Origin of the sequence: Rhizobium sp. P44RR-XXIV (assembly GCF_001999485.2) — a bacterium.
GTDB lineage: Bacteria > Pseudomonadota > Alphaproteobacteria > Rhizobiales > Rhizobiaceae > Rhizobium.
In genome coordinates this window covers 344243-800983 of record NZ_MPVZ02000028.1, presented here as the reverse complement: position 1 = coordinate 800983, position 456741 = coordinate 344243, and the positions used below count along the sequence as shown (strand labels likewise).

Genomic DNA, 456741 nt, shown 5'->3' with positions numbered 1-456741 from the left:
CCTGTCCCTCGGCTGTCTTCTGTTGCTGACGGCGGTCATGCTGATCTTCCGCGGCCAGATACTGGACTCCATACGCAAATGGCGAGGCGAGCGCGGCAAGCTGACCCCGCGTACGATCGCATTGCTGACCATCATTCTCGGCCTTGTGCTCGGCATTCTGGTCACCATGACCTCGGTCGGCGCCGGCGCGCTCGGCGTCACCGTGCTGCTGGTGCTCTATCCGCAGCTCGACGTCCGCGAGATCGTCGGCTCGGACATCGTTCATGCGGTACCGCTCACCTTGATCGGCGGCATGGGATATTGGTTCATCGGCGAGATCAACTGGACGATGCTGTTCGCACTGCTTGTGGGATCGATCCCCGGCATCGTTGCCGGTAGCCTGCTCGCTCCGCGCCTGCACGAGCGCTCCGTGCGCATCATTCTCGCCGTCACGCTGACGGTGGTCGCCTGGAAGCTTATTTTTCCCTGAAGTAGCTCCAAGCAAAGCGAGAAATTACCAGGAGACAAGCGATGAGCGATTGGCAACCCTATCTGCGAACCGCATTTCCGCAGCCGACTGATGAAGACAGAACTCGGCTTGAGCATTTCGCAGGCGCGGCCCTGCCCGACGCCTACTGGCGCATGGTGGGTTCACATCAGGGAGAGGTCCTGGATACCGAGCTTGAGCTGCAGGGCGAGGGCGCGATCAATTTCGGCGTCTTGTTGTTGGCCTTGTCTCCTCTTGCCGTTGAAAGGCAAAGCGCATCCTATTGCGTGGAATACTGCTTCGAAGGCATGCAAGACCGCTATCCGGCAGGCCTATTCCCATTTGCCGATGATACGGGCGGAAACTACTGGGCTTTCGATTTTCGCACCAATTCAACCGATCCGGCCGTTGTCTTCATCGACCATGAAATGGTCGGAGATGCAGGTGTCACCGCAGCATCGGAGAGCTTTGCAGCCTTTATGGCAAGCGCGGGAGCCCCGGGCTTCTAGATCCAAGGGTCTATGCCGAAAGCTGCTGCTTGAGCTCACCGAGGACTGTCATGAGTGTCTGCTTGCGATCGAGATTGTAGGCTTGCGAGATATTGAGCCGTTCGGTGGTCTCGGAGTGGAGACGGGCCAGTCTTTCCGCCATGCCGAGATACCCGCCAAACGCAGCGGCTCTCGCACGTTCGGCGATATCGTCACCGATATGGGATATGAAGAAGCCGAAGATCGTGTCGCTGTCCTTGCTGGAAAGCGCGTCGGCAAGGCGATGCATCGCCTTGCGTGAGGCGGGGCCTTCAGCGGAAAGGACCTGCCGATAGGCTTCGATGATCTCGCCGCCGCCGTAGTTCAGAAGCTTCAGCGCCTCGCTGACACTGCCTTTGGCGGCCGAGAGCAGTTCACTCCCCTGCCCGGCCGGCACGCCGAGATTTTCGAGCGCCGAACGCAAGGCCTCGTCTCCGAGCGCCGCAAGCTTCAACGGCAGGCAGCGCGAGCGTATGGTCGGTAGCAGCCGGCCAGGCGCATGCGACAGCACGAGGAACAAGGCACGCTTCGGCGGCTCCTCGAGGATCTTCAGGATAGCGTTTGCGGCGTTGCGGTTGAGATCGTCGGCCGGGTCGATGATGACGATCCGCCAGTTGCCGGTGCCCGAGGTTTGCGAAAAGAACTTTCCGGCGCGCCGGACTTCGTCCACCGTGATAGCCGATTTCACCTTGCCGGTCTTGTCGTCCACGGGACGGCTCAGATGCAACAGATTATGGGATGCGCCACCGGATATCTGCCGGCTTATGGCGGAGGACGGATCGGGATCCCCGATCGTCTCGGGTGCGGATGCCGGGTCGGGATGGGACAGAACGTGATTGGCAAACCGGAAAGCGAGCGTCGCCTTGCCGATCCCCTCGGGTCCCTCGATCAGCACGGCGTGATGGCCTTTGCCGGAGCGATAGGATTGCGCCAGGAAGGCTTCCGCCTCCTCATGGCCGAAGAGCCTGGGATTATCCTGTGGAGCGATCGCGCCATCGAGAACGCCGGGCCGATCCTCGCTCATTGCGCCGCTTCCGATCTGGCCGCAGCGATAGTCGCGGCAGGGCCAAGGCGCCTGTCGACGATCCCGGCGATGTCTGCGGCGATCTCGTCTTCCGAGCGCTGGGCGTCGATGACATGGCAGCGCTCCGGCTCGCGTGCGGCGATATCGAGAAAAGCCTCACGGCGTTTCTCATGGGTCTGCATCTCTTCCTTCTCGAAGCGGTCGGGAGCGACGACGGCGGAGGCCCGCTTGCGCGCGCGCTCAAGCCCGATCTCGGCGGGAATGTCGAGGATCAGCGTGCAGTCGGGCACGACGCCATTCACGGCAACTCTTTGCAAGGCCTCGATGTAGTCGGCCTCGAGATTGCCGGTCACGCCCTGATAGACGCGTGAGGAATCCATGAACCTGTCGCAAAGGACGATGGTGCCGCGTGCCAGCGCCGGGCGAATGACTTCCTCGACATGGTCGTTGCGGGCAGCGGCGAAGAGAATCGCTTCCATGCGCGTGCCGAAGATCTCGGCAGCTCCGGACAGCAGCACATGGCGGACAGCTTCGGCGCCGGGAGATCCGCCTGGCTCGCGCGTCACAAGCACGTCATGACCACGTTCACGCAATCGCTCGGCCAACCGGCGGATCTGGGTCGATTTGCCAGCCCCTTCGCCGCCTTCGAAGCTTACGAATAATCCGTTTGCATCAGCCAATGATCATGTCCTGCACTTTTCGCCTGCCTGTCGCTTGGCATGCGATACGTCTCTTGTTTAACCCAAGACATGCCCGCGTGGAACCGTGCATGTGTCGGCGTCAGGCATTCTATATGGGGTGTGAACAGGGATTTCGCGAGCCGCGCAATCCGTCAGGCCGGCAGAGGCCTGTCCCATAGCCAAGAGAATAGCAAGGATTCGGTCAATTCCATGAAAGCATCGAAGGCGCGTCGGCTGAGCGTGCCCTGAGCGATTGATTCTTTTGTATAAAGCGGCAATTCGCGCACCAGCCGCGCGCCCAGAAACACGCGAAGCGTTCCGGCATCATAATCCGCGGCGACGGGTGCCGTCAGCGGCCAGCGATAGACGATTCGCGCCGACAGGCGATCGGGCGTATCCACTGGAACGTAGACATCGACGGGCATCTTTGCCAGCAAGCCTACCGTCGACTGAGCGCCGCCATAGACGCTGGCATCGCCGATGACTTCTCCGCCGGCGAAAATACGCTGGCTCTTGAAATTGCTGAGCCCCCATTCGAGCACGCGGCGGGTTTCCTCCGTGCGCTCCTTGTCGCTCTTAAGACCACCAAGCGCCAGAAACAGCCGGCGGCCGTCACGTTCCACCGATGCGACGATCGAAAAGCCCTCTCCGTCGGTAAAGCCCAGTCCAAGACCATCGACGCCAATGTTGAGCAGCAGCAATGGGTTCTTGTTGCGCTGGTAGATCTTGTTCCAGGTGAAATCCGGCTGGCCGAAATACTTGTAGAGATCCTGATGTTTCTGCTGCAAATCCTGCGCAAGCGTCACCAGTTCCCGCATCGAGACCTTGCCGCCGCCGCTGGGATCGTTGGCATCCGGCAAGCCGGTGGAGTTGGTGAAAGTGGCGCGGGGCATGCCGATCTCGCGCGCCCTCGCCGTCATGCGCCGGGCAAATTCGCGCTCGCTCACCGAAATACCCTCGGCCAGCACGATGCAGCTGTCGTTGGCCTGCTGCACGGCGACGCCCTGAATAAGGTCTCCGACGCGTACGCGGGATTTCAATGCGGCAAACATAGTCGATGCGCGCGAGGGAGCGCCGCCGGTCCGCCAGGCATTTTCCGAGACTGGATATTCGGTATCGAGCGAAATCTCCCCTCGCCCGATGGCATCGAAGATGACGTCCAGCGTCATCAGTTTCGCAAGCGACGCCGGCGAGATCGGCTGATCCTCGGCTTTTGCAAGGAGAATGGTGCCTGTCGAGGCCTCGATCATGAATGCCTGTGCGGCTTTCGTATCGAAGGCGCCTGGGGTAGCCGGCTGCGCCAAGGCCGCCGCATTGCCGATACCGAGGAGAAAAAGGAACAAAAGAATCAAGCGCTTTGGCATACCGTCCCCTCAATCCAATCACCCGCCTCCATTATTTTAGAGACAGGTAAAGATTCAGGCAATGATGCTGATCAATCAGCCTGCGTGGTGCCCTGATGCTGGCGACGATAGGCCGAGAGGATCGACTCCTGCGTCAGGCCGTCATTGCGGACCATAACGGCATCGAAGGCCAGGTCGACATAGACAGTCTTGACCGGCGCATTCTGATAGGCGGCGACTGCCGAGCCCAGCGACTGGTCGTCAAGGCTTGCCATGCGAGGCGTGAAATCAGGCCGCTCACGCGGGATCGGTCCGATCTGCGGCAGGACGATCATGACAGGCTGAGCAGATTCAACTGATGGCATGGCACCGCCGTTCCACGTCATCGGAGGCAGATTGTTGCTGCGCTTGTCGTTATTGTAAGCCGGCTTGGGCGCATCGACGAAAGCCGTGGTCGCATAGGGCGATTGACGCGGGATGGGCGCGATCGCCGGCGTCGCATCAAAGCTGCGCACCTGACGGCTGGCGCGGGTCGGTGTCGGCGTATAGGAATCCGGCAGCTGATCGGCGGTCATCCGGCCGGCAGAGGCCACCATCACGCCGGTCGCGATCTGGCCGCCCGGATTGATGCTGGGCAGACGCGAGCCCTTCGGAATGTAGGATGCCATGAGATAGGGCTCGTCGTGGCCGTCCATGCGGGCGCGGCCGACATATTGCACGCGCACGTCGCCCGTCCCGCTGTGCTGTAGATCGAGCAGCTGCGCCGTCTTGTTGGAAAGATCGATGATGCGGCCGGGATGATACGGGCCGCGATCGTTGACGCGAACGATGATGGAGGAGCCGGTCTCGACATTGGTGACGCGCGCATAGCTCGGCAGCGGGAAGGTCGGATGCGCAGCGGTCAGCGACTGCTGGTCGTAGACTTCGCCATTGGCGGTCAGGCGGCCGTGGAATGCCGAGCCGTACCAGGAAGCGATGCCGACCTTGCTATAACCGAAATCTTCCTTGGGATAATACCACTTGCCCTTCACCTGATACGGGTTGCCGACCATGAAACGGCCGCCGCCCTTGGGAACGGGGCCGTTGGCGACAACCCGCGGACTGGCCTTCACGCCATATTCCTTCTCGGAGAAGTATTCCTTGCCATGCTGGCGCGTCGAAGCAACCTTCTGGGTCGTTCCGCAGGCAGTGATGGTTGCGCACATCAGTGAGAGAGCAAACCAACGCATACCCGTTGCGCATGTCACCGCACGATTTTCGAATTTCATCTGTCCCACGCCGCTACTCATTACTTTGACGGAGGTCTGCAGAACCGGCACATCCCTCATTCCGGTACCCTGCTACGCCTCAATCACCTAACGGTACTTTAATCATGATTGGAGTTTGTCCATTTTGCGATGCAAATTGAGCGCACCGGGGAAATTCTGAAGATCATGGTTAATGCACAGTAAAGCGCGGCTTGTCCGATGTGTTGCCTGGATTGCCGAACAATCCCTACTTCGGATCGTCATCAATAATCCCGGATCGTGACAGATGGGAGCGTATTCCTATTGTTTGCGGCTTGCAGCCGGACCGGAATCAAACAACCATATCAATCACCTGTATCGAGACGCATCAGTATTTCGTCGTGATAGACATCTCCGACCTTGAGTGCCTCGGTATCCTTGGCCCACGCCTTGAAACCGAAGGATTCGTAAAGGCGGATGGCTGCGCTATTCGATGACACGACACAGAGGCGTATCGAGCGGCATGTGGTCTTCGCCTCCTTAACCGCGGCCTCCATCAGCAGCCGCGAAAGCCCGGTACCTCGCGCATCAGGCCGAACATACATTCCCCAGATCGACGCGATATGCTTCATCTTGGCGCCTTTCGATCTGGCAACGGCAATGACGCCGGCAAGTGCGCCGTCTTCCGCGAAGCCGCCGAATACGACGCTGTTTGAGATCATATCCGCGACCTGCGTCTCGGAATATTGCAGCTCCTGCTCATGGGACGCGCCAAAAGCTTCAGGATGGCGCTCCAGCCCCTCCAGGCGGATATCCCTGAAAGCGGGCGCATCACTGCGCTCCAGACGACGTATGCTGAAAAGCTGCATGGGTGTTCCTTTCGTCAACAATCAGTTGGCCATGACACTGGTTATGTGCCGCAACTTGTCCGGATTGCGCGTGCAATAGATGGCAACGACCTTTTCCTGCTCCACATGCAGTGCGGTCGTCTGCACGACGTCGCCGCCTTCCATCGTAACGAAACCGGGCAAGCCATCGATGATGGCATAATGGATCAATCGTGATGGCTGCGAGAGGAAAATGCGCGCCATCATCTCATGGCGCAGCATGACTGCATCGAGCCCGATCAGCGGCTGCCTTGACGCCGGTACCTTACCGCCGCCATCCGCATAGGCAACGACATCTTCCGAAAGCAGGGCGCGCAATGCGGCCATGTCGCCGGTTCTGGACGCGGTGAAGAATGCGGTGGCAAGCTTGAGGCCTTGCTCCTTTCCAACGGCGAAGCGGGGCCGGGCGTCGACGATATGTGCCCTCGCCCGGCTCGCGAGCTTGCGGCAGGCGGCCTCTTCGCGACCGATTGCCAGCGCCACGTCCTCGAAGCCCATCCCGAACACGTCATGCAGCAGGAACGCCGCACGCTCCAGCGGCGACAGACGCTCCAGCGCCAGCATCAGCGGCAACGTGAGATCGTCAGCTGCATCATCGTCTTCCGGGTCGAAGATCGGCTCAGGCAGCCATGGTCCGACATAGGTTTCGCGCGGCGCCGGGCAGATTTCAACTCGTTCAGGCAGAGCCTCGTAACGATGGTCCGCAGGAATGCAGCCGGCTCGCGAATCGATTCACGATCCGTCGCGAGCCAGCGCAGCCAGGCTTCTTGCACGATGTCTTCGGCATCGGCGACCGATCCGAGCATCCGGTAGGCTAGCCGGACAAGGCGCGGGCGCAGCTCTGAGAAGATCGGATCGGTAGGTATTTCGGTCATGAGGTCACAAGAGCGTGTTGCAACGGAGCGGCCAAGACTTGGCGGCCGCGAACGAATTGTAGCGTCGTCAGCGCGACGCGTCGCCCCAGATAACGCGCAGTCGCGAGATCGGATTCGGGCGGCGCGGTCTCAGGACCTTCATCGGTATTTGCCTGGGCACCGGCGCCGAGCCAGAAGCCAAGCCGGTTCATATCCGCTTCCGAGCCCGTTGACGAGCAGTTGGCCGGCGGCAGGTCGAGACCGACCCAGTGCATACCGTGCTGCGCGGCAAAGATTGCCAGCTGGATCAGGGTTGAAAGCTTGTCACCGGAGCGGGACCCCGAGGTGGTGAAACCGGCGGCAATCTTGTCTTTCCAGAGAAAGCCCTTGGCAAGGACGGCGGTCGACGTCGCCTCCTCGAAGGCTTTGAATGCGGCTGAAACGGAGCCCATGTAGGTCGGCGAACCGAAGATGATCGCCTGCGCGGCATGGAGATCCTCCCAATGCCGCTCCACCTTATCCACGCTCAACAGCATGGCCTCGACACCCTTGACTTGTTCGACCCCTGCCCTGACGGCTTCGGCCTGGCGACCGGTGTGCCCATAACCGCTGTGATAGACGATTGCGATGCGCTGGCGAACCATTGTTATCTCCTTCGAAAATGGCGTTGCGAAGGATAGGACAAGGCAGGGATGCCATCTGTGACATGCCCTGCCCTTTTTTCCTTTTGGCAGCGGCCTGGTGGCCGGCTACGACTATTTCTGCCGATAGAGGATCATGCCGCCGTGATGCAGCACGCCATCGATGAATGTTCCATCGGCGGTAAAGCCGGTATCGTCCCAATAATCGATATGATTGCCTCGGACTTCATAGCGTCCCTGATAGGCGCTCTCCCGCTTGCCGCGTGCTTCATCGTAACGGCCGTTCGCAAGCAGGTTATGGCGGACATGGCCATCGCCCGTGATCCACATGCCGACGTAGGGGTGGTTTTCCGAGGGGCGGGCAACAGTGTCTTGCTCGATACTCATCTGAGTGAGACCTTTCTCTATGGTTAGGGTGGCCGCGCCGACGAAAAGTCCGGCTGCGGCAAGAAGCGAAACCTGCTTCATTGATTGCGCGTGGGTCGGATAACGATCTCGTTGACGTCGACATCGTCAGGCTGCTCGATGGCGAAGCGCACGGCTCGGCCGATCGCGTCCGGCTGCAGCGCTATGGCGCGGTAGGTTTTCATAGCTTCCACCGCCACCGGATCGGTGATCGTGCTGGCAAGCTCGCTCTCGACCACACCGGGATGGATGCAGGTGACGCGGAGCTTGTCGTTTTCTTGCCGCAAGCCATCGGAGATTGCCCGCACCGCATATTTAGTGGCGCAGTAGACGGCGGCCGTGGGCGAGACGGCGAGCGCGCCGATGGAGGCGATGTTGATGATATGGCCGGAGCCCCGGGCCGTCATCTCAGGCAATACCGCGGCGATGCCATAGAGCACGCCCTTGATGTTGACATCGACCATCTGATCCCACTCCTCGACCTTCAGCGAGGCCATAAGCGACAGGGGCATGACGCCGGCATTGTTGACGATCACGTCGACGCGACCAAAGCCCTGGCGTGCGGCCTCGGCAAAAGCGGCGACGTCGGCGCGATCCGTCACATCAAGGCGGCGCGTCATCGCTTCGCCGCCGCTTTCCCTGATTTCGTTTGCCAGCGCTTCCAGACGATCTGTGCGGCGCGCGCCGAGCATCACCTTCGCGCCAGCTGCGCCGAGTTCCCGGGCAATCCCGGCGCCGATGCCGCTCGAAGCTCCGGTTATGAGGACGACTTTGTTGAGGGACATGTTCATTTCCTTCCTGGTTGATCTTCAAACCGCTCTGCAGCAGTTGTCAGGAAGGTAGATCCAGCCCATTGTTGTGATAAGACATCCATTCATTGCCATTATGGAAAGCGTTACTAACCAATGGAGCCGGATCTCAATGCACTCGCCGTCTTCGCACTCGTCGCCGAGGAGCGGAGTTTCCGTGCAGCTGCCGACCGTATGGGTGTCACCCGATCAGCGGTCAGCCAAACGATCCGGCGGTTGGAGGAAGCGCTGGGAATAGCACTGGTGCTGCGTACGACCCGCAGCGTAAGCCTTACCGAGGCGGGCGAGCGCCTGTATGGCGAGGTCGCTCCCGCGATCGCAGATATGCGCATCGCCGTGGAAGCCACCGGAAATTTGCGTGGGCCCGCGCGCGGCCAACTGAGACTGGCGGTCTCATCGATTGCCGAGCGCTTTCTGTCCGGGCCGTTCCTCGCAAGCTTTGCAGAGGCCAATCCCGAGGTTCAGATCGATGTCACCGTGACGGACGAAGAGTTCGACATCGTTGCGGAAGGATATGATGCAGGCGTGAGGCTCGGCGAAGTCATCGAGCAGGACATGATCGCAGTGCCTGTAGCCGGCGACGAGCGGCAGCTTGCCGTCTGTTCGCCGGGATATCTGCAGCGCTTTGGCGCGCCTTCGCATCCGAGCGAGCTGGCCGCTCATCGCTGCATCGGCTGGCGTTCGGTACCGAAGGTCGCGCCATATCGCTGGGAATTTGCCGAAGCCGGCAAGGAGTTCAGCGTAGCGGTCGCGCCGGAGATCACCACCAACGACATGGCGTTGATGACAAAGCTTGCCGTCGCCGGCGCTGGAATCACATTCGGCATGGAGGAAAGCTTCCGTCCATTTATAGATCGCGGCGAGCTCGTGCCCATCCTCGAAAGCTTCTGCCCACGTTTTGCTGGTTTCTACCTCTATTACTCCAGCCGCCGCCACATGGCCCCGAAACTGCGAGCCCTTGTCGACCACCTGCGTGCTTTGCGGTAGCGTCGGCGATCCGGCAGAAACGAAACGGCCCAGCCGCTGGAGACGGCTGAGCCACCTTTGCCAGGTCAGGGGTCAAATCCGACTGAAGCACCCTAGTAATAAGATAAGCTTAGTTTTTGTCAATGATCGTTCATACGTTCAAGCTGTCTTGTTAGCAAATGCGGCGGAGAAGCGTCGCCTGCTTTGTGCAGCACGATTAAAACAAATATTCGCGGGAATTTAATGGCGGAAGAGGTGGGATTCGAACCCACGGTACGGTTTCCCGCACGCCGGTTTTCAAGACCGGTTCCTTAAACCACTCGGACACTCTTCCTGTCACGGCGGCATGCGCCTTGTATAAAGTGGTTGGCTGGCTTTACAGCTATTCGGGCCGAACCGTCAACCGGGCTGCTGTGCATCTTTGGTGATCGGGCAGCCTTGTGTGAAGGATTTGGCATCGACTATCCGGAAGGACATTGCCTCGCCCATGACATTCGACGATCAACCATTGTCTCTCGGTCAAAAACCATTGACCGGTCCTGCCCTTGCCACCTTCTTTGGCCGCGATGCCGTTGTTGTCGCATCGGATCTGATCGGTGCGCGGTTTACGGTCTCGGGCATCGGTGGCCGTATCGTCGAGACGGAGGCGTATCGACCCGATGACGAGGCTTCGCACGCCTATCGCGGTCCGACGCCGCGCAACGCCGCCATGTTCGGCCCACCGGGCCGCGTCTATATCTACCGCTCCTACGGTATCCACTGGTGTATAAACTTCGTCTGCCTTACAGGAAGCGCTGTGCTCATTCGGGCGCTGGAACCGGAAACGGGTATCGAGGAGATGATACGGCGGCGTGGCATGGCCAATATCATCTCGCTGTGCAATGGGCCGGGAAAGCTCTCGCAGGCGCTGGCCATCGATATCGGTCTCAACGCTTTGTCGCTGGATGAGACGCCTTTTGCCTTTTCCCTTGCCGAACCAGTCGCGGTCGTGTCGGGCAAGCGCATTGGGATCACCAAGAATGTGGATCCGCTCTGGCGTTTCGGTGCTGTGGGCTCCCGCTTCGTCAGCCGCCGTTTTCCTGGTTGAATGGAAAAGACCGCCGGGGTGGTGCCCGGCGGCCATATGGCCTCGCAGTGAAACTGGAAAGACTGCGCGGCTATTCCATGGCGACGCTATGATCGACGACCGGCGGTGCCTTTGGTTTGCGCAAGAGAACCAGCAGCGGTATGGCGCAGATCGACATCAGCATCAGCAGCTTGAAGTCGTCGATATAGGCGATGATGGTCGCCTGCGTGGTGATCATGCCGTCAAGCGTGGCGCGTCCGACAGCCGTCAGCGGACTGATACCCTGGGCAGCCGTCGCGTCGAAGTAACGGTTGAATGGCGTCACATAGGCGGCAATATTCGCGTGGTTGACCTGCGTGTTCTCCGTAATCAGCATCGAGACGACGGAAATCCCGACGCTCGAGCCGATATTACGCGAGAGATTGTAAAGGCCAGTGCCCTCGCCGCGCATCTGTGCCGGCAACGTCGCGAAGGCGATCGTCGTCAGCGGTACGAAGAGGAAGCCAAGGCCGGCACCCTGAACGAAGCCGACCGAGATCAGCGTCCATTGCGAAACCTCGGGCGTCCAGCCGGTCATGTCGTACATGGCCCATGCGGTCAGGGCGAGACCGATGAACAGCAGGAAGCGCGTATCTACCTTGCCGATCAGCCGTCCCACAAGGAACATGCAGAACATCGTGCCGAGACCGCGCGGCCCCATGACGATGCCGGCAGTGACCACGGGATAGCCCATCAGCGTCTGCAGATAGGGTGTCATCAGGGCGAGCGAAGCCAGATAGGTCACACCGACGATGAAGATGAACAGCATGCTGACGGCAAAATTCTGGTCGAGAAACAGCCTCGGATTGACGAAACTTCGTTCGGCCGTGAACGTATGCACGATAAAAAGATAGAAGGCGCAGACGCAAACGAGCGCCTCAATGATGATCTCGCTCGAATAGAACCAGTCCAGCTGTTCGCCGCGATCGAGAAAGAGCTGTAGCGCGGCAATGGCGATCGACAGCATGCCGAAGCCGAACAGATCCAGCTTGGCGAGAGCATCGAGCTTGGTTTCGGTCACGTAGACGACGATACCGAAGAAGGCGAGCGCGCCGATCGGCACGTTGATGTAAAACACCCAGCGCCAGCTGATGTTGTCCGTCAGCCAGCCGCCGATCACGGGCCCCAGCACGGGACCGACCATGACCGAGACGCCAAACAATGCCATCGCGCGGCCGCGCTCCTCGACATTGTAGATATCGAGAAGAATGCCCTGCGACAGCGGCACCAGGGCAGCGCCGAAAAGGCCTTGCAACAGGCGGAATCCAACGATCTGGTTCAAGGATTCCGAGAGACCGCACAGGACGGAAGCCGCGACAAACCCGGCTATCGCCACCAGCAGCACGCGCTTGCGGCCAAACTTCGCCGAGAGGAAACCGGACGGCGGCGTCATGATGGCTGCAGCGACGATGTAGGAGGTCAGCACCCAGTTGATCTGGTCGGCGCTGGCCGAAACGTCGCCCTGGATATGCGGCAGGGCAACGTTGGCGATGGTGGTGTCCAACGCCTGCATGATGACGGACAGGATCACGCAGGCGGTGATCGCGCCACGATTGGCGATCGGCGCCGATGGCGAAGCGGTGGTAGCGTTACTCATGGTCCTGACCGCGGGAATGGCCCAGCAGATTGCTGATGAAATCGGGCAGGCCGCGGGCATGGCCGGTGTCGACACCAGCGACGACGCTCATTCCGACGCGCAGCGGCGGCTTGCCCTGCGTATCGTCGATATTGATGATCATCGGGATGCGCTGCACGACCTTGACCCAGTTGCCGGTCGTGTTCTGTGCGGGCAGCAGCGAGAAGCTGGAGCCGGATGCCGGCGCGATACTGGCGACAGTGCCCTTCCAGGTTACGCCCGGATAGGCATCGACGGAGATGTCGACCTTCTGGCCGGTCCGCACATAAGTCAGCTCGGTTTCCTTCGGGCTGGCGTTGATCCACATATGCGTGGTCGATACCAGCGAAAAGCCTTGCTGCGCCGCCGTCAGATAGGCACCGACCTGCAGCGAGGGGACGTTGGCGGTGACGCCGTCAAAGGGCGCCCGCACCACCGTGTCGTCCAGCTCGCGCTGTGCATTGTCGACCGCAGCCTTGGCCTGCAGGTAGAGCGGGTTCTGTTCCGGAGGCAGATCGGCCGTGCCATCGCCGCCCAACTGCGCGAGTGTCGCGGCAGCCTGCGCCTGCGCAACCGTGACCTTCTGCTGGGCAGCAGTGAGATTTTGCTTGGCCTGGTCAAAGGCTGCCTTCGAGGCGACCGAGCTGTTGATCAGGTTCTGCTGCCGCTCAAGCTCTGTCTGGTAGTAAGGGATGTCGGCCTGCGCCTGCGCGATCTCGGCTACGGATTGCTTGTAGCTCGCCTGCAGGTTCAGGATCTGGTTTCTGGCGTTGCCCAGCTGCGCCTGCGCGCCTTCCAGCGCGATACGGAACGAATCGGGCTTGAGGCGGAAAAGCACCTGCCCTTTCTTCACCACTTCGTTCTCGTGCACGTCGACCGAAATCACCGTGCCGGAAACGTCGGTGGAAACGCCGACCATGTCTGCCTGGATATAGGCATTGTCCGTGGACATGATCTGTCCGCCGGTAACGTAATAATAGCCACCGATAACGAGTGCGACCGGCAGCAGAGCGAACAGGATCGGCCGCGTCGGGCTGCGTCGTTTGCGCGGCGTTTCAGGAGGCGTGACTGGAGCCGCCGCGGCGACTGTCGTCGCCGGCTGTGGCGCCGGGTTCGAAGACGGCGCCTCGGCGGTGGGAGCTTGAATTTGGTCCGAGGAATTTGCGTTTGCGGGTACGCGAAGCGGAGAGGATGCGTCAGCCATGTTGGATCTCTTTGTCGACTGCCTTCGAGCGGCAGGCGTTGAGCAGGTTCGATTTCATAAGGGTAAGCAATTCATAGAGGCGTTCGTGATCCTCCTGGGGCACTCCGTCGAGCGCCTCCCTGCGGGTCTGGTCGCCTATGCTGCGCATCGTGTCCATCAGCGGCCGAGCCTCGTCGCGCATGTAGAGGAGCCAGCTGCGTCGATCGCTGGGATGCTGCCGGCGCTCCACGAAACCGCGTTCGCTCAGCTTGTCCAGGATGCGGACCAGGGTGATCGGTTCGATCTCCAGGATTTCCGCCAATCCGGCCTGATGGATACCTTCGTTGTTTGCGAGATAGGCCAGCGTCTGCCACTGCGAACGCGTGAGCCCCAAATCCTTTGCGCGCTGCTCGAACCTCTTTCTAAGAAGCCGGGCAACGTCATGAAGGAGAAAGCCGAGAGTAGGTGTCGAGTTCATTTTATAGCAAGCCTGCTATTCATAAGCAACCTTATAATTACTGCTACGTATAGTAAGCGTCCACTCGATACAAGAGGGCGAGCGCTCAAGAAGTGGCGATGGTCGAAGATGTCGCAGGGGTGTCGCAAAGATGTCGCAGTCGATCCGCGCGCCCATTTCTCGCCGAAAAACACAACGTCAAATGGGACGGACTCATCGCTAAGAGCACCGCATAATTGAAAAGGCGCGGACGATTTGTCCGCGCCTTTTCGGCAGTTTCACAAACGGGATTGGAAGCGTGGGGCTGCTTCCTACCCTCGAGAGTTCGGCGTTGAAGCTAGCGTCGGCTTAGAAGTCCGATCAGGTAGCCGATGCCTGCGGCGGCGGCGACCATGAAGATCGGATCTTGGCGAACTCTTTCGCGCAACTGCTCTGTGATCTCCTGGGCTTCTTCCGCGACGACCGACTTTGCTCCCTGCCCGACTGCGGCCGCACTCTGTGACAGCCTTGTCAGATCTTCGCGCAATGCAGCGACCTGTGCGGCTAGATCCTCCATCGCCGTTTCGGTCTGCGCGCGCGCCGAAGAAGACTGGTTGGAAGCTGATTTCGTCTCTGCCATCGTGAGCTCCTAGTGTTTTCTTGTTCAACAAAACGTCATTCCGGATCAAAGGTTCCGGCACTTTCGCGCCGAGTTCGGTGATTTCCCCCCTGGCTCTTCAATTCCGGTTCGGATTGTTCTAAGGAACGTCGATTGTTTCGCCTGCGGGCGAAGACGTGATGATGACGAGGTTTGCTTTCCGATGTTCGACGTGCTGAGAAAAATCGCCCAGACTTGGGTTGCCAAGGGTTTGCTACTTCTTCTGGCGGCAGCCTTCGGCGTATGGGGCGTCGAGCGCTCGTTGATAACAGGCGGTAACAGCAATACCGTGGTGACCGTCGGCGATCAGCATATCGATACCAATGAATTCCGCCTCGCCTATCGCCGTCAGATTCAGGCAATCAGCCAGCAATTGCGCATGCAGATCACTCCGGAACAGGCGCGGGCCTTCGGCATCGGGCAGCAGACGGTTGCACAGCTCGTTGCAGGCGCCTCGCTCGATCAGCTTGCTGCCGACATGAACCTCGGCCTTTCGCAGGATCGTCTCGCCAAGCTCATTGGCGACGATCCGGCATTCAAGGCGCCGAACGGCGCTTTCGATCGCCAGAAGTTCGAGCTGCTTTTGCGCAACAGCAGCATTACGCCGGACGATTACATCAAGGAACGCAGCAAGGTCGCGGTCCGTAGCCAGATCGTTGAAGCGGTGTCCAATGGCTTTGTTGCACCGAAGGTGCTGGTCGATGCCGTCAAGCAATATCACGACGAGAGCCGCAGCATCGACTACCTGCTGCTGACCAACGCCAACATTGATCCCGTCAAGGCTCCGGCTGACGATGTGCTGTCCAAGTGGTTCGATGGCGTCAAGTCCAGATATCGTGCTCCGGAATATCGCAAGTTCGCATATGTGAAGCTGCAGGCCGAGGATCTGGCCGATCCGGCAAGCGTTTCCGATGATGAGCTGCGTGCCCAATACGACAAGCGCAAGGACAGCTTCACGACCCCGGCGACGCGGACGATCGAACAGCTGACCTTCGCCAACAAGGATCTTGCCAATGCAGCCTCGGATGCGCTGAAGACAGGCACCACCTTCGACCAGCTGGTCTCCGATCAGGGCAAGAAGCCGGCAGACGTTCTGCTGGGCAACTTCACCAAGGATCAGGTTCCTGACAAGACGATTGCCGATGCCGCCTTTAGCGTCACCAAGGATGGCGGTACGACGCCTGTCGTCGATGGCTCTTTCGGCCCCGTCATTCTGCGCGTGACAAACGTGAAGAATGAAACGGCGAAGAACTTCGACGACGTTAAGGAAGACATCCGCAAGCAGATCGCGCTCAGCAACGCCGCCACCGAAATCACCAGCGTCCACGATAAGTTCGAGGATCTGCGCGGCTCCGGCGCCTCGTTGCAGGAAGCAGCAGCGCAGCTCAAGCTGAAGCTTGTGACGATCGATGCGATCGATGCGACAGGCCTCGACCAGAGCGGCAACGACATCAAGGACCTGCCGGTTCGCCAGCAGCTGCTTTCGGAGGTCTTCAAGGCCGATCAGGGCGGCAATCCTGCGCCGCTGACCGTCGGCAATGATGGTTATATCTGGTACGACATATTGGGCATCACGCCTGATCACGATCGCGCGCTCGCCGACGTCCGCGAGAAGGCTGTCGCCGATTGGACCGCCGAGCAGCAGAAGATTGCGCTGGCCGCCAAGGCCACCGAGCTGAAGCAGGAAGCGCAGAAGGGCAAGTCGCTTGCCGATATCGCCGCACCGCTCGGCATCGCTGTCGAAAGCAAGAGCAATGTCCTCCGCTCTACCGATGATCCGGTTCTGGGTCGTGGCGGTATCGCCGCTGCCTTCTCCGGCCCGGTCGATACGGCTGCCAACGCCGTTGGCGCTGACGACACGACGCAGATCCTGCTCAAGGTTACCGATGTCAACGATAGCCCGACGACGGATGCATTGAGCAATGACGATCAGCAGATCGCTCAGATCGCCAATGCCGCCGGCGACGATATCCTCGATCAGATGGTCAACCAGCTGCAATCCAAATATGCCGTCACGGTCAACCAGAGCCTCGCCGAACAGGCGATGTCCCGCTAGGCCCGGTCGGGAGGATGGATAGTCAATGGCTGAATTGAAGCCTTTCCTTGCCAAGGTCGCCAATCGCGAGGCGCTGACGCGGGATGAAGCCCGCCAGGCATTCGAGATCCTGATGTCGGGCGAAGCGACACCGTCACAGATCGGCGCCTTCCTGATGGCGCTGCGCGTGCGCGGCGAGACGGTCGACGAGATCGTCGGCGCGGTCACAACGATGCGCGCGAAGATGCTGCCGGTTGACGCGCCTGCCGATGCTATCGACATCGTCGGTACGGGTGGTGACGGTTTCGGCACCTACAATATTTCCACGCTGGCAGCCTTCATCGTTGCCGGCGCAGGCGTCCCGGTGGCAAAGCACGGCAATCGCGCACAGAGTTCCAAGGCCGGCACCGCCGACACGCAATCGGTATTGGGCATCAAGCTTGATATCGGTCCTGATGTCATCGCCCGCTGCATTCGCGAGGCCGGCATCGGTTTCATGTTCGCGCAATTGCATCATTCGTCGATGCGCCACGTCGGCCCTTCCCGCGTCGAGCTCGGCACGCGCACGATCTTCAATCTGCTGGGGCCGTTGTCGAACCCCGCTGGCGCCCGTCGTCAGCTGCTGGGCGTCTTTGCGCCGCAATGGGTCGTTCCGCTCGCCGAAGTGCTGAAGGACCTGAATGCCGAAAGCGTCTGGGTCGTACACGGTGAAGGTCTCGACGAGATCACGACCACCGGCACCACCTCCGTTGCAGCACTTGAAAACGGCAAGATCCGCACCTTCGAACTGACACCATCGGATTTCGGCCTGCAGCATGCCGATCTTGCTGACCTCAAGGGCGGCGATGGCGTTGCCAATGCGGCGGCGTTGCGCACTGTGCTCAGAGGCGAGAAGAATGCCTATCGCGACATTGCGCTGGCCAATGCAGCCGCATCGCTTGTCATTGCCGGCAAGGCGGAAACGCTCCATGATGGCATGAGGCTCGCAGCCCAGTCGCTTGATAGCGGTGCGACCGCTGTCGCCTTGGAAAAGCTGATCGCCGTCTCCAACGAGGAAGAATAGGTTCAGGACATCATGACCGATATCCTTCAGAAAATCGAAACCTACAAGCGCGAGGAAATCGCCGCCGCCAAGGCCAAGGTTTCCCTTGCCGACCTCAAGGCCATGCAGGCCGGCCAGTCCGCACCGCGCGGCTTCCACAAGGCGCTGCTCGCAAAGAAGAATGCCGGGATTTTCGGTCTGATTGCCGAAATCAAGAAGGCAAGCCCGTCGAAGGGCCTTATTCGCCCCGATTTCGATCCGCCGGCGCTTGCAAAGGCGTATGAGGCCGGCGGTGCTGCCTGCCTCTCGGTGCTGACCGATACGCCAAGCTTCCAGGGCGCGCCTGAATTCCTGACATCGGCCCGTGCCGCCTGCTCCCTGCCGGCGCTGCGCAAGGATTTCATGTTCGAGACCTATCAGGTGCAGGAAGCCCGCGCCTGGGGCGCAGACTGCATTCTGCTGATCATGGCCTCGCTTTCCGACGACGACGCGCAACGCCTTGAGGATGAAGCCTTTGGCCTCGGCATGGATGTGCTGGTCGAGGTTCACGATGCCGAAGAGATGGAGCGAGCGCTGAAGCTGTCCTCGCCATTGATCGGCATCAACAACCGCAATCTGCGCACCTTTGAAGTCAGCCTCACGGTCAGTGAAACCTTGTCGGCCATGGTGCCGGAGGGACGGTTGCTGGTCGGCGAAAGCGGCGTTTTCACCCATGCCGATTGCAAGCGTCTTGAAGCCGTCGGTATCACCACCTTCCTCGTCGGCGAAAGCCTGATGCGCAAGGACGACGTGATGGCAGCGACACGGTTGCTGTTGAACGGCGAAGCCGGCATTCTGGCGGCCGAGTGAAATGAGCACCGCAAAATCCGGCCTCACCCATATCGACGCGTCAGGCGAAGCGCATATGGTCGATGTCGGCGACAAGGCCGAAACGGCGCGCAGCGCCACGGCTGGTGGCTATGTCAGGATGAAGCCGGAAACGCTGGCACTGATTCGCGATGGCAACGCCAAGAAGGGCGATGTCATCGGCACCGCGCGGCTCGCCGGCATCATGGCGGCCAAGCAGACATCCAATCTCATCCCGCTATGCCATCCGCTCATGCTGACGAAGGTGGCGGTCGACATCGTCGAAGATACCGCCCTGCCCGGCCTGCGCGTGACCGCGACGGCAAAGCTTACCGGTCGCACCGGCGTCGAGATGGAGGCGCTGACGGCGGTCTCTGTCGCCTGCCTGACGATCTACGATATGGCCAAGGCCGCCGACCGCAGTATGGAAATCGGCGGCATAACGCTATTGGAGAAATCCGGCGGCAAATCCGGGGATTTCCGCTATCCGGGGGCCTGATGCCATGAGCCTGTTACCTGTCGCCGAAGCACAAGCGCGCCTGCTGAATAGTGCTACACCACTTCATCGTATCGAAAGTGTTCCGCTCGATATGGCGGAAGGCAGGGTGCTGGCCAAGGATCTGGCGGCTCGCCTGACACAACCGCCCTTCGACGCTTCGGCCATGGATGGCTATGCCCTGCGTTTCGAGGATGCGGCAACGCCCGGCTCCGAGCTTCAGTTGATTGGTGCGTCCGCCGCAGGCCACGCCTTCGAGGGTACTTTAGGCAAGGGCGAGACTGTCCGCATTTTTACCGGCGCACCGGTTCCGGCCGGAGTCGATTCGGTGCTCCTGCAGGAGGATGCGGAACGTCTGGAAGGCGATCGTATTCGCACCACCTATGCCCTGCGCAAAGGACAACACATACGCCCGCGCGGCCAGGATTTCATCGAGGGCGAAGTCGTGCTGCCTGTGGGCACAGTGATGGATTTCTCGCGGCTGACGGTCGCCGCCGGCATGAACCATCCGGCGTTGGACGTTTATCGCCGGCCTCTGGTCGCCATCCTTGCAACAGGCGACGAGCTGGTGGTGCCGGGCAGCCTACCTGGTCCCTCGCAGATCATTGCATCGAACACCTTTGGTATCGCTGCACTCGCGCGCAGCGCCGGCGCCCATGTGCTCGATCTCGGTATCGTCCCCGACAATAGTGATGAAATCACCGCTGCGATCGGCCGCGCTCAGGTGGCAAAGGCCGATATCATCGTCACGCTAGGCGGCGCCTCGGTCGGCGATCATGATCTGGTGCAGGCGACCTTGATTGCCGCCGGCATGCAGCTGGATTTCTGGCGAATCGCCATGCGGCCCGGCAAGCCGCTAATGGTAGGCAGTCTTGGCGAAACCCATGTTCTCGGCCTGCCCGGCAACCCTGTCTCCAGCCTTGTGTGCGGCGTGTTGTTCCTGGAACCCCTCATCCGCAAGCTCGCATCCCTGCCGCCGGTAAAACGCGAGAGCGTCGCGCGGGCCGCCATCCCATTTGCAGCGAACGATCAGCGTCAGGATTACGTGCGCGCGACGTTGACGAAGGCTGCCGACGGCGACTGGCTGGCCAAGCCTTTCTCGAAGCAGGATTCCTCGATGATGAAGATCTTCTCGCGCGCCGATTGCCTTGTGGTGCGCCCGGTGCACGCGCCGGCACTTGAGGCGGGTTCGCCGACTCAAGTCATACTCTTGCGGCCAGACCTGCTGGGCTGAGCCAGACAAGGAAAAGCCGGGAGATTTGATCCTCCCGGCCCATATTCATCAAATCTGCGAGCAGATTACTTGACGGGCTTCTCGTGATGGCCGCCGAAGCCGGCGCGCATCGCGGAGAGAACCTTGTTGGCGTAATCGTCGTTGCCGCGCGAAGCGAAGCGGCCGTAAAGGGCGGCGCTCAGCACCGGCGTCGGCACGCCTTCGTCGATTGCGGCCGAGATCGTCCAGCGGCCTTCGCCCGAGTCCGAAACGCGGCCGGCATATTGCGACAGGGCGGCGTCGCCATGCAAGGCGTCGGCGGTGAGGTCGAGCAGCCAGGAGGTGATGACGCTGCCACGACGCCAGACTTCGCTGATTTCGGCGATGTCGAGATCGTACTGATAATATTGCGGATGGGCGATCGGCGCCGTTTCGGCATCCTTCTCGGCATCCAGCTTGCCGACATTGGCGTGGCGCAGCACATTCAGGCCTTCGGCATAGGCAGCCATCAGGCCGTATTCGATGCCGTTATGAACCATCTTGACGAAGTGCCCAGCACCCGACGGGCCGCAATGCAGATAGCCCTGCTCGGCGGTGCTCTTCTTGGCGGCTTCTTCGGAGCGCATCGGCGAAGCGGCAACGTCGCCGACGCCAGGCGCCAGCGTCGCGAAAATCGGCGATAGATGCTCGACGACTTCCTTCTCGCCGCCGATCATCAGGCAATAGCCGCGCTGCAGGCCGAAAACGCCGCCGCTGGTGCCAACATCGGCATAATGAATGCCCTTGGACTTCAGCTCCTCGGCGCGGCGGATATCGTCATGGTAATAGGAGTTGCCGCCGTCGATGACGATGTCGCCTTCTTCCAACAGCGGAACGATCGATGCCAGTTCCTGGTCGACGATCGCAGCCGGCAGCATCAGCCAGACGACACGCGGCTTGGCGAGCTTCGATACGAAATCCTCGAGTGACTTGCTGCCGGTGGCGCCGAGCTGCTCGAGGCCTGCGATGCTTTCCGGACGTGCATCGAAAACAACCGCGGTGTGACCGCCCTTCATCAGGCGCTGCACCATGTTGTTGCCCATGCGGCCAAGGCCAATCATTCCGATTTGCATATGTCAGTCTCCTAGGACGGTTTTAATCGTTTTGAATCTCAATAAAGACATTTCGCAATATTTTCCAATGAACAAATGACGGGCGAGCCATGCGCAGGCCGGAGAGCGGTGAAAATTGGCTGTGTTCACGCATCTGTGATGGCGCATGCAAGAGCATGCCGTTTGCCACTATAATCGCCCTTTGTCCGTGCTGATGAAAGCGGTATTTCACGGGAGCTATCGGAGTTCTGGAATCCGTGTCCACCAGCTGAAAAATAGTTTTCATCGCTCATCATGTTTCGATGTAACGTTGAGCTGCTTATTATCGATCCCGGGATTCTTTGCATCGTTCTCTATCTAAGACGCTGAACGTCAAGCGTCATAGGAGTCATATGTCTGCGTCGCTGAAACTGCCGCTCGTTCCGGCCTCATTTTTTGGCATCGTTTTGGGACTTTCCGGGCTTGCCAATGCCTGGCGCGTCGGAGCGCGCATATGGCAACTGCCGTCGATGGTCGGCGAGACACTCACCTTCGTCAGTTTCGCAGTCTGGCTGCTGCTGATCGTACTTTTCTCGTTGAAGTGGATCATGGCTCGTGAGGAAGCCCTCAAGGAAGTGGCGCATCCGGTCCAATGCTGCTTTATCGGTCTCCTCGGCGTGACGACAATGCTCACAGCCGGCGGCCTATTGCCCTATTCACGCATTGGCGCAGAAACCATTTTTCTTGTCGGCGCCGCCTTCACGCTTGCGTTTTCAGTTTGGCGCACAGGCGGCCTCTGGCATGGCGAACGCGATATTGCAGCAACGACCGCCGTACTTTACCTGCCGAGTGGTGCGGGCTTTTTCGTTACCGCCATTGTCAGCGCAGCTCTCGGATTCCCCGATTGGGCGCAACTTTTCTTTGGCGCCGGCTTCTTCAGCTGGCTCGCGATCGAATCGGCTCTGTTGCATCGTCTCTTGACCGGACCGGCGCTTCCTCCGCCGCTGCGGCCGACGCTCGGCATTCAATTGGCGCCGCCAACCGTCGGTGCCCTCGCCTATATGAGCGTGATGCAAGGGCCGGCCGATACGCTCGTGCACGCCATGATCGGTTACGGCCTGCTGCAGGCTCTGATCCTGCTTCGCCTTCTGCCGTGGCTCATGAAAGATTCCTTCAGCCCGGGCTATTGGGCCTTCACCTTCGGTGCCACGGCGCTGGCGACGGCTCCGATGCGGCTGATCGAGCGCGGCGATACCGGTCCTATGGTGAAACTGGCGCCCGTCCTCTTCATCGCAGCCAATATCGTCGTCATTCTGGTCGCCGCGGCAACAATATGGCTGATCGCCAATCGCAAGCTGGTTATCGGATGGGCTGAGTTCACGGATAGCAGCGCCGTCAGCCGGCGTTAAACGAAACCCAGACAACGCATTGAAGGATAATATGCTGGATCATGTGACCATAGGTGTTCGGGATATCGAGAAATCGAGGATCTTTTACGATGCGGTTCTGCATATTCTCGGCATTGAACACCTCTATGCGGAAGGCGAAACCTTCGCGGGTTACGGCATCAGGCCAAAGGCATTCTTTTGGATCGGCCAGCGCACTGGCCCACAGACAGGCACCCATATCGCCTTTGTCGCGAAAAACCGGGAGGCGGTTGACCGGTTCCACCAAGCAGCTCTTGCCGCAGGCGGCATCGACAACGGGCCGCCCGGTCTTCGTCCGCATTACCACCCCGACTATTATGGCGCCTTCATCCTCGATCCCGATGGCCACAATATCGAGGCGGTATGTCACCTTTCGGTGATTTAGCCGCATGCTTGGATTTTTGCGCGGGCAAGATCACTGCACCGGCGGCCCGACATAGCGCGCTCGCGGCCGGATGAGGCGGCCGCTGGTCGCTTGTTCCATGGCATGAGCCAGCCAGCCTACCGTCCGCGCCAGCGCGAAGATGATCAAGGGCGCATCTTCAGGCAGGTGAAAGGCATGCGTCATCGCGGTCACCGCAAAGTCAACATTGACGCGTTCGCCGACAAGCTGTTCGCCGACATCGCGAACCTCTGCGAACAGTGGAGGCAGCGTTAAGCAACGCAGCAATGCCTCGGCACGAATATCGACATCAGGATAGAGCTGGTGGCCGAAGGCAGGTAAAGGCCTTCCTTCCGCGAGATAGCTGCGGACCGCCTCCTCCGCGCCAATCGTGGCGGCGCGGGCAATCAAGGAACGCACGCTTTGCCACGCGCCGCCATGCAGCGGGCCGGTCAGCGTGGAAAGACCGGACAAGGCTGCGGCGGATAAGGTCGCGCCGGCGGAAGCCGTGATTCGTGCGGTGAATGTCGAGGCGTTCAGCTCATGGTCCGCGAGCAGCACCAGACAGCGCCGTATCAGGTCACCGGCATCCGGGCGACCCCAGGCCACGGCGAGACGCTGATGCAGTGGTTTGTCGGCAGATCCCGGTGCCAGAGCATCTGCAACGGTTGCGAGCACGCTTTCCGCCTCACCTTGCAGGGCCGGAAGCGAACGCCCGAGTGACGGCAGATCATTTGTCGTACGCTCGGCAAGCGCGCAAAATGCAGCATTCAAGGAAGGAAGCTTTCGCCGCATCTCCCCTTCCTCCAGATACAGCGGCCGTTTCATGTCCCAAAGCAATAGCGCGACATCTTCGAGGCTCGCTCTCTCGGCAAGCTTGGCGGCATCTTGACCGCGATAGAAAAGCCGTCCGTTGAAAACCGTGGACAATGCCGAGGGCAGCACCGGGTCTCCCCATTGGATGGCCTCGGCGGCAACCGCTTCCGTCTTGCGCCGGCCGGCATGGCGGGTCGCCAGCCGCTTTACGTCGTCGGTGAAATAGAGGCTGCGCCGGGTATCCGCCGGATCCGGCTTGGCGCGAATGCGGCCGCGGCTGACATTGGCGTACAGCGTCTGCGATTTCGTTCCCAGCAGGGTCAGCGCCTGCTCCGCCGTCAGCCAGCTCATAAGTCCTCATATTGATCAATTGCATCAAGATTGACGTCAACAAAAATAGACCCGATCTAATCGGATAGTCAAAGGAGAACCGTAATGAAAAGTGGTCTTGAAGATGTCATTGCCGCAGAAACCAAGCTGTCCGACGTCGATGGCGCTGCCGGTCGTCTGATCATACGCGGCGTGTCGCTCGATGATCTGGTGGCAACCAGCCGCTTCGAGGATGTGGCGTCGCTGTTGCTCGATGGCCTGTTCGACGAACATATCGATGCCGCCTCCATCCGGAAGCAGCTTGGCGCGGCCCGCGTTGCGCTCTTCGCGCATGTAGCGGCCGCCGATGCAACGCTTCTCGCTTTGCCGCCAGTGGACGCGATGCGCGCGCTGCTGGCACGAATCGCAGACGGCGAGGATTTCGCGAGCGCCATCAACCTGATGGCAGCACCAGCCGTCTTCCTCCCAGCGGTGTTGCGGCTGCAGAAGGGCGATACGCCGATCAAACCGGATGCCTCATTATCCCAGTCGGCCGATATCCTGCGCATGCTGAGTGGTCGTGTACCGACAGCAGAGCAGACAGCAGGGCTCGACGCCTATCTCGTGACGATTTCCGATCATGGTTTGAACGCGTCGACATTCGCGTCACGTGTCATTGCCTCCACCCATGCCGGCCTGACCTCTTCCGTGCTGGCAGCGATCAGTGCCCTGAAGGGTCCGTTGCATGGTGGTGCCCCTGGCCCCGTCCTCGATATGCTCGATGGCGTCGGCAAGCCAGAGAACGCGCGTCAATGGTTGTCAAATGCGCTCGATCATGGTGAGCGCCTGATGGGCTTCGGCCATCGTATCTATCGTGTCCGCGACCCGCGTGCCGATGCGTTGAAAACCGCGCTGAAGCCGATTTTCGCCAGCGGCCAGGCGGATGCCGGTCGTATCGCGCTGGCGGAGGCGATTGAAGCTGCAGCACTCGCTCTCCTCAAGGAGCGCAAGCCTGATCGCCCGTTGGACGTCAATGTTGAATACTACACGGCCCTGCTGCTCGACGCCCTTGGCTTTCCGCGAAACTCCTTCACCGGCGTCTTTGCGATCGGACGTACGGTTGGCTGGATTGCCCATGCGCGTGAACAGACGCTTGACGGGCGTCTCATCCGCCCGCAGTCGCGCTATGTTGGCCCCCTGCCGAAGGCCGCATAAACCCTATCCGGGGTAATCGATGCTCAGGCGGCCGCGGATTGGCGCGGCCGCACCAATCCCTCGCGGATATGGCGGGCGAGCTCCTGCGCCGGCGGTATGGCATTCCCCTTGGGCAAATGCAGATTGATCGCGAAAACCGGCAGCTCCGGCAACCCTTCTTCACTCGAGAGAATATCGAGATCGGCAGGGACAGTAGACGCCAGCCAGGCGGTAACCGCCAGATCAGTACGCACGGTCGCGGTGGTCGCCTCGATATTGCCGTTCTCGAACACGGTGCGCCAGCGCCGACCACCACTGCTCAATGCCGCAAATACGGACGAGCGGAAAGCACAGGTATCGGCCACCATCGAGATCGGTAGCGGCATCTTGCGATAGGCGTTTCCGCCTTTCGCCCCCACCCAGACCAGCCGCGCGACAGCCAGACACTCGCCTTGTGAGGAACCGAACGGCTCTTCGACCACGCAGAGGTCGATAGCGCCCTTCTCCAACTCCTCCAGCAGCTCCGGCGATGAGGCGCAAACCAGAGAAATCTCCACCTGTGGATAGCGCTCGGCATAGGATTTCAGCACCGGCGCCAGCGTTGCGCCCACCAGATCATAGGGAACGCCGAGCCGCACACTTCCCTGAACTGTCCGCTCGGTCATGTCGGCCCAGATGTCGTCGTTCAGCATCAGCAATCGGCGGGCATTTCCGAGCAGCCGCTCGCCGGCGTCCGTCAGCCGCAAGCCGCGCTTGTCCCGCTCGAACAAGGTGGATCCCAGCATCTCCTCCAGCCTCTTGATCTGCTGACTGACGGCACCTTGCGTCATGTGCAGCATATTGGCCGCAACGGTCATGCTGCCTTGATCGGTAACAGCGAGGAAAGTTCTGATCAGTGCGATATCGAAGTTTCGGGTCATCCATCCATTATAAATGCTAATGCTCATGTCCTTCAATATTCGATTTATTGATGGGCGTTGCGTGCCTATCCCTTCTCCAGAATTGGAGAAAGGCCGAAATGACCATTGAATCCCTGTTGCCGCTGATTCTGTTCGCGCTCGTCTCGACCATCACGCCGGGCGGCGCGACAACGCTTGCGACCGCTTCCGGCGCCCATTTCGGTTTTCGTCGGTCGATCCCCGTCATGGCAGGTTTCGCCTTCGGCCTCGGCTCCATGGCCGGCGCGGCCGCCGCCGGACTTGGCGGTGTCTTGTTGGCTTTCCCGATATTGCAGATCGCCATGAAGACGCTTGGCTCGCTCTATCTGGTCTGGCTGGCGATACGGATCGGCAAGAGCGGTCAACCGCATAACGCCGATCAGATGGCGAAGCCGACAGGCTTTGTCGCTGGCATCTGGATGCTGTGGCACAATCCCAAGGGCTGGGCGATGACGATGGGTGCCGCCGCCTCCTTTGCCATGCTGGCAAGTGGCCCGCTGATGCTCGCGATGCTGCTAGCCTCCACCTTCTGTCTGATGGCAGCCATCTCTCTGGCATTGTGGTGTGCTCTGGGGCAGTTGCTCGCCCGCCTACTGAATGCGCCGTGGCAATGGCGCGTCCTCAATGTCTCGCTCGCTTGCCTGCTGGTGATATCCATTATCCCGATGTGGCGCGGCTGAAGCCAGAAATGGCGAGATCGTTTGCAATCACACCCGGCTGTGCCAGAGCCACACGGTCAGCGACCCGGCGCGGCCGCGCAAGCTCGTGTCGATCGGGCCGTCGAGCCTGCCTTCGATGTAGGGAGCACTATCGCTACCGGCGGAAAGCAGGAGGTCGTCGCTGATGGCGATCTCCGCGCCGTTGCTGGCAGCCACTTCCATCAGGCGGCTTGCCACATTGACGGTGTCGCCCGTCGCGGTGATCTGCTGCCTCCCGCCATCGCCGAGCCTGGAGGCAACGATGGTGCCGAAATGCGCGCCGATCTTGAAGCCGATGCGGGAGGCCGTCCCCTCGGGCAGCGTTGCGAGCCAGCCTCTCATCCGACCGGCGAGATGAATGCAGCAGCGCGCCGCATTGGCCGGATCGGTTCGCTTCGGTTGCGGCAGGCCAAAGAGGATCATCGCGCCGTCACCCATGAAGCTGGTGATAGCGCCGCCGCTGGCCGTCACCTCCTCGTCGACAAGATGGAAGAAGCCGTTCAACAATTCCCGCACGGCCGTCGGGCCGATCGCTTCACTGAGACCGGTAAAGCCATTGATATCGATAAACACCACAGCCGCTTCCTGATGCACGGGTTCTGCAAGGAAGGCGGGGTCGCGGGCCAGATGTTCGGCCAGGCCCGGTGCCTGTATGCGCTGCAGCCGCTCGCTCTGCGCCGCGAGGCGCCCGGCCTGCCTGCGGCCGAGCCAGATCTGAGCCGCACCGAAGAGCAGTGCTGGAGGTACAGTCGCCGCGATCGGCAGGGCAGCGCTTAGCCAGAAGCCGTGTTTGAAAGCACTGATATTGATCCCCAGCCAGGCGAGGATGGCGCAAAGCGCCATGATCAAGCCGATGGTGTTGCGCCGCCAGGCAAGCAGGCCGACGATGATGAGGGGCATGCCCACAGCGAAATAGAGATCGATATAGCGGATGCCGTGGTCCCGGATGAGCCCGTCTCTTGCGATCAGATGTGTGATCGAGGTGGATATGACTTCGACACCAGGCAATACCGGATCGAAAGGCGTCGGAAAGACATCGCCGCCGCCGGTCACTGTCGCACCGATGACGACGATATGATCCCTGATTGCCGCTTCCGGCAGTTGACCGCTGAGCGCAGCACTGGCGCTGAGGGTGCGGATCGTGCCGCGCGGTCCATAAAACGAAAGCGGCATCAGATAGCCGGTATCGGTGTAGACGGAGTGGCCACCGATCTTGATGCGGTCCGAGATGACGACCGGCTGTTCGCCAGTGGCCGCTGAAACGACACGCATTGAAAACGATGGCTCGATGCGTTCGCCGCTGCGAAAGAGCATCGGCACGAATCGCGGCGTTCCCGTCTTGTCGGTCTGTACGTTGACGACGCCGGTGCTCGCGGCACCCGCGAATCTCTCCTGTGGCTCCAGAAATTGCAGTGCGCTCGGCACGCGGGCGAGAGGCTCCTTGCTGTCATCGGTAACGCGCTGGCGGCTTTCGGGAAAAATGCCGGCGGCGGCCAGCACGGCATTCGTCCGCTTCAGCGATTGCTCCAGCGCCGCATCGCCGGCCTCGTCACCGGGGTCGACCAGGAGCATATCGAGCGCGATAGCCTTTGGTCCCAGTGCCGCGATGGCGTCGACCACCTTGGCAAGCGTGGCGCGGGGCAGCGGGTAATGTCCGGCCACACGCGAGGTCTCATCGTCAATGGCGACGATGGTGACGATGTCGGGAGGTTGGCGGCTGCCGCCGATCGTATCTCTCAGATTCGTCAGGGTCGCCTCGGCGCCATCGACAAACGGGATATCGCCATGCAGATTCATAATGCCGAGGCCAAGGCCCCAGACAGCAGTCAGGACAAGCGCTATCAGCGTCTGCAGCGGCGGTCTGCGCATCGGCTCAGGGTCTCACTGGCCGAGACGGGTCATCAATGCGCTGATGCGCTGCGGTGCCCAGGGTATGACACGCAACGGCGAGCGGCCCTTGTCGGCATCGATGCCCTGTCCCTGGCCGAGCGTGACGCCCTGCCCGGTTGATACTTTGTTGACCGCGACACGGCCGCGCAGGACGAGTACGGATGTCTTGCCGGCCTTCACATCGACCGCCCACCGCGTGCCACGAACGGCGGCGATTGCCTGCGGCGTCACCACCTCGAATCCGCCTTTGACGCGACTGCTGTCGACATCAACCAAGGCCGCCTTGCCGCTGAGCACCAGCGCATCCACCTGTCCATCATGATTGCGGTCCACAAGCCGGTAATGTGCGCCGCGCTCGATGGTGATGCTTAACCCCGGCTGGCAATTCAACGTCTGGCGTTCGGTGCTGACAGTCGGTTGAAGCGAGCAGTTCCCGGCGGATTCGGCAGAAGCCGTGCCGGCGCCGACGAGGCACAGAAGGCCCGTCGTCAGCGCCGCGCCGAGAAAATTACTCATTTGAATCATCATTTTGGCCCTCATCACCTATAACTGGGGCCGAAGACGAGGATGTCCAGTCACGGCATTCCAGATACTTGGCGGTGATGATGCGTCAGGGATGGTTGATCTGCAAGTTGTCGTAGCCCCGCGCCTTGTAAAGCACCGTTGAAATCAGCCAGCTCAACAGGAAAATACCGACGACAGCGAAGCCGAAATTGGCGAGATTGTCGTTGAGTTCGCCGATGAAGCGCCAGAAGCCGCCTTCGAGACCGAGCTTGTCCGAAATAAGCCCGAGCGCCTCTATGCCGCCGATGAAGATGGCGACGACGACGGAAGCGGCGGTGATCGTCAGATTGTACCAGAGCTTGCGGATCGGCTTGACGAAGGCCCAGCCATAGGCGCCGGTCATCAGTGTGCTGTCGAGCGTATCCATCAGCGACATGCCGGCGGTGAAGAGCGCCGGGAAAATCAGGATCGTCCAGAAGGACATGCCCTGCGCAGCCTGCGCCGCGGAAATACCGAGAAGCCCGATCTCGGTTGCGGTATCGAAGCCGAGGCCGAAGAGGAAGCCGATCGGATACATGTGCCAGGAGCGCGTGACGACCTTGAACATCGGCCGGAAGATGCGCGCCAGGAGGCCGCCACCGGCAAGCAGCGTATCCAGATCCTCATCGGCGATTCTCTCGCCTCTCCGCGCCCGCTTGAAGGCCGACCAGACGCCCTTTAGCACGAAGAGGTTGGCAATGCCGATCAGGAGCAGGAAGACCGCCGACACGGTGGTGCCGATGACGCCGCCGACATCGTGAAACGAATCGAGCTGGCTCTGCATTGCGGCCGCCGTTGCAGCAATCAGAATGGAGGCGATCACCACGATCGAGGAGTGACCTAGCGAGAAGAAGAAGCCGACCGCATAGGGCTGCTTCTTTTCCTGGATGAGCTTGCGCACGACATTGTCGATGGCGGCGATATGGTCGGCGTCGAAGGCATGGCGAAGGCCGAACATATAGGCCAGAAATGCAATGCCAAGCAGCGACGGCCTGTCCGAAAAAGCGACCCACGCCCAGACCCAGGCAACAATGTTGAAAATGATCAAAAGTGCAAAAGTGAGGGCGATCTTGGCTTTCGGCCGCTCGGCGCCATCGTCAAATGGATTGAGGATCATACTTTTGTTCCCGTTATGCTTACTCGCACGGTGCCACGGAAACGCTGAGGACGCGACAGTCAAATGACGTAGATGCCGAAGTTTTTCGCGCTGTTGCAAAATTGGGCAAGCCCGACATAAGCCGGGCTTGCATCATTGCTCAATCATCCTCTTTCGAAGGGATGGCCCTCGTCTGCCCAGCCGGTAATGCCGCCGATCATCACCTTCACGCGTTTGCCGAGCGTGCCAAGGCGGAAGGCGGCCCTGTCGGTTCCATTGCAATGCGGCCCGGCGCAATAGACCACGAACAGTGTATCCTCAGGCCATTCCGCCATCTTTCGCGCCGTCATCTTGCCATGCGGCAGATTGATCGCGCCGGGAATATGCTGTTCCTGAAACAAGGCCGGTCCGCGAACGTCGATTAGAACGAAATCGGCGTTGCCTGATGTCATGGCTTGCTGCACATCGGAGCAATCGGTCTCGAAGGCGAGCCTGCGGGCATAATGTTCGGCAACGAGCTGCGGATCTGCGGCGGGGATTTCACTGACTAGGGACATGAACGCTCCTTCTTTGGTTCGCTGCATTCATGCCTGAGTCATCGGGCAGTTGAAATTGGCCGAAATGCCATATAGCGTCAAAATCATGCCAAACTCTGATCTCCTAAATCTTCGCGGACCACATGTCGTTACCCTTGTCTATGACGGGCTCTGCACCTTCGAATTCGGCGTCGCCTATGAAATCTTCGGTTTGCCACGACCGGAGATGGGGGATGACTGGTATCGCTTTTCCGCCTGCGCCATCGAGGATGGCCCCTTGCGGGCTGCGGGCGGGCTCACGGTGCAGGTCGATCGGGGACTTGATGTTCTGGCGGAGGCCGACCTGATTATCGTGCCGGGCTGGCGCGGGATCGGGACGGTTGTCCCTGCCCCGCTTGTTGCTGAGTTGCAAGCGGCCAGCCGCCGGGGAGCCCGTGTCATGTCGCTCTGCTCGGGCGTCGCGGTCCTTGCCGCGTCGGGACTTCTCGCCGGACGCAAGGCCACGACACACTGGCGCTATGTCGATTCGATCGCCGAACGCTATCCTGACATCACTGTCGATGCCGATGTGCTCTATGTCGATGAGAACAGTGTGCTGACCGCAGCCGGCAGTGCAGCCGCCATCGATCTCTGTCTGCATGTCGTACGCGGGGATTTCGGACCCGATGTCGCCAACAGCGTCGCGCGCCGGCTGGTGGTGCCCCCACATCGCGAAGGCGGCCAGGCGCAATATATCGAAGCTCCGGTGCTGAAGCAGCGCGAAGGTGCGCGGCTGGGGCCGCTGCTGGAATGGATGCGCGAACGCCTGCAGGAAGAACTGCCCATATCAGCGCTTGCAGAGCGAGCCGGCATGAGCACGCGAACCTTTCAGCGTCGCTTCGAAGCGACCACCGGCCTGTCGCCCGGTGAATGGCTGCTGACCGAGAGATTGAAACGCGCTCGCGATCTGCTTGAGAAGCAGGCGGCTATTTCACTTGACGATGTGGCTGTGGCGAGCGGATTCGGATCGCTCGCCACCATGCGCCATCATTTCAGGGAAAAGCTTGCGGTCAGCCCGAGCGACTACCGCAAGCGATTTGCGATCCTCAGACCAGCCGGCTCTGTTCCGTCGCAGCTTCGATGAAGCTCGAGAACAGCGGATGCGGTTCCAGCGGCCGGGACTTGAGTTCCGGGTGATACTGGACGCCGATAAACCAGGGATGATCCGGATATTCGACCGTCTCCGGCAGGATACCGTCCGGTGACATGCCGGAGAAGACAAGACCGCAGTCTTCGAGCTTGTCCTTGTAGTCGACATTGACTTCGTAGCGGTGACGATGGCGCTCGGAGATATCGGTCGAGCCATAGATCTCCGAAATCTTCGTGCCCTTCTTGAGAGCCGCCTTGTAGGCGCCGAGGCGCATGGTGCCGCCGAGGTCGCCGGCTGCGGTGCGCTTCTGCAGCTCGTTGCCCTTCAGCCATTCTGTCATCAGGCCGACGACAGACTCCTTGGTCGGTCCGAATTCCGTCGACGAGGCATGTTCGACACCGGCCAGATTGCGGGCTGCTTCGATGACAGCCATCTGCATGCCGAAGCAGATGCCGAAATACGGCACCTTGCGTTCGCGTGCGAAACGGGCCGCAAGGATCTTGCCTTCCGAGCCGCGCTCGCCAAAGCCGCCGGGCACGAGAATGCCGTGAACCTTCTCGAGATAGGGCGCCGGATCTTCCTTTTCGAAGACCTCGGATTCGATCCATTCGAGATTGACCTTGACGCGGTTGGCGATGCCGCCGTGATGCAGCGCTTCGATCAGCGACTTATAGGCGTCCTTGAGGCCGGTGTACTTGCCGACGATGGCAATGGTCACCTCGCCTTCCGGCGTACGGATGCGATTGCAGACTTCTTCCCACTGATCGAGACGCGGCTTCGGCGCCGGCTCGATGCCGAAGGCGGCCAGAACTTCGTTGTCGAGGCCTTCCTTGTGGTAGGCCATCGGCACGTCATAGATGTTTGCGACGTCGAGCGCCTGGATGACAGCCGACTGGCGGACGTTGCAGAACAGCGAGAGCTTACGACGCTCGGCTTCCGGGATCTCGCGATCCGCTCGCACGAGCAGGATATCGGGATGAATGCCGAGTGCCTGCAGTTCCTTGACGGAATGCTGCGTCGGCTTGGTCTTCAGCTCGCCGGCGGCCGGAATATAAGGCATCAGCGTCAGGTGGACGTAGATCGCTGTGCCGCGCGGCAAATCGTTGCCGAGCTGGCGGATCGCTTCCATGAACGGCATGGCTTCGATATCGCCAACGGTGCCGCCGATCTCGCAGATGACGAAATCATACTCGTCATTGCCTTCGATGACGAAATCCTTGATCTCGTTGGTCACATGCGGAATGACCTGAACGGTGGCGCCCAGATAGTCGCCGCGGCGTTCCTTGTCGATGATGTTCTTGTAGATGCGACCGGTGGTGATGTTGTCGGTCTTGGTGGCCGAGCGGCCGGTAAAGCGCTCGTAATGGCCAAGGTCGAGGTCGGTTTCCGCACCGTCGTCGGTCACGAAGACCTCGCCGTGCTGGGTCGGGCTCATCGTGCCCGGATCCACGTTCAGATAGGGGTCGAGTTTGCGCAGGCGAACTCGATAACCACGAGCCTGCAACAACGCTCCGAGAGCCGCAGCCGCAATTCCTTTTCCGAGGGAAGAAACCACGCCGCCTGTGATGAATACATATCGCGCCATGGGAGTCACCGGATACCTTTTAACAAATGATTCCGCTAGCCCTAAAATTCGTTTCCGGAATTTTGGACACAGAAGACGGAATATCGACAAAACAAAACCGGCAGATCCAAGGACCTGCCGGGGATGATCTTGGCCGACCTGGCTTACTTGCCGGTCGGGACTTCGCCGCCGCTCTGGGCTGGCGCAGGTGTCGTAGCCGCCGGCGCGGTCTGCTGACCGGTAGCGGCCGGAGCCGGCTGCGTGGCCGTTGCAGCTGCCGGCTGGTTCGTCGTTGCGGGCGGCGTCGCCTGCGACTGCGGAGCGACGGCACCGCTGTTCGGAACGCCGCTATTGTCGGCTGGCTTCGGCTGAGTCGTAGCCGGAGCAGCACCCTTCTGGCCGCCGAGCGAGTCGAGAATGCCGTTACCCTGGCCCGCCGTGCTCGGGATACGGTTCAGAATGTCGGTCGGGCGTGATTCGAAGCGCGACAGAACATTCATGCCAAGCGCCAGTACGAAGAACAGCGCCGCCAGGATGGCCGTGGTGCGCGTCAGCGCATTGGCCGTACCACGCGCGGACATGAAGCCCGATCCGCCACCGATGCCGAGGCCACCGCCTTCGGAGCGCTGAATCAGCACCACGCCGATGAGGGCGACAACGATCATGAGATAGATGACAAGCAGTACGGTTTGCATAGGTCCAGTCCTGCCCGCATGCGGGCATCAAAAAGAAAAGCTCGCGGCTCTTTACATGAGGCTCTCGCCTATTCCAAGCCCTTTTGAGGCCGGAATTCCGGACAAGCGGGTACTTCAGGCAAACTGCCGTTCGAATGCAGCGTAAATGGCGAGGAAATCGACCGCTTTCAAGCTCTGACCTCCAACAAGCAAACCATTGACGTTGGGAATATCAAGAAGATCGCGAGCATTGGCGCCGCTGACCGATCCGCCGTAGAGGATTCTCATTTTCGCGCCTTGCTTGCCGAAGCGCTCGACAAGCTCGGAACGGATGAAGCCATGGGCCTCCTCGACATTTTCGCGGGTCGGAACCTGACCGGTGCCGATCGCCCATACAGGCTCGTAGGCGATGACGGTCGATTCTGCCGTCGAGTCGTCCGGAACGGAGCCGGCCAGTTCGCGCTTCAGCACATCCAGGGTCTGGCCGCTGTTGCGCTCATAGGCGGTTTCGCCAAGGCAGATGATGGCCGTCAAGCCCGCTTCATGGGCTGCATGCGCCTTGGCACGCACCAGCATGTCGCTTTCCGCGTGGTTCCGGCGACGCTCCGAATGGCCGACGATCACATGGGTGCCGAAGCAATCCGCAACCATCTCGGCCGAGATATCGCCGGTATGTGCGCCGCTGACCTGCTGGTGGCAATCCTGGGCGCCTATCGCCAGCGGGCTGTCGTCGCAGAGCGCCGTCGCGACATAGAGCAAGGTGGCCGGAGGGCAAAGCAGCGTATCGATTTTCTCCGATAGCGGCGTCTTGACGCCGTCCGCGATCGCCTTGATCTGATCCAGGCTCGCCCGCGTGCCGTTCATCTTCCAGTTTCCGGCCAGAAGCGGCCGTACAGTCTTCGTCATTCCGAACTTCTCCCCCTTGATCCATCTGCCGGACTAACAAAACTGTGGGGGAAAGGAAAGTTATGGAAAGGGGTCGAAACCGGTTCAAATCGTTTGAAAGATGCTTATCCGGAAAATAAGTCGAATTGGCTGATATGTTTCAGGAGGCTTGTGGATCAGCGATCCAGTTGAGCACCCTGCGCCAATCGGTCATCCGCACTGGCGTTCCATGATTTCCGGTTTCGAAAAGCGTGAACCGCGTCGGGTAATGCGCCTTGTAGAGCTTTTCGAACAGGGCTTGCTGGTCGGTTGCCGCATAGACCGGGTCCTTGCTGCCATGCGTAAACCAAAGCGGCAGCTTGGCCTTGTAGAAGGCACTCTTCGTAAAATCCGGATCGGTGACGCCGCTCAGAATTGCCATCCCTTTCAGGCGCTTGACGCTTTCAGCATCGCGGGTGATGCCCCAGCAGATGAAGCTGCCCATCGAGGCGCAGGTCAGAATGACGGGTTTGCCGCCGGATTGCTCGGAGGAATGGCGGATCAGCGCCGCGATATCGGCGACGCCGTTGCTGTCGAAGCTCTTGACGCTCGGCGCATAGTAGGTGCCGCCGTTTGCGTAGGTGAGGTTTTTCAGCCGGTTGAAGTTGCCGCCGAACGTATAGTCGTTGGAGCCGAGCCGGCGGTCGCCACCACGACCGTGGATGAAAATGACGGTGAAGGCCTGCTTCGATGCCGGCCCTATCCGCGTGACATCGATCTTGCGATCGCCGAGCTGCAGGGTCTCGTCTTCCTGCGCCTTCCAGCGGACGCCGGTGTCGACATAGGCCGGCTTGACGCGCTTTTCCGGGATCTGGTCACGGCCGTTGATATCCCGCATCTCCTGATAATCGATCGTCTGGAACGCGCCGTTGTCATGGCTCTCGAGCACGGTCTGGTTGGAAAAGAGTTCGTCCTTGAAGGGCTTCAGCATCTCCGCATCGGCGCTGGAGGCGGCCGCAAGCAGCAGAAAGCTTGATATTGCGGCCAGGATAGGCAAATGAGCTGTGGACATTCGCATGCGGACACTTCCTCCGATCGGCCACCGGGCTTGCCATTCGTCACCCGGCAACGCAAATCTCTTTATAAATCTGCCCCGTCGTGGGGCGCCATCGCTCTTGTGTGCCGTTTCTGGCAGAATCACGGTGATTTGCGAATAGCGACCACAAATGCGATAATAAAAGGGGTCTGGCCCCACCAGAACAAATCTGAGCAGCTTGAAATTCTATGGATAACAGCAACGATCTCTTCTCCGGACTGCCTAGCGCGCCTAAGCCGGAGGCAACGGAAAAGCCCGCCTTGAAGATTGAAAAGCCTGTGGCAACGCCGCCGCAGCGTGCGGCGCCGACGACATCTTCAGCCGAAGAATATGGTGCAAGCTCGATCCGCGTTCTTGAGGGGCTTGAGCCGGTCCGCATGCGTCCGGGCATGTATATCGGCGGCACGGATGAAAAGGCGCTGCACCATCTCTTTGCCGAAGTCATCGACAACTGCATGGATGAGGCGGTCGCCGGCCATGCCAATTTCATCGAGGTCTATCTCGACCGGCAGGGCTATCTGACCGTCACAGATAACGGCCGCGGCATCCCGGTGGAAAACCATCCGCAGGTACCGGGCAAATCGACGCTCGAAGTGATCATGACCAAGCTGCATGCCGGCGGCAAGTTCGATGGCAAGGCTTACGAGACCTCGGGCGGTCTGCACGGCGTTGGCGTCTCCGTCGTCAACGCGCTGTCGGATGATCTGGAAGTCGAGGTTGCCCGTAATCGCAAGCTCTATCGCCAGCGCTTTTCGCGCGGCGTGCCGGTCGGCGGCCTAGAGGAACTGGGCGATGTCCATAATCGCCGCGGCACCCGTGTCCGCTTTCATCCCGATCCGCAGATCTTCGGCGATCATGCCCGCTTCGAGCCGGCCCGCGTCTTCCGTATGGCGCGCTCCAAGGCCTATCTGTTCGGCGGCGTCGAGATTCGCTGGAGCTGCGATCCGGAACTGGCGCCGGAGGGCTCTGATGTTCCTGAGAAGGCCGTCTTCCATTTCCCCGGCGGCCTGAGAGACTATCTCAAGGCAACGATGGGCAACGAGTTCACCGTCACCCGCGAGATCTTCGCCGGCAAGACGGAGAAGGATAGCGGTCACGGCTCGCTGGAATGGGCAATCACCTGGTACGGCGGCGATCCGCAGATCCATTCCTATTGCAACACCATCCCGACACCTGAAGGCGGCACCCATGAGGCCGGGTTCCGCATCGCGCTCACCAAGGGTTTGAAGAGCTACGCCGAGCTGACGCAGAACAAGCGCGCCGCCAATATCAGCACGGAAGACGTGATGATATCGGGCGTCGGCATGCTCTCGATCTTTATCCGCGAACCGGAATTCGTCGGCCAGACCAAGGATAGGCTCGCGACCGTCGAGGCGCAGCGCATCGTCGAAAACGCTCTGCGCGATCCCTTCGACCACTATCTTACCGATAATCCGACCGAAGCCGAAAAGCTGTTGGAATGGGTGATCGAGCGCTCTGAGGAGCGCATGCGCCGCCGCAAGGAAAAGGAAGTCAACCGCAAGACCGCCGTGCGCAAGCTGCGCCTGCCCGGCAAGCTCGCGGACTGCTCGCAGAACTCCGCCGCCGGCGCCGAACTCTTCCTGGTCGAGGGTGACTCGGCCGGTGGCTCTGCCAAGCAGGCGCGCAATCGCATGAATCCAGGCGATCCTGCCGCTGCGCGGCAAGATCCTCAACGTCGCCAGCGCCGGCCGCGAAAAGCTTTCGGCCAACCAGCAGATCGCCGATCTGATCCAGGCGCTGGGCTGCGGCACGCGCTCGAAATACCGGGAAGAAGACCTTCGCTATCAGCGCATCGTCGTCATGACCGATGCCGACGTCGACGGTGCTCACATCGCCTCGCTGCTGATTACATTCTTTTATCAGGAAATGCCGGAGCTGGTCCGCGGTGGCCATCTTTTCCTGGCCGTTCCGCCGCTCTACAAGATCACGCAGGGGTCGAAATCGATTTATGCTCGCGACGACGCGCATCGCTTAGAGCTGATGGAGACGGAGTTCAAGGGCAAAGGCAAGCTCGAGATCAGCCGATTCAAAGGCTTGGGCGAAATGCTTCCCGCGCAGCTCAAGGAAACGACGATGGATCCGTCCAAGCGGACCTTGTTGCGCGTCGAGATCGACGAGGTCGATTTCGAGGGCACGCGCGATGCCGTCGACAATCTCATGGGCACCAAGGCCGATGCCCGCTTCCGCTTTATTCAGGAGCGTGCGGCTTTCGCCGAGGATCTGGATATCTGACAACCGCAACGGGTTGCCGTTGCCCGGCACTATCCCCGATATTTTATCGGATTGTCGGATATTCGTTACGAGCGCGTCATGGACGGATGCATAGATGGCGGCATTAGCTTGAATGTCGCCATTTAACCGCTCGGATTGACCATATCGCCATGTTGAAGCCCATTTTGTCGGCTCTTGCCGCCGCCTTCCTGTTCGGCCTTCCCGTTCACGCTGCAGACATCGGCACGACCATCGACGTGCCCTGCCCCTTTGGCGACTGCAACGCCGGCATCAGCCTCTCCTATCTCGGCAGCTATGATATTCCGACAGGCTTCACCGAAAATGGCGTCGAAGTGGGCGGCCTCTCGGGCATCGAATTTGATCCGGCCACCGGCCGCTATATTTCCATCAGCGATGATCGCTCCGAAAAGGCGCCGGCCCGCTTCTACCACCTGGATATCGACGTCAGCGCCGACGGCCTGAAAGGCGTAGCTGTTCTCGATCATGTCACGCTGCAGGATAAAGACGGCCAGCCTTTCGCAGTGAAAAAGGTGGATGCGGAATCCATTCGCCTCGGCAGGGATGGCATCTATTGGAGCAGTGAAGGCGACGGCAAGGCGTTGTTGCCGCCCTTCGTTCGCATCGCCAACCGAGACGGCAGCTTCATGCGCGAATTTTCATTGCCGGATGGATTCGCGCCCACCGCCGACAAGAGCACTGGCATCCGTGACAATCTCGCCTTCGAAGGCCTGGCTTTTCTCTCCAGTGGAGATCTGATCGTCGGCACGGAATCCGCGCTCTATCAGGATGGACAGATCGCCACGCTCACCGGCGGCGCGCTTGCCCGTCTCATCCGCTATGACGTCGCGGCAGGAGAGCAGAAGGCGCAATATGTCTATCCGATCTCGCCAATCCCGCAGGCACCGCCCACCGCAAGCGGCTGGAACGATTCCGGCCTGTCCGAGATCATCGGACTTGACGACCGCCACCTGCTCGCGATCGAACGCGGCTACGCGCAGGGCATCGGCAATACCATCGTGATCAATATGTTCGATCTGGACGGCGCAACCGACGTATCGAACATCTCTTCCCTGGCGAAGACCGATCAGCGTATCGTGCCGGTGCGCAAGGCCCAGATCATGGATCTGCGGGCTCTCGGCCTTGCCCCTGACAACATCGAAGGCATTGCGTTCGGCAAGGCCAAGGACGGCACGGATGTATTGATCCTTGTCGCCGACAACAACTTCAATCCGATGCAAAAGACCCAGTTTTTCGCATTCAAGGTGATCCGCCGCCCCTCCTGACGCCTTGTTATTATCTTTACGTCAGTCGTGTTATTGTCACGGCATCGGAATAAAGAGGCTTTCAGGGCGTTGCTCTTGAAAGAGCCTAGATCGTACCCCATAACCGGGTGGATCTAGTTGAAGAGGGGCAAAGTAAGTCCGGTGGGTGTATTTGAACGTCAGAAGCCGAAGGAGCACCGTTGGCTGGGGTCTAGTGCGCATGCGCGCATGCCGCTTATTCCATCCATCTCCGCTGCGCGTTGGCTGCTAATTCTGATTGCCATTGCCGGCGCCTATTTCTTCTACGGCTTTCTTGTTCCGGTTTTAGCCGCAGCGGTGATCGGTTTCGCCACCTGGCCGCTTTATAGCGAGCTGCTGCGCCGCACCGGCGGCAATACGACGCTCGCGGCCACCATCGCCCTTGTCTTCATCGTGACGTTTCTCGTCCTGCCGATCGTGCTGTCGGCCATCTACATGGCCGGTGAAGTGCGCGAATGGTTCGGCTGGGCCGTTCATGTCAACCGCGAAGGCGCGCCAACACCGGAATGGATCCTGGCCTTGCCTGTCGTCGGCCCATGGCTTGGCGAACAATGGACGCAATATGTCGGCAGCCCGGGCTCGATCGGCGAGCTGGCGCAACTGGTCAGCGGCGCGCATATCGGCAACATCTACAGGGCAGTCCTGGCGGCAGGCGGCAACGCGTTTCATGTCGTCTTGACCCTGTTGTTCATGCTGATCGCTCTGTTCTTCATCTATCGCGATGGCTCGACATTCGTGCGCCAGGTCGATCTCCTTGGCGAACGCATCCTTCCGAACCGCTGGGAGCGGATTTCCCGCGTCGTTCCGGCGACTATCAGCTCCACCGTCATGGGCATGACACTGATCGCCATCGGTGAAGGCATCGTGCTCGGTGTGGCCTATTGGATCGCCGGTGCACCATCTGCGATCACACTCGGCGTTCTCACAGGCGTGATGGCCCTCGTCCCGGGTGGCGCGCCGCTGTCCATGTCGCTTGTCTCGATTTACCTCGTCGCCAGCGGCTCGCTTTGGGCGGGTATTGCCTTGTTTATTTGGGGCACGGTCGAGCTCTTCATCGTCGACAAGACGCTTCGCCCGAAGCTTGTCGGCGGCCCGATCAAGCTGCCCTTCCTACCGACCTTCTTCGGTCTCGTCGGCGGCGTAAAGACCATGGGCTTCCTTGGTCTGTTCATCGGCCCGGTCTTGATGGCAATCATCGTCGCCATCTGGCGCGAATGGATTCGCGAAGCGGAATTGACGGAAGAGCAGCATGCGCAAGAGCCGGAGCTGCAATTGCGCGGCCCCACAGTTCCGAACGCTGATCGCGTCCCTAAGTCAGAGCCAGCCTCTTCTCCATGAACAGGCTGAGCGGGTCTGGCTGGTAGCTGCCGAAGGCCGCAATCTCCACATAACCGAACCTTTTGTAGAGGGCGATCGCTTCCGGCTGATAGATGCCGGTTTCCAGGCGGATGGCTTCAAGTCGCTTTTCGGACGCAGCTGCTTCGAGCGTCTCCATCAGCTTGCGCGCAACGCTAAGCCCTCTGGCAGTGGGATCCACGAACATGCGTTTGATTTCCGCGGTGCCGTCGCCTGCTTCCACGAGCCCGCAACACCCGACGATATCACCGTTGATTCTCGCAACCCAGAACGTCACCTCAGGCTTTTCCAGCGAAGCAAGGTCGAGCATGTGGTTGCTCTCGGCCGGATAAAGCGATTCCGCATAGGCATCCGACATGTTGAGAAGGCGGATAACGCCATCCTGGCGGGGAGATTCAACAGCGATAGACAGCGACAAGATACACCTCGGTGAAGACTGTCGCTGGATATCACGCGGCGGCGAGGGTCGCCAGTGCGGCGAAGCCTCGGGCGGCCTGTCGCCGCTCGGCATTCGCAAGTTTCTCCACCATGTCGAGCAGCTGCGTGGCCGCAGCCGGCTGCTCCGACAGGCGGAATTTACGCATCAGGAGAGACGAGACATTCTCGAGCATGGCTCCGCCATTCGCCCGTGACGCATCACGCCAGGTGAGCGTCGCCTCCACGAATACTGTGCTGATGTCCCGGGATAGTCCGGCGCTCTCGTAAAGCGCACGGATGGCATGGGCTCGGCCTCTGGAGATGATCGAGCGGGTGCGTCGTTCGTCGCAACCGGAAAGATTGGTGATGGCGCAGGCGAAGAAATCGACCTTGCCGGAGCAGAGTGCGTGCATCAGGAAGGCAGGCGTCAACCAGCCGCTCTGCCTCAAATGTTCGACCAGGTCCGGAAGTTGTTCGTGTTGCGCAGATCCGGCGATGGCAACGGTCGCCGATTCGCTGGCTTCACGAGTCACCTGCTGCAGCCTGCCGGCGCCGATAACCGTTTGGATGAGGCTCGATTCCGATAGCGCCTCGCCGACCCGGCGCATCAACAGGTGCCGGATGTCGGATGACAGGCTATCGCGGGACAGAAGCAGGCCGCGTATGTCGGCACAGTCTCCAAGACGCTCTGCGATACGCTTCAGCGAAGCCTGCGAAAGCAATGCCCCATCGTTCTCGAGAAGACAAAGGATCTCGGTCTCTCCGCCGATCTCCGCAAGGGCCGCACAAGCCATCCGAGGCACCTGCCCGCGCGACGCGATCAAAATCCGCGTCACATCGCTGCCATGTAGCGCGAGATCGACCAGATCGGCATCGGTGAACACCGGAGAAAACAGGATGATCTGCCCGGCAATTTCGGGCTGATCCTCGGCAAGGGACAAGATGACGTTGCGCGGAGTATCGGAAGAGCGGGCGACGGCTTCGGCCAGCGCCAGTCGTACGCGCGGTGACGGATCATCGAGCAAGTAGGTCATCGCCATTTCGGCGGCCACGCGCTCTTCCTTCGGCATGTCCGATTGCAGATAGGCGCGGCCGAGGGCATTGGCTGCCCTGGCTCTGTTGTCTGCCTTTGCGGTCTCGGCCCAGCGAAGGAATGCTTCTATGATCACGTTACGCCTCGATATCGGCGAGGCGATTCCCGCCCCGCGAACTCATGCTGCCAACCTTAGCGGGCAAAGGTTTACGGGGCGTTTACCTTGTTCATTAACCAAGAAAAATGAGCGCGATATGTGTCAGGGTGCCTTGGGGCGTATCATTTCGAAGACATCACTGCCTTCGCTATAGTCCATATAGCCCATGCGCGCGATCGGCCTTGCCAGCGCCATATCAAGCCTCCCATCGCGAATGATCGTTTCATCGATATGGATGCCAACGACCTGGCCGATGACCATGATGTTTTCCGAAGCCTCGCCATCCAGGCCTTTCGGCTCCAGAATTTCGGTGACGCGGCATTCCAGCACCGCAAAGGCCTCACCGACATAGGGCGCATCGACCAATTCGCCCGACCTTGCAGTCAGCCCGGCCAATTCGAACTCGTTGACGCCATAGGGTACGGCGATGGATGATTGGTTCATCTTTTCAGCGATGTTGCGGCTGACGAGATTGGCCGTAAACACGCCGGTCTCCTCGACATTACGAACACTGTCCTTGCGTCCAGCGGACGAAAACATCACCAGCTTCGGCTGGTCGCTGACCGCGTTGAAGAAGGAATAGGGGGACAGGTTCAGCGAACCGTCCCTGCCCTTGCTGCCGATCCAGCCAATCGGCCTTGGCGCGACGATGGCCTTGAAGGGGTCGCGCGCCAGACCGTGACGATTGGTATCCGTCGTGTAGAACATCAGGCGTCCCCGCCACCGACCCATGTCACCGTTTCCGACAATTCCGGACGCGGACGCTCGACGGGTGGGAAGCTCGAGGAGCCGATATGGATGAAGCCGGCGACTTTCTCGCCCGAAGCAACGCCGAGCAACGGATAGGCCCGCTCGTCATAGGCAAACCATTCCGTCAGCCAGTTGGATACCCAGCCATGAGCATTGGCCGAAATCAGCAGGTTCAGGCAAAGCGCGCCTGCCGACATCAATTGCTCCCATTCCGGGATCTTGACATGCGGCGCCGCCTTGCTGACGACGGCAATCACGACCGGCGCACGCGTGAAGCGGGTGCGCTCCACCTGGATCATTTCTTCCGACAGATCAGGCTTGGCTTCCAATGCAAGCTTCAGCAGCTCTTCGCCGATGCGCGCACGCTCCTCGCCGCGATAGACGATGAAGCGCCAAGGGGCGATCTTGCCGTGATCCGGCACGCGCGAGGCCAATCGGATGATCTCCTCGATCTCGGCCTTTTCCGGACCGGGCTCTGCCATTTGAAATGCAGGGATAGATCGTCGCACGGCGAGATAATCGATCAGCTTGATGTCGGTTTTCATTGAGTGATTGCTCTCATTTTACAGATACGAGGATGTGGGTCTTGAATTTGCCACCGCATTGGTTTTGAAGTGGCGTGTGTTTTATCGGAAGTCAATCGGTTCGGAACCCATGTCAGGCATTTCATCCGCTCGCCGATTGAGCGCGGCTTTTGCCGTCCTGCTGAGCCTCAATAGCACCGCATCCGCGCAGGAGGCTTTCAAGGAGTTCAAGCAGCTCGATGGCAGCGTGAAGATGCCGAAGCTCAACGCATTTGTAGCGCCCGGCGGCGAAAATTCGCCTTCCCGCACATTGCGTGACGTTTGGCTTGAAGCGAAGCTGACCCCGCAGAGCGGCCCGCAACAGCAGGGCCTGTCCTGGTATGTCTTCAGCCCGATTGCCGGCGCCGACGGCAAGCTGCCGCTGGTGGCAAGCTCGAAGGGTGGCTCGGCCGCCTTCCATCTTCTACCCGGTGACTATTTCGTCAATGTCTCCTTCGGCCGCGCTGGCGTGACCAAGAAGTTGAGCGTGCAGGAAACTGGCGATACCCAGAAGCAAACCATGGTTCTCGACGCCGGCGGCATGGTGCTGAACGCCGTTTCCGGATCGGATGTCCGCATTCCGCCGAAAGAATTGAGTTTCTCGATCTATTCCAGCGAGGCCAAGGAAGATGGCGAACGCGGCCTTGTCATGGCCGATGTCAAGCCGAACACGCTGGTGGGTCTGAGCGCGGGCACCTACCACATCGTTTCGGAGTATGGCAGCGTCAACGCAGTCATCCGCGCCGATATTCAGGTCGAAGCCGGCAAAGTGACGGAGGCGACCATCCAGCACCGGGCGGCAAAGATCACGCTCAAGCTGGTGTCTGACGCCGGCGGCGAAGCGATTGCCGATACTGCCTGGTCGATTCTGACCTCTGCCGGCGATATCGTCGGGGAAAGCCTGAGCGCCTTCCCGACCATGGTGCTCGCCGAGGGCCGCTACACAGCGGTGGCGCGCAACAAGGACAAGATCTACCAGCGGGACTTTACCGTCGTTGCGGGTACCAACACCGATGTGGAAGTGCTGATGAAGGAACAGCAGCCGCAGGAAGTCGACGACCAGCAACCGGCCCAGCAGCTCCCGATCCAGATGCCGCAGATGCGTCAGACCCAAAGCCCCCAGACGCAACCGGCGACCTCCACCCAACAACCATTGCCGACATATGAACAACTGGTACCCGCCGGAGGCGACGAAGGCGAAAGCATGGATTGAGGCCTTGAGTGCTGCTTTTACGCCATCGAAGCTCAAAAGCAGGCAGAAGTATCTCGCCCCTCAGACAGCCTTTCGCCGCAGCATCCTTCTTGGCGGCGCCATCGAAAATACGGCACCGTATAGCTTCGAGAGCATATCCTTGCGGTCGCTTCCTTCGCTCAGCGCTTCCCAGCTCATCAGGGCACCGACATGCGCTGTGATCGTGCTTCCTGACAGACGCCGGAATTCGCGGATCAACAATGAGAGGCGCAGCGTCATCGAAAGGCGGCTCGCCAGATGAAACAGCCGGCCGTTTTGCCCTTCGAAATAGACCGGTATGACGCTAGCGCGCGCCGCCTGGATCAGCTTTGCCGGAAATATCTTCCACGGCAGGTCTTCGGCGCGGCCAAAACCCTTCTTCGCAGTGGCGACGCCGCCAGCGGGAAAGATGATGATCGTCGTGCCTTCCTTGAGCAGACGAACGGCTTCATGACGCGTCTTCATGTTGATCGCCATCGCTTCCTTGGTTTCCTCGAAGGAAACGGGCAGCGAATAATCATGCATCTCCGGCACCTTCAACAACTCGTTGTTGATCAGGACCTTGAACGGACGGCCGAGCTGCTCGGCAAGCGCCAGGACGGCGATCCCGTCGCCGATGCCAAAGGGATGATTGGCGACGATGACGATCGGCGCGTCGGGAATCTGGACCGGAGGCCATTCGCCCTTGGCAAGCAGGCGCACGTCGATGAGATCGAGCATCTTACCGAAGACGCGCTCGCTCTTGCCGACGATATCGCTACGCCAGATATCATAAAGTCGAGCATAACGATCGCGGCCGGATAGGCCTTCGATGGAGCGGATGAACCAGCGCTTGATACGCGGGTCCCGTTCATTGGCGTAGGATAATTCTTTGAAATCCAAATGCGCGACGGGCTGCCCCGCTCCTATCGTTCAGCTGCGCGATATACAGCGGCCGCAGCAACGCTTTGATTTATAAACTATATGAAAGATTTATGTCAGTTGTCTGACGGCACCCTTAAAGTGCCGTCAGGTATCATTTTGCCGTTAAGCAGCGGCCTTGGCGCGCCGTGCTTCCCGCTTGCGCAGAATATCCGGCGCCGTGGCCTCGAGAGTAAGCGATGCGATGGCCTCATCAAGCGACATCGCCGTCTGAACCTGGCTGCCGAGACGGCGGATGTTGACCGAGCGCTCTTCGGCTTCCTTCTTGCCGCAGACGATGATCACGGGAACCTTCGTCACCGAATGTTCGCGGACCTTGTAGTTGATCTTCTCGTTGCGGAAATCGGTCTCCACATCGAGGCCGGCGTCGCGCAGCGCTTCGGCAACTTCTTCGCCATAGGCATCCGCCTCCGAAGTGATCGTCGCCACGACGACCTGAAGCGGCGAAACCCAAAGCGGCATGTGACCGGCGAAGTTCTCGATCAGAATGCCAAGGAAACGTTCCATCGAGCCGCAGATGGCGCGATGATCATGACCGGCTGGGTCTTTTCCGAATGCTGATCGATGTAGAAGGCACCGAAGCGTTCTGGCAGGTTGAAGTCGACCTGCGTGGTGCCGCACTGCCATTCGCGGCCGATCGCATCCTTCAGCGTATATTCGAACTTCGGACCGTAGAACGCACCCTCGCCCGGCAGAATGCCGGTCTTGATGCGGCCTTCCGACTGCGCCTCGATGGTCTTCAACACATCCATCATCACGCTTTCGGCGCGGTCCCAGAGCGCGTCGGAACCGACTCGCTTTTCCGGACGGGTCGACAGCTTGACGACGATTTCCTTGAAGCCGAAATCCTCATAGACCGACAGGATAAGGTCATTGATCTTCAGGCACTCGGCGGCCATCTGCTCGTCGGTGCAGAAGATGTGGGCGTCGTCCTGCGTGAAGCCGCGCACGCGCATCAGGCCATGCAATGCGCCCGAGGGTTCATAACGATGCACATTGCCGAATTCCGCAAGCCGGATCGGCAGTTCGCGATAAGACTTCAAGCCATGCTTGAAGATCTGGATATGGCCGGGGCAGTTCATCGGCTTCAGCGCGAAGACACGATCGTCATCCGTATCGTCGCCGGCAACCGTGACCTTGAACATGTTGTCGCGATACCAGCCCCAGTGACCGGAGGTTTCCCAGAGCGACTTGTCGAGCACCTGCGGTGCGTTGACTTCCTGATAGTCGCCCTGCAGCCGCCGGCGCATATAGGACACGAGCGTCTGGAACATGCGCCAGCCCTTGCCGTGCCAGAAGACGACGCCTGGGCCTTCTTCCTGGAAATGGAACAGGTCCATTTCGCGGCCAAGGCGACGATGATCACGCTTCTCGGCCTCTGCAAGGATATGCAGATAATTGTCGAGATCGGCCTGCTCGGCAAATGCCGTGCCGTAGATGCGGGTCAGCATCGGATTATTGCTGTCGCCGCGCCAATAGGCGCCGGCCACCTTCATCAGCTTGAACGCCGTGCCGATCTGGCCAGTGGACGCCATATGCGGACCACGGCAGAGGTCGAACCAATCGCCCTGATAGTAGATCTTCAGATCCTGACCTTCAGGGATCGCATCGACCAGCTCCACCTTGTAGCGCTCGCCCTTGGCTGCAAAGACTTCCTTTGCCTTCTCGCGCGACCAGATCTGCTTGGTGAACGGAGCATTGCGCTGGATGATCTCGCGCATCTTCTTCTCGATGACCGGAAGATCATCGGGCGTGAAGGGCTCATTCTTGGCGAAGTCGTAATAGAAGCCGTTCTCGATGACCGGACCGATCGTCACCTGCGTGCCGGGCCACAGTTCCTGAACCGCTTCGGCCATCACATGCGCCGCGTCATGCCGGATGAGTTCCAGCGCGCGGTCGTCCGTGCGGGTTATGATTTCGATCTTGCCGTCAGTTACCGGGTCCGAGAGGTCACGCACGGTGCCGTCAATGGCAATGGCGACCGACTTCTTGGCCAGCGACTTTGAAATGGATTCGGCGACATCGCGACCGGTCGTGCCGGCAGCGAAGCTGCGCACGGAACCATCGGGAAATGTCAGGGAAACGGATTGGGACATCGATATTCTCCTTGTCCAGTCCCGCCAACGAATGCGGGTGGTTTCTATGGAAGCGGTCAATTATCCGCAAGTTGCGTACGATCGACCGCAGCCTGATAATGACTTTTCATGATTTAGTAAAGGAAAGTGGGTCTCAGGGTCGTAAAAATCGAGTGGATTTTTGGCGGTAAAATCAGGAGATCGTGGGAACTCGTTTCCAAAAAAAATACTCAATCAGGCTGACAACCCAGACAAAAAGCAACCAGTAATATAGGTAGATTCTGAAGAGACTTTTGATGATTGCGGCGTTGATGGAATCACTCGGGTGGAAGCCAAGCCAAGCGTACGGGCCGTGGTGATTGTCGAACTTATCCAGCCACATGAAAAGTATAGCAAAACCTATCAACAAAACCGGAAAGATCAGGGGTACTTTCTTGACTCTGAATCCCCTCAATGCCTTGAAGGTCAAGGCAAGAAGAGTGGTGAAACCCAACAGCAAGGTTAGGCTCGCTATCGATCTGACACCGAAGAAAGTACATTGATCCCCCTCGGAATACGGTAGCCTCTGCATTTGCGACAAAGCGGTGGCATTCGGCGGCCACAGATCACGTAGAAATGGATTGTCGCGGAAGTAACAGGCGGCCTTTAGTTCGTAATGGAACAAAACCCAAGCCAGGATCGTGATAAGGAACGCGGCACCCAATACGATTAAGAGGAATTCACCGCGTCTGTTGGCCGCTGCTGCTTTTGCTTGCAGCTCCTGTTTGGGGTCTTTTGAGATATCCTGGCTCAATGCATTCCCACCCAGGTTCATCGTCATAGTTGTGACCGAGATTATTGCTCAATCAATATGAAATTAAGGGTATATTTCGCTACTTTTTTATCAAATACGAGTTGTTTTCGCGCGCTTAATCATTTCATCGATTCCGCGCACGGTGTTCCAGTTGCGCATCGTTCCGATGCCAAGACGTTTGGTCGTCAGAGCCGACAATAGCTTCGTGTCGCTAGCTTTGAGGCCGAAATCGATCCAGAGATCGCCATCGACAACAGCCATGCGCTCGTCCTGTCGATATCTGGCAAATATATCGAGGACTTGAGGCTCAAGCGGCTGACGCATGACGCGAATGATGACCTCGCTGCCGATCCCGTCAAGAAAGGGATTGCCTTCTGCAAGCCTCAGCCATGTATCCGCGTCGCGCACGATGATATCGACATGTTTCCCGAAGGCTGTGGCAAAGCCGGCTTCGAGCTTCGCCTCGATCGAGGCAATGGGCTGTCTCTCGCCTTCGAAAATCAGATTGCCAGTTGCGACAAGCGTTCTGGTGTTGCGAAAGCCGAGCGCCTCCGCCATCGCCTTGAGATCGGCCATCACAACCCTGCGGCCCGGACCGAGAACGATGCTGTAGAGCAGCGCGACGTAGATCGCCATGTCGTCAGGCGGCCTTCTGCCCGAGGCGGAAGTAGCGCCAAGGCGCCCACCAATGGTAGCGGCTCTCCAATGTATCGGGCACCGGATCAAGCCCGCTTGTGCCTCCGGGGCCGCAGCGCCCTACCCGAAACAGCGTCATCCAGCCACCGGCCCATAGACCATGCCGGGCAATCGCCTCGTAGCCATATTCCGAGCAGGTCGGGATATGGCGGCAGGAATTGCCGATGAAGCCGGACAAGGTTAGCTGATAGAGGCGGATGAAGCCCATGCCGAAGAGGCGGTCCGGCGTCTTGCGGAAAGGGCCGGAATAGTTGCGTGATTGATTTATCCGGTTGGGTGGCTCCGCATTGCGTCGTGCGCTTTTCGGAGCCGCCGCGCCGCCCTCGTCTTCATCGTCGTCCTGCATGAGACAGAATTGACACATCGCACGGACCCTCGATCAGACAGCTGCGGCCGTTTTGGCGTTTCCGCCCTGGCGTTCCGCCTCGATCTGGCCGATCGCGTCGACAACGGCATCGAATGTCAGCATTGTCGATGCGTGACGCGCCTTGTAATCCCGGACGGGTTTCAAGTAGCGCATGTCCTCGAAGCGACCGCTTGGTCCCTCACCATCAGCCTTGAGCATCGCGAGCATATCCTCGCGCGCCTGGCGCAATTCTTCCGCCGATGCTCCAACGACATGGCGGGCCATGATCGAAGACGACGCCTGGCCGAGCGCGCAGGCCTTGACGTCATGGGCAAAATCGGTCACCACATCGCCGTCCATTTTCAGCCAGATTTTTACGCGAGAACCGCACAGTCTGGAATGGGCCTGGGCACTGGCATCGGCGTCAGGAAGACTGCCGATAAGGCCGATATTACCGGCAAATTCCAGGATTTTGCTGTTGTAGATGTCGTCCATCACAGATTTTGCTCCGATGCACCTGTGTTGCGTTGCGTAATAAAAAACACAGCGTGTCCGTTTAGGACACTTTCACAGGAACGATGCCATACTATATGTATGTCGTTCGAAGACCATAGAAATGCAATGGTCTTCTGTAAGTTTGATGGGAAACCGTGCAGGACGGCAGGCTTGTCCGCCAGCCAGAACGCCCCGGAGCCCGCCAAAGGTACACAATCTCCGTATCTCGGGGATGCCAGTGGCGAGTCCGACAGATGATATCCGCGTAGCGGGTAGGAGAACCACAGGTAATGGACGCCATTGTAAAGAATTTTCCGCAAGTCGTTGAATCCGAACGTCCGTCGCAGAAGGAAGCCGAAGACGCAGTCCGCGTTCTGCTTCGCTGGGCTGGTGACGATCCGCAGCGCGAAGGCCTGCTCGATACGCCGGCTCGTGTCGCCAAGGCCTATCGCGAGCTTTTCGCCGGCTACGACCAGAATCCCGAGGATGTACTAGGCCGCACCTTTGAAGAGGTTGCCGGCTACGACGACATCGTCCTCGTGCGCGACATTCCATTCTTCTCGCATTGCGAACACCACATGGTGCCGATCATCGGCAAGGCGCATGTCGCTTATCTGCCGAACGGTCGCGTGCTCGGTCTGTCGAAGATCGCACGCGTCATTGAAATCTTCGGCCGCAGGCTGCAGACCCAGGAAGCCATGACTGCGCAGATTGCCAATGCGATCGACGATACGCTCCGCCCACGCGGCGTTGCCGTCATGATCGATGCCGAGCATATGTGCATGGCCATGCGCGGTGTGCAGAAGCAGGGGGCGACGACTTTGACCACGACCTTTACCGGCGCTTTCAAGGCAGACCCTGCTGAACAAGTACGTTTCATGTCGATGGTCCGGGGCCGCTAACCGGGCTCCAAGGAAAGAGCCGGAAATGAATATGATTTTCAATGCGCCTTCCGAAGACAAGTCCGAGCTCGAAGACGCAGGCGATTTCACGCCCCGTTTCGACGATCGCGGTTTGATCACAGCGATCGTAACCGATGCGCATGACGGCGAACTGCTGATGGTCGCACACATGAATGCCGAGGCGCTTGCCTTGACGATCAAGACCGGCACGGCGCACTATTTCAGCCGTTCTCGCGGAAAAATCTGGAAGAAGGGCGAGACATCCGGAAATCTGCAGACGGTGAAGGAAATCCGTACCGATTGCGATCAGGACGCCATATGGCTGAAGGTCGACGTCGCCGGGCATGACGCCACCTGTCACACCGGACGCCGGTCCTGTTTCTATCGTACTGTCGAGCTGGAAGACGGAAAGCCGATGCTGAGCGTGGTCGATGATCACCTGCATTTCGATCCGGACGAAGTCTACAAACATTAGACCTATTGGCGAAGTGCGCTAATTAGTTACAACCGATATACGATTTGGAAACGAAAAAGGGACAGTATTTTGCTGGGGGCACATTAGGCTCCGGAGGAGAGTTCAAATGCTGAATTGGGGTTTGAATCGTCATAGCGGCGGACAGAACTCGACCGGTTTGAGCACCTCGCAAGATACATCCAATTCACCTCCGGTCACCGCTCCCCCAAAGAAGGTCAAGATCGCGCTGGCACTCGGCGGCGGTGCGGCGCGAGGCTGGGCGCATATCGGCGTGTTGCGCGCCCTGGATGAGGCCGGGATAGCTGTCGGCATGATTGCCGGCACATCGATCGGGGCCCTCGTTGGCGGCTGCTATCTCGCCGGCAAGCTCGACGAGCTGGAGGCTTTCGCCCGTTCGCTGACCATGCGCCGCATCGCAAGCCTTCTTGATCTGACCATCGGCGGCAGTGGCCTCTTCGGCGGGATGCGGCTGACCAAGCGCATGCAGGAACATCTCGAAGGGCTTTCGATCGAAGATCTCGATCATCCTTTCGTCGCTGTTGCCGCGGAGCTGAACACCGGCCACGAAGTTTGGATTGCCAATGGTTCCCTGATCACGGCCCTGCGGGCCTCATACGCCCTGCCCGGCATTTTCGAGCCGGTGCGCTCCAACGGCCGAACCCTGGTCGATGGCGCGCTGGTCAATCCCGTACCGGTTTCTGTGTGCCGCACCTATGAACAGCCGCTCGTGGTCGGGGTGAACCTGCATTACGATCTCTATGGTCGATCCGCCGTGATCAAACACAATGTCGGCCCGCCAAATGGCGACCTGTTGCGCCGCGAAGACGCGCCTGCCACGAAACTCGGCATGACCGGCGTCATGGTGCAGGCCTTTAACATTATCCAGGACAGGATTGCCCGCGCGCGCCTGGCCGGAGACCCACCCGACCTGGCGCTGCATCCGCGCCTGAGCGACATCGGCCTTTCGGAGTTTCATCGCGCAGGTGAAGCGATCGAGCGCGGCTACGAGGAAACCCTGGCCAGACTGACCGAGATCCGCCGGATGCAGGAAGCCTATGCGCGCTAATATTTGGGATCAGGCCCTTCGTCGCCGCAATCGACCCCGCCGGGTCGACTGCATCGACTGAGCCGAACCACTTTTCACCCGGCAATATAGGCCTTGATCTGCTCGGCCTCGAGTTCGATCTCGCGGATACGCCATTTGACGACGTCACCGATCGAAATGATGCCGCTGAGCTTGCCCTTCTCCTCGACGGGGACATGGCGGAAGCGACGCAACGTCATCAGTTCCATCAACTCGTCGGTGGTGGTGTCTTCCTTGCAACGATGCACTTTGGCCGTCATCATCGATGCAATCGGCTTATCGAGGCACTCTGCGCCATCCTTGGCAACGGCATTGACGACATCTCGCTCGGTAAAGATACCCGAGATCTTGCCGCCTGCCCCAACGACGACAATTGCGCCGATGCGCTTCTCGTTGAGTATCCTAGCGGCTTCGCCAACCGTGGTGTTACCCCCGGTGGTAACGACATCGCGGCCTTTGGCATCCAGTATGGCTTTTACGGAAACTGACATTCGATCCTCCCATCTCGAAAGCATGGTGAACACTTCAAGCGTCCGATATGTTCCGAAACTACCCCCGGAGCTCAAACCGGCGCACTGCCCGTCGGTCGAGTCGATCTCCTCTATCCCAAGACCGACGGATGATAATGGTGCGCCCGCGGCGTCAAGAAAGCAACAGCTTCATTCGTCCAGCGGCGGGGCTTTCTGCACTTCTGTGATTGGTTGCCGATCAAACAGCGCGAACAGCAGAAATCCGAAGAGAAAGCCGCCGATATGGGCATCCCAGGCCACTGGCTGCGAGCTGTCACCGGCAAGGGTGATGCCAAAGGCAACGAGTGCATTACCGGCAATCCACATTACGATATAGGCAACGACAGTGCGACTGCGCAGTGACGCGAGAATGGTGAGGCGCGGGTTCAGATGCGCCTGCCCCATGGAGCGCCGGCGGCGTCCATGGCCGGAAAGGCGAAACGGCAGGCAGCGCCCATGAGCGCCGAGACGACACCGGATGCGCCGATCAGCAATGTCTGGTCGCCCCAATAGAGGGCAGCATGCATGAAGGCGGAGGCGGCAGACGAGAGAATCCAGAAAATCACGTAGCGCAACGTGCCGATGCGCCGAGCCACCGGCGCTGCAAAGACCATCAGCCAAAGGCTGTTGAAAACGATGTGCTCGATGCCGCCATGCAAGAGCGAATAGGTCACCGGCGTCCAAAGCCATTCGAGACCCTGCTGCGACAGCGAAAATGCGTACCGTGCAGGTATGAAGCTGAAGGTGAAATAGATCCAGTTCAATGTGTCGTCCGACCATGACGGCACGTTCATGACCGCGAAGACGATCACCAGCAGAGCAAGGCTGGCGAGGATGACCGGCGGCAGGTTGAAAGCCGGAACACGTTGCTGCGGCCGTGGATCTTCCGGCTCTGGGCGCGGCAGCTCTTCATCATCCATGTCTTGGCTCTGCTTTTCTGTAGATGTGACCGACACATAGCCCAGCAAAACTCAAAAAAAAAGCCGCCCAGTCATGCCGGGCGGCGCATCGGGCGCTTCTCTGCGGAATAGGCTTGGAAAAGCCTGTCCCACGCCCGGAAAGTTCGTGCTGAAGGTCACTTGGTGAAGTGATGAAAAGCTTCTTTCATTTGGTGCCGCCCGAGGCAATCGAAACCATTCATTAACCCTAACGGCCCGGCTCTGGCACGAAACTAGCAAGGCTTGATGTGAGGGCGATGAACGCCCTTGAAGTTGAGCTAAAATGGGACACGGACGTATCATGCGCCAGGCAACGAGCATCGAGTTATTTACCTACTGGGAGCGGATCCGTGGCGATACGGATGCCCCCATGCGCAATCTGATACAGCCATCGGCGGTCAGCCATATTCTTCCTGAGCTGTTTATCCTGGAGAACACTGCTGACGACAATCCGCGTTTCCGCCTCGCCGGCACGGCAATCTGTAATCTCATGGGCCGTGAGATTCGCGGAGAGAATTTTGCAGCACTATGGGCCGGAAGCCAGCAGGAAGACCCGGTGCGCATCGCCGCTGGCGTGATGACACATGTCGTTCCCGCCTTGATCAACGCGACGGGTTATTGCATCAGTGGCCGCAGCATGACCTTCGAACTGGTACTGATGCCGTTGCGAACCTCCCACAACGCATGCGACAGGTTGCTGGGATGTCTGACGCCGGCCGCTCGTTCGGCATGGCTCGGCAACGAGCGTCTCGAGTTCCTGGCGCTCGATCGCAGCCGCCTGCTTTACGACCGCCCTGCCCGCCTCCTGGATTTGCCTCCCCATCCGGATCCGAGCGATCTTCTACCAACCCAGGAGAGTATCGGCCTAGGTGAGTGGATGAGAAAGAAGCTAAATCGGTCTGTTGCTGCACGAGATGCTGGCGAGATTGAACCATCGCGAGACAAAATTCGCCGTCATCTCTAAGTCATGCCTTGGGAAAGACAACCATACCTTAAGAAGTTTCGGCTAAATATTGCAGTCGACGCAATCGGTTAAAGAAGCTTCTCCATGCATTTGTTCCAGCCGGCCCATGCGACTCGGTCAAATCAATTTGCAGGCAATGGCGCGCGCGGCGATCAGCGGACCTTTCAGCGGGTTCCGATCAATATGCAGGGCCGCCTGATGCTGGCAAATTATGAGGAATACGAGTGCCTGGTCACAGAAATGTCGCCCGGCGACATGTATGTCACCTGCTTGGGACGTCCACGCTCCGGTGAGCGAGTGATCGCTTATGTCGATCATCTTGGCCGTGTTGAGGGCAATGTTGTTGCTGTCGATGGTCGCGGCTTCAGCATGTCGATCAACGCCACCGAGCGGAAGCGCGAGAAGCTCGCAGCTCAGCTGACGTGGCTTGCCAACAAGCATGAACTCGGCCTGCCGGAAGATCGCCGTCACGATCGCCTGACGCCACGCAGCACCAGTAGCGAACTTACTCTTGAAGACGGCACGCAATATATCTGCCGCATCATGGACCTTTCGCTTTCAGGGGCTGCAGTCGATCTTGAAGTTCGCCCGCCTATCGGCACCGCGGTCCGCCTTGGCAACATGCGTGGCCGCATAGTCCGCCACTTCATGGAAGGCGTCGCAATCGAGTTTCTCTCCCTGCAGTCGCGCGAGACCCTGCGCGAATTTCTCTGATACTGTCATGCTCTTGTTACGCAGCGTCTTGAAATAGCGACGCTTGTCTTTCTCTTCGATGCGTGACGACGAGATGCTCTATCCCGACCTGGTTTCTTATGATGAGGGCTTGCTGGATGTCGGCGACGGCCAGCGGGTTTTCTGGACGCAATCCGGAAATCCCGAGGGCCTGCCCGTTCTCATCCTGCATGGCGGACCAGGCTCCGGCAGTTCCGCCAGTACACGGCGCTATTTCGATCCGCAGCATTATAGAATCATCCAGTTCGATCAGCGCGGCTGCGGCAACAGCGTGCCGCATGCATCCGAACCCGAAATCGATATGTCAGCCAATACGACATGGCATACGGTCGCCGATATCGAGCAGCTAAGGCAACTCTTCGGTGTTGAGCGCTGGATCGTATTCGGCAATTCATGGGGCTGCACGCTTGCCCTCCTCTATGCCGAAACCCACCCGGATCGCATTGCATCTCTGCTCGTTGTCGGTGTCACGATGACGAGACAATCGGAAATAGACTGGCTCTACCATGGCCTTGGCCGGTTCTTTCCCGAGGAATGGGCGCGCTTTCGCGCGGCTTTGCCGGTGCAGGATCGCGATGGCGATCTCGTGGAGGTCTATTATCGCCTTCTGTGCAATCCGGATCCGGCAATCCACATCAAGGCCGCAAAGGATTGGCATGAGTGGGAGGCTACCTCGATCCTAGTCGACCCTCGTGCCACCATGCCGGCGCGCTGGTCCGACCCACGCTATCTAACGGCGCGAGCACGCATCATCACGCATTACTTTCACCATCTGGCCTGGCTGGAGGAGGAGCAGATCTTGCGGGACGTCAAGCGGCTCGCCGGCATTCCATGCACAATGATCCAGGGGCGTCTCGATTTGGAGGCCCCCGTCATTACGGCCTGGGAATTGTCGCAGGCATGGCCTGAAGCCAAGCTGGTGATCGTTCCCAGCGCCACTCATTCGCTCGCAACCTCGGATATGACCATCGCCATCGTCGGCGTGACCGATGCGCTTCGCACGCTCAACCAGCGATAAAATATTCAAAAATATTTTGAGCACGTTTTCCCGGAATGGCACAGCTTTGTGTCTGTTCAGCCCCTTTGGGCATCGCATTGAAGCCGCAATGCGGATTCGATGTTTCATTTTGGGACGAATTCCGGCCCGAAAAAGCTCTCTCCGTTAAGAATCCGGTTGGCGAGAAACCATTGCAAAACAGTGTGGTACTTTATTTCGACGACCTAGATCCGATACCGGAAACATTCAAATTTTAATCGAATTTTCCGAAAAATTGCCTCAAGTTTTCTGCGTGTTTTATGAAAATTCGATCCGGATTTGAATCAATTAAGCCCTTAATTTGACTACGTAATTTTGCGTCAGGTAAAATGATGAGTGTCATTCTGCTCCCAACAAAAAAGGGACAGGGACATGAACTTTCAATTCGTACTCAGCGGCTGCGCCGCATTGGCACTCGCCACGCTCGGCTTCTTTGGCCTGGCTCAGGCGGCTCCTGCCAACATGACGATTACCGGTGACGCAGCTCCCCCGATCGGTCACTACGAATTCTGCAAGCAGAACCCTAGGGAATGCGCCTATGCCGGCGGCGATGCCGGGGCGATCATTCTCAACCAGGATAACTGGAAGACGATCCTGAAGATCAACTACACGGTCAACACGACGATCAAGCCGATGACCGACATGGAACTCTACGGCGTCGAGGAAAAGTGGGCGATCCCGACCACTGCCGGCGACTGTGAAGATTTCGCGCTGCTGAAGCGCAAGCAGTTGATCGATGCGGGCTTCTCTCCTTCCGATCTCCTGATGACCGTCGTGCTGCAGCCGAATGGCGAAGGCCATGCCGTTCTGACCGTTCGCACCGATCGCGGCGACTTCGTTCTCGACAACATGCGCAACAAGGTGAAGCTCTGGTCGGAGACCGAGTACACCTTCCTCAAGCGCCAGTCCGCCGACGATCCGGCCCGCTGGGTGAAGATACAGGACGGCCGCGCAGTCGCAGTCGGCAGTCTGAAGTAAATACACAGGATACAGGGTCATCGGCGACCTAGCGCCGGTGATCAACATCAGAGGCCCGGTCTTGTCCCCGACTTCTGTCCAGGCCGGTGCCTCTGAGCCGTTCCCACTGTCCCGGGAACGGCTCTTTTCGTTACTGTCGGCCTATTTCAAGACGCTCGGCAATCGGCATGCAGATCGGCACGCAAATAGAATGTCTGCCGACATATTTTTAAAGCTTCATTAACCATCAAGGCGCCAATCATTTTCTCGACAAGACTCATCAAAGGTCTGATGCCGCGGCGGATCTATCCTTCATCGAATTGAGGATCGTTTCCGGGGCGGAAGGAAATGAAGGCAAGAGCATGGTTTCTTCTCCGTCATCCGCCACAATGATCGAAGAGCGGCCGCTGATATCAAGCGGCTTGGTCTATCGGCTCACGGCTGGCATTGCCATTCTGGCCGCCCTCACCGTCGGCATATCCGTTGGTGGTCATTGGCTTGGTGAAAAGATTTCGCTGGCCGGCCATACGACGGATACGAGACCCGTTTCCGTGACGATCGGCGAGGACACGCTTCGCCTGACGGCAAACACCATTCGTTTCCCGAGCGAGCGTGTCGATGGAGCAGCCGATCGTGTCGATCTTTACCTCACCTGGCCGCAAATGCAGGGCTATGCCGAAGCCGATCGCCTGCGATTCGATGACATCTCACAATCGTCTTCCCTGATCTTCCTTCAGCTCAGCCAGAGTACGATGTCGCGCGACATGTCCGGCCGGCTCGAGCCGATCTATTCACATATTATGGATGGTGCCGCCTATGCCGGCCCCTATGGGCTGACTGCCCATCGCCTGCGTGCGGACGCCGGTTACAATGACGAGGTACTTCTGACGGCTGCCCGTCCTGACCAGCCGGATTACGTGGTACGCTGTATTCTGCCTCCCTCGCCCGACCAGGCGACCAGCGGCGACTGTCAGAGAGACGTCAAGGTCGGCAAGGATTTGAGCGTGCTCTATCGCTTCTCCAGCAACCAGCTTGGAGACTGGCGGATTATGGATGCCAGCGTGCAGGACTTCATCAAGGCGCATCTGGTGAATACCGCCAGCCCCGCAGCGCCGGCTGTTGATGGTCGCTAAAATGGCGCAAAAACCTGAAACCAAAAGTTCATCATAAACCGATTGGTAACGCTAAGCCCTTAGTCTCCACCCAACGGGCGTTTCTGGAGGCGGCGGCCGGATCATCGAGAATGTAAATGCAAGCAGAGAGTGATTTAGTGTCCAGAACAATCCTTCCCGTATCGTCGTCTCAATCCGGCAAGATTCTGGCGAAAATGCTTCTCGGTTTTTCGCTTGCAACAGCGACGATTACCGTAAGTTTTGAGGCGGATGCTGCCAGCGGCTCGAAATATGCCGGCATTGTCATCGACGCCAATACGGGCAATGTTCTCTACAGTGAAAACGCCGATACGCTTCACTATCCCGCCTCGCTGACCAAGATGATGACGGTCTATCTGACCTTCGAAGCGCTGGAAGCGGGCCGCATCACTCTCGATACACCCGTCGTATTCTCCAGGAATGCCGCTGGCCAGGCACCGACCAAGCTCGGCATCGGCGCCGGTCGCTCCGTGACGGTCCGCGAGGCGAAATCCTCGGCATCGTCACCAAATCCGCCAACGATGCCGCGATGGGGCTTGGCGAAATGCTCGGCGGCTCCGAAGAGGGCTTTGCCCGCATGATGAATGACAAGGCGCGTGCGCTCGGCATGACACGCACCACCTATCGCAATCCGAACGGCCTGCCGAATACGGCGCAGATGACGACGGCGCGCGATCAGGCGCGCCTCGGCATCGCCCTGCGTGAACATTTTCCGCAATATTACGGCTTCTTTTCCGAGACGAGCTTTCGCCTCGGCAACCGGATTATCCCGGGGCATAACCATCTGATCGGTTCGGTGCGCGGTGTCGACGGCATCAAGACGGGCTATACGCGCGCCGCAGGATATAATCTTGCGACCTCCGTGAAGGTTGATGGGCGCTCTATCGTCGGCGTCGTCCTCGGGGGTGCCTCGACGCCGGCCCGTGACAATCAGATGCGCAAGCTGATCGCTCAATATCTGCCGGAAGCCTCGACGAGGCACATCGCTTCGGATGTCATCGCGCATACACCGGCGACGTCACCGAATGTCCAGGTCGCAAGCGCCCGTTTTGGTGACGTGACCCGTGGCAAGATCAAGAACGACGAGACCGCGGAAGCAGTCGAGACGCAACAACCTTCCAGCGCCGCGGCATTTGCCGCAGTAGCGCCAAGATCCACCAATCCGCTGCTTACGACCAAGCCTGTCCAGAGCCCTGCCTCTGACGAAGTTGCGTCTATATCGGCTTCCGACAGTGCCGATGAGGACGAGATCGATACCGTTACGACCGCTTCGACATCCAAGGACGATACGAAGGTCGTGAAGTTGCAGCGGGCCGAGAAGGCTGAAAAGACGGAGAAGGTTGCAAAGGCAGGCAAGGCCGAGCGCGAACCCACCGGCTGGGTCGTGCAGATCGGCATTTCCTCCAGCAAGGATGGCGCCAGCGATCTTCTCGACGCAGCCAAAAACAAGGGCGGCAAGGCGCTCCGCTCCGCCAAGCCTTACACTGTCGCCTTCGATGGCGGCTATCGCGCGCGCTTCGGCGGCTTCGAAGATCAGAATGCGGCAATCAACGCCTGCAAGGCTCTCAAGCGCGCCGGCGTGAAGTGCTGGGCAAGTACAGAATAAGGGTGCGGCCGCGTTTTTGCACCGCATTGTTTGAGAATTGGTCCGGTGTCCATTGAGGATGCCTGACCCCCTCCGGTTCCGAATGTCATCGGGCCGGCCCTGAGTTTGTAACGTGTACGGGGATTTGAAATGGCAGTGAACGAGAACTTTCCTGGTTTCTCGCTCGATGGCGGGGGCAAGATGAAACCGAAGAGCTTTGCTCTTCATCCGCTGCATGAGGCAGCGATGCGGTTGGCGGACCTTGGTCTGAACCGTTCGCGACCGCGCAGCAAGACGAAAGACCTGATCGGCATCCTGCTTTGCCATGGAGCAAGAGCCTGGCGCTACTCGCAGCCCGACGCACATATCCATCTGCACATCACCGCGCCGAGCGGTCGAGCACCGGTCATGATGCGCCTGCGCTAAGCAGGCGCCTATCTTACAGCAATCCGAGTTCGGAAAGTTCCCGCCGCAGGTCGGCGGGCATTTCTGCAGCAGCGCCGAGACTGTCGAGATCGCGCGGCACATCTTCCTGAGGCAGATAACGCCAGCCCTGGAACGGTCGGCGCGGCTGGCCGGTGGTTTCAACAACGCTCGGGTCCAGGATCAGCCGGCAGCGGTGTATCCCTTCCGCATCGGTGAAGGTCTCGATGCCGAGCAGCTTCTGCCGCGCCTGCACCTGCCCCTTGATCACCCAATAGAGCGAGCCCCCATCCAGTAGATCGTCGACGCGCTTCGGCACCATGCGCGTTGTATGGGTAGTATGGGGCTCGAGCCCGGCGGCGATGGCGTTCATCGCCCGCTCGGAAACCCACTCGCGCAGATCATCAATCGAGTCCGCGCCCACGCATAATTTAATGAGATGCAAAGCCATAACGCCGTTGAAATCCTTTTGACAGGCAGCGTCAAGCCTCTAGATCAAGCATCCACACTCAGCATTCCACCACATTCACCGCAAGGCCGCCCAGCGAGGTTTCCTTGTACTTCTCGCTCATGTCATTGCCGGTCTGGCGCATGGTTTCGATGCAGGCATCGAGCGGCACGAAATGCTGGCCGTCGCCCTTGAGGGCAAGCGAGGCGGCAGTGACAGCCTTGACGGCGCCGAGGGCATTTCGTTCGATGCAGGGCACCTGGACGAGGCCGGCGATCGGATCGCAGGTCATGCCGAGATGATGCTCCAGGGCGATTTCCGCGGCATTTTCGATTTGCGCCGGTGTTGCGCCCATGACGGCGGCAAGCCCCGCAGCCGCCATTGCAGCCGCCGAACCCACCTCGCCCTGACAGCCGACTTCGGCGCCGGAAATCGAGGCATTGTGCTTGATGATGCCGCCGACGGCTGCAGCCGTCAGGAGATAGTTGCGGATGCCGTCCTGATCCCAATCCTCGTGGAAATGCTGGTAGTAACGGACCGTCGCCGGGATGACGCCGGCAGCGCCGTTGGTCGGCGCGGTCACCACGCGACCGCCGGCCGCGTTTTCCTCGTTGACCGCCATGGCGTAGACACTCAGCCAATCATTGGCCAGCAGCGGATTGATACGATTGCTGCGCCATTCCTCCTGCAGCTTGTCGTGAATGGCGCGGGCACGGCGACGCACTTTCAGACCGCCCGGCATGATGCCGTCGACCTTGAGACCACGGTCGATGCAGCTGCTCATGGCGGCCCAGATGCGGTCCAGCCCGGCATCCAGATCGTCGCTGCTCATACGGGTCTCTTCGTTGGCGCGCTTCATCTGCGCGATCGAGAGGCCGGAGCGTTCTGCCATTTCGAGCATCTGCTTGGCACTAGAGAAGGGGAATGGAACGCGGTCGCCCGCAGCCGCAGGCTTCTTCTTGTCGGCCTTCATCTGTTCCAGCTCGGTATCGGTGACGACGAAACCGCCACCCACAGAGTAGTAGATGCGTTTGACAAGCAGGCGCTCGTCCTTGTCGAAGGCGGAAAAACTCATGCCGTTGGCATGGCCCGGCAACGGCACCTTCTTGTCGAAGATAAGGTCGGTCCTGGGCTGAAACTGGTAGGCGGGATGGCCTGGCGGCGTGATGCGCCCGCTGCGCTCGACCTCGTCAATAGTGGCGTCCATCTGGTCCGGATCGACATTATCAGGCCGCTCTCCCATCAGGCCGAGAATGACGGCCCTGCCCGTGCCATGGCCGATACCCGTATGGGCAAGCGAGCCGTGGAGGCTGACCTTGATCGAGGCGACATGCACATTCGAGGATGGGCGCGGCCACTCGTTCGAGAGCACGAGATCGAGGAAACGATTCGCGGCGGACATTGGCCCCATCGTGTGTGAGCTGGACGGTCCCACACCGATCTTGAAGACATCGAAAACAGAAAGAAACATGGACCTTTGGTGCCTCCTCGGCAAATCGATTGTTGGCAAGGCTACGCTATCGGGGCAACCTTGCACGGCGATCAACCGACATCGGATTTCATGGCAGCGACATAACATATAGGCATTCGGCGAGGCAAACAGAAGGCCATTGCACACGGCCGGAGCTGCGTTACAGTCCACACCGGATCGATCCTGGGGAATCTGCTTTTATGACGACTGCCGACTATGTCGCCCTCGCCCTCTTCATCTTTCTCTGGATTGCGCTGAACTGGATCACCAGCAGCGCCCATTTCTTCAATCGCACCAGCCTGACACTGGCGATGAACGAGCGCCGCCGCGAATGGATCTATAATTCCCTGCGCCGCGATCTGAAGATGATCGATACACAAATCCTCTCCGGACTGCAGAACGGTACGGGCTTCTTCGCCTCGACCTCGATCTTCGCCATTGGCAGCTGCTTCGCGCTGCTGGGCGCCACGGACAAGATCAACGCCTTCTTCTCCGACCTCCCCTTCATCCTCAATGGCGGCCGCGCGGCCTTCGAGCTCAAGGTGGCAGGGCTGGCCTGTCTGTTCGGCTATGCCTTCTTCAAGTTCGGCTGGGCCTATCGCCTGTTCAACTACTGCACCATTCTCTTCGGTTCCCTGCCGATGGTCGAGGATGCCATTCTCGATCCCGTGCGCGCCGAACGCGCCGCCGAGCGGGTCATTCGCATGAACGTCATCGCCGCGCGCAATTTCAACGCGGGTCTGCGGGCGATCTTCCTGTCGATCGGCTATCTCGGCTGGTTCCTCAGCCCCTATGTCTTCATGGCCACGACGATATTCATCATTGTCGTGCTGATCCGCCGGCAGTTTTTTTCCGATGCCCGTCTGGCCATCATGGATATCGATGTGCCATGACAAGGCCGCGCCGCCTCAAGCTGGCGCAAACGATTTGAATTCATGCCTGGAAGGACCCGCCCCATGGTCGCGATCGTCGAGAGCGCCGATGCGCCCGCAAAAACGCCCCGCATCGGCATTCTGGATACGGCGCGTGGCATCGCGCTTTTGGCGATGGCGAGCTATCATTTCACCTGGGATTTTGAGTATTTCGGCTATCTTGATGGCGGCACGGCGGAGACGGGCTGGTTGAAGCTCTATGCCCGCGCCATTGCCAGCACCTTCCTGTTTCTGGCTGGCTTCAGCCTTGTGCTTGCCAATACGCCCGAGATCCGCTGGCGCTCCTATTGGCGCCGCCTCGGAATGATCGTGGTCGCGGCCGTGGCGATCTCGCTCGTTACCTATTTCCTGATCGGCGCGGGATGGATCTATTTCGGGATCCTTCATTCGATCGCGGCCGCCAGCATCATCGGCCTGCTTTTCCTGCGGCTGCCGGCTTTCGCGACGCTGCTGATCGCCGCCTTGCTGGCGGCGGGCATCGTCGTCGACAATGTCATTGCGCCCTTCTCGCTGCATTCGGCCGCCTTCGATACACCTTGGCTCTGGTGGGTCGGCCTGTCGGAGACGCCGCAGCAATCGAACGACTATGTGCCGCTCTTTCCCTGGCTGACGCCGTTTCTGTTCGGTCTCGGCATGGCGCAGCTGGCAATGTCTTTCGGCTGGCTGAAATGGCTGGCGAAATTCGGTCCGGGCAGCAATCTGATTGCCCGCGCCGGTCGCCACAGCCTGGCCTTCTACCTCATTCACCAGCCGCTGTTGTTTGGTCTTGTCTTTCTTATATCGAGCGTTGTCCCGGCCCCGCAGCAGGATCCGGCCGTCGGCTATGTCAGACAATGCGTGGCGTCATGCACGCGATCGGGCAGTGAAGCCATGTGCCGCAGCTTTTGCCAATGCACTCTCGACAAGTTGCAGGCGCAAAATCTCTTCACGCCCCTGAATTCCGGGGCGATCAAGGCAGATAGTGATGAGCGAGTAAACCGAATCGCGATACAATGCACGGATGAAGCGCAATGACAGGGTTATTCTATGAATGCCTATCGTTCGAAGTCGCTGAGTTTTCCGTGGCCGCCGCTAATCTATAGTGGTGCGGTCCTTATCGCATTGTACCTCCAAAGGTACGATCCATTGCCCTTGCCCTTCATCTGGTCGATCATAGCATGGGCTATTGGGGCAATCCTCACGGCCTTTGCGGTGACGCTGAATGTCTGGGCCGTCAAGACGCTGGTGGAGAGGCGCACCACCGTGCTGACCCAGCGTTGCAGCACACATCTCGTGACATCAGGCCCATTTCGCTTCACCCGCAACCCGACCTATCTCGGCTATACGCTGCTGACGGCCGGACTTGGCCTGATGATCGGCAATCTCTGGTTCGTGGCAATGGCCGCGGTCGCCGCTGCGCTGACCACCCTGCTCGTCATCCGCTGCGAGGAAATGCATCTTCTATCCCGCTTCGGCTGTGAGTTCGAATTTTATTGCAAGCACACGCGACGGTGGTTTTAAAATCGGATAGACTTGCGCTTCCCGTCGCGGAGTCCGTGGTATCGGTGATTGCCATTTCTAAAAGAGGATCGCGATCCGGCCGATCTTCGTCCTTTCGCGATAAACCAAGTCCATCGCGATGCCGTTAGCTTCACCTGAGTAGAGATCGAGTTCACCGGATCGCTTTTCGTCACGGGTTTGCTCCAACCGCGTCGATGTTTTCCCGCTCAGAAAAGAACAATCTTGTTTGCCGCAGCTTACGCTGACTTCGCCTGCTAAAAATCTCTTCGAATCAAGCGTCAAACTTAATCGGACGCCACTTTCCTCGTTGTCGAAAAGCTGGCAGCGAACATAGAATTTACAAACGACCTGTCCATAAATCGCATCCTTGCCATCCAGAAGAAGGGCATATGCAACTGGAGTATCAGGTGTATCGGCCTCCGCTGCGTAGCTGCTGCCAAGGCCGGCGAACAGAGCTGTTGCAAGTGCAATAAAGGCGGCCCCAAGCTTTGCCATAACGCCAATAACTCCCCAAGAACGCTCAGCTTTTTAAGAAGCATTCTCGCCGGAACTATGGCCGTAATGTTGGAAGTTTATCCCTTGTGTGCAGTAATCAGGTGCCAACGCCAATATCAGCCAGTCTCCCAAGACAGGCCTCCTCGACATTGTCGAGCTCGTTAAGGGTATCATCGATATCCTTGCGCTTCTGGCGCAACTCGTCGCGCTTCTCGTCGACGCGCTTCATCAGCAGCTTCAGCTGGCCGATCTCGCCCGGAGGTTCTTTGTAGACCTGGATGATTTCGCGGATTTCAGCGATAGTAAAGCCGATGCGGCGCCCACGCAGGATTTCCATGATCAGGCGTCGGTCGGCTGCACGGAACAGGCGCGTGCGACCCCGGCGCTCAGGGTGGATAAGGCCTTCGTCCTCGTAGAAACGCAGCGTTCGGGTGGAAACCCCGAATTCCCGTGTAAGCTCCGTTATGCTATAATATCCGTCGACCAAGAATCCGCCCCTTTTTGATGGGGACTATAATATTGACTTTTACGTAATAGTCAATTTTCACCAAAATGACATCGTTTTCGCATTCTCGTGCCGTGAATGCCCAAACGGCGACACCGCAAACCCGGATAGCTAAATCCTCGCCACGAGCTCCAGCTGACGATCTGAGTACAGATGGAGCAAGGGAAAAGCTCATTATCAATAGATGGATAGATACAAAATCTAATGTACTCTATCAATCCAGAGGCCTGCAGGAATCACATCCATTCGACCTCGTATTAAAACCACTCTTCGATCAATAGGGAATTCCGTGTCGGTTCGTCCCATCATCCGCTTCCCCGATCCGCTGCTGCGAACCGCCTGCGCGCCGGTCACTGTGTTCGATGACGATCTGCGCGCGCTTGTGGCGGATCTGCTGGATACGATGCGCGCCGCGCCCGGCGTTGGCATCACCGGCCCACATGTCGGCATGCTTAAACGCGTGGTCGTGATAGAACTCAGCCGCGAAGACGGCGTGCGCACCTATATCAATCCGGAGATCCTCTCATCCTCGGAAGAAACCATGCGGCATATGGAGGGCAGCGTATCCATGCCTGGCATGACCGAAGAGATCGTCAGGCCGAAATGCATCCGCTTTCGCTATCAGGATATCGACGGCGTGGCCCACGAGGCGGCGGCCGAGGACTTTCTTGCCATCTGCATCCAGCATGAGATCGACCAGCTGGATGGCATCTTCTGGCTTCAGCGTCTTTCGAAACTCAAGCGTGACCGCTTGACGAAGAAGTGGGAAAAGATCCGGACCTGAACCTGCCTCGAACGAGAAACGGGCGCCGCGAAGGCGCCCGTTCAATCAATTCATCCAACCCAGGGCTTAGCCCTTGAGTTTGGAATTGCAGAGGCTGTAGTAACCGCCGCCCTTCTGGATCCACTTCAGGCCGCCGAGCGAATTCTTCGCCTTGTTGGCGTTGTAGGCGTCGACGCAGGTGTGGAAGCGACCCTTGCCGGGCGTGTCGCTTGCATACTTCGGATCAATGCTTGCCGGGAAGCTTACGCCAGCCGGGGCTGCCATTGTCGGCTTTGCCGGTTCGGTCGCCGGCGGCTTGGTGGCATCCGGCTCGCTGGCGTCAACCTTGGCGGCTGCCGTCGTCTTCGCGGGCTTTGCCGGCGTTGTTGCAGCAGGTGCAGTCGTTGCCGGTGCGGTGGTCGTGGCGCTTGCGTCCGCGCTGCATTGCGTTGCGCGGAAGTCGTTCCACTTCTGGCCGTTCAAGGTACCAGCAGTCTTGGCAGCCTGATATTTGGCGCTGCATTCTTTCATGGTTAGCGCAGAAGCCGAAGAAGCGAGGCCTAACGAGCCTGCAACCGTAAGGGACGCGAGAGACATCAACAGGATGGCACGACTAGTCATTGGCAAATCCTCCGCTCTATGACGAATGTCGAAACTATTAATCGTATCGTCCCTACCGATTGTCAATCGACACGCGATTTCGGGGCGACGGATGACACCATATGCGGACGAATATGAACGCAGACTGTACGAAAATAACGATCGAAAATAGTATCTTAGCCCGGCCATCAATCCTTGATGGCAATTCGAGGGGCCATCGGACTCAGCCCCAGGTAGGTACGAACCAGTCTCGATATGGGGCGACTTTACCTACGGCGACTTCAATCGCAGATAAGGGACGCGCTCGGGCTGCAATAGCATTGATAGCGAGGAGCGGGACACGTCGCCACCACGAGCGTGTAATCGCGACAATTGCATTCGACATGAAATCGCTGGTCCGCCGTCACCGAGGTCGCACTGTAAGTCGAAAATCCCTGGCCAACATCCGCAGGGCGAGAACCCACGCTAAAGGGATAATTGGCACCGGCGCTCGAGGATGAAGAGCTGTCCTGGCAGAGCGCCGCAGACGGCAGGTAGATCCCGATAGAGGCCGCGATCAGAAATCTTGCTGCAAAGGAGGCGCGCATGCTGCCGCCCTTCCTTACTGGCACATCAGGTAGGCGTGCGGCACGCAGGTGCAGGCGTAAGCCTGGGTCGGGCATGAGAGATCCTGCAATGTGCGATCATCGCAATTGCAAGTCACGAAGTAAGATGAATTGTTGGGCAGCTTCAGGATACTGGAGGTCGAATAGCCGCTGCCAAGATCCGCCCGCCTATAGGTGAAGCTTGACGCCGAATTGCCGGCAGCAGCAGGCTTGGTATCCGCGGCTTGGGTCAGGGAAGGCAGTCCGATCAAGGCCACGACTAACGATGCCTTGCAGCACATCCTCAGATATTTTGCCGCGCCGATAAGATCTCTCATGTCTCTACTCCGTCCAATAGACCGCCATACGAGACTATTTGTAGCCAGGGAATATTTCTCGCATTTGTCCCTCGGTTGCGAAGTGTTTCCACCCGCGCCTTCTGTCCATTCAATGAATTGGCGCGTCAGCTTCACATGATGTGAAATCGCATCGACGGTCACGAACCGCTCCGCGGCAAGAAAAATCCAAATCCCGTATCGTTGTCAGACGCTAGCACCGTCGGAATAGAGCTGGAAGCTTGGGTTTTCGAACAGTTGCCAATTCGCGATCACTGTTTCGCGATCTTCCATGCAGACTCAGCTGCGAACTCGCGTGCATTACCGCGAAGTTGAAGCCTTGAAGTGTGCCGATGTCGCCCTATTCTCTTTTAGGCAGTTCCCCTCCTTATGCCCTGGATGCTCTCCCTTCCAGGGCATTTTTCTTGACAACGTCCCCTATGGCCATCGGCTCCGCCTTTGCCCATGAGGGTTTGGAGATGGCCGAAAGCTAAGGTGAGCGAACAATTAATAGGCTTTCGTTAACCATTGATGGCGTACGCATCTGCGTGCCCTCAAACATTTGGAGCTATGAAATGCGTAAATTCACTCTTGCGGCTATGTTTGCTGCTTCTGCGATCGTTGCATCGGGCCAGGCATACGCGGCTCCCCGCCATCATCACAAGCCGGCGTGCCACACCGAGCATCATAAGGTGAAGGTCCACGGCAAGTGGATCGTCAAGGCCGTCAGGGTCTGCAGATAAGAACGGAGGGGCGGCGCAAGCCGCCCTTTTTTCTGAGAATCGGCACTCATAGAAAAGATATGCGCCGATCGATTGAGCATCTGCAGCGACGAAATGACTGGCCTTGGCCCACAAATGGGCATAGTTTGGCAACATGGCTGGCAATTGAACCCGTAGGCGCCAGCAATCGAGAGCCTTGCGCTCTCGCCTGCAGAGGTCAAGGAGTTGCCCGAATGACCTCACATGACAATGGCGACAATATTCTCACCGACCAGAAACTGCATGATCTTCTCAAAGCGGAAGACGAAATGGATCGCGTGACGGAATCGAAGCAGACCATTCCGGACGAATCGGAATTGCTTCCGGATGAAGCATCACAGGTGCTCATCTCCTGAAAGCCAGGAGGTTCAGCGGTCGTCGACTTCAATGCTGAGTCGGCCGAAACTACGGTGTGAATATCTGCATTGTCGCGTACGAGGCGCCATTCATTGAAAAGAATCCGGAACAACCAGGACGAAGCTGTCGTTTGGCTAGTACCCATTCGATCAGGAGGCAGTCTCATGCGTCACGTTGTCGGCTTTACGAAAAAGATTACCGAACAACCCTTCCACATCCTCGAGATCAGCGACCAGCCGGTTCCGTTCAGCGTCGGTCAATTCGTCAAGACGGAGCCGACAGGCAATTGGCTGCAGATCTATCAGATCGGAACAAGAATCAATGACGACCAACTGTACACAACCGTCGTCATCGGCGATCTGCCGCCAGCCGGTGCTCTGAGCGATGGCGAAAATTGGTCGGAAGCCCCAGACTGGACTGGCGGCCGCCGGCAGTGATCTTCTGCAGTCCTAGGCGGCCAATTCGTCGAGCTTGGATAAAAACAAGGCAGGAAACCTGCGCTCCGGCAAGCGATTTTCGGCGATCGGCCAAATCAGCCCGGTGTCCAACATCACATCTTTTGTAAGGAGATTAAAAAGAAAAAGCCCGCAACAGCGGGCTTTTCTTGTAGTATTTGGTGCGGTCGAGAAGACTCGAACTTCCACGGGTTGCCCCACAGCGACCTCAACGCTGCGCGTCTACCAATTCCGCCACGACCGCATCGTGGTAGGGCCGAATTGCTCCGGCGCGGCTGCATGTAGCAAAAGCATTCGGGGGGCACAAGAGCGATGTGTCAGTTTTTTTAAATTCCTGCACAGCTCCCCGGATTGCCGGTCCCGAATTGTCGAACAAGTGCCGTAGATGTTTGAATTTCCGTCCGAATACCTCCATATGTGGACAACCGTCGGCGCACCGGTTTTCCCATATCAGCGGTCTGCCGGATTGGCGCAAAGGACTGCCAGATGCTTCGCACCGAACTCTCACATCAAATGTTTCCCTCGCAAGGCACCCCGCCGGTGCGCTGGCGCATCGCCGATGGCCTCGTGCCCTATGACGAAGCGGTGGCGGCCATGGAAGCCGAAGTCGCAGCTATTGCCGACGGTCGTTCGCCGGAACTCGTCTGGCTGGTGGAGCACCCACCTCTTTATACGGCCGGCACCAGCGCCAATGCGGCTGACCTCATAGAGCCGGATCGCTTTCCGGTCTTCGCCACCGGGCGTGGCGGTGAATACACCTATCACGGGCCAGGTCAGCGCGTTGCCTATGTCATGCTCGATCTGAAGTGTCGCCGGCAGGATATCCGCGCTTTCGTGGCCTCTCTCGAAGAGGTCATCATCCGCACCCTCGAATCGATGAACGTACGCGGCGAGCGGCGCGAGGATCGTGTCGGTGTCTGGGTGAAGCGCCCGGAACGGCCGGCGCTGCCGGACGGAACCATGGCCGAGGACAAGATTGCCGCCCTCGGCATCCGCGTGCGCAAATGGGTGACGTTTCACGGCCTCTCGCTGAACGTCGACCCCGATCTCGGCCATTTCACCGGCATCGTACCCTGCGGGATTTCAGCCTATGGCGTGACCAGCCTGGTCGACCTTGGCCTGCCCGTCATGATGACAGATGTGGATGTCCGTCTTCGCAATGCTTTCGAAGAAGTCTTCGGAGAAACCGTCAATGACGCCTAATGGGCGATATCCTTGCTGACATTGCGCAGGCGGATCTGATGATCGAGCCGTTCGATCTGGCTGGTGGTCGCTTCGATCAGCCGGCCGATTTCCTGATGGGCAGACCTTAGCCGCGAAAGTTCATTTCTCACGGCCACCAGCGCCCGCTCGTCACTGTCGTCGCCTGGCCCGTCGCCGGTTCCGGTCATCAACCAGGCGGGCGAGACGCCGAAAAGATCCGACATCTTGATCAGAGTGGATGGCGCGGGTTCGGAGCGATCGGATTCCCATGCAAGCATCGTTTCCTCGCTGACGCCAAGCTTGTTCGCCAGCGTCTCGAGATTGATGCCGGCAGCGTCACGCGCCATGGAGAGCCGGCCGCCCAAGGTATCGCCGCCCTCGTCCGAAAAAACGGTCGTCTCTTGTTCGGTCTTGAACATCGGTGCGATCCCTTTCTTGGCCGCGCCGACGAATTCATGCGCAGCGCCTATCTGTTTTAGCCGTTTCCAAAAGCACAGATAGGTCTATGGGCGTCATCTCGCCACCATGATCTGTCCCAAATGGAAAAGTGCGCCCTCGTCCGCCGTCATCCTCGCGGTTTTGAATTCCGCCGCTGATCGCTTCTTGATTGCACGCCGTTCCTGTGTTTGATGACAGTCCATGTCCGCCGTCTCAGCCGCTCCCAGCCAGCAGAATCCGCTTCAAGGCATGACGATCATGGCAAGCGCCATGATCATGCTGCCGATGATGGATGCGATCGCCAAATACATGGCGAGTTTCGAGGGCATGTCGCCCGGACAGGTGACATTCTACCGTTTTTTCTTCCAGCTCGTATGCATGCTGCCGCTGCTGGCCACGATTTCCGGCCGTGCGGCCTTTTCCGCGAAACGCCCTTGGCTGAACCTCCTGCGCGGCGCCCTGCATGGAGCCGCAAGCTTGCTCTTTTTCGCGGCCGTCAAATACATGCCGCTCGCCGACGTCTTCGCGATCTATTTCGTCGAGCCGTTCATGCTGACGGCGCTTTCCGCCGTGTTTCTCGGCGACAAGGTGGGGTGGCGGCGTTGGCTTGCCATTGCCATCGGCTTCGGCGGCGCGATGATCGTCATCCAGCCGAGTTTCGAGATTTTCGGGTTGAAGGCACTGCTTCCGGTCGCCTGTGCCTTTCTCTACGCGCTCTATCTGTTCATGAACCGCGCCGTCGGCGAAGCCGATTCGCCAATGACGATGCAGATCATGGCCGGCGTGGGCGGCACATTGTTCATGACCTTCGCCCTGTTTACAGGCGCTTCGGCAGGCATTGCCGATTTCGAGCCGTCACTGCCTGCTTCCGGGCTCGGTCTCGTCCTGTTGCTGATCCTGGGTTCGATCTCCGGCTACGCGCACATGCTCGTCGTCAGGGCCTTCCGGCTGGCGCCCCTGTCGCTGCTCGCACCGTTCCAGTATTTCGAGATCATCTCGGCGACGATCCTCGGCTATGCGATCTTTGGCGATTTTCCCAATTTCTCCAAATGGATCGGCATCGCCATCATCGTCGGTTCAGGCCTGTTCATCATCTGGCGGGAGCGCGTGCAGTCGCGATCGGAGAATTTGAGGTAGGTGCGGATATCTTGCGCATGGACCGGCGGCCCGGTTTGTGGCTAAAACACTGAGACAGCAGACGTATTGGGCGGAGATTGCATGTTCAAGAAAATCCTGATCGCCAATCGCGGCGAGATCGCTTGCCGCGTGATCAAGAGCGCGCGCCGGATGGGCATCCTGACGGTCGCCGTCTACTCGGATGTCGACCGCGATGCCCTGCATGTCGAAATGGCCGATGAATCAGTCCATATTGGCCCGGCTCCGGCTGCGGAAAGCTATCTCATTGCCGACAAGATCATCGCCGCCTGCAAGGAAACCGGAGCGGAAGCGGTCCATCCGGGTTACGGCTTTCTTTCCGAGCGCGCGTCCTTCTGCGCGGCGCTGGAAAAGGAAGGTATCGTCTTCATTGGCCCGAAGCCGAAGGCGATCGAAGCCATGGGCGACAAGATCGAATCGAAGAAATTCGCGAACGCCGCCAAGGTCTCGACCGTGCCGGGCCATCTCGGCATCATCGAGGATGGTGATCACGCCGAGAAGATCGCAGCCGAGATTGGTTATCCCGTCATGATCAAGGCCTCCGCTGGCGGCGGCGGCAAGGGCATGCGCATCGCCTGGAGCAAGGACGAGGTGCGCGACGGCTTCGACCGGGCCCGCTCCGAGGCGAGGAGCTCGTTTGGCGACGACCGCGTCTTCATTGAAAAGTTCGTCGTCGACCCCCGCCACATCGAAATCCAGGTGCTGGCCGACGGCCACGGCAATGTCGTCTATCTAGGCGAGCGTGAATGCTCCATCCAGCGCCGAAACCAGAAGGTCGTGGAAGAAGCGCCCTCGCCGTTCCTCGATGAGGCAACGCGGAAAGCCATGGGCGAACAATCCGTGGCCCTTGCCAAGGCTGTCGACTACCAGAGCGCCGGCACCGTCGAGTTCATCGTCGATCGCGACAGGAATTTCTATTTTCTTGAAATGAATACCCGCCTGCAGGTCGAGCATCCCGTGACCGAACTCGTGACCGGCATCGACCTGGTCGAGCAGATGATTCGTGTTGCGTTCGGTGAAAAGCTGCCTTTCAAGCAAGAAGACATCAAGCTCAACGGCTGGGCTGTCGAAAGCCGCCTCTATGCGGAAGACCCCTATCGCAATTTCCTGCCCTCGATCGGCCGCCTGACGCGTTATCGTCCGCCGCGTGAAGGCAAGAGCGGCAAGTCGATCGTCCGCAACGACACCGGCGTCTTCGAAGGCGCCGAGATTTCCATGTATTACGACCCGATGATCGCCAAGCTCTGCACCTGGGCTCCGTCCAGGCTGGAGGCGATCGAGGCCATGGGCGAAGCGCTGGATGGCTTCGTCGTCGACGGGATCGAGCACAACATGCCGTTCCTCTCGGCGCTGATGAAGCATCCGCGCTGGCGCGAGGGGCGCCTCTCCACCGGCTTCATCGCCGAGGAATATCCGGAAGGCTTTACGCCGGCAGCCCCGGATGAGAACCAGGCCGCGATGCTTGCAGCCGTCGCCCTCTCCTGCAACCTGATCGAATCGGGCCGCCGCGAACGTTACGCCGACCGCCTACGACCAGCGGCAGGCCCGCTGCGGGACGAATGGGTCGTCAAGCTCGGCACCGACTACCTACCCGTGACATTGCTCGAAGGCGTGGTGACCATCCCCTTCGAGATGGACATGCGGATTGGCGACGAGACTGCGACGGTCGCAACCGACTGGCGGCCTGGCGATGCGGTGTGGGTCGGCAGCGTCGGCAGTCGCAAGCTGACAGCACAGATCCGCCCATTGCTGAATGGCCTGCGCATCGATTGGCAGGGCATTTCGGTGCGACTGAAAGTCTTCACGCCCCGCCAGGCGGAACTCGATAGGCTAATGCCCATCAAATTGCCGCCGGATACGTCCAAGCTTCTGCTCTGCCCCATGCCCGGCCTGGTCGTCGCCATTGCGGTTGCCGAGGGCCAGGAGGTCAAGGCGGGAGAGACGCTTGCCATCGTCGAAGCAATGAAGATGGAAAACGTCCTGCGCGCCGAGCGTGACCTGGTTGTCAGCAAGATCAATGCCAAGGCGGGTGAAAGCCTGGCGGTCGATGCTGTCATCATGGAATTTGCTTGATCAAAATCCGGCATTGATTTCACTTGAGGCGTCCCGTACGCCCATGCCAATGTCGTGCGAACCAAAATCATTGCAGGAAGGGATGAGACGATGGATGTACGTGCTGCGGTAGCAGTTCAGGCTGGCAAGCCGCTTGAGGTGATGACGGTTCAGCTGGAGGGGCCGAAGGCCGGCGAAGTGCTGATCGAGGTGAAGGCGACAGGCATCTGCCACACCGACGACTTCACCCTGTCGGGCGCCGATCCTGAGGGCCTGTTCCCCGCCATTCTCGGCCACGAGGGCGCCGGTATCGTCGTTGATGTCGGACCAGGTGTGACCTCGGTGAAGAAGGGCGATCACGTCATTCCGCTTTACACGCCGGAGTGCCGCGAATGCTATTCCTGCCTTTCGCGCAAGACCAACCTCTGCACCTCGATCCGCGCAACCCAAGGCCAGGGTCTCATGCCCGATGGCACGTCGCGTTTCTCGATCGGCAAGGACAAGATCCATCACTATATGGGCTGTTCAACCTTCGCCAACTTCACGGTGCTGCCGGAGATCGCGCTTGCCAAGGTCAATCCGGACGCCCCCTTTGACAAGATCTGCTATATCGGCTGCGGCGTCACGACAGGCATCGGCGCCGTCATCAACACCGCCAAGGTCGAAATTGGCTCGACCGCGATCGTCTTCGGTCTCGGCGGCATCGGTCTGAATGTGCTTCAAGGCTTGCGCCTTGCCGGCGCGGATATGATCATCGGCGTCGATATCAACAATGACCGCAAGGCCTGGGGCGAAAAGTTCGGCATGACCCACTTCGTCAATCCGAAGGAAGTCGGTGACGACATCGTGCCCTATCTCGTCAACCTGACGAAGCGCAACGGCGACCTGATCGGCGGCGCCGACTACACGTTCGATTGCACGGGTAACACCAAGGTCATGCGGCAGGCGCTGGAAGCCTCGCATCGCGGCTGGGGCAAGTCCATTATCATCGGCGTGGCCGGCGCTGGCCAGGAGATCTCCACCCGTCCGTTCCAGCTGGTCACCGGCCGCAACTGGATGGGCACCGCCTTCGGCGGCGCCCGTGGCCGCACAGATGTTCCGAAGATCGTCGACTGGTACATGCAAGGCAAGATCCAGATCGATCCGATGATCACCCACACCATGCCGCTCGAAGACATCAACAGGGGCTTCGAGCTGATGCATTCCGGCGAAAGCATCCGGGGTGTCGTGGTCTACTAAGGCCGAGGAATTGCATGCGGTATATGAGAAATATACCGCATGTATCTGAAAAGATTTGATTTAATGATTTATGTCGATGCAGACGCCTGCCCGGTCAAGCCGGAGATTTTGAAGGTTGCCGAACGCCACGGCATCGAAGTCACCCTTGTCGCCAATTCCGGATTGCGGCCATCCCGCGATCCGATGGTGAAGAACATCATCGTCTCCAGCGCCTTCGACGCGGCAGACAACTGGATTGCCGAGCACGCCGGCCCCGGAGATATCGTCGTCACTGCCGACGTGCCCCTTGCCGGGCGCTGCGTCGCCACCGGCGCGCTGGTGACCGGACCGACAGGTCGTGTGTTTGATGTTGCCAATATCGGCATGGCGACCGCGATGCGCGATCTCGGCGCACATCTTCGCGAAACCGGCGAGAGCAAGGGATACAACGCCGCCTTCTCGCCGCGCGACCGCTCCGCCTTCCTGGAAACCTTTGACCGGCTCTGCCGGCGTGCAAAAGCACACAAATCATCGCCTGGAGATCAGTCTTGAATATCATTTCCCAGAACACCGCCTTCGGCGGCATGCAGGGCGTCTTTTCGCACGAGTCGGACGCCTGCAAATGCGAAATGACCTTCGCTGTCTTCGTGCCGCCGCAGGCCATCAAGGAGCCTCGCCCCGTCCTTTGGTATCTCTCCGGCCTCACCTGCACCCATGCCAATGTGATGGAAAAAGGCGAATATCGCCGCATGGCCGCCGAGCTCGGCCTGATCATCGTCTGCCCGGATACCAGCCCGCGCGGCAATGACGTGCCGGACGAGCTGACCAATTGGCAGATGGGCAAGGGTGCCGGCTTCTATCTCGACGCCACCGAGACGCCCTGGGCCGAAAATTATCGGATGTACAGCTACATCACCGAAGAACTGCCAGCACTCGTCGCCAAGCAGTTCCGCGTCGATATGAGCCGCCAGGGCATTTTCGGCCATTCCATGGGCGGCCACGGCGCAATGACGATCGCACTGAAGAATCCGGATCGCTTCAAGAGCTGCTCCGCTTTTGCACCGATCGTCCAGCCGTCGACGGCGGACTGGTCTGCACCGGGCTTTGAGAAATATCTCGGTGCCGACAAGGCTGCCTGGAGGCAGTACGACGCCTGCTCTCTCGTCGACGACGGCGCCCGCTTCCCGGAGTTCCTCATCGATCAGGGCAAGGCCGACAGCTTCCTCGAAAACGGCCTGCGCCCCTGGTTGTTTGAAGAGGCGGTCAAGGATACCGGCATCGGTCTGACGCTGCGCATGCACGAACGCTACGACCACTCCTACTATTTCATTTCCAGCTTCATGGACGATCATCTAAAATGGCACGCCGAGCGGCTAGCGTGAAACGGGTGGCATGGCAGCCATGCACTCAAAAGCTTGAAAAACGCCGGTAACAGAGGCATATAGAAAACGCGCAGACGACTGCGGCGGCCGATATCGATTGATCGGCCGTAAGCATCCGCGAGGACGGCCTCGCTCTTAACAAAGGAGCGTAAAATGGCCTGGTTTCTGCTTTTCCTTGCCGGTCTGTTCGAAATTGGCTGGGCGGTTGGCCTCAAATATACCGACGGCTTCACCCGGCTGACGCCGACAGTCCTCACCATCATATCGATGATCATCAGCATCACGCTGCTGGGCCTTGCGGTAAAGACCCTGCCCATGGGCACGGCCTACGCCGTCTGGACGGGCATCGGCACAGTCGGCACCGTGCTGCTGGGCATATGGTTGCTCGGTGACCCCGCGACCCTGGTCCGCCTCGCCTGCATCGGCCTGATCGTGGCCGGCATTGCCGGCCTCAAATTCGTCGTCTGAAGAACCCACACTCATCGGCGCTGGCGATTGTCCAGCGCCCACTCTCCCGGACCGGCAAACACCAGAAACAGAAAGATGAAGCAGAACAACACTGCGCCATCGCCCTGATTGTTGGCTGGGAAGAAATTGATCGGCATATGGACTGTGAAATAGGCAATCGCCATCTCGCCGCTGAGCAGGAATGCGACGGGGCGGGTAAAGAGACCGATCAGAATCAGAATGCCGCCAACAAGCTCGATCACAGCCGCGATGAAAAATAATGTCGTGATGGCATAGGGAGCTGGCGGAAAGCCGAAGAGCTTTTGCGTGCCGTGTTCGATGAACAAAAGAGCGGTGACAATTCGCAGGACCGCGAGTGCAGCAGGCTGATAAGGCGACAAGCGTTCAGAAAGGGACATAAGGATCTCCGTTCGAAGGGGATGCGAACGAGATCCTGTCAAAATGCTCTCGTTCCGCTGACGACTGGTCAACACGCGAGAGACAGATTTATTCGCCGGGCTCAGCAACAAGCCGAGCCCGGCTTAAATGCGCTTACTTCTTGTTGTTGTCGATCGCCAGAAGGCCAGGGCCAGCGAAGATCAGGAACAGGAAGATGAAGCAGTAGAGGATAGCCGCATCACCGCCATTGTTGGCCGGGAAGAAATTCTTCGGGTAATGCGCCATGAAATAGGCGACCGCCATATTGCCGCAAAGGATGAATGCGACAGGACGGGTAAAGAAGCCGACAATCGTCGCCAAACCGCCGACGACCTCGATGATCCCCTGAACCAGAAGCAGGGTCGGCAACGGGCTTGGGAACTGACCACCGGGCGGGAAGCCGAAAAGCTTCTGCAGGCCATGTTCGATGAACAATACGCCGGTGACGATACGCAATACAGTAAGAGCATAGGGCTGATATTGGTTCAGCCGATCGGAAAGCGCCATTTTAGACTCCAGTTTTAACTCCCCCAGGACAAAGCATTAGAGCGGACGCCTGCGAACGGGAAAACACGGATTCTGACGTCCAATCAATTTTCCGTGTAAAATCCGTGGCTTGTTGTCACATACTCACAATGGAATGTTGTCGTGTTTCTTCCAGGGATTGGTCAGGTCCTTGTTGCGCAGCATCCTCAGCCCTTGCGCCAACCGCCTGCGCGTGGAGCGTGGCATGATCACTTCGTCGATGTAGCCGCGCTCGGCTGCAACGAAGGGCGACAGGAAACGGTCTTCGTACATCTTGGTATGGGCCGCAATCTTCTCGGGATCGGCAATATCCTTGCGGAAGATGATTTCGACCGCGCCCTTGGCACCCATGACGGCAATCTGCGCCGTCGGCCATGCGTAATTGAGATCGCCGCGCAAATGCTTTGACGCCATGACGTCATAAGCGCCGCCAAAGGCCTTGCGGGTGATGACCGTCAGTTTCGGGACAGTCGCTTCGGCATAGGCGAACAGCAGCTTGGCGCCATGCTTGATCAGCCCGCCATATTCCTGCGCCGTTCCCGGCAAGAAGCCCGGTACGTCGACGAAGGTGATGAGCGGAATATTGAAGCAATCACAGAAGCGGACGAAACGCGCAGCCTTGCGCGACGCATCGCTGTCGAGCACGCCGGCCAGCACCATCGGCTGGTTGGCGACGAAGCCGACCGTTGCACCCTCGATTCGACCGAAGCCGCAGACGATATTCTTTGCGAAGCTCTCCTGGATCTCAAGGAAATCGCCCTCGTCCGCCACCTTCAGGATCAGCTCCTTGATGTCGTAGGGCTTGTTGGCATTGGCCGGGATCAGCGTATCGAGCGAGGTATCGGGCTCCGTTACGGATTGATAGCACTCGATCTCCGGAAGTGCTGATGTGTTCGATTGCGGCAGGAAGTCGATGAGGCGGCGCACCTGCAACAGCGTGTCCACATCATTGTCATAGGCGGCATCGGCGATCGAAGATTTCGTCGTATGCACCGAGGCGCCGCCGAGCTGCTCGGAGGTTACGGTCTCATTGGTGACGGTTTTCACCACATCCGGCCCGGTGACAAACATGTAGGAGGTGTCGCGGACCATGAAGATGAAATCGGTCATGGCGGGCGAATAGACGTCACCGCCCGCACAGGGCCCCATGATGACGGAAATCTGCGGGATGACGCCGGAAGCGAGCACGTTGCGCTGGAATACCTCGGCATAGCCACCAAGTGCGGCGACACCTTCCTGGATACGGGCGCCACCGGCATCGTAGATACCAATGATGGGCGCGCGATTCTTCAGCGCCATGTCCTGTACTTTGGTGATCTTCTCCGCATGTGCTTCTGAAAGAGACCCGCCGAAGACAGTGAAATCCTTGGCAAAAATGAAAACAGTGCGTCCGTTGACGGTGCCCCAGCCGGTGACGACGCCGTCGCCGGCGATCTTGCTCTTGTCCATGCCGAAATCGGTCGAGCGATGTTCGACGAACATGTCGAATTCCTCGAAGGAACCTTCATCGAGAAAGATATCGATGCGCTCGCGCGCCGTCAGCTTGCCGCGCGCATGCTGCGCGTCGATGCGCGCCTGGCCGCCGCCCAGTCTTGCGACTTCGCGACGGCGTTCCAGTTCCTGCAGGATTTCCTTCATGCGGCCCTCTCTCCCTCACTGCTCGGGCTTAGCATGGCGCGAGCCTTCCTTGAAGCTATCAGCTTATTCCGCCAGCCGCGGCATGGTCAGCGAAAAGATGGAGCGGACGCGCCGCGGCGATATCTTCCGCCAGCAGCTCGTCGGCGGTGGCCGGATCGGGCGCGACCGTTCTGATCTCAAAGGACGCCATGGCGATGACGGAGCCGCCGTTCAGCTCGGCTGCATCGATATTGACCTTCGCGCTGCTGCGATCGCGATTGAAGCCGCGCGCCTTGCGAACATCGGTCAGCCGGATGGTGATGGCGACAGGCGGTAGCGCCGCATTATGGGTTGTCGCAGCGATCGAGGCGTTTACGCGATCATTGACGGCTGCAATCAGCGCCGGCGAAACGGGCGGCAAGGCCTGATCGGCCACCACGGTCGAGCTGCGAACGTCATAGGTCGGAGGAGGAGGATCAACGGACCAGCTGGAGCACGCCGCCAGAGCCAAACATCCCACGAGCGCCAACATGGCTCCCGACCTCGACAACAACATGATACCTGCCCCGACTTCCCAATCTGCAAGATACGAAGGCCGCTATAAAGGACTGGAAATCAACAATATTCAACTGCGCAGAGCAGAAAAAACATCCGTTGCAGCCTGAAATTCTTCAAAACGTTGCGAGCGCCGCCGTTCCGCTTCCTCGTCGCTGCCCCAATGTTCGATCGTCCAGTCCTCGTCGAGATGGGCGAGCGACCAGACTTCGGCGAGCGGCAGGAAACCCTCTGCGAAAGCAAGCGCCAGGATCGCCGAGCCCGTCAGCGTCGTGATCGTATGCAGGCTCGCAAGCTCCATCGGCGCATCGTATTTCCGCAATGCCGAGGCGAAAGCAGCGATGGCTTCGCCGGGCTGATCCTGATGCATGACACCTTCGGCGAGGATGAAGCGCGCGCCGAGCGCGTCCGCTGCCCATTCGATCACCGGGTTCCAGCGTGCCGACTGCCGCTCCACGAGGCGCTCCGGGCCATCGGCCCGATAGCAGAGCAGGTCATTGCCGGAAAAACGCACGATTTCGTCGAACACCGCCTGGCTTTCAGCAACGACGCCATCGATGGCGGTGTTGACGAGGCGGGTAACGGGCATGGTTGCGGGATCGATAACCTTGACCTGTCTCGCCCATTCGGCGGCCACCAGTCTGGCGAGCGCTTCCGTCGGCAAAGCCAGAGTATGGCGAGCTGGCGTCTTGACCGCCTTGCCATCGAGCGCAATGGCGTGTCCCTCTTCACCCTTGCTGATCTTCACCTCCTTGTAGAAGCGCTTCGGCAAGGGCCTTTTCATCTGGATCTGCGCACGGCGGATCGGATCGGGGTGGCTCAGCCCCTCGGAAAGATCGTTCAACAGGTCGCGCATGGCGTCACCTCAGAGAATATGGCTCAACAAGTCGTTTGGATGGTGGGCGATCGCATCGGCGCCGGCTGCAAGCAGCTCCTCGACCGAAGCGTAACCCCAGGATACGCCGATCGCCGTGGCGCCGGCTGCCTTTGCCATCTGCATGTCATAGACCGCATCGCCGATGACGATGGTATCGTGTGGGTCCATCCCGGTTTCATCGCAGCATTCCGTCACCATCGCCGGATGCGGCTTCGACGGGCAATCGTCGGCGGTGCGTGAAACCACGAAGTAGGGCGTGAAACCATTGACTTCAAGAATATGGGTCAGGCCACGGCGGGACTTGCCTGTCACGGCACCGAGCAGCAACTCGTCGCGAGCCGCGAGGATCTCGATCAACGGCTTGATGCCATCGAACAGCGGCGTCTGCATGTCAGCCTCATCGCGAACGCCGGGGAAGATCGACTTGTAATGCGCTGTCATGGCGATCGCTTCGTCATCGACATGTGCCTTGCCTTGCATGCGGGCAATGGCGATATCGAGCGTCAGACCGATGATCGACTTGGTGGCGGAGACATCCGGGCGCTTGTAGCCAAAAGCCACAAACGTCCGCGCCATGACCTCATGGATAAGGCGCGCGCTGTCGATCAGCGTGCCATCGCAATCGAAAAGAACCAGTTTCATTCGTCGTCCGGCTCCCCTGCCGATGCCATATCAAGTCCGAGAAGGTTCCAGGTCTGCACCATGTGCGGCGGCAAAGGTGCCGTAACGCGCAGGCGACCGCCATTCGGATGCGGGATGTCGATGTGTCGGGCATGCAGATGCAGGCGCTTCTGGACACCGCCTGGAAAATCCCAGTTCGGATCGTCATCGAAATATTTGGGGTCGCCGATGATCGGGTGGCCTATGTGCAGGGCATGAACGCGCAGTTGGTGCGTGCGGCCGGTATAGGGCTCCATTTCCAGCCAGGCGAGGCTCTGCGCCGCGGTTTCGAGCACGCGGTAGTAGGAGATGGCGTGATCCGCCCCATCTTCTCCATGCTTGGCGATGCGCATGCGATCACCATCCGGTGTCGCTTCCTTCACCAGCCAGGTGGAAATCTTGTCCTCGTGCTTGCGCGGCACGCCTTTGACCAACGACCAGTAGGTCTTCTTGGTATCGCGCTCGCGAAAGGCGGCCGTCAGCTTCTGCGCGGCGCCGCGGGTGCGGGCAACGACGAGCACGCCGGATGTATCGCGGTCGAGACGGTGCACCAGGCGCGGCTTTTCGCCCTTCTTGCTCGTCCACGCCTCAAGCATCTTATCAAGATGCCGGACAAGGCCGGAACCGCCCTGCACAGCAAGACCGGCCGGCTTGTTCAATACAAAGACCTTGTCGTCTTCATGCAGCAGCATGCGCGCGAGAAGCTCGCCGTCGCCGGAATGTTTCAAGTCATTGTTGCCGATGGGCCCGCTCTTCAGCGCCTTGGCGTCGACGTCGAGTGGCGGCACGCGCACCACCTGCCCGGGCTGCACGCGCGCATCCGTCTTGACGCGGCCGCCATCGACGCGCACCTGGCCGGAACGCAGCAGCTTCTGCAGCTGACCAAATCCCAGACCCGGAAAATGGACTTTGAACCAACGATCGAGGCGCATGCCGGCTTCTTCAGGCTCGACCTGTATATGTTCAATCCCGGCCATTGTTCTTCTTTCAAATGCCGCGCATGCCCCGGAAGTGCCAAACCTTCGCTGGACGGGATCATGCCGATTCAAACAACGGGACGAATAGCCCCGCGGCCGGGCATTTCCCGACCTTTTGAGGTGGCTTTAGAGCATTTCGAGCAAAAGTGGAAACTGGAATTATCCGCGCCGGATAATTTTCTGGCTCAGTTTCCCTTGGTCGAGACGACAGGCAGGGTGAGATCGATCATCCCGGCCTTCTCGAACATCAGCATGACAGGCACCGTGCCGCCCTTCTTGAAAGGCGTCTTCACCTGCTTGAACATCATATGCATGGTATTGGGAGCAAGCGTTACGGTAGCGCCGGCGGGAATGGCGATGCCATCCTTCATCTCGCGCATCTTCATGATCTCGCCGTCCATCTTCATCTCGTGCAGCTCCACCTTGCCCGCCTCCGATGACGTAACCGAGGTCAGCTTGTCGGCGGTCTTGCCGGTATTGTGGATGGTAATATACCCGCCGCCGACCGGCTGGCCGGGCAGCATGGCACGAACATAACCACCGCTGATATCGAGATCGCCGAGCTTGCCGGTAGCGGAACCGGAAGGCGCTGCCTGTGCATCCATATGCATTCCAGCCATGCCCTTCATGTCATTGCTCTGCTGCGCAAGCGCGCCAATCGGCGAAAGCGAAAGTACGGCTGCTGAGATCAGCAATGCTGCGACGTGACAACGGTTCATCATTTTCTCCTGCCCGGCTCCTCTGTCGACCCGAAGGGATAGCCTTTCGAGAGGTCGTTGCAAAGCCCCGCTTCCGCCGCTCGGCAGGCCTTCGAACAGCGCGACAAAAATTTGTTCGATGACGACATTTGCCACTTGCCATCTCTCTCGACTACCAGATAATGACACTCAACCTTGTTGGGAGAATCCGGCGCGAGCCGGTGCCGAAGGAGCAACCGCCCCGGAAACTCTCAGGCCAAAGGACCAGCAAGGGGCAGACGGAACTCTGGAGAGAAGCGCGAAAGCGTTCGCCGAAGGGATAACAATCTCAGGCACACAGACAGAGGGGGCTCATCGTCAGGCGCAACCGCGTCGAAATTGTGAGCTCTGCGCTTCGATATCAGCGCAAAACCCGGAGGCGTCATTTGGACGAGACCGCTGCCCTCAAGAAAACACCGTTTCACGATCTGCATGTATCGCTCGGCGCCCGCATGGTGCCGTTCGCTGGTTACGACATGCCCGTGCAGTATCCTGCAGGCGTCATGAAGGAGCATCTTTGGACCCGCGCTTCGGCCGGTCTGTTCGATGTCTCCCACATGGGCCAGGTGACGATCCGCGCCCGCTCAGGCCAATATGAGGATGCCGCACTTGCGCTGGAAAGCCTTGTGCCGGTCGATATCCTCGGGCTCGCCGAGGGACGTCAGCGCTACGGATTCTTCACCGACGACAATGGTGGCATTCTTGACGATCTGATGATCACCCACCTGGACGATCACCTGTTCGTCGTCGTCAACGCTGCCTGCAAGGAGCAGGATCTCAAGCATCTTCAAGATCATATCGGCGGAAGTTGCGAAATTGCTTCACTCGATCGCGCGCTGATCGCCCTTCAGGGGCCGCATGCGGTCGATGTCCTTGCCGAACTCTGGGCCGACATCGCCCACATGAAATTCATGGATGTGCGCCATTGTCGCCTTCATGACGTTTCCTGCCTCGTCTCTCGTTCGGGCTATAGCGGCGAAGACGGTTTCGAGATTTCCGTACCGGCCGACAAGGCCGTGGACATTGCCAACCGGCTGCTGGAGCATCCGGATGTGCAGCCGATCGGCCTTGGTGCCCGCGACTCCCTGCGTCTCGAAGCCGGTCTCTGCCTCTATGGCAATGATATCGACCAGACCACGACGCCGGTGGAAGCCGCGCTCGAATGGGCGATGCAGAAGGCTCGCAAGACCGGTGGCGCCCGTGCCGGCGGCTTTCCCGGTTCATCCCGCATTCTCGCGGAACTCGACAATGGCGCCTCGCGCCGCCGCGTCGGCCTGAAGCCGGAAGGCAAGGCGCCGGTGCGCAATCATGCCAAGCTCTATGCCGACGCCGAAGGCAAGACCGAAATCGGTGAGGTCACCTCGGGCAGCTTCGGTCCGAGCGCCGAGTCGCCCGTCGCCATGGGCTATGTGCCGACCTCGCTCGCCTCGCCCGGCACGACCGTCTATGCCGAGGTACGCGGCAAGTACCTGCCCGTCGCTGTCAGCGCCCTGCCTTTCGTCAAACCTACCTACAAACGCTGAACGTCTTTTCCAGAGAGGATTTATCCATGCTGAAATTCACCGAAGAACATGAATGGCTGAAGGTTGAAGGCGACGTCGCAACGGTCGGCATCACCGCGCACGCCGCCGAACAGCTCGGCGATCTCGTTTTCGTGGAACTGCCCGAAGTTGGCGCCAGCCTCTCCAAGGGCGCGGACGCGGCAACCGTCGAATCCGTCAAGGCGGCGTCCGAAGTCTATTGTCCGCTTGATGGAGAAATCACCGAAGTCAACGAAGCCATCGCTGCCGACCCGGCACTGGTCAATTCCGACCCGATGGGTGACGGCTGGTTCTTCAAGCTGAAGCTGAAGAATGTCAGCGATCTTGATGGTCTTCTTGATGAATCCGGTTACAAGGAGTTGATCGGGTAATGACGACGCCTACGGAATTCACATTCACCGATTACCAGCCCTATGATTTTGCCAATCGCCGTCATATCGGTCCGTCTCCGTCGGAGATGACCGATATGCTTCGCGTGATCGGCTATAAGAGCCTCGACGGCCTGATCGATGCGACGCTGCCGCCGGCCATCCGCCAGAAGGCGCCGCTCGCATGGGGCGCGCCGATGACGGAGCGCGAGGCGCTCGACAAGCTGCGCGACACCGCCAACAAGAACAAGGTTCTGGTTTCGCTGATTGGCCAAGGCTATTATGGCACGATCACGCCGCCGGTCATCCAGCGCAACATTCTGGAAAACCCCGCCTGGTACACCGCCTATACGCCGTATCAGCCCGAAATCAGCCAGGGTCGTCTCGAAGCCCTTCTGAACTATCAGACGATGATCAGCGACCTCACGGGTCTGGATGTCTCCAACGCTTCGCTGCTCGATGAAGCGACTGCCGCGGCCGAAGGCATGGCAATGGCGGAACGCGTCGCGAAATCCAAGGCCAAGGCCTTTTTCGTCGATGCCGATTGCCATCCGCAGACTATTGCACTGATCAAGACGCGCGCCGAGCCGCTCGGCTGGTCCGTGATTGTCGGCAATCCCTTCACCGATCTAGATCCGGTCGATGTCTTCGGTGCGATCTTCCAATATCCGGGCACCCATGGCCGTATCAGCGATTTCACCGGCCTGATTTCGCGACTGCATCAAACCGGCGCCATCGCCGTCGTCGCTGCGGATCTGCTGGCACTGACGCTCCTGAAGTCTCCCGGCGAAATGGGCGCGGATATCGCCATCGGCTCTTCCCAGCGCTTCGGCGTACCTGTGGGATATGGCGGTCCGCACGCGGCCTATATGGCCGTAAAGGACGACCACAAGCGCTCCATGCCCGGCCGCCTCGTCGGCGTCTCCGTCGACGCGCGTGGCAACCGCGCCTATCGCCTGTCGCTGCAGACCCGCGAACAGCATATCCGCCGTGAAAAGGCGACATCGAACATCTGCACCGCGCAGGTTCTGCTTGCCGTCATGGCCTCGATGTATGCGGTGTTTCACGGTCCGCAGGGGCTGAAGGCCATCGCCCAGCAGGTCCACCAGAAGGCCGTTCTGATGGCCAAGGGGTTGGAAAAGCTCGGCTATACCGTCGAGCCGGAAAGCTTCTTCGACACGATCACCGTCGAGGTCGGCCACATGCAGGGCCTGATCCTGCGGGCCGCCGTCGCCGAGGGCGTGAACCTGCGCAAAGTCGGCGAGACGAAGATCGCCATGAGCCTCGACGAGCGCACGCGCCCGGCGACGCTGGAAGCCGTCTGGCGCGCCTTCGGCGGCAATTTCCGCATCGCCGATTTCGAGCCTTCGTATCGTCTGCCGAAGGATCTGCTGCGCACCAGCGAGTATCTGACGCACCCGATCTTCCACATGAACCGCGCGGAAAGCGAGATGACGCGCTACATCCGCCGTCTCTCCGACCGCGACCTGGCGCTGGACCGCTCGATGATCCCGCTCGGCTCCTGCACCATGAAGCTGAATGCGACGGCGGAAATGCTGCCCATCACCTGGCCGGAATTCTCCGACATCCATCCTTTCGTGCCGGCCGATCAGGCGCTCGGTTACCGCGAAATGATCGATGATCTGACGGAGAAGCTGTGCTCCGTGACTGGCTACGACGCCTTCTCCATGCAACCGAACTCCGGTGCACAGGGCGAATATGCCGGCCTCCTGACCATCCGCAACTACCACATTGCCAATGGCCAGGGTCATCGCGACATCTGCCTGATCCCGACTTCGGCGCATGGCACCAACCCGGCCTCCGCGCAGATGGCGGGCATGAAGGTGGTGATCGTCAAGGTCAGCGATGACGGCGATATCGACATGGCCGATTTCCGCGCCAAGACCGAGCAATATGCCGACAACCTCTCCTGCTGCATGATCACCTATCCTTCGACGCACGGCGTTTTCGAGGAGACGGTGAAGGAGATCTGCGATCTCGTGCACAAGCATGGCGGTCAGGTCTATCTCGATGGCGCTAACATGAACGCCATGGTCGGCCTGTCGCGCCCCGGCGACATCGGCTCCGACGTCAGCCATCTCAACCTGCATAAGACCTTCTGCATCCCGCATGGCGGCGGCGGCCCCGGCATGGGGCGATCGGCGTCAAGGCGCATCTGGCACCTCACCTGCCCGGCCACCCGGAAACGGACGGCCGCAGCGGTGCTGTCTCGGCAGCAGCCTTCGGTTCTGCCTCCATCCTGCCGATCTCCTGGAGCTACTGCCTGATGATGGGCGGCGAAGGCCTGACGCAGGCGACCAAGGTGGCGATCCTCAACGCCAACTACATCGCCGCCCGTCTGAAGGGTGCCTATGACGTCCTCTACAAGTCCAAGGACGGACGCGTCGCGCATGAATGCATTATCGATACGCGCCCGCTGGTCGCAAGCGCCGGCGTGACGGTCGACGATGTTGCCAAGCGCCTGATCGATTGCGGCTTCCATGCACCGACCATGAGCTGGCCGGTTGCCGGAACGCTGATGATCGAGCCGACCGAATCGGAAACGAAGGCCGAACTCGACCGCTTTTGCGCGGCGATGCTGGCAATCCGTGAGGAAGCCCGCGCCATCGAAGAGGGCCGGATGGACAAGACCAACAATCCCCTCAAGAACGCGCCGCACACGGTGGAAGATCTTGTCGGTGAATGGGATCGACCCTATTCGCGCGAACAGGCCTGCTACCCGCCAGGTGCCTTCCGGGTGGATAAGTACTGGTCGCCGGTCAATCGCGTCGATAACGTCTATGGCGACAGGAACCTGATTTGCTCCTGCCCGCCGGTCGAATCCTACGCCGAGGCCGCCGAATAGAATATTTCGCGAAAAAGCGAAGCGGTTCAGTCGCTTCGCCAAATGCCGACATAAATCTATTGCGAAACTTGTCTATGAAACGCTGCGCGTCCCACCGGATGCGCGGCGTTTTTATTGACGCAGCAATGGGCTTTGGAAGTCAGTTTTATGCCGGAATGGCCGGAATTTCATGTCGTCACCGGGCGAGCGGACCATCCCTCGCCTCCGCTGATTCTGCTGCACGGCAGCAGCGGCGATGAAACGTCTCTCATCCCGCTTGCGGATACGATTGCGCCGCAACGACCGTATATGTCTCTGCGCGGCGCGGTCGAATGGGAGGATGGCTTTGCCTTCTTTCGCCGCAACCCCGACCGTAGCCTGGATTACATCGATCTCGACCGGCAGACGGACAGGCTCTGCCGTTTCATTGCAATGGCGATAGAGACAAAGCAGCTTGCGCAGCCGCCCATTCTGGTCGGTTTCTCCAACGGCGCCATCATGGCTGCGTCGGTCCTGCAGCGACAGCCCGGACTCGCATCATCGGCAGTCCTGATGCGGCCCCTTTCGCCGGCGCCAGAAGCAGAGTTTCCATCCATGCTCGACCAGCCGATCCTGATCACCGCCGGCGAGCAGGATCAGCGCCGCACGCCCGGCGACGCGGAACTTGTCAGACAACAATTTGCAAACGCCGGCGCGGATGTCAGCGCTCTTGTGCTGCCAACCGGTCATGACCTCCATCAAGACGAGGCCGAGATCATCCGCGACTGGCTCATACGGAAAGGCCTATGACATGAACGAGGAAAATCGCTTCGATACGGATAATCCCGATAGCTATATCGCAGCCGCTTTTGCGACTGATGATCCATCCTCCATTGCCAGGGCATTGGGTGACGTGGCACGCATGCGCAATATGAGCAAGCTCGCCAAGGATGTCGGCATGAACCGCTCGGCGCTTTACCGAGCGTTAAGCGGCGAAGGAAATCCGGAATTCGCGACGATCCTCAAGGTCGTCAAGGCGCTCGGCCTCAAGCTGACGCCGGTGCCATCAGCACATTGAGTGCCGGAATCGCTAACCGATAGACTCTTCAAGCAGGAGAAGCACGAGAAAGCCCGCGAAAAACATCGCCGTCACCCAAGGACGATCAGGTGTTTCGTGGGCTTCGATCAGCAGTTCCTCGGTGACGAGATAGAGCAGCGCAATCAGCCCGAACGCAAAGAATCCGGTCAAGACCGGGCCGGGCAGCAACGCCACCGGCGTTCCGAGTAGAGCGCCGATCGGCAGCAGGAGCGCAAGCGCCGCCGTGATTGCAACGATTTTAGTGCGGGAGCGAACGCTCTCGCCCAGTTCGTTGGCCACGGTCAGCCCAAGGAACAGCACCTCGATCGTCAGCGCGATCGTCAGCAGCAAGCCGACCTTCGGGCCAGCCGCAAACCCGATGCCGAGCACCAGGCCATCGATCAGGATATCGATGCCAATCGCAGCCAGCAGGCCAACTGGTCCCTTGGCCCAATTTTCCAATTGCTTGACCAACAGCATGACGGCGACGCCGATCGCGCCGCCGATAACCGTCGCCAGGGGAGAGCCTCTGTGCATGATATCAGGCAGGATCTCTCCAGCGGCGGCCGCAAACACCACACCGGCGGCAAAATGCTGGATTGCACTGACAAGATTGGGTCCCGGCCGTGTATTCACCGCAACCACGGAGCCGGCGATAGCGGCCGTGGCCGGGATCAGTGTGTAAACCCATGCCGAAGCAGCCATAAAGTCCCCTGCAGCGCCGCTGACTTTATCCGGCTGAACCGGTTAGCCGGGGAGGCGACGGAAAACCCGGGCATACGTCGATCAAAGCACGAAACGCATGAAGGGGAAATACGGTGGCAATCGCTTTATGCGGGTTGCGCGGCCTGACGTTGAGCTGCCAACGCTGCCAGATCGGCGGGCTTCAGCTCGACGGATTCGCCGCAGCCGCAGGCCGATGTCTGGTTCGGATTGGTGAAGGTAAAGCCTGAGCGCAGGGTCGTGCTTTCGAAGCCCATTTGAGTACCGAGCAGATAAAGCACGGCTGACGGCTCAACCCAGACCCGGGCGCCATCATGTTCGATCAGATCGTCCTTCGCGTTCGGCTCGGTCACCAGGTCGATGGTATATTCCATCCCGGCGCAGCCGCCCTTCTTGATGCCGACGCGAACGCCCTTGGCATCAGGGCCGGAATTCTCCACGATCGCCTTGACGCGGGCAGCTGCCGTATCCGTCATGCTCATGATTGCAAAGCCCATGGGCTCATTCTCCTTCCGCAACCGGGGTCAAGATCCGGCGCTTCGAGTCTTAATGTAAATCCGTCGGCTTAAAGCTTCAATACCAGCCGACAGCAACCTGCGCTTCTTCCGACATGCGGTCCGGCGTCCACGGCGGATCGAAGGTCATGCTGACATCGACGCCGGAAACGCCTTCGATGGCGCCAACGGCATTTTCAACCCAACCCGGCATCTCGCCCGCAACGGGGCAACCCGGTGCCGTCAGCGTCATGACGATCTTCACCATGCGATCATCTTCGATGTCGATCTTGTAGATCAGTCCGAGCTCGAAGATATCGGCAGGAATTTCAGGATCATAGACCGTCTTCAGCGCGCCGATAATGTCGTCGCTGAGGCGTGCCAGTTCGTCCTCGGGCATGCTGGAATGCACGATCCCTTCGCGTACGTCGATCTTCTGTTCGCTTTCGTCGAGTGACATCGCTTGCCTCCTTAGGCAAAGAACTTGCGCGCATATTCCAGCGCATCAGCCAAAGCATCCACTTCGGCACGCGTATTGTACAGGCCGAACGATGCACGGCATGTGGAGGTAACGCCGAAGCGTTTCAAGAGCGGCTGGGCGCAATGTGTTCCAGCCCTGACGGCAACACCCTTGCGGTCGATCATCATCGAGACGTCATGCGAATGGATACCGGCGAGCTCGAAGGAGAAGATGCCGCCCTTGCCAGGCGCCGTACCGATGACGCGCAGCGAATTGATATCGCGCAGCCGCTCGGCCGCATAGGCCGCCAGATCGGCCTCGTGGCGAGCAATCGCCGCGCGGCCGATGCTGTCCATGTAGTCGAGCGCGTAACCGAGACCAATCGCCTGCACGATCGGCGGCGTGCCGGCTTCGAAGCGATGCGGCGGGTCGTTGTAGGTGACGTTTTCCTCGGTGACGTCGAAAATCATCTCGCCGCCGCCCTGGAAAGGCCGCATCTCGGCAAGCCTGTCCTTCTTGCCGTAGAGAACGCCGATGCCCGAGGGACCATAGAGCTTGTGGCCGGTCATGACATACCAGTCGCAATCGATATCCTGCACATCGACCGGCATATGCACCGCACCCTGAGAGCCGTCGATCAGCACGGGAATGCCACGCTCATGGGCGATTCGGCACACTTCCTTAACCGGAACGACCGTTCCGAGCGCATTCGACATATGCGTGATGGCAACGAGCTTGGTACGTTCCGTCAGGCTCTTTTCGAAATCCTCGATATGGAACGCACCTTCATCGTCGACCGGCACCCAGACGAGCTTCGCGCCCTGCCGCTCCCGAATGAAATGCCAGGGAACGATATTCGAGTGATGCTCCATGATCGAGACGACGATCTCGTCGCCCTCACCGATCTTCGGCATGCCCCAGCCGTAGGCGACCGTGTTGATCGCCTCCGTCGAGTTCTTGGTGAAAACAATATCGTCGACGGAAGGCGCATTCAGGAAACGGCGCACCTTTTCGCGCGCCGCCTCATAGGCCTCCGTGGCAGCATTGGACAGAAAATGCAGGCCGCGATGCACATTGGCATATTCGTTCGAATAGGCGTGCGAAATGGCATCGATGACGACCTGCGGCTTCTGCGCCGACGCGCCGTTGTCGAGATAGACAAGCGGATTGCCATGCACCGTCGTCGCCAGGATCGGGAAATCCTGGCGAATGGCTTCGACGTCATAGGCCGTTGCCGGCACGATCTTGTCCACGAGCTTTGCCTCCAATCAGGCGTGCTTTTCCAGCCAACCGGAGATAACGCCTTCCAGCGCCTCGACCAGTGCTTCGTCTTCCAGTTCCTCGACAATCTCGGCCACGAAAGCGTTGACCAGCATGGCCCGCGCCTTGTTCTCGGGAATGCCGCGCGCCATCAGATAGTAGAGATGGTTGCCGTCGATATCGGCGACAGTGGCTCCATGGCCGCACTGCACGTCATCGGCGAAGATTTCAAGCTCGGGCTTGACCGAAAACTCGGCATCGTCGGACATCAGCAGCGTGTTGCAGGCCATCTTGGCATCGGTCTTCTGCGCATCCGGCGCGACCCGGATCATGCCCTGGAAGACACCGTGCGCGCGGTCGAACACGACATTGCGGATAACCTCAGTCGATCCGGTGTTCGGAACGTCATGACCAAGCACCATCGTCACGTCGGTATGCGTGTCACCACCGAGCAGGTTGATGCCGCGCAGCGTCAGATCAGCGCCCTCGCCCGTCACCTTGATGTAGAGCTCCTGACGCACCAGCTTGCCGCCGGCGTTGATGACGAACAGCCTCAACTTGGCATCGGCACCGAGATCGATGCGGAGCTGACCGAGATGCGTATCCTCGCTGCCTTGCTCCTGCAGGATGATCCAGGTCACTTCGGCCCGTTCGCCGATCTTGACTTCGCTCACCGACGAGACCAGCGCAGCAGCACCTTCGACGGCCTGGTGACGCTCGATGACCGTCGCCTTGACGTCAGCGCCGAAGGTAACCGGAAGACGGCTGTGGATCTGGCCGCCGGCATGAACCAACTGCACCTCCAGAGGCGCGTCGAGTTCGGTACCATCCGGGAAATCGATGACATAGCCATCGCGTACGAAGCTCGCATTGATGCGCCCGACGGCGTCATCCTTGCCGAGTGCTTCCAGACCCGCAGCGGCAGTGCCGTTGATCAGGCTATCGGCATAGCGACCGATCGTCAGATCCTTGGCGGCAGCCTTGTCGCTCGCCTTGCCCTGGAGAAGGGTAACCACCGAAGATCCCTCGACAATCGGCGGCAAGGCTTCGGCAAGGCCCTTACCGATGTCGCTTGGCACCAGACGGAGCAGGTTTTTGAAATCGGTATAGTGCCAGGCCTCGACGCGACGCGTCGGCAGGCCTGCGGTCTTGAGATCATCGAGCAGGCGATCGCGGACGGCAAAGACTTCGCCGTCACCGGGCAGATCGCCGAGCTGATTGTTGTATGCCTCGATCAACGCCGTTTCGGCAGCAGTGAGACGGTTCGTCGTCTGAATGTTCATCGACGTATCCTTTCCGCCCCGATCAGGCTGCAGCTCCGATGATGTCGGCATAGCCGTTGGCTTCGAGCTCATGCGCCAGCGTCTTGTCGCCGGACTTGATCACCTGGCCCTTGTAGAGGACGTGAACGGTGTCCGGAACGATGTAGTCGAGTAGGCGCTGGTAGTGGGTGATGACGATCACGGCGCGGTCAGGCGAACGCAGCGCATTGACGCCATCGGCGACAATCTTCAGTGCATCGATGTCGAGGCCGGAGTCGGTCTCGTCGAGAACGCAAAGCTGCGGCTCCAGCAGCGCCATCTGCAGGATTTCGGCGCGCTTCTTTTCGCCGCCGGAGAAGCCGACGTTGAGCGGGCGCTTCAGCATGTCCATGTTGATCTGCAGCTTGGCGGCGGCTTCCTTGACGCGGCGGATGAAATCCGGCGTCGTCAGTTCGTCTTCGCCGCGTGCCTTGCGCTGCTCGTTCAGAGCAACCTTCAGGAACTGCATGGTGGCGACGCCGGGGATTTCCACGGGATACTGGAAGGCCAGGAAGATGCCCTTGGCGGCACGCTCGGCGGCGTCGAGCTCGAGAATGCTCTCGCCATTATAAAGGATCTCGCCTTCGGTGACTTCATAGTCGCTGCGGCCGGCGAGGATATAGGAGAGCGTCGACTTGCCGGAGCCGTTCGGGCCCATGATGGCGGCAACTTCACCCGCCTTCACGGTCAGGTTCAGGCCACGGATGATCTCGGTGCCGTCTTCGGCGATACGGGCATGCAGGTTCTTGATTTCAAGCATTGTAGAATCCTAACGAAGGAATGGACGTACGGCGCGCCAGACGCGCCCAAATTAATTATTTATGGAGCGTCAGCCGACGCTGCCTTCGAGCGAGATGCCGATCAGCTTCTGCGCTTCAACGGCGAATTCCATCGGCAGCTCCTGCAGCACTTCCTTGACGAAGCCGTTGACGATCAGCGCGATCGCCGCTTCGGTCGGGATGCCGCGCTGCAGGCAGTAGAACAGCTGATCTTCAGAGATCTTCGACGTCGTAGCTTCATGCTCGAACTGCGCCGTCGAGTTCTTCGCCTCGATATAGGGCACCGTATGCGCGCCGCACTTGTCGCCGATCAGCAATGAATCGCACTGTGTGAAGTTACGCGCATTCGATGCCTTGCGATGAGCCGAAACCTGGCCGCGATAGGTGTTCTGCGAGACGCCGGCGGCAATACCCTTCGAGACGATACGGCTCGAGGTGTTCTTGCCGAGATGGATCATCTTGGTGCCGCTGTCGACCTGCTGATGGCCGTTGGAAACGGCGATCGAGTAGAATTCGCCGCGGCTGTCGTCGCCGCGCAGGATGCAGGACGGATATTTCCAGGTGATCGCGGAGCCGGTCTCGACCTGCGTCCAGGAAATCTTGGAGCGATGACCGCGGCAATCGCCACGCTTGGTGACGAAGTTGTAGATGCCGCCCTTGCCGTTCTTGTCGCCCGGATACCAGTTCTGGACGGTCGAATACTTGATCTCGGCATCGTCAAGCGCGACGAGTTCGACAACAGCCGCATGCAGCTGGTTTTCATCGCGCTGCGGCGCCGTGCAGCCTTCGAGATAGGAGACATAGGCCCCCTCTTCGGCGATGATCAGCGTACGCTCGAACTGGCCGGTGTTCTTCTCGTTGATGCGGAAGTAGGTGGACAGCTCCATCGGGCAACGAACGCCCTTCGGCACGAAGACGAAGGAACCGTCGGTGAAGACGGCCGAATTCAGCGTCGCATAGAAATTGTCCGAGGTCGGCACGACGGTGCCGAGATATTTGCGCACGAGATCCGGATGCTCGCGGACCGCTTCCGAGATCGACATGAAGATCACGCCGGCCTTCTTCAGCTCTTCCTTGAAGGTAGTGACGACCGAAACCGAATCAAACACGGCGTCGACGGCGATCTTCGATGTCTTGACACCGGCAAGGAGTTCCTGCTCGCGCAGGGGAATGCCGAGCTTCTCGTAGACCTTCAAGAGTTCCGGATCGACCTCATCGAGCGAGGTCGGGCCAGACGTGCTCTTCGGCGCGGCATAATAATAGATGTCGTTGAAATCGATCTTCGGATAATCGACGCGAGCCCAGTTCGGCTCTTCCAGCGTCAGCCAACGGCGATAGGCTTCAAGACGCCATTCCAGCATCCATTCCGGCTCTTGCTTCTTGGCGGAAATAAAGCGGACAATATCCTCGGAAAGGCCTTTGGGAGCCTTATCCATTTCGATGATGGTTTCAAAACCATACTTGTACTGGTCCACGTCGATCTGGCGAACCTGATCGACCGTTTCTTGGACTGCAGGCATTTCGTTCTCCAATCTCGCCGGATCCAAGGTCCGGCAGCTTGTCAACGTTGCGGCAGACTTATGTCTGCCCTCTATGTAGTCGGCCAAAAGGGACTTTTCAGCCCGCTTGGCAAGCGGAAATTGTCGTTTCCGCAAATTTGTGGGCCCTAGGCCGCTGCACCCGCCAGTTTGCGGCGGCCTGCGATGCGAACAAACGCAGCGATTGCACGATCTATGTCCACCTCGGTCGTTGTCGGGCCGAGTGAAATGCGCAGAGCCCCGAGCTTCGGGTCGCATCCCATGGCAACGAGCACATGGCTCTCGCCGACCTTGCCCGATGAGCAGGCAGAGCCCGCCGAAATGGCGACGCCTTCAAGATCGAAGGCGATCTGCCCGGTCTCGGATTTCAGTCCCGGCAGGGTGAAGAAGCTGGTGTTCGGCACCCGCGCTCCATCCTTGCCATGGATGATGACGTCGGGTGCCGCAAGCTGCATACCCTCTTCCAGCCGATCGCGCAGAGTGCCGATTTCAGCATTGCGGCCATCGAACTCCACGAGCGCGGCTTCCGCGGCAGCCCCAAAGCCAATGATAGCCAGCGTATTCTCCGTGCCGGACCGATGCCCCTTTTCCTGGCCACCGCCATGGATCAATGGTTTCGGCATCAGCACTTCGCCGCGCGAGATCAGCGCACCAGCACCCTTAGGGCCGCCGATCTTGTGCGACGACACGATCAGAAAATCCGCGCCGATCGCATTGATATCGATCGTCACCCTGCCGAGAGCCTGAACCGCATCGACGACGAAGATGCCTCCTGCCGCCTGAACGATCCTGGCCACCTCGCTGACCGGCTGGACAATTCCTGTCTCGTTGTTGGCGAGCATCACCGCCACCATCGGCAGTCCGCTCGCCTTGTCATGAGCCGATAGCATTGTTTCCAGGATCACAAGGTCGACCGAGCCGGCCGAGGTCACCGGGATCTCGCTGATCTCATCCTTCGAAAACCGGCCGCCCTCGCGCACTGCCGGATGTTCGACAGCGGATATATAGAGATGGCTGACGACAAGCGGCGTGCGCCCCATGCGGAATTCAGGCGTCAGCACCGTATTGGCAGCCTCGGTGGCGCCGCTGGTGAAAACGACATGGGCGGGCGCTGCACCCACAAGGCTCGCAACCTGCCGGCGTGCGGTCTCCACGGCGGCACGCGCCGCCCTGCCTTCGCCATGCACCGAATTTGGGTTGCCCTGAATATCCATTGCACGTAGCATCGCATCGCGCGCTGCCGGATGAAGCGGCGCGGTGGCATTCCAGTCGAGATAAAGGCGCGTTGTCGCCACGATCTTCTTCCTGCCTGACATTGCTTTGCTGCGTTCGGCTCATTTTCCTTGAAATTTCAGCCGGGCATGCCTTATGACACGTTCCATAAATCGTTGAACACACAACGCGCGGAACACCGCATCAAGTTTCGAATTGTTCTAAACTGCGTTCTAGAAAAGATGAGCGCATTCGTCAAGTCAACTTGCTGCGTGCCGTTGGGTTCAAACGCAGAAAAAGAAGAGCCGGAGTATCAATGCCCGAAGTTATTTTCAACGGCCCCGCAGGCCGCCTTGAAGGCCGCTACCAGCCCTCCAAGGAAAAAAGCGCCCCGATTGCCATTATCCTTCATCCGCATCCGCAGTTCGGCGGCACGATGAACAACCAGGTGGTCTACCAGCTCTTCTATATGTTCCAGAAGCGTGGCTTCACCACTCTCCGCTTCAACTTCCGCGGCATCGGCCGCAGCCAGGGCGAATTCGATCATGGCGCCGGCGAACTTTCCGATGCCGCATCGGCACTCGACTGGGTCCAGAGCCTGCATCCCGATTCGAAGAGCTGCTGGGTTGCCGGCTATTCCTTCGGCGCCTGGATCGGCATGCAGCTGCTGATGCGTCGTCCCGAGATCGAAGGCTTCATGTCGCTCGCGCCGCAGCCAAATATCTACGACTTCTCCTTCCTCGCACCCTGCCCCTCGTCTGGCCTGATCATCAATGGTGATGCCGACAAGGTTGCTCCGGAAAAGGACGTCAACGGCCTCGTCGAGAAGCTGAAGACGCAGAAGGGTATCCTGATCACGCACAAGATCGTGCCGGGCGCCAACCACTTCTTCAACGGCCAGGTCGAAACGCTTCTCGGTGAATGCGAGGATTACCTCGACCGCCGCCTGAACGGCGAACTGGTGCCGGAACCGGCCGCAAAGCGTATCCGCTAAGAGGCCTCCCTCCTAGCGCGACATCCTGAAACAGAGTCCCGGAGCGCCGCCGACTGTGATAGGCGCTTCGTATCGCATGCCGATCTTTTGCAGCACTCGCTGCGAAGCGGCATTTTCCGGATGCGTGAAGGCGATAAATTCCCTGGCAAAGCCACGGCTGAAAAACCATTGCGCAAGCGCGCCGGCAATCTCCGTGGCATAGCCGTTACCCCAGGCATCCTGCCGGATCGAATAGCCGAGCTCGAATTCGCCTCGTCCACTCTCCTGGAAGCGCGAAAATCCGGCACGACCGATAAAGCGGCCATCGTCACGCAGCAACATCTTGTATTTGGTCGCACCGTCGCGGGCCTGTTCATCGAACCAGCTCTTCAAGCGCTCTTCCGCCTTCTCCAAGGTCCATGGAGCCGCTCCCGAAAGATAGCGGGTCGTCTCGATCGTCGAATGAAGCTGCCGAATCATCTCGGCATCGCCCTTGTTCCACATCGCCAGAACAAGGCGGGGAGTCTCGAGTATGATGGCGTCGCTCATCTGTCTGCCTTTTCCCGATCCTGAAACTGCAGTTCATGTTCAACCACGACGATCACCGGGCGGCAAGCCGCTGATGGCAGCGGGACGCTCCAGTGACCGCGATATATGCTCACGAAAAGCAAGGGCGCGTACGCGGCCCTTGGATCATCGGCTGAAATCGCCGATCAGTGACATGCGGGAAGCCCCTGGCGCTCCGCACTTCTTCTTTTCCGGCGGCTTCTGCGGCGGTGGCGGCGGAGGTCTCCTCACCTGCTGTGCGACCTTTGGCTGCGGCTGCGGTCTCGGCTGAGCCTGAGGCTTCGGCGCAGGCGCCCTCGCCTGTGCGACCGCATGCGGCGCCGGCCTTGGCTGTGCGGCCACGGGGTTCACATGCCGTGGCGGCGGCGCAGCTGCGATATGCGGCTGGTTGTTGTTGACCGCCCTCGGCTTGGCGGGGGCTCTGGTGGCGACAGCTGGGGCTGCTGCCGGCTTTGCCGCCTGGCCATGTGCATTCGGCTTGGGTGCTGCAGCAACCGGGTTCTGCTTGGCGGTCGGAGCGGCTTGCGGCGGCGGCGTCTTTGCCACCCGACCCTGACCCTTCACCGGAGGCGTATTGCCAACGACAGGCAATGGCTGCCCCTTCGCACCGGGAAGCGCATGCGCATTGTCGTTCGCGCCCGCTGGAGCAGGTTTGGCAGCAGCGGTGGCCGGAGGATTATGCGCGGCGCCGGGTGCTGCTTGCGGCGATTGCGCCTGCTTCGTCGGCACTTGCCCCTGAGCAGCCGGAAGCTTGCCGGCAGCCGGCAAGGGCTGGCCGTTGGCGCCGGGAAGCGTATGAGCAGTGGCAGCATTTCCGGCCTGCGGCTGTGTTGCAGGAGCAACGGGGCTGCCGGCAGGCGCTTTTACGGCTGCCGCCGGGTTCGGCTTCTGCAGAACCGCGGCCTTCTTCTGTATCGAAGGCGGAAGCGCCACATGCAATGCAACCGCACCGGCGCCGGCAATGACGGCAGCTCCGGCCAGCTTCTGCCCGGTCGTCAGCCCGGGCGCCGCGGGTGCAGCACCGGTCTCGTTGACGGTGGTGTTGTTGACGGTCGTGCTGTTGTTGATGACCGTATTGTTCACGACCGTGTTGTGGATGTTGTTGAAGATGATGTTGTTTTCGGCGGAGCGACATCGCGCGGCGGCAGCACCCAGGCTGCGACCGGAACGAAGACCGGCAGCCGGCAGAACATAGAGGTCGACCACGGGCGGCGGCGGTGCCAGCACAACGAAATCCGGTGGCGGCGGCGCTAGGAAAACTACGGGTGGTGGCGGCGCATAACCGAAATCGGCATCGTCGAAATAAAGCACCGGCCGATCGACATAGACGATCTCCGTCGGTGGCGGCGGCGGCACGTCATATTCGATCACGGTGAATGACGGCGGCGGCTCCAGGGCTGCCTCGAAGTGATCGAGACGGCGGCGGGCATCCCAGACATGCGGGCCGCGCGGATAACGCCTGAGGTAAGACCAATAGGCCTGCGGCGTATCCGCAATCCAGGTCTCGCGCCAGGTGATGGCCTCGCGGCGGGCGGCGATGATGGCACGGACGCGCCGCGCCATGGAGTCGTTCGGATAGGCGGCAAGGAAATCCTCGTAGCCCTGCAGCGAGTCGCGGTCGAGTGCCGCGAAATAGGCATCCTTCTCGTCGAAGTCGCGGATGGCCTTGGTGCGGATCGCGGCATTGTCATAGGTCGACACCTGAGCCGCCGGCGCATCGGGAGCGCGATCGAAGAACGTGAATGTGTTGGTGAACTTCGAGGCGTCCCAGGAGATCTCGGCGCCCTTGGTGAGATCGCTGACCCGCAGGCGTGTGCGGTCGAACACATCGCCGAGCGAAAGACCGCCGAGGCGGATCATTTCCGCCAGCGCATGCGCATAGGAACCATAGGGACCGGCTTCCGGCGGCGCGACGGTGCCGGGCGCGGCATTGAACGCGATCAATTGATGCGCATCGGGTTCGACAAGCGTCAGGCCGCCGGCCAGCGGCTGGTTGGACTGCGCGAACGGATTGGCCCTCGCCGCGTCGAGCACGACGATGCTGCCGCGATTGCTGATCGCCGCCAGGGACTTGGTGAAATCCGTCACCCGGATCGCCTCGACGGGAACGTCCGTCGCATTGGCGATCTGCGCATCCACCGGCACAAAGTAATTGTCGCCCTGATACTGGAGGCCGTAGCCCGCCAGATAGACGAAAGCCACGGTATTCGGGCCTGACGCATTCGCCTTTGCCAGGAAATCCCTGAGCGTATCGCGCAACCCGTTCTGGTCGAGGTCACGCGCGCCGATCACATCGAAGCCGGCTGCCTGCAGTGTCTGCGCGATCAGGCCGGCATCATTGGCCGGCGTCGGCAATGCGCCCGTCTTGTAGGCGGCGTTGCCAACCACAAGCGCTATGCGCTTCTCAGGAGAGTTCTGCGCCTCGGCCGAACTCGCAACAGCGATCCCCGCCAAAACCAACATCATCGCAAAAAATGCCCAGATCGTCTTCTTGGATGACAATCCCATCATCGAAAGCAAAGGTGACATACCGGTTTCTTTCAGGAAACATGTGGCGCACTGCGGGGATCAACAATAAATGACTAGGAGTTGATTTAGGCGAATGCGCGGCATCTTCCCGGCGGCTTCGAGGCGATGTGGCGGTCTATTCACGTTGAGATGCTTTAATTCACAAATGGCGTCTCATGCCTTCTCTTCCAACCGAAACTTGGCGTCCGCATGTCACCAAAATGGTGACGCGCCGGCAAATCAATGCTAAACGCGCCCCGCAACATTCAACAACAGCGACTTCGCCGCATCCTCCATCGATGCGGCTTCGAGAGACCAAGATCATGGCTGAGTTCAAATCCGATTTCCTGCGCACCCTGCAAGAGCGTGGCTTCATTCATCAAATTTCCGATGAAACGGGCCTCGACGACCTCTTCGCCAAGGAAACCGTGACGGCCTATATCGGCTTCGATCCCACGGCATCGAGCCTGCATGCCGGTTCGTTGATCCAGATCATGATGCTGCACTGGATGCAGGCAACCGGTCATCGGCCGATCTCGCTGATGGGCGGCGGCACCGGCATGGTCGGCGACCCCTCGTTCAAGGAAGAGTCCCGCCAGTTGATGACGGTCGACACGATCGAAAGCAATATCGCCTCGATCAAGCGCTGCTTCTCGAACTACCTCACCTACGGCGAAGGTCCGAAGCAGGCGTTGATGATCAACAACGCCGAGTGGCTGCGCTCGCTCAACTACCTTGAATTCCTGCGCGATGTCGGCCGACACTTCTCGGTCAACCGCATGCTGTCCTTCGATAGCGTCAAGACGCGCCTGGAACGCGAGCAGTCGTTGTCCTTTCTCGAGTTCAACTACATGATCCTTCAGGCCTACGACTTCGTCGAGCTGGCCAAGCGCTACGATTGCCGCCTGCAGATGGGCGGCTCGGATCAGTGGGGCAATATCGTCAACGGCATCGATCTTGGTCACCGCATGGGGACGAAGCAGCTCTTCGCCCTGACCTCACCGCTGCTAACGACCTCGTCGGGCGCCAAGATGGGCAAATCCGCCAACGGCGCGGTCTGGCTGAATGCCGACCTGCTCTCAGCCTACGACTTCTGGCAGTACTGGCGCAACACCGAGGACGCTGATGTCTCGCGCTTCCTCAAGCTCTACACCACGCTGCCGATGGATGAGATCGCCCGCCTCTCGGCGCTCGCCGGCTCAGAGATCAACGAGGTCAAGAAGATCCTTGCGACCGAGGTCACGGCGATCCTGCATGGCCGTGCTGCAGCCGAACAGGCAGCCGAGACCGCACGCAAGACCTTCGAGGAAGGCGGCCTGTCCGAAAACCTGCCATCCGTCGATATCCCCGCGTCCGAACTCGAAGCCGGTATCGGACTTCTGTCTCTGATCGTGCGCGCCGGCCTGGCCGCCTCGAACGGCGAAGCACGCCGCCATGTTCAGGGCGGTGCGGTGCGCATCAACGACGAGGCCGTCGGCGACGAGCGTCGGACGATCGGCAGTGGCGAAATCACCGCCGATGGCGTGATCAAGCTGTCGCTCGGCAAGAAGAAGCACATCCTGATCCGCCCGGCCGCGTGAACCGCTGAGCGCTGCATGAAACAGGAAAGGCCGGCACACTCTGCCGGCCTTTCCTGTTTTTGACATGAGCCATCGGCTACCGCTGTCGATAGGTTCGGCGTGCCCATCCTTGACCGCCTTGTCCACCTTCACTAGCCTCGACAAATCGCGATTGGGGAGGACGGCAGATGTTTGGACTAAAGGCATTCGGGCTGGGTTTTACGTGCCTTGTAGCAGTGACCATCGCGGGCCTCGCTTCCGCGGCGGAGACGAAAATCTCCTTCAATGTCGATGGGCAAAAGGTCATCGGCACCCTTTCCACCATCGACAGCAATCCCAAGGCCCCGGTCGTGGTCATGTTCCACGGTTTCGGCGGCACGCGCGACGAATTGACAATCAAGGACACCAAAGAAGGCGTATTTTCCCGCAGCGCCCGGCTTTTCGCGGAAAGCGGCTATGCCAGCCTGAGGATCGACTTTCGCGGCTCGGGCGATAGCGACGGCAAATGGGCCGACACCACTTTCTCCGGTCAAATCAAGGATGGCATTGCCGCGGTCGACTGGCTCAAGGCCAGCGACAAGGTCGACGGCACCAGAATATCGATCCTAGGATGGAGCCAGGGCGGCCTTGTCGGCGCCCATGTGGCAAGGGCACGACCAGACGTCAAATCGGTGACCCTGTGGGCACCAGTGGTGACACCGCTTTATACCTATGCCGGCCTGCTTGGCGCGGATAGCGTTGCCAAGGGATTGGCCAGCCCGCCGGATACCGAAATCACCTCCAAATTGCCCTGGGGCGCCGATACCACGCTCAAGGCGTCGTTCTACCAGGAAATGCCGACCACCAGCACCATCGCGGCGATTGCGCACTACCCAGGCCCTCTGCAAGTCATCGTCGGCAGCAAGGATACGACCGTCACGCCGCAACCGGCATCCGGTCAGGCCCTTCTCAATTATCATGATGGCGAGGAGCGTCTGGACGTTTTCGACACGGATCACGTTTTCAGCGCATTTACCGGGCCGCAAGTGATCGATAACCATATGGTTCCGGCAACACTGGAATGGCTCAAGAAATTCAATCCTTGATGGGATCGGAAAGCAGGGAAATAACCCCATGTTCGACGAGGATTGCATCGCCATCACGTAGCACTTGAAACGGCAGTGCGTCTTGCTTGAAAAAGGTGGCCGCCCTTTCGGCCATCTCCGCCTCGCTATGGTCCGATCGATAGTGCGGCACAATCGAGAACTCGACAAGGCCCAATCCCTCCCACAGAACCGATGGCTCATATCCTTCGGCCAACTCATTGGGATCATCCATGAGGTCGATTCCCTTCAATGTCTTGGTCGCGACAACAGCGCCGGCGCTGAATCCGCCATAGACGATGCTATCCTCTTCCAGCAATCTTGCTATCAGATCGTCGAACCCGCTTTGCCTCATGGCACGGCGAAGAAGAAAAACGTTGCCGCCAAGCACCCACACCAGATCGAATTCTCTCAGCGTTTGTTCCAAGGCAGTTGAGTTTCCGAAGTATCGTCTGAGATCGAGATATTCAGGCTCTGCGCCCAAATCTGACAGTTCCCTTAGGGGACTGTAGATCGTCTCTTCGTATCTTTGCCGCGCGTCGTCGAGAATGAAGTCAAGAGCATTGGCAATGATGCCGACACGCCGCTTCCCTCGCATAAGATCGAACAAACGATCGACATGATCGCCGAGGCGATAGGAAGACAAATACATTCTCACGGAATTACACCTGGCCGAAAATCGAAACCGCCGGCAAATATATTGGCGACGAAAAGGCCAGCATGCAACGTCCGGACTATAACTGTTTCAGGCGAGATCGACGATAGCTGCCTGGCAATATAGCCTCATCAGAGCGTCGACTAGGGACCAGAGCATTTGTCCAAATATTCACGGCCTGATCCTCCGGTGAATTTTCTGCACCCGTGTGTCGGGTCGCAGACTACCCGTTCGTCCTCTGACAGGATCCGAAACTCTGGAGGTGGATTATGGATGAATTACCCGTCATCAAGACGAGAGCTAAAGGCCGAAGCGCCACGCAGAGCATGTTGATTCCAAGCGAAGATATGGTTTCCCATGCCCTCTGGGCAGCACCACCGGGTCGATTATCGGATATCGGCGAACTGCGAAAGTCGCTTGCCGAGCAATATGGCGCCGACGCCTGCTGTCCTGTCACCGTTCAGCGACATCTCGTGCAGATCAGCGAAAGCGGCGACGCTCCGTTCTGGCGTGTCGTCAATCCGGATCGACCATTCGCGCAACGTATGAGCGGCGGGCCGGAACGCATACGCCAGCGACTAGCGCAAGAAAGATAGCCTGTCCTTATGGTCTTCACGCAATGCGAAGACATCGCCTCGGCTTCGCATTGCCTCAGAACTCGAAGATCTGCCTGAAAACACCCGGTGCGATGATCGACAGCGGATTGATCTGCATGTTCGGCTTATCGAAGCTGCCGGTCAGCCGGAAGGTAATGCCGATCAGTCCGCGATCGCTGCCGTTGCCGAGGATGAAGCCCACGATCGGAACCTCGGCAAACAGGCGGTTCAGGCCATAAGCGGGCATGAAGGTCCCGGTCATGTCCATCTTGCCGCTGGCATCCTTCAGCGTCCCCTGGAACGTCGCGCCGACCTGAACGCCACGCACCACGCCATTTTCAACGGAGAGCGCTCGTCGCGCATCACCAGGCGCGCAAAGCCGCGTTCGAAATTCTGCGAACGCGTGTCGATATTGTCTTTGACAGCCGCATTCAGGCTCTTTCCATTCTTGCCGCTCGGGGTCGAAACAATGGTGGAAAGCTTCTTTTCATCGATGATGGCAAACTTGCGGATATCGAGCGAGCCATCCCAATTGTCCTGGCCGGTCGAGCGCAGCGACAGATTGAGCAGACCGCCCTTGAGATGCTTGTAGAGATCGGTGAAGCGCGCGACCGCGCCGGCGTCGCCGCTGGTGATGCGGATCACGCCATTGCTGCCCTTGCTCATCTGCGTAACGAGCGCCTCGCCGCTGCTGGTTACGCCGGAGAAATCCGCGGCCGTCGTTTTGCCGCCAGCGATCGAATAGGTCCCCTTGAGATTGCCGATCGCCTCATCGTTGAAACCGACAACCTTGTCGAGATTGACGCGAACAGTCGCGCTCGCCGAATCGTCGTCACCTCCGCTTTGTCGTCCGCCGGACGAGGACGTCTTCAACCGCGCAAGGATGGGGCGGATGTCGGCGGAGTTTCCCGACACGAGGACGTCATAGCTCCCTCCCTTGCTGTGCTTCAGCGACAATCCGAAATCATCGATTGCCGAAAGCTTCACGCTGTCGAAACTCGCGGACGACAAGGCTCCCTTGCTGATCACCAGATCACCGCTGGCACCAAAGCCGTCACCCTTCAGCGTGAAACTCTTGAGCGTGGTCTGACTGTCGGGGCCGGACGCCTCGAACTGGGCGCTTGCCGGGATGCCGACGCCCTTCGACCAACCGATCCATGGAACCGTGAGTGCCGCCTTGCCCAGATCGACCTTCACACCCTGGCGATCATCGTCGATGCGCGTCAATTCCACCTTCACGGGCCCGTCGATCATATCGCGAAGACCCGGCATAACCGTATTGCGCTGAGCATCGCTAAGCGTTGCCGTGATCACGCGACTACGCTTGACGGTCGATTTGCCGTCAGTCGGCTCGACCATATCGATCTGAGCGGGAATACCGTCGATCTGCGCCTGTGCCTGCAGATGAACCGATTGCGGATCGGCATCGATCTCGCCCGTCAGATTGGCAATCTTGCGATTGTTCATCGGCTTCAGCAGGTCGACATTGTTAAGCGTCAGCTTTGCACCCCAATCCGGCGGCGGTGGCTTCTGGTCGGCAATCAGACCGATGCGGGCGTCGACCTTGGCAACGATCTTGCCGTTAAAATCCTCAGGCTTGAACTCGGTGCGCTGAAGAACTTCCAGAGGCTTGTATGTCAGCAGTTCACCGACCGCGTCACCGGTGCCCGAAATCGTCAGGTCCAGATCGGCCATCAGGGGCTTGTCGTAGGTCGCCGGTATCGAAAAACGGCTATCGTTCAGTGTAACCGTGCGTCCCGTCGGGAAATAGGAAGTGGCAGTGGCGATCTCGACACCCATCGTCGGGCCCGTGAGGTCGAAATGCGCCTTGGTGTCGCGCAGGGGCGGTATTTCCCCGGGAACGTTGAGGCGTGCTCCGTCAATATCGAAGGCGATATGCAACTCGTTCTTGCCGAGTTGCAGCTTGCCGGTCTGCGATGCCTCCCGAAGCCGGCCAGCCGGAATGAAGACGGATATGACGGCATTCGTCACCGAACCGCCGAATAGATTGTTCTCGACCCAAACTCGCGGCTTGGAAGCCATCCAGAAGGGCCATAGCTGCTTGACGACGGTGGTGTCGAGCTTGTCGGCGCGGCCACCGAAGCTGATTTCCGGCGAGCTGTCGCCGAGCTTCATGTGCAGCGAGCCGAACAAGGCGCCCTGGGGCGTCGATATGCCGATATTGTCGAACTGGAATTCCTTGGTCGCCGACAGAAAGCGTCCTGTCGCCTGGCCGTCGAAGCTGACGGGTTTTTCTCCCGATATCGAGGAAGCGGCGGTACCTTCCTTGATCAGGAAATCGATGCCGAAACCCTTGCCCGCATTGGCGTCGACGCGGTCGAGATCGATAAGAGCGCCGGAGAACGGCACGATGGTACCCACGAAAACCGCCTTTGACGGCGCGATTTCGAGTGTCTGATGATCGAAATTATAGGCGAGATTGATATCGCCCTGCGTCAGATCCTGCGGATCGCGATCCATGTAGAGTACGCCCGGCTGGATCGCGACGGCCGTTTCCAGCTTCGGATCGGTGCCTGGAGCTCCCTTCACAGCGGAAAGCGTCACATCGGCAAAGCTCATGAGACCTTGTCGCGGGGTGCCGTTCGGATCATACGCCATCGTCAGCGGCTTGAGATCAAGATTGGAGATTTTCGCGATGAGCGAAGAGGTATGGCCGGCCTCTTGCTGCGCTGCCTTGATGTCGAGTGTCGCAACAGACCCGTTGACGGCGACCTGTCCGTACAGATGCAGTGAATTCGGTTCGTTGCGCTCGAAAGTGAGATTATCGACCACCAGAGAGATGGGATCGCCTTCCTGACGGGCCAGCTTTACCGAAAACCCGGAAATACGCACCGAATTCGTACCGCCGCGCTGCACGAAGCGTTCCAGAAAGTCGAGGTTGTCGAAGGCTGAAGTCAGCGCCTGCGGCAGCGCATCGACGCGCAATGCCGTGAGATCGACGGGATTGCCTTGAGGCAGGAGCGAAGTATCGAGTGCGATACCCTCTGCGGCAACGCTTGCCACTTCCACCCGGCCTTCGAGAAGAGCCAGCGGATCAAGTTCCATGTTAACCGTCGACATGGTCGACAGGTGCTTGCCGCTATCCTGATCAACCACATTGACGTCGCGTGCCTCCAGGGCCAGCCGCAGATCGGATGTGAAACGGACGACGGTTGCACCGACTTCAGCCTTGTAACGCGGGCCGATTGCCTTATCGAGAGCCGTCTGCGCCTTCTGGGACAACGGCTCATCGAAGATGCCGCTTTCGATCGTGGCGATCACTGCTCCGAGGATGATGGCGAGAAATGCGATGAAAACCAGCGTCATGCGGCAGACGTGCCAGACATGCGAGCGATTGCGGCTGGTACGCTCTGGCACATGCACAATCAGGGGGTCATCGACCTGAGCAGACGGCAGATGGTCGAGTGACACAAGATCCTTTTTGCGGAATGTAACCTTTTCGCCTCGGATCACTCCTGTGCGTCCCTTTCATTCTCAGCAATTTTGTTGGTGACGCTGCGTCCCATGTGGACGGCATACCTGAGCAGCATATATGGCTCAACCTTAGTATCGTCTAAAAACCCGGCAAAAGAAAGATTTTCCCGTGACGGAAGTTTCTCCCATTGAGTTGAATGTTGGCGACAGGGCCCCGGATTTCGATCTTCCGCGCGACGGCGGCGGACGGATACGTCTTGCCGATTTTGCCGGCAAGCCCCTCGTCCTCTTCTTTTATCCCAAGGACGACACAACGGCCTGCACTACCGAATCGATTTCCTTCACGGCGCTTGAGGCCGATTTCGCCAAGGCTGGCGCCGCCATTCTCGGCATATCTCCCGACACGGTGAAGAGCCATGACAAGTTCGTCAAAAAATATGCGCTCACCGTGCCGCTCGCTTCTGACGAAGAAAAGACGATGGCGACCGCCTATGGTGTGTGGCGGGAAAAAAGCATGTACGGCCGCACTTATATGGGGGTCGTCCGCTCGACCTTCCTGATAGGCTCGGACGGCCGGATCGCCAGGGTCTGGGACAAGGTCAAGGTCGCCGGACATGCCGACGCCGTTCTGGCTGCCGCCAAGGAGCTTTGACGGCATGGGCGGCAATCCAGATACGATCACCTCGCTACGCGGCGGCGCCATCGCCGCCATTCGCTCGGCAGATCTCGATCGCAAGACCGCGCTCGCCCAGGAATCCGCAACGCGCTGGTTTGCCCGCACGCTGTCATTGCGTTCGCCGCTCGACCCGCCGCTCGCCGATCGGCCCGGGCGACCGGAACGGCCCGAACTGGTGCCGCCGAAGCATATGGAAAAGCGTTCGCTGCATACGCTCAAGGGCCGTATCGCCTTGCTGCATGCAATTGCCCATATCGAGCTGAACGCAGTCGATCTTGCGCTCGATATCGTCGCACGCTTCGCCACCGAGCCTGTTCCCAACTCCTTCTTCGACGGCTGGATGCAGGTCGCCTTCGAGGAAGCCAAGCATTTCCGCATGGTGCGAGTGCGCCTGCAAGAACTCGGCGCCGATTATGGCGACCTGCCCGCCCACGACGGCTTGTGGCAGGCAGCGCACGCAACCCGCACCGATCTGACCGCCCGCCTCGCCGTGGTGCCGTTGATCCTCGAAGCAAGAGGCTTGGACGTGACCCCGGCGCTGCAGGCGAAGATGCGCGAGACCGGTGATATGGAAAGTGCCGCCGTGCTCGATGTCATCTACAATGACGAAAAAGGCCATGTCGCCGTTGGCGCCAAGTGGTTTCGCTTTCTCTGCGCCCGGGAAAAGCGCGATCCGGCCCGTGCATTCCAGGATCTGGTACGGGCGAACTTCCGCGGCGCGCTCAAGGCGCCGTTCAACGACATAGCCCGCGCGGAAGCTGGGTTGACGCCTTCCTTCTACCGATCACTGACATCTACAAGCAATGCTTGATATACTAACGCAAAGCGATTTTTCCGGCATCTAATACTGAATTAGAAAGCATTCGTTAACCATAATGCCGTGTAGTTCCAATAGATGCCAAATGGTATCAATTGGGAGAGTCTCGGTGACAGCAAGACCTCAGAACCGGGTTTTCGGCAAGCAGCAGCGGCACCACACGATCATTCTGGCGAGCGGTGACACCGTGCGTCACATGACCGTGCGCCCATGGATGGCCGCAATTGCCGTCTGCTTGGTCGGCCTCTTCTCGATCGGCTATCTCCTGGCGACCTCCTACCTTGTCCTGCGTGACGACTTGATCGGCGCAACCATGGCTCGCCAGGCCCGCATGCAATATGACTATGAGGACCGCATTGCCGCGCTGCGCGCCCAGGTCGATCGCGTCACCTCCCGCCAGCTCCTGGATCAGCAGGTCGTCGAAGAGAAGGTCGACAAGCTCATCGAGCAGCAGCAGCAACTATCGTCGCGCGGCGGCAAGCTCAATGCGCTGCTTGACAGAGCCGAGAGTTCCGGCCTTACCGACAAGAGCCCACATACCGATGTGAATGCGCAAGGGGCGAAGAACGACCATGCGCAATTGACGGCGCCGAAGGCAATCGAAAAGCTTCTCTCAGGCGGCAAACCCGCCGACGTTACTCCCGACAACTCCACACTCGCCTATGTCCCCGCCCCCGAAACCGTCGCCGACCGCGCCGACCGTGTCTTTTCGAAAGTGACGCTGTCCCTGAAGCATATCGAACAGGATCAGCTGACCCGCATCCGCAACCTTACGGCTGACGCATCGGGAACGACGAACGAGATTCAGGCGATCATGCACAATGTCGGCGTCAAGGTTCCGGACGAAGTTGCCAGTAAAGAGGATGAGGATGGTGGCGTTGGCGGCCCCTATGTCGCGCCGGAGAATGTCGATCAGTTTGAGCAGTCAATGGCCGATCTCGATACCGCCCTGACGCGATTGGAAACGGTGCGGGGAACCGCCGAAAGCCTGCCATTCAGAAATCCTGCGCCGGGCAAGCTCATCACCAGCCCCTTCGGCAATCGCAAGGACCCATTCTTCGGCACGCTGGCCCTTCATACCGGCACCGATTTTCATTTCAGCCCCGGCGAACGGATCAAGGCAACGGCTCCCGGAAAAATAGTTTCGGCGGGCTGGACAGGCGGCTATGGCAATATGGTGGAGATCGACCACGGCGACGGCATATCCACGCGCTACGGTCACATGGAGCAAGTGCTGGTCAGGGTCGGCGACAAGGTCGGCACCGGCGATGTCGTCGGTCTTGCTGGCAGTACCGGACGTTCGACGGGCACGCATTTGCACTATGAAGTTCGCGAAAACGGACACCCCATAGATCCTATGTATTTCATCAATGCCGGCACGAAACTCGCAAGCTACATTCAGGGACTCGGCGCAATTTAGCCGCCGAAGTTGTGACAAAGGCGCAACAAATGTGGCACTAATCTAAAAATTGCGTCATGAATGAACTTCGAGCCCACAGAAGCGGCTGCTTTCCTTGACTTCACGGGTATTTGGTTCTATGTCGCGCTGCATTCCGGCACGTTCTTGCGTGTCGATTCATAGTGTTCGACCGAACCAAGACGGAACTAGTTTTCCCTTTGACAACATTTGCTGACCTTGGCTTGAGCCAAAAAGTCCTTTCCGCGGTTACTGACGCGGGCTACACCACACCGACTCCGATTCAGGCCGGTGCCATCCCATTTGCGCTACAGCGCCGCGATATCTGTGGTATCGCCCAGACGGGTACAGGCAAGACGGCCTCCTTCGTGCTGCCGATGCTGACCCTGCTTGAAAAGGGTCGTGCGCGTGCCCGCATGCCGCGCACACTGATCCTGGAGCCGACGCGCGAGCTGGCGGCCCAGGTCGCCGAGAACTTCGAGAAATACGGCAAGAACCACCGCCTCAACATCGCACTGCTGATCGGCGGCGTGTCGTTCGAGGAACAGGATCGCAAGCTGGAACGCGGCGCCGATGTGCTGATCTGCACGCCCGGCCGCCTGCTCGACCATTTCGAGCGCGGCAAGCTGCTGATGAGCGCCGTCGAGATTTTCGTCATCGACGAAGCGGACCGCATGCTGGATATGGGCTTCATTCCGGATATCGAGCGCATCGCCAAGCTCATTCCCTTTACCCGCCAGACGCTGTTCTTCTCGGCCACCATGCCGACGGAAATCCAGAAACTGGCCGACCGCTTCCTGCAGAACCCGGAACGTGTCGAAGTCGCCAAGCCTGCATCGACGGCGAAGACCGTGACGCAACGCTTCGTCGCTTCGCACAGCAAGGATTATGAGAAGCGCGCCACGCTGCGCGACCTCATCCGCGCCCAGACGGATCTGAAGAACGCCATCATCTTCTGCAATCGCAAGGTGGATGTGGCCGACCTCTTCCGTTCGCTTGAACGCCACGGCTTCTCGGTCGGTGCATTGCATGGCGACATGGACCAGCGTTCGCGCACGACGATGTTGCAGAACTTCCGCGACGGCCAGATCCAGCTTCTCGTTGCTTCCGACGTCGCCGCACGCGGCCTCGACCTTCCCGATGTCGGTCACGTCTTCAATTTCGACGTTCCGATCCATTCGGAAGATTATGTTCATCGTATCGGCCGTACCGGCCGTGCCGGCCGCTCCGGTGCCGCCTTCACCCTCGTGACGAAGCGTGACACCAAGCATATCGACGCGATCGAAAAGCTGATTGGCGAGGATGTGCAATGGCTGAACGGTGATCTGTCGGCATTGCCGCCAGCCGAAGAAGGTGGGGACGACAATCGTTCTCCTCGCCGCCGCGAGCCGAAAGGCAAAGGCCGCGATCGTGATCGCAGCCCCAGAGGCCGGAGTGCCTCGAGTCATAAAACTGATATCGACGTCGAAGATAATGGCGTTGCAGTGATCGAAGCAGCACCAGCAAAGGCTGAAAGCGTGAGAAACGAGCGCAAGTCCGAGAACAACAACAAATCCAACAACGGTTCTCGTAATAACAACAACCGGCCCTTCCCTGCTGCGAACGACGACAATCGCGAGCGCCGCAACCGTTACCGTGACCATGATGACGGACCGACTCCTGTCGGCTTCGGCGACGATATCCCGGCTTTCATGCTCATCGTGGCAAGCGCCAAGGGCTGATAGCTCCCATTTTGCCGCACATCTCGGGATGTACGCATGGGCAAGCCCGGCATTGATTTCCCAGGACTAGGAACAGGTCTCGCAATTTTGCGGGACGGCAAATTATTGCTTTACAAGCGCCTCAAGGCGCCGGAAGCCGGCTTCTGGAGCATCGTCGGCGGCAAAGTCGACCATATGGAGCCTGCCGCCCACGCCGCCATCCGTGAGGCGGAAGAGGAAAGCGGCCTTTCCATCGGAAAGATCGAATATCTCTGCGCAACGGAAGTCATCGTTGCGGCGGATCGGCAGCACTGGATTTCGCTGATCTATGTCTGCAAGGATTTCTCCGGCGAGCCGCGCCTGATGGAACCGGACAAGCTCTCTGATTTCGGCTGGTTCGGCCGCGATGAGTTGCCGGCTCGACTCTCGGACTTTGCCAGGGCAACGATCGCGCATCTCAGCGAATCAGACTTTCGCTGACGCCTATTTATCGGCACGCAAGGCAGCCTCGTAAGCCAATCTCACCCAATTCGCCATGATGTCCGGGTCGTCGAAAGCATCCTCGGGTATCGACCAATAGGGCATGTTGATAGCCTTGCCCTTCTTTCCCTCATAGGCCCAGCGCCGCGCGCCGGCCGCCTCGAATTCCCCGGCGCTGACGTCATCGGCTTTCAGCAGTATCTCGTCATCGACTTCGAGCGCGAGGATGCGCCCCATGTGGTAGATCCCCTTGCCACCGAACATCCGCTTGATGGTTACCGGCCCAAGTGACTGAAACATGTCTTCGATATCGTTATTGTCCATTCCCTATCCCTTCAAGACACCGCCAGCAGCGATGACGGCTTCAGGCGTATCCACATCGAGATGTGCCGCTTCACCGATATCGACGTCAAGAACCGGCAGCCCGGATGTCTCGATGATATGTCGCGCGCCGACATCGCCCTCAAGGCGCATGACGGCGTTCAGCACGGTACGTGGCAGGATCACGGGGTTGCCACGCTTGCCAGCCGATACCGCCCGCACGATCGCGTGGCCGCCAGCCCCGCGAAAGGCTGCAATCAGGCTTTTCAGATCGTCGCTGGTGACGCCGGGCATATCGGCCAGCATGACAAGAACACCATCCGCGCGCTGGGCGGCCGCTGTGCCGACACCTGCGACCAGAGAGCTTGCCATGCCGGATGCATAATCCGGATTGTATACCTGCTCAAGAGCAAGACCACTTAGTGTCTGGTCGATCTCGTCGCGGCGGTGCCCCGTCACGACAATGACGGCAGATACTCCACTCGCAACCGCAGTCGAGGCGGATCGACGAACCAATGGTACACCCTCGAATTCCGCCAGCAGCTTGTGCAAGCCGCCCTCGCCCATACGGCTCGCCCTGCCCGCTGCCAGCAACACCACCGCAACCGATATCTGCGAGGCCGGCTTGGCGGCGATATCGCGTGGCCGGGGCCGCGACTGAATTTCCATCAACAATCCTCCAACACCCATGCCGCTGATATCCTGGGGTGTCGGTTGTTCGCCGGCTAAGATACGATCCAGCACCCAGTCGAAACCATTTTCCTTTGGGCTGCGCGCACATCCCGGCGCTCCGACAACATGGACATCACCAATTCTTCCCAGCACCAGCAAATTACCAGGGTCCACGGGCATACCGACCTGAATGACCTCGCCGCCAGCAAGCCGGATTGCTGCCGGGATGACATCGCCGGCATCGATGACGCCGATGCGCCGAAAACAATCATCAGCTTCGGTAGCCGGTCGGGAGCTTCCAGCGCGCGACAGATCGCGTCGGCAACCGCATTCGCCCGGTGGGCGACACGCTCTTCCCGCTGTAATGTGCTGCCGGCGAGCTGCAGCCGTTGCGATAGAACGCGCGTCGTCTTGTCCATGACATTGGTCTTCAGCGATGGTAGCTCCGTGGCGACCAGCGACACGGCATGCGCCTGGAATGGCTTGACTTCGAAGACGGGCATCAGCCTCAGGATCTCGATGCCGGCCGCGACCTTAGATCCTGAAACAGCCAGTGGAATGATCTTGAAAGTCGCCACCATATCGCCCGCACGCACCGGCACATGATCGGCGAGACAGGCGAGCGTGATTGCCGGGTCGACAGCATTCAACCGATCCACGGCCATTCGATCCGCGACAAAGAGACCATCGACAGCGCTATAAATATTGACGCGACCCGTCGTTGCCTCCGAGAAGGTTAAATGATCGGGGGCAACCGCGCGCGCGAGCTGCTCTGCTGCCTCGTCCTCCATCAGATCGCCAAGTTCGATGCGCGCAGCGATAACATGGTCGATCCCGGCGGCCACCAGACGCTCGATATCGGCACGGTTCAGCCTGTAACCCTTGGAAAAGCCGCTGTCGGATAGCCGAACAGAATGCGCGAGAACCACCCCCTCGGCTTCAACCGTCTGAAACTCGCCGAAGATCATGGTCTTGCGCCCTTGGGCAACGACACATCGCGACCACGAAGAGAACCGATTATTTCGGCCACAATGGCAACTGCAATCTCCGCCGGGTTTGAGGCACCGATTGCAAGACCGATCGGGGCGTGGATGCGGACAAGATCTTCCTCCGTCAGTCCCTCCCGCTTCAAACGCTCCAGTCGGCCGGCATGGGTCTTGCGGCTGCCGAGCGCGCCGACATAGAAACAGCCGGTCCTCAACGCCTGCATGATCGGCTCGTCGTCGATTTTCGGATCATGTGTTACGGCCACTAGCGCCATGTAGCTATCGAGCGGCCGTTCCTTGAGCGCATCCGCCGGCCAATCGGCAATCAGGTCGATACCCTCGAAGCGTTCCTGCGTCGCAAACGCCGTGCGGGGATCGATGATGGTGATATCAAAACCGGCAAGCGTCGCCATGCGCGCCAGAACCTGGCTGATATGTACGGCCCCGATGACGACGATGCGCGGTGGCGGCAGATGGACGTTCAGGAAAAAGCTCTGCCCCTCGATTTCCACGGCCGACGACCTGCCCGACCGGAATGCCGAGGCAACAGCATCGGCCATCACACCTTCCAGCCTGTCACCCTCGACAATCAGCCTGTCCGCGCCGCCCGACAGGTCAGTGACGAGGATCGCCGCTTGCCGCCCATGCCGCAACGCATTCAGCCGCGCCAGTATCTGACGATCCATCAGGTCAGCCTTTCCACGTAAATGCGGATTCGGCCGCCGCAGGAGAGACCGACGCGCCATGCAGTCTCGTCGGCGACGCCGAATTCGAGCATTTGCGATTTGCCTGTTGCGATAACATCGAGCGCCTCGGTGATCACGGCACCTTCCACGCAGCCACCCGAAACCGAACCGTGAAAATTGCCTTCGCCGTCTATCACCAGATGGCTGCCGGCTGGTCGTGGTGCCGACCCCCAAGTATCGATGACCGTCGCCATGGCCACGTCACGACCCGCCGACACCCATTCCTCCGCGATGACAAGCGGATCCAGGCTTTCGAATATGTCTGACATCGGAGCCTCATGACTTACTGAGAAACCGGCGGGGATCGTAGGCATCCGCGCGGCCGGCGGTGAGAGCCGATACGAGATCGGCCAGAGATAATAGATTGTGAACCGGACGGAATTCGTCAACATGCGGCAGCATGGCTTTTACGCCGCGAGCGCGCGCCTCGAAGCCATCGAAGCGCAAGAGTGGATTGAGCCAGATGAGCCGCCGACAGGAGCGATGCAGACGATCCATTTCCTCGGCGAGCTCTTCCACGCCCTCACGCTCCAGCCCGTCGGTGATCAGAAGCACGATCGCGCCCTGCCCGAGTACCCGGCGCGCCCAAAGCCGGTTGAATTCCCTCAGCGTCTCGCCGATGCGCGTCCCTCCAGACCAATCGCGCACCACCGCGGCGCACTCATTGAGCGCCTGATCGGGATCCTTGTGGCGCATGGCCCTGGTAACGTTGGAGAGCCGCGTACCGAAGAGAAACGTATGTACCCGCCGACGCCGTTCGGTCAGCACATGCAGGAAATGCAGAAAGATGCGCGTATATTGGCTCATCGAACCGGAAATATCCGCCAGCACCACCAGCGGCGGCTGAATATGCTTAGGCTGCCTAAAGCGCGGTAGGATCAAGGTTCCCCCGGTGCGCAGGGCAGATCGCATTGTTGCACGCGGATCGATCTTGACTGGTCTATGCGAGGGTGCAAAGCGGCGCGTACGGACGCGATCCAGCGCAGCCTCAGCTTTGCGAGCTCCTTCTTGGCAACTGCGATCTCAGCCGCCGACATCTGCGCAAAATCCAGCCGGCGCAGCACATCGCTGCCTGACGTCGTGAAGCGGGTATCAATCTCGATGCCGGGAGTTTCGCGTTGTGGGCGCCAGTCTTCGCGACCATTCGACAGGACATCACCCGAGCGGGTCTGATCGGCATTCGGCCTTTTGACGTCGCTGCGATCCAGCGCCTCCGACGGTATCATCGCGATCATCTTTGCGACGAGATCCCGAGGGCTCCAGAACAGCCGGAACGCCTCGTCGAAAACCGCCAGATCGTCACGCCGCTTGACGAAGACAGAGCAGAGAGCGGCGTGAAACTCCTCGCGCGAGCCGATGTGGATCGCTTCCACGGCTTCAATAGCATCCACAATCGCGCCGGGGCCGATCTTCAGTCCGGCCTTTCGCAGCGCACGCCCGAAAAAGACGATATTGTCTGCAAGACGTCCATCACCGGTTGGTGACTGCGCGACGCCGATGCCATCTTGCTCACCCGGTTCCATAGCCTAACCTGCTGCAAGCAGCTCCAATTTCACTTCATCAAGCAGGCGCTTGCCCTCGGCGCCCTGGATACGAGCGATATCATCCTGGTATTTCAACAATGTGCCCAAAGTGTCCGAAACTGTCTCAGGATCGAGCACCAATCGATCCAGCTCGGTCAAAGCGGTCGCCCAGTCGATCGTCTCGGCAACGCCGGGGTTCTTGTAGAGATCGAGCGCACGGAGCTTCTGCACATAGGCAACAATCTGCCGCGATAGAGCCTCGCTGCAATCAGGCACCTTGCGGCGGATGATCTCCAGCTCATGCTCCGCCTGCGGATAATCGACCCAATGGTAGAGACAACGCCGCTTGAGCGCGTCGTGTACCTCGCGCGTGCGGTTCGTGGTGATGATGACGATGGGCGGTTCATTCGCACGGATGGTGCCAAGTTCCGGCACCGTCACTTGAAAGTCGGAAAGCACTTCGAGAAGGAACGCTTCGAATGCCTCATCGGTACGATCAAGCTCATCGATCAGAAACACCGGCGCCCGGCCGCCGACGCCCGACAGCGCCTGCAGCACCGGCCGGCGGATCAGATAGCGTTCGGAGAAAATATCGGCCTCTATGCGCTCGCGATCGGTGATACCCGATGCTTCCGCGAGGCGGATCTCCAGCATCTGGGCCGGATAATTCCACTCGTAGACGGCCGACGAGACATCCAGACCTTCGTAACATTGAAGACGGATCAATGGCCGGTCGAGCGCCTTGGACAGGACCTTGGCGATCTCCGTCTTGCCCACGCCGGCCTCGCCCTCCAGGAAAAGCGGCCGCTTCATCTTCAAAGCCAGAAAAAGTACCGTGCCGACCGCGCGCCCGGCCAGATAATCATGAGCGCCGAGCAGCGCTATCGTCTCTTCGATCGAACTCGGCAACGAAGGTGATGATTCTTGATCCGCCATGATAACTCCCTCGAGGGAGTTATAGCGCGTGGTAGCCGCGGTTCATATACAGCAATGCCGGCTTTGGCTCGCTATAGCGTATGGCCATGACCTCGCCGAAGATGATGTTATGGGTCGAAGCCTGTTTGATCTCGATCACGCGGCAATCGAAGGCGGCCAGCGCATCCGCAAGGACAGGCGCGCCGGTGGCCAGAGTCTCGAATTTGCCGGCGGCAAAGCGCTCGTCGGTCGTCATCTGCGTCTTGCCGGAAAAGGCGTCGGCCAGCGACTGGTGGTCGGCACCGAGCGTATTCAGCGCGAAGATGCCGCTGTTGAAGAAGATCTCGTTCTTGATGTTGCTGTTGTTGAGGCAGATCAGAACCGTCGCCGGACTATCCGATACCGAGCAGGCTGCCGTGATCGTCACGCCGCGCCGCTCACCACCGAGCGCCGTCGTCACCAGTTGCACATGCCCCGCATAGCGGCTCATGGCATCGCGATAAAGCGCCGGATCCATACGCTGCCTGTCTAGCACCACCGTCTCCATCTTCCTGTGATACCCCGTCTTCGTTCAATATGGCGGGCAGGTGTTAGCTTTTCTACAATAGCTCTATTGAAAACAGAGGGATTCTGCTGCTTTTTCTTTGACGATCTCCTCCAGACGGATAAATAGAGCAGAAAATTGTCCGGGATAAGCAATCGATGAACGTTCTGCGTCGCCTTCCGCTTCTGTTTGTGCTGCTTTCCGCGGCCGGCAGCAGCTACGCCGCAGATGTTCATATCGGTGTCGTGGCACCGCAGGACGGCAATTTCGCCACGCTGGGTGCCGAGATTACCGCCGGCGCCAATTTCGAGATCCAGGCACAGAAGGACACGGCGACCATCGTCGACGAACCCTGCACGGAGGATGGCGGGCGGGCTGCGGCCGAGGCAATGATCGCCGCCAAGGTGCAGGTAGCCATCGGTTTTCTCTGCACCGAGACGCTGGAAGGCGCCTTGCCCCGCCTCAAGGATGCCGGCATTCCAGCCATTACCGTCTCCGTGCGTTCACGCATCCTGATGGAAGATGCCGTGAAGAACGGCTGGCCGCTATTTCGCCTGGCGCCGGTAGACACTGCGGAAGCTGCAATGGCCATCGACACGATCCTGAAAAACTGGGCAGGCGACCCGTTGGCCCTGATCGACGACGGCACGATCCACGGTCGCGAACTGGTGGGCGCGATCCGCACTGCGCTTGAGGAAAAGGGCTTGAAGCCCGTCTTCACGGATACCTACCGCCCCCTCCAGGATCAGCAGATCGCCCTCGTGCGCCGCCTGAAGAAAGCCGGTGCCACACGGGTATTCATCGGTGGTGACCGCAGCGACGTGGCCGTAATTGCCCGCGACGCCAAGAGCGAGAATATTCCGCTTGCGATCATCGGCGGCGATGCCATGCGCGCCGCCGATCAACCGGTACCGCTGCAGGAGGGCGTACAGGCCATCGCACTACCCGACTACACCAGCCTGCCCGCGGCACAGCCGACCGTGCAAGCCATGCGCGCCGGCGGCATCGAACCGGACGGCTATATCCTGCCGTCGGCCGCCGCAGTCCAGATCGCCAATCAGGCAGCCGAAAGCGCCAAAGCGGAAAACAAAGCGATAGCCGACAAGCTCATCGGCACGGCGTTCCAGACGGCCATCGGCCCCATCACCTTCGGTCAGAACCATGAACTGACCGAAAATGCCTATCGGCTGCTGGAGTGGCGCGGCAGTGCTTTCGTGCCGGCAACTCTGCCATCGAATTGAGGCGATTCAGCCGAGCAAGACGAAGCTTCTTTAACGGTAGGACAGAGCGAAATCCAAATTTGATGATCCGCCACAGCGAATGACCGGAGATAGACGTGAACTCCATGATTGTTGGCGACACCAAATTCTTCGCGATTGAAAGCTCGATAACACGGGCATTTCCAAACCTCAGCCAAAGAGCATTAGGCTACTTCGTCATCCACATCGGAGGGAAGTTGCACGGAGTCCGGAAACCGGACGCCTCAATGTTGGGCTGCTCGTTCGATGGCGTTAACGACCGCTTGCAGCAAGAAGGAACGCATCAAATTCCGCTTCTGTCGAACATAGAAGCGGCTTTGATCGCCGAAGCTTACTTGGAGGCTGTTTATACCGATACAGAACGAACCAACTATTTTGGTCTGTCAAAGGCCAAGTTTGCGGACCTTATACATAAGAGCGCGGTGGTCTGGGCTCCGGATGGCGATGAGGCCTTCGATGACGGAAGCCATATTCTTCAATTCGACGTCGAGAGCAAAGTTCGCCTCATCGCTTTCAAAAACACCGGCTATCTTGAGGGATTGGTGAGCACAGTCGCAGAGGAATGGCTCGACGCAGAGGTCTTCTACAATGTCCTATCTCGTTGGAGTGATTTGTTTGCTGCGGAATGGGCGTTAAAGGTCCAAGAAAGTGGTGACGCACTCGCGAAGAAATAACGAGCATCCGTCGAATCCGCGCGCCGCATCAACGTCATCTGCATTGTTTGCCCGCCGAAGCGGTGCTAATCCAGACTGAAAAAATCAGATGGAGCTCAGCTTTCCCATGACCTTGCCGATCCGCATTGCCCCTTCCATTCTTGCCGCCGATTTTGCCAAGCTCGGCCAGGAAGTGAAGGATGTGACCGAAGCCGGAGCCGACTGGATCCATCTCGATGTCATGGATGGGCATTTCGTGCCGAACATTTCCTTCGGCCCCGACGTGATCAAAGCCTTGCGTCCCTATACGACCGCCACCTTCGACTGCCATCTGATGATCACGCCCGCCGATCCCTATCTCGAAGCCTTCGCCAAGGCGGGCTGCGACCGGATTACCGTGCATGCCGAAGCCGGCGTCCACCTGCACCGCTCGTTGCAGACGATCCGGCATCTCGGCAAGAAGGTCGGCGTCACCCTCAATCCGGCAACGCCGCTCTCGATCCTGGAAAACGTGATCGACGATATCGACCTGATCCTGATCATGTCGGTCAATCCAGGCTTTGGTGGCCAGAAGTTCATTCCGGCCATGGCCGACAAGATCCGCAATGCCAGGTCTCTGATCGGTGACCGGCCGATCGAGCTGGAGGTCGATGGCGGTGTCTCCACCGATACGGCCGAGCTCATCATCGCCTCCGGCGCCAATGTCCTTGTTGCGGGGTCCGCGATCTTCAAGGGCGAATCAGTCGACGCCTACAAGCAAACGATCGGCGATCTCAGGGCTGCGGCCGAACGAGGTCGCGTTGGATCGAACTAATCCGACCAGCACCATCAAGGCGGCGGGCCGAGCGCGGACCGCCGCCTCCTATTGCCTTGGACTTTTCTGTGGTGCAGCCTGTTGGGGCCTGGCAATGGCGATTTCGGCGCTAGCGGCGCTGTATCTGCGCAATGGTCTTCTGACGAGCCACCTGACCGCCCTCACCCTCGTTTATTTTTTCGGTGGCACCCTCTCCTGGCTCGTCATGGTGCCGCTTACCGGGCATTTCACCAAACACCGGCCGCCCAGTGCACGTTTCGCCGCATTCCTTCTCGTATTGTCAGTCGGTACCGTAGCCGCGACAGCTTTCCTCTTCGCCATGGACTATCGCTGGTTCTATGCGCGCTGGCACGCTCCGTTCGGCTCGCTTATCTGGATATTCCAGTTCCTGTTTACCGGCGCCAGCGCCGTCTACCAGTTCGCAGTCCTCGGCCTGACCCTGTTTCTGCCCTTCGGTCTGTTTTTCCTGATCGCTGCCGCCACATATCTTGCGCGACATAGGCGTTGCGGTGAAAGATCGACGCGACAAACATTGTGATTGCCGCCCGTCTTTGTTATGGGGGCGCCGAGGTTTCCTTTACCGTTAGCCAAGAAAGCTTTGAGCCCATGATCCCGCGCTACTCCCGACCGGAAATGGTCGCCATCTGGTCGCCCGAAACCAAGTTCCGTATCTGGTTCGAGATCGAGGCCCATGCCTGTGATGCGCTCGCAGCTCTCGGCGTCATTCCGAAGTCGGCCGCCGACACCATCTGGGAAAAGGGCGGTAAGGCAACCTTCGATGTCGACCGCATCGACGAGATCGAGGCCGTCACCAAGCACGACGTCATCGCCTTCCTGACGCATCTCGCCGAAATCGTCGGACCGGATGCGCGTTTCGTGCACCAGGGCATGACCTCTTCCGACGTGCTCGATACCTGCTTCAACGTCCAACTCGTGCGGGCTACAGACCTGCTGCTCGCCGATATCGACAAGCTGCTGGAAGCCCTGAAGCGCCGCGCCTTCGAGCACAAGGATACCGTTACCATCGGCCGCTCGCATGGCATCCATGCCGAGCCCACCACCTTCGGCGTCAAGCTGGCGCTCGCCTATGCCGAATTCGAGCGCTGCAAGCAGCGTCTGATCGCGGCCCGCGAGGAAGTCGCGACATGTGCGATATCAGGCGCTGTCGGCACCTTCGCCAATATCGACCCCCGCGTCGAGGAACATGTCGCCGCTGCACTCGGCCTGAAGCCGGAGCCGGTCTCCACGCAGGTCATCCCGCGCGACCGTCACGCGATGTTCTTCGCCACCCTCGGCGTCGTCGCGTCCTCGATCGAGCGCCTTTCGACCGAAATCCGCCACCTGCAACGCACCGAAGTTCTCGAAGCCGAGGAGTATTTCTCGCCCGGCCAGAAGGGCTCCTCGGCCATGCCGCATAAGCGCAATCCGGTTCTCACGGAGAACCTGACGGGCCTCGCCCGTATGGTTCGCTCTTATGCCATCCCCGCCATGGAAAACGTTGCGCTTTGGCACGAGCGCGATATCTCGCATTCGTCAGTCGAGCGCATGATCGGTCCGGATTCGACCGTGACGCTCGACTTTGCTCTTGCCCGTATGACCGGCGTTATCGATAAGCTGCTCGTCTACCCGGACAATATGATGAAGAATATGAACAAGTTCCGCGGACTTGTTCACTCACAGCGCGTCTTGCTGGCGCTCACCCAGGCAGGCGTTTCCCGCGAGGATTCCTATCGTCTCGTTCAGCGCAATGCGATGAAGGTCTGGGAGGAAGGCAAGGATTTCCTCGAGGAACTGCTCGCCGACCAGGAAGTGCGTGCAGCACTGTCCGAAGAAGAGATTCGCGAAAAGTTCGACCTCGGCTACCACACCAAGCATGTCGACACGATCTTCAAGCGCGTCTTCGGCTAAGATTTGGCTGGATTGCTCTGATTGCGAGTTGAGGCGGTGCCGCTAGTGCGCCGCCTTTTTCGTTTGTTGGCAGATTTGGCGGCGACCGTGCGATTGTGCTCGACGCTTTCACCCGCATCGCCCGCATGCCGCTCGTGATGGCGTTTCGCTGCCTTCTCAACCAGCCGGTCCAGATGCTTGAGATCTTCGTCATCGAGATTTTCGATGCCGATGAAGCGGTTTTCGGCCGCGCTTGTCAGGATCAGCTCGTTGAGCTTGGCCTGGATTGCCCGCGTGTCGCGCGTCTGGGCGTTTTGCAGCAAAAATACCATCAGGAAGGTGACGATCGTCGTGCTGGTGTTGATGACAAGCTGCCAGGTATCGGAATAAGCGAAGATCGGCCCGGTGGCGCCCCAGAGGATGACGGATAACAAGGCCAGCACGAATATAGCCGGTTTGCCCGTCCATTCCGAGACCGTGATCGCAAAACGAGTGAAGATATGCGTAAGCCAGGCCATGATCCGCATCTCCTTGATGATGCGGATCAACGTGGCAACGCTGTTACGGTTCCAACCATTTACAGGAGCCGCTGAGAATGCCGATTTCTAGTCCTGTGCTACCACCAGCTTGCGGTAGAGATGCCAGGATGCATGGCCAAGTATCGGCATGACGACCGCCAGCCCCGCAAAGATCGGGATGGTGCCGACGACAAGAAGTGCCGCCACGATCAGCCCCCAGACAGCCACCGGAACCGGATTGGTCAGCGTCGCCCGAATGCTCGCATCGATCGCCGCGACGACACCGACATCACGGTCCAGCAGCAATGGAAAGGTAACGATCGTGGTCGCCAGCGCGACGAGTGCGAAGACGAAGCCAATCGCGTCACCCCAAATCATCATGGCCATCCCTTCCGGCGTGGTCAGGACACTGGAGGCGAACGAAGAGAGCGTAGGCGCTACGCCATCCCCGAAATAGAGGAAATAGATATTCTGAGCCACAAAGAGCCAGACGATGAACAGGCCGAGCAACATGAGGCCCGCGACGATGATCGACGGCAGTGCCGGTGAAAAGCGCACATCGAAGGCATGGCTCCAGGACGTATCCAGCCCCTTCTCGCGTCGCCGGCTGATCTCATAGAGACCGATCGCCGCCATGGGTCCGAGCAAGGCAAAGCCGGACATCAGCGGAAATAGCAGCGGCAACAGATTCCGGTCGGTGCTCCAGATCGCCAGCGCAATGCCGGCAATCGGATACATCAGACACAGGAAAACGTAGTGCGAAGGCTTCTCGCTGAAATCGTCCAGCCCCATTTTCAGGGCGTCGACGAGATCGGCGATCCCGATCTTGCGGATGGCGGGGCGCGTAAAGCTATGGTCCGCTCCAGCCATGACGTGAAATGCCGTCATAATGCTCTCCTCCTCAACCGTGGTGCTCGGCTGGCGGTGCAAAATGGCGGCAAAACAGGCGCCGACATCGTCATTCGCTACCGGCAAAGGCCAGCCTAACAAATTTTGCCGCAATTGTCGCCTTTTTCCCTTGACAGTTGGGCTCACACTTTCCACATCGGCGCATCATGAAAGTCTCCGACGCAGATATCCTCATAGTCCCCGGTTACACCAATTCCGGCCCGGATCACTGGCAGACGCGCTGGGAGCAGAAGCTCTCGACGGCGCGGCGCGTGGAACAGGCCGAATGGTCAAAGCCGGTTCGCGATGACTGGATCGCGCGCATTGCCGAAGAGGTGAATGCTTGCGACAAGCCGGTCGTGCTCGTGGCGCATTCGCTTGGCGTACCCTCCGTCATCCATGCGATCCCGCATTTCCGCAACAAGGTGGCCGGCGCCTTCCTGGTCGCGCCGCCCGATGTCGCCAATCCCGACATCCGCCCGAAACATCTGATGACGTTCGGCCCCTATCCGCGCGAACCCCTGCCGTTTCCTTCGATGACGATTGCAAGCCGCAACGACCCCTTCGGCAGCTACGAGCACGCCGATGACATCGCCAACAGCTGGGGCTCTCTGCTGATCGATGCCGGCGAGTCCGGCCATATCAACAGCGAATCCGGCCACGGGCCGTGGCCCGAGGGAACGATGGTCTTTGCCAAGTTCCTCAGCCAGTTGAAGCCGTGATATAGGTGAAACGGACGTTCGATGGATGCAGACCGGCTCACTAGCCTGTGAAGTACCGGCCACCTTCATTCCATCGTTAGATAAAAGCCTGTAAAACAGGTGATGACCGGATCCCGATTCTTGCTTTGGCACCCCGCCATGGCCGGAATTCCGAGTAAGGAGGCGTTGGCGGATTGTGAATTCGCTTCTTATCCGTTATGGGGACGCCCACATACGATCCACTTGCGCTATCCCGTGAGCGCCAAAGACAGAGAACAATACCAATGAACCGTCGCCGCCGTATCTACGAGGGCAAGGCCAAGATCCTTTACGAGGGACCTGAGCCGGGCACGCTGATCCAGTTCTTCAAGGACGATGCCACCGCCTTCAACAAGAAGAAGCACGAAGTTATCGATGGTAAGGGTGTTCTGAACAATCGCATCTGCGAATATATCTTCAGCCATCTGAACAAGATCGGCATTCCCACGCATTTCATCCGTCGCCTCAACATGCGCGAGCAGTTGATCAAGGAAGTGGAGATGATTCCGCTCGAGATCGTCGTGCGCAATGTTGCTGCCGGCTCGCTCTCCAAGCGCCTCGGTATCGAGGAAGGCGTGGTGCTACCGCGCTCGATCATCGAATTCTATTACAAGTCCGACGCGCTCGAAGACCCGATGGTTTCCGAGGAACACATCACCGCTTTCGGCTGGGCAAATCCTGCCGAGCTTGATGACATCATGGCGCTTGCCATCCGCGTCAACGACTTCATGACCGGCCTTTTCCTCGGCGTCGGCATCCAGCTTGTCGATTTCAAGATCGAATGCGGCCGCCTGTTCGAAGGCGACATGATGCGTATCATCCTTGCCGATGAGATCTCGCCCGACTCCTGCCGTCTCTGGGATGTCGAGACCCGCGAGAAGATGGACAAGGACCGTTTCCGCCGCGATATGGGCGGCCTGCTGGAAGCCTATTCCGAAGTGGCCCGCCGCCTCGGCATCATCAATGAAAACGAACCCGTGCGCGGCACGGGACCGGTTCTCGTCAAGTAAGTTCAGGAAGGACAATCGTGATCAAGGCTCGTGTAACCGTCACGCTGAAGAACGGCGTTCTCGATCCGCAGGGCAAGGCAATCGAAGGCGCGCTCGGCGCGCTTGGCTTTGACGGCGTTCATCAGGTCCGCCAGGGCAAGGTTTTCGACCTCGAGCTTGAAGGCACCGACAAGAGCAAGGCCGAGGCAGAGCTGAAAGCCATGTGCGAAAAGCTCCTCGCCAACACGGTAATCGAGAACTTCAGCATTTCGATCGACTGACGGCATCCATGGCATCCACCAAACTCCAGACCGAAATCTCGAAATTCATGAGCTACGTGCTGAGGCACGCGCCGCATGAGGCTGGATTGGTCCTGGATTCGGAAGGTTGGGTGTCTTTCGACGATCTGAAAAAGGTGATCTTCGATCGCTTCGATGTCACCGAGGCCGATATTCTCGAAGTGGTCGAGTCCAATTCGAAGAAACGCTTCACCTTGCTGGATCATCGCATCCGAGCAGCGCAGGGTCATAGTGTTACGGTCGATCTGGCGCTCAGCCCGGCAATGCCGCCATCGAGGCTATTTCACGGAACATCGCTCGAAAGCTGGCCGGCAATCCAAAATTCCGGGCTGACGAAGATGCAGCGTCATCACGTTCATCTCTCACCGGATGTCGAAACAGCCAAAATCGTCGCGACGAGACGCAAGGGTGGCTACATCATCCTTGAAATCGACGCGGCGCGCATGCACGCGGAAGGTCATTCTTTCTTTGTCAGCGACAATGGAGTATGGCTCACCGATCACGTTCCAAGCCTGTATCTTTCGCCTCTCTCGGGAACAGCATCATGAAATCAGCAGTCGTCCAACTCCCCGGCCTCAACCGCGATCGCGACATGATCGCGGCGCTGACCAAGATTTCCGGCCATGCGCCGGTGACCGTGTGGCAGACCGAGACCGAGATTCCGGATGTCGACCTGATCGTCATTCCCGGTGGCTTTTCCTATGGCGACTACCTGCGCTGCGGCGCAATCGCTGCCCGCATGCCGATCATGCAGGCGATCAAGGACAAGGCCGACAAGGGCGTCAAGGTTCTCGGCGTCTGCAACGGTTTCCAGATCCTGCTCGAAGCCGGAATGTTGCCCGGTGCGCTGATGCGCAATGCCTCGCTGAAGTTCGTTTGCCGCGAAGTGAAGCTGGAGGTCGTCAACGCCGAAACGGAATTCACCAGCGCCTATGCCAAGGGCCAGGTCATCCGCAGCCCGGTTGCGCATCACGACGGCAATTATTTCGTCGAGCCGGAGACGCTGAAGGCAATCGAGGGCGATGGCCAGGTGGTCTTCCGTTATGCCGAAGGCACCAACCCGAATGGCTCTGTCAATGACATTGCCGGCGTCATCAACGCCAAGGGCAATGTACTCGGTATGATGCCGCATCCGGAAAACCTGATCGAGGCTGCGCATGGTGGCAATGATGGCCGTGGCCTCTTCGCCTCCGCACTCGGCGTGATCGCAGCCTGATAAATCCCCAGGTCTGGTACGGAAAAAACCATAAAATCGACGTCTTTGCACAAAAGAGCAGGGCGTCGGCAAAAAAGCCGTTCTGCTCCTTCGGCAAAGCCGGACCTAACCGCTTATTGGAAAGAGATTGATGCGCCCTCGCCTCCTGACAGGACTTTACTCCGCCGCTGCCATCGCGATGCTTGGGCTTCTGGTAACCTCATGCGGCCCGCGTCCGCCGAGCATAATCGCGACCGATCACAGCGCGCTGTCGACGATGGAGCGCGTCATGCTCAATGCCAGCGCCTGCTGGTTCAAGTCATCCGACCCGGCCTTTGCCGGTTATCAGCTCTCTCCGGAGCTTAATTCCTTTACCGGTCGTCCGCGCATTCTCGTGGTCGACAAGAAACATCCGACCGGCCGTCCATCCCTGGTTGTCCAGGCGGAAGGCAGCCCGGCCCAATTGCAGGCCTTCGGTCCGATGATGAACGGCGCCTCCGGCGGCCGTATCACAGGCGACGTCAATCGCTGGGCTGCGGGCTCGAAGAACTGCACCTAGGCCAATAGCCCGCTCGCATTCTGCGACGCCGCAGCCAAAGCATGACGTGCCCTCAACTTCAGGGACCATTGTCATGGATAGATTCGTCATTCTTTCCTGTTGCTCGGGCGGCGGTAAATCGACGCTGCTGGAAGCGCTAAGGCTGCGCGGCCACCGTGTGGTCGAGGAACCGGGTCGGCGCATTGTCACTCAGGAGCTGGATAGCGGCGGCTCCGCGTTGCCATGGGTGGATGCCACCGCCTTCGTCCGCAGGGCAATCGATGTATCACTCGCCGACCGCGAGGCAGCCGCGAAGCTTCCCGGCATCGTCTTCTTCGACAGAGGATTGATCGACGCGGCGTCGGCACTCCAACAGCTTACCGGCGAGCCGGCCTTGACGACCCTCGGTCAGTCGCATCGCTATAACAGGCATGTCTTCCTCACGCCGCCATGGCCGGAGATATATGTCGGGGATCACGAGCGAAGACATGACCTCTCCGACGCCATCACCGAGTATGATCGCTTGACGATCGATTATCCTGCACTCGGCTATCAGGCCCATATCCTGCCGAAAATCGGCGTGGAGGAACGCGCCGATTTCGTTCATTCCATTCTGGGGCTGGGTTAAGCAGAACACAAGCCGCCGTGGTACTGGCGCGCCGTCTCGCTTCAATCCCAGAAGAACGACTTGCTGACCTCGGCCCTGGCCTCGCTTCGTGTCAGCCCGACATCGCTCAACTGATCATTCGTCAAGTCCCGCAGCGCCCGCCGACTTTCGCGTTTCTGCACCCACAGCAACAAGGACGTCCAGAGACTATACGCGACACGGGACTTTGGCTGCGCCACTCCTGCATCTCGGGCCGGAGTAAAGGCCTTCTTGCCGTCGGTCCGACAGATTGTATCAATTGTACTCATTTCACTGCTCGCTTGATGGTGACATTAGGTTACGTACCGAGCCAAACGATACAATTGACACTTAGTATTGACTCCATAACCAAGACAATCTAGGAAATTGTCATTATGACAAATTGGCTCCCTGACATTTCCAGTGGCAACGGACCGGTCTATATCCGCGTTGCCGACAGCATCGAGAACGCGATCACCCATGGCGTTCTGCCGCCCGGCACGAAATTGCCGCCTCAACGCAACCTTGCCTACGATATCGGCGTCACCATCGGCACGGTGAGCCGCGCCTATGCGCTGGTGCACGAGCGCGGTCTTGTCGCCGGCGAGGTCGGTCGCGGCACCTATGTGCTGGAGCGTTCGAACGGCAAGCAGATCGAACAGGTGGACCCGATCACCCAGGCGCTTGCCGGCACCCGCGGCCTCAATACGCCCGATGCGAGGATACGCTTCGATACGACGGCCGCTCCGGACATCGGCCAGGGCGAGATCATTGGCAAATTGTTCGCTGATATCAGCAGCGAGCATCAGTCGGAAATCTCCTCCTATTCCAGGAATTTTCCGACGAGCTGGTTTGAGGCAGGACAGATCTGGCTTGCCCGCAACGGCTGGAAGCCCGACATCGAGACCGTCGTGCCGACGCTGGGCGCCCATGCCGGCGCCATTGCCGTCATCTCGGCCGTCACCTCGCCAGGCGACAAGATTGTCTTCGAAAACCTGACCTACACCCAGATCAGCCGAGCCACCCGCCTCCTCGGACGACGCTCCATATTGGTCGATTCCGACGAGCACGGCATGATTCCAGATGATTTCGAGCGGCTATGCCAGCAGCAGCATCCGCGCCTGGCCTTCCTCATGCCGACAGCACATAATCCTACTCTGGTGACAATGCCGGAATCGCGCCGGCGCGCGATCGCCGCCATTGCACGCAGACACAGTGTCTGGCTGATTGAGGACGATCTCTACGGGGGCATGACCGGCGACCAGAACCCGTTGATGGCAGCCATCGCGCCCGAGCGCACTTTCGTCGTCAGCAGCCTGGCGAAATCCGTGACGGCCGGCGTGCGCGGCGGCTGGGTCGCCTGCCCCCCGCATTTCGCGCAGCGCATCAAGGTCACGCACAAGATGACCACCGGAGGCCTGCCCTTCATTCTGGCCGAAACCTGCGCCCGCCTGGTGCTGGGCGGCCACGCACTGGATCTTCGCCGCAAATCGGTCGAGGAAATCAGGGCGCGTGAGCAAATTGCACAGGAGGCGCTCGCAGGATTCGAGTTCAACTCCCACCCGCATCTGCCGTTCCTGTGGTTGAAGCTGCCTGAACCCTGGTTGTCAGGCACCTTCAAAAATGCCGCCATTGCCGACGGCGTCCTCATTGACGATGAAGACGAGTTCAAGGCGGCGCGCATGGAGAAGGTCTATCACCGCGTTCGAGTCGCTTTCTCATCCCCGAAGCGACGGGAGGACGTTGCTGCAGGTTTTATGACGCTGCGTCGGCTGCTGGAAAACGGCTCATCGGGCTACGATAGTCACATTTAAGCAAGCCTTAGCAATTATCGACAACTGGCATGTGAGATTTTGATTCTCCCATCTCGACTCCTAGCACCCTACCATTCTATCAATAAGTCATGAGTCGCCCGCCATACCAGGGGGAGTGCATGGCCATCGATAGCGTTTCAGCATGCAATTTGAGCAAGCGTTTAGTTGCGAGTTTTCTGGCAATCAGTTCGATATTTTTTGCAGGTGAGTCCGCCGCGAGTGCCGCCGATGCGGTTGCGGCCGCACCGGCACCTAAGATTTTCGACGAACTCCGTTTCGGAGCGAGTGGATCGATCCAGAATGGATACGATCACGAAAAGGGTGTTTTGCCTGACGTCGAAGTGCTCTTCAATCCGTTCGGCTACAATCCGACCGCTGATTGGAAAGATCAGTTGGCCCATCCGCGCATCCATTTGGGAACCTCGATCGGCACCGCCGGATCGGCGACCCAGGTCTATGCCGGCCTTTCCTGGACGCTGACGCACAGCAACGGCATCTTCACCGAAGCTGGCTTCGGCGGAACGGTACATACCGGCAATATCGATGACTGGAGAGAACACGGCCCGATGCTCGGCTGTCGCTTCCTTTTCCACGAATATGCCGGTCTCGGATATAATTTCGACAGCCATTGGAACATGATGGCGCAGATCGCGCATTCCTCGAATGCCAATCTTTGTGATGGTCCGAACGGCGGCATGACGCGTGTCGGCCTTCTGGTCGGCTACAAATTCTAATCGTTGGCGTGCGGCCGCAAATGGCCGCACTGCTGCTTACTTGTTATGAATGCCGGCGTGTTGTGAACGCCGGTGATTTTCCTGTCGCACGACAGGTTGACTTGCGCTAAAGAGACCTCGATCCCCTGACCGGCCTTCAAACCCTTTCCAGGCAAGGACCCTCGAGCGCCCATGACCATTTCCAATACGATCCAGATCACCCCCGAACTGATTGCCTCCCACGGCCTGAAGCCGGATGAATATCAGCGCATTCTGGATCTGATCGGCCGCGAGCCTTCCTTTACCGAGCTCGGTATCTTCTCGGCCATGTGGAACGAGCACTGCTCGTACAAATCCTCCAAAAAGTGGCTTCGCACCCTGCCAACCAAGGGACCTCGCGTCATCCAGGGCCCCGGCGAGAACGCCGGCGTGGTCGACATCGATGATGGCGATTGCGTCGTCTTCAAGATGGAAAGCCACAACCACCCCTCTTACATCGAGCCGTATCAGGGCGCTGCCACAGGCGTCGGCGGCATCCTGCGCGACGTCTTCACCATGGGTGCCCGCCCGGTTGCCGCGATGAACGCGCTGCGCTTCGGCGAGCCGGACCATCCGAAGACCCGCCACCTCGTCTCCGGCGTCGTCGCTGGCGTCGGCGGCTATGGCAATTCCTTCGGCGTGCCGACAGTCGGCGGCGAAGTCGAGTTCGATGCACGCTACAACGGCAATATCCTGGTCAATGCCTTTGCAGCCGGCCTTGCCAAGTCCAATGCCATCTTCCTGTCGGAAGCCAAGGGCGTCGGCCTGCCCGTCGTCTATCTCGGCGCCAAGACCGGCCGTGACGGCGTTGGCGGCGCCACCATGGCGTCGGCCGAATTTGACGAATCGATCGAGGAAAAGCGCCCGACCGTTCAGGTCGGCGACCCCTTTACCGAAAAATGCCTGCTGGAAGCCTGCCTGGAGCTGATGCAGACGGGCGCCGTCATTGCCATCCAGGACATGGGTGCGGCCGGCCTCACCTGCTCCGCCGTCGAAATGGGCGCCAAGGGCGACCTCGGCATCGAGCTCGAGCTCGATAAGGTGCCGGTGCGCGAAGAGCAGATGACCGCCTACGAAATGATGCTGTCGGAAAGCCAGGAGCGCATGCTCATGGTGCTGCAGCCGGAAAAGGAAGCCGTCGCCAAGGCGATCTTCGTCAAGTGGGGCCTGGATTTCGCCATCGTCGGCAAGACGACCGACGACCTGCGCTTCCGCGTCATCCATCAGGGCGAGGAAGTTGCCAACCTGCCGATCAAGGATCTCGGCGATCAGGCTCCGGAATATGACCGCCCGTGGCGCGAAGCCGACAAACGCGCTGCCTTGCCCGCCGATCTCGTGGCTGCACCGGAAGATTACGGCCAGGCACTTTTGAAGCTGGTCGGCTCCGCCAACCAGTCCAGCCGCCGTTGGGTCTATGAACAATACGATACGCTGATCCAGGGCAATTCGCTGCAGCTTCCGGGCGGCGACGCCGGCGTCGTCCGCGTCGAAGGCCATGCCACCAAGGCGCTGGCATTCTCGTCGGATGTGACACCGCGTTACGTCGAAGCCGATCCATTCGAAGGCGGCAAGCAGGCCGTGGCCGAATGCTGGCGCAACATCACTGCAACCGGCGCCGAGCCGCTGGCAGCGACCGACAACCTCAATTTCGGCAACCCGGAAAAGCCCGAGATCATGGGCCAGCTGGTCGGCGCCATCAAGGGCATCGGCGAAGCCTGCCGCGCCCTGGATTTCCCGATCGTCTCGGGCAACGTCTCGCTCTACAACGAGACCAATGGCGTCGCCATCCTGCCGACCCCCACCATTGCCGGCGTCGGCCTGCTGCCGGACTGGAAGGCGATGGCCCGCATCGGATCTGCCTCTGAAGGTGACCGTGTCCTGATGATCGGCCTTGACGGCAGCCATCTCGGCTCCTCTATCTACCTACGCGATATTCTGGGCTCGACCGAGGGTCCGGCTCCGGAAGTCGATCTCTTTGCCGAGCGCCGCAACGGCGATTTCGTCCGCTCTGCGATCCGCAACGGCCAGGTCACGGCCTGCCACGATATCTCATCGGGCGGCCTGGCATTGGCTCTTGCCGAAATGGCGATGGCATCCCGCAAGGGCCTGAAAATCGATCTGAGCGAAGGCAAAACGCCGACGCATGCAGCGCTTTTCGGTGAGGATCAGGCGCGCTACGTCATCGCCGTCCCGGCCGATGTCGCCGATTTCGTCTGCATCAATGCAGAAAGCGCCGGCGTTCCCTTCCGTCGCCTCGGCACCATCGGCGGTGATGCGCTTGTCATCAATGGCGTGCTGTCGCTTCCGGTTGAACAGTTGCGCGATGCGCATGAATCGTGGTTTCCTGCCTTCATGGATGGCAGCGCTCTCGCTGCAGCAGAATAGATCGAGGTATACCACCCATGCCAATGAACCCCGGCGATATCGAAGACATGATCAAAGCCGGCATTCCCGGAGCCAAGGTGACCATTCGTGACCTGGCTGGGGATGGTGATCACTACGCCGCTGAAGTTGTCGCGGAAGCTTTCCGCGGCAAGAGCCGCGTCCAGCAACACCAGATGGTCTATGATGCCCTGAAGGGTAATATGGGCGGCGTCCTGCACGCCCTGGCGCTGCAGACGTCAGCGCCCGACTGAGACGACCTGCGCTTCAATGCCGGAGTTGACCGTCAGCTCCGGCATGTTTTTCACAGAAAATTCCGCGAAGCGTGATGCCGGCAACGGGCCTGAGGTCATCAGGGTAAAATCGAAGAACGCGCGCACGTCCGGCCCCAGCACATATTGCCGGTGAACCCGCAGGAAATCGCGTTTGATCTTGGCATAGTGCTTTGCCGACAGCATCTGCTTGAAGCGTATGAACAGGATCGAGGCCTGTTCGGCATCCGGATGCCAGCAAACCTCAACGACCTTCGTCTTGTAGAAATGGATCGCGTCGGTCAGACAGTGCACATCCAGCCAGAAGATATCCTTGCAGCGCGCGAGCAGACCGACACGCGAGCGCAGCACCGTTGCCGGTCGCATCAGGGCGCATTGCAGAATGGCGCTCCCCAGCGTCACAAACACCACCCGCTTGCCGCGAAGGAGCTCAGGTTCACGCTCGAGCAGAAGGCCGACGACATGGGTCGCCACCGACGATCCCATGCTGTGTGAGGAAATAACGATTTCATCGGCATCGGACTCATCCAGCGCCTGTCGTACGCTGATCGCGCATGCCTCGATCCATTGTTCGCCGCCGATGCCGTTCAGGCCGGCCATCGCGACAGCCATCTCCCAATCGGAAAAGAGATGCAGCGTATGCAGCTTTTCGGCCTGTGGCAGGAAAATGTAGACGAAGAAGGCCACCGCCAACGCGATGCTGCCAATATGACTCCAGGCCGGCAATCCGAACATGAACGGCGTAAATGCAATGGAAAGGCTGAGCAACAGCCCGATGAACATCAGCAGGAACGGGAAGATGAAGAACAGGCCAAAACGCCATGCATGGCGAAAATAGCCAGTCATCCCTCCCGAAGACGCAACTCGCGCGGCCGCGAGATAACCTTGCGCCATCCGGGTAAAAAAGGGCCTGCCATTCAGTGCCGTAACCAGATCGTCGTGATCGACAATGTGAACACGGCTTTGGGTCTTCCACTCACCACCGGCCGTACTCACGTCGAAATAGGGCGCCCGGCCAAAATTCTTCAACTCGCCGAGGCTAACGGAAAAATCCCACACGGCACCAGCCTGCCTCGCCGAACGTTCGTAGCGGGCGCGATGCGCAGTAGCATCCAATGGCTCGAAGCCAGGGAAGTGGAGAACTACCCTCTTCCTGATATTGTTCATAATGTTGTCAGTCCCCGGGGCAGGCTTACGGCGTCAGATACACAGAGCGATGCGAAAACCACGCGCTATCGGCTTTTTCATGGCAGTATTCCACAAAGCCATTCGAAAAACATGAAAAATCAAAAGAGTATCGTCATGCGCGCCCGAAACCGAAGGGCATTCCGAAGAAATACCCATCTGTTCCCCAAACGGAATGACATGGACCATCGGCTTGAACACGAGAAAACCGATTCAGATCAGCACTCCCGGCCAGGATAAGGCGACATCTCCGCACATGGATCCGTCGGCGGTGCCGTCATGATCTTCTCGACGATCGGCGGCGTGGCCAGTTGCGGCGTTGGCTCGATCGAAGCGCGATAGCCGAATGCTATGCTGAGAATCAGCACGATGGCACTGACGGTAACAGTGCTGTTTAGTATCGATGCTTTTGGGGTGCGGACATGCTCATAATATTCCCGCTCGCCCTCACTCGTCTCTTCAGAGCTATAAAACTCACGCTCTTCACCAACCTGGCCCTCGGAATAATGATGATGGCTCATGGTGTTCGCTCCCTCAAAATACGAATGCAATCCTCAGCAAGGAACCGATGCGCGCCAAATCGCACCACTCGACCGACTCTAACAAACATACCGGCCGTTTGTAAATTAGATAGCACCCTAATATTAATCGCCCCTTGCTTCTGATTTATTTGTGTTGTTCAGTCTTCGAGTTGAAGAGGCGATTTCAAAACGCACTGTTCAAGAAAAATGGCTAATCGACAGATTCCGCAGCTCTCCCAGTCGCGCGCATCGAAAATTCATTCATGCGATGAAAAAGACATACGGTACGTTTTGCGTCTGGAAATCCAATCGGTCGCTTGCTATTTATGGGAACAGATTTAACGCTGCGGGCCTTGACCCCGCATGTGAAAGGAACTGGACAATGAGCGGCATCAACGAATTCATCGCAAATGAAGTAAAGAATAACGACGTTGTTCTCTTCATGAAGGGCACGCCCCAGTTCCCGCAGTGTGGTTTCTCGGGCCAGGTGGTCCAGATTCTTGACTATATCGGCGTAGATTATAAGGGCATCAATGTCCTCGCAGACGCTGAGATCCGTCAGGGCATCAAGGACTATTCCAACTGGCCGACCATTCCCCAGCTTTACGTGAAGGGCGAATTCATCGGCGGCTGTGATATCGTGCGCGAAATGTTCCAGGCGGGCGAGTTGCAGCAGCACTTCCAGGAAAGCGGCATCACCGTTCGCGCCGCCTCCTGACCGGTCACCGGGCTTCTCGTCCGGTTTCCATGTTCAATTCGATCGATAAGGCGCTGCCGCCGGGCAGCGCCTTGATATGTTTATGGGAATAAAACCGTGACGACTTCATCCCAGGCTATGTCCCAGGGGCAGCTGCCCATGGGCAAACGCGAGTTCATCGTGCTCGCGGCCTTTCTGATGGCGATCAATTCGTTGGCCATCGATATCATGCTCCCTGCCCTGCAGCAGATCGGCTCCAGTCTCGGCGTCGAAAACGAGAACCATCGGCAATATGTGGTTACCGCTTATCTGATCGGCTTCGGCTCGGCCCAGCTCATTTATGGGCCCCTGTCGGATCGTTTCGGCCGCCGCATCCCCTTGTTGATCGGCATTGTCGTCTACGTCGTCTCGGCCTTCGGCATTGCTCTTATTCCATCCTTTGCCGGACTGCTTGCACTGCGCTTCATTCAGGGCCTTGGCTCGGCGGCAACGCGCGTCATCACCATCTCCATCGTCCGCGACGTCTTTGGCGGCCGATTGATGGCCGAGGTGATGTCGTTGATCATGATGGTCTTCATGATCGTTCCGGTCATTGCGCCCGGAAGCGGCCAGATCATCATGCTCGTCAGCACCTGGCACATGATCTTCGTCTTCATCGGCACCATGGCGACGCTTGTCGGTCTGTGGATGTATTTCCGGCTTCCCGAGACGCTGAGGCCCGAGAATGTAAGGCCGCTGACCGTCAGGTCGGTCGCATCCGGGTTCAAGATGGTTCTGACCAACCGCGTTGCGCTCTGTTACACCATCGCCAGCACGTTCCTGTTCGGAGCACTCTTCGGCTTCATCAATTCCGCCCAGCAGATCTACAGCGGCATTTACGGACTTGGCGTCTATACACCCGTCGCCTTTGGCGGCGTGGCGCTGTTCATGGCCCTGTCTTCCTTCATCAATTCGCAGCTCGTCGGCCGCTTCGGCATGCGTCGGCTGTCGCATGCCGCCCTGCTCGGCTTCTCCTTCATCACCTTCATCTGGCTGATGGTGCAGCTTTACGGCCCGGCGCCAATGCCTTTCCCGCTGTTCATGATCTTTTTCGCGCTGGCCATGTTCCAGTTCGGCTGGATCGGCTCGAATTTCAACTCACTCGCGATGGAGCCACTAGGCCACGTCGCCGGAACCGCATCCTCTGTGCTCGGCTTCATGAGCACGGTCGGCGGCGCATCGATCGGCGCCGGCATCGGCCAGTATTTCAACGGAACCGCGACACCGATGGTCATCGGTTATTTCACCGTCTCGTTGATCGGCCTGATGTTCGTGCTGATTGCCGAAAAAGGGCGGCTGTTCCGCCCGCACAACGCGCCGCCACCGGCCGACCAATCCCTCGCATTGCATTGACAGGCACATTCACATGACCCCGCCTCAAGACCATACGCCGGCCCAATCCGGCTCCAACCGCATCGGCCTCGGCATCGTCGAATTCATCTTCATCATCGCATTGATGACGGCGAGCATTTCGATGGGCATCGACAGCATGCTGCCGGCGCTTCCGAACATTGGCCAATCCCTCAATGTCGCCAACCCCAATGATACGCAGCTTGTCATCGGCGTCTATTTCCTCGGCTTCGGCATCTGCCAGCTGTTCTTCGGCAGCCTGTCGGATACCTATGGCCGGCGTCGCATTCTGCTCGGGGGCCTCGCCTTCTACACGGTGACGCTGTTCGCAGCGGCCTGGAGCGCAGTCTCTTCGCCCTGCTTGCTCTGCGCTTCGCCCAAGGCGTCGGCGCCGCAGCCGTGCGCATCACCACGCTCGCCATCGTCCGCGATTGCTTCGGTGGCCGTGAAATGGCGCGCGTCATGTCCTACGTCATGATCGTCTTCATGATCATGCCGATGGTTGCACCCTTCGTCGGCCAGTTGATCGTTGCCTATTCCAACTGGCAATGGATCTTCATCCTGATCGGCATCGTCAGCGCCGGCCTGTTCCTGGTCGCCTATTTCCGCATGAAGGAAACGCTTCCTGTCGAAGAGCGCCTGCCGCTTTCGGTCGCATCCGTGATCTCCGGCTTCAAGACGGTGCTGACCAACCGCATCACCTGCGGCTACATGATCGGCTTGACGCTCTACACGGGCGTGATCTGCGCTTACATCGTCTCGGTGCAGCAGGTCTTCGGCGAAGTCTATGGTCTCGGAGACACATTCCCGATCGCCTTTGCGGCAACGGCCGCCGGTACAGCGGTGGCGCAGTTCGCCAACGGCTATTTCGTCCGCAGCTTCGGCATGCGCCGCATTTCCCATGCAGCCATGATCGTCTTCACCCTTCTCGGCGCTGTCGGCTACATCGTCGGCATGTTCGGCCAGCCAAGCTTCACCTTCATCTATGTGCTGATCTCGATCATGTTGATGATGTTCGCAGTCATCACCACCAACTGCATGGCCATCAGCCTGGAGCCGATGGGACATCTGGCGGGCACGGCAGCTGCCATCACCAGCTCGATTTCCACGACGGTCGGCGTTCTCCTTGGTGGTATCGTCGGCCAGATGTTCGATGGAACTGCCCAGCCGCTGATCGCCGGCTTCACCATATTCGGTGCGCTCACGATCCTGGCAACGCTATGGGCCGAGCGCGGCAAGCTCTTCACCCATCCCGGCGATACGCCGGCGCTGGAGCCCGGCATGGGTCACGTCTGATCGACGTGACCTCCTTCAAACGCCGCTGCGCGGACGGCTGACCCAGCGCACCGCAGCGGCGATCGCCAGGCCGAACAGCGGCCAGACCGCCCATGGCGTACCGTGCCATGTGAACAGATTGATTGCGACGATGCCGATACCGGTGATCACAAGGCTGGCAATCGCCATGTCGACCTGCTTGTTGCTACGAACGAAGCGGTAAGCATTGACCCAAAGAATGATGAGTATCGGCCATTTCGCCCAGAACTCACCGCTCCAGGTCAGTCCATTGAGTACGGCAAGACCGACGCAGATGATCAGCGGCGTACCGTAATTAAGCCGCCAATCCTGCAGCAGCGGTGTTCTCGCTGCCATATCCGGCGCCCGCGACGGAGCTGGCTGCGGGTTGGGCCGATATTCCGTGGTCGTCGTATCAACCACCTGCACGCCACCGACGCGTACCGCATAGCTTGGCACGCCACCCTCGATATTCTTGACCTCGAGCTGACCGAGGAAATCGAAGCCGACAGCGACCTTGTTGCGGACCTGATCGTAGACGGTATTGGAGATAACGATGCCGCCGGGAGCGGCCCGCGACTGAAGTCGCGCTGCGATATTGACACCGTCACCATAGAGATCACTGCCATCGGCGATCACATCGCCAAGGTTGAGACCGATGCGAAACAGCATCTGCTTTTCAGTATCTATCGCAGCATTGTAGCTGGCAAGCTCGTTCTGGACGTCAACGGCTGCCCGCACGGCTTCCACGACGCTTGGAAACTCGGCGAAGACGCCGTCACCCCAGGTGTTGATCACCCGGCCGCCATGGGCCTCGATTAGCCGCGTCATGGCATCGCGATATCGGCGAAGGGTCGCAAGCGTTCCCTCCTCATCCCTGCCCATCAGACGCGTGTAATCCTGCACGTCAGCGCAGAAGATGGTGGTCAGCTTGCGGCTCGTCTCGGACATCTGCCTCATCCTCTCGGCAGGCGCCGACCGTGGCGCTTGCCTCTACCAAGAAGATAGCCTTCCCGGCGTGACTTTCCAAGTGGTCACGCCGGTCGCCGAGCCAAACGATGCGGCCGGCTATACGGTGAAAACCTCGCGCCGCAGCAGCTCCCAGGAATCCTTGTCGACTGCGATCAACAGTCCGCCATCGAGATGCTGCGGCAGATAGGGCGAACCGTCAAAGCGACGGGCATAAGCGCCGGATTCCTGCGAGATAAGCGTGCCGGCCAGATGATCCCAGGGCATCAGCTTGTTGTACATGAGATAATGGACGTGGCCGCCGGCGAGCGTGCGATATTCATGCGCAGCGCAGCGATAGTTGGTGGAATAACGCACCTTGGCGAGATTACCCATGATCTCCGCCCGCTTGCCCTTCGGCAGGAAGCCGGTCGATGCCATGCCGACCATGTCCTCCAGCGCAACCGGTGGGGCGACCTTCAGGCGCAACGTCTCGCCATCCGGCCGGCGCAACCAGGCGCCACTGCCGCGTTCCGCCAGCACCCAGTCGTCGCCCATCGGATCGAAGATGATCCCGGCAACCGTTTCGCCCTTGGAGATCACCGAAGCCATGACGCCGAAGGCCGGGATGCCGGAGGCGAAATTGAACGTGCCATCCACGGGATCGACGATGATGGCCAGATCCGCGCCGGACAGCTTGTCCAGCAGGGTCGGATCGGCCGCCACCGATTCCTCGCCGATGAAGAGCGCCTCGGGCCAGAGGCGTGATACCTCGGCCTTCACCATCCGCTCGGCGCGTTCGTCGGCCTCAGTCACCAGGTCAGTGGCTTCGCTCTTGACGCGGACATCATCGCTGCCAAGCCTGCGGAAGCGCGGCAGGATTTCCATCTGCGCGGCGCGGCGCAACACATGAGCGAGGGTGGTGATGTCAACGAGCGATGTCATAATATGGTCCTTCCTTTCAGTCGCCGATAATGTCCCGGCGGATCGTTTGCCAGCTATGCCTATCCGGCGCAGAGATAATGCCGCCGGTCGTTTCACCGGGACGGTAGGGTGAGCCGTCGAATTTGGCCGTATAGCCGCCGGCCTCCTGATGCGCCAGCACGCCGGCGAGATGATCCCAGGGCATCAGCTTGGAATGGCCGATGAAATGCCATTTGCCTGACGCCACCATCCAGTATTCATGAGCCGAGCAATTGAGCGAGAACGTCATGCGGGTCTTTGCGAGATTGGCGCAGATGCGCGACCTCTCCGGCTCATCCATATGCCCCCAGGATATCGCGCCGGTCATGGCGCTGAGGGCAGCGGGCGCCGCAACCGAAAGCCGCCTAGCCTGTCCCGTTTGCCGACGCAGGAAGGTACCGGCACCACGCATGGCTGTGACGCTATCTCCAAGGACTGGATCGTAGATGAGGCTGGCAATGGTCTTGCCCTTGGCGACAACGGCGACGATCGTGCCGAACACCGGCAGTCCCGCCGCGAAATTGAACGTGCCGTCCACAGGATCGATGGTAAAGGCCAAATCCGCATGTGCTAACGCCGATACCACCGACTTATCGGCCTCATAGGCCTCCTCGCCAACGATAAGAGCGCCTGGAAAGCGCGCCTTCAGCGCCGCGGTGATATGCTTCTCGGCAAGGAGATCGGCCTCCGTCACCAGATCGATGGCCGAGGTTTTTTCCGATATGTCGGCGTCATCCAGATTGCGGAACCGCGGCAGGATTTCCTGCGCCGCCGCCTCGGCAACGATCGTCATCAGATAGTCGAAGTCCGTATCGGAGAAGGTCATCGGAGGCCTCTGTTTTGAAAGGGCTTCCTCTTATGACCGATTCGATGACGCTGGTGTGGCAAAACTGCCTAATTGGTATCTGTTTGCCCGGTCATCAGACCAGCGAAATCAAAGAGCTTGGGATCGAGCAGATGCGAAGGATTCACATGCGCCAGCGCGCGCAGCATCGTATCCTTGCGGCCCGGCATCCGCCGCTCGATATCGGCAAGCATGTCCTTCATCGCGTTGCGTTGCAGACCATCCTGCGAACCACAGAGATCGCAGGGGATGATCGGAAACTGCATGGCGGCGGCAAACTTGGCGAGGTCGTCTTCGGCGGCATAGGCGAGCGGACGCAGCAGCATCAGGTCACCCTCGTCGTTCAGAAGCTTTGCCGGCATCGAGGCCAGACGACCACCATGGAAGAAGTTCATGAAGAAGGTTTCGAGGATATCCTCGCGGTGATGTCCGAGCACCAGTGCATCGCAGCCCTCTTCGCGTGCGATGCGATAGAGATTGCCGCGGCGCAGACGCGAACAGAGCGAACAATAGGTGGCACCCTCAGGCACCTTTTCCTTCACGATGGAATAGGTGTCACGATATTCGATACGATGCTCGACGCCGATCTTAGCCAGATATTCCGGCAGGACATGTTTCGGAAAGTTCGGCTGGCCTTGATCGAGATTGCAGGCGATCAGATCCACCGGCAGCAGACCGCGCCATTTCAGGTCGAGCAGCAGCGACAGCAGCCCATAGGAATCCTTGCCGCCGGAAATGCCGATCAGCCAGCGCTTCTGCCCCTTCAGCATCTGGAAATCCTCCAGAGCCTGACGCACCTGCCGCAAAAGCCGCTTGCGGAGCTTGTTGAAGGAGACGGACCGAGGCGCGTCGAAAAACATCGGATGCACGCCGGAGCTGGCGTCTTCAGCCTCGATATCGATTTCGTCCATCACCGTCGTTGCGATATTCATTCCATAGTCCTCAGTATCTTGCCACGCTGATAGCAGAAAGCGCGGCAAGAAGACACCGCATCAATCGCCGAATACCGACCAGCCCGTGCGCGCGGCGAGCATTTCCAGCGCCACCGCGCCGAGCTGAGAATTGCCAACCTTGTTCAGGCCCGGCGACCACACGGCGATCGAGCCGATGCCCGGCGCTACGGCCAGAATGCCGCCGCCGACGCCGCTCTTGCCGGGAAGGCCGACATGATAGGCGAAGTCGCCCGAGCCATCATAATGGCCGCAGGTCAGCATCAAGGCATTGATGCGTCGCGCCCGCTTCGGCGAGACGACCGAATGGCCTGTGATCGGATTGCTGCCGCGTGCTGCGAGATAGAGCCCCGCCTTGGCAAGCTGCTGGCAGCTCATCGAAAGAGCGCATTGGTGGAAATAGACGCCGAGCGTGTGCTCGACGGGATGATCGAGATTGCCATAGGCACGCATGAAATTGGCGAGCGCGAAATTGCGGAAACCCGTTTGTGTCTCCGACCGCGCCACCCTGTCGTCAATGGTGATCGTTTCATCGTCGGCGACATAGCGCACGAAGCGCAGGAGCTCGCCGATCGCCTCGCGCGGCGCATGACCTGACAACACCACATCGCTGACGGCAATGGCGCCGGCATTGACGAAGGGATTGCGGGGAATGCCCTCTTCACGCTCGAGCTGGACGATGGAGTTGAAAGCGGTGCCAGACGGCTCGCGTCCGACGCGCTTCCATAGGCTTTCGCCGACCTTGCCGAGCGCCAGCGTCAGCATGAACACCTTGGAAATGCTCTGGATGGAAAAGGCTACATCGGCATCGCCGACACTATGAACCTCTCCGTCGACCGTCGCGATCGCCATACCGAACTGCTTCGGATCGACCTTGGCGAGCTCCGGAATATAATCGGCGACCTTGCCTTCGCCGATGCGCGGCGAAAGCTCAGCATGGATGCCGTCAAGAACTGCCTGCAAATCGGTCATAGAGCGCTCCAAGACAAAAAAGCCGCTCGAAGGGAGCGGCTTTTCCATTCATCAAGAAGAATATCCGCTTATTAACGCGAATAGAATTCGACGACCAGATGCGGTTCCATGACGACGGCGTAAGGCACGTCGGCAAGAGCCGGGACGCGAGCGAAGGTCGCAACCATCTTGTTGTGGTCGGCTTCGATGTAGTCCGGAACGTCGCGCTCAGCGAGAGAAACCGCTTCCAGAACGGTGACCAGCTGCTTGGACTTTTCGCGAACTTCGATGACGTCGCCAGCCTTGCAGCGGAACGAACCGATGTTGACGCGAACGCCGTTGACCGTGACGTGGCCATGGTTGACGAACTGACGCGCTGCGAAGACGGTCGGAACGAACTTGGCGCGGTACACGATCGCGTCGAGGCGCGATTCGAGCAGGCCGATCAGGTTTTCCGAGGTATCGCCCTTGCGGCGGTCAGCTTCAGCGAAGATAGCGCGGAACTGCTTCTCGCGCAGGTCGCCGTAGTAGCCCTTCAGCTTCTGCTTGGCGCGCAGCTGCACGCCGAAGTCCGAAAGCTTGCCCTTGCGGCGCTGGCCGTGCTGGCCCGGGCCGTATTCGCGACGGTTTACCGGGGACTTCGGACGACCCCAGATGTTCTCGCCCATACGGCGGTCAATTTTGTACTTGGACGATTCGCGCTTGCTCATCGCATTTCCTTTCAAACGTTGCCGCGGCCCGTTGCCGAACCGCGAAGGAAACACGCCCTCCTCTGAACTCCGTTTTCGAGCTCTGACAGGCTTCTCACATTAGCGAACGGAGAAAGCCACGGGACATGTCAAATGAAACACCGGACATTTCTGCCCGGCGTTGAGGCGGTCTCTAAGGGGTCGTCATGAAAATGTCAACAGCGGGATTGGCGAGAAGCGTGGTTTCATTCCGCTCCGTCTATTCTTCGCCACTCCTCTGGCACATCCGGCAAAGACGGCATCAAATCCGGCTCGGATGTCGCCTTGCGAAACACCACGTCTGCTTCGTTCAATGTCGTTACCTGCACAGGCATGCCTCGGTGGTCAACCGCCAGCAGGCCGACTATATCGGCTGGCGCCGTGCGAATGTAGCTCTCCGCTCTATTCAGAACCTCGACCAGCCTGTCTCGGATGACGCTGGCCTTGAAATCGATGGGAAGGCCCCTCACGGAGTCATATGCTTCGGTTGAAACCGACAATCCCCTACGTCTGATTTCATCGATTATCTTGACGGGAGAATAATGCGGCGGCTTTCCAGAGGCCGCCATGACAACCGCGCCCAAAGGAGAAAGCCTCTCATCGATCATTAGCAAGTCGACAAAATCCCGCGGCTTCGTGCGGGTTGATGCCGCCAGTACTTTGTTTATCGCAAGATCTGCGGGATGGAGCCGTGCACCCCATTCCTGATCTCTAATGAGGGGAAAAAAGCGGATTCGAGATTCACTCATCCACTGAATGAGGGTGCTCTCATGTGCCTTGGAAACCTCTGCCTCCACGCATCCGTAGACGTTCACCTCGACATAGACGTTAAACCCGTCGCCTCTTAACGTTTCCATGTCGCGGTCGGCTGTGGGACCGATTTCCTCATCGGTATCTTGAAAAATGTCTATATCGTCGGACAGACGAGGCCAGTTCATGTTCAACACAAGGCCGCCGGCGACATAGCTGGTTTCTGAGCGGTGCTTGGCGATGGAAGCCATGATCTGTTTTTGTAGGCTTGTGAGTGCCATCGCCTATTGCCCGACTTCGCCAAGCATGCGGCGCCCGAGAACAAAAGCACGCGCGTCCCCACGCTCAATTAAAGCGTTGGCTATTGCTTTTGCCTTTTGCATTTGGTCCGGCAATCGATCCAGATCAATATTATCGAGAATGCGGGTACCGTAGCGGACCAGTGCTTCATCAATATCCTGCTGAAGGCGCTCTTTCTTCTGCCGATGTTCAGCTCGCATCCTCGCTGCCTGCGAGAGGATTTCGCCGCGCCGCGCCTCAGGAACCAGAACTTCCACCCTCACAAGGTCGGATGCTCCACCGCTTTCCTTATATCGCTGAATTCTGTCACGCACGGCCACAAGGTCATCTCCGCAGCAAGGAATAGCTACGGAGATGAATATAGGCGTATCCCGGATACGGGTCAATGAGCAGGATTTGTTTCGGCTATTCCGCCGCCGCTTGCTCGCCGTCATCAAGATCAGGCGCATTGGCGTCGCCCGGCACAGTCTGGCATCCCATATCCGGGAAAGCGACGATGCGCTTGCCGGAGAAGTCCGTGTGGACGACAACGCTGCCCTGCTCCTCGAAATAACTGAGCAGACGACGCGCACGCCGCGCCGAATGCGTGCCGTACGCGCGGGCGATACGGGCATCGGATGGGCATGGCTCGCTGCCGATCGCCGCCTTGGCCAGCATCAAAAAGACACCCTGCAGATCATCAGTGACGCTCGTGGAGAGCGAAAGAGCCGTTGCCCACTGATCGGTCGCCATGATCGCTTCGTCGGCGCCGGAACGTACGATCGCCACGCGGCGACGGAACTCCGAGAGGCTCATCGGCGCACCGGGAACGCGGCGCATGCGCAACCGGACGAGGAACTCCTGATAGAGCACCGAATCCGTGCGAAAACCCGAAGCCGGATCGTCCAGGATTTCGGAGAGCACGGTGCCCACCCTCGCCTCACGATCTTCGCTCGATAGTTCCGGCTGGCTGACCCTCGGCTCGGCCGGAGCCGAACTTGCCGCCGGCACGGAACGGGAAAGCTCGGCCAGAATGTCGGTCGTCGGACGCGGCGCAGGCGCTGTACGACGCACGATGGCCTTGGAAAACTCTTCCGGGTCCGGCGTGAAGATCAGATCTTCTACATCCTGCGGCGCATCCGGCAACGGCATCAGCTTCGGGCTCGATGAACGCGCCGAGGTTTCGACGGAACCGATGGTGATCGGCAATGGCCGCCGCGACAGCGCCGGGCCGAGCGCTACGAAATTGCCGCGCTTCAGATCGCGGAACATTTCGGCCTGACGGCGATCCATGCCGAGCAGGTCGGCGGCACGCGCCATGTCGATATCGAGGAAGGTGCGGCCCATCAGGAAGTTGGAAGCCTCTGCCGCAACGTTCTTGGCAAGCTTTGCCAGTCGCTGCGTGGCGATGACGCCGGCAAGACCGCGCTTTCGGCCGCGGCACATCAAGTTGGTCATGGCACCCAGCGACATCTTGCGTGCGTCTTCGGAGACGTCGCCGCCCACAGACGGCGCAAACATCTGGGCCTCGTCGACCACGACAAGCACCGGATACCAGAATTCGCGATCGGCATCGAACATGCCATTGAGGAAGGCGGCAGCGGCACGCATCTGCTGCTCGATATCGAGCCCTTCGAGCGTCAGCACGCAGGACACACGATGCTGGCGAATGCGGTTGGCGATGCCGGCAAGCTCGGCCTCTGTGCGTTCGCCATCGACGACGACGTGCCCGAATTTATCGGCCAATGTGACGAAATCGCCTTCCGGATCGATGATGACCTGCTGCACCCATTGCGCGGATTGTTCCAGCAGGCGTCGCAGCAGATGCGACTTCCCGGAACCAGAATTGCCTTGTACCAGGAGACGAGTCGCCAGCAGCTCCTCGATATCGAGCTGGGCGCTGGTCCCGCCGGACGCCGTTCCCATGTCGATGCCGACCTGCAATGCACTTCCCCTATGATCAAGAATCAAATGCGGATGCGTCCTATCTTTCTGAAAGGACGCGCCTCCGTCTAGCAAAGATTTCCAAGCTTCGCGCCCGTGGATTGAAAAAACCCACAGGCAATCGCGATGTCAGCGAAACCGCAGATTTGCCCGCGACAGCTGGCTGACGGAGGTGCAGCCCATCAGCTTCATGTCCCGCTCGATCTCGGTGCGCAAATGCTTGAGCGCGCGTTCGACGCCCGCCTGACCGGCAGCGGCCAGCGGATAGAGGTAGAAGCGGCCGAGACCAACCGCCTTGGCGCCGAGCGACAGGGCCTTCAGCACGTGTGTACCACGCTGGATGCCGCCATCCATCATGACATCGATACGGTGACCGACGGCATCGACGATCTCGGCCAGTTGATCGAATGCCGACCGCGAGCCGTCCAATTGCCGGCCACCATGGTTCGAAAGCACGATGCCGGTGCATCCGATATCGACGGCACGCTTGGCGTCCTCGACCGACATGATGCCCTTCAGGCAGAACTGACCGTCCCAATGCTTCACCATTTCGGCGACGTCGTTCCAGTTCATCGATGGGTCAAGCATCTCGGTGAAATACTTGCCGATCGACATGGCGCCGCCACTCATGTCCACATGCTCATCGAGCTGTGGAAGACGGAATTTCTCGTGGGTGACGTAGTTCAGCGCCCAGGCGGGCTTGATGGCAAACTGCGTGAGACCGGCGAGATTGAGCTTGAACGGGATGGAAAATCCGGTGCGCAGGTCGCGCTCGCGATTGCCGCCGGTGATGCTGTCGACGGTCAGCATCATCACGTTGACGCCGGCTTCCTTCGCCCGCTCCATCATCGCCCGGTTCAGGCCACGATCCTTATGGAAATAGAACTGGTAGACCTGCGGCCCCGCATGCTTCTTGCGGATTTCCTCAAGGCTGACGGTGCCGAGCGACGAGACGCCGAACATCGTGCCGAGCGAAGCCGCTGCCGCCGCAACCGCATTCTCGCCCTGATGATGGAAAAGCCGCTGCAGGGCCGTCGGCGAGCAATAGAAGGGTGTGGCGAGCTTTTGCCCCATGACGGTGACAGACATGTCGATCTCGCTGACGCCACGAAGAACGTTCGGCACGAGATCGCAGCTCTCGAAACTCGCAGTGTTGCGCCGAAGCGTCACTTCGTCGTCGGCAGCGCCATCGATATAATTGAAGATCGGACCGGGAAGCCGGCCCTTTGCCAGAGCGCGGAAATCATGAAAGTTATGGCAGTCACGCAGGCGCATGGCTTGCCTCGACGATCAAACTGCAACCATTTTCAAAAGACATCAAATATCGATCTCCCAATATCCGCCGCTCCGTCCGACTTAAAGTCGGTGCAGTCGTGCTTCCCATTTGTAAAGCACATCCGGCTCCCTCTCCTCATTGCCTGCCCCGTCCGACTCGTCAACCACGAAGAAGCCGTGCTTTTCGTAAAAACGGCGCGCAGGCTCGTTTCTCTGGAATGTCCAGAGCGAGAGCACCGGATAGGCCGATTTGGCGACATCGAGCAATCGGCTGCCGATGCCCCTAGCTTGAGCTTCAGGCAGAACGTAGAGCTGATCGATCCAATCCTCCAGAAAAGCAATGACGCCCACGAGCCGGCCATCCTCTTCCGCGCCCCAGATCTGGCAATCCTTGAACACAACGGCACTCCAGAAGCCGACATCCTCCTCCGGTGTGTGCAGTCCGGAGAGCGTCGGAAGGCGCTCGTCGAAGGAGGCGCGATGAACGGCCGCTGCTGCCGTCATGTCCACGCGATCGAGTTTACGCAACGATATTGTGTCAGTCATCATCAAGCCTTCAGTCCAAAACCCTGCATCAACCGCCGGGTCGGGAAATCCGGCGCGCCGGAGGTGAACATTGCAAAGTCGAAATTATCGGGGTGAACGGCGTCGGCCACCTGTGGAACCAGGCTGCGCGCACGCCTCGCAATTGCCTCAGCGGGATCCAGCCAGTCGACCGGCCATGGCGCCAGCCGGCGGAAGATATTCGCCATGAACGGATAATGCGTGCAGGCCAGCACAACGATGTCGGTCTTGCGCCCATCCATCTCGACGAAGCATTGATCGATCTCGGTGAGCACTGCCTCGTCGGAAACCGCATCGCCGCGAATATACGCTTCCGCCAGACGAGCCAGATTCTCCGATCCCACAAGCCGGACATGGCATTGGGTGGCGAAGGACTGGATCAGGTCGCGGGTGTAGGCGCGCTTCACGGTGCCTGGTGTCGCCAGCACAGAGACCAGACCGGAGCGGGTGCGCTCCGCCGCCGGCTTGATCGCGGGGACCGTTCCGACAAACGTCATCGTTGGAAAGGCAGCCCTCAGATCGGCGCCGACAAGCGTAAAGGCCGTGTTGCAAGCGATGATGCAGACTTCCGGATCATACTGCACAAGCAGCTTTTCGAAGAGACCGACGATGCGTTCCTTCAGCGCCTGCTCCTCCCAGCCACCATAGGGAAAGCCGGCATCGTCGGCGACATAGATGAAACCGCGCTCCGGCATCAGTACCCGCGCCTCACGCAAAACGGTCAGCCCGCCAATACCGGAGTCAAAGACCAGAACCGGTTTCAGCTCATTCGCCGCTGCTGTCATCGTTCGTGGTTTCCTTGGGCGTTTTGGAGGGCCGGGGATGCGAGCCGCTGCCGCGAGGAGCATTCCGCGTGAAGCGGTCGAGGGACGAGATCACGCCGCGCAGCACGCTGATTTCCTGTTCGGTAAACGCCCTGCGCGACAGGACAGCCCGGAGATTGTCGACCATTTTCGGCTTTTTCCCGGCGGGATGGAAATAATTACGGGCATCCAAAGCCTCCTCGAGCTGTTCGAACAGGCCAAAGAGCTGATCCTTCGTGGAAGGCCGCTGCTCGATCGCCTGGAAAGGCACCTCGGCAACATCCTCCATGCCCGACTTCATCCACTCATAGGACATCAACAGCACGGCCTGGGCGATATTCAGGGACGCGAAGGCCGGATTGACCGGAAAGGTCACGATCTCGTCAGCCAGCGCCACTTCCTCATTCGTCAGGCCCCAGCGCTCCCTACCGAAAAGGATGCCGGTGCCCTCGCCCGCCTTGAACCGCGCACGAAGCGTCTCAGCCGCCACGACAGGTGACCGGACCGGCTTATAGCCGTCGCGCTCGCGCGCCGTCGTCGCATAGACGAAATTCAGATCGGCGATTGCCTCTTCCAGCGTATCGTAGACCTTCGTCGCCTCGATGATGTGATCGGCCTTGGAGGCAGTCGCCTGCGCCCGTTCGTTCGGCCAGCCGTCACGCGGATTGACCAGACGGAGCTCTGCAAGACCGAAATTCGCCATGGCCCGCGCCACCATGCCGATATTCTCGCCCATCTGCGGCTCGACCAGAATGACGGCCGGCCCTTCGGCCAGAAGTTGACGCTCGCTATTCGTGCCTGCCATGACGCTTTATCTCCGCGCGCGAACCTTAATCGCGCAAATCACGGTCGGAATAGCGAGAGAGACGGCAATCGGCAAGGTTTTTGAGCGCTAGCGCCGCGATGAAACCTCGCCAACTATTGCGGGTTGGCCGGCTTCTGCTGATCGGAAGGTTGTTGTTGCTGCTTGACCAGATCCTGCATGACCGATTTCAGCGAGCTCGGGCTGCCATTGTCGTCGTTCGTGACGATGTCGTCGATGACGGGCTTTCCCGCTTCCTGGATGACTTCGAAACGTACCGTGGTCACCTTCTGATAATCGGCATCGGTGCCCATGCAGGTGGATTTCTTGAAGGTCGCCAGCACCTCGGTCACATTGCCCCTCGGCGGCTGGGCAGCCAGCTTCACCTCTTCCAGCGGACAGGCGTCCTGAGCATTGACGATGACGTCATAGTCGAACGGCGAAATGCCATCCTCGTCGGCTGCGGGAAACTGGGCTGCAGCCTGATATTTCGCAGCGAAATCCTTGCTGTAGTCTTCCTTGAGCTTGCTTTCGTCGAAAATATCCTGCCAGTCGCTGTCGCCGCCGGCCCAGTTGGAGACCGTCGCATCCATAATGACCTTGACGGGGACCGTCGCATCAGCCGCCAGCGCCATCTGGGCGCCCAGGGAAAAGTGAAAGAGCGTGAAGGCGAGAGCGGAGACAGCAAATTTCTGCATGATATGATTCCGTTGCGGCAGGCAAAACATCGGCGACATTAGACCCATCGAATGCTTTGGCAATGGCCCGATCGTAAAAAGCAGGTGATCCGGCGAATGATCAAAAACGCGATGTCGAGGGCTCTATCGGCTTTGCGTTCCGGGCTTGCGGTGTTATAGCGCTCGGGACTTCACATTCACCACAGGACCATCCGGTCCCATCAGCTTAAACGAGGCAGAAGTATGAAGAAGATCAAGGTCGCTAACCCCGTTGCCGATCTCGATGGCGACGAAATGACTCGCATCATCTGGCAGTTTATCAAAGACAAACTGATCTACCCCTACCTCGATATCGATATCGACTATTACGACCTCTCGGTCGAGAACCGCGACGCGACCAACGACCAGGTCACCGTCGATGCCGCCAACGCCATCAAGAAGCACGGCGTCGGCATCAAGTGCGCGACGATCACGCCGGACGAAGACCGCGTCAAGGAATTCAACCTCAAGCAGATGTGGAAGAGCCCGAACGGCACGATCCGCAACATCCTCGGCGGCGTCATCTTCCGCGAGCCGATCATCTGCAAGAACGTGCCGCGCCTGGTTCCGGGCTGGACGAAGCCGATTGTCGTCGGCCGTCACGCTTTCGGCGACCAGTACCGCGCGACCGATTTCAAGTTCCCCGGCAAGGGTAAGCTGACCATCAAGTTCGTCGGCGAAGACGGCACGGTCATTGAAAAGAACGTCTTCGACGCTCCTGGCGCCGGCGTTGCCATGGCTATGTACAACCTCGACGAATCGATCCGTGAATTCGCTCGCGCCTCGATGATGTACGGCCTGATGCGCAAGTGGCCGGTTTACCTGTCGACGAAGAACACCATCCTCAAGGCCTATGACGGCCGCTTCAAGGACATCTTCGAAGAAGTCTACCAGAGCGAATTCAAGGCGAAGTTCGACGAAGTCGGCATCACCTACGAACACCGCCTGATCGACGACATGGTCGCCTCCGCTCTGAAGTGGTCCGGCGGTTATGTCTGGGCCTGCAAGAACTACGACGGCGACGTCCAGTCCGACACGGTTGCCCAGGGCTTCGGCTCGCTCGGCCTGATGACCTCGGTTCTGCTCACGCCGGATGGCAAGACGGTCGAAGCCGAAGCCGCACACGGCACGGTGACCCGTCACTACCGCCAGCACCAGAAGGGCCAGGAAACCTCGACGAACTCGATCGCCTCGATCTTCGCCTGGACCCGTGGTCTCGCCCATCGCGCCAAGCTCGACGACAATGCCGAACTGGCCAAGTTCGCCGCCACGCTTGAAACCGTCTGCGTCGATACCGTCGAAGCCGGCTTCATGACCAAGGATCTGGCCCTGCTCATCGGCCCGGACCAGCCTTGGCTCTCGACCACCGCTTTCCTCGACAAGATCGACGAAAACCTCCAGAAGGCCATGGCTGCGTAAGCCTCACCAAGATTGGAACTAGCGAAAACCCGGCCTCAGCGCCGGGTTTTCTTTTGCCGGAAATCTTGCCGCCGGGGTCGTGCAGTGGCAAGAATGCGACCAACAAAGGGAGAGAGAGATGGCCGAAGAACTCGTTTTCTATACCAATCCCATGTCGCGCGGGCGCATCGCCCGCTGGATGCTGGAGGAGACCGGCCAGCCCTATCGCACCGAATATCTCGACTATGGCACGACGATGAAGGCGCCCGAATATCTCTCGGTGAACCCAATGGGCAAGGTGCCGGCCATCAGGCATGGCAATACCATCGTCACCGAAGGTGCGGCCATCTGTGCCTATCTGGCAGAAACCTTTCCGCAAGCCGGCCTTGCGCCGACGGCAGCCGAACGCGGCCGCTATTTCCGCTGGATGTTCTTTGCGGCCGGTCCATTCGAGATGGCGGTCACCAACCGTGCGCTTGGCTTCGAAGTGCCGCCGGAACGCCTGCGCATGGCCGGCTGCGGCAGCTTCACAAATGTGCTCGACACCATCGAGCACGCGATCACAACCTCGCCCTTCATCGCCGGCGACCGCTTCACGGCCGCCGACGTTTATGTCGGCTCGCATGTAGGCTTCGCGCTGAATTTCGGGACGATCGAAAAGCGCCCGGCCTTCATCGACTATTGGAGCCGTGTGAGCGACCGCGACGCCTACCGCCGTGGCAACGACATCGACAATGCAGCGATGCCAAAGAAGCCGAACCCTTAAGAAGACAATGGCTTATGCCAACTTCCTCATAAAGGACGAAGCCTGCTATTGCAGCGGCATGTAGATGTCGGTCAACAGCTCCGTCGGCGGCACGTCGCGCGGATTGTTGATATATTCCTCGAACATGACCGTATCGCGCAGCTGTCGGCCTGATGCCGGCAGCCATTGCGCATAGAGCCACTGATAGGCCTTGTGCATGTTTGCATAGGGTCCCTTGTGGCGCAGCACGGCATATTCGCCGCCATCGAGCGAGCGGCGCTCCAGCGGCGCCTCGGCCGCCATTCCCTCGTTGGCGGTGACGCAGGCGACGGAGCGCAGCTTGTCCGCCTCGACGACATCGGGATCGTCGAGATAGACGCCGATCATGCGCATGTCCGGCCCGGCAAGGCCGCGGGCAAAGATGGTGCCGAACAGGGTTTCGAAAGCCTGGCCGATCTGCATGTAGGAGCCGCGATGGGCGACACCGACGAGTGACATAGGCGAAATGGTGCGAAGCGTAACGTCGAACATAACAGTGATCCTTCCTTGGGTGCTGGGTTCGAAGATCGTATGGCTTCCCTCATTCCGATATCGCGCCGGCGGCATGCCGTAGACGGATCTGAAGATACGGTTGAACGATTGGAGGTTGGGATAGCCCGACCGCTTTGCAATGTCGCTGATGGATAGACGGGTGTTGACGAGATCGCCGGCGGCACGATGCAGCCGCAGCCGCTTGACCGTGGCCGCCGCCGTCTCGCCATAGATCGCACGATAAATCCTGTGCCAGTGATAGCTGGACATGCAGGCAATTTCGGCGAGCTTTTCCATATCGAGCTCTTCATCCAGATGCTCATGGATATAGGCCGAAACCCGCCGCAACCGGGTCTCGTAAAGCGTCCACGCCGTTCCACCATTCATGTCAAACCTCTTGCAAACCGATCGGCCCGACAAGACCATAACCCGATTTGACAAATCCTGCGGAGTTGAGAATGGCGGATGTGAAAGCTCAATCTGCTCCGCGGAGTTTGATGAGAGTAACCAGCTTTGCGGGGGACAGGCCCATACCGCTTGTCGCAATGAAAAAGATGGCTTTGCCGTAGAATAGCCCCTGAATTTTCGCCACCCATGTGCGGTTCAATTTTTGCGCAAAGGCTTCTTGAATCTCCAACCTCACCATGCGTTCCATATAAACAGCGGCGCCAGTAATCTCACCCCAGGGAATACGCTGATTAGCAAAATCGAGGACGATCAATCCTTCCGGCGAGAAATCGAGATCGGGTTGCTCGCGCATCGCAGCGCAGAGCCAGAAAAAAGCTGTTAAAAGAAAGAAAGCACCGCCCGAAACCCCCATGAAGAAATCAAAACTGCCCATTGCTTCACTGCGATAACTTTTGCCTATGATCCAAACAGAACACGCAACAAAAAGCGCGGAGCCGGCAGCCATCCAGAAACTAAAAGAGCGGGAACGATAGAACTTCATCGGGCGTTGAAATCCTGCATTGCCGAAGTAGGTTGGGCCAATGGCCCAACCTAGCAGAATCGCAACCCTTAAGCGAGAGCTGCAGCAACCGCCTCAAGTGCCTCGTCGGCCTTGGCACCATCGGGGCCGCCGGCCTGCGCCATGTCGGGACGGCCGCCGCCGCCCTTGCCGCCGAGGGCAGCTGACGCAACGCGCACGAGATCGACGGCGCTTACGCGGCCGATCAGGTCTTCGGTGACGGCGACGACGGCGCTAGCCTTGCCATCCTCGGAAACACCGATCAGTGCGACCACGCCCGAGCCGAGGCCTGCCTTAGCTTCATCCGCCAGACCCTTGAGATCCTTGGGATCGACGCCGGAAATGGCCTTGCCGAGGAACTTGATGCCATTGACCTCGCGAACCGCATCGGCAGAACCGGCCTGGCCGCCGCCCATGGCGAGTTTGCGCTTGGCATCGGCCAATTCACGCTCCAGCTTGCGGCGCTCGTCCATCAGGGCTTCGACGCGGGAAACGACGTCGGCCGGCTGGACCTTCAGCGTCGAGGCGAGGTTCTTCACGCGCTCGTCCTGCTCGGCAAGATAGCTACGCGCGGATTCGCCGGTAACGGCTTCGATGCGGCGTACGCCAGCGCCGACGGCGCTATCGCCGAGGATGCGGACGAGGCCGATCTGACCGGTAGCGGACACATGCGTGCCACCGCAAAGCTCGATTGAGTAGGGCTTGCCGGCCTTGCTGCCATGCACGCCCTGCCCCATGGACACGACGCGCACTTCGTCGCCATACTTCTCGCCGAACAGCGCCATCGCGCCTTCGGCAATCGCGTCGTCGACACTCATAAGGCGGGTCGTAACCGAAGAATTCTGCAGCACGATCTCGTTGGCCATCTCTTCGACGACCTTCAGTTCCTCGGCCGTCATCGGCTTCGGATGGGAAACGTCGAAGCGCAGGCGCTCAGGTGCAACCAGCGAGCCCTTCTGCGCGACATGGGTGCCCAGCACTTCGCGCAGGGCTTCATGCAGCAGATGGGTGGCGGAATGGTTGGCGCGCAAGCGCGAGCGCCTTGCGTGATCGACCGTCAGCACGACGGCGTCGCCGACCTTGATCGTACCGTCCGAAACCTCGGCGATATGGACGAAAAGGCCCTCGCCTTTCTTCTGGGTGTCACTCACCGCCAGCTTGCCGCTGTCGCCGGAGATGACGCCGGTATCGCCCATCTGACCGCCGGATTCGCCATAGAATGGTGTCTGGTTCACGATGATCTGCACCTTGTCGCCAGCCGAAGCGCTGTCGACAGTGGCACCATCCTTAACGATCGCCTGAATGACGCCTTCAGCGGATTCCGTGTCGTAGCCGAGGAATTCGGTAGCGCCGTTCTTTTCCTTGAGCTCGAACCAGATGGTTTCGGTCGCCTTGTCACCGGAGCCGGTCCAGTGCGAGCGTGCCTCGGCCTTCTGCCGCTCCATCGCATCGGTGAAGCTGGAGATATCGACGCCGATGCGCGGGCGCGCAAGGCGTCCTGCGTCAGGTCAAGCGGAAAGCCATAGGTGTCGTAGAGCTTGAAGGCGGTTTCGCCGTCCAGGCTGTCGCCCTTGTGCAGCTCCGAGGTAGCGTCGTTCAGCAACGAGAGGCCGCGTTCCAGCGTCTTGCGGAAACGTGTTTCCTCAAGCTTCAGCGTCTCTGAAGTCAACGCCTCGGCGCGCACCAGCTCGGGATAGGCGCGGCCCATCTGCTGGACCAGCGCCGGCAGCAGCCGCCACATCAACGGCTCCTTGGCGCCGAGCAGCTGCGCGTGACGCATGGCGCGGCGCATGATGCGGCGAAGTACGTAGCCACGGCCTTCATTCGACGGCAGAACGCCATCGGCAATCAGGAAAGCGGAGGAGCGCAGGTGGTCGGCGATGACACGATGGCTGGCGCGATGCTCGCCCTCGGCCTTTACACCTGTCGCCTCTTCTGAGGCCTCAATCAACGCGCGGAACAGGTCGATATCGTAATTGTCGTGCTTGCCCTGCAAAACTGCGGCAACGCGTTCGAGGCCCATGCCGGTGTCGATCGACGGGCGCGGCAGGTCGACCCGCTCCTGCTTGGTGATCTGCTCGAACTGCATGAAGACGAGGTTCCAGATCTCGATGAAACGATCACCGTCTTCTTCCGGAGAGCCGGGAGGCCCGCCCCAGATATGGTCGCCATGGTCGTAGAAGATTTCCGAACAGGGACCGCACGGGCCGGTATCGCCCATCGCCCAGAAATTATCGCTGGTCGGGATGCGGATGATCTTGTCGTCTGAAAGGCCGGCGATCTTCTTCCAGAGGTTAAAGGCGTCGTCATCGGTGTGATAGACCGTGACCAGCAGGCGCTTGGCGTCGAGCCCGAATTCCTTGGTGATCAGGTTCCAAGCAAGCTCGATGGCCCGCTCCTTGAAATAATCGCCAAAGGAGAAATTGCCGAGCATTTCGAAGAAGGTGTGATGGCGGGCCGTATAGCCGACATTGTCGAGGTCGTTGTGCTTGCCGCCGGCGCGCACGCATTTCTGCGCCGTCGAAGCCGTCTTGTAGGGACGCTGCTCCAGGCCGGTGAACACGTTCTTGAACTGCACCATGCCGGCATTGGTAAACATCAATGTCGGATCGTTGCGCGGGACGAGCGGGCTCGACGGCACGATCTCGTGGCCGTTTTTCTTAAAATAGTCGAGGAAGGTCGACCGGATTTCATTCACACCGCTCATATGAGGCCCTTCAGTACTGCGCTCGGCAACTTGCATCAAAGTCAGTGGCTTTTATCGTTCGCTCCCGGCCCTGTCCAGCCGCACAAACAAAACCGGCCGCACATCCCTTGGACAATGCGGCCGGTTTCGGTTTTCGGTCTTAAATCAAAGCCTGGATCGGCCCGCCAAACCGCTATTCAGCGGCAGCATCGCCATCATCGGCGTCCGGACCGCCATTCTGCAGGAAGCGATCGGCGATGAGGCCGGCATTCTGGCGCAGTGACTGTTCGATCTCGCGGGCGAGATCCGGATTGTCGCGCAGGAAGAGCTTCGCATTTTCGCGGCCCTGGCCAAGGCGCTGGCTGTTGTAGGAGAACCAGGCACCGGATTTTTCGACGATGCCGGCCTTGACGCCGAGATCGACCAGCTCGCCGGTCTTGGAGACGCCTTCGCCATACATGATGTCGAATTCGACCTGCTTGAAGGGAGGCGCCATCTTGTTCTTGACGACCTTGACGCGCGTCTGGTTGCCGATGACCTCTTCACGCTCCTTGACCGCGCCGATGCGGCGGATATCGAGGCGAACCGAGGCATAGAACTTCAGCGCGTTACCGCCGGTCGTCGTTTCCGGCGAGCCGAACATGACGCCGATCTTCATGCGGATCTGGTTGATGAAGATCACCATGGTCTTGGACTTCGAGATCGAAGCCGTAAGCTTGCGCAGCGCCTGGCTCATCAGACGAGCCTGCAGGCCCGGCAGGCTGTCGCCCATTTCACCTTCGATTTCGGCGCGCGGCGTCAAGGCAGCAACCGAGTCGACGACGAGAACGTCGACGGCGCCGGAGCGCACCAGCGTGTCGGTGATTTCAAGCGCCTGCTCGCCGGTATCCGGCTGCGAGATCAGAAGGTTCTGCAAATCGACGCCCAGCTTGCGGGCATAGACCGGATCGAGTGCATGTTCCGCGTCGACGAAGGCGCAGATGCCACCCTTCTTCTGGGCCTCTGCAATGGTCTGCAGCGCCAGCGTCGTCTTACCCGAGCTTTCCGGCCCATAGATTTCGATGATACGCCCCTTCGGCAAGCCGCCAATGCCAAGGGCAATATCGAGGCTCAGCGAGCCCGTGGAAACCGTTTCGATTTCGACCACGTTCTCGTTGGAACCGAGCTTCATGATCGAGCCCTTGCCGAACGACCGCTCAATTTGAGAGAGTGCCGCTTCAAGTGCCTTGCTTTTATCCACCGATTTGTCCTCTACAAGCCGCAAAGAATTCTGAGACATTCGATCCACCTTTAGGTTATTGAAGCCGCTCTAGCAATGTCGCCGCCGATGAGAATTGTGTACTCTATTTGTTCTCTTTTCACAAGAGCACAACAAGCGATTGAAAGAAAAAGATAAAATGAATTCCGTTCTACTTTTGTTTTCTCCTTTCTTCCCAGACACTTACCCGCCGGAGGCAATGGGTTCCAGCATATTGGCGACCGGCCCGATTCGCCTTTTTGATCGCTGAGGAAAACCATATGGCGAAGAAGATTCTCGTTCTTGGCGGCGCACATGTCGACCGTCGTGGCCGCATCTTCGGCGAGACGGCGCCGGGCGCCAGCAATCCGGGCGCATGGTTCGAGGAGCCGGGCGGCGGTGGCTTCAATGCGGCGCGCAATCTTGCCCGTCTCGGCTTCGATGTCCGGCTGATCTCTCCCCGAGGCGGCGACCCCTCCGGTGAGATGGTTGCGGAGGCGGCCAGCCATGCCGGCATCGAGGATACGCCCTTCGTCTTCCTCGACCGCAAGACGCCGAGCTACACCGCGATCCTCGAACGCGACGGCAATCTGGTGATCGCGCTTGCCGATATGGAACTCTATCAGCTGTTTGTGCCCAGGCGGCTGGCGATTCGCGCCGTTCGCGATGCATTCGCCGCAACGGACCTTGTTCTTTGCGACGCCAATCTGCCGGCCGAAACCTTGGCTGCGATTGCAGCAAGGGCGTCTGCCTGCCGCAAGCCCGTCGCCGCCATCGCGATCTCACCGGCCAAGGTTATCAGGCTGAAATCGAGCCTTGCCGGCATCGATCATCTTTTTCTCAATGAAGCCGAGGCCGCGGCGCTCACCGAGAGCCGTCCGGAGGATCCTCTGGAATGGGTCAGCGGATTGCGCGCGCTCGGTCTGCGCAACGGCGTCATTACCCGTGGCAAGCGCGAGTTGATCGCGTTTTCGCGTGATGCCGTCGTCAGCCTGCACCCGCCTATCGTCCAGGACGTCGCTGATGTCACCGGTGCGGGAGATTCCCTTGCGGCCGGCGTTTTATCCGCGCTGCTTGCCGGTCATGATCTTGCCGAAGCCGTGCGCCATGGCGCTGCCGCGGCCGCGATCACCGTGCAATCACCCTTGGCAACGGCCGAAAATCTCTCGCCCGAGCTTCTAAAGTCGATGTTGGCCCTTGTTCCCGAGGCCGCTATTCTGTCATGAAGCTCGCTTCACTCGCCTATCCTGTTTCAGTCAATTGGACACGACAATGACCAAGCCTATCTCGCCACTGCTTCCGATCGCCTATTCGAAGGAAGTCGCCGCCGCCAAGATGCGCGGCGCGCCGCTCGTCGCGCTGGAATCGACCATCATCACCCATGGCATGCCCTACCCCGGCAATATCGAGATGGCCCGCAGCGTCGAAGCGATCATTCGCCAGGAAGGCGCCGTGCCTGCAACCATCGCTGTCATCCATGGCACGCTGCATATCGGCCTCGAGCCCGAAGAGCTGGAAGCCCTTGCCAAGACTGAGGGCGCGATGAAGGTATCGCGTGCCGATCTCGCCTTCGCGATCGCCGAGCGCCGCACCGGTGCAACCACGGTTGCCGCTACGATGATCGCCGCCGCCCGCGCCGGCATCAAGGTTTTCGCCACCGGCGGTATCGGCGGCGTCCATCGCGGTGCCGAAGAAAGCTTCGATATTTCGGCTGACCTTGAAGAGCTCTCCCGCACCGGCGTCATCGTCGTCTGCGCCGGCGCCAAGGCGATCCTCGATATTCCGAAGACGCTGGAAGTTCTGGAAACCCGCGGCGTGCCCGTCGTCACCTATGGCAGCGCCGAATTCCCGGCCTTCTGGTCGCGTTCCTCCGGCCTGCCGAGCCCGCTGACGCTCAATAGCCCGGCCGCAATCGCCAATTTCCAGACGACCCGCGAACAGCTCGGCATCGATGGCGGCATGCTGATCGCCAATCCGGTGCCGGAAGCCGACGAAATTCCGAGCGAGGAAATGGAAATCTACATCCAGCGCGCCCTCGACAGTGCCGAGCGCGACGAGATCGCCGGCAAAGCCGTGACCCCGTATCTGCTCAGCACCATCTTCGACATTACCGATGGCCGCAGCCTCAAGACCAACATCGCTCTCGTCGAGAACAATGCACGTCTCGGTGCCGAAATCGCCGTCGCTCTGGCGGAATAAACAAAGCCGCAGCCGCCCTAGGTCAATGTGAACAGGCCAAGGGCGGCCCGCAATTCGGCAAGGGTTGCCTCCGTCCTCTCCCTTGCCTTGAGGGTCCCCTCGCGCAATATGTCCAGCACATAGCCCGGCTCGGCGGCATATCGGGCGCGGCGCTCGCGGATCGGCGCAAGCAACGCCTGCAGAATATCCTCCAGATGTCTCTTGACGGTGATATCGCCCAGGCCGCCGCGCCGGTATCGTTCCTTCAAGTCTTCCAAGAGCTGCCCATCATCGCAGAAGGCGTCGAGATAGGTAAAGACCACATTTCCCTCGATCTTGCCGGGATCGCTGGCACGCAGGTGCGTGGGATCGGTATACATGCGCCGCACGGCATCGGTTATTTCGTCCGGCGAGGCCGAAAGCGAAATGGCATTGCCCTGCGATTTGCTCATCTTCGCCTTGCCATCGACGCCGGGCAGCCGGCCCACGGCGGGTATCATGGCCTCGGCTTCGACAAGAATATCGCGACCGACCTGCCGGTTGAGGCGGCGGACGATCTCGTTAGTCTGCTCGATCAGCGGCGCCTGATCTTCGCCCACAGGCACGACCGTCGCCCTGAAGGCGGTGATATCGGCCGCCTGGGCCACCGGATAGCAGAGGAAGCCGGCAGGTACGTCACGCTCGAAGCCACGCAGCTGGATTTCGGTCTTGATCGTCGGATTGCGCTCCAGACGGCTGACCGTCACGAAATTCAGATAGAGCAGCGTCAGTTCCGCCAGTGCCGGCAGCGCAGACTGCAGGCAGATCGTCGTCTCCAACGGATCGATGCCGACGGCGAGATAGTCGAAGGCGACTTCGAGAACGTTGCGGCGGACTTTTTCCGGATCATGGGCATTGTCGGTCAACGCCTGCGTATCCGCCAGCAATAGAAATTGTCGATGAGAGCGCTGAAGTGCGACGCGGCTCTTCAGCGACCCTGCGTAGTGACCGAGATGGAGTGGACCGGTGGTTCTGTCGCCCGTCAATATGACGGGACGTGTATCGATAGAGGAAGACATTTTTGCTCCGTAAAAGGAGCCGCCGCCATCGGGAAGGAAAAGGGAAATGACCATGCCTGCCGGATCACGGCGGCAAGGGTCGATTTCGTAAAATGACGACTGCCGCTCCTAGAAGGAGCGCCACCACATTTGGCAAATGCGCTTGGCAAGGTCGATCATGCGCGGTTGATATCACCGATGCGACGGCATCGGCAATATCGACCGGAAAAATTCGCCTATCGGTCCAGCGTCTCCCGCACAACGACCGCAAGCTGCTTCAGCGAGAAAGGCTTCGGCAGGAAGCCGAACTGTGCGTCGGCCGGCAGATTGCGGGCAAACGCATCTTCCGCATAGCCCGAGACGAAGATGAACTTCATATCCGGATATTTCTTGCGCAGCTCACGCAATAGCGACGGGCCGTCCATTTCCGGCATGACGACGTCGGAGACGACGACGTCGACCTGACCGTCAAGCTCGTCCATGATTTCCAACGCCTCGACACCGGAGCCCGCCTCATAGACGGTATAGCCGCGTGTCTCGAGCATGCGCTTGCCGCGCCGCGACGCACGGCTTCCTCGTCCTCGACCAGCAGCACGACGGCAGACTTGCCGGTCAGATCCGCCGGCTCTTCAGCCGGTGCCGCCGTTGCGACGCTCTGATCCATCGCCGTGACGCCACGGCTTTCCGCTGCCTTCGCTTCGGCGGCGACAGCCGGGTCGACCATGTGGCGCGGCAGGAAAATGCGGAACGTCGTTCCCTTGCCGACTTCCGACTCCGGATTGATGTAGCCGCCCGATTGCTTGATGATGCCATAGACCATCGCCAGGCCGAGGCCCGTGCCCTTGCCTACTTCCTTTGTGGTGAAGAAGGGCTCGAAGATCTTGTCCATGATTTCAGGCGCGATACCCGTGCCGGTATCGTTGACCTCGACGAGAACCATGTCCTCATGCGGCAGATAGGCATAGTTGAAGGCGCTGACATCCGCGGCCAGGAGATTGCGGGTGCGCAGCGTCAGCGTACCGCCGCCCGGCATGGCGTCGCGCGCATTGACGCAAAGGTTGATGAGAACCTGCTCGAACTGCGAAAGATCGGTTTTGACGGGCCAGAGGTCGCGGCCATAGTCGACATCCAGCTTGACATGGGTGCCAGATAGCAGCCTGTCCACGAGCATGCGGAGATCGCCGATCACGTCGGTCAGGTTGAGGATCGACGGCCGCATGGTCTGCTTGCGCGAGAAGGCGAGCAACTGCCGCACCAGCACAGCCGCACGATTGGCGTTGCGCTTGATTTCCATCAGATCCGCAAAGCTGGCGTCGGAAGGCCGTGCCTGCAGCAGCAAGTGATCCGAAGAGAGCAGGATCGCCGTCAGTACGTTGTTGAAGTCATGCGCGATGCCGCCGGCAAGCGTGCCCACTGCATTGAGCTTTTGCGTCTGCGCCATCTGCGTCTCGAGCGCCTTCTGCTCGGTCACTTCGACGGCATAGACGATCGCAGCCTCTTCCGGCGCTTCGTCGGTCTGGTCGATCACGGCGTTGATATAGAAGCGGAAATGCCGGGTGTCATCCTTGGGATTACGGGAATCGATCGGAGGAATATCGCCTTGCCGATCCTTGGCAGCCGCCAGCGCCTGATGCAGGCGCGAGCGGTCGCTGTCGTTGACGACTGTCTCCAGAGCCGCGCCACGTTCGATGTCGTCGCGCGATACCAGATCCGAGAAGAGCTTCAGGAACGGCGCATTGGTCCGCAGAATGCGGCCGGCACCATCGACGGAAGCGATCGCCATCGGCGTATTGTTGAAGAACCGGCTGAAGCGCATCGCAGCAGCAGAAGCCGATTGCTCGGTGTCGCCGCCGTTCTGGCGTGTCAGGACGATGGTGCGGCTTTCGCCTGGGGCGCCATCGCGCATCGACGTGACGCTGTGGACGATCTGTACCGGCAGGCTCTGGCCATTCGAGCGCCTGAGATCGAGATCGAGCGTCACCGTCTTCTTCAATCCGGGCTCGGCCTGGACGGACTGGATCAGCGCCAGCCCTTCGCCGGCGACGAGATCGCGGATAGTCATCGACCCCGACACGAACTTTGTCAGGTCGAAGCCCAGCCACTCCGCCAGCGTAGCATTGAGATAGAAGATTTCGCCCTTGCGGCCGGCGGAGAAAAAGCCGGCCGGCGCGTGGTCGAGATAGTCGATCGCGTTCTGAAGCTCCTTGAAGAAGCGCTCCTGATCGTCACGCTCTGAGGTGATATCCGTAATCTGCCAGATGTGCAGCGCCGTGCTGCCGCCCTGCTCCGGCTGCAATACCCGCGCTTTCAATCGATACCAATGGGCTGTCTGCCCGATCCCATTGAAAGGACCGAGCGGCTTCAGAAGCCGGAATTCTTCCGATCCTTCCTTGCCGTCGCGCAAGCCGTTGGCGAGGCGGTACAACGCTTCGTTGGATTCACGGTTGCGCGACAACAGTGTCTCCAGCGACTGCACTTCGGTCGCCTTGGTAGCGCCGGTCAGCCTGCCATAGGCGGCATTAGCATAGACGATGCGGCCCTTCTCGTCGGTAATCAGCGTTCCATCCGGATGGCTGTTCAGAAACGAGCGCGCCAGACTGTCGGATTGCGGCTGCGGCATGACCTCGACAAAGCCGATGATCGAGGACACCAGGAAGAAGATGCCGACCATGGCGAGAATGCCCAGGCCACCGAGCACGGCTTCATTATCAAGTTGGCTCTTGAACACGACGAAGGCGGCGGCGGCGGCGACAAGCACCAGCGCAAGCAGCATGATGCGCAGCACAGTGCCGGAACGAACCCCGCGATCCACCAGCGGCACGCTATACTCGTCGGACGGACGCTGCTTCGTCATAAACCCCTCGTCTCCGCCGTTCTCCTCGCGACATGTGATACACGTTACGGATCGCCGGAGTCGGACCTTTCGAATCTTCTTTAGCAATTTGCATCATCAGCAAAAAGCTTTGCCGGGCCAGAAAGGCTTGAATTCACAGGCAAGACAGCGCAACAGGCTACAATCGCATCTTGTATCCGCTATGATCCTGTCCATATGATCGCCGCATAGGAAGGCCAAGGTCAAAGCATCTACCCCGGCGTAGTTGCGCGCAGGCCGCGACATCGGGGACAAATACGGAGTATCTCGACATGTTGGACGACATCGCCGGAGCCTATGGCAGCCGTTTCTTTCTCGCAGCCGGCGGGGTTGGCATCGCCCTCCTCGTGCTGATCGGCATTCTTTGGGTCTTGCGCAATCGGGCGCCGTCTCCCTTCGTGCGCGGCGGCAAGAATCGCCAGCCGCGCCTGCAGGTGCTGGATGCGGCAGCCGTCGATGCACGTCGCCGTCTTGTGCTTGTCCGGCGCGATGGCGTCGAGCACTTGATCATGATTGGTGGCCCCACGGATATCGTCATCGAATCCGGTATCTCCGATCCCGCGCGGGCAGGAACATCGACACCGCTCGAAGCCCCCACGGCACTCGAGGACCGGCCGCAGTCACGGAAAAAGGTCGAAGAACTCCACAGCCCTCTCGCCGCGCTTCCGCAACGCCCGCAGACCGTTGAAGACAAGGTCGAAGCCTATCTGCGCGCAGAGCCGACCGTTGCGGCCACGCCAGCACCAATGGCGCGCCCAGCTGAACGCCCCCCCCAGCCCGCAGTTGCACCGCCTCAGCGCGTACAGCCACCCGCACCCGCAATTACCGAGGCGGAAGCCGCCGACATATTGGACGCCGCACGCCAGGTCGTCCTGCCGGCGCAACCGGCGCGCGCAGCTCCCATCGAGCCGACCATCGAATCGCCACGTCCAGCGGAAACCGGCAACGACTTCCAACGCGTTCTGGAAGCGGAAATGTCGAAGAACCTGACGGCGGAACGGATCATTCCAAACGTTGCACCGCAGCGCCAGGTCCAGCAGCAGCCGGCCGTCACGCCAGTTGCATCCCAGCCCGGCCCGGCGCAGCGTGTCGACCCTGAACTTGCCCCGATGACCGGAGCTGACAATGCGCTTCAGAAGGAAGTTGCACGTATCTTCGGTGAAATGAGCGTCAGCCGCGACAAATAAGGCGCGGCGGAAAACGCGACCGAATCAAAAAAGCACGACGCATATGCGTCGTGCCTTTTGTTTATAGGTTCCGATCGAAATGGAACGCTTATTCGTCGCGATAGACTTTCTCGCGGCGCTCGTGACGTTCCTGCGCTTCGATCGACAGGGTCGCAATCGGGCGTGCATCGAGACGCTTGAGGCCGATCGGCTCACCTGTCTCTTCACAGTAACCGTAGGTACCCTCGTCGATACGCTGCATTGCAGCATCGATTTTAGAGATGAGTTTCCGCTGGCGGTCGCGAGCTCGAAGCTCGATGGCTCTGTCTGTTTCCGAAGACGCCCGGTCGGCAAGATCGGGATGATTTGCGCTTTCTTCCGCCAGGTGACCCAGCGTCTCACGCGCTTCTCTAAGGATGTCGTTTTTCCAGGCTATCAGCTTTGCTCGGAAATAAGCTCGCTGGTTCAGGTTCATGAACTCCTCGTCTTCCGAGGGCACATAATTACTAAGATCGATCTTCTCACTCAACGCGATTCTCCTGAAGAACATCTCATATCGCGGGGTGTATATCCCAACCGATAGTGTCGATTCAAGCCAAATTGATGCTGTCAACCGATTTTTAAATTTGTCATAAAATTCGGCTAAGCGTCTATTTTTTCACCATATATTGGCAACAGCCCAAATTTGGCAGTTCCGTAACCTTCGCGTGAATGCGCCTTATTTCTCGATTCGGCGGATTACATCGCAGTTGACGGCCCATACGAACAGACGCTACCTCATCGATCGAATCGAGCTTCGGAACTTCATCATGACGACCCTCTCGCCGCCGCCGTCACGGATCTATCTCCTGCGCCATGCCGAGGCCCGGCAGGCGGCGCCTGGACAGAGGGATTTCGACCGTCCCTTGAGCGATAACGGCTATGCCGCAGCGGAGATCGTCGCGGACGAAGTGGCCGACAAAGGCTACAAGCCAGACCTGATAATCTCATCGACGGCACTTCGCTGTCGCCAGACCGCGGACGCCATGCGTCGTATCGTCAATCCTTCCACCGAATTCCGCTTCGTCGATGCTCTCTACAACGGAACGCTGGAGATCTACCTCTCCTTGATCGCTTCGCAGACGGATCAGGAGTCGGTCATGCTGGTGGCACATAATCCGATCATCGAGCAGACGCTGGAAGCCTTGATTGGTCACGAGGCCCTTGCTGCCGCCCTTCCGCGTGGCTTTCCGACGGCCGGCCTCGCCGTCATCGACGCGACACCCTCCGGTTGGTCGCTGACGGATTTTGTCACCGAATAGAGATATCAGTCTCGGGCAAGGGCGAGTTGCGTGCCGCGCGGGATGGCTTGCCAATATCGCCCCATCTGTTCGGAGCAAGATTCGTTTCCTATATTCACGGTCACGCTGTCACCCAGGGATCCCGCCTTGCCCCCAAGCCTGACCTCCTTTACCGACGACGCTCTCATCGCTTTCGACAATCTCGCTGATCGTGCGACCGGGCTCGTCAGCCCGACAATCCGTCTGGGCGTAACCGGTCTCTCCCGCTCCGGCAAAACCGTCTTCATCTCGTCGCTGGTGCACAATCTGCTGAATGCCGGACGGCTCCCACTGTTCGAGCCGGTACAGTCAGGCCGCGTTTCCTCTGTTCGCCTGGAACCTCAGCCGGACGATGCCGTGCCACGCTTTCAGTATGAGGATCATATCCGTTCGCTGGTCAAAGAGCGCATATGGCCGGATTCGACACGCGCGATCTCGGAGCTGCGCATTACCCTGGAATATCAAAGCGCCAGCGGTTGGAACCGGTTGTTCTCGCCCGGCCGCCTTTCCATCGACATCGTCGATTATCCCGGCGAATGGCTGCTCGACCTACCGCTGCTCGGCAAGAATTTCCGCACCTTCAGCGACGAGACACTGGCGCTGGCTGCGACCGGCATTCGTGCGGAACTCTCGCAGGATTGGCTGGCGATGACCGAGAATGCCGACATCGCCGCCCCCGCGGACGAGATGAAGGCGCGTGAGCTTGCGACTGCTTTTGCCTGGTATCTCAAGGCCTGCAAATCCGACGAGCGCTCGCTCTCAACGCTGCCGCCGGGGCGTTTTCTGCTGCCCGGTGATCTCGATGGCTCACCCGCCCTCACCTTTGCGCCGCTGAAACTGCCCGCTGAGGGCAGCGCGCCGAAGGGTTCGCTCTGGGCGATGATGGAACGCCGTTACGAGGCCTATAAATCGGTCGTGGTCAAACCCTTCTTTCGCGAGCATTTCGCCCGGCTCGACCGCCAGATAGTCCTTGTCGACGCGTTGCAGGCCATTAATCGCGGTCCCGAAGCGGTTCAGGATCTCGAGCGCGCGCTGACGGATGTGCTTGCCTGCTTTCGTCCGGGCAACAATTCCTTCTTTTCCTCGCTGCTTGGACGCCGGATCGATCGCGTGCTGGTGGCCGCCACCAAGGCCGATCATCTGCATCACGAGAGCCATGACCGGCTCGAAGCTCTGACCCGTCGCCTCGTGGAGCGCGCCGTCCAGCGCATTGGCATGGCCGGCGCCGGCATCGAGGTCATGGCCATTGCCTCCGTGCGTGCTACCCGCGAGGCCACGGTGACGCGCGACGGACAGACCCTTCCCGTCATCGTCGGCACCCCGATGGACAAGGAAACGATCGCCGGCGAAATCTTCGACGGCGATCGCAAGACCGCGGTATTTCCCGGCGATCTTCCTGAGAATCCACGCTGGTTGTTCGAAGCCCTTGAATCAGACGGGGCAAAGGTCCACTTGCCGGAGGTGAATGTCGTTCGGTTCCGACCGCCGGAGCTGGATGAAACCGGCGGCGGCATCAAGCTCTCGGTGCCGCATATCCGCCTCGACCGCGCCATGCAGTTCCTGTTCGGAGACCGTCTCGCATGACGAAGCCGCCCCCAAACGAGCCAAGCAATATAGCCCGGCGTCCGGCGGCCTTTTCGCTGGAGCCGAGCGATACGACTGCGAAAACCAGTGCGGAAACGCCGCGCCGCAAGCCGCAAAGCTTCGATACCGAGATTGTCCTGACTGCGGATGAGGACGATCCATTCATCAACCCTGCCCTCGACCCGGCACTTGCCGGAAGCGTCGGTGCCAAGCCGCGTCGTCGCGGGTTTTCGTTCGGCAAGGTAGCGCTGAGTGCGCTCGGAATTCTGATATCGCTCGCTTTCGGGCTCTGGACCGACCAGCTCATCCGCGACCTGTTCAGCCGCGCCGACTGGCTCGGCTACACCGCCCTTGCCGTGGTTGCTGTCGGCATCCTCGCCGTACTCGCCATCCTCGTCAGGGAAACTGCCGGCATGATGCGGCTGGCAGCCGTGCAAAACATCAAGGCGGAAGCGGAGGCTGCTATCGTCGAAACGCGCCCCGGTCGGGCCAAGGCATTGGTGAAGCATCTCTGCACTATTCTGGAGGCCAATCCGGAGACTGCACGGGGCCGCGCCACTTTGAAAGCAGCCGAAGACGACATCATCGACGCGCCGCAGCTGATCGACCTTGCAGAGCGCGAGTTGCTTGGGCCGCTCGACCGTCGGGCCAGGGCACTGATCCTTGGCGCCTCGAAACGCGTCTCCGTTGTCACCGCCGTCAGCCCGCGCGCGCTAGTCGACATTCTCTACGTTCTCTACGAGGCGGCGAAACTGGTGCGGGCCATGGCCGAGCTCTATGGCGGCAGGCCCGGCACGCTCGGCATGCTCAGGCTGATGCGCGATGTGCTGGCTCATCTGGCTGTTACAGGCTCCATCGCGGTCGGCGATAGCATCGTGCAGCAATTGATCGGCCACGGGCTCGCCTCCAAGCTTTCAGCACGATTGGGCGAAGGCGTTGTCAACGGCATGATGACGGCGAGAATCGGTATCGCGGCCATGGATCTCTGCCGGCCTCTTTCCTTCAAGGCGCTGAAGCGGCCAGGCATTGCCGACTTCGCCGGCGACCTCACGCCTGGTGTAACCGGTCGCCAAACGACGTGAACGCCTGTAAATCCGGCTTTACAGGCATAACGAAACCAAGCATTAACCATTCTAGGGCAAAAGTGGGAACTAATTTTACGGTTCCGCCTCGCTAAGGAATGTCCATGTTTTCGCGTCAATTTCTTCTTGTAAGCGGCCTCGCCGCCGCGACCCTCTCTACCGGTACTTGGGTGCAATCGGCCGACGCGGCCCCCCGCGACAAGGCCTTCTTCCAGTCCGTCGCCGGCTCATGGAGCGGTCCAGGCGAGATTGTCGCCGGCAAGTACAAGGGCACGAAGTTCAGCTGCAGCCTTACCGGCAAGCCACTCGACGGCAACAATGCGGGTGTCAAGCTCGACGGCACCTGCCGCGTTGGCGTCTTCCAACAGCCGATGTCGGCTGAGATCACCCAGAGCGGCGGCTCCTATAGCGGAAAATTCCTGGACGGCGCAGCCGGCAAGGGCCTGGACATCACCTCCGGCACGGTCAATGACGGCACCGTCGTTCTCGGCCTGATCCGCCAGAAGTTGAATGGCGCCATGATCGCCCGCGTTTCCGACAACAAGTCGATGAACGTTACGATTTCCGTAAAAGTCGGCGAGCAGATGGTGCCTGTCATCGGTGTGACGCTGAAGCGTGCCGACATCGATCAGATGGCCGTCGGATCGATCCAGTAATTCCAGATATAAAGCGTATCGCGACAGGCCGGCATATTCTGCCGGCCTTTTCATTTGATATCAGGCGGATCGCCACCAATCCCGACTCTGATCCGCAACCTCAATCCCTTCGATATCGACGTCCCGCAGCCAGTTCTTGATTGTGCGGCCCTTCACCAAAAGATTGCCCGCGAAATCATCAAGCGGCATCAGCACGAAACCGCGCTCGGTCATGCGCGGATGCGGGATGGTCAGCAGTGGCTCCGCCTGGTCCAGGTCGCCATAGGTCAGGATATCGATGTCGATCGTCCGCGGTCCCCAACGTTCCAGCCGAATCCGTTTCATGTCGCGCTCTATATCAAGACAGACGTCAAGCAACGCCTCCGGCGCCAGCGTCGTGTCGACTGCGGCACAGGAATTATAGAATAGAGACTGATCCGTCTTGCCCCAGGGCGGTGTGCGGTAGAGCCGCGACACCGAAACCACCCGGCAATCATCCCGCCCGTCGAGGGTGCGCAAGGCAAGCGCCATTGCGTGGACGGGATTATCCAGATTGCCGCCAAGACCAAGCGTCGCCCGCACGGCTCCGTTTTCAGGCAAAATGCTCAACACTCACCTGTACGTAATCGAGAACACCCGGAACCGGCGCATTCGGCTTGCGCACCGTGATCTTCGCGCGGCGGATACCCGGAAAGCGCTTGCACAATTCCTTGGCTACATCGAGTGCCAGCGCCTCGATCAGATATCGCCGGCGACCGGTGACAATCTCCTCGATAACGGTGAATGCGATGCCGTAATTGACGGTATCGCCGATCGAATCGCGCTCCAGCGCGTCGCCGGCCTCCACATCGAGCTCCGCATCGACAAAGAAGCGCTGCCCGAGGAACTCCTCCTCGTCATGCACGCCATGGCGAGCAAAGAAAGCGCAATTCTGCAGAGTAATGGTGTATGTCACAGCGCTCATGGCGTCCCTCCGTTTCGAACAGGCACAACGGCGTTCGAAAACCGCTCCCTTGGTTCAGGGATCATGCTTTAAGTCTCGCGCGCGTCCTGAGAATAGCATCCGCAACGGCCAGCGCATCTCTGTTGATTGCGACATTGTGTACGCGGAATAGGGCTGCTCCCTGCAAACGCAAGATTGTGCTGGTCGCGGCCGTGCCGACATCGCGATCGGCGGCATCACGCCCCGTGATGGTGCCGACAAATCGCTTGCGCGAGGTACCCACCAGCAGCGGCAAGTCGAACCGAAGCAGCGCATTGAAACGCGCCATCAATTCCAGATTCTCTTCGGCATTCTCCTTGGCGAAGCCGAAACCGGGATCGAGCACGATATTTTGCCTGCTGACGTCAGCCGCCGCGGCAATGTCGAGCGAGCGGTTGAGGAACAGGATCTGATCGTCGATCACATCAGGCAGTTTCTGCCTGTCGCGACCGGTATGCATGATGCAAAGCCCCGCTCCCGTCTGCGCCGCCACACCAGCTATATCCGGCTCGCGTTGCAGGCCGAAGACATCGTTGACGATATGCGCGCCGGCTCCGATTGCCAGCCGCGCCGTATCAGCCCGATAGGTATCAACCGAGATCAGCGCATCGGTCCTGCTTCGCAATGCCTCGATGACGGGCAGCACCCGCCCCTGCTCCTGGCTGGCGCTGACGGCATCGGCGCCCGGCTTCGTCGATTCTCCACCGATATCGACAATGGCAGCACCGTCAGCAATACAGGCAAGCGCATGTTCAACCGCGGCATCGACAGCCTCGTAGTGGCCGCCATCCGAGAATGAATCCGGCGTCACGTTGACGATGGCCATGATGACGCTTTTTTTGCCGACCTCGATGCTGCGGCCATGCGCGACATGCCAGCTATGGCTGCGAAGCTCCGTCACGAACCGTCCCATCCCATTGAAAATGAAAAAACCTTGCGCTCGATATTGCGCTCACAGTGCCTATGCCGCAAGGTTCGCCGAAGTTCAACATGGTTGCGTCACGAATGCCGCTTGCATCCCATAAGATCAGTATTTCATGCGCCTTGTTGCTCACGCTCTGCATGACTGAAATCGCCCATGCCGAGGTGATCACCCGCAAAACCGTTTCCTATTTCGACATCAAGGGCAGCAGCGCCGACGAGCTCGATGCCGCATTGAACCATCAAGGACCGCTTGCAATGGGTTCCAGCAGCCATCATCCGGGCGCGACGCGAATTCGCTTCGGCGGCAACGCGACCTACAGCGAAGCAAGTGGCCGCTGCTATATTTCCGGCGCCAAGGTCACGGTCGACACCGAAATCATCCTGCCTCGCTGGCGCGACCGCGCCGTGCAAGCAAGCAGCTCTCCATGATATGGGATACTCTGGCTGCCGACATCCGCCGCCATGAGGATCGCCACGTCGAGATCGCCCGCCAGCACGCCCGGCAGATGGAGCGGCTGATCCTCTCTTTGCCTTCGGCCAGCAATTGCGACGCGCTTCAGGACAAGGCGAATGACGTGACGGCACGCGAAACCGAGCGCCACGATGCCGATCAGGCGCGATTCGATCGCATCGAGGCCATCAACTTCCAGAACCGCATACAGAGATTGCTGTACTACCGTAGCCGCGGAAACAGCCGACAGTAGAGCGCCCCGGGGCGCTCATTCACGCAAAAGACCATCGAAATGTCACGAATTGTGGGAAAAGAGCCACTATTTCTGTGAATCGTCCGGTCATGTCGCTCTTTGAACTTTACGAGAATCTGAAATAGGTTTTTCTTATTAATCACAGAGATAAGTGAACCGGATGATTCGAAAATACCGGACGATATCTCGAAATGGTCGATTTTGAGTGCCTGCGCTGGCGGGTTTGTTCGCTCTTCGTCGCAGTCGGGGTTTGTTTTCCAAAGCATGCGCTAAGTGTTCTCCTGGCGCGTCTTGAAGCCGCAGGCGTTTCCTCCCTTGCCTGTCGGTGATGCGCCCGCCTCGCCTCGCTCGCTGCACTAGCTGAGCGGGGCATCTTTTTGGGGCGGACGGAGAGTTTCAGATAGAATTAACAGCCCGGATTACGCAGTCAAAGCCGCGTGAACCCGAGCGTTTTTAAGCCTGACGTTCCGGAACGTGGACAACGAGCCCGTCAAGAGTGCTCGTCATCTTGATCTGACAGGAGAGCCGCGACGTGGGGCGGACATCGAACGCAAAGTCCAGCATGTCTTCTTCCATCGCCTGCGGACTACCGACCCTCTCTGTCCATTCGTCGTCGACATAGACATGACAGGTGGCACAGGCACATGCTCCGCCGCATTCCGCCTCAATGCCCGGAACGGAGTTGCGTACGGCGTTTTCCATTACGGTGGAGCCGTCGTCGACATTGAGGTCAAAACGGGTGCCGTCAAAGGCGACGATGGTCAATTGGGTCATTTAGATGAATTCCGAAATTCGTGAGTAAAGGACGATCCGGAATTTTACTTCCAACAATTCGCTGGGGCAGTCAACATTTGCGCCGCCGAAACGGATTTCCCGCTTGGCGGCGCCACGATGCATTTGCAGGCTTTCGAAAGGATCAGCTCAGCGCGACAGCTTCAGAATGAAGTTCTCTGCCTCGATGACGCATGTGGTGACGGCCGCCATATGGGTCGCGTCGCTACCATCGTTTTCCAGAGCGCCCGCCGCGTCCGCGACACGAAAGGCGCCGACTGCGCTTGCTGCGCCCTTCAGCTTGTGGGATGCCGCATGGATGCGGTTGGCATCGCCGCTGCCGATCTCCTGCAGACAGGACCGGGCCTGCCGGGCAAACATCTGCAGCACCTCGACTTCGAGAGCCTTGTCGCCCATGGTCTGCTTTGCGAGATGGACGAGATCGATCGCCCGCTCCCTTGATGGGGTCGGCCCGCGTGAATTATCCGGAGATTCAAATGCAATATTCAGTGCTGCCATGTGCCAACGCTCCCGTCCTTAACCTGTGACTGTTTTAGCGACCTGCCGCATAGTTGCGGGCTTGGCATGGCCATCGAGTTAAATTTTGGCACATTGAGGGCGTAAAACTCACGACATGGTTAACGCGCGTTAAACATGCCCAGAATATTGGATTTTCATGCGCTTGAACACGTTAGGAAGGTTAATCGCATCTTAACGATCCACTGACTTTACAGTGGAATTAATTGTCATGACTGGGGGAATGTGTCACTACGATACGGCTAGATTGGGTTTGTGGCGCATGCCTTTGCCCAAGAAGTGGATGATGGTAATGTTTTCATAACATCCGTTTGAAAAACCAGTTATCCACTCTGAAATGTAATGGGAAATCCAGCCTCGATATTTATCGAAGACGGAGGACCCCACGGGAGGCAGGGTTCGTCTTTTCTGGATACGGCGGAATTTCCGGAAACGACACGGCAAGCCCGAGTGAGTTGTAACGAGGCGTAACCGCATGGCGAACAAAAAGTACATCGAGTCGGTCGAGGACAAGGCCTTTCAGGCATTGGACGAAGCTTTGCAGATCGATTTCAGTGACGAGAACTTGGAGTCTCGCAGCGGTCCCACGCCTGATGTCCCGGAGCGAAAAGTGTCTGAACCGCCGAAACAGCCGATGAAGCAGACCAAGGACGATGCAGCCCGCCAGGCTGGCAGCGCACGAAGCGCGGCCGCCCCTGCCGCAACGCCCCCGCCCCGCCGAGGCACCGAAAAGCCCGAACCTTGCTGCAGCAAACGATGGCAACCGGGCGAGCCCCGCCAGCCTCCTGAAGGCCTTGGATAGCGGCTCCCAGAGCCATGCGGTTCGCAATGCCACGATCTTTTCGCTGTTCTGGATCATCGGCGGTGCCGGCCTCGCCTTCCTGCTGTATGGCGCGCAGATCCGAAACATCCAATCCGTAGCCGATCTTGTCGCCCTTCCCGGCGTCATCGCCTGCATTGTCGGGATCGTCATACCCGTCCTCATGTTCTATGCCTTTGGCATGATGATCTCGCGGGCGCACGACATGCGCAACGCCGCCCGCTCCATGGCGGAAGTGGCGCTGCGCCTCGTCGAGCCTGAAACCGTCGCCTCGGATCGCATCATGACCGTCGGTCAGGCAGTGCGTCGCGAAGTCTCGGCCATGAATGAGGGCATCGAGCGTACGATTGCGCGCGCCACCGAGCTGGAAACCCTCGTCCATTCCGAAGTCAACGCGCTCGAGCGCAGCTATGCCGACAACGAATTGCGCGTGCGCGGCCTCGTCCACGAACTCGGCACCGAGCGCGATGCGATCGTCAATCACGCCGAGCGGATTCGTTCCTCCATCTCCGGCGTCCACGACCAGATCAAGGAAGATCTGTCGCTGGCGACCGAAGAGATCGCCGTACGCCTGTCTACTTCGGGCGAAGCCTTTGCCTCGATGATCGATACGCGCGCTGCAGCGCTGATGGAAAAATCCGATTCCGCCGTTCAGGCGCTCGGAACCCTGCTCGCGGCCAAGACCGACAGCCTGCTGCAGAACCTCAATGCTTCCGGCCTCGCGCTTAGCCACGAGTTCGATTCACGTCTGGACGCGCTGTCGTCAACGCTTGGCGAACGCGGCAAGGAGCTGCTTGGCCAATTTGAAACCCGCGCCTCGACGCTGGATGCGAATACCGAAAAGCTGAACAACGCCCTCAACGAGCGCGCCCGCCAGCTCAACGAAACGCTGGTCGCCCGCACCAGGGAAATCAGTGAGAGCCTCACCGGCGGCGAACGCTCGATCACCGGTACGCTGGATACTGTGCTGGCCAAGCTCAATACATCGCTGGACGAAAAGGGTGCCAGCTTCCGCCAGAGCCTGCAATCGACCGCCGATGACACCATGATGGACATCGACCTTCGTTCCGGCTTCTTCGAGGAGCGTTTCCAGTCGACAATCGCGCAGCTTTCAACGACCTTCGACGAACATGTCTCGGAATTCACCTCCGCCTTCGACAAGCGCGCCGGCACGCTCGACAGCAAGCTTTCGGAAAGCCTTGCCCGGATCAATCAGTCCCTCGGCAGTAACTCGGAAGCCATTGAAGGCATTCTGACGTCCAGCATCGAACGCCTCGGCTCCTCCCTCACCGACCAGTCGTTCGCACTTGCGACCACCCTGGCGACCGGCCAGGAAGTACTGGAAAGCGCCATCGGCTCCAGGGCCGGCGAGATCACTTCTGCGCTGCAGAATGCCACCAGCGGCATTTCCTCCGCCCTCACCTCGGGTACAGGCGAACTGAACGCTGCGCTGAGCACCCACGCAAGCACCTTCACCAATGCCGTCCAGGGCGTGACGCGGGATGTCTCCGCTGCCCTGCAGAGCGGCACGGAAGAACTCACCACGGCTTTCACCGGCCGCGCCAGCGAGATAAACAACACGCTCTCGTCTCGTACCAGCGAGATCACTCAGGCCCTGGGTTCCGCCCATGAGCGCATCGACGCCGTCATGGCGTCTCGCAGCACGGCCCTATTCGGTGCTCTTGCCGACAATCAGTCGCGCTTCGAACAGACACTGGCCGAACGCTCGGAAGGCATCGTCAGTGCCGTCAGCGGTTCGCACGAGCATTTGACTGCCGCGCTCGACGAGCGCACGTCGATGCTGGCTATCTCGCTTGCGGAAAACCAGCTTCGCCTCGAAAACACGCTATCAAGCCGCGCCGACGCCATCACCGGCGCCATTGCCGAGACGCATGGCAAACTCGCCGATACGCTCGACGACAAGACGATGGCGCTTGCCATTGCTCTCTCCGAAAGCCAGTCGCGACTGGAAGATACCGTATCCGGACATGCCGAGCAGGTCGCCGGCACCATGGATGAAAAGACCAAGGCACTTGCCCGCGCCCTCGCCGAGGGTCATGCACGCCTGGAAAGCACCGTGTCAGGTCACGCCGAAACCGTCACCAATGCGCTCGACGACCGGACCATGGCGCTTGCCATCGCCCTTTCCGAAAGCCAGGCACGGCTCGAAGAAACCGTCGCAGGTCATGCTGAGCGCGTCGCCGATACGCTGACGGCAAGACCGGCGCACTGGCGGCTGCCTTGACCAGCGGACAGAGCCGCCTTGAGGAAACGCTCTCCAATCGCGCCGAAGAGATCATCAAGGCTTTTGCCGGCAATCATGCCGCCCTGGCTGACGCGCTCGACGACCGGACCATGGCGCTTGCCATCGCTCTTTCAGAAAGCCAGTCCCGCCTGGAAGACACGGTTTCCGGTCACGCGAGCGCGTCGCCGATACGCTGGAAGGCAAGACGCGGGCACTTTCCGACGTTCTGACGAACGGCCAATCGCGCCTGGAGGCAACGCTGGCGAACCGTGCGGAAGCCATCACCAACGCATTCGCCGGCAATCACGCCGCCATTGGCGATGCGCTGGATGACAAGGCCATGGCTTTGGCCATTTCGCTTTCCGACACCCAGTCCCGCCTCGAAGACGCTCTTTCCAGCCGCCTGGATGCACTCTCCAGCACGGTCGCCGGCACGCACGACAAGATCGTCAACAGCCTCGACGACAGAACCATGGCGCTGGCAATCGCTCTCTCCGAGAACCAGGCGAAGCTCGAGGAAACCCTGACGAACAGCGCCCAGGCCATCGCTCACACCGTGGCAAGCGGCCATGACGCGCTGACCAACACGCTCGACGACAAGAGCATGGCCTTTGCGATCTCGCTTGCCGAGAACCAGAGCCGCTTCGAAGGCGCCCTGGAATCGCGTGCCAACGCCCTGCTCGACAGCGTCTCCGGCGCGGAATCCCGCGTGGCTGGCGCCTTCGGCGACAAGGCGGATGCCATTCGCGCCGCCTACACCGAAAATCAGGATCGCCTTGATCGCTCGCTTGCAGCCCACACGGAATCTCTGTCGGGATTGCTCAACAGCGGCACGGACAGGGTCGAGAATGCACTTGGCAGCACGACACGCCAACTCGAAGATACGCTCGGCACGGGCCTGTCCCAGATGGATCAGAACCTGGCCTCTGCTTACGAGCGCATGCGCTCGACGCTGGAAGACCGCAGCAACGCCATCAGCCTGACGCTGCGTGATGCGCACGCTCAGATCGACAATACGCTGATGGAGCAGACGACCAACATCGGGACGTCGATTGCCACCAGCGCCAGCATGCTCGAAATGTCGCTCGAAGACCGTGAGGCTTCGCTGCGCCAGACCATCGACGCAAGCGCAAGAGTATTGGAAGAACGCCTCAGCAGCGGTGCCGGCGACGTTGCCGGCCGCATTCAGCAGGCAGCAGGCGATATCGCACGCTCGGCGGAAAACTTCTCGTCCAACCTCAACCAGTCGATCGACGGCATGACCAGCCGTTTCGCCGACACTGGTTCGCGCGTCGAAGCCAGCCTGTCTGCTCTCGAGAGCCGCATCCACGAAGGTGTGACCGGCGTTACCGCCCAAGTCGATGCGGCAGGCAATCGCCTGTCCGAGACCCTGGCAACGGGTGCTGCTCAGATCGATCATAGCGGCAGTGAAGCCGCTGCTCGCATCGAGGAACGCCTGTCGACCATGGATCGCGCGCTCAATGTCGGCCTCGAAGCCGTCAACCGCACGATCGAAGGCAAGGCCGCCAATCTCGCGACAACGCTGCGCACCGCCGTTGCCGATGCCGCCCAGGGCATGGACGGCGAGGCAACGCGCACGGCCGACCTGCTTGCCAGCACCGGCCAGCAGTTCGCCGATAATCTCGGCAGCCACAGCGATGCGTTCACACGCGCCATGACCGAGCGTTCCGACGACCTCGTCAGCCGCGTCTCTGAAACGCAAAGCCGCTTGGCGAGCCAGGCGGCAGCCGTCGCCCAGACCTTCTCTGAAGCAGGCAATGCAATCGTCAACAAGGTTGCCGAAGCCGAAGGCCTCGTCAGCAACCAGGTCAACACGATCTCGCAGGCCCTGTCATCGGCCGAGCAATCGCTGGAAGCCCGTGGCGCCGCCATTCGCAACACGCTTGCCGGCGGCAGCGAGCAGATCGCCTCCACCATGTCCCAGGTCGAGAAGGCACTTGAAGAGCGCGGCACCGCCATCCGCACCGCGCTGGAAGACCGTGCCCGTGAAATCGACGCCACGCTGACAGATGTCGACAAGGCACTGGAAGCGCGCGGCGCATCGATCCGTACCTCGCTCGATGAGCGCACCCGCGAACTGAACTCGATGCTGGCCGGACGCTCGACGGAACTGTCGCGCCTGATCGACGAGAAGGCCCGCCCGATTGTCGACCGCTATGCGGCTACGGGTCAGGAAGCCGCAGCCCTCATCTCGGCCGCCGCCCAGGAAAGCACGGAGCGCCTGCGCGCCGAAAACGCCGCCCTGATCAATGCTATCGCATCGCGCACCGAACATGCGGTCACCACCGTCAGCGCGCTCGAAAACAACCTGCTGGCAAGCGTCAACGGCATCATCGCCCGCTTGGCCGAAAACAACTCGGCGATCACCGGCCTGCTCAGCAACGCTGCAGCCGAATATGCAAGCGTCGATGATCGTCTCACCGCGACCTCTGTCCGTTTCGCAGACTCCGCCGCCAAGGCCGGCGAAATGGTTTCGGCCTCCAGCCGCCTCCTCGAAGGCAAGGTCGACAAGCTCTCGGAAATCACCGGCCAGACCCTGTCGCAGGTCGGCAGCATCGTCGGCCGCTTCGACGACCATTCCAAGGTGCTGACGCAGGCTTCCGCGCTTCTGGGTGCGGCCCAGTCGAACCTGGTGTCGACACTGGAAGAGCGCGAAACTGCCCTGCAGAACCTGGCGGTCGGCCTCGTTCAACGCTCGGAAGAAATCGAAAACACCATGCGCGCCCTCGGCACCATGGTCGAGACCGCCTTCGACCGCGCCGAACAGCGCTCCAACCAGGTCACCGGCAATCTGCGCCAGGGCGTGCAGTCTTCGTTCGCGGATATCGGTCGTGTTCTCTCCGAAGTGGAGAAACGCGCCGAGGATGCCGCGGAAGGCATGCGCGGCACACTTCAGAAGGCCGGCGAGGAAGCAAGCCAGGCCGTGGAAAGCACCTTTGCCAGTGCCGAGCGTCGCTCCAACGATCTGACCAACCGTCTGCGCGGCGGCCTCACGGCTTCGCTGTCCGAAGTCGAGCAGATGTTCGCGGAAGCCGGAAAGACCTCCGATGGCGCTGCCGAACAGCTTCGCGAGACCTTGCGCGTCGCCGTCGACGATGCCGTGGTTCGTTTTGCCGGGGCAACCGACGAGATCCGCCGTTCGGCCGGGGATATCCGCAGGGAACTCGACATGACCCGCAGCGAGTTGAAGCGCGGTGCCTTCGATCTTCCGGAAGAAGCCAAGGAAAGCGCCGCCGCCATGCGCCGCGCCGTCGCCGAACAGATCAAGGCCCTGCAGGACATCTCGCAGATTGTCGGCCGCTCGACGCAGCAGCTGGAAATCTCCGAACCCTCGGCCCGTGCATTGGCAAATCCGCAGCCGGCCCAGCGCCCGCAGCCGGCGGCACCTGCTCAGACTGTAGCCGCCGCTCCCGCTCCCAGGCCGCAACAGCCTGCGCCTCAGCAGCCCGCTCCTGCTCCCCAGCAGAGCGTGCAGCAGCCGGCACCACAGCCACAGCAGCCTTCGATCGAATCCCTTGGCTTGCGCGGCTCCATTCCCGCCGAACGCCCGGCCGTGCAGCCGCAGCGCCCGTTAGAGACGCCTGCTCCGGCCCGTCAGGAAACGGCCGGCGGCGGTTGGATCAGCGACCTCCTGCGCGGCGCCTCGCGTGACGAGAATGCCGACCTGCCGCCCGCTCGCCAGGCTGCGCCGCGTGCACAGACGGAAGCGGCACCCGCTCCCGTCGCCCGCAATCCGCGCCATGTCGTGGAATCTCTGAACTCGCTCTCGGTCGATATCGCCCGCGCTATCGATCACGACGCCTCGGTCGACCTGTGGCGCCGTTACCAGCGCGGCGAGCGCGATGTCTTCACCCGTCGCCTCTATACGCTCAAGGGCCAGCAGACATTCGACGAGATCAAGCGCAAGTATGATCGCGAGCCGGAATTCCGCACCGCAGTCGATCGCTACATCGCCGATTTCGAAAAGCTGCTTGCCGACGTTGCCCGCACCGATCGCGACCGCACCGTCACGCAATCCTATCTGACCTCGGATACCGGCAAGGTCTACACCATGCTGGCACACGCGGCTGGCCGCCTGAGCTGAGATAGACAAAAGACGAATGCTCAATCCCCGGTCTCAAGCCGGGGATTTTGATTCAAGCCGATAGCAATGAGCGCGATACAAAAAAGGCGACCTCGCGGGCCGCCTTTTCTCATTCCGGTATCACATTGAAGCTAGCGTGCCTCATGCACCTTCGAAATCAGGCCGCTGGTGATGCCCACGAGCAGGATGCTGCCGTTGATGCGAACCCAATGATAGCCGCGCGGCGGCGCCGTCAGATGGTTGGCGCGAAAATCGATCTCGGTGGCGCGGCGGCGATCGGAAGCCGACAGACGACGACCCTTGACCCAGCCGCCCTTGCGGACAACCACCCTCTTCTTCACCACATCCTTCTCAACCGCGGCTGGCTTGTTGGCAGGCGGTGCTTGCTTGACTTGAGCTTCCGCAGCCAACGGCATCGCCAGGATGGACGCCGCCAGAAGGACGGTGAAGAGTCTTTTCATTGGTTGTTTCCTCGATTCAGAATTTGCGCGCGAACTTATCCTCACGGACATGAAGCGAATCTGACGGTTGGGTTACAATTCTGTAATGAAAACGCTGATCTTGTGTGGATATTCTCGAATATCGCTGTAGGTAGCGCTACCAGGCCCAACGTCGGCCATGCCCGGATACTTCCGCTTTCCGCAAGCGCCGACGGTAACCTCGGCACATTTCCTTCGCAAGCCGGATATTTTCGTCAGGCAAACGCCTGCTACGCACCCGCGCCGGCGCGGCCCCAGCACAGACAAACAAAAACGCCCGGAACCAGGTTCCGGGCGTTTCAGGATGATCAATCCCGCTCGGCTGATTTGGCCCAGAGATTGACGTCGGCCTCACGGGCGTAAACATCGATCTCCTTCAGCTCTTCCGCCGTGAATTCGAGATTGTCGAGCGCCTTGACGCAATCAACGATCTGCGAGGAACGGCTTGCGCCGATCAGCGCCGAAGTGATCCGGCCACCGCGCAGAACCCAGGCGATCGCCATCTGCGCCAATGTCTGGCCGCGCTTCTCGGCGATCTCGTTGAGCTTCTGAATGTTCTCGATGATCGACGGACGAATGAAGTCGCGCTTCAGGAAGTGGTTCTGGGCGGCGCGGCTATCCTGCGGAATGCCACCGAGATACTTCGTCGTCAGCATGCCCTGTGCAAGCGGCGAGAAGACGATCGACCCGACGCCGAGATCTTCCAGCGTATCGACCAGGCCATCATCCTCGACCCAGCGATTGAGCATGGAATAGCTCGGCTGATGGATCAGGCACGGCGTGCCGAGATCCCTGAGGATGGCCGCAGCCTCGCGCGTGCGCTGCGAATTGTAGGAGGAGATGCCGACATAGAGCGCCCTGCCCGAACGGACGATATGATCGAGCGCACCACAGGTTTCCTCGAGCGGCGTATCCGGGTCGAAGCGGTGCGAATAGAAGATATCGACATAGTCGAGGCCCATGCGCTTCAGGCTCTGGTCGCAGGAAGCGATCAGATACTTGCGGCTGCCCCACTCGCCGTAGGGGCCCGGCCACATGTCGTAGCCGGCCTTGGACGAAATGATCAGCTCATCGCGCAGGCCGGCGAATTCGGTGCGCAGGATCTCGCCGAAAGCGGTCTCGGCGCTGCCGGGAGGCGGGCCGTAATTATTGGCAAGATCGAAGTGAGTGATGCCCAGATCGAACGCGGTGCGGCACATGTCTACCTTGCGGTCATGCGGCGTGTCGCCGCCGAAATTGTGCCAAAGCCCCAGCGAAACCGCCGGCAGCTTCAGGCCGGAGCGGCCGACCCTGTTGTATTTCATTTTCGCATAGCGGTCGGATGCCGGTTGCCAAGCCATGATGATTATTCCTTCGAGATGAAAAAGCGCGCGGGTTGTTCACCCGCGCGCAAACTAGCTCTTCTTGAGCTTACTTCAAGAGCGCTTGCGCTTCTTCGATGCCGAGTGCGGCCGGCTGCGTGCAGGTCGTGGTCAGATCGATGAAGCGGTTTTCCGCACCCGATCTCAGGATCGACGTCATGACGTCAACGCCGTGCAGCGTGCGGTCGAGCGAGCAACGCGCATCGCGCCCGTCGATCAGCGATGCGGCGAGGTCGGCAAGACCGGCCGTGCGATAGTTGGCGCGCGGACCGCTCGGGCTTTCCTGATTGGCGATGCCAAAAGGATGCGCCCAGTTCTCAAGCGGTTTGATGTCCTTGTCACGGCCGCTCGCCTCGACGGTGCCGCCGAAGAAGTTCGGGTCGGGCACGTAGAGCGAGCCCTCGGTGCCGTATAGCTCCATATTGGCATGGCGATGCGACCAGACATCCCAGCTCGCAGTGAGCGTAATGTTCGCCCCGCTGACGAACTCCAGCAGTGCCTGGATCGTCGTCGGCGTCTTCACCGGAATGGTCTCGCCATTACGCGGCTGGCTGGTGATGGTGCGGGTTTCCGATGCCATGGACGTCATGGCACCAACACGCTTCACTGGCCCGATCAGGTTGATCAGGTTGGCGATGTAATAGGGACCGAGGTCGAGGATCGGGCCGCCGCCGGGCAGGAAGAAGAAGTCCGGGTTCGGATGCCACATTTCCATGCCCGGGCTCATGACATGGCAGGAGCCCGAGGTGATGCGACCGATACCGCCGTCATCGATGAACTTACGCGCAAGCTGATGCGCGCCGCCGAGGAAGGTATCGGGAGCGCAGCCGACGGCCAGCCCCTTTTCCTTGGCGATCCGCCGCAGTTCCTCGCCCTGCTCCAGGGTGAGTACCAGCGGCTTTTCGGAGTAAGCATGTTTTCCGGCTTCGAGAATACGCTTGGAAACCGGGAAATGCGCGTCCGGAATGGTCAAGTTGACGATAACGTCCAGCTCGTCATTGGCGAGCAGTTCGTCGATGGTCTGGGCCTTGACCTTGTATTCCTCGGCGCGCGCACGCGCCGCGTCCATGTTGATATCTGCGCATGCCAACACCTTCAGGCCCTTGAAGAGCGGTGAAAGCGAGAAGTAGGTCGTTGAGATGTTGCCGCATCCGATGATGCCGACGCCAAGTTCCTTAGCCATGTGGAAATGCCTCAAAAGCTCTTGAAGGATGCGATGGAGCGGGTGATCAGACGATCGACGTCGCTCGGATTGTCATGCTCGATAACGTAGTGCTTGGCCTTGGTGCCTGCCAGCGCCTTGAGCAGCTTCGCCCAGGGAACCGTACCATATCCAAGGTCGGACCAGCCGTCTTCATTCTTGTTCTCGCCAGCCGGTGCGATGTCCTTGACGTGAACGGCGGTGATGCGCGAGCCGAGCTTTTCGATCCAGGCAAAGGGATCGCCGCCGCCGCGGATGACCCAGGCGATATCGGCTTCCCAGGAGATATCCGGAGCGCCTTCGAATATCTGCTCGATCGGCAGCGAGCCGTCGGCCTGCTTGACGAATTCGAAATCGTGATTGTGCCAGCCGAATTCGAAGCCTGCGTCCTTGTAGGGCTTGCTCATTTCCTGCAGGCGCTTGCCGAATGCCAGCCAACCGGCTGCATCCTTCGGGCGCTCGTCGGCGCCGATATGCGGCGCGTAGATCGAGTCCATGCCGAGCGTCCTGGCGATCGTGAGTGCCTTCTCCACCTGCCCGTCAAGAAAGTCGGGGCTGAAATGGCCGCTCGCCATGACCAGGCCATTCTTGTCGAGCTCGGCGCGCAGGCTCTTCAGGCCTGCCTCGTCCAGATCGGCGTAAATGCCGCCAAAGCCTTCGACCTCGGCGTAGCCGGCCTTGCCGAGCTTGACGAAGATCTCCGAATAGGGCTGAAAATTGCGGGCGCTATAAAGCTGAAATCCAAGTTTCGTCATCGATAGTCCTCCAATGGCCTCCCGGCCGTCTGTCTTGGGCTTGTCGCCCCGAAAACGCCGCCGTGACGGCGTGATAACTCAATCCACTGATTGGCTGGATTGCAGATCGTAGATGCGGAATGCGGGGACACCGCCGGCCAGCGGTTTAGCCGGCGTAAAGACGATGCGTCGGCTTTCGCCGGCGGCAAGATCGAAGGCATTGTCGGAATAGCGCCCCTCGGTCTCGCTCTCGATCATCACGAACAGCGCAAGTCCCTTTGCGGTGACGGTGAGTTCCACCGTGCCGTTCTCCTCCTTCTCCTCCCTCAACACCGACAGGCCCGCTGGTTGAAGCTCCAGAGCCTTGTAGGTGCCGTGGACATAATGCCCCTCGCCGCCCATGCCGTTCGATGCGGTGAAACGCCACGCCAGCAGGCAATCCGCCGGCACCTGATCCGCATCGATCGACAATGCAACAACAGCAGCGTCCGGCGTGCAGACCGCATGCGCCGTGGTCAAAGGTACCCGCTCGCCGTCAAGCTTCAGCAGCGAGACGGAAATATCGGCCGTGACGTCGGCATTGGTGTCGTTGACCAAAGAGAAACGGATGGTCTTGCTGTCTTCCGACGGGATCGCCGCGACCGATACGGGCTGAAAGAAGCGCCGCACCAGATAATGCATCACCTTCCACCGGCCGCCGTAATCGAGGCTCGACCACGAAGCCACCGGCCAGGTGTCGTTGAGCTGCCAGTAGATGGTGCCCATGCAATGCGGCTTCAGCGAGCGCCAATATTCCACCGCCGTCTTGATGGCGAGACCCTGCTGGACCTGGCTCAGATAGACGAAGTTCGGAAAATCCTTCGGGAAACGGAAATAGCGGAACATCGTGCCGGCAATGCGCTCGTTGCCGCCGGCATTCTTCTGGTGCAGCTCCATGACCGGAGAAGCGATGTTCATATCCTTCGCCTCGGCATAGGTCTTGATGACCGGTAGCGAGGTGTAGGACTGGAAGCCGAATTCCGAGCAGAAGCGCGGGCGCACGGTGCGATAATTGTCGAAGGACTTGTTCTCGTGCCAGACCGACCAATAGTGCATGTCGCCCGAGCCATCGGCATGCCAGGCATCGCCGAAGTTCAGATAGCCGGATGCCGGGCTCGACGGCCACCAGATCACGTCCGGTGCAGCCTTCTTCATCGCCTGCTCGATCGTCCTGTTCAGACGATCATAGGAGACGAGGTAGCGGTCTCGATCCTTGCGGGATTCCTCAAACCATGTGAGCGCGCCGACCAGTTCATTATCGCCGCACCACAACACGATCGACGGATGCGTCGCCAACCGGCGAACCTGATAGGCAACTTCCGCCTCAACATTCTCCAGGAAATCGCCCGTGGACGGATAGAGGTTGCAGGCGAACATGAAGTCCTGCCACACCATCAGCCCCAAGCGGTCACAGATGTCGTAGAACCAGTCGTGCTCGTAGAAGCCACCACCCCAGACGCGGATGATGTTCATGTTGGCGGCCGCCGCCGATTGCAGCAGATCCTCGGTCAGCTCCGGCTTGGAGCGCGAAAACAGCGCGTCGGCCGGAATCCAGTTGGCGCCGCGGGCAAAGATCTCGCGGCCGTTCACCTTCAAGGCAAAGCGGCTGCCGACCTCGTCATCGTCAGTGATCAGCTCGACCGTCCGCAGACCGATCTGCCGCGTAACGGTCTCAAAATTCGTCTCCACGGACAGAGCGTAGAGCGCTTGCTCGCCATTGCCGGCCGGCCACCAGAGCCTGGGCTTGTCGACATGGAAGACATGGGTGATCGAGGTCTCGCCGGCATTGACGCCGACATCGAGGCGCACCCGCTCTTCATCCAGTTCGAAATAGAGCTGCGCAACGCCGGTACCCTTGGCAAACAGCGCCACCGTCACCTTCAGATCGACGGAACCGTCGTCATTGTGAATCTGTTGGGTGACGACATTCTCGATGCGGGCGATCTCGAGCTTCTTCAGCGCGATCGTGCCGTAGAGCCCGAGAGGTGCGATCGCGATGTTCCAGTCCCAGCCGAAATGGCATTGCGGCTTGCGCAGCATGTTACCATTCGGGATCGGTGAATTGCCTGTGCTGTAGGGGATATAGAACGGTTGCTTCGCCTGCCGCTCCGCTCCCTCTGTGATGCTCGAATGCAGGACGATGCGAATGCTGTTCTCGCCCGTCTTCAACGCCTTCGAGACATCGGGGCGATAACGCTGAAAGCAATTGTCGGCTTCGAGCACGAGCGCGTCATTGACATAGACGCTCGCGACGGTGTCGAGATAGTCGATGTCGAGATACCAGTCGCCACCGGTGTCATCGAGGGTGAAGCTGCGTGTCAGCTGCCAATCCTGCTTGGCCACCCACTGCACGAGCTCTTCGTTCCGGCCGAAATAAGGGTCCGGAATGAGGCCTTCCGCATTGAGTGCGGCATGGACATCACCGGGCAGAGACATGGAGAGGGAATGATCGCTGTCGGGAGATGTGAGCCTCCACGCGCCAGCCAGATGGACGGTGAAATTATCATTGAGCGAAGACGACATCGGACCTCCTCGGACCGCTGCAAGGTGGAGGCGGCAAGCCGCCTCCAGGGCATAGGATCATATTCTGAGTTCTGTCTGCGCATCAAAGAGCGATGCGAGAGACATGTCAAAGCCGAGCTTCACGCCCGTACCGGGGCCAAACCGCCTGCTGCCGTTGACGCGCACCGACAGAGTGTGGCCGGCATGCTTCAGCCAGAGCAGATTGTCGGCGCCCATCGGCTCTTCGATATCGACAGTCGCGTTGTGTACCTCTGCGCCCGACGCAAGCTCCTCGTTGACCTTTATGTGCTCGGGACGCACGCCAAGCACGACCTTGCGGCCGGCCTGCAACGCCTCGCCCGCCCTGTAGCCATCAAGCGAGAACAGCACATCATTGGTCGCAAACGCCACCTTGCCTTCCCGGTTCACCAGTTCGCCCTTGAAGAAATTCATGGACGGCGATCCGATGAAGCCGGCGACGAAGAGATTGCGCGGCTCGTTGTAGATCGTCGTGGGATCATCGAGCTGCATGATGACGCCGTTCTTCATGATCGCGATACGGTCGGCGAGCGTCAGAGCCTCGATCTGGTCGTGGGTGACGTAGATCATCGTATTTTTCAGCGACTGGTGCAGCCGCTTGATTTCCACGCGCAGCTCAGAACGTAGCTTCGCATCGAGGTTCGACAAGGGTTCGTCGAAGAGGAAGACGTCGACATCGCGCACCAGTGCCCGGCCGATGGCCACGCGCTGGCGCTGGCCGCCCGAAAGTTCTGCCGGCTTGCGCTTCAGCAGCGGCTCGATCTGCAAGATCTCGGCCGCACGCGCGATGCGCTTCTTGATCTCGTCGTTCGGCACCTTGGCGACGCGTAGGCCGAAGGAGAGGTTCTTCTCGACCGACATCTGCGGATAGAGCGCGTAGGACTGGAACACCATGCCGATGCCGCGGTCCTTGGGCTCTTCCCAGGTGACGTTCTTGCCTTTGATGAAGATCTGGCCCTCGCTGATATCAAGCAGGCCGGCAATGCAGTTGAGCAAGGTCGACTTGCCGCAGCCCGAGGAGCCGAGGAGCACCAGGAATTCGCCGTCATTGATCTCGAGGTTGAGATTTTTCAGGACGTTGACCGCACCGAAATTCAGCGAAAGGTCTTTGATGGAAACGCTGCTGTTCATGGATCAACCCTTCACTGCGCCGGCGGCGATGCCACGGACGAAGAGCCGTCCGGACACGAAATAGACGATAAGCGGCACCGCGCCGGTGAGAAGCGTTGCGGCCATGTTGACGTTGTATTCCTTGACGCCCTGAACGGCGTTGACGACGTTGTTGAGCTGCACGGTCATCGGGTAGTTCTGCGTGCCGGCGAAAATGACGCCGAACAGAAAGTCATTCCAAATGCCGGTGATCTGGATGATGATGCCGACGACGAAGATCGGCAGCGACATCGGCAGCATGATGCGCAGGAAGATCTGCCAGAAGCCTGCACCGTCGACGCGCGCCGCCTTGAAGAGCTCAGGCGGAAGCGAGGCGAAGTAATTGCGGAACAGCAGCGTGTTGATCGGCATGCCGAAGATCGTATGCACGAGCACGATGCCGCCAAGCGTTGCGAACAGGCCGAGTTCGCGCAGCACCATGACGAGCGGGTAGAGCATGACCTGATACGGAATGAAGGCGCCGAACAGCAGGACGGTGAAGAAGACTTCCGATCCCTTGAAGCGCCAATTGGCCAGCGCATAGCCGTTGACCGAGGCGACGGCGATCGAGACGATGACGCTCGGAACGAGGATTTTCACCGAATTCCAGAAGCCGACCTGGATGCCGTGGCAATAAAGACCGGTGCAGGCCTGCGACCAGGCTTTCACCCATGGCTCAAAGGTGATTTCCATCGGCGGCGCAAAAATGTTGCCGAGGCGTATCTCAGGCATGCCCTTGAGCGAGGTGACGATCATCACATAGAGCGGCAGCACGTAGTAGAGTGCCGCAAGCCCGAGAAAGCCGTAGAGCATGATGGTGCGCGGCGCGAAGCGGCGCTTGGGTTTTGCGCCCGAAGGCTCGATTGCGGTGGCAAATGCCATTTGGTGCCTCCCTTATCTGCGCTTCTGGCGGAACTCGTAGAGAGCCCACGGCACGACGAAGATGAACACGGTGACCAGCATGACTGTGGAGGCGGCAAGCGCCTGCCCAAGGTTCGAACGCTGGAACATGAAGTCGTAGACATATTTGGCCGGCATTTCGGATGCGAAGCCCGGCCCGCCTGATGTCATGGCAACGACCAGATCGTAGACGCGCACGATGCCCGAGGCGACGATAACGAGCGTGGTGACAAAGACGCCGCGCATCATCGGGATGACGACGAAGATATAGGTTCGCCAGGCCGGGATGCCGTCGACACGCGAGGCCTTCCAGATCTCGCCGTCAATCCCGCGCAGACCTGCGAGCATCAGCACCATCACGAGACCGGTGCCCTGCCAGAGCCCGGCGATGACAAGCGCGTAGAGCACCGTTTTCTGATTGCCGAGCAGCGCGAAATTGAACCATGTGAATCCCATGTCCTGCGCCAGTTTCGGCAGTCCCAGCGCCGGATCGAGGATCCATTGCCAGACAAGGCCGGTGACGATGAAGGACAGGGCGAAGGGATAAAGAAAAATGGTCCGGAATGTATTCTCGAAGCGGATCTTCTGATCCATCAGCACGGCAAGGATAAAGCCGACGACGAAAGAGAAGATCAGACTGAGAACGCCGTAGGTGGCAAGATTGCCGATCGAGACATTCCAGCGATCGGTGCTCCACAGGCGCTGATATTGCGCCAGACCGACGAAGTTCGAGCTGGGCAGCAGTCTTGAATCTGTGAACGAATAGATGACGGTCCAGAGCGTGCAGCCCACGAATACAACGATCACCGTCAACACCATCGGAATGGCGGCGATCTTTGCATTCAGGTTGCGGAACAGACCAAATGGCCGGACAGCGTTAGCCATCAATACCTCCGTTGGTGGCGTGCATCGGGACAGGCGAGAACCCTCGCCCGCCCCAAGCCGGCCATCGCGATTGATAGGATGGTCGTCTGCTTACTGCGCCTGCTTGAAGATGGCGGCCTGCTTTTCGATCGCCTCGTCCACCGTCATCTTCGACGAGAAGAACTGCAGTCCAAGGTCGGTCATCTGGCCGCGTGTATCTGGGTCGATCAGCTGGGTCACGCCCGGCACTACGTTGTCCGGATTCTTCAGGATTTCCAGACCCTTCTTCATGCAGCTGCTGGCCGCGCTCAGATCGATATCGCCACGCACCGGCAGAGAACCCTTGGCAAGGTTGAACTTCACCTGTGTTTCCTTGGACACGAGCATGCTGGCAAGCTCGAGCTGTGCCTTGGTGATATCGGCATTGCTGTTCTTCGGGAAATAGAAGCTGTCGCCGCCGGTATCGAGCAAACCGTTGAAACCGAGACCCGGCAGGCAATCGTAGTCCTTGCCGGCAACCTGCTTGGCGACGCCAAATTCACCCTGCGCCCAGTCGCCCATGATCTGCGCGGCAGCCTTGCCGGTGATCACCATGTTGGTGGCGACGTTCCAGTCACGGCCGGAATAGCTCTCGTCAACCAGATCGCGAGCCTGCGCGAAAGCGTCCCAGACCTTGCGGTTTTCGGGGCTCTTCACAGCCTCTGCGTCCTTCTTCTGGTAGATCGCCAGATAGGTTTCCTTGCCGCCAATGCCGATCTGCATGACGCTGCGCATGCCGTCGACCTGCCATGGAGCGCCGGTCGCAAGCGGAACGATACCCTTCTCGCGCAACTTCGGCGCGTCGGCGACGAATTCATCCCAGTTGGCCGGAACCTTCATGCCATTGTCTTCGAAGACATGCCGGTTGACCCACATCCACTGCCAGGAGTGAATATTGAGCGGCACGCAATAGACGCGGCCCTCATAGGTGCAGGATGCCAGCAGGCTTGCCGGGCGAATGATATCCTTCCAGTGTTCCTTTTCAGCCAGATCGGTCAGATCGGTCATCAGGCCGGCTTTGACCAGCTCTTCGGCGTCGCGGCCGGTATTCAGCTGCGTGGCGCCCATCGGATTGCCGCCCAGAATGCGGCTGACGATCAGTGGCGTTGCCGTCGAGCCCGATCCGGCGATCGCGCCGTCGACCCAGTGATCTTTGCCAAGCGCATTGTACTGCTCGGCCAGAACCTTCACCGCGGCCGCTTCACCACCCGATGTCCACCAATGCGTTACCTCGAGATCGGTCGCATTGGCTGAAAAGGCTGGAATCGCGACAGATGCGAGCAAAGCGGCAGCCATCAAACGAATATTCATGAGTTCTCCTCCCTCACTGAAACGTTGCCGGAAAAACGTAGTCGAATCATTTTCTGTACGCAACCGCCAGCCAGTTATTTTTTCGCTGAACACCTATTATACAACCAAAGGTAATATTTTGCCTGTGGAAGATACGAGCACCCTAGCTCATGATTGGGGCCAGAGCCTCCGAAAAATATTCAGTAAACAATTGATATTATTTCAAATAAGCAAGGAAACCCATCAAAAGATTGCCGAGTGCCGTTTCATAAGCGGAAAACTGCTCACCCGGGGGATAGCAATACAACCATTAGGCACGTCAACGGTAGACAGGTCTAAAATAGTACTCGACATTCGTACTGTATCGTTACAGTTTTGCTCGTCGACGGAGGAACCATGGCATTGCACCTATGCTTGCGGCATCGGCGTGAGCAATATAAGCGGATTGGCCGCAGGAGGCGGCCGGGAGGCGAGCTTGTACGAAATGGACAATAAGAAAATTTCAGGAAGCGGTCCGCAATCTCCACCGGAGCGGCCTACTCTGAAGACGATCGCCTTCATGACGGGGCTTGGAATTACCACCGTTTCGCGCGCCTTAAAGGATGCTCCCGATATCGGCGCCGAGACCAAGGAACGGGTACGCATGGTTGCCCGACAATTGGGCTATCAGCCGAACCGCGCCGGCGTACGCCTGAGAACCGGCAAGACCAATGTCATCGCGCTGGTGCTCAGCATCGACGAGGAAATCATGGGCTTCACCAGCCAGATGGTCTTCGGGATTTCCGAGGTGCTCGCGGGCACGCAATATCACCTTGTCATCACGCCGCATTCGCACAGCAAGGATCCGCTGGTTCCCGTGCGCTATATCCTGGACACCGGCTCGGCAGATGGCGTCATCATCTCACGCACCGAGCCGGACGATCCGCGCGTTCGGTTGATGGACGAACGTGGCCTGCCCTTTGCCACGCATGGGCGCACGGACATGGGCATCGTTCACCCCTTCCACGACTTCGACAACGAGGCCTTCACCCACGAGGCCGTTCGGGCGCTGGTTGCCAAGGGCAGGCGTCGCCTGGCGCTGCTGCAACCGTCCAGCAAGCTCAGCTATTACGCCCACACCCGCATCGGCTTCCAGATCGGCCTGCATGAATATGGCGCCGAGGAGATACCGCTGAGGGTCACAACCGATGCGCCGCTGGCCGATATCAGGGACAGCGTCGAGGCGTTGATGCGCTCCTCGCATCCGCCTGACGGCATCGTCTGCTCCAGCGGCGGCGGCGCCATTGCCGTCAATGCCGGCATCGAAGCGGCCGGCTTCCGGCTTGGCCGCGATATCGACATGGTCGCCAAGCAATCGACCGACGTACTGAACTGGATCCGCCCGGAGATCATCACGATCTACGAGGATGTCCGCCATGGTGGTCGGGAGCTGGCAAAGGCTGTAATCGCCCGCATCGACGGCATAGAGCCGGAGCTGCTGCAGAGCATCAGCTCGCCTGTCTGGCCCAAGAGCTGATGGGAATGAAAAGGCCCGCCGGATCGCTCCGGCGGGCCTTTTGATGTTGCACTCTATCGAGCTTCTCAGCCCTGAGCGCCGCTGCCCCATGGGCCGTGATGGATGTCCTTGCCGTCGACGCGGTCGAAGCCGTGTGCGCCGAAGAAGTCACGCTGGGCCTGGATCAGGTTGGCGGTGCCGCGAGCCTGGCGATAGGCGTCGAAATAGGTCAATGCCGAGGCCAGCGCCGGAACCGGCAGGCCGGTAGCGGTTGCAGCCGAAACGATGCGCCGCAGCGACGGGATCGATTCCTTGACCATTTCCGCAAAGGCAGGCGTGACGATCAGGTTCGCCGCATCCGGTGCCTTGGTGAAGGCGCTGGTGATCTCGTCGAGGAACTGCGAACGGATGATGCAGCCGGCCCGCCAGATCTTGGCGATGACAGGCATCGGCAGCGACCAGTTGAACTCCTTCGAAGCCTCGGCCATGACGGCGAAGCCCTGTGCATAGGCACCGATCTTGGCGGCAAACAGCGCAAGCTCGAGATCCTTCAGCAATTCAGGGCCAAAGGCGGTCGGGAACTTGTAGTCCGGCGTGCCGAAGATCTTCTCGGCAGCTTCGCGCTGGCTCTTGATGGCCGAAAGGCTGCGGGCTGCAACGGCTGCTTCGATGGCAGTCGCCGGAATGCCCATGTTCTGCGCTTCGATGACAGACCACTTGCCGGTACCCTTCTGGCCGGCCTTGTCGAGGATGATATCGGGAACGGCATTGCCGGTTGCCGGATCCTTGGCGGCCAGAACCTTTTCGGTGATCTCGATCAGGTAGGAATTCAGGCGGCCCTTGTTCCACTCGCCGAAGATCGAGCTGATCTCGGCAGCGCTCTTGCCAAGACCGTCACGCAGGATGCCGTAGATTTCGGCGATCATCTGCATGTCGGCATATTCGATGCCATTGTGGATGGTCTTGACGAAATGACCGGCGCCGCCATTGCCGAGCCAAGCAACGCAGGGATCGTCGTTGTACTTCGCAGCGATCGAGGTCAGCACCTTTTCGACGCGCTTGTAGGATTCCTCGGTGCCGCCGACCATGATGGACGGGCCGTGACGGGCTCCTTCCTCACCGCCGGAGACGCCCATGCCGATGAATGTCAGCTCGGTGTCCTTCAGGCGATCGAAGCGCGCGATGGTGTCGCGGAAATTGGCGTTGCCGGCATCGATCATGATGTCGTCCTTATCGAGATAGGGCTGCAGTGCCGCCATCTGCTGGTCGACCGGCTCGCCGGCCTTGATCATGATGATGATCGGCCGCGGCGGGCGGATAGCCTCGACGAACTCCTCGATCGTCTTGCAAGGAATGATCTTGTCCTTGAGCTCGCCTGCATTCGCATAGAATTCATCCGTCACCTGCGGCGTGCGGTTGAACACTGCGATCTTGTTGCCTTTTTCGGCGATGTTGAGCGCCAGATTCGATCCCATCACAGCAAGACCGATCAGCCCGATTTCTGCCTTTTCCACGACAATCCTCCAATGAGCCGTTGACTGCGTCCGGCCCACCCTGAAGATCCGGAAGGCGCAGTAACATTTGATGTGACGCAATACCGCCGACGCTCCACGCGGCTGACGGCATCCCTGCGTTGGGGGTTGTTGTTGCACTCCGGACGAAAAACGGCAAGCCTCCGCGAGCCGTGAATCGTCCCCTTTGCAGGACTGTGCAAGAATGTTGCGGGATCCGCAGCAAACCGCCAATCCGTTCGGCTGATATAGGGGAGAAGACCATCATGTCGACCATGACAACGAAGATCGTGCATATCTCCATCGATCGCGACTGGAGGGTAGTTTACGATTTCGCCAGCCGTCCGCAAAACATGCCACATTGGGCTTCGGGCCTTGCATCGGGACTGAAGCAGGATGGAGACGACTGGATCGCAGAAGGCATTCTTGGCACCGCCCGCGTGCGCTTTGCCCCGCAGAACGACTTAGGCGTCATCGATCACGTGGTGACACTGGAAGCCGGCCTGAAGGTCTACAATGCCTTGAGGATCGTGCCGAATGGAGATGGCTGCGAGGTGATGTTCACACTGCTGCGGCTCCCCGGCATGACCGAGGAGCAATTTGCAGCAGACAGCGCGCATGTACTGCGCGATCTCACAACGCTGAAAGATCTTATGGAGCTGTAACCGCTTACAGCGAACGCAATGTCCAATCGACAAGCTCGCTCGTCACGCCGGCGAATGCAGAATCCAGCGCACGGACGAAATCCGGATTACTGCCGCCGCTGACGGGAACCACCTTGCGGAAGATGTTCTGCGCCTTCACTGTGCCCGAACGGTCGTTCAGGATCTTTTCCGAGATTTCGACGACCGCGCTCTTCTGACCGCCCGCGGCATTGATCTCGAACGAGCGAATGTCCGTGACGATCTGATAGTCGATCGCAAGGCCCTGCCCCGGCACGCCGACTCCGCCGAGCTTGCCGGTGTTCTCGAAGGCTTCCACCAGCTTCGACTGCACCATCTTGCTCAGCTTGTCGCTCCATTGCGACTTGCCGAGATACTGGATTTCCGAGGACGAGACACGGATGACGATCTGGTTGCTATCCAGCGCCTGGAGCGCCGTCGGCGGCGGGATGAGGATCTGGCGGTTCTTGACCGACGGACCACTCGCCTTTGCCGAGGCGGAAAGATCGTAGGTGTCGTTATTGCCGGAACTGCCGCAGCCTCCGAGCAAGACTGCGAGCAACGGCAACACGACCACAGCGCTCCACACCTGATGACGCTTACTCGACACGCAACCGACCATATTTCGCTTATCCCCTGGAGACCAGATATCGCTGTTCATCAATGCCGCGCGCGCCGTCATACGTCTTGACCGTATCTCCGCCGAAGATCAATCGCTGCGGATTCTTGTCGAAATTAGTGATTGTCGTATTCAGATTGTCAACCGTGCCCCGCATGTCGTTGATGAGGGTCTGGGCATCACGCAAGCCGCTGCTGGAAAACTTCTGCAGATTGTCGGCGATCGGCCCGATCCGGCTATTGAGATTGTCGGCCATCTTCTTGAAGGACTCGAGCGTATCCTTGGCCTCGGCGAACAACGATTGCGTGCTGTCATTGCCGAGCAGGGAATCGACCTTCGTGAGAATGCCGTCGACCTTGCCGGATGCGGAGTTCAGCTTGCTGGAAATGTCCCGCGCATTGGCAATCGTCTGATCGATATCCTGCTGATGAGCGGCAACCGAATTGGCCACGTCGCGAATGGAAGCAACGGCGGTACGCGCCTGCTTCGTCACATCGGCAATATCGTCAACCGATCCCTTAATCTTCGCAGGATCGATCTGCGCCACGATCGCGTCGACACGATCCAGCGTCTGCTGTGCTTTCTGGCCGAAGCTATTGTAGGTGTCGGCGGTCTGCTTGAAGCTTGCAATGGTCGCCTTCAGATCGGTCGTGGCATCCGCAACATTCGCGGTGATCCTGTCGGCATTGGCGATGACGTCGTTGACTTTCTGGGCATCGACGGCACGCACCAGCTTCTCGATAGCATCCAGCGTGGAGTCGACACGAACCGAAACCGTCTTGAAGGTGTCGGACAGTTGCCCGACGCTAGCCAGGAACTTGTCGATATTGTCGGAATTGTCGGCGATCGCCTTGGAGAATTTCTGCGCATTGCGCACCGTGTCGGTCAACGGTCCGCGCGAATCCGAGACAAAGCCCTGAATGTCGCCGATCGTGTCATTGGCACGGTTCAGGATCTTGTCCGCGGTCGTCAAAAGGTTCGTAACGCTGGATTGATCCGCAAGCAGCACGGCGCGCTTGCCGGTATCTACGGAGCGTTTGAGAATATTCTCGTCGCCATTGCGACCGCCGGAAAGCTCGATATAAGCAGCGCCCGTCAGGCCCTGAATTTCAAGAATGGCCTTGGTTGACGTGTAAACCGGCGCGTCAGCACGCACCTGGGTGAAGGCGAGCGAATAGTTCGGATCATCAGCATCGATCGACAGGCCCTGCACCGAGCCGACCTGAATGCCGTTGAAGCGAACCGGTGAACCGACGCTCAAACCGTTGGCGGAGCCGGGAATGCGAACCACGAGTTCGACCATCGGACCGCCGCGGCCATATTCGGCCATCCAGTAGACGAAACCGAAGGCGGCCGCGATAACAAGCAGCGTAAAGAACCCGACGATCGTATAATTGGCTTTGGTTTCCATAGTTTCCAGTCACTTCTCGCGGCTGTGGGCGCCTGCGCCGTTATCGTCTGTGTGCTCCCTGATGTCGTCCCGAGGCACAATCGAACGTGCGCGCTTGCCCTTGAAATAGGCCTGCACCCACGGGTCGTCGCAAGCGAGCATGTCCTCAACCGTGCCTTCCACCAATACCCGTTTCTGTCCGAGAACAGCAATACGGTCGCAGACGGAAAACAGGCTGTCGAGGTCGTGAGTCACCATATAAACGGTCAGGCCGAGCGTGTCGCGCAGCTTTGCGATCAATTCGTCGAACTCAGCAGCGCCGATCGGATCGAGCCCGGAGGTCGGTTCGTCGAGGAATACCAGGTCGGGATCGAGCGCAAGCGCTCTGGCAAGAGCCGCCCGCTTGATCATGCCGCCGGAAAGCTCGGACGGGTATTTGTCGGCGGCATCGGCAGCCAGACCCACCATGCGGATCTTCATCAGCGCCAGCTCGTCCATCATATCCTGTGGCAGATCCAGATATTCCCGCATGGGCACCTGGATGTTTTCCCGCACCGTCAGCGAGGAGAACAATGCGCCCTGCTGGAAGAGGACGCCAAGGCGCATATCGAGCCTGTTGCGGTCCTGTTCGTCGAGCTTGTCATAGTCCTCGCCGAGGATCTCGATCTTGCCCGAGCGGCGCGGCAGAAGCCGCAATACCGTGCGCAGCAGTACGGACTTGCCGGCACCGGAAGCACCGACGAAACCAAGGATCTCGCCGCGGTAGATATTGAGGTTCAATTTGTCGAGCACGACTTTCGAGCCGAAAGCGACGGTGACATCCTTTGCCGACAGCACGATGTCCCTGCCACGCTCATCTTTTTCCAACGGGATTTCCGAGTGAAGTGCGCTCATCGTTGATGTCCTCAGAAATCGATCGCTGCATAGAATATGGCAAAAAGCCCATCCATGAGGATAACAACGAAGATCGACTTCACGACCGATGAGGTGACGTGCTGGCCCAGCGATTCGGCGCTGCCTCCGACCTTCAAACCCTCGACCGCAGCCACGATGCCGATGACCAGCGCCATGAACGGCGCCTTGATCATGCCGGAAATAACAGTGGAAAGGCTGATCGCTTCATGCAGGCGGGAAACGAAGGTGGCGAAGGTGATGCCGGAATAGGCCCAGGTCACCGTGGCCGCGCCGAAGAGCGAAGCGAAGTTTGCAAGGATCGTCAGCAACGGCAGGGCGACGGTCAGCGCCACCAGCCGAGGGAAGATCAGGACGCCGATGGGGTTGAGGCCCATGACCTTCAACGCATCCACTTCCTCGCGCATCTTCATCGAGCCGATTTCGGCGGTAATCGCGCTGCCGGAACGGCCCGCGATCATGATCGCCGTCAGAAGCACGCCGATTTCGCGCAATTGCAGGATGCCGACGAGATCGACGACAAAGACCTCGGCGCCAAAATAGCGCAGCTGGAATGCCCCCTGCTGCGCAATGATCGCGCCAATCAGATAGGACATCAGCAGAATGATGGGAACAGCCCTGACGGCCATGTGATCGATCTGATTGATGATCGAAGCCGGCGAGACGCCGCTACCGCGTCCGAATTTGAGCTGCGCGCCGCGAACAGCCGAGCCCAGTATGTACATGGCGGCAATCAAGTTGCCCCATAGCTCGTAGACTGTCTTGCCGATGGGAGCGAACAGCCGCTCGGTCCAGGGTCCCTTCGACTTCGCCCGCCCGGTTTCCGCATCTGGATCCTCGTCGAAGGCGGTCAGCAGCTCATCAATATGCGGATTGGAGCCGTCAATCGTCACCGTGGCGCCATGCGCCTCCTGGCTCATCTTCAGACGCCGGATCAGCAGCGCGCCGGCCGTATCCACATCGGACAGGTCGGAAAGATCGATGACGACGTCACCACCTGAACTCCGTTTCGAGAGCTGCTCGATCTTCCGCAGCACGCCGTGCACATTGGCGCTGCGCCAATTGCCTTCCAGCCGATAGCGATGCCCACTGCCATCGGCCTCGTCATCGATCCTCGGTGCATCGGATTTCTGTTCGGCTACGTTCAAACTAATGCGTCTCTCAGATCTGGCATCATTAACGTCGACTCGGGAAGCCCGACCCGACGCCGATGCTTAATACACCGACTGCACGGGAAATAGCTATGCTGCGCCGCGGCCAACATATGTCACGGCTTTTTGATATCCAAATGAATTTGTTCGCGTCCGCGTTACGATACGCCGCGCGCACCTCCACCCACCGCCGAACCTCCTGGCTGGAGACCGCGTGCAAAGATGACCATGCCAAGGCCGAAAGCAGCCACCCCGGCCATGACGTAATAGCTGTCAATATCAAGCCACGCATAGAGATAGCCGGATGCCAGCGTCATCAGGCCAAGGAACATCCCGTTATAGAAATAATAGGCGCCCTGAGCCGAAGCCTCCTGCGTTTCGTGGACCGAGGCGACGATGCGCCGCTGGATGCCGGTATGGACGCAGGCATAGGTGCAGGAATGGAAGCACTGCAGCAGGAAGTAACCGAGGAAACCCAGATTCATCGGAAACAGGATCCAGCGAAGGACACACATGCTCGAGCCGAAAAAGATCAGCGTCCACGCGCTGAAACGCCGGCTCAGCTTCTTCGACAGGAAAAAGACCATCACTTCGGCCGCAACGCCGATGCTCCAGAGAACAGCGATTTCCGCTCCGGAGAAACCAAGCTTGCGCCAGTAAATCGACGCGAAAGTATAAAGCATCGCGTGGCTGGACTGCTGCACAGAAACGCCGATCATGGTGACGAGCAGCTTGGGAGAGCGCAGGTTTCCGGTCGGGGGCTGCAGGTTGATCGGCTGGTTATGTCGGCGCGTCGGTCCGATACGTGGGGAAAACACACCCATCAGCATGGTAAGGATGAAGCCGGCAACCATGACGGGGAGCACCATCGTGCCTCCCCACATGCCGATCATCTGTCCGCCAAGAAGGGTCGAGAGGATGAAGGTGATTGATCCCCACACGCGCATCGAGCCGTAATCGAAGCCCCAGCGACGCACGCCCGACATGGCAATGGACTCGACCACCGGCACATAGGGTGCATAGGTCGCGCCCTGGATGCCGTAGACGAGCAGAACAGGCCAGAAATCGCTGGTCCAGTAAAGCGCGATCGCCGTCAGCAGCGACAGGCCGCCGGACCAGAACAGCACATCGGCGCGTTCCTTCATGTGATCGGCGAGGCTGGCGATAATAGGCGTTACAAGAACACGCACGACCATGGGCACGGCAATCACGAGACCGATCTCGTGGTCGCTGAAATTCAGCCCCGCCAGCCAGACGGGGAAAAACGGCAAGGCGATCCCGTTGACGAACAACGGTGCACAATAGGACAAGGCAGTGCGCAATCGGAAATACGGGGGCGCACCCTCGCCCTGCGAGGACTTTATGGCGGGAATCATGACAGACCTGAAGGGAACTGATTTGTCCCTATCACTCTATCGTGAGTACGACTATGGCGAGAAATGGCCAAATCGTAACGTTTCGGAAAAAATCCGAAGCTTCTGGGCTTTCCCGATGATCAATAATTATGACAGGCTATTATTAAGCTCGTGAGGCGGCCTCTAAATCAGGCCGCCTGGGCTCCCAGCGGCTGGGGCAATTCTTCGACCGAGGCGCCTGCGGCCTGCGTCTCAAGAATTGTCTGCCAGGTGATGAGCTCAAACGTGCCGTCCTCATGCTCGGCGATCGCCGTGCAGCTCTCCACCCAGTCACCCGTATTGATGTAACGAATGCCGTCGAGATCCTCAATTACGGCATGATGGATGTGGCCACAGATCACGCCGTCGGCATCGTTGCGCTTGGCTTCTTCGGCAACGACACGCTGGAATTCGCCGATGAAGTTGACGGCATGCTTGACCTGCAGCTTCGCCCAGGCCGAGAACGACCAGTAAGGCATATTCAGACGGCGGCGCACGGCAGCAAGGCCGATATTGATCAGGATCGCCATGTCGTAGGCCCAGTCGCCGAGATAGGCGAGCAGGCGGGCATTGCGGACGACGACGTCGAATTCATCACCATGCAACACGAGATACTTCTTGCCGTCGGCAGTCTCGTGCATGGCGCGTTGCGCCACTTCGATGCCACCGAAGTGCATGCCGGGGAAATCACGGAGGAATTCGTCGTGATTGCCGGGGATATATACGATGCGCGTGCCCTTGCGTGCCTTGCGCAGAAGCTTCTGGACCACATCATTGCAATCCTGCGGCCAGTACCAGTTTCGCTTGAGGCGCCAGCCGTCGACGATGTCTCCAACGAGGAAGATCGTATCGGCTTCGTGGTGGCGTAAAAAGTCGAGCAGAAAGTCCACCTTCGCGGCTTTCGAGCCAAGGTGCACGTCAGAAATGAACAGTGTTCGGAATCGCCGGGTGTCCATGTTTTCATTCACGAACTTATGTCCGTGCCCTATCCTACCTTACCTATTCCAAAACCAGACTCGTGTTTCAGGAAGATGACAAACCCTGTGTCTGGCGGCTTATCGAGGCAGATCAGCCGCGTTTGGCCACGATGGCGAGATCCGGTCGATCGGTTGTAAAACTGGCGACACCAAGGCGAAACATCATGCGCGCCGCCTCACTCGTATGCGCAGCCCAGCCATGCACCGTCACGTCGTTCGCCCGAAAAAAGTCCATGACCTCGGCATCCAGCGCATCGGCGCGCACGGCGATCTCCCGCATGCCGGAGACGCGCAGAGCAGCAACGATCCCATGCCAGCCAAGCTGGGTTACCGTCTGCGGCAAGCAGAGAAAGATGAAGCCGAGCAATTCGCCGGCGTTCAGGCCCCGCTCATCGAGAGCAGCAACGAATGCCTGAAGACGCGGCAGCGCGAAGCTTGTCACCATCGTGCGCGCCAGCATCCCCGTCGCCATCAACTCGTCGAGGATGCGGCCTTCCATTCCTTCATAGGGTTTGCCGTCCAGTCCGGTCTTGATCTCCAGCCGAAGATCGATTGCGGACGGACCGAAAATGTCGATGGTTTCCGTAAGGGTGGGTATGGTCTCGCCACCGCTCCCAATCACAATGTGGCGCGCCAATTCCTCGTAGGTGAGATCGGCTATCGCACCCTTCCCGTCCGTCATCCTGTCGATCAAAGCGTCATGATGGACGACGAGCTTGCCGTCGCGCGTCTGATGAACATCGAATTCGACGAGATCGACGTCGAGCTTGGCTGTTTTCGAAAAGGCAAACCTGGTGTTTTCAGGCCACAGATGCGCGCCGCCGCGATGAGAAACAATCATAGTCATGGGAGATCCTCTGCCTGCGGATCTCATAATCCCGTGCGGTGAACCCCTTATGACGCCGCAGCCCACCGGCCCGGCTTGCGACAAGGCGCCGCTGCGGCGGCAGTCGGAACCGGCGATCAAGACTTTGCCGCTGCAAAAACGCTTTGTGACGTCAATTGCATACTGTGAACGCCAAACGATTGTTGTATGGAGGGACTCAAGCGCAGGCAGGAATGGAGACCGCGAGATGGATACGCACGATACTTCGAAGGCAGCCAAGAACATGGCGAGTGGCGATTTCGACGAACAGGCGCTCTATTTCCATCGCTATCCCCGCCCCGGCAAGCTTGAAATCCAGGCTACCAAGCCGCTCGGCAACCAGCGCGATCTCGCGCTTGCCTATTCTCCAGGCGTTGCTGCACCCTGCCTCGCCATCCGCGACAATCCGGAAACGGCAGCCTATTACACGTCCCGAGCCAATCTCGTTGCCGTTATTTCCAATGGTTCGGCAGTGCTCGGCCTCGGCAATATCGGCCCACTTGCCTCCAAGCCCGTGATGGAAGGCAAGGCGGTTCTCTTCAAGAAATTCGCCGGCATCGATGTGTTCGACATCGAAGTCGAGGCTCCCACAGTTGACGAGATGGTCAACACGATCTCGGCTCTGGAGCCGACCTTCGGCGGCATCAATCTCGAGGATATCAAGGCGCCGGAATGCTTCGACGTCGAGCGTCGCCTGCGCGAGAAGATGGAAATCCCCGTTTTCCACGACGATCAGCACGGCACCGCCATCATCGTCGCCGCCGCCATCCTCAACGGATTGGAGCTGGCCGGCAAGAAGATCGAAGACGTCAAGATCGTGGCGTCCGGCGCCGGCGCCGCCGCGCTCGCCTGCCTCAACCTGCTCGTCATCCTTGGTGCCAAGCGTGAGAACATCTGGGTCCACGATATCGAGGGCCTGGTCTACAAGGACCGCAACGTGCTGATGGACGAATGGAAGTCCATCTATGCTCAGGATAGCGACAAGCGCGAGCTTGCCGAGTCGATCCCAGGCGCCGACGTCTTCCTCGGCCTTTCGGCCGCAGGCGTGTTGAAGCCCGAGCTTCTGGAACAGATGGCGGAAAAGCCGCTGATCATGGCGCTCGCCAACCCGACGCCGGAAATCATGCCCGACCTCGCCCGCGCTGCCCGCCCCGACGCAATGATCTGCACGGGCCGTTCGGATTTCCCGAACCAGGTGAACAACGTTCTCTGCTTCCCCTATATCTTCCGCGGCGCGCTCGATTGCGGCGCCAAGACGATCAATGAGGAAATGAAGATGGCCGCTGTGCGCGCCATCGCTTCGCTTGCCCGCGAAGAACCTTCGGATGTAGCCGCCCGCGCCTACACAGGCGAAACCCCGGTCTTCGGGCCGAACTATCTGATCCCCTCGCCCTTCGATCCCCGCCTGATCCTGCGCATCGCGCCGGCCGTGGCCAAGGCCGCCGCCGAAAGCGGCGTGGCACTGCGCCCGATCACCGATTTCGATGCCTATATGGACGAGCTCAACCGCTTCGTCTTCCGCTCCGGCTTCGTCATGAAGCCGATCTTCGCCGCCGCGAAGATTTCCGAGCGCAAGCGGGTGGTCTTCTCCGAAGGTGAAGACGAGCGCGTGCTGCGTGCCGCGCAGGTGCTGCTTGAAGAAGGCACGGCGGCGCCGATCCTCATCGGCCGCCCCTCCGTCATCGAGACCCGCCTGAAGCGCTACGGCCTCAAGATCCGTCCGCACACCGATTTCGCCGTTATCAATCCGGAAGACGATCCGCGCTTCCGTGAATATGTCGAGCTTTACTTTTCGCTCGTGGGCCGCAGCGGCGTTATCCCCGAGGCAGCCCGGACCATCGTTCGTACCAACACCACCGTCATTGGCGCGCTTGCCCTCAAGCGCGGTGAGGCCGATGCGATGATCTGCGGTCTGGAAGGCCGCTATGAGCGCCACCTGCGCATCGTCCGCCAGATCATCGGCAAGCGGCCGGATGTCCGGGATTTTTCGGCATTGAGCCTGCTCATCTCGCAGCGCGGCGCAACCTTCTACACCGACACTTATGTGACGTTTAATCCGAGTGCTGAGGAAATCGCTGAGTCGGCGGTGCTGGCGGCAGAGGAAATCAAGCGTTTCGGCATCACGCCGCGCGCCGCGCTCGTTTCACATTCCAACTTCGGCTCGCGGGAATCGGAAAGTGCCACGAAGATGCGCAGTGCCTTGGCACTCGTTCGCGAAGCAGCACCCGAACTCGAAGTCGATGGCGAAATGCATGGCGATAGCGCGATATCCGAGAGCCTGCGTCGCCACGTCATGCCTGATAGCACGCTCTCGGGCGAAGCCAATCTGCTGGTCTTCCCCAATCTCGATGCCGCCAACATCACACTCGGCGTCGTCAAGACCATGACCGATGGCTTGCATGTCGGGCCGATCCTGCTCGGCACGGCGCTTCCGGCGCACATTCTCTCGCCTTCGGTCACATCGCGCGGCGTCGTCAACATGGCGGCCCTGGCCGTCGTCGAAGCATCGCAGCTGGCGTGACGAAACCCTTCTTTGCGGCCGCTCGCGCGTGGCGGCCGCAAATTAAAAATTGCTAAAATTCACTCGAAATCGATGCGTCTTGATGGATACGTTGTTAAGCTCCAAAGTGTAGCTTCCAACGAAATCAACCCGCTTTCGAGAGCAGATACGTGAATCGCGGCACAAACCTAATTTCCATCGCCCTGCTGTCCCTGCTGACGGCCACGCCCAGCTACGCCCAGGCCAATCTATGCGATGAATTGCGCGGCCGTTATGCCGACACCACCGAGGTGATCGGCGCCAGCCAGGAAACGCGCCAGCTTTCACGCGCAATCGTTCAGCAGAATATGATGATTCGCCGCGTGATGAGCGACCTGCGTAATCAGGGCTGCGTCGAAGACAGCGGCATCGTCATTTTCGGCGAGGATAATTCGGGCATTTGCGATGATATGAGAAGCTCGCTCGACGGGATGCGGCACGATCTCGGCCTGCTGATGAATCAGCGCGAAGACAGTGTCGGCCGCATCGATGCAGCCGGCCTTCAACGCCGGCAACTGCTGGATACGATGCAGAGGAATGGCTGCAGCCTCCCGGCTTCGGCAACGCCGGATGTCGTTATCGACACCCGGACGAAGCTCGATGCCTATGCGCCGGAACAGCAGTCCCTGGCGCAACCCGATAGTTCGATCACAGTCATCGAGACACCGAGGCTGCAGAAAGATTCCAGCCTGCAACAGAAGCAGTCACCTGCACCGAAGGCACCGGTGGTGACGCAGGCCGAGCCGCAAAAATTCCCGCCCGATCGGCCCTACGATCCCTCAGCCAACAAGGTGCGTCAGGTCGGGCCGCAATTCCTTGCGACCGACCATGGCGATATCGACCTCAAACATCCGAAAGAGGCCGGACCACAGCCTATGCAATAGGCAGCCTTAGCGCGGCGATGATAACTTCGTCTCCCATATCCTGCGCAAGGTCCCGATAGGATCTTCCGGTCGCGTCCCTGATCGAACGGTCCGCCCCATGCTCGAGCAAGAGGCGCACCGCATCCGTACGCCGATTGGCAATCGCAAAGCCGAGAGGCGTCATCCAGTCACGATCGACACTGGGCTGCCCACTCGGGCGGAAATCGCCGAAGCGAATATCCAGCTGTTCCGAATGTCTGCCGAGAAGATCTCTCAGCTGTTCCAATTGGCCAAAAGCCGCAGCCGCGAAAATATCGAGCGGATAGGCTTTCAGAAATTCGACCGTCTCTGATTCTCCATTATATTCGGCCCAGCCAATCGCCGGCGCATAGAAATGCGGATCGCGAATGGTGGTCTCTGCTCCATGCTCGATCAGCAATTTCGCCATTTCGATATGGCCGTGAAGCGCAGCCTCATGCAACGGAGTACGGCTGGTCATCGCATTGACGTCGAGACCGAGCTCCAGCATTCGGCGGACGGCTTCCAGATCATTATCGCCGGCAGCGTCGTGCAGCATGGCGGGATGAGCCCTCTGCATCGCCGCCGCTATATCGAGATCGCTCCCACCTGGCGTCTGCTGGAAAACTCTCCTGATTTGCTCCGCGTCAATGTCGCCGGTCTTCACCTGGACGTAAGCCCAATCCTCGGGCTTCAGGCGAACCGCAATTGCGCCCTTCTGCACAAGATAGGCTGCCAGTTCGCTGTCGCCACCAAGCCGCGCCCATTCATAGGGCGTTCTGCCGTTGACGGGTCTGCCGACATCAGCCCCATGCTCCACCAGCAACCGAACGCGCGGGGCCATACGGTGCTCCAGCGCCCAGGCCGATTGATAGTCGAACACGGTCTGCGAATTTGCGACGAGTTTTCCGTCTTCACGCACCAGCCAATTGTTCTTGGCGTCAGCCGAAAGACCGTATTCCAGCAGCAGGCTCAGGCAAGTATTGTCCGGCTCGAACATCCGGTTGTAGAGCGCCTGGCTGTCATTGGCTTCGGCGCCGGCCTCAAGCAACAACCGTGCAAAGGCCTCGCATTCCGGATGCGACGGCTGGCGATCCTTTCCCGCTTCTCCCTCCCCGAAGACGCCGGTCAGGACCGTGAAACGATACTGGCCACCATCGAGAAAGAAGGCATTCACGTCGGCGCCGCGCCTGATGAGTTCTTCGGCGGCCGGCAGGCTGGAGCGGCCTCGCAAGCGGGCATAGGCCGCATACATAAGCGGTGACCAGTCGTAAGGGCCACCCTTGCGGTCGAGAAGCTGCGGTTGACGATCGAGCCAGCGGCTCACACCGGTGACATCACCGAGCACGGCAGCGATATGGATATTCTCGCCGGCAATCTCCGGATTTGCCTCCAGCAGCTGCAAGGCCTCATCGAACCGAGCCGGATCAGCAGCAATACTGCCGAAATACGAAACCGTTGCGAGCGAGAGGAAGCGGTTGGCGAGCTGATCTCGCGGAACCTGCTTGCGGTCGCCGGTCTCCAGATGGGCCTTGAGCTTCGTCCAGCTGGAAAAGCCGAACTCACGGGCCAGCACAAGCTGTATGTCCTGAAGCCCGACGCCGGCACTATCAGGGAAATACGGCTCGACGCGGCTTCGCGCCGAAGCGTCTCCGGATTGAACGGCCTTGAGGAAAGCCTTCGCCTGCTTTTTCAGGGAATCGAGTGTGGCGGTGCTCGCCAAAGAGCGCGTGGTCACGATAGACCTCCTTCCATTTACGTCCGGTATCCGCGCCCACAGACTGAAAAGAGGTGTGGCAGTCTCATATTCTACGTATCAGGTGGGCCTTGCCCTTCCCGCGGATCGGATGCGCCCTGAGAACGAGCCACATCTATCGCGGCGGTTGCGATCTGTCCAGAGGGGTCAAACGGGCTCGTAACGGACGTAGGCGAACTCGTCACCATTCGGTGACCAGTTCGGCACATTGATGCTGCCCTGCCCACCGAAAAGCTCGAATAGCGTCGTGAGATTGCCGCCATCCATATCCATCAACCGCATCCGAACGTTGAGATCGCGCGGATGGTCGAAGACATCGGGATCGTAGGAGATCAAAACGACCTTGTCATTCTTGGGAGATGGATGGGCGAACCAGTTGCCGTAATTATCGTTGGTCACTTGCTGCAAGCCTGTCCCGTCGGGATGGATGCGCCAGATCTGCATCAGCCCGGTACGGCTGGAATTGAAATAGATCCACTGCCCGTTAGCGGAAAAGTCCGGTCCGTCATTGCGGCCCTCGCCGTGCGTCAGCCGTGTCTCTTCGCCGCCATCGATCGCGATCGTGTAGATATCGAAGACATCGTTGCGAATGCCGCAATAGGAAAAACGCTGCCCATCGGGCGACCAACCATGCCAATAGGATGGCAGGTTGCTCGTCACCTGGCGTGGCGTGCCGCCTTCGGCCGGCAGGACATAGATGCAGGATTTGCCGTGCTCGGTCTTGTCGGAAATCGCGATCAACGATCCATCCGGAGAAATCCCGTGATCGTTGTTGCACATTCGGGCAAAACCGGTATCGACGCGAGCGAACACACCGTTACCATCCAGCGGCAATCGGTAAAGCAGCCCATCGCCGTTCAACAGCAAATAGCGTCCGTCAGGCGAATAGTTCGGCGCCTCGATCAGCTGGTCCGTCTGCCAGACAATCCGGTTCGCTCCCGTGCGAATATTGTAGATCTCGACCGAGCTGCGCATTCTTCGTTCCCTTGTCGCCGGGTGTCGCGATCAGCGATCGCGGAACCGATTGGTGATCGGATAGCGGCGGTCACGGCCGAAATTCTTCTTGGTGATCTTCACGCCCGGCGCCGACTGGCGGCGCTTGTATTCGGCGAGATAGAGCAGATGCTCGATACGATGCACCGTCGTGACGTCGTGCCCGCGCGCAACGATCTCCTCGACCGACATTTCCTTTTCCACCAGGCATTCCAGGATATCGTCGAGCGCCGGATAGGGCGGAAGCGAATCCTGGTCCGTCTGGTTCGGCCTGAGTTCGGCCGACGGCGCCTTGTCGATGATATTGTAAGGGATCACCTCACCCGAGGGGCCAAGCGCGCCCGGCGGCACATGCAGGTTGCGCCAGCGTGACAACGCATAGACCTGCATCTTGTAGAGGTCCTTGATCGGGTTGAAGCCGCCGTTCATGTCGCCATAGAGCGTGGCATATCCAACCGACATTTCCGACTTGTTGCCGGTCGTCACGACCATCGAGCCGAACTTGTTGGAGATCGCCATCAGAATGGTCCCGCGGGCGCGGCTCTGCAGGTTTTCTTCGGTGATGCCGCTCTCGGTGCCTTCGAACAGATCGGACAAAGCGGAGGTAAAGCCGCCGACGGGCTCCTCGATCGGCACGATATCGTAACGGCAGCCGAGCGCCTTGGCGCAATCGGCCGCATCCTTCAGCGAGTCCTCGGAGGTATAGCGATAGGGCAGCATGACCGTTCGCACACGCTCCTCTCCAAGCGCATCGACCGCAATTGCCGCACAGATCGCCGAGTCGATGCCGCCAGACAGGCCGAGCACGACGGACTTGAAGCCGTTCTTGTTGACATAGTCACGGAAGCCCAGCAGGCAGGCGCGATAATCGGCCTCCTCGCCTTCCGGAATATGCGCCATCGGTCCTTCGGCGCAGTGCCAGACGTCACCGTTCTTCTTCCATGTCGTCACTGCCAACGCGGTCTCGAACTGGCTCATCTGGAAGGCCAGCGTCTTGTCCGCATTGAAACCGAAGCTCGCGCCGTCGAAAACCAGTTCGTCCTGACCGCCAACCTGCGCAGCAAAAATGAGCGGCAAGCCTGACTCGATTACCTGCCGCAACGCGACCTGGTGGCGGACATCGACCTTGCCACGGTAATAAGGCGAACCGTTCGGAACCAGCAGGATTTCCGCACCGGCCTCGGCCAGCGTTTCGCAGATACCGAGATCGTTCCAGATCTCCTCGCAAATCGGTATGCCGATGCGGACGCCGCGGAAATTGACGGGACCTGAGATGGTGCCTTCGTCGAAAACTCGCTTTTCGTCGAATTCGCCATAGTTCGGCAAGTCGACCTTGTCTCTGACGAAAATGACCTTGCCACCATCGAGCACGGCCACCGAGTTGTAGCGGCCGGTGTCATCCTGCCTTGGAACACCGACGATGACACCCGGCCCGCCGTCGGCGGTATCGGCGGCCAGGCTTTCAACCGCTTTCCAGCACGCACGGATGAAGGCTGGCTTCAGGACCAAATCCTCCGGCGGATAGCCGGAAATGAACAGTTCCGTCAGCATCAGGAGCTGCGCACCCTCGCGCGCCGCCTCGGCCCGCGCCTCGCGTGCCTTGGCAAGATTGCCGGAGATGTCGCCGACCGTCGGATTGAGCTGCGCGACGGCGATGCGGATGGTGTGAGTGATCGGGCTTTGCTCTGTCATGCCATACATTTAGCGATGGCCTCTTGCTTCCGCAACCGCCTTCGTTCGCCTCTGGGCATCAAAGATCGCACTACGCGCATAGGCGGTATTTTTACCCGGAAAAGTATCAAGCTTGCCTTGCGGTTCATCCGGCATTCATGACAGAAGCATGACAATTATATGAATATTTTAGCATTCGGAGAAACCCTTGGTCGATCTGGTCATTGGTTCCGCCTTGGCGGGCAGGCTCGCTTTTTTCCAGAAAATCGGCGCAGCAAGGCAACAATCAAATGTCCTGCGCCAGCTTCTGAGCCTTGGTCTGACCATGCTGCTGGCGCTACTGCTGGTCCTCGGCGTCGAATGGATCGCACGCGGCGAATTCTCGCCCGTGCTGCCATATGTGTTTTCTCCTTCCCGCCCCGGCTTCACCACCATTGGCATCGTCATGCTGATGATGCTGATGGCCGACGCGATCTTCGGCCGGGCCCATCTATCCGTCCTGATCGTCGCGCCCCTTCTACTGGTTCCCGCCTTCATCTCGAGCCAAAAACAGAACTATCTGTCCGACCCGCTTTATCCTTCGGATTTCCTGTTTGCGCGGCAGATCATGGAATTACTGCCGGTCATGGTGCGTGATCGTCCGTGGACCGCAGCAGCGCTCGTCATTGGTCTTGTCGCGGCGCTGGCAGCGCTTGCTTTTCTGTGGCGCCACGCCTGGCGGCATGCTGCTACCTTGTCCCGAAAGGCTCGGGTAGTCCGGCTGTCGGTTTGTCTGCCACTGGCTGCGGTCTTCATCTCGCAGATGGACCCGACGCAATATTCCTTCATCCGCGAAAAGCTGCGTATCATCCCGATCGTCTGGGATCAGAAGGAAAACTACACCTATAACGGCTTCGTCATCGCCTTCTCGCTGAACCTGCCGATGGCAGACGTCAAATCTCCGGCGGGTTACGGGCCGGACGCGATCGATGCGATACCGGCACGAAACTATGGCTATCTTTCCGGCCCGCGCCAGAAGCCTGATGTCATCATGCTGATGAGCGAATCCCTGTGGGATCCAACGCGACTTTCCAATGTCAGCTTCACGCCCGACCCGATGCCGACGATCCGTGCCCGACAATCAGGCAATGTCTTTTCGCCCGAGTTCGGCGGCATGACGGCCAATGTGGAATTCGAGGCGCTGACCGGCTTTTCCAACGCCTTCCTGCCCTATGGCAGCATTCCCTATCAGCAATATGTCCGCCGCCCCATGCCCTCGCTGGCGACCTTCTTCCGGGCAGAAGGCTACGCGGCCCGCGCGCTCCATCCGTTCAGCGGCTGGTTCTGGAACCGTAACGAAGTCTATAGAGCTTTCGGCTTTGAGGAATTCCACACCGAGGAAACGCTGCCGGCAATGGAAAAGCGCGGCATGTTCGCTTCCGATGACTCCCTGTTGAAGGAGATCATGCGCGAGGGGGATGGGGCCGAAAAGCCGTTCTTCTTTTTCGCCGTCACCCTTCAGGGACATGGCCCTTATGAAGCCAACCGCTACGCCCAGAACACGGTAAATATTGCCGGCAATCTGAATGACGACGACCGGGAAACGCTTGGCACCTATGCACAGGGCGTTCGCGAAGCCGACGACAGTTTGAAAATGCTGATGGATTGGGCTGAAAAGCGCGACCGCGAAACCATCATTGTCCTCTGGGGCGATCATCTGCCGCCGCTCGGCGGCGTCTATCCGAACACTGGCTACATGCCGCAGCAGGTTGCGACCCGCAAGGCTCCACTCGACATCATGAAGCAGGAGCATGAAACACCGCTGGTCATCTGGTCGAGCAAGAAGGGCGTGCGCAAGGATATCGGCACCATCAGCCCGTCGCAACTGCCCTATCAGGTACTGAAAACAGCTGGATACGAGCATCCGTTCTATACCGGCTTTCTCGGACGCGTGCAGAAGAAATACGACATCGTCGACCGCTATCAGCTCGCAACCCGCGAAAACCAGACATTCCCCGACTGGTCACGCAATGAGGGGGCTATCGATCCGATGATACGGGACTACCGCTATCTGCAACATGACGTGATGTTCGGACGCGAATATGGGCTGGAGCGCTTCTTCCCGTCGCATAGTTCATTGATTACGCAGGGCAGCTAGCGGATCGAGCTTAAATTTCAGCGGCTCAATGCAACATGACGCATGTCTGGAGCGCAGGCGGCGCCGGCAACTCCAGACACGTCCTTCAAACCATTAGCCGGCGGTCGCGACAGCAGCCTCGTCAATGAGTGCCACGACTTCCACCGGCTTGGAAGCAAGCGACGCATGGCCGGCGTCCAGCGTGATAATCTTCCTGGCGCCCAGCCGTTCGGCCATCCACCGCTCGTTTTCCGGAGAAATCATCCGGTCCTGACTGGAAATCTGATACCAGGATGGCTTCTTCTTCCATGCCGGCGCAGTGATATTGTTTCCAAAGGTGCTGGCAAGAGGCGCCTTCTGCGTCACCGCCATCACCAGCGCCTCGTCCGCGGTCAGATCCTGGCAGAAACTCTCGTGGAATTTATCCTGTTTCACCCAGAGATAACCGTCGCTGTCGGGGGCAAGGTTTGCCGCGGCCACCGGCGGACGGTTCGCGGTTATGCCGCCGGGGCTCTCGCCAGCATCGGGAGCAAAGGCTGCAATGTAGACAAGCCCGACCACATTCGGCTGGTCGCCGGCTTCGGTGATCACGGCGCCACCATAGGAGTGGCCGACCAGCAATACCGGTCCATCTTGCTGCGCGATCATCTTGCGGGTTCGCTCGGCATCGTCGGCAAGCGACGTCAGTGGATTTTCGACCGCATGGAGGGATTGATAGCCCTTCGCCACCAACCCGACGATGACCTTGCTCCAGTGAGCTGCGCCACCCCAAAAACCATGCACTAAGATAATCGTTGGTTTATTCGGCATAATCCGTATCTCCCAATTATTTTAGATGATGTGGTTGGACCAAAGGTCTGAAAGCAGGCGCTTCGAAGAACGCTCCCGCAGGCGTTCGCTAAACTTGCCTGTCGAATGACCTTAGCACAGGCATCCTAGGGACGGTAGTTGACGGCGCTGTGACGTATAAACCGTAGGTTCTATCAGGCTCCCCGGTACCATAGGCAAGGCTTGGCTCACACCATCACAGTGCCGGCTTTTTCGCGTTGCTTTTTGGTTGAGCAGTCGAATACTTGGCATTGAAAAGCGACCAAGCCCCCCGGAGTGTCCCGATGTATAATCTGCCTAATTTCGTCCATATGCATTTCGACAAGACGACAGACCAACTCGGCGAGACCGAAAAGCGCGTGCTGAAGAAAGCGCATGAGCGCAAGATTGTTTCGACCGATATCAACGCGGCCTTTTCTGCCAATGCATCCTACGGCGAACGCCTCGCTGACAGCATCGCCCGCGTCGGTGGCTCCTGGTCGTTCATCGTCGGCTTCTTGCTGTTCCTGGTCTTCTGGTGCGTCGTCAATACCGTCATTCTCCTCACCCGAGCCTTTGATCCCTACCCCTTCATCTTCCTCAACCTCGTCCTCTCCATGGTCGCCGCCATTCAGGCTCCGATCATCATGATGTCGCAGAACCGCCAGACCGAACGCGATCGCTTCGAAGCCGCCAAGGACTATGAGGTCAATCTCAAGGCCGAGCTCGAAGTCCTGTCGCTGCACCAGAAGATCGATATGCAGGTGCTGGCAGAGCTTTCCGCGGTCAAAGAGGAAATCGCCAAGCTGAGCAGGCTGGTTGCGGAGAGAAACGGAGCCTAGTGATTAGTCCGAGGGTCCCGCCGTCAGCAGTCCCGGTCGTCCCTGTCTGTACTGCGGCAACCCGTCGGTGATCTGGTAATAGTCACCCTTGTCGGCACAATAGATATGATAGGAAATCTCGACGCCGGTGGGCTGGTCGAAGAGCCCGGCCATGATCGAGATTTCCTCGGCACCGTCAGCCGCCCAGAACAATGCCGAGCCGCAGGTCTTGCAGAAACCGCGGCGAGCAAATGTGCTGGCGCGATACCAGGTGATCGCCTCTTCTCCCTCGATGACAAGGTTGGCGATCGGCACGTTGGTGGCTGCGTAATAGAGCCCGGTCTGCTTGCGGCATTGCGAACAATGGCAGGCCACAACCTCCCGCAGTTCGCCGCGTGTCTTGAAACGTACGCCGCCGCAAAGGCAGGCTCCGGAATGTTCGTCGCTCATGATCGCTCCCCTTTTTTGAGGGAGCTTTTCCGAGAATGACATCTGGGTCAAATTCAAAGAAATGAAGCGCCTTTCAGCCGGATTGATCCGTCCGCCATAAACGCAAACGGGCCAGCTTATCGCCGGCCCGTCTGATAATTCACAAAGCTGATTTCAATCAGCCGTGGGCGCGCAGACGCTTCTCGTCGCGGCCGCCCTTCATCCGCTCGGCGAGCAGGAAGGCGAGCTCGAGTGCCTGGTCGGCATTGAGGCGCGGGTCGCAATGGGTGTGATAGCGATCCTGCAGGTCCTCGGCACCGACAGCGCGGGCGCCGCCCGTGCATTCGGTCACGTCCTTGCCGGTCATCTCGATGTGGATGCCGCCCGGATGCGTGCCTTCGGCACGATGGATCTGGAAGAAGCTTTCGACTTCCGACAGGATGCGCTCGAACGGACGGGTCTTGTAGTTGTTGAGCGTGATCGTGTTGCCATGCATCGGATCGCAAGACCAGACGACCTTGCGGCCTTCCTTCTCGACAGCGCGGATGAGGCGCGGCAGGTTGTCGGCAACCTTGTCGTGGCCGAAACGGCAGATCAGCGTCAGACGACCTGCTTCATTCTGCGGGTTGAGGATATCGATCAGGTTGAGCAGATCATCCGCCTGCAGCGAAGGACCGCATTTCAAACCGATCGGGTTCTTGATGCCGCGGAAATACTCAACATGCGCATGGTCGGCCTGGCGCGTACGGTCGCCGATCCAGAGCATGTGGCCCGAGGTCGCGTACCAGTCGCCGGTCGTGGAGTCGACACGGGTGAAGGCCTCTTCATAGCCCAGAAGCAGCGCCTCGTGGCTGGTGAAGAAGTCGGTTTCGCGCAGGCTCGCATTGCTCTCGGCGGTGATGCCGATCGCACGCATGAAATCCATGGTCTCGCCGATGCGATCGGCAAGCTTGCGGTAGCGCTCGCCCTGCGGGCTGTCCTTGACGAAGCCGAGCATCCACTTCTGCACGTTTTCGAGGTTGGCATAGCCGCCCATGGCGAAAGCGCGCAGCAGGTTGAGCGTCGCGGCAGACTGACGATAAGCCATCATCTGACGTTCCGGATTGGGGATGCGCGACTCTTCGTTGAAGTCGATGCCGTTGATGATGTCGCCGCGATAGCTCGGCAGGGACACACCATTCAGCGTCTCGATGTTCGAAGACCGCGGCTTGGCGAACTGGCCGGCGATACGACCAACCTTCACCACCGGCAGCTGCGCACCAAAGGTCAGAACGACAGCCATCTGCAGGAAGGCGCGGAAGAAGTCGCGGATGTTGTCTGCGCCATGTTCCGCGAAGCTTTCGGCGCAATCACCGCCCTGCAGCAGGAAACCATTGCCTTCGGCGACATTGGCAAGATGGGCCTTCAGACGGCGGGCTTCACCGGCAAAAACCAGCGGCGGATAGCTTGCAAGCTGTGCTTCCGTGTCTGCAAGCGCTGCCTTATCCGGAAAATCCGGCACCTGCTGGATCGGTTTCTGCCGCCAACTGCTGGGTGTCCAATTCTGTGCCATCTCACTCACCTGCTTGTGCGCCCGATCGTTGCCGGGCGTCCCGTCGTCGTAAATAACGCGCGCTTATAAACCTTTGCCGCCCGCTTGCAAAGGCGGGCAAACTACTGTGCTGATCTTTTATGGCGCAGGCGATAACTGCACCAGAGCGTGGTGTTACACGCGCTCGCCATTGCGGATGCGGTAGCTCGGCGAATACATCGTCACCAGTTCTTCCGACGCTGTCGGGTGGACAGCCATGGTGCGATCGAAATCGTCCTTCGTGCAGCCTGCCTTGATGGGTATCCCCAGCAGCTGCGCCATCTCGCCGGCATCGTGGCCGAGAATGTGAGCGCCGATCACCTTGCGGTCGGCGGCATTGACGATCAGCTTCATGATCATCTTCTCGGTTCGGCCCGAAAGCGTCGCCTTCATCGGCCGGAACTGGGCACGATAGACTTCGAGCTCCGGATAACGCTTGGCCGCATCCTCTTCGCTGAGGCCGACGGTGCCGATCTCCGGTTGCGAGAACACCGCCGTCGCGATCAACTGATGATCCGGCCGCGTCGGATTGTTCTTATAGACGGTCTCGATGAAGCACATGGCTTCGTGGATCGCCACGGGCGTCAGTTGTACCCGATCGGTGACGTCGCCAAGGGCGTAGATATTCGGCACGGACGTGCGCGAATACTCATCAACGACAACAGCACCCTGCTCGTTGATCGCAACGCCGGCAGCCTCAAGGCCGAGACTTTCCGTATTCGGCGTACGGCCCAGCGCCAGCATGACCGTATCAACGGTCATGCTCTTGTCGTTCTTCGTGCGGACATTAAGCCCATTCTCCGCCTTCTCCACGCTCTCGATTATGTCATGGCAGAGAATGCGAATGCCCTTCTCTTCCATCGCCTCATGCAGGCCCTTGCGCAGATCCTGGTCGAAGCGCGAGAGGATCTCGGCGCCGCGATAGATCAGCGTCGTCTCGACGCCGAGCCCATGGAAGATATTGGCGAATTCGACGGCGATATAGCCGCCGCCGGCAATCAGAATCGATTTCGGCAGTTCCTCCAGATGGAAGGCTTCGTTCGAAGAGATGCAAAGCTCGTGGCCGGGCAGCGCCGTATGCAGGTTCGGCCTGCCACCCGTCGCAATAACGATGGTTTCAGCCGTCACCGTCTGACCGGTTTTCAACAGCTTGACCGTGTGAGCATCCACCAGTTCGGCGCGGGTATCGAAGATCTCGGCCTTGGCGTTATCGAGCCCCTTGCGATAGAGCCCCTCCAGGCGAGCAATTTCCTTGTCTTTAGCCGCGATCAGCTTCTTCCAGTCGAAGCTGCTCTCGCCGACCGTCCAGCCGTAGCCAGCCGCGTCCTCGAAATGCTCGCTGTATTGCGACGCATAGACGAACAGCTTCTTCGGCACGCAGCCGCGAATGACGCAGGTGCCGCCATAGCGATATTCCTCGGCAATGCCGACCTTCTTGCCGAGCGATGCAGCCACGCGGGCGCTGCGCACGCCGCCCGAACCGCCGCCAATCACGAAAAGGTCGAAATCAAACGAAGGCATGGGTGGCTCCTGTAAACATCAAAACGCGCGCGAAGCGCCAATGGGGGTTGGCATTCATATAGGAAGTCACGACACAAAAAGAAAAGCCCGGAATGGTGTCCGGGCTTTGAATTTGCGACTGCTTGCCAATCATCCTGAAAACGTGAAATTCCGCTTCGAGAACGACCTTGCGAAAACTGCAGCTTACGGCTTGGCCGCAGGCTGCGCGGGCGCGCCTGCATCAGGTGCGGCAACCGGCTGCTTGACGACCTTCTGCAAGGCATCATTGCTCTGATTGGCGAGATCGCGCGAAATGCCCTGGCTCCAGATGTCAGCAGCCTTGTAGAGTTCGCGGGTTGCCAGCGGACCGTCCTTCAGAAGCTTCTTGCCAGCCGTCGAATTGTAGAAATCGGCGATTGCCTTGAGCTCGTCGGCCGAAAACGCCTTGGCATAGGTCACGGCAGCTTCGCGCTCCAGATCGGCGCGGCGCGGCGCGAGCGCCAGAGCGGTGGCGTCAACCGTCGAATTGATCGCATCGCCGAAGTTCGGGTTGGCCTGGATCATCGTGCTCTTCAGCTGCTCAGCGAGATTCGGCAGGATGTTGTCGAACTGATTGGTGATGCCGAGTGCGTTGATCGCGGCGCGCGCAGCCTTGATCTGATCCTCGGACACTTCCTGAGCGCTGACAGAGCCGAACGCAATGCCGGAAAGAAGAATGGTTGCAGCGGCAAAACGGCCAAGACCCGCAAATTTGATCATGAGATGAGTGCTCCTATGTATTGTTCGCCCGCAACGTACGCGCACCGGCGGGGCCGGCGATGATCGCTAATGTCGCCATATTGATAAAGAGCCCGTGTTCGACAACGCCGGGAATCGAATGCAGCTCCGTCGACAGCGCCTCTGCATCAGGAATGCGGCCGAAAGATGCATCAATGATAAAGTGTCCACCGTCGGTGACAAAGGTCTTGTCTCCCGAGAGACGCAGATTGAGAGCGCCGGACAGGTTGAGACGCGACGCCGCCTTCTCGATGAGAATGCGCGTCGAAGCAAGGCCGAAAGGATTGACTTCGATCGGCAGCGGAAACGCGCCAAGCGTCTGAACGAGCTTGCTTTCATCGGCAATCACGATCATGCGGGCCGAAGAGGCCGCGACGATCTTTTCACGCAGCAGCGCGCCGCCGCCGCCCTTGATCAGGGTGAGCGCGCCGTCCAGTTCGTCGGCACCGTCAATAGTGAGATCCAGCGCAGGAAGCTCGTCCAGCGACTTCAGCGGCACGCCAAGCTCGTTGCAGAGCTTTGCTGTCCGCTCCGAGGTCGGAACGCCTTCAATCGAGAGACCAGATGCGACTTTTTCAGCGAGCAGCCGAACGAACTCCTCCGCCGTGCTGCCTGTGCCGATCCCAAGCCGCATGCCGCTCTCGACATAGGTCAGGGCCGCCCTCGCAGCCTCAATCTTCATCTGGCGGGCGTCCATGCGCCACCTGCTCCCGTTGTTACGTTGGTCTGCTGTTTACACGGCTCTCCAGCCAAACGAAAGCCAAAATAACGGCACAAGATAGAAATCCCCGCGCCTCTTTGCCGAAGCTTGCCGGGCCTTCGGTTGCAATTGCCCGCGTGATCTTCTAACTCCGAAAGACGCTCTATTTCTTCCTCTGCAAAGGCCTATTCCTCGTGACATCTCCCCTTGTCGTATTCGATCTCGATGGCACGCTGCTGGACACGCATGCAGATCTGATCGTCAGCCTGAATCACACCATCGCGGCGCTCAAGCTGCCGCCGGTCACCTATGACGACATCACCCACCTCGTCGGCTACGGTGCGCAAGTCATGATCGAACGGGCCTGCAAGTTGCATGGCTATGCGCTGACGCCAGAGGAAGTGCCGGCCCTGATGCAGCGCTTCATCAGCCATTATTCGGAGACGATGCCGGGCGTCACGCAGCCCTATCCTGGGCTCGTGGCAGCACTCAGCATGCTGAAGAGCAAGGGCTACAAGCTCGCCGTCTGCACGAACAAGATGGAATCCCTCGCGCGCACGCTTCTCGATAAGCTCGATCTCACACATTATTTCGAAGCCATCACCGGCGGCGATACCTTCGCCGTGCGCAAACCGAATGCGGAACACCTCATCGGCACTGTCGAACGCGCCGGAGGCGACATCGCCCGCACCATCATGGTCGGCGACAGCGTGAACGATATGCTCGTTGCCCGGAACGCCGGCGTCCCCTCGATCGCCGTCCCTTTCGGCTATTCCGATGTCGGCATAGAAACGCTGAGCCCAACCCGCATCATCTATCACTACGATGAACTCACTCCCGAGCTCGTCGATGGAATGCTCGCCGCCTGAGAGATTCACAGGTTACCGATAGCAAAAGGGCGGCCAATCGGCCGCCCTTTGTTTTTCCGTTATTTCGAAACTCAGATCTGAGCCGTACGCGACTTGGTGGTCGTATCCAGCGCCTTCTGCGTTGCCGCGTCGCGGTCGTAGACGTCGTTGAAATACTGGATGACACCGTCCTTGTTCGGCCAGGCAGTGAAGTAAGCGATGTAGATCGGGAACTTCTGCGGCACGGCAACAGCCTTGTTCTGGCCGGCTGCGATCTGCTTGGCGACGTCTTCAACCGTAGTATTCAGAACGGCGGCAGCCATCGCGCGCGGATCGGCCATGCGGACGCAGCCATGGCTGAGGGCACGCATGTCTTTCTTGAAGAAGCTCTTCTGCGGCGTGTCATGCATGTAGATTGCATGAGAATTCGGGAAGAGGATCTTCAACTCGCCGAGAGCATTGTCGCTGCTCGGCGGCTGGCGCACGGCGATGTTCTTGGTCGAGCCGTACCAATCGACGCTGGACGATGCCACGGCCTGGCCGCCGACTTCGACCTGATAGCCCATGCGGTCGAGATAATTCGGATCGGCCCGCAGTTTCGGCAGCATCTCATTGATGATGATCGACTGCGGAACGCCCCAGAACGGATTGAATTCGACAGTCTGGATCTGGTTCTCGAAGAAGAAGGTCTGGTGCTGCTTGCCGCCGACGACGACACGCATCGACAGCTGTTCCTGGTTGTTGTTGTAGTAATAGACCATGAAAGCAGGCTGGTTGATCAGCACATAGCGCGGCCCAAGCTCGGCCGGCAGCCAGCGCAGCTGCTCCATGGCAATGACCAGCTTCTGGATCTTCGTGTCATTGTTCTCGCCGACCATGGCGCGGACGGAAGACGGACCAATGACGCCATCCGACGTGAGGCCTTTTTCCTTCTGGAAGTCTTCGACCAGCGACACGAGGTCGGGCGTGTAATCCGGCGTGCCGAGATAGGACGCGAGAACGTCGGCATGCGCCGTCTTCAGCGCGTCAGATCCACGATGCTGGATTGCCTTGACGATATTGGCCATTTCCGGCGAGCTGCCGCCCGGCTTCAGAGTGCCGGTCAAGGAAATGGTAATGGCGCTGCCACCGGCGCCGGACTCCGCGCGCAGCTTGGCAAGCTCGGCCTTGAGCAGCATGAACTGCTGGTTGGACGGGCTGCGGCTGTTGAGATAGGCGGCGACATCAGGGCTTGCGCGCAGAACGTCGAGCATGGCCGTCAGATTGACGTCCTTGCGCTTGAAATCGTGGTAGCCGGAGATCTTGTTCGGGTCGAGACGGCCACGGATCGTGTCCTGGACGAACATCAGCACCTTGGTGGAAAGCGCCAGCTCGAACTGCATGAGGGCCCGATCGCGCAACACGGGATCGACGTCAGCCGCATCCGCTGCCGGAGGCGTTACTGCGTAATCTGCCGGGTCGAGACCGACGGAACCGGCATCGGCAAGAGTGGCAATGGCGGCCTTGGCCTTGTCGCTGATGGCATGATCTGCCACCCAGAGCAGCGGCTTCGTCTGATCCGCATAATAAGCCTCGATCGCCTTGGCGACATCATTGGTCGCCATGACCCGCGCATCAGCCAGATAGCGGCGCTGCGGGACCTCGGCGTCAACAGGCGCGGGCGTGGGCGACGCATCAGCAACGGCGCCGGTTACCACCGGGTCGGCAAAATGCGCAGTCGACACCAGACGCATCGAATCCGCCTTGTAGGTATAATATTTCGGCGCATCGACCTTCGGCAGCGGCTGTTTTGCCTGCCCCGGCTGATTGGGATCAATCATCGTCTGCGCCGGATTGACGGGAACCGGAGCCGATACCTGTGTGCTCTGCTGACGTCCTTGCCCACCACGGATAAAATCCATTAGGGTCATTGCGCTTGCGGACGTCGCGCCGATTGTGGACAGGCAACAGGAAAGAGCCAGGACGGATGATGTGGCTTTGGCTGCAAGTTTCATTCTCTAATCAGTCCCTGTATCGTGCGATAACTTCGAGCCAGACGGCGCCGTTTCAACTGGGCCGCGATGTCGTAGACATCGTATACCCTTTACTATGAAAACGGCGAGACCCGCCTTTCGTTCAGTGTCTCAACTTCACGTTACGAAGCGAAGACGTCTTCCGTGATTCAATTCACACAAAATTATGAAATTATTGGTTAATCTTTTATTGAAATTCCCCGAGCTTTTTAAGCCGTGGAAAATTCATCTTCGAGAATATATGGGCAGCGTGTTAAAAAGGGCACGCCCGCAGGTGGATTCAAAACATGATTTTTACGATCATGAAATGCCGCTTTGCTGTTTTCATGGGCATCATTCGGGCCTATATGGCTGCTATCTATTTCCATAGAAAGCAGGATCAGGAACATGACTTCCACCCGCATCGAAACCGATACCTTTGGCCCCATCGAAGTTGCCAGCGACCGTTACTGGGGCGCGCAGGCGCAGCGCTCGCTCGGTAATTTCAAGATCGGTTGGGAAAAGCAGCCGCTATCGGTCATACGCGCCCTTGGCATCGTCAAACAGGCCGCCGCGCGCGCCAATGCCGAGCTTGGGCAGCTGGACCCGGCGCTCGGCAAGACCATCGAGGCAGCAGCGCAGGAAGTCATCGACGGCAAGCTCAACGATCATTTTCCGCTTGTCGTGTGGCAGACGGGCTCCGGTACGCAGTCGAACATGAATGCCAATGAAGTGATCTCGAACCGGGCGATCGAAATGCTCGGCGGCGTCATGGGTTCGAAGAAGCCGGTGCATCCGAACGATCACGTCAACATGAGCCAGTCGTCGAACGATACCTATCCGACGGCCATGCACATCGCCTGCGCCGAGCAGATCGTCCATCACCTGCTGCCTGCCCTGCGGCATCTGCACGCAGCCCTGGAAAAGAAGGTCGCGGATTTCGCCCATATCATCAAGATCGGCCGCACCCATACGCAGGATGCGACGCCGCTGACGCTCGGCCAGGAATTTTCCGGCTATGCAGCGCAGGTCGCCTCTTCGATCAAGCGCATCGAACTGACGCTGCCTGGTCTTTGCGAACTCGCCCAGGGCGGAACCGCAGTCGGCACCGGCCTCAACGCGCCGATCGGTTTTGCCGAAAAGGTCGCGGATGAGATTGCCAAGATTACAGGCCTGCCCTTTGTCACCGCGCCGAACAAGTTCGAGGCACTCGCCGCGCATGATTCGATGGTCTTCAGCCATGGCGCCATCAATGCCGCGGCGGCAGCGCTCTTCAAGATCGCCAATGACATCCGCCTGCTCGGTTCGGGCCCGCGCTCCGGCCTCGGCGAACTGGCCCTGCCGGAAAACGAACCGGGTTCGTCGATCATGCCGGGCAAGGTCAACCCGACTCAATGCGAGGCGATGACGCAGGTCTGCATCCATATCTTCGGCAACAATGCCGCGCTGACCTTCGCCGACAGCCAGGGCCACTTCGAGCTCAACGTCTACAATCCGATGATGGCCTACAATTTCCTGCAGTCGGTGCAACTGCTCGGCGACGCAGCCGTCTCCTTCACCGACAATTGCGTCGTCGGCATCGAGGCCCGCGAAGACAATATCAAGGCCGGCCTCGAACGCTCGCTGATGCTGGTGACAGCGCTAGCGCCGAAGATCGGCTACGATAGCGCCGCCAAGATCGCCAAGACGGCGCATAAGAACGGCACGACGCTGAAGGAAGAGGCTCTTGCGAGCGGATTGGTGTCGTCGGAAGAGTATGATGCGATCGTCCGGCCGGAAACGATGATCGGCCCGAAGTAGGATTGAATGAACAGGGGCAGGCATCTCCCGATATTTGCGGGGTGCCTGCCTGATCGACCGCTTCTAACGGGCGTCTACCGTGGCCGGCTTATGCGTCCCGGGGACAATAGCCCTTCTCTCCTGCTTCGGCGAAACCATGTCGCTCGCCGTGATCACGGTCGCCGGATCGATGCTCGCCAAAATTTCCTTGTGAAACGCATGCTTCAGGTAACCGCCGTGGATAGCACCGAAAATGCCAATGCCCGCGATAAGCGCCGCAACTGCCAGCGGCGAAATGTGGTGATGCTGATTGTGGGAGATATCCATGATCTCAATCCCTGGTTCCGGGCTCTCCAGGCCCATTCGCCCTGCCCTCGTTAGATCAAATGTGCGCCCTTCCAATCGTTTCTTGAAGTCGGGACTTTCAGCACCGATTGTCTACGTCGCGTTGACAATCCACCGCTTGAAATCCAGAGGTGCTTTTCAGCCGATTGCTTTTGAGACGAGCCGGATTTAGATCGTTTCCAAATATCTTCCTCCGCCATCCGGCTTGAAAGGTTTTCCAAATGGCTGACGATCTATTTCCCCTCGGGGAAGACGCCACTCCCTATCGAAAGATTTCCGGCGATTATGTTTCCGTCGACACGTTCAAGGGTCAGGACATCCTGACTGTCGATCCGGAAGGCATCCGCCTGCTCGCCGAGACGGCTTTCGCCGATATCAATCACCTGCTGCGGCCCGGCCACCTGAAGCAATTGGCGTCCATCCTCGATGATCCCGAGGCGACCGACAACGATCGGTTCGTGGCCTATGATCTGCTGAAGAATGCCAATATCGCCGCCGGCGGCGTGCTCCCCATGTGCCAGGACACCGGCACGGCGATCATCATGGGCAAGAAGGGCCGCCGCGTCTGGACCGAAGGCGGCGACAGCAGTGCGCTGGCCAAGGGCGTGCTCGACGCCTACGAGAAGAAGAATCTGCGATATTCGCAGCTCGCGCCGATCAAGATGTTCGAGGAAAAGAACACCAAGAACAACCTGCCGGCGCAGATCGATATTTATGAGGAAGGCACCGACGCCTACGAGTTCCTCTTCGTCGCCAAGGGCGGCGGTTCGGCCAACAAGACCTTTCTCTACCAGGGCACCCCGTCGCTTCTGACGCATGACCGCATGCTGGATTTCCTGAAAGAGAAGATCCTGACGCTCGGCACGGCGGCCTGTCCTCCCTATCATCTCGCCATCGTCATCGGCGGAACCTCGGCGGAGATGAACCTGAAAACCGTCAAGCTCGCCTCGACACGATATCTCGACTGTCTTCCCACGGAGGGCTCCGAAAGCGGGCATGCCTTCCGGGATATCGAAATGGAAAAGGAAATCCACAAGCTGACGCAGAGCCTCGGCGTCGGCGCGCAGTTCGGTGGCAAGTATTTCTGCCACGACGTCCGCGTCATCCGCCTGCCCCGTCACGGCGCCTCGCTGCCGATCGGACTTGGCGTTTCCTGTTCCGCCGACCGTCAAGCCAAGGGTAAGATAACCCGCGACGGTATCTTTATCGAGCAGCTCGAAACGGATCCGTCGAAATACATGCCTGAGATCGACGAGGCCAAGCTTTCCGAATCGATGGTTCGCATCGACCTCAACAGGCCGATGGCTGAAATCCTTGCCGAGCTGTCGCAGCATCCGGTCAAGACGCGCCTGTCCTTGACCGGCACGATCATCGTGGCTCGCGACCTGGCGCATGCGAAAATCCGTGAGCGCCTGGAAAAAGGCGAAGGCATGCCCGACTATCTGAAGAACCATCCGGTCTATTATGCCGGCCCGGCAAAGACGCCGGCAGGCTACGCCTCCGGTTCCTTCGGACCGACGACAGCGGGCCGTATGGACAGCTATGTCGATCAGTTTCAGTCGTTCGGTGGCTCGATGATCATGCTCGCCAAGGGCAACCGCTCACGCGCAGTGCGCGAAGCCTGCAAGACATATCGCGGCTTCTATCTCGGCTCGATTGGCGGCCCGGCTGCCCGCCTTGCGCAAGACTGCATTAAGAAGGTCGAGGTACTCGAATATCCCGAACTCGGCATGGAGGCTGTCTGGAAGATCGAGGTGGAAGATTTCCCGGCCTTCATCGTCATAGACGACAAGGGAAATGACTTCTTCCAGGAGCTCAACCTGGGGTGATGACAGTTCCCTTAGCCGACTTTGAAGAAGGCGCCGACGGCGCCTTCGTATGTAAAACATGCTTTAATTGTAAAACTTTTGAATAAAACTTTAGTGATCAATATCTATTCATAATCATCTTCTTAAGATTTTTCAAAGAATCTTGGTGTAACTAAAAAATGGGTTCAACCAATACATGTTACGGAGCTCACCGATGAGTACGGCGATTGCGCCAAAGGCGCAAATTCCCGACGTGGCAGGGCAGATCACCTACGCCATGCGATCCATGGGGATCGCACCTATTCCGCGCAATTACGAGCTTTTCTACGAGGCCTATATCGGTTCGAATCCTGCCCTGACCCGCGAACTGGCTGCCCTTGGCAACAGTGCGACTCAGGAGGAATTGGACACGATCGGAGCCAAGTATTTTCCACAGCATGCGGGCCGTGTTTTCGACGATGCCCACGCCCGGCTGACCGTTGAGTTGGACGGTGTCCTGCGCGCATTGAAGCAGGAGCAGACGACGCTCGAGAGCTACAATCGGCTTCTGGGCGAAACCTGCGAGCGCATGAGTTCCCGAAGCCATAACAGCGCCGATCTGTTGCGCAACGCGATCGACATGTTGACTGCGGCGACCGGCGATACGATGGCACAGGGCGAAAAGATCGTCGAGAACGTGGTGCAGCACAGCCAGGAAATGGATCAGGTCCGCAAGGAACTGGATGAATACAAGCGTATCGCCAATACGGATGCTCTGACGCGGCTTTCCAACCGCCGCGCCTTCGAGGATCGCTTGATCTCCATTTTCGACAATCAACTGACCCGCCCGACGACGGCGCTCGTGCTGGCCGATATCGATCATTTCAAAAGGATCAACGATACCTACGGCCATCCCGTCGGCGACAAGATCCTTGCCACCGTTGCCTCCATTATCCGGGCCAACGTTCGGCGCGAGGTCTTCGTCGCCCGTGTCGGCGGCGAAGAGTTCGCGCTGATCATGGAAGGCGTCACGGCGGAGGAGGTCACAACGGTTTGCGAGCGCATTCGCCACTCCCTGGAGACGACGCCGTTCAAGAATTCGCGCACACGGGTCGATTACGGGCCTGTTACCATTTCGCTCGGCATCTGCATGGCATCGGAGACCGCGGATTCCGGCGAACTGTATAACAAGGCGGATCTCGCGCTTTATTGCGCCAAGAATGCCGGTCGCAACTGCTGGAATGTCTATCAGGAAAGCATGCAGAAAGACTTCACCAAAAGTTGGCTCATCTATAAGAACTAGAAGTGCAGCCAACCAACCGCCGGCGCAGCTTTCCCAGGCAGCCCGGCGGTTCTGCTTATCGAAGCGCCCAATCTACCAGAGAGTCTTGGCGGCTCGCACCGGCCACTCCCGATCATAGGCTTCCTGATCGAAATCCCCCTTCGCTGCCTTTAGCATCATGCCTGGAGTCGGCAGGTTAACCGGATCGGCGAAACGCTCGGCATTCCAGAGTTCGGCCCGCATGACAGCGCGTGCACACTGGAAATACACCTCATCGATCGTGATCACGACAACGCAGCGCGGGTGCTTTCCATCCATCTCAAAACCATCAAGCAGGCTCGGCTCGATGGAGACCACCGCGCGACCGTTGAGCCGCATCGTCGTATTCGATCCGGGAACCAGGAACATCAGCGCCACGCGTGAATCCCGCACGATGTTCTCAAGCGAGTCGACACGATTATTGCCTCGCCAATCCGGAAGATGCAGCGTCCGTTCATCGGCGACACGGACGACGCCGCCAAGGTCACCGCGCGGTGAACAATCCAACCCCTCTGGCCCCACTGTTGCCAATGCCATGAACGGCGAAGCTTCGATCATTCGCCGGTATAGCGGCGTCAGCGCCGTCGTCACCTTGGTGATCGACGCCTCGCCGACGCTACCGTAAAGTTCTCTCAATTCCTCGACCGAAGTAACGATGCGCATGCTGCCTCGCGTTCATTTTGCGGCGCCTTGCCAACAATCCGGCGCAGCACACGCCTCGTTATGAGGAACGCCGAACCGGGGGACGATAAAAGGATAGCACCGTCCGATCGCCAGTTTCGAGAGGTTTTTCTGCAATGACAGCTTCCGAAAGAAAGGTATCGATCGCCTCGAATACCGGCGCAGCACTGACGATGCGCCGATGGCCGAAGCCGTTGGCCCAGACGAGGCGAACATGCTCTCCCTGCGCGGCATAGGCACGAGCATGATCGGCACTCACTTCCTTGTCGTCCTCGGCATGGATGACAAGAACCGGCCGGTCCGGATCGAGCATGGCGCGCCGCTCGTCATAGGCGGTAAGCGCCCTGCCCGTCACACGCCCGACCTCGGCCTCCAGCGCATGTTGCGTCTGCGGCTGAAGGTGCATCAAGCGGCCGAAATCCTTGAACAGCCATCCCATGGCACTGGGCGCTCCGATCAGCACCAGCTTCTTCGGGTCGATAGAATTGATGCCCGGCAGGAAGCCCGCAGAGGCAAGCGCCAGCGAGGCACCGCCGAAGGAATGCCCGATCGCGGCATCAAGGACACCGAAGCGCTCTGACGCGGCTGCTATAGCCGAAACCGCAAGGCGTATATTGAGGAAGCGGCCGGTGGAGCGGCCGTGTCCGGGAAGATCGAGCGAGATCACCTCAGCCCCGGTGCCGGCGAGAAAAGCCGTCAGCTCGGACATGTACTCGCTGCTGGAACCCCAGCCATGGACGACGAGGTAGCGCTTGCGCGGCCCCTTGGCGCCGCCGTTGAAGCGATAGGCCATGGCGCGTCCGCCCGGAAAGGGCAGCATGAACTGTTCTGCTACCGCGAGACGTTCCCGGCCCTCCATATAGGCGGCCGTGGCCTTGGCACCACGCGGCCGCCGCGACGGCGTCAGACAGAAAAGCCTGAAACCAGCCTTGCCGGCGAGCTTCGGCGAAAGCCTGCCGAGGCCGGAAAGGCTCGACCGGGTGACCTTGAGCGCAAAGGATGGCATAGTGGGAATCCAATAATGTTCAACTATGAACAATAAAGTACAACGATGAACAAAAATCAATCCCTTCCCTGGGACCATCCGCGTTTTCGAAGCTGGATCGCCGTGGCGCGCGCCTGCCAGCTGATGCAGCAATCGCTCGGACGCGCCCTTGCGCCTCTCGACATCAAGCCGCCGCATCTCGATATTCTCATCAACCTCTTTCGTTTCGAAGGCATTTCCCAGCAGGAACTTGCCCGCAAGCTGCTGGTCGGCCGCTCCAACATGAGCATGCTCTTGCCGCAAATGGAGAGCCGCGGCTTGATCGAGCGCCGCGGCGACAAGCAGGACAAGCGCGTTCTTCGCCTCTATTTGACCGAGGCAGGCCGCCGCGTCACCGAGGAAGCCATGACCATCCAGACTGCGCTTATCGATCGCATGTTGTCACAGGCGCCTGTGGAAGAATGCGAACTCATGACCGTGCATATGGAGCGAATCGTCAGCCTGCTGATGCAGGACGAGAGCGAACCACTGGAGACGGTCGGCGATCAATGATCCCCGGCCGAACGCGCCGACGGGACAATCCGTGTCAGAGAAGCAAACTCCCAGATCGCCACGACGACGAGCACTGCCGCCGCGAGAATGCCAAGCTGGTAGACCACCACCATCGGCAAGGTAAGAAGCAGCAAGGCCAGTCCGATAAGGCCGACCGCATGCGACAGCGGTGGCCGTCCGGTCGTTGCGCCCTTGAACCACAGGTTTCCGACCAGAAACACGGCCGGACCGCCAAGAATGGCGGCGGCGGCATGCAGATCGGCCTGCTCGTGTGGATGCGCGAACAGGAATTCATCTCCGACAACGCTCAGAATGATGCCGGCAAGAATTGGGATATGCGCATAGGTGAAAGCCTGCCGCGCCACACTGCCGGGCACCTCGTCATGCTCGATGCGATGAGCCGCCCGCTCGTGCCCGAACTGGAAGTATATCCACCACAGCGCCACGGTACCGACGAAAGCGGTGATGAATACAGCGACGATCAACGGTGTAACCGGCTGTTCGGCAAAGGTCTTGCCTGCCTGAAGGACGGCCTCGCCAAGGCAGATAATGATGAACAAAGCGCAGCGTTCGGCAAGATGCGCGCCGGATACATCCCAATCCGCCGTTGTCGACTTGCCTAGACCCGGAACCCGAAACCCAAGGGCCGGTCCTGAATACTCGATGACGAGCGCTGCCAACCAAAGCCCTATCCGCATCTCGTCTTCGACAAGCGCGCCGGCAATCCAGAAGATCCCTGAGAATACGAGCCAGCTAGTGATGCGAAGGAAGTTGCGGTGATTGGCCGGGCTGACGTCCCTAAGGGCATAGACCATAAACAGGGAGCGTCCAACCTGCATGAAGACATAGGCACCGGCAAAGAAAATCGCCTTCTCGCCAAAAGCCTCGGGAATCGCGGCGGATAGAATAAGCCCGGCAAACATCAGAACGAACAGCATGATGCGCACCGGCATGCGATCCGGGTCCAGCCAATTCGTCACCCAGGCGGTAAAGACCCACACCCACCATACGGCAAAGATCAGCATGATCGCTTCGAGGCCACCCAAGAGCGTGAAGTGCTCCGCCAAGGTGTGGGCAAGCTGTGAAATCGAAAAAACGAACACCAGATCGAAAAACAGCTCGACGAAGGAGACCTTGCTCTCGTTCTTGCTGCCCTTGGCGCGAAGCCAGCTTTCCCTACCCCCAAGGATCATGCCTGCGCCCCTTCTCAGGTCGTTGATGCCAATATCAGTGAGACCTTCCGGCCGTGTCGCGCGTGAGACCCTTTTCCTTCAATTCCGCTTCATAGGCCGCGAAAAGTTCATGGCCCTTCTGGCCGAGTTCGCGCAGATAGGTCCAGGTGAAAATGCCGGTATCGTGCATATCGTCGAAGCCGATGCGCACGGCATAATTGCCTGTCGGCGTCATCGACATGATGCCGACGTTGCGCTTGCCCGGCACGGTGACCTTCTGCCCCGGCCCGTGTCCCTGGACTTCGGCGGAGGGTGACAAGACCCGCAGCATCTCGGCCGGCAAATCGAAACTCGTGCCGTCGTCAAAGCTCACCACCAGATGGCGGCGGTCCTTTGATACCTTCAATTCTGTCGGCCAGACGTCGCTCATCGGCTTTTCCATGTCGTTCAATGCTCGTTTCGAGGATTATGCTGCCATTCGTTCACGCGCAAGTGCAATCAAAATGCATTTGCCTTGACGCAACAATCGCCTATGCACACATTAGCAGTGTAACGGAGGTTCGTGTGAACAGCATAGTCGGTACCATAGGCAACGCATCAGCGCTGCAGGCGGATGCGTCCCCCATGATCGACCCCTTCGGGAGAGCCGTCAGCTACCTGCGTGTTTCGGTCACCGATCGCTGCGATTTCCGCTGCACCTATTGCATGGCGGAACACATGACCTTCCTGCCGAAGAAGGATCTGTTGACGCTCGAAGAGCTCAACCGGCTCTGTTCCGCCTTCATCGCCAAGGGCGTTCGCAAGATCAGGCTCACCGGTGGCGAACCTCTGGTGCGCAAGAATATCATGTTTCTGGTCCGCGAACTCGGCAAGCGCGTGCAGGAAGGCGCGCTCGACGAATTGACGCTGACGACGAACGGTTCACAGCTCGCCCGCCATGCCGATGAGCTCTATGATTGCGGCGTCCGGCGTATCAACGTCTCGCTTGATACGCTCGACCCCGACAAATTCCGGGCCATTACACGCTGGGGCGATTTCGCCAAGGTGATGGAAGGCATCGACGCCGCACAAAGGGCCGGCCTGAAAATCAAACTCAACGCCGTCGCCCTTAAGGATTTCAACGAAACGGAAATCCCCGAGCTGATGCGCTTTGCTCACGGCAAAGGCATGGACCTTACCGTCATCGAAACGATGCCGATGGGCGAGATCGAAGAGGACCGCACGGATCAGTATCTGCCGCTCTCCAAGCTGCGCAGCGATCTCGAGCGCCAGTTCACGCTAAGCGATATTCCCTACAAGACCGGCGGCCCGGCCCGCTACGTCACGGTAGCTGAAACCGGCGGCCGGCTCGGCTTCATCACGCCAATGACGCATAATTTCTGCGAGAGCTGCAATCGCGTACGCCTCACCTGCACCGGCACGCTTTACATGTGTCTCGGACAGAACGACGCGGCTGACCTGCGCACGGCTCTGCGCGCGACCGAAGATGACGCACTCCTTTACGCCGCGATTGACGAAGCCATAACCCGCAAGCCGAAAGGCCACGACTTCATCATCGATCGCACTCACAATCGCCCGGCTGTCGCGCGCCACATGAGCGTCACCGGCGGCTGATCAACATCGAGACAATCAGATGCAGCTTGAGCTCATTCGCAACGCGACGCTGAAGATCAACTATGGCGACCATGTGCTGCTGATCGATCCCTATTTCGCGCCACGCCACAGCCTGCCGTCCTTTACCGGCCGCTCTCCCAACCCGATGACGGAACTGCCCGGCTCCATCGACCATATTCTCCAGGGAGTGGAATTGGTGATCGTGTCGCATCTGCATACCGATCACTTCGATACGGTGGCCAAGGAACGCGTCCCGAAAGCCCTGCCGCTCCTCTGCCAGCCCGGCGACGAAAGCTCCATCCGCGAATCCGAATTCACTGATGTCACGCCTCTGCTCGAGGCCACGGTCTGGCAGGGAATAACGATCACGCCGCGGCAAGGCAGCCATGGCCTCGGCCCGGTTGTCGAAAAAATGGGCCATGTCATCGGCTTCACGCTGGAGGCCGCAGGCGAACCCACTGTCTATTGGGCTGGCGATACCGTACTTTACCCGCCGGTCACCGACACGATCGGGCAGGTCTCGCCCGACATCATCATCACCCATTCCTGCGGCGCCCGCTGGGACGGCGATCTGATCGTCATGGATGCCGAGCAGACGGTCGCGGTCAGCCGCCTTGCCCCGCAAGCAATCGTCGTCGCGACTCATATGGAAGCGCTCGATCACGCGACGATCACGCGGCAGGATCTTCGCCAGGCAGCAGACGCGGCGGGTATCGATCCCTCACGCCTGCTGATCCCTGCCGATGGCGAAACGCTCCACTTGAGTCGATGATCTGCCCGGCCCAAGGCAAGCGCCACTAGAGCATTTCCAGGAAAAGTGCGCAGCGGTTTTCCGTCCGGAAATGCGTAAAAACAAAGAGATAGAGCGCTTTCGCGATTCGAAGAAAAGCGAAAGGGCTCTAACGAGCCGCAAAGCGCTTCTTAGCCTCTTCGGTTGCCGGCATATACAGCGAAACCGCGGTTCCCTCGGGATCGCGGAACTGGAAGGTCTTGTTGCCCCAGGGCATCGTCTTCAGCCCCTGAACAAGCGAAACCTTGTCCTTCAGTCGTTCGTATTCGGCATCGATATCCTCGACCTGGAATTCGATAAAGGCGGTGCGATTGGCGCCAGGTTCGGCGCTGCCCTCTTTCCAAAGCGCCACGGTTTCGACAGCGCCGATCGCCAATGTCGCCCCCGACGTCTCGATCTCGGCAAAGACCGGGGCGAGCCATTTGGCCTGGAACCCGGTCACCATTTCATAAAAGGCAACCACGGTATTGATATCAGCGGCAATGAGACGGATGGAGGCGAGCTTCATAGCAAGTCCTTTCGATGGAGGGCGAAGCCTTCTGCGGCTTCGAAGACCCTCTTGTCGCACAGCCCTGCTGCCACCATACTGTCAGCAGGAGTAACCATGCGATGCGCCGTGCCGACCGACTGTTTCAGATTATCCAGATTCTGCGCCGATCAACCCGACCTGTGACGGCCAAGGCGCTGGCAGCGGAACTGGAAGTTTCGAAGCGCACTGTTTATCGCGACGTCGCCGACCTGATCGGCCAGCGGGTTCCCATCGAAGGCGAAGCAGGGCTCGGCTACGTGCTCGCCACCAGCTACGACATGCCGCCGCTGATGTTGGCGCCCGACGAACTGGAGGCGGTGGTGCTGGGCGCGCAGTGGGTCGCTGGCCATTCCGACAAGGCGCTTGCCAATGCGGCGCGCGATGTGGTCGCGAAGATCGCCGCCGTCGTCCCCGAGCGCCTGCGTCTCTTCATCCTCGAGCCGACCGTCGGCGCAAGACCGACCTTCGGCAAGCCGGAAGAGCGTGTCGATGCCTCGCTGCTCAGATCGGCAATCCGCAACGGTGTGAAACTGCGGCTCCGCTACAGCTCCGAGGCGAGCGACGAGACCGAGCGAACCGTGTGGCCAGTGATCCTCGGATATGCCGAGACGAGCAGTCTCTTGGTCGCCTGGTGTGAACTGCGACAGGGTTTCCGGCATTTCCGCACCGACCGGATCATTGGGGCCGAGATACTCGAAGAACCCATCGGCTTACGCCCAGGCGAATTACGTCGCCGTTGGCAGCGCTGGCGCGAAGAGCAGGTCCGGAAATCCCCGGGATTGCTATGACCTCAGCCTGAAGGCAAGTGCCGCGCCATAGCTCAATCCATTAAATGACAACCAGAAATGAAAAGCGCCGGGCCAATGGCCCGACGCTTTCAAATACTTATGCTTACTTTCTAATATTTAGCTTTAGGCAGCGCGATAGCGAGCCTCGGTGGCATTGTAGTCTTCGTACCCCACATCGCCCTCGCCTGTGCGGAACCGATCAATCTTCTCGGAAAGCGTATCGACGCGCTGACGCAGACCGTGAATCTCGGCGTTGTTCTCCTCGACCATTGCCGCATTCCGCTGGGTAATCAATTCCACTTCGGCGACGGCACGGGTCACTTCCTCGATGCCGGTCGACTGTTCCGATGTCGCAGAAGAAATGTCCGAGACGAGCCTCTGAACGCCGGTAACGTGGCTGATGATCTCCGCCAGCGCAGCGCCGGTCTGCTCTACCAGGCGGACACCGTTCTGCACCTGGGTGGAGCTCGCCGAGATCAACCCCTTGATTTCCTTTGCCGCATTGGCACAGCGCTGCGCCAGCTCGCGCACTTCCTGTGCCACCACGGCAAAGCCACGACCCGCCTCGCCGGCACGCGCCGCCTCGACGCCTGCGTTCAATGCAAGAAGATTGGTTTGGAAAGCGATCTCGTCGATGACGCCGATAATGGTGGCGATCTTTTCGGACGAGCGATTGATCTCGCTCATGGCACCGACAGCCTTGGCAACCACTTCGCCGGACTGGGTCGCATAAGCCTGCGTCTCGTTGACCGAAGTCGCCGTCTGCCGTGCGCGGTCTGCCGTCGAGCGGACAACGTCGCTCAGACGATGGAGAGCCCGTGAGCTTTCCTCGAGAGCGGCCGCCTGTTGCTCCGTGCGCCGCGCCAGATCATCAGCCGACATGGCGAGGTTGCCGGTGCCGCCCTTGATCTCCTCAGCGGTATAGCGAACATCCGTCAGCGTTTCGCGCAGCGCCTCAATGGCGTGATTGTAGGTGAAGGCCATTTCGACGAAGTCGGCCGAAAGGTCTTCCCGCATGCTTTCTTCCAGGTTGCCGTCGGCAAGCTTTGAGAGAACATCGGCCAGCGCGTTCAGGGCCTGCTTCTGTTCAGCCTCGATACGGGCACGCTCGGCGGCGCGGCGCGAGGCCTCTTCCGCTGACAGAGCACGGGCGCTCTCCGCTTCGCGCTCCAGCCGGACGTTTTCCAGCGCAGCATCGCGGAAGACGCTGACGGAGCGCACCATGTCGCCGATCTCGTCGCCGCGATTGCGTCCATCGATCGCCACGTCCAGATCGCCGCTCGCAAGCCGCGTCATGACCTCTGACACCCGCTTCAGCGGTCCGCGCAGGGTTTCCACCAGCATCAGGCCGCCGACGATGGCGAGCAGCGTGCCGAGGATCATCGCGATCACGGAGACATTGGCCGAGCGCTCGCTGTCTTCCTTGCCGATTTCCTGTGCCTGCGCGACAAAGCTGCGAAGCGACGTCATAGCATCGGCCAGCAGGGCGTTGGACTGGACGCGTGTCGTTTTCCAATCGGCTGCCGTCTGCAACAAGTCGGCCGAACCGTTGGTAAGGCCATCGATCAGCGGCTGCACATGAGCGGCAAAATCACGCATGGTGGCATTGGTCTGCCCGAGCGCGGAGATCTTCGCGGCTGCGACCTGCAGATCCTTGAGATCCGCCATCACGGGTTCGCGCGAAGCAGCATCACGAACATTCTCCATGCGCGAGGCATGCAGTGTTAGGCGATCAACTATGCCCAGAGCCTCGTCGACATGGTCGAGAAGCTCTTTCTGACCGTCGATGATCTTGTCGAGGCTCACGAAACGATCGGCGGCAGTATCGCTATTCTTGGCCGATTGCAGCGTCATCTCGCCTTCGATCTTCACGAAGCTCTGCAGGATCGGCCCCATCGCCTCGACCTTCTGGTCGGGCGTACCGGAGCTTTTCAGGACGGCATCGAGCTTGTCGGCGGCATCGGAGGCATTGCTGACGAGCGCCGCGCCGCGCTTGGAGACCAGAGCCTTCGATACCGTCACCTGCTTCAAGATGGCGTCGGCATAGGTGCGCGCATCGGAAATCTCTTCAGTCGAGTCGGCCGCCATCTGCACCTGGATGCGCAGATTGCTCATCTTTTCCGACAGGCCCTTGTAGGCCGCTGCATCGTAGAGCAGTTCCTTGGCGAAGGTTTCCTTGTCGCTGAAATCCTTGCGGATGATATCGATCTGCTTGCCGGCGGCCTTGCCTGTCGCTTCGATGTTCTGCACAGCCTTGCGGATTGTCTCGACGTCGCTGTCCTGCTTTTGCCGGATGGACCAGAGCGTCGCTTCCTGCGTGCGCATCTTGGCGGCGAGCTCGGCGACGGTAGTGATCTTGTCGCGCTGGTCATCGCTCAGCAGCCCGCTCAGGCGGTGTACGCCCTGCTCCTGCGCATCGATCTTGTCGGCGAGCGCCTGGCGCGTCTCCTCCGACGGCCCAGCTGTGAATTCCTGAAGGGCGGCCTGCAGATTTTCGAAATCGCTGATGTTTTCGATCGTTGCGCGCGTCACGGTCATATGACCGTTCAGAATATTGGCCGTGTGATAGCCGACTAGGCCGACACCGGCGATAAGAACCACCAAGGGCACTACGAAGATGAGGACCTTGGTAACAATCCGGCGGCTTTGCAAAAGACGATCAATGAAAAACATGCGGCGCCCCAAATGGATCTAATAAGTATCCGGCGATGGCGGGACGGTCATTCCTGCTGCGCTACCGTAGATGCTTCTGCCTCATGCAAAACCTCCGCGACCCTCCAGAAATAAGATTGAATAAGCATTAATCGGGGCAGCAAAAGCCGGCCGGACAGGCAAAAATCTACAACCGGTGCTTTATATCACCACCAAAACGCGAAAAATGCTCACCCGCAACAACTCTGCTGCGTTGCACAATCGAATTCGCTCGATGGCGGATGACAAGCGATTCCAATTTGCTTGAAACGGCGCTACTCCAGAACGGTATATCCGGGGACTCATCTATATCAATGCAATTGACCAAGAACACGCAGGGTGCGCTTTTGATGGCCGCATCCATGGCCGGCTTCTCCTGCAGCGATGCGCTATCCAAAGCGATCGTCGCCTCCATGAATGCGGGACAGATCATCTTCATCCGTGGTCTGTTTACGGCGCTCATTGTCTATCTGTTGGCGCGCAGGATGGGAGCGCTGCGATCCTGGAAGGTCATACTGCAACCGATGATCGCCTTGCGCATCGCATGCGAGGCGATAGCGGCCGCCACCTACATAACCGCGCTTGGCATGATGCCGATCGCCAATGCTTCCGCCATTCAGCAGGCCGTGCCGCTGGCAGTGACGCTTGGAGCAATGATATTTCTGAAGGAACCTGTGGGCTGGCGGCGTTGGTCGGCGATTTTGGTCGGCTTCATCGGCGTGCTGATCATCATCCGCCCTGGACCGGACGGCTTTACCTTGGCAGCTCTGCTGGTAACGGCCTGCATGTTTGCCACTGCCGCCCGCGATCTGGCGACACGCTGCATCGACAAGAACGTGCCCTCGCTGATGGTGACGGTGTGCACTGCGTTTTCAATTTCCATCTTCGGTGCGCTGTGCATCGTGCCCCTCGGCGGCTGGCAACCGGTAAACATGACATCGCTCCTGCAGATCCTGCTGGCATCCGTCCTCGTGCTCATCGGCTATCAGGCTGTTATCCTCGCCATGCGCACCGGCGAGATTTCCTTCGTCGCGCCTTTTCGCTATCTGAGCCTTATCTGGTCTTCCCTGCTCGGCTTGATCGTCTTTGGCGAGATGCCAGATAGCTGGGCCATCATCGGCGCCGCAATTGTCATTGCTTCCGGCATCTATACATTCTACCGGGAAAACAAACGGCGAGCTGCCGAGCGCGTTGCGCAGGAAGCGGAACCGCGCATTCCCGCTTGAGATCCTTGCCATGTCCGGCTTCATTGCCAATACCGAACTTGTTCCCGTTGTCCTGCTCGCCGGCGGCAGATCTAGCCGCATGGGCTCGAACAAGGCTTTTGCTTCGCTCGGCGGCTCAAGCCTTCTGTCACGTGTCGCCGGACGGCTCTCTGAGCGAGGGAATCATCCCGTCGCACTCAATGCGGATGCCGATTGGCCTGACGCTTTGGGCTTGAGGCTGGTTCCCGACAGAATTCCTGGAAAGCTCGGTCCTCTCGCAGGTGTGCTCGCGGCCATACAGGATACGGTTCTGCACTATCCGCAGGCCTCGCACGTCGCGACCGTGCCAATTGACAGCCCTTTCTTCCCGCTCGATCTGATCGAGCGGCTGGCGGATGCCATCCGGGGCCGCGATGAAATTGCAGTCGCCACATCGCTCGGCCGCGATCACCCCGTTTTCAGTCTTTGGCCCGTATCGGCCGCCACCGATCTTGAAAGCTGGATCGTGACCGACACGAAACGGCGGGTCAGCGATTTTCTCGCCCGCTACGAGGTCCGCCGAGTGAATTTTACCGCGATTGAAACGTCAATCGATCCTCTTGATCCGTTTTTCAACGTCAATACGCCTGATGATCTGGCCGACGCGGAAAAATGGCTGGCAGCGCTGGAAACCAAGGCATGACAAAACCCCGCCCGAAAATCTTTGGCATTGCTGGCTGGAAGAACTCCGGCAAGACCGGCCTCGCCGTCCGCCTGGTCACCGAATTTACCCACCGCGGCTACCGGATCTCCACGATCAAGCACGCACACCATGATTTCGACATCGACAAGGTCGGTGCCGACAGCTTCCGTCATCGCGAAGCCGGAGCACACGAGGTCACCATCGTCTCGGGCACACGTTACGCCATCATGCACGAATTGCGCGGTGCGCCGGAGCCTAGTTTTGAGGAAATACTGGCGCGCCTCGCCCCCTGCGACCTCGTGCTGATCGAGGGCTACAAGCGGGAACCGATCCCCAAGGTCGAGGCGCGGCGACTAGAAGCGGCCAAACGCGAGCCACTTGCCCCGCAAGACCAGCATATCGTTGCCATCGCTGCCGATCACGCCGTGGAAGATGCCGGCTCGCTTCCCGTCTTCGATCTCAACGACACGCTGGCGATCGCGGATTTCATTGCGGCTACTGTCGGTCTTCATAAGCCGGCAAAATAAAAAGGCCGCCGGCTTCCCGGCGGCCTCCATTCCTGTGTCGGCGAATGCTTACCGGTTGGAGGCAACCGGGCGCACCAGCGGCGTGATGCGCCGGATGGTGACACGGCGGTTTTCCTGCGACGGACCAGTCGTATTCACCTTCAGATATTGCTCGCCATAGCCCTGGGTGACCAGGTTTTCAGCCGGAATGCCATAGACATCGCTAAGGACATTGGCGACCGATTCCGCACGCTGGTCCGACAGGATCAGGTTGCTCTGGGCTGAGCCCACGGCATCCGTGTGACCTTCGATGAGGAAGGTTTCGGTCGGATCACGCTTGACGATTTTCGATATGCCGTCGGCAACACCACGCAAGGTGCTGGCCTGCGACATCGGAATATCGGCGCTGCCCGTCGCAAAGGTGATCGTATCAAGGTCGATACGACGGATCTTGTCACGGATACGAGCCGAGTAACGGACTTCGTTGACCGAGTAGATCCGCTCGACCGGTTCGACCGGCGGCTCGCGCAGGAAGTCGTAGTAATCGGTGTTACGGTTGGATGCCGTGTCGATGATGTACTGGCTCAGAGGAATGAGCAGGCGCATCGGCGGCAAGCGGTCGCCCGGATCGCGGAAATAGTCGTCATGATCCGGCTGATCTTCCAGTTCCGGAGAGTAGAAGAGCACATATTCGCGGCCACGCGCATCGATGCGCGAGCGCTGGATGATGTCGCCATAGCGGTTGCGAATGGTGACGATGCGATCGCCGTCGGGCCGATCGATCGTCTCGCGATAGCGATCCCGCGGCAGTTGCTCGTAGCTCGGACGCTCACCATCGCGAACGAAGCGATCACTGTCATCGTGGCGCACGACATAGGTGTTGTCGACGTTGATGACGGTACGATTGTCCTGATTGATGATGGTCTGGATCGTGTTTCCCTGCGGTGGCACGAAATCCGGCCGACGATCGATCCGGCGGCCCTGCTCGCTCGTTACCGCCTCAATTTTGACGGGCGGTTGCGGCTGGCCACCGGCTGGTACGCGCTGCGCGTCCGCGTCGGAGGTCGGCGGCTTCGTATAGGCGGGCGGCGGTTGCTGAGCCGGGTTGTTCTGCGCCTGGCCATTCTGGCCCTGACCTGCCTTCCCATGGTCACCCTGGGCACCAGGAGCGGCCGGATTCTGTCCGCCGTTCAGATGCTCTCCGCGACGAACCGCATCCTTCTGGCTGTCCAGAACGGCGCTGCCGTTTTCGACGGGAAGGATGACCGGGCCGCTGGCAGAACCCGGATTCTCGGCGATCTTCTTGCGCCGTTCCAGTTCCTGTGGCGAAACCTGCTCGGCCGGCGGCACCTGAATCTCGCCTGCGTGCTGGCCGGTACCATTTGCCGGTGCCGGTGTTACCGTACCCGGAGCGGCGGTCTCGGCGCCATTGGCTGGCTGCTGCTTGCCGGGTTGCGGCGTTGCCTGATTTTCAGGTTGAGCCGGCTGACCCTGCGGCTCGCCCTTTGTGGCCGGCTGCTGCGGATTGGCTGAAGGCTGTTGGCCCTGCTGCTGATTCTGCGGCTGCTTGCCATGCGTCTTGTCGCCCGGCTTCTGCCCCTGCTCCGTTCCGGGCGTTGCCGGGGTCGCCGGCTGGGTTTCCGGTTGAGCCTGCGTTTCCGGTTGGGTCTTCTGGCCCTTCGGAGGCTGGCCAGCAGGCGTCTGCGGCTGCTCGGCCGGCTGCTGCGCCGGCGTCTCGGGCTGGCCCTGCTTCTTCGGATGAGCATTTTGTTCAGGCTGAGCCTGCTTTGCCGGTTCCTGCTGAGTTTGCGGTTCGGCGGTGGCAGGTGCTTCCTTCTGAGCGGGCGCCGGCTGCTGGGCCTTCGGCTCAGGCTTGGCCTTTGGCTCCGGTTTTGCTTCCGGTTGTGCCTCGGCGGCAGGCTGCTGCTTCTCTACCTTCGGCTGCGGCGCCTCGGCGGGCTGCTTTGCCTCGGGCTGCTTGCCCTTCTGCTTCGGCTGCGGTGCTTCGGGCTCTGCCTCGGGAGCCGTCGCCTTTGGCTGCGGCTTTGCTTCGGGCTGGGCCTTCGGCTGCTGTTCTTCCGCCGGCTGCTGTTGCTTCTTAGGCGCGGGCGCCTCCGCAGCCGGCTCCTTGGCTTGCGGCTTCGGCTGCTCCTGGGCAGGCTGCTCTCGCTGCGCCTTCGGAGGCTGAGCTTCCGGCTGTTCCTTTGGCGGCTTCTGCTGCTGCTCGCCTTCAGGCTCGGCCTGCTTCATCTGATGCTTCGGCTCTTCGGGCTTCTGATCTTCGGGCTTCTGGCCCTGCTCGCCCTCGCCAGGCTTCTTGTGCTTGAGTTGCTCTTCTTCCGGTTGGGCCGCCGGAGCTTCCTGCTGGGCCACTTCGAAACTTGCGGTGGCAGCCGCCGCTCCGGTGATTCCGTTGTTCAGCGGCGCGATGGGCTGCTCGCGCAGTGCCGCAGCAGCCGCCGGCTCGAATACGAGCGAAAATGAAAGCAGCGGAAATGCGGCGCTGGCAAATAGTCTGGATCGCTTACCCATATGGGGTCTCCTCTTATGATCTTTGTCTGCCGAATTGCGAATCTCAGCGGTCAAGGCGATGCCTCACGATCCGGGCCATTTTTCGGTTCTCGTGAGGCTGAATCGCGGCAGGCCGCTATATGTTCCCAAACTATTAGGCAGCTGCAATTAACCCTGGCTGAATGCGCCGGACTGCTTCCGTTCAGATTCCCCCGCCACCCGTTCGGGTTGCTGCCGGATCGCGGGGCAACGATAGCCTTCGTAATTCCAGTTGCAATTTGCGAAAAAAAAAGTACGAATATCGCCTCAAGGCGGGTCACCGACCCGCTCCACTCGAGCCGGACGCCAATCAACAATAATGAGCTGCCGGCCACCAACAGAGAGGATCAATATGCGCATCTCCACTCGTCTTTTTGCCGCTGCATCCTTCGCCGCGATGTCGCTCCTCGCCGGCGCGGCTCTTGCCGATGGCGACACGATCGTGTTCGGCACGGACGCGACCTATCCGCCCTTCGAATCACTTGAAGCAGGCGGCAAATTCGTTGGCTTCGATATCGATATAGCCAATGCGCTTTGCGACAATATGAAGATCAAGTGCAGCTTCGTGAATCAGGATTTCGACGGCATCATTCCGGCCCTGCAGGCCAAGAAGTTCGACGCGGTCATCTCCTCCATGTCGATCACGCCGGAACGCGAGAAGATCGTCGACTTCACCAACAAGATCTACAACACGCCGCCGGCAATCGCCGTTCCGAAGGACTCCACCATCAAGGAAGCCACCGACGAAGCCCTGAAGGGCAAGTCCATCGGCGCCCAGTCCTCCACGACGCACGCCAACTATGCGACTGTCCACCTGAAGGACGCCGAACTGAAGCTCTATCCGTCGGCTGACGAATACAAGCTCGACCTCGGCAATGGCCGCATCGATGCTGCGATCGACGACGTTGTCGTGTTGTCGGAATGGGTGAAGTCCGACGCCGGCAGCTGCTGCAAGATGCTCGGCACGCTGAAAATCGACCCGGTCGTCAACGGCGCCGGCGCAGGTATCGCTATCCGCAAGGGCGATGCAGCGCTCAAGGACAAGCTGAACGCCGCAATCGCAGCGATCCGTGCCGACGGCACCTACAAGAAGATCCAGGACAAATACTTCGATTTCGACGTTTACGGCGACTGATCGCCCGTCGATTCCTTGGGAAAAGACGACGGCGGAAGCTTGCTCTTCCGCCGTTTTTGTTTGACAACGAAAAGAATATAAGCAGAAACGCGGCAAAAGCCGCTAGGGGAAATACAGCATGAGCGGACTGTTTTCCGCCCTTGGTTCCTTGTGGACCTGGTTGAGTATAATTTTCGACCCGTTGTGTGGTCCGGCCGGATTGTTCACAGTGTTCGGCCAGAATACGGTGCTCGCCTGTGGCGATGCGGGCTGGGGCGATGAACTGGCCGGCGGCCTGAAGGTCACAATCGCCGTCGCGGTGCTGACGCTACCACTCGGTTTGATTATCGGCTTCTTTGTCGCCCTTGCGCAGCAATCGGAAGAAAAGTCGCTGCGGCTCGCCGCCGGTGTCTTCACCACCATTTTCCGCGGCCTGCCTGAATTGCTGACGCTCTTTATCATTTACTACGGCCTGCAGATCCTGCTGCAATCGCTGCTCGCCAAATTCGGCTATGATGGTCCGATCGAGATCAACGCCTTTGCCGCCGGCATGGTCGCCTTGGCGATCGTCTTCTCGGCCTATTGCTCGGAAGTGCTGCTGTCCGCCTTCAAGGCAATTCCAAAGGGCCAGTACGAAGCAGGCGACGCGCTCGGCTTCCACCGCGTGCGCACTATGCGGCTGATCATCTTGCCCCAGCTTGTTCGCATCTCCCTGCCGAACCTCGGAAATCTCTGGATGAACCTCTTGAAGGATACATCCTACGTCTCGATCATCGGCCTCGCCGATATCATCAGACAGACGGGTATCGCCGTGCGTTCCACAAAGTTGCCCTTCACCTTCTACTCAATCGCTTGCCTCTTCTATCTGACATTAGCCGTCATCTCCTCGATCGGCCTCTTCTATCTCGATCGATGGGCCAAACGCGCGGAGGTTCGTCGATGAGCCATGCCGAAGTCCTGATTGCGGCGCAGCCTGCGCCGCCCAAGACAGCCAGGAAAATCTCCAAGTCCCGCATCGCCGGCTATTTCTTCCTGACCCTCTGGTCCGTTCTCGGCATCGCGCTATTGGCGATGATCGTGACCGGTTGGGATGTCGATAAGCTTCAGACCTACGGGCCGAGACTTGTTCATGGTCTCTGGATCACCGTCAAACTGGTCGCTGTGTCCTTTATTCTTGGTGCGATCCTGTCGCTGCCGCTCGCCTACACCCGCATGTCGAGCAACAAGATCCTGAGCACGCTGACCTACTGCTATGTCTATCTGTTCCGCGGCACGCCGCTGCTGGCGCAGATATTCATGGTCTACTACGGTTTCCCGAGCTTCCGTTGGTTCTTCGAGGATATCGGCATGTGGTGGTTCTTCAAGGATCCATTCTATTGCGGCGTCTTCGCCATGACCTTGAATACGGCCGCCTATCAGACGGAAATCGTCCGTGGTGCCATCCAAAGCGTGCCAAGAGGTCAAAGCGAAGCCGCCAGCTCTCTCGGCATCCATACATGGATCACCTTCCGCAAGATCATCATCCCTCAGGCGCTCATCGTGGCTCTGCGCCCTTACGGCAACGAGATCATCCTGCTGATCAAGAGTTCGGCGACTGTGTCGATCATCACGGTCTATGATCTCATGGGCGAGACGCGCTACGCATTTTCGCGAACCTATGACTATCAGATCTATTTGTGGGCAGCGATCTTCTACCTTGTCATCGTCGAACTCATGCGAAACGGCTGGGCGCGGATGGAAGGTCAGCTGACACGTCACCTCAAGCGCTGACGGCAAGGACAGGCGCATGCCTCGCTTGCTGGCAGCACTCATCTGTTGGCGCTGCTAACACATTGATTTTTGTGAAGAAAATTTCTTTTGCGACACTTTTGTAAAGCTTGGGTTTACCATGAGCTGTTTCCATATGTGTGTGACGTTGAGTCACGACCAAGAATGGGAACGGAAAGAGAAAGCTCATGCACGACGACATGCAAAAGCAGTTGCAAGGCTATGGGTTGACGACGGCGCAGATCCTGTACCGGCTGCCCGATCACCCTCAGTTTCTGCAGACCTACATCTGGCAGGATTATGATCTCGCCCCGAATTTCCCCGAAATGCGCGGCTTCCTGAAATTCTGGGAGGAAACGCTCGACGGCCCGCTGCATTCGGTGCGCTATGTCCATCGCAAGCTTATATCGGCGACCGAATGGCGAGCATTGAAGGGCGAGTTCATCCTGCATTAGTCTTGTCTCGGGGGCGCTGCCCCCTGAACGAACCACCAATCGGGCGGATAACGGCTATATCCGCCCTCAGAAGCCCTGATCTCGACGCAAGCATTGCAAAAGCCGGTCAAGCGCCTTAATGCCAGCGGGACAAAAGAAGGGCTGCTGATCATGGCAAAGAAGAAGATCGACGAAGACGCGCTGGCGGAAGCTTACAACCGTGCCTTGGCACTGGAAAAATCCGGCGATATCGATGCCGCCGTCAAGGCCTATGAAGAGGTTCTCGCTCTCGATCCGGAAGATCACGGCGGCGCCGCCGTCCGCATCGCTTCGATGGGACGTGGCGAAACGCCGGCAAAGGCGCCGGATGCCTACGTCGAGACCTTGTTCGACCAGCATGCCGAAGTTTTCGAAGACGTTCTGGTCGAGCAACTCGGCTATCATGTGCCGGTCCTCGTGCGCCAGCGACTGCAGGCGCTCGGCCTCGGCCCCTTCAAGCGCATGCTCGACCTCGGCTGCGGCACGGGGCTGACCGGTAGCACCTTGCGCGACATCGTCGAAGACATCACCGGTATCGACATCTCCGAAAACATGGTCGAAATCGCCCACGAGAAGGATGTTTACGAAACTCTCTTCGTCGCCGAGGTCGAGGACTTCCTCGAGGACAATGACGAAGAATCCTTCGACCTGATTACCGCCACCGATGTCCTGCCCTATCTTGGCGCGCTGGAACCGTTGTTCTTCGGCGCCGCGGAGAACATGACGCCCGGTGGCCTTTTCATCTTCTCTTCAGAGACCCTGCCGGAGGCGACCTTGGCCGGCCGTCCCTATATGGTCGGTCCGCACCAGCGCTTTGCCCATGCAGACGCCTATGTGCGCGAGCGGCTGACTGCGACCGGCTTCGAGCTGGTCGAGATCACCGATATCAATGTCCGAATGCAGGAAGGCCAGCCGACGCCGGGCCATCTGGCCATAGCGCGCCTGCTTGCCGACTGATACGACCGATAAGAACGGCAGAAATAGTTACCCAAATGGGTAACTATTTCCTTGCCTCGTTGCGCGCGAACTGTTACTTAGCAATTTAGATAAGTAATGGTTGAAAACGTGATACGAGAAAGGTAGCCGCATGTCCCTTATTCTCTACAACCATCCCCTTGCCTCCTTCTGTCACAAGGTGCTGATGGCGCTTTATGAGAATGGCACGCCGTTCGAAAATCGGGTTATCGATCTCGGCAACGAGGAATCGCGGGCCTCGCTGGCACGTCTCTGGCCTCTCGCCAAGTTTCCGGTGCTGCGCGACGAAACGCTCGACAGCACAGTTCCCGAAACCAGCATCATCATCGAATATCTCGATCGGCACTACCCGGGCGCTACGCTGCTATTGCCGGCGGATCCCACGGATGCCCTGAACGTCCGGCTATGGGATCGTTTCTTCGATCTCTATGTGCAGGAACCGATGCAGAAGATCGTCGCGGACAGACGCCGGCCTGAGGATGCTCACGACCCGCAAAGCGTCGCTGAAGCACAGGCGCTGCTGCGCACCGCCTATGGAATGATCGAAAAGCAGCTCGGCGAGAAGACCTGGATCACCGGCGCAAACCTGACCATGGCCGATTGCGCCGCAGCGCCCGCTTTGTTCTACGCCGAAACGCTCGTTCCCTTCGATGGAAGCCAACCCAGGCTGAAGGCATACTACCAACGCCTGCTCGACCGACCGTCCTTTGCCCGCGTTCTCAGGGAAGCCATGCCGTATTTCCATTTCTATCCCTATCAAGAGAACCTGCCGGCCCAATTCCGCCCGGAACAATCGCATGCTTGAAGAAGCCCAGTCGCTCGACCGGATGTTTCAAGCTTTGTCAGATCAGAGCCGGCGCGGCATGATCGACCGGCTCGGACGCGGTCCCGCCTCGGTTACCGAACTGGCGCAGCCCCTGGATATGGCGCTGCCGACGGTGATGAAACACCTGCAGGTGCTGGAGACCAGCGGGCTGGTTCTCTCGGAAAAAGCCGGCAGGGTGCGGACCTATCACCTTCGCAAGGAGGCACTGGCGTGTCGAACGCTGGATCGCCGAACGCAAGGCCTCGTGGAACAGAGCATTCGACCGGCTCGACCTCTTCCTCGCAGAGACACCGACGGAGACCGCAGGCGAATGAGCGAACGATCGACCGAACATACGACCATCACCATAGAGCGCCATTTCAAGGCGCCTCTGCCGCGCGTTTTCAGCGCCTGGGCGATCCCTGAGCAGAAGCGGCAATGGTTTGCCTGCCATGGCGATTGGACGCCTTTGGATTTTCAGCTGGATTTCCGCGCCGGCGGCAGCGAAAGCAACCGCGTCGCCTCGACGGGTGGTGTCGTCCATGCCTATCAGGCGCGCTATATCGACGTCGTCCCGAACGATCGCTTCATCTATGCCTTCGACATGATGCTGGACGACGTCAGAATTTCCGTGTCGCTGGCAACCGTCAGCTTTGGTCAGGAGCCCGGCGGCACGAAGATGACCTTCGTCGAGCAGGTCGTGTTTCTCGACGGCTATGGCGACAACGGCTCGCGACTGATGGGCACGGAGATCGGCTTCGACAATCTCCGGCTCTATGTCGAGGGAGACGAAAGCAGGCCGAACTAGACCATTTGGCGAGCGACCTAGCCGCGCGCCTCGCCAAGAATTGCGGCCAGCAGCTTCCCTTCGAGTTCCGCCAGCGCCGGATTGCCGTGACGGCGCGGATGCGGATAAGGAACGGCGAGGTCGAGCACGATCCGCCCTTCGTCCAGCACCACGACCCGATCCGCCAGATGTACGGCTTCGCTGACATCATGCGTGACGAGCACCGCGGTAAAACGAAGCTCGCGCCAGACGCGGTTCAGCAATTCCTGCATGCTGATGCGGGTCAATGCATCCAGCGCACCAAGCGGCTCGTCGAGAGCAAGCACGCCGGGCTTGCTGACGAGCGCACGGGCAAGCGCCACACGCTGCTTCTGGCCGCCGGAAAGGCTGGACGGCCATTCGCCAGATTTCTCGGCAAGTTGCACTTCGGAGAGAACCGAAGCCGTTGCGCTTCGGGAGATATCCCGGGGCACGCCCTCGCCCAGCCCGACGGCTACATTATCGGCGACCGAAAGCCAGGGCAGCAGGCGCGGCTCCTGAAAGACGATGCGGGTATTCGGTTCCGTTTCGCTACCATCCGCAGCCTCGAAACGCAGATGTCCCGCATTCGGCTCGTCGAGCCCCATCAGGATGCGCAGCAGCGTGCTCTTGCCGCAACCGCTTTTGCCGATCACCGCGACGAACTGTCCGGCCGGGATATCGAGATCGATACCGCGCAGGACCCGATTGTTGCCGAAGCTCTTTTCCAGGCCTCTGATATGGATTGCAGCCGCATCCGTGGATGACAGAGCTGTGCTTGCGGCTTGATGGCGAAGGCGATCCGGTGCGATCACGCTCATGGCATGCTCCTCAATTCTGATAGGCCGGGTTCCAGCGGAGCGCCCGGCGCTCAATGGCCCGCGCAACGACATCGGCGAGCTTGCCGAGAATGGCGTAGATCACCAGCGTCAGCACCACGACATCTGTCATGCCGAACTCGCGGGCATTGTTGGCCATGTAGCCGATACCGGACGATGCTGCGATCGATTCAGCAACGATGAGCGTCAGCCACATGATGCCGAGCGCAAAGCGCAGCCCGACGAGTATGGATGGAAGCGCGCCTGGAAAGATCACCTTCCGGAACAGCGTCCAGTTGCTCATGCCATAGACCCTGCCCATCTCGATCAGCCCGCGATCGACATTGCGAACGCCGTGATAGGTGTTGAGATAGATCGGGAAAAGCACGCCGAGTGCCGTCAGGAACAGCTTTGATTCCTCACCGATCCCGAACCAGAGGATGACGAGCGGCACCATGGCCAGATGCGGAATGGTGCGCAACATCTGCAGCGTCGTGTCGGTCAGCTGTTCCGAGAGCCGTGAGACGCCGTTGGCGATGCCGAGCAGAAAGCCGATCGAGCCGCCCACCAACAAGCCGGCAAAAGCGCGGCCGGCGCTGACGAGGATATTGTTCGGCAGCTGGCCTGATATCGTGGTCTGCCAGAAGGCGACCACGACGGCCGCGGGTGACGGCATGATGCGCGTGGAGATCCATCCGACCGACGAGCCGAGCTGCCACGCCGCTATGACGACGATGGGCAGCAGGAAGGGCAGAAACCGTTCGAAGGAGATCACCTGCCTTGCAGCCTTGGCCGGGCGAGCCCGGCTTTCGGCGCCGATGCGGATGAAGGATGTATCGAATGCCGACATGGGGATCTCCTTGGTAGGATGGCTCACGAGCCGGAAACGACTTTCAGATTGCCGCCATGGCTGCCGCCGGCAAAAATCTGCTTGGCGCCGAACTCATTGCGGAAGCCGGCGCGCTGCTCTTTGCGGTCCAGTCCAAGTTCGGGGAACAGAAGTTCCGCGACACGGTAGGCCTCTTCCAGATGCGGATAGCCCGAACCGATCACCGTTTCGATGCCGATGTCCTGATATTCGCGCAGTCTTGCCGCCACCGTCTTCGGCGACCCCACAAGCGCCGTACCGGCACCGGCGCGCACCAGGCCGACGCCGGCCCAGAGGTTCGGCGATACTTCGAGCTTGTCGCGACGGCCACCGTGGAGAGCGGCCATGCGCTTCTGCCCGACCGAGTCGGATTGATTGACGAACTGCTCCTGCGCTTCGCGGATTGTCTCGTCATCAAGCTTGGAAATCAGGTGATCGGCGGCGGCCCATGCTTCCTCATCCGTCTCACGGACGATGAAATGCAGGCGGATGCCGAAGCTGACTTCGCGGCCGCGCTTGGCGGCTGCCGCCCGGACCTTCTCGACCTTTTCAGCCACCTGTGCCGGAGGCTCGCCCCAGGTCAGGTACTTGTCGACGCGACCGACCGAGAATTCGATGCCGGCATCCGAGGAGCCGCCGAAATAAAGCGGCGGACGTGGTGCCTGCACCGGCGGTAGGCCGAGCCTTGCATTGGTGGCCTTGATATACTTGCCTTCGAATGTCGAGGAGCCCTTCTCCAGCAACTCTTCCCAGACATGGAAGAACTCATCGGCATGGGCATAACGCTCGTCATGCTCCAGATGAATGCCGTCGCCCGCCAATTCCGCCGGGCTGCCACCAACGACGATGTTGAGCAGCACGCGGCCGTTCGATACGCGATCGAGCGTTGAGGCAAGACGGGCATAGTAGGCTGGTGATGCCGTGCCGGGACGGATGGCGACCAGGAATTTCAGCTTCTGCGTATGGGCCGAAAGCGCGGCGGCGGTGACGAAGGATTCTTCGCAGGAGACGCCCGTCGGCAAAAGCACGCCGGTATAGCCGAGCCTATCGACCGCCTGCGCGATCTGCTGGAGATAACCGATATCCGGCCCACGATTGAGATCGGTCGAACCGAGATAGGTACCGTCGCCGGAGGTCGGAATGAACCACAGGAAATCGATGGGTTTTGCGGTCGCGGTCATGACGTGTTCCTGCCTTCTGGATGCGCGTGGTCGGGAGCCACTTCCCGATGCTTCGAACGGGATAGTGGCATAGACTATGGATTATATCGACAATGCAGATTTTCTATTGCCTGAGGTCTGGCGGAATATTTTTCCGCATGCGACCCCATCCAAGATCTTTTCAGACGTTGGAGGCGTGGGGAGTTCTCGACAGGCCAACTGTGCTCAGCTCGCCTTCGGCCGCCAGACGATATCGGTAACGGTCAGCTTCTTCGGAACGATGCCGAGATTGTAGAATTCATCGGCTAGTCCCTGCTGGTAAGCGATCGCGGCGTCCGTGATTGTGGAAACGCCGCCGAGGTTCGAGCCGGGGCGGGTCAACGTCACCCGCGTCACGTCGGCCGGTACACCGGTGATCTCGGCAAGCGCCGCAACGGTGTCGTCGAGATTGGACTGCGCCGCTGCACCGACCTTGGCCAGCTCGTCGATGACATCGGTGATGACTTGTGGATTGTCCTTGGTGAAATCGCCGTTTGCCAGGAAATAGCTGAAGGAGTCGACGATCCCCCTCGCCGTCGCAAGGATACGCGTATCCGGGTCGGCTTCGGCAATGGCCAGGTAAGGATCCCAGATCGACCAGGCATCGATGGCACCGGTCTTGAAAGCGGCCGAAGCATCCGGCGGAGCGAGATCGAGCGCCTGGACGTCGTTGACCGTCAGTCCGCCCTTGCGCAAGGCCTTGACGGTGACGTTATGGGCGCTGGAGCCACGCTTGAAGGCGACTTTCTTTCCCTTGAGATCGGCAAGCGTCTGGATGGGCGAATCCTTGCGAACGAGAATGGCGGAGCTTTCCGGGCTGCCCGTGTAAAGGCCGACATAGAGCAGATTGCCATTGGCTGCTTGCGCAAAGAGTGGCGGTACGTCACCGGTGGCACCGAAATCGAGTGCACCTGCCCCGAGCGCTTCAAGGAGCGGCGGTCCAGAGGTGAACTCCGACCACTCGACCGAAATCCCGCGATCAGAGAGCCGCTTCTCCAGCGCTCCCTTGCGTTTGGCGAGCGCCAGCACGCCGTTCTTCTGCCAGCCGATGCGAAGAGTGGTCGCAGCAGCGGCGCCAGCCGGACGGATGGAAGGCAACGCGAACGCAACTGCGGTGGCGCCGAGGAGGCCGAGTGTCTGTCTGCGCGAAATCATCGAAGATCCTTTTCCCTGTCGCCCTGGCGCTTCCCGTGAACGCCGGCTCATTGTCGGTAGCTAAGGATCGCAAATCCACAGATTATATCGACAAAGGATATTATGAAGTTTTCTGCGAACGTCGAAATTTGATTTCGACAAATGCCTCATTCCAGAAATGAAATTCCAAGCCAAGTGACATGGTGACAAGTTGGTCGATAAATCAGCCTTCCGTCCCTTTAGCCTTTCCGCTAAGCCTTCGAGTCAAAATCGATCATGGAGCAAGAAAAATGGCAAAGGTCGCGTTCATCGGCATGGGCGTCATGGGCTATCCCATGGCAGGGCATCTCAAGGTCAAGGGCGGGCACGACGTCACCGTCTATAACCGCACCGTTGCCAAGGCGGAGGCATGGGCCAAGCAGTTTGACGGCAAGTTCGCCCCCACTCCGGCCGAGGCGGCAAAAGACGCGGACTTCGTTTTCACCTGCGTCGGCAATGATGACGACCTGCGCTCGGTGACCACGGGCGAGAATGGCGTTCTTTCGACCATGAAGGCGGGCACCATACTGATCGACAATACCACAGCCAGCGCCGAAGTGGCGCGCGAGCTCTACGCTGCCGCTAAGGAAAAAGGCGCGGACTTTATCGACGCCCCCGTCTCCGGCGGTCAGGCCGGCGCTGAAAACGGCGTATTGACCGTCATGTGCGGCGGTGACGAAGCCGTATTCGAAAAGGCACGTCCCGTCATCGACGCCTACGCCCGCATGGTCGGCCTGATGGGTTCTGTCGGCGCCGGTCAGTTGACCAAGATGATCAACCAGATCTGCATCGCCGGCATCGTTCAGGGCCTTGCCGAAGGTATCCACTTCGGCAAACAGGCCGGACTCGATATCGAAAAGGTCGTGGAGGTCATTTCCAAGGGCGCTGCCGGCTCATGGCAGATGGAAAACCGTCACAAGACCATGAATGCCGGCAAATATGATTTCGGCTTTGCCGTCGACTGGATGCGCAAGGATCTCGGCATCGTGCTTGCCGAAGCGCGTCAGAACCAGGCCAAGCTGCCGCTAACGGCGCTCGTCGACCAATTCTACGGTGATGTTCAGGCTATGGGCGGCAACCGTTGGGACACGTCGTCCCTGCTCGCACGGCTGGACAAGAAATAATAAAAGGCGCTCAGCCGGAATAGTTTCGGCTGAGCGCCTCTGCCAGAATTGCGCTTAGTCTTCGTTCGACTTTGCATTCTCGATCAGCATGTAATCCAGCGGCAATTCCGTCGAATACTTGATCTGCTCCATCGCAAAAGCCGAGGAGACGTCACGGATTTCGATCTTGGCGATCATGCGCTTGTAGAAGGCGTCATAGGCGGCGATATCGGGAACGACAACGCGCAGCAGATAGTCGACATCGCCGCTCATGCGGTAGAATTCCACCACTTCCGGGAAATCGGCAATCACTTCGGAAAAACGCTTCAGCCATTCGATCGAGTGGCTGTTGGTCCTGATGGACACGAAAACGGTAACCTTCGTGTTGACCTTTTCCGGATCCAGCAGGGCCACGCGGCGGCGAATGACGCCGTCTTCTTCCATCTTCTGGATACGGCGCCAGCACGGTGTCGTCGACAATCCGACCTTCTTGGCAAGATCGGCCACGGCCAGAGTGGAATCCTCCTGGAGGAGGCGCAGGATTTTGCGGTCAAGACGGTCCATTTTCAGCATCCCTTCGAATTATATTCTCTCTATAGCCTATTTTCAGGACGAGAAAAGAACCATTTTTCAAGAAACCAGGATTCTCACACGTTCTTGCAATACCGGAAGCAACTCCTCCTCGAACCAGGGATGACGTTTCAGCCAACCGCTGTTGCGCCAGCTCGGATGCGGCAACGGCAAGATGGCCGGCGAGTGATTGGTCAGGAGATAACGCCGCCATTTGGCGACCGTCTCCGTCATCGACGCCATGCGCTCCTTGCCGAGATGCCATGCCTGGGCATATTGCCCGATTGTCAGGATCAGCTCGATCTGCGGCATCGCCTCCATCGCCTTCTGACGCCACAGAGGCGCGCATTCCCTACGTGGCGGCAGATCGCTGCCAGCGGCATCATAGCCGGGAAAACAAAAGCCCATCGGCAGCATGGCAAAATGGTCGGGGTTGTAGAAACTATCGCGATCGACATTCAGCCACTGCCGCAGACGGTCACCGGAAGCATCGTTGAACGGCAGGCCGCTTTCATGAACGCGCAGGCCAGGCGCCTGCCCCGCAATCAGGATGCGTGCCGTCGAGGAAAGCGTGGCGACCGGCCGCGGCTCATGCGGCAGCCGATCCGCCTCGCCCTTCGCCGGGGCGTCACGACAGAGACGGCAGGCGGCGATGGCCGAATGCAGAGCCTGCAACTCGCCCGCTCCAATCATTGCGCGCTCCATCCGACAATCCCTCGCAGATATTCAATCAGGCCCGTCATCGGATCGCCTCCCGCCGAATGCTCCAGACGCTCTTCCCGCCGGTAATCGCTCGGCCGTTCGAAATCGCCCGCCCAAACTCCGGCTTTCGCCTGCCGCGCCATCCGTTCCTCAGCGGCATAACCTCCATAAGATAATGCCATGCCATTGCGCACCATGGCGGCATTGATATCGAGGTCGCCAACCACACAAGTCACCAGCAGGCGACCATAGCGATCCCTGTCTCTTCCGCGGCATTCCGGCGCGCCGATCTTAATGATTGTGACAAGCGCCTTGCGCGCCTCTTCTCCGCATGCCCAGTCCGCACCATCACGCCGACACCGCTGCCGATATTCCGGCGCATCGATGCCCTTCAGCCTCAAACGCTCGCCATGGGCAGAAAGCGTATCGCCGTCGATCGCGTAAAATCGTCCCGTTTGAACAAGTTCTGGCCGATTATTCAACTTCAACGCGAGAAAAGCAAGAATGGCGAGCAGGGCAAATGTGACCGCGCCGTCGCGAAACAGGCGGCTTGACCGCATCACTTTCTTGCCTCCTTTCACAACAAATCCTTGGCGAAGATGGCAAACAAACCATTTCGCCGCAGTATCTTCTTAATGTTTGGCCGCTAGTCTGTAACCTCAGGAAGACTAATTTTCAACGAAACCATGAAAATCGGCGTCAGCACATCGACAGATAAAAACATCGTCGACCGATCGCGCAGTCACCGAAACCGGGCTGTGTCGAAGGCCGTGCGGCAGACCCGCGAACGCTTGCAAATTGGCCACAGCAGCAATTTCGACCGCGAGCTCATGCTCATGCACATCGATACGATGCTGCAGGGTGCAGCCGTCGTGCCGATCTTCGCAATCGTCGTGGCATCGATCGGGGTCTATCTGACCCGCGACGCGCTGATTTTCTTCTGGGCTATTCCGATCCTGACTGCGCATGCCATCAATATGATCCTCGGCAGGCGGGCGAAAAAGCAGGAGATGAGTGTCGAAAGCGCCAGGAGATGGCGGCAGATCCTGTTGCTGGGGCAATTGCTGACCGGGCTCTGCTGGGCAGTCTTCGCGATGCAGAGCTGCTCGACCTGCGGCGGCGACAGTTTCAGCCTCTACAAGGGCGCCGTCCTGCTGGTGGCGATCTGTATCACGGCAATGTCCAGCTTCATGCTGCCGCGTGCCGTGCCCTTCTGCTTTGCGCCGGCAACGGTGGCGCTGGTCGTCACGGCGATATTGACCCGCAGGCCCTCGGATATCGCCTTGACAGCGGTCGTCTCTGTCGCGGTGATCTTCTTTACCTTCATCACCAATCGCATGTTCCAGTCCAATCTGAAGATCCTCTCCTTCCAATCGGAAAAGGATGATCTGATCGCGGAATTGGAAGTCGCGAAATCCATGTCCGACGAGGCGCGCAGGCGCGCTGAAGAGGCGAACCTCGCCAAATCGCGCTTCCTCGCCTCGATGTCGCATGAGCTCAGAACGCCGCTGAACGCCATTCTCGGTTTCTCGGAAGTCATGTCCGCCGAGGTCATGGGGCCACTGAACAACGCCACCTACCGGGAATACACCACCGATATCCATCGATCCGGACAGCACCTGCTCAACCTGATCAACGAAATCCTCGATCTGTCGCGCATCGAGGCCGGCAAATACGAATTGAACGAGGAAGCCATCTCGCTGCTCGACATTGCCGAAGACTGCATCGGCATGGTGCAGTTGCGCGCGCGCGGCAAGAACATTTCCATTTCATCGCAAATCGAACCGCAGCTTCCCTCCGTCTGGGCCGATGAAAAATCGCTGCGTCAGGTGATCCTGAATCTGCTCTCCAACGCCGTGAAATTCACGCCGCAGAACGGCGAAATCACCGTCAAGGTCGGCTGGACGGCCGGAGGCGGCGAGTATGTGGCGATCAAGGACAATGGACCCGGTATTCCCGAGGAGGAGATTCCGGTGGTGCTCTCGGCCTTCGGCCAGGGCTCGATCGCCATCAAGAGCGCCGAGCAAGGCACGGGCCTCGGCCTGCCAATCGTTCAGGCCATCCTTGCCAAGCATGATGGTCAGTTCGTGCTGAAATCCAAATTGCGCGAGGGTACCGAGGTCATCGCTATCCTGCCGGCCAAGCGCGTGCTGCAAAGCCTGCCGGCCGTCGAAGATGCCCCGCTCATCGGACGGCGCAAGAAGAGCTTCGCCTGAGGCTCAGCTTCCGACAGTTACCGGAAAAACAGATGGCTGCCGATGATGTAGAGCATATAGAGGCCAGCCGCGACCAGCATGCAAAACACTGCAAATGAGCCGAGATCCTTGGCATATTTGCCGACATTAGAAATCTCCGGCGAAATCCGGTCGATGACCTCTTCAACGGCCGTGTTCATTGCCTCCACAGCAAAGACGCCGAGGAAAATCACCATGCCTATGACGATTTCACCAAAGCTCGCGCCGACGACAATCAGCAGGATCAGCGAAACTGCCGCGAAGAGCAGTTCCTGGCGGAACGCAGCCTCCTGAAGCAGTCGTTGAAAACCACCCCACGAATAACCGGCAGCGGCAAAGAAATGCCGGATCCCCGTTTCCTTGGTGACTGCTGATTTCGAAAATTCGGTCATTCTCGTTCCGCCCGTAATGCCCCAACTGCAATTTAGACGCTTTGCGAATACCGCCTTGCTCCCCATGACGCAAGCTGACAGTTTCGACCGCTTCAGGAATTCATTACAGATTTATGACGCGAACCAACAGTTCCACAGAAAAATCGGCAACGGGATGCTGTGCAGCATCCCGTTGCATTGGTCCATCAATGCTTGTTGGTGACACCGGCGCTTTCGAAGGTCGCCATGCCCGAATGGCAGGCAGCCGCCGCCTTGACGATCCCGGCCGCAAGCGCAGCTCCGGTGCCTTCGCCGAGCCGCATGCCGAGCGCCAGAAGCGGCGTCTTGCCAAGCTTTTCGATCGATCTCAGGTGCCCGGGCTCCGCCGAGACATGGCCGATCAGGCAATGATCCAGCGCCGACGGATTGGCCGCCTTGAGGATGGAGGCTGCAGCCGTCGCGACGTAACCGTCGATGATCACGGGAATGCGCTCCATGCGCGCCGCAAGAATAGCGCCAGCCATGGCAGCAATCTCGCGACCACCAAGGCGGCGCAGAATCTCCAGCGGATCGGACAGGTGATCACGATGCAATGCCACCGCCTTTTCGACGGCAGCGATCTTGCGTCTCAGCATCTCGCCTTCGGAACCGGTGCCGGGACCGACCCAATCCTCGGCCTTGCCGCCGTAAAGCGCATAGTGGATGGCTGCCGCAATCGTGGTGTTGCCGATACCCATTTCACCGATGCAGAGCAGGTCCGTGCCGCCGGCAATGGCCTCCATGCCGAAAGCCATGGTCGCGGCACAGTCGCGCTCGCTGAGCGCCGGCTCCTCGGTTATGTCGGCGGTGGGGAAATCGAGCGCCAGATCGAAGACCTTGAGGCCGAGATCATAGGCGACGCAGATCTGGTTGATGGCTGCACCGCCAGCGGCGAAATTCTCCACCATCTGCTGCGTGACGGAAGGCGGGAACGGGGTGATGCCCTGCTTCGTGACACCATGATTGCCGGCGAAAATCGCAACCAGCGGCCGGGTGACGGCCGGTGCTCGGCCGGTCCATGCGGCCAGCCAGAAGGCGATCTCCTCAAGACGGCCAAGCGCGCCCGGTGGTTGGTGAGCTGCAGCGTCGCGCTCTCGTGCCGCTACCAGTGCTCGGGCATCCGGGCCCGGAAGGTCGCGCAGCAGCGTGCGGAAATCATCGAATGGCAAGCCGGTTACGCTCATGAATGCCGTTCCTTGTTTTTTGGTCTCAAATCAGGTTCTTTGCGTGCGACTCTATTAGTCTTCGGAATCGGCGTGAACAACTCCAAAAGCGCCCGATGCCGTCGCGCGGATAGCGGGGAGAGAAAGAAATGCGGGAATACATGCGCGACACCGCGCGCGCTGTCGCCTTTTTAAGCCGCATTCCCGTGCCGACATCCTTCTTTGCGGGCTATGATGGCAAGCTGGCGCCGGTTTCCCGTGCCTTCCCCTTTGCCGGCCTGCTGATCGCCCTGCCTGGCTCCATTGTCTTCGGTTTACTGCTTGCCCTGCATGCCGATCCACTGATGGCCGCGCTCTTGGCGCTCACGATCCAGACGGTTGTAACCGGCGCCCTGCACGAAGACGGTCTCAGCGACACCGCCGATGGGTTGGGTGGCGGTAAGGATCGCGAGCGTGCTCTCGCTATCATGAAAGACAGCCGCATTGGCACCTATGGCGCGGCCGCCTTGATCCTGTCGTTCGGATTGCGTGCCGCGGCACTCGCTGCGATCGCCCGCCACCTCATGCCGTTTGACGCTGCGCTGGCGCTTCTCGCGACGGCCGCGCTCAGCCGCGGTGCGATGGTCTGGCACTGGCATGTGCTCCCCCCCGCCAAACCGGATGGGGTTGCGGCTTCCGCCGGCCAGCCGGATGGCAACGCCATGCAACTGGCGCTGATCACGGCTCTTGCCTTGGCAACCTTGTTCATCTGGTCGAGCCTGGGTATCTCGGCGCTTGTCTCTTGCCTTCTCGTCGTGGCCATCGCCACATTTTTCGTAACCCGACATGTGCGCCGAAGGCTATCCGGCCATACTGGCGACACCATTGGCGCGACGCAGCAGATTTGCGAGATCGCGTCGCTCTGTACCCTTGCCATGTGCATTTGAAGCCTCGATATATGATCCTATGCTAACACCATGCATCCTTATCTGCTCGATCGACGACATTACCGGCTATTGCTTCGGTTGCGGTCGCACCGCGACCGAAATCGGCGCGTGGATGAACTATAGCGATGATGAACGCCGCCAGCTCATGGAGATCCTCCCTGAACGCCTGACGAAAGTCGAGCGCAAGCCGCGCAGGGAAACCCGTCGACAGCGACTGGCAAAGGAGCGCAACGCCGTATGAACCGCCTGAACATCGTTCTCGCCATTCTCGGCATCGGCCTCGCACTGCTCATCTTCAACAACAACACCGGCACGACCTTCGGCATGCACAATGATGACTTTGCCCGGGTCATCTACCTCTTGCCGATCGCCTTGATGATGAGCGCCGCTGTCTGGGCAAGCCGACACACCGTCAGCCAGTCGATACGCAACCTTCTCATCTGGTTCGTCATCATCATGGCGCTGGCAACGGCCTATATCTATCGCGGCGATGCCGAGCTGGTTGGTAATCGCCTGTTCGCCGGCCTGGTGCCCGGCCATGCCGTCGTCGTCACCACGAGCGAGGGCGGCCAGGAAGTGATCCTTCACAAGCGCTCGAACGGGCATTTCGAGGCGCGAGTGATCATCAACGGGCAGCCGATAGATATGCTCATCGACACCGGTGCCAGCACGATCGCACTTTCACAGGAAGACGCCGAACGCGTCGGCATCATCCCCGAAAACCTCACCTATTCCATGACGGTGCTGACCGCGAACGGCCGTGCCAGCGCCGCTCCCGTCGAGCTCGGCTCGGTGGCAATCGGCCCGATCAAGCGTCGTGACGTCAAGGCGAGCGTGGCCGAAGCGGGCAAGCTCGACCAGAGCCTGCTCGGCATGAGCTTCCTCGAGACTTTGGGATCGATGCAGATGCAGACCGATGAGCTGCGGCTGCGGGACTGAGCCAAGCCAAAGACAGATGTCGATAGTTCGGTTGCGATCGAAGCATTTGGCGGTGTAGTCATCTTAGATAGCGGCAGAACCGAACCGCTTGAAAAGTGAAACACCCATGGCGCCCGCAAAAACTACCGTAACGACAGAGCTGCTGCTTCTCCTCCTCCTGGCGACCTGCTGGGGGGCCTCCTACAGCTTTATCCGTGTTGGCGTCGAGACCATTCCGCCGATCACGCTGATCGCCGCCCGCACCTTGATCGCCGGTCTCGTTCTGCTTGTCATTATTCGCTGGCGCGGCTTGAGCCTACCAAGAGATGCTGCGACATGGCGGCGCTTTCTCATCCAATCCTGCCTCAACAGCGCGATCCCCTTCACCCTCATCGCCTGGGCTGAGGAAACCCTCGACGCCGGCCTGGCCACGATCCTGAATTCGACCACGCCAATTTTTGCCTTCCTACTTGCGGCAGGACTATTTCGCAGCGAGCGGCTGACCGGGCGCAAGCTTTTCGGCGTGTCGCTGGCATGGCGGGGATCTGCCTGATCATCGGTGTCGATGCTCTGAATGGCGTTGGTCAGCAATTGCCCGCACAGCTCGCTGTCGTCGTGGCATCCATCTGCTATGCAAGCGCCGCGCTGTTTGGGCGCAACTTCAAGGGGCTGGACCCGATGATGCCGGCAGCCGGCTCGCTGTTATGCGGCGCAGCTCTCCTTATTCCCGCCAGCCTGGTCGTCGACCACCCCTGGCAACTCGCTCCATCCTCCGCCTCGATCCTCTGCCTTCTCGGCCTGTCGATCGTCTCCACCGCCCTCGCCTTCAGCATCTATTTCCGGCTTATCCAGACATTGGGTTCCGTGAGTACCACGGCACAAGCCTATTTGCGTGTTCCCATCGGCGTCGGCATCGGCGTGATCTTCCTCGGCGAGCCTCTATCCTCGACGGCGGCGATCGGTCTTGTCTGTGTCGTCGCTGGGGTCATGGCCATGACGATCACCCCGCGCAAGAAAGTCGCCGCTAGGTGACATTCGTAGGAAGACGGCGTAAAAAATCAGCGTAGAGCTGACAGATCGTCCCAGACGAAAATCAGGTTGTCCGAACGCCAGATCGGCCCAGGATCAGTGTATCGCCCGATCATACGGCCTCCGAGCGAGCGGTAGAATGCGACCGCCGGATGATTGCCGACGACAACGCCAAGCCCGGCGCCGGCATAGCCCATGGCTGCAAGCTGCAATGCCAACTCACGCATCAGGCGGCGCCCAAGTCCCTGTCGCTTGACCGTGGGATCGATGTAAAGCGAGCGTATTTCCCCTCGCCCATCAAAGGCTGCTTCCGATGGCGCACCAATGGCGCCAATGCCGACGAGCCGGTTGTCCTGCTCCGCCAACAGCACGCATTGATGCTGACGCGGATTGGCGAGCATCTCGTTCCACCGCATCAGGCGGAAATCTTCATCGAGCAAACGATAGACCTCGGCCGGCGCAAGATCGCGATAAGTATCGCACCAGACCGCACGATGCAGCCGGGCGATAGCAACCGCATCATCGACAACAGCTGGCCGAATTCTGATCTCGGCCGTCAACCCGCGCCCTCCATTAGCGCACCGCGCAGCGCGCCAACCAGATAGAGCGAACCGGTAACAAGCATCCAGCTTTCACCTTGCAAAACTCTGGCAGCAGCCCGATCGAATGCCTTTTGCGCGTCTGGTTCGGACTCACAATCCATTCCCATGGATTTTGCCAGCATCTCCAACTCGCTAGCAGGATGAGCGCGTCCGGATCCGGACGCTTCAGTGAAGACTGCATAGGTCACATAGCGAGACAGAACCGCGAGAAAGCCTTGAGCATCCTTGTCCGACGCCAGCGCTACAATCGCCACGCATTCGCCACGGGTGTCGGGAGAGCCTGTGATATCCCGCAAAACGGCTTCAATATTGAACGGCACATGCGCACCATCCATCAAAACAGGCACCAGTCGCTGCGTGGCCTGAGAATTGGCCGGAAGCTTGACGTTAAACCGCTCCATTCGGCCCGGGAGACGCGCTTTTTCCCTGACGGTCTCATCAAGCAACCACGCACCGATCGGCCTGCCTGCTTGAGCAACCGCGGTTGCGCGTTCGCCCTGCCGCCCTAGTTCATCGAGCACCAGACTGACCAGCGCGGCGTTCTTTTCCGCTATCGTCGCATCATCCGGGACATCCGTGCGCAAGACACGGCAGCCAAGTTCATCGGCCCGTTGCTGAAGAACCCGCCCCGCCGCGTCTGCGGCAGGAAGTGTCGTGGCGAGCGTTGCACCGGGCTTCAAAATGCCGACCTTCTCGCCCGCAATCGCTTCGCGCGTATTCCCGAGAATTTCCGTGTGCTCGAGCTCGATATTGGTGACGACGGCGATCTCGCCGAAGACGACGTTGGTGGAATCCAACCGTCCTCCGAGCCCAACCTCGACCACAGCCCAATTCAAACCCGCATCCCTGAAGGCGACGAAAGCGGCAGCCGTTATCACATCGAACCAGGTGGCGTCTTCACCTACCGTTGCTTCTCGCTTTGCCACCTCGTAGCAATCCAGCACCTGCATCACGGCCCGCGCGAGCTTGTCATCCTCAACCGCCTGACCGAGGATGCTGACCCGTTCGTTCACGCGGTCGACATGCGGTGAGGCATAGCGACCCACGCGCCACCCTGCTTGCAGCAGGCTGGCCTCGACGAGCGCGCAAACGGACCCCTTGCCCTTGGTGCCGGCGACGTGGATGGCGCGAAAACTCTGATGTGGGTTACCCAGGCGCTGCATGAGGTCCAGCATCGGCTCGAGGCCGACACGCATCTCCCCACGCGGCTTGCGCTCCCAATTGGTCAGTTGGTCGAGGCGGCTGAGGGCGTCGGATAGCGCCCGGCTGGGATGGGATTGCGGCATGATATACCTTCGGCAGGATTTCGGATTGAAGCTGTTAATTGGCACGACGCTCTATCATGACTTCGCATGCCCGACGACCTCGCACGACAACTTCAAACCAATGAGTTCCATGCCGCAGCGAACGCCGCAAGACCCTAAATTTGCGGTCCCTCCCATCCAGCCAATATCGCCGAGAGCCGCTTCAGGCTTATCCCAATCGTGCCGGAAGGCCCTCTCCAAGCAAAGATTGGCGAGGGCCAGGCGCTATTTATAGGGTGACGACAATCTTTCCGATCTGCTCATTGCTTTCAAGGAAGCGTGTCGCCTCCTGAATTTGATCGAAAGCGAAGGTCCGGGAAATGAACGGATCGAGTACCCCCGACTCCAGGCCTTTATTGATGAATGTCTTTGCCCGCTCGAGAATGGCCTCGTCGGACACGATTTCCGTATAGAGATAGCCCTTCAGCGTCAGGCTTTTCCCCAGAACGGCAAACTGCGGGAAAGACCCCTCGTTCGGGCTTAGCGCGCCATATTCCAGAAGAATGCCGCCGACCGCCATGCACTCCGCCAGCTGTGCGACGGCTGGTCCGCCAATCGGGTCGAATACGACACGCGCACCTTTGCCATCGGTGATATCCCTCACCCGCGCAGTGACGTCTTCTTCCGCCGTGGCGATAACATGGTGCGCGCCGGCTTTGCGCAAGGCTTCGACCTTAGCACCGGTGCGCGTGGTGGCAATCACGGTCGCGCCAACGCTGCGTGCGACCTGAAACGCGGCAATGCCAACGCTGCTCGACGCTGCTGAGACGATGACGAAGTCATTGCTTGAAAGCTTCGCCTGCTCGATCAACGCGCCCCAGGCTGTAATATACTGCATCCACGAAGCCGCCGCCCGTTCGAAGGAAAGGTTCGCCGGGTGCTTGACGACGTGGCGGGCGGGCACGTTCACGACTTCACCATAGGTGCCCCAGCGGGCCATATCCAGCGTCGGGATGACGCTGACCGCATCGCCCGTCGCCAATCCGTTCACGCTGCTGCCAAGAGCCTTGATGGTGCCGGCCGCTTCATAGCCAAGCCTTGAAGGAAATTCGGCTTCCTGAAGATAGGCGTGTCGCCTGAACATGACTTCGGCGCGGTTGAGGCCGATAGCCCGCACCACGATCTGCACCTCCTCGGCCGCTGGCGCCGCGACCTCGATATCATCGATCTGCAGCACCTCGGGCTCACCATATTCGTGAAAACGTACAACTCTGGCCATTCGTCATTCTCCTTGCATGTTTTCGTCACGCGCTGACAGCCGGCGCGACAGACCGCATGCAATTGGCTCGTAGCTATCGAAATGAAAATACGGTAATAAAAAGCATATAGTGCTCAAAAGTATACCGTTACGAGGCCGCAGGATGAATAAGGATAGGGACTATTACGAAGTGCCAGGCTGCACGATGTATGCGACGCTCAACCTCATCAGCGGCAAATGGAAAGGCATGATCCTCTACCGCTTGCTCAACGGCACTCTTCGCTTCAATGCCCTCAAGAGAGAGCTGGGGGATTGTTCCCAGCGACTTCTGATCAAGCAGCTCAGGGAGCTGGAAGAAGACGGCCTTATCGAACGCAAGGTGTTCGCCGTCATCCCGCCAAAGGTGGAGTATTCACTCACCGAGGAAGGCAGGACGCTGACACCAATACTGCTGAGCCTCAGAGATTGGGGACATGGATGGCTGACCCGCCGCAACCTTGTTGCCCGCGACGATCCTCCATCGGCGACGCAGGCTGAAGTTTCATCTGCCGCGTGACTGGTGTTCCGGGTTGACCGCTACGGCAAATATCCGCTCGCAGCGCCACCTTGCCGTGAACGACGCCGTCAGTTCCTCAACCGATAGCCCGTCTTGAAGATCCATCCAAGAACCGCCAGGCAGATGAACAGAAAGAGAGTGATCATCGCAAGGCTCAGCACCGGATTGACGTCGGCGATGCCATAAAAACTCCAGCGGAAACCGCTGACGAGATAGAGCACGGGATTGAGGTGGCTGACGGCCTGCCAGAAGGGCGGCAGCATGTTGATCGAATAGAAGCTGCCGCCGAGGAAGGTCAGCGGCGGCACGACCAGCATCGGAATGAGGTTCATCTGCTCGAAATTTCCAGCCCATATGCCGATCATGAAGCCGAACAGGCTGAACGTTACAGCCGTCAGCACGAAGAACAGGATCATCATGAACGGATGCTCGATCCTGATATCGACGAAGAAGCTCGCCGTCATCAGGATGATCAGCCCGATCAGCATGCCCTTGGTCGCCGCCGCGCCGACATAGCCGAGGATGATCTCGCTCATGGCGACGGGTGCCGACAGCACCTCGTAGATCGTGCCCGTGAACTTCGGGAAGTAGATGCCGAAGGAGCCGTTGCTGATGCATTGCCCAAGCAAGGTCAGCATGATCAGGCCCGGCGTGATGAATGCTCCATAGGACACACCTTCGACGAGATTGATGCGCGATCCGATCGCGGCGCCGAAAACGATGAAATAGAGCGAGGTGGAAATAACAGGCGAGACCACGCTCTGCAGCAAGGTGCGGCGCGTGCGGGCCATTTCAAAGCCATAGATGGATTTGATCGCTTCGAAGTTCATTTGGCTTCCCCTACAAGCGATACGAAAATGTCCTCGAGCGAACTCTGACGCGTCGAAAGGTCTTTGAAATGAATCCCCTCGGCCGCCAGACGCGACAGGAGAACCGCGATGCTCGACTGTTCATTCTGGGCATCGAAATCGTAAATCAATGTCAGGCCATTCGGACCTAGTGAAAGTCCGTTGCCGTCGAGGCGGGCCGGTACGGCGTCCAATGGCTCGTTCAGATCGAGGATCAGCTGCTTGCGGCCAAGCTTGGCCATCAGGGCCTTCTTTTCCTCGACAAGCAGCAATTGCCCGCCATTGATGACGCCGACGCGATCGGCGATTTCTTCGGCTTCTTCTATATAATGTGTCGTCAGGATGATGGTGACGCCGGAGGCACGCAGGCGCTCGACCACATGCCACATGTCCTTGCGCAGCGTGACATCCACGCCTGCCGTCGGCTCGTCGAGAAACAGGATCTCCGGCTCGTGCGAGAGTGCCTTGGCAATCAGAACGCGCCGCTTCATACCGCCTGAAAGCTGGCGAAGCATATTGTCCTTCTTGTCCCACAGCGACAGATCGCGCAGCACCTTTTCTATGTGCGCAGGGTTCGCCTTCTTGCCATGCAGGCCACGGGAAAAGCTGACGGTATTCCAGACGGTTTCGAACTGATCCGTGGTCAGTTCCTGCGGCACGAGGCCGATCATGCTGCGCGTGGCGCGAAAATCGCGCACGACATCATGTCCACCAACCGTCACCGAGCCGCTGCTCGGATTGGCGATTCCGCAGACGATCGAGATCAATGTGGTCTTGCCCGCGCCATTCGGCCCCAGCAAGGCAAGGATTTCCCCTTGCTGGATATCGAGATCGACACCTTTCAGCGCCTGGAAGCCATTACCGTATGTTTTGGTAAGACTGCGGATGGAAATGATCGGAGCCATGATGCGGGTAAAGTCCGGGCTATGTGATTAATTTTGCAGCGGTTGCCCGCTATATAGCCCGAATTGTGCTTTTACCACCCCACCGAGTTGAAACACAGCGTTCGCTTAAGCCAAATAACGTGTCATCAAATCGTGACCTTCGTCGGGCATATACATCCTTAGGTGAGCAACGTTTGTCGCAACTCCGCCCAACGCCTCTTGGTGACAGCGTTAGCGCCTGTTTTACTCGACGATTTATTGCCCTCGCATTGATACTGCGTGCATCATTGCCACATGAAGTTTTTTTCTGGAGCAGGCAAGGATCCCCCGTCGTTGTCATGCTCCGTTCAAGCCGGCCATCGCCGGCTTTTTTCTTTTTCGCCAGCTTACGATCAGTGGGATAAGGTCTACCAGCTGCCGTTCAGGCCGCAGCCGGCCGGTGGCAGGGTCTTATGTTCGAAACGTGCCTTCAGCATTTCGCAGCCCTTGTCGCGAATGGGGCCTGGCATCATCGAATTGAGGCCGATGCCGACTTCATCGAAGGGATCGTCGGCATAAGCGACATAGGCGTACCAGCGCCCACCGATGACGACAATGATGGCAATCAACGCGGCAATAAGCGCCCTTCCAAGGCTTCTTTGTCGTCTCGGCACCCGTTCCATCGAACCCTCGCTTGCCTTCCGTGGCCACACTTAACCGCAATTCCCCAAATAGGTAAATCAGCTTTCGCTTTCGGCAAGTATGGATGCATCTGCGTCCAAGCACTAATCAAAGGCTGCAATAGCGCCGGCCGCCCTTGCGATCCCTGAGGTCGAAATGGAAATGATTCCAATGCTCTGCATTGCTTCCCGGCCCGAGAACGGTATCGAAATACCGGCAGCTATCGGTACGAACGGCCTTGAGCAATCCTCCCTCGCGGAAGGAGAATAGGCCCTTCTTGCGCACGTCGATCACATGGCCATTCTTCAGGACGAAGGTGCCGACATCGATGGCATTGCCATGGGCGTGTTCCGACATCGGATTATAACGTTGCCGGCTATTGTTCATCCGCCGGCAGGAATATCCGCCAAGCGGAACGATCGTGCCGATACCGGACCAGTAACGTGTGCGTGCCGCTGGCGCCAATTCGTTCTTGACCCATTTCGCAAAAGCAAGTGTCACCTGGCAATTCAAAGTGACCGCCGGCCTGACCGCGATATTGCCTGACAGACCGCTCAAAGAAACCGGATAGGGAACCTGGCATGCGGGACCATTCGAAATTGCCGGCTTGTCGGTATAGACGACGCCCATGCGCTGCAGTTCCTGGCGGCAGGCGACTTCCGAAGGCGGCATCATGCCCGGCGTCGATTGCGGCGCTTCGAACTGCTGGCCGATGCGTGGCATCGGATTACCTACGCGCGGCAGCATCGCGACTTGTGTGCCCGCCTGTTGTCGCGGTATCGGCGATTGATTGAGTTCGGCCTGTGCGGCCGACCGCTGAAGGGTCGAACGGTTGGTTTGCACCGGCGCGTCCGAACCAATGCCATCTACGACGGGCTGGTCGGTTTCGCCCTCGGCAATATTCTGATCTTCTTCCTGCGCCAATCCGACCACTGATCCGGATCGCGCCTCCTCGGCCGGCCCAACCCCCAGCTCCGCATCCATATTGACGCCCTGGGAAGGAACATCGGCCTGTTGAGCCAGGCCCGTCTGGACATCCGTGGTGGTCACGGCCTCGCCCATCCCGGCCGTACGCTTGTAACCATTGCCGTTGTAGTTGCTGGAGGCCGACACGACGGGATCCTGCGCGCCGGGATAGGCGAATTGCCTTTGCTGCACGCTTCGATGCGGCCTGATCGAGCCGACGCGCGTGTTGCTGTCGACACTCGAGGGCGGCACGAGACTATCTGCCGTACAGGCGACCAGCGCCGACGACAGCAGCAGTGGCAGCAGAGCCCGCCGTAGAATGGGTAAATAGGCCATAATCCTGATCCGTTGCCCCAGCCACGGGTCGGTAACGATGACAAATCCTAAACGGGAACGGTGAATGAATACTTACCGCCACGAACCGGGCTGTTCCGTTGCCACGCTTAGGAAGCGCGCGGACACCTTCAAAACCCCTGGTGGTAAACGCCGACACGGTCTTTCCCATCGCAGTGGGATTGCATAGGTTGGCAAGATGAATCGGTGCCCGGCGATAGGAGCGAAGGAATGAATGGCAGCGTCAAACCGAGAGGCGAGCTGACATTGCGCACGCTGGCTATGCCTGCTGATGCCAATCCCGCCGGTGACATCTTCGGCGGCTGGGTCATGGCACAGATGGACTTGGCAAGCGGCATTCGCGCCGCGGAGCGAGCCCGCGGCCGTGTCGTCACAGCAGCCGTCAAGGAAATGGCGTTCGAACTGCCGGTCAAGATCGGCGATACGCTGAGCGTCTTCACCGATATCGAACGTGTCGGCCGCACCTCGATCACCCTGAATGTCGAGGCATGGGCACACCGCGCGCGCTTCAACACGCTGGAAAAAGTCACGGCCGCGACCTTCATCATGGTCGCCCTTGACGAGAATGGCGCACCCAAGGCGGTGCCGGCGGAGAGCTGAGATGTTGGGCGCGGCGCACGCACCGGAGGTCTACGTCTATATCAGGACGGTCATGAGCATGGTGATCGGCCTTTCGCTCGCCCAACTCCTAACCCGGCTCGCCGGCTTCGTGCAGGCCCCTGGCAAGAACAAGATCTACTTCGTCCACATCGGCTGGGTGCTGTCGATGTTCCTGTTCATCATCCATTTCTGGTGGTGGGAGTATCGGCTGCAGTCCGTCGCGCAGATCAATTTCGGCGTCTACCTTTTCCTGATCTGCTTCTGCTGTCTTTTCTATTTCCTCTGCGTTCTCTTGAATCCGCCATCCGTCGAGGACTATGGCGGCTTCGAGGAATATTTCATTTCCCGCCGCGGCTGGTTCTTCGGTCTCCTGGCCGTCACTTATGCCGTCGATCTGATGGACACCTGGCTGAAAGGCGAGGCATATTTCCACTCTCTCGGTTGGGAGTATCCGACGCGCAATGTCGTCTACATCATCCTCTGCATCATCGCGGCAATCACCGCCAATCGGCGATTCCAGACGGCATTCGTGATTGTCGGGCTGATCTACCAGATCACCTGGATCTTCCGCCTTTACGATGTGCTTCCCGGATAGAGGTGAAATACTGCCTGCCTTAAAACGGCTGCCATTTCGATACTCTACAATCCTTGACCAAGACATCGCCATATTGTTCAGATCGATTGCGGTGTGAGACGCAGGGGAGACGCAGCCTTGAAATTAAAGAGCTATGCATTGGGATTGGCGCTTGCTCTTTCATTGCCTTGGCTCGCTCATGCGGAAGATCCGGCACCCGGTCCGGCCAACACCACGATCGATCTGAAATACTGGGTGGAATTCGCAAATCAGGGTAACGCCGCCGCGCAATACGGTCTCGGCTATCGCTACGCCAACGGCCAGGGCGTGGAGCGCGACGATGCTCAGGCGGTGGAATGGTATGAGAAGGCAGCAGCCCAGGGCAATGCTCAGGCCCAATACGCCCTCGCCTACATGTATTCGAACGGCCGCGGCATAGACGCCGACCAGAAACAGGCCAACGACTGGTATCTGAAGGCCGCGCAACGCGGCAACGCCGATGCGCAATATGCCATCGGCTATTCCCTGGCCAATGGCCGCGGTATGGACGTCGACAACGAGCAGGCCGTGAATTGGTACCAGAAATCTGCAGCCCAAAGCCAGGCACAGGCGCAATACGCCCTTGGCTACATGTATGCCAGCGGGCTCGGCGTTGAGCAGGATTATGCCATTGCTCTCGGCTGGTATCGCAAATCTGCCGACCAGGGCCGCACCGATGCTCAATATGCGCTCGGCTATATGTACGATACCGGCCAGGGCGTGGCGGAAGATCAGGCCGCTGCTGTTGACTGGTACAGAAAAGCCGCCGCCCAGGGATACGCCCAAGGCCAATATGCGCTCGGCTACGCCTATGCCAATGGCAGGGGCGTCGAAAGGAGCGAGGCTGAGGCCTATTCCTGGTATCGGAAAGCTGCCGAAAAGGGCCGCCCCGACGCGCAATATGCTATCGGCTACAGCCTTGCGAACGGACTAGGCGTCGCAAGGGATTACCGGCAGGCGTTGGAATGGTATCGCAAATCAGCCGACCAGGGACGATCTGATGCGCAATATGCGCTCGGCTATCTCTATGCCAACGGCCAGGGCGTCAAGGTCGATGAGCCCAGCGCCGTGAAATGGTATCGCAAGTCGGCCGATCAGGGCGATGCGCAAGGCGAATACGCCCTCGCCTACATGTATGCCAGCGGCCGCGGCGTCGCGAGGGATTACCGCAAGGCCTTCGAATTCTATGGGAAATCGGCAGCGCAAGGCCACGCGGATGCACAATACGCCCTTGGCTATGTCTATGAAAATGGCCAGGGCACCACGCCGGACAAGGCTGCCGCCGCCAGCTGGTATCGCAAGGCCGCCGACCAGGACAACTCGCAGGGGCAATACGCGCTCGCTTCGCTCTACTATCACGGCGATGGCGTCGCCAAAGATTATGGCCAGGCGGCCGATCTGTTTCGCAAGGCGGCGGAACAAGGTGATGCCCGCGCCGAATATAGTCTTGGATATCTGTATTATAACGGCTACGGAGTGCCCAAGGACGCAGCAATCGCAGCCGACTGGTTCAACAAGGCTGCAGCAAAGGGACTGCCGGAGGCCCAACACGGCCTCAGCTATATGGAAGCCAATGGGGACGGTCCGATCAGGGATCTCGGGCCTTTGGGCGAAGGACGTGCCGCTGGCAAGGACACCGGCTCGACGCCGGGCTGGATCGCCCTTCGTTTACTGATGGCGCTTCTGCCGTGACGACTGCGAAATTATATATTGATAACCTAACGGACACCGACTGAGGGGTAGATCGTGAATTGGAAGAAGGGGGCCGTGGGATTGCTCTTCGCGCTGGCATCAGCAGGCGCGGCACACGCCGATGTCGGACGCAACAGCTATGATCGCGGAGATTTCAAATCGGCACCCGACTATTTGCGCCCCTTGGCAAACAAGGGTGATATCGAGGCGCAGCTGAAGCTCGGCCAGATGTACGAGCAGGGTGACGGTGTCGAGAAGAACCTCGAGCAGGCACTCCGCTGGTATCGGAAAGCCGCCGAGCAAGGCAGCGCAGAAGCACAGTTTAACCTCGGCACCATGTACGACCAGGGCGAAGGCATCGCCATCGACAAGGGCGCGGCCATCCAATGGTACAAGAAGGCCGCAGCGCAGGGGCACGCAAACGCACAATACAATCTCGGCGTGATGTATGACACAGGCGAAGGCATTGCCTCGGACAAAGCACAGGCCTTCATCTGGTACCGCAAGGCGGCCGAACAGGGCGATGCGGACGCCCAATACAATGTCGGTGTCATGTTCGACCAGGGCGACGGCACCGGCAAGGACAAGAGCCAGGCCGTCATCTGGTATCTGAAGGCTGCCGGTCAGGGCAAGGTCGAGGCACAATACAATCTCGGCATCATGTATCGCGATGGCGAAGGTGTCGGCAAGGATGGCGCACAGGCTCTCTCCTGGTTCCGCAAGGCGGCCGATCAGGGGGATGCGGATGCCGAATACAATATCGGTGCCATGTATGCCGATGGCGACGGAATAAAGCAGGACGATGCAGAGGCGATCATCTGGTTCCTGAAAGCCGCCGGGCAGAATGACGTCGAAGCCGAGTACAATCTCGGCGTCATGTTCCGCGATGGAGAAGGTGTCGCCAAGAATGCCGTTCAGGCCGTTTATTGGTTCGAGCGGGCGGCCGGGCACAGCTATGCCGACGCCGCCTATAATCTCGGTATCATGTATCGTGATGGCGACGGCGTTCCGGCCAATTCGGCCAAGGCGCTCGAGTGGTTTCGCAAAGCGAAGAGCCTGGGCTATCAGGGCGATACCGATGACGGACAGGACGAGCCGTCGGATGCCAAAAGCATCCCGATCTGAGATGGCCATGCGGATCGACCAATAGGCACTCTCGTTTTTTCACCACAGCAATTCCAGGAAAAGTGCGCAGCGGCTTTCCAGCCGGAATTGCGTAGAAACAAAGAGATGGAGCGGTTCAGAGATTCCGTGAAAAGCTGAACCGCTCTAGCTTATTGTCAGCTCTTCGGCGAATCACAGCGAACCATGCTATCTGATGCAACTTCAAGTATATTGTGCTGCGCCTGGGGGCGGCAATGGGCGCTGAAAGTGGGGGAAATATGAGTTTTGCTGCCTCGGATTATCAACTGGCCTCACTGCCGCCGCGCCACTTCTGGCGTCGGCTTGCCGCCTATGCGATCGATATCATCCTTTTCCAGATCGTGTTCACGCTGCTGTTCCTCGCTTTGTCGATGGTGACGCCCTGGGATCTGACGCTGCCGTTTCTCCAGAAGCAGCAGTGCAGCGAAACAACAACGGGGCCGCTTGTTCCGAAGATAGAGGCCGAATGGCCGCTGCAGAAGGGTGAAGTGAGAAGCAACCAGCTGTGCCGCATATCCTGGCTCGGCAGCAAGGGGTACGTCGTCTTCGTTTCGAAAGTCGTTTTGGAACAGGGCGCGACGACCTCCATACGTGCCTTCTCCACGCCGGTCGACAACAATGGAAATCCGGTTGATCCAAACGTAACGGCGAGGCCGACATCCAGCGTCGTCCTGCTCATCCTGCCCCTTGCTTTCGCCTACTGCTCAGCCCGCGCAAGACGAACACCGGGCAAGCGATTGCTGTCCCTGCGCGTGACGACGATTGAAGACGACCCGATGCCCCTGGGATTGGCGGCAAAACGGGAAATATTCAAGTTTCTGCCCTTTGTGCTGGTTGCGGTCTTCAATCTGGTCAGCCTGTTTATCTTGCGGCCGTTCCAGCCTCCGATCGACCAGTTGATCCAGCAGGCCCGTGACGCCAGTATCCTCACCGCCGACGGTTTCCTCGCCCTGACGGGCGCCTTGGCGCCGATGCTGCTTGTGTTCACGCTCATCTGGTGGCTCTTTCCGTTGCTCATCTGGCGCGGCCAGACCTTCTACGACCGCTTCTGCGACACCAAGGTCGTCAAGGACTAGCGATCACGGCTGGCTCGCGAGCAGACGGGGTTGCCATGCCGACGGAAGACATGAAAGACTGCGGCCGGCCGGGACCTGCTTTGCTTCTTCTTCTGTCGAGAGGTTAGATCGCCGTGAAACTGAGACATGCCTTACATTCCGCCTCGCTTCTACCGTCCATTCGCACGGTATTGCTGGCCGGAGCTATCGTCTTGCCACTATGCCCACTGCCGATGACCGCGACGCCGGCCGTAGCTGCGCCGGGTACCTGCTGGTCGCTGCTGCAGAGCAAATTCGGTCCGCAGATCGAGAAATCGGTGAATGAAGCCGATCCCTGCAAGAAGCTTCCGGGTATCGATCACAAGGAAAAATTCGAGGTCAAGTCGCTCGATGTCTGCGATGGCCCGACTGGCAACGTGCAGATCAACGCGCATGCCGAAATGGAATGCAAGTCGCATGGTCTGCTGAAGACAACGCTCAAGGGTCAGCTCGACGCGTCCATGACGGTCGATGTCGGCGCCTGCCACATCACCGATCTGCGTCTCGGCATCAACGGCCCGATCGGCGAGCTGATATCTTCCGTTGGGGGATTGCAGGACCTCGCCCGCGGTTTTGCGCAGGCTAAGATTTCCGAGATCTGCGGCAAGTAGAGCCGAGGCCGGCAAAACGCCGGCCCCGCTTAAATTGGATGCCGAACGGGCTCAGCTTCGCGCGGCAGCATCCGCCTCGCCGGCACTCTTGCTGCCGAAACGGACCCCCTTCTTCTCGAAACCGAAGCCGGCGAATAGAGCCACGACGACGGCAACGATGCAGGCGACGATCAGCAGCGCAGTGGCGTAATCGCCGTTCCATTGCTTTGCCAACCCGGCCTGGATCGAGGCATTGCCCGAAGCCAGGAGATTGCCGAGCTGGTAAGCAAAGCCGGGGAATGTGCCGCGCACCTCGTCCGGCGACAATTCGTTGAGATGCACTGGCACGATACCCCATGCGCCCTGAACGAAGAGCTGCATCAGGAAAGCGCCGATCGCCAGCATCACCGGTCCCTGTCCGTAAACCCAGAGCGGTGCGACAGGAATGGCCAGAAGCGCGGCGATGACGATGGTTCGCCGCCTGCCCCAACGCTGCGACAACACGCCAAAAGTCAAACCGCCGACGATCGCACCGATATTGTAGACGATGGCGATGGCGCCAACCGTATAGGAATCATATTGCTTCTGGGTTTCCAGGAAAGTCGGATAGAGATCCTGCGTTCCGTGACTGAAGAAATTGAACGCAGTCATGAGAAGCACCGCCCATATGAAGAGAGGAATATTCTCTCGCAACACGGTGAGGAAGGCTCGCTGCGGTTTCGACTGCCGCTCCACGAAGGCCGGCGATTCCTGGACATTCCGTCTGATGTAGAGCACCAGAAGCGCCGGCACCGCACCGACGATGAACATGCCGCGCCAGCCAATGACCGGGAACAGCAGGAAGAAGACAATTGAGGCAATCAAGTAGCCGGAGGGATAGCCCGCCTGCAGGATGCCCGAAACGAGACCACGCGAGTCCTCCGGTATGGTCTCCATGACCAGCGATGCGCCGACCCCCCATTCGCCGCCCATGGCGATGCCGAAGAGAGCACGCAGGACGAGGAACATCGTCAATCCGGTCGAAAACCCTGTCAGGAATTCGAACACCGAGTAGAGCAGCACATCCACCATGAGCGTGGTGCGCCTGCCGTAGCGATCCGCTGCAAGGCCGAAGATCAATGCACCGAGCGGCCGCATGGCCAGCGTGAGGAAGATGGCGACGGCAACCGCCGGAACATCCGTATGAAACTCCTCGGCTATATGCTTGAGAACGAAAACCAATATGAAGAAATCGAAAGCATCCAGCGTCCAGCCCAGATAGGCCGCGATGACGGTGTTTCGTTGCTGGGGGGACAAGGAACGTAAGCTATCCAATGCGGTCATCATGATCCTCCGACCGGATGGCGGCGGCGAGGCGGGTAATTCCGGATGCCGTCGAAGCTGGGGGAACCCGGCACTGGCCGGGCATGTCGACGTTGCGGTTTGGTTCCTCCTTTGGCGCCAGTGAGGATTGCGCTGCGCGGACTTTGGGGTCAGCGATAACGCACCAGCCGCCCTTGAGTTGTAACACATTTGACATCTTCGAATAATGGAAAATTCCTTTAGTTTGTTTCCCTTTTGTACCCTTTGCCTCTTCACATCCGCGCATTCTCTCGCCATATTCGCCCCATGGCTAAAGCACCGAAAAAATCCCCCGCCTCGTCCGGTTTCGAAGAGGCGCCACAGGCTCCGTTTGAAGGCGCGCCGCTGAGCGGCGGCGTTGCTGATTGGGTAAAGCAGCTCGAGGCCGATGCCGAAATGTCTGGCATCGAGACGCAGCGCGAGATTGCCTCGAAGGCCGGCAAGCACCGCAAGAAAGTGGAAATCGCCGCCTCCAAATCCGGGCGCGGCACCTCGATGGGCGGATCGACCGACCCGAAGACGCGCGCCGCCGCCGGCCTAAACCCGGTGTCCGGCATGGACACATCGCTGGAAAACGCCGCCAATGCCGGCACGGCCGTGACGGCGACGGTCGAGGCGCTGTCGGCACTGATCGAAAGCGGCAACCCGCTCTTCAAGGACGGTAAGCTCTGGACGCCGCACCGCCCTGCCCGCCCGGCAAAATCCGAAGGCGGCATCCAGATTCGCATGGCCTCGGACTATGAGCCAGCCGGCGACCAGCCGACCGCCATCCGCGATCTCGTCGAAGGCCTGGACAATGGCGACCGCAGCCAGGTGCTGCACGGCGTCACCGGCTCCGGCAAGACCTTCACCATGGCGAAGGTGATCGAGGCGACACAACGCCCCGCCGTCATCCTCGCCCCGAACAAGACCTTGGCAGCCCAGCTCTATTCCGAGTTCAAGAACTTCTTCCCGGATAACGCGGTCGAGTATTTCGTCTCCTATTACGACTACTACCAGCCAGAAGCCTATGTGCCGCGCTCGGACACCTTCATCGAGAAGGAAAGCTCGATCAACGAGCAGATCGACCGCATGCGCCATTCGGCGACGCGCTCGCTGCTGGAACGTGACGACTGCATCATCGTCGCCTCGGTCTCCTGCATCTACGGTATCGGCTCGGTCGAAACCTACACGGCGATGACTTTCCAGATGAATGTCGGCGACCGGCTGGACCAGCGCCAACTCCTCGCCGACCTCGTGGCGCAGCAATACAAGCGCCGCGACATGGATTTCATCCGTGGCTCCTTCCGCGTCCGTGGCGACACGATCGAAATCTTCCCGGCCCACCTGGAAGATGCCGCCTGGCGCATCTCCATGTTCGGCGACGAGATCGACGCCATCACCGAATTCGATCCGCTCACCGGCCAGAAGACCGGCGACCTGAAATCGGTGAAGATCTACGCCAACTCGCACTATGTCACGCCGCGCCCGACGCTGAATGGCGCCATCAAGGCGATCAAGGAAGAGCTGCGAATCCGGCTCGCAGAGCTGGAGAAGGCCGGACGCCTGCTTGAGGCACAACGGCTTGAGCAACGCACGCGCTACGACGTCGAAATGCTTGAGGCTACCGGCTCCTGCGCCGGCATCGAGAACTATTCGCGTTACCTCACCGGCCGCAATCCTGGCGAGCCGCCACCGACGCTGTTTGAATATATTCCCGACAATGCGTTGCTTTTCATCGACGAAAGCCACGTCTCGGTCAGCCAGATTGGCGGCATGTACCGGGGCGACTTTCGGCGCAAGGCGACGCTGGCCGAATACGGCTTCCGCCTGCCGTCCTGCATGGACAACCGGCCGCTGCGCTTTGAGGAATGGGACGCCATGCGCCCGGACACGATCGCGGTTTCGGCAACGCCGGGCAGCTGGGAAATGGAACAATCCGGCGGCGTCTTCGCCGAACAGGTCATCCGCCCGACGGGCCTGATCGACCCGCCGGTCGAGGTCCGCTCGGCCCGCAGCCAGGTCGACGACGTGCTCGGCGAGATCCGCGAGACCGCCGCCAAGGGCTACCGCACCCTCTGCACCGTGCTGACCAAGCGCATGGCCGAAGACCTGACGGAATATCTGCACGAACAGGGCGTGCGCGTGCGCTATATGCACTCCGACATCGACACGCTGGAGCGCATCGAGATCATCCGCGACCTGCGCCTCGGCGCCTTCGACGTGCTCGTCGGCATCAACCTGCTGCGCGAAGGTCTCGATATTCCCGAATGCGCCTTCGTCGCCATTCTCGATGCCGACAAGGAAGGCTTTCTGCGTTCGGAAACCTCGCTCGTCCAAACCATCGGTCGTGCCGCTCGTAACGTCGACGGTAAGGTCATCCTCTATGCCGACACCATCACCGGCTCGATGCAGCGGGCGATGGACGAGACTAGCCGCCGCCGCGAGAAGCAGATGGCCTACAATCTTGAACACGGCATTACGCCGGAATCGGTGAAGGCGAAGATTTCCGACATTCTCGACAGCGTCTACGAGCGGGATCATGTGCGCGCCGATATCGGCGGCGTCTCGGGCAAGGGCTTTGCGGATGGTGGCCATCTCGTCGGCAACAATCTGCAGGCCCATCTCAACGCGCTGGAAAAAGCCATGCGCGATGCCGCGGCAGACCTGGACTTCGAAAAGGCCGCGCGTCTGCGCGACGAGATCAAGCGCCTCAAGGCCGCGGAACTGGCCGTCATGGACGATCCGATGGCGCGAGAAGAGGCGAAGAGCATCGAGGGTGGCAAGAGTGGCCGCCCCAAGCCTTCGAAAGCCAGCGCCTCAAACGGCGCATCTCAGGATGAAGGCTCAGCCTCGAGCAGCTATTTCGCCAAGCCGAGCCTTGATGAAATGGGGCCAGGCAGTGATGCCGTCACTCCACTCTTCCGAAAGAACACGCTCGACGAGATGACCGTTGGCCGCACCGAAAAGCCGGTCATCGGCAAGGTGCCGGACAAGCCGGTCATCCGTGCGAAACCCGGCGTTGGTTCCTATGAAGATCCGGTGGACGAGAAGCAACGCAAGGGACGCACGAAGGGCAAGACCGGACGGCCAGGACGATAAGCCAGCTCCAGCGGAAGCCCCTGGCTCCGTTGCCGTCTCATGGGAGGTGACAAGAGGCCGAAGTATCCGTTCATGCCTTGCGGACGCTACTTTCGCTTCTACATGCCGTTATCTGAGGAGGTACCAACGAGAGGATGACAGGCGCGCTGCCGCATCGCCTCTCTTTGGGCAAGTCACAGCAACCAGGGGAGAGACCGATGTCAGAGCCTTTCGTCGTCCGCCGTGAGACCCATGTCTCGGCGCCGCCCGCTGCCGTATTCGCACTGCTGACCGACCCGGAAAAGATTCTCCGCTGGATGGGTACGGAAGCGCAGGTCGAGCCGAAGCCCGGCGGCCTCTATCTCGTCAACGTCACCGGTGCCCGCTTCGCGCGTGGCTCGTTTCGCGAAGTCGTACCCGTTCATCGCCTTGCCTATAGTTTCGGCTGGGATGGCAGCGAAGTGGTTCCGCCCGGATCCAGCCTGGTCGAGATCGATCTGCTCGAGGAGCCGCCGAACGGAACGCTGCTGCGCCTCACCCATACCGGCCTGCCCTCGGTTGAGCAATGTGAAGGCCACGCCAGGGGTTGGGCGCATTACATCGATCGCCTCGCCGAAGTCGCGGCCGGACGCGACCCCGGCCCGGACCACTGGCACGGGGAAGACGGACAGCGCGGGCAGCCGGCGAAATAGGGCGCGGAAACCATCGGACTGGCCGATGAGGGTTGATGTCTGATCTGCGAACCATTCCAGCCCGCATATTGCGCCCTCGCAAAGCGATCCCGGTTTAGACGCACCAGATGACAGCCCGCAGCCGCCATGGCATGATCGCGACATGGATTTGCCCGCCCCCTTTGCCTGGCTGATCGACGAAGCCGGCGCCTCGCCCAGCCCCGAACGCTTTCTGGCCGACCTCGGTCGCCAATTGCTGGCGGCCGGGCTGCCGCTTGCCGGTGGCGCGCTGACACTGGCCGTGCCGCATCCGATCATCACGGAACGCACCTGGCTGTGGCGGGCCGAGACAGGCATCGTCATCGAGGCCCTCGGCTTTGCCGGCGCTTCGCTTGGCCAGGCCGGGCGTGATTGGCTGGCCGAGCTTGGCCCCACCTGGGAGGAGGCGATTGGCCTTGCGCCCGACAGTCCCATGCTCGGCTGGGCGGGGACGGGAGTTTTCGATCCCTCGGTGACGGACGGTCTGCGCCAGGTCGCACGCTTTGCGGCTGCTCCCCTTGCAAACCTCGCCGCCGGCGCGACGCTCTCGGCCTTGCTCGAGGCCTATCTGGGACGGAGGAGTGCCGCCCGCGTACAGGCCGGCGCGCTGCATCGCGGCACGGGCGAAACCATCCGCGCCGCCCTGCTCTGCGCCGATCTCAGGGATTTCACCGCCCTTTCCGAGGCGACGGAGCCGGCCGTAATGATCGCTGCCCTCGACGCCTGGTTCGACCGCGTCGCCGGCGCCGTGCACGCTTTCGGCGGCGAAGTGCTGAAATTCATGGGCGATGGCGTGCTGGCGATCTTCCCCGTCACCGGCACGCCGGCAGACGCCTGCGATGCCGCCCTTCGCGCTGCGACCGCCATTCGCGCCGGCATGGCCCATCTCGACGCTACCAGACAGGCACAGGGCCTGCCGCCGCTCCCCTTCGGCGCCGCCCTGCATTTCGGCGACATGCTCTGGGGAAATATCGGCGCCGCCGACCGCCTGGACTTCACCGCCATCGGCCCCACCGTCAATCTCGTCAGCCGGCTAGAAGGCCTGTGCAAGCCGCTCGGCCGCAATGTGCTCATCTCGGGCGCAGTTGCCGCGGAAGCGAGTATGGCGCTGATTCCGCTGGGAGAGCATGAATTGCGGGGAATTCTGGAGCCTTGCGCGGTGTTTACGTTGGCAGATGCCTAAGGCACACTGACAATCTTGAACGCACTGGTTGCTGTCAGCCGCTCAAAGTGTTTGCCTTAATCTCGGCTCGCACGGCGGCCTGAAAATGGGACGCTCCACCGGTCTGCCAAAACTCCTCGGTGGTCGTGTTGAGAAAATCCGCAAAGAGCTTGCAGGCATCCAACCGGCGAACGCCGCCGATGACTTCCACCGCTCTCGAATGGTGCCGCGGAGGCGCGTTTTCGAGCCTCATATGGGCACATCCGCCATAGGCATCCTCCATAGCGAAAACTAGCCGCGTTATCGGGAAATGCAACATGGTGCCGAAACACATGATGCACGGATCAAGCGTCGTATAGAGCGTTAGCCCATCATTTCGCGAGAATGCATAATTCCCCTTAAATACTTGATGAAACAGGTTCATTTCCGCGTGGTTCAAATGGTTCGAGACCATGGTTTTGTGAGCGCGTCCGAGAATTTCCCCTCCAGCGACCAAGACCGCACCAACAGGAAATATGCCCGCATCCAGAGCGAGCCTGGCCTCCGCCAATGCGACACCCATCATGTATTCGTCATTCGATTGCGCCATGTCGTCCCAGCTGCTCCCACCGTTACAAATCGTGTCACCGAAGGATAATGGTCTGGGTTACGACCACGTGACAACTTCGTATTTTTGCGATCCGCCGCGCTACTTTAGCGATAGGCTGGAAGCCCATTGCAAACATTAGCAATAATGGATTTTCCGACCGGATGAAGGCCGGCTTTTAACCAAGATTTTTCCAACTCCTTGAATTCCCCACCCGTTTCCCACCCATCTCCCCACCCTACCCTAATATTGCCCCTTGCCTTTTTCACAAAATCCTGTCAACCATGTGCATGCTCGGGCATTTACATGCCGGTGACTGGACTGATTTGGTGATCCGCTTGCGGCAGGCAGCGGTTGGGTTTCTGACCCGCGCAGACGTTCTTTCCCCGTACGTGACTTCTCGACTGGCTTTCGCATGTCGCGGGAGCAAAGCCGTCCGGGTTACCGGATAAACTAAGACTGATGGGTAAAGGACTATCCCCCATGGCCACCAAGGGCACCGTAAAATTCTTCAACCAGGACAAGGGTTTTGGTTTCATCACTCCTGACGGCGGCGCGAAGGACGTTTTCGTCCACATCTCCGCTCTTCAGGCTTCTGGCATCCAGTCGCTGCGCGAAGGCCAGCAGGTCACCTTCGACACCGAGCCGGATCGTATGGGCAAGGGCCCGAAGGCTGTCAACATCCAGGCTAACTAAGCCTCTGGTGATTGCCTTATCAAGGTTTTCGACGGCGCGGTGCAAACCGCGCCGTCTTTCGTTCACCGAAACCAGGCCTGCAGCTTCGGGGCCACCCTCGCCCTTCGAGGCTCCGGCTTCCAGCCTCCGCACCTCAGGGTGAGGTTGGAGTCAACCTTGCCCCGCTGTTAAAGGTCACTTTCTGGTCAAACCCGGTCGAGATCGATCAGTCCTCATGGTGAGGAGGCCTAAAAGGCCGTCTCGAACCACGAGGGCGGCTTGGGATCACTCCCCTCACGCGCTTACGCGTTCGCCCTCGCCGGCAAAATCCACCGCAGCAAATGCAGCCGCGATCACCTCCGGCCCTGCCCCCGGCTTGTTGGCGTCGGTGGACAGGATCTGCCGATAGCGGCGCGCACCAGCCAGGCCGGTGAACAGGCCGACCATATGGCGGGCGACATGGTGCAGGCGGCCGCCATTGGCGATGTGACGCTCGGCATAAGCCATCATCCGGTCGCGCAAGTCGTTCCAATCGGCCACGGTGGCGGGGTCGCCATAGAAGCGGTGGTCGACGTCGGCAAGGATCGCAGCATTCTGATAGGCAGCGCGGCCGAGCATGACACCGTCGACATGGGCAAGATGGCCCTCGGCCTGGTCCAGCGTCTGAATGCCGCCATTGATGCCGATGAACACATCAGGCCAACGCTGCTTCATGCGGTAGACGATCTCATAGTCGAGCGGCGGGATTTCGCGGTTTTCCTTCGGCGACAGGCCCTTCAGCCAAGCCTTGCGCGCATGAATCCAGATCGCGGCCGCGCCGGCATCGAGCACGCGTGTGATCAATTGCGGCAATGCCTCTTCCGGCTCCTGCTCGTCGACGCCGATACGGCATTTCACCGTGACCGGCGCTTTCGATATCGCCTTCATGGCCGCAATGCAGGATGCCACCGTCTCCGGCGTCAGCATCAGGCAAGCGCCGAAGGTGCCCGATTGTACGCGGTCCGACGGGCAGCCGACATTGAGGTTGATCTCATCATAATGATAGGCTTCGGCGATCCGCAATGCCTCGGAAAGCTTCGCCGGGTCGGAGCCACCGAGCTGCAGCGCGACTGGATGTTCGCTCACATCATGCCCCAGCAGCCTGTCGCGCGGGCCGTGAATGATCGCATCGGCCACCACCATTTCCGTATAGAGCAGCGCATGGCGACTGATCTGCCGATGCAAATATCTGCAATGGCGATCAGTCCAATCGATCATCGGGGCTACCGCAAAGATCTTGCGGCCGTTTTTCAGCGCGTCGCTATACATGGGATACCTTTCTGCCCCGCGCTCTACACCAAAAGCTTTCGAAACGCCAGTTTTCCCGGCAGCGACAATGATGCTAGGTTCGCTAATGGAGTCGGGAGGCAGTACGCCTTTCCGAGATAGATTGAGAGTTTCGAAAAGCCGCCATGAACGCCCCGCTCACCACAGTCATTCCAGTACCTGCCCCTGTCCTGCTGCCGATCGAGGGTGAAGCCAGCCTCTTTCCGGTCCGCCGCGTCTATTGCGTCGGCCGCAACTATGCCGACCACGCCATCGAAATGGGGCATGACCCCAGCCGCGAACCGCCCTTCTTCTTCCAGAAGAACCCGGACAATCTCGATACATCGGGCGACTTCCCCTACCCCTCGCTGTCGTCGGACGTGCATCACGAGGTGGAGCTTGTGGTCGCGCTGCGCAGCGGCGCGCGGGTATCCCGGTCGAGCAGGCGCTCGACTGCGTCTATGGCTACGGCGTCGGCATCGATTTCACCCGCCGCGACCTGCAGGGCGAAGCCAAGAAGCTCGGCCGCCCGTGGGAGATCGGCAAGGCTTTCGAACATTCCGCACCCGTTTCGGCGCTGGTACCGGCCACCCGCGTCGGCCATCCCGACAAGGGCGGCATCTGGCTGATGCGCAATGGCGAAACGGCCCAGAGAGGCGATCTCTCCCAGATGATCTGGAAGGTGCCGGAAATCATCGCCGAACTGTCCAAACTCTTCACGCTGGCGCCGGGCGATGTCATCATGACCGGAACGCCCGCCGGCGTCGGCCCCGTTGCGCGCGGCGACAAGATCAGCTGCGCCGTCGATGGCGTCGCGACGCTGGTACTGAACGTCGTCTGATCGAGGAGGATCGACCATGCCACTCTACGCTCTTGCAGGCCATGCGCCGACAACACCCGGTCCGGGCCTATACTGGATCGCACCGGATGCAAGCGTGATCGGCAAGGTCGAGATCGGCGAAGATGTCGGCATCTGGTTCGGCGCAGTGCTGCGCGGCGACAATGAGCCGATCGTCGTCGGCGGGGAGACGAATATCCAGGAAGGCACGATGGTGCACACCGACCCTGCCTTCCCGACGATCATCGGCGAAGGCTGCACCATCGGCCACCACGCCATCATCCATGGCTGCACCATCGGCAACAATTCGCTTGTTGGTATGGGCGCGACGATCCTGAACGGCGCGAAGATCGGCAATAATTGCCTCGTCGGCGCCAATGCGCTTGTCACCGAAGGCAAGGAATTTCCAGACGGATCTCTGATCGTCGCGCGCCGGCGAGAGCGATCCGCACGCTGGACGAGGCGGCGATCGAGGGCCTGCGCCGTTCCGCCCGCAACTACGTCGCCAACTGGCAGCGCTTTGCTCGCGACCTTAAGAGATTGGATTAGAAAAATCTTATAAAGAGCTGACGAACCGGCCGCCGCCGCAAGTTCAGGCCGCGCACTTCGCGCAATGACCGCGAATTTCGATGGTTGACTTCTCCGCCTTGAATTTCTGCGACTTCAGCCAGTCCATCAGGCGATGATCCACCTCATGGTCGTGGAATTCCATTACCTGGCCGCAGCTCTCGCAGATGGCGAAGGCGACGAGGCCGTGGCTATGGCAATCCTCATGCGGATGGGCGCAGGCGACGAAGGAGTTGATGCTCTCAAGACGGTGCACAACGCCGTATTCCAGCAGCTTGTCCAGCGCGCGATAGACCTGCAGCGGCGCGCGAAACCCCTGATCGCGCAGCTTGTCGAGAATGGTATAGGCGCTGAGCGGCGCTTCCGCCTTGGTCAGAACATCGAAGACGAGCGACTGGTTCTTGGTAAGCATCGGAGTGGTCATGATGACTGTCCTCTCTGTTGTGCCGCCGGCGCAACGCCCCTGCGAACCAGGGGCAGTAGACTGAAGATAAACAGGATGAGCGCCGCAACCACGATCGACGGACCGGACGGCGTGTCGTAGCGCAGTGATCCGAAGAGGCCGCCGACAACGGCAATGGCGCCAAGCAACGAAGCGAAGATCGCCATGATTTCCGGCGTCGAAGCGAAGCGGCGCGCGGTGGCAGCCGGGATGATGAGCAGCGCCGTGATGAGCAGGATGCCGACGATCTTCATGGCGATCGCAATCACGACGGCCATCAACAACATGAAGATCAGCTTTGCGCGCTCGGGCCGCAATCCCTCGGCCTCGGCCAACTCCGGATTGACGGTCGAAGCCAGCAGCGGCCGCCACAGCCAGGCGATTGCCGCCAGCACGAAGATGCCGCCGCCCCAGATCACCAGAATATCGGACTGGCTGACAGCGAGGATGTCGCCGAACAGGAAAGCGATAAGATCGATCCTAACCCAGCTCATGAAGGCAACGATAACGAGGCCGATCGCCAGGGTCGCATGCGAGAGGATGCCGAGCAGCGCATCCGCCGACAATGCCTGCCGCCGCTGCAAGAACAGCAGCAGGATCGAAACGAGCGCTGCGACCGCAAAGACCGAGAGCGTGAGATTGAGCTGGAAAAGCAGCGACAGCGCCACGCCGAGCAGCGCCGAATGCGAGATCGTATCGCCGAAATAGGCCATGCGCCGCCAGATGATGAAGCAGCCGAGCGGTCCGGTGGTCAAAGCCAGCCCGACGCCGGCGAGAATGGCACGCAGGAAGAAATCGTCAAACATGGCGTTCTCCCCCGGTATGATCATGATGATGATCACCGTGATCATCGTGATGATGGCCGTCGCCAGCATGGCAATGATCGGTGATCGAGCCATCGGCGTGCTGCACGCGGCCATCGGGCAAATGCGTATGGTCGTGATGGTGGCTGTAGATTGCTAGGGATTGCGCTGCCCTTGTGCCGAACAGCTTGACATATTCCGGACTCTGGCTGACCGCCTGCGGCGTGCCGCGGCAGCAAACATGGCCATTGAGGCAGACGACGGTGTCTGTCTCGGCCATGACGACATGCAGGTCATGCGAAATCAGCAGGATGCCGCACCCCTCAGAATTGCGGATTGACTTGATAAGATCGTACAGCGCGATCTCACCATTGAAATCGACCCCTTGCACGGGTTCGTCGAGGACGAGCAGATCGGGTTTGCGGGCGATGGCGCGTGCCAGGAGAGCCCGCTGGAATTCACCGCCGGATAGATGCTGCACCTCGGCCTTGGCCAGATGCGCAATGCCCACTGCTTCCAGTGCCGCGCGCAACTCGCTGTCGGGCAATGGTCCCGTCAACGTCATCAGGCGCTGCACGCTGAGCGGCAAAGTCCAGTCGATGGCAAGCTTCTGCGGGACATAACCGACCTTCAAGCCGGCGATCCGATCAACCCGGCCTTCGTCCGGCTTCAGCACGCCGATCGCCGCCTTGGCACTCGTGGATTTGCCGGAGCCGTTCGGTCCGATGAGCGTGACGATTTCGCCGCGGCTCACGGAAAAATCGACGCCGCGCACCAGCCAGCGGCCAGCGCGGCGGACGCCGACATCATGGAGCGACACCAGGGGCCGGCTCTTGCTATCGATGGAAGAGAGCATGAAATTTCCAACTGCGCTATTGCGCCCTGCTATCGCACACGTTATAGCATAACGCAATTGATGTAATAACATAACAGACCCATTCAAGGGCATTTCTCGCATGAACGCAGCAAAAGCTTTTCTCCCTCTGGCTGTCTCCGCACTGTTTTCCGGCCTGCTTGCCTGCACCGCCGCGACCGCAGCAGATGCGCCAAAGGTTGTCGTCTCCATCAAGCCGATCCACTCGCTTGTCGCCGCCATCATGCAAGGCGTTGGCACACCGGATCTGATTGTCGACGGTGCTGCCTCGCCGCATACCTATGCGCTAAAGCCTTCCAATGCCCGCAGCCTCCAGCAGGCGCAGGTGATCTTTTGGGTCGGTCCGGGCATGGAAGCCTTTCTGCAGAAGCCACTCGCCTCTCTTGGCTCCAATGCCGACGTCGTTGAACTCGATCAGGCGCCCGGCATCACCAAGCTCAAGTTCCGCGAAGGCGGCGCCTTCGAGCCGCATGACGACGGCGACGAGCCGGCCGGTGGTGAAAAGCACGCGCACGCCCATGGTGATCACGACCACGATCATGGTGAATTCGACACCCATCTCTGGCTCGATCCGCGCAATGCCAAGGCGATGGTGACCGAGATCACCACATCGCTTGTCGCCGCCGATCCTGCAAATGCGCTGACCTATGAAGCGAACCAGAAGACGCTGAACGACAGGCTGGATGCGCTGGACACGGAAATCGCCTCGACGGTCGCGCCGGTGAAGGACAAGCCCTTTATCGTCTTCCACGACGCCTATCAGTATTTCGAGCATCGCTACGGCGTGCGTGTTTCGGGCTCCATCACGGTAAGTCCGGAAAGCATTCCCGGCGCGCAGCGCGTGTCGGAAATTCACAACAAGGTTGCCGATCTCGGCGCCACCTGCGTTTTCGCCGAGCCGCAATTCGAGCCGAAGCTCGTCAATGTCGTGCTGGAAGGCACATCCGCGAAATCTGGCGTTCTCGATCCCGAAGCCGCGACACTGCCGCAAGGGCCGGATCTCTATTTCGATCTGATGCGCGGCATCGCAAACTCCCTGAAGTCCTGCCTCTCTGCGCAGGGCTGACGATCGCCGGAAGAAGCGAGCCAGATGCTCGCTTTTTTCAAAACAATAAATGTAATGATATTACATTACAAAGAGGTTGCCATGAACAAGAAGCTCCCGGTCACCGTCCTCTCCGGTTTCCTCGGCGCCGGCAAGACGACGCTCCTCAATCACATCCTCAACAATCGCCAGGGCCTGCGCGTTGCCGTCATTGTCAACGACATGAGCGAGGTGAATATTGACGCCGCCCTGGTGCGCGATGGCGGCGCCAATCTCTCGCGCACCGAAGAACAGCTCGTCGAGATGACCAATGGCTGCATCTGTTGCACGCTGCGTGACGATCTGCTGAAAGAGGTGCGCCAACTCGCCGAGCAGGATCGTTTCGATTATCTGCTGATCGAATCGACTGGGATCGCCGAGCCCCTGCCCGTCGCCACAACCTTCGAGTTCCGCGACGAGGATGGAAACAGCCTCTCCGATATTGCCCGGCTCGACACCATGGTCACCGTGGTCGACGCCGCCAACCTTCTGGCGGACTATGGCTCGACCGATTTCCTCGCCGACCGCGGCGAAACCGCCGGCGATGGCGACAACAGGACCATCGTCGACCTTCTGGTCGAGCAGATCGAATTCGCCGATGTCGTCATCCTCAACAAGGTCGGCTCCGCCACCGCCGAACAGCGAGATGCCGCTCGCAAGATCATTGTCGGCCTCAATCCAGATGCACGTCTGCTCGAAGCCGATTTCGGTGCGGTGGAGCCGGTCGAGCTTCTCGGCACGGGCCGTTTCGATATCGATCGCGCCGAAACGCATCCGCTCTGGTACAAGGAATTGCACGGCTTCAAGGATCACGTTCCCGAAACCGAGGAATATGGCATACGCTCCTTCGTCTATCGCGCGAAGAAACCGTTCGATCCTACGAAATTTCAAGCCTTTCTCAATTGCCCATGGCCGGGTGTCGTTCGCGCCAAGGGTTTCTTCTGGCTCGCCACGCGTCCTTATCATGTCGGCGAAATGAGCCAGGCGGGCGCGCTTGTTCGCACGGGCAAGATGGGCCTGTGGTGGGCTGCCGTGCCGCAGGACCAATGGCCGCGTGATCCCTCATTCAAGCGCGCGCTTGCGCCGTATCTCGATTCGATCTGGGGTGATCGACGTCAGGAATTGGTATTTATCGGTGCCGATCCAATGAACGAGCAGCAGATCGTCGCGGAACTAGACGCCTGCCTCGTCAAGGCGGATCGTTTTACACCCGAACGCTGGCGCAATCTGCCGGATCCCTTCGTGAGCTGGAACGGGCCAACGGCATGAAAACGCCGAAAGTGATCAGGTTTCGCTGCTATTGCATCGAATGCAGCGACGACGGCTCGGCAATGGAGCGTGTTCCGCAAGCTGCCGTTGCGGAGCCTGATCGAGACCAAATCGAGAAGGAGCAATCAAATCCGCACTCAACGGCGGATTCGATCGAAAAAGTGCTGTTTGGGGCCTGAACGCGAGTTCAGGCCACCAGCATATTGGCTGGAACGACGCTAACCTCATGCACGACTAGCAACGCGCCGATGATTTCTGCCTTGGCGCGTAGCGGCGTCATGCTGCAATGGAAGACCTTGCCCGGCTCAACCTGACGATAGGACGGATAGAGGCATTCGACCTTTTCGCCGGCAAAGCAGGCATCAAGCTTCTTCTTCACACTGTCTTCGAATTGTTCGGAACCCACAAACTCCGATATATGTCGTCCAACCAACTCTATCGGCTTCGATTTCAGAAACTCCGAATTCGCCGCATTGCTGTAGAGGTAACGATAATCGCGCGTAACAACGGCGACCCGATCCGGCAGGCTGTTGAGGATGACGTCGTTCAAGACGCTGCCCTCGTCGAAGCCGAAAAGATCGTCACGGTCTTCTCTATTGGCCGAAAATGCCACCAGAACATCGGTCGCCGACTCGCTCGCGCCGCCGAAATAGCGATCGATCAGCACCGACAGCGATGCCGAATTGCGCATGACGCGCGAACGGTCATCCGATTCTTCCCGGATGAGATTGTTCAGGAATTGTAGCTGCATGTAAATTTCAAGCAGACTCATGGCCTTATAAGCCAAAATAGCCGCGATAAGTGGCTCTAATTCGCTGTCGAGTGAAGCTACAAGCTCGTCGTCACCAAGTTTTATCGCACGCTGAATCTGATTACATTTCATGGAGAAGGCATGAAAGAGTGCCAGCAAATTGCCCTCCTGTCCCTGACCATAGTCAAACACCGAGGCCTCGATTCCCGGCGTTACCATGCCCAAGGATAATCAGTCTGGTGTCCGCATTCTCACCAGACTTTCTATCATGTGAATTAACATGACTTATAACCTGTTTCAATCCGGTTGAGTGGAAGTTCCCTGGAAAGGAGAACTTTCTGAAATGAAAGGCTTACCGGGAACAATGACTGCATGGAGACCGGATCGAAGGAGGTTTTCCTACCCTCAAATCGCCGATTGGTAGCAAGACCTAGAAAACGGTCTTCTTGATATTCCAGCGATCATGATACCAGAGCCACTGCTCGGGATGCTCTCTGACCCAGCTTTCGACCTTGTCGTTCAACATTTGGGCGGTCGCGGTCAAATCCAGACCGCCCAGCTCGTTGCGGGGCATTTCCAGCTTCGGTTCGATCTCAAGCCTGTAGCGATTGCCGGGCAAGCGGATGCAACGAGCCGGATAGACCTCGCAGTTGAACTGGCGCACGAGCTTCGGCAGGAGCGGATTGGTCTTGACCTCCCGACCGAAGAACAGGGTTTTCAATCCTTTGCGGAACTTCTGGTCGACCAGTACGCCGACGCCACGACCTGCCTCGAGCTCTCTGGCCAGCGCGAAAGACGACCCCGCATGCGACGGCACGAGATTGCCCATGCGCTTTGCGCGGAAATCGAAAACCTTTTTGGCAACATAGGGATTGTTCGGCGGGCGAAAGAGCACCGTCACCGTCAGACCGAAGGCCGCGCCCGCCACAGGCAGCAGCTCGAAATTGCCGGTATGGCCGGTAAAGACGATGAAAGGCCGCGGGTTGTCTCTCAGATCGAGAAAGATCGGAATGCCCGAAACCTCGACGCGACCAGGCTTGTCGCTATGGGGATCGAAGTCGAAGAGCCGGTCGAGAAAGACGTACTCCGCCGCCAGCCGCCCCATATTTCCCCAGCTTGCAAGCGCGATCTCCTCGATCTCGTCCTCGCTCTTCTCGGGAAAGGCGTTGCGCAGATTGGTCAGCATCAGCTGGTGCCGTCGCATGCGCGGACCGATCCTGCGGGTCAGCCAATCGGCAAAATTGATGCCGCCATCAGCGGGAAACAATTTCAGAAAGTTGAGAAAGCCGAAGATGACCTGCGCCACCAGCCACTGCCGGAAATTCCTAAGCCCAAGAACGATCCGGGTGATGAAGAGCTTCACGCGGCTCAATCCATCTTCAGGATGATCTTGCCGAAGATCTGGCGCGATTCCATACGCTCCAGTGCCCGGTCGATATCGCCGAAGCTCACTTCCGTGTCGATCACAGGATGAACGAGGCCACGTGCCATCTTCTGCATGGCATTCGCCATGTTCTCCATGCGGCAGCCGAAGGAACCGAACAGCTTCAGCTGCTGCTGGAACAGCATCATCAGGTTCATTTCGGTCGAGACGCCCGATGTCGAACCGCAGGTGACCAGACGGCCGCCGCGCTTCATGCAGAGCATCGAACCGGCCCAGGTATCCTTGCCGACATGTTCGAAGACGACATCGACGCCCTTTTTCTTCGTCAGCTTACGCACAACGCCTTCAAAGCGGTCGGTGCGATAATTGATGACGTGATCGGCGCCGAGAGCCTTGGCCTTCTCGATCTTGTCGTCCGAGCCGACCGTGGTGATGACCGTGCAGCCGATTTTCTTGGCGAGCTGGATGGCCGCCGTGCCGATGCCCGAGCCGCCGGCATGAACGAGGATCGTTTCGCCGGGCTCAAGCTTGGCATTGTCGAACAGCATGTGCTCGACGGTACCGAAGGTGACAGGCGCAAGCGCTGCGCCGATCGCATCGACGCCGGGAGGCGCCGGAACGAGCAAGCGAGCCGGCAGATTGACCTTCTCCTGCGCAAAGCCATCGAGATGGAAGCCATGCACACCGCTGACATGTTCACAGAGATTGTCGCGACCCTCGCGGCAATGGCGGCAAAGGCCGCAGGTCTGCGCGCCATAGATCGACACGAGCTGCCCAGGCAGGACGTTGGCAACACCTGGTCCGATCGCTTCGACTACGCCAGAGGCCTCCGCGCCGATAACCAGCGGCATCTTGCGCTTGGCAAAGGCCATGCCGCGCCAGCCCCAGACATCGATATGGTTGAGCGCGACGGCCTTGACGCGCAGCGTCACCTCACCCGCGCCAGGCGCTTCAGGCTCCGGCAGATCGGTGATCTCAAGTTTGCGGTCGTCGATCAGTTGCAAAGCACGCATGGCAAAGTCCTTCGCCTCTCGGGCGCATTATTATTTATTCTTCGAACGTCCGATTAAGCCGGTTCAAGCGCCATGACAAGGCTGGCGTTCTGACCGCCGAACCCGAAGGAGTTCGAAAGAACGGCATTCACCTGCTTTTCACGCTTCTTGTTCGGCACCACGTCAAGAACGATCGACGGATCGGGGTTGTTGTAGTTGATCGTCGGCGGCAGCGTACCGGTCAGCATCGTCTGCAGCGAGAACACAGCCTCGACCGCGCCTGCCGCCGTCAGCGTATGGCCGATCATCGACTTGTTCGACGAGACCGGGATGGTCGGAAGCCGCTCGCCGAAGACGGCGGACATGGCGCCATATTCCATCTTGTCATTCTCAGGCGTCGACGTGCCGTGAGCGTTGATGTAGCCGATATCGCTTTCATCCATACCGGCATCCGCCAGCGCTGCACGAATGGTGGCGATCGCCGGGCCGCCATCGGGCGAAGAACGGGTGCGATGAAAGGAATCAGCCTTGTCGCCGGCGCCCTTCATGATGCCGAGGATCTTGGCGCCGCGTGCAATCGCCGCTTCAAGCGATTCCAGCACCAGCGTCGCCGCACCTTCGGCGATGACGAAACCGTCGCGATCCTTGCTGAATGGCTTGGAAGCCTTGGTCGGCGGGTCGTTCTGGGTCGAGAGAGCCGACAGCAGCGAGAAGCGGATCAGCGCCTCGGCGCTGAGCGAACCATCGGTCGCCACGACCAGCGCCCGCGCCGTACGGCCCTGGCGGATGGCTTCGATGCCGAGCTGGATGGCTGTCACGCCCGATGCACAGGCGGTCGACAAAGTCACAGGCAGGCCGCGCGTGCCGAAACGATCGGCAAGCCGCTCCGAAATGGCCCCGAACAGCGCCGCCTCATGGAAAACCGGGTCCGGACGCTGGCGCATGGCGGCCAGGAAACGCTCATAGGCATCGCCCTCATGATCAGCCGGCGGCGAACGATCGGCAAGCTCGAAACGGGCATTCCACTCCGGCTCGATGGGCGGTGCAGCGAGAAACAGCGGCGCATCGAAATCACCCGAGATGCCGGCCTGAGCCAAGGCCTCTATGGTTGTCTCGCGTGCGAAAGCAAAAGAGCGTTCGACGGCATTCGGCGAGGGAATATCGATGAAATCCACCGTGCCGGCGATACGCGTCGAAAGCCCATCGGTTGGAAAGCGCGTGATATTGTGGATGCCGGAGGTGCCGGATGAAAGCGCGTTCCAATTGTCCTGCAAGCCCTGGCCGAGCGAGGTGATGATACCCATGCCGGTGACGGCAACGATCGGACGTCCAAGGTGATCCTTATAGGCGGATGCGGTCATGATCCAGTTCCCTACTACGCTTCAGCGGAAAGTACGGCGATGCCTTCGCCGCGCACATGGCCGACAGTCGTTACGACGGCATTACGCGCGCCTGCGGCCATCGGCTTTTCATAGGAGGCATCGAAGGGGGGCACCTTGGCCCCATTGGCCAGGGCAAGCGCCGCAAAAGCGATCCCGAGCGGAAACTGGCTTTCAAGCCCGTGGCCGGAAATGCCGGAATAGGCACGAATAGCCGAGGCCGGAAGCTGGGCTTCCAGGACAGCCTTTTCACGCTCTGCAAGATCGTGGATCGCCGTCGTGCCGGAAAAGACGACAGTCGTTGCATCCGGAACCTGCTTGGCGGGTGCAAGCATGCGCTCCAGCCGCGCCTCGAATTTACCATCGTCGCGCCGGCCGCGATCACCTTCGACCGAATCGATGGTCGCATAGATCCGTGCTCCGCGGCCTTCCGCATGGGCGCGCGATTCAAGCACGATGAAAGCGCTCAGCGAGCCCATGATCATGCCGCCGCCGTCTTCCGGCTTGCGCGACCAGAGCGGATGCCAGTCGCCGATGGCGTGCGCATTGATCGACTCGATCAAGAGGATCATGTCCAGACGTTCGGCCGAAAACGCGCCGCCGACCAGCGCATGGGTCGATTCACCCGACTTGATGCGGTGGAAGGCCGTCTCGATGGCGGAAACGCCGGAGGCTTCCTCACCCATGAAAGTGCGTGACGAACCCGTGACCTTGTGGACGATCGAGATATTGCCGGCCAAAAGGTTCGAAAGCTGCGCCAGAAACAGCGTCGGCCGCAGCTCGGTCGTCAGCTTCTCGTTCAGCAGCAATTCGCGATCGTTGCGCTTCAGGCCTTCGTTGACGATCAACGTGTCGACATTCGTATCACGCTCACCGCCGCCGGCCGCGACAATCATGTCCATGCTGCCGCAGGCTTCCAGATCATCCTTGAAGCCGGCATCATCGAGCGCCAGGCCGGCGGTGAAGACGCCGATGCGCTGCCAGTTTTCCATCTGGCGCTGGTCGCCACGCTTGGGGATTTGCCGCGACCAGTCGATCTCAGGCAGCGGGTGGACCGGATATGGCTTGAACTTTTCGGTCTCGACGATGGTCGGTGGCGCCTTGTCCGCGGTCAGCAGTGCGACATGCGCATCCTTGCCGACACCCTGACAGGTGACAATGCCGACACCCGTGATCACCACATCATTCTGAGCCTTGCTCATTCATCAATCCTCTTCGAATGCGGCACCCGCAAGCCGGTAGCGTCAACCGTTGGCGGCGATGGCGTCGAGAAGCCCGACCTCACTCGCCCGCTTGCGCACGATATCGGCGAGCGGCACCTCATTAAACGGCATGGTGCGCAGCTTCAACTGCGCATCGCAGATCTTCTTTCCGGCAATGGTGATACGCGCCTTGGTCACCGCGAAACCGGAACCATCGTGCTCCAGCTCGGCTTCGATATCCAGCTCCGCCTCCGGCTCGACGAATGTCCGCATCTTGGCGCCATCGACCGACATCAGGAACGGCATATAGGTAAACTTCGTGGCGGCAAGCACCAGCATGCCCGAGGCCTGCGCCATGGTTTCGATGAGGAGAACACCGGGAACCAGTGGCATGCCGGGAAAATGGCCTTCGAAAACCGGGCTTTTCGCCGGAACGACGGAATGCGCCTTCAACAGACCCTTGGACAGATCGACCGACTCGACCTTGTCGATCATCTGGAAATATTCCAGCAGCATCAACGCCTCCGCTCCGACCCGACGGCGCACAATGCTACGGGCGGGATACGCTATTTAAGAATGAAACCGCCCGGCCGCCATATTCAGGGGCGGCTGGGCGGCAAAAAAATGCAAGGATGTTGCTCAGCCCTTGGCGGCGCGCAATTCATCGATCTTGGCGCAGAGATTCTTCAGCACGAAGTACTCTTCGGTCGAAACCTTGCCTTCGTTGACTTCCTGCGTCCACTGCTCGAGCGGGATCTTGATGCCGAATTCCTTGTCGATGGCGAACACGATGTCCAGGAAGTCGAGGCTGTCGATGCCGAGATCGTCGATCGTGTGGCTTTCCGGAGTGATCGTAGCCCGGTCGATTTCGCTGGTCTCAGCGATGATGTCGGCAACTTTGTCAAATGTAGCAGTCACTGCCCATACCTCTTGAAATAATAATTCAATCCCCCTCATAGGGAAATCCATTCCAAAAGCCAATGGTTTCCACCAGAAACCCCGGCAATTTGGCAGGTGACTGTTGCGCAAACAGCAAAACCGCGCTCACACCACAATTAAGGAGATCGCAGCCGACATGCGTGCAAGCTGCGGCGGCATTGTGGCATGCCGGCATTTGCTGCGAAACTTGCCCGATCTAGCCCGTTACTCGCTTATGACAATGCGCGTATTGTGAAGCCCCACATCCGATGCCATCGAGAAAAAGGTCGCGGCATTGCGTGTCTCAAGCCGTACACAGCCATGTGATGCAGGCCTGCCCAGCTGCCTGACCTCGTAAGTGCCGTGGACTGCGTAGCCGCCATTGAAGAACACCGCATAGGGCATGGGCGCATCGTCGTATTTCTTCGAACGATGATCCTTCGAAAGCCATTTGGCTGTGTAAGCGCCGACCGGCGTCACATAACCTCTGCGCGCCGTCGACACTTTCCAACGATACTTGAAAACGCCGTCTTCCGAGACTGTCATTGTTTGCGAACGAAGATCGACAGTCGCAAGAACCGTTCCTGCACTAGCCGATCCAGCGTGCAATAGTGTAGACAGACATGCAACGGCAGCCATCATTACATACTTCATCTTATCCCCTCCGACCGTTTGCTTCTTCTTGAAGCAATTCAGACGATGGGATACCTTATCACAATGTGAATTATACCACATTAATACATATAGTGATAAATCTGTTAATGGTGGCAGCCGCTCATAGCAGCAGCAGGAAGCCCAAAAAGGCGAGAAACGTCAGCATCGAGCATGCCGAATAGAAGATCGAAATCCCCGCCTCTATATCGCTGACGGTGGCGGTGTCGCGACCGGCGCCATTGATCATCGGTTCGCGCACGAGTTCGCCGCCATAGATCCGCGGCCCTGCGAGCTGGATGTCCAGGGCGCCCGCCATCGCCGCTTCCGGCCTGCCGGAATTCGGGGACCGATGCAGCCCGCCATCCCTCACCGCGACGCGGATGGCATTTCCAAGCGCCGAAATCCCACGCTTGGCGAGCGCACCGACGGCGATCAGCAGGATCGACAGCCGCGCGGCCGGCCAGTTTGCGATATCGTCCAGCCGGGCGGCAGCGCGCCCGAAGTCGATATAGGTTTCGGATTTATGGCCGATCATCGAATCAGCCGTATTGAGCATCTTGTAGAAAAACAGGCCCGGAAGGCCGAAAATGCCGTACCAGAGCGCCGGCGCCACGACGCCATCGGAAAAGTTTTCGGCAAGGCTTTCGATCGCCGCGCGGCAGACGCCGGGTTCATCCAGGGTTTCGGGATCGCGGCCGACGATGCGCGACACGGCAAGGCGACCGCCTTCCAGGCCATTGGTCCGCAATGCCTGCGACACCTCGCCGACGTGATCGGCCAGGCTCTTCTGCGCCAGGAACACCGCGACAAGCGCCGCTTCGACCAGTATGCCGAGCCAGCCGAAGAAGGCGAGCAATCCGTGTACCGCCCAGCCGGCAATAGCAGCTCCCATCAGCAAGGCAACGATCGACATGATACCGTTGCGGCGGCGAAGCACGCCGGACAGGTCCTTTGCGTTGAACCGTCGATCGAAGGAAGAAATCGCCTTGCCGAACAGCACCACGGGATGCGGGAGGCGCTGCCACAGCCAATCGGGATCACCGACGATGCGATCCAGCAGCAGGGCAAGGACAAGAATAAGCAAATGTTCGTCGGCGCTCATGTCGAATAATCCTCAAGAGCATGATGCCGAAAAGTGTGAGCAGTTTTCGGACGACATCATGCTCTACTTATTTGTTTCTGGAGCGGATTCAGATTTTAGGTCGAACAGACCTAAAATCATCCGACTCCAGTGCCCCGGCGAGTCTGCGATCCGCCTGTTCATCCGGAGCAAGACCGAAGCGCAGCCAATGAGGCGCATAATCGAACTTGCGGACCAGAATATGGTGGCGGCAGAGATGCGTATATATCCTCTCGGCACGGTCGTCCGCAACAAGCGTGAACAAAGCCGTGCCTCCGGCAACATGCAGATGTGATTGACGGAGAACCGTCTCCAGCCCGCGATGTCGTTGCAGAATGCGGTCGCGGATGCCGCTGGTGTCGCGCTCCATCAGCGATGCCGCGATCGACAGCGCCGGGCCTGACACCGCCCAAGGACCGAGCCAGTCCTCGAAACGAGCCATGATCGAAGGTTCGGCAATCACAAAGCCGAGCCGCAGGCCGGCCAGACCGAAGAACTTGCCGAAGGAGCGGAAGACGATGAGGCCCGGCATGGAGCCAGCATAAGGAGCGATGCTCGCCGCCGGCTCGACATCGCCGAAGGCCTCATCGACCAGCAAGATGCCGCCTTGCCTGTGTTGCCTGTCATGCAGATCCCGCAATTGATCGAGCGACAACATCCGCCCGTCCGGATTGTTGGGATTGACGACGACCACAAGCCCGTCATCCGCGGTCAGATCGGCAATTCCGGAAACCTGACGCACCTTAAGGCCCGCGAGTGTGAAAGCCCGGGCATATTCACCATAGGTCGGCGATAGAACGGCGATGCTTCCGCCAGGAACTAGCCTTGGAAGCAATTGGATGACCGATTGCGTGCCCGGAACCGGCAAGGGCATGACGTCACCGCTGCGGTAATATCCCCTCGCCGCCTCGCGCGCCCGCTCCTGCAAATGCTGGTCTGGCAGCCGATGCCAGGCCGAGACAGGCACCTCCGGCAAGGAAACGGGATTGGGATTGATGCCGGTCGACAAATCCAGCCAATCTTCCGGCCGCCCACCATATTGACGCGCCGCCGCGGTGATGCCGCCGCCATGGACGATCCTGTTGGTCATGCAGGCTCCCCGGCAAGATCGATCAGATGCATATAGGAACCCGCGACATTGGCGCGCTGCAGGCCCGCGGTGCCGAGATCTGCGCCGAGTGCATCCTTGACCGCAAACAGGCGGTCCGCCTCGCCTTCCGAAACGATCGTCGAATAGTGAAACTCATGCGCCGTCATTGGTTGGTCGAAGAACGAGCCCACAAGAGGCGTCAAGCGCCGGTAGCCCAGATGGCGCTGCCGCTTCTCGTAGCTCGTCACAACTGGCAGGAGACCGAGCATCGCGTGGCGTGCACCTGCTGCATCCACCAAGCCTTCGCCAAGCACCATATAGCCGCCGCATTCGCCATAGATGCGCGCCCCGCGCGCTGCCGCGTCTCTCACTCCCGCAAGAAAATTATGGGCGCTCGCAAGTTTGCCTGCATGCAGTTCGGGATAACCGCCAGGCAGATAGACGGCATCCACATCTGCTGCCGGCGCTTCGTCTGCCAAAGGGGAAAAGAAGGAAATCTCCGCGCCGCGCCGCCGCCAGCCGAGCAGCATATGCTCGTAGCAAAACGCGAATGCGATATCGCGCGCCACCGCGATACGCTGCCCGAGTGGCATCAGCCGCGCGATATTGGCGGCCGACGGGTGCACGACATTCTGCTGGGCCGCCCGCAGTAACAGCTCGAAATTGCATGCCTTCGACACAATGCCGGCCGCGGACTCGATAAATTGCTCCAGCGCGGCGTGCTCTCCGGCCTGCACAAGCCCGAGATGCCTTTCAGGCAGTGTCAGGCTCTTGTCACTTCCGATGACGGCGAGAATGGGCATCCGCACGGCGTCGAGCGCTCGGCGCAGCATCGCCTCATGCCGCTCGCTCGCAACCCGATTCAGCACAACACCGGCAATGCGGATATCGGCGCGGAAATTGGCAAAGCCGCTGACAACAGCCGCCACCGAATGTGACATGCGCGAGACATCGATAACCAGTACGACGGGAAGGCTCAGCAAGGCCGCAAGATCGGCCGGCGTGCCGGAACCGTCAGCAGCGCCATCGAACAGGCCCATCATACCCTCTATGACGAGCATCCGGCCACCGGCGCGATGAAGCGCCGAGTTGGCGGATATGAGTTCGGGGCGCATGGCCCAGGGATCGAAATTGAGACAGGGCGAACCCGCCGCTGCGGCGTGAAAGGCCGGATCGATATAATCGGGACCGGCCTTGCCGGATGCAACGGCAATGCCCCTCTGCCGCAACGCCCTCAAGAGGCCAAGCGTAAAGGTTGTCTTGCCGGAGCCCGATGCCGGTGCGGCAATCAAGAGGCCACTCATGCCGACTCCTTGCGCCCGACTCCAGCTCGCCCCTCCGTTGCCGGCAGAAGCTTGCGCCCGGAAAGAGCGCCGAGCCAATCGAGCGACGGGCGCAACTTTACGACGTCGCCGACGACAACGATCGCAGGCGGCTCAAGACCAGATGCCTCGATATCAGCCGTCGCGCGCCCAAGCGTCGTTTCCAGCACCTGCTGCGAAGAGGTGGCGGCATTGCAGACGAAAGCGACAGGCTCATCCGCAGAACGGCCAGCAGCAATGAGATTGGCGGTGATCTGGGCGATATGCTTCATCGCCATATACATGACGATGACAGGCGATCCCTTGCCAATCGCCTCCCAGTCGATGGCGTCAGGCACGACGCCGGACGAATCATGGCCGGTCAGGAACGTAACAGCATGATTGACGTCGCGATGGGTGACCGGAATGCCGGCATAGGCAAGCCCGCCGATGCCGGCCGTGATGCCGGGTACGATTCGGAAGGGAATACCGTGCTCCACGAGCATCAGCGCTTCTTCGCCGCCCCGCCCGAAAACAAATGGATCCCCGCCCTTCAGGCGCAGAACACGCTTGCCGGCGCGCGCCAGCTCCACCAGCCGCAGTGAAATATCGCGCTGTTTGGCTGAAGGCTTGCCGCCGCGCTTGCCCGCATATTCCAGCACGGCTCCCGGCCGCGCGAGCTTGAGGCAATCCTCGTTCACCAATGCGTCGTGTACGATGATATCCGCCTCGGCCAGTCCCTTGGCCGCCAGCAGGGTCAACAGGCCTGCATCTCCGGGCCCGGCGCCGACCAGCCAGACGGAGCCCGGCTCAAGCACCGGCAGATTGGAAAATGCAGTGTCATTCATCTCATTTGTCCTATGCCCGCATGGCCGAAATTGCAACGTTGAGAACGGGATAAGACGACGCGAACCTGGCATCCCTTCTCTCGCCAACACTACGCAATAGAAGCCTTCGGCATGAGCGATAGCACGCTATGGGCTTTTCCAACGGCGACAGGACATGGAAACCTATGCCAATCAAGTGAGCGGCTTTGCGGACTCAATATGTCCGAAAACTCAAATAACCATATGATAACTCGCCGGAATGGCTGTTCAATGGAGCCAGGGATGGCGGAGGGGACGCGATCGCCCCCTCCTTATCTGCCTTAGTGCTTTACCTTGCCCAGGATCACATCACGGATAAGGTCGATGACCTGCTGCGAGCGGATGCCCGTGCAGGCGATCTGGCTCGGCAGATTGTCCCAATCACCCGGCGGAAAGTGGCGGCCGTCCTGCTTGATGATCGTCTGACCATCGGCGATACCGCCGCAGACGACACGGATCGAACCGTTGATCGTGTCGAACAGCTCAGGCGCCACGACATAGACGCAGGCGCAGCTGTCGTGAACCATCATGCCGTCTTCGACCGCATGCTTGTAGAAATCGATGTAGGATTGCGACAGATCCGACAGCAATTGCACGGAGGGGCCACCGGCCTTTGCCATATCGGCCAGATAGCTGCGGCTCATGGTCGTGATCGACGTGACGTCCAGACCGACAACGACCACCTTCCACGGTGCCGTCATGACGAAATCGGCAGCTTCCGGATCGCCATGGATATTCGCCTCGGCCACTGGGCTGACATTGCCCGGCACATAGAAGTTGCCACCCATGATCACGACATCTTTTACAAGCGAGGCGATTTCGGGATCGTGCTTCAGGGCCAAGGCAAGGTTGGTCATGCGACCGACGGCGACCAGCGTCACCTCACCCGGATTGGCGCGGACGGTGTCGATGATGAACTGATAGGCCGGGCGCGGATCGGCTGGCACATCGATCGTCTCAGGCACGTCGATGTCACCGAGACCGTTGCGGCCATGAACCATGGTCGGCCATGCACGCTCCTGCCGCGAGGGATCGAATGTAACGCTTGCGCCGCGGGCGACTGGGCACGGAATATTCCACTCGCGCTTGAGGAATAGCGCGTTGCGGGTCGTCGTATCCACCGAGGCGTTGCCGAAAACCGTCGTTACGCCGAGAAGGTCGATATCCGGGTGGCGATGAAGAAAGAGAAGCGCCATGGCGTCGTCAACGCCCGGATCCGTATCGTAAATGACCTTATGCATGATTTTTCCTTACCAATATACTGATTAAGCTTGATCTTCCGGAAATCTCCTCCCGTTTCTGATCATGCTCGAACTACCGGAATACACGAGAACCACGGCCGGCGAAATGCCGCCACGATGTCGCATGAGCCATTTGTGTGATGGCAACAGTGATTTCAGTCGTCACCCGATCCTGGCGATCGCGGCGGTGGCGAAATCCGATTTTATCTTGGGCAGGACAAGCTCCGCATCGGCACCGGCAGCCGCCAATGCGGCGGCTTCAGCGACGCCATGGCAGCCGACATGGGTGAAGACGACATCGGACGGGTTCTTCAGGCGTGGCGTCTCCCGCTCCAGCGCGGCCGCCTTGAAAAAGCGCACCGGCAGGCGAAAATGCGTCGCGACCTCCAAGATGGCAGGCTCATCCATGCGCGTATCGATGGACACGACGGCTAGCAGCTCCTCGCGCCCGATTCCGACCTCCTGCATAGCTCGCTCCGCCAACAGGCGCACATGGTTCCAGTCCGTGCCGCTTTCGCAACCAAGGCCAAGGATATAGCGGCGGGCGGAATTGGCATATGTGGTCATGTTCGCTCCCAGCTGCGACAACCGATATCGCAGGTGTAGCCACCCTTTCCCGAGCCGTCAATTTCGCCCGGTGTGTCCCACAGGCAATTGCCTTCAAGCCATCGAAGTGCAAGAAGGCGCGCTAATCTCCCGCCTTAGAGTTCCCACCTTGCAAGACATTACCCTCCAGATCCTGCTCCTGCTCTTTGCCGCTGCCTTCTTTGCCGGTTTTGTCGATTCCATCGCAGGCGGTGGCGGGCTGGTCACGGTGCCTGCCATGCTCTTGGCTGGCATTCCGCCGCTGCAGACGCTCGGCACCAACAAAGTGCAGTCGATCTGCGGCGCCGCCTCTGCAACTATCGCCTATGCCCGGCAGGGGCATGTGCAGCTCCGCGAACAGCTGCCGATGGCGCTGATGGCCGTGATCGGCGGCATGCTTGGCGCGATGCTGGCAACGATCATGCCGAGCTATGTTCTGCGCGTCATCCTGCCTTTCCTGCTGATCGCCATTGCGCTCTACTTCGCCATCAAGCCCAATCTCGGCGATATCGAAAAGCATCGGCGCATGAGTGCGGGGCTTTTCGGCGTGACCCTCGTGCCGCTGATCGGCTTTTACGACGGTGCCTTCGGACCAGGCACCGGTTCGTTCCTCATGCTGGCCTTCGTCACGCTCGCCGGCTTCGGCCTGCTGAAGGCGACGGCACATACGAAGCTGCTCAATTTCGGCTCGAATCTGGGCAGCCTTATCGTCTTCATCTTCTCCGGCGCCATTCTTTGGAAAGTCGGGCTGACGATGGGGCTCGGCCAGTTCCTCGGTGCCCAGCTCGGCTCGCGGCTCGCCATGCGCATCGGCGCGAAATTGATCAAACCGTTGCTGGTCGTCGTCTGCATCGCCTTCGCCGTGAAGCTGCTAGCCGACCCATCGCATCCCGTCAGGATCTGGCTCGGACTGTTAGATCAGAGCCTTTGATTACCTCCGACGTAATTGATAGTGCTTCGGTACGCGCCGATGATCGCCCTGCCTGAACGGTTCAGGCGAGCCAAAGGAGTTGACCGATGACCGATGCCACCACCATTGCCGACCGCTATATCGCCATCTGGAACGAGGCGGACACGGACCGCCGACGCGCCCTCATCGCCGAAGCATGGACCGAAAACTGCAGCTATATCGATCCGATGATGCGGGCCGACGATCGCGAGCAGATCCATGCCCTGGTCACGGCAGCGCATGAACGCTTCCCCGGCTTCCGCTTCACGCTGATCACCGAGGGCGACCGGCATGGCGACAATCTGCGCTTTTCCTGGGGCTTTGGCCCTGTTGATGCCGAGCCGCTGATCAAGGGTACGGATTTCGCCATTCTCGAGGGAGATCGCCTGAAGTCCGTACACGGCTTCATCGACCAGCTGCCGGTAGCTGCATGATGGCGACAGCCCGCTCTCTCGGCGACCATCTGCGCGAATGGCGGCAACGCCGTCGTTTGAGCCAGCTGGAATTCGCCCTTGAAGCCGATATATCGCAACGACATCTCAGCTTCATCGAGAGCGGGCGCTCGCTTCCCAGCCGCGAGATGCTGATGCATCTCGCAGAGCGGCTCGGCGTTCCCTTGCGCGAGCGCAATCCCATGCTTCTGGCGGCAGGATTTGCTCCGGTCTTTCCCGAACGTAAGCTGGATGATCCTGCCCTTGCGCCGGCACGCCGCGCCATTGATATGGTCCTGAAGGGCCATGAACCCTTCCCGGCTCTGGCGATAGACCGGCACTGGACGTTGGTTGCCGCCAATGCAGCAGTCGCGCCGCTACTTGCCGGTGTCGCCGATATCTCGCTGACCACCGCGCCGATAAATGTCCTGCGGCTCAGCCTGCATCCGGATGGGTTGGCGCCCCGGATCATCAATCTGGCGGAATGGCGCAACCATCTGCTGGAGCGCCTGCGCCAGCAGATATCAGCGACGGGCGACCCCGTGCTGGTGAGGTTGCTGAAAGAGCTTTCCGCCTATCCAGCACCACCCATGCAGAAAACAGGCTCCCTCGACCGGGATTTCGCCGGCATCGCAGTGCCGCTGGAACTCGACACAGAGGCAGGCCGCCTCTCCCTGCTTTCGACGACCACCATCTTCGGCACGCCCGTCGATGTGACGCTATCCGAGCTGGCGATCGAGTCCTTCTTCCCCGCGGATGCAGAGACGGCCGAACTGCTGACGACAATGACCGCGACGGGCTAGAAGGGTTCGCCGTCGATCAGAATTCGACGCCCGGCTGTCCCTTGATGCCGGAGCGGAACGGATGCTTGATCAGCTCCATCTCGGTGACAAGATCGGCGATCTCGAACAGCTCTTCCTTGGCGTTGCGGCCCGTCAATACCACATGCGTCATGTAGGGCTTTTCGGCCTTCAGGAATTCGATCACCTCGTTGAGGTCGAGATAATCGTAGCGAAGCGCGATGTTGATCTCATCCAGCAGCACCATCGAGTTGCGCTCGTCCCGGATAAGCTCCTTGGCCTTTTCCCAGGCAGCCCCTGCCGCCGCCACGTCGCGGGCGCGATCCTGAGTCTCCCAGGTAAAACCTTCGCCCATCGTATGGAACTGGCAGACATCGGAGAAATGCTTTTCGATCAGATCGCGCTCGCCGGTCCACATGGCACCCTTGATAAACTGTACGACGGCGCAGGGTTTTCCATGCGCGATATGACGGAAGATCATGCCGAAGGCGGCGGAGGATTTTCCCTTGCCCTTGCCGGTATGGACAATGATCAGGCCCTTCTCGTCCGTCTTCGACGCCATGATCTTGTCGCGCGCGGCCTTCTTCTTGGCCATCTTGTCGGCATGGCGAGCGTCGTCGTTCTTGGGTGCGTCAGTGCCGGTTTCGGCCAATTCGTCGCTCATTGCGTTCTCCCTGATATAATAGATTTCTGTGCCAGCGGCCCGCCACGCCAGAGGTAGAGCGCCACCAGCGGTGTCGCTTCCGTCTTCATGGCATGGGGGATGTTCGAGGGATGATGGATCACCTCGCCAGACCAGCGCGGCAGGAAAGGTTGCCCATCCTTGCTCCATTGCGAACCATCCGTCAGCGGAATATAGATTTCCTCGGCCTGATGATGGTGATCGGGATAATGCACGCCAGGCCCAAGCAGCAGAAAGCCGCCGGCCATGTCATCGCTTGCGAAATGCCCGCGCGTGCCGAAGAGCTCGACCCAGCCATATTTCTGCAGAAAGTCGCCGCCGAAATCGGTGATGCTGTAGGTCTGGGCCCAATGCAAACTGCTGGCGGCGTCATGAAGCCTGGCAAACAAAGTTGACTCCGGCTCCTTGCTCGGCCGATGAGGCTCGCGAAGATAACTGACAACAGGCAGATCGCGCGGCACAATAGGCCGCTCCTCCATCGACCATTGAAAGCCTTCGATGAAATGCCCGAGCATCCGATCGCTGCGCGACAGGAGATAGTCGCGGAATACAGTCAGGAGGTTGTCGACCGTGCTCAAGCCGCAACCTCCTTGCCCGGTTTCAGGCTCTCCAGATCAAAATGCGCCGAGTTGCTTCTCGGCGTCCACAGATTGCGATCGATTGCCTCCAGCAGACGTTCCTTCAAGTCGCGCAGCGCCGCCGGATTTTTCTCCGCCATGAAATCGCGCACCCGCTGATCGACGACGAAGGCCTGATAGACAGCCTCAAAATGATGGTTGCGAACCGCTCCTGTCGTTGCCGCGAAAGCAAAGAGATAGTCCACGGTCGCTGCAATCTCGAACGCGCCCTTATAGCCATGCCGCATGACGCCATCGATCCATTTGGGATTGACGACGCGTCCGCGCACCACCCGGCCGATCTCCTCCTCGAGCGAACGGATGACAGGCTTTTCCGGGCGCGAATGGTCATTGTGATAGATCGACGGTCGCGTGCCCGCCAGCTGTTCGGCAGCGGCAGCCATGCCGCCCTCGAACTGATAATAGTCGTCGCTATCGAGCAGGTCGTGCTCGCGATTATCCTGGTTCTGCACGACCGCCTGGATCGAGCGCAATCGCTCCTCGAACACCCCGCGCTCTGCCCGTCCTTCCTCGCCGGCGCCATAGGCATAGCTGCCCCAGACGAGATAGGCTTCGGCCAGATCCGCGCGCCGTTCCCAGCCCTTCTCATCGATCAGCGCCTGCAGGCCCGCACCATAGGCTCCGGGCTTGGACCCGAAGATGCGGTAGCCGGCGCGACGACTGGCGGAGGCCACATCCAGACCCGCCGCTTCCAGCCTCGCGATCTCGCCGCACATGCGCGCTGCGATCGGATTATCAGTCGCATCTTCCTCGAGCGCCCCGACAGCCCGGATCGCCTTGTCGAACAAAGCGATCTGCTCGGGGAATGCATCACGGAAGAAGCCGGAGATGCGCAGCGTGACGTCGACGCGCGGCCGCCTGAGCATCGCCGGCGGGATGATCTCATAGCCAGTGACGCGCCGCGACGTCATGTCCCAGACCGGCTTGACGCCGATCAGCGCCAACGCTTGCGCGATATCGTCGCCACCGGTGCGCATATTCGATGTGCCCCAGGCGGTGAGACCGAAAGAAACGGGCCACTCGCCATGGTCCTGAACATAGCGACGGATCAGCAGTTCGGCGGATTTCTTGCCAAGCTCGTAGGCCGCCGGCGTCGGCACGGCGCGACTGTCCACCGAATAGAAATTCCGCCCGGTCGGCAACACATCCGGCCTGCCTCGCGTCGGTGCGCCTGACGGGCCGGGGGGGGACGAAACGGCCGTCAAGGCCCTTCATCAGCGCGGCGATCTCCGCTTCACCGCAGGCAAGGATGGATGGCTTCAGGCGGGTTTCGATTTCGGCGAGAACGACGCTTGTGTGGGGCCAGCTCTCCGGGCAGGCGATTTCGCCTGACACGAATTGAGCGGCCAGAAGTTCGATGCGCTCGACGGTATCGCCCTGGGTACGCCAGGGGGCGTCGGAAATATTGGCGAGGATATCTGGACGTTGGCCAGTCCAGTCCGCCGCCATATCGCAATCCAATGGATCGAATGGTGTTCCTGGAGGGATACCCCCCTCTGTCAGCTTTGCTGACATCTCCCCCACAAGGGGGGAGATTGGAGGGAGTATGCCGCTCGCTCCCAAATCATCGCCTTCAACCTCAGCGGACTCGATCTCCGTTTGAGGGGAGGAAACGCCGCGGGTTAACGATCTCCCCCCTTGTGGGGGAGATGTCGCGAACGCGACAGAGGGGGTGCTGCACCCTCCACATCCACGAAAGCATCCCGCGCAATCGCCCGCTGCAGGCTCTGATCCCCACCCTCACCCAAGCCACGCGGCACGCGCGCCAAAGCCACCGTCAAATCCGTCAGCAACCGCCCGGATGGCGAGACGCCGAAAATGTGCAGGCCATCGCGGATCTGCATTTCCTTGAGGTCGCAAAGATAGGCGTCGAGTTTCTTTAACGCCTCATCCTCGCCTTCGCCCTTGGCAATGCCGGCATCCTGATCGAGGCCGATATCGGCGACGAGGTGCAAAATCTGCTTGCGCAGCAGACGAATGCGGCGCGGATCGCCGCCCGACGCCTCGTAATATTCGTCGACCAGTGCCTCCAGATCCTTCAACGGGCCATAGCTTTCGGCACGTGTCAGCGGCGGCGTCAAATGGTCGATGATCACAGCGCTGGTGCGGCGCTTGGCCTGCGTGCCCTCGCCGGGGTCGTTGACGATGAACGGATAGAGATTGGGCAGCGGCCCGAGGATCGCCTCGGGATAGCAGGTTTCGGAGAGCGCCAGCGCCTTGCCCGGCAGCCATTCGAGATTGCCATGCTTGCCCATGTGGATAACGGCATGGGCATCGAAGGATCGGCGCAGAAAAGCATAGAAGGCGAGATAGCCGTGCGGCGGCACAAGATCGGGAGAATGGTAGCTCTCCTTCGGATCGATATTGTAGCCGCGCGCCGGCTGGATGCCGACAAGCACATTGCCGAAGCGCGTGAATGGCAGGGCAAAGGAGCCGTCCAGGGCATAAGGATCTGCCTCGTGATCTCCCCAACGATCCGTAATTTCATCCTGAATCTGCTTCGGAAGCGATGAGAAGAAATCTTTGTATTCACTGAAGGAAAGCTTTTCGCGAACAACACGGCCGTCATGCCCTGAATTTGTAGGGCCATCCGCCAGATGCCGCATCAGCGCGTCACCATCTTCCGGCACGTCGGTTACAGGATAGCCTGCCGCCTGCATCGCCCTCAGAACTTCGATCGTGCGGCGGGAGTATCGAGCCCGACGCCGTTACCTAGTCGCCCGTCCCGGTTCGGGTAATTCGCCAGAACAAGCGCGACACGCCGGGCGGACGGCTGCGCATTGCGCAATCGAGCCCAGTTTGCGGCCAGCCGCGCCGTATAGCGCATGCGATCATCAAGCGGTTCGCTGGCAACAATGTTTGCCTCGACCCGCTCGTCGTAACGCGCCGCCGCCTTGAACGATACGGCACGGGCAAGCACGCGTCCGTCGACCTCTGGCAGCGCGACATTCATGCCGAGATCGCGCGCGGAAAGTCCCTGCGACGATGCCTCCCAGGCCTCTTTTGACGAAGCGGAGAAGATTGCCTGCAGGACGATCGCCTCGCTCGATTCCAAAACTGTCGGTTGGCGATCTGCACCTGGTGCAGACACCGCAAAGCCCGTGGTATTGACGACAACATCCGGCTTCAACTCGGCAAAAACGCTCTCCAGAATGCCGACCGAAACCGCATCCTTCAGGCTGTAAGCGAAGACCGGCAACGGCCGCATACCTTCGCCGATAAGCGCTTCGATCATCGCTTCGACGGGCCTGGTTTCACCGCTCTGTACAAGCGCACGATAGAAGGAGACCGCAATTGTCGGGGGTTCGAGTCCCTCCGGGACTACCATCCCCGCGTTGGAAAGGCTCCTCCACTCCTCGATCCCGATCGCACCTTTGCCCGGCCACCAGATGCCGGCCTTCATCAAGGGGGCGGCGGGCATCGGCTTCTCGGCGCCGGAAAGCATCGCCTCGGCATAGGCCAGAAACGCCCTGGAATTCGCCTCCCCACCCTCGATCAGATAGGACCAGAGCGCATTGAGATCATCGAGCGCGACATTGGAAAATGGCGTCAGCCCCGGATCGGGCTTTGAATCGCCCGGCAGCACGGCAATCGCCGCGCCGTAGCGCGCGGCGCAGGCATGCAGTGCCTCCAGCGCATAATGGAAATAGCTTGCACCTCCCAGTGCCCGCACGATGATCAGCTTCGCATGCCGCGCTGTCCGGTCGATATAGGTGTCGACCGACATCGGATGCTTGAGGCTCATCAGGCTCGCAAGCCTCAGGGAACGGCCACCCTGCCCGTGCGCCGCGGCAATCGCCGCGAGCTCGGTATCGGCGGCCGACAGGAAAAGGATATCACCTGGCGTTTGGCCGAGATCGATCGCCTCCTCACCGTCGCTGATCGTTCCCTTCTGGGCTAGCAGGAGATGCATGGCTTTGCCTTAGACCAGGGCCTCGATCGCCTTGCGCACGATCCCTTCGTCCATCTCATGCAGGCCGATGACGACCAGGCGCGTGGCGCGAGCCTCGCCGAGCGCCCAGGCACGATCGAAATAGGTATCGATGCGGCTGCCGACGGCCTGTAACTGCAGGCGCATCGGCTTGCCGGGCACGTCAACGAAGCCCTTGAGGCGCAGGACGTCATGTTCGGAAATCACGTCCTTCAGCGCTTCGGTGAAGGCAACCGGATCGGCAATGGGGCCGAGTTCGACGACGAAGCTGTCGAACTCGTCGTGATCGTGCGGCGTTCCGTCTTCATGCTCCAGCTCATGGTGCGATTTGCGGTTGGCAATATCGCCTTCCGTACCGATGCCGAGGCCGAGCAGGATTGCAGCTGGCACATCGCCATTCTTCGCCTCGATGATCGTCGGCTTGCGGACGGTGCGTGACGCGACTTCGGCACGAACGCGGCCGAGGCCGGCGACATCGATCAGGTCGGTCTTGTTGAGCACGATGAGATCGGCGCAGGTCAGCTGATCCTCGAACAGTTCCTCGATCGGGCTTTCGTGATCGAGCGAATCGTCTTCGACGCGGCGGGCTTCGACAGCATCGTGATCATCGGCAAAGCGGCCGGCGGCCACAGCGGCGCTATCGACCACGGTGATGACGCCATCGACGGTGACGTGGGTGCGGATATCAGGCCAGTTGAAGGCGGCGACCAGCGGCTGCGGCAGTGCCAGACCCGACGTCTCGATAACGATATGGTCTGGGCGGGATTCGCGCTCGAGCAGCTTCGTCATAGTCGGGATGAAATCGTCGGCGACGGTGCAGCAGATGCAGCCGTTGGTTAGCTCGATAATATCGTCTTCCGTGCAATTCTCCGCGCCGCAGCCCTTGAGCACATCGCCATCGACACCGAGATCACCGAATTCGTTGATGATGAGGGCAATCTTCTTGCCGCCTGCATTCTGCAAGAGATTGCGGATCATCGTCGTCTTGCCGGCTCCCAGAAAGCCGGTGATGACGGTGGCGGGAATCTTTTCCTGGTTCATATGGATCAACCCTTCATTTTCAGCGGCAATCCCGCTGCGATAAAATAAACTTCGGCACTCGCCGCCGCGACCATCTGGTGCAGTCGGCCGGCATGATCGCGAAATTCGCGCGCCATGCGATTTTCGGGCACGATTCCGAGCCCGACCTCGTTGGAGACGAGAACGAGCCGCGATCGTGCCTTCGGCAAAAATTCGGTAAGAGCGGCAAACTCGGTTGCCATATCCCGCTCGGCCATCATCAAATTGGTGACCCAGAGCGTCAGGCAATCCACCAGCACGGCGCGACCGTCGGCGTCGATCGCGGCCAGCCGCGCGACAAGATTGACCGGCTCCTCATGCGTCTGCCAGAGATCGCCACGGTCGGCGCGATGCTGCGCGATCCGATCGCGCATCTCGTCATCCCAAGCCTGCCCTGTCGCCACGTAGTGGCGCTCCAGCCCGGTGTCCGAAACCAGCGTTTCAGCGAATCGCGATTTGCCGGAGCGCGCGCCGCCGAGGACGAATGTGGCTTGGGAATTCAAAGCGGACATGCGTTGTTCTCGCTCGCAGCAGCGGGCAAAGGCGGAATCCGGCCAAATCCGAAAAAGGGGCGACTGCACGCCCAAAACTCGTTTCTCGCCATGACAACCTCCGTGCTGGCAGCGGAACCAATGTCCCTGGAAAGGCTCTGCGCCCGGCACGTATGGCAGGTCTCCTGGCTCGCGGATAGTGGTGCGACGGGGGCGGACCGAAACCGGTCGCCCCCGATCGTACACCAGCGGATCTTTCTCGCCTTCCCGGCAAGACATCATGAAAAGGCGGACGATTCGTAGACAATAGAGGCGTCCAACCCCGGTAGATCATGATGCCACACCAGTGGCTTTTCCGGCTTGACGTTGCTCCACCTGTTCGCACCATGCGAACCATCGGCGGGATGGCCATCAAACCGGACGAAAGACCCTGACCGCTCTACAGTCGCGGGGTCGGCTGTGATGAGAACGCCCGGCTTGGGTCCGTCCCGTCACATTCCCTTTTCATCCCATGCGGCAGATCGCCGCTCAGGAACCATTCGTTATGCCGGCAATGATTAGGCTTTCACTTAGTTCAAGTCAATCAACGACATGGATGCGACATTGCATGTTCCAGCCGCGAACTTGCCGCATAATCACTGAAAACGCCGGTCTTTTTGCCGCATTTCTTTGATGTTAGGAGTTTATAGAGGTTAAGCCCTCATCTTCTAGAAGAAACGTGTCGTCCGCTCCCAATGTTGCAGAAATTCCAACCCCGTCGCCTCGGCGTGTTCTCGGCCCTATTCGATCTTGGTCGATTTAGAGCATTACTGCGTCGTGGTGAGTTAGGACTCGTTTTCGCCGGCGCGCTCGTAGGCGTCGTATCCGGCTGCGCCGTGACGGCCATGAGCTTCGTCTCCCGCAAGCTGCACAGCCTCATCTACGGGATTACGGATTATGAACGCCTAAGCTCGGCGGCAGTGGCTATACCCGACAAGTCGGTGTTGCTGATAGCACCGGTGGCAGGCGGCATCATTCTCGGCATATTGCTCTACATTCTGTCCCGCACCCGCAAAAAACCGATGGTCGACCCGATCGAAGCCAATGCGCTGCATGGCGGGCGCATGTCGCTCACCGATAGCATCATCGTCGCCGTGCAGAACCTGATTTCGAACGGCTTCGGCGCCTCTGTCGGGCTTGAGGCCGGCTATACGCAGCTTGCCGCCGGCATCGCCTCGAAGTTCGGCTACAAGATGCAGATGCGCCGCGCGGACTTGCGTATGCTTGTCGGCTGCGGTGCGGCCGGCGCCATCGCCGCCGCCTTCAACGCCCCCTTGACCGGCGCCTTCTATGCCTTCGAGCTGATCATCGGCACCTATTCCATCCTGACCCTGACGCCTGTCGTTGTCTCCGCCCTGATATCGACGATGATCGCAAGGCTGCTCGCCGGCGACGATTTTGCCATCGATATCGGCCATTTCGGCGCAATCGTGCCGGCGGATTACCTGCCTGCTGTCTTACTCGGCGCCTTCTGCGCCGGCATCGGCATCCTGATCATGCAGGGCGTTGCCTGGGTTGAGGAACTGGCGCGCAAGAGTTCCATCGCGCCGCCCTTCCGCCCGGCGCTTGGCGGCCTGTTCGTCGGCTTGCTCGCCTTGATATCGCCTCAGGTTCTGTCAGCCGGCCATGGCGCCTTGCATCTCAATCTCTCCAGCGACGTCACCCTCTGGGCGCTGGTCAGCCTTTTCGTCTTGAAATCCCTCGCCTCGGCGGTGTCGATCGGTTCCGGCTTCAGAGGTGGTCTGTTCTTCGCGTCGCTGTTCATGGGCGCGCTGCTGGGCAAAATCTTTGCCTATTGCGCCCCCTATTTCGATCACGCCACGCTGACGCCGGTCGTCTATGCCGTGGTCGGCATGAGTGCGCTTGCTGTCTCGATCATCGGCGGCCCCTTGACGATGACCTTCCTGGCGCTGGAAATAACCGGCGACTTCCCGATCACCGCGCTGGTGCTGGCTGCCGTCATCACCTCTTCTCTCGTGGTGCGCACGACCTTCGGCTACTCTTTCGCCACATGGCGCTTCCATCTGCGCGGCGAAAGCATCCGCAGCGCCCACGACGTCGGCTGGATCCGCAACCTCACCGTGGCCCGCATGATGCGCCCCGATGTGCATACGGCTGACGTCGGAATGAGCATCGAGGAGTTCCGGAAGTCCTTCCCGATCGGCTCGGCGCAGCGCGTCATCCTGATCGACGAGAAGGAGAAATACTCCGGCATGGTGCTGGTGCCGGACGTCTATGCGAGCCCGGTCGAGAAGGATGACGAGGAACATGGCCTTTCAGACTTCATCCGCCTGCGCGCCGAATTCCTGCAGCCGCAGATGAACGCCAAGCAGGCCGCCGCCATGTTTGAGCAAACCAAGAGCGAAGCGCTCGTGGTAGTCAACGATCTGATTGAACGCAAGGTCGTGGGATTGCTGACCGAAAGCTATACGTTGCGCCGCTACAGCGAAGAACTCGACCGTCGGCGCCGCGAAGTCTCCGGGGAGCTTTAATTGACGAGACTATCGAGCCAGGCGGGATCAAGCACGCTCTCGAGCTCGATCGCGATCTCGTCGAGTGCTGCGTCGACGCCGGCGCGATAGTCGGTCCGCTCGCCGCTGAGACCGAAGCTTTCGAGCAACTTTGCACGATACGCATCGCTGCCGAAGAGCCCGTGCAGGTAAGTCCCCATGATGCGCCCATCTGGTGACAGCGCACCATCCGGCCGCCCATCGATGACAGTCGAGGGCCGCTCGCAGTCCGCGCCGCTGGTCACGCCCAGATGGATTTCATAACCGGATAGAGGCACGTCGTATTCCCTGGAGAGGGCTAGGCTGTTGCGGACTGTTTTCTCCGGCGCCATTTCCGTCTCGATATCGAGCAGGCCCAGACCAGGCGTTTCGGTCACAGAGCCTTCGATACCATGCGGATCGTAGACCATGCGGCCAAGCATCTGATAGCCGCCGCAGATGCCGATGACGCGGCCGCCCCGACGCACATGCGCGGTGATGTCGCGATCCCATCCCCGCTCGCGCAGATCAAAAAGGTCACCGATGGTTGACTTCGATCCCGGCAGAACCACGAGCCCCGCATCGACAGGCAGACGTTCACCGGGACGCACGAAAACGAGATCGACGTCGGGCTCGGCCCGCAGCGGATCAAGGTCATCGAAATTGGCGATACGCGAGAGCATCGGCACGGCAATCTTCAAGGCGCCGGACGAACCGCGCGCCAGCCGTTCCAGCACGACGGAATCCTCGGCCGGGAGCCGGGCGGCTGCCTTCAGCCATGGCACGACGCCATGGCACTGCCAGCCAGTAAAGCCGCCGATCACGTCTATGCCCTCTGCAAACAGCGAGACGTCACCGCGAAACTTGTTGATGATGTAGCCACGGATCATCCGCCGGTCTTCTTCCGGCAAGATATGATAGGTGCCAACCAGCGACGCGATCACACCGCCGCGGTCGATATCGCCGACCAGCACGACCGGAACGTTGGCGCGTGTCGCAAAGCCCATATTGGCGATGTCGCCTCGTCGCAAGTTGATCTCGGCCGGTGAACCCGCCCCCTCGACGATGACAAGGTCGGTCCCCGCGCGGATCGCGGCAAAGCTTTCCAATACCGCTCCGAGCAATTGCGGCTTGAGCGCCTGATAATCCCTGCCCTTGGCGTGGCCCCACACCTTTCCCTGCACGATGATCTGGCTGCCGACATCCGACTGCGGCTTCAGCAGCACCGGGTTCATGTGTACGGATGAAGGAACGCGTGCCGCCAGCGACTGCAGCCACTGGGCACGGCCGATCTCGCCACCGTCCTCGGCAACGGCCGCATTGTTGGACATGTTCTGAGGCTTGAACGGACGGACCCTGACGCCCCTGTTGGCGAACAGGCGGCATAGTCCGGCGACCAATACCGTTTTTCCGACATCGGAGCCGGTCCCCTGCAGCATGATCGCCTTTGTCATTCCTCGTCGCTCCAAGATGGTGTAGCCCTTGAAAATCCGGCATTTCGCCTTGATTTTGCCGCGATCTCTAACGGCTGGAAGCCGCCGGTACGATACAAAAATGCATCATTCTCAATCATGCTCTGTTTGCGACACCGGATGACGATTTCATCCATTGTTAGTTATGAGGAAGAGGATTATCTCCACCGCGAAAACAAACAACGGAACCGGCCGATCCGGCTTAGAGGATACCCCAATGCTCTTCATCTTCAACAGACAGAATTCCATCCAGATCGCCTGGAATGGCAAGCTGCCGGTCCGTCGCCCTGAAAGCCGCCTGCAGCAGCTCGACACGCGTTTTGGTACGGTCGGCTTCATCCGCACCTACAGCGTCGGCTGATATCCAGTCAAGCCGCAAGCCCTGCGCGACAAACTACGCACGACAAGCCGCCATGCGACCGCATCGGCGGCTTTACTTTTACTCTCCATGACGGATGAACATCGACTCTCGGACAGGCCGGCCTGGTTCCATGGGAAATGCAGGCACCAGAAACGCGAAAACCGCGCGATCCGGAGATCAACGCGGTTTGCCAAAAAACGCCGGCTACCCTGCACGTACGCCGCAAGGTTCGCTTTCCCCGGTACGCATTACCTGATCCGGAGAAGCAGCGGTGTCCCCCGCCACGCATTGATTGATAACCCGACATCGTTACTGGAGGGTTATTAAGTGCTTAACTAAGAATGAATTCGAAAACTTTTTTGAAAATTTTCTCATTCGCGCTGCGAAATCGCAAACGACGCAAATGGAATAAAAAACGTCTTTCAGGGGCGCGATATTTTAATCATACTTATCTCCACCAGCGCTGGAATGCCTCGCCGGACCGTCCTGATGCCCATTTTGCAGCCGTGAATAGTAGAAAATAGGCTAATTCAGACGCTTATATCGTCTTCTCCAAGAGGCGCGATAAGTCCATTTGGCTGGCAGGCTGTTGATTTCTTCCCTCAAATCCTTAGGCTGCCGGTCGTCGATGCAAAGAATGCCCGACCGCGACAGGGTTCCGCGGTCGCAAAAAGACCAGATGCACGACGGCAGCAAAGGGGACCGTGCGGGCGTCGTCAGCGGCGTATGAACGGTTGTGGTTGAACCACGCTGACAGGGGATCGACAGACATCGTACGTGCGTGAAGTCGATTTCCGCAACGCAACGAAAAATTGGGAGACATCATCAAATGAAGAAGCTTCTCGCTTCCGCTATTTTTGCATTCGGCGCCTATGCTTTGGCTGGCTCGGCGCATGCTGCGGAATGTGGCGACGTATCGATCGCCGAAATGAACTGGGCCTCCGCCGGCGTTGCCGCTCAGGTCGACAAGATCATCCTGCAGAACGGCTATGGCTGTAACGTGACGCTGGTAACCGGCGACACGCAGCCGACCTTTACCTCGATGGACGAAAAGGGCCAACCGGACGTCGCACCGGAGCTTTGGGTCAATGCCGTGCGCACCGCACTCGACAAGGCCGTGTCGGAAGGCCGCCTGATAGAAGCAGCACCGCTGCTAAGCGATGGCGGCGTCGAGGGATGGTGGATTCCGAAGTTCCTTGCCGACGCGCATCCGGATATCAAGACCGTTCAGGACGCATTGAAGCATCCAGAACTCTTCCCTGCCCCGGAAGATCCGTCCAAGGGTGCAGTTTATGACTGCCCGGCAGGCTGGAACTGCCAGATCTCGACCACCAACCTCTACAAGGCACTCGGCGCCGACAAGCTCGGATTTACGCTTGTCGACACCGGTTCGGCAGCTGGCCTCGACGGTTCGATTGCCAACGCTTTCGAAAAGAAGAGTGGCTGGCTCGGCTACTACTGGGCTCCGACCGCCATCCTCGGCAAGTACGACATGGTGCGCCTGAGCTTCAACGTCCCGCACGACAAGAAGGAATGGGACGCTTGCACGGCGATCCAGGATTGCGCCAACCCGAAGGTGAACTCCTATCCGGTTTCCGACGTCTATACCGTCGTGACCAAGGGTTTTGCCGCGAAGGCCGGCGTTGCCATGGATTACGTCAAGACCCGCAAGTGGGATAACGCCACCGTCGGCAAGGTTCTGGCCTGGATGACCGACAATCAGGGTACCAACGAGGACGGCGCCAAGTACTTCCTCAAGACCTACCCCGATATGTGGACGAAGTGGGTTTCGGCCGACGTCGCCACCAAGATCAAGGCTTCGCTCTGATCTGCATGAAAGAATCGGCGACAGGCATATGCCTGTCGCCGTTCTGATATTTTCTGGACGAGGCCGACACTCATATCGACACAGCGACATGGCTGCAGGTCGCAACGAGTGCAGATTGAAGCCGGCAAATGTAGTAAGAATTGAAAAGCAGCCTGAAGAACCGGTCGCAGCGCTGCAATACCTTTCGTGCATGAAGGCCACATGCGCGGACAGGGATAGAACCGGATCAAGAAGGGGAAATACATGGCTATCCAGTGTACGATCCTGCCGGACGTGCTTTGCAATTTTCCGGCAATAGACGAGTCGATCATACGCGCCGCGCGCAAGAATATTGATGATGGGTTCAGGGCATCCGTGCGAGCCTACGGCAACCTCATCGATTCCATCGTCCAGCCGCTCCAATGGTTCCTGAACTATCTGGAATGGCTGTTCACCAACACGCCGTGGTTCATCGTGCTCATCGTCATGATGCTCGTCGTCTATGCCGCCAGCCGCAATCTCAAGATCGTCATCGGCACGGCGATATCCATGACTCTCATTGGCGTCTGCGGCCTTTGGGGCGACACCATGATCACGCTTGCGATGGTGACGGTCTGTACGCTCATCGCGATCGTCATCGGCCTGCCGATCGGCATATTGATGGCTCGCTCCGACCGACTGCAATCGATCGTCAATCCGATACTCGACGTGATGCAGACGATGCCGAGCTTCGTCTATCTCATTCCCGTCGTCGTCATCTTCGGCATCGGCAAGGTTCCGGGCCTGATCGCCGTCGTCATCTACGCCGTCCCACCGATGATCCGACTGACCAATCTCGGTATCCGCCTCGTTGATCGGGAAGTGCTCGAAGCGGCCGATGCCTTCGGCTCGTCGAACCGGCAGAAACTGTTCAACGTGCAGATCCCGCTGGCGCTGCCCACCATCATGGCCGGTATCAACCAGACCATCATGATGTCGCTTGCCATGGTCGTGGTCGCTTCCATGGTCGGTGTCGGCGGCCTCGGCAAGAACACGCTGCAGGCAATCAACAACCAGTTCTTCACCGTCGGCTTCCTCAACGGCTTTGCGCTGGTGGCGATCGCCATCATTTTCGACCGTACGAGCCAGGCCTATGGCAGACGGCTCCAGAAGCACTCGGAGGTCATTCATGGCTAGTCACGCGATCCAGATCAAAAACCTGTACAAGATTTTCGGCCGTCGCGGACATGACTACGTGGATCGAGTGAAGAACGGCATGGGCAAGGCGGAGCTCAACGAGGCACACGGCCATGTGCTCGGCCTGCAGGACATCAGCATCGACATGCCTGCCGGTGCGATCACCGTCGTGATGGGCCTTTCCGGCTCCGGCAAATCGACGCTGATCCGCCACATCAACAGGCTGATCGAGCCGACCGTCGGCGAAGTGCTCTATGACGGTGTCGACGTCTGCAAGATGAATGAAAATGCCCTTCGCGAATTCCGCCGCCACAAGACGGCGATGGTGTTCCAGAAATTCGCCTTGCTGCCGCATCGCACAGTCCTTGAGAACACCATTTACGGTCTGGACATTCAGGGCGTGCCGCGCGCCGAGGGCGAAAAGAAAGGTCAGTACTGGATCGAACGCGTCGGCCTCAAAGGCTTTGAAAGGCACTTTCCCAACCAGCTCTCCGGCGGCATGCAGCAGCGCGTTGGCCTTGCCCGCGCGCTGACCAATGACGCGACATCCTGCTGATGGACGAAGCCTATTCGGCACTCGATCCGCTGATCCGCGTCGACATGCAGAGCGTGCTGCTCGATCTGCAAAAGGAATTGAAGAAGACCGTCGTCTTCATCACCCATGATCTCGACGAGGCGCTTCGCCTTGGCGACAAGATCGCGATCCTGCGCGACGGCAAGGTCGTTCAGCAAGGAACAGGTCAAGAGATCGTGCTGCGGCCCGCAGACGACTACATCACCGCTTTCGTCAAGGAAGTGAACCGTGGTCGTATCATCCAGGCACAGACTATCATGAAGCCGCTTTCCGGAGAGCCCGGCGGCACGCGCGTGCCTGCCGAGATGACGCTTGAAATTGCCGCAAAGCAGATAACGGAAGCGGGCCAGACGGGCGCCATCGTTACCGATGCCGGCGGCAAGCCCGTCGGTGCCATCGACCTGCAAAGCATCATCGCAGCGATGGTCACGCCGACAAGCCACGAGACGACGCAAATGGCAGCGGCTTAGCAACATCGCCGTTGGATTTATGAAGGAGCGCCCTGCAAGGGGCGCTTTTTTCTTCCGCGGGCGCCCGATCAATATATGGTAGGCGACATTGCCGTTGTGCGCACATAAAGAAATGTTTATATCTACATATAATAGCGAATACTCAAGGAGACGCCATGACAGTCGCATCCAATCCCCTGACCGATCTTCTTGCTGAAAAGGGCGTCCTGCTCGCCGATGGCGCGACAGGCACCAATCTCTTCGCCATGGGCCTGGAGGCCGGTGAAGCGCCGGAACTCTGGAACGAGCAGCATCCCGAACGGATCACAAAGCTGCATCAGGATTTCGTCGATGCCGGTGCCGACATCATCCTGACCAACACGTTCGGCGGCACGCGCCATCGCCTTAAGCTTCACCACGCACAGGATCGGGTGCATAGCCTGAACAAGGTAGCAGCCGAGATTGCTCGCAAAGTGGCCGATAATACTGACCGCAAGGTGATCGTCGCCGGCTCCGTTGGCCCGACGGGAGAGCTGTTGGTGCCGCTCGGCGCAATGACCTACGAAGATGCCGTTTCCGCATTCGTCGAGCAGATCGAAGGTCTGCAGGCCGGCGGCGCCGATGTCGCCTGGATCGAGACCATGTCGTCGCCCGAAGAGATCCGTGCTGCAGCCGAAGCCGCCGTCAAGGTCGGCATGCCCTACACTTATACGGGCTCGTTCGATACGGCGGGAAAGACCATGATGGGCCTGCATCCGAAAAACATTCACGGCGTTGCCGTCGATATCGGCGAAGGACCGCTTGCCGTAGGCGCCAATTGCGGCGTCGGCGCATCGGATATCCTTTCGAGCCTTCTCGACATGACCGAGGCAGATCCCGACGCCATCGTCGTCGTCAAGGGCAATTGCGGCATTCCCGAATATCGCGGCGCCGAGATCCATTATTCCGGCACCCCGCCACTGATGGCCGATTATGCGCGCCTTGCACGCGATGCCGGCGCCAAGATCATCGGCGGCTGCTGCGGCACCTCCTGCGATCACCTGGCTGCCATGCGGCAGGCGCTGGACAGCTACGTGCCCGGCCCTCGCCCGACACTGAGGTGATCATCGAGCGGCTCGGGCCATTGCGCAACAAGACCGCCAATGAAGGCGGCACGGCGCCGACCCGCGAACGCCGCCGCCGCGGCTGATATCGGCAAAATTAAAGCCGGCGGCAAGAACATTGCCGCCGGCTTCCATTGCACTTGCACGTCGCTGCCAGCGCGTGCTTTCTACTGTCTGAGCGGCGTCCGATTGACCGCATCCAGGAAAGACAGATCCTCGGCGCTATTCTTGCCGAAGACAAAGAAATCCGCTTCCGAAATCAATGGATGTTTGTAGGGATTGTCAAAGATAGATCACCGTCCGCGAAGCATCGAAGCCGGTATAGTGTTCGAAGCCCAGATAATTGCTCCCGCCATCTCGTCGAATCGAAGCTCCGTTCAATCGTCCGCGGCGTGTTGCATCGGCAAGGATGTAATGGGCCTAAGACCCACAAGCGGCTCAATCGGTTCGAACCATTTTTCCCACTCATCGCTGCCTACCAGCTTTAGCTCGTTGCCGTTGCGAAGGGTCCAGGCCCTGACGCGCCCGGCATATTTCGACAGGAGTTCCTTATAGCCGGAAGTGTGGTCGCCGCTGCGCGCGACAAGGTGGACCTCACAGAGAAAATCGGGATGAAGCACCGTATCGCGCATATCCTGGGTTTCATGATCGCATGTGACGAACACGGTGGGATCGCGGTCGCGGGCCGCGACCGCCAGGATGAATTCCACAAGCCCGTCAGCGCGGTCTGCATCGACGAGATAAATGATTGACGACGTATCCGCAGCGTCTGATCGCAGTAGCGAGATTGGATACATGGACGACAGAACCTCATCCTGCTTCTTCGAGCTGTCATAATGAGAGCCCGTACCGGCAGACGACTGTTCGTAGATCGTCGGGCGTTGCACCTCTATCGGTAGCAGCCAGCCTTCCTTGCGAGGCACGATGTAGGACGGAATGCCCTCGCGATGAAGATATTGCGCAAGCCAGGTATCGGCCATGTTGCGATGGCGGAAATCGGCAAGCGTCATCTTCACCGTGTTCGAATGGAAGGCACAGGCATTGGTTGCCACCACGTGGACGCGACGGCGGCGCATGAAAGCGCGTTCGAAATGAAGAACCGCCCGTCCGCGATCCTTATAGTAGCCGAGGCTCGGCTGCAGGATGATCGCCCCATGCACGCCCACGACAGCCTGCCCACCCAATTGCGCCAGTTCGCCGATCGTGCGGGCGACAAAATCGTTGGGATAGATGATGTCGTCGTCGCAGGTGATGTAGATCGCGTCCTCGACCTGCTCCAGGCCCCAGAACTTGCCGGCATCACCGTAGCGGCTGCCGTCGGTGTCGATAAAGTACCGAATCTTCGGATGCTCGGCTATGAAGCGCGGCGCCTGCGTAAATCCATTGAGATAGACAAAGAGGCAATCGATCTGCGGCAGCAGAGACATGACGGTTGCGCGAAGCGCAATCTCGTTTCCTGCGACCGTCGCCATCCCCGCAACGATCTGCCGGGTTGGCGGCAGCATCGCGAGATGACGCGGATTGACCAAATCTATCGCCCTTGTCGGCGCGGCAGCCTCGGAATAGGTCGGCTCGAAAAGATAGGTCGGCGTTTCGTTGTAAACCTTGATTTTGCGATAGCCGAGCGGCCGAAGCACAGCTTCCACACCCCGTAGAGCCTCCGCCGTCGCGGCTTCAACGAGCAATCGGGGTTTGCATCTTGCAATCGTGCCCACGGCGCCGCGCAATACATCAACTTCCATGCCTTCGACATCGATCTTGATCAGGTCAACCCTTCGATCTTGAACGATATCGTCAAGACGTGCTACCGGAACCCGTCCGTCTGCCGCAAGCTTGACACGGGCCATTCCCAACTTTGTGGGGGCCTCTTCGATAATGTCACCCATACCGGCCTCGGCGCCGAGAGCAATTGGCTTTATCTCAACACGATCCTGCAAGCCGTTCAGGTTCACATTCGCCTGAAGAATGTTCAGGGCTTCCGCATTCGGTTCGAAGGAAATCGTCCGAGCACCGAGCACCGCGCTGAAAAACAGCGTGTGATTACCGATATTGGCGCCGACGTCGATCACGAACGCATCTTCCGGCAACGCCGACCCGACATCCTCCAGCATGGCCCGCTCATAGAACGCGCCGCTTTGCAGGATGATCCTTTGAATATGGTCGTTCGGATTGGGAAGGTGGAACCGGACGGGAATCCGATAGCTGTTCACTTCGCAGGCGATCGTGGCTTGAAGCGTCATCGCAGTTCTTTCCAACATGCAAAAGTTTATCGAAACAGGGGCTTATCAGGAACGCGCCGGCGCGGCCGAAAGCATCGTCAGCGACCGCCGACGACCATCAATCCGCTGCCGCCTATGGCATCGAGGCTGAATTTCAAACCGGCGCTGACACTGGCCCAGCGCTTGGCGGCCAGCACTTCGGTCGCTCGGTCCTTGGCGAAAAGGCAAAGGTTGAAACCGGCAGGCGATAGATTGTTTGCCAGTGCTGGAAGGGCAACCAGGGCGCTCTCCGCCGGATAGGACGTATTCTGTAGATCGACGACGACCAAATCGAATTTGACATCCTCGGCAATGCGCCGCGTGTCAGGGAAATAGGCCGAAATGTCCTCGAAGCCGATTGTCGCAGCTTCGGCCTCGATGATGGAGACACCTTCCGTCAGGCCGCTTGCGATGAAACGCGCTTCGAGATCTCCAGCTTGCTCCGGCGTCACGCACAGGCAGTTCAGCCCGGCATTGCTGCCCGCCAAAAGCGAGGCCAGCACCAGGCCAGAGCGCGGCGCACCGATATGCAGAATATTCGGCGCATCGCTTCTTCCAAGCGCGGCGCGTCGAAGCGCCCAGATCTGCATCGGCGTCAGTGGGTTGCGGCCGGCGGCGGATTGGGCATCGAGCAGGGTCGGATAACCCGCAACGAGGATTTCGCTCGCCGTCATCTGCCAGGCATCTGAGGCGGCAACGGGTGCCACGCTGGTGGCAGCAGGAAGATCAGACAGATAGCTTGCCACAACGGCCGGTGCGGCAGCTTTTGGAGCGACGGTCTTTGCCGGCCTGGTCAACGGCAGGGGCGGCTTGTTGAAGGCATCCTGCGCGGAGCGCTGCTGCGCGGTGGAATTCAAGCCGTTCGAATTGGGGTCGAGATTGTGATGCGAATATGGATTGGTCGCCGTATAGCGATGGGCATTGACCGGCATGAATTCATAGCGCCGTGTCTGATCGAGGATCGGCAGCGCAAGCGCAATGTCGCAGGCAGCCATGAACCAGTGTCCGGCATTATCCTGGAAGTAGCCTTCTGGAATATTGTCCAGCAAGGATGAGCGGAAGCTGAAGAGATGGCTGGTCTTCCAACCCTGCTGTCGCGGAGAAAGATTGGGATCAAGCGCAGCATTGCCTCCGACCCCGCCACCATCGGTGACGAAGTTGGTCCAGACAACGTCCTGCCCGTTTGCATAGCTTCCGGACATCCGCTCAAGGATGGTGGGGATGATCAGCTGGTCGTCACCATCAAGAATGGCGATGAACTCCGCCATGCCAGTGCGCGGCCGCAAATGCTCCCAGACGTTGCGCGACTTTCCGAGCTGCACCTCGTTGCGGATGAAGGTGTGCCGGCCGGGAAAGAGATCGCTCAGAAGCGCTGCGGCGATGATGCCTGTGTCATCCTTCGAGCAGTCGTCCACAAAAAGAACGTGCAGATCGTCAAGCGTCTGCCGCGAAAGGCTCGCCAGCGATTGCCGGACATACATTTCGCAATCGCGCGCCGTCATGAAAATCAGCGCCTTTGCCCCATTTGCAATCTCTGTCATCGATGTCTCGAAGCCTCAATCCGACAATGTCCGTGCAGAGGACGTAAAATCCCCTGCTACGTCGATTAACGAATGTGGCTGGCTCCAACCTTGCGCATCGCGGCGCCTAGCCCGGCAATAGCTCGGTCACGGCGATGATCGGACCGAGCGGAAACAGGCCATCGCGTCTTTGCCATTCCGGAATGTCGAGGCTGGAAATACTGCCATCGAGAAACAGCGCGTTGGCGCAGCCAAGATCGTCACGGAAAAGCGTCGCGAAGTCATGGAAACGCACCGGGCCGTCCGAAACCGCGAACACGACCTTGCCATCACCGGTAACGCCGACACCATTTCGTGACTTCAAGCTGTTGCTGTCGGCCAGAAATGACGGATGGAGCGTGCCGTCAATGACGAGCATGGGACCGGATTGGGTCGCATAGAAAGGCTTGATACCGGAGGCAACGAAAGCCCTGCTTTCCATCACTCCGGCCCGCCCCGGCAGAAGATAGAACACGCCATTCGGCAACAAATGAAAATTGCCCCAGCCCTTGTTGGTATTGATTGCTTTCAGCTCCCGACCGTTCTGGATGAACAGACCGACAGGGGACTGATCGTCCAGATACATGCCGCCGTTCATGGCAAAGCGCACATAGGTGCGATCTAAGCGCAGATCGTTCTCCAGTGCTCGGAACGAACCATAGGGCTTGCCGCTGCGATCATTCTGGAAAAGCTGGATATCGTCGGCGGTCGGGTCGAAGATGCAGATCGTATAGCCGTCACCGAGATGCTGGACCTTGCGGCAGGCTTCGCCAGCCGACGCCGTCGCGGCAAAAGCAAGAACGGTGAGGATGATCATCAATCGAATCAACGCATGACTCCAAATGCCTATCCATCACAACTGAAGCGCCGCCATGTGAAAGGCAAGCTGCGCCGCGGGATAACGATAGCTCGCCCCAACGGGACAGGCATTGCGCGCAAGACAACCGGCAACCATGCAGCCCGCCTGCCCTTCCCTCGTCCGCAGATGCGATCGGCAGCGCGGAACGTCGAAGCGGGCGGGCGCCACAGCGCCGGCGGGACAGGCATTGAGGCAAGGCTTGGCCGCACAATGATCGCAAGGATGCTCGCCCTTCGCCGGCGCGGCATCGTCCATCAGATTATCGGCAAAACCCAGGGCGCCGCGATAGCCGTGCCAGAGACCATATTCCGGATGAATCAAGATACCGAGCGGCGAAGCCTTCAGCCCTTCCGCCCGCATGGCCCATTGCTGAAACGGCTGCCACGGCGGGTCCGAGGGAAAATAGGCCGTTGCGCCCAACTCGGCCGCAATCGGCCGAATGATCGCCTTCGACCAGTCGTCGAGCGGATCCTGGCGCAGAACGTTGTCCGGCGATTGTCGCCAATGCGAGAAGGGCGGCCAGATCGAGCCGCCGATATTGCCGAGCAGGATGACACTGCCGGCAGCTGTGCCGTCGGCCAATAGTGGCCCCTCGCCCTGATCGAAGGACAGGCTACCGCGAACAAAAACTCCGTGGACGCCGAGCGCCGCACGGAGCTGTTCGAAGACGGCAGGGCCGCCGTTCACCGTGGCCCCTTATACTGATAGTGCGGCCGCCAGACCTCCTTCTGGATGAGATCGGCAACGCGTATCGCTCCGCCTTGCTCCCTGGCGGCTTCGGGCTCTCTTCAAGTGAAAGCGTCAGGCATCGAATCCTTGCGCATCTTGATATAGGCCAGCAGAGCCTCATCAATCGCCGGGTCGAGCGGCGGCGCTTCATAGTGGTCGAGCCACGACCGGCAAAGCGCATTGGCGCGATCCTCGATACGCTTCTGGCCCTCGATCTCCCACTGTTCGAAGGAGTTGTTGTCGGCGAGCGCGGAACGATAGAAGGCGGACTGGAAGTTGGCCTGCGTATGAGCGCAACCGAGATAATGGCTGCCGGGGCCGACTTCGCGGATGGCGTCCAGCGCCTGTCCATTCTCCGAGAGATCGACGCCCTCGGCCATCTTCTGCATCATGCCGAGCTGGTCCTGGTCGATCATGAATTTCTCGTAGGAAGAAACGAGACCGCCTTCCAGCCAGCCGGCCGCATGCAGCACGAAGTTGGTGCCGGCCAGCAGCGTCATGTTCAAGGTGCTGGCCGATTCATGCGCGGCCTGCGCATCCGGAACCTTCGATGCGCAGAGCGAACCGCCGGTACGGAACGGCAGTCCAAGACGGCGCGCGAGCTGCGCGGAGCCGTAAGAAACCAGCGACGGCTCGGGCGTGCCGAAAGTCGGAGCACCGGATTGCATGGAGATCGAGGCAGCGAAAGTGCCATAGAGCACCGGCGAGCCCTTGCGGATCAACTGCGTGAACGAAGCGCCAGCCAGCACTTCCGCCAGGATCTGCGTCAACGTACCCGCCACCGTCACCGGGCTCATGGCGCCCGACAGGATGAACGGAGAAACGACCGAAGCCTGGTTATGCCGTGCATAGACCTTCAATGCGCCGAGCATGGTCTCGTCGAAGACCATCGGCGAGTTGGCATTGATGAGGTTCAGCGTGACGCAATTGTTCTCGACGAAATCATCACCGAAAACGATCTTCGCCATGGCGATCGTATCTTCGGCACGCTCAGGCGCCGTCACCGAACCCATGAACGGCTTGTCGGAATATTTGATATGGCTGTAGACCATATCGAGATGGCGCTTGTTGACCGGGATGTCCACCGGCTCGCAGACCGTACCGCCCGAGGAATGCATCGACGGCGCCATATAGGCGAGTTTCACGAAATTGCGAAAATCCTCGATCGTCGCGTAGCGGCGGTTGCCTTCGAGATCGCGTACGAAGGGCGGGCCGTAGACCGGCGCGAAGATCGTAGCCTTGCCGCCGACATGGGCGTTGCGCTCGCTGTTGCGCGCGTGCCAGGTGAATTCCTTTGGCGCGGTCTTCAGGAGTTCGCGGCAAAGCCCCTTTGGGAAATGCACGCGCTGCCCACGTACATCGGCGCCGGCTTCCTTCCAGAGTGCCAGAGCTTCGGCATCGTCGGCGAAACTCGATGCCGATTTCCTCAAGAACCGTATCGGCATTGCGCTCGATGAGCTGCAGGCCTTCTTCGTCAAGCACTTCGTAAACGCCGATCTTTCGGACGATATAGGGAAGCGACGGGCCCGGGCCGCCGCCACTGCGCGACGCTCGCCTTGCCGCCGCACCTCTTCCCTCACCGCGCGAACGCCGCCCACCGCCATCGCTACCCGCAACCGGCTGCTCGATCATATCGTCCATGATGCTTCCTCACTCCTGCGCATAATGCGTCTATCTGACCCTATGCTACCCGATTCCGCCAACCGGACGTTTCTTAATGCGCCAGCGACTAGCATAGGACAGACATGGCGGCTGCGATATCGCCTGATCTATATCCGTCGCGAATTATCCGTGCGACGTCGCTTTCGAAAAGAGTTTTGTCATCGTTGAGGTTTATCGCTTATTCAGGCAGTATTTTATACGGGCCCTTGATGCATTGCACGAAACGGGATGGAGCGCATGGCTGACGACGAAATCATTCTCTCGGAACTTTCGGACGAAGAACTCGTGCAGCAGATGCATGACGACCTCTATGACGGCTTGAAGGAGGAAATCGAGGAAGCGACCAATATCCTCCTCGAACGCGGCTGGACGCCGTATGACGTGCTGACGCAGGCGCTCGTCGAAGGCATGCGCATCGTTGGCATCGACTTCCGCGACGGCATCCTCTTCGTCCCCGAAGTTCTGCTTTCGGCCAATGCGATGAAGGCCGGCATGGCCATCCTGCGGCCGCTGTTGGCGCAGACCGGTGCACCAAAGCTCGGCAAGCTGGTGATCGGCACCGTCAAGGGCGACATTCACGACATCGGCAAGAACCTCGTCGGCATGATGATGGAAGGCGCGGGCTTCGACGTCGTCGACCTCGGGATCAACAATCCCGTCGAGAACTATCTTGACGCCATCGAGCGCGAACAGCCCGACATTCTCGGCATGTCGGCTCTGCTGACGACCACCATGCCCTACATGAAGGTCGTTATCGACACCCTGAAGGAAAAAGGCATGCGCGACGATTACGTCGTTCTGGTCGGCGGCGCACCGCTGAACGAGGAGTTCGGCAAGGCCGTCGGCGCTGACGCCTATTGCCGCGACGCTGCTGTCGCGGTCGAGACCGCCAAGGATTTCATGAAGCGCAAGCACAATAGCCTGGCGGCGAGAGCCTGACCATAAAGAACGCGGAGCCGGCGACAACCCTCGGGGTTGCCGCCGGCCTATCGATACCCCAAATTAATTGTTGGCAGCTCTCTTGACGGTATGACCAGCGTCTTCAGTGGCGTTAACGGCATTGGCCGTATCCCTGCCAACGCCACGAATTGTATTGGCGCATGAAGCGAGTACCATAAGGACTGCGCATGCGGCGGCAATTTTGGTGAGTGACGGTGCGGTCATGATTGGGAACCCCCTCTGAGTGGATATCGATCAAAAACAAGCGGAGACAAATTCTCCGCAGAATGAACGCCTGAACACACAAAAGGTTCACGTGATCGCGTGCGGGGCAATCGCGCGCGAGATATTGGCGGTCACCCGAATAAACGGGCTCGACCATATCGACCTGCACTGTCTTCCGGCGATATATCATTCGTACCCGCAAAAAATCGCGCCGGCGTTGGAAGAGGCGATTGTCGATGCGCGATCGCGCGGCTTCGAGAAGATCTTCATCGGCTATGCCGATTGCGGCACCGGCGGTCTGATCGACCGCATTTGCGAGCGCGAGGGCATCGAACGCCTCTCCGGACCACACTGTTATTCTTTTTTCACCGGCAACGAGGCTTTCGCCGCTGGGGACGATGACATCACCTCGTTTTTCCTTACCGATTTTCTGGCCCGCCAGTTCGAGGCCTTCGTCATCGTCCCGCTTGGGCTGGATCGCCATCCGCAACTGCGCGACATGTATTTCGGTAACTACCGCAAGGTGGTCTATCTCTCGCAGGAGGAAGACCCGGTGCTGCAGGCAAAGGCCAGGGAAGCCGCCACCTATCTCGGACTCGACTACGAATATCGCTTTACCGGCTATGGTGATCTTGGCCGCGAACTACTGGCCGTCTGATTGCGACATATTCGTCGCTTCCTGTTTGCCGGGCTTTGCCAGTACCGACATATCTGCGAGAGCGTAGATATTGAAAAACATTTTAAACTCGGCAATTTGAGAGGACAAACGCGCTTTTCCGCCGCTTGCTGATACGCTTTCCTCACCGCGTCGTTTTTTGACATATATCGCGTCGTGGCGAGCGCAGTCCCAAGGTCGGTCGCCGTGCATTCTGGAGTGAAGAGGAGATTTTTACGCATGGCCGATCGTATTGTCGTCTACTGGCGGGATATTCCAGCCCAGGTCATCATCAAGAAGGGCAGACAGACGGCAAAACGGGAGCTTTCGCTGCGTTTTACCGAGGCGATCGATATGTGCGCCATGCGCACCGGCGCCGCCGAAACAGACGACTATCTCGCCGAATGGCGCAAGGCTGATCCCACGCCCGTGTCTGATGACCTCGAGGCGGAAGCGGATAAAGCGGCCGGCGAGCTGGAAGCCGCCTATGATCGCGAACGGCTGGTGGCGCTGGTGAAGGCCGGAGGTCGCGACAATGGCTGATGCCATCCAGAAGCCTGGCAACGCCGCACCCGCGGCAAAGGCCGCCAGCGGCGCCTATACGCCGGCCGGCGTCTCACCCAATCGCCGCGCCCGGCGCAAATATACCGTGCGGCTCTGGGCGGTCCGTCATTCCCGCTTCTTGGAATGGTTTTACCATCGCTTCGCCGACGTCTTACTTCTGCTGCATCCCCTCTGGAAATCGATCGGCTACGAACGCGTGGAGCGGCCGATCACCTTCATCGAGCGCAATGTAAAGGGTTTTCTGTTCGACTGCCGCATGTGCGGCCAGTGCGCCCTGTCATCGACCGGCATGTCCTGTTCGATGAACTGTCCGAAGCAGCTGCGCAACGGCCCTTGCGGCGGCGTGCGCGCCAACGGCAACTGCGAGGTCGAACCCGATATGCCCTGCGTCTGGGTACAGGCGTGGAACGGGTCGCGGAATATGACCCATGGCGATTTGATCCTGAATGTGCAGAAGCCGGTGAACCAATCGTTGCGTGAAACGTCTTCCTGGCTGCGGGTCACGGCGGAAGCCGCAGCTGCCCGCGAAGCCGCAAAAAGGGAAGCGTGATAGATGGCACATATCGACGAAAACCCGCTCGGGGTGCATCTACCGCTAGACCCGCTGCCGGGCCATTCGTCGCTCGGACGCCTTGAGCGCGTCCTCCGTCGCGGCGAATTCGCCGTGACAGCCGAATTGAACCCACCCGATAGCGCCAATCCCGAAGACGTCTATGAGCGCGCCGCGATTTTCTCCGGCTGGGTCGACGGCATCAACGCCGTCGATGCGTCCGGCGCCAACTGCCACATGTCTTCTGTCGGCATCTGCGCGCTGCTGACGCGCATGGGCTATGCGCCGATCATGCAGATCGCCTGCCGCGACAAGAACCGCATCGCCATCCAGGGCGACGTGCTGGGTGCTGCCGCCATGGGTGTGTGCAACATCATGTGCCTGACCGGCGACGGCGTACAGGCAGGCGACCAGCCAGGCGCCAAGCCGGTTTTCGACCTCGACTGCATGTCGCTGCTCGAAACCGTGCGCATCATGCGCGACAACGCCAAATTCCTCTCGGGGCGCAAGCTGACGTCGCCGCCAAAGGTCTTTCTCGGCGCCGCCATCAATCCCTTCGCGCCGCCCCACGACTTCCGGCCCTATCGGCTGGCAAAGAAGATCGAGGCCGGCGCGCAGTTCGTGCAGAGCCAATACTGCTATGACGTGCCGATGTTCCGCGATTACATGAACAAGGTGCGCGATCTCGGCCTGGACGAGAAGTGCTTCATTCTGGTCGGCGTCGGCCCCCTTGCTTCTGCGAAAACCGCCCGCTGGATGCGCTCCAACGTGCCGGGCGTGCATATTCCCGATGCCATCATCAAGCGCCTCGAAGGCGCGCAGGATCAGAAGAAAGAAGGCAAGCAGCTCTGCATCGACATCATCAACGAGGTGAAGGAGATAGCGGGCGTTTCCGGCGTCCATGTCATGGCCTATCGCCAGGAAGAATATGTCGCGGAAATGGTGCATGAATCCGGCGTGCTGAAGGGCCGCCAGCCTTGGAAGCATGAAGCCAACCAAACGGACGCTCTCGTCGCCGAACGGCTGGAGCACATCCGTGGCGGCAAAGAGGAAAATCAGCAGGAAATGGCCGAGGCCGCCGCTCATCATCCCTTACACAAGACGCATTGAGATCGAGTGGCGGGCGGAGGAGCTCGGCCCCGCTTGTAACCCCCATCCCGGCACGATAGACCAACTCTATCGGGCAGACCGACCAGAGGATCAAACATGACGCGCACCATCGTTGCCTCCGCCACTCGCGAAATCATCATCGGCTTCGACCAGCCCTTTTGCGTGATCGGCGAACGCATCAACCCGACGGGGCGCAAGAAGCTTGCCGCCGAGATGATCGAGGGCAATTTCGATACCGTCATCAAGGATGCGCTCGAACAGGTGGCCGCCGGCGCGACCATGCTCGACGTCAATGCCGGCGTCACCTCGGTCAACCCGAACGAGACGGAACCGGGCCTGCTGGTGCAGACGCTTGAAATCGTCCAGGGCCTCGTCGATGTACCGCTCTCGATCGACAGCTCGGTGACAGCAGCTATTGAAGCCGCTCTCAAGGTCGCCAAGGGCCGGCCGCTGGTCAATTCCGTAACCGGCGAGGAGGAGAAGCTCGAGGCCATCCTGCCGCTCATCAAGAAATATGACGTACCCGTTGTCGCGATTTCCAACGACGAAACAGGCATTTCGATGGATCCGGACGTGCGTTTCGCCGTCGCCAAAAAGATCGTCGAACGCGCGATGGATCATGGCATCAAGCCGCATGACATCGTCGTAGACCCGCTCGTCATGCCAATCGGCGCGCTGGGCGATGCCGGCCGCCAGGTCTTCGCGCTACTGCACCGCCTGCGCAACGAGCTGAAGGTCAACACCACCTGCGGCCTTTCGAATATTTCCTTTGGCCTGCCGCACCGCCACGGCATCAATGCCGGCTTCATCCCGATGGTCATCGGCGCTGGCATGACCTCGGCGATCATGAATCCCTGCCGCCCGCAGGAAATGGAAGCCGTGCGCGCGGCCAACGTGCTGAACGGCACCGACGCCAATTGCACCAATTGGATTATGACCTATCGCGATTACAAGCCGGCGGAAGGTGGAGCGAGTGCCCCGGCTTCTGCGGCTCCATCAGCTGGCGGCGGCCGGCGTGGTGGACGCGCAGCGCGAACCGGCGCGGGAGCTGCGAGGGAATAGCGATGACCTATCCCAGCCGCAAGCTTTCCGACGACCTTGCCACCTTGTGGATCCAGGCCCCCATGGTGATCGGGATGCGCCTCTCGCAAATGTGGATGACGGCCATGATGGGCGGTCGCGTCGATACGGTCGAATTCAACCGGATGATCAACGAGAAGATGGCTGCGGCCGGAGAAAGCGTCATCGCCGCCAACACGGCGATGGCTGAACAGAATATCGCGGCAATGACAGCAATCGCGATGGGGCGCAACGCCTCGTCGCACAAGGCGGCAAATGCGATCGCCGAGGCAGCGATCAAGCCATATACCAAGCGCGTCCGCTCGAACGTGCGCCGCCTTAGCAAACAGAAAGACTAAATCCGTGGCCCAAGCCGGCGACAGCGCGAATCCCCTTGTCCTTTTCATGCCTTCCGGCAAGCGTGGCCACTTTGCGGTGGGCACACCGGTGCTCGAAGCCGCACGACAGCTCGGCGTCTATGTCGAAAGCGTCTGCGGTGGCCGTGCGACTTGCGGCCGTTGCCAGGTTTCGGTGCAGGAAGGCAACTTCGCCAAGCACAAGATAGTCTCTGCCAACGACCATCTGTCACCGATCGGCCCGAAGGAGCGGCGTTACGCAGAAGTCCGCGATCTTCCCGAAGGCCGCCGCCTCTCCTGTTCTGCGCTGATCCAGGGAGATCTGGTCATCGACGTGCCGCAGGACACTGTGATCAATGCGCAGGTGGTCCGAAAGGCAGCCGACGAGCGGGTGATCATCCGCGATACGGCCGTACACATGTGCTATGTCGAGGTCGAAGAGCCGGACATGCACAAGCCCTCAGGCGATCTCGACCGGTTGAAGGCGGCCCTGGCCGCCGATTGGAAATACGACAATCTCGAAGTCGATTTCCATATCATCCCGCAGGTACAGTCGATCCTGCGCAAAGGCGAATGGAAGGTCACTGCCGCGATCCATAGAGATCACGAAAGCGATCCCCCTCGGCTGATCGCCCTTTATCCTGGCCTCAAGAACGAAGCCTACGGCATCGCCTGCGATATCGGCTCCACCACGATCGCCATGCACCTCTCCTCGCTGCTGTCGGGCCGCACGGTTGCGTCCGCGGGCACATCCAACCCGCAGATCCGCTTCGGCGAGGATCTGATGAGCCGCGTCTCCTACGTCATGATGAATCCGGATGGACGCGAGGCGATGACGAATGCCGTCCGCGAAGCGCTGAATGGGTTGATCGACAAGGTCTGCGCCGATGGCGGCGTGTCGCGCCAGGACATTCTCGATGCCGTCTTCGTCGGCAACCCGATCATGCATCACCTCTTCCTCGGCATCGACCCGACAGAACTTGGCGGCGCGCCGTTCGCGCTTGCCGTGTCCGGTGCCGTGCATCTGAAATCGGCCGAGATCGGCTTGCCGATGAATGCCGGCACCCGCGTCTACATGCTGCCTTGCATCGCCGGCCATGTCGGCGCCGATGCTGCTGCTGCCACGCTGGCAGAGGGACCACATCGTCAGGACGAGATGATGCTACTCGTCGATATCGGCACGAATGCCGAAATCGTGCTCGGCAACCGCCATCGCGTCGTTGCAGCCTCCTCGCCGACAGGCCCTGCCTTCGAAGGTGCCGAAATCTCCAGCGGTCAGCGCGCGGCGCCGGGCGCGATCGAACGTGTCCGCATCGACCCTGTCACGCTGGAGCCGCGCTATCGCGTCATCGGCATCGAACCCTGGTCCGACGAGCCCGGTTTTGACGAAGGCGCCGCAGCTGTCGGTGTGACGGGTATCTGCGGATCGGCCATCATCGAAGTGGTCGCGGAGATGTTCCTGAGCGGCATCATCTCGGAGGACGGCGTGGTCGACGGCGGCATGATGGCGCGTTCGCCGCGCATTTTGCAGAACGGCCGCACCTATTCCTACCTGCTGCGCGATGGCGAGCAGCGGATCACAGTCACGCAGAACGATATCCGCGCCATCCAGCTCGCCAAGGCGGCACTCTATGCCGGCGTCAAATTGTTAATGGACAAGCAGGGTATTGCTCACGTCGATCGCATCGGTCTGGCAGGCGCCTTCGGCACCTTCATCGACCCGAAATACGCGATGGTGCTTGGGCTGATACCGGATTGCACGCTCGACAAGGTCAAGGCCGTCGGCAATGCCGCCGGCACCGGCGCGCGCATGTCATTGCTCAATCGCGGCTACCGCCGTGAGATCGAGGAAACTGTCAGCAAGATCGAGAAGATAGAGACGGCGCTTGAATCAAAGTTTCAAGAGCATTTCGTCTACGCCATGGCATTGCCGAACAAGGTCGATGCCTTCCCGGAACTGTCCAAGGTCGTGACCCTGCCTGAACGCAAGCAGATTTCCGACGATGGCGGAGATGGCGGCGGCCGCAGACGTCGCCGCAGCCGCGAGTAAGGCGCATTCGGCCGTGGCTTAAGCCGCCATTTTCCGGCCGATCTCGACAAATGCCTGGCGGATGCTATCCGCCACGGCCTTCATCGGCCCGGTCATCTGCGATGCCGTCAGCAGACGAATGTCGAAGGAGGTGAGTTCCGGCAGCCCCTCATTCGGACCAAGGATCTCCATATCCTCCGTAATATAGGAGCGTGGGAACGGCGCGACCGCAAGATCGGAGACAATGGCGGCGCGCTGCGCCATCGTATGAGCGCTGAGATAGGAGACGCGATAGGCTCTCTTCTGCCGCTCCAGCTGCGCCATGGCTTCAGAACGCCAAATGCAGCCCTCCTCCCAGATCGAAATCGGCAACGGATCGCGGCGATAGGCAGTGCCGCATTTTGCGCCCGCCCAGACGAGGCGTTCGGTGTAGATGACCTCGCCTTCGGTCGGAAATGGCCGCGTCGCGCAGTTGATCAACGCCAGATCCAGCCGCTGCTCCTCGAGGCGTTTCTTTAGCTGAATACTCATGTCGACGGTAACATCGACCATGATGCCCGGATAACTCTCCGAAAAACTCTTCAGAATGGTCGGCAGCAAGCGCTCGCCGATATCATCGGGAGCGCCAAGCCGCACCACGCCGCTGAGTTCGGGCATGATGAAGCGCGATACCGCTTCGTTGGAAAGCGCCAGAATGTTCCGCGCATAGGAAAGCAGCATCTCTCCATGCTGCGTCAGGCTCACCGAGCGCGCATCGCGCAGGAACAGCGTGACGCCGAGCTGCTCTTCCAGCTTCTTGATCTGCATCGACACAGCGGACGGCGTGCGAAAGACCGCATCGGCAGCGGTCGAGAAATTCCCGGTTTCGGCGATGGCGACAAAGGTGCGCAGAACTTCATTATCAAGCAACGGTATAGGCCGGCGAAACGGTACGGTCATATCGGTGACTTTCAATTTTTCTGATCCTTAGCACCATATCATTTCATTTGTCTGATTGTCAACGAAGCACCATATTAGATGTAATGGAAATTAACGCAGACAGCCGCAAAGGAGAAAACACCATGGCTGGCACGGTATTCGGCGACACCTCTCGCCTTCTGACACTCTTCAATGTCCGGAAAATTCAGCGGACGGCACAGCATACGCTGGACGAGATCGCAGCACGCTTTCCCGCCCACTTGATCGACGACGTCAACGCACGCGGGCTGCCGCCGGATCGGACGCTATCCGCTCTCGAACGAAAGTCCGTCAAAGCGCGTTCGTTCAAGAATACTGATGTCAGCTATAAAATCTATTCGTTTGATTGATGAGTATGCTGCATCCATATTACCATTCAACGGTCGGGTGACTGTTTGAGGCTGAAAGGAGCCTGGAAATGACCACGATAACTTATAGACAGGCCAGCGGTTCACGGAACTCGTTTCCGTCTGGCGGCTACACGCCCTTCCTCTCTCGCATCGCTAATCGCTGGCAGCAGTGGCGTTCGCTCCGCGAGCTTGAGTCCCTGTCCGACGACGTTCGCAAGGACATGGGTTGGCCGGCAGCGATTGAAACCAAAAATCCGAAGGCCACGCGATGATCGGACGGAACCGTAGAAACTAAAGGCGACGCTCAACCTCAGCGGGTGTCGCCTTTTGAACATTTGTGCCTCTGAATACGCATGCCGGATTAAACCTGAGAATTACCCGCATATATATTTGGCTATTCAGGCAGATTGCCTGCCTTCCCTCTGCCTCCCTTATCAGCACAGCATTTTTCATAGTATACGCAAATATCCCTTTGCGGCCGCGATTATCCATGCCAATGTCGCTATTAGACCATCGAGCCGACGTATTTGACGCAAGGAATACGTAATGGTCCTGGAGCATGGATTTTCACGATATGAGCAAGACTCCGATTAAGACGCGTTCCCTGGTTTTCTTCCTCGTTCCGCACTTCACCATGCTGCCGTTTTCCGCCGCGGTAGAGACGTTGCGTATCGCCAATCGCATGCTGGGCTATCCCGCTTATACGTGGCGGCTTGCCTCCACCGACGGCCAGAAGGTCTATTCCTCCAGCGGCATCGGCCTCGAGGTCAATTCGGCGCTGGCCGACGAGCGTCGTTATCTCGGCGGCGAGAACCGGCCGAACATGGTACTGGTCTGTTCCGGCATTTACGTCGAGGAGTTCAACAACAAGTCTGTCAATGCCTGGCTGCGTGAGACCTATAATCGCGGCGTCGCCGTCGGCAGCCTCTGTACGGGCGCGCATGTGCTTGCCCAGGCGGGTCTGCTCAATGGCAAGCGCTGTGCGATCCACTGGGAAAATCTTCCCGGTTTCTCCGAGACCTTCCCACAGGCGGAAGTCTATGCCGATCTCTACGAGGTCGACAGCAATCTCTATACCTGTGCCGGCGGCACGGCTTCGCTCGACATGATGCTGAACCTGATCGGCCAGGATTTCGGCGAAAACCTCGTCAACCGCGTTTGCGAACAGCAGCTCACCGATCGCGTCCGCAGCCCGCACGACCGCCAGCGCCTGCCGCTGCGCGCACGCCTCGGCGTGCAGAACGCCAAGGTGCTGTCGATCATCGAGCTGATGGAAAGCAACCTCGCAGAACCCCTGTCGCTGCTGGAAATCGCCGATGACGCGGGCCTGTCGCGCCGTCAGATCGAACGCCTGTTCCGCCAGGAAATGGGCCGTTCGCCGGCTCGCTACTATCTGGAAATACGTCTGGATCGCGCCCGGCACCTGCTCGTGCAGTCTTCCATGCCTGTCGTGGAAGTGGCCGTCGCCTGCGGCTTCGTCTCCGCCTCGCACTTTTCCAAGTGTTACCGCGAGCTCTACAACCGCTCGCCGCAGCAGGAGCGCGCCGAGCGCAAGCTGACCATGTCGACGAACCGCACAGGCATCGTCGTCTGATAGGCCCTGAGCCAAATTAATGGAACAATATAGGCGGCCTACTCGGCCGCCTCTTCCGTCATCCTGAAGTCGGAATAGACTTGATTGCGGCCATTGTGCTTGGCCATATAGAGAAATTGATCGGCGGCGTTGAGATAGTTCTCAAAGGATTCGTAGCCGACAATCTCGGCCACGCCGATAGACACCGTCACCGACAGTTCCTCGTCATCGGCATGGACCTTCAGGTTCGCAAGGCTGAGCCGAACCTCGTCACACAATGCGGTCGCAGCCCGCGAATTCATCTCCGTGAAGAGGATTGCGAACTCTTCGCCGCCGAGCCGTGACAACAGGTTCTCGCTGCCCTCGAAGAGGGAGTGAAGCCGACCGGCGACTGCCTTCAGCACCTGATCGCCAATCTCGTGACCATAGGTGTCGTTCAATTTCTTGAAATGATCGATATCGAGGATAGCGACCGAGCTCGGCCGCTGCCGGCGCAGACACTCATTCACAAGCCTCGGCCCGTGATCATAGAAATAGCGTCGGTTATAGAGCCCGGTCAGATAGTCGCTCGCCGCCGCCGCGCGCAACTTCTTCAGCTGCGTCAGCGTCTCGACATTCAGCGCAATGCGGCATTGCAACTCCTCTGGAACGAAGGGCCGATAGATGAAGTCGCTCGCGCCGGCCTTCAGAAAGGTCGCTGACAACAGCCGGTCGGTCGAAGACGAGATGCCGATGATCCGCATCCAATCCGATCCGTAGCGATGGCGTATGCGGCGGGTCAGTTCATGGCCGTTCATGTCAGGCATGTTGTAGTCGGTGACGACGATTTCGATATCCTCGAACTCCTCAAGCGCAGCCAGCGCCTCGATGCCGGTACCGGCTTCGGTGACCTTGAACTGCTGAGCTTCCAGGAGATCCGTCAGCATCTTGCGTGCCGACGGCACATCATCCACGACCAGCACCCGCGTCGAACGATTGGCAATGGCACGTCGCACCGCCGAGACGAGGTTATCCAGCGCGAACTCACTGTCTTTCAGCACATAATCGACGACATTGCGTTCCATGATGCGATTACGCGTCGCCATGTCGAAGGACGCCGTGAAAACGATCGTCGGGATACGATGCGCGACCGCAACATCAAGTGCCTCCCCATGCGCGGCATCCGGCAGATTGAGATCGATCACCGCCATGGTGAAGCTATGGCTCGCATCCGCCAATGCTTCGTTCAGCATTTTCAGCGAGGAGCAATGCGTGACGGAAAAGCCGAGTTCGGTCTCAAATCGGTGCGACAGCACGGCGGAAAACATGCGTGAATCCTCGACCAGAAGTATCTTCTGGCTGCTGTTGCGATAGCTGCCGCTATCGCTGAGGGATCCCACATGCAGTACCATTTCCCTTCAATTCCCCCCATGCCTTCCGGCATATGAACATTCAGTCAATCGCAGCTCTTCCAAACCGTCTTTCCCATTATCCTGAACAGGATTCGTGAAAAATTGGAACCGCAGATTGCAGGTATTTACTTAAAAAATGACTCATCCTCACATTTTGCAAGGACTGCCCTTTACTGGCGGCACTGTTCTACGCGATTTCGCTGACCTTTCGCGCCGACTGGATCTGCAGCAGCGTGTCGAGGTTTTGATTCACGCGGCAGTAGAACTCTTCGTCGATGAACGGCCGCAGGATGAAATCATTGCCACCGGCCTTGAGGAAACGCGCAGAAAGAAGCCGGTTGGTGGATGACGAGACACCGATGATGCGCAGCTCATGCGAGCCGGTCGTCGCGCGGATACGCCGCGTCAGGTCGAAACCATCCATGTCGGGCATGTTATAGTCGGTGACCATGAGGCCGATATCCGGATTGGCCTTCAAGAGCTCGAGCGCTTGGCACCACTTTCCGCGACACTGACACGGAAGTTGTAACGCTTCAGACGGCTGGAGAGCAAAGCCCGCGCCGTTGGGCTGTCATCGACGATGAGGACGTGATGGCGGTGGTTGGTGAGAAAGCGGCAGATCGATTCCGCCAGCATGTCCACAGCGAATATATTGTCCTTGAGAATGTAATCGACGACATCCTTGGCGATCAGCTCGTCACGCATGCCTTCCAGAAAGGTGCCGGTGAAGGCGATCGTCGGAATGCTGAGATCAACCAGATATGTCAGTGCCTCGCCTTTTTCGGCTCCCGGCAGGTTCATGTTCGAAATTGCCAGCTTGATCGGCTCAGACGACTTGTCGTAGGCGAGCTGCAGCTCCTCGAAATTGCGGCAGGTTTCGACGTCGATATCCAGAAGCTCCTTGAGCTTGGAACGGATCATCGAGGTAAAGAGATTGGAATCTTCCACCAGAAGAATGCGCGAGCCGGCAAGCGACGCGCCGGAATACTGCATTCCAGAAACACCTAGAAATGGCATAATAAAAACCTGTTTTGAAATTACCCCTCTATAGTTTTTCTAGAACAAAGCCTTTGAGTATTTGTTAAATCGACTGGTTTCCCGAAGATGAAGAAAATAGCCGGCTACGGCGCGCTTGTTGGCAAGCACGCCCGGCTGCAGCTTCTTCGGTATCGTCGTCTTATTCGGCTGCGGTTCTTCCGCGGCGGCGACCTGCGCTCTTTATTTCCGGCGCATTGTTTTCGGCCGGGGACGCAATGCTTTCAGCCATGATGTCCTCTGTCTCGGGACCATCGGCCGAGTCCGTCAGCTTGCTGCCCGCGGCATCCATACGCTGGCCGCGCCTGCCGTCGCGAACAATGTGCAGTTCCTGATGCGGATAGGGAATGGATATCCCTTCCTCGCGGAAACGTTTGAGGATCTGGATGCGCAGATTGTTGCGAATCTCCATACCGTCGGAAAGATCGGACAGATAGAAACGCATCTCGAAATCGAGCGATGACGGGCCGAAGCGCAGGAACTCGACATGCGGTTCCGGATTTCTCAGCACCTTCGGCACGCCGCGCACCAGTTCCAGCAGGATCTCCATGACCTTCTGCGGATCGGATTCGAAACTGACGGATACCGGGATCTCCGAGCGCGCCAACCTGTTGCGATGGGTCCAGTTGCCGACCGAGGCGTTGATGAGCTCGGAATTCGGCACGATGATCGATTGCTTGCGGAAGGTCTCGATCTCGGTGGCGCGTACCGAGATGCGCTTGACGATGCCTTCCGATGTGCCCGACACGATCCAGTCGCCGACCTTGAACGGCCTCTCGACCAGAAGGATCAGGCCGGACACGAAGTTCGACACGATATTCTGCAGGCCGAAACCGATACCGACGGAAAGGGCGCTGGCGACGAGCGCCAGGCTGGAGAGGTCTATGCCCGCGGCCGAAATGGAAATGATCGCCGCGACTGCGATGCCGAGATAGCCGATACCGGTCTTTACCGAATTGCGGACACCCAGATCCACCTGGCCGCGCGCCATGACGTTGCTGTCGAGCCAGCGCTGGAACCAGCGCGTCACCAGATAGCCACCGGCGAACAACAGGATGCCGGCGCAAATGCCGAGCAGCGAGATCGATATGTTGCCGATGCGGATCTCTGTGAACAGCCGGTAGGCGATGAGTTCGAGGTCCTGGATGTGGAAGCCCCAGGACAACAGGATTAGGGGAATGCCGGTGAGCAGCGCCACGGCATAAGTCGCAAGCCCGGCAATGAGCCCGCCCTGATCAAGCGCGACGTCACCGAGCTTGAGACGGCTTTCCAGAAAGCGCCCGATGATCGTCTCGGCAAAGACACCCTGCTTCGAGACCGCCTTGCCGAGCTGAAAGCCGAGATACATGGTCGCGATGACGGCACTCGTCACGATCATCTGCGTTGCCATGAAGCGGGCAAGGCCGACATAGCCGATGAACGAGATAAAGATGACCAATGCGCCGAGAATACGAAGGATGAGCGCCATGCCATGCGGCCAGCGGCGACCCGGAGCATCGGGATCGCCATTCTTGGCCAACATCGGTGAACCGAACGAGGCCGCAATCAGGATCAGGCCGATCAGCAGGGCAGCAAGGAAGCTTTTGGCAACCGTGACGACCACAGGCGATCCCATGGACTCGCTGATACGATCGAACACGTAGTCCAGCCCATTGACCACGGCCATGGCCTGCAGGCACCAGGTCAGCGAATGCGCGCCCTTGTTAGACAATTTGACCAGACGCCAATGCGGCCGGAACGGCGCGAATACAGCATTGCTGAGACTGCCGACGAAATAGACGAGACCGATGAAACCGAAAAGTGCCGCCAGGATCGGCGCGATATCCGGCCTGAGCACGTTGAAATTCGAAAGGAAGAAAAAGGACGTGACCAGAAATGCCGCGAGCGACAACGTGCGGATCAAGGTCGACCAGAACGCAACCGAAAGCCGGCTGATGTAGGGCGGGTTCTCGACGGCTTCGTCCTGAACGTAATAGCGATGGAACAACCGATAGCCGCCGGAAAAGATGATCAGGGCAGCGGCGATGGACAGGAAGACGGCGGCAAGCAGCGAGCCGAGCTTGGCTTTCAGCACGAAGCCGATCCAGCTGGTCACCGCATCCCTGAACGATATGCTCTCGTCGACCAGCGCCGATCCGGCATCCTCGAATGTCCCCGAGGAAATTTCCGTGCGCTTCAGCAATGTCTCGGTGAAGAGCTTGCGGCGCTTCTCCGTGAGCTGGATCGAAAGTCGATTGGCTTCCGCAGTCAGATTGTCGGCATCGAGTATCAGGGCGCTGATCTGCGAACGCTCAGCGTTCAGGCGCTCGCGCTCCTGCGTGACGATCGCGGCTTCCGGCGCTGCCCTTCCTTGGGGGCAGCCCCGAGCTGAGTCAGCCGCGCATCGATCTCCGTGTTACGGGGCTTCAGCCGCGTCGAAATTGCTGCAACGGAGCGATTGAGATCGTCTGCCCGACCCGAGAGCGCGACGAGCGTCTCATCGTCGCCACCCGGCTGCTTTGCGCTGTCCTGAAGGGATGCATATTCTTTCTTCGCCTTGTTGAGGTCGGTGACCGCGGCTTCCAGCAATCCATTGGCAAGCGGCTGGGGCTGTTGCTCTGTCTGCTGTGGCGGTTGCGCCGTCTGCTGATCTTGCGCGAAGGCATCCCGGCCCGCCAGCGGAACGGCGGCCATGATGGCGCTCAGTCCCAACAGAAACACGGGCAAGAGAAGGAGGCGGAAATTCAACAGGCGCAAGCAAAGCTCCTCGTCGCACATAAAATCATGAGCAATGGATGACCAGAATCGCCACGCAGAATGAAGACCCGAGTCGTCCTGATTGTGATTGCGAACTTCATAGTCTTTACGCGTACGCCTTGTAAGACAAAGAAAGGCGACACAAAGGCATTTCCCGCCTTATCAGGCTCTATCGCCCCGTCCAAGGCCGTACACCGTCCATTTTCACCTCGCCGACCCCGCAAGCATCGTGCATCGCCTGCGGGAAATAGGCCGCCGAAGTATCTTGGCAATGGCCTCGCTTAGCTCTGGCCCCTTCGCAAGATCAGGATGAAGGCTATGCCGCCGACCAGTCCGGTGACAATGCCGATCGGCATGTCTTCCGGCGCCATGATCAAGCGCGCGACGATATCCGCCCAGATCAGGATCAACGCTCCGAAGACAGCACTCAGCGGCACGACACGAACATTGTCGCCACCAGCAATCAGACGCACGAAATGCGGCACCATAAGCCCGATGAAACCGATAGCGCCGGAAAACGCGACCATTACGCCCGTCAGCAAGGCCGTGGTGACAAACAATAGCAGCCGGAACTGCTTGACCGCTATGCCCAGCGTCGTTGCCGTCTCATCGCCCATGGCGAGCGCATTCAGCTCCCTCGCCTTTGGAATAAGCAACACGAGGCAGAAGAACAATATGCCGGCCGGATAGACGAGGTGCTGCCATTGCGCCAACCCCAATCCGCCGAGCATCCAGAAGACCACAGTGTTAGTCGCCCGCGGATCGCCCAGGAAAATCAGCAGATTGCCGAGCGCGGTAAAGACGAAAGCGACAGCCACCCCTGAAAGGACCAACCTGTCTGCCGATTGGGATCGCGTCAGATGCGTGGTGAGGCCGACTGCCCCAGTCGCGAGCAGCGCGCCCGCGAAAGAAAACAACGGCACCGTCAACAGGCCGAGGATCAGCCCGGTATGCAGCAATGCCAGAATGGCACCGAATGCTGCCCCTGAGGAAACGCCGAGAAGATGCGGGTCCGCCAGCGGATTGCGCGTCAGGGCCTGAAGCACGGCGCCGGTGACGGCAAGCCCCGCCCCGACCAGCGCCGCCAGTATGACGCGCGGAAAGCGCACATCCCAGACGATACTCTCCTGGCCCTTCGACCATCCGACAATAAACATGCCTGCATGCAGTTTATTGCCGACGATCGACCACACGGTCGAAAATGGAATGGGCGCGGCCCCGAGCGAGACCCCGGCGGTGATCGACAGGACAAGGCCGATAGCGAGCAATGGAATGAGAATGGAGAGCTGAGGCGCATATTCAAATCTGTAAAAAGAGATCCGCCCACTGATGGACTGGACGGACCTGCATTGGCGACAATCACATCGCGTTCGGATGAAACGCCTTTGCCAGGGTCGCAATGGCCTCGATATTGCGCGGCCCCGGCGTCGCCTCGACATAGGGCAACACGACGAAGCGGTCGTTCTTGACGGCATCGATATTCTTGAAAGCCGGATTACCCTTGAGGAACGCGATCTTCTGCGCCGCAGTCACCTGACCATAATCGACGATGACGATGGCCTCCGGGTTCTTCTCGATGACCGGCTCCCAGGAAACCTCCGTCCAGCTCTTCTCGACGTCCTCCATGACGTTGATCCCGCCTGCGGCTTCGATCAACGCTGTCGGAATACCGTAGCGACCGGATGTGAACGGCTTTTCCTCGCCGGAGTCATAGACGAAAACGCGGGTCGGCTTGTCGACATGGCCGATCTTTGCCTGGATCTCGGCGAGCTGCTTGCGATAGCTCGCCACCAGTGCTTCCGCCCTATCCTCGACACGGAAGATCTTGCCGAGATTGAGCAGATCCACGAACATGTCGTCCATGGTCGGCTTGTTCTTCTGCATGACGAAGATGCAGGATTCCGTCAGCTCGTAGACCTTGATGCCGAAGGGCGCCAGCGTTTCCGGCGTGACCTCGCCACCGACCTTCATGCCATAGTTCCAGCCGGCGAAATAGAAGTCAGCATTGGCGCCGAGCAGCACTTCCTTGCTCGGATATTTCGGCGACAATTCAGGGAGTTCCTTGACGCCGTCGCGCAGCTTCTCGTCCAGGGTCTTCCAGCCGGAAATGCCGGTATAGCCGACCATGCGGTCCTGAAGCTTCAGGGCCAGCATCATTTCCGTCAGGTTGACGTCATTCGAAACCGCCCGCTCCGGGGCCTTGTCGAAGGTGACATCGCGATTGCAGCTGCGCACGGTGACCGGTTCGGCCATTGCTGCGCCCGCGAGAAATGTGCCCACCAGCAAGGCGGCGGCGGATAGGGAAAAACGAGAAAACATCAATGACTCCAATGATCGAATTATCTGAGGGAAAAGGAGAAGCGCCTGCTGTCGCCGCGATCAGCCTGATGCAGGCTGGCACCGACACGGAATGCGGAAGAAATATGTTCCACGGTGAGGACATCGTCAGGCTGGCCATGCCCCGTAAGCCGCCCGCAATCGAGCACGGCGACATGCGTGGCGAAATCGGCGGCCAGATTGATATCGTGAAGCGTGGTGATGATCGTCCGGCCAAGACCTTTCAGCAGCTCGAGTATCTCCAGCTGGTGACGGATATCGAGATGGTTGGTCGGCTCGTCGAGAATGATCAGCTCCGGCTCCTGCGCCAAAGCACGGGCGATCAGCGCCCGCTGCTTCTCGCCGCCGGAAAGCGAAATGAACTGCCGTGACGCCAGGCTATCCAGCTCCAGGCGCGCAAGCGCATTCACTGTTACCTCATGATCGCGCTCGCTCCAGCGCGCCATGCCCTTGCGGTGCGGAATGCGGCCCATCAGCACCACGTCCCGCACGCTGAAGGGAAAATCGCTCGGCGTCTCCTGCGGCACGACGGCGATGCGCTGTGCCGCCTGCCGTGGACCGAGGGACCAGAGGTCGACGCCATCAAGGCGCACGCTGCCGCGATGCGGTTTGAGACCGCGATAGAGGCAACGCAGCAGCGTCGACTTGCCGGCGCCGTTTGGGCCGATGATGGCCAATCGACCACCGGCTTCAATGGACAAAGTGATACCGCTGATGATGGGCATGCCTTTTTGGACACCCCAGGTGACGCCCTCAGCGTCGAGTCTTGCGCTTCCTTCCGGCATGGTCACCTCCTACTGCAGCGATACCGACTGACGCTCGGCCGAGACGATGGCGGCGGGAATGCGCGCCAAAGTCTTGCCCCCAAGCGTCCTCGGACGTTCGCTCTCACGCGTCAGTCCGTCGGGCCGGTCGCGATAGAGCTGCGCGAAGGAGACGAGCGCACCGATGTCCGCACCGTCCTCGATGTCACCGAAGAGGTACGTTGCTTTCGCCGTCGCCTGAAAGGAGACCGTGCAGGGCCGTTCGCAGCCTGCCATGCAGACGCTGCCTTCAAGGCTGAAATCATCGGAGAGCGCGCCAGCCTGGGCCATGGCCGCCTGCAGATGCTTCAAAAGATCGAGACCCGGCCGGCACGGCTTGCCGACATGACGGCAGCTGGTGCACACGGTGATCCGGTGCGTCGTTTCTCTTGCATTGTCCATGGAGTGCCTCCCGGAGATCTCGCCGGAGGCAAAGTCAATATAGGGCCAGCGGACGCAATGGCGTCCCCGCCCAACCACTGAATTTTCATCGGAACACCCCGTCCGTTGCGGTTGATATCGTCGATGGCAGGTCTCCTGGCTCGCGGGTCATAGCTCGTTCGCGCCTTCCCGGCTTGACGCCAGTGGCATGCTGCGAACGCGCTCTCCGCTTACAGTTGCGGGGGCAGCCACGGTTTTGGCCCCTGATGTGTAATCCGCACCGTGTTCCCTTTTCAGCCACCCGCCGGATTGCTCCGGCGGCAGCACCATCTGCGGCATTCATCTCATAGAAAGCGGAAGCGGGCAACGGCGATGTTCGTTTGTCCTGGGCGACAGTAATAGCATTCTTGTTACGTTATTACATAACTTATCACAAGTCGCTTTCTTCCGAAACGTCATCTCTTTTGGAAATGACGGACCTCATCTGGACATTCAAGAAACAGCTACACCGCCTTGCATTGCGGATGAAAACGCTCCGCCATGCTTTCGGCGGCCGCATAGGCCTGCGTCACGATCTCCGGCACCAGGTCGATATCCGGAAGACTGCCGAGCCCGAGCGGGCCGATGGCAAAAAGCCCTTCCGTCGTGCGGCCGTCCACCTCAAGCGCACCCGTCGCCTCGACGGCAAGACCGAGCCCGAGTTCGTCCGGCACGGCAAGACCGGCCTCGATCAGATTCCGCAATAGCGGAACACTGAGATCGGCTGACTGGCAGCGACAGTCGACCACGTCATCGGCATAGAGCTGCTCGGTGTCCTGTCGTCCGGCCGGCCTCAGTACCAACCCGGTCGGCGTGCGGCGGATCAGGTGGCCACGCCTGAGTAAGGTGTTGCCTTCGGCCAGCTCCTGTTGCAGGCGAACATGCAGCGCCTCGGGCAGCCTATTGCGATGGCTGTCGTAGAGCGCGCGAAGATGGCGATTGAACTGCTGCTTCTGGCCTGCGGGCAGCGAGCGCCAGAGCGAGCGCGCATGCTTGCGCAGACCGTTCATGATCGATTGCCAGCTCTGACCGTTAGCTTCCGCACCATCGCAAGCCTTGCGAATGAAACGGACGATCTCGCTCAGCTGATTGGGCATCTCGTCGGCGGGAAAGACCGGATCGGCATTGTTGCGCGTATGGCTCTGCGGCAGGAAACCGCGTCGCGAAACGATGGAGATCTGGCCGGTATAGCCATTGTCGCGCATCTGCAGAAGCCGGTCGACGACGCGCAGGCCGCTGCGAGCAGGATCGTGTGCGGCCGCGACACCAGGCGGCGCGCCCGCACTGTCGTCGGAATGTTCGCCAGGTCGCTGGCCGGTGATTGCTGGTCGGTCATGCCGTAGCCGGTAGCGAGTACGACCATGTCGAACGGCGCATTCGCGGCCCCGTCGCTGTCCACCACGAAACGATTGCCGCGAATACGGCGAACCCCGAAGACCAGCTCGCTGCTGACCTGCACCGTGACATCCCGTCGCGATGAGAAGGCCTCCGAAAATCGCTGATAGACATAATCGCTGAAAATGCTCTTCGGCACGAAGATCTGCAGAAAACCCGGGATCGCTGCCGGAACCGCGCTGCGGAAGGGCGCATTGGCGCTAAGCCATTGATTGAAATCGTCTGGATCGCCCGCCGAGACGGAAAGATCGCGAACACGGCTGTTCAGGATTTCGCTGCTATGGCCGGACGCCAGCGCCTGACCGCCGCTAACGCTGGAATTAGGATCGAACAGCTGCAGATGAAAGGGAAACCGCACCGTCTTCATCAGCGCGATCGCCATCATCATGCCGGAGAAACCACGCCCGACAACGGCAATGCGGGGCATCGCATAGCCCCTGCCCGCCACATCCGCCTTCGCGGAAAATAATCCCTGAACCGTCATATCAACTCCTGGAGCGAGAGGTGGTCGATCATGCCTTTCTTGGGCTTTTTCACTGCACTGCCTGCGAAACCCTGAACTCCGATGTTCAGCACCTGACAGCCACCAAGCTGCGGTTCATGAAACGCACGGAAGCCACAGCGGTTCTCAAAATTCGGCGCATCCCTTTCAATCGGGTTTCTATTCCGCTGCTGAAGGATGCTAACGCGGGTCCAACTCCGGTCCGAAACCAGATGCCCGCAATCGGCTGCCCAAATGACGCCTGTAAAAAAGGGCAACAGGATTATTGCTATAGTCTACTTATTTAGTCGTATATGAAAGCGCGAAAACGCGCCGCTAGCAAGTGCTTTCTTTTCAGCCGGACGATAGCAGCCGCTCAGATGGCCACGCCATGATGCCAAACACCCAGTGGCTATGGATCTCTTGCCGACCACTGCGCAATATCCCGCCGAGTGCTCACAATTTGTTCGTTCGATGCCTATCACGGCCAACGGCGCGGTATGCGTAAGCGCAGAAAATCCGTTGTACACGACACCCATGGAAATTAAGATGGCACCGATTTGCCTTGCCAGAAGCATCGGCCGATGGAGTGACGAATGGGGACTGTTTCGCAGTTGCACGAACGCGTCAGGCCGCCCGCGCATCGCATTCAAAGCGAAGAGGAAGCGCTCGATATCGCGCGGTCCCTGGCCGCAAACTTCGCCCAGCAGGCGAGCGATCGCGACGTCAACCGCGTTCTACCCTATGACGAAATCGAGGCTCTATCCCAATCCGGCCTGCTCGGAATATCCGTGCCCTCGGAACATGGCGGCATCGACATTTCCAATTCGGTGCTGACTGAAGTCGTCGCCATTCTCGCCGAGGCCGACCCTTCCATCGCGCAGATTCCGCAAACGCATTTCCATGTGCTGGAAGCGGTGCGCGTCGGCGGCAGCGAGGAGCAGAAGGCTTCGCTTTTCGCGAGAGCCATCATTGGCGACCGTTTTGGCGGCGTATTCCCGGAAAACGATGCGGGCGCAACGGGTCATGACGATCTGCATCTGACATCGGACGGGCCGGGCTATCGCCTCAATGGCCGGAGCCTGCGTTCCGCCAGCGTGCTGTTTTCCGACTGGATTGCCGTTTTTGTAACGGAAGAAAGTGGCGAGGTCACCGTTGCCATCATTCCGCGGAACACCGAGGGCACCCAGATCATCGATGACTGGGATGGCTTTGGCCAACGCACCTCCGGAAACGGCACGACCATCCTTCATAATGTCTATCTTGGTGCCGATTCCGTTCTGTCACATCGCGAGAAGCCCGGGCATCCCACAGTCACCGAGTCGGTGAGCCAGCTCACCCATGCAGGCATCAATCTCGGCATAGCCCGATCCGCGCTGGCGGCGACCATCGACTTTGTCCGCACGCATCCGCACCCATGGGCAGACGGCGAGTGCAAGCGCGCCGCGGACGATCCGCTCATCATCACCAGGATAGGAGAAATTGCCGTTCGTATTGAAGCGGCGACAGCGATCTTGGAGCGCGCCGGCAGCAAGATCGATGCCGCCCAGATCAATCTCACCGAGGATCATGTGATCGACGCCGTGCTTTGCGTCGCGGCGGCCCAGACGATGACGGCGGAGATCGCCATGGAAACGGCCAACACGCTGTTTGATCTGGCCGGCACATCGGCGGCCCGCATCGGCCTCAATCTCGACCGCCATTGGCGCAACGCCCGAATTCACACGCTGCACGACCCAGCGCGCCGGAAATACAGCGTCGTCGGCAATTATCATCTCAACGGCATAAAGCCATCGAAGAGTTCATCGCCCTGAACGATAGTCGGGGTAGGTCAGCCGATGTTTGAGGCGCGGTAGTCTTTCCGCTCCTCGATCTCGATGCCCGAACCGCCGCCAGCAACGAACTGTTCCAGCGTCATGTTATCGAGAATCTCGGCAATGGCATCGCGGACCTCCGTCATGGAGCGCCGCACCTGACAGCGCTCCGGATCCGAACAGTCGTCGCAGGCTTCATAGGCCGTGCGGCTGGCGCAGCGGATCGGCGCCAATGGGCCGTCCAGCGTGCGAATGACATGACCGATGCGGATGTCCGACGAGGGGCGGGACAGGGAATAGCCACCGCCTGGCCCCTTCTTGGAGCGAAGCACGCCGGCATTGCGCAACTCGAGCAGGATGGTATCGAGGAATTTCTTCGGAATGTTATTGCGCTGGGCAATATCATTGATGAACGCGGTTTCGCCCGGCGCGAGGCGAGCCAGATCCACCAGCGCCTTCAATCCGTATTTTCCTTTTTTCGTAAGCATCGCTATCCGCTTTACTGCAAAGTCAATTGTTGGAAACCCGGCCTGGGTTCAAGTGAGACTCACCCAGCCGATCTTGTCATCATGGATTGCCGAAGTAACCCTGCCATCTCCGACGAACAAGACAATAACTCACAAATTGTATAGTTTATATGAGTAAATTTAGGCAAATGTATCGCCCAAGCAACGATTTTGCGGCTTTTCTTGGATTTAGGCGGCGCTACTGTCCAAATATGCCTTGTGTGGCTTACCCGCGTGTTCGTCAATTGCGCCCGCCAGCTGTTCGGCAACGAGAACTGCATGCTCGATCACCTCTGGCAGCCCCATCAGCTCGCCGAAGGTTCCGCGCGCCAGGGGTCCCGAGATGAACAAGGACGGCACGATCTCGCCATCCGCATCGAGCGCCCGCGATTGCATATCGCAGGCGAGCCCCAAGCCGGCTTGATCCATGGCAAGACAACCGTCTCCCGCCAACTCGCCGATCCAACCCTGCGATTGCAGAATTCCGCGATGACCGGGGCCGGTGGTGACGACAACGGCATCGAATTGCCTCTCGACAGTCCGGTCCGAGCGGCTGAGGCGAAGCCTGCAATCGATAATGCCTTCAGCCGCCTTAACAGAAGCCACCGAGGCGGCCAGTACCTCCAGCCGGCCGGTACCGATCGCCCGCTCGCTGACTGCCTCCACCTGCGGTGCCACGCGAAAACGATGCACATCCCAGAAAGGCCGCAAGTGCCTGACGACGCGGCGTCGCTCTTCGATCGGCAAGGCATTCCACAAATGCCGCCCCTGCCCGCGCACCTGATCGATAACACCATGCCAGCTGCGCCCCTCGCCTTCCGCTTCCCGGATGGCAGCACGCACGCGTCTTAGAAGCGAGACTGCCGTTCGCGAGGGATGACTGGCGAAATCGCCGAACAGCTCCTGCTTTACAGGCGCATGGCCGCGCGAACGCAAGCCCCTGCGGGATATGGCTGTGATGGGGCCTTTGTGGCCCCGCAATTCAAGAGAGGCGATGACATCGGCCGACGTCAATCCGTTGCCGACCACCAGCACGCGATCATCGGCGCGGATGGCCGCAAGCACATCCCGCTTCGTCGGATCCGCGACGAAACGCGGATGATCGGCAAGCGCATCCTGCAGCAATCGCGGCGGCAGGGGCGATGGATGGCTGGTGGCAATGACGAGAATATCCGCGTCCACCTCCTGCCCTGCATCGCCGGTAACCACCCAGCGATGATCCCACCGGCGGATGCGCTCGACACCCTGCTGGACATGGGTCAGACGCCCATCCTCTACGAAAGGGCGTATCATGCTATTGATATAATTGCCGAAAAGAGCGCGGCGCGGAAAGAGCCCGCCATTGGCTGCGACCGCCACTTCGTCACCGGCCAATGCGTCCCGCTCCAAGAGCCAGCGTTGAAAATGCTCAAGGTCATCAGGCAGAATACTCATCTTGGCCGCCGGCACGTTGATGCGATGGGCGGGATCTTGCGTGTCGTAGGCAAGCCCGGTCCCCAGACGCTCCCGCGGCTCGAATATGAACAACTGGCCAGGCTGTAAAGACCGGTGTTGCAGCAGATGGAAGGCGACAGCCGCGCCGGATACTCCACCGCCGACGATGGCGATAACAGGCAGTTCCCGAGCCTCATGGTCAGAGCCAATAGTCAATCGCCAACTCCTTCCAAATTGATCGGCATTATGAGCTCATCGCCCGCCGAACAACAGCAATTTCCATAGCCGCAAGAAATATACTCTATAAATTTTATTGACAATAAGATCCAGGGGCGAACAAGCGCTTGCCTTGCAACCAGACCCCACCGGGCGGCCGCGATAAGGCTTTGCAAACAAGTATTTAATTGTGCCCCGCACAACATTGTTTTTGCACCGCAGGATGTAAAAAACTTGGCATACAACGAACAAAAGAACATACTAATAATTGTTCTGATCCGTTTTCTCTCGGGAGGAGAAACATCATGGAACTGCTTCGTCTACTCACCGCCTTCGATTATACGCTGATGCTGCTTTTGGTGGTTATCTTTGTATTCAGTCTGATGGAAGGTGGGCACAAAAAGCATTGAACTTGTGCCGCTGAAGGCCAGGCCTGCGGGGGATTAACGGCCTCATAAATAGCTGCGTTCAATTGGTTGGCGAGATAGGCAAGCCGGCTGTTGGCACACAGAACATAGAGTGGTGCCATCACAGTAAGGAGTTGATCGCTAAATCGTCCGCTGGCGGCTGGTCCAGCTTCCCCGCATTTCTTCAACCCATCATAGCGCGAACCGTATCCAGGCTTGCGGCATATTGTGGAGGTGCGAGCTCATGATGAGCACCGGTCGCACACCGCCACTCCCCCCGGCCGCCGAAACCCGTGTCACGCCGCGTGTCACGCGACAATTAGCTTGCTCTACTCTACATGGCTCCCAGCCACTCTGAAGGCATGTCTTTTTGGGAGCGAATTGATGAGAACTTCGGTCTTGACTGTTTTGACAGCATGCAGCGGCGCGATTGCGCTCACCCTTATCGTCGTAGGGTTCTTTCACTGACATCGGCACGGATAGACAACGCTGCTCCGTTCCAAATTATTTCTCGTTGAATAACGCGTGCCGACCTGAGGCACGCCTCGCCGTTCATGGCCGTTCATGTATGAGACGACGTGGGGTCGATCATCCCCGAGCACTACCTAGCCGGGCAGGAAGCAGCCGAGCTTGTCCGCTTCCGAGAAGGAAATCTGAAATTCAAAAGCCGCCATTCTCTTAAAATGACGGCTTACAAATCAGCGCTAAGTAGTTGAATTTGGTGGGTGATGTAGGGCTCGAACCTACGACCCGCTGATTAAGAGTCAGCTGCTCTACCAACTGAGCTAATCACCCGTACCGCTTGCTGGCGGCGTGATCGGGCATATAAATAGGATCGCTTTGATTGTCCAGCGGCCAAGCGAATTTTCTTTGATTATTTCTCAAAAAAATTTCACAGAGCGCCGAAAACCCTGCAAAATCAAAGCTCAAGAATTCCTGACGCGATACGCACCGCTTGTCCACCGATCCTGGCATTTGCGATCTGGCCACCATCGACATCAAGGTGAAGGTGAATCATCGAGGGCCGCCCCATCTCTATGCCCTGCTCGATGATCATGGGATGATGCCCGTCGGGCAATCCGTCGAACTGATTGATCGCGCCGGATAGCGCCGCCACCGCCGCACCCGTCGCCGGGTCCTCGACGATGCCCATTCCGACAGGGAACATACGCGCATGAAACTTGGCGGCGTGATTGACCCCACCACGACAATAGACGAAGGCCGAGGCAAGCGCGCCGTCGACAAAGGGAACCGTTTTCTCCCAGAGCTGAAGATCGAATTCCAGCCGTTCGGCGGCCCCGACATCATGCACGGGCACCAGAAGGAAGGGCACGCCGGCGGTCCAGATCGACGGCACGTGATTCTCAAAGCCGATCTCGGTGATTTTCAGGCTGAGCGCATTGGCGATACCTGCCCTGTCGAGCGGCAAGAGGATCTGCTGCGATTTCTTCGGCAGATCGAATTCGGCGAAGCTCGCCCTGTTCTGGCGCAGTCTGATCGCACAGCGCACCGGTCCGACGCGTTCATCCAGCACGGAAACAAGATCGAGATCGCCGCCATGGCTGGCATGGGTCTTCTCTGCAAGCGCGATCGCCGTTCCGACGGTGGGATGGCCCGCGAAAGGCAACTCGCGGCCGGGCGTGAATATTCTAAGATTGGCGGTATGCGCCGGGTTCTGCGGCGGCAGCACGAACACTGTCTCGGAAAGGTTCATTTCCCTGGCGATCGCCTGCATCGCCTCGTCGCTCAAACCATCGGCATCGAAGATGATTGCGAGCGGGTTGCCCGCCAGCTTGCTGTCGGTGAACACATCATAGACACTGTAACTGCGCGCCAATCCGGCCTCCATCCATGCTTCCAGACCTAATTATTCATAACGGCAAGCGACTCCAGCGCAAGCCCAAGCTATTTTCCCGTGCCGAAGAACCAGGCGAGAATGGGCAGCATCGCCACACTATAGTGATGCGCTGTCGAATCGGCCGATCGAATGGCGACAACTCCGTCGACCTCGTCCTCTTCCGAGACCAGCATATGCGCCTCGATCCGCCGCAGCATATCCTCAGCTATCCAGGGAAAGCGGAAAACGCGGAAAACGGTGACCGAACGGTTCACATGCGTGCCATAATAGTCAGGATCGGCGACCGCATCGTTAAGATCGAGGCCGGTTTCCTCCAGGACCTCGCGCCGCATGTTGCCCTCGACATCGCAATGCCCGTCGACGATGTCATGTTCATCCATCGACCCGGCAGCGCAATAGATTTGGCCGGGGTTGGCCGTATGCGGTGCCATGCGGATCGCGATGATCGCGCCGTCCGACGAAACTGCGACGGCAAAGGCAAACAGATGAAAACCGCCCGGCTCTCTCTGCTTGCGCCACCAGAGAAAGGTGGAAAACGGCGTCACATAGGCTTCGCCCTTCACCACACCATCGGCAAGCGAAAGCCGGTGCTGGAAGATCATGCGGCCGTCGAAGAGTGCGGGGTTGGCGGCGATCTCCCTTGCCCAGTTCTCCCGCGCGGCATCCAATTCACTGAGATGAAACGGGTGCTCGCCGGGCAGCACGGCAAGATCGATATGAGAGACGGGAAATACGCTATTTTCCGGCGGCCAGCCGGCCATATCATTCTGCAATTCTGAAATACTCATTTCAAATCCAATGTCATGACAACGGGGCAATGGTCGGAGGCTTTCGGCCTGTCCCAGCCGACGCGCGGATAGCGCTCCACCTCCTGCCCCGGCGGAAATATGGTTCGGAAAGGTTGGCCGGAGCGGACGATATCAGGAGTGCGTGTCGCGTTAGCACGGGCCAGAGCCGGAGACAGCCAGATGTAGTCGAGCTGGCAGAGCCGCTGCTCCTGCGGCCCGCGCGCATGGTAAAGCGTCCAGCGGTCGAGCTCGTCCCGGCGATGCATGATGTTTTCGGCAAAGCCGTCCTGGCTGAAGACATCGAGCGCGCTCTCATTTTCCTCCGCCCGCGGCTCGAAGCGATAGCCCGTGTGGCGCGTGCCGATGACATCGATCCACTCCTGATAGTCGTTCATATCGCCGCAGATGGCGAAATTCTTCGTTGCCGTATGGCCGGCGCCGAAGCGGTCTTCGATGATGCGGCGAACGGCCATCGTCTCGGCGCGACGCACCGGCATGGTCGCCTGGCGGCCATCGACACCCTCGCGCGCCGGTCCCATCGATTTCAGATGCACGACATAGAGCGAGAACGGCACGCCGCCGATATGGAGATGCAGTTCCAGGCAATCGCGCTTAAAGATCTTGTCTTCCGCGTGATGGCCGAGCGCTGCCAGCTCGTCGTTGAAAAGACCGAAATCGCCATAAGTCACCATGGCGTGACTCTTGATGTCATCGAGCACGATCGGCTGCCCGTCACGCGTTTCCTCGCGCATCATTACGGCGACATCGATGCCACGGCTGTCATTGCCCTCGATCAGGAATTTCTGCCGATAGCCGTTGCCGACCATGCGGTAGAGATAGCCGTATTCGAACGCCTGCAGCGCCGCCATGTTGTCCACCTCCTGCAGGCAGATGATGTCGGCATCAGCATCGGCAATAGCGAGCGCCGTCATCTGCCTTGTGTCGTCGGCGGCAGCAACCACACGAGCCGCTTCCAGCTGCTGATAGACATTCTCGTTGCGGACATCGAAGAGCTGCAGCACGCGATCCTGGCGCAGTTGGTTGCGAAAACCGGTGTAATCGAAGCGGGTCAGCAGGTTTTCGACGTTGAAGGTCGCAAGGCGCAGGGACATGAAGCATTCCAATTTACGAAGAAGACTGTGAGCGGGCCTATCCCGCTCGCATTATCCGGCCTTGGCAGTGACCGTCGATTTGAATTTACCCATGAGATAGGGGCCGGAAAGAACAGGCGCATATTTCGGCTCTTCTCCTAACTTGAGGCACGAAGGCAGGCAGGCGATCTCGGCAAACCAGTTCGGCTGATGGAAGAAGGCGAGCGACTGCCGCCGCTGCATGCCGCCTTCTTCCGGTGGCGGATTGACGACGCGATGCACGGTGGAAACCCAGCGATCATTGGTCCAAAGCGCCATCAGGTCGCCAATGTTGATGACGAAGGCGCCCTCCACCGGCGGCACCGGCGTCCAGTTGCCGTCCGGGGCGATGATCTCCAGCCCCTTGGAGCCCGGTTGCGGCAGCAGGATCGTCAGGCTGCCGTAATCGGTATGGGCGCCAGCACGGAGCTGGCCCGGCTGCGGCGGCACATGCTGCTCGGGATAGTTCAGCGCTCTCAACGCACTGATCGGCGCGTCCACATAGGTATCGAAGAAATGCTCGTCGAGACCGAGCGCCGTCGCAAACACGCGCATGATCCGCGCCGCCAGATCCTCCATCGCTCCGTAATAGGCCTTCCATGCCTCTACGAAGCCTTCAGGCCCCTCCGGCCAGATCGTGGTGGCGTAGCAGAAGCCGAGCGCGTCGGGATCGCTCATATCGGCAGGCACGGCGAGCGGACCGCCATTGAAACTCTCCTTGAGATCGGGCGGCGTGTCGACGTTACGGGATTTCGCCAGGGCTTCGGTGCCGGGCCCAAGGTAACCATAGGGATAGCCGGGATAGAGCGTCTTGGCGCGCTGCTTCACCTCGGCAGGCAGATCGAAGAACGCCCGCGTATTTTTCCAGACGTCGCCAATGACTCCGTCAGCAACGCCGTGATTGGCAATCGCCAGAAAGCCGGTCGAGCGGCATATCCGATCCACCTCCGCGCCAAGCCGCGTCTTCTCGGCAGGATTGGCGGCCTCGAAGGCACCGAGGTCGAAAATCGGGAAGCTTTGATCGGACATACGCGACTCCCATTCGTGACGTCGAGCAAATCAAGCATAGGAGGCGGCTGCGAACAACCGTCTATCCCTCGATCGATCAAAGCCGCCAGGCCGAGCGGACGGCGACAGGATAGAGATCGCCCGCCTTCACAGCCTCGCGGCTATAGGCCCTGAGCATCTGTCCGTCCGGCAGCGACAGGCGTATCGCATAACGCTCACCCTCGTAGAGAACGGAATCGACCCGGCAGGAAATGCCCTCGGCGTCGCCGATCACATTCTCCGGTCGCACGAGAATATCCGCGTGCGGCGAGCCTTCCTCCGGCTCGCACCACAGTTTCTTGAACAAGGACCAATCGAGGAGGCGCGGCCGGCCATCGGGAACGGCAAGCGACAGGATGGCACCCTGCCCCACCAGGCCGCCGACCATCCGCCCTTCGGGCCGCGCATAGATCTCGGCCGGCGGCGCCACCTGCAACAGCCGCCCCTCGGACATGACAGCGACATCGGTCGCGAGCGCCATGGCCTCGCTCTGGTCGTGCGTCACGTAGATCATCGTGGCGCCCGAGCGCTGATGGAATTCGCGGAAAGTCTCCTCCATCTCCTTCTTGAGATGGCGTCGAGATTGGCAAGCGGCTCATCGAGCAGCACGACATCAGGCGATGTCACCAGGCAGCGCGCAAGCGCCACCCGCTGGCGCTGGCCACCGGAGAGATCGGCGGGCCGCCGCTCGGCGTAATCAGCCAAACGCACCGTCGCCAAGGCGTCGCGCACCTTTTCGCGATAGCGCTCGCCGGAGATGCCGCGCACCTTCAGCGGATAGCCGACATTGTCTGCGACGTTCATGTGCGGCCAGAGCGCATAGGACTGGAACACCATCGCCATGTTGCGCCGCTCCGGCGGCAGCATGTTCGCGGCATCGGCCAGTAACCGCTCGCCGAGATGGATGGACCCATCCGTCGGCTGTTCGAAGCCGGCTATCATCCTGAGAACCGTCGTCTTGCCGCAACCGGATGGCCCGAGCAGCGCCAGGAAGCCGCCCTCGCGCACGTCGAGCGACAGCGCATTGACGGCGGCGCGACCGCCCGTGCCGAAATCCTTGCAGAGGTGGTTGAGGATCAGCTTCGCCACGGCACCACTCCCTTCGGTAGGCGCTTGGCCACGATTTCGAGCAACAGCATCATGGTAACGACCATCGCAATGACGATAACGGACATGGCGGAGGCAAGATCGGCGCTGCCGCCATCGTCGAGATTGTAGATGACGACGCCGAGTGTCTGCGTGCCGGCCGACCAGAGCAGCGCCGAAACAGTCAGCTCATTGCAGGCGATGAGGAAGACGAGGATCACCGATGCACCAGCCGCCGGCGCGATCAACGGCACGATGATATCGGCAAGCCGGCGGAAGAAACCGGCGCCCGAAAGGCGGGCGGCCTCTTCCAGCGCCGGGTCAAGCTGCAGGAAGGCACTCATGACCGGCTTGAGGCTGACGGCGAAGTAGGCCGAGAAATAAGCCAGCAGAATGATCCAGATCGTGCCGTAAAGCGTGACGTTGAGGATTGGCAGGGGTGCAGCGAACACGAGGATGAAGCAGACGGCGATGATGATGCCGGGAAGCGCATAGGGTATCTCGATCAGGCCGCCGACGATGCGGCTCAACATATCTTTCCGCCGCGTCAGCGCGTAAGCAGCGAGAACCGTCACCAGCAGGAGACCAAGTGCCGTCATGCCGGCCAGGAACAGCGAATTGGAAAAGGCGGTGCGCGTCACCGTCTGCCGAAACAGGATCTCCGTAAATGCGTTCAGCGATGCCGTCTTGAAGGTGAGCGGCACGCCATACGTCGGCACCAGCGCGCCGGCGACCAGCGCCAGGAAGGGTGCGACCAGCATGAAGAACAGGATCAGGCACAGCCCCGGCACGGCGACATAGCGCCATCGACCGAGCGAAAAGGCCGCTGACGCGCCGGAAAGGCCGATGACCCGATAATCCCGCCCTTTTAGCGCTCTCGCCTGCACCGCGAGGCCGGCAACGGCGATGACGGCGATCATGGTCGAGAGCACGGCGATATCCCCGAAGGTCCGCGGGCCGAAATTGGAGAATTTCGTGAAGATCAGGGTCGAGAGCGTATAGATCGAGGCGGGAATGCCGAGGATTGCCGGAATACCGAAATTGCCGATCGAGGAGACGAAGGCAATGGCGGCGCCGGCGATGACACCAGGTAGCGACAGCGGCAGATGATGGTCTCGGAAGACGCGCAGGCCCGAGGCACCCGACAGCCTTGCCGCCTCGACGCCATCGCGTGGCAGCGCCATCAAGCCGGCCCGAAGCGCCAGATAGACCAGCGGCGCATGCTGCACACCGTAAAGAAGCGCGATGCCGCCGATGGAATAGAGCGGCTGCGGCGAGCCGAGCGGCGGCGCGATATGCAGCGCCTTCAGCAGCGGGCTCGACGGGCCGGACATCTGCACCCAGGCAAGTGCGGTCACCTGCGGCGGGATCATCATCGGCAGCATGAAGAGAAAGCCGAGCGGTCCCCTGCCCGGCATGTCCGTCAAGGTCAAAAGAAACGCAAAGAGGCAGCCGAGCGCCACGGAAATGATCGTGCCGAGCACAGCCGTTTCGATCGTATACCAGGTCGAGCGCCAAAGGGCAGGATCGGTAATGAGTTCATAGGTGCCGCCTCGCAGCAGCGCCTCGATACCAACCATCGCCAACCGCGCCAGCGGCAGGACGCTGAGCAGCAGCACGACGGCAACAACAAAAGGAAACAGCCAGGCCGGCTGGCTGTTTCCCTTACGCACATATCCGTACATTTAATATCCGGGCCGGATCACTTCGACTTGAAGTAGGTGGAGAAGGTCTTCAGGTCCTGATCCGTATTCTTGAGAGCATCGGCGGCATTCAACGGCAAAAGCTTGATGCTGTCACGCGCCGGGAAACCTTCCGGCAGTGGCGTGCCGTTTCGGGCCGGGATATAGCCGAGCTTCAGGAAGCCTTCCTGGCCCTTTTCGGACAGGACATAATCGACGAATTTCTTGGCAGCATCGGCATGCTGTGTGCTGGCGAGGATACCGACCGGCTCGGTCACGGCCGAAACGCCTTCGGTCGGGAAGACGAATTCCAGCGGCGCACCCTTGGCCTTTTCGCGGATCGGCATGTAGTCGACGATCATGCCATAGGCCTTCTCGCCGGAAGCGACGGCCTTGAGCACGGCGCCGTTGCCGCCAGAGGCGATAGCACCGTTGTCGGCGAGGTTCTTGTAGTAGTCCCAGCGAGGCTGCTGACACCGGCAAGCGTCTGCGCATGAATGAGAGCAGCGCCCGAAGCAAGCGGGCTCGGCATGGCGACGAGACCCTTGGCTTCCGGCTTGACCAGATCCTGCCAGCTCGCCGGCTTCAGCGAAGCGGCGGTGTTGTAGACGATGCCGGTCGTGATCAGCTTGGTGGAATAGTAATAGCCATCGGCATCATAGAGCGAGGCGTCGTAGTTGGCGGCTTCCGGCGACTTGTAGGCCAAGAGCTTGCCGGCTTCCTTCAGGCGCTCCAGCGTCACCGTGTCGGCGATCAGGAGAACGTCGGCAGCGGGAGCGCCGGCCTGCATTTCCGCCTGCAACTTGGCGATGATCTGTGGCGTGCCATCGCGAACCCAATCGACCTTGATACCGGGATTGGCGGCCATGAAACCATCGACGGTGGCCTGCGCATCGGCATTCGGCTGGCTGGTGTAGAGGACGAGATCGGCGGCGTTGGCAGCACCGGAGAAAAGCGCAACGGCCAGAAGGCCGGTAAAGGCGGAAACAAAGGTCTTCATGAAATGTCCTCGGCTGGGTTGTAGGAGGGTTGTCTAGACGCGCGCCTTAACATGATTGTGACAGTTGAATTTGAAGAAGATATCGTTGGTATGATGATTAGACCTTGACCGTCCGTCCCCAGCGCTATTTCCTGACACCCGAATTTCAAGATGGGATCCAGGAGGAGAAATCAATGGAATATCGCCTGCTTGGCCGCTCCGGCCTCAAAGTTTCCACCATCACCATGGGCACCATGACCTTCGGCGGCGTTGGCTGGGCCAAGACTGTCGGCGATCTCGGCGTCAAGGACGCCAAGAAGCTTGTCGACATGTGCGTCGATGCCGGCGTCAACCTGCTCGACACGGCAGACGTCTACTCTCAGGGCGCCTCCGAAGAAATCCTCGGCGAGATCATCGGCGGCCCGCGCAAGAACGGTGTGCTTATCGCCACCAAGGCCCGCTTCCCGATGGGTCCCGGCGTCAACGATGCCGGCTCCTCCCGCCAGCATCTGATCCAGGCTTGCGAAGCCAGCCTGAAGCGCCTGAAGACCGATGTCATCGACCTTTACCAGCTGCATGAATGGGACGGCCAGACTCCCTTGGAAGAGACGATGGAAGCGCTCGATACGCTGGTTCACCAGGGCAAGGTTCGCTACATCGGTTGCTCGAATTTTTCCGGCTGGCACATCATGAAGGCGCTCGGCGTCAGCGAACGCGACAAGCGCGAACGCTTCGTCAGCCAGCAGATCCACTACACTTTGGAAGCCCGCGACGCGGAAAACGAGCTGGTGCCAATCAGCATCGACCAGGGCCTCGGCATCCTTGTCTGGAGCCCGATTGCCGGCGGCCTGCTGTCAGGCAAGCACCGCCGCAACCAGGCGACGCCGGAAGGCACGCGCCAGTTCGCCGGCTGGACGGAACCGCCGATCCGCGACGAGAACCGTCTCTGGAACATCGTCGACACTTTGGTGGAAATTGCCGATGGCCGCGGCGTCTCGGCAGCCCAAGTGGCGCTTGCCTGGCTGATCGGCCGCAAGGGCGTCACCTCGGTCATCATCGGCGGCCGCACGAAAGCCCAGTTCAAGGATAATCTCGCCAGCGCCGAGCTGAAGCTGACCGACGAGGAACGCAAGCGGCTCGATGATGTCAGCCTGCCGCCGCTGATGTATCCCTATTGGCACCAACGCAACACCGCCAGCGACCGTCTCAGCGAGGCCGACCTTTCTCTGATCGCTCCGCATCTGGCGAAGTAAATCGAAAACGGCGTGGCGGCTCAGGCCGCCAACGCCCCGATCTCTCCAGCAATCAGTTTGCCGAGCCGCGAAATGCCCTCTTCGATCATCTCATCATTGGCACAGGAGAAGCTGACGCGGAATGTATTGGCGCCAGTGCCGTCGGCAAAAAAGGCTTGACCGGGAACGAAGGCAACCTTGCAGTCTCAGGCGATCTTGCCAGCAGCTTGGCGCCATCCATACCCTTCGGCAGGGTGATCCACACGAACATGCCGCCCTGCGGCTTTGTCCAGCTGACCCCGTCCGGCATGTATTTGGCGAGCGCCGCCAGCATACAGTCGCGACGGTGGCTATAGGTCTTGCGGACCTTGGCAACCTGCGCGTCGAAACCGCGTTCGGCAACCTGATGGATGGCGATCTGGTTGATCGTCGAGGAATGCAGGTCGGCCGCCTGCTTCATCAGCACAAGCTTGCGGATAACAGGCGCATTGGCGACGACGAAGCCGACGCGAAGGCCCGGCGCCAAGGTCTTGGAAAAGCTGCCGCAATAGATCGTGCGCGTATCGTTGATATTGCCCTTGCGGGCGATTTCCAGCGCCAGGATCGGCGGGATCGCTTCGCCATCATAGCGCAGAGACTGATAGGCAGCGTCTTCGATGATAGCGATGTCGAGTTCGTCGCCGAGATCGATGAGTTTCTCGCGGGCAGCCAGATCGACCGTTTCACCAGTCGGATTGGCGAAATCGGCTGAGAGATAGGCAAACTTGACCCTGCCGCCGGCCTTCGTGGCAGCGGCGCTGTAGGAGTCCGGCGTCCGGTTGCCGTTCGGCGTCAGCTGGTCATAGGTCGGCTCATAGGCATTGAATGCCTGCAACGCGCCGAGATAGGTCGGCGCCGTCACCAGTGCCGTATCGTTGGGCGACAGGAAGAGCTTGCCGAGATAATCGAGACCCTGCTGCGAGCCGGAGACGATAAAGACGTTCTCAAGTTCGCAGGGAACGCCGAGGGCCGCCATCTGCCCAACGAGCCATTCGCGCAGCGGCTTGTAGCCTTCGCTGACCGAATATTGCAGCGCCGCGTTGACGGTCGGGCCGGAAAAGATATCGGCATAGGCCTGCTTGAACTCCGCATCCGGAAACAATGCAGGGTCGGGAATGCCACCGGCAAACGAGATGATATCCGGCCGCTCCAGCAGCTTCAGCAACTCGCGGATTTCGGAGGCGCGCATACGGCTGGAACGCGTCGCAAAGATATTTTCCCAATTCAACATGGGGCTTCCTCGTAATTTTTGGTCTTTCCAGCACAAGATCACGCAATAAAAGATAAGTCAACAATGCTGACCTAATTTGTTTTCATTGCCTCTGAGAATCGCAATTTTTCCTGATAGGGATGGGCCTCTGAACCCAGTAGCCGAGACATAAAGAAATCATGAGCACCGACCCGACATCATCGTTCTACGCCGACAATGCCAGCATCTATGCGGCACGCGAACGCAACCTCCCGACAAGCCGGCTCGATGCCTTTCTTGCCGCCCTTCCCGCTGGTGCATCCATCCTGGAACTGGGCTGCGGAGCAGGTCAGGATGCGGCCTACATGCTGTCGCGCGGCTTCGATATCACCCCGACGGATGGTTCGGCGGAACTCGCGGGTGAAGCTGAAAAGCTGATCGGCAGACCCGTCAGGATCATGCGGTTCGAGACGCTCGACGCCAGTGCTGCCTTTGACGGCATATGGGCGGAGGCCAGTCTCCTTCACGTACCGCGATCCGATCTCGCAAACATCATCGACCGGATTCTACGTGCCCTGAAGGACGGCGGCATCTTCCACAGCAGTTTCAAGGCCGGCGATGCAGAAGGGCACGACACGCTCGGCCGCTACTACAACTATCCCTCGGCCGAATGGCTGACGGCTCTCCTCAGCGAAGGCGGATGGAAAGACATAGCGATGACCGAAGCAGATGGCGGCGGCTTCGACGGCAAGCCGACGAAATGGCTTTACGTGACAGCCCGAAAATAGAAAAAGGCCGGAGCAATGCCCCGGCCCTCCGTTCCGGCTCTCGCCGAAAAGCTTAGTTGACGGCCTTGTCGACCAGCTTGTTCTTGCCGATCCAGGGCATCATGCCGCGCAGCTTGGCGCCGACTTCCTCGATCTGGTGGCTGTCGTTCAGGCGGCGGATACCCTTGAAGCGGGCAGCGCCCGAACGGTATTCCTGCATCCAGTCCGAGGTGAACTTGCCGGTCTGAATGTCCTTGAGGACGCGCTTCATTTCAGCCTTGGTTTCGGCGGTGATGATGCGCGGACCGGAGACGTATTCGCCCCATTCAGCGGTGTTGGAGATCGAGTAGTTCATGTTGGCGATGCCGCCTTCATAGATCAGGTCGACGATGAGCTTTACTTCATGCAGGCACTCGAAATAGGCCATTTCCGGTGCGTAACCGGCTTCGACCAGCGTTTCGAAACCAGCGCGGATCAGCTCGACGAGACCGCCGCACAGAACGACCTGTTCGCCGAAGAGGTCGGTTTCGCACTCTTCGCGGAAGTTGGTTTCAATGATGCCCGAACGACCGCCGCCAACGCCGCAAGCGTAGGAGAGAGCGAGTTCAAGCGCATTGCCCGAGGCGTTCTGGTGAACGGCAACGAGGCAGGGAACGCCGCCGCCCTTCTGGTATTCGCCGCGAACCGTGTGGCCCGGGCCCTTCGGAGCGATCATGACGACGTCGACCGAAGCCTTCGGCTCGATGAGGCCGAAGTGAACGTTGAGGCCGTGAGCAAAGGCGATAGCAGCGCCGTCGCGGATGTTCGGAGCGATGTCGGCCTTGTAGATGTCGGCCTGCAATTCGTCCGGGGTTGCCATCATCATCAGGTCGGCCCAGGCAGCTGCTTCGGCAACCGTCATGACCTTGAAGCCATCGGCTTCGGCCTTCTTCACGGTCGGCGAGCCGGCCTTGAGCGCGATCGCAACGTTCTGAGCGCCGCTGTCCTTCAGGTTCAGCGCATGAGCGCGGCCCTGGGAACCGTAGCCGATGACGGCGACCTTCTTCGACTTGATGAGGTTGAGATCGGCATCACGATCGTAATAGACGCGCATTGTTTGTCCTTCCCTTTGCTTGTCTGGGTATAAGTTAGATGTCTCAGACGGTCGCCGCTGCTTCCGCCAAAACCTTTTCCGTACCGTAAAGCCTGAGGAAGGCCGTAACAGCCTTCTCAGCCTGACGACTGGAATCCTTCAAACCGGGCTCGCCGAGCAGCATGCGAACATGCAGATCGGAAACGATGAGCCCGTAAAGCGTGTGATATGCCTCATCGGCATCCGCAAAGCGCAGCAGCCCTGCCCGCTTGCCGGCATCGATCAGGCCACTGGCGCGGCGGTCGATCTGCCGGCGGCCGCGCTCCAGCAAAAGCTTGCCGAGCTTCGAGCCATCGCGGTTCGACTGACCGATAGCCAGACGGTTCAGCGCGAGCGAAACGTCGCCGGCCAAAACTTCCAGCAGGTCGCGCGCGAAAATGACGAGATGGTCGTGCAGGCTGGCCGTATTCAGCCGCTCGCCGTTACGCTCGAAGGTGCGAACCTTGCTTGCCTGATAGGCGATCATTGCCGACAGCAGCCCGTCACGGTCGCCGAACCACTTATAGAGGCTTTCCTTAGAACAATTGGCGGCGCGGGCAACGCCCGAGGTCGTCAGCGCCTTTTCGCCGCCGTCAACGAGCAGACGCAACGCCTGCTCCAGAACGGCGTTCTGGCGCGGCGAAAACTCGCTCGACTGTCCTACTTCGCTCAGCACGATGGCCACTCCCAAATGCGTACCGTACGGTACGGTTCGTGGCGCGTTATGCAGCACCCCGAAGCAGGCGTCAAGCGAAATTCGTTGCTGCACTGCGCCAAAAAATCGGAGCGCGCTTGTCATGGCAGGCACACGACGGCTAGAGCTTGCCGGCATAGATATCTCTTCATCAGGACCTGGGTGATGAACGCCGCATTGACGCACCTTTCCACCATACCTCTTGCCTCCGCACCGGTTCATCTCGGCAAGGGCAAACGAGGAATGCTTGCCCGTGTCATAGGCATATGGTTCGCGACGACCGTGCTTGCGCTGCCAACAGCAGAGGCCTCGGCGGCGAAACCTGCTGCCGGTCCGGCTGGGCACTATTGCGGCAAGCTCCTCTCCGCCGGATCGCTGGTGGATGTCGAAACATCATTACAGGTTGACACGCAGAGCCATATCGCCGGCACCTATCGTTTCCAAGACGATGGCAATACGACGATCGGCGCTCTCTCCGAAATCGGAACGGCGCACGGCAGGAAACGAACCCTGCGCTGGTTCGACAAATATGGAATGGGTTCACTGACGATAAGGTTCGATGCCGAATATGATCGTTTCGAAGGCCTGTGGGGGCCGCAAGACGCCGTTCCGAGCTTCACCTGGAACGGCGGCGATTGCCACGCGCCCATCAGTTAAGCCTATTCGGCAGCGACAGCATTGTTGCGCATCGCCTCGACATCCCTGAGCGGCGGCAGGCCGTAGAGGCGGCTATATTCACGGCTGAATTGCGAAGGGCTCTGATAGCCGACACGATGGCCAGCCGAACCCACATCGAGCTGCTCGACGATCATCAGGCGCCGCGCCTCATGCAGCCGGAGCTGCTTCTGATACTGCATTGGCGACATGGCCGTGACGGCCTTGAAATGATGATGCAGGGAGGAAACGCTCATGCCGATGCGCTCGGCCAGTTCGTCGATGCGCAGAGGCTGTTCGAAATTGCCGCGAAGCCAGGCAATGGCGCGCGCCACCCGGTTGCTCTGGCTTTCCGCCATGGCGACCTGCAGCAGCCGCGGACCGTTCGGGCCGGTCAACAGGCGATAAAGGATCTCCTGCTCGATCAGTGGCGCCATGGCCGGAATATCCTCGGGCCGATCGAGCAACCTGAGAAGCCGCAACGACGCATCGAGCAATTCCGGCGAAGCCGTATTGATCGCGAGGCCACGCAAAGGCTCGGCCGTCACCGCCTGGCTTGGAATGTTGACGCGTGACAGAAGTTCCTTCAGGCGCTCGCTGTCCAGCGCCATGCCGAAACAGAGATACGGCGTGTCACTGCCGACATTGGTCACCTGAGTCGATACGGGCAGATCGAGGGCAGTCAAAATATACTCGCCGACACCGTAGTGGTAGGTATCGGTGCCAACAGTCAGGGTCTTCCGCCCCTGAACGACAATCGCGTAGCAGGGCCGATAAGCCCCGTGCTGCCAAACCGTAGCAGCCGATTGCCGATACAGGTTGAGACCATCGATCGGCGTACGATGTTCCCCCTCTCCTGTGGCGAAACGGGCAATGATGGATGCGAGTTCCTGATTTGGATTGAAAGGCAGTGTCATTCGCAACCAACTGTTTTCGAGTAGATATCAAGGCCTATCTAGGTAACGGAAGTCCGCTGTGAAAGAGCGGCCGCGCATTTAGATTCGCAGGATCGTACATAAAGCTTGCAGGATCGCTCTAACGCTGCGGCCCCTTCCCGATGCATAGTCGGCCATCCCAATTCCACTCCCACCTCCTCCGAAAACAAGGAAGTCTCCCATGCCTATCGCAAAGGGTTATGCCGCCACCGACGCGTCCAAGCCGCTCACGCCGTTCACCTTCGAACGCCGCGAGCCGAATGAGGACGACGTCGTCATCGAGATCAAGTTCTCCGGCATCTGCCATTCCGACATTCACCAGGCCCGCAACGAATGGGGCAATGCAAAATATCCGATGGTACCGGGTCATGAGATCGCCGGCATCGTCAGCGCCGTCGGCTCGAAGGTGAGCAAGTTCAAGGTCGGCGACCGCGTCGGCGTCGGCTGCTTCGTCAATTCCTGCACGACCTGCGCCACTCGCGATCTCGACCTGGAACACTACATGCCGGGCGTCGTCCAGACCTACAACGACTTCGAAGCCGATGGCACGACGCCAACCTATGGCGGCTATTCGGATTCGATCGTCGTCAAGGAAGGCTACGTCCTCTCGATCCCCGAAAATATCCCGCTCGACGCTGCTGCACCGCTGCTCTGCGCCGGCATTACGCTTTACTCGCCGCTGCACCACTGGAAGGCGGGTCCCGGCAAGAAGGTCGCAATCGTTGGCATGGGCGGCCTCGGTCACATGGGCGTCAAGATCGCTCATGCGATGGGTGCCGAAGTCACCGTTCTCAGCCAGTCGCTTTCCAAGAAGGAAGACGGTCTGCGTCTCGGCGCTGACCACTATTATGCCACCAGCGACGCCGAGACCTTCACGACGCTCGCCGGTACCTTCGACCTGCTCATCATGACGGTCGGCATTGCACTCGACTGGAATGCCTATCTTGGCCTCTTGAAGGTCGACGGCAGCATGGTCGTGGTCGGTGCGCCTGAGCATCCGGTCCCGGTCCATGCCTTCTCGCTGATCCCCGGCCGTCGCAGCCTCTCGGGCTCGATGATCGGCTCGATCAAGGAAACCCAGGAAATGCTGGATTTCTGCGGCAAGCACGACATTGCCTCGGAGATCGAGGTGATCAATATCGATCAGGTCAACGAAGCCTATGAGCGCGTGCTGAAGAGCGACGTTCGTTACCGCTTCGTTATCGATATCGCATCGCTGGCATAACCGTCACCGCGTTGTAGCTCATAAGGAAAGGGCAGCCATAATGACTGCCCTTTTTCAATCCTCGCGCATGGTTTCCCTTTGCGTGATCAGTCTGGCGCTGTGCTGCCGGCTGATATAGATCCATAGCCAGCTCCAGGCGACGGCGATGCGCCAGCGGGTGCCGATCAGGAAGTAGATGTGGGCGAGACCCCAGACCCACCAGGCAAGCCAGCCCTTTAATTTGATCCAGCCGAAATCGATGATCGCGGCACTCTTGCCGATCGTCGCGAGGCTGCCCTGATGCTTGTAGCGAAACGGCGCCGGCGCGGCTTGCCGGCCAGCTTCGCCCTGATCACCCTGGCGACATAATCTCCCTGCTGCTTGGCGGCCGGAGCGATCCCCGGCACCGGACTGCCATCCTCGCGCAGGACCAATGCCGTATCGCCGATGATAAAAATATCGTCCTTGCCCGGCGCCCGCAGTTCCTTGTCGACAACGGCGCGACCAGCGCGATCGGCGGGTATGTCAAGCCATTTCGCCGCCGGCGATGCCTCCACACCCGCCGCCCAGACGATGGTGCGGCATGGCACGAAGCTATCGCCGATCACGACCCCCTCCGCGCTGCATGAAGTGACCGGCTTGCCGAAATGGAGCTCGACGCCGAGGACCTCCAGCTCCTTGCGCGCATAGTCGGACAGTTCCTCGGCGAAAGCAGCCAGCACCCGCGGCCCGGCCTCAACGAGAATGATCCTGGCCTTGCGTGTGTCTATATTGCGGAATTCCTTCGGCAGCGTCGTCCTTGCCAGTTCCGAGATGATACCGGCAAGCTCCACCCCTGTAGGACCCGCGCCGACGATTACGAAAGTCAGTAGCGCTTCACGGACAGCCGGCTCGGTTTCCAGCTCCGCCTGTTCGAAGGCCAGAAGGACGCGCCGGCGAATGGTCGTGGCATCTTCCAGCGTCTTCAGGCCAGGTGCTACGGGCTCCCATTCGTCATGGCCGAAATACGCGTGTGTCGCGCCCGTCGCCAGCACCAGTGTATCGTAGTCGATCTTCTGGCCATCCTTCAGAAGCACCTGATGCGCCTCGCTGTCGACGCCAACGACCTCGGCCAGCAGGGTCGTGACTTCGGGCCGATCCCTGAAGAAGCTGCGGATCGGCCAGGCGATCTCCGATGTGGCAAGCAGAGTGGTCGCGACCTGATAGAGAAGCGGCTGGAAAAGATGGTGATTGCGCCGGTCGATCAGCGTGATGCGGACAGGTGCGCCCTTCAGATCATTGGCGAGCTGCAACCCGCCAAAGCCGCCTCCGACAACAACAACGTGATGATCCTGCATGGCGACACCTCATATCTACGGTTACCGCAAAACGTAGAGTTGCGGAGGATGGGCGGCAATCATCTTTTATGCATGGCACCCCTGCGGCTGCCACGCTCTCAAATGCCTATGGCGCGTAGCTGACAGGAATGGAAGCACCGCTTTTCAGCTCCTCCATCGAGATCGACGCCGATACGTCGAACAATTCGACCCGGCGCACGAGCTGCTTGTAGATGACGTCATAATGCTCGACGCGGGGCAAGACGATCTTCAGAATATAGTCGTGATTTCCGGTGAGCCGATGCGCCTCGACGATTTCCGGGACGTCACCGATCGCCTTGCGGAAGGCCTCAATCCACTCGTCGGCATGGTGCGCCGTCTTGATCAGCGCGTAGACCGTGGTCGGCACCCCCATCTTCTCACGGTCAAGCACGACGATGCGCCTGGCGATATGGCCGCTCTCCTCCAGCCGCTGGATGCGGCGCGAGCATGCAGAGACCGACAGGGCGACGCGATCGGCAAGCTCGGTCACCGAAATGCCGGCATCGGCCTGCAAAAATTCGAGAATCTTTCGGTCACGTTCGTCCAGCATGTGCAACAATCCCCATCAGAGCGCCGTAATTTTGCACAAAATTCCGGAAATACGCAAATCGTTGCGGATTGAATTGTCAAAATCACAAAGATTGCAAACACACGGCGCGTGAATCGCAGCACTATTCCTGCATTCACATTCAAGAGCGGAGAACACCATTATGCGCACCATTGGCCTGATCGGCGGCATGAGTTTCGAAAGTTCGGCGGTCTATTATCGCCAGATCAACGAAATGGTTCGCGACCAGCTGGGCGGCCTCTCGTCCGCCGAAGTGCTGATGTATTCCGTCAATTTCGCCGAGATCGTCGCCTTGCAGAAGGCCGGTCGTTGGGATGACGCTGCCGCCCGCCTTGGTGATGTGGCACATCGCCTGCAGGTAGCCGGCGCCGAATGCGTGCTCATCTGCACCAACACCATGCACCTGATCGCGCCGGAAGTTGCCGCCCGCATCTCCGTGCCGCTCATCCACATCATCGACGAAACTGCCGCGGCGTTGAAGGCCGCCGGAAGCGTAAAGCCGCTGCTGCTCGCCACGCGCTACACCATGGAACACGGCTTTTATGCCGAACGCATGGCTGAGAGCGGTGTCTCCGTCATGGTGCCCGGTCCCGAAGACCGGACCGTGACGCACGACATCATCTTCAACGAACTCTGCGCCGGCATCATCAAGGACGAGTCGCGTCGGAAGCTGAATGCCATCATCGAGCGTGCCAAGGCTGATGGCGCCGATAGCGTCATTCTTGGCTGCACCGAGATCTGCCTCATTCTCGATCCGAATGCATTGATCCTCCCCGGCTTCGACACGACGACCATCCATGCCCAGGCAGCCGTCGATTTTGCTCTCGCCGATGAAGGTGTCCGCAGCAGTTGCGCCGCATAGATCAAGACCAAGTTACTTGACTCAGTCCAATAAATAATGGACATCGTCTCTTATACCGAGGAGACGATGTCCATGACCATTGCCGACGAATTCACGACCATTGATGCCGTCCGTAACTTCAATCGCTTCTACACCAACTTTCTCGGCGTCCTGAACAAGGCCTATCTCGACAGCCCCTATACGCTGACGGACGTGCGCGTGCTCTTCGAAGTCGGCTTTCGCGGCGGTGTCGCCGCTTCAGCATTGACCCGCGACCTGCATCTCGATCCCGCCTATCTCAGCCGTATCGTCAAACGCTTCCGCGAGGATGGCCTGATAGAGACGACGCCCGACCCGGAAGATGCGCGCAGCCAGGTCATAAAAGTCACCGACAAGGGACAGGTGCAATTCCAGGAATTTGTCCGCCGCTCCCGCGCCCAGATTGCCGGATATTTCGACCGGCTGGCCATTGGCGAGCCCGAGCGCATCGTCGAAGCGATGCGGACGATCCAGGAGACGCTCGGCGCCGACCGGAGCGCGCCTTCCCCGGCAATCATCCGCTCTCCCCGGCCTGGTGATATCGGCTGGATCGTGCAGAGCCAGGCGCGTTTCTATACCGAGGAGTTCGGCTGGGATCATCGCTTCGAGGCACTTGTCGCCGAAGTCGCCGGCAAATTCCTGTCCAGTTTCAATCCGGACAAGGAACGCTGCTGGATCGCCGAACGCAACGGCCTGAACGTCGGTTCCGCCATGATCGCAGACGGCGGCGATGGCGTCGCAAAACTCCGGCTGCTTTATGTCGACAAGACGGCACGCGGCCTCGGCCTCGGCAAGCTGCTGGTCGACGAATGCATCCGCTTCTCGCGCGACGCCGGCTATACCAAGCTTTCGCTCTGGACCAACGACATTCTAGACGCGGCGCGGGCCATCTACATCAAGGCCGGCTTCAGGCTCGTTGCGGAAGAAAAACACCGCATGTTCGGCCCGGAATTGAACGGCCAAACATGGGAGCTTGATCTGTGAGCGACGGCTGGATGCGGCGATAGACAAGGTAAGGGTTGATCCCTATCCTCGATACATCTTTGATTTGCATCGAGATATCGATCCATGACTACCAGTGCCGGTATCGCTATCCTGCCCATCGCCAGCGGGCACGTCGAGGGCTTTCACAAGGCGCTCGATATCGTCGCGCGCGAGCGCGAATATCTGACGATGCTCGAAGCATTCCCGCTGGAAGAAACACGCACTTTCGTGCTCGGCATGATCGCGAAAGGCAATCCGCAATTCGTTGCTTTGGCAGGCAGCGATGTTGTCGGCTGGTGCGATATCAGCCGCCATACTTTCCCTTCCCATGCTCACGCAGGTCACCTTGGAATGGGCATCATCCCGGCCTATCGCGGTCGGGGCCTGGGCCGCAAGCTGATCGAGACGACGCTGCAAGCCGCACGCAACGCCGGCATGGAGCGCGTGGAACTCAGCGTTCATGCCGACAATATCAGAGCGATAGCGCTTTATGAGAAGGTCGGCTTTGTCCGGGAGGGTCTCGCGCGTAGATCCGTGCGCATAGATGGGCGTTACAAGGACGCGATCCACATGGCCATCATTTTCCAATAACGGCAATAAAACAAACAACTTAACACCGACACCCGATAGCGGCGGCCGGTAATAGTTCTGTTGCAGTGCAAAATTCGCTTGATTTGGAAACGATCATTTCCTAAAAGAGTCGCATGACAACGGACACCATCGATATTGCGCCCAAACTGCGCGGCCGCCCCAGGGAATTCGACATGGACGCAGCGCTTGACGAGGCACTGCGGGTCTTTTCCGAGCGCGGCTATTACGCCGCCTCGATCAGCGAATTGACCGAGGCCATGGGCCTGACCGCAGGCAGCGTCTACAAGGCCTTCGGCGACAAGCGCGGCGTCTTCCTCGCCGCCTTCGATCGCTATCGCCATGTCCGCCAGCACATGCTGGACGACTGCATTGCTGCTGCGCCCAACGGCTATGAAAAGCTGCGCGCGCTGATGACATTCTTCGCCGGATCATCATGGGGCGACATTGGCCGCCGGGGTTGCCTTGCCGTTGGCAGCGCCACCGAGCTTGCCCTTTTTGACGATGACGTCGCCAAGCGCATCGGCGTGGCCTTCGATTTTGACGAACGGCGCATTCTCGATCTGATCCGCCTCGGACAGGAGGATGGTTCCATCCCGAAGCATGTCGACGCCGAGAGCACGGCTTGCGCGATCCTCTCCTTCACCAAAGGCATGCGGGTGGTCGGAAAGACCGGCCGCACACAAGAACACATGTTTGCCGCCTCCGAAGCGGCCATGAAACTACTGAACTGATTTTTCATTGAAATATCCGGGAGCATGCTCCCAAGCCCCCATCGAGGACAAGACATGCCTGCAACTGCTGCCGCCAGACGGGAGAGCATGCCGCTCCCGGAGAAGACTATTTCGCCACTAATGACCTTCATGTTCGCCGCCGCCTGCGGGCTGGTGGCTGCCAATATCTACTATGGTCAACCGCTCGCTGGCCCCATCAGCCAATCGCTTGGCTTCTCCCCAGCCGCGACCGGCCTGATCGTGACCCTGACACAGATCGGCTATGGCCTCGGCCTGCTCCTGATCGTGCCGCTTGGCGACCTGCTCGAGAACCGGAAGCTGGTGCTGATGCTGGTGGCGCTTGCCGCCCTCGCCCTTATCGGCGCCGCCTTCGCCTCGTCCCCGTCGCTGTTCCTGCTGGCATCGCTCTGCATCGGCCTGGCATCCGTCTCCGTCCAAGTCCTGGTGCCCTTCGCGGCCCATATGGCACCTGACGCTAGCCGTGGCGCGGTCGTCGGCAACGTCATGAGCGGCCTGCTCTGCGGCATCATGCTGGCCCGCCCGGCAGCAAGCTTTCTCTCCGAGCTTCTTTCATGGCACGCGGTCTACATCATCTCCGCTGCCATCATGATCGGCCTCGCCATCCTCCTGCGCGTCGTGCTGCCGACACGTGTGCCGCACACCAAGCTGCATTACGGCCAGTTGCTCTCTTCCATGGGCCATCTCGCCCTGAATACGCCGGTGCTGCAGCGGCGCGCACTCTATCAGGCCTGCATGTTCGCCGCCTTCAGTCTGTTCTGGACGACGACGCCCCTGCTGCTGGCGAGCCCGGCCTTCGGCCTGACGCAGAACGGCATCGCGCTCTTTGCATTGGCAGGTGCCGCCGGCGCGGTCGCCTCACCCATCGCGGGCCGGGTTGCCGATCGCGGCTGGACGAAGCTCGCCACCGCCTTCGCCATGGTGCTCGCCATTGTCGCCTTCTTTATCGGCCATGTCTCGGGCGACGGTTCGCTGCTGGCGCTGATTACGCTGACGCTCTCCGGCATCATGCTCGATTTCGGCGTGCAGACCAATCTCGTGCTCGGCCAGCGCGCCATCTTCGCGCTCAGCGCCGAGCATCGCAGCCGCCTGAACGGCCTCTATATGGCAACCTTCTTTGGCGGCGGCGCCATCGGTTCGGCACTCGGTGGCTGGGCCTATGCATCGGGCGGCTGGAACCTCGCCTCCTGGTTCGGCATCGCCTTCCCGGTGATTGCGCTGCTGGCTTTCCTGACCGAGCGCAAGCATTGATCAGGACGGCTGCGGCATAGCCAACTGCTCGCTGGTAGAATTCGCACTGTATTTCGTTAAATTTAGATATATCTAAAATACATATCGACTCTCATAAGAATGCCGATAATATCCCTCCAAGGCGATGGAGGGATATTCTTGCGTGCAATTCTGATTGTCTTACTTGCTGTAATGGCGGGCTGCCAAACCCCCGAAAAAATGGCAGCGCAAAAAGCGCGTATCGATCTCGCTGAAGATAATCAATGCAGGTCATGGGGGGCCAAACCCGGGACATCTGACTACCTGCATTGTCGCGAGAACTTGAATGCACAGGATGACGCTAGGAGGCAGGCAGCTCTTGCGTTTCTCGCAAGTCGTCAAACGGCAACACCACAACCATACTATATTCCTATGCCAGTAACGCCATCCCCCACCTACATAGCGCCTCGTCCAACGTCCTGCACTTCAATGGCGATGGGGAATATAATCAACACCAATTGCAATTGAACACACAAGACCCCTCGGCACTGAACCGAAGTACCATGATCGGGCTAGATAGTTGTTAAGTAGTTTTCGTTGACCACAGCCAGCCGCAGCCAATCGCACTCCCGCAAGCCGGCGCCATTGAACGGATCGACCAGTGTGCCGGAAACGATCGCCGCCAGGATCTGCGGTGCCGGCGGCACCTTCGCTATGGTGGCGACCAGCCGGTCGCGGATCCAGGCCAAGGCAGCCGAATCCGACTGGTAGAATGGCGTGAATGCCAGCGACAGCAGCTGGAACAGCCGCACATGCATTCGCCGCGCTCTCGCATAGGCGGAGAATGCCGCTTCAACAGTCTCGTGGCTCGCAAGCGCATGCGCCAGCGCAGCGACATCAAGCAGTGCCATATTTGCACCCTGCCCGAGCTGCGGGCTTGTAGAATGCGCCGCATCGCCGACAAAAACCGTTCGCCCGCTATAGGGTAGCTTCACAGTTCGATGGGCATAGCGCGCCAGCGTCAGCTGATCCCAATCCGTGATCTGCGCCAGCAATGGCTCACACTCCGGCCAATAGCTACGGACGGTCTGCTTCCAACGGTCGAGCCCGCGCCTGCGCACCTCGTCGGCATCGGCAACCTTCAGGCTCCAGAACAAGGCGGCCTGCTTCGGCATTTCAGGCTTTCGGCTGCCAACCGGCAAAACACCGATCATGACGCTCGCCTTGTCATAACGCTGCGTCAGCGCCGCCTGATCCACCAGACCATCGGGACAATCGAGCGTCGCCCAGAAGGCGCCATAGGTGAGATTTCGCACACGCGGCGCCGCGGGTGAAGCCGCTACCAGTTCGGATCGCGCACCACTGGCATCAATGACAAGATCATAGGGGCCAAGCCGCTCACCGCCTTCGACGCAAACATAGCTGTGATCGCCTTCTTCGATCACGGCGGCAACTTTCTGCCCTGTAAAGATCGGATGTCTTCGGGCGGAGACTTCATCATAGAGCGTATCGAACAGCGCTGCGCGATGGACGCCAAGTCCATAACGGCCGCCCGGCAGCGCGTTGTAGCGCACATCGAGAACGGTGCGGCCACGGGTGGTTTCCGTGCCGAACAAGCGATCGATACGATTGCCTGCCGCGTGGATAGCCGGACCAAGCCCGAGCGTCTCGAGCACGGTCAATCCCGTCGGCTGCAGCATCAGCGCCGAGCCGACCGCCGCAGGGCTGTCGAAACGTTCTATGATATCGGTCGTATGACCGGCGCGCGTGAGAAAGAGAGAGGCGGCGAGACCGGCAGGTCCGGCACCGACGATGGCGATCTTCAAAGGCTTCACGGCAAGGCTCAGTCCGGCGATTGATCGAAACGGACGCGTGCTGCACGCACGGCCTCATGATTGGCCTCCGCCCAGTTCAAGAGCATGGCCAGCGGTTCGTACAGCGAACGGCCGAGATTGGTCATGCTGTATTCGACGCTTGGCGGCTTGGTTGGGAAAACCTCGCGGTCGACATAGCCATCGCGCTGCAGGTCACGCAATGTCTGTGTCAGCATGCGCTGGGAAATATCCGGCACCAGACGGCGCAACTCGCCGAAGCGGTAAGGCCGCTTCGCCAATGTTTCGAGAAGCAGCACCGACCATTTGCCGCCGATCTGCGAGATCAGGTCTCGCACCGGACAATTGGAGAAATCGAGATTGCTAAGGTCGACGTCGCGCAGCGGCGGATCTATGCTGCGCAAATTGACGACGGTGCTGGCGCTCATGCCGGTTCCCTTTTGGTAACTTGGAGCCGAAAAACTGCCTCCTTTACATCCAGAAGTCAATTCCTATTCTAGAGCTAGTCTCTTTTTGAGAGCAACAAGACCCTTGCAATCCGCGGCGGTCAAACAAGGAAAAAGACATGAGCAGCACTCTTCTCGTCACCGGTGCCGCAGGCCAGCTCGGCCAGCGCGTCATTCATCACCTGCTGGAGACATATAAGGTCGCCCCCGGCCGCATCGTCGCTGCCACGCGTAGCCCCGAGAAGCTCGCCGACCTCGCCGCCAAGGGCGTCATCACCCGCAAGGCTGATTTCGACGATGCTGCCAGCCTGAGCGATGCTTTTGCCGGTGTCGACCGGTTGTTGATCATCAGCACCGACGCGCTTGCCGTTCCCGGCCTGCGCCTGAAGCAGCACACGGCTGCCGTCGAAGCTGCGAAGAAGGCCGGCGTGAAGCACATCCTCTACACCTCCATGCCGGCGCCGGAAGGTTCGCTCGTCACCTTCGCACCCGACCATCTCGGCACGGAAAACGCCATCAAGGCCAGCGGCATCGGCTATACGATCCTGCGCGACGCCTGGTATTTCGACAATTATCTCTTGGGACTGCCGCATAGCCTCGAAGTCGGCAAGTGGTACACCGCCACTGCCGGCGGCCGTACCAGCAATATCAGCCGCGAAGATTGCGCACTCGCCATTGCAGCGGCACTCGCTTCCGACACCACCGAAAATGCGACCTACACTCTGACCGGCTCCACATCGTTGACGATCGAAGACGTAGCATCCGTTGTCAGCAAGGTCACCGGTCGTCCGCTCGAAGTCGTGCAGGTCAATGACGAACAGTTCGCCGCCGGCCTCACGGGCGCCGGCCTGCCGAAATTCGTGGTCGACATGCTCGTCTCCGCCGACGCCAACACCCGCGCCGGCAATTTCGACATCCTGACGAATGATTTCAACAAGCTGACCGGCAAGGAACCACAGACGCTGCGCAGCTTCGTCGAAGAACATAAGGCCGCCTTGCTCGGCTGATTGTTCGGCTCGTCAGGCTGGTCTGACATTGCTGCAAGCCTTTGCCTGGCCCTCGCCCCAACCCTCTCCCCGCCATGCGGGGCGGGGGAAGTTTCACGCTTTGTACACAACTTCCAAACGCACCGCATCGACAAACCGGTGAAATTACACACCCCATACCACCGGCCGTTTGCCGGCGATCCTTTGGGGTGTATGCGCAATAAACGGCCATTGGGAAGCCGACGATGACTTATATCGAGGACGACGTGCTCTAGTTCAAACGGGATCTTTGATATCAGAGCCGTACGTGTAAGTGCCGTCCCACTCGATAAACGCTTTAGGCCGGACCCGCTTGAAATGGGATTTCACCGGCAACCCTGTATCATCGGATATCCAAATCTTAAAGTAGTCAACCTGCTGGTACGCTAAGTGGTCGTAATTCCAAATTTCGGTCCGGATTCCATCTATAATTTCGCTGCCGAGATGCTCGCAGTTCTCAAGATCGCTGGTTTTTGAATATTGGCGCGGCTCTATATGCCACGGTTTAGAATCTTCATGCCACCACTGCTTGGTGTCAACAAATAGGCTTGTGAAATTGATTGCCTTAACCTTATTGGTGCCGACCAAGCGAATTCGCGATGTAATATTGAATTTTTCCAACATCGCCCTGACGGGCGCACATACATCATCTGCGGCAAAAGCGGGTTTCATTGTGGCGATGGGGATGCAGATCGCAAGTACCATCATCAGAGCTACAGCGTGCTTTTTCATGAAAGTCTCTCCCAACCTGAGCGCGATTCTGGAAATACCAGAGGTCATGAAAGCTGTCACGTCGGTGACAAGAGTTACGATTGCTCGCAGCTTTGCCGTGCAATCTATCAGTTGCTGCCTTGATTGAGAATGATAACGAATATGCTGCCCGCTTTGCGCCGAAGGCGGACGAAGGTCTCGACGGATCACGCCACGCGGCCATTCGTTCACTCTCGGCTTTCCCGGCCAGATGCACCGCTATCGGGGGTGCGTCTGGCCGGGAAATGCTCAGCTCGTTCGGACTGCCGCCCGATCAGCTCAATCCCTCTTCCTTGAGCGCCCTGATCACGGATGGCATCGCCTTCATGCGATCCAGGCAGTTCTGCAGATTTTCCGGCAGTTCGACGCCGCTTCTCGGCGCGACCATCAGGACCCAGAAAAGATAGCAATCGGCAATCGTCAGCTCATTGCTCACCAGGAATGCCTTGTCGCCCATCTGATCGGCAAGGATGGCGAAGGACTTCTTGAGCTTCTCGCGGGCGCGATCCTTCTCCGGCTCTGGGAAATCCCTGAAAAAAGGGTTGTAGCTTGCATGGATCTCCGAGGACATGAAGGCGAGCGCCTCGAAGGTCCGCCACCTGAGAATGTTATCGTTGGGCAGGAGTTTGCCGCTCTGTTCCGCAATATAGGCCAGGATGACCTGGTTCTCCGTGAGGATCGTCCCGTCGTCCATCTCAAGGGTTGGGATATAACCCTTCGGATTAATCGACAGAAAATCCCGGCCATCTTCGGTCTTTTTCTCGCGGTTGATGCTGAGGAGCTTGTAGGGAAGCCCGGCCTCGATAAGCGCTATGTGATCAGCCAGGCTGCAGGCGGCGGGATAGTAGAAGAGGTTCATGGTGGTCTCCGTGGGTGGCCGTGTCTCGACATTTCTGCATCGAAGACACGGTCTACAATGTTGACCACAGCCATTTATGGGACCAGAAACTAACGGTCAAAAGCATATTTTTAGGAGCAGGTCAGATGGATGTGACCGTCAAACCCGCAGGAGCCGATTGCAAGGGGGTGAGCGAAATCCTCAGCCGCGTCGGCGACAAGTGGACGATCCAGGTGGTTGTCGTACTTCGCGCGGGCTCGCAGCGCTTCAACGGAATCAAGCGGCGTGTGGTGGGTATCTCGCAGCAAATGCTGACGAGGACGCTTAAGACACTGGAACGCGACGGCATGGTCGAGCGCACCGTTCACCACAGCACCCCGCCGCAGGTCGAATACACGCTAACGCCGCTCGGACATTCCCTGTCGGAAACCGCGCGTCATCTCGCCGATTGGGCTGCAGCCCATCGGGGAGAGATCGAAGACAACCGCCTTCATTACGACACACGTCAGCTTTGATGAAGCAGCGATCCGATGCTTACGATCGCCGCTGATTAGACCACCTGCCCGCAAGCCCGGCGGAAACGCCGCACCGTTTCGGCCATGCCATATTCCAGCGCATCGGCGGTCAGTCCATGGCCGATCGATGTTTCAGCAAGCTTCGGAATGCGCTTCACGAGCGCCGGCAGGTTGGCAACCGTCAGGTCGTGACCGGCATTGACGTCAAGGCCGTTGGCAAAGGCGGCATCGGCTGTTTTGCCGAGCGCTTCGAGAATGACGGCGGCCTTCTGCGGATCATCATAGCAACCGCCGTAGGGGCCGGTGTAGAGCTCGATGCGATCGGCGCCGACTTCCCTGGCAATCTTCACCGCGTCAACATCACCGTCGCCATCGGCAAACAGCGACACGCGGCAGCCGATCTTCTTGTATTTGGCGACGACATCGACCAGCAGCTCGCGGTTCTTGCGGAAATCCCAGCCGTGATCCGATGTCGCCTGTGTGGGATCATCGGGCACCAGCGTCACCTGCTCCGGTTCGACAGACGCACAGAGATCGAAGAACTCGTCGGACGGATAACCCTCGATATTGAACTCCGCCTCCGGAAATTCGTCATCGATCAGCGCGCGGATTTCGGGCAGATCGGAAAAGCGGACATGACGCTGGTCGGGCCGCGGATGCACCGTGAGACCGCTCGCGCCCGCCGCAAGCGCGATACGGCCAAGTCCCGTGACGCTCGGCCAGGGAAGATCACGCCGGTTGCGCAGCATAGCGATGGCGTTGAGGTTCACGGAAAGCTTGGCGGGCATGATCGAAATCCCTGATTTTCAGACCGGATGGTAGCGCCGTTTTATGCCATTATGGCCAGCAAAACCAACGAGATTCCGACATCAACCCATGCAAAACTTTGATGGGCGTTCGGCACATCGGTCACCATTCGGTGACAAATAGGCCGCAAGGCCTCAAGGGCGATGTTATCGGACGATCGTCAGCGTCTCGGCGGCGCGGGTGATAGCCGTATAAAGCCAGCGTTCACGCGTATCGCGGAACGCCCAGCTTTCATCGAACAACACGACATTGTTCCACTGCGAGCCCTGCGCCTTGTGTACTGTCAGCGCATAGCCGTAGTCGAACTCGTCGTAGCGCTTGCGCGTCGACCACGGGATCTCGCCCTCGACATCCTCGAAGGCCTGCTTCAGCAGCTTGATCTTCGCCGCACCCCGGTCCATGTCGTCATCTTCCGGCCGGATCAGCAGGTTGATGCCGGGCTTCGTCGTTTCCTTGGAAGAGGTCATCACCTGCCAGAGCGAACCGTTGAGCAGGCCCTTGGCGGGGTCATTGCGCAGGCAGACGAGCTTGTCGCCGGATTGCGGATATTCGGTCGAAAAGCCCTTGAGTTCGCGCAGGCGCTGATTGTAGCGCTTGCGGGTGCGGTTGGTACCGACCAGCACCTGGTCGGCTTCCATCACCAAGGCCTGCGTGACCTCGTTCTTCGAAATCACCTGCGCCGTCCCGTAATCGCCGTGCATGATCTCCTTGCCCTCACGCACATGCATAGCGAGCTGGATGATCGGGTTGTCACGGGCCTGGCGGTGAATATCGGTCAGCAGATAGTCGGGCTCCTGATCGGTGAAGAAGCCACCGCCCGAGATCGGCGGCAACTGGCCGGGGTCGCCAAGCACGAGGATCGGCGTGCCGAAACTCATCAAATCCTTGCCGAGTGCCTCATCGACCATCGAGCATTCGTCGACGATGATCAGCGCGGCCTTCGCAACCGGGCTCTGCCGGTTGATCGTGAACATCGGCGCGATCGACGTCTTGCCCGTTTCCTCGTCCTCGACGGATTCTTCGCCGCGCGGACGGTAGATCAGCGAATGGATTGTCTTGGCGTTGCTGGCTCCGCGCGAACGCAGCACCTGCGCTGCCTTGCCGGTAAAGGCCGCAAACAGGACTTCGCCATCGACATGCTCGGCAAAATGCCGCGCAAGCGTCGTCTTGCCCGTGCCGGCATAGCCGAACAGGCGAAACAGCGGGGAGCGCCCTTCCTTCAGCCATTTGGCAACGGCCTTGAGCGCTTCATCTTGTTGTGGCGCAAATTGCATCGGTCGACTTGGCAGGATTCGGTCTCCGGACGCAAGCCGTAAAAAACATGCCCGCGGCCGGGAATAAAATAAGAACGGAGCGTGTCTCACATCCGGCAGCGCAGAATGCGAGGCCTGGACGGATATGCGTCCATCACCCGAGGAGAGATATCATGAAGACCGTGACATTCCTGGCGGCGCTTGCCGCCGCATCCGCCTTTGCCACAGTCGCCTTCGCCGCTGCGCCGGTGAAGACAGTCGACAGCGCCAAGGGCAAGGTCCTTGCCGGCGAAAACGGCATGACGCTTTACACCTTCAAGAACGACAAGTCGGGTGAATCCAATTGCAACGGCGATTGCGCCAAAGCCTGGCCGCCGTTGATGGCCGATGACAAAGCCAAGGCGGAAGGTGCATATTCCATCATCACCCGCAAGGACGGGATGAAACAGTGGGCAAAGGACGGCATGCCGCTCTATTTCTTCGTTAAGGATGCAAAGTCCGGCGATGTCGCCGGCGATGGCTTTAAGGACGTCTGGAATGCCGCACGGCCCTGACAGGACCGGAAAGGGCGCGGCGACATCCCCGTCCGCGCCCGATAGTTTCGAGGCGGAGGTGTTGACGCTCCTCCCCTCGCTGCGACGTTATTCGCGCAGTCTCACGCGCTCCGATGCCGACGGCGAAGACCTGCTGCAGGACTGTGTGGAAAAGGTGTTGACGCGACGCGACCAGTGGCGCGGGCTGAACCTGCGCGGCTGGGTTCTCACCATCATGACCAATATCTATCGCAACGGATTGCGCCAGCAAGGCAACCGCAGCTTCGTCGATATCGACGACAATAATCATCTGCCTGCGACCGAAACGGATAATGACCCGCTGGAACGCTCGCGGCTGGAGATAGCCCTCAATAGCCTGAGCGAGGAGTATCGCGCAGTGCTGATGCTCGTCGTCGTCGAAGGCTACAGCTATCAGGACGTCGCTGACATGCTGGATATCCCGATCGGCACCGTCATGTCGCGCCTGTCTCGCGCGCGCCAGAAGATGACCAGCCTGATGAGCGCCGACAATGTCATTACGCTTCGGAGGCCAAAATGACCGAACGCAACCCCACCGTGACCGAAGCGGATCTCCAAGCCTTTGCCGACGGCCAGCTGCCGCCGGAAAGACAGGCGCAGATGGAGGCATGGCTTGCCGAAAATCCGAAAGACGCCGCCACCGTCGCCGCATGGCAGACCCAGAGCGATGGCATCAAGGCCCTGTTCGCTCCCTATGGGATCTCCAGGGAGGATGATCCAGATCTGATCGCAAGAAGCAGAAGAGCTCTGCCTGAAGAGAAGGCGGCGCCACATAAATTTCGCCGGCTAATTATGTTTGCTGCCTCGCTGACGCTCTTCCTCGCCGGCGCCGTGGCCGGCCATTTCGGCCCGGATCTGTTTGCGAGACCCGAATTGCAATTGACCGCCATGGAAGCCTGGCCACAACAGGCCCACTCCGCCTTCATCGTCTATGCGAGCGAGGTGCGACATCCAGTCGAAGTCGGCGCGGATCAGGAAGCGCATCTCGCCACATGGCTCGGCAAACGCATGAATGTTGCCGGCCTCAAGGTGCCGAGCCTGCAGGTACTTGGTTTCCAGCTGGTGGGCGGCAGACTGCTACCGATCAACGGCACGCCGGGCGCCATGTTCATGTATGAAAATGCCAGCGGCCAACGGCTGACTGTGCTTGTCGGCCACAATACCGCAAACACGACGACCAGCTTCCGTTTCGCCAGCAACGGTGACGTCGAGACCTTCTACTGGATCGATGGCAGCCTCGGTTACACCGTGACCGGCGAAATCTCCCGCGAGATGCTTCAGCGGGTTGCGGACGAATGCTACAAGCAATTCTCGTCCTAGGCACAACCAAGTCATTCTATTGAAGTCTGAATTGTTTGCTATTCAATCGTAAGGGCCATCTGTCATGCGAATATCGGAGAATATGCTGGCGCTGGTCGACAGGCTTTTCCAAGCTCAAGCAACATGGCCGGAACTTACCAAACAGATAAGGGCTCAATCAGGGGTGGATTTATTTACAGCCCAGAAGATCGCGCTTTCTCATCAAGGTTGGCGGCGATTATGCAACCAGCGCATCAATCGTGATAGCGATTGCCGAAAGCAAGCGATCGGCCACATCAAACATTATGGTCCAAATTCGCTGATCACATTGTCAATAAATGAAACCCTCGCCATTGACGAGCCTCCGGCGGATTAACCGTGAGGGAGGAATGCGACCAGCAGTCCTCATCCTACGAATCGTCGCGGCGTTATGAGCTTCAGAGCGCGATGCCATTCTTGATCGCCCAGGCAGTAAAGTGCGCTTTGGCCGCGGGCCTGCCCTCTATTGCCACTCTCAACCGCCGGGTTGCTTCCTCCTTGTCACCGGCAAGCAAAACTGCGCTTGCCGACAGCACAGACGGACTATCCCGGAGGGCGACAGCGACATGCGACAAGTCGCGATGAGACTCGAGCCACGGCATGCCGAAGGACCTCATCTTTTCCACAAGATCATCGGAGACCAAATTCAGGTTCGAGCCTGCTTCAATTGTCCACCAATGGTCGCGGCCATACGCGAGGGTCCCCAGTCTTTCGCGTACCGTCGAATCCATTTCTCTCGGCTTTCCGCTGATCGGGGTCTGCCCTGCAAGAGAGGCAACCGCCGCGAAATAAATGCCGAGATTGACCGTAAACTTTCCACTTTCACCGAAATTCCCGCTGCTCGCCTGTACGTTGACGATCAACCAGTTTTCACCATCGGCCCGATGCCAATTGCGTCCGGATTTTCTAAATCCGTGTGCCTTCAGCAGATCCGCAAATCCAAGTTTGATAACCTCGTCGATGCTGTGGGCAATGTCACTCATGCAATCTCTCTCAAATATCTTTCGCCGATGAAACGGATCGAGGATTTCAGGGACAAGCCGTATCACCGCATCTTAGCATTCCCTCTTGGCGGCGCCACAATCCATGCGCTCGCACTTTCGTCAGCGCTGCGGATCGTTTTCCAAGACGATCGGCTTGCCGTGCGGCGTAGCCTTCGCCGCGCGCTGCCAGCTTCTTTGCAGATCAGCAATCACATCCGCATCCGCGATACCTTTGGCCACCAGCAGGCCGCAAAGCGCCGCCACCCAGCAGTCGAAATAATCGCTGCCGTCTGCAGCGCGACCCGGTTTGTGCAGCTCGACCGAAAGCCGTTCTGCCCATTCGCTCCACGCAAACACGCCTTTCTCATGCAGATGCACGGTCATGGCGAAGGCTTCGGCAGCCCAAGGCTCCGGAAAAACCGGTTCGCCATCAGCAGATTTCGGTAGCTCCGGTGACTGCGCCAGCGGCGAAGCGACCTCACACGCGCTCAAGATAGCTCTCCCAGGCGTCGATGGAGATCGTCAGCGAGGGATCGGCGCCCTCACCCCAGATTTCCAGACCGTCGAAGACGACTGTATAAACCCATTGCGGATTCTCGCCACGGCCATGGGCATTATCATCCGGAAAGACAAAGGAGCCCTGCACCGCCTCGACAACACCGGTCTTGGCGCGAGCATATCGCGGTAGCCTCGTATGGCCGGTCGGGTTGAAATTCTTCGTGCGCACGCGATCGCTGACGGCAAAAAGTGGCGCCGTATCGACGGGCCGATCGCAAGGACCACCCTTGGCGAGCACGGCATCGACCATATCCGCCTTTAGAACCCGATTCGGCGCTCTTCCCTGCTGGAGGGAATGGCCGGTTCGCAGCTCCTCGGCCGTGGCAAAGCCATGCCGCTCCAGTAGTGTATCGATGCCTCTCGTCCAGATTTCGTAGTAGCTGGCGGCGAGATAGTCTGATGGCGGAATGTTTTCCCGCGCGTGCCGGCTCTCGTCGATGTTCCATGCACCGAAGGCACCGCAAGAGAGCGTGATGCCGAGCGCGCGCTTTTCCCATTCGGCATGGAAATACGGTTCGTTCTGTTCCGGTGCGACCGGACCGAAGCCCATCTGCCCGCCGAGATCGTGCGGCCCGTTCATAGCTCCGCCTCCGGGGATCTCGCGAGCGCCGTTCCGATCATCGCATCGCGGCTGACGAGATCGGCCAAATCAGCCTCGTCCAGATCTTCAGAACCGGCAGGCCGTTGCGGGATGACCAGATAACGTAGCTCCGCCGTCGAATCCCAGACACGGACTTTGGTTTCCTGTGCCAGTACCAGACCAAACTCGGCCAGCACCCCACGTGGATCAATCACGGCGCGCGAACGATAGGCCGGCGCCTTGTACCAGACGGGCGGCAGCCCGAGCACGGACCACGGATAGCAGGAGCAAAGCGTGCAGACGACCAGATTATGGGTATCCGGCGTATTGAACACCGCGCGCATATGCTCGCCCTGTCGGCCAGTGAAACCGAGGCTCGCGATAGCAGCCGTCGCATCGTGCCGCAGCCAGTCGGCAAAGGCGGGGTCGCTCCAGGCTTTTGCCACCACCTGCGCCCCGTTGCGCGGCCCGACCTTCGTCTCGTAGGTTTCGACGATCCGGTCGATCGCAGCCGGATCGATCAACCCCTTTTCCGTCAGCAGCGTCTCCAGCGCCTTCACGCGCGCCTGCATGTCGGAATAGCTGTTGTCGTGGTCATGATGATGGTGGTCATCATCATCGGGATGCTCATGGGACATGGCTGCCTCCTGTCTTTTCCGATCTACTTTAGCATCGGCCAGAGGCTGAGCACCAGCAGCACCGCCATGGTGATGTTGAACCATTTGAGCCGAACGGGAACCGACAGCCAGTCCCGCAGGGCCGAGCCGAAGCCGGCCCAGGTCGAGACGCTTGGAACGTTCACCGCTGCAAAGGCCAGGCCGACCACCAGCACGCTGAAGAGATAGAGTTGTTCATTGGTATAGGTAGCCATGGCGGTGACGGCCATTACCCAAGCCTTGGGATTGACCCATTGAAAGGCGGCGGCGCTGATGAAGCTCATCGGCTGCGCATCGCTCTCACTCTCGCTCAGGCTGCGTGACGTGCCGATCTTCCAGGCGATCCAGACGAGATAGGCCCCGCCGGCGAATTTCAGCACAGTATAGAGCAGCGGTGCGGTGTGCAGAACCGCGCCCAATCCCAATCCAACAGCAATCAAAAGCACAAAGAAGCCGACGCCGATGCCGAGCATATGAGGGATGGTGCGCCGGAAACCGAAATTCACGCCGGATGTAAACAGCATCATATTGTTCGGCCCCGGCGTGATCGAGGTCGTGAATGCAAACAGAAGAAGAGCCAGAAATGTATCCAGCGCCATGAAGCCTCCCCGGACACCGTATGTGACAAAGGGCGGCATCCAAATTCTTTTCAATAGATATTGTCCACGCGCGGATAAACCGACGCATGCCTGAGGCGACATTAATTCGCGCCAAATCCGAAAGCCATAGGGCGATTGTCACGGTGACATCAGTACTGTCGATTGAAAAGCGGCAGAATGAACCTATCCTTCGCTCCTAGAAGCGAGGACATGTCATGCGCGATCCGATTCCCACCGTCACTCTCCCCTCCGGCATTGCCGTTCCCGCGCTTGGCCAGGGGACGTGGAATATGGGCGACAATGCCACCAGTGCCCGGGATGAGATCACCAGCCTGAAAACCGGGCTGGATCTCGGCATGACGCTGATCGACACCGCCGAAATGTATGCTGATGGTGGTTCCGAGGAAATCGTCGGGCAGGCCATAGAAGGTCGGCGCGACGAGGTTTTTCTCGTGAGCAAGGTCTATCCTGCCAATGCAAGCCTCAAAGGCGCGGTGGAAGCCTGCGAGCGCAGCCTGAGGCGCCTGAAGACCGATCGCATCGATCTTTACCTGCTGCATTGGCGCGGCAATCATCCGTTGGAAGAAACGGTGGAAGCCTTCGAAAACCTGAAGGCGGCCGGCAAGATCGAGGCCTGGGGCGTGTCGAATTTCGACGTCGACGATATGGATGAACTGCTCGCGGTGCCAAACGGCGGCAATGTTGCGGCCAATCAGGTGCTCTACAATCTGGCCCGGCGCGGCGTTGAATATGATCTGCTGCCCTGGTGCCAGCAGCGCAGCATTCCGATCATGGCCTATTCCCCCATCGAGCAGGGCCGCCTGCTCGACCATCCGGATTTGATCCACATCGCCAAGACCTATCAGACCACGCCCGCCCAGATCGCGCTGGCCTTCCTGCTGGAACGCGACGGCGTGATGGCCATTCCGAAATCCTCGAACCCGCAGCGCATCGAGGAAAATCGCGGCTGCATTGACCTCGACATTACCGACGAGGATTGGGCCGTCCTCGATGCCGCTTTCCCGCCGCCATCGCGAAAGAAGTCGTTGGACATGCTTTAAGGTCAGGCCGCCGCCCTCTGCTGCGCGACGATCAGTTCAATGGCCTGAAAGACGTCGATCTCTCGCCAGTCGGTCGGATCGCGATAGGTCGGATAAAGCGAAAAGGCGGCCGCGGCAATCTGGTCCACGGTCCGCAGCTTCGTGCGCCGACCTGCCAACGCCGCCTTGGTGTAGACGCCGTAGTGATCCTGCGTTACGCCCCAGCCGGCATAAAATGGCGCGGCATAGCAGCGGACCGGAAGCCCGCGCAGCAGCGCATCGAAACCGAACTGGCTGGAGACTGTCCAGACCTCGTCGACAACTTCGAGGATCGACGCCACGGATACGGCATCGTCGACCAGCACTGCATCGCCCTTTGCGGCATCGACCGTCAGATATCCCTTGCGAAGTCCGGCCATGACATCGGGATGGGTGCGGATCAGGCATTGCGCGCCACTTGCTAGCCCATCCGCCAGCATCTTCTTGAAAGAGGCTTCCGAACCGAGCGCCCTGCCGACCGACACATCCCCGACCACCTGATCGACCAGCAGGATGCGGCGCTTGCCCGTCCGTTCGATCCGGGGCGGTCGATGCGGCAAATGATTGTATTTCGATAGTCTGTTGAAAACGATCTGCTCCCGAACGGCGCTACCGAGAGCACCCGCGTCGCCGGCGCCCTCTATGAGACGCTCAAGGCGTGAAGGTCGGTTTGCATCGACGGGCAAGCCGAGATCATCAATCACGATGGAAAGCGGAATGGCCCCCGCCTTACCGAGGCCGACGGAGCGGAGGAACCCATCCTCCAGATACCAGTGCGGCAGATGACGAAACCGGGCAATCGCCGCCGCCGTCTTGGCCGATATGCGGCCACCCCAGGAAATGATGCCGCCTATGCCGGGTGAGACAAACGAGGCAAGCCTCTGCTTTCCGAAATACTGATTGAGCCAGGGAAAATCATTGCGCACGAAGAAGGCGGCGCCGAGCCGCATGTCCGCCGACGGATGCCAGGGCTTTTCGCCGATATCGGGAAAAATCTCGCCAGCGACGGCCGCCACCTCTGCTACCCCCGTATAAATCAAGCCGTCGATCGGCCCGAGCGTCGCAAAGGCTAGGCGACGCCCGCAAGCCGGTCAATGACAGAGGATCGTTACATCCCCTGCGAGCCGCGATTCATCGCTGCGATGCCGGTACGGCAGACTTCGATCAGGCCGAGCGGCTTGATGATGGCAATGAACTGATCGATCTTCGAGGACTTGCCGGTGATTTCGAGAATGAAGTGCTCGACGGTTGCGTCCACCACCTTGGCGTGGAAGGCATCGGCCAGCCGCAGCGTCTCGGCACGGGTCTCACCGCTTCCGGTCACCTTCAGCAACGCCACTTCGCGCTCGATCGGCCGCTCCTGGCCGAGTTCGCGGGCGCGCACGGTCAGATCGACCACGCGGTGAACGGGAACGATGCGCTCAAGCTGCGCCTTGATCTGCTCCAGCACCTGTGGCGTGCCGCGCGTGACGACGGTGATGCGCGACAGATGCGCCTGATGCTCGGTCTCTGAAACCGTGAGGCTTTCGATGTTGTAGCCCCGGCCGGAGAAAAGGCCGATGACGCGGGCGAGAACGCCGGGCTCGTTATCGACAAGCACCGAAAGCGTATGGCTCTCAGCCGCCGCGGTTTCCGGCGAAATGAAATAGGCGGAGCCGGTGGGTTGAAGGTGTGCGTTCATTATCCTTGTTCCGTTTCCTCGGTTCTTGTTGGCTATGCCGGAAAGATCGGCTGGGGCGCAGCTTTCGCCGCGCCTCGGCTATCGATCAAACCAGCTGACGACCCTTGGCATCGATCGCGTTGGCGACGGCCTCATCGGTCGCTTCGTCTGGCAGCAGCATTTCGTTGTGCGCCTTGCCCGAGGGGATCATCGGGAAGCAGTTGGCGAGATTGGCTACGCGGCAATCGAAGATGACCGGCTTGTCGACGTCGATCATCTCCTGGATCATGGCATCGAGATCACCAGGTTTTTCGCAGCGCAGGCCTACGGCGCCATAGGCTTCGGCCAGCTTGACGAAATCGGGCATCGCTTCCGTATAGGAGTTGGACAGGCGGTTGCCATGCAGCAACTGCTGCCACTGGCGAACCATGCCCATGTACTGGTTGTTCAGGATGAAGATCTTGATCGGCGCATTGTGCTGGATCGCGGCCGACATTTCCTGAATGCACATCTGGATCGAGGCATCGCCGGCAATGTCGATGACCAGGCTTTCCGGATGAGCGATCTGCACGCCGAGCGCCGCCGGCAGGCCATAGCCCATCGTGCCGAGGCCGCCCGAGGTCATCCAGCGGTTCGGCTGCTCGAAGCCGAAGAACTGTGCCGCCCACATCTGGTGCTGGCCGACTTCCGTGGTGATGTAGGTGTCGCGATGCTTTGTCAGCTCGTAAAGACGCTGAATGGCATATTGCGGCATGATGACATCGTCGCTCGGCTTGTAGGCGAAGGAATTGCGCGCACGCCAGCGGGCGATATTTCCCCACCAGTCGCCAAGACGTTCAGCAGCCGGCTTCTGTGGCAGTGCCCGCCACAGGCGAACCATGTCTTCCAGAACATTGCCGACATCGCCGAGGATGCCGATATCGACGTGAACGTTCTTGTTGATCGACGACGGGTCGATGTCGATGTGGATCTTCTTCGAATTCGGCGAGAAGGCATTGAGGCGGCCGGTAATACGGTCGTCGAAGCGCGCGCCGATACAGACCATGACGTCGCAATCATGCATCGCCATGTTGGCCTCGTAGGAGCCGTGCATGCCCAGCATGCCGAGCCAGTTCTTGCCCGATGCCGGGTAAGCACCGAGGCCCATCAGCGTCGAGGTGATCGGGAAGCCAGTCAGCTCGACCAGTTCGCGCAGCAGCTTGGAAGCTTCCGGGCCCGAATTGACGACACCACCGCCGGAATAGATGACCGGCTGACGTGCATTCTTCATCAACTCGATAGCTTGGTTGATCTTGTTGAGATCGCCCTGAACCTTCGGCTGATAGCTCTTCTGTGCATCATGCGCTTCCGGCGGCGTATAAGTGCCGGTGGCGAACTGAACATCCTTCGGAATATCGACGACGACCGGGCCCGGACGGCCTGATTGCGCGATGCGGAAGGCTTCATGAATGACGGCGGCGAGCTGATTGACGTCCTTGACCAGCCAGTTGTGCTTGGTGCACGGCCTGGTGATGCCGACCGTATCGCATTCCTGGAAAGCGTCCGAGCCGATCAGCGACGTCGGAACCTGGCCGGTCAGGCAGACCAGCGGGATCGAGTCCATCAGGGCATCCTGCAGCGGCGTGACGGCATTGGTCGCGCCGGGCCCGGAAGTAACCAGCATGACGCCGACCTTGCCGGTGGAGCGGGCATAGCCTTCGGCCGCGTGGCCGGCGCCCTGCTCGTGGCGAACCAGAATGTGCTGGATGTCATCCTGCTGGAAAATCTCGTCGTAGATCGGAAGCACCGCGCCACCCGGATAACCGAAGATGTGTTCGACGCCATTGTCCTTGAGCGCCTGCAACACGATCTCCGCGCCTGTCATTCGATTGCCGCTCGCCTGATTATCTGTGCCGGTCATACGTTTGTTCCGCTGTCTACTGGAGGTTTGGAAGGATGAAATCTCAATTTCGGGCATAAAAAAAGGCCCCTTGGGGAGCCTGTCATCTAGCGCATGGGTGGCTATCGCCGGATGGTTACACCATCCTGCCCATGCGCCTTCCCACCACGATAAGTACGATAGAGATTTTCATGGGGTGGAGTGATAGACAGAAAATTTCGAAGCGTCAACGTATTAAGCAATAAAAAATCCCGACCTTTCCTACTCCGAATAAAAAGCGCGTGATGCCGAAAGGGTTTTGTTAAGCCGCTCTCCCTATGCTTCGGCATCCAACGCTTGGGGTAGCCGTTTGCTCAACAATGATCTGCAGACATCTGGCAAGGCCGGAGACCTTGATCGCCGCGATAGATTGAAGCCGGGAAACCGCTTCCTCGGTCGCGTCGTCGCGTGCAACGGTTCAAGAGCAACGATCGCCGCCGTCGCCGAAGCCGGAGGCACCGACCTGACCGAGCTCTGGTCGGTCGGCAAGCTGATTTCCATCAGCGTCGGGTCAAACCGCGTCGCCGCCCTCGTCTATTCCATGAATACCAATAGTATCGGCTGGGGCGAAGGGCAGGACAACCTCTTTCGCATCGAGGTCGAGCTTCTGGGCGAAGTTCGCGTCGAACCAGACGGCCGCGAAGAATTCTCCAGCGGCATTTCCGCCTATCCCTATCTCGGCGCGATCGCGCATCGTATCCGCGCCAGCGACCTCATCCGCATTTTCGATGCCGGCAAGGGCAATAGCTGTGTCATCGGCAAGCTGACGCAGGACGAAAGCATCGATGCCGCCATCCATATTCCGTCGATGCTGTCTAAGCATTTCGCCGTCGTCGGCTCGACCGGTGTCGGCAAATCGACGGCCGTCTCGCTGCTTCTGCACAAGGCCATCAGCACCGATCCGAAGCTGCGGGTCCTGATCCTCGACCCTCATAACGAATTCGCCGCCGCCTTCCCGCGGCATGCCGTCGTCATCGATACCGATACCCTCGACCTGCCCTTCTGGCTGATGCGGCTGGAGGAGTTCGGTGAAGTGGTCTTCCGTGGTCGGCCCGCCGTCCCGGAAGAACTCGATGCATTGCGCGATCTTATCCCCGAGGCGAAGCGCGCCTTCCGCGGCGGCAGCGATTCCGCTTTCATGCGCCGCCAGACGGAAAAAGCATCCGTCACCGCCGACACGCCGCTTCCCTACCGCATGGCCGACCTGCTGGCGCTGATCGATGAACGCATCGGCCGGCTGGAGGGCCGTCAGGAGAAGCCGCATCTGCGCTCGTTGAAGATGCGCGTCATCTCCGCGATCAACGATCCGCGCTATAATTTCATGTTCTCCAACAATACGATCACCGATACGATCATGGAGACCATAGCCAAGATCTTCCGCATCCCCGGCGACGGCAAACCGATCTGCACCTTCCAGCTCGCGGGCATCCCGTCCGAAGTCATTAATTCCGTCGCTTCGGTCCTCTGCCGCATGGCTTTTGAATTGGCGCTATGGAGCGACGGCGCGATCCATATGCTCGTCGTCTGCGAGGAAGCGCACCGTTATATCCCGGCCGATCAGAGCCTCGGCTTCTTCCCGACGCGGCAGGCGATCGCCCGCATCGCCAAGGAAGGCCGCAAATACGGCGTCTCGCTTGGGATCATCACCCAGCGTCCGGGCGAACTCGACCAGACGATCCTGTCGCAGTGCTCGACGCTCTTCGCCATGCGCCTTGCCAACGACCACGATCAGGACATCATCCGCTCGGCTATCCCGAATTCCTCAATCTCGACGACCAGCTTCCTGTCTTCGATCGGCAATGGCGAAGCCATCGCCTTCGGCGAGGCCATTGCCGTGCCGATGCGCATGCGTTTTTCCCGTGTCGAGGGGCATATGGTACCGAAAGCCAATGGCAATGCGGCGAAAGCCAGCGAGGAATCGCCTGACACCGTCGACCTGCGCACCATCGTCAGCCGCATGCGCTCGATTTCCAGCCCCGATATCAGCGCCCTGCAGCAAAGCTATAGCGCCGCCGCCGATATCGGAAACGAAGTCAGCGATCTGGCCATCGAGCAGACGTCGGCGCGTGTCGCGGAGATGGACGCACCGTTAAACGAACCATATCGCCCGGATATGCTACCGCGCGCCGCCGGCCTGCAGGCTGAACTGCCGGTACAGACATCGATCGAAAGCAAGCTTGCGGAGCTTCGCCGCGAATTCCGAGGCGATGACACGGCAAGCACGCGCACCTTGCCGGCCCTAGAAGCACCCCCGTCGCTGCGGCGTGAAGCCGGCCTTTCCTTGCGTGACAGCATTCTGAAGAAGCCGCTCAGCAGCCTTTACGACAAGGATTGATGTCAGCTCAGGGGCTGACGCGCTCCCAGCTTTCATCCATCTGGTTGCGAAACCAGGTCATCTGGCGCTTGGCATATTGCCGCGTTGCCGCCGAAGCGGTTTCAAGAACCTCATCGCGCGTCATCTCGCCCCTCAGCATCGCCGCGATCTGCGACACCCCGATCGCCTTCATGACCGGCATCTCTGCCGGCAGATCAAGCGCCAGCAGAGCCCGCACTTCCTCTTCGGCCCCCATTGCCAACATCGCCTCGAAGCGGCCGTTGATGCGCTGATGCAGCACGGCGCGTTCGGGCAGCACCACGATCTTTTGCGCGCGGTCAGGATCGATCACCACAGGCCCGGTCTTGCCTTGATAGGCGGCGATGGATTGGCCGGTCGCCTCGATCACCTCCAGAGCACGGACGATGCGCTGGCCATCCTGAGGATTGAGGCTTTCTGCAACGGGAGCGTCACGAGCGGCAAGCTCGCCATGCAGGATCTCAGCTCCCTCCGCGAGCAGCCGCGCGCGTAGAAGGCTGCGGATCTCCAGGGGAATGGCCGGCATATCCGAGAGCCCGCCCGTCAGCGCCTTGAAATAAAGTCCTGTTCCGCCGACGAAAACGGGCAATTTCCGCTCACCGCGCAAGCGCGCAACCAGTTTGGTGGCCTCGCGTAGCCAGACGCCGGTGGAATAAGCCCGTCCGGCCGGAACGTGACCATAGAGATGATGCGGAATGCCTTCCATATCCTCTTCGGAAGGCCGTGCAGTCAGCAGCCGCAACGTATCATAGACCTGCATACTGTCGGCATTGATGACCACGCCGTCATGCGCACGGGCCAATTCAACCGCAAGCGCGGACTTGCCGCTGGCGGTCGGCCCGGTTATCAGGATCGCGTCGATATCGCTCATAAGGTTTCTGCTCATGGCCTTCGTTGCCACGCTTATTGCCAATCCGTCAAACCCCGTTCTTGTTCCGGCGATTGCCGAACGGGCAGCAGAGGCCGCCAAGGCTTCCGGGCTCTATTGGCTGGCCGACGGCATTGCCTGCGATATCGCGCTACGTGACGATGCCGATCTGCAGGCGGCCGAAGCCAATATCCTCGCCACGATCGGCAACGCGCCGATCGACCTTGTCATTCAGAGTGCCGAGACCCGGCGCAAGAAATTGCTGATTGCCGACATGGATTCCACGATGATCGGCCAGGAATGCATCGATGAGCTAGCAGCCGAAGTCGGCCTGAAGGATAAGGTCGCCGACATTACCGCCCGCGCCATGAACGGCGAGATTGCCTTCGAACCGGCGCTGCGCGAGCGCGTGGCTTTGCTGAAAGGCCTGCCGATCTCCGTCGTCGACGATGTCATCGCCAAGCGTATTACCCTGACGCCGGGCGGCCCCGAACTGATCGCCACCATGAAGGCGAAGGGCTATTACACCGCCCTCGTTTCCGGCGGCTTCACCGTCTTCACCAGCCGCATCGCCGCGACGCTTGGCTTCGACGAGGATCGCGCCAATCTCCTGCTGGAGGAGAATGGCGTGTTGACCGGCTTCGTCGAGGAACCCATCCTCGGCAAGCAGGCCAAGGTCGACGCGCTGAACGATATCGCTGAAAAGCTTGGCATTTCCACCGACGAAGCACTCGCCGTCGGCGACGGCGCCAATGATCTCGGCATGCTGCAACTCGCAGGCTCCGGCGTCGCGCTGCACGCCAAGCCAACGGTTTCGGCACAGGCAAGGATGCGCATCGACCACGGCGACCTGACCGCCCTGCTCTACATTCAGGGCTATCGAAAGAGCGACTTCATCAAACCATAGAACCGGCAGAGCTGCCGAAATCGGGGGCACCGATGATCATCACCGAAACCGAACGTCTCATCATTCGCAATTGGCGCGAGACCGACCGCGACCTTGCCTTCGAGATCAACTCCGACGATGCGGTCATGGAGTTTTTTCCGTTCCGCCGCAACCGCACGGAATCGGATGCCTTCTTCGACCGCGTCCACTCGATGATCGCCGAGACCGGCCTTGGTCTTTATGTTCTCGAACTCAAGGCAACTGGCGAGGCGATCGGCTATTGCGGGTTGATGCGAACCGATCACCTGGAGCCATACGTCGCGGCCGGAACAGTCGAAATCGGCTGGCGGCTGGTGAAACGGCATTGGGGCAAGGGCCTGGTCAGCGAGGCGGCGCGGGCACTTTTTGCCCATGGCTTCGAAAAGCTCGGTCTCGACCAGATCGTCTCTTTTGCCGTGCACAACAATGTCAGGTCGACCGCCGTCATGGAGCGGATTGGCATGCATCGCGTCGTCGGTGGCGATTTCGATCACCCTGTCGTACCGGATACCCACCCCCACCTGAAACACCATGTGCTCTATCGCCTGACGGCAGCAGAGTGGCGCGCCGGGCGATGACATCGGTTGAAACATCGCGGTTGATCTTGCGGCCCTGCCGGGAAGAGGATCGCGATCTCTTCTACGAACTCAGCTCCGATCCCGCCGTCCTCAAATTCTTTCCCTTTCGCCGCAGTCGCGAAGATGCCGATGCGGTCTTCACCATGATCCGGGAGCTCACACCGGAGCCGGGATTCGATCTTTTGGTGATGACCCTGAAGCGAGGCGGTGCGGCAGTCGGGCTTTGCGGCCTGTCGAAGCCGCAACTCCAACCTCATCTGCCCGAAGGCGTGGTGGAGATCGGCTGGCGCATCTCGGCGAGCCATTGGCGCAACGGCTACGCCACCGAAGCCGGCATGGGGCTTCTGCACCATGCCTTCGAGACACTGAAGCTCGAAGAAGTCCTGTCGATCGCCGTGCATGACAATTACCCTGCCCTGGCGGTCATGCGAAAAATCGGCATGGATGCCGACCCAACAGGCGATTTCGACCATCCACAAATTCCGGACACGCATCCGCATTTGAAGCGCCACGTCGTTTATCGCCTGAACGCCACCGCGTGGCGCTCGCTCCGGACCCGGCCAGCCGAAGGCTGAGCGCCTATTCCAACGGGACGGCGATAAAACGCAAGTCACCCTTCGGAGATGCAATCATCATCTGCGCGTTGCGGCGTCCTTCGCGCTTCAGCGACGATACCTTTTCCGAAGCAGCACTCGGCGTCTGCACGAACTCCTGAGCAACTTCCACGACGACATCGCCCGGCTTCAAACCTTTCTCGGCCGCAGCCGAACCCGGCGCCACTTCGGTAATGACGACACCGTCGACACTGTCGGCAATGCCGAAGCTCTTGCGGTTTTCCGCGGTCAGCGTCGCCAGTTTCATGCCGAGTATGGCCGAACTTGCCTGGGCCGGTGGCTGAGCCTGCGGCGACTGCTGCTGGTTGTCGCCCTGATCCTCTCCATCCGTGCCGTCATCATTGCCATCATCGCTCCCATCGGGATTGATGATGCCGTCACGGTTGCCGTTGCCATCGGGCGCAAGCTGCGGTTTCTTGTCCTTGTCGGTGCTTGCCGCTGCCGCCTGATCGCTATCCTCAAGCCGCCCCAGCGTGACCTTGACGGTCTGTTCCTTGCCGTCGCGGAAGATGATCACATCGACAGCCTTGCCAACCGGGCTTTCGGCGACCACGCGCGGCAGGTCGCGCATCTCGTCCACATCCTTGCCGTCGAACTTCAGGATGATGTCACCCGCCTTGATGGTGCCATTGTCGACCGGCCCCCCCTTGATCACGCCAGCCACGAGCGCGCCCTTGGCGCTGCCAAGACCGAGACTGGTGGCGACATCGTCCGTTACCGGCTGAATGCGCACGCCAAGCCAGCCGCGGCGGGTTTCGCCGAAATCTCTCAGCTGGTTGACGACGCCTTCGGCCAGTTCCGAGGGCACGGCAAAGCCGATGCCGATCGAGCCGCCGCTCGGGGAGATAATGGCCGTGTTGATGCCGATCACCTCGCCCTTCATGTTGAAGAGAGGACCGCCGGAATTGCCCTTGTTGATCGCTGCATCAGTCTGGATGAAGTTGTCATAGGGGCCGGCATTGATGTTGCGCCCACGGGCCGAGACGATGCCGATGGTAACGGAGCCGCCGAGACCAAAGGGATTGCCGATCGCCATCACCCAGTCTCCGATCCGCATCTTGGCGGAATCGCCGAACTTGACGGCGGTCAGCGGGTGCTTCGGCTCGACCTTGAGAACCGAAAGATCGGTCTTCGTGTCTGTTCCGATCAGCTTTGCCTTCAGCTTGGTGCCGTCAGGAAAGATCGCTTCGATATCGTCAGCACCCTCGATGACGTGATTGTTAGTGACGATATAGCCTGCAGGATCGATGACGAAGCCGGAGCCGAGCGAGCTGACCTTGCGGTTGCTGTCGTCATTGTTCCGGTTCTTGAAGAAATCGTTGAAGAAATCCTGGAACGGTGAATTGTCCGGCACCTTCGGCGTCGCCGGTCCATCGCCCTCATCCTTCACCTTCTGCGAGGTGGAGATATTGACGACGGCGTTGAGCAGCCCAGCCGCAAGATCAGCCACCGAAGCAGGGCCGGCGTTCATTGCCGGGTTCATCGACATCGTCGGCGTATTTGCGGGCGGCGTCTGGTTGTTGGCAGCAGCCGGGGCCTGAATACCAGCGCCCACACCACTATTCTGTGCCTGAGCGAAAGCCTGTTTCGCGCCGCCCGCAACAGGGCCGGCAATCAACGCGATGCTGGCCAGCAAAGCGAACGAACGTCTGAAGGGCAGGCTAGTGTTCGAAGCCATCAGGCATCCTCGTCGAATTTGGGAAATCTTGTATAAGCATCAGCATAAGGCGGAATGATGAAGCATGAAATCACCTTTTTGCGATATCCCCGAACCTCCGCCCGGCCCTTGGCTTTATGGTAAAGGTGCGGCCTCGTCACATAAAGAAAAGGGCCGCCGTGAGGCAGCCCTTCGATTTCAGCGCATGACCCCTCAGTTCGCAGGGGTCGTCGTCGGATTGGCAAGTGCCGGCGCAGCGGAATCGGGCGCCGTGCCATTCGGACTATCAAAGAACTTGAAGAAGTCCGACTTGTTCGGCGGCAGCACCAGCGTCTTGCCACCGTTGACGAATGCCTTGTTGTAGGCAGCCATCGTGCGGTAGAATTCATAGAAGTTCGGATCGCGCGAGGAAGCATCGGCAAAGATACCGTTGCGCTCTGCTTCACCCTGACCACGCAGGACTTCCGAATCCTTCTGCGCATCCGCAACGATCTCGACGACCTGACGGTCGGCGATAGCACGGCGGCGCTGGCCTTCTTCGTTACCCCGTGCGCGGATCAGTTCCGCTTCCGCCAGACGTTCGGCCTTCATGCGGTCGTATGTCTGCTGCGAGACTTCCTGCGTCAGATCGGTGCGGCGAATACGGACGTCCTCGATGTTGAGGCCGAGCGTTTCGGCATCGCGATGCAGATCGTCACGCACTTCGGTCATCATCGACGCGCGTTCGTTGGACAGCGCCGCTTCGAAGCCGCGCAGACCGTAGACGCGACGCAGCGAGGCATCGAGGCGGGTTCTGAGACGCGATTCCGCCGCGTCGCGATCACCCGACACCGTTTCGCGGAACTTCCGCGCATCGGTGATCTTGTAGACGACGAAAGCATCGACTTCGTAGAACTTACCACCCGAAACCTGGACGCGGATATTGTCCAGATCGAAACGGAGCTCCTGCTGCTGGATGTACTGGACGCGGTCGGCGTCCATGAACGCGAAGGGCAGCTTGAAATAAAGGCCCGGCTCCGTCTTGACCGCGCGGATCTGGCCGAAGCGCAGGACGATGGCCTGCTCCTTGGCGTTGACCACGAACACCGACGAATAGACAAGCAACAATATCACCGCAAGCGCGATAAGAATGGTTGGCAAACGGCTGGACGTCATTATTTGGCCTCCGGCTGAGCTGCAGTGGCAGGCTTGGCCGCCTGCGTCGTGGACTGCTTGCCGACTTCATTCAGCGGCAGGTAGGGAACGACGCCCTGCTTGTCGTCGATGATGACACTGTTGGAATTGCCGATAACGGTCTCCATGGTTTCAAGGAACAGCCGCTTGCGCGTCACTACCGGTGCCTTGATATATTCGTCATAGATCGAGATGAAGCGCTGAGCCTCACCCTGAGCTTCCTTCACGACGCGATCCTTGTAGGCAGCTGCTTCTTCGCGAATCTGGGCCGCGCGACCGCGAGCCTGACCGAGCTGCTGGTTGGCGTACTGATTGGCTTCTTCGACCTGCTGGTCTTCGTTCTGCTCGGCACGCTGCACCTCATCGAAGGCATCTGCCACTTCACGCGGCGGCGACGCATCCTCGATCGGCACGGCGTTGATGGTGATGCCGGCGCCATAGCGATCCATCGTATCCTGAATGATCGCCCTCACCTGAACGGCGATTTCCTGACGGTTGTCACGATAGATGTCCTGAGCAGGACGACGGCCAACAACTTCGCGCATGGCGCTTTCGGAAACCTGCTGCAATGTCTCGTCGGGGCTCTCGAGATTGAAGAGGTATGATTGCGGGTTGGTCACCGCATAAAGAACCGAAAACTGCACGTTAACGATGTTCTGGTCGCCGGTCAGCATCAGACCATTGGTCGAACCGGCTGTCGAACGGCTACCGATATTGCGCTGCTGTTCCGTCACCTTGACGAACTCGACGCGATCCATCGGCCAGAAATGGAAGTGCAGGCCAGGCATCGAAACTTCCGTGTTCGGCTTGCCGAAACGCAGTTCCACGCCGCGCTCATCGGGCTGCACCGTGTAGACGCACTGAATGAGCCAGAAAACACCGATAACCGCGGCAATGATAAGAAAGACGCCGGCGTTGAAGCCACCGGGGATGAACCCCTTCAGCCTGTCCTGGCCGCGGCGAATAATATCCTCAAGATCCGGAGGTCCACCGTTACCGCTTCCTCGCGGCCGGTTCGGTCCCTGCCCCCAAGGTCCCTGGTTATTTCCACCACCGCCGCTGCCGCCGCCGCCCCACGGGCCGCCACCGCCGCCATTCTGATTGCTCCAAGGCATCAAGACCTCTTTGTTTGTTGAACCCCAATATCGCGCCGAACCCACGAAATTCGCAGGCGGCAGCGATTGTTTCCCGTTATAGGTATCGACACACCTGCTTTCAACGCGACTTGAGGAAGTTCGTCGGATTAACTGGAAAATATTTGCTTTTTCGCCGCCGCTTTCATGCTTTTCGCCTAAGATAGGTGACGAACCGCGTCGGATAAGTGTCCTTTTCACCTGCCGGCAAGGCGAGCTCGCTATCAACCCGCCAAAGGGCCGGATCGATGATCGGAAAGGATGTATCGCCATCCACTTCCGCCTCGACATGTGTGATCAGCAATTGGTCAGCCAGACCGATCGCCTGCCGATAGATCTCGCCGCCACCGAGAATGCAGATTTCGTCAATGCCGCCTTCCGCGGCAATGTGGGCGGCTGCATCAACGGCCTCTTCCAGCGAATGCACCACCGTCACGCCTTCGGGCGAAAAGCTTGCATCGCGCGTAATCACGACATTCGGACGGCCAGGCAGCGGCTTCCCGATCGATTGGAAGGTCTTGCGCCCCATGATGACAGGTTTGCCGAGCGTCATCGCCTTGAAGCGCTTGAGGTCGGACGACAGCCGCCAGGGCATATCGCCGTCGCGCCCGATAATATTGTTGCGCGATACGGCAACGACGATGGTTTTGATCGGCTGGGTCATGCGTCTTCCTCAAATACGGTCGCTGCCGTCATATGCGAGTCGGCCTTGCGCTTCCGCCGCATGATAGTCTGGACGATGGATCAAGAGCACCCCTTTCAACGCCCCGTCAGATACCTTTATTGAGCCCGTCGAGCTGCTCGGCCAGCACGCCGCCGCCTTCCCGGTCATCCGCCATCTTGCGGTAAAGACCGGCCATACCTTTGAATATCAGGGAGGCTGGATCGTCTTTGCCGAGGAACTCGGAAATCTCTTCCATCTCCGCAACCCAGCGATAGGCCTTCGGATACATGTCCGGAATGCCCTGCACCAGTTTTGCATCGAGATCCGGCTGGCTGTCCTGAAGTTCGCGTTTCAGCGCCTCGTCCGCACCGGAACGGATCGCCGCAAGCAGCATGGCCGTACCCAGACCCGTCACGCCCTTATTGATGCCGGCATAGCACATCTTCAGGGCCGAGGCGGCACCGATCGCCCCATCGACACGGCGCACCTCGAGGCCTCGTTCAGAAAGCATGGCGCTGCTGTTGGCCTCGTCACCGCTCACATAAAGCTTTGGCCCCTTCTGCCCGCTTTTCGGCGGCCCGCCGATGATGCAGCCATCGAGAACGACGCCGCAATCATTGCCGAAAACGGCCGCGACCTGCGTCATCGTCTGCGGCGAAATCGCGTTGCAGTCCATGAACACCGTTTTCGAGCCGCGCTGGCGTATCGCGGCAGCGACCTGTTCGGCAACGCTGATGGCGGTGGCAGGCGGTACGATGGAGAGGATGAGACCCGCGCCGGCGATAACGTCCAGCCCGATGGGCTCCATACCCGCAGCCTTCGCACGCTCGATGGTCGCCGGTGAGCGGCCCTCAAGGTAAGTCAGCACCTTCGCACCGTTTTCGACCAAACGCCTCGCAATGGCGCTGCCCATCGCGCCTGCTCCGATGACTGCAATATCCACGACTGAACTCCTTCTCCACGCAAGGCGACAACATAGCGCCTCGGGCATGACCGGACGAGCGGAATGGCTAGCGGTAACGATAAGTTTTACTGCGCGTGGAGAACTTTCCGCAGCCTGCTTTGCACCGCATGGCGGATTGGGCTGAAGCTAGACGTTGCGCAGAACAAGAACGGCATAGATGCAGGGCTTGTCGCCTTCGTTCCTGAACACACAATCCGTCGGTGGGCCGAGCTCGAGACAATCGCCTGCCGATATATGATGTCTTGCAGCGCCCTCGATAAAGGTCAGTTCACCCTCCAGCACCCAGATGAGCTGCCGCATGAACGCATAGGCCGATGCCGGCATCGGAACGTCCGCGCCTGCAGGCAATTCGATGCGAACCAGATCCAGCGGCAGGTCCGACTTTGGGGAAACATGTCGCCGCTCATAACCGGTCTGCGGATCGACCCAGACGGGCTGATCCTCCTTCTTCAAGAAACGACCCTGCTGCATTTCCGCACGGGCCATCAAGGCCGACATACTCAGGCTGAAGGCGCCCGACAGCTTACCTAGCAGCGTCGCTGTCGGACTGCTTTCCCCGCGCTCGATCTTATGGATCATGGCGCGCGAAACGGCGGAGCGTTCCGCAAGCTCCGTCAGCGACCAGCCGCGGCTCTCGCGCTCGATGCGAATACGTGCGCCTATCCGCCTGTCTATATCGTCAAGATGGGACATATGTGCTACTATAGTAGACTATTGGAAAGCCCGCAACCAGCTGGGCAAGCTTAATAATATCATGGACAATCGCTGAAATCGGCGTATGAGAGACGTAAGGATCAATCCAACATTCATCCAATTTAGTGGATAGCTTCACGGAGCAGTCGATGCAGATTCGCGATGCCAATGATGCCGATATTGCGGGAATAACCGCGATCTACAATGACGCTGTCGTCAACACGGCCGCGATCTGGAACGACACGCAGGTCGACATCGACAATCGCAGGCTATGGCTGCAGGATCGGCGCAAATTGGGTTATCCGGTGCTTGTTGCCACCAACGACCATGGCGATGTTGTTGGCTATGCCTCGTTTGGCGATTGGCGCGCCTTCGACGGTTATCGCCACACGGTCGAACATTCCGTCTATGTCCGCAACGACCAATATAGAAGCGGTATCGGCAAGGCGCTGATGGTCGAACTGATCGAACGGGCTCGATCGATCGGAAAGCATGCGATGGTCGCCGGCATTGAGGCTGGCAATGCGGCCTCTATCAGGCTTCATGAAAAGCTCGGCTTCCAGCAGGTCGGCCTGCTCCCGCAAGTCGGCACGAAGTTCGGCCGCTGGCTTGACCTCGCTTTCCTGCAATTGCTGCTCGACGAGCGTACTGATCCCGATTCAAAACCCGCAGCCTGAAAGCTGGGGCATCACTCTGCTCACAGAGGCGGGCGCCGGCTAAACCGCGACTTCGGCCGCGATCGCGGCGTGCGGTTCGTAACCGAGAACTTCGAAATCCTCAATACGGTAGTCATCGATGCTGTCAGGCCGGCGCAGCAGGCGCAGTGTCGGAAAGGGCTTGGGATCACGGCTCAACTGCTCACGGATCGCATCCAGATGATTGAGATAGAGGTGGACGTCACCACCCGACCAGACCAGCTCCCCCATATCCATGTCGACCTGCTGCGCGATCATCGCCAGCAAGATCGCCTGCTGCGATATGTTGAAGGGATTGCCGAGGAAAAGGTCGCATGAGCGCTGGAAGACCATCAGGCTGAGGCGCGGACGGCTGCCGTCTGTGTTGGATATATTCGACACATGGAACTGATACACCATGTGGCAGGGATGCAGCGCCATCTCGGCAAGCTCGCCGACATTCCAGGCATGAAAGATCATGCGGCGGCTGCTGGGATTGGTCTTCAGATCCCTGATGACGGATGCCAGCTGATCATGCACGCGGCCCTCGGCATCGCGCCACTGGCGCCATTGTTTGCCATAGACCGGACCGAGATCGCCCCACTGAATCGCAAACCCTTGGTCTTCCAGAATCCGTTTCTCGAAGGCGACCTGGTCGATGTCCTCGCCGGTGGCCTTGCGATATTTCGCGAGCGGCCAATCCGTCCAGATCCGCACATTTTCCCTCAGCAGATTGCGGATATTCGTGTCGCCGGTCAGAAACCAGAGCATTTCCTTGACCGCGAGCTTCCAGTAGACGCGCTTGGTCGTGAAGATCGGGATCTGCCCCTTCGACAGATCGAAGCGCATCATCGCGCCAAGACCGCTCAAGGTGCCGACGCCCGTCCGGTCGATGCGCCTGTCACCATGTTCGAGCAGGTGCGCCATCAGGTCGAGATATTGATACTCCGGGTGGCGAACCATCTTCAGCTCCGAAATCATTCTTGAAGTTTTGCAGTCGGTGCGAAAACCGTCAGCAGCAGTTCATCGGCTTACGATCGGCCGATTCCTTTTTCGCAAGTTTAATGACAAGCCGGCACGAAACCAACCATAGCGCCGCGTAATCCCGGCCAAATGTCGTATCCGGCGTCGCCAACCGCTGTTTTGGCAAAGCATTTGTGACAATTGCCCTTCCCTTCGCCCGCGGAAAACACTATATCACCCTTGCCGGTCTTCGGGCCGGCTATGGCGATAAATGAGCGGTGTAATAAACCTATTGGACCCGGGGGCGGTACCCGGCGCCTCCACCAAAAACCGGCCGGCCAAATCGGCGTCAGACCGGCTTTTGATGGGGGCGAAACAGGATCGACAAGGGTGTAAAGATCGACTTTTTGCTCGGCATTGTACCGCCGTTATCGGGCTAAAATTGTAGTTGCAAACGACAACTATGCGGAAGCTCGTCTCGCTGCTTAATCGCGGTGTGACACTTCAAATAAAGTCCTAAGGGGTCGCACTCTTAGGCGGGGTTCGAAGGCACCTGGCAACAGAAGCCTTCACCTTATCCTCCAGTGCTATATTATAGTAAGACAAGGCGATGACTCGCGCACGGGGCTTTCCCCTTGGCGCCGAGCGTGGCATAAGCCTTTAAAAAAACATGGGCTAACGAAAGACAGGAAAGCATGGCGCAGGATCACATCCGCTACGATATTTTGGCACAGGACGCCCTGCGTGGAGTCATCCGTAAGGTGTTGACTGAAGTCGGCGCTACCGGCCGTCTACCCGGTGATCACCATTTCTTCATCACCTTTCTGACAGGCGCACCTGGCGTGCGCATTTCGCAGCACCTGAAGTCGAAGTATCCGGAGCAGATGACCATCGTCATCCAGCATCAATTCTGGGATCTGAAAATCACCGAAAGCCTGTTCGAGATCGGCCTGTCCTTCTCCGACGTCCCGGAAAAGCTGGTCGTGCCTTTCAATGCGATCCGCGGCTTCTACGACCCCTCGGTCAATTTCGAACTCGAATTCGACGTTCCCTTGGCCGACGACGAGGAGGAAACCACGTCCGGCGAGATCACCGCCTATCCGGTTCCGGCCGAAGGCGCGGAAGAGCCCGCGGCAGCCAAGGATGGCGAGGAAAAGAAGCCGGGATCTGTCGTATCCCTCGACTCGTTCCGCAAGAAACAATAGCCGTATCAGGGGGAGCATCTGCTTCCCCTTTCCACATCGCCAATAGGAAGAGCTCGATGAGCGCGGAAATCGTCAATCTGCGTCAGTTTCGCAAGAAGCAAGCCCGTTCCGAAAAGGAAAAGGAGGCTGAGCAGAACCGCATCAGCTTCGGCCGCACCAAGGCAGAAAAGAACCTGACGAAAGCGCTCAACGACAAGGCCGCAAAGACCCACGAAGCCGGCCGGATGGACACGCCGAAAGCAGACGAATAATTACTGTGCCGGCATAAAAAAACTTCAGAAATCAGTTGCTTACTAAAGCATTTTGAATCATTTTCAGAAACACCCTACCCTTTCCGATTTTTGATCGATCCACCGATGATCCGTAAACATTCCGCGACGCTGCATGGCCATCGCACGAGCTTTTCCCTTGAGGACGCCTTCTGGACAGAACTGAAGGCGATCGCCAATGCGCGCGGCATTTCGCTCGCAGCACTGATCTCCGAAATCGACGACGGGCGTGAGGCCGGCAGCAATCTCTCCTCTGCGTTGCGCCTTTATGTTCTCAAATGGCTGAAAGACCGCCACTAGAACATTTCCGCTTTTTTTCGAATCGCGAAAACGCTCTATCTTTTTCTTTCTTGACGCATTCCGGACGGAAATACGCAGCGCTCCTTTGGCGGCTTGACCGCCACGGCTGCGAACAGGCTCACAAGCGCGGATGACTACTGAGCCACACCAGGCAATTCGTTGAAATTCAGGGGTGCTCCGGTTTTCGGAGTCTGGCCACTGGGTGCAGGCGTCTGCTGGGCTTCGGCCCTGGCCTTTGCCTCTGCGGCGGCCTTAGCCTTCGCCTCCTCGGTGGCGGCTCTCGCTTTGGCCTCGTCCGCTGCCTGCTTGGCCTTGGCCTCATCTTCCGCCTGTTTTTGCGCAGCTGCCTGCCGGGCGAGATCGCGCAGCCGGATCTCTTCTGCACGGCGTTGCTGCTCAATGGCCACATCCCGCTGGCGCTGCGCCTCACGTACGCCGGCGGTATATTTGTAGAGCGCCACCTCGCGCCGGAGCCGCTGCTTCTCCAGCACATTGGCCTGGAGGCGCTCGACCCGACGGCGCTCGCGCTCGAAAGCACGCACCGACAGGAAGCTGGTGACGTCAGTGATATTTATCGTCCGGCCAGGCGATGCCAGCAGACCGGCAAAATCGAGGCGCACAGCCGGTTCTGCGCCGCTCTGCGTCTCACTTCCGGCATTGAAGTCGATGCCGAGCGACCCGCGCATGCGCTCGTCCGGCAGGCTGATTTCGGCATTGCCGGAAAGTTTCGCCAGATCATTGCCGGCGGCAATATTGGTCGCGCGCACGACGCCGGCTGAAATGTTGAACGGTATGCTCGTGGCAGGCAGCACCGCTTCGCCATTGTTGAGCAGCGTCTGCACGATTGGCAGCACCTTGTCGGCCGTAATGTCACCCTGGATCTGGTCGGTCGCAGACAGCAATGGCGGCAGGACGGCAAGATTGAGGCCACGCACATGCGTTTCATCAAGCTTGATCTCGCCCGAACCGCTGGCATTGGCCGCAAGCTCGGCAAGGCTCTTGCCGCTTGCCTCGACATTCATTCCCAGGCCAAAGCGGCCGCTGGCGAGCGGCGCGCCGTCACGCTGCCAGGCAACGGCAGCGAGATCGCCGTCAGCAAGGTTCAGCTTCGTTTGCAGCAGCCCGGTGCCATCGGAGTTGGCAAGCATCAGGCTACCGCTCACCGTGCCGCCGTTCCAGCCGCCGGTCAGATCGTTCAACCGAAGCTCCTCGCCCTTATAGGCGGCATTACCCGTGAAATTCGTTATTGGACCGAATACGCCAGGCCATAGTTGCTTCGCAGACAGCTTGACGCCGATATCAAGCCCGGTGAAGGCCGGCAATCCGAGCTTCTCCCTGGACAGATTGCCAGTCTTGGCATCCGTCATCGGCCCGTAGATCGACTCCGCGAGCCAACCAAGATCCACCTTGTCAAGCGCCAGCGCACCGGTCGCCTTGATATTGGCAGCCTTTCTATCGAAGGTCAGCGCACCCGACACATTATTGTCAGCGAGCAACCCCTTCATATCGGACAGAACGATCTTGTCGGGGCTCAGCGCGGCATTGGCCTGGAATTTGACCGGCAGGCCGGTGCCCATTTGCGGCGTGCCGATACCGTTCATCACGAAATATGGATCGAGATCAGCGCTTTCGAGCGACAGCGCGATATTGCCATTGAGGAAGCTGTCAGGCCGCACATCGACCTTGCCATTCGCGGTGAACGACGTCTTGTCAGTCGCGAAGGTCAGCGCAGCATCGGCCGGATCAGTACCGTTTGCAGACACCTTCAGGGTCATGCGGCCATTGGCATCAGCTTCCACCGGCAATGGATCGAGACCTGCCTGACCGAAAAGGATCGAGGTAATTGAGTTTTCGAGCGTTCCCTCAAGCGTTGTTGTACCCTTGCCGGTGAAGGCCGAGAGATCAGACATCCGGTAATCGAAATTCACACGGCTGCCATTGGAGACACCGGCGAGCGTCACGGTCAAGGCATTGTCCTGATCGCCGCCGAGTGTCACTGCGCCGCGAAGCGCCGTGTTTCCATACCAGGCGGCATTGCGCACCAGCCGGTCCATGACGGGATGATGCGGCAGATGTTGGCGCAGCATTTCGAAGAATGGGCCGGGATCGGCAGCCTTGAAGGTGATTTCGCCCGACCCCTTGTAATCCGAGGGTGAGCCATCGGCACGCCCCGTTGCGGTGATTTCGGCACCGACGACATTGCGCACGGCAAGCTTGTCGATCGTCAGTGCACCGCCCGCGATGGAAAACGATGTGTCGACATTATCGGCCGGCACACCGAAGGCGACGAACTTTCCGGCCTGCAGATGCGCGGTGATGCGATGATCGAACAATGATTCCCCACCGTCCTGGCCGGTGAAGAGGCCCGTCAACGCTCTCAGCGCATCGAGATCGAGCGTATCCCCCATGAGATCGACGGCGAGCTTCGGTGCATCCTTCTCGTTCGGCACTTGCCGATCAAGCCGGCCCTTGAGCATCGCCGGGCCGATGGCGATCTCCAGGTTCTCGAAGCGCTGCTCCTCATGGCGCAGGCTGACATCGGCGGAGAAACCTGCCTGCCGCAGCTGCCGGATCGATGGATCGACAGACCCGACCAACCACGAAGCAAGCCCGGAGGGCTGGTTCGACGCGACGACGAGATTGCCGCTGAAGTTCGGCTCGCCCTGCAGCATCAGGTTGCCGCGTGCCTCGACCTGCGTACGCCCAGGCAGCGTGCCGATCGCATGATCGATCTTCCACCCCGTTCCCGCCGGCTCGAGATCGAGCTGCACGTCGCGCACGGTTGTGTCACCAGCGACGATTGCCGGCAGGCGGAAGGTCGCCTTGCCGGGTACCTGCGGCACCGGAATTTCAGCGGCGATCGCAATCAGGCTGTTCAGGCGCTGACGTGCCGAGACCGCCGGGTTGCGGTTGGTCTTGCCGTTGGTACCCTTGTTGTTGCCGAGACGATTGACGTCGATCTGCTGGCCATCGGCGGTTAGCAGAAACTCGGGCTTCGTCCCCGTATCCAGCGTCGCCTCGCCCGTCACCACATAGGGATCGTCGGCAGCACCGACCTCTAGGCGATACTCGGGCACGCGAATGCGATCGTTGGTCAGCTCGAAGCGACCCTTGATGCGAGGCTGGGCTTGCTGCTCGCCGGAATTGCCGGAGCGCTTGTCGTCGACACCGGCATTGAACGAACCCATGTAGTCCGGCTTGCTGTCGACCAGCTTCAGCTCGCCATCGAGGTCGACATTAAGGGGATGACGATCGGGCATCAGCCGGGTGCGGACGCGCAACACGCCATTGTCATCCGGCTGGCTGCTGGAAACCGTGAAGTTGCCGTGCTCGCCGTCGAGCGCCGCATCGCCCTCGATGCGCCACGGACCGGCCAGCGATTTGGCGGACATTTCGGCATTGAGACCGGTTACATGCCGGGTACGGCCGGATTGCTCGTCGATGAACAGCAGATCGCCGCCTTCCACATGCACGCTTTCGAGCACCACTGACTTTGCGGGAATCTCGGGCTGGCTGCCGCGCATCCAGTCGAGTGTGCCGTCCTTGAGCAGCCGCAGGCGTACCTTCGGCTTCGACACGCGCATGTCGAAGATCAGCGCTTCGCCGGACAGGAAGGGAGCAAGCTCGGCATCCATGGAGAATTCGTCAATCTGCACGAGCGGCGTGCCATCGGTCTCCTGGCCAACGCGGACATCATGCAGAGTTACGGATGGGAAAGGCAGGAGACGCGCGTCGACAGTGCCGTGAACCGTCACCTTCTTGCCGATGATGCGGCTCGCCTGATCCTCGAAATTCTTGCGAAAATCGGTCCAGTCTATGAAGAGCGGAGCGAGCAGTGCCACGAACAGCACCACTACGAGCAATCCACCCAGAAAAACCAGGACCCTACCTAACAATGCGCACCGTCTCCAATCTGCATTCCAAATAAGCGATAAACCGTGACCTATCGGAGCACATACACCACATCACCCCGGATACGCACGTTTCTATTGAACCCCATTTCAAAATCGCACCATTTTTCCAGGGCCTGCCGCATGATCTAGCGCATCCTGGCCGCTTTCCATGACATAAGTTGGGAAAAGCGGCTGCAGCCTAGAGCATGATGCCGAAAAGTGTAAGCGGTTTTCAGACGGCATCAGGCTCTACCTGTTTGATTCTAGGGCGGATTCAGATTTCAGGTCGGTTCGACCCAAAATAGTCCGGCTCTAGCGTCATTCGCACCGGCAGCAAGGCAGGATCGTGGGAACGCTCCCCTTCTCATTGGGGATGGAATATCTTTCCGGGGTTGAAAATCGCATCGGGGTCGAGCGCCTCCTTGACCTGGCGCATCAGATCGACGGCACTGCCGAGTTCCTGCTCGAGAAACGACATCTTGCCCTGTCCGACACCATGCTCGCCGGTGCAGGTGCCGTCCATGGCGAGCGCGCGCGCATTCAGGCGCGCAACGAAATTCTCGACCGTGGCAATCCCTTCGGGCGTCTTGTCGTCGAACAGCACAAGCACATGGAAATTGCCGTCACCGGCATGACCGACGATCGGCGCCAGCAACCCATGTGCCTCGATATCGGCCTGGGTCTCGGCAACGCATTCGGCAAGCCGCGAGATCGGCACGCACACATCCGTCGACAAGGCCGTCAACTCCGGCGCCAGCGCACGGCAGGCCCAATAGGCATCGTGGCGCGCCTTCCAGAGCTTGTTGCGCTCCTCGGCATTGGCAGTCCAAAGGAATTCGCCACCGCCGCATTCGGCGGCAATCTCGGCAAACTGTGCAGATTGCAGCGCAACTGTCTCCTCCGTGCCATGGAACTCGAGGAAAAGCGTCGGCTTCTCGTCGTAGGTAAGGCCCGAATAACGGTTGCAGGCGCGCATCTGCATGGCATCGAGCAACTCGATGCGGGCGACGGGAATTCCCATCTGGATCGTCATAATGACGGCATCGCAGGCCGCCTTCACATCCGGGAATGCGCAGGCGCCGCCAGCGATCTTCTGGGGAATGCCCTGCAGGCGCAGCGTTACAGACGTCAACACGCCGAGCGTGCCTTCCGCGCCGACGAACAGCCGGGTCAGGTCGTAGCCGGCGGATGATTTCTTGGCGCGGCGCGCGGTGCGAATTTCCTCGCCATTGGCGGTGACGACGGTCACTGCCAGCACATTGTCCTTCATCGTGCCGTAGCGCACGGCGTTCGTGCCTGAGGCGCGCGTCGACGCCATGCCACCGATCGAGGCGTTGGCGCCGGGATCGATGGGGAAGAACAGGCCGGTGTCGCGAAGATAGGTGTTGAGATCCTCGCGCGTCACGCCGGGCTCCACCGTGCAGTCGAGATCCTCGGCATTGACTTCAAGCACGCGATTCATCCGGCTGAAATCGATGGAAATTCCACCCTGTGGCGCATTCACCTGCCCCTCCAGAGAAGAGCCAGCGCCAAAGGGAATGATGGGCACCCTGTGCTCGGCGCAAGCCTTGACGACGGCCTGCACATCCTCGCTCGTTTCAGCGAAAACGACACCATCGGGAAGCTGAGCGGGAATATAGGTGGTAGTATGGGCATGTTGCGCGCGAAAGCTTTCGCCGGTCTGGAAGCGCTCGCCGAATGCCTGTTTCAGGACACCGAGAACGACTGATATCCCAGCCTCGTTACGTATCCCCGCCTTCGCATCAGCCAGAACCATAATTCGAATCTCCCATCGCGCGCATCGAAAGGCGTTAACCTTTTGACGGTTCTATGGGACATAGAAAGGGCGGTGTCCAGTCATGAAAATGACCTGCATTCCTGACCTCATATTGCCCGTCGCGCCTTTTGGATCGGACCCGCCTCAAAGCCCTGAAAAAGGTCCGCACAAAGAAACGCCACGGCTCAATATGCGCAAATTTTAGGCAAACGCCACACAAAATATCCGCCGAAGATGGGGCCCCATTACACTGGCACCGGCAGCTAGTGGAGATCAGCGTCTCACAGGCGACTGGCATGCCGCTTGCTTTTTGCCTTCCAGCTTACATAGCCCGATTGGAAGGACATTCGATGAAGCGCAGACAATTGCTCATGGCACTCGGCATCGCGATACTCGCGACGGGATCGCTTTCCGCCCCGCACGCAGCAAGGGCGGACGCCTTGAGCGACATCGCATCGCGCGGCACGTTGCGGCGTCGCCGTTCCGCAGGACTTCCCGCCGTTCGGCAGCGTCGGCACGGACATGGCGCCGATGGGCTATGACATCGATATCGCCAACCTGATTGGCGAAAAGCTTGGCGTGAAGACTGAACTTGTACCGGTCACCAGCGCCAACCGAATTCCCTATCTGCAGACGAACAAGGTCGATCTGGTGATTTCCAGCCTCGGCAAGAATGCCGAGCGCGAGGCCGTCATCGATTTCTCCGACGCCTATGCGCCGTTCTTCAACGGGATCTTCGGCCCGGCTGAGACGGCCGCCACCAAGCCGGAGGATCTTTCCGGCAAGACGATCGGCGTCACCCGCGGCGCGATCGAGGATCTGGCGCTGACGAAGGTCGCGCCGCAGGACGCGACGATCAAGCGCTACGAAGACAATAACGGCACCATCTCGGCCTTTCTCTCTGGCCAGGTACAACTGATCGCCACGGGCAACGTCGTCGCCGCGGCGATCCTTGCCAAGAACCCGCCGAAAAAGCCCGAGATGAAATTCCTCATCACCAATTCGCCCTGCTATATCGGCCTCAACAAGAGCGAGCCGGCCCTGCAGAAGAAGGTCGATGAGATCATCGCCGCCGCCAAGGCCGATGGGACGCTGAACAAGATCTCGCAGAAGTGGCTCGGCGCCGACCTTCCAGCCGGCTTCTGATCAACGCACGACGGACCGCGCTGCCGGCTGGCGGCGCGGCCTGTCCGAGCGAGGCATCTTCCCATGCGCTATCATTTCGACTTCGGCTGGCTCGCCGAATATTACCCGGTCCTGGTCAACGGTGTCCTCGTCACGCTCGAGCTGACTCTGATCGGCGCCGTGCTCGGCATCATCCTAGGCATCGCCTGTGCCTGGGTGCGCGCTCTCGGTCCGCGCTGGCTCAAGCCCCTTGTCGCCACCTATGTCGAGCTGATCCGCAACACGCCATTTCTGATCCAGCTCTTCTTCATCTTCTTTGGCCTGCCCGGCATCGGTGTCCAGATGAACGAGATGACAGCCGCCAATCTCGCCATGGTCATCAATCTCGGCGCCTATAGCTGCGAGATCATCCGCGCCGGCATACAGGCAACGCCGCGCGGCCAGTTTGAGGCCGGCGCCAGCCTGGCGATGACGCCATTCGAGACCTTCCGTCATGTCGTCCTCGTGCCCTCCCTGCAGCGCATCTGGCCGGCGCTGTCATCACAGGTCGTCATCGTCATGCTCGGCTCCTCGGTCGTCTCGCAGATCGCGGCGGAAGATCTGACCTTCGCGGCAAACTTCATCCAGTCGCGCTCCTTTCGCGCCTTCGAAGCCTATTTCGTGTCCACGGCGATCTATCTGGCGCTGGCGATCCTGCTCCGGCAGGCGCTTGCGGCTGTCGGCGCATTGATCTTTCCACGCAGGGCCAGCCGATGATCCAGTTCACCACATGGGATATTCTCCGCGGCCTGCTTTTGGCCACGCGCTGGACAATACTTCTGTCGCTGGTCTCTTTTGCCGGCGGCGCCATCGTCGGCGCGACCCTGCTGTTGCTGCGCATCGGCAAGCGCAAAGCCGGTCGCGTCGCCGTCAAGTATTTCGTCGAACTGTTTCAGGGCACGCCGCTGCTGATGCAGCTCTTCCTTGCCTTCTTCGGCCTCGGCCTTGTCGGCATCGACGTGCCGGCATGGCTGGCCGCCGGTGCTGCCCTGACCCTATGGTCTGCCGCCTTCCTCACCGAAATCTGGCGCGGCTGCGTCGAAGCTGTTGCGAAAGGCCAATGGGAGGCTTCGGCCAGCCTCGGCATGGGCTATCTCCAGCAGATGCGATACGTCATCCTGCCGCAGGCGCTGCGCATCGCCGTGCCGCCGACGGTCGGTTTCTCCGTGCAGGTCGTCAAGGGCACCGCCCTCACCTCGATCATCGGCTTCGTAGAGTTGTCGAAGGCCGGCACCGTCATCACCAATGCGACCTTCCAGCCATTCACCGTCTACGGCTTCGTCGCACTCATCTATTTTGCCCTGTGCTGGCCGCTGTCGAAAAGCAGCCAGATCCTGGAAAGGAAGCTCAATGTCGCTCATCGAGGTCACTGAAGTCCGCAAGAGCTTTGGCACCAACGAGGTTCTGAAAGGCATCAACCTCGATGTCGAACCCGGCGAGGTGATCGCCATCATCGGCAAGAGCGGCTCGGGAAAGTCGACGCTTCTGCGCTGCATCAATGGGCTGGAGACGATCAATGACGGCTCGATCTCGGTCGCAGGCGCGCAACTCCTGCCCGACGACCTGCACTTGAAGGCGCTGCGGCTGAAGGTCGGCATGATCTTCCAGCAATTCAATCTCTTCCCGCACTTGAGTGCGGGCCGCAACGTCATGCTGTCGCAAATGGTCGTCAAAAAGATCGCCAAGGCAGAAGCGGAGGCCATGGCGCGGCGGATGCTCGATCGCGTTGGCCTCGGGCACAAGTTCGACGCCTATCCGGACGAACTCTCCGGCGGCCAGCAACAGCGTGTCGCCATTGCCAGAGCACTCGCCATGCAGCCGATCGCACTTCTCTGCGACGAGATCACCTCGGCGCTCGACCCGGAGCTGGTCGCCGAAGTTCTCGCCGTTGTGCGCGAACTGGCAAGCGAAGGCATGACGCTGCTGATGGTGACGCATGAGATGAAATTCGCCCGCGACGTCTGCTCCCGCGTGGTCTTCATGCATCAGGGGCGAGTTCACGAAATCGGCCCACCGAGCGACGTCTTTGCCAATCCACAGACGCCGGAACTCAAGCAGTTCCTCGGCCACCACTGAAAGCTGGTCAGCCCCGCTGTCCGCCTCCCCGCACCATGTTGCCCCAAGCACCGGGCGCGATGCCGAAGGCCTTCTTGAAATGTCGGGTCAGATGACTTTGGTCGGCAAAGCCGGTCGCAGCGGCAATTTCGGCAATCGGCTCACCCTGGCTGATCATGATCTTTGCCTGCTGCAGCCGCCGCATCAGCAGGAAGCGGTGCGGACTGGTGGCGAAGGCAGCTCGAAAATGCCGGGCGAGCGCGAAACGGTCGAGGCCGGTGATCCGCTCAAGGTCCTCTGAACTCACGCCCCGGGTCGCATGCGCTTCCAGATAGTCGCGCGCCGCTTTCGCCTGCCCCCAGGCGATGCTGCCCAGCGGCCTCAGCGGCAGGCGCGCATGCTGTACAAGGCCATCGGCAAGCTGCGAGACGAAGTCGTCGACGAAGAGTTCATCGAGTTCCCGATCGAGTTCGCCGAGTGCCGCCAACAGCAGGCCAGCAAAGCGATTGTCTTCAATCACAGGCTCGTCGACGAAAGGCAGGCCTATGCGCGCCGCCTCCAGACATTGAAACAGCACGGAAGGCTCCAGATAGAGCATCCGGTAGACGAGGCCGTCATCGGTTGCCGCCCCGCCGTCATGCAGCTCGTCCGGATGCAGAACGATCACCCGCCCCGGCAGGCTGTAGCGCTGCTCGCCACGATAACGGAAGGTCTGAACGCCGCGCATGGTGACCCCCAGCGCATAGGTGTCGTGCCGATGGAGATCGAAGGCGTCGCCGCGAAATTGCGCCTGTATGCGTTCGATGCCCGGATAGGCGGGCGCCGAGAGGATGCGGTTCGCTTCAGGCGTCACGCACAAACGTTCAAGACCCTCGAAGATCTGTCCGGCTACATCCTCGCGCAACGTCCCATTTCCAGACTGCATGAAAGTGACCACCGATGTTCGATACCAAAATCGCGATCGTCCTGCGAAGCGACCTTCAATCCTGGCAAAAACTGAATGTGACCGCATTTCTGACAAGCGGCATTGCCGGACAAAATCCGGAAATCATCGGCGAACCCTATCGCGATCGTGCCGGCAACGTCTACAACGCATTGTCGATCCAGCCGATCATCGTCCTATCGGCCGACGAAGACAGCATCGCCACCATCCATCGCCGCTCGCTGGAACGCGGCGTCACCTCTTCGCTGTTCATTGAAGAAATGTTTGCGACCGGTCACGACGCGGCCAATCGCGCCGTCTTTTCCGAATTCGCCCCCGAAGACGCCAAGGTCGTCGGCATCGCCATCCGGGCCGACAAGAAGATCGTCGACAAGATCACCAAGGGCGCAAGCATGCACGCGTGATAACAGCGCGCAAGAAAAACGGCCGGATCTCGCGATCCGGCGTCTTGATTGAAAGGACTCAGCCGTTCTGCGTGATCGGCGCGATCTGGATCTCGACACGGCGGTTCTGGGCGCGGCCAGCCTCGTTTGCGTTTGATGCGACCGGCTGCGTGGGGCCGAAGCCAATGGCGGACATGCGGCGCTGATCGATACCCTGACTACCGAGGTAGGAGGCAACAGAACCGGCGCGGCGTTCGGACAGATCCTGGTTGTGCTGCAGGCTGCCGGTCGAGTCCGTATGACCGTTGACATCGATCAGGGTGCGGTTGAACTTGCGCAGAACGATGGCGACCGAATTAAGCGTCGCGAAGAATTCCGGCTTGATCGCATCCCGGTCGATATCGAAGGTAATCGCCGACGGCATGTTCAGGATGATGCGGTCGCCAGCGCGGGTAACCGAAACGCCGGTGCCCTGCAGCTGTGCGCGCAGCTCGGATTCCTGCTGGTCCATATAGTTGCCGATGCCGGCACCTGCGAGTGCGCCGACACCGGCGCCGATCAGCGCTGCATTGCGGCGCGAAGACGGCGAATGACCGATGAGAAGGCCGGCCACAGCACCGACGCCCGCACCGAGTGCCGCACCGCCCGCCGTGTTGGACATCTTCTGCTCGCCCGTATAGGGGTCGGTCGTCGTGCATGCGTTCAAAAAGGCCGCCGCTAGGGCAAGCATGGCAATTTTCTTGATCATAGAATCGTCGCTCTCCAGTTCGATGGCCGCAGCAGATATGAAGCATTGCGGCAATATGATGAAGAGAAAACTTCTCCAGACCGTTGTCCCCTGTGCACAGCGCAAACGTGCGGCTTTTCAGAACATCAATCGCCGCCCCGAGATCCCGAGGGTCGACGATCAGAGATTCTGGAAGAGCTGCAGTACGGTATTGTAGCTCGCATTGGCGATCGAGAGTGACTGCAGTCCGAGCTGCTGCTGCGTCTGCAACGCCAGGACCTTGCTGGACTGCTGCTCCATATCGGCGTCCACGAGCTTGCCGACGCCGCTGGTCAGCGAATCGCTGAGCTGCTGGGCGAACGCCGTCTGCAGGCCGATGCGGGATTCGAGAGAACCGAAGGCGGAGCCGATTGTGTTCAACTGCTGCAGCATCCCCGTCACGGTGTTGACCATATCGGTCAGGGCACCCTTCGTCGTATTGGCATCGAGCGAGATTTCGACCTGGCCGCTCGTATTGCCGTTCTTGCTGCCGATCAGCACATAATTCTTGGCAGAACCGGCGGCGGTGGCAAAGGCAGTCGAAGTCAGTACGCCATATCCGCCTGAGCCGCTCGACTGATCGTCGATCAGGTAACGCGCATCGCTTGAGGTGATGGTCCCGCTCGTCGACGTCACGCCTTCGTAGTTCAGCATGCCGATCGAGACGGTTCCATTGCTGCCGCGGATGAGAGAACCGGGAACCTGGTGCGGCTTTGTCGGGTCGGTGCCATCCTGCAGCACGGTCCAGTTGACGCCGTTGAAGGTCGCCGACTCCCCGACATTGCGCAACTGCTGCTTGAGCTGCGTGATCTCATCGTTGAGCTTGGTCCTGTCGACGCTCGTCTCGTAGGCGCTGACCAGCTTCGTCCGGATCTGCGTCACGACGTCGATCGCGCTGCTGACGCCCGTGGACGCGGTATTGACCGTGGACGCCGCAAGGCCAAGTGCATCCTGCACCGATGAGATCGCGCCGATGTCGGTATGCGTCAAAACCGAGATTTTCCAGTAGGTAGCGTTGTCATTGGCCGTCTGCACCCGCAGTCCGGACGACATCTGCCGCTCCGCATTGGTCAATTTTGCCTGGGTGTTCTTCAACACTTCCAGCGCTGTATTCACAGAGGGACTGACCCTGATGAAGGTCGAAAAAATACTCACGGCACACGAACTCCGGACGCAACAATACGCAACAAATACTGGGAGACATCGGAACCTTGCCGCGGGCGCTCATGCACGCGGGCCGAGAGTATCGGCGGACGAGGAGCCAGGCAAAAACAACACCCGAACTCCAGCGGTTACATGCCGCTATGATTAGCAAACACGCTTAATAAACCGCTAATCGGAACGTATGATTTACCATAAATGAGAGCGTGGGACGAAGAGAAAGCAACTCATCCGTGCCGCCTTCATTCCGCAGCCCTCAGATTGGCAAGCTTCGAACGAAGTGCGGCATCCGACATCTCATCATGCAAGCGCTGCTCCTCGTGGGTTTGTGGCTTCGCAAAGCGGGCAATGAGGAGATAGGCGACGGGCGTGATGTAGAGCGTCACCAATGTTGCAAAACCTAGCCCGCCGACGATCACCCAGCCGAGCGCTACGCGCGCCTCCGCACCGGCCCCTTCGGCAAACACCAGCGGCACGCCGCCGAGGATGGTCGCGATCATGGTCATCATGACGGGGCGCAGACGCAGCGCACAGGCCTTCTCGATCGCCTCGCGCACACCCTCGCCCTTGTCGCGGAGCTGGTTGGCGAATTCGACGATCAGGATACCGTTCTTCGCCATGACGCCCACGAGCAGCACCAGCCCGATCTGGCTGTAAATGTTGAGGCTGGAACCGGTAATGACCAGTGCGAAGACCGCGCAGGCAAGGCCCAGCGGTACCGTGGACATGATGATCAGCGACGACAACACGCTTTCAAACTGCGCAGCCAGCACGAGGAAGATGATTACGATGGCAAAGCCGAAGGTCAGCGCCATGCCGCTGGAATTCTCCTCCAGCGTCGCCGCTTCGGCCAGCGGCATCAGCCGCGCGCCGGGCGGCAATAGCGGCGTCGCGATCCGCGTTACCTCTTCCACGGCTTGTCCAAGCGACATGCCGTTCTTGAGGCCGGCGGTGATTGCAACCGAGGCCAGCTGCTGCTCGCGGGTCAACTGCGGCGCAACGGCATTCTCCTTCAACGATGCGATCACCGACATCGGCACGATCTTGCCATCGCCCGTTTTCAGGAAGACGTTTTCAAGATCCGTGGGATCATCGATCGGACGCATCGTCGAGGTGAGCAGCACCGGATAGGATTCGCCGGCAACGAAGACATCGACGACGGAACGCCCTTCCAGCAGCGACTGCAACGCCACCGAAAGGCCCGCTATGTCGACCCCGAGATCGGAGGCGCGCTCGCGGTCGATGGCGACCGAGACCTGGGCCTGCGTCGGCTCGTTGTTGAGCCGTGGCGTGTCGAACTGTCCCGTCGCGTCAAGCGCCTGCACCAGCTTCAGTGCCGATTCCGTCAGCGCCTCGTGATTGTTGCCGATGAGCGCCATCTGCACGCCGCTGCCTGCGCCGCGGATGCGCAGGCTGTTTGCCTGGACGACGTTGCCGCGAAGAGCCGGCACATTGGCCATGGCGCGATTGATGTCGGAAACGATGTCCTGCTGCGTGCGATGGCGTTCGCTCCAGGGCGCGAGCGTCAGCACCATGAAGCCGCTGTTCTTCTGGCTGTTCATGCCGGAGATTGCATAGATGTTGCGGATATCGCCGCTATCCATCAGCGGCTGCAGCCGCTCCTCGACGCGCTGCAGCTGATCCTTCGTATAATCGAGCCCCGCTCCCTGCGGCGTCGTCAGGCGCAGCATGACCATGGCCCGATCTTCCGTGGGCGTCAGTTCGCTTTTGACATTCATGAATGCCAGGACGGCGGCAGCCGAGAACAGCGCACAGAAGACGATGACCACAAGTGGCCCATTGAGACAGGCCCGCAGCGTGCGACGATAGACACTGGCGAAGAGTTCGCCGAAACGGCCAAGCATGCCGTGATCCTCGCGCATCTCCTTGGTCAGCATCCGCGAGGCAAGCATCGGGCAAAGCGTCAATGCGACGATGGACGACAGGCCGACCGAGAAGGCGAGCACGAAACCGAACTCGCGGAACAGGCCACCTACTTGCCCCGGCAGGAACGACAGCGGAATGAAAACCGCGGCAAGCGTCGCAGTCGTCGCGATGACGGCGAAGAACACTTCGCGTGTGCCAAGCACCGCGGCCGCCCGCGGCCCGATCTTCTCGGACCTTCGGCGCACGATATTCTCAAGCACGACGATGGCGTCGTCGACCACAAGGCCGGTGGCCAGCACGATAGCCAGGAGCGTCAGGATGTTGATCGAGAAGCCGACCATGTAGAGTGCGGCAAGCGTGCCCGTCAGCGCCACCGGCATGGTGACGACCGGGATCAGCGTTGCCCGCCAGTCACGCAGGAAGAGGTAGATAACAACAGTGACGATCAGGGCCGACAGGATGAGCGCCAGCACGACCTCGTGGATCGCCCCCTGAATGAACACGGCGTCATCGCTGGTAATCGCGATGCGTGTTCCTTCCGGAAGCGTCTTCGCCAGCTGTGCGACGACGGCTTTTACGCCCTCGGAAATATTCAGCGTATTCGACTGCGCCTGCCGGATGATGCCAAGGCCAACGCCCTGCACGCCGTTGGAGCGCAGAGCGGTCGTCCCGTCGCGCGGACCGAGCGTCACGGTGGCGACATCCGCGAGCCGCACACGGTCTTTAATGATCAGCCGCGCAAATTCCTCCGGCGTCTGTAGCGCAGCGGTGGCACGCACGACGATATCCTGGCGCGCACTCTTCAGCGATCCCGCCGGCACATCGAGGGCCGCAGTCGCAAGCGCCGTCGTCAGATCGCCGATCGTCAGACCTCGCCCGGCCAGCGCTGCCTGATCGACATCGATGCGGAAGACCTTCTCCTGATCGCCGTAAAGCTCGACATCGGCAACGCCTTCCACCGAAGCCAGCCGGTCGGTGATCTCCTTGTCGACGAGCTGGGTCAGGTCATCCATCGTCAGCGTATTGGAGGTGACGGCAAGGCGCATGATCGGCTGCGAATCCGAATCCGCCTTGACGATCTGCGGTGCATCGGCCTGATCCGGCAATTGCTCGGTGATACGGCCGATCGCATCGCGCACGTCGTTGGCTGCGACGGAAAGATCCGTGGCATCGGAAAACTCCAGCGTCACCCTGCTCTGCCCGAAGGAAGAGCTGGAGGAGACCGATTTCAACCCGCTGACGCGTGCAACCGCGCCTTCTATGACCTTGGTCAGCTCCTGGTCGATCGTCTGCGGTGACGCGCCGTCGAACACGGTTCTGACCGTGACGACGGGACGGTCGACGTCAGGCAATTCGCGCACTTCGACGCCGAAATAGGCGGCAAGGCCGGCAACGATCAGCAGCGTATTGAAGACCAACGCCAGGATCGGCCGGCGCACGAAGATTGCCGTGAATGACTGCTTGCCGTGGCTAGCGCCGGCTTCGGTCACATCATCATTGTGGCCGGTCATTGGGTGATGACCTCCGTGGCCTGGGCGAGATCGCGCGCAAAACGCACGTCGCCGCCCTCGGTCACACGCTGCAGCCCCTCGATGACGATGGGATCACCATCGCGAAGATCACCCTTGACCAGGACGGCATCGGGATTGCGTTGCACGATGCTGACCCGCACCTTCGACGACTTGCCGTTGGCAACGCGCCAGACATGGGCGCCCTCCCCATCCCATTGCACGGCAAGCGGATCGACGGACGGATAGGTATCGCCGGCAAAGCGCATGCCGACGTTGAAGGACATGCCGGCGCGGAGTTCATCGGCGGCATTGTCGATGCGCGCGCGAATGCGCAGGGTCCGGCTGGCGCCGTCGACGCGATTGTCCACCGCCTCGACAGCGCCCGTGAAGACGCGCCCCGGCAGCGCAACCGATGTCGCTTCGACGGGCTGATCGACCTTGACCGTGTTGGCGAAGCGTTCCGGCACCCAGTAGTCCACCAGGATCTCGGAGCGATCATCCAGCATGACGATGCTCGTTGCCGTCGTCACGTTATCGCCGACGACAACGGGCACGATGCCGACGATGCCGTCGATCGGCGCAACGACGTCGCGGCGCTTCAGCGCCAGCTCCGCCGATTGCAGCGCGAGTTTCGCCCCCTGCTCGACGATCTCGGCATCGAAGACATCCATGCGCGAGACGCTGGATTTGATATTGCGATAAAGCTGAGATTTCTCGGAGGCGCTCTTCAGCGCCACTTCCGCCTGGCCGCGGGCAATGATCTGCTCGTCATCGTCGAGGCGCGCCAGCACCTGCCCCTGCTTCACGCGGTCGCCGGATTTGATGAGGACTTCACGGATCGTGCCGGCCGCCTGCGGCATGACGACCACGGAACGGATGGCATCGCCGGTGCCGATCGCGCTCAGCCGATCATTGACGATGGCGCCCACCACTGGCTCGGTGACCACCAACGGCACATTCTGCCCGCGCCGCCCTGCGTTATTGGCCGCATCCGCCTGCTTCCCGCCACTGTTGTTCTTGCCGGGCGCAAGGACCACCACAGCAGCCTCGGGAACACCGGCCCCCCGCAACAGGTTGGCTGCGCCCGGCACAAAAGCCACGGCGGCGGCAAGACCTGCCAGCAATAAGAAAAAACACAAGGAAAGTTGCTTCCAGGCGGTCATGTACGTCTCCGGCTCTTCGTGTCAGAGGCGATGAAATCGCGTCGTCAGTTCAATATGGCCTCATTTCGCCAAGCGCACTTACTGAGGCCAAGTTCGGGTCGGCGGTGGTATAACGCACGATTGTGCCCGATTTGCTGCAATATCGTTTTTTTATACATATGCAGCAAGCTTTGCTGCCGATTATGACGAAGTTGTAATCTTTTCGCGGACAACGAGGCGTTTCATTCGTAGCCCAACGTCGCCTTTCGGACACTGAAATGGCGTCTCCCTCGCTGCTTTCTCCCTGTGAATGTGCACTTTTTGTTCTATTTTCGGCCCGTTTCTTTTGCCTTTCAGGGTAGAATCATTACATTGGGCCGCATGACCATCGGACATGACGACATTCCCTTCTTTGACGAGGAGCCGGAGCACCTGGCACCACGCCGCGCTGCGCCGGAGACCGGCAGCATCGGCGGCGGCATGCGGCCCGTGCCATGCGGCACGCGACAGCGGCCGCGGCCGGACTATCTTTCGGGCCTCAACCCGGAGCAGGCCGAAGCGGTCGAAACCCTCGACGGCCCCGTTCTGGTGCTTGCCGGCGCGGGCACCGGCAAGACGCGCGTGCTGACGACCCGTATCGCCCATATCCTGTCCACCAACCGCGCCTTCCCCAGCCAGATCCTTGCCGTCACCTTCACCAACAAGGCGGCGCGCGAGATGAAGGAACGCGTTGCCCTGCTCGTCGGCGGCGCCGTCGAGGGCATGCCATGGCTCGGCACCTTCCACTCGATTGGCGTCAAGCTGCTGCGCCGTCATGCCGAACTGGTGGGCCTCTCCTCCAGCTTCACCATTCTCGATACCGACGACGTTACCCGCCTGATCAAGCAGTTAATCCAGGCAGAGGGCATCGACGACAAGCGCTGGCCGGCCAAGCAATTCGCCGGCATGATCGACACCTGGAAGAACAAAGGCCTCAGCCCGGCCGAGATTCCGGAGGGCGATGCCCGCGCCTTTGCCAATGGCAAGGGCCGCGAACTCTACGCCGCCTACCAGAACCGCCTGAAGACGCTGAATGCTTGTGACTTCGGCGACCTTTTGCTGCATCCGATCAACATGTTCCGGCAGAATCCGGATGTGCTGAAGGATTATCACCAACGCTTCCGCTATATCCTCGTCGACGAGTATCAGGATACCAACACGGCGCAATATATGTGGTTGCGCCTCCTGGCGCAGCGGCCGAAGGGCGAGTTGCAGAACGTCTGCTGCGTCGGTGACGACGACCAGTCGATCTATGGCTGGCGCGGTGCCGAGGTGGACAATATCCTTCGCTTCGAGAAGGATTTTCCTGGCGCCAAGGTGATCAAGCTCGAGCGCAACTATCGCTCGACCGAGCATATTCTCGGAGCTGCGGCCCATCTGATTTCCCATAATGAAGGCCGGCTCGGCAAGACGCTGTTTACCGACCGTTCCGATCCCGAAGATATCAAGGTGCAGGTGCACGCCTCCTGGGATTCCGAGGAAGAAGCCCGCGCCATCGGCGAGGAGATCGAGCAGCTTCAGCGTAACCAGCACAGACTGAACGACATGGCGATCCTGGTGCGCGCCTCCTTCCAGATGCGCGAATTCGAAGATCGCTTCGTCACGCTCGGCCTCAACTACCGAGTCGTCGGTGGCCCCCGCTTCTATGAGCGTCTTGAAATCCGCGACGCCATGGCCTATTTCCGCCTGGTCTGCCAGCCCGCCGACGACCTCGCCTTCGAGCGCATCGTCAACACGCCGAAGCGCGGCCTTGGCGACACCACCATACGCGCACTGCACGATTATGCCCGCGCTCGCAACATCCCGATGCTGGCGGCAGCAGCCGACATCATCGAGACCGACGAGATGAAGCCGAAGCCGCGCAAGGCGCTATTCGACGTCGTGCAGTCCTTCCGCCGCTGGCAGGGCCTGCTCGAAAATACCCCGCATACCGACCTTGCCGAGCAGATCCTCGAAGAGTCCGGCTATACGGACATGTGGAAAAACGACAAATCGGCGGAAGCGCCCGGACGGCTGGAAAACCTGAAGGAACTCATCCGCTCGATGGACAGCTTCGAATCCATGCGCGGGTTCCTGGAGCATGTCGCGCTCGTTATGGATGTCGAGCAGAACGAAAATCTCGATGCCGTCTCGATCATGACGCTGCACTCCGCCAAGGGCCTGGAATTCGAAACCGTTTTCCTGCCCGGCTGGGAGGAAGGCCTTTTCCCGCATCAGCGCTCGCTGGACGAAAGCGGCCGTGCCGGCCTGGAGGAGGAACGCCGCCTCGCCTATGTCGGCCTCACCCGCGCCAAGCGCCGCTGCCACATCTGGTTCGTCTCCAACCGCCGCATCCACGGCCTATGGCAGTCGACCATCCCTTCGCGCTTCCTGGACGAACTGCCGATCACCCATGTCGAAGTCGCCGAAGTCGAGCAATCCTACGGCGGTTACGGCCGTGGCGGCTATGGCCAGTCGCGCTTCGACAAGGCCGAACCCTTCGCCAACTCCTACTCGACCCCAGGCTGGAAACGCGCCCAGGCCAACAAGACTGACGCCACCCGCGACAATTGGGGCTCTCGCTCCGGCCACGCCGTCGAACGCATCGGCTATGGCGAAAGCGGCCCGAAGACCCGCACCATCGACGGCGAGCTGGTGGCCAAATCCACCTCTGCCGAACCTTCGAAGTTCATGGTCGGCGACCGCGTCTTCCACATCAAATTCGGCAACGGCAATGTGTCAGGGATCGAAGGCAACAAGCTGACGATTGAGTTCGATCGGGCGGGGCAGAAAAGAGTGCTGGATGGGTTTGTGGAGAGGGTGTGAATCAAGAAGCAACGTACGACTGGATTACAGCGTGTATTTGCGCTTTGGCCTTAAAGATATCTGCAGTTTGCGTAATATCAAACCGAGATCCAACTTTCTCAGCATCGAAGATCGTGAGAAATTTGGTTTTGGAATTAAAATGTAGTCTGACAATCGGTTTACGATTGTTGTCGTCGAAATTGATGCCACAATAGGATTTTTGATCACGCATGACAATTCGCGAGACATCCGCCAGTTCTGCTCCGATTGCTCTGACAATATTAAATCCGTCAATTTCCTCTTGGGTTGTCTCGATACCGTCGCCTTCGTCATTGATTTGAGTGACCGAATCTACGTCCTTTATCGTCGGAATATTCACATTCTCGTTGAATGCAGCACTTAATTTCTTTTGGATTTTCTGACGAACGAGATCTTCGAACGCCCGTTTAATAATCGGCTTGAATTCAGCAACGACGGTTGCAGTGAGCTTGCCGTCATGTATTTCCTTTGAAATGAGCCGAACGAACTCGTCATCAGGATCGTTGAATTGTGCTTCTATGCAGCTAATCGTCGCCTTCATCCGTTTGAGAATACTGGCCGAGCTTTTAATGTCTTCAATCGAAAATTTTTCTTTGTGAAATTTTTCGAGTTCCTTCAGATCGTTATCGTCGTAGTCGAAAAGATCGAATTTAAAGAACGGATTGCTATCAAGTTTGTTGGGCGCATCAAGATCGGTAAAAAACCAGATTTGTATGCCATTCGTGAGGATCGCAATTGAGCAATCGGTCGTCGAAAAATACCGATAAAGCTGGCTGTATTGGGCCTGCGAAAGATTCGCACTAACAGCCTTCGCTTCCAGAATGAATTCAATCCGGTCATTTATCTTTACAGCATAATCGACCTTCTCTCCCTTTTTCAAACCAACATCAGCTATAAATTCCGGCACAATTTGTGTTGGATCAAAAACATCAAAACCAAGCGTGCGCAGAAATGGCATAACAAGAGCGTTCTTTGTCGCTTCTTCAGTAAGAGCGATATTCTGCGCAGAAATCGCGCGCTTCGATAGTTCCGCAACTTGTTCCTTGAACGACATACTAGCTCCCAAATTCGATCCCCAACAAAACAATATTATATTTGTCGCCGGATGCAATCGATGCGAGCGTATATTTTTGATTGAGTTTACCTACAGGGCCGATACCAAATATAGCGTGTAGTCCATCGCCGTTAAAAACTCGGAACTCACGATATCTTCCCTGTTCCCATGCGCTCCCTCAAAGCGAAAAGCCAAACTCAAGCCGCAGCCCGATCCTTCAGCCACAGCCCAAACTCCTTGACCACCGCCACCACCTTCTCCAAACGGCATCCGTCCTCAGTCAGCGAATACTCGACCTTCACGGGAACAGTCGGATAGACCGTGCGCTTGATGAGACCCGCCTCCTCCAGCGCGCGCAGGTCCAAGGTCAGCATTCTCTGCGAAATGCCCGGCATCAGTCGCCGCAACTCGTTGAAGCGTTGTGGACCATCGACCAGATAGGAGACGATGAGCAGCCGCCAGCGGCCTCCCAGCAAATGCATCGCCTCCTCGACGGAGCAGCCTGTGACGGTCTTTTTCATCGGATATACCTCATGTGCATGCCGGTATAATTTTTGTACCTAGATGTCAAACTTTTCCGTTCTTACTATTCCATACCAATCGGACTACATGGATCGGCGACCACCTTTCCAAGCGAAAACTGGCACCGGAAACACCATGGAGACCCCTGATGAAATTGTACTATCTGCCCGCAAGCTGCTCGCTCTCGCCCCATATTGTCGTCAACGAACTCGGCCTCGACGTGGAGCTGATCAAGGTCGATCACACCAGCCACAAGACCGAGACGGGACTGAATTTCTACGACATCAACCCGCACGGCTATGTCCCCCTTCTCGAACTTGCCGATGGCAATCTCCTGCGGGAGGGGCCGGCCATCGTTCAATATCTGGCGGATCTGAGGCCTGAATCCGGGCTGGCTGCCGCCGCCGGCACGATGGAGCGCTACAAGCTGCAGGAGATGCTGGGCTTCCTGTCGACTGAAATCCACAAAGGCTTCATTCCCCTTCTCTATGCGCGGCTGGCGGGAAACTATGTCGAGACCGCGAGGCCGAAACTCGAGACGCGATATCAATGGATCAACGAGCATCTTGCCGACCGCCCCTTCCTGATGGGTGACAGGTTCACGGTTGCCGATGCCTATCTGTTTGCGCTCACCGGCTGGGGCCAGGCCGCCTGGCTCAAGTCGTACTACAAGGCCGGCATCCACTTCGACGGGCTGCGCAATCTCGAAGCCTGGTATGAGCGCATGAGGCAGCGCGACTCCGTGCGGAAGTCTATAAAGGAAGAAGGATTAGCGTTCGATTGATCTGGGCGAATGCCGCCCTTCGGCTCGGGAGATCGGTGGGCGGTCGCCCTTCTCATAAGTCCGGAGAATGTCCTTGTCTTTCGGTCGCGCGATAGCCGGGCGCGGCCATATCCATCGTAAATCCTGCATCAAAATAGTTTATCGGGCGGCAGACAAAATTCTCTGCTAGACTTCAAAAAGACGTTTGCAACGCGATCCGGCTTTTACTGTAAGCGCATCCCGGTTCCAACAACCCTGCCCTGCAAAATCCGCATCGCTAGCATGCTACCAATATAGGCCTAATCGATTATATCGACCTTAGTGGCTTCGGGATTCCGCACCTCCCGCGATATCTCGGCAAGCCGCTACCAGCCTGTCTTTCGGCCCGTTCGGGCTCACCGCCCGGGTCGAACAGCGAAGCCTGGTAAAACTAGAACCGAGGATAAAAAAGTGGCTGGCTCAGCAACAAGCTCTGCGTCTACCAGCGCGCGTGCATCCGCACGCCAAGGCCAGGGCAACTACCAATTCGCGCTTATCGCACTCACCTCACTCTTTTTTATGTGGGGCTTCATCACCTGCCTGAACGACATTCTGGTGCCGCACCTGAAGAGCGTCTTTCAGCTCAATTATACCCAGTCGATGCTGATCCAGCTCTGCTTCTTCGGTGCGTACTTCATCGTATCACTGCCGGCTGGAGCGCTTGTGAAGCGCATCACCTATAAATGGGGCATTGTCGTCGGCCTTACCATTGCAGCAGTCGGCTGCGCGCTCTTCATCCCGGCCGCCAGCTATCGCGTCTATGCACTCTTCCTAGGAGCCCTCTTCGTGCTTGCCACCGGTATCACGATCCTCCAGGTCGCCGCCAATCCCTATGTCACCGTATTGGGACCACCCGATACCGCCGCAAGCCGTCTGAACCTGACACAGGCTTTCAATTCGCTCGGCACGACGATCGCACCGCTCTTCGGCGCCATGCTGATCCTGTCGGCCGCAACCGTTGCCGCCACCAACGCCACACCGGAACAGCTCGACGCCATCAGACTTGCCGAAGCCAGCGCAGTGAAATTCCCCTACCTGCTGCTTGCCGTCGCCTTCCTGGTGTTGGCCGCCGTCTTCGCGGCCCTGAAACTGCCTGAGGTCGAGGATGAGGAAACCGTCGAGCCGATGCGCGGCGGCGGTTCTGCCTGGCAATATCGCCATCTCGTGCTCGGCGCTGTCGGCATATTTCTCTATGTCGGCGCCGAAGTCAGCGTCGGCAGCTTCCTCGTCAACTTCCTGAGCCAGCCGGATATTGCCCACCTCTCCGAGGCGGATGCCGCTCACTACGTCTCCTATTTTTGGGGCGGCGCCATGATCGGCCGTTTCGTCGGGGCACTAATCATGCGTCATGTAGACGATGGCAAGGCGCTCGCCTTCAATGCCGCCGTGGTCATCATCCTGCTCGCGGTCACCGTGCTGACGACAGGCCACGTTGCCATGTGGTCCGTACTGGCGATCGGCCTCTTCAACTCCATCATGTTCCCGACGATCTTCAGCCTGGCGCTGCATGGTCTCGGCAAATACACGAGCCAGGGCTCGGGTATCCTGTGCCTGGCCATTGTCGGCGGCGCCATCCTGCCGATGATCCAGGGCGGCCTTGCCGATACCATCGGCATCCACCTCGCCTTCCTGATGCCGATCATCTGCTACGTCTACATCGCCTTCTACGGCCTCAAGGGCCACAAGCCCGTCGCGTAAGCCTTTGCAAACCATCGCGCCTCGCTGCCTTGATCGGCGGGGCGCAAAAGGCTTGATCCAAAGCTCGTCACTTGGCATCGTGCAGTGCAACAAGGACGGAAGGACAGGCCTCATGAAAGCACTGCTGCTCATCGACATCCAGAACGGCTTCTGCCCCGGCGGCAATCTTCCGGTCCCGGACGGTGATCAGGTGGTGTCAGTCGCCAACAGGCTCATCGATAGCGGCAAATACGATCTGATCGTTGCATCGCAGGACTGGCATCCCGCCGGTCATGGCAGCTTCGCCTCGGCCCATCACGGCAAGAAGCCTTTCGAGATGGGCATGCTCTCGGGCAAGCCGCAGATGATGTGGCCGGACCATTGCGTCCAGAATACTGAAGACGCCCAATTCCATCCCGCTCTTCATACCGATCGCATCGATTTCATCCAGCAGAAGGGCCAGAACCCGGCCGTCGACAGTTATTCCGCCTTCCGCGACAACGATCAGGCAGCGCTGACCGGACTTGCCGCACATCTGCGCGCTGAAGGCGTCACCGAGCTCGATCTCTGCGGTCTGGCAACGGATTATTGCGTGAAGTTCTCGGCACTCGACGCAGTCGAGATGCTACCCGGCGTCAAAATCCGTTTCATCGAGGATGCAAGCCGTGGCATCGACCCGGTTGGCGTCAAAGCCGCTATCGACGAAATGCGGACGCGTGGTGTCACGATTGTCAGCAGTGCGGACGCGCTCGCCTGAAATCAAGTACGCAGAGCTAAACCTTCCCTAAGGAAAATCATGCAAGCTGTTCCCGATCAATAAGATTTCGGGACCTATCGCGTGCAATCGATCACCATAAACGGGCGTTTCCTCGGCCAGCCACTTTCCGGCGTGCAGCGCTTTGCCCGCGAGCTGACGCTGCGCTCGACCGCAAGATCGCTGCCGGCGCCGTGCCCGCTGCATTGAAGGGCGCAAGCTGGCGGCTGGCCGTGCCCAACAATACGCCCGTAGACCTTGGACTTTCCGCAATAAAGACCGACAGCTTCGGCTCCGGCCCTGGCCATGTCTGGGAGCAGACGGCACTGCTTTCACGCTCGCGCGGCGACAGGCTGATCGGTTTCGGCGGCAGCGGGCCTCTCCTGCATCGCCGCCAGATGGTCGTCATCCATGACGTCACCATCTTCCGCCACCCGCAATCCTTCAAGCGCAGCTACCGCCTTCTGCATGGCGCGCTCGGCACCGTGCTCACCCGCACCGCCAAGATCGGCACCGTCTCCGAGTTCTCGCGCCAGGAGCTCGCCTCCGTCTTCGGCGTTCCTGCTGCTGGCATCGATGTCGTCTATAACGCCGTCGATCATTTTGCCGCCATCGAGCCGGATGAAACCATCATCGAGCGGCTTGGACTGAAGACGAATGGCTTCTTCCTGCTCGTCGGCACGATGAAGCCGAACAAGAATCTCGATTTCGCCATCCACGCTTTCGAGGCGCTCGGCGACATCAGTCAGAAACTCGTGGTGGTTGGCGGCACCGCCCCAAGCGTGTTCAAGTCGGATGGCCCGCAGTCGAACGATCATTTGCTCTTTCCCGGCCGATTGACGGACGCAGAGATCGCCGCGCTGGAACGCCATGCCACAGCCTTCGTCTTTCCAAGCCTCTATGAAGGTTTCGGCATCCCGCCGCTGGAAGCCATGACGCAGGGCTGCCCGGTGCTCGCGGCCGATATCCCCGCCGTTCGCGAAGCCTCCGGCGATGCCGCGCTCTATTTCGATCCCGTCAGGCAGGACGAGCTTGTCGTCGCCATGCGCAGAATTGCAACAGATGAAGCCCTGCGCGACGATCTGCGGCGTCGTGGCCATGAGAATGTCACCCGCTTTTCCTGGGATGGCAGCGCTGACCGTGTACTGGCCATGCTGGAAGCTCTCTAGGAAACTCTAGGGCCGGACTTGCCGCCGGAACATCGTCACGAAGTAGCTGTAGAGGCCGAGCAGGCAGAAAAGCGCGCCGCCAAACACCCCGACCGACACCGATAGCCACAGCGAATAGTGGAAGCCAGCCGTCGCAAGCACCGGCACGGCGAGACCAATGGCTGCGAGCAAGACCGGCTGCCAAACGAAATCGAACGGCAGTGACACCAGCACCTTCACCCCGATCGCCATCGCGATCAGCGCACCGATCATGCCGCCCGCCATCAATTCCGCATCGCCGAAGGAACCGAGATAGCCGCCCGCCAGGGTGCCGGCGTTCAACAGCACACAATCGAGCAGCGCAAGCAGGAAAATTGCCAGCAACCGATGCCTGAGATGGGCGGGCGTCGGCAGCATATTGGATGTCAGCGCGCGGCATGTGGCAAGCCCGATGACGAAAGGCGCAGCGGCTAGAAACTCGGTGCGGAGCCCTGCGGAAATGACCCACTGCCCCAGAGGCTGCAGCAATGCAAAGATACCGGCCGCCGTCATCAGCGTAAGGCCGGTCAGAAGCGAATAATAATCCCCGAGTTGCTTCCTGAAAGCCGGTGTCGGCCCCTCACGATCATAGGCGGCCACCACATCCGGATACTGAATGGCCTGCAGGGCGGAAACGATCAGCACGAACGGCCGTTGCAGCAGATCGAGCGCCAGCAGCCCGCCGGCTGCTCCACTTGCTCCCAACGTGGCTGTCAGGATGGACTTCAATCCGAGCGGCGCCAGCATACCCATGACCGATGCACTGGCCGCGACGCTGCCATAGACGAAATGCTTGCGAACCAACACCGGCTCGAAGCTTGCGGCTTCGCGCAGGCTGTTGCGGGTCAGAAATGCGGCCCAGAAACCATAGGTGACATAGCCCGCCAACAGGCCAGCGACCGTTGAAGCAAAGGTTGGAGCCACAATTGCACCGGCGAGTGTGCCAACCGCCAGAATGGTGGCGCGCGATCCCTGCAGGCGGGAAAAGACACGAAACTCCTGCCGGAAGCGCAGCATGGTCAGATGCAGGTCGCTGCCACCTTGGAGAATAGCAACCAGACCTCCAAATACGGCAATGTCGCCCGGAACCGAGAAGAAGATCGACGCGGATGCCGCGATCAGGCAGATCGCCGCGCATGCCGCAAACTCGACGCCCAGAGCCTTCCGCTCAAGCGCTTCGCTTCCCGGTGTCGATCCTGGATAGAAGCGGCTGCAGGCGAAGCGGACCCACTCGAAGCAGAAGATCGCGGCAAACTGGCTGATGGTGATGAAGAGTGAATAAGCAGCATAATCTGCAGGCTTAAGCAGATGCGCCACCGCAATCAGCAGCCCGAAGGCCACCGCTGCCTGATAGAAATATGCCGCCAATGCCACGATCTTTGCCATGCAGCCAGCTAACAGCAAAAGATTGAGAAAAGCGCTAATCCCAAAGGGAAGATTCCGGAAGAGGATGACAAGTGCCATTCGTCATTAGGTAGCGGCCTCACTCTTCGAAGATCTCCTCGATCTGCAAGGCAAAAACCCTAGCGACGACGAAGGCAAGCGGCAGGCTGGAATGGTCGCGCTCGTTCTCCACGGCGTTGACAGTCTGCCTGGAGACATCGAGCTTGACTGCAAGCTCGCCCTGGACCAGCAGTGCCGACCTGGGCAGGCCTGCACCGTTATTTCCTCCTCGCCTCTTCGCTCATCCAGGCGATCACGGTCTCGATCGCAGGGGATTTACGATAGCGCGGCCAGACGAGATAGAAGTCGGCAGAGCCGCCGAGCGTACCCTCAACGACCTGCGTCAAACGCCCTTCCTTCATATCCCGTGCGACGAAATCCCGGTTGGCGAGAACGATGCCCTGCCCGGCAATGGCAGCCTCTATCGCATGCGATGTCTGGTTGAAGCTGATCCCCTTGTAGGAAGGCTGCGCCGCCCCTCCGAAATGGGTATCGATGAATTCGGGCCAGGAATTATGGGCGTCGTGAAGGAGCGCATAGCCTGCAAGCTCCTCCGACGTCTTCGGCGGCTCTCGGTCGCGCAGCAGCACGGGGCTGCAAACCGCAATAATTTCCTGTTCGAAAAGCAGTTCGGTCGCCAAGCCCGGCCCAAAAGGCGGACGCCCATAGCGAACCGCAAGATCCACTCCATCCGCCTGAAACCCCGACATGCGCTCGGTGGCGAGGATATGAAGATCGAGATCGGGATGACGGCTCGTAAAATCCGGCAGACGTGGGATCAGCCATTTCGATGCGAATGTCGGCGTGGTGCTGATGGTGAGCCTGACCGGTTGCGGCCGGAGATCACCAGTCGCCTGGGCGATGATTTCAAAGGCGCGCCTGATATCGGCGATATAGCCGCGCCCCTCGCCGGTCAGAACCAGGCTTCGCGGCATCCGTTCGAACAGCTTTACGCCAAGTTCGGCCTCCAGCCCGCGGACCTGCTGCGCCACCGCACCCTGGGTAACTCCGAGTTCCTCGGCAGCCACCCTGAAGCTCAGATGACGCGCCGCCACCTCGAATGCCTTCAAGCCGTTCAGAGAGGGAAGTTTACCGAGTGAGCCGTTCATGCGATAGTTTTTCTACTGACAAATAAGAGTGCAACTGCTTCGCTCTCGTGCGAGGAAAATGATATTTCATCGGCAAGTCTGAAGCAATCAGCCCATCCGGGCAAGACCAAAGAGGAGACGCATATGTCAATAGAAAAAGTCGCGATCATCACCGCGGGCGGCAGCGGCATGGGCGCCGAGAGCGCCAGACGTCTCGCCGCCGACGGGTTCAAGGTGGCTATCCTCTCGTCCTCCGGAAAGGGCGAGGCTCTTGCAGAAGAACTCGGCGGCATCGGCATCACCGGCTCCAACCAGTCCAATGACGACCTCAAGCGCCTGGTCGATGCGACGATGGCAAAGTGGGGACGGATCGATGTGCTCGTCAACAGCGCCGGCCACGGCCCGCGCGCACCGATCCTCGATATCACCGATGAACAATGGCACGCCGGCCTCGACGTCTATCTGATGAACGTCATCCGCTCGGTCCGGCTCGTCGCCCCCATCATGCAGAAGCAGAAGTCCGGCGCGATCGTCAACATCTCCACGGCCTGGACGTTCGAACCCTCCGCAATGTTCCCGACCTCGGCCGTATTCCGCGCAGGCCTTGCTTCTTACACCAAGATATTCGCCGACACCTATGCCGCCGATAATGTGCGGATGAACAACGTGCTGCCCGGCTGGATCGACAGCCTGCCCGCCACCGAAGAGCGCCGCGACAGCGTGCCGATGCAGCGCTACGGCACCAGCGCCGAAATCGCCGCCACCGTCGCCTTCCTCGCCTCCGATGGGGCCGGCTACATCACCGGCCAGAACCTCAAGGTCGACGGCGGATTGACCCGATCGGTATAAGCCCAAAATAAGCCAGCAGTATCATTGTCGCTCTCCCAGGCATTGCTTGGGAGAGCGATATCATTTTGGGCTGCAGAACCTCATATATTTCCCGCTCCGGCAGAATCTGCCACTGCACCGACCTTGCCGAAGCCGTGAGCGGCGGGCGACGCAGGCAAGACACGAAGCGTTCGTTCCCTTGAATTGCCTTTTTGCACTGCACACGTTAGAAGGGCCGCCAAATTATGGGATGGAAATGGGCGGTGTGGGGCGGCGCTGCCTCGGGAGGAGTGCCACGATGGACGTCATCAACACGATAGCGGCACTGCGTGAGAGGCTCGGCGAGCATCGCAAGGCCGGCCAGAGCATCGGCCTGGTGCCGACCATGGGCTATCTGCACGCCGGGCATATGGAACTTGTTTCCCGCGCCAAAGCCGAGAACGACATCGTCGTCACCTCCATTTTCGTCAATCCGCTGCAATTCGGTGCCAATGAAGATCTGGCGAAATACCCGCGCGATCTTGAGCGCGATAGCGCCATGCTGCGAGACGGTGGCGTCGATTTCCTCTTCGCACCTGGCGTCAGCGATATGTATCCCCGCCTGATGGAAACCGTCGTCGACGTGCCGAAGCTTGGAGCAGAACTGGAAGGCGCGGTGCGCCCCGGCCATTTCGCCGGTGTGGCAACGGTCGTCACCAAGCTCTTCAATATCGTCCAGCCGGACAGCGCTTATTTCGGCGAAAAGGACTATCAACAGGTGGCGATCATCCGCCGCATGGCGGAGGATCTGGCGCAACCGGTTCGGGTCGTGCCGGTACCAACAGTCCGTGATGTGGACGGGCTCGCTCTGTCCTCCCGCAACGTGTACCTCTCGAAGGAGGAGCGGGCAGCGGCGGCTATCGTCCCACAGGCACTGGCGGAAGCCGAAAGGCTCTATGATCTCGGCACTGATGATCCCTCTGCATTCGAGGAGGCATTGCGAACTTTCATCGAAAGCGAGCCGCTCGCAACCGCTGAAGTCGCCGCCGTTCGCGATCCCGACACGCTGGAGCAACTGACGAAGCTTCAGGGCCAGCCTGTGCTCATCGCCCTGTTCGTGCGCATCGGCTCCACCCGCCTGCTCGACAACCGCGTGATCGGCCGCAAGCAGGCTGCCGGCGAAAAGGCTGCATGAGATGAGCACAGTAGGACAGACCAAACGCATCACCACAGCCACCATCGAGGCGATGAAGGGCACACGACCGATCGTCAGCCTGACGGCCTATACGACGCCCATCGCCCGGCTGCTTGATCCACACTGCGACCTGCTGCTGGTCGGCGATTCCCTCGGCATGGTGCTCTACGGCATGGAGACCACAGTCGGCGTCACGATGGAAATGATGATTGCCCATGGCCAGGCCGTCATGCGTGGTGTCAAGCATGCCTGCGTCATCGTCGACCTTCCCTTTGGCGCCTATCAGGAATCGAAGGAACAGGCCTTTCGCAATGCCGCGCGCATCCTGAAGGAAACCGGCTGCGACGGCGTGAAGCTCGAGGGTGGCGAGGAGATGGCCGAGACCGTATCCTTCCTCACAGCCCGCGGCGTGCCTGTCTTCGGCCATATCGGTCTCATGCCGCAGCTCGTGAACACCACCGGCGGCTACCGCTCGCTTGGCCGCTCCGAGAAGGAAGCAGACAAGATCCGGCGCGACGCCAGGGCGATTGCCGAGGCCGGTGCTTTCGCGATGGTTGTCGAAGGCACGATCGAACCCCTCGCCCGCGAAATCACCGCTGCAGTCTCCATCCCCACCATCGGCATCGGCGCGTCGGCCGCCTGCGACGGGCAAATCCTCGTCTCCGACGACATGCTTGGCCTGTTCAACGATTTCAAGCCGCGTTTCGTCAAGCATTTTGCCGAATTGGCGCCGGCGATCTCGAAGGCTGTGGAAGCCTATGCTGACGAAGTCAAAGCCCGCAGCTTCCCGGCCCTGGAGCACACGTTTCAACCGAAGAAATGAAGCCGGATCAGCCCTTGGGCGGCTCCTTCTCCAGCAGATAGATCGCCTCGCCGAAATCCTCCATCTTGCTCATCAGAGCCGCGTGCGCGTCGCGCAGACCCTGATTATAGTAATAGGGACCAATCTCGGCGGTGAAGAAATCCAGCAGAAATTCGGTGGGCAATGTGCCGATCGACTGGTCGAGTTCTTCAGAGAAATAGCGCTGAATGCGCGCGACGATCGCTGCCTTTTCTTCCTTGGTGAAGGTGATCTTCTGCATGTTCCGTATCTCCCGATTTGCGAGCAGTCTTGGGGGCTGCTTCAAGGAAATCAATTGATCCATCAAGTAAATTCAATTGCCGCCTCCTGGCGCGCGGCTTACAGCTCCCGCCATTGAACAGCGCTTGGGCGCAGATGCGCAAGCGGCGATCACGGTTGTAAGTCGCGCTCGATCTGTGTGCCGGAACTGCAAACACAGCATCTGGGCCCAGGCACCGGATTTTCCATAAAGGACAGAGCGGACGATGGGTCGCGCGGATTTTATTGACGGGTTGAAGGGCGGCATCCCCGTCGGCCTCGCAACGGCACCTTTCGGCGCCTTGTTCGGTGCCTTGGCGCGCGATCAGGGCATGTCGGTCGGCGAATTGACGCTGATGAGCAGCACGGTCTATGCCGGCGCCAGCCAGATGGTGGGTCTCGATCTCTTTGGTCACAACGTCCAAGCCTGGCTGATCGTGTTGTCGATCCTGGCAGTCAATTTCCGCCACGTACTCTACTCGGCGGCGATCGCCCGCTATATCAGGAGCTTCTCGCTCGTCGAAAAATTCCTCACCTTCTTCTTCCTTGTCGATCCGCAATTTGCCGAAACGATCAAGCGCGACGAAAGCGGCAAGCCCGTAACCTTCGCGTGGTATATCGGCTCCGCGACGATGATCTACATTCCCTGGGTGCTGGCAAGCTTTGCCGGTGGCCTGCTCGGCAGCCTTATCGGCGATCCCAGGTCGATCGGTCTCGATATCCTGCTGCCGATCTATTTCCTCGGCATTGTCATCGGCTTCCGCAAACGTGACAATTTCCTGCCGGTGGTGGTGGCGAGTGCCGCCGCATCGGCCATCGCCCACCGCTACATCGGCTCGCCCTGGCATGTGAGTATCGGCGCCCTGGTAGGCGTCGCCGTCGCCGCGTTCTTGCCGCCGGTGAAGGCGAATCGCAAGCCCGATCTCGCTCGCGAAAACCACGAGGTCTGAGCATGTTCGATTTCAACGCGAATATGGTCCTGCTGATTCTGGCCGCCGCCATCGTGACCTTCCTCACGCGCATCGGCGGCTATATCCTTATCGTCAAGATGACCCGCATTCCGCCGCGCGTCGAAGCCGCGCTGAATGCCGTACCCGCAGCGGTGCTGACGACGCTCGTCGCGCCGGCCTTCTTCATCGGAGGATGGGATACCAAGGTGGGGCTGCTTGCCGCGCTTCTCGTCGGCCTGCGCTACCCCTCGACCTACATGCTGGTCGCGGGATGGATCGTCGTGATGGCGTGGCGACATTCGATCGGCACCTAACCCGTCGTAATGCCATCCCGCTCTCAGGTGAAAGCGGGATGGCATTACCTTTTAGTGGCTGAGTTCCAGCGTCGCATTCTCCAGCCATGCCCGAATGTCCGCATCATGGATGAGGGGCATCAGCGCTTCGCGCGTCTTCACATGATACTCGTTCAGCCAATGCAGCTCTTCGTGCGTCAGCAGTTCCACGAGGACCAGGCTGCGATCGATCGGGCAGAAGGTCAGCGTTTCGAAGCCGAGCATCGGCATATCGCCGCCTTCGATCTCCTCCGGATCGCGAATGTAGATCAGGTTCTCGATGCGGATGCCGAAATGGCCAGGGCGATAATAGCCGGGCTCGTTCGACAGGATCATGCCGGGCAGCAACTCCTGCAAGGCGAGCCGCGCGATGCGCTGCGGCCCCTCATGCACCGAGAGATATGAGCCAACGCCATGGCCGGTGCCATGGGCAAAATCGACGCCCGCCTTCCACAGCGCAATGCGCGCCAGCGGATCGAGATCGCAGCCACGCGTGCCCTTGGGGAAGCGCGCCGTGCTGATGGCGATCATTCCCTTCAGCACAAGCGTGAAGAGACGCTTCTTTTCTTCCGAGACAGCACCAATGCCGACCGTGCGGGTGATATCCGTCGTGCCATTGATGTACTGAGCGCCTGAATCGATCAGGAAAAGCTCACCGGCCTGGATCAGCTGGTCGCTAGCCGTCGTCACGCGGTAATGCATGATCGCCGCATGCTCGCCCGCGCCCGAGATCGTATCGAAGGAAATGTCCTTCAGCGGGTTCTGCATGCTCTGGCCGACGCGGGCGCGGCAGGCTTCCAGACGCTCGGCGGCGGCAATCTCCGTCACCGTGCCCGGCTTGCTGGTTTCGAGCCAGTAAAGGAATTCCACCATGGCGGCGCCATCCTGCAGATGTGCGGCAGCCGATCCGTTGATCTCGGCGGCATTCTTGCAGGCGCGCGGCAGCTTGGCGGGATCATTGCCCTCGACGACTTCGCCGCCCTCATGACGGATGATATCGGTCAGCGCATAGGAAGCGAGATCCGGATCGACCAGGATGCGCCCGCCACTTGCGGCCGCGGCAGCCAGCCGCCTGGCCAGCTCGGACGGCGGCAGCTGCTTGCAGATTTGGGTGAGATAGGCTTCGGCCTCGACCTTGGTCTTGCGCTTGTCGAGAAAGAGTTCGGCCTCGCCTTCGGCATGAATGATGGCGCGCGCCAGCGGATGCGGCGTATGCGGCACATCGCTGCCGCGAATATTGAAGATCCAGGCAACCGAAGACGGATCGGTGATCAATACCGCCTTGAGGTTCTTTTCCTTGAGACTGGCTGCAATCGTCGCGAGCTTGTCCTTCGCCAATATACCGGCCTGGGCGATATCCTGGATAATGACGCCGCCAAGCGGCTCTGCGGGTCGGTCGCTCCAGAGCTTGTCGAGGGGATTATGGGGAAGAAAGACCAGCTTGCCGTCGATCTCGCTCAACGCCTTTTCCAGCCGGCGGACTTCGGCGCCGGTATGCAGCCAAGGATCAATCCCGAGCCGGAATCCCTTCTTGGCATGGCGCGGCAGCCAGATATGCGGTGGCTCGTTCACCAGATCGCCACCGGTGAAGACGCTGCGGTCCACCTGCTCGGCAAGCTGCGTCACATAGCGGCCATCCACGAAAACCACGGCCTGCGTGTGTGTCACAAGTGCAACACCCGCCGATCCAGTGAAGCCTGTGAGCCAGGCGAGCCGCTCTGAACATTTGGGCACATACTCGCCCTGATACTCGTCGGCACGCGGCACCAGGAAGCCGTCAATACCGAGATCGCCAAAGGCATTGCGCAGCCCAGCGACCCGTTCGCGGCCGAATTGCGGGGTGGAAGTGACGTCGAAAGACTGGAACATGGCTTAATCCAAGACTGGTGGGAATCCGTGAAACTGAATAGTGCCAGTATGTTAGAACATGATTGCAGGAAGTGCGACGTGATTTTCGGGGGAGAGCGAAAACTGTCGGTGATGTGGCGATTCAAGCCTGCCGTGCTGCTAGGCTCGCCATAGGCGCCGTTAACGAATCCGCCCATTTCGTGAGCATGATAGATCAAATATGACATCTTCACGGCAGGCAATATGCATATCGCGCATAGCTCCCATGAAGCCTCCCCCCTGCCACGCAAGCGAACGAGTCGCTATATCCGCCACATCAAACGGGGTTCACGAAGAACCCAACCGAAAAGGACTAAAGACAATGCCTATCTCTCGCTCCGCATATGTTAGCCCGGCGCTGGCTGGCGAGCGTCGCACCGTACGCCACTCTGTCGGCTCGCTTCGTCAGCTCGAGGTCGAAACGTCGAAGGCAATCGGCGCAAGCCGTGGTGATCGCCACTAACAGTTATCAGCTATGCGTTCACCAGATCGCGATCCGGTTCTCCTCCTCCCTCCCCGGATAATGATCAGAACGCTAGAGCCCGCTTGAGCACTCCTCCACACGCTCGCGGGCAAGATCGGTCTAGGCCGATCTCAAGGCGGTGCCTCGGCACCGCCTTTTTTGTTTTCCGCAAAGACGGATGACCGGCTCAAGGCCGGTCAAGATGGATGGTCACCCAGCCGTTGCGCCAGATTGTGCGCACATGGCGGAGCTTCGCACCATTATAGGCCGCAAGAACCTTCCAGCGCTGCTCGGCGAGAATGCCCGACAGGACGACAGAGCCACCCGGCGCCAGATGTGCCACAAGCTGCGGCGCCATCTTGATCAGTGGACGCGCAAGAATATTGGCAATGATCAGATCGAACGGTCCGTGACGCGAAAAGGCCGTCGAGTGAAAGCCAGGTGCCGTTTCCAGCGCGATGCCGGAGGCTATGCCGTTGCGGCGGACATTCTCGCGCGCGACACGGACGGCGATAGGGTCGATATCGGTCGCCAGGACTGGAATATTACGCAGCTTACGCACTCCGATCGCCAGCACGCCGCTGCCGGTACCGAGGTCGAGGGCATTGCGGACCTGTCGGCTGGCAAGAACCTTCTCGATGGTTTCCAGGCAACCCGCCGTCGTACCGTGATGCCCTGTGCCGAACGCCTGTCCGGCATCGATCTCGATGGCGATATCGCTCGAACCGACCTTGTCCCGATCGTGAGAACCATGCACCAGGAAGCGTCCGGCGCGAACCGGCTTCAATCCCTCCAGCGACTTCGCAATCCAGTCGACGTCGGGAATGATTTCCTTTTCGATGGCAAGTTCCGGAAAAGCCTGCTCCAGCAAGGCTGCGAAGCGAGGACGAACATCGTCTTCATCTTCCGCATAGAGATAGATCGAGGTTTCCCAGATGTCCCTCTTCTCATCGATCTCGCTGGTCGCGATCGGCAGTTCCTCGTCCTCGAAAACGGGCGTCATCAGATCGAGGACCTGTTCGGCCTTCTTCTCGGTCGTCGTCACATAAAGGCGGATTTCACTCAACTCGTCGCTCTTTCTTGTCTTACTCGGCCCAATCGATCCAAGGCGGCTTTGGGGTATCATAACCAGCCACGCTTCGAAGCAAAACCCGCCTGGCCGGGCCGAAGCGCAGGACCAGCGGTGCAATGAGATTGCGCATCGCGATCGCCAGCGGATTTGTCATGGTAATCAGCCGCGTCAGGCCATAGGTCTGTTTCAACACCTGCTTCACGGCGGGAATTCTCAGCGCCGAATACTCCTGTTCGCGGCCTTCCGCAATGAGCCAGGCAAGCCAGCAGGCATCTTCGATACCGAGATTCATGCCGCGCGCACCGGCCGGCGAATGGATATGCGCGGCATCGCCGGCCAGAAAGACATTGCCTTTGGCCATAGGCTCGACGTGACGAAAATGAATGCGGAACTGTGAAGCCCACAGCCTTTCGGCAATGGTGGCCGGATGAACGATACGGCTTTCGAAATCTTCCAGCGTCGAGATATAGCGAATGACATCCGATGCCACCGGCAGGCGCCCGATCATGCCCGGATCGAAGATCGAAACCTCGCCGAAATGCGTATCGATCTGGCCTGAATAGCGAAAATCAACCAGATAGAAATAGGCCTCCAGCGCCTCGCCCGGAAAACCCGCACCGAGAGCCTTACGAACGACGGAATGGGCGCCGTCAGCACCCACCAGAATATCAGGCCGAACCGTTTCCATAGCGCCGTCAGGCCGCCGAACTGTAACCTCTGGCTTCCGGAAATCGGCGATTTCGCCCGCAACGATCGCCGTCTGCCACTCCGGCACAATGCCATAAGTCGACAGCGCCTCCAGAAGCAAACGCTCCGTCTGCCCCTGAGCCAGACCGCGAATGGCGCTGAACCGGCCCTTCACCTGGCTTGCATCCAGTTCGAAGAGAGTTCTTTCACCGGCGCGGACACGGAAACAGTCGATCGATTGCGCAGCTTCGACGATGCGCTCTGCGACACCGGACGGGGAAAGCAGCGTCAACGTCCGGGCATTGACACCCAGAGCCCGGCTCTCTTCCACCGGCGTCGGGCCAGGACCATCATCAATGATCCGTGGGGTGAAGCCGCGCCGGGCGAGTTCGAGCGCAGCAGTGAGGCCAACAGGCCCTGCTCCGGCAATCAGAATCGATCTGAATGTCGCCTCTCCGCCGATCCTCTCACCCATCTAAGCCCCTACCCCTTCTTGATGAGGTTCTCCAGCTTCTTCACAGCCACATCCGGATCCTCCTCGTAGGCGATGGTTCCGGCAAAGCCGCCCGACGAATCCAGCAAGAAGACCGAAGCGGTGTGATCCATCGTATAGTCGCCGTTGGGCTGCTTGTCGTCGGTCGGCACCTTCTTGGCATAGACACGGTAGCCCTTGACCATGTCCATCACCTTGGCCGGATCGCCCGAAATGCCGGTAATCCGCTTGGAGACGTTAGACACATACTGGTCCATGATCTCAGGCGTGTCGCGCTCCGGATCGACAGTCACGAAATAGGCATTGAGCTTGGTGCCATCGGGGTCGACCTTCTCCAGCCAGCTGTTGAGCTCAAACAGCGTTGTCGGACAGACATCGGGACAATGCGTGTAGCCGAAGAACACCGCCGAAGGCTTGCCGCGAAACGCCTGCTCGTTGATCGACTTGCCACTCTGCGAGACCAGCGTGAAGGGCACGCCATAGGGTCCCTCAGCAGCCACCTGCGGCGCCTTGCTGCCCCCGAAACTCAGCCAGCCCAATACGCCGGCAATGATCAACACCACTACCCAGACACCAATGCGCACACTTCTCATGACTGCCATTCCTCATCCTACCCCGGCGACGGCACCTGAAAGGCGGTACGGTCGGTCTCCCAGCCGGTGTAACGGCTCGAAGTGGAGGACGCAATTCAAGAAGATGTTCCGGGCAGGCCGAAATCGTCGCAGCAGTCGGCTCGATCCCCAGAGAACTTAACTGTTCTACCAATATGATTTCGCAAGTCGCTCAAGGCGAATTCTGCTTCAGTGTTAAAGTAATCCTAACCTGTCCGCGCGAACATCTGCATCAAATGTCGAACACGACTTCGACCGCCGCCGAAACGCGCGGCAGACCGATTTTCAGAAGGGCATGACGCCCGCCGGAGCAGCCAGGCATTACCAGCCTAAGCACCGGACGCTGCCGCTGCCCAAGCCGCTCCAGCCGATCTCTCTTTTCAATCGCTAGCGTCGTTTGCCATCGGCGCCAAACGGGAAGTCCATACTCATGACGAACGCCATCAAGCAATCCGGCGCCTATCTGGAAATCGTCTCCTTCCACCTCGGCGATCAGGAGTTCTGCATCGACATCATGGCCATCCGCGAAATCCGCGGCTGGGCACCCGTAACGCCGATGCCGCACACGCCGCCTTACGTGCTCGGCCTGATCAACCTGCGCGGTGCGGTGATTCCGGTCATCGACATGGCCTGCCGCCTCGGTATGAAGATGACGGAGCCCTCCGAGCGTTCGGCGATCATCGTCACCGATATCGCCGGCAAGCTTGTCGGCCTCTTGGTCGAGCAAGTCTCGGACATGATGACCATCAAGAGCGAAGATCTGCAACCGGCGCCGGAAATCATTCCGGAGGCGCAGCGCGCCTTCTGCCGCGGCATCGTGGCGCTGGAAAAATCGATGGTCTGCTTCCTCAACCTCGACACGATCATTGCGGATCAGCTGGCACAAGCCGCCTGATTTCAATGCATTAGCCCAAAAAGAAAATCGCCCTGGAGCCTCGGCTTCAGGGCGATCGATTTTCTAGCTGACCAGCATTGGCAGGGGTGTAGCCAACGCGCCAGTCATGCAGGCCGTGAACAAGCGGGAGATTCACTCCCCTGTTCGCTTTCGAAATTGCATCAAAAAGGTGCAAACCGAAAGCAACCAGAGGGAATTAGACAACTCAAGAGTAAGACTTTTTTTGGTATTACCCTTCCCTCGGTTGCCGTTGAGGTATCCTGGTAGCGTTATTTCGGCTTGCCGTTTTTCCAGCTAACATTTTGGCCGAACAGGGGTATCGTCGAAATTGCCATCTTCGCCGAACCGTTCGTCAACTGGCGCGAGTGGATGAGGTAGACAAGCGTATCGTTCTTCTTGTCGTAGATGCGCGTCACCACCAGCTTCTTCCAGATGAGCGACAGCCCAGCGCGAAACACTTCCTCGCCGCTCTGCGACAGATTGATATCGCCGATCTCGATCGGCCCGGTCTGGCGGCAATCGATGGAATTGTTGGAGGGATCTTCGAACCAGTTGCCCTTGCGTAAGCGGTCAATGACGCTGCGATCGAAATAGGTGACGTGGCAGGTGACGCCAGACACCCCGGGATCAGGCACGGCATCGACCAGAATATCATTGCCCGTCCAGTCCACGCCAACCTTGCCAACAACCTCGGCGGACGCGGAAACAGGCGCCACGGCCAAAAAAGACGCGGCAATCGCGGCAAAGAACTTCGCTGAATGCATCGATCATCCTCCAATAGAGCCGCCGGGAGCGAAAGCGGCTTGGCTAAGGTAGGATGGCCTACGGGGGATGCAAGATAGGTTTGCTCTTCTCCACACCGCGTGCCTGATGCGCGAAATCGCAGGCATTACCCTTGATTAGGCAACGCCTGCAACGGAGGCACGGCGTGCCCGCCTCATTTCTGGCTCATCGCCACCGCTCCCGTTTCCAGAAGCGACTTGAGATTCGACAGGATTTTTGGCCAACCGCCTGATACGGCGTCGATGAACTTCGAGTTCTCGACCTCGATTGTGTGACGAACGGTCAGCTTCACGGCCTCGCCCGCCGGCTCCAGTTCCATCACGCAGCGCGACCAGCCCTCGTCCTTCAGATCCGGGCGCCATTCGTTGCGCCATTTGAAAGCGAGGCGTTTAGGCGGATCGAATTCCGCGATCTCGCCGGCATCCGCGACCCTGCCATCCGGAAAAAGCATCTTCCATGGCGACCCGACCTTCCACTCTGTCTCATGGACCATGTCGAACCAATATTGCTTGATAAATTCCGGTGTAGTCAGCGCCGACCAGAGCTTTTCCGGAGTGGTGCGGATGAAGGTGACGTAGACGAACTTGCTTTCGGTCATGTCATTTCTCCTTGTTTCAATAATTGCTCGCGGGACGTTTATTGGCCGCCCTCGTCTTCCAACGCCTTCTTCAGCGCCGAAAGCGCACTCAGATGTCGGCGCTCGAACTTGTTGATCCAGCGCTCGGCAATGCCGTTGATCGGCACCGCGTTGATGAAATGCAGCTTCTCCCGGCCCTGTTTCTCGGAGGACACCAGCTTGGCCTCCTCCAGAATGGCGAGATGCTTGGCGACCGCCTGACGCGTCATCGCCAAGTCCTCGCAGAGCGCGTTCAGCGTCTGCCCGTTGCGCTCAAAGAGCCTGTCGAGCAACTGCCGACGGCTGGCATCCGCCAGCGCCTTGAAGACTGCATCATCATCCACAGATACGAAACCATTTGGTTGCCTATTATCGAGTTTATAAGCAACCAAATGGTTGCCTGTCAAGCAATATCCTGGGAAACGACAATCCTGCGCACTCAGCGCGCGGTCGCTTAGTCGACGCAATTTGGGAGAGGCGCGATTGACAATGGTCGCATCGCGTTGGATCATCCAACCATGATCGCAAACCGCACCATGGTAACGCACCTTCACACCATCTCCCCCTTCGCAGGGCGAGTGGACGGCGTGTTGCGTTGAAGTAGCCGCATCCATCTCAACCCTGCCTAGGCGAGCAGGGTTGAAAACGCCTTGCTCTCCTCCCCCACATCAAGGAGAGCACATGTCTTTCAAAGAGCAAGAACCTGCCAAACGACGACCCGCCAAGGTCGGCCCAGTGGCGATTCGCGCAACCCACCCGGCCGATGCCGAGGCAATCGCGGCCATCGCCAATCTCCCCGGTTTCCGCGCCGGCACACTCCGCCTGCCCTTTCAAGGCGTCGAGGAGACGCGGCGCTGGCTGGACAAGCAGGATCTCTACGCAACCCGCCTTGTTGCGGAAGTGGATGGGCAAGTCGTCGGCAGTGCCGACCTGAGGCGGCTTTCCGGCCGACGAGCTCATATCGGCCAGATCGGCATGGGCGTGCACGATGATTTCACCGGCTGCGGTATCGGCTCGGCACTTATGGCCGCGCTCGTCGACGCCGCCGACAACTGGCTGGCGCTCAAACGGCTGGAACTGACCGTCTACGTCGATAATGCCCCGGCAATCGGCCTTTACGAGAAATTCGGTTTCGAAACCGAAGGACGCTTGCGCGCATTTGCGTTCCGCAACGGCGAATATGTCGATGCGTTCACGATGGCGCGGCTGAGATTCTGAGCGATATGAGAGCGGCGGATTACGCTACCGCCGTTCTCCTCACCCGCCGATGAGCTCGAGCCACTCGTCCTCGGTCATGACCTGGACATTGAATTCCTGCGCCTTGTCGAGCTTCGAACCCGCGCCCGGTCCGGCCACGACGATGTCGGTTTTTTTCGAGACCGAGCCGGAAACCTTGGCGCCCAGGCTCTCCGCCTTGGCCTTGGCTTCATCGCGGGTGAACTTTTCGAGCGAACCGGTGAAAACCACCGTCTTGCCCGCGACGGGGCTGCCTGAGGTCACCGGTTGTTCGGCTTCCTGAGGTTGGACCTCCTCCAGCAGCCTTGCAATCACCTCGGTATTGCGGGGCTCCTTGTAGAATTCAACAAGCGTGCGCGCCACCACCTCACCGATGCCCTCGATATTGTTGAGGTCGCTCCAGGCATCGCCCGCCAGCGGGGCCGCCTCCTTCATCGCCGCCTCGAAAGCCCCATAAGTGCCGTAGGAACGTGCGAGCAGCTTGGCCGTCGTCTCGCCCACATGGCGGATGCCCAGCGCGAAGATGAAACGATGGAGCGCAATCTCACGCCGTTCGTTGATCGCCGCGTAAAGCTTGCCGACGCTGACCTTGCCGAAGCCGTCAATATTCTCAAGCTTGGCGAGCGACGACTGCTGACGCTTTTCGAGAGTAAAGATGTCAGGCGCAATCCTGATCTGCAGCGCGGGGTCCTCGCTCTCGAAGAAGAAATCAATCTGCTTCGAACCCAGCCCCTCGATGTCATAGGCATTGCGCGAAACGAAATGCTTGAGATGCTCCGTCGCCTGCGCCCGGCAGATGAAACCGCCGGTGCAGCGGGTCACGGCGTCGATCTTGCCGGTCTTCTCGTTGATATCACGCACCGCATGGCTGCCGCAGACCGGGCACACCTTCGGAAACTCGTAGGATACGCTAGACGGCTCGCGCTTCTCCATGACGACATCGACGATCTGCGGAATAACATCGCCGGCACGCTGCACGATCACCATATCGCCAACGCGGATATCGCGGCCATCGCGGATCGGCTCGCCCTTGTTGCCGATACCCCTGATGTAGTCGGCATTGTGCAGCGTCGCATTGGTAACGACGACACCGCCGACGGTGATCGGCTCCAGCCGCGCCACCGGCGTCAACGCTCCGGTACGCCCGACCTGGATATCGATGCCGACCAGCCGCGTGAATGCCTGCTCCGCCGGGAACTTGTGCGCCGTCGCCCAGCGCGGTGAACGCGAACGGAAACCGAGGCGGCCCTGCAGCTCCAGACTGTCGACCTTATAGACGACACCGTCGATGTCATAATCGAGATCGGGCCGCTGCAGGCCGATCTCCTGATAGTGGCCGAGAATGTCAGCGACCGAATTCAGCCGCTCCATCAGCGGATTGATCGGGAAACCCCATGCCTTGAAAGTCTGCACCATGCCAAATTGCGTATCGGCCGGCATTTCCGACATTTCGCCCCAGGCATAGGCAAAGAACTTCAACTTGCGGCTTGCGGTCACCTTCGCATCGAGCTGGCGGAGCGAGCCCGCCGCGGTGTTACGCGGGTTGACGTAGGTCTGCTTGCCCTCTGCCTCCATCTGGGCGTTAAGCGCCAGAAAGTCGCTCTTGGCCATGTAGACCTCACCGCGCACCTCGACGACATCAGGCGCGCCCGCTGGCAGGGTCTGGGGGATTTCCTTGATGGTTCTGATATTGGCGGTAACATTCTCGCCGGTCGTGCCATCGCCGCGCGTTGCAGCACTCACCATCCGACCATTCTCATAGCGGATGGACATTGACAGCCCGTCAATCTTCGGCTCGGCGGTAAAGGCAATCGAATTGTCGGGCAAGCGGCCGAGAAAGCGATAGACGCTTGCGACGAAATCCTCGACGTCTTCCTGTGAGAACGTATTGTCGAGCGACAGCATCGGCCGGGCATGGACGACGGGAGCGAAGGTTTCCGATGGTGCGGCGCCCACGCGCCGCGACGGGCTGTCAGCGCGAATCAATTCCGGAAACCGCGCCTCGATGGCATCGTTGCGCCGCTTCAGCGCATCGTAATCGGCATCTGAAATCTCTGGTGCGTCCTTGGCATGATAAAGCGCGTCATTACGCGCGATCTCCGCAGCCAGATAGGCAAGTGCAGCGGCCGCTTCCTCTTCGGTCAGATCTTCGACCGGTTTCTGTTCGGTGCTCATGAATCGACACTCCCCGATTTTGAAGATGTTTTAGAGCACTTCGAGGAAAAGTGCGAAGCGGTTTTCCACTCGGGACGCGCAAATACCAAGAGAAAAACTTTGAAATTCGATCGCAGACGACAATCACAGGAACGGTGGTGTCCAAGGCAACTTTGCACCACAAGCGATCATCGGGATCGCTTTGCCATCACGGCCAGAAAGACCGCTCAGTTGCTCGCAAACTGTTTCAATATGCTGGACCAAAGCTCGACCAACTCGGCATTCCCTATTCCATGCATCTTCGTACGTACGGCGGTGTGGACGAGCACCACATGCGTCGTCGGATCGACAAGTATGCGCTGCCCTTCCAGGCCGTCCATGAAGAATGTTCTGTGCGGACCCGGCATCAGCCAGGTTTGATAGCCGTAACCCCAGGGGTGAGCTTCTTGGGTGACTGCGAGGAATGAACCTTGCGTCGCAGGCTGTGTGGCATCCAGCAGCCACTGACGCGGTATGATCTGTCGGCCGTTCCAGGCGCCGTCATGGGCGAGCAGCATGCCGAAACGAGCATAATCGCGAAGCGTCGCGCTGAAGCAGCAATAGCCGACCTCCTGACCAGTGCTGTCAACCTGCCAATTCGCGCTCGCCTCCGCGCCCATCGGCTGCCAGATCTTGGATTGAAGATACTCCGCCATCGTCATGTGTGTGGCATGGGTCAGCACCAGGCTCAACCCCTCTGTGTCCAGATTGCTGTAGTGCCAAACGGTGTTGGGAGCGGCAACCCGCTTGTTGAACCTCGTAACCGCCGCAATCGGATTGAGCTGTTCCGGGCCGAGCAATGAGTTGCGAAGCTTTTCCGCATCCTGAGGTGTGCCGAAGTTTTCGGTAAAGGCGATGCCGGAAGCCATATGGAGCAGCGCACGAATCGGCGTTACGCCCATTTCCGTGCCCTTCAGCTCCGGTACATAGGTCTCCACGGTATCGTCGATCGAATGAATGGCGCCCTCGGAAATCGCAATTCCAATGAGCATGCCGGTCAAGGTCTTTGCCATGGATTGGGAGAGAAAGCGGTCCTGATCGGTACGGCCATATTGGTAATGTTCGAACAGAATCACATCGTTGTGCGCAATCAGCAGCCCAGTCGTTGGATTGGTGTCGAGATACTTCATCAACGAAGTGGTTTCGGTACCAAATTTGAAGCTGGTCGAAAGCTCGGCCGGTGCTCGCAATAGCGT

Annotated in this window: 423 protein-coding genes, 3 tRNA genes, 1 other RNA gene, 30 pseudogenes and 4 riboswitches (2 of these 461 only partly in view); of the genes and pseudogenes, 199 read left to right on the top strand and 258 right to left on the bottom strand. The window is 59.6% G+C overall.

The features are described 5' to 3' along the window. Together BSK43_RS21020 and BSK43_RS21015 are read left to right on the top strand one after the other, a co-directional pair. Window positions 1–469: the 3' portion of a sulfite exporter TauE/SafE family protein gene (locus BSK43_RS21020; RefSeq protein WP_077471112.1), read on the top strand. The gene continues 332 nt to the left of window position 1, outside the view; 469 of the gene's 801 nt are visible here — the last part of the coding sequence; the start codon falls outside the window, past its left edge; it ends in the stop codon at window positions 467–469. Window positions 470–510: 41 nt separating this feature from the next. Then, a complete protein-coding gene (locus BSK43_RS21015) occupies window positions 511–975 on the top strand; it encodes an SMI1/KNR4 family protein (protein WP_077471111.1) in 465 nt (154 codons plus the stop codon). A gap of 10 nt (window positions 976–985) precedes the next feature. On the opposite strand, the gene BSK43_RS21010 is transcribed toward BSK43_RS21015, so the two are convergent. The 9 genes and pseudogenes from BSK43_RS21010 to BSK43_RS20970 all read right to left on the bottom strand — a co-directional run bounded on the left by BSK43_RS21010 (window position 986) and on the right by BSK43_RS20970 (window position 8838). Beyond that, a complete protein-coding gene (locus BSK43_RS21010; protein WP_136687144.1) occupies window positions 986–2017 on the bottom strand; it encodes a DNA polymerase III subunit delta' in 1032 nt (343 codons plus the stop codon). After that, a complete protein-coding gene (gene tmk / locus BSK43_RS21005; RefSeq protein WP_077471110.1) occupies window positions 2014–2697 on the bottom strand; it encodes a dTMP kinase in 684 nt (227 codons plus the stop codon). Before tmk ends, BSK43_RS21010 begins: the two co-directional genes overlap by 4 nt. Before the next feature lie 152 nt (window positions 2698–2849). Further along, window positions 2850–4061, bottom strand: coding sequence for a D-alanyl-D-alanine carboxypeptidase family protein (locus BSK43_RS21000; protein WP_077471109.1), 1212 nt, complete (start codon window positions 4059–4061; stop codon window positions 2850–2852). Window positions 4062–4132: 71 nt separating this feature from the next. Next, a complete protein-coding gene (locus tag BSK43_RS20995) occupies window positions 4133–5308 on the bottom strand; it encodes a septal ring lytic transglycosylase RlpA family protein (RefSeq protein WP_077471108.1) in 1176 nt (391 codons plus the stop codon). 323 nt (window positions 5309–5631) lie between these two features. Further along, complete coding sequence (locus BSK43_RS20990; RefSeq protein ID WP_077471107.1) at window positions 5632–6135, bottom strand: GNAT family N-acetyltransferase; 504 nt, start codon at window positions 6133–6135, stop codon at window positions 5632–5634. A 21-nt stretch (window positions 6136–6156) separates the two neighbouring features. Further along, window positions 6157–7028 (bottom strand): annotated as a pseudogene (locus BSK43_RS20985) (sigma-70 family RNA polymerase sigma factor). Next, window positions 7025–7651 carry a flavodoxin family protein gene (locus tag BSK43_RS20980; protein ID WP_077471106.1) on the bottom strand — a complete coding sequence of 209 codons (627 nt, stop codon included), beginning with the start codon at window positions 7649–7651 and terminating at the stop codon, window positions 7025–7027. The pseudogene BSK43_RS20985 and the gene BSK43_RS20980 overlap by 4 nt, the downstream one beginning before the upstream one ends. A gap of 111 nt (window positions 7652–7762) precedes the next feature. After that, window positions 7763–8035, bottom strand: coding sequence for an Atu4866 domain-containing protein (locus BSK43_RS20975; protein ID WP_136687253.1), 273 nt, complete (start codon window positions 8033–8035; stop codon window positions 7763–7765). Window positions 8036–8112: 77 nt separating this feature from the next. Continuing rightward, the gene (locus BSK43_RS20970; RefSeq protein WP_077471104.1) at window positions 8113–8838 is read right to left on the bottom strand and encodes an SDR family oxidoreductase; all 726 of its coding nucleotides are present in this window, start codon (window positions 8836–8838) and stop codon (window positions 8113–8115) included. Window positions 8839–8958: 120 nt separating this feature from the next. Here BSK43_RS20970 and BSK43_RS20965 point away from each other — a divergent pair, with 120 nt between their 5' ends. Then, window positions 8959–9849, top strand: a complete 891-nt coding sequence (locus BSK43_RS20965; RefSeq protein ID WP_077471103.1) for a LysR family transcriptional regulator — start codon at window positions 8959–8961, stop codon at window positions 9847–9849. A 223-nt stretch (window positions 9850–10072) separates the two neighbouring features. On the opposite strand, the gene BSK43_RS20960 is transcribed toward BSK43_RS20965, so the two are convergent. Next, window positions 10073–10162 (bottom strand) — tRNA-Ser (locus tag BSK43_RS20960). A gap of 153 nt (window positions 10163–10315) precedes the next feature. Between BSK43_RS20960 and BSK43_RS20955 the strand changes: the two genes are divergently transcribed. Continuing rightward, a complete protein-coding gene (locus tag BSK43_RS20955; RefSeq protein WP_077471176.1) occupies window positions 10316–10915 on the top strand; it encodes a DNA-3-methyladenine glycosylase in 600 nt (199 codons plus the stop codon). A gap of 70 nt (window positions 10916–10985) precedes the next feature. Here BSK43_RS20955 and BSK43_RS20950 read toward each other — a convergent pair whose 3' ends face one another. From BSK43_RS20950 to BSK43_RS20935, 4 genes are all read right to left on the bottom strand, one after another. Continuing rightward, the gene (locus BSK43_RS20950) at window positions 10986–12530 is read right to left on the bottom strand and encodes a DHA2 family efflux MFS transporter permease subunit (RefSeq protein WP_077471102.1); all 1545 of its coding nucleotides are present in this window, start codon (window positions 12528–12530) and stop codon (window positions 10986–10988) included. After that, window positions 12523–13752: an HlyD family secretion protein gene (locus BSK43_RS20945; RefSeq protein WP_077471101.1), complete on the bottom strand. Its 1230-nt coding sequence runs from the start codon at window positions 13750–13752 to the stop codon at window positions 12523–12525. Before BSK43_RS20945 ends, BSK43_RS20950 begins: the two co-directional genes overlap by 8 nt. Further along, window positions 13745–14209: a MarR family transcriptional regulator gene (locus BSK43_RS20940; protein ID WP_077471100.1), complete on the bottom strand. Its 465-nt coding sequence runs from the start codon at window positions 14207–14209 to the stop codon at window positions 13745–13747. The genes BSK43_RS20945 and BSK43_RS20940 overlap by 8 nt, the downstream gene beginning before the upstream one ends. 316 nt (window positions 14210–14525) lie before the next feature. After that, the gene (locus BSK43_RS20935; RefSeq protein WP_077471099.1) at window positions 14526–14807 is read right to left on the bottom strand and encodes a hypothetical protein; all 282 of its coding nucleotides are present in this window, start codon (window positions 14805–14807) and stop codon (window positions 14526–14528) included. Between the two features lie 181 nt (window positions 14808–14988). Here BSK43_RS20935 and BSK43_RS20930 point away from each other — a divergent pair, with 181 nt between their 5' ends. Genes BSK43_RS20930 through glp form a run of 5 tightly spaced genes read left to right on the top strand, consistent with a single transcriptional unit; the run spans window position 14989 to window position 20478 of the window. Next, window positions 14989–16881, top strand: coding sequence for a peptidylprolyl isomerase (locus tag BSK43_RS20930; RefSeq protein ID WP_077471098.1), 1893 nt, complete (start codon window positions 14989–14991; stop codon window positions 16879–16881). Between the two features lie 25 nt (window positions 16882–16906). Continuing rightward, window positions 16907–17923: an anthranilate phosphoribosyltransferase gene (trpD, locus tag BSK43_RS20925; RefSeq protein ID WP_077471097.1), complete on the top strand. Its 1017-nt coding sequence runs from the start codon at window positions 16907–16909 to the stop codon at window positions 17921–17923. 12 nt (window positions 17924–17935) lie between these two features. Continuing rightward, complete coding sequence (trpC, locus tag BSK43_RS20920) at window positions 17936–18751, top strand: indole-3-glycerol phosphate synthase TrpC (RefSeq protein ID WP_077471096.1); 816 nt, start codon at window positions 17936–17938, stop codon at window positions 18749–18751. A 1-nt stretch (window position 18752) separates the two neighbouring features. Next, window positions 18753–19247 carry a cyclic pyranopterin monophosphate synthase MoaC gene (moaC, locus tag BSK43_RS20915; RefSeq protein ID WP_077471095.1) on the top strand — a complete coding sequence of 165 codons (495 nt, stop codon included), beginning with the start codon at window positions 18753–18755 and terminating at the stop codon, window positions 19245–19247. A gap of 4 nt (window positions 19248–19251) precedes the next feature. Continuing rightward, window positions 19252–20478, top strand: a complete 1227-nt coding sequence (glp, locus tag BSK43_RS20910; protein WP_077471094.1) for a gephyrin-like molybdotransferase Glp — start codon at window positions 19252–19254, stop codon at window positions 20476–20478. Window positions 20479–20543: 65 nt separating this feature from the next. On the opposite strand, the gene gnd is transcribed toward glp, so the two are convergent. Further along, a complete protein-coding gene (gene gnd / locus BSK43_RS20905; RefSeq protein WP_077471093.1) occupies window positions 20544–21569 on the bottom strand; it encodes a phosphogluconate dehydrogenase (NAD(+)-dependent, decarboxylating) in 1026 nt (341 codons plus the stop codon). Window positions 21570–21591: 22 nt separating this feature from the next. Continuing rightward, a complete protein-coding gene (locus tag BSK43_RS20900) occupies window positions 21592–21834 on the bottom strand; it encodes a hypothetical protein (protein WP_136687142.1) in 243 nt (80 codons plus the stop codon). Window positions 21835–21940: 106 nt separating this feature from the next. Between BSK43_RS20900 and tehA the strand changes: the two genes are divergently transcribed. Both tehA and BSK43_RS20890 read left to right on the top strand, forming a co-directional pair. Beyond that, window positions 21941–22936: a dicarboxylate transporter/tellurite-resistance protein TehA gene (gene tehA / locus BSK43_RS20895; protein WP_077471092.1), complete on the top strand. Its 996-nt coding sequence runs from the start codon at window positions 21941–21943 to the stop codon at window positions 22934–22936. Between the two features lie 31 nt (window positions 22937–22967). Continuing rightward, the gene (locus BSK43_RS20890) at window positions 22968–23339 is read left to right on the top strand and encodes a VOC family protein (RefSeq protein ID WP_077471091.1); all 372 of its coding nucleotides are present in this window, start codon (window positions 22968–22970) and stop codon (window positions 23337–23339) included. 30 nt (window positions 23340–23369) lie between these two features. On the opposite strand, the gene BSK43_RS20885 is transcribed toward BSK43_RS20890, so the two are convergent. Next, window positions 23370–24503 carry a citrate synthase gene (locus tag BSK43_RS20885; protein WP_077471090.1) on the bottom strand — a complete coding sequence of 378 codons (1134 nt, stop codon included), beginning with the start codon at window positions 24501–24503 and terminating at the stop codon, window positions 23370–23372. Between the two features lie 84 nt (window positions 24504–24587). Between BSK43_RS20885 and BSK43_RS20880 the strand changes: the two genes are divergently transcribed. After that, window positions 24588–25676 (top strand): citrate synthase/methylcitrate synthase, encoded by a 1089-nt coding sequence (locus tag BSK43_RS20880; protein ID WP_077471089.1) that lies wholly within the window; start codon window positions 24588–24590, stop codon window positions 25674–25676. A 23-nt stretch (window positions 25677–25699) separates the two neighbouring features. On the opposite strand, the gene BSK43_RS20875 is transcribed toward BSK43_RS20880, so the two are convergent. Continuing rightward, window positions 25700–26575 carry a LysR family transcriptional regulator gene (locus BSK43_RS20875; protein WP_205910663.1) on the bottom strand — a complete coding sequence of 292 codons (876 nt, stop codon included), beginning with the start codon at window positions 26573–26575 and terminating at the stop codon, window positions 25700–25702. Between the two features lie 98 nt (window positions 26576–26673). Here BSK43_RS20875 and BSK43_RS20870 point away from each other — a divergent pair, with 98 nt between their 5' ends. Then, window positions 26674–27273, top strand: coding sequence for a LysE family translocator (locus BSK43_RS20870; RefSeq protein WP_077471087.1), 600 nt, complete (start codon window positions 26674–26676; stop codon window positions 27271–27273). A gap of 27 nt (window positions 27274–27300) precedes the next feature. On the opposite strand, the gene BSK43_RS20865 is transcribed toward BSK43_RS20870, so the two are convergent. The 4 genes from BSK43_RS20865 to BSK43_RS20850 form a co-directional block, all read right to left on the bottom strand. Further along, window positions 27301–29160, bottom strand: a complete 1860-nt coding sequence (locus BSK43_RS20865; protein WP_077471086.1) for an adenylate/guanylate cyclase domain-containing protein — start codon at window positions 29158–29160, stop codon at window positions 27301–27303. 12 nt (window positions 29161–29172) lie between these two features. Beyond that, window positions 29173–29706, bottom strand: a complete 534-nt coding sequence (locus BSK43_RS20860; protein ID WP_077471175.1) for a FecR domain-containing protein — start codon at window positions 29704–29706, stop codon at window positions 29173–29175. Between the two features lie 85 nt (window positions 29707–29791). After that, window positions 29792–30841 carry a HoxN/HupN/NixA family nickel/cobalt transporter gene (locus BSK43_RS20855; RefSeq protein WP_077471085.1) on the bottom strand — a complete coding sequence of 350 codons (1050 nt, stop codon included), beginning with the start codon at window positions 30839–30841 and terminating at the stop codon, window positions 29792–29794. Between the two features lie 143 nt (window positions 30842–30984). Then, a complete protein-coding gene (locus tag BSK43_RS20850) occupies window positions 30985–31377 on the bottom strand; it encodes a rhodanese-like domain-containing protein (protein ID WP_077471084.1) in 393 nt (130 codons plus the stop codon). Window positions 31378–31441: 64 nt separating this feature from the next. Between BSK43_RS20850 and ftrA the strand changes: the two genes are divergently transcribed. Then, the gene (gene ftrA, locus BSK43_RS20845) at window positions 31442–32479 is read left to right on the top strand and encodes a transcriptional regulator FtrA (RefSeq protein ID WP_077471083.1); all 1038 of its coding nucleotides are present in this window, start codon (window positions 31442–31444) and stop codon (window positions 32477–32479) included. On the opposite strand, the gene BSK43_RS20840 is transcribed toward ftrA, so the two are convergent. The 4 genes from BSK43_RS20840 to BSK43_RS20825 form a co-directional block, all read right to left on the bottom strand. Further along, on the bottom strand, window positions 32442–34070 hold the full coding sequence (locus BSK43_RS20840) for a CTP synthase (protein ID WP_077471082.1): 1629 nt from the start codon (window positions 34068–34070) through the stop codon (window positions 32442–32444). The two genes, ftrA and BSK43_RS20840, sit on opposite strands and share 38 nt — an antisense overlap. Window positions 34071–34213: 143 nt before the next feature. Beyond that, a complete protein-coding gene (gene secG, locus BSK43_RS20835) occupies window positions 34214–34744 on the bottom strand; it encodes a preprotein translocase subunit SecG (RefSeq protein ID WP_077471081.1) in 531 nt (176 codons plus the stop codon). Between the two features lie 114 nt (window positions 34745–34858). Beyond that, window positions 34859–35629 (bottom strand): triose-phosphate isomerase, encoded by a 771-nt coding sequence (tpiA, locus tag BSK43_RS20830; RefSeq protein ID WP_077471080.1) that lies wholly within the window; start codon window positions 35627–35629, stop codon window positions 34859–34861. Between the two features lie 139 nt (window positions 35630–35768). Beyond that, window positions 35769–36665, bottom strand: coding sequence for a dienelactone hydrolase family protein (locus BSK43_RS20825; RefSeq protein ID WP_077471079.1), 897 nt, complete (start codon window positions 36663–36665; stop codon window positions 35769–35771). Between the two features lie 206 nt (window positions 36666–36871). Here BSK43_RS20825 and parE point away from each other — a divergent pair. From parE to BSK43_RS20810, 3 genes and pseudogenes are all read left to right on the top strand, one after another. Then, window positions 36872–38936 (top strand): annotated as a pseudogene (gene parE, locus BSK43_RS20820) (DNA topoisomerase IV subunit B). A gap of 149 nt (window positions 38937–39085) precedes the next feature. Further along, entirely contained in the window at window positions 39086–40219 is a 1134-nt protein-coding gene (locus BSK43_RS20815) for an esterase-like activity of phytase family protein (RefSeq protein WP_077471077.1), read from the top strand. A gap of 141 nt (window positions 40220–40360) precedes the next feature. Then, window positions 40361–41575: an AI-2E family transporter gene (locus BSK43_RS20810; RefSeq protein ID WP_077471076.1), complete on the top strand. Its 1215-nt coding sequence runs from the start codon at window positions 40361–40363 to the stop codon at window positions 41573–41575. Here the strand turns inward: BSK43_RS20810 and BSK43_RS20805 are convergent. The 4 genes from BSK43_RS20805 to BSK43_RS20790 all read right to left on the bottom strand — a co-directional run bounded on the left by BSK43_RS20805 (window position 41547) and on the right by BSK43_RS20790 (window position 44495). After that, window positions 41547–42011, bottom strand: a complete 465-nt coding sequence (locus BSK43_RS20805; protein ID WP_077471075.1) for a GNAT family N-acetyltransferase — start codon at window positions 42009–42011, stop codon at window positions 41547–41549. The two genes, BSK43_RS20810 and BSK43_RS20805, sit on opposite strands and share 29 nt — an antisense overlap. A gap of 31 nt (window positions 42012–42042) precedes the next feature. Then, window positions 42043–43194 (bottom strand): DUF2336 domain-containing protein, encoded by a 1152-nt coding sequence (locus BSK43_RS20800; protein ID WP_136687140.1) that lies wholly within the window; start codon window positions 43192–43194, stop codon window positions 42043–42045. Between the two features lie 108 nt (window positions 43195–43302). After that, on the bottom strand, window positions 43303–43908 hold the full coding sequence (locus BSK43_RS20795; RefSeq protein ID WP_077471073.1) for a flavin reductase family protein: 606 nt from the start codon (window positions 43906–43908) through the stop codon (window positions 43303–43305). Next, window positions 43908–44495: a nitroreductase gene (locus BSK43_RS20790; protein ID WP_077471072.1), complete on the bottom strand. Its 588-nt coding sequence runs from the start codon at window positions 44493–44495 to the stop codon at window positions 43908–43910. Before BSK43_RS20790 ends, BSK43_RS20795 begins: the two co-directional genes overlap by 1 nt. A 109-nt stretch (window positions 44496–44604) precedes the next feature. On the opposite strand from BSK43_RS20790, the gene BSK43_RS20785 reads away from it, so the two are divergent. Then, complete coding sequence (locus BSK43_RS20785; protein ID WP_077471071.1) at window positions 44605–45726, top strand: hypothetical protein; 1122 nt, start codon at window positions 44605–44607, stop codon at window positions 45724–45726. Between the two features lie 60 nt (window positions 45727–45786). Here the strand turns inward: BSK43_RS20785 and BSK43_RS20780 are convergent, their stop codons facing one another. From BSK43_RS20780 to BSK43_RS20755, 6 genes and pseudogenes are all read right to left on the bottom strand, one after another. Next, window positions 45787–46626, bottom strand: a complete 840-nt coding sequence (locus tag BSK43_RS20780; RefSeq protein ID WP_068386807.1) for a lysophospholipid acyltransferase family protein — start codon at window positions 46624–46626, stop codon at window positions 45787–45789. 144 nt (window positions 46627–46770) lie between these two features. Then, window positions 46771–48761: pseudogene (gene thrS, locus BSK43_RS20775) on the bottom strand (threonine--tRNA ligase). Window positions 48762–48933: 172 nt separating this feature from the next. Continuing rightward, window positions 48934–49560, bottom strand: a complete 627-nt coding sequence (locus tag BSK43_RS20770) for a hypothetical protein (RefSeq protein WP_077471069.1) — start codon at window positions 49558–49560, stop codon at window positions 48934–48936. Between the two features lie 63 nt (window positions 49561–49623). Next, window positions 49624–50169, bottom strand: coding sequence for a DUF1697 domain-containing protein (locus tag BSK43_RS20765; protein WP_077471068.1), 546 nt, complete (start codon window positions 50167–50169; stop codon window positions 49624–49626). 4 nt (window positions 50170–50173) lie between these two features. Then, on the bottom strand, window positions 50174–50593 hold the full coding sequence (gene yidD, locus BSK43_RS20760) for a membrane protein insertion efficiency factor YidD (protein WP_077471067.1): 420 nt from the start codon (window positions 50591–50593) through the stop codon (window positions 50174–50176). A 15-nt stretch (window positions 50594–50608) separates the two neighbouring features. Further along, the gene (locus tag BSK43_RS20755; protein ID WP_077471066.1) at window positions 50609–51070 is read right to left on the bottom strand and encodes an iron-sulfur cluster assembly scaffold protein; all 462 of its coding nucleotides are present in this window, start codon (window positions 51068–51070) and stop codon (window positions 50609–50611) included. 290 nt (window positions 51071–51360) lie between these two features. Here BSK43_RS20755 and folE point away from each other — a divergent pair, with 290 nt between their 5' ends. The 3 genes from folE to BSK43_RS20740 all read left to right on the top strand — a co-directional run bounded on the left by folE (window position 51361) and on the right by BSK43_RS20740 (window position 53513). Beyond that, complete coding sequence (folE, locus tag BSK43_RS20750) at window positions 51361–51972, top strand: GTP cyclohydrolase I FolE (protein ID WP_068386820.1); 612 nt, start codon at window positions 51361–51363, stop codon at window positions 51970–51972. Between the two features lie 25 nt (window positions 51973–51997). Beyond that, the gene (hisI, locus tag BSK43_RS20745) at window positions 51998–52447 is read left to right on the top strand and encodes a phosphoribosyl-AMP cyclohydrolase (RefSeq protein ID WP_077471064.1); all 450 of its coding nucleotides are present in this window, start codon (window positions 51998–52000) and stop codon (window positions 52445–52447) included. 106 nt (window positions 52448–52553) lie between these two features. Continuing rightward, window positions 52554–53513: a patatin-like phospholipase family protein gene (locus BSK43_RS20740; protein ID WP_077471063.1), complete on the top strand. Its 960-nt coding sequence runs from the start codon at window positions 52554–52556 to the stop codon at window positions 53511–53513. 74 nt (window positions 53514–53587) lie between these two features. Here the strand turns inward: BSK43_RS20740 and BSK43_RS20735 are convergent, their stop codons facing one another. Next, a complete protein-coding gene (locus BSK43_RS20735) occupies window positions 53588–54022 on the bottom strand; it encodes a CBS domain-containing protein (RefSeq protein ID WP_068386828.1) in 435 nt (144 codons plus the stop codon). A gap of 168 nt (window positions 54023–54190) precedes the next feature. Then, window positions 54191–54960, bottom strand: a pseudogene (locus tag BSK43_RS20730) (rhomboid family intramembrane serine protease). A gap of 319 nt (window positions 54961–55279) precedes the next feature. Here BSK43_RS20730 and BSK43_RS20725 point away from each other — a divergent pair. The 7 genes and pseudogenes from BSK43_RS20725 to BSK43_RS20695 all read left to right on the top strand — a co-directional run bounded on the left by BSK43_RS20725 (window position 55280) and on the right by BSK43_RS20695 (window position 61829). Further along, window positions 55280–55942: a PAS domain-containing protein gene (locus BSK43_RS20725; RefSeq protein WP_169055436.1), complete on the top strand. Its 663-nt coding sequence runs from the start codon at window positions 55280–55282 to the stop codon at window positions 55940–55942. Between the two features lie 84 nt (window positions 55943–56026). After that, complete coding sequence (locus BSK43_RS20720; RefSeq protein WP_077471061.1) at window positions 56027–56656, top strand: PilZ domain-containing protein; 630 nt, start codon at window positions 56027–56029, stop codon at window positions 56654–56656. 73 nt (window positions 56657–56729) lie between these two features. Continuing rightward, complete coding sequence (pip, locus tag BSK43_RS20715) at window positions 56730–57692, top strand: prolyl aminopeptidase (RefSeq protein ID WP_077471174.1); 963 nt, start codon at window positions 56730–56732, stop codon at window positions 57690–57692. A 390-nt stretch (window positions 57693–58082) separates the two neighbouring features. After that, window positions 58083–58688: a transglutaminase-like cysteine peptidase gene (locus BSK43_RS20710; protein ID WP_077471060.1), complete on the top strand. Its 606-nt coding sequence runs from the start codon at window positions 58083–58085 to the stop codon at window positions 58686–58688. A gap of 341 nt (window positions 58689–59029) precedes the next feature. Next, the gene (locus BSK43_RS20705; RefSeq protein ID WP_077471059.1) at window positions 59030–59800 is read left to right on the top strand and encodes a hypothetical protein; all 771 of its coding nucleotides are present in this window, start codon (window positions 59030–59032) and stop codon (window positions 59798–59800) included. A 116-nt stretch (window positions 59801–59916) separates the two neighbouring features. After that, window positions 59917–61424: pseudogene (locus BSK43_RS20700) on the top strand (D-alanyl-D-alanine carboxypeptidase). Window positions 61425–61553: 129 nt separating this feature from the next. Then, entirely contained in the window at window positions 61554–61829 is a 276-nt protein-coding gene (locus BSK43_RS20695) for a hypothetical protein (protein ID WP_077471057.1), read from the top strand. 13 nt (window positions 61830–61842) lie between these two features. Here BSK43_RS20695 and BSK43_RS20690 read toward each other — a convergent pair whose 3' ends face one another. Next, the gene (locus BSK43_RS20690) at window positions 61843–62277 is read right to left on the bottom strand and encodes a DUF1489 family protein (RefSeq protein ID WP_068386852.1); all 435 of its coding nucleotides are present in this window, start codon (window positions 62275–62277) and stop codon (window positions 61843–61845) included. Window positions 62278–62335: 58 nt separating this feature from the next. After that, a complete protein-coding gene (locus BSK43_RS20685) occupies window positions 62336–63745 on the bottom strand; it encodes an L-serine ammonia-lyase (protein WP_077471056.1) in 1410 nt (469 codons plus the stop codon). A 200-nt stretch (window positions 63746–63945) separates the two neighbouring features. Between BSK43_RS20685 and BSK43_RS20680 the strand changes: the two genes are divergently transcribed. From BSK43_RS20680 to BSK43_RS20670, 3 genes are all read left to right on the top strand, one after another. Continuing rightward, window positions 63946–64638: a DUF599 family protein gene (locus BSK43_RS20680; protein WP_077471055.1), complete on the top strand. Its 693-nt coding sequence runs from the start codon at window positions 63946–63948 to the stop codon at window positions 64636–64638. Between the two features lie 63 nt (window positions 64639–64701). After that, on the top strand, window positions 64702–65691 hold the full coding sequence (locus BSK43_RS20675) for a DUF1624 domain-containing protein (RefSeq protein ID WP_077471054.1): 990 nt from the start codon (window positions 64702–64704) through the stop codon (window positions 65689–65691). Between the two features lie 12 nt (window positions 65692–65703). Next, window positions 65704–66177, top strand: coding sequence for an isoprenylcysteine carboxylmethyltransferase family protein (locus BSK43_RS20670; protein ID WP_077471053.1), 474 nt, complete (start codon window positions 65704–65706; stop codon window positions 66175–66177). 57 nt (window positions 66178–66234) lie between these two features. Here the strand turns inward: BSK43_RS20670 and BSK43_RS20665 are convergent, their stop codons facing one another. Next, on the bottom strand, window positions 66235–66672 hold the full coding sequence (locus BSK43_RS20665) for a hypothetical protein (RefSeq protein WP_077471052.1): 438 nt from the start codon (window positions 66670–66672) through the stop codon (window positions 66235–66237). A gap of 97 nt (window positions 66673–66769) precedes the next feature. Further along, a complete protein-coding gene (locus tag BSK43_RS20660) occupies window positions 66770–67159 on the bottom strand; it encodes a MerR family DNA-binding transcriptional regulator (protein WP_034480869.1) in 390 nt (129 codons plus the stop codon). Between the two features lie 307 nt (window positions 67160–67466). Between BSK43_RS20660 and BSK43_RS20655 the strand changes: the two genes are divergently transcribed. After that, a complete protein-coding gene (locus tag BSK43_RS20655) occupies window positions 67467–67961 on the top strand; it encodes a peptide deformylase (RefSeq protein WP_077471051.1) in 495 nt (164 codons plus the stop codon). 66 nt (window positions 67962–68027) lie between these two features. Here BSK43_RS20655 and BSK43_RS20650 read toward each other — a convergent pair whose 3' ends face one another. Both BSK43_RS20650 and BSK43_RS20645 read right to left on the bottom strand, forming a co-directional pair. Next, window positions 68028–68561 (bottom strand): hypothetical protein, encoded by a 534-nt coding sequence (locus BSK43_RS20650; protein WP_077471050.1) that lies wholly within the window; start codon window positions 68559–68561, stop codon window positions 68028–68030. A 580-nt stretch (window positions 68562–69141) separates the two neighbouring features. Continuing rightward, window positions 69142–69462 carry a hypothetical protein gene (locus tag BSK43_RS20645; RefSeq protein ID WP_077471049.1) on the bottom strand — a complete coding sequence of 107 codons (321 nt, stop codon included), beginning with the start codon at window positions 69460–69462 and terminating at the stop codon, window positions 69142–69144. Between the two features lie 572 nt (window positions 69463–70034). On the opposite strand from BSK43_RS20645, the gene BSK43_RS35140 reads away from it, so the two are divergent. The 3 genes from BSK43_RS35140 (at window position 70035) to BSK43_RS20640 (ending at window position 71014) form a co-directional block, all read left to right on the top strand. After that, complete coding sequence (locus BSK43_RS35140; protein ID WP_169055435.1) at window positions 70035–70202, top strand: hypothetical protein; 168 nt, start codon at window positions 70035–70037, stop codon at window positions 70200–70202. A gap of 212 nt (window positions 70203–70414) precedes the next feature. Continuing rightward, on the top strand, window positions 70415–70576 hold the full coding sequence (locus BSK43_RS35135) for a hypothetical protein (protein WP_169055434.1): 162 nt from the start codon (window positions 70415–70417) through the stop codon (window positions 70574–70576). Between the two features lie 165 nt (window positions 70577–70741). After that, a complete protein-coding gene (locus BSK43_RS20640; protein ID WP_068386877.1) occupies window positions 70742–71014 on the top strand; it encodes a hypothetical protein in 273 nt (90 codons plus the stop codon). 177 nt (window positions 71015–71191) lie between these two features. Here BSK43_RS20640 and BSK43_RS20635 read toward each other — a convergent pair. Continuing rightward, window positions 71192–71276: transfer RNA gene (locus tag BSK43_RS20635), tRNA-Leu, on the bottom strand. A gap of 242 nt (window positions 71277–71518) precedes the next feature. Here BSK43_RS20635 and lipB point away from each other — a divergent pair. Further along, window positions 71519–72235, top strand: coding sequence for a lipoyl(octanoyl) transferase LipB (gene lipB, locus BSK43_RS20630; RefSeq protein ID WP_077471048.1), 717 nt, complete (start codon window positions 71519–71521; stop codon window positions 72233–72235). Here the strand turns inward: lipB and BSK43_RS20625 are convergent. Further along, a complete protein-coding gene (locus BSK43_RS20625) occupies window positions 72232–72654 on the bottom strand; it encodes a helix-turn-helix transcriptional regulator (protein WP_068387113.1) in 423 nt (140 codons plus the stop codon). The genes lipB and BSK43_RS20625 overlap by 4 nt on opposite strands. A 220-nt stretch (window positions 72655–72874) precedes the next feature. Between BSK43_RS20625 and BSK43_RS20620 the strand changes: the two genes are divergently transcribed. From BSK43_RS20620 to sugE, 6 genes are all read left to right on the top strand, one after another. Next, window positions 72875–73810 carry a DMT family transporter gene (locus tag BSK43_RS20620; RefSeq protein WP_077471047.1) on the top strand — a complete coding sequence of 312 codons (936 nt, stop codon included), beginning with the start codon at window positions 72875–72877 and terminating at the stop codon, window positions 73808–73810. An 81-nt stretch (window positions 73811–73891) separates the two neighbouring features. Continuing rightward, the gene (locus BSK43_RS20615; RefSeq protein WP_077471046.1) at window positions 73892–75901 is read left to right on the top strand and encodes an acetyl/propionyl/methylcrotonyl-CoA carboxylase subunit alpha; all 2010 of its coding nucleotides are present in this window, start codon (window positions 73892–73894) and stop codon (window positions 75899–75901) included. A gap of 90 nt (window positions 75902–75991) precedes the next feature. Beyond that, the gene (locus BSK43_RS20610) at window positions 75992–77119 is read left to right on the top strand and encodes an S-(hydroxymethyl)glutathione dehydrogenase/class III alcohol dehydrogenase (protein ID WP_077471045.1); all 1128 of its coding nucleotides are present in this window, start codon (window positions 75992–75994) and stop codon (window positions 77117–77119) included. Window positions 77120–77182: 63 nt separating this feature from the next. Next, window positions 77183–77650, top strand: coding sequence for a YaiI/YqxD family protein (locus tag BSK43_RS20605; RefSeq protein WP_077471173.1), 468 nt, complete (start codon window positions 77183–77185; stop codon window positions 77648–77650). Continuing rightward, a complete protein-coding gene (gene fghA, locus BSK43_RS20600; protein ID WP_077471044.1) occupies window positions 77647–78480 on the top strand; it encodes an S-formylglutathione hydrolase in 834 nt (277 codons plus the stop codon). The genes BSK43_RS20605 and fghA overlap by 4 nt, the downstream gene beginning before the upstream one ends. Before the next feature lie 153 nt (window positions 78481–78633). Further along, window positions 78634–78948, top strand: a complete 315-nt coding sequence (gene sugE, locus BSK43_RS20595) for a quaternary ammonium compound efflux SMR transporter SugE (protein ID WP_077471043.1) — start codon at window positions 78634–78636, stop codon at window positions 78946–78948. 11 nt (window positions 78949–78959) lie between these two features. Here the strand turns inward: sugE and BSK43_RS20590 are convergent, their stop codons facing one another. The 8 genes from BSK43_RS20590 to BSK43_RS20555 all read right to left on the bottom strand — a co-directional run bounded on the left by BSK43_RS20590 (window position 78960) and on the right by BSK43_RS20555 (window position 85295). After that, window positions 78960–79346: a DoxX family protein gene (locus tag BSK43_RS20590; RefSeq protein WP_077471042.1), complete on the bottom strand. Its 387-nt coding sequence runs from the start codon at window positions 79344–79346 to the stop codon at window positions 78960–78962. A 133-nt stretch (window positions 79347–79479) separates the two neighbouring features. Next, window positions 79480–79872: a DoxX family protein gene (locus BSK43_RS20585; protein ID WP_034477484.1), complete on the bottom strand. Its 393-nt coding sequence runs from the start codon at window positions 79870–79872 to the stop codon at window positions 79480–79482. A gap of 123 nt (window positions 79873–79995) precedes the next feature. Beyond that, the gene (locus tag BSK43_RS20580) at window positions 79996–81528 is read right to left on the bottom strand and encodes an acyl-CoA carboxylase subunit beta (RefSeq protein ID WP_077471041.1); all 1533 of its coding nucleotides are present in this window, start codon (window positions 81526–81528) and stop codon (window positions 79996–79998) included. Between the two features lie 58 nt (window positions 81529–81586). Then, entirely contained in the window at window positions 81587–82039 is a 453-nt protein-coding gene (locus BSK43_RS20575) for a hypothetical protein (RefSeq protein WP_246662640.1), read from the bottom strand. Window positions 82040–82132: 93 nt separating this feature from the next. Further along, window positions 82133–82918 carry an ATP12 family chaperone protein gene (locus BSK43_RS20570; protein WP_077471039.1) on the bottom strand — a complete coding sequence of 262 codons (786 nt, stop codon included), beginning with the start codon at window positions 82916–82918 and terminating at the stop codon, window positions 82133–82135. A gap of 9 nt (window positions 82919–82927) precedes the next feature. Next, a complete protein-coding gene (locus tag BSK43_RS20565) occupies window positions 82928–83581 on the bottom strand; it encodes an HAD-IA family hydrolase (protein ID WP_077471038.1) in 654 nt (217 codons plus the stop codon). Continuing rightward, the gene (locus tag BSK43_RS20560; protein WP_068387152.1) at window positions 83578–84576 is read right to left on the bottom strand and encodes an RluA family pseudouridine synthase; all 999 of its coding nucleotides are present in this window, start codon (window positions 84574–84576) and stop codon (window positions 83578–83580) included. Before BSK43_RS20560 ends, BSK43_RS20565 begins: the two co-directional genes overlap by 4 nt. A gap of 185 nt (window positions 84577–84761) precedes the next feature. Further along, entirely contained in the window at window positions 84762–85295 is a 534-nt protein-coding gene (locus BSK43_RS20555; RefSeq protein WP_077471172.1) for a copper chaperone PCu(A)C, read from the bottom strand. 168 nt (window positions 85296–85463) lie between these two features. Next, a riboswitch (glycine riboswitch) is annotated at window positions 85464–85547 on the top strand. A gap of 3 nt (window positions 85548–85550) precedes the next feature. Continuing rightward, window positions 85551–85628: riboswitch (glycine riboswitch) on the top strand. A gap of 71 nt (window positions 85629–85699) precedes the next feature. Between BSK43_RS20555 and gcvT the strand changes: the two genes are divergently transcribed. The 5 genes and pseudogenes from gcvT to BSK43_RS20530 all read left to right on the top strand — a co-directional run bounded on the left by gcvT (window position 85700) and on the right by BSK43_RS20530 (window position 91124). Beyond that, window positions 85700–86836, top strand: coding sequence for a glycine cleavage system aminomethyltransferase GcvT (gcvT, locus tag BSK43_RS20550; RefSeq protein ID WP_077471037.1), 1137 nt, complete (start codon window positions 85700–85702; stop codon window positions 86834–86836). Window positions 86837–86862: 26 nt separating this feature from the next. Then, the gene (gene gcvH, locus BSK43_RS20545; protein WP_077471036.1) at window positions 86863–87225 is read left to right on the top strand and encodes a glycine cleavage system protein GcvH; all 363 of its coding nucleotides are present in this window, start codon (window positions 86863–86865) and stop codon (window positions 87223–87225) included. Beyond that, window positions 87225–90088, top strand: a pseudogene (gcvP, locus tag BSK43_RS20540) (aminomethyl-transferring glycine dehydrogenase). The gene gcvH and the pseudogene gcvP overlap by 1 nt, the downstream one beginning before the upstream one ends. 147 nt (window positions 90089–90235) lie before the next feature. Beyond that, window positions 90236–90856 (top strand): alpha/beta hydrolase, encoded by a 621-nt coding sequence (locus tag BSK43_RS20535; protein ID WP_077471034.1) that lies wholly within the window; start codon window positions 90236–90238, stop codon window positions 90854–90856. Window position 90857: 1 nt separating this feature from the next. Next, on the top strand, window positions 90858–91124 hold the full coding sequence (locus BSK43_RS20530; protein WP_068387167.1) for an addiction module antidote protein: 267 nt from the start codon (window positions 90858–90860) through the stop codon (window positions 91122–91124). 12 nt (window positions 91125–91136) lie between these two features. On the opposite strand, the gene BSK43_RS20525 is transcribed toward BSK43_RS20530, so the two are convergent. The 8 genes from BSK43_RS20525 to BSK43_RS20490 form a co-directional block, all read right to left on the bottom strand. Continuing rightward, complete coding sequence (locus tag BSK43_RS20525) at window positions 91137–91829, bottom strand: transporter (protein WP_077471033.1); 693 nt, start codon at window positions 91827–91829, stop codon at window positions 91137–91139. Window positions 91830–91954: 125 nt separating this feature from the next. Further along, entirely contained in the window at window positions 91955–92344 is a 390-nt protein-coding gene (sufA, locus tag BSK43_RS20520) for a Fe-S cluster assembly scaffold SufA (RefSeq protein WP_068387173.1), read from the bottom strand. Window positions 92345–92420: 76 nt separating this feature from the next. Then, complete coding sequence (locus BSK43_RS20515; protein WP_077471032.1) at window positions 92421–92801, bottom strand: SUF system Fe-S cluster assembly protein; 381 nt, start codon at window positions 92799–92801, stop codon at window positions 92421–92423. 11 nt (window positions 92802–92812) lie between these two features. Continuing rightward, window positions 92813–94054 (bottom strand): cysteine desulfurase, encoded by a 1242-nt coding sequence (locus BSK43_RS20510; protein WP_077471171.1) that lies wholly within the window; start codon window positions 94052–94054, stop codon window positions 92813–92815. 15 nt (window positions 94055–94069) lie between these two features. After that, entirely contained in the window at window positions 94070–95344 is a 1275-nt protein-coding gene (gene sufD, locus BSK43_RS20505; RefSeq protein WP_077471031.1) for a Fe-S cluster assembly protein SufD, read from the bottom strand. Window positions 95345–95366: 22 nt separating this feature from the next. Continuing rightward, entirely contained in the window at window positions 95367–96122 is a 756-nt protein-coding gene (gene sufC / locus BSK43_RS20500; RefSeq protein ID WP_068387179.1) for a Fe-S cluster assembly ATPase SufC, read from the bottom strand. A gap of 69 nt (window positions 96123–96191) precedes the next feature. Next, window positions 96192–97661, bottom strand: a complete 1470-nt coding sequence (gene sufB / locus BSK43_RS20495) for a Fe-S cluster assembly protein SufB (protein ID WP_077471030.1) — start codon at window positions 97659–97661, stop codon at window positions 96192–96194. A gap of 146 nt (window positions 97662–97807) precedes the next feature. Then, window positions 97808–98974 carry a cysteine desulfurase family protein gene (locus BSK43_RS20490; protein WP_077471170.1) on the bottom strand — a complete coding sequence of 389 codons (1167 nt, stop codon included), beginning with the start codon at window positions 98972–98974 and terminating at the stop codon, window positions 97808–97810. A 233-nt stretch (window positions 98975–99207) separates the two neighbouring features. Between BSK43_RS20490 and BSK43_RS20485 the strand changes: the two genes are divergently transcribed. Further along, a complete protein-coding gene (locus tag BSK43_RS20485) occupies window positions 99208–99885 on the top strand; it encodes an alpha/beta hydrolase (RefSeq protein WP_077471029.1) in 678 nt (225 codons plus the stop codon). A 12-nt stretch (window positions 99886–99897) separates the two neighbouring features. Here BSK43_RS20485 and BSK43_RS20480 read toward each other — a convergent pair whose 3' ends face one another. Then, the gene (locus tag BSK43_RS20480; protein ID WP_077471028.1) at window positions 99898–100413 is read right to left on the bottom strand and encodes a GNAT family N-acetyltransferase; all 516 of its coding nucleotides are present in this window, start codon (window positions 100411–100413) and stop codon (window positions 99898–99900) included. Between the two features lie 144 nt (window positions 100414–100557). After that, window positions 100558–102960 carry a caspase family protein gene (locus BSK43_RS20475; protein ID WP_246662639.1) on the bottom strand — a complete coding sequence of 801 codons (2403 nt, stop codon included), beginning with the start codon at window positions 102958–102960 and terminating at the stop codon, window positions 100558–100560. Window positions 102961–103262: 302 nt separating this feature from the next. Between BSK43_RS20475 and tyrS the strand changes: the two genes are divergently transcribed. After that, window positions 103263–104519, top strand: a complete 1257-nt coding sequence (gene tyrS / locus BSK43_RS20470) for a tyrosine--tRNA ligase (RefSeq protein WP_077472733.1) — start codon at window positions 103263–103265, stop codon at window positions 104517–104519. Window positions 104520–104686: 167 nt separating this feature from the next. Continuing rightward, window positions 104687–105583, top strand: a complete 897-nt coding sequence (locus BSK43_RS20465; protein WP_077472732.1) for an alpha/beta fold hydrolase — start codon at window positions 104687–104689, stop codon at window positions 105581–105583. Here BSK43_RS20465 and BSK43_RS20460 read toward each other — a convergent pair. Continuing rightward, the gene (locus tag BSK43_RS20460) at window positions 105573–106232 is read right to left on the bottom strand and encodes a Type 1 glutamine amidotransferase-like domain-containing protein (RefSeq protein ID WP_246662682.1); all 660 of its coding nucleotides are present in this window, start codon (window positions 106230–106232) and stop codon (window positions 105573–105575) included. The genes BSK43_RS20465 and BSK43_RS20460 overlap by 11 nt on opposite strands. A 272-nt stretch (window positions 106233–106504) precedes the next feature. On the opposite strand from BSK43_RS20460, the gene BSK43_RS20455 reads away from it, so the two are divergent. Continuing rightward, window positions 106505–106831 (top strand): hypothetical protein, encoded by a 327-nt coding sequence (locus BSK43_RS20455; RefSeq protein WP_077472730.1) that lies wholly within the window; start codon window positions 106505–106507, stop codon window positions 106829–106831. Between the two features lie 55 nt (window positions 106832–106886). Here the strand turns inward: BSK43_RS20455 and BSK43_RS20450 are convergent. Then, window positions 106887–110305 (bottom strand): annotated as a pseudogene (locus BSK43_RS20450) (DUF3971 domain-containing protein). 130 nt (window positions 110306–110435) lie between these two features. Here BSK43_RS20450 and BSK43_RS20445 point away from each other — a divergent pair. From BSK43_RS20445 to BSK43_RS20425, 5 genes are all read left to right on the top strand, one after another. After that, window positions 110436–110918 (top strand): peroxiredoxin, encoded by a 483-nt coding sequence (locus tag BSK43_RS20445; RefSeq protein WP_077472729.1) that lies wholly within the window; start codon window positions 110436–110438, stop codon window positions 110916–110918. Between the two features lie 4 nt (window positions 110919–110922). Continuing rightward, complete coding sequence (locus BSK43_RS20440) at window positions 110923–111753, top strand: ferritin-like domain-containing protein (RefSeq protein ID WP_077472728.1); 831 nt, start codon at window positions 110923–110925, stop codon at window positions 111751–111753. A gap of 115 nt (window positions 111754–111868) precedes the next feature. Next, window positions 111869–113179, top strand: a complete 1311-nt coding sequence (locus BSK43_RS20435) for a peptidoglycan DD-metalloendopeptidase family protein (RefSeq protein ID WP_077472727.1) — start codon at window positions 111869–111871, stop codon at window positions 113177–113179. A 197-nt stretch (window positions 113180–113376) separates the two neighbouring features. Beyond that, window positions 113377–114897 carry a DEAD/DEAH box helicase gene (locus BSK43_RS20430; RefSeq protein ID WP_077472726.1) on the top strand — a complete coding sequence of 507 codons (1521 nt, stop codon included), beginning with the start codon at window positions 113377–113379 and terminating at the stop codon, window positions 114895–114897. A 36-nt stretch (window positions 114898–114933) separates the two neighbouring features. Then, entirely contained in the window at window positions 114934–115356 is a 423-nt protein-coding gene (locus tag BSK43_RS20425; protein WP_077472725.1) for an NUDIX domain-containing protein, read from the top strand. Between the two features lie 3 nt (window positions 115357–115359). On the opposite strand, the gene BSK43_RS20420 is transcribed toward BSK43_RS20425, so the two are convergent. From BSK43_RS20420 to BSK43_RS20390, 7 genes and pseudogenes are all read right to left on the bottom strand, one after another. Further along, the gene (locus BSK43_RS20420) at window positions 115360–115680 is read right to left on the bottom strand and encodes a TfoX/Sxy family protein (protein WP_077472724.1); all 321 of its coding nucleotides are present in this window, start codon (window positions 115678–115680) and stop codon (window positions 115360–115362) included. A gap of 3 nt (window positions 115681–115683) precedes the next feature. After that, window positions 115684–117317 (bottom strand): annotated as a pseudogene (locus tag BSK43_RS20415) (molybdopterin-binding/glycosyltransferase family 2 protein). Next, the gene (locus tag BSK43_RS20410; RefSeq protein ID WP_077472723.1) at window positions 117314–118021 is read right to left on the bottom strand and encodes an XdhC family protein; all 708 of its coding nucleotides are present in this window, start codon (window positions 118019–118021) and stop codon (window positions 117314–117316) included. The pseudogene BSK43_RS20415 and the gene BSK43_RS20410 overlap by 4 nt, the downstream one beginning before the upstream one ends. Continuing rightward, complete coding sequence (locus BSK43_RS20405) at window positions 118021–118350, bottom strand: XdhC family protein (protein ID WP_077472722.1); 330 nt, start codon at window positions 118348–118350, stop codon at window positions 118021–118023. The genes BSK43_RS20410 and BSK43_RS20405 overlap by 1 nt, the downstream gene beginning before the upstream one ends. Before the next feature lie 7 nt (window positions 118351–118357). Then, window positions 118358–119604: pseudogene (locus BSK43_RS20400) on the bottom strand (VWA domain-containing protein). Window positions 119605–119607: 3 nt separating this feature from the next. Next, the gene (locus BSK43_RS20395) at window positions 119608–120540 is read right to left on the bottom strand and encodes a MoxR family ATPase (protein WP_077472721.1); all 933 of its coding nucleotides are present in this window, start codon (window positions 120538–120540) and stop codon (window positions 119608–119610) included. 19 nt (window positions 120541–120559) lie between these two features. Then, window positions 120560–121054: a flavin reductase gene (locus BSK43_RS20390; RefSeq protein WP_068387975.1), complete on the bottom strand. Its 495-nt coding sequence runs from the start codon at window positions 121052–121054 to the stop codon at window positions 120560–120562. 167 nt (window positions 121055–121221) lie between these two features. Here BSK43_RS20390 and BSK43_RS20385 point away from each other — a divergent pair, with 167 nt between their 5' ends. The 5 genes from BSK43_RS20385 to purB all read left to right on the top strand — a co-directional run bounded on the left by BSK43_RS20385 (window position 121222) and on the right by purB (window position 125697). Further along, window positions 121222–122304 carry an ABC transporter substrate-binding protein gene (locus BSK43_RS20385; protein ID WP_077472720.1) on the top strand — a complete coding sequence of 361 codons (1083 nt, stop codon included), beginning with the start codon at window positions 121222–121224 and terminating at the stop codon, window positions 122302–122304. A gap of 104 nt (window positions 122305–122408) precedes the next feature. Beyond that, window positions 122409–122996 (top strand): Imm42 family immunity protein, encoded by a 588-nt coding sequence (locus BSK43_RS20380; protein WP_077472719.1) that lies wholly within the window; start codon window positions 122409–122411, stop codon window positions 122994–122996. A gap of 106 nt (window positions 122997–123102) precedes the next feature. Continuing rightward, window positions 123103–123789 (top strand): ribulose-phosphate 3-epimerase, encoded by a 687-nt coding sequence (rpe, locus tag BSK43_RS20375; RefSeq protein ID WP_077472742.1) that lies wholly within the window; start codon window positions 123103–123105, stop codon window positions 123787–123789. Window positions 123790–123883: 94 nt separating this feature from the next. After that, window positions 123884–124327, top strand: a complete 444-nt coding sequence (locus BSK43_RS20370) for a hypothetical protein (protein ID WP_136687251.1) — start codon at window positions 123884–123886, stop codon at window positions 124325–124327. A 68-nt stretch (window positions 124328–124395) separates the two neighbouring features. Beyond that, a complete protein-coding gene (gene purB / locus BSK43_RS20365; RefSeq protein WP_077472718.1) occupies window positions 124396–125697 on the top strand; it encodes an adenylosuccinate lyase in 1302 nt (433 codons plus the stop codon). Here purB and BSK43_RS20360 read toward each other — a convergent pair. Next, on the bottom strand, window positions 125694–126194 hold the full coding sequence (locus BSK43_RS20360; RefSeq protein WP_077472741.1) for a low affinity iron permease family protein: 501 nt from the start codon (window positions 126192–126194) through the stop codon (window positions 125694–125696). The two genes, purB and BSK43_RS20360, sit on opposite strands and share 4 nt — an antisense overlap. A gap of 87 nt (window positions 126195–126281) precedes the next feature. Next, entirely contained in the window at window positions 126282–127082 is an 801-nt protein-coding gene (locus BSK43_RS20355; protein WP_077472740.1) for a DUF2189 domain-containing protein, read from the bottom strand. 167 nt (window positions 127083–127249) lie between these two features. Between BSK43_RS20355 and BSK43_RS20350 the strand changes: the two genes are divergently transcribed. From BSK43_RS20350 to BSK43_RS20320, 7 genes are all read left to right on the top strand, one after another. Next, window positions 127250–127804 carry an alpha/beta hydrolase gene (locus tag BSK43_RS20350; protein WP_068387233.1) on the top strand — a complete coding sequence of 185 codons (555 nt, stop codon included), beginning with the start codon at window positions 127250–127252 and terminating at the stop codon, window positions 127802–127804. Between the two features lie 263 nt (window positions 127805–128067). After that, window positions 128068–128832, top strand: a complete 765-nt coding sequence (purC, locus tag BSK43_RS20345) for a phosphoribosylaminoimidazolesuccinocarboxamide synthase (RefSeq protein WP_068387236.1) — start codon at window positions 128068–128070, stop codon at window positions 128830–128832. Between the two features lie 17 nt (window positions 128833–128849). Next, the gene (gene purS, locus BSK43_RS20340) at window positions 128850–129092 is read left to right on the top strand and encodes a phosphoribosylformylglycinamidine synthase subunit PurS (protein WP_068387239.1); all 243 of its coding nucleotides are present in this window, start codon (window positions 128850–128852) and stop codon (window positions 129090–129092) included. Between the two features lie 8 nt (window positions 129093–129100). Further along, the gene (locus tag BSK43_RS20335) at window positions 129101–129658 is read left to right on the top strand and encodes an RNA 2'-phosphotransferase (RefSeq protein ID WP_077472717.1); all 558 of its coding nucleotides are present in this window, start codon (window positions 129101–129103) and stop codon (window positions 129656–129658) included. Then, entirely contained in the window at window positions 129655–130326 is a 672-nt protein-coding gene (purQ, locus tag BSK43_RS20330) for a phosphoribosylformylglycinamidine synthase subunit PurQ (protein WP_077472716.1), read from the top strand. The genes BSK43_RS20335 and purQ overlap by 4 nt, the downstream gene beginning before the upstream one ends. A 130-nt stretch (window positions 130327–130456) precedes the next feature. Next, window positions 130457–130864, top strand: a complete 408-nt coding sequence (locus tag BSK43_RS20325; protein ID WP_077472715.1) for a hypothetical protein — start codon at window positions 130457–130459, stop codon at window positions 130862–130864. A 73-nt stretch (window positions 130865–130937) separates the two neighbouring features. Continuing rightward, window positions 130938–131471 (top strand): AAA family ATPase, encoded by a 534-nt coding sequence (locus tag BSK43_RS20320; RefSeq protein WP_077472714.1) that lies wholly within the window; start codon window positions 130938–130940, stop codon window positions 131469–131471. Between the two features lie 41 nt (window positions 131472–131512). Here the strand turns inward: BSK43_RS20320 and BSK43_RS20315 are convergent, their stop codons facing one another. Beyond that, window positions 131513–131758 carry a DUF1127 domain-containing protein gene (locus tag BSK43_RS20315; RefSeq protein WP_077472713.1) on the bottom strand — a complete coding sequence of 82 codons (246 nt, stop codon included), beginning with the start codon at window positions 131756–131758 and terminating at the stop codon, window positions 131513–131515. A 105-nt stretch (window positions 131759–131863) separates the two neighbouring features. On the opposite strand from BSK43_RS20315, the gene BSK43_RS20310 reads away from it, so the two are divergent. From BSK43_RS20310 to BSK43_RS20295, 4 genes are all read left to right on the top strand, one after another. Next, window positions 131864–133282: a PLP-dependent aminotransferase family protein gene (locus BSK43_RS20310; protein WP_077472712.1), complete on the top strand. Its 1419-nt coding sequence runs from the start codon at window positions 131864–131866 to the stop codon at window positions 133280–133282. Between the two features lie 119 nt (window positions 133283–133401). Continuing rightward, the gene (locus tag BSK43_RS20305; RefSeq protein WP_077472711.1) at window positions 133402–134016 is read left to right on the top strand and encodes an acyloxyacyl hydrolase; all 615 of its coding nucleotides are present in this window, start codon (window positions 133402–133404) and stop codon (window positions 134014–134016) included. Between the two features lie 171 nt (window positions 134017–134187). Beyond that, window positions 134188–136419 carry a phosphoribosylformylglycinamidine synthase subunit PurL gene (gene purL / locus BSK43_RS20300; protein ID WP_077472710.1) on the top strand — a complete coding sequence of 744 codons (2232 nt, stop codon included), beginning with the start codon at window positions 134188–134190 and terminating at the stop codon, window positions 136417–136419. A 17-nt stretch (window positions 136420–136436) separates the two neighbouring features. Further along, window positions 136437–136670 carry a BolA family transcriptional regulator gene (locus BSK43_RS20295; RefSeq protein ID WP_004108912.1) on the top strand — a complete coding sequence of 78 codons (234 nt, stop codon included), beginning with the start codon at window positions 136437–136439 and terminating at the stop codon, window positions 136668–136670. On the opposite strand, the gene BSK43_RS20290 is transcribed toward BSK43_RS20295, so the two are convergent. Both BSK43_RS20290 and BSK43_RS20285 read right to left on the bottom strand, forming a co-directional pair. Then, window positions 136656–137855: a hypothetical protein gene (locus BSK43_RS20290; protein WP_077472709.1), complete on the bottom strand. Its 1200-nt coding sequence runs from the start codon at window positions 137853–137855 to the stop codon at window positions 136656–136658. The genes BSK43_RS20295 and BSK43_RS20290 overlap by 15 nt on opposite strands. 236 nt (window positions 137856–138091) lie before the next feature. Beyond that, the gene (locus BSK43_RS20285; protein WP_077472708.1) at window positions 138092–138394 is read right to left on the bottom strand and encodes a hypothetical protein; all 303 of its coding nucleotides are present in this window, start codon (window positions 138392–138394) and stop codon (window positions 138092–138094) included. Window positions 138395–138776: 382 nt separating this feature from the next. Here BSK43_RS20285 and grxD point away from each other — a divergent pair, with 382 nt between their 5' ends. The 3 genes and pseudogenes from grxD to BSK43_RS20270 all read left to right on the top strand — a co-directional run bounded on the left by grxD (window position 138777) and on the right by BSK43_RS20270 (window position 141776). After that, a complete protein-coding gene (grxD, locus tag BSK43_RS20280) occupies window positions 138777–139112 on the top strand; it encodes a Grx4 family monothiol glutaredoxin (RefSeq protein ID WP_077472707.1) in 336 nt (111 codons plus the stop codon). 138 nt (window positions 139113–139250) lie between these two features. Then, window positions 139251–140483, top strand: coding sequence for a multidrug effflux MFS transporter (locus tag BSK43_RS20275; RefSeq protein WP_077472706.1), 1233 nt, complete (start codon window positions 139251–139253; stop codon window positions 140481–140483). Between the two features lie 13 nt (window positions 140484–140496). Continuing rightward, window positions 140497–141776, top strand: a pseudogene (locus BSK43_RS20270) (multidrug effflux MFS transporter). A gap of 15 nt (window positions 141777–141791) precedes the next feature. On the opposite strand, the gene BSK43_RS20265 reads toward BSK43_RS20270, so the two are convergent. The 14 genes from BSK43_RS20265 to BSK43_RS20200 form a co-directional block, all read right to left on the bottom strand. Continuing rightward, window positions 141792–142724, bottom strand: coding sequence for an adenylate/guanylate cyclase domain-containing protein (locus BSK43_RS20265; protein ID WP_077472705.1), 933 nt, complete (start codon window positions 142722–142724; stop codon window positions 141792–141794). A 117-nt stretch (window positions 142725–142841) separates the two neighbouring features. Continuing rightward, window positions 142842–143666 (bottom strand): inositol monophosphatase family protein, encoded by an 825-nt coding sequence (locus BSK43_RS20260; RefSeq protein ID WP_077472704.1) that lies wholly within the window; start codon window positions 143664–143666, stop codon window positions 142842–142844. Window positions 143667–143682: 16 nt separating this feature from the next. Next, a complete protein-coding gene (locus BSK43_RS20255; protein ID WP_077472703.1) occupies window positions 143683–144510 on the bottom strand; it encodes an inositol monophosphatase family protein in 828 nt (275 codons plus the stop codon). Window positions 144511–144578: 68 nt separating this feature from the next. Further along, a complete protein-coding gene (gene ttcA / locus BSK43_RS20250; protein WP_077472702.1) occupies window positions 144579–145460 on the bottom strand; it encodes a tRNA 2-thiocytidine(32) synthetase TtcA in 882 nt (293 codons plus the stop codon). A gap of 60 nt (window positions 145461–145520) precedes the next feature. Then, window positions 145521–146450: a glutaminase gene (locus BSK43_RS20245; protein WP_068387988.1), complete on the bottom strand. Its 930-nt coding sequence runs from the start codon at window positions 146448–146450 to the stop codon at window positions 145521–145523. A 71-nt stretch (window positions 146451–146521) separates the two neighbouring features. After that, complete coding sequence (gene rpsD / locus BSK43_RS20240) at window positions 146522–147139, bottom strand: 30S ribosomal protein S4 (protein WP_068387281.1); 618 nt, start codon at window positions 147137–147139, stop codon at window positions 146522–146524. 224 nt (window positions 147140–147363) lie between these two features. Continuing rightward, window positions 147364–148188, bottom strand: a complete 825-nt coding sequence (locus BSK43_RS20235; protein WP_169055433.1) for a nucleotidyl transferase AbiEii/AbiGii toxin family protein — start codon at window positions 148186–148188, stop codon at window positions 147364–147366. Between the two features lie 3 nt (window positions 148189–148191). Further along, on the bottom strand, window positions 148192–148527 hold the full coding sequence (locus BSK43_RS20230; protein WP_077472701.1) for a hypothetical protein: 336 nt from the start codon (window positions 148525–148527) through the stop codon (window positions 148192–148194). Between the two features lie 85 nt (window positions 148528–148612). After that, window positions 148613–150130 (bottom strand): ATP-binding protein, encoded by a 1518-nt coding sequence (locus BSK43_RS20225; protein WP_077472700.1) that lies wholly within the window; start codon window positions 150128–150130, stop codon window positions 148613–148615. A 129-nt stretch (window positions 150131–150259) separates the two neighbouring features. Next, window positions 150260–151405: an alpha-hydroxy acid oxidase gene (locus BSK43_RS20220; RefSeq protein ID WP_077472699.1), complete on the bottom strand. Its 1146-nt coding sequence runs from the start codon at window positions 151403–151405 to the stop codon at window positions 150260–150262. Window positions 151406–151486: 81 nt separating this feature from the next. Continuing rightward, entirely contained in the window at window positions 151487–151951 is a 465-nt protein-coding gene (locus tag BSK43_RS20215; protein ID WP_077472738.1) for a GNAT family N-acetyltransferase, read from the bottom strand. Window positions 151952–151953: 2 nt separating this feature from the next. Next, window positions 151954–152754 (bottom strand): glutamate racemase, encoded by an 801-nt coding sequence (gene murI / locus BSK43_RS20210; protein ID WP_077472698.1) that lies wholly within the window; start codon window positions 152752–152754, stop codon window positions 151954–151956. Beyond that, on the bottom strand, window positions 152735–153577 hold the full coding sequence (locus tag BSK43_RS20205) for an RNA methyltransferase (RefSeq protein ID WP_077472697.1): 843 nt from the start codon (window positions 153575–153577) through the stop codon (window positions 152735–152737). Before BSK43_RS20205 ends, murI begins: the two co-directional genes overlap by 20 nt. A gap of 113 nt (window positions 153578–153690) precedes the next feature. Beyond that, window positions 153691–154209 carry a hypothetical protein gene (locus tag BSK43_RS20200; RefSeq protein WP_136687249.1) on the bottom strand — a complete coding sequence of 173 codons (519 nt, stop codon included), beginning with the start codon at window positions 154207–154209 and terminating at the stop codon, window positions 153691–153693. 285 nt (window positions 154210–154494) lie between these two features. On the opposite strand from BSK43_RS20200, the gene BSK43_RS20195 reads away from it, so the two are divergent. Then, complete coding sequence (locus BSK43_RS20195) at window positions 154495–155709, top strand: NADP-dependent isocitrate dehydrogenase (RefSeq protein ID WP_077472696.1); 1215 nt, start codon at window positions 154495–154497, stop codon at window positions 155707–155709. A 118-nt stretch (window positions 155710–155827) separates the two neighbouring features. Continuing rightward, a complete protein-coding gene (locus BSK43_RS20190; RefSeq protein ID WP_077472695.1) occupies window positions 155828–156454 on the top strand; it encodes a glutathione S-transferase family protein in 627 nt (208 codons plus the stop codon). 45 nt (window positions 156455–156499) lie between these two features. Here BSK43_RS20190 and BSK43_RS20185 read toward each other — a convergent pair whose 3' ends face one another. The 4 genes and pseudogenes from BSK43_RS20185 to recA all read right to left on the bottom strand — a co-directional run bounded on the left by BSK43_RS20185 (window position 156500) and on the right by recA (window position 161896). Beyond that, the gene (locus tag BSK43_RS20185) at window positions 156500–157351 is read right to left on the bottom strand and encodes an AraC family transcriptional regulator (protein WP_077472694.1); all 852 of its coding nucleotides are present in this window, start codon (window positions 157349–157351) and stop codon (window positions 156500–156502) included. Window positions 157352–157439: 88 nt separating this feature from the next. Further along, on the bottom strand, window positions 157440–157913 hold the full coding sequence (locus BSK43_RS20180) for a hypothetical protein (protein ID WP_077472693.1): 474 nt from the start codon (window positions 157911–157913) through the stop codon (window positions 157440–157442). 68 nt (window positions 157914–157981) lie between these two features. Beyond that, window positions 157982–160638, bottom strand: a pseudogene (gene alaS / locus BSK43_RS20175) (alanine--tRNA ligase). 172 nt (window positions 160639–160810) lie between these two features. Continuing rightward, a complete protein-coding gene (gene recA / locus BSK43_RS20170; RefSeq protein ID WP_077472692.1) occupies window positions 160811–161896 on the bottom strand; it encodes a recombinase RecA in 1086 nt (361 codons plus the stop codon). A 239-nt stretch (window positions 161897–162135) separates the two neighbouring features. Between recA and BSK43_RS20165 the strand changes: the two genes are divergently transcribed. Further along, window positions 162136–163080, top strand: a complete 945-nt coding sequence (locus BSK43_RS20165; RefSeq protein WP_077472691.1) for a carbohydrate kinase family protein — start codon at window positions 162136–162138, stop codon at window positions 163078–163080. A 46-nt stretch (window positions 163081–163126) separates the two neighbouring features. Then, window positions 163127–164053: a pseudouridine-5'-phosphate glycosidase gene (locus BSK43_RS20160; protein ID WP_068387315.1), complete on the top strand. Its 927-nt coding sequence runs from the start codon at window positions 163127–163129 to the stop codon at window positions 164051–164053. Window positions 164054–164070: 17 nt separating this feature from the next. Here BSK43_RS20160 and trpS read toward each other — a convergent pair whose 3' ends face one another. Next, a complete protein-coding gene (gene trpS, locus BSK43_RS20155) occupies window positions 164071–165090 on the bottom strand; it encodes a tryptophan--tRNA ligase (RefSeq protein ID WP_077472736.1) in 1020 nt (339 codons plus the stop codon). A gap of 215 nt (window positions 165091–165305) precedes the next feature. Then, window positions 165306–167923, bottom strand: a pseudogene (locus BSK43_RS20150) (response regulator). 290 nt (window positions 167924–168213) lie between these two features. Here BSK43_RS20150 and BSK43_RS20145 point away from each other — a divergent pair. Next, complete coding sequence (locus BSK43_RS20145; RefSeq protein WP_077472689.1) at window positions 168214–169128, top strand: flagellar biosynthetic protein FliO; 915 nt, start codon at window positions 168214–168216, stop codon at window positions 169126–169128. An 88-nt stretch (window positions 169129–169216) separates the two neighbouring features. Here the strand turns inward: BSK43_RS20145 and dksA are convergent, their stop codons facing one another. Continuing rightward, the gene (gene dksA, locus BSK43_RS20140) at window positions 169217–169636 is read right to left on the bottom strand and encodes an RNA polymerase-binding protein DksA (RefSeq protein ID WP_034477403.1); all 420 of its coding nucleotides are present in this window, start codon (window positions 169634–169636) and stop codon (window positions 169217–169219) included. Between the two features lie 280 nt (window positions 169637–169916). On the opposite strand from dksA, the gene BSK43_RS20135 reads away from it, so the two are divergent. The 4 genes from BSK43_RS20135 to BSK43_RS20120 all read left to right on the top strand — a co-directional run bounded on the left by BSK43_RS20135 (window position 169917) and on the right by BSK43_RS20120 (window position 173748). Continuing rightward, window positions 169917–170408: a histidine phosphatase family protein gene (locus BSK43_RS20135; protein ID WP_077472735.1), complete on the top strand. Its 492-nt coding sequence runs from the start codon at window positions 169917–169919 to the stop codon at window positions 170406–170408. Between the two features lie 126 nt (window positions 170409–170534). After that, window positions 170535–172010, top strand: a complete 1476-nt coding sequence (locus BSK43_RS20130; protein WP_077472688.1) for a YcjX family protein — start codon at window positions 170535–170537, stop codon at window positions 172008–172010. Then, window positions 172007–173092: a TIGR01620 family protein gene (locus BSK43_RS20125; RefSeq protein WP_077472687.1), complete on the top strand. Its 1086-nt coding sequence runs from the start codon at window positions 172007–172009 to the stop codon at window positions 173090–173092. Before BSK43_RS20130 ends, BSK43_RS20125 begins: the two co-directional genes overlap by 4 nt. 104 nt (window positions 173093–173196) lie before the next feature. Next, window positions 173197–173748, top strand: coding sequence for a hypothetical protein (locus tag BSK43_RS20120; protein ID WP_077472686.1), 552 nt, complete (start codon window positions 173197–173199; stop codon window positions 173746–173748). A 60-nt stretch (window positions 173749–173808) separates the two neighbouring features. On the opposite strand, the gene folK is transcribed toward BSK43_RS20120, so the two are convergent. The 3 genes from folK to folP form a co-directional block, all read right to left on the bottom strand. Then, a complete protein-coding gene (gene folK / locus BSK43_RS20115) occupies window positions 173809–174327 on the bottom strand; it encodes a 2-amino-4-hydroxy-6-hydroxymethyldihydropteridine diphosphokinase (protein WP_077472685.1) in 519 nt (172 codons plus the stop codon). Then, the gene (gene folB / locus BSK43_RS20110; protein ID WP_068387327.1) at window positions 174320–174691 is read right to left on the bottom strand and encodes a dihydroneopterin aldolase; all 372 of its coding nucleotides are present in this window, start codon (window positions 174689–174691) and stop codon (window positions 174320–174322) included. Before folB ends, folK begins: the two co-directional genes overlap by 8 nt. 61 nt (window positions 174692–174752) lie before the next feature. Then, window positions 174753–175622 (bottom strand): dihydropteroate synthase, encoded by an 870-nt coding sequence (gene folP, locus BSK43_RS20105; protein WP_077472684.1) that lies wholly within the window; start codon window positions 175620–175622, stop codon window positions 174753–174755. Between the two features lie 92 nt (window positions 175623–175714). Here folP and BSK43_RS20100 point away from each other — a divergent pair. Continuing rightward, window positions 175715–176337 (top strand): annotated as a pseudogene (locus BSK43_RS20100) (DUF922 domain-containing protein). 453 nt (window positions 176338–176790) lie between these two features. Here the strand turns inward: BSK43_RS20100 and BSK43_RS20095 are convergent. Both BSK43_RS20095 and BSK43_RS20090 read right to left on the bottom strand, forming a co-directional pair. After that, window positions 176791–177111 (bottom strand): 2Fe-2S iron-sulfur cluster-binding protein, encoded by a 321-nt coding sequence (locus BSK43_RS20095; protein ID WP_068388012.1) that lies wholly within the window; start codon window positions 177109–177111, stop codon window positions 176791–176793. A gap of 147 nt (window positions 177112–177258) precedes the next feature. Further along, window positions 177259–177627, bottom strand: coding sequence for an Hpt domain-containing protein (locus BSK43_RS20090; protein WP_068387331.1), 369 nt, complete (start codon window positions 177625–177627; stop codon window positions 177259–177261). Between the two features lie 493 nt (window positions 177628–178120). Here BSK43_RS20090 and BSK43_RS20085 point away from each other — a divergent pair. Beyond that, a pseudogene (locus BSK43_RS20085) lies at window positions 178121–184815 on the top strand (hypothetical protein). Between the two features lie 131 nt (window positions 184816–184946). Here the strand turns inward: BSK43_RS20085 and BSK43_RS20080 are convergent. From BSK43_RS20080 to BSK43_RS20040, 9 genes are all read right to left on the bottom strand, one after another. Further along, window positions 184947–185276: an RcnB family protein gene (locus tag BSK43_RS20080; protein ID WP_068387336.1), complete on the bottom strand. Its 330-nt coding sequence runs from the start codon at window positions 185274–185276 to the stop codon at window positions 184947–184949. Window positions 185277–185602: 326 nt separating this feature from the next. After that, the gene (mgrA, locus tag BSK43_RS20075) at window positions 185603–186634 is read right to left on the bottom strand and encodes an L-glyceraldehyde 3-phosphate reductase (RefSeq protein ID WP_077468745.1); all 1032 of its coding nucleotides are present in this window, start codon (window positions 186632–186634) and stop codon (window positions 185603–185605) included. Window positions 186635–186704: 70 nt separating this feature from the next. Further along, a complete protein-coding gene (locus BSK43_RS20070) occupies window positions 186705–187838 on the bottom strand; it encodes a Gfo/Idh/MocA family oxidoreductase (RefSeq protein ID WP_077468746.1) in 1134 nt (377 codons plus the stop codon). An 11-nt stretch (window positions 187839–187849) separates the two neighbouring features. After that, entirely contained in the window at window positions 187850–188611 is a 762-nt protein-coding gene (locus tag BSK43_RS20065; protein WP_077468747.1) for a sugar phosphate isomerase/epimerase, read from the bottom strand. Window positions 188612–188689: 78 nt separating this feature from the next. Next, entirely contained in the window at window positions 188690–191152 is a 2463-nt protein-coding gene (locus BSK43_RS20060) for a glycoside hydrolase family 2 protein (RefSeq protein WP_077468748.1), read from the bottom strand. Window positions 191153–191209: 57 nt separating this feature from the next. Next, window positions 191210–192301, bottom strand: coding sequence for an ABC transporter ATP-binding protein (locus BSK43_RS20055; protein ID WP_077468749.1), 1092 nt, complete (start codon window positions 192299–192301; stop codon window positions 191210–191212). Window positions 192302–192304: 3 nt separating this feature from the next. Then, window positions 192305–193201 (bottom strand): carbohydrate ABC transporter permease, encoded by an 897-nt coding sequence (locus BSK43_RS20050; protein ID WP_077468750.1) that lies wholly within the window; start codon window positions 193199–193201, stop codon window positions 192305–192307. A 12-nt stretch (window positions 193202–193213) separates the two neighbouring features. Next, window positions 193214–194104 (bottom strand): sugar ABC transporter permease, encoded by an 891-nt coding sequence (locus BSK43_RS20045; protein ID WP_077468751.1) that lies wholly within the window; start codon window positions 194102–194104, stop codon window positions 193214–193216. 90 nt (window positions 194105–194194) lie between these two features. Further along, window positions 194195–195433, bottom strand: coding sequence for an ABC transporter substrate-binding protein (locus BSK43_RS20040; RefSeq protein WP_077468752.1), 1239 nt, complete (start codon window positions 195431–195433; stop codon window positions 194195–194197). A gap of 463 nt (window positions 195434–195896) precedes the next feature. Between BSK43_RS20040 and BSK43_RS20035 the strand changes: the two genes are divergently transcribed. After that, on the top strand, window positions 195897–196928 hold the full coding sequence (locus tag BSK43_RS20035; protein ID WP_077468753.1) for a LacI family transcriptional regulator: 1032 nt from the start codon (window positions 195897–195899) through the stop codon (window positions 196926–196928). Window positions 196929–196993: 65 nt separating this feature from the next. Here the strand turns inward: BSK43_RS20035 and gndA are convergent, their stop codons facing one another. Then, window positions 196994–198421, bottom strand: a complete 1428-nt coding sequence (gene gndA / locus BSK43_RS20030; protein WP_077468754.1) for an NADP-dependent phosphogluconate dehydrogenase — start codon at window positions 198419–198421, stop codon at window positions 196994–196996. A 263-nt stretch (window positions 198422–198684) separates the two neighbouring features. Between gndA and BSK43_RS20025 the strand changes: the two genes are divergently transcribed. Then, entirely contained in the window at window positions 198685–199083 is a 399-nt protein-coding gene (locus BSK43_RS20025; RefSeq protein ID WP_077468755.1) for a polyketide cyclase, read from the top strand. 4 nt (window positions 199084–199087) lie between these two features. Here the strand turns inward: BSK43_RS20025 and BSK43_RS20020 are convergent, their stop codons facing one another. From BSK43_RS20020 to BSK43_RS19990, 7 genes are all read right to left on the bottom strand, one after another. Next, the gene (locus tag BSK43_RS20020) at window positions 199088–199702 is read right to left on the bottom strand and encodes an ABC-type transport auxiliary lipoprotein family protein (protein ID WP_077468756.1); all 615 of its coding nucleotides are present in this window, start codon (window positions 199700–199702) and stop codon (window positions 199088–199090) included. 7 nt (window positions 199703–199709) lie between these two features. Then, window positions 199710–201110, bottom strand: a complete 1401-nt coding sequence (locus BSK43_RS20015; RefSeq protein WP_077468757.1) for an MlaD family protein — start codon at window positions 201108–201110, stop codon at window positions 199710–199712. 9 nt (window positions 201111–201119) lie between these two features. Beyond that, window positions 201120–201983, bottom strand: a complete 864-nt coding sequence (locus tag BSK43_RS20010) for an ATP-binding cassette domain-containing protein (protein WP_077468758.1) — start codon at window positions 201981–201983, stop codon at window positions 201120–201122. An 11-nt stretch (window positions 201984–201994) separates the two neighbouring features. Continuing rightward, entirely contained in the window at window positions 201995–203113 is a 1119-nt protein-coding gene (locus BSK43_RS20005; protein ID WP_244509843.1) for an ABC transporter permease, read from the bottom strand. Window positions 203114–203310: 197 nt separating this feature from the next. After that, a complete protein-coding gene (locus BSK43_RS20000) occupies window positions 203311–204528 on the bottom strand; it encodes an MFS transporter (RefSeq protein WP_068387375.1) in 1218 nt (405 codons plus the stop codon). Between the two features lie 167 nt (window positions 204529–204695). Next, window positions 204696–205535, bottom strand: coding sequence for a UDP-2,3-diacylglucosamine diphosphatase (locus tag BSK43_RS19995; protein ID WP_077468759.1), 840 nt, complete (start codon window positions 205533–205535; stop codon window positions 204696–204698). Between the two features lie 79 nt (window positions 205536–205614). Continuing rightward, the gene (locus tag BSK43_RS19990; RefSeq protein ID WP_169055432.1) at window positions 205615–206370 is read right to left on the bottom strand and encodes a glycerophosphodiester phosphodiesterase family protein; all 756 of its coding nucleotides are present in this window, start codon (window positions 206368–206370) and stop codon (window positions 205615–205617) included. 226 nt (window positions 206371–206596) lie between these two features. Between BSK43_RS19990 and BSK43_RS19985 the strand changes: the two genes are divergently transcribed. Further along, a complete protein-coding gene (locus tag BSK43_RS19985) occupies window positions 206597–208909 on the top strand; it encodes an NADP-dependent malic enzyme (RefSeq protein WP_077468760.1) in 2313 nt (770 codons plus the stop codon). A gap of 149 nt (window positions 208910–209058) precedes the next feature. Next, window positions 209059–209811, top strand: coding sequence for a hypothetical protein (locus BSK43_RS19980; RefSeq protein WP_077468761.1), 753 nt, complete (start codon window positions 209059–209061; stop codon window positions 209809–209811). Here BSK43_RS19980 and BSK43_RS19975 read toward each other — a convergent pair. The 3 genes from BSK43_RS19975 to BSK43_RS19965 all read right to left on the bottom strand — a co-directional run bounded on the left by BSK43_RS19975 (window position 209801) and on the right by BSK43_RS19965 (window position 214249). Further along, complete coding sequence (locus tag BSK43_RS19975; protein WP_077468762.1) at window positions 209801–211546, bottom strand: ankyrin repeat domain-containing protein; 1746 nt, start codon at window positions 211544–211546, stop codon at window positions 209801–209803. The genes BSK43_RS19980 and BSK43_RS19975 overlap by 11 nt on opposite strands. Before the next feature lie 165 nt (window positions 211547–211711). Then, window positions 211712–212539, bottom strand: a complete 828-nt coding sequence (locus tag BSK43_RS19970) for a TolB family protein (protein ID WP_077468763.1) — start codon at window positions 212537–212539, stop codon at window positions 211712–211714. 30 nt (window positions 212540–212569) lie between these two features. Beyond that, window positions 212570–214249, bottom strand: coding sequence for an NAD+ synthase (locus tag BSK43_RS19965; RefSeq protein ID WP_077469362.1), 1680 nt, complete (start codon window positions 214247–214249; stop codon window positions 212570–212572). A 244-nt stretch (window positions 214250–214493) separates the two neighbouring features. Between BSK43_RS19965 and BSK43_RS19960 the strand changes: the two genes are divergently transcribed. Then, a complete protein-coding gene (locus tag BSK43_RS19960; RefSeq protein WP_246662680.1) occupies window positions 214494–216365 on the top strand; it encodes an LTA synthase family protein in 1872 nt (623 codons plus the stop codon). Window positions 216366–216458: 93 nt separating this feature from the next. On the opposite strand, the gene BSK43_RS19955 is transcribed toward BSK43_RS19960, so the two are convergent. Further along, entirely contained in the window at window positions 216459–217154 is a 696-nt protein-coding gene (locus BSK43_RS19955; RefSeq protein ID WP_077468765.1) for an alpha/beta hydrolase, read from the bottom strand. A 302-nt stretch (window positions 217155–217456) separates the two neighbouring features. Between BSK43_RS19955 and BSK43_RS19950 the strand changes: the two genes are divergently transcribed. After that, the gene (locus BSK43_RS19950) at window positions 217457–217993 is read left to right on the top strand and encodes a DUF1003 domain-containing protein (protein WP_077468766.1); all 537 of its coding nucleotides are present in this window, start codon (window positions 217457–217459) and stop codon (window positions 217991–217993) included. A 3-nt stretch (window positions 217994–217996) separates the two neighbouring features. Here BSK43_RS19950 and BSK43_RS19945 read toward each other — a convergent pair whose 3' ends face one another. The 5 genes from BSK43_RS19945 to rpiA form a co-directional block, all read right to left on the bottom strand. After that, window positions 217997–218422: a GFA family protein gene (locus BSK43_RS19945; RefSeq protein WP_077468767.1), complete on the bottom strand. Its 426-nt coding sequence runs from the start codon at window positions 218420–218422 to the stop codon at window positions 217997–217999. A 157-nt stretch (window positions 218423–218579) separates the two neighbouring features. Beyond that, on the bottom strand, window positions 218580–219953 hold the full coding sequence (locus BSK43_RS19940) for a 3-deoxy-7-phosphoheptulonate synthase class II (RefSeq protein WP_077468768.1): 1374 nt from the start codon (window positions 219951–219953) through the stop codon (window positions 218580–218582). Between the two features lie 153 nt (window positions 219954–220106). After that, entirely contained in the window at window positions 220107–221492 is a 1386-nt protein-coding gene (gor, locus tag BSK43_RS19935) for a glutathione-disulfide reductase (RefSeq protein WP_077468769.1), read from the bottom strand. A 183-nt stretch (window positions 221493–221675) separates the two neighbouring features. Beyond that, a complete protein-coding gene (locus BSK43_RS19930; protein WP_077468770.1) occupies window positions 221676–222230 on the bottom strand; it encodes a DUF2059 domain-containing protein in 555 nt (184 codons plus the stop codon). 13 nt (window positions 222231–222243) lie between these two features. Further along, window positions 222244–222945 (bottom strand): ribose-5-phosphate isomerase RpiA, encoded by a 702-nt coding sequence (gene rpiA, locus BSK43_RS19925; protein ID WP_077468771.1) that lies wholly within the window; start codon window positions 222943–222945, stop codon window positions 222244–222246. Between the two features lie 197 nt (window positions 222946–223142). Between rpiA and BSK43_RS19920 the strand changes: the two genes are divergently transcribed. Next, entirely contained in the window at window positions 223143–223817 is a 675-nt protein-coding gene (locus tag BSK43_RS19920; protein ID WP_077468772.1) for an HAD family hydrolase, read from the top strand. 71 nt (window positions 223818–223888) lie between these two features. Here the strand turns inward: BSK43_RS19920 and BSK43_RS19915 are convergent, their stop codons facing one another. Further along, window positions 223889–225790: a L,D-transpeptidase family protein gene (locus BSK43_RS19915; protein ID WP_136687134.1), complete on the bottom strand. Its 1902-nt coding sequence runs from the start codon at window positions 225788–225790 to the stop codon at window positions 223889–223891. A 227-nt stretch (window positions 225791–226017) separates the two neighbouring features. Then, complete coding sequence (locus BSK43_RS19910) at window positions 226018–226197, bottom strand: hypothetical protein (protein WP_136687132.1); 180 nt, start codon at window positions 226195–226197, stop codon at window positions 226018–226020. Between BSK43_RS19910 and fumC the strand changes: the two genes are divergently transcribed. Continuing rightward, window positions 226196–227587 carry a class II fumarate hydratase gene (gene fumC, locus BSK43_RS19905; RefSeq protein WP_077468773.1) on the top strand — a complete coding sequence of 464 codons (1392 nt, stop codon included), beginning with the start codon at window positions 226196–226198 and terminating at the stop codon, window positions 227585–227587. The genes BSK43_RS19910 and fumC overlap by 2 nt on opposite strands. 63 nt (window positions 227588–227650) lie before the next feature. On the opposite strand, the gene BSK43_RS19900 is transcribed toward fumC, so the two are convergent. Next, on the bottom strand, window positions 227651–227893 hold the full coding sequence (locus BSK43_RS19900; protein ID WP_136687130.1) for a hypothetical protein: 243 nt from the start codon (window positions 227891–227893) through the stop codon (window positions 227651–227653). 239 nt (window positions 227894–228132) lie between these two features. Between BSK43_RS19900 and BSK43_RS19895 the strand changes: the two genes are divergently transcribed. After that, the gene (locus BSK43_RS19895) at window positions 228133–229740 is read left to right on the top strand and encodes a fumarate hydratase (RefSeq protein WP_077468775.1); all 1608 of its coding nucleotides are present in this window, start codon (window positions 228133–228135) and stop codon (window positions 229738–229740) included. A gap of 193 nt (window positions 229741–229933) precedes the next feature. Then, on the top strand, window positions 229934–231001 hold the full coding sequence (locus tag BSK43_RS19890) for a GGDEF domain-containing protein (protein WP_077468776.1): 1068 nt from the start codon (window positions 229934–229936) through the stop codon (window positions 230999–231001). Between the two features lie 72 nt (window positions 231002–231073). Here BSK43_RS19890 and BSK43_RS19885 read toward each other — a convergent pair whose 3' ends face one another. Together BSK43_RS19885 and BSK43_RS19880 are read right to left on the bottom strand one after the other, a co-directional pair. Beyond that, window positions 231074–231682 carry a pyridoxamine 5'-phosphate oxidase family protein gene (locus tag BSK43_RS19885; RefSeq protein ID WP_077468777.1) on the bottom strand — a complete coding sequence of 203 codons (609 nt, stop codon included), beginning with the start codon at window positions 231680–231682 and terminating at the stop codon, window positions 231074–231076. A 58-nt stretch (window positions 231683–231740) separates the two neighbouring features. Continuing rightward, window positions 231741–232706 carry an alpha/beta fold hydrolase gene (locus BSK43_RS19880; RefSeq protein WP_077468778.1) on the bottom strand — a complete coding sequence of 322 codons (966 nt, stop codon included), beginning with the start codon at window positions 232704–232706 and terminating at the stop codon, window positions 231741–231743. Between the two features lie 45 nt (window positions 232707–232751). On the opposite strand from BSK43_RS19880, the gene BSK43_RS19875 reads away from it, so the two are divergent. After that, the gene (locus BSK43_RS19875) at window positions 232752–233237 is read left to right on the top strand and encodes a MarR family transcriptional regulator (RefSeq protein ID WP_077468779.1); all 486 of its coding nucleotides are present in this window, start codon (window positions 232752–232754) and stop codon (window positions 233235–233237) included. On the opposite strand, the gene BSK43_RS19870 is transcribed toward BSK43_RS19875, so the two are convergent. Next, entirely contained in the window at window positions 233231–234430 is a 1200-nt protein-coding gene (locus BSK43_RS19870; RefSeq protein ID WP_077468780.1) for a low temperature requirement protein A, read from the bottom strand. The genes BSK43_RS19875 and BSK43_RS19870 overlap by 7 nt on opposite strands. Window positions 234431–234464: 34 nt before the next feature. Then, window positions 234465–234839 carry a DUF971 domain-containing protein gene (locus tag BSK43_RS19865; protein ID WP_068388023.1) on the bottom strand — a complete coding sequence of 125 codons (375 nt, stop codon included), beginning with the start codon at window positions 234837–234839 and terminating at the stop codon, window positions 234465–234467. A gap of 134 nt (window positions 234840–234973) precedes the next feature. Here BSK43_RS19865 and moaA point away from each other — a divergent pair, with 134 nt between their 5' ends. After that, the gene (moaA, locus tag BSK43_RS19860; RefSeq protein WP_077468781.1) at window positions 234974–236023 is read left to right on the top strand and encodes a GTP 3',8-cyclase MoaA; all 1050 of its coding nucleotides are present in this window, start codon (window positions 234974–234976) and stop codon (window positions 236021–236023) included. 19 nt (window positions 236024–236042) lie between these two features. Continuing rightward, on the top strand, window positions 236043–236795 hold the full coding sequence (locus tag BSK43_RS19855; RefSeq protein WP_077468782.1) for an MBL fold metallo-hydrolase: 753 nt from the start codon (window positions 236043–236045) through the stop codon (window positions 236793–236795). A 127-nt stretch (window positions 236796–236922) separates the two neighbouring features. Here the strand turns inward: BSK43_RS19855 and BSK43_RS19850 are convergent, their stop codons facing one another. After that, window positions 236923–237321 carry a VOC family protein gene (locus BSK43_RS19850; protein ID WP_077468783.1) on the bottom strand — a complete coding sequence of 133 codons (399 nt, stop codon included), beginning with the start codon at window positions 237319–237321 and terminating at the stop codon, window positions 236923–236925. A 101-nt stretch (window positions 237322–237422) separates the two neighbouring features. On the opposite strand from BSK43_RS19850, the gene BSK43_RS19845 reads away from it, so the two are divergent. Next, on the top strand, window positions 237423–238130 hold the full coding sequence (locus BSK43_RS19845; RefSeq protein WP_136687128.1) for a YafY family protein: 708 nt from the start codon (window positions 237423–237425) through the stop codon (window positions 238128–238130). Between the two features lie 123 nt (window positions 238131–238253). Here the strand turns inward: BSK43_RS19845 and BSK43_RS19840 are convergent, their stop codons facing one another. After that, window positions 238254–240803 carry a methyl-accepting chemotaxis protein gene (locus BSK43_RS19840; protein WP_077468784.1) on the bottom strand — a complete coding sequence of 850 codons (2550 nt, stop codon included), beginning with the start codon at window positions 240801–240803 and terminating at the stop codon, window positions 238254–238256. A 332-nt stretch (window positions 240804–241135) separates the two neighbouring features. Between BSK43_RS19840 and BSK43_RS19835 the strand changes: the two genes are divergently transcribed. Genes BSK43_RS19835 through mobB form a run of 3 tightly spaced genes read left to right on the top strand, consistent with a single transcriptional unit; the run spans window position 241136 to window position 243235 of the window. Continuing rightward, on the top strand, window positions 241136–242047 hold the full coding sequence (locus BSK43_RS19835; RefSeq protein ID WP_077468785.1) for a DMT family transporter: 912 nt from the start codon (window positions 241136–241138) through the stop codon (window positions 242045–242047). A gap of 10 nt (window positions 242048–242057) precedes the next feature. Further along, window positions 242058–242708 (top strand): molybdenum cofactor guanylyltransferase MobA, encoded by a 651-nt coding sequence (gene mobA, locus BSK43_RS19830; protein WP_077468786.1) that lies wholly within the window; start codon window positions 242058–242060, stop codon window positions 242706–242708. Beyond that, entirely contained in the window at window positions 242705–243235 is a 531-nt protein-coding gene (gene mobB, locus BSK43_RS19825; RefSeq protein ID WP_077468787.1) for a molybdopterin-guanine dinucleotide biosynthesis protein B, read from the top strand. Before mobA ends, mobB begins: the two co-directional genes overlap by 4 nt. Before the next feature lie 48 nt (window positions 243236–243283). On the opposite strand, the gene BSK43_RS19820 is transcribed toward mobB, so the two are convergent. Next, window positions 243284–245746, bottom strand: coding sequence for an OmpA family protein (locus tag BSK43_RS19820; RefSeq protein WP_077468788.1), 2463 nt, complete (start codon window positions 245744–245746; stop codon window positions 243284–243286). Between the two features lie 370 nt (window positions 245747–246116). Here BSK43_RS19820 and BSK43_RS19815 point away from each other — a divergent pair, with 370 nt between their 5' ends. The 8 genes and pseudogenes from BSK43_RS19815 (at window position 246117) to BSK43_RS19780 (ending at window position 251706) form a co-directional block, all read left to right on the top strand. After that, window positions 246117–246899 carry a transporter substrate-binding domain-containing protein gene (locus tag BSK43_RS19815; RefSeq protein WP_077468789.1) on the top strand — a complete coding sequence of 261 codons (783 nt, stop codon included), beginning with the start codon at window positions 246117–246119 and terminating at the stop codon, window positions 246897–246899. A gap of 118 nt (window positions 246900–247017) precedes the next feature. Then, a complete protein-coding gene (locus BSK43_RS19810) occupies window positions 247018–247821 on the top strand; it encodes an ABC transporter permease (protein ID WP_077468790.1) in 804 nt (267 codons plus the stop codon). Further along, window positions 247818–248648, top strand: coding sequence for an ABC transporter permease (locus tag BSK43_RS19805; protein WP_077468791.1), 831 nt, complete (start codon window positions 247818–247820; stop codon window positions 248646–248648). Before BSK43_RS19810 ends, BSK43_RS19805 begins: the two co-directional genes overlap by 4 nt. Window positions 248649–248833: 185 nt before the next feature. After that, window positions 248834–249100: an aspartate-semialdehyde dehydrogenase gene (locus tag BSK43_RS19800; protein WP_068387476.1), complete on the top strand. Its 267-nt coding sequence runs from the start codon at window positions 248834–248836 to the stop codon at window positions 249098–249100. Window positions 249101–249250: 150 nt separating this feature from the next. Continuing rightward, window positions 249251–250075 carry a class I SAM-dependent methyltransferase gene (locus tag BSK43_RS19795; RefSeq protein WP_077469363.1) on the top strand — a complete coding sequence of 275 codons (825 nt, stop codon included), beginning with the start codon at window positions 249251–249253 and terminating at the stop codon, window positions 250073–250075. Between the two features lie 130 nt (window positions 250076–250205). Beyond that, entirely contained in the window at window positions 250206–250898 is a 693-nt protein-coding gene (locus tag BSK43_RS19790) for a glutathione S-transferase family protein (RefSeq protein WP_077468792.1), read from the top strand. Next, window positions 250891–251233: pseudogene (locus BSK43_RS19785) on the top strand (metalloregulator ArsR/SmtB family transcription factor). The gene BSK43_RS19790 and the pseudogene BSK43_RS19785 overlap by 8 nt, the downstream one beginning before the upstream one ends. Continuing rightward, window positions 251230–251706, top strand: a complete 477-nt coding sequence (locus BSK43_RS19780; protein WP_077468793.1) for an SRPBCC family protein — start codon at window positions 251230–251232, stop codon at window positions 251704–251706. Before BSK43_RS19785 ends, BSK43_RS19780 begins: the two are co-directional and overlap by 4 nt. A 17-nt stretch (window positions 251707–251723) precedes the next feature. Here BSK43_RS19780 and BSK43_RS19775 read toward each other — a convergent pair whose 3' ends face one another. The 4 genes from BSK43_RS19775 to BSK43_RS19760 all read right to left on the bottom strand — a co-directional run bounded on the left by BSK43_RS19775 (window position 251724) and on the right by BSK43_RS19760 (window position 255743). Further along, a complete protein-coding gene (locus BSK43_RS19775; protein ID WP_077468794.1) occupies window positions 251724–252524 on the bottom strand; it encodes an ATP-binding cassette domain-containing protein in 801 nt (266 codons plus the stop codon). 10 nt (window positions 252525–252534) lie between these two features. Then, window positions 252535–253371: an aliphatic sulfonate ABC transporter permease SsuC gene (gene ssuC, locus BSK43_RS19770; RefSeq protein WP_077468795.1), complete on the bottom strand. Its 837-nt coding sequence runs from the start codon at window positions 253369–253371 to the stop codon at window positions 252535–252537. Between the two features lie 23 nt (window positions 253372–253394). Further along, window positions 253395–254570, bottom strand: coding sequence for an FMNH2-dependent alkanesulfonate monooxygenase (gene ssuD, locus BSK43_RS19765; protein WP_077468796.1), 1176 nt, complete (start codon window positions 254568–254570; stop codon window positions 253395–253397). Window positions 254571–254774: 204 nt separating this feature from the next. Beyond that, entirely contained in the window at window positions 254775–255743 is a 969-nt protein-coding gene (locus BSK43_RS19760) for an aliphatic sulfonate ABC transporter substrate-binding protein (RefSeq protein ID WP_077468797.1), read from the bottom strand. Between the two features lie 269 nt (window positions 255744–256012). On the opposite strand from BSK43_RS19760, the gene BSK43_RS19755 reads away from it, so the two are divergent. Beyond that, window positions 256013–256885, top strand: coding sequence for an NAD(P)-dependent oxidoreductase (locus BSK43_RS19755; RefSeq protein ID WP_077468798.1), 873 nt, complete (start codon window positions 256013–256015; stop codon window positions 256883–256885). A 54-nt stretch (window positions 256886–256939) separates the two neighbouring features. Here BSK43_RS19755 and BSK43_RS19750 read toward each other — a convergent pair whose 3' ends face one another. From BSK43_RS19750 to BSK43_RS19740, 3 genes are all read right to left on the bottom strand, one after another. After that, window positions 256940–257428 carry an Lrp/AsnC family transcriptional regulator gene (locus tag BSK43_RS19750; RefSeq protein ID WP_068388031.1) on the bottom strand — a complete coding sequence of 163 codons (489 nt, stop codon included), beginning with the start codon at window positions 257426–257428 and terminating at the stop codon, window positions 256940–256942. 66 nt (window positions 257429–257494) lie between these two features. After that, the gene (locus BSK43_RS19745) at window positions 257495–258127 is read right to left on the bottom strand and encodes a uracil-DNA glycosylase family protein (RefSeq protein ID WP_077468799.1); all 633 of its coding nucleotides are present in this window, start codon (window positions 258125–258127) and stop codon (window positions 257495–257497) included. Beyond that, window positions 258124–258699 carry a thermonuclease family protein gene (locus BSK43_RS19740; RefSeq protein WP_077468800.1) on the bottom strand — a complete coding sequence of 192 codons (576 nt, stop codon included), beginning with the start codon at window positions 258697–258699 and terminating at the stop codon, window positions 258124–258126. Before BSK43_RS19740 ends, BSK43_RS19745 begins: the two co-directional genes overlap by 4 nt. Before the next feature lie 123 nt (window positions 258700–258822). Here BSK43_RS19740 and BSK43_RS19735 point away from each other — a divergent pair, with 123 nt between their 5' ends. Beyond that, window positions 258823–260352, top strand: coding sequence for a HAMP domain-containing sensor histidine kinase (locus BSK43_RS19735; protein ID WP_077468801.1), 1530 nt, complete (start codon window positions 258823–258825; stop codon window positions 260350–260352). A 17-nt stretch (window positions 260353–260369) separates the two neighbouring features. Here the strand turns inward: BSK43_RS19735 and BSK43_RS19730 are convergent, their stop codons facing one another. Beyond that, on the bottom strand, window positions 260370–260762 hold the full coding sequence (locus BSK43_RS19730; RefSeq protein ID WP_077468802.1) for a diacylglycerol kinase: 393 nt from the start codon (window positions 260760–260762) through the stop codon (window positions 260370–260372). 185 nt (window positions 260763–260947) lie between these two features. Then, a complete protein-coding gene (cobT, locus tag BSK43_RS19725; protein WP_136687126.1) occupies window positions 260948–261964 on the bottom strand; it encodes a nicotinate-nucleotide--dimethylbenzimidazole phosphoribosyltransferase in 1017 nt (338 codons plus the stop codon). 128 nt (window positions 261965–262092) lie between these two features. Here cobT and BSK43_RS19720 point away from each other — a divergent pair, with 128 nt between their 5' ends. The 4 genes and pseudogenes from BSK43_RS19720 (at window position 262093) to BSK43_RS19705 (ending at window position 264819) form a co-directional block, all read left to right on the top strand. Then, a complete protein-coding gene (locus BSK43_RS19720; RefSeq protein WP_077468803.1) occupies window positions 262093–262869 on the top strand; it encodes an adenosylcobinamide-GDP ribazoletransferase in 777 nt (258 codons plus the stop codon). Between the two features lie 19 nt (window positions 262870–262888). Further along, window positions 262889–263110 carry a DUF1289 domain-containing protein gene (locus BSK43_RS19715; protein WP_077468804.1) on the top strand — a complete coding sequence of 74 codons (222 nt, stop codon included), beginning with the start codon at window positions 262889–262891 and terminating at the stop codon, window positions 263108–263110. Further along, entirely contained in the window at window positions 263107–263808 is a 702-nt protein-coding gene (locus BSK43_RS19710; protein ID WP_077468805.1) for a TIGR02281 family clan AA aspartic protease, read from the top strand. The genes BSK43_RS19715 and BSK43_RS19710 overlap by 4 nt, the downstream gene beginning before the upstream one ends. A 106-nt stretch (window positions 263809–263914) precedes the next feature. Then, window positions 263915–264819 (top strand): annotated as a pseudogene (locus BSK43_RS19705) (EamA family transporter). Between the two features lie 26 nt (window positions 264820–264845). On the opposite strand, the gene BSK43_RS19700 reads toward BSK43_RS19705, so the two are convergent. From BSK43_RS19700 to BSK43_RS19690, 3 genes are all read right to left on the bottom strand, one after another. Continuing rightward, entirely contained in the window at window positions 264846–265376 is a 531-nt protein-coding gene (locus BSK43_RS19700; RefSeq protein WP_077468806.1) for a GNAT family N-acetyltransferase, read from the bottom strand. After that, complete coding sequence (locus tag BSK43_RS19695) at window positions 265373–266704, bottom strand: Mur ligase family protein (protein WP_077468807.1); 1332 nt, start codon at window positions 266702–266704, stop codon at window positions 265373–265375. The genes BSK43_RS19700 and BSK43_RS19695 overlap by 4 nt, the downstream gene beginning before the upstream one ends. 247 nt (window positions 266705–266951) lie before the next feature. After that, complete coding sequence (locus tag BSK43_RS19690; protein ID WP_077468808.1) at window positions 266952–267941, bottom strand: zinc-dependent alcohol dehydrogenase family protein; 990 nt, start codon at window positions 267939–267941, stop codon at window positions 266952–266954. A 142-nt stretch (window positions 267942–268083) separates the two neighbouring features. On the opposite strand from BSK43_RS19690, the gene BSK43_RS19685 reads away from it, so the two are divergent. Then, window positions 268084–268476 carry a helix-turn-helix domain-containing protein gene (locus BSK43_RS19685; protein ID WP_077468809.1) on the top strand — a complete coding sequence of 131 codons (393 nt, stop codon included), beginning with the start codon at window positions 268084–268086 and terminating at the stop codon, window positions 268474–268476. Window positions 268477–268544: 68 nt separating this feature from the next. Here the strand turns inward: BSK43_RS19685 and BSK43_RS19680 are convergent, their stop codons facing one another. The 4 genes from BSK43_RS19680 to BSK43_RS19665 form a co-directional block, all read right to left on the bottom strand. Next, on the bottom strand, window positions 268545–269306 hold the full coding sequence (locus tag BSK43_RS19680) for an ABC transporter permease (protein ID WP_077468810.1): 762 nt from the start codon (window positions 269304–269306) through the stop codon (window positions 268545–268547). Further along, the gene (locus BSK43_RS19675; RefSeq protein WP_077468811.1) at window positions 269303–270229 is read right to left on the bottom strand and encodes an ABC transporter ATP-binding protein; all 927 of its coding nucleotides are present in this window, start codon (window positions 270227–270229) and stop codon (window positions 269303–269305) included. Before BSK43_RS19675 ends, BSK43_RS19680 begins: the two co-directional genes overlap by 4 nt. 386 nt (window positions 270230–270615) lie before the next feature. Continuing rightward, on the bottom strand, window positions 270616–270870 hold the full coding sequence (locus tag BSK43_RS19670; protein WP_077468812.1) for a hypothetical protein: 255 nt from the start codon (window positions 270868–270870) through the stop codon (window positions 270616–270618). Window positions 270871–270976: 106 nt separating this feature from the next. Continuing rightward, entirely contained in the window at window positions 270977–272170 is a 1194-nt protein-coding gene (locus BSK43_RS19665) for an extensin family protein (RefSeq protein ID WP_077468813.1), read from the bottom strand. Window positions 272171–272398: 228 nt separating this feature from the next. Here BSK43_RS19665 and BSK43_RS19660 point away from each other — a divergent pair, with 228 nt between their 5' ends. From BSK43_RS19660 to BSK43_RS19635, 6 genes are all read left to right on the top strand, one after another. Beyond that, window positions 272399–272788 (top strand): acyl-CoA thioesterase, encoded by a 390-nt coding sequence (locus tag BSK43_RS19660; RefSeq protein WP_077468814.1) that lies wholly within the window; start codon window positions 272399–272401, stop codon window positions 272786–272788. Between the two features lies 1 nt (window position 272789). Continuing rightward, a complete protein-coding gene (locus tag BSK43_RS19655) occupies window positions 272790–273383 on the top strand; it encodes a hypothetical protein (protein ID WP_077468815.1) in 594 nt (197 codons plus the stop codon). Between the two features lie 117 nt (window positions 273384–273500). After that, complete coding sequence (locus BSK43_RS19650) at window positions 273501–275093, top strand: tetratricopeptide repeat protein (protein ID WP_077468816.1); 1593 nt, start codon at window positions 273501–273503, stop codon at window positions 275091–275093. Between the two features lie 54 nt (window positions 275094–275147). Continuing rightward, window positions 275148–276218, top strand: coding sequence for an SEL1-like repeat protein (locus BSK43_RS19645; RefSeq protein WP_077468817.1), 1071 nt, complete (start codon window positions 275148–275150; stop codon window positions 276216–276218). A gap of 257 nt (window positions 276219–276475) precedes the next feature. Then, entirely contained in the window at window positions 276476–277312 is an 837-nt protein-coding gene (locus BSK43_RS19640; protein ID WP_169055431.1) for an RDD family protein, read from the top strand. Window positions 277313–277425: 113 nt separating this feature from the next. Then, complete coding sequence (locus BSK43_RS19635) at window positions 277426–277941, top strand: hypothetical protein (RefSeq protein WP_136687124.1); 516 nt, start codon at window positions 277426–277428, stop codon at window positions 277939–277941. Window positions 277942–277992: 51 nt separating this feature from the next. Here BSK43_RS19635 and BSK43_RS19630 read toward each other — a convergent pair whose 3' ends face one another. Further along, window positions 277993–279243 carry an MFS transporter gene (locus tag BSK43_RS19630; RefSeq protein ID WP_077468819.1) on the bottom strand — a complete coding sequence of 417 codons (1251 nt, stop codon included), beginning with the start codon at window positions 279241–279243 and terminating at the stop codon, window positions 277993–277995. Window positions 279244–279528: 285 nt separating this feature from the next. Here BSK43_RS19630 and uvrB point away from each other — a divergent pair, with 285 nt between their 5' ends. From uvrB to BSK43_RS19615, 3 genes are all read left to right on the top strand, one after another. Beyond that, entirely contained in the window at window positions 279529–282342 is a 2814-nt protein-coding gene (gene uvrB, locus BSK43_RS19625) for an excinuclease ABC subunit UvrB (protein ID WP_136687122.1), read from the top strand. Window positions 282343–282539: 197 nt separating this feature from the next. Further along, window positions 282540–283013: an SRPBCC family protein gene (locus tag BSK43_RS19620; RefSeq protein ID WP_077468820.1), complete on the top strand. Its 474-nt coding sequence runs from the start codon at window positions 282540–282542 to the stop codon at window positions 283011–283013. Between the two features lie 142 nt (window positions 283014–283155). Next, a complete protein-coding gene (locus BSK43_RS19615; protein WP_136687121.1) occupies window positions 283156–284214 on the top strand; it encodes an adenylate/guanylate cyclase domain-containing protein in 1059 nt (352 codons plus the stop codon). A gap of 34 nt (window positions 284215–284248) precedes the next feature. Here the strand turns inward: BSK43_RS19615 and BSK43_RS19610 are convergent, their stop codons facing one another. After that, a complete protein-coding gene (locus BSK43_RS19610; RefSeq protein ID WP_077468822.1) occupies window positions 284249–284782 on the bottom strand; it encodes a nucleoside deaminase in 534 nt (177 codons plus the stop codon). A gap of 480 nt (window positions 284783–285262) precedes the next feature. Here BSK43_RS19610 and BSK43_RS19605 point away from each other — a divergent pair, with 480 nt between their 5' ends. Beyond that, window positions 285263–285475, top strand: a complete 213-nt coding sequence (locus BSK43_RS19605; protein WP_004109325.1) for a cold-shock protein — start codon at window positions 285263–285265, stop codon at window positions 285473–285475. Between the two features lie 273 nt (window positions 285476–285748). Here BSK43_RS19605 and dusA read toward each other — a convergent pair whose 3' ends face one another. Next, complete coding sequence (gene dusA, locus BSK43_RS19600; RefSeq protein WP_077468823.1) at window positions 285749–286762, bottom strand: tRNA dihydrouridine(20/20a) synthase DusA; 1014 nt, start codon at window positions 286760–286762, stop codon at window positions 285749–285751. A gap of 143 nt (window positions 286763–286905) precedes the next feature. Between dusA and BSK43_RS19595 the strand changes: the two are divergent. Then, window positions 286906–287600: pseudogene (locus tag BSK43_RS19595) on the top strand (fumarylacetoacetate hydrolase family protein). Between the two features lie 16 nt (window positions 287601–287616). Then, window positions 287617–288146, top strand: a pseudogene (locus tag BSK43_RS19590) (gamma carbonic anhydrase family protein). Between the two features lie 43 nt (window positions 288147–288189). Here BSK43_RS19590 and BSK43_RS19585 read toward each other — a convergent pair. Genes BSK43_RS19585 through BSK43_RS19575 form a run of 3 tightly spaced genes read right to left on the bottom strand, consistent with a single transcriptional unit; the run spans window position 288190 to window position 290265 of the window. Then, window positions 288190–288588: a Fur family transcriptional regulator gene (locus BSK43_RS19585; protein WP_077468825.1), complete on the bottom strand. Its 399-nt coding sequence runs from the start codon at window positions 288586–288588 to the stop codon at window positions 288190–288192. Then, window positions 288585–289412 carry a zinc ABC transporter permease subunit ZnuB gene (gene znuB, locus BSK43_RS19580; RefSeq protein ID WP_077468826.1) on the bottom strand — a complete coding sequence of 276 codons (828 nt, stop codon included), beginning with the start codon at window positions 289410–289412 and terminating at the stop codon, window positions 288585–288587. The genes BSK43_RS19585 and znuB overlap by 4 nt, the downstream gene beginning before the upstream one ends. Next, window positions 289405–290265 (bottom strand): metal ABC transporter ATP-binding protein, encoded by an 861-nt coding sequence (locus tag BSK43_RS19575; protein ID WP_077468827.1) that lies wholly within the window; start codon window positions 290263–290265, stop codon window positions 289405–289407. The genes znuB and BSK43_RS19575 overlap by 8 nt, the downstream gene beginning before the upstream one ends. A 100-nt stretch (window positions 290266–290365) precedes the next feature. Here BSK43_RS19575 and znuA point away from each other — a divergent pair, with 100 nt between their 5' ends. The 3 genes from znuA to BSK43_RS19560 all read left to right on the top strand — a co-directional run bounded on the left by znuA (window position 290366) and on the right by BSK43_RS19560 (window position 292815). Then, the gene (znuA, locus tag BSK43_RS19570; RefSeq protein ID WP_077468829.1) at window positions 290366–291349 is read left to right on the top strand and encodes a zinc ABC transporter substrate-binding protein ZnuA; all 984 of its coding nucleotides are present in this window, start codon (window positions 290366–290368) and stop codon (window positions 291347–291349) included. Window positions 291350–291430: 81 nt separating this feature from the next. Next, window positions 291431–292636: a GTP-binding protein gene (locus tag BSK43_RS19565; RefSeq protein ID WP_077468831.1), complete on the top strand. Its 1206-nt coding sequence runs from the start codon at window positions 291431–291433 to the stop codon at window positions 292634–292636. Beyond that, complete coding sequence (locus tag BSK43_RS19560; RefSeq protein WP_077468833.1) at window positions 292633–292815, top strand: hypothetical protein; 183 nt, start codon at window positions 292633–292635, stop codon at window positions 292813–292815. Before BSK43_RS19565 ends, BSK43_RS19560 begins: the two co-directional genes overlap by 4 nt. Before the next feature lie 8 nt (window positions 292816–292823). On the opposite strand, the gene BSK43_RS19555 is transcribed toward BSK43_RS19560, so the two are convergent. The 14 genes from BSK43_RS19555 to BSK43_RS19490 all read right to left on the bottom strand — a co-directional run bounded on the left by BSK43_RS19555 (window position 292824) and on the right by BSK43_RS19490 (window position 306101). After that, window positions 292824–293546, bottom strand: a complete 723-nt coding sequence (locus BSK43_RS19555; protein ID WP_077469365.1) for a PAS domain-containing protein — start codon at window positions 293544–293546, stop codon at window positions 292824–292826. A gap of 271 nt (window positions 293547–293817) precedes the next feature. Beyond that, a complete protein-coding gene (locus BSK43_RS19550) occupies window positions 293818–294750 on the bottom strand; it encodes a lipid A biosynthesis lauroyl acyltransferase (protein WP_077469366.1) in 933 nt (310 codons plus the stop codon). Window positions 294751–294755: 5 nt separating this feature from the next. Beyond that, complete coding sequence (locus tag BSK43_RS19545; RefSeq protein WP_077468835.1) at window positions 294756–295784, bottom strand: zinc-binding dehydrogenase; 1029 nt, start codon at window positions 295782–295784, stop codon at window positions 294756–294758. Window positions 295785–295837: 53 nt separating this feature from the next. After that, window positions 295838–297124 (bottom strand): beta-ketoacyl-ACP synthase, encoded by a 1287-nt coding sequence (locus BSK43_RS19540; protein WP_077468837.1) that lies wholly within the window; start codon window positions 297122–297124, stop codon window positions 295838–295840. A gap of 14 nt (window positions 297125–297138) precedes the next feature. After that, window positions 297139–298344, bottom strand: a complete 1206-nt coding sequence (locus BSK43_RS19535) for a beta-ketoacyl-ACP synthase (protein ID WP_077468839.1) — start codon at window positions 298342–298344, stop codon at window positions 297139–297141. A gap of 42 nt (window positions 298345–298386) precedes the next feature. Next, entirely contained in the window at window positions 298387–298860 is a 474-nt protein-coding gene (locus tag BSK43_RS19530) for a 3-hydroxyacyl-ACP dehydratase FabZ family protein (RefSeq protein ID WP_077468840.1), read from the bottom strand. 123 nt (window positions 298861–298983) lie between these two features. After that, complete coding sequence (locus tag BSK43_RS19525; protein ID WP_034477251.1) at window positions 298984–299262, bottom strand: acyl carrier protein; 279 nt, start codon at window positions 299260–299262, stop codon at window positions 298984–298986. Between the two features lie 225 nt (window positions 299263–299487). Beyond that, on the bottom strand, window positions 299488–299916 hold the full coding sequence (locus BSK43_RS19520) for a L,D-transpeptidase (RefSeq protein ID WP_077468841.1): 429 nt from the start codon (window positions 299914–299916) through the stop codon (window positions 299488–299490). Between the two features lie 121 nt (window positions 299917–300037). Continuing rightward, on the bottom strand, window positions 300038–301018 hold the full coding sequence (gene cbiB / locus BSK43_RS19515) for an adenosylcobinamide-phosphate synthase CbiB (RefSeq protein ID WP_077468843.1): 981 nt from the start codon (window positions 301016–301018) through the stop codon (window positions 300038–300040). A gap of 88 nt (window positions 301019–301106) precedes the next feature. Further along, complete coding sequence (gene cobD / locus BSK43_RS19510; protein ID WP_077468845.1) at window positions 301107–302126, bottom strand: threonine-phosphate decarboxylase CobD; 1020 nt, start codon at window positions 302124–302126, stop codon at window positions 301107–301109. Next, the gene (locus tag BSK43_RS19505) at window positions 302123–303430 is read right to left on the bottom strand and encodes a cobyrinate a,c-diamide synthase (RefSeq protein WP_077468846.1); all 1308 of its coding nucleotides are present in this window, start codon (window positions 303428–303430) and stop codon (window positions 302123–302125) included. Before BSK43_RS19505 ends, cobD begins: the two co-directional genes overlap by 4 nt. Further along, complete coding sequence (cobA, locus tag BSK43_RS19500; protein ID WP_077468848.1) at window positions 303427–304275, bottom strand: uroporphyrinogen-III C-methyltransferase; 849 nt, start codon at window positions 304273–304275, stop codon at window positions 303427–303429. Before cobA ends, BSK43_RS19505 begins: the two co-directional genes overlap by 4 nt. Window positions 304276–304574: 299 nt before the next feature. Beyond that, a complete protein-coding gene (locus BSK43_RS19495; protein WP_077468849.1) occupies window positions 304575–305534 on the bottom strand; it encodes a nucleoside hydrolase in 960 nt (319 codons plus the stop codon). A gap of 162 nt (window positions 305535–305696) precedes the next feature. Beyond that, the gene (locus BSK43_RS19490; RefSeq protein ID WP_077469367.1) at window positions 305697–306101 is read right to left on the bottom strand and encodes a cobalamin biosynthesis protein; all 405 of its coding nucleotides are present in this window, start codon (window positions 306099–306101) and stop codon (window positions 305697–305699) included. Between the two features lie 148 nt (window positions 306102–306249). Between BSK43_RS19490 and BSK43_RS19485 the strand changes: the two genes are divergently transcribed. The 3 genes from BSK43_RS19485 (at window position 306250) to BSK43_RS19475 (ending at window position 308302) form a co-directional block, all read left to right on the top strand. Beyond that, the gene (locus BSK43_RS19485; protein WP_077468850.1) at window positions 306250–307050 is read left to right on the top strand and encodes a TSUP family transporter; all 801 of its coding nucleotides are present in this window, start codon (window positions 306250–306252) and stop codon (window positions 307048–307050) included. A gap of 86 nt (window positions 307051–307136) precedes the next feature. Further along, entirely contained in the window at window positions 307137–307502 is a 366-nt protein-coding gene (locus BSK43_RS19480) for a nuclear transport factor 2 family protein (RefSeq protein WP_077468851.1), read from the top strand. After that, on the top strand, window positions 307499–308302 hold the full coding sequence (locus BSK43_RS19475) for a helix-turn-helix transcriptional regulator (RefSeq protein ID WP_077468853.1): 804 nt from the start codon (window positions 307499–307501) through the stop codon (window positions 308300–308302). Before BSK43_RS19480 ends, BSK43_RS19475 begins: the two co-directional genes overlap by 4 nt. Before the next feature lie 16 nt (window positions 308303–308318). Here the strand turns inward: BSK43_RS19475 and cobO are convergent, their stop codons facing one another. The 5 genes and pseudogenes from cobO to cobU all read right to left on the bottom strand — a co-directional run bounded on the left by cobO (window position 308319) and on the right by cobU (window position 315121). Continuing rightward, complete coding sequence (gene cobO / locus BSK43_RS19470) at window positions 308319–308963, bottom strand: cob(I)yrinic acid a,c-diamide adenosyltransferase (protein ID WP_077468855.1); 645 nt, start codon at window positions 308961–308963, stop codon at window positions 308319–308321. Continuing rightward, window positions 308960–309559: a dimethylsulfonioproprionate lyase family protein gene (locus BSK43_RS19465; RefSeq protein ID WP_077468857.1), complete on the bottom strand. Its 600-nt coding sequence runs from the start codon at window positions 309557–309559 to the stop codon at window positions 308960–308962. The genes cobO and BSK43_RS19465 overlap by 4 nt, the downstream gene beginning before the upstream one ends. Beyond that, a pseudogene (cobN, locus tag BSK43_RS19460) lies at window positions 309556–313532 on the bottom strand (cobaltochelatase subunit CobN). Before cobN ends, BSK43_RS19465 begins: the two are co-directional and overlap by 4 nt. A gap of 9 nt (window positions 313533–313541) precedes the next feature. Continuing rightward, a complete protein-coding gene (gene cobW, locus BSK43_RS19455) occupies window positions 313542–314591 on the bottom strand; it encodes a cobalamin biosynthesis protein CobW (protein WP_077469368.1) in 1050 nt (349 codons plus the stop codon). Between the two features lie 5 nt (window positions 314592–314596). Continuing rightward, on the bottom strand, window positions 314597–315121 hold the full coding sequence (gene cobU / locus BSK43_RS19450) for a bifunctional adenosylcobinamide kinase/adenosylcobinamide-phosphate guanylyltransferase (protein ID WP_077468859.1): 525 nt from the start codon (window positions 315119–315121) through the stop codon (window positions 314597–314599). A gap of 136 nt (window positions 315122–315257) precedes the next feature. Continuing rightward, a riboswitch (cobalamin riboswitch) is annotated at window positions 315258–315655 on the bottom strand. A 179-nt stretch (window positions 315656–315834) separates the two neighbouring features. Between cobU and BSK43_RS19445 the strand changes: the two genes are divergently transcribed. Next, on the top strand, window positions 315835–317631 hold the full coding sequence (locus tag BSK43_RS19445; RefSeq protein ID WP_077468860.1) for a chloride channel protein: 1797 nt from the start codon (window positions 315835–315837) through the stop codon (window positions 317629–317631). Here BSK43_RS19445 and BSK43_RS19440 read toward each other — a convergent pair. Continuing rightward, window positions 317628–319082, bottom strand: coding sequence for a cobyric acid synthase (locus BSK43_RS19440; protein WP_077468861.1), 1455 nt, complete (start codon window positions 319080–319082; stop codon window positions 317628–317630). The two genes, BSK43_RS19445 and BSK43_RS19440, sit on opposite strands and share 4 nt — an antisense overlap. 235 nt (window positions 319083–319317) lie before the next feature. On the opposite strand from BSK43_RS19440, the gene BSK43_RS35130 reads away from it, so the two are divergent. The 5 genes and pseudogenes from BSK43_RS35130 to bmt all read left to right on the top strand — a co-directional run bounded on the left by BSK43_RS35130 (window position 319318) and on the right by bmt (window position 324656). Beyond that, on the top strand, window positions 319318–319461 hold the full coding sequence (locus BSK43_RS35130; RefSeq protein WP_168806842.1) for a hypothetical protein: 144 nt from the start codon (window positions 319318–319320) through the stop codon (window positions 319459–319461). A gap of 829 nt (window positions 319462–320290) precedes the next feature. Continuing rightward, entirely contained in the window at window positions 320291–321289 is a 999-nt protein-coding gene (locus BSK43_RS19435) for an ABC transporter substrate-binding protein (RefSeq protein WP_068398780.1), read from the top strand. Window positions 321290–321532: 243 nt separating this feature from the next. Continuing rightward, window positions 321533–322444, top strand: coding sequence for a proline/glycine betaine ABC transporter permease (locus BSK43_RS19430; protein WP_077468863.1), 912 nt, complete (start codon window positions 321533–321535; stop codon window positions 322442–322444). Then, a pseudogene (locus BSK43_RS19425) lies at window positions 322437–323488 on the top strand (glycine betaine/L-proline ABC transporter ATP-binding protein). The gene BSK43_RS19430 and the pseudogene BSK43_RS19425 overlap by 8 nt, the downstream one beginning before the upstream one ends. A gap of 155 nt (window positions 323489–323643) precedes the next feature. Continuing rightward, a pseudogene (bmt, locus tag BSK43_RS19420) lies at window positions 323644–324656 on the top strand (betaine--homocysteine S-methyltransferase). Window positions 324657–324947: 291 nt separating this feature from the next. Here bmt and BSK43_RS19415 read toward each other — a convergent pair. The 6 genes and pseudogenes from BSK43_RS19415 to BSK43_RS35765 form a co-directional block, all read right to left on the bottom strand. Further along, the gene (locus BSK43_RS19415) at window positions 324948–326810 is read right to left on the bottom strand and encodes an FkbM family methyltransferase (RefSeq protein ID WP_077468865.1); all 1863 of its coding nucleotides are present in this window, start codon (window positions 326808–326810) and stop codon (window positions 324948–324950) included. Between the two features lie 77 nt (window positions 326811–326887). Next, a complete protein-coding gene (locus BSK43_RS19410) occupies window positions 326888–328369 on the bottom strand; it encodes a glycosyltransferase family A protein (RefSeq protein WP_077468867.1) in 1482 nt (493 codons plus the stop codon). Window positions 328370–328475: 106 nt separating this feature from the next. After that, the gene (locus BSK43_RS19405; RefSeq protein WP_205910661.1) at window positions 328476–329204 is read right to left on the bottom strand and encodes a phosphodiester glycosidase family protein; all 729 of its coding nucleotides are present in this window, start codon (window positions 329202–329204) and stop codon (window positions 328476–328478) included. Window positions 329205–329240: 36 nt separating this feature from the next. Then, window positions 329241–329933 (bottom strand): 4Fe-4S dicluster domain-containing protein, encoded by a 693-nt coding sequence (locus tag BSK43_RS19400; protein ID WP_077468871.1) that lies wholly within the window; start codon window positions 329931–329933, stop codon window positions 329241–329243. 101 nt (window positions 329934–330034) lie between these two features. Next, window positions 330035–331516, bottom strand: coding sequence for a trimethylamine methyltransferase family protein (locus BSK43_RS19395; RefSeq protein ID WP_246662679.1), 1482 nt, complete (start codon window positions 331514–331516; stop codon window positions 330035–330037). Then, window positions 331437–331607: pseudogene (locus BSK43_RS35765) on the bottom strand (trimethylamine methyltransferase); the annotation flags it as partial. The gene BSK43_RS19395 and the pseudogene BSK43_RS35765, both read right to left, overlap by 80 nt. Before the next feature lie 267 nt (window positions 331608–331874). Here BSK43_RS35765 and BSK43_RS19390 point away from each other — a divergent pair. Next, on the top strand, window positions 331875–332576 hold the full coding sequence (locus BSK43_RS19390) for a B12-binding domain-containing protein (RefSeq protein ID WP_068398962.1): 702 nt from the start codon (window positions 331875–331877) through the stop codon (window positions 332574–332576). A gap of 63 nt (window positions 332577–332639) precedes the next feature. Here BSK43_RS19390 and BSK43_RS35760 read toward each other — a convergent pair whose 3' ends face one another. After that, complete coding sequence (locus tag BSK43_RS35760; RefSeq protein WP_077468875.1) at window positions 332640–332801, bottom strand: entericidin A/B family lipoprotein; 162 nt, start codon at window positions 332799–332801, stop codon at window positions 332640–332642. A 19-nt stretch (window positions 332802–332820) separates the two neighbouring features. Between BSK43_RS35760 and BSK43_RS19380 the strand changes: the two genes are divergently transcribed. The 7 genes from BSK43_RS19380 (at window position 332821) to BSK43_RS19350 (ending at window position 339145) form a co-directional block, all read left to right on the top strand. Further along, a complete protein-coding gene (locus BSK43_RS19380; RefSeq protein WP_077468877.1) occupies window positions 332821–333459 on the top strand; it encodes a DUF1638 domain-containing protein in 639 nt (212 codons plus the stop codon). Between the two features lie 237 nt (window positions 333460–333696). Continuing rightward, window positions 333697–333999 (top strand): virulence factor, encoded by a 303-nt coding sequence (locus tag BSK43_RS19375; protein ID WP_077468878.1) that lies wholly within the window; start codon window positions 333697–333699, stop codon window positions 333997–333999. Next, a complete protein-coding gene (locus BSK43_RS19370) occupies window positions 333992–334570 on the top strand; it encodes a methylenetetrahydrofolate reductase C-terminal domain-containing protein (protein ID WP_077468879.1) in 579 nt (192 codons plus the stop codon). Before BSK43_RS19375 ends, BSK43_RS19370 begins: the two co-directional genes overlap by 8 nt. Before the next feature lie 3 nt (window positions 334571–334573). Next, complete coding sequence (locus tag BSK43_RS19365) at window positions 334574–335680, top strand: methylenetetrahydrofolate reductase (RefSeq protein ID WP_077468881.1); 1107 nt, start codon at window positions 334574–334576, stop codon at window positions 335678–335680. A gap of 96 nt (window positions 335681–335776) precedes the next feature. Beyond that, complete coding sequence (locus BSK43_RS19360) at window positions 335777–336742, top strand: methyltetrahydrofolate cobalamin methyltransferase (RefSeq protein ID WP_077468882.1); 966 nt, start codon at window positions 335777–335779, stop codon at window positions 336740–336742. Between the two features lie 2 nt (window positions 336743–336744). Continuing rightward, window positions 336745–337098, top strand: a complete 354-nt coding sequence (locus BSK43_RS19355; protein ID WP_077468883.1) for a hypothetical protein — start codon at window positions 336745–336747, stop codon at window positions 337096–337098. Between the two features lie 46 nt (window positions 337099–337144). Continuing rightward, window positions 337145–339145 (top strand): ASKHA domain-containing protein, encoded by a 2001-nt coding sequence (locus tag BSK43_RS19350; RefSeq protein WP_068398959.1) that lies wholly within the window; start codon window positions 337145–337147, stop codon window positions 339143–339145. Between the two features lie 18 nt (window positions 339146–339163). On the opposite strand, the gene BSK43_RS19345 is transcribed toward BSK43_RS19350, so the two are convergent. Then, on the bottom strand, window positions 339164–340063 hold the full coding sequence (locus tag BSK43_RS19345; protein ID WP_077468884.1) for a LysR family transcriptional regulator: 900 nt from the start codon (window positions 340061–340063) through the stop codon (window positions 339164–339166). A gap of 122 nt (window positions 340064–340185) precedes the next feature. Between BSK43_RS19345 and BSK43_RS19340 the strand changes: the two genes are divergently transcribed. The 3 genes from BSK43_RS19340 (at window position 340186) to BSK43_RS19330 (ending at window position 342025) form a co-directional block, all read left to right on the top strand. Further along, window positions 340186–340431: a hypothetical protein gene (locus tag BSK43_RS19340; RefSeq protein WP_077468886.1), complete on the top strand. Its 246-nt coding sequence runs from the start codon at window positions 340186–340188 to the stop codon at window positions 340429–340431. Between the two features lie 68 nt (window positions 340432–340499). Then, complete coding sequence (locus BSK43_RS19335) at window positions 340500–340703, top strand: hypothetical protein (protein ID WP_077468888.1); 204 nt, start codon at window positions 340500–340502, stop codon at window positions 340701–340703. Between the two features lie 302 nt (window positions 340704–341005). Further along, on the top strand, window positions 341006–342025 hold the full coding sequence (locus tag BSK43_RS19330; protein ID WP_348641761.1) for a GlxA family transcriptional regulator: 1020 nt from the start codon (window positions 341006–341008) through the stop codon (window positions 342023–342025). Window positions 342026–342063: 38 nt separating this feature from the next. Here the strand turns inward: BSK43_RS19330 and BSK43_RS19325 are convergent, their stop codons facing one another. The 8 genes and pseudogenes from BSK43_RS19325 to BSK43_RS19290 all read right to left on the bottom strand — a co-directional run bounded on the left by BSK43_RS19325 (window position 342064) and on the right by BSK43_RS19290 (window position 352605). Further along, a complete protein-coding gene (locus BSK43_RS19325; protein ID WP_077468891.1) occupies window positions 342064–343395 on the bottom strand; it encodes a diguanylate cyclase in 1332 nt (443 codons plus the stop codon). Window positions 343396–343582: 187 nt separating this feature from the next. Beyond that, window positions 343583–344412 (bottom strand): annotated as a pseudogene (locus tag BSK43_RS19320) (response regulator). Window positions 344413–344572: 160 nt separating this feature from the next. Then, window positions 344573–347157 (bottom strand): annotated as a pseudogene (locus BSK43_RS19315) (mechanosensitive ion channel family protein). A gap of 290 nt (window positions 347158–347447) precedes the next feature. Then, window positions 347448–348434 (bottom strand): iron ABC transporter permease, encoded by a 987-nt coding sequence (locus BSK43_RS19310; protein WP_348641760.1) that lies wholly within the window; start codon window positions 348432–348434, stop codon window positions 347448–347450. 91 nt (window positions 348435–348525) lie between these two features. Beyond that, entirely contained in the window at window positions 348526–349485 is a 960-nt protein-coding gene (locus BSK43_RS19305; protein WP_077468894.1) for an ABC transporter substrate-binding protein, read from the bottom strand. Window positions 349486–349505: 20 nt separating this feature from the next. Continuing rightward, complete coding sequence (locus BSK43_RS19300; protein ID WP_077468896.1) at window positions 349506–350288, bottom strand: ABC transporter ATP-binding protein; 783 nt, start codon at window positions 350286–350288, stop codon at window positions 349506–349508. A gap of 9 nt (window positions 350289–350297) precedes the next feature. Continuing rightward, entirely contained in the window at window positions 350298–350708 is a 411-nt protein-coding gene (locus BSK43_RS19295; protein WP_077468898.1) for a DUF1636 domain-containing protein, read from the bottom strand. A gap of 107 nt (window positions 350709–350815) precedes the next feature. Next, a riboswitch (cobalamin riboswitch) is annotated at window positions 350816–351033 on the bottom strand. 157 nt (window positions 351034–351190) lie between these two features. After that, window positions 351191–352605 (bottom strand): annotated as a pseudogene (locus BSK43_RS19290) (FAD/NAD(P)-binding protein). A gap of 20 nt (window positions 352606–352625) precedes the next feature. Here BSK43_RS19290 and BSK43_RS19285 point away from each other — a divergent pair. Together BSK43_RS19285 and BSK43_RS19280 are read left to right on the top strand one after the other, a co-directional pair. Further along, on the top strand, window positions 352626–352910 hold the full coding sequence (locus tag BSK43_RS19285; protein WP_136687113.1) for a hypothetical protein: 285 nt from the start codon (window positions 352626–352628) through the stop codon (window positions 352908–352910). 288 nt (window positions 352911–353198) lie between these two features. Next, a complete protein-coding gene (locus BSK43_RS19280) occupies window positions 353199–354416 on the top strand; it encodes an SfnB family sulfur acquisition oxidoreductase (RefSeq protein WP_077468903.1) in 1218 nt (405 codons plus the stop codon). Between the two features lie 17 nt (window positions 354417–354433). Here the strand turns inward: BSK43_RS19280 and BSK43_RS19275 are convergent, their stop codons facing one another. The 10 genes and pseudogenes from BSK43_RS19275 to BSK43_RS19230 form a co-directional block, all read right to left on the bottom strand. Beyond that, a complete protein-coding gene (locus BSK43_RS19275; protein WP_077468905.1) occupies window positions 354434–354904 on the bottom strand; it encodes an Rrf2 family transcriptional regulator in 471 nt (156 codons plus the stop codon). 207 nt (window positions 354905–355111) lie between these two features. Then, a complete protein-coding gene (locus BSK43_RS19270; protein WP_136687111.1) occupies window positions 355112–356572 on the bottom strand; it encodes an FAD/NAD(P)-binding protein in 1461 nt (486 codons plus the stop codon). A gap of 1126 nt (window positions 356573–357698) precedes the next feature. After that, window positions 357699–357774, bottom strand: a tRNA-Lys gene (locus tag BSK43_RS19265). A 124-nt stretch (window positions 357775–357898) separates the two neighbouring features. Continuing rightward, window positions 357899–358816, bottom strand: a complete 918-nt coding sequence (locus BSK43_RS19260; protein WP_169055430.1) for a PhzF family phenazine biosynthesis protein — start codon at window positions 358814–358816, stop codon at window positions 357899–357901. A 68-nt stretch (window positions 358817–358884) separates the two neighbouring features. Next, window positions 358885–359625, bottom strand: a complete 741-nt coding sequence (locus BSK43_RS19255) for an NUDIX hydrolase (RefSeq protein WP_077468908.1) — start codon at window positions 359623–359625, stop codon at window positions 358885–358887. After that, window positions 359622–360737, bottom strand: a complete 1116-nt coding sequence (locus BSK43_RS19250) for an endonuclease/exonuclease/phosphatase family protein (protein ID WP_077468910.1) — start codon at window positions 360735–360737, stop codon at window positions 359622–359624. Before BSK43_RS19250 ends, BSK43_RS19255 begins: the two co-directional genes overlap by 4 nt. Window positions 360738–360788: 51 nt before the next feature. Beyond that, window positions 360789–361784, bottom strand: a complete 996-nt coding sequence (locus BSK43_RS19245) for a 2OG-Fe(II) oxygenase family protein (protein WP_077468912.1) — start codon at window positions 361782–361784, stop codon at window positions 360789–360791. Between the two features lie 76 nt (window positions 361785–361860). Continuing rightward, a pseudogene (locus BSK43_RS19240) lies at window positions 361861–362891 on the bottom strand (ABC transporter ATP-binding protein). Next, complete coding sequence (locus BSK43_RS19235) at window positions 362879–364573, bottom strand: iron ABC transporter permease (RefSeq protein WP_136687110.1); 1695 nt, start codon at window positions 364571–364573, stop codon at window positions 362879–362881. The pseudogene BSK43_RS19240 and the gene BSK43_RS19235 overlap by 13 nt, the downstream one beginning before the upstream one ends. Before the next feature lie 17 nt (window positions 364574–364590). Next, a pseudogene (locus BSK43_RS19230) lies at window positions 364591–365570 on the bottom strand (ABC transporter substrate-binding protein). A gap of 173 nt (window positions 365571–365743) precedes the next feature. Between BSK43_RS19230 and BSK43_RS19225 the strand changes: the two are divergent. Further along, on the top strand, window positions 365744–366802 hold the full coding sequence (locus tag BSK43_RS19225; protein WP_077468915.1) for an aldo/keto reductase: 1059 nt from the start codon (window positions 365744–365746) through the stop codon (window positions 366800–366802). A gap of 20 nt (window positions 366803–366822) precedes the next feature. Here the strand turns inward: BSK43_RS19225 and BSK43_RS19220 are convergent. Next, window positions 366823–368051 (bottom strand): annotated as a pseudogene (locus tag BSK43_RS19220) (PLP-dependent aminotransferase family protein). A gap of 158 nt (window positions 368052–368209) precedes the next feature. Here BSK43_RS19220 and BSK43_RS19215 point away from each other — a divergent pair. Then, window positions 368210–368797: a class I SAM-dependent methyltransferase gene (locus BSK43_RS19215; RefSeq protein WP_077468917.1), complete on the top strand. Its 588-nt coding sequence runs from the start codon at window positions 368210–368212 to the stop codon at window positions 368795–368797. A 52-nt stretch (window positions 368798–368849) separates the two neighbouring features. Here BSK43_RS19215 and ilvC read toward each other — a convergent pair whose 3' ends face one another. Both ilvC and BSK43_RS19205 read right to left on the bottom strand, forming a co-directional pair. After that, window positions 368850–369869 (bottom strand): ketol-acid reductoisomerase, encoded by a 1020-nt coding sequence (gene ilvC / locus BSK43_RS19210; RefSeq protein ID WP_068398665.1) that lies wholly within the window; start codon window positions 369867–369869, stop codon window positions 368850–368852. 43 nt (window positions 369870–369912) lie between these two features. Beyond that, the gene (locus BSK43_RS19205) at window positions 369913–370563 is read right to left on the bottom strand and encodes a TetR/AcrR family transcriptional regulator C-terminal domain-containing protein (RefSeq protein ID WP_077469369.1); all 651 of its coding nucleotides are present in this window, start codon (window positions 370561–370563) and stop codon (window positions 369913–369915) included. A gap of 183 nt (window positions 370564–370746) precedes the next feature. Between BSK43_RS19205 and BSK43_RS19200 the strand changes: the two genes are divergently transcribed. Beyond that, window positions 370747–371238 (top strand): hypothetical protein, encoded by a 492-nt coding sequence (locus BSK43_RS19200; protein ID WP_136687108.1) that lies wholly within the window; start codon window positions 370747–370749, stop codon window positions 371236–371238. A 2-nt stretch (window positions 371239–371240) separates the two neighbouring features. Here BSK43_RS19200 and BSK43_RS19195 read toward each other — a convergent pair whose 3' ends face one another. Continuing rightward, window positions 371241–372152 carry an AraC family transcriptional regulator gene (locus BSK43_RS19195; RefSeq protein ID WP_077468918.1) on the bottom strand — a complete coding sequence of 304 codons (912 nt, stop codon included), beginning with the start codon at window positions 372150–372152 and terminating at the stop codon, window positions 371241–371243. Between the two features lie 199 nt (window positions 372153–372351). On the opposite strand from BSK43_RS19195, the gene BSK43_RS19190 reads away from it, so the two are divergent. Then, window positions 372352–373395 carry an NAD(P)-dependent alcohol dehydrogenase gene (locus BSK43_RS19190; protein ID WP_077468919.1) on the top strand — a complete coding sequence of 348 codons (1044 nt, stop codon included), beginning with the start codon at window positions 372352–372354 and terminating at the stop codon, window positions 373393–373395. Between the two features lie 54 nt (window positions 373396–373449). On the opposite strand, the pseudogene BSK43_RS19185 reads toward BSK43_RS19190, so the two are convergent. After that, a pseudogene (locus BSK43_RS19185) lies at window positions 373450–374711 on the bottom strand (NAD(P)/FAD-dependent oxidoreductase). Between the two features lie 106 nt (window positions 374712–374817). Next, window positions 374818–375282, bottom strand: a complete 465-nt coding sequence (locus tag BSK43_RS19180) for an Lrp/AsnC family transcriptional regulator (RefSeq protein ID WP_077468921.1) — start codon at window positions 375280–375282, stop codon at window positions 374818–374820. 160 nt (window positions 375283–375442) lie between these two features. Between BSK43_RS19180 and BSK43_RS19175 the strand changes: the two genes are divergently transcribed. The 5 genes from BSK43_RS19175 (at window position 375443) to BSK43_RS19155 (ending at window position 379755) form a co-directional block, all read left to right on the top strand. After that, on the top strand, window positions 375443–376162 hold the full coding sequence (locus BSK43_RS19175) for an aspartate/glutamate racemase family protein (RefSeq protein WP_077468923.1): 720 nt from the start codon (window positions 375443–375445) through the stop codon (window positions 376160–376162). Between the two features lie 72 nt (window positions 376163–376234). Further along, window positions 376235–377164, top strand: a complete 930-nt coding sequence (locus BSK43_RS19170; protein ID WP_077468924.1) for a helix-turn-helix domain-containing GNAT family N-acetyltransferase — start codon at window positions 376235–376237, stop codon at window positions 377162–377164. A gap of 84 nt (window positions 377165–377248) precedes the next feature. Continuing rightward, complete coding sequence (locus BSK43_RS19165) at window positions 377249–377755, top strand: GNAT family protein (RefSeq protein WP_077468926.1); 507 nt, start codon at window positions 377249–377251, stop codon at window positions 377753–377755. Window positions 377756–377868: 113 nt separating this feature from the next. After that, window positions 377869–378486 carry a TetR/AcrR family transcriptional regulator gene (locus BSK43_RS19160; protein WP_077468928.1) on the top strand — a complete coding sequence of 206 codons (618 nt, stop codon included), beginning with the start codon at window positions 377869–377871 and terminating at the stop codon, window positions 378484–378486. 54 nt (window positions 378487–378540) lie between these two features. Continuing rightward, window positions 378541–379755 (top strand): MFS transporter, encoded by a 1215-nt coding sequence (locus tag BSK43_RS19155; RefSeq protein WP_077468929.1) that lies wholly within the window; start codon window positions 378541–378543, stop codon window positions 379753–379755. 530 nt (window positions 379756–380285) lie between these two features. On the opposite strand, the gene BSK43_RS19150 is transcribed toward BSK43_RS19155, so the two are convergent. Continuing rightward, window positions 380286–381548, bottom strand: coding sequence for an NAD(P)/FAD-dependent oxidoreductase (locus BSK43_RS19150; protein ID WP_077468931.1), 1263 nt, complete (start codon window positions 381546–381548; stop codon window positions 380286–380288). An 8-nt stretch (window positions 381549–381556) separates the two neighbouring features. Beyond that, entirely contained in the window at window positions 381557–381973 is a 417-nt protein-coding gene (locus BSK43_RS19145; RefSeq protein WP_077468933.1) for a helix-turn-helix domain-containing protein, read from the bottom strand. Window positions 381974–382110: 137 nt separating this feature from the next. Here BSK43_RS19145 and BSK43_RS19140 point away from each other — a divergent pair, with 137 nt between their 5' ends. After that, window positions 382111–382998, top strand: a complete 888-nt coding sequence (locus BSK43_RS19140; RefSeq protein ID WP_077468934.1) for an SDR family oxidoreductase — start codon at window positions 382111–382113, stop codon at window positions 382996–382998. A gap of 255 nt (window positions 382999–383253) precedes the next feature. On the opposite strand, the gene BSK43_RS19135 is transcribed toward BSK43_RS19140, so the two are convergent. Continuing rightward, window positions 383254–383958: a hypothetical protein gene (locus BSK43_RS19135; RefSeq protein WP_136687106.1), complete on the bottom strand. Its 705-nt coding sequence runs from the start codon at window positions 383956–383958 to the stop codon at window positions 383254–383256. 82 nt (window positions 383959–384040) lie between these two features. After that, the gene (locus BSK43_RS19130; protein WP_077468938.1) at window positions 384041–384625 is read right to left on the bottom strand and encodes a glutathione binding-like protein; all 585 of its coding nucleotides are present in this window, start codon (window positions 384623–384625) and stop codon (window positions 384041–384043) included. Between the two features lie 125 nt (window positions 384626–384750). Here BSK43_RS19130 and BSK43_RS19125 point away from each other — a divergent pair, with 125 nt between their 5' ends. Further along, window positions 384751–385119, top strand: coding sequence for a helix-turn-helix domain-containing protein (locus BSK43_RS19125; RefSeq protein ID WP_077468940.1), 369 nt, complete (start codon window positions 384751–384753; stop codon window positions 385117–385119). Between the two features lie 35 nt (window positions 385120–385154). Here BSK43_RS19125 and BSK43_RS19120 read toward each other — a convergent pair whose 3' ends face one another. Together BSK43_RS19120 and BSK43_RS19115 are read right to left on the bottom strand one after the other, a co-directional pair. Then, on the bottom strand, window positions 385155–385907 hold the full coding sequence (locus BSK43_RS19120; RefSeq protein ID WP_077468942.1) for a pyridoxine 5'-phosphate synthase: 753 nt from the start codon (window positions 385905–385907) through the stop codon (window positions 385155–385157). A 165-nt stretch (window positions 385908–386072) separates the two neighbouring features. Continuing rightward, entirely contained in the window at window positions 386073–387200 is a 1128-nt protein-coding gene (locus tag BSK43_RS19115) for an ATP-dependent RecD-like DNA helicase (protein ID WP_068398620.1), read from the bottom strand. A gap of 152 nt (window positions 387201–387352) precedes the next feature. Here BSK43_RS19115 and BSK43_RS19110 point away from each other — a divergent pair, with 152 nt between their 5' ends. The 4 genes from BSK43_RS19110 to BSK43_RS19095 all read left to right on the top strand — a co-directional run bounded on the left by BSK43_RS19110 (window position 387353) and on the right by BSK43_RS19095 (window position 389426). Further along, window positions 387353–387733, top strand: coding sequence for a hypothetical protein (locus BSK43_RS19110; RefSeq protein WP_077468944.1), 381 nt, complete (start codon window positions 387353–387355; stop codon window positions 387731–387733). Beyond that, window positions 387717–388271: an RNA polymerase sigma factor gene (locus BSK43_RS19105; protein WP_077468945.1), complete on the top strand. Its 555-nt coding sequence runs from the start codon at window positions 387717–387719 to the stop codon at window positions 388269–388271. The genes BSK43_RS19110 and BSK43_RS19105 overlap by 17 nt, the downstream gene beginning before the upstream one ends. Further along, window positions 388268–389071 carry an anti-sigma factor gene (locus tag BSK43_RS19100; RefSeq protein WP_077468947.1) on the top strand — a complete coding sequence of 268 codons (804 nt, stop codon included), beginning with the start codon at window positions 388268–388270 and terminating at the stop codon, window positions 389069–389071. Before BSK43_RS19105 ends, BSK43_RS19100 begins: the two co-directional genes overlap by 4 nt. Window positions 389072–389153: 82 nt before the next feature. Further along, on the top strand, window positions 389154–389426 hold the full coding sequence (locus tag BSK43_RS19095; RefSeq protein WP_077468948.1) for a hypothetical protein: 273 nt from the start codon (window positions 389154–389156) through the stop codon (window positions 389424–389426). A gap of 61 nt (window positions 389427–389487) precedes the next feature. Here BSK43_RS19095 and BSK43_RS19090 read toward each other — a convergent pair whose 3' ends face one another. From BSK43_RS19090 to BSK43_RS19070, 5 genes are all read right to left on the bottom strand, one after another. Next, window positions 389488–390072, bottom strand: a complete 585-nt coding sequence (locus BSK43_RS19090) for a DUF4304 domain-containing protein (protein ID WP_077468950.1) — start codon at window positions 390070–390072, stop codon at window positions 389488–389490. A gap of 120 nt (window positions 390073–390192) precedes the next feature. Continuing rightward, on the bottom strand, window positions 390193–390564 hold the full coding sequence (locus BSK43_RS19085) for a nitrile hydratase accessory protein (protein WP_077468951.1): 372 nt from the start codon (window positions 390562–390564) through the stop codon (window positions 390193–390195). Next, window positions 390551–391210 (bottom strand): nitrile hydratase subunit beta, encoded by a 660-nt coding sequence (gene nthB / locus BSK43_RS19080; RefSeq protein WP_077468953.1) that lies wholly within the window; start codon window positions 391208–391210, stop codon window positions 390551–390553. Before nthB ends, BSK43_RS19085 begins: the two co-directional genes overlap by 14 nt. After that, on the bottom strand, window positions 391207–391848 hold the full coding sequence (gene nthA / locus BSK43_RS19075; protein ID WP_077468954.1) for a nitrile hydratase subunit alpha: 642 nt from the start codon (window positions 391846–391848) through the stop codon (window positions 391207–391209). Before nthA ends, nthB begins: the two co-directional genes overlap by 4 nt. 23 nt (window positions 391849–391871) lie before the next feature. Next, window positions 391872–392465 (bottom strand): LysE family translocator, encoded by a 594-nt coding sequence (locus tag BSK43_RS19070; protein ID WP_077469371.1) that lies wholly within the window; start codon window positions 392463–392465, stop codon window positions 391872–391874. A 215-nt stretch (window positions 392466–392680) separates the two neighbouring features. On the opposite strand from BSK43_RS19070, the gene BSK43_RS19065 reads away from it, so the two are divergent. Further along, window positions 392681–393526 (top strand): aldo/keto reductase, encoded by an 846-nt coding sequence (locus tag BSK43_RS19065; RefSeq protein WP_077468956.1) that lies wholly within the window; start codon window positions 392681–392683, stop codon window positions 393524–393526. A 2-nt stretch (window positions 393527–393528) separates the two neighbouring features. On the opposite strand, the gene BSK43_RS19060 is transcribed toward BSK43_RS19065, so the two are convergent. The 3 genes from BSK43_RS19060 to BSK43_RS19050 all read right to left on the bottom strand — a co-directional run bounded on the left by BSK43_RS19060 (window position 393529) and on the right by BSK43_RS19050 (window position 397104). Then, a complete protein-coding gene (locus BSK43_RS19060; protein ID WP_077468957.1) occupies window positions 393529–394560 on the bottom strand; it encodes a capsular biosynthesis protein in 1032 nt (343 codons plus the stop codon). 92 nt (window positions 394561–394652) lie between these two features. After that, a complete protein-coding gene (gene ilvN / locus BSK43_RS19055; protein WP_047633834.1) occupies window positions 394653–395225 on the bottom strand; it encodes an acetolactate synthase small subunit in 573 nt (190 codons plus the stop codon). 85 nt (window positions 395226–395310) lie between these two features. After that, a complete protein-coding gene (locus BSK43_RS19050) occupies window positions 395311–397104 on the bottom strand; it encodes an acetolactate synthase 3 large subunit (RefSeq protein ID WP_077468959.1) in 1794 nt (597 codons plus the stop codon). Window positions 397105–397432: 328 nt separating this feature from the next. Here BSK43_RS19050 and BSK43_RS19045 point away from each other — a divergent pair, with 328 nt between their 5' ends. After that, a complete protein-coding gene (locus BSK43_RS19045) occupies window positions 397433–399457 on the top strand; it encodes an ATP-binding protein (protein ID WP_077468960.1) in 2025 nt (674 codons plus the stop codon). A 7-nt stretch (window positions 399458–399464) separates the two neighbouring features. Here the strand turns inward: BSK43_RS19045 and miaA are convergent, their stop codons facing one another. Continuing rightward, window positions 399465–400346 (bottom strand): tRNA (adenosine(37)-N6)-dimethylallyltransferase MiaA, encoded by an 882-nt coding sequence (gene miaA / locus BSK43_RS19040; protein ID WP_246662637.1) that lies wholly within the window; start codon window positions 400344–400346, stop codon window positions 399465–399467. 13 nt (window positions 400347–400359) lie between these two features. On the opposite strand from miaA, the gene serB reads away from it, so the two are divergent. Genes serB through BSK43_RS19025 form a run of 3 tightly spaced genes read left to right on the top strand, consistent with a single transcriptional unit; the run spans window position 400360 to window position 402421 of the window. Next, window positions 400360–401250: a phosphoserine phosphatase SerB gene (gene serB / locus BSK43_RS19035; RefSeq protein WP_077468963.1), complete on the top strand. Its 891-nt coding sequence runs from the start codon at window positions 400360–400362 to the stop codon at window positions 401248–401250. Between the two features lie 32 nt (window positions 401251–401282). Next, window positions 401283–401846 carry a GNAT family N-acetyltransferase gene (locus BSK43_RS19030; protein WP_077468965.1) on the top strand — a complete coding sequence of 188 codons (564 nt, stop codon included), beginning with the start codon at window positions 401283–401285 and terminating at the stop codon, window positions 401844–401846. Next, a complete protein-coding gene (locus tag BSK43_RS19025) occupies window positions 401843–402421 on the top strand; it encodes a GNAT family N-acetyltransferase (RefSeq protein WP_077469372.1) in 579 nt (192 codons plus the stop codon). Before BSK43_RS19030 ends, BSK43_RS19025 begins: the two co-directional genes overlap by 4 nt. Window positions 402422–402425: 4 nt before the next feature. On the opposite strand, the gene BSK43_RS19020 is transcribed toward BSK43_RS19025, so the two are convergent. The 6 genes from BSK43_RS19020 to BSK43_RS18995 form a co-directional block, all read right to left on the bottom strand. Continuing rightward, window positions 402426–404138 carry a DegQ family serine endoprotease gene (locus BSK43_RS19020; protein ID WP_077468967.1) on the bottom strand — a complete coding sequence of 571 codons (1713 nt, stop codon included), beginning with the start codon at window positions 404136–404138 and terminating at the stop codon, window positions 402426–402428. A 192-nt stretch (window positions 404139–404330) separates the two neighbouring features. Further along, window positions 404331–405272 (bottom strand): protease modulator HflC, encoded by a 942-nt coding sequence (locus tag BSK43_RS19015; protein WP_077468968.1) that lies wholly within the window; start codon window positions 405270–405272, stop codon window positions 404331–404333. After that, entirely contained in the window at window positions 405272–406405 is a 1134-nt protein-coding gene (gene hflK / locus BSK43_RS19010; protein ID WP_077468970.1) for an FtsH protease activity modulator HflK, read from the bottom strand. The genes BSK43_RS19015 and hflK overlap by 1 nt, the downstream gene beginning before the upstream one ends. A gap of 163 nt (window positions 406406–406568) precedes the next feature. Further along, on the bottom strand, window positions 406569–407087 hold the full coding sequence (locus BSK43_RS19005) for a dihydrofolate reductase (protein ID WP_077468972.1): 519 nt from the start codon (window positions 407085–407087) through the stop codon (window positions 406569–406571). 106 nt (window positions 407088–407193) lie between these two features. Beyond that, on the bottom strand, window positions 407194–408030 hold the full coding sequence (locus BSK43_RS19000) for an NAD(P)-dependent oxidoreductase (RefSeq protein ID WP_077468974.1): 837 nt from the start codon (window positions 408028–408030) through the stop codon (window positions 407194–407196). Between the two features lie 147 nt (window positions 408031–408177). Beyond that, the gene (locus BSK43_RS18995; protein ID WP_077468976.1) at window positions 408178–408744 is read right to left on the bottom strand and encodes an XRE family transcriptional regulator; all 567 of its coding nucleotides are present in this window, start codon (window positions 408742–408744) and stop codon (window positions 408178–408180) included. 149 nt (window positions 408745–408893) lie between these two features. On the opposite strand from BSK43_RS18995, the gene BSK43_RS18990 reads away from it, so the two are divergent. Further along, window positions 408894–409421: a GNAT family N-acetyltransferase gene (locus tag BSK43_RS18990; protein ID WP_077468977.1), complete on the top strand. Its 528-nt coding sequence runs from the start codon at window positions 408894–408896 to the stop codon at window positions 409419–409421. A 39-nt stretch (window positions 409422–409460) separates the two neighbouring features. Here BSK43_RS18990 and BSK43_RS18985 read toward each other — a convergent pair whose 3' ends face one another. Further along, a complete protein-coding gene (locus tag BSK43_RS18985; RefSeq protein ID WP_077469373.1) occupies window positions 409461–410381 on the bottom strand; it encodes a thymidylate synthase in 921 nt (306 codons plus the stop codon). A 203-nt stretch (window positions 410382–410584) separates the two neighbouring features. Here BSK43_RS18985 and ssrA point away from each other — a divergent pair. The 4 genes from ssrA to BSK43_RS18965 all read left to right on the top strand — a co-directional run bounded on the left by ssrA (window position 410585) and on the right by BSK43_RS18965 (window position 412155). Continuing rightward, window positions 410585–410955: a transfer-messenger RNA gene (gene ssrA, locus BSK43_RS18980) on the top strand. Between the two features lie 121 nt (window positions 410956–411076). Further along, on the top strand, window positions 411077–411586 hold the full coding sequence (locus tag BSK43_RS18975; protein WP_077468979.1) for an SspB family protein: 510 nt from the start codon (window positions 411077–411079) through the stop codon (window positions 411584–411586). 56 nt (window positions 411587–411642) lie between these two features. Then, on the top strand, window positions 411643–411837 hold the full coding sequence (locus BSK43_RS18970; RefSeq protein WP_077468980.1) for a DUF4169 family protein: 195 nt from the start codon (window positions 411643–411645) through the stop codon (window positions 411835–411837). Window positions 411838–411942: 105 nt separating this feature from the next. After that, window positions 411943–412155 (top strand): ribbon-helix-helix domain-containing protein, encoded by a 213-nt coding sequence (locus BSK43_RS18965; protein ID WP_068398545.1) that lies wholly within the window; start codon window positions 411943–411945, stop codon window positions 412153–412155. Window positions 412156–412289: 134 nt separating this feature from the next. Here the strand turns inward: BSK43_RS18965 and BSK43_RS18960 are convergent, their stop codons facing one another. Together BSK43_RS18960 and BSK43_RS18955 are read right to left on the bottom strand one after the other, a co-directional pair. Next, window positions 412290–416051 carry an AsmA family protein gene (locus tag BSK43_RS18960; protein WP_077468982.1) on the bottom strand — a complete coding sequence of 1254 codons (3762 nt, stop codon included), beginning with the start codon at window positions 416049–416051 and terminating at the stop codon, window positions 412290–412292. A 361-nt stretch (window positions 416052–416412) separates the two neighbouring features. Next, window positions 416413–417825 (bottom strand): FAD-linked oxidase C-terminal domain-containing protein, encoded by a 1413-nt coding sequence (locus BSK43_RS18955; protein WP_077468983.1) that lies wholly within the window; start codon window positions 417823–417825, stop codon window positions 416413–416415. 371 nt (window positions 417826–418196) lie between these two features. Between BSK43_RS18955 and BSK43_RS18950 the strand changes: the two are divergent. The 4 genes and pseudogenes from BSK43_RS18950 (at window position 418197) to BSK43_RS18935 (ending at window position 421065) form a co-directional block, all read left to right on the top strand. Next, window positions 418197–418971, top strand: a pseudogene (locus BSK43_RS18950) (transporter substrate-binding domain-containing protein). Window positions 418972–419034: 63 nt separating this feature from the next. Beyond that, a complete protein-coding gene (locus BSK43_RS18945; RefSeq protein WP_077468986.1) occupies window positions 419035–419706 on the top strand; it encodes an amino acid ABC transporter permease in 672 nt (223 codons plus the stop codon). Further along, window positions 419703–420362: an amino acid ABC transporter permease gene (locus tag BSK43_RS18940; RefSeq protein WP_077468988.1), complete on the top strand. Its 660-nt coding sequence runs from the start codon at window positions 419703–419705 to the stop codon at window positions 420360–420362. Before BSK43_RS18945 ends, BSK43_RS18940 begins: the two co-directional genes overlap by 4 nt. Then, the gene (locus BSK43_RS18935) at window positions 420340–421065 is read left to right on the top strand and encodes an amino acid ABC transporter ATP-binding protein (protein ID WP_068398527.1); all 726 of its coding nucleotides are present in this window, start codon (window positions 420340–420342) and stop codon (window positions 421063–421065) included. The genes BSK43_RS18940 and BSK43_RS18935 overlap by 23 nt, the downstream gene beginning before the upstream one ends. Window positions 421066–421072: 7 nt before the next feature. Here BSK43_RS18935 and BSK43_RS18930 read toward each other — a convergent pair whose 3' ends face one another. Continuing rightward, the gene (locus BSK43_RS18930; protein ID WP_077468990.1) at window positions 421073–421948 is read right to left on the bottom strand and encodes an AraC family transcriptional regulator; all 876 of its coding nucleotides are present in this window, start codon (window positions 421946–421948) and stop codon (window positions 421073–421075) included. 35 nt (window positions 421949–421983) lie between these two features. Here BSK43_RS18930 and BSK43_RS18925 point away from each other — a divergent pair, with 35 nt between their 5' ends. After that, window positions 421984–422391 (top strand): DUF2000 family protein, encoded by a 408-nt coding sequence (locus tag BSK43_RS18925; RefSeq protein WP_077468992.1) that lies wholly within the window; start codon window positions 421984–421986, stop codon window positions 422389–422391. A 58-nt stretch (window positions 422392–422449) separates the two neighbouring features. On the opposite strand, the gene BSK43_RS18920 is transcribed toward BSK43_RS18925, so the two are convergent. The 4 genes from BSK43_RS18920 to BSK43_RS18905 all read right to left on the bottom strand — a co-directional run bounded on the left by BSK43_RS18920 (window position 422450) and on the right by BSK43_RS18905 (window position 428858). Further along, the gene (locus BSK43_RS18920) at window positions 422450–423118 is read right to left on the bottom strand and encodes an OmpA family protein (RefSeq protein WP_077469374.1); all 669 of its coding nucleotides are present in this window, start codon (window positions 423116–423118) and stop codon (window positions 422450–422452) included. Window positions 423119–423277: 159 nt separating this feature from the next. Then, complete coding sequence (locus tag BSK43_RS18915; protein ID WP_077468993.1) at window positions 423278–424291, bottom strand: flagellin; 1014 nt, start codon at window positions 424289–424291, stop codon at window positions 423278–423280. A 248-nt stretch (window positions 424292–424539) separates the two neighbouring features. Next, window positions 424540–427695, bottom strand: coding sequence for an efflux RND transporter permease subunit (locus BSK43_RS18910; RefSeq protein ID WP_077468995.1), 3156 nt, complete (start codon window positions 427693–427695; stop codon window positions 424540–424542). Further along, window positions 427692–428858 (bottom strand): efflux RND transporter periplasmic adaptor subunit, encoded by a 1167-nt coding sequence (locus tag BSK43_RS18905; RefSeq protein ID WP_077468996.1) that lies wholly within the window; start codon window positions 428856–428858, stop codon window positions 427692–427694. Before BSK43_RS18905 ends, BSK43_RS18910 begins: the two co-directional genes overlap by 4 nt. Window positions 428859–429218: 360 nt before the next feature. Here BSK43_RS18905 and BSK43_RS18900 point away from each other — a divergent pair, with 360 nt between their 5' ends. Then, window positions 429219–431681 carry a UvrD-helicase domain-containing protein gene (locus tag BSK43_RS18900; protein WP_136687104.1) on the top strand — a complete coding sequence of 821 codons (2463 nt, stop codon included), beginning with the start codon at window positions 429219–429221 and terminating at the stop codon, window positions 431679–431681. Window position 431682: 1 nt separating this feature from the next. Here the strand turns inward: BSK43_RS18900 and BSK43_RS18895 are convergent, their stop codons facing one another. Together BSK43_RS18895 and BSK43_RS18890 are read right to left on the bottom strand one after the other, a co-directional pair. Then, window positions 431683–432753, bottom strand: a complete 1071-nt coding sequence (locus tag BSK43_RS18895) for a type I restriction endonuclease (protein WP_077468998.1) — start codon at window positions 432751–432753, stop codon at window positions 431683–431685. 197 nt (window positions 432754–432950) lie between these two features. After that, window positions 432951–433274, bottom strand: coding sequence for a helix-turn-helix domain-containing protein (locus tag BSK43_RS18890; protein ID WP_077469000.1), 324 nt, complete (start codon window positions 433272–433274; stop codon window positions 432951–432953). Between the two features lie 149 nt (window positions 433275–433423). On the opposite strand from BSK43_RS18890, the gene gstA reads away from it, so the two are divergent. From gstA to BSK43_RS18870, 5 genes are all read left to right on the top strand, one after another. After that, window positions 433424–434059 carry a glutathione transferase GstA gene (gstA, locus tag BSK43_RS18885; RefSeq protein ID WP_077469002.1) on the top strand — a complete coding sequence of 212 codons (636 nt, stop codon included), beginning with the start codon at window positions 433424–433426 and terminating at the stop codon, window positions 434057–434059. A 429-nt stretch (window positions 434060–434488) separates the two neighbouring features. Next, entirely contained in the window at window positions 434489–435775 is a 1287-nt protein-coding gene (locus tag BSK43_RS18880; protein ID WP_077469003.1) for a sugar MFS transporter, read from the top strand. 112 nt (window positions 435776–435887) lie between these two features. Next, window positions 435888–436511: a bifunctional nicotinamidase/pyrazinamidase gene (pncA, locus tag BSK43_RS18875; RefSeq protein WP_077469005.1), complete on the top strand. Its 624-nt coding sequence runs from the start codon at window positions 435888–435890 to the stop codon at window positions 436509–436511. Between the two features lie 81 nt (window positions 436512–436592). After that, on the top strand, window positions 436593–436718 hold the full coding sequence (locus BSK43_RS36000) for a hypothetical protein (protein ID WP_281406642.1): 126 nt from the start codon (window positions 436593–436595) through the stop codon (window positions 436716–436718). Next, complete coding sequence (locus tag BSK43_RS18870; RefSeq protein ID WP_246662636.1) at window positions 436703–437677, top strand: glycosyltransferase family 1 protein; 975 nt, start codon at window positions 436703–436705, stop codon at window positions 437675–437677. The genes BSK43_RS36000 and BSK43_RS18870 overlap by 16 nt, the downstream gene beginning before the upstream one ends. A gap of 6 nt (window positions 437678–437683) precedes the next feature. On the opposite strand, the gene BSK43_RS18865 is transcribed toward BSK43_RS18870, so the two are convergent. The 3 genes from BSK43_RS18865 to gcvA form a co-directional block, all read right to left on the bottom strand. Beyond that, window positions 437684–439081 (bottom strand): hypothetical protein, encoded by a 1398-nt coding sequence (locus BSK43_RS18865; RefSeq protein WP_077469375.1) that lies wholly within the window; start codon window positions 439079–439081, stop codon window positions 437684–437686. 97 nt (window positions 439082–439178) lie between these two features. Continuing rightward, entirely contained in the window at window positions 439179–439328 is a 150-nt protein-coding gene (locus BSK43_RS35995; protein ID WP_281406656.1) for a helix-turn-helix domain-containing protein, read from the bottom strand. A 28-nt stretch (window positions 439329–439356) separates the two neighbouring features. Beyond that, window positions 439357–440247, bottom strand: a complete 891-nt coding sequence (gene gcvA / locus BSK43_RS18855) for a transcriptional regulator GcvA (protein WP_077469009.1) — start codon at window positions 440245–440247, stop codon at window positions 439357–439359. Between the two features lie 123 nt (window positions 440248–440370). Here gcvA and BSK43_RS18850 point away from each other — a divergent pair, with 123 nt between their 5' ends. The 3 genes from BSK43_RS18850 to panB all read left to right on the top strand — a co-directional run bounded on the left by BSK43_RS18850 (window position 440371) and on the right by panB (window position 443051). Continuing rightward, on the top strand, window positions 440371–441075 hold the full coding sequence (locus BSK43_RS18850) for an SDR family oxidoreductase (protein WP_077469010.1): 705 nt from the start codon (window positions 440371–440373) through the stop codon (window positions 441073–441075). A gap of 277 nt (window positions 441076–441352) precedes the next feature. Then, window positions 441353–442228, top strand: coding sequence for a pantoate--beta-alanine ligase (gene panC, locus BSK43_RS18845; RefSeq protein WP_077469012.1), 876 nt, complete (start codon window positions 441353–441355; stop codon window positions 442226–442228). A gap of 1 nt (window position 442229) precedes the next feature. Beyond that, on the top strand, window positions 442230–443051 hold the full coding sequence (gene panB / locus BSK43_RS18840; RefSeq protein WP_077469014.1) for a 3-methyl-2-oxobutanoate hydroxymethyltransferase: 822 nt from the start codon (window positions 442230–442232) through the stop codon (window positions 443049–443051). A 7-nt stretch (window positions 443052–443058) separates the two neighbouring features. Here the strand turns inward: panB and BSK43_RS18835 are convergent, their stop codons facing one another. Then, complete coding sequence (locus tag BSK43_RS18835) at window positions 443059–443310, bottom strand: DUF2164 domain-containing protein (protein WP_077469016.1); 252 nt, start codon at window positions 443308–443310, stop codon at window positions 443059–443061. Between the two features lie 244 nt (window positions 443311–443554). On the opposite strand from BSK43_RS18835, the gene BSK43_RS18830 reads away from it, so the two are divergent. Both BSK43_RS18830 and BSK43_RS18825 read left to right on the top strand, forming a co-directional pair. Further along, window positions 443555–444277 (top strand): AzlC family ABC transporter permease, encoded by a 723-nt coding sequence (locus BSK43_RS18830; RefSeq protein ID WP_077469018.1) that lies wholly within the window; start codon window positions 443555–443557, stop codon window positions 444275–444277. Window positions 444278–444279: 2 nt separating this feature from the next. After that, window positions 444280–444591 carry an AzlD family protein gene (locus tag BSK43_RS18825; protein ID WP_077469019.1) on the top strand — a complete coding sequence of 104 codons (312 nt, stop codon included), beginning with the start codon at window positions 444280–444282 and terminating at the stop codon, window positions 444589–444591. A 51-nt stretch (window positions 444592–444642) separates the two neighbouring features. Here BSK43_RS18825 and BSK43_RS18820 read toward each other — a convergent pair whose 3' ends face one another. Next, window positions 444643–446478, bottom strand: coding sequence for an aminopeptidase P family protein (locus BSK43_RS18820; protein ID WP_077469021.1), 1836 nt, complete (start codon window positions 446476–446478; stop codon window positions 444643–444645). A gap of 340 nt (window positions 446479–446818) precedes the next feature. Here BSK43_RS18820 and BSK43_RS35125 point away from each other — a divergent pair, with 340 nt between their 5' ends. Beyond that, window positions 446819–446959 carry a hypothetical protein gene (locus BSK43_RS35125; protein WP_168807084.1) on the top strand — a complete coding sequence of 47 codons (141 nt, stop codon included), beginning with the start codon at window positions 446819–446821 and terminating at the stop codon, window positions 446957–446959. A gap of 187 nt (window positions 446960–447146) precedes the next feature. Here BSK43_RS35125 and BSK43_RS18815 read toward each other — a convergent pair whose 3' ends face one another. Genes BSK43_RS18815 through BSK43_RS18805 form a run of 3 tightly spaced genes read right to left on the bottom strand, consistent with a single transcriptional unit; the run spans window position 447147 to window position 449804 of the window. After that, the gene (locus BSK43_RS18815) at window positions 447147–448025 is read right to left on the bottom strand and encodes a 50S ribosomal protein L11 methyltransferase (protein WP_077469022.1); all 879 of its coding nucleotides are present in this window, start codon (window positions 448023–448025) and stop codon (window positions 447147–447149) included. 19 nt (window positions 448026–448044) lie between these two features. Then, window positions 448045–449193, bottom strand: a complete 1149-nt coding sequence (locus BSK43_RS18810; protein WP_077469024.1) for an NAD(P)/FAD-dependent oxidoreductase — start codon at window positions 449191–449193, stop codon at window positions 448045–448047. Window positions 449194–449201: 8 nt separating this feature from the next. Continuing rightward, window positions 449202–449804 carry an SCO family protein gene (locus BSK43_RS18805; RefSeq protein ID WP_077469026.1) on the bottom strand — a complete coding sequence of 201 codons (603 nt, stop codon included), beginning with the start codon at window positions 449802–449804 and terminating at the stop codon, window positions 449202–449204. 448 nt (window positions 449805–450252) lie between these two features. On the opposite strand from BSK43_RS18805, the gene BSK43_RS18800 reads away from it, so the two are divergent. Then, entirely contained in the window at window positions 450253–450717 is a 465-nt protein-coding gene (locus tag BSK43_RS18800) for a chemotaxis protein CheW (protein WP_068398452.1), read from the top strand. 269 nt (window positions 450718–450986) lie between these two features. On the opposite strand, the gene BSK43_RS18795 is transcribed toward BSK43_RS18800, so the two are convergent. The 3 genes from BSK43_RS18795 to BSK43_RS18785 form a co-directional block, all read right to left on the bottom strand. Continuing rightward, a complete protein-coding gene (locus tag BSK43_RS18795; protein ID WP_068398449.1) occupies window positions 450987–451481 on the bottom strand; it encodes a CreA family protein in 495 nt (164 codons plus the stop codon). 173 nt (window positions 451482–451654) lie between these two features. Further along, complete coding sequence (locus BSK43_RS18790) at window positions 451655–452098, bottom strand: SRPBCC family protein (RefSeq protein ID WP_077469028.1); 444 nt, start codon at window positions 452096–452098, stop codon at window positions 451655–451657. 38 nt (window positions 452099–452136) lie between these two features. After that, window positions 452137–452460 (bottom strand): metalloregulator ArsR/SmtB family transcription factor, encoded by a 324-nt coding sequence (locus BSK43_RS18785; RefSeq protein ID WP_136687242.1) that lies wholly within the window; start codon window positions 452458–452460, stop codon window positions 452137–452139. Window positions 452461–452797: 337 nt separating this feature from the next. Between BSK43_RS18785 and BSK43_RS18780 the strand changes: the two genes are divergently transcribed. Then, window positions 452798–453334, top strand: a complete 537-nt coding sequence (locus BSK43_RS18780) for a GNAT family N-acetyltransferase (protein ID WP_077469030.1) — start codon at window positions 452798–452800, stop codon at window positions 453332–453334. 39 nt (window positions 453335–453373) lie between these two features. On the opposite strand, the gene ligA is transcribed toward BSK43_RS18780, so the two are convergent. After that, on the bottom strand, window positions 453374–455527 hold the full coding sequence (gene ligA, locus BSK43_RS18775; protein ID WP_077469032.1) for an NAD-dependent DNA ligase LigA: 2154 nt from the start codon (window positions 455525–455527) through the stop codon (window positions 453374–453376). A gap of 206 nt (window positions 455528–455733) precedes the next feature. After that, window positions 455734–456741, bottom strand: partial view of a serine hydrolase gene (locus tag BSK43_RS18770; RefSeq protein ID WP_246662634.1) — the 3' portion only. It continues 159 nt past the right edge of the window; 1008 of the gene's 1167 nt are visible here — the last part of the coding sequence; its start codon lies off the right edge, out of view — the gene reads right to left on this strand; its stop codon occupies window positions 455734–455736.

What these genes read in the sequence shown, in the direction of transcription:
- BSK43_RS21015 (WP_077471111.1), top strand. Translation starts at nt 511, where the DNA reads ATGAGCGATTGGCAACCCTATCTGCGAACCGCATTTCCGCAGCCGACT.
- BSK43_RS21010 (WP_136687144.1), bottom strand. Translation starts at nt 2,017, where the DNA reads ATGAGCGAGGATCGGCCCGGCGTTCTCGATGGCGCGATCGCTCCACAG.
- BSK43_RS21000 (WP_077471109.1), bottom strand. Translation starts at nt 4,061, where the DNA reads ATGCCAAAGCGCTTGATTCTTTTGTTCCTTTTTCTCCTCGGTATCGGC.
- BSK43_RS20995 (WP_077471108.1), bottom strand. Translation starts at nt 5,308, where the DNA reads ATGAAATTCGAAAATCGTGCGGTGACATGCGCAACGGGTATGCGTTGG.
- BSK43_RS20990 (WP_077471107.1), bottom strand. Translation starts at nt 6,135, where the DNA reads ATGCAGCTTTTCAGCATACGTCGTCTGGAGCGCAGTGATGCGCCCGCT.
- BSK43_RS20980 (WP_077471106.1), bottom strand. Translation starts at nt 7,651, where the DNA reads ATGGTTCGCCAGCGCATCGCAATCGTCTATCACAGCGGTTATGGGCAC.
- BSK43_RS20975 (WP_136687253.1), bottom strand. Translation starts at nt 8,035, where the DNA reads ATGAGTATCGAGCAAGACACTGTTGCCCGCCCCTCGGAAAACCACCCC.
- BSK43_RS20970 (WP_077471104.1), bottom strand. Translation starts at nt 8,838, where the DNA reads ATGTCCCTCAACAAAGTCGTCCTCATAACCGGAGCTTCGAGCGGCATC.
- BSK43_RS20965 (WP_077471103.1), top strand. Translation starts at nt 8,959, where the DNA reads ATGGAGCCGGATCTCAATGCACTCGCCGTCTTCGCACTCGTCGCCGAG.
- BSK43_RS20955 (WP_077471176.1), top strand. Translation starts at nt 10,316, where the DNA reads ATGACATTCGACGATCAACCATTGTCTCTCGGTCAAAAACCATTGACC.
- BSK43_RS20950 (WP_077471102.1), bottom strand. Translation starts at nt 12,530, where the DNA reads ATGAGTAACGCTACCACCGCTTCGCCATCGGCGCCGATCGCCAATCGT.
- BSK43_RS20945 (WP_077471101.1), bottom strand. Translation starts at nt 13,752, where the DNA reads ATGGCTGACGCATCCTCTCCGCTTCGCGTACCCGCAAACGCAAATTCC.
- BSK43_RS20940 (WP_077471100.1), bottom strand. Translation starts at nt 14,209, where the DNA reads ATGAACTCGACACCTACTCTCGGCTTTCTCCTTCATGACGTTGCCCGG.
- BSK43_RS20935 (WP_077471099.1), bottom strand. Translation starts at nt 14,807, where the DNA reads ATGGCAGAGACGAAATCAGCTTCCAACCAGTCTTCTTCGGCGCGCGCG.
- BSK43_RS20930 (WP_077471098.1), top strand. Translation starts at nt 14,989, where the DNA reads ATGTTCGACGTGCTGAGAAAAATCGCCCAGACTTGGGTTGCCAAGGGT.
- trpD (WP_077471097.1), top strand. Translation starts at nt 16,907, where the DNA reads ATGGCTGAATTGAAGCCTTTCCTTGCCAAGGTCGCCAATCGCGAGGCG.
- trpC (WP_077471096.1), top strand. Translation starts at nt 17,936, where the DNA reads ATGACCGATATCCTTCAGAAAATCGAAACCTACAAGCGCGAGGAAATC.
- moaC (WP_077471095.1), top strand. Translation starts at nt 18,753, where the DNA reads ATGAGCACCGCAAAATCCGGCCTCACCCATATCGACGCGTCAGGCGAA.
- glp (WP_077471094.1), top strand. Translation starts at nt 19,252, where the DNA reads ATGAGCCTGTTACCTGTCGCCGAAGCACAAGCGCGCCTGCTGAATAGT.
- gnd (WP_077471093.1), bottom strand. Translation starts at nt 21,569, where the DNA reads ATGCAAATCGGAATGATTGGCCTTGGCCGCATGGGCAACAACATGGTG.
- BSK43_RS20900 (WP_136687142.1), bottom strand. Translation starts at nt 21,834, where the DNA reads ATGAAAACTATTTTTCAGCTGGTGGACACGGATTCCAGAACTCCGATA.
- tehA (WP_077471092.1), top strand. Translation starts at nt 21,941, where the DNA reads ATGTCTGCGTCGCTGAAACTGCCGCTCGTTCCGGCCTCATTTTTTGGC.
- BSK43_RS20890 (WP_077471091.1), top strand. Translation starts at nt 22,968, where the DNA reads ATGCTGGATCATGTGACCATAGGTGTTCGGGATATCGAGAAATCGAGG.
- BSK43_RS20885 (WP_077471090.1), bottom strand. Translation starts at nt 24,503, where the DNA reads ATGAGCTGGCTGACGGCGGAGCAGGCGCTGACCCTGCTGGGAACGAAA.
- BSK43_RS20880 (WP_077471089.1), top strand. Translation starts at nt 24,588, where the DNA reads ATGAAAAGTGGTCTTGAAGATGTCATTGCCGCAGAAACCAAGCTGTCC.
- BSK43_RS20875 (WP_205910663.1), bottom strand. Translation starts at nt 26,575, where the DNA reads ATGACCCGAAACTTCGATATCGCACTGATCAGAACTTTCCTCGCTGTT.
- BSK43_RS20870 (WP_077471087.1), top strand. Translation starts at nt 26,674, where the DNA reads ATGACCATTGAATCCCTGTTGCCGCTGATTCTGTTCGCGCTCGTCTCG.
- BSK43_RS20865 (WP_077471086.1), bottom strand. Translation starts at nt 29,160, where the DNA reads ATGCGCAGACCGCCGCTGCAGACGCTGATAGCGCTTGTCCTGACTGCT.
- BSK43_RS20860 (WP_077471175.1), bottom strand. Translation starts at nt 29,706, where the DNA reads ATGATTCAAATGAGTAATTTTCTCGGCGCGGCGCTGACGACGGGCCTT.
- BSK43_RS20855 (WP_077471085.1), bottom strand. Translation starts at nt 30,841, where the DNA reads ATGATCCTCAATCCATTTGACGATGGCGCCGAGCGGCCGAAAGCCAAG.
- BSK43_RS20850 (WP_077471084.1), bottom strand. Translation starts at nt 31,377, where the DNA reads ATGTCCCTAGTCAGTGAAATCCCCGCCGCAGATCCGCAGCTCGTTGCC.
- ftrA (WP_077471083.1), top strand. Translation starts at nt 31,442, where the DNA reads ATGCCATATAGCGTCAAAATCATGCCAAACTCTGATCTCCTAAATCTT.
- BSK43_RS20840 (WP_077471082.1), bottom strand. Translation starts at nt 34,070, where the DNA reads ATGGCGCGATATGTATTCATCACAGGCGGCGTGGTTTCTTCCCTCGGA.
- secG (WP_077471081.1), bottom strand. Translation starts at nt 34,744, where the DNA reads ATGCAAACCGTACTGCTTGTCATCTATCTCATGATCGTTGTCGCCCTC.
- tpiA (WP_077471080.1), bottom strand. Translation starts at nt 35,629, where the DNA reads ATGACGAAGACTGTACGGCCGCTTCTGGCCGGAAACTGGAAGATGAAC.
- BSK43_RS20825 (WP_077471079.1), bottom strand. Translation starts at nt 36,665, where the DNA reads ATGCGAATGTCCACAGCTCATTTGCCTATCCTGGCCGCAATATCAAGC.
- BSK43_RS20815 (WP_077471077.1), top strand. Translation starts at nt 39,086, where the DNA reads ATGTTGAAGCCCATTTTGTCGGCTCTTGCCGCCGCCTTCCTGTTCGGC.
- BSK43_RS20795 (WP_077471073.1), bottom strand. Translation starts at nt 43,908, where the DNA reads ATGTTCTACACGACGGATACCAATCGTCACGGTCTGGCGCGCGACCCC.
- BSK43_RS20790 (WP_077471072.1), bottom strand. Translation starts at nt 44,495, where the DNA reads ATGAAAACCGACATCAAGCTGATCGATTATCTCGCCGTGCGACGATCT.
- BSK43_RS20785 (WP_077471071.1), top strand. Translation starts at nt 44,605, where the DNA reads ATGTCAGGCATTTCATCCGCTCGCCGATTGAGCGCGGCTTTTGCCGTC.
- BSK43_RS20770 (WP_077471069.1), bottom strand. Translation starts at nt 49,560, where the DNA reads ATGACGATGAACCTGGGTGGGAATGCATTGAGCCAGGATATCTCAAAA.
- BSK43_RS20765 (WP_077471068.1), bottom strand. Translation starts at nt 50,169, where the DNA reads ATGGCGATCTACGTCGCGCTGCTCTACAGCATCGTTCTCGGTCCGGGC.
- yidD (WP_077471067.1), bottom strand. Translation starts at nt 50,593, where the DNA reads ATGTGTCAATTCTGTCTCATGCAGGACGACGATGAAGACGAGGGCGGC.
- BSK43_RS20755 (WP_077471066.1), bottom strand. Translation starts at nt 51,070, where the DNA reads ATGGACGACATCTACAACAGCAAAATCCTGGAATTTGCCGGTAATATC.
- folE (WP_068386820.1), top strand. Translation starts at nt 51,361, where the DNA reads ATGGACGCCATTGTAAAGAATTTTCCGCAAGTCGTTGAATCCGAACGT.
- hisI (WP_077471064.1), top strand. Translation starts at nt 51,998, where the DNA reads ATGAATATGATTTTCAATGCGCCTTCCGAAGACAAGTCCGAGCTCGAA.
- BSK43_RS20740 (WP_077471063.1), top strand. Translation starts at nt 52,554, where the DNA reads ATGCTGAATTGGGGTTTGAATCGTCATAGCGGCGGACAGAACTCGACC.
- BSK43_RS20735 (WP_068386828.1), bottom strand. Translation starts at nt 54,022, where the DNA reads ATGTCAGTTTCCGTAAAAGCCATACTGGATGCCAAAGGCCGCGATGTC.
- BSK43_RS20725 (WP_169055436.1), top strand. Translation starts at nt 55,280, where the DNA reads ATGCGCCAGGCAACGAGCATCGAGTTATTTACCTACTGGGAGCGGATC.
- BSK43_RS20720 (WP_077471061.1), top strand. Translation starts at nt 56,027, where the DNA reads ATGCATTTGTTCCAGCCGGCCCATGCGACTCGGTCAAATCAATTTGCA.
- pip (WP_077471174.1), top strand. Translation starts at nt 56,730, where the DNA reads ATGCTCTATCCCGACCTGGTTTCTTATGATGAGGGCTTGCTGGATGTC.
- BSK43_RS20710 (WP_077471060.1), top strand. Translation starts at nt 58,083, where the DNA reads ATGAACTTTCAATTCGTACTCAGCGGCTGCGCCGCATTGGCACTCGCC.
- BSK43_RS20705 (WP_077471059.1), top strand. Translation starts at nt 59,030, where the DNA reads ATGGTTTCTTCTCCGTCATCCGCCACAATGATCGAAGAGCGGCCGCTG.
- BSK43_RS20695 (WP_077471057.1), top strand. Translation starts at nt 61,554, where the DNA reads ATGGCAGTGAACGAGAACTTTCCTGGTTTCTCGCTCGATGGCGGGGGC.
- BSK43_RS20690 (WP_068386852.1), bottom strand. Translation starts at nt 62,277, where the DNA reads ATGGCTTTGCATCTCATTAAATTATGCGTGGGCGCGGACTCGATTGAT.
- BSK43_RS20685 (WP_077471056.1), bottom strand. Translation starts at nt 63,745, where the DNA reads ATGTTTCTTTCTGTTTTCGATGTCTTCAAGATCGGTGTGGGACCGTCC.
- BSK43_RS20680 (WP_077471055.1), top strand. Translation starts at nt 63,946, where the DNA reads ATGACGACTGCCGACTATGTCGCCCTCGCCCTCTTCATCTTTCTCTGG.
- BSK43_RS20675 (WP_077471054.1), top strand. Translation starts at nt 64,702, where the DNA reads ATGGTCGCGATCGTCGAGAGCGCCGATGCGCCCGCAAAAACGCCCCGC.
- BSK43_RS20670 (WP_077471053.1), top strand. Translation starts at nt 65,704, where the DNA reads ATGAATGCCTATCGTTCGAAGTCGCTGAGTTTTCCGTGGCCGCCGCTA.
- BSK43_RS20665 (WP_077471052.1), bottom strand. Translation starts at nt 66,672, where the DNA reads ATGGCAAAGCTTGGGGCCGCCTTTATTGCACTTGCAACAGCTCTGTTC.
- BSK43_RS20650 (WP_077471050.1), bottom strand. Translation starts at nt 68,561, where the DNA reads ATGACTAGTCGTGCCATCCTGTTGATGTCTCTCGCGTCCCTTACGGTT.
- BSK43_RS20645 (WP_077471049.1), bottom strand. Translation starts at nt 69,462, where the DNA reads ATGAGAGATCTTATCGGCGCGGCAAAATATCTGAGGATGTGCTGCAAG.
- BSK43_RS35140 (WP_169055435.1), top strand. Translation starts at nt 70,035, where the DNA reads ATGCGTAAATTCACTCTTGCGGCTATGTTTGCTGCTTCTGCGATCGTT.
- BSK43_RS35135 (WP_169055434.1), top strand. Translation starts at nt 70,415, where the DNA reads ATGACCTCACATGACAATGGCGACAATATTCTCACCGACCAGAAACTG.
- BSK43_RS20640 (WP_068386877.1), top strand. Translation starts at nt 70,742, where the DNA reads ATGCGTCACGTTGTCGGCTTTACGAAAAAGATTACCGAACAACCCTTC.
- lipB (WP_077471048.1), top strand. Translation starts at nt 71,519, where the DNA reads ATGCTTCGCACCGAACTCTCACATCAAATGTTTCCCTCGCAAGGCACC.
- BSK43_RS20625 (WP_068387113.1), bottom strand. Translation starts at nt 72,654, where the DNA reads ATGTTCAAGACCGAACAAGAGACGACCGTTTTTTCGGACGAGGGCGGC.
- BSK43_RS20620 (WP_077471047.1), top strand. Translation starts at nt 72,875, where the DNA reads ATGTCCGCCGTCTCAGCCGCTCCCAGCCAGCAGAATCCGCTTCAAGGC.
- BSK43_RS20615 (WP_077471046.1), top strand. Translation starts at nt 73,892, where the DNA reads ATGTTCAAGAAAATCCTGATCGCCAATCGCGGCGAGATCGCTTGCCGC.
- BSK43_RS20610 (WP_077471045.1), top strand. Translation starts at nt 75,992, where the DNA reads ATGGATGTACGTGCTGCGGTAGCAGTTCAGGCTGGCAAGCCGCTTGAG.
- BSK43_RS20605 (WP_077471173.1), top strand. Translation starts at nt 77,183, where the DNA reads ATGATTTATGTCGATGCAGACGCCTGCCCGGTCAAGCCGGAGATTTTG.
- sugE (WP_077471043.1), top strand. Translation starts at nt 78,634, where the DNA reads ATGGCCTGGTTTCTGCTTTTCCTTGCCGGTCTGTTCGAAATTGGCTGG.
- BSK43_RS20590 (WP_077471042.1), bottom strand. Translation starts at nt 79,346, where the DNA reads ATGTCCCTTTCTGAACGCTTGTCGCCTTATCAGCCTGCTGCACTCGCG.
- BSK43_RS20585 (WP_034477484.1), bottom strand. Translation starts at nt 79,872, where the DNA reads ATGGCGCTTTCCGATCGGCTGAACCAATATCAGCCCTATGCTCTTACT.
- BSK43_RS20580 (WP_077471041.1), bottom strand. Translation starts at nt 81,528, where the DNA reads ATGAAGGAAATCCTGCAGGAACTGGAACGCCGTCGCGAAGTCGCAAGA.
- BSK43_RS20575 (WP_246662640.1), bottom strand. Translation starts at nt 82,039, where the DNA reads ATGTTGGCGCTCGTGGGATGTTTGGCTCTGGCGGCGTGCTCCAGCTGG.
- BSK43_RS20570 (WP_077471039.1), bottom strand. Translation starts at nt 82,918, where the DNA reads ATGCGCGACCTGTTGAACGATCTTTCCGAGGGGCTGAGCCACCCCGAT.
- BSK43_RS20565 (WP_077471038.1), bottom strand. Translation starts at nt 83,581, where the DNA reads ATGAAACTGGTTCTTTTCGATTGCGATGGCACGCTGATCGACAGCGCG.
- BSK43_RS20560 (WP_068387152.1), bottom strand. Translation starts at nt 84,576, where the DNA reads ATGGCCGGGATTGAACATATACAGGTCGAGCCTGAAGAAGCCGGCATG.
- BSK43_RS20555 (WP_077471172.1), bottom strand. Translation starts at nt 85,295, where the DNA reads ATGAACCGTTGTCACGTCGCAGCATTGCTGATCTCAGCAGCCGTACTT.
- gcvH (WP_077471036.1), top strand. Translation starts at nt 86,863, where the DNA reads ATGCTGAAATTCACCGAAGAACATGAATGGCTGAAGGTTGAAGGCGAC.
- BSK43_RS20535 (WP_077471034.1), top strand. Translation starts at nt 90,236, where the DNA reads ATGCCGGAATGGCCGGAATTTCATGTCGTCACCGGGCGAGCGGACCAT.
- BSK43_RS20530 (WP_068387167.1), top strand. Translation starts at nt 90,858, where the DNA reads ATGAACGAGGAAAATCGCTTCGATACGGATAATCCCGATAGCTATATC.
- BSK43_RS20525 (WP_077471033.1), bottom strand. Translation starts at nt 91,829, where the DNA reads ATGGCTGCTTCGGCATGGGTTTACACACTGATCCCGGCCACGGCCGCT.
- sufA (WP_068387173.1), bottom strand. Translation starts at nt 92,344, where the DNA reads ATGGGCTTTGCAATCATGAGCATGACGGATACGGCAGCTGCCCGCGTC.
- BSK43_RS20515 (WP_077471032.1), bottom strand. Translation starts at nt 92,801, where the DNA reads ATGTCACTCGACGAAAGCGAACAGAAGATCGACGTACGCGAAGGGATC.
- sufD (WP_077471031.1), bottom strand. Translation starts at nt 95,344, where the DNA reads ATGAACATTCAGACGACGAACCGTCTCACTGCTGCCGAAACGGCGTTG.
- sufC (WP_068387179.1), bottom strand. Translation starts at nt 96,122, where the DNA reads ATGCTTGAAATCAAGAACCTGCATGCCCGTATCGCCGAAGACGGCACC.
- sufB (WP_077471030.1), bottom strand. Translation starts at nt 97,661, where the DNA reads ATGCCTGCAGTCCAAGAAACGGTCGATCAGGTTCGCCAGATCGACGTG.
- BSK43_RS20485 (WP_077471029.1), top strand. Translation starts at nt 99,208, where the DNA reads ATGCCCGAAGTTATTTTCAACGGCCCCGCAGGCCGCCTTGAAGGCCGC.
- BSK43_RS20480 (WP_077471028.1), bottom strand. Translation starts at nt 100,413, where the DNA reads ATGAGCGACGCCATCATACTCGAGACTCCCCGCCTTGTTCTGGCGATG.
- BSK43_RS20475 (WP_246662639.1), bottom strand. Translation starts at nt 102,960, where the DNA reads ATGTCACCTTTGCTTTCGATGATGGGATTGTCATCCAAGAAGACGATC.
- tyrS (WP_077472733.1), top strand. Translation starts at nt 103,263, where the DNA reads ATGGCTGAGTTCAAATCCGATTTCCTGCGCACCCTGCAAGAGCGTGGC.
- BSK43_RS20465 (WP_077472732.1), top strand. Translation starts at nt 104,687, where the DNA reads ATGTTTGGACTAAAGGCATTCGGGCTGGGTTTTACGTGCCTTGTAGCA.
- BSK43_RS20460 (WP_246662682.1), bottom strand. Translation starts at nt 106,232, where the DNA reads ATGTATTTGTCTTCCTATCGCCTCGGCGATCATGTCGATCGTTTGTTC.
- BSK43_RS20455 (WP_077472730.1), top strand. Translation starts at nt 106,505, where the DNA reads ATGGATGAATTACCCGTCATCAAGACGAGAGCTAAAGGCCGAAGCGCC.
- BSK43_RS20440 (WP_077472728.1), top strand. Translation starts at nt 110,923, where the DNA reads ATGGGCGGCAATCCAGATACGATCACCTCGCTACGCGGCGGCGCCATC.
- BSK43_RS20425 (WP_077472725.1), top strand. Translation starts at nt 114,934, where the DNA reads ATGGGCAAGCCCGGCATTGATTTCCCAGGACTAGGAACAGGTCTCGCA.
- BSK43_RS20420 (WP_077472724.1), bottom strand. Translation starts at nt 115,680, where the DNA reads ATGGACAATAACGATATCGAAGACATGTTTCAGTCACTTGGGCCGGTA.
- BSK43_RS20410 (WP_077472723.1), bottom strand. Translation starts at nt 118,021, where the DNA reads ATGGATCGTCAGATACTGGCGCGGCTGAATGCGTTGCGGCATGGGCGG.
- BSK43_RS20405 (WP_077472722.1), bottom strand. Translation starts at nt 118,350, where the DNA reads ATGTCAGACATATTCGAAAGCCTGGATCCGCTTGTCATCGCGGAGGAA.
- BSK43_RS20395 (WP_077472721.1), bottom strand. Translation starts at nt 120,540, where the DNA reads ATGGCGGATCAAGAATCATCACCTTCGTTGCCGAGTTCGATCGAAGAG.
- BSK43_RS20385 (WP_077472720.1), top strand. Translation starts at nt 121,222, where the DNA reads ATGAACGTTCTGCGTCGCCTTCCGCTTCTGTTTGTGCTGCTTTCCGCG.
- BSK43_RS20380 (WP_077472719.1), top strand. Translation starts at nt 122,409, where the DNA reads ATGATTGTTGGCGACACCAAATTCTTCGCGATTGAAAGCTCGATAACA.
- rpe (WP_077472742.1), top strand. Translation starts at nt 123,103, where the DNA reads ATGACCTTGCCGATCCGCATTGCCCCTTCCATTCTTGCCGCCGATTTT.
- BSK43_RS20370 (WP_136687251.1), top strand. Translation starts at nt 123,884, where the DNA reads ATGGCGATTTCGGCGCTAGCGGCGCTGTATCTGCGCAATGGTCTTCTG.
- purB (WP_077472718.1), top strand. Translation starts at nt 124,396, where the DNA reads ATGATCCCGCGCTACTCCCGACCGGAAATGGTCGCCATCTGGTCGCCC.
- BSK43_RS20360 (WP_077472741.1), bottom strand. Translation starts at nt 126,194, where the DNA reads ATGGCCTGGCTTACGCATATCTTCACTCGTTTTGCGATCACGGTCTCG.
- BSK43_RS20355 (WP_077472740.1), bottom strand. Translation starts at nt 127,082, where the DNA reads ATGACGGCATTTCACGTCATGGCTGGAGCGGACCATAGCTTTACGCGC.
- BSK43_RS20350 (WP_068387233.1), top strand. Translation starts at nt 127,250, where the DNA reads ATGAAAGTCTCCGACGCAGATATCCTCATAGTCCCCGGTTACACCAAT.
- purC (WP_068387236.1), top strand. Translation starts at nt 128,068, where the DNA reads ATGAACCGTCGCCGCCGTATCTACGAGGGCAAGGCCAAGATCCTTTAC.
- BSK43_RS20335 (WP_077472717.1), top strand. Translation starts at nt 129,101, where the DNA reads ATGGCATCCACCAAACTCCAGACCGAAATCTCGAAATTCATGAGCTAC.
- purQ (WP_077472716.1), top strand. Translation starts at nt 129,655, where the DNA reads ATGAAATCAGCAGTCGTCCAACTCCCCGGCCTCAACCGCGATCGCGAC.
- BSK43_RS20325 (WP_077472715.1), top strand. Translation starts at nt 130,457, where the DNA reads ATGCGCCCTCGCCTCCTGACAGGACTTTACTCCGCCGCTGCCATCGCG.
- BSK43_RS20320 (WP_077472714.1), top strand. Translation starts at nt 130,938, where the DNA reads ATGGATAGATTCGTCATTCTTTCCTGTTGCTCGGGCGGCGGTAAATCG.
- BSK43_RS20315 (WP_077472713.1), bottom strand. Translation starts at nt 131,758, where the DNA reads ATGAGTACAATTGATACAATCTGTCGGACCGACGGCAAGAAGGCCTTT.
- BSK43_RS20310 (WP_077472712.1), top strand. Translation starts at nt 131,864, where the DNA reads ATGACAAATTGGCTCCCTGACATTTCCAGTGGCAACGGACCGGTCTAT.
- BSK43_RS20305 (WP_077472711.1), top strand. Translation starts at nt 133,402, where the DNA reads ATGGCCATCGATAGCGTTTCAGCATGCAATTTGAGCAAGCGTTTAGTT.
- purL (WP_077472710.1), top strand. Translation starts at nt 134,188, where the DNA reads ATGACCATTTCCAATACGATCCAGATCACCCCCGAACTGATTGCCTCC.
- BSK43_RS20295 (WP_004108912.1), top strand. Translation starts at nt 136,437, where the DNA reads ATGCCAATGAACCCCGGCGATATCGAAGACATGATCAAAGCCGGCATT.
- BSK43_RS20290 (WP_077472709.1), bottom strand. Translation starts at nt 137,855, where the DNA reads ATGAACAATATCAGGAAGAGGGTAGTTCTCCACTTCCCTGGCTTCGAG.
- BSK43_RS20285 (WP_077472708.1), bottom strand. Translation starts at nt 138,394, where the DNA reads ATGAGCCATCATCATTATTCCGAGGGCCAGGTTGGTGAAGAGCGTGAG.
- grxD (WP_077472707.1), top strand. Translation starts at nt 138,777, where the DNA reads ATGAGCGGCATCAACGAATTCATCGCAAATGAAGTAAAGAATAACGAC.
- BSK43_RS20275 (WP_077472706.1), top strand. Translation starts at nt 139,251, where the DNA reads ATGGGCAAACGCGAGTTCATCGTGCTCGCGGCCTTTCTGATGGCGATC.
- BSK43_RS20265 (WP_077472705.1), bottom strand. Translation starts at nt 142,724, where the DNA reads ATGTCCGAGACGAGCCGCAAGCTGACCACCATCTTCTGCGCTGACGTG.
- BSK43_RS20260 (WP_077472704.1), bottom strand. Translation starts at nt 143,666, where the DNA reads ATGACATCGCTCGTTGACATCACCACCCTCGCTCATGTGTTGCGCCGC.
- BSK43_RS20255 (WP_077472703.1), bottom strand. Translation starts at nt 144,510, where the DNA reads ATGACCTTCTCCGATACGGACTTCGACTATCTGATGACGATCGTTGCC.
- ttcA (WP_077472702.1), bottom strand. Translation starts at nt 145,460, where the DNA reads ATGAATATCGCAACGACGGTGATGGACGAAATCGATATCGAGGCTGAA.
- BSK43_RS20245 (WP_068387988.1), bottom strand. Translation starts at nt 146,450, where the DNA reads ATGACCGATTTGCAGGCAGTTCTTGACGGCATCCATGCTGAGCTTTCG.
- rpsD (WP_068387281.1), bottom strand. Translation starts at nt 147,139, where the DNA reads ATGAGCAAGCGCGAATCGTCCAAGTACAAAATTGACCGCCGTATGGGC.
- BSK43_RS20235 (WP_169055433.1), bottom strand. Translation starts at nt 148,188, where the DNA reads ATGGCACTCACAAGCCTACAAAAACAGATCATGGCTTCCATCGCCAAG.
- BSK43_RS20220 (WP_077472699.1), bottom strand. Translation starts at nt 151,405, where the DNA reads ATGCGCCTGCGTGACTGCCATAACTTTCATGATTTCCGCGCTCTGGCA.
- BSK43_RS20215 (WP_077472738.1), bottom strand. Translation starts at nt 151,951, where the DNA reads ATGACTGACACAATATCGTTGCGTAAACTCGATCGCGTGGACATGACG.
- murI (WP_077472698.1), bottom strand. Translation starts at nt 152,754, where the DNA reads ATGACAGCAGCGGCGAATGAGCTGAAACCGGTTCTGGTCTTTGACTCC.
- BSK43_RS20205 (WP_077472697.1), bottom strand. Translation starts at nt 153,577, where the DNA reads ATGGCAGGCACGAATAGCGAGCGTCAACTTCTGGCCGAAGGGCCGGCC.
- BSK43_RS20200 (WP_136687249.1), bottom strand. Translation starts at nt 154,209, where the DNA reads ATGGCGCTGGCGGCTGATGCGACGGTCCCCGTCAAGGTCATTATGGAT.
- BSK43_RS20195 (WP_077472696.1), top strand. Translation starts at nt 154,495, where the DNA reads ATGAAGAAGATCAAGGTCGCTAACCCCGTTGCCGATCTCGATGGCGAC.
- BSK43_RS20190 (WP_077472695.1), top strand. Translation starts at nt 155,828, where the DNA reads ATGGCCGAAGAACTCGTTTTCTATACCAATCCCATGTCGCGCGGGCGC.
- BSK43_RS20185 (WP_077472694.1), bottom strand. Translation starts at nt 157,351, where the DNA reads ATGAATGGTGGAACGGCGTGGACGCTTTACGAGACCCGGTTGCGGCGG.
- BSK43_RS20180 (WP_077472693.1), bottom strand. Translation starts at nt 157,913, where the DNA reads ATGAAGTTCTATCGTTCCCGCTCTTTTAGTTTCTGGATGGCTGCCGGC.
- recA (WP_077472692.1), bottom strand. Translation starts at nt 161,896, where the DNA reads ATGTCTCAGAATTCTTTGCGGCTTGTAGAGGACAAATCGGTGGATAAA.
- BSK43_RS20165 (WP_077472691.1), top strand. Translation starts at nt 162,136, where the DNA reads ATGGCGAAGAAGATTCTCGTTCTTGGCGGCGCACATGTCGACCGTCGT.
- BSK43_RS20160 (WP_068387315.1), top strand. Translation starts at nt 163,127, where the DNA reads ATGACCAAGCCTATCTCGCCACTGCTTCCGATCGCCTATTCGAAGGAA.
- trpS (WP_077472736.1), bottom strand. Translation starts at nt 165,090, where the DNA reads ATGTCTTCCTCTATCGATACACGTCCCGTCATATTGACGGGCGACAGA.
- BSK43_RS20145 (WP_077472689.1), top strand. Translation starts at nt 168,214, where the DNA reads ATGTTGGACGACATCGCCGGAGCCTATGGCAGCCGTTTCTTTCTCGCA.
- BSK43_RS20135 (WP_077472735.1), top strand. Translation starts at nt 169,917, where the DNA reads ATGACGACCCTCTCGCCGCCGCCGTCACGGATCTATCTCCTGCGCCAT.
- BSK43_RS20125 (WP_077472687.1), top strand. Translation starts at nt 172,007, where the DNA reads ATGACGAAGCCGCCCCCAAACGAGCCAAGCAATATAGCCCGGCGTCCG.
- BSK43_RS20120 (WP_077472686.1), top strand. Translation starts at nt 173,197, where the DNA reads ATGTTTTCGCGTCAATTTCTTCTTGTAAGCGGCCTCGCCGCCGCGACC.
- folB (WP_068387327.1), bottom strand. Translation starts at nt 174,691, where the DNA reads ATGAGCGCTGTGACATACACCATTACTCTGCAGAATTGCGCTTTCTTT.
- folP (WP_077472684.1), bottom strand. Translation starts at nt 175,622, where the DNA reads ATGGGACGGTTCGTGACGGAGCTTCGCAGCCATAGCTGGCATGTCGCG.
- BSK43_RS20095 (WP_068388012.1), bottom strand. Translation starts at nt 177,111, where the DNA reads ATGACCCAATTGACCATCGTCGCCTTTGACGGCACCCGTTTTGACCTC.
- BSK43_RS20090 (WP_068387331.1), bottom strand. Translation starts at nt 177,627, where the DNA reads ATGGCAGCACTGAATATTGCATTTGAATCTCCGGATAATTCACGCGGG.
- BSK43_RS20080 (WP_068387336.1), bottom strand. Translation starts at nt 185,276, where the DNA reads ATGAAAAGACTCTTCACCGTCCTTCTGGCGGCGTCCATCCTGGCGATG.
- mgrA (WP_077468745.1), bottom strand. Translation starts at nt 186,634, where the DNA reads ATGGCTTGGCAACCGGCATCCGACCGCTATGCGAAAATGAAATACAAC.
- BSK43_RS20070 (WP_077468746.1), bottom strand. Translation starts at nt 187,838, where the DNA reads ATGGCTAAGGAACTTGGCGTCGGCATCATCGGATGCGGCAACATCTCA.
- BSK43_RS20065 (WP_077468747.1), bottom strand. Translation starts at nt 188,611, where the DNA reads ATGACGAAACTTGGATTTCAGCTTTATAGCGCCCGCAATTTTCAGCCC.
- BSK43_RS20060 (WP_077468748.1), bottom strand. Translation starts at nt 191,152, where the DNA reads ATGTCGTCTTCGCTCAATGATAATTTCACCGTCCATCTGGCTGGCGCG.
- BSK43_RS20055 (WP_077468749.1), bottom strand. Translation starts at nt 192,301, where the DNA reads ATGAACAGCAGCGTTTCCATCAAAGACCTTTCGCTGAATTTCGGTGCG.
- BSK43_RS20050 (WP_077468750.1), bottom strand. Translation starts at nt 193,201, where the DNA reads ATGGCATTTGCCACCGCAATCGAGCCTTCGGGCGCAAAACCCAAGCGC.
- BSK43_RS20045 (WP_077468751.1), bottom strand. Translation starts at nt 194,104, where the DNA reads ATGGCTAACGCTGTCCGGCCATTTGGTCTGTTCCGCAACCTGAATGCA.
- BSK43_RS20040 (WP_077468752.1), bottom strand. Translation starts at nt 195,433, where the DNA reads ATGAATATTCGTTTGATGGCTGCCGCTTTGCTCGCATCTGTCGCGATT.
- BSK43_RS20035 (WP_077468753.1), top strand. Translation starts at nt 195,897, where the DNA reads ATGGACAATAAGAAAATTTCAGGAAGCGGTCCGCAATCTCCACCGGAG.
- BSK43_RS20025 (WP_077468755.1), top strand. Translation starts at nt 198,685, where the DNA reads ATGTCGACCATGACAACGAAGATCGTGCATATCTCCATCGATCGCGAC.
- BSK43_RS20020 (WP_077468756.1), bottom strand. Translation starts at nt 199,702, where the DNA reads ATGGTCGGTTGCGTGTCGAGTAAGCGTCATCAGGTGTGGAGCGCTGTG.
- BSK43_RS20015 (WP_077468757.1), bottom strand. Translation starts at nt 201,110, where the DNA reads ATGGAAACCAAAGCCAATTATACGATCGTCGGGTTCTTTACGCTGCTT.
- BSK43_RS20010 (WP_077468758.1), bottom strand. Translation starts at nt 201,983, where the DNA reads ATGAGCGCACTTCACTCGGAAATCCCGTTGGAAAAAGATGAGCGTGGC.
- BSK43_RS20000 (WP_068387375.1), bottom strand. Translation starts at nt 204,528, where the DNA reads ATGATTCCCGCCATAAAGTCCTCGCAGGGCGAGGGTGCGCCCCCGTAT.
- BSK43_RS19990 (WP_169055432.1), bottom strand. Translation starts at nt 206,370, where the DNA reads ATGACTATGATTGTTTCTCATCGCGGCGGCGCGCATCTGTGGCCTGAA.
- BSK43_RS19985 (WP_077468760.1), top strand. Translation starts at nt 206,597, where the DNA reads ATGGATACGCACGATACTTCGAAGGCAGCCAAGAACATGGCGAGTGGC.
- BSK43_RS19970 (WP_077468763.1), bottom strand. Translation starts at nt 212,539, where the DNA reads ATGCGCAGCTCGGTCGAGATCTACAATATTCGCACGGGAGCGAACCGG.
- BSK43_RS19965 (WP_077469362.1), bottom strand. Translation starts at nt 214,249, where the DNA reads ATGACAGAGCAAAGCCCGATCACTCACACCATCCGCATCGCCGTCGCG.
- BSK43_RS19955 (WP_077468765.1), bottom strand. Translation starts at nt 217,154, where the DNA reads ATGCCGAATAAACCAACGATTATCTTAGTGCATGGTTTTTGGGGTGGC.
- BSK43_RS19950 (WP_077468766.1), top strand. Translation starts at nt 217,457, where the DNA reads ATGTATAATCTGCCTAATTTCGTCCATATGCATTTCGACAAGACGACA.
- BSK43_RS19945 (WP_077468767.1), bottom strand. Translation starts at nt 218,422, where the DNA reads ATGAGCGACGAACATTCCGGAGCCTGCCTTTGCGGCGGCGTACGTTTC.
- BSK43_RS19940 (WP_077468768.1), bottom strand. Translation starts at nt 219,953, where the DNA reads ATGGCACAGAATTGGACACCCAGCAGTTGGCGGCAGAAACCGATCCAG.
- gor (WP_077468769.1), bottom strand. Translation starts at nt 221,492, where the DNA reads ATGCCTTCGTTTGATTTCGACCTTTTCGTGATTGGCGGCGGTTCGGGC.
- BSK43_RS19930 (WP_077468770.1), bottom strand. Translation starts at nt 222,230, where the DNA reads ATGATCAAATTTGCGGGTCTTGGCCGTTTTGCCGCTGCAACCATTCTT.
- rpiA (WP_077468771.1), bottom strand. Translation starts at nt 222,945, where the DNA reads ATGGACGCCCGCCAGATGAAGATTGAGGCTGCGAGGGCGGCCCTGACC.
- BSK43_RS19915 (WP_136687134.1), bottom strand. Translation starts at nt 225,790, where the DNA reads ATGAAACTTGCAGCCAAAGCCACATCATCCGTCCTGGCTCTTTCCTGT.
- fumC (WP_077468773.1), top strand. Translation starts at nt 226,196, where the DNA reads ATGACTTCCACCCGCATCGAAACCGATACCTTTGGCCCCATCGAAGTT.
- BSK43_RS19910 (WP_136687132.1), bottom strand. Translation starts at nt 226,197, where the DNA reads ATGTTCCTGATCCTGCTTTCTATGGAAATAGATAGCAGCCATATAGGC.
- BSK43_RS19900 (WP_136687130.1), bottom strand. Translation starts at nt 227,893, where the DNA reads ATGGATATCTCCCACAATCAGCATCACCACATTTCGCCGCTGGCAGTT.
- BSK43_RS19895 (WP_077468775.1), top strand. Translation starts at nt 228,133, where the DNA reads ATGGCTGACGATCTATTTCCCCTCGGGGAAGACGCCACTCCCTATCGA.
- BSK43_RS19890 (WP_077468776.1), top strand. Translation starts at nt 229,934, where the DNA reads ATGAGTACGGCGATTGCGCCAAAGGCGCAAATTCCCGACGTGGCAGGG.
- BSK43_RS19885 (WP_077468777.1), bottom strand. Translation starts at nt 231,682, where the DNA reads ATGCGCATCGTTACTTCGGTCGAGGAATTGAGAGAACTTTACGGTAGC.
- BSK43_RS19880 (WP_077468778.1), bottom strand. Translation starts at nt 232,706, where the DNA reads ATGCCATCCTTTGCGCTCAAGGTCACCCGGTCGAGCCTTTCCGGCCTC.
- BSK43_RS19875 (WP_077468779.1), top strand. Translation starts at nt 232,752, where the DNA reads ATGAACAAAAATCAATCCCTTCCCTGGGACCATCCGCGTTTTCGAAGC.
- BSK43_RS19870 (WP_077468780.1), bottom strand. Translation starts at nt 234,430, where the DNA reads ATGATCCTTGGGGGTAGGGAAAGCTGGCTTCGCGCCAAGGGCAGCAAG.
- BSK43_RS19865 (WP_068388023.1), bottom strand. Translation starts at nt 234,839, where the DNA reads ATGAGCGACGTCTGGCCGACAGAATTGAAGGTATCAAAGGACCGCCGC.
- BSK43_RS19855 (WP_077468782.1), top strand. Translation starts at nt 236,043, where the DNA reads ATGCAGCTTGAGCTCATTCGCAACGCGACGCTGAAGATCAACTATGGC.
- BSK43_RS19850 (WP_077468783.1), bottom strand. Translation starts at nt 237,321, where the DNA reads ATGAAGCTCGCCTCCATCCGTCTCATTGCCGCTGATATCAATACCGTG.
- BSK43_RS19845 (WP_136687128.1), top strand. Translation starts at nt 237,423, where the DNA reads ATGCGCCGTGCCGACCGACTGTTTCAGATTATCCAGATTCTGCGCCGA.
- BSK43_RS19840 (WP_077468784.1), bottom strand. Translation starts at nt 240,803, where the DNA reads ATGTTTTTCATTGATCGTCTTTTGCAAAGCCGCCGGATTGTTACCAAG.
- BSK43_RS19835 (WP_077468785.1), top strand. Translation starts at nt 241,136, where the DNA reads ATGCAATTGACCAAGAACACGCAGGGTGCGCTTTTGATGGCCGCATCC.
- mobA (WP_077468786.1), top strand. Translation starts at nt 242,058, where the DNA reads ATGTCCGGCTTCATTGCCAATACCGAACTTGTTCCCGTTGTCCTGCTC.
- mobB (WP_077468787.1), top strand. Translation starts at nt 242,705, where the DNA reads ATGACAAAACCCCGCCCGAAAATCTTTGGCATTGCTGGCTGGAAGAAC.
- BSK43_RS19820 (WP_077468788.1), bottom strand. Translation starts at nt 245,746, where the DNA reads ATGGGTAAGCGATCCAGACTATTTGCCAGCGCCGCATTTCCGCTGCTT.
- BSK43_RS19815 (WP_077468789.1), top strand. Translation starts at nt 246,117, where the DNA reads ATGCGCATCTCCACTCGTCTTTTTGCCGCTGCATCCTTCGCCGCGATG.
- BSK43_RS19810 (WP_077468790.1), top strand. Translation starts at nt 247,018, where the DNA reads ATGAGCGGACTGTTTTCCGCCCTTGGTTCCTTGTGGACCTGGTTGAGT.
- BSK43_RS19805 (WP_077468791.1), top strand. Translation starts at nt 247,818, where the DNA reads ATGAGCCATGCCGAAGTCCTGATTGCGGCGCAGCCTGCGCCGCCCAAG.
- BSK43_RS19800 (WP_068387476.1), top strand. Translation starts at nt 248,834, where the DNA reads ATGCACGACGACATGCAAAAGCAGTTGCAAGGCTATGGGTTGACGACG.
- BSK43_RS19795 (WP_077469363.1), top strand. Translation starts at nt 249,251, where the DNA reads ATGGCAAAGAAGAAGATCGACGAAGACGCGCTGGCGGAAGCTTACAAC.
- BSK43_RS19790 (WP_077468792.1), top strand. Translation starts at nt 250,206, where the DNA reads ATGTCCCTTATTCTCTACAACCATCCCCTTGCCTCCTTCTGTCACAAG.
- BSK43_RS19780 (WP_077468793.1), top strand. Translation starts at nt 251,230, where the DNA reads ATGAGCGAACGATCGACCGAACATACGACCATCACCATAGAGCGCCAT.
- BSK43_RS19775 (WP_077468794.1), bottom strand. Translation starts at nt 252,524, where the DNA reads ATGAGCGTGATCGCACCGGATCGCCTTCGCCATCAAGCCGCAAGCACA.
- ssuC (WP_077468795.1), bottom strand. Translation starts at nt 253,371, where the DNA reads ATGTCGGCATTCGATACATCCTTCATCCGCATCGGCGCCGAAAGCCGG.
- ssuD (WP_077468796.1), bottom strand. Translation starts at nt 254,570, where the DNA reads ATGACCGCGACCGCAAAACCCATCGATTTCCTGTGGTTCATTCCGACC.
- BSK43_RS19760 (WP_077468797.1), bottom strand. Translation starts at nt 255,743, where the DNA reads ATGATTTCGCGCAGACAGACACTCGGCCTCCTCGGCGCCACCGCAGTT.
- BSK43_RS19755 (WP_077468798.1), top strand. Translation starts at nt 256,013, where the DNA reads ATGGCAAAGGTCGCGTTCATCGGCATGGGCGTCATGGGCTATCCCATG.
- BSK43_RS19750 (WP_068388031.1), bottom strand. Translation starts at nt 257,428, where the DNA reads ATGGACCGTCTTGACCGCAAAATCCTGCGCCTCCTCCAGGAGGATTCC.
- BSK43_RS19745 (WP_077468799.1), bottom strand. Translation starts at nt 258,127, where the DNA reads ATGATTGGAGCGGGCGAGTTGCAGGCTCTGCATTCGGCCATCGCCGCC.
- BSK43_RS19735 (WP_077468801.1), top strand. Translation starts at nt 258,823, where the DNA reads ATGAAAATCGGCGTCAGCACATCGACAGATAAAAACATCGTCGACCGA.
- BSK43_RS19730 (WP_077468802.1), bottom strand. Translation starts at nt 260,762, where the DNA reads ATGACCGAATTTTCGAAATCAGCAGTCACCAAGGAAACGGGGATCCGG.
- cobT (WP_136687126.1), bottom strand. Translation starts at nt 261,964, where the DNA reads ATGAGCGTAACCGGCTTGCCATTCGATGATTTCCGCACGCTGCTGCGC.
- BSK43_RS19720 (WP_077468803.1), top strand. Translation starts at nt 262,093, where the DNA reads ATGCGGGAATACATGCGCGACACCGCGCGCGCTGTCGCCTTTTTAAGC.
- BSK43_RS19715 (WP_077468804.1), top strand. Translation starts at nt 262,889, where the DNA reads ATGCTAACACCATGCATCCTTATCTGCTCGATCGACGACATTACCGGC.
- BSK43_RS19710 (WP_077468805.1), top strand. Translation starts at nt 263,107, where the DNA reads ATGAACCGCCTGAACATCGTTCTCGCCATTCTCGGCATCGGCCTCGCA.
- BSK43_RS19695 (WP_077468807.1), bottom strand. Translation starts at nt 266,704, where the DNA reads ATGCCGCAATCCCATCCCAGCCGGGCGCTATCCGACGCCCTCAGCCGC.
- BSK43_RS19690 (WP_077468808.1), bottom strand. Translation starts at nt 267,941, where the DNA reads ATGGCCAGAGTTGTACGTTTTCACGAATATGGTGAGCCCGAGGTGCTG.
- BSK43_RS19685 (WP_077468809.1), top strand. Translation starts at nt 268,084, where the DNA reads ATGAATAAGGATAGGGACTATTACGAAGTGCCAGGCTGCACGATGTAT.
- BSK43_RS19680 (WP_077468810.1), bottom strand. Translation starts at nt 269,306, where the DNA reads ATGAACTTCGAAGCGATCAAATCCATCTATGGCTTTGAAATGGCCCGC.
- BSK43_RS19675 (WP_077468811.1), bottom strand. Translation starts at nt 270,229, where the DNA reads ATGGCTCCGATCATTTCCATCCGCAGTCTTACCAAAACATACGGTAAT.
- BSK43_RS19670 (WP_077468812.1), bottom strand. Translation starts at nt 270,870, where the DNA reads ATGGAACGGGTGCCGAGACGACAAAGAAGCCTTGGAAGGGCGCTTATT.
- BSK43_RS19665 (WP_077468813.1), bottom strand. Translation starts at nt 272,170, where the DNA reads ATGGCCTATTTACCCATTCTACGGCGGGCTCTGCTGCCACTGCTGCTG.
- BSK43_RS19660 (WP_077468814.1), top strand. Translation starts at nt 272,399, where the DNA reads ATGAATGGCAGCGTCAAACCGAGAGGCGAGCTGACATTGCGCACGCTG.
- BSK43_RS19655 (WP_077468815.1), top strand. Translation starts at nt 272,790, where the DNA reads ATGTTGGGCGCGGCGCACGCACCGGAGGTCTACGTCTATATCAGGACG.
- BSK43_RS19640 (WP_169055431.1), top strand. Translation starts at nt 276,476, where the DNA reads ATGAGTTTTGCTGCCTCGGATTATCAACTGGCCTCACTGCCGCCGCGC.
- BSK43_RS19630 (WP_077468819.1), bottom strand. Translation starts at nt 279,243, where the DNA reads ATGACCGCATTGGATAGCTTACGTTCCTTGTCCCCCCAGCAACGAAAC.
- uvrB (WP_136687122.1), top strand. Translation starts at nt 279,529, where the DNA reads ATGGCTAAAGCACCGAAAAAATCCCCCGCCTCGTCCGGTTTCGAAGAG.
- BSK43_RS19620 (WP_077468820.1), top strand. Translation starts at nt 282,540, where the DNA reads ATGTCAGAGCCTTTCGTCGTCCGCCGTGAGACCCATGTCTCGGCGCCG.
- BSK43_RS19615 (WP_136687121.1), top strand. Translation starts at nt 283,156, where the DNA reads ATGGATTTGCCCGCCCCCTTTGCCTGGCTGATCGACGAAGCCGGCGCC.
- BSK43_RS19610 (WP_077468822.1), bottom strand. Translation starts at nt 284,782, where the DNA reads ATGGCGCAATCGAATGACGAATACATGATGGGTGTCGCATTGGCGGAG.
- BSK43_RS19605 (WP_004109325.1), top strand. Translation starts at nt 285,263, where the DNA reads ATGGCCACCAAGGGCACCGTAAAATTCTTCAACCAGGACAAGGGTTTT.
- dusA (WP_077468823.1), bottom strand. Translation starts at nt 286,762, where the DNA reads ATGTATAGCGACGCGCTGAAAAACGGCCGCAAGATCTTTGCGGTAGCC.
- BSK43_RS19585 (WP_077468825.1), bottom strand. Translation starts at nt 288,588, where the DNA reads ATGACCACTCCGATGCTTACCAAGAACCAGTCGCTCGTCTTCGATGTT.
- znuB (WP_077468826.1), bottom strand. Translation starts at nt 289,412, where the DNA reads ATGTTTGACGATTTCTTCCTGCGTGCCATTCTCGCCGGCGTCGGGCTG.
- BSK43_RS19575 (WP_077468827.1), bottom strand. Translation starts at nt 290,265, where the DNA reads ATGCTCTCTTCCATCGATAGCAAGAGCCGGCCCCTGGTGTCGCTCCAT.
- znuA (WP_077468829.1), top strand. Translation starts at nt 290,366, where the DNA reads ATGAACGCAGCAAAAGCTTTTCTCCCTCTGGCTGTCTCCGCACTGTTT.
- BSK43_RS19565 (WP_077468831.1), top strand. Translation starts at nt 291,431, where the DNA reads ATGAACAAGAAGCTCCCGGTCACCGTCCTCTCCGGTTTCCTCGGCGCC.
- BSK43_RS19560 (WP_077468833.1), top strand. Translation starts at nt 292,633, where the DNA reads ATGAAAACGCCGAAAGTGATCAGGTTTCGCTGCTATTGCATCGAATGC.
- BSK43_RS19545 (WP_077468835.1), bottom strand. Translation starts at nt 295,784, where the DNA reads ATGCGTGCTTTGCAACTGATCGACGACCGCAAACTTGAGATCACCGAT.
- BSK43_RS19540 (WP_077468837.1), bottom strand. Translation starts at nt 297,124, where the DNA reads ATGACCGCATCCGCCTATAAGGATCACCTTGGACGTCCGATCGTTGCC.
- BSK43_RS19535 (WP_077468839.1), bottom strand. Translation starts at nt 298,344, where the DNA reads ATGAGCAAGGCTCAGAATGATGTGGTGATCACGGGTGTCGGCATTGTC.
- BSK43_RS19530 (WP_077468840.1), bottom strand. Translation starts at nt 298,860, where the DNA reads ATGCTGCTGGAATATTTCCAGATGATCGACAAGGTCGAGTCGGTCGAT.
- BSK43_RS19520 (WP_077468841.1), bottom strand. Translation starts at nt 299,916, where the DNA reads ATGAAGTATGTAATGATGGCTGCCGTTGCATGTCTGTCTACACTATTG.
- cbiB (WP_077468843.1), bottom strand. Translation starts at nt 301,018, where the DNA reads ATGAGCGCCGACGAACATTTGCTTATTCTTGTCCTTGCCCTGCTGCTG.
- cobD (WP_077468845.1), bottom strand. Translation starts at nt 302,126, where the DNA reads ATGACCAACAGGATCGTCCATGGCGGCGGCATCACCGCGGCGGCGCGT.
- BSK43_RS19505 (WP_077468846.1), bottom strand. Translation starts at nt 303,430, where the DNA reads ATGAGTGGCCTCTTGATTGCCGCACCGGCATCGGGCTCCGGCAAGACA.
- cobA (WP_077468848.1), bottom strand. Translation starts at nt 304,275, where the DNA reads ATGAATGACACTGCATTTTCCAATCTGCCGGTGCTTGAGCCGGGCTCC.
- BSK43_RS19495 (WP_077468849.1), bottom strand. Translation starts at nt 305,534, where the DNA reads ATGCATAAGGTCATTTACGATACGGATCCGGGCGTTGACGACGCCATG.
- BSK43_RS19490 (WP_077469367.1), bottom strand. Translation starts at nt 306,101, where the DNA reads ATGACCACATATGCCAATTCCGCCCGCCGCTATATCCTTGGCCTTGGT.
- BSK43_RS19480 (WP_077468851.1), top strand. Translation starts at nt 307,137, where the DNA reads ATGACCGATGCCACCACCATTGCCGACCGCTATATCGCCATCTGGAAC.
- BSK43_RS19475 (WP_077468853.1), top strand. Translation starts at nt 307,499, where the DNA reads ATGATGGCGACAGCCCGCTCTCTCGGCGACCATCTGCGCGAATGGCGG.
- cobO (WP_077468855.1), bottom strand. Translation starts at nt 308,963, where the DNA reads ATGAGCGACGAATTGGCCGAAACCGGCACTGACGCACCCAAGAACGAC.
- cobW (WP_077469368.1), bottom strand. Translation starts at nt 314,591, where the DNA reads ATGAACCAGGAAAAGATTCCCGCCACCGTCATCACCGGCTTTCTGGGA.
- cobU (WP_077468859.1), bottom strand. Translation starts at nt 315,121, where the DNA reads ATGTCCGCTTTGAATTCCCAAGCCACATTCGTCCTCGGCGGCGCGCGC.
- BSK43_RS19445 (WP_077468860.1), top strand. Translation starts at nt 315,835, where the DNA reads ATGTTGCAGAAATTCCAACCCCGTCGCCTCGGCGTGTTCTCGGCCCTA.
- BSK43_RS19440 (WP_077468861.1), bottom strand. Translation starts at nt 319,082, where the DNA reads ATGACAAAGGCGATCATGCTGCAGGGGACCGGCTCCGATGTCGGAAAA.
- BSK43_RS35130 (WP_168806842.1), top strand. Translation starts at nt 319,318, where the DNA reads ATGCTCTTCATCTTCAACAGACAGAATTCCATCCAGATCGCCTGGAAT.
- BSK43_RS19435 (WP_068398780.1), top strand. Translation starts at nt 320,291, where the DNA reads ATGAAGAAGCTTCTCGCTTCCGCTATTTTTGCATTCGGCGCCTATGCT.
- BSK43_RS19430 (WP_077468863.1), top strand. Translation starts at nt 321,533, where the DNA reads ATGGCTATCCAGTGTACGATCCTGCCGGACGTGCTTTGCAATTTTCCG.
- BSK43_RS19415 (WP_077468865.1), bottom strand. Translation starts at nt 326,810, where the DNA reads ATGACGCTTCAAGCCACGATCGCCTGCGAAGTGAACAGCTATCGGATT.
- BSK43_RS19410 (WP_077468867.1), bottom strand. Translation starts at nt 328,369, where the DNA reads ATGACAGAGATTGCAAATGGGGCAAAGGCGCTGATTTTCATGACGGCG.
- BSK43_RS19405 (WP_205910661.1), bottom strand. Translation starts at nt 329,204, where the DNA reads ATGATCATCCTCACCGTTCTTGCTTTTGCCGCGACGGCGTCGGCTGGC.
- BSK43_RS19390 (WP_068398962.1), top strand. Translation starts at nt 331,875, where the DNA reads ATGGCTGACGACGAAATCATTCTCTCGGAACTTTCGGACGAAGAACTC.
- BSK43_RS35760 (WP_077468875.1), bottom strand. Translation starts at nt 332,801, where the DNA reads ATGACCGCACCGTCACTCACCAAAATTGCCGCCGCATGCGCAGTCCTT.
- BSK43_RS19375 (WP_077468878.1), top strand. Translation starts at nt 333,697, where the DNA reads ATGGCCGATCGTATTGTCGTCTACTGGCGGGATATTCCAGCCCAGGTC.
- BSK43_RS19370 (WP_077468879.1), top strand. Translation starts at nt 333,992, where the DNA reads ATGGCTGATGCCATCCAGAAGCCTGGCAACGCCGCACCCGCGGCAAAG.
- BSK43_RS19365 (WP_077468881.1), top strand. Translation starts at nt 334,574, where the DNA reads ATGGCACATATCGACGAAAACCCGCTCGGGGTGCATCTACCGCTAGAC.
- BSK43_RS19360 (WP_077468882.1), top strand. Translation starts at nt 335,777, where the DNA reads ATGACGCGCACCATCGTTGCCTCCGCCACTCGCGAAATCATCATCGGC.
- BSK43_RS19355 (WP_077468883.1), top strand. Translation starts at nt 336,745, where the DNA reads ATGACCTATCCCAGCCGCAAGCTTTCCGACGACCTTGCCACCTTGTGG.
- BSK43_RS19350 (WP_068398959.1), top strand. Translation starts at nt 337,145, where the DNA reads ATGCCTTCCGGCAAGCGTGGCCACTTTGCGGTGGGCACACCGGTGCTC.
- BSK43_RS19345 (WP_077468884.1), bottom strand. Translation starts at nt 340,063, where the DNA reads ATGACCGTACCGTTTCGCCGGCCTATACCGTTGCTTGATAATGAAGTT.
- BSK43_RS19340 (WP_077468886.1), top strand. Translation starts at nt 340,186, where the DNA reads ATGGCTGGCACGGTATTCGGCGACACCTCTCGCCTTCTGACACTCTTC.
- BSK43_RS19335 (WP_077468888.1), top strand. Translation starts at nt 340,500, where the DNA reads ATGACCACGATAACTTATAGACAGGCCAGCGGTTCACGGAACTCGTTT.
- BSK43_RS19330 (WP_348641761.1), top strand. Translation starts at nt 341,006, where the DNA reads ATGAGCAAGACTCCGATTAAGACGCGTTCCCTGGTTTTCTTCCTCGTT.
- BSK43_RS19325 (WP_077468891.1), bottom strand. Translation starts at nt 343,395, where the DNA reads ATGGTACTGCATGTGGGATCCCTCAGCGATAGCGGCAGCTATCGCAAC.
- BSK43_RS19305 (WP_077468894.1), bottom strand. Translation starts at nt 349,485, where the DNA reads ATGTTTTCTCGTTTTTCCCTATCCGCCGCCGCCTTGCTGGTGGGCACA.
- BSK43_RS19300 (WP_077468896.1), bottom strand. Translation starts at nt 350,288, where the DNA reads ATGCCGGAAGGAAGCGCAAGACTCGACGCTGAGGGCGTCACCTGGGGT.
- BSK43_RS19295 (WP_077468898.1), bottom strand. Translation starts at nt 350,708, where the DNA reads ATGGACAATGCAAGAGAAACGACGCACCGGATCACCGTGTGCACCAGC.
- BSK43_RS19280 (WP_077468903.1), top strand. Translation starts at nt 353,199, where the DNA reads ATGGGGACTGTTTCGCAGTTGCACGAACGCGTCAGGCCGCCCGCGCAT.
- BSK43_RS19275 (WP_077468905.1), bottom strand. Translation starts at nt 354,904, where the DNA reads ATGCTTACGAAAAAAGGAAAATACGGATTGAAGGCGCTGGTGGATCTG.
- BSK43_RS19255 (WP_077468908.1), bottom strand. Translation starts at nt 359,625, where the DNA reads ATGAGTATTTCAGAATTGCAGAATGATATGGCCGGCTGGCCGCCGGAA.
- BSK43_RS19250 (WP_077468910.1), bottom strand. Translation starts at nt 360,737, where the DNA reads ATGTCCCTGCGCCTTGCGACCTTCAACGTCGAAAACCTGCTGACCCGC.
- BSK43_RS19245 (WP_077468912.1), bottom strand. Translation starts at nt 361,784, where the DNA reads ATGTCCGATCAAAGCTTCCCGATTTTCGACCTCGGTGCCTTCGAGGCC.
- BSK43_RS19235 (WP_136687110.1), bottom strand. Translation starts at nt 364,573, where the DNA reads ATGTACGGATATGTGCGTAAGGGAAACAGCCAGCCGGCCTGGCTGTTT.
- BSK43_RS19225 (WP_077468915.1), top strand. Translation starts at nt 365,744, where the DNA reads ATGGAATATCGCCTGCTTGGCCGCTCCGGCCTCAAAGTTTCCACCATC.
- BSK43_RS19215 (WP_077468917.1), top strand. Translation starts at nt 368,210, where the DNA reads ATGAGCACCGACCCGACATCATCGTTCTACGCCGACAATGCCAGCATC.
- ilvC (WP_068398665.1), bottom strand. Translation starts at nt 369,869, where the DNA reads ATGCGCGTCTATTACGATCGTGATGCCGATCTCAACCTCATCAAGTCG.
- BSK43_RS19200 (WP_136687108.1), top strand. Translation starts at nt 370,747, where the DNA reads ATGAACGCCGCATTGACGCACCTTTCCACCATACCTCTTGCCTCCGCA.
- BSK43_RS19195 (WP_077468918.1), bottom strand. Translation starts at nt 372,152, where the DNA reads ATGACACTGCCTTTCAATCCAAATCAGGAACTCGCATCCATCATTGCC.
- BSK43_RS19190 (WP_077468919.1), top strand. Translation starts at nt 372,352, where the DNA reads ATGCCTATCGCAAAGGGTTATGCCGCCACCGACGCGTCCAAGCCGCTC.
- BSK43_RS19180 (WP_077468921.1), bottom strand. Translation starts at nt 375,282, where the DNA reads ATGCTGGACGAACGTGACCGAAAGATTCTCGAATTTTTGCAGGCCGAT.
- BSK43_RS19175 (WP_077468923.1), top strand. Translation starts at nt 375,443, where the DNA reads ATGCGCACCATTGGCCTGATCGGCGGCATGAGTTTCGAAAGTTCGGCG.
- BSK43_RS19170 (WP_077468924.1), top strand. Translation starts at nt 376,235, where the DNA reads ATGACCATTGCCGACGAATTCACGACCATTGATGCCGTCCGTAACTTC.
- BSK43_RS19165 (WP_077468926.1), top strand. Translation starts at nt 377,249, where the DNA reads ATGACTACCAGTGCCGGTATCGCTATCCTGCCCATCGCCAGCGGGCAC.
- BSK43_RS19160 (WP_077468928.1), top strand. Translation starts at nt 377,869, where the DNA reads ATGACAACGGACACCATCGATATTGCGCCCAAACTGCGCGGCCGCCCC.
- BSK43_RS19155 (WP_077468929.1), top strand. Translation starts at nt 378,541, where the DNA reads ATGCCTGCAACTGCTGCCGCCAGACGGGAGAGCATGCCGCTCCCGGAG.
- BSK43_RS19145 (WP_077468933.1), bottom strand. Translation starts at nt 381,973, where the DNA reads ATGAGCGCCAGCACCGTCGTCAATTTGCGCAGCATAGATCCGCCGCTG.
- BSK43_RS19140 (WP_077468934.1), top strand. Translation starts at nt 382,111, where the DNA reads ATGAGCAGCACTCTTCTCGTCACCGGTGCCGCAGGCCAGCTCGGCCAG.
- BSK43_RS19130 (WP_077468938.1), bottom strand. Translation starts at nt 384,625, where the DNA reads ATGAACCTCTTCTACTATCCCGCCGCCTGCAGCCTGGCTGATCACATA.
- BSK43_RS19125 (WP_077468940.1), top strand. Translation starts at nt 384,751, where the DNA reads ATGGATGTGACCGTCAAACCCGCAGGAGCCGATTGCAAGGGGGTGAGC.
- BSK43_RS19120 (WP_077468942.1), bottom strand. Translation starts at nt 385,907, where the DNA reads ATGCCCGCCAAGCTTTCCGTGAACCTCAACGCCATCGCTATGCTGCGC.
- BSK43_RS19115 (WP_068398620.1), bottom strand. Translation starts at nt 387,200, where the DNA reads ATGCAATTTGCGCCACAACAAGATGAAGCGCTCAAGGCCGTTGCCAAA.
- BSK43_RS19110 (WP_077468944.1), top strand. Translation starts at nt 387,353, where the DNA reads ATGAAGACCGTGACATTCCTGGCGGCGCTTGCCGCCGCATCCGCCTTT.
- BSK43_RS19105 (WP_077468945.1), top strand. Translation starts at nt 387,717, where the DNA reads ATGCCGCACGGCCCTGACAGGACCGGAAAGGGCGCGGCGACATCCCCG.
- BSK43_RS19100 (WP_077468947.1), top strand. Translation starts at nt 388,268, where the DNA reads ATGACCGAACGCAACCCCACCGTGACCGAAGCGGATCTCCAAGCCTTT.
- BSK43_RS19095 (WP_077468948.1), top strand. Translation starts at nt 389,154, where the DNA reads ATGCTGGCGCTGGTCGACAGGCTTTTCCAAGCTCAAGCAACATGGCCG.
- BSK43_RS19090 (WP_077468950.1), bottom strand. Translation starts at nt 390,072, where the DNA reads ATGAGTGACATTGCCCACAGCATCGACGAGGTTATCAAACTTGGATTT.
- nthB (WP_077468953.1), bottom strand. Translation starts at nt 391,210, where the DNA reads ATGAACGGGCCGCACGATCTCGGCGGGCAGATGGGCTTCGGTCCGGTC.
- nthA (WP_077468954.1), bottom strand. Translation starts at nt 391,848, where the DNA reads ATGTCCCATGAGCATCCCGATGATGATGACCACCATCATCATGACCAC.
- BSK43_RS19070 (WP_077469371.1), bottom strand. Translation starts at nt 392,465, where the DNA reads ATGGCGCTGGATACATTTCTGGCTCTTCTTCTGTTTGCATTCACGACC.
- BSK43_RS19065 (WP_077468956.1), top strand. Translation starts at nt 392,681, where the DNA reads ATGCGCGATCCGATTCCCACCGTCACTCTCCCCTCCGGCATTGCCGTT.
- ilvN (WP_047633834.1), bottom strand. Translation starts at nt 395,225, where the DNA reads ATGAACGCACACCTTCAACCCACCGGCTCCGCCTATTTCATTTCGCCG.
- BSK43_RS19050 (WP_077468959.1), bottom strand. Translation starts at nt 397,104, where the DNA reads ATGACCGGCACAGATAATCAGGCGAGCGGCAATCGAATGACAGGCGCG.
- miaA (WP_246662637.1), bottom strand. Translation starts at nt 400,346, where the DNA reads ATGAGCGATATCGACGCGATCCTGATAACCGGGCCGACCGCCAGCGGC.
- serB (WP_077468963.1), top strand. Translation starts at nt 400,360, where the DNA reads ATGGCCTTCGTTGCCACGCTTATTGCCAATCCGTCAAACCCCGTTCTT.
- BSK43_RS19030 (WP_077468965.1), top strand. Translation starts at nt 401,283, where the DNA reads ATGATCATCACCGAAACCGAACGTCTCATCATTCGCAATTGGCGCGAG.
- BSK43_RS19025 (WP_077469372.1), top strand. Translation starts at nt 401,843, where the DNA reads ATGACATCGGTTGAAACATCGCGGTTGATCTTGCGGCCCTGCCGGGAA.
- BSK43_RS19020 (WP_077468967.1), bottom strand. Translation starts at nt 404,138, where the DNA reads ATGGCTTCGAACACTAGCCTGCCCTTCAGACGTTCGTTCGCTTTGCTG.
- BSK43_RS19015 (WP_077468968.1), bottom strand. Translation starts at nt 405,272, where the DNA reads ATGACGTCCAGCCGTTTGCCAACCATTCTTATCGCGCTTGCGGTGATA.
- hflK (WP_077468970.1), bottom strand. Translation starts at nt 406,405, where the DNA reads ATGCCTTGGAGCAATCAGAATGGCGGCGGTGGCGGCCCGTGGGGCGGC.
- BSK43_RS19005 (WP_077468972.1), bottom strand. Translation starts at nt 407,087, where the DNA reads ATGACCCAGCCGATCAAAACCATCGTCGTTGCCGTATCGCGCAACAAT.
- BSK43_RS18995 (WP_077468976.1), bottom strand. Translation starts at nt 408,744, where the DNA reads ATGTCCCATCTTGACGATATAGACAGGCGGATAGGCGCACGTATTCGC.
- BSK43_RS18990 (WP_077468977.1), top strand. Translation starts at nt 408,894, where the DNA reads ATGCAGATTCGCGATGCCAATGATGCCGATATTGCGGGAATAACCGCG.
- BSK43_RS18985 (WP_077469373.1), bottom strand. Translation starts at nt 410,381, where the DNA reads ATGGTTCGCCACCCGGAGTATCAATATCTCGACCTGATGGCGCACCTG.
- BSK43_RS18975 (WP_077468979.1), top strand. Translation starts at nt 411,077, where the DNA reads ATGGCGCAGGATCACATCCGCTACGATATTTTGGCACAGGACGCCCTG.
- BSK43_RS18970 (WP_077468980.1), top strand. Translation starts at nt 411,643, where the DNA reads ATGAGCGCGGAAATCGTCAATCTGCGTCAGTTTCGCAAGAAGCAAGCC.
- BSK43_RS18965 (WP_068398545.1), top strand. Translation starts at nt 411,943, where the DNA reads ATGATCCGTAAACATTCCGCGACGCTGCATGGCCATCGCACGAGCTTT.
- BSK43_RS18955 (WP_077468983.1), bottom strand. Translation starts at nt 417,825, where the DNA reads ATGGTTCTGGCTGATGCGAAGGCGGGGATACGTAACGAGGCTGGGATA.
- BSK43_RS18945 (WP_077468986.1), top strand. Translation starts at nt 419,035, where the DNA reads ATGCGCTATCATTTCGACTTCGGCTGGCTCGCCGAATATTACCCGGTC.
- BSK43_RS18940 (WP_077468988.1), top strand. Translation starts at nt 419,703, where the DNA reads ATGATCCAGTTCACCACATGGGATATTCTCCGCGGCCTGCTTTTGGCC.
- BSK43_RS18935 (WP_068398527.1), top strand. Translation starts at nt 420,340, where the DNA reads ATGTCGCTCATCGAGGTCACTGAAGTCCGCAAGAGCTTTGGCACCAAC.
- BSK43_RS18925 (WP_077468992.1), top strand. Translation starts at nt 421,984, where the DNA reads ATGTTCGATACCAAAATCGCGATCGTCCTGCGAAGCGACCTTCAATCC.
- BSK43_RS18920 (WP_077469374.1), bottom strand. Translation starts at nt 423,118, where the DNA reads ATGATCAAGAAAATTGCCATGCTTGCCCTAGCGGCGGCCTTTTTGAAC.
- BSK43_RS18910 (WP_077468995.1), bottom strand. Translation starts at nt 427,695, where the DNA reads ATGACCGGCCACAATGATGATGTGACCGAAGCCGGCGCTAGCCACGGC.
- BSK43_RS18905 (WP_077468996.1), bottom strand. Translation starts at nt 428,858, where the DNA reads ATGACCGCCTGGAAGCAACTTTCCTTGTGTTTTTTCTTATTGCTGGCA.
- BSK43_RS18900 (WP_136687104.1), top strand. Translation starts at nt 429,219, where the DNA reads ATGACCATCGGACATGACGACATTCCCTTCTTTGACGAGGAGCCGGAG.
- BSK43_RS18895 (WP_077468998.1), bottom strand. Translation starts at nt 432,753, where the DNA reads ATGTCGTTCAAGGAACAAGTTGCGGAACTATCGAAGCGCGCGATTTCT.
- BSK43_RS18890 (WP_077469000.1), bottom strand. Translation starts at nt 433,274, where the DNA reads ATGAAAAAGACCGTCACAGGCTGCTCCGTCGAGGAGGCGATGCATTTG.
- gstA (WP_077469002.1), top strand. Translation starts at nt 433,424, where the DNA reads ATGAAATTGTACTATCTGCCCGCAAGCTGCTCGCTCTCGCCCCATATT.
- pncA (WP_077469005.1), top strand. Translation starts at nt 435,888, where the DNA reads ATGAAAGCACTGCTGCTCATCGACATCCAGAACGGCTTCTGCCCCGGC.
- BSK43_RS18865 (WP_077469375.1), bottom strand. Translation starts at nt 439,081, where the DNA reads ATGGCAAAGATCGTGGCATTGGCGGCATATTTCTATCAGGCAGCGGTG.
- gcvA (WP_077469009.1), bottom strand. Translation starts at nt 440,247, where the DNA reads ATGAACGGCTCACTCGGTAAACTTCCCTCTCTGAACGGCTTGAAGGCA.
- BSK43_RS18850 (WP_077469010.1), top strand. Translation starts at nt 440,371, where the DNA reads ATGTCAATAGAAAAAGTCGCGATCATCACCGCGGGCGGCAGCGGCATG.
- panC (WP_077469012.1), top strand. Translation starts at nt 441,353, where the DNA reads ATGGACGTCATCAACACGATAGCGGCACTGCGTGAGAGGCTCGGCGAG.
- panB (WP_077469014.1), top strand. Translation starts at nt 442,230, where the DNA reads ATGAGCACAGTAGGACAGACCAAACGCATCACCACAGCCACCATCGAG.
- BSK43_RS18835 (WP_077469016.1), bottom strand. Translation starts at nt 443,310, where the DNA reads ATGCAGAAGATCACCTTCACCAAGGAAGAAAAGGCAGCGATCGTCGCG.
- BSK43_RS18830 (WP_077469018.1), top strand. Translation starts at nt 443,555, where the DNA reads ATGGGTCGCGCGGATTTTATTGACGGGTTGAAGGGCGGCATCCCCGTC.
- BSK43_RS18825 (WP_077469019.1), top strand. Translation starts at nt 444,280, where the DNA reads ATGTTCGATTTCAACGCGAATATGGTCCTGCTGATTCTGGCCGCCGCC.
- BSK43_RS18820 (WP_077469021.1), bottom strand. Translation starts at nt 446,478, where the DNA reads ATGTTCCAGTCTTTCGACGTCACTTCCACCCCGCAATTCGGCCGCGAA.
- BSK43_RS35125 (WP_168807084.1), top strand. Translation starts at nt 446,819, where the DNA reads ATGCCTATCTCTCGCTCCGCATATGTTAGCCCGGCGCTGGCTGGCGAG.
- BSK43_RS18810 (WP_077469024.1), bottom strand. Translation starts at nt 449,193, where the DNA reads ATGGGTGAGAGGATCGGCGGAGAGGCGACATTCAGATCGATTCTGATT.
- BSK43_RS18805 (WP_077469026.1), bottom strand. Translation starts at nt 449,804, where the DNA reads ATGAGAAGTGTGCGCATTGGTGTCTGGGTAGTGGTGTTGATCATTGCC.
- BSK43_RS18800 (WP_068398452.1), top strand. Translation starts at nt 450,253, where the DNA reads ATGACGAACGCCATCAAGCAATCCGGCGCCTATCTGGAAATCGTCTCC.
- BSK43_RS18795 (WP_068398449.1), bottom strand. Translation starts at nt 451,481, where the DNA reads ATGCATTCAGCGAAGTTCTTTGCCGCGATTGCCGCGTCTTTTTTGGCC.
- BSK43_RS18790 (WP_077469028.1), bottom strand. Translation starts at nt 452,098, where the DNA reads ATGACCGAAAGCAAGTTCGTCTACGTCACCTTCATCCGCACCACTCCG.
- BSK43_RS18780 (WP_077469030.1), top strand. Translation starts at nt 452,798, where the DNA reads ATGTCTTTCAAAGAGCAAGAACCTGCCAAACGACGACCCGCCAAGGTC.
- ligA (WP_077469032.1), bottom strand. Translation starts at nt 455,527, where the DNA reads ATGAGCACCGAACAGAAACCGGTCGAAGATCTGACCGAAGAGGAAGCG.